At 59.0% G+C, this 461,373-nt stretch carries 396 protein-coding genes, 5 tRNA genes, 2 pseudogenes and 3 riboswitches (2 of these 406 cut by a window edge); of the genes and pseudogenes, 160 read left to right on the forward strand and 243 right to left on the reverse strand.

The genetic code is table 11. The features are described from left to right. From ABD903_RS05075 to ABD903_RS05090, 4 genes are all read left to right on the forward strand, one after another. Positions 1-606, forward strand: partial view of a dihydroorotase gene (locus ABD903_RS05075; protein WP_345221979.1) — the 3' end only. Its footprint begins 699 nt before the window's first position; only the last 606 of its 1,305 coding nucleotides appear in the window; the start codon falls outside the window, past its left edge; its stop codon occupies positions 604-606. Positions 607-681: 75 nt separating this feature from the next. Continuing rightward, positions 682-1,209: a 5-(carboxyamino)imidazole ribonucleotide mutase gene (purE, locus tag ABD903_RS05080; RefSeq protein ID WP_345221980.1), complete on the forward strand. Its 528-nt coding sequence runs from the start codon at positions 682-684 to the stop codon at positions 1,207-1,209. 23 nt (positions 1,210-1,232) lie between these two features. Then, on the forward strand, positions 1,233-2,456 hold the full coding sequence (locus tag ABD903_RS05085) for a 5-(carboxyamino)imidazole ribonucleotide synthase (protein ID WP_345221982.1): 1,224 nt from the start codon (positions 1,233-1,235) through the stop codon (positions 2,454-2,456). A gap of 673 nt (positions 2,457-3,129) precedes the next feature. Next, entirely contained in the window at positions 3,130-3,387 is a 258-nt protein-coding gene (locus ABD903_RS05090; protein ID WP_345221983.1) for an OmpA family protein, read from the forward strand. Between the two features lie 74 nt (positions 3,388-3,461). Here the strand turns inward: ABD903_RS05090 and ABD903_RS05095 are convergent, their stop codons facing one another. Next, positions 3,462-3,995: a DUF6584 family protein gene (locus tag ABD903_RS05095; protein WP_345221985.1), complete on the reverse strand. Its 534-nt coding sequence runs from the start codon at positions 3,993-3,995 to the stop codon at positions 3,462-3,464. 79 nt (positions 3,996-4,074) lie between these two features. Between ABD903_RS05095 and ABD903_RS05100 the strand changes: the two genes are divergently transcribed. The 6 genes from ABD903_RS05100 to ABD903_RS05125 all read left to right on the forward strand — a co-directional run bounded on the left by ABD903_RS05100 (position 4,075) and on the right by ABD903_RS05125 (position 9,607). Further along, complete coding sequence (locus tag ABD903_RS05100; RefSeq protein ID WP_345221987.1) at positions 4,075-4,728, forward strand: LutC/YkgG family protein; 654 nt, start codon at positions 4,075-4,077, stop codon at positions 4,726-4,728. After that, positions 4,712-5,506 (forward strand): UDP-2,3-diacylglucosamine diphosphatase, encoded by a 795-nt coding sequence (locus ABD903_RS05105; protein ID WP_345221989.1) that lies wholly within the window; start codon positions 4,712-4,714, stop codon positions 5,504-5,506. Before ABD903_RS05100 ends, ABD903_RS05105 begins: the two co-directional genes overlap by 17 nt. 19 nt (positions 5,507-5,525) lie before the next feature. Then, the gene (locus ABD903_RS05110) at positions 5,526-6,428 is read left to right on the forward strand and encodes a hypothetical protein (protein WP_345221991.1); all 903 of its coding nucleotides are present in this window, start codon (positions 5,526-5,528) and stop codon (positions 6,426-6,428) included. A 162-nt stretch (positions 6,429-6,590) separates the two neighbouring features. Beyond that, the gene (locus ABD903_RS05115; protein ID WP_345221993.1) at positions 6,591-7,577 is read left to right on the forward strand and encodes a ComEA family DNA-binding protein; all 987 of its coding nucleotides are present in this window, start codon (positions 6,591-6,593) and stop codon (positions 7,575-7,577) included. Positions 7,578-7,748: 171 nt separating this feature from the next. Beyond that, positions 7,749-8,618: a hypothetical protein gene (locus ABD903_RS05120; RefSeq protein ID WP_345221995.1), complete on the forward strand. Its 870-nt coding sequence runs from the start codon at positions 7,749-7,751 to the stop codon at positions 8,616-8,618. Between the two features lie 107 nt (positions 8,619-8,725). Then, entirely contained in the window at positions 8,726-9,607 is an 882-nt protein-coding gene (locus tag ABD903_RS05125; protein WP_345221996.1) for an SDR family oxidoreductase, read from the forward strand. A gap of 110 nt (positions 9,608-9,717) precedes the next feature. On the opposite strand, the gene ABD903_RS05130 is transcribed toward ABD903_RS05125, so the two are convergent. From ABD903_RS05130 to ABD903_RS05140, 3 genes are all read right to left on the reverse strand, one after another. Beyond that, positions 9,718-11,430, reverse strand: a complete 1,713-nt coding sequence (locus ABD903_RS05130; protein ID WP_345221998.1) for a hypothetical protein — start codon at positions 11,428-11,430, stop codon at positions 9,718-9,720. A gap of 224 nt (positions 11,431-11,654) precedes the next feature. After that, positions 11,655-12,158, reverse strand: a complete 504-nt coding sequence (locus tag ABD903_RS05135) for a gliding motility lipoprotein GldH (RefSeq protein ID WP_345222000.1) — start codon at positions 12,156-12,158, stop codon at positions 11,655-11,657. A gap of 1 nt (position 12,159) precedes the next feature. Next, a complete protein-coding gene (locus tag ABD903_RS05140; protein ID WP_345222002.1) occupies positions 12,160-13,692 on the reverse strand; it encodes a PSP1 domain-containing protein in 1,533 nt (510 codons plus the stop codon). Between the two features lie 449 nt (positions 13,693-14,141). Here ABD903_RS05140 and ABD903_RS05145 point away from each other — a divergent pair, with 449 nt between their 5' ends. Then, positions 14,142-14,954, forward strand: coding sequence for a M57 family metalloprotease (locus tag ABD903_RS05145; protein ID WP_345222004.1), 813 nt, complete (start codon positions 14,142-14,144; stop codon positions 14,952-14,954). 250 nt (positions 14,955-15,204) lie between these two features. Further along, on the forward strand, positions 15,205-16,008 hold the full coding sequence (locus ABD903_RS05150; RefSeq protein WP_345222006.1) for a M57 family metalloprotease: 804 nt from the start codon (positions 15,205-15,207) through the stop codon (positions 16,006-16,008). Between the two features lie 117 nt (positions 16,009-16,125). Here ABD903_RS05150 and ABD903_RS05155 read toward each other — a convergent pair whose 3' ends face one another. From ABD903_RS05155 to ABD903_RS05165, 3 genes are all read right to left on the reverse strand, one after another. Beyond that, complete coding sequence (locus tag ABD903_RS05155; RefSeq protein WP_345222008.1) at positions 16,126-18,732, reverse strand: S8 family serine peptidase; 2,607 nt, start codon at positions 18,730-18,732, stop codon at positions 16,126-16,128. Between the two features lie 480 nt (positions 18,733-19,212). After that, positions 19,213-20,112: an SDR family oxidoreductase gene (locus ABD903_RS05160; protein ID WP_345222010.1), complete on the reverse strand. Its 900-nt coding sequence runs from the start codon at positions 20,110-20,112 to the stop codon at positions 19,213-19,215. Between the two features lie 98 nt (positions 20,113-20,210). Then, positions 20,211-20,903 carry a peptidylprolyl isomerase gene (locus ABD903_RS05165; RefSeq protein ID WP_345222012.1) on the reverse strand — a complete coding sequence of 231 codons (693 nt, stop codon included), beginning with the start codon at positions 20,901-20,903 and terminating at the stop codon, positions 20,211-20,213. Between the two features lie 398 nt (positions 20,904-21,301). Between ABD903_RS05165 and ABD903_RS05170 the strand changes: the two genes are divergently transcribed. Continuing rightward, complete coding sequence (locus ABD903_RS05170; RefSeq protein WP_345222014.1) at positions 21,302-21,943, forward strand: DUF2238 domain-containing protein; 642 nt, start codon at positions 21,302-21,304, stop codon at positions 21,941-21,943. A 44-nt stretch (positions 21,944-21,987) separates the two neighbouring features. Here the strand turns inward: ABD903_RS05170 and hemC are convergent, their stop codons facing one another. From hemC to ABD903_RS05195, 5 genes are all read right to left on the reverse strand, one after another. Further along, on the reverse strand, positions 21,988-22,944 hold the full coding sequence (hemC, locus tag ABD903_RS05175) for a hydroxymethylbilane synthase (RefSeq protein ID WP_345222016.1): 957 nt from the start codon (positions 22,942-22,944) through the stop codon (positions 21,988-21,990). 68 nt (positions 22,945-23,012) lie between these two features. Then, positions 23,013-24,155: a DNA polymerase III subunit gene (locus tag ABD903_RS05180; protein ID WP_345222018.1), complete on the reverse strand. Its 1,143-nt coding sequence runs from the start codon at positions 24,153-24,155 to the stop codon at positions 23,013-23,015. Positions 24,156-24,178: 23 nt separating this feature from the next. After that, a complete protein-coding gene (locus tag ABD903_RS05185; protein ID WP_345222020.1) occupies positions 24,179-24,457 on the reverse strand; it encodes a hypothetical protein in 279 nt (92 codons plus the stop codon). Positions 24,458-24,480: 23 nt separating this feature from the next. Further along, positions 24,481-25,716, reverse strand: coding sequence for a GlmU family protein (locus tag ABD903_RS05190; protein WP_345222022.1), 1,236 nt, complete (start codon positions 25,714-25,716; stop codon positions 24,481-24,483). Between the two features lie 178 nt (positions 25,717-25,894). Continuing rightward, entirely contained in the window at positions 25,895-26,143 is a 249-nt protein-coding gene (locus ABD903_RS05195) for a type B 50S ribosomal protein L31 (RefSeq protein ID WP_345222024.1), read from the reverse strand. A 207-nt stretch (positions 26,144-26,350) separates the two neighbouring features. On the opposite strand from ABD903_RS05195, the gene ABD903_RS05200 reads away from it, so the two are divergent. The 5 genes from ABD903_RS05200 to secDF all read left to right on the forward strand — a co-directional run bounded on the left by ABD903_RS05200 (position 26,351) and on the right by secDF (position 32,005). Further along, positions 26,351-26,764 carry a hypothetical protein gene (locus tag ABD903_RS05200; protein WP_345222026.1) on the forward strand — a complete coding sequence of 138 codons (414 nt, stop codon included), beginning with the start codon at positions 26,351-26,353 and terminating at the stop codon, positions 26,762-26,764. 176 nt (positions 26,765-26,940) lie between these two features. After that, positions 26,941-27,522 (forward strand): RdgB/HAM1 family non-canonical purine NTP pyrophosphatase, encoded by a 582-nt coding sequence (rdgB, locus tag ABD903_RS05205; protein WP_345222028.1) that lies wholly within the window; start codon positions 26,941-26,943, stop codon positions 27,520-27,522. A 157-nt stretch (positions 27,523-27,679) separates the two neighbouring features. Then, positions 27,680-28,312, forward strand: coding sequence for a uridine kinase (udk, locus tag ABD903_RS05210; RefSeq protein ID WP_345222030.1), 633 nt, complete (start codon positions 27,680-27,682; stop codon positions 28,310-28,312). Positions 28,313-28,360: 48 nt separating this feature from the next. Beyond that, positions 28,361-28,792: a hypothetical protein gene (locus tag ABD903_RS05215; protein WP_345222032.1), complete on the forward strand. Its 432-nt coding sequence runs from the start codon at positions 28,361-28,363 to the stop codon at positions 28,790-28,792. Between the two features lie 228 nt (positions 28,793-29,020). Beyond that, positions 29,021-32,005 carry a protein translocase subunit SecDF gene (gene secDF, locus ABD903_RS05220; protein ID WP_345222033.1) on the forward strand — a complete coding sequence of 995 codons (2,985 nt, stop codon included), beginning with the start codon at positions 29,021-29,023 and terminating at the stop codon, positions 32,003-32,005. Positions 32,006-32,332: 327 nt separating this feature from the next. On the opposite strand, the gene ABD903_RS05225 is transcribed toward secDF, so the two are convergent. Beyond that, positions 32,333-32,956 carry a NifU family protein gene (locus tag ABD903_RS05225; RefSeq protein ID WP_345222035.1) on the reverse strand — a complete coding sequence of 208 codons (624 nt, stop codon included), beginning with the start codon at positions 32,954-32,956 and terminating at the stop codon, positions 32,333-32,335. A 213-nt stretch (positions 32,957-33,169) separates the two neighbouring features. On the opposite strand from ABD903_RS05225, the gene ABD903_RS05230 reads away from it, so the two are divergent. Then, positions 33,170-34,540 carry an HTTM domain-containing protein gene (locus tag ABD903_RS05230; RefSeq protein WP_345222037.1) on the forward strand — a complete coding sequence of 457 codons (1,371 nt, stop codon included), beginning with the start codon at positions 33,170-33,172 and terminating at the stop codon, positions 34,538-34,540. Between the two features lie 339 nt (positions 34,541-34,879). Beyond that, a complete protein-coding gene (locus ABD903_RS05235; RefSeq protein ID WP_345222038.1) occupies positions 34,880-35,815 on the forward strand; it encodes a phosphatase PAP2 family protein in 936 nt (311 codons plus the stop codon). Between the two features lie 21 nt (positions 35,816-35,836). Here the strand turns inward: ABD903_RS05235 and aroC are convergent, their stop codons facing one another. Both aroC and ABD903_RS05245 read right to left on the reverse strand, forming a co-directional pair. Beyond that, on the reverse strand, positions 35,837-36,916 hold the full coding sequence (gene aroC / locus ABD903_RS05240) for a chorismate synthase (RefSeq protein WP_345222040.1): 1,080 nt from the start codon (positions 36,914-36,916) through the stop codon (positions 35,837-35,839). Between the two features lie 83 nt (positions 36,917-36,999). Beyond that, positions 37,000-38,529, reverse strand: a complete 1,530-nt coding sequence (locus tag ABD903_RS05245; protein ID WP_345222042.1) for a BatD family protein — start codon at positions 38,527-38,529, stop codon at positions 37,000-37,002. A 608-nt stretch (positions 38,530-39,137) separates the two neighbouring features. On the opposite strand from ABD903_RS05245, the gene ABD903_RS05250 reads away from it, so the two are divergent. The 5 genes from ABD903_RS05250 to ABD903_RS05270 all read left to right on the forward strand — a co-directional run bounded on the left by ABD903_RS05250 (position 39,138) and on the right by ABD903_RS05270 (position 43,208). Further along, positions 39,138-39,866, forward strand: a complete 729-nt coding sequence (locus ABD903_RS05250) for a ferritin-like domain-containing protein (protein WP_345222044.1) — start codon at positions 39,138-39,140, stop codon at positions 39,864-39,866. A 26-nt stretch (positions 39,867-39,892) separates the two neighbouring features. Next, the gene (locus ABD903_RS05255) at positions 39,893-40,816 is read left to right on the forward strand and encodes a ferritin-like domain-containing protein (RefSeq protein WP_345222046.1); all 924 of its coding nucleotides are present in this window, start codon (positions 39,893-39,895) and stop codon (positions 40,814-40,816) included. 397 nt (positions 40,817-41,213) lie between these two features. After that, positions 41,214-41,918, forward strand: a complete 705-nt coding sequence (locus ABD903_RS05260) for a ferritin-like domain-containing protein (protein ID WP_345222047.1) — start codon at positions 41,214-41,216, stop codon at positions 41,916-41,918. A 16-nt stretch (positions 41,919-41,934) separates the two neighbouring features. After that, the gene (locus tag ABD903_RS05265) at positions 41,935-42,759 is read left to right on the forward strand and encodes a ferritin-like domain-containing protein (protein ID WP_345222049.1); all 825 of its coding nucleotides are present in this window, start codon (positions 41,935-41,937) and stop codon (positions 42,757-42,759) included. 254 nt (positions 42,760-43,013) lie between these two features. Next, positions 43,014-43,208, forward strand: coding sequence for a hypothetical protein (locus ABD903_RS05270; protein ID WP_345222051.1), 195 nt, complete (start codon positions 43,014-43,016; stop codon positions 43,206-43,208). Here the strand turns inward: ABD903_RS05270 and queG are convergent. From queG to ruvB, 5 genes are all read right to left on the reverse strand, one after another. Beyond that, positions 43,205-44,182 (reverse strand): tRNA epoxyqueuosine(34) reductase QueG, encoded by a 978-nt coding sequence (gene queG, locus ABD903_RS05275; protein WP_345222053.1) that lies wholly within the window; start codon positions 44,180-44,182, stop codon positions 43,205-43,207. The two genes, ABD903_RS05270 and queG, sit on opposite strands and share 4 nt — an antisense overlap. Positions 44,183-44,335: 153 nt before the next feature. Beyond that, positions 44,336-44,950 (reverse strand): hypothetical protein, encoded by a 615-nt coding sequence (locus ABD903_RS05280; protein ID WP_345222055.1) that lies wholly within the window; start codon positions 44,948-44,950, stop codon positions 44,336-44,338. 180 nt (positions 44,951-45,130) lie between these two features. Then, positions 45,131-45,331, reverse strand: a complete 201-nt coding sequence (locus ABD903_RS05285) for a helix-turn-helix domain-containing protein (protein ID WP_345222057.1) — start codon at positions 45,329-45,331, stop codon at positions 45,131-45,133. Between the two features lie 3 nt (positions 45,332-45,334). Next, entirely contained in the window at positions 45,335-45,862 is a 528-nt protein-coding gene (locus ABD903_RS05290; RefSeq protein WP_345222058.1) for a DUF2975 domain-containing protein, read from the reverse strand. A gap of 230 nt (positions 45,863-46,092) precedes the next feature. After that, positions 46,093-47,142 carry a Holliday junction branch migration DNA helicase RuvB gene (ruvB, locus tag ABD903_RS05295; RefSeq protein ID WP_345223092.1) on the reverse strand — a complete coding sequence of 350 codons (1,050 nt, stop codon included), beginning with the start codon at positions 47,140-47,142 and terminating at the stop codon, positions 46,093-46,095. 207 nt (positions 47,143-47,349) lie between these two features. Between ruvB and ABD903_RS05300 the strand changes: the two genes are divergently transcribed. Beyond that, positions 47,350-48,372: a hypothetical protein gene (locus ABD903_RS05300; RefSeq protein ID WP_345222060.1), complete on the forward strand. Its 1,023-nt coding sequence runs from the start codon at positions 47,350-47,352 to the stop codon at positions 48,370-48,372. A 12-nt stretch (positions 48,373-48,384) separates the two neighbouring features. Here the strand turns inward: ABD903_RS05300 and ABD903_RS05305 are convergent, their stop codons facing one another. The 4 genes from ABD903_RS05305 to ABD903_RS05320 form a co-directional block, all read right to left on the reverse strand. Then, the gene (locus ABD903_RS05305; protein ID WP_345222062.1) at positions 48,385-49,185 is read right to left on the reverse strand and encodes a hypothetical protein; all 801 of its coding nucleotides are present in this window, start codon (positions 49,183-49,185) and stop codon (positions 48,385-48,387) included. 71 nt (positions 49,186-49,256) lie between these two features. Beyond that, positions 49,257-50,189 (reverse strand): helix-turn-helix domain-containing protein, encoded by a 933-nt coding sequence (locus ABD903_RS05310; RefSeq protein ID WP_345222064.1) that lies wholly within the window; start codon positions 50,187-50,189, stop codon positions 49,257-49,259. Between the two features lie 105 nt (positions 50,190-50,294). Next, positions 50,295-50,636 (reverse strand): HIRAN domain-containing protein, encoded by a 342-nt coding sequence (locus ABD903_RS05315; protein WP_345222066.1) that lies wholly within the window; start codon positions 50,634-50,636, stop codon positions 50,295-50,297. Between the two features lie 48 nt (positions 50,637-50,684). Continuing rightward, positions 50,685-51,290, reverse strand: coding sequence for an acyl carrier protein (locus ABD903_RS05320; protein WP_345222067.1), 606 nt, complete (start codon positions 51,288-51,290; stop codon positions 50,685-50,687). A gap of 83 nt (positions 51,291-51,373) precedes the next feature. Between ABD903_RS05320 and ABD903_RS05325 the strand changes: the two genes are divergently transcribed. Further along, positions 51,374-51,835, forward strand: a complete 462-nt coding sequence (locus ABD903_RS05325; protein ID WP_345222068.1) for a DUF4268 domain-containing protein — start codon at positions 51,374-51,376, stop codon at positions 51,833-51,835. 111 nt (positions 51,836-51,946) lie between these two features. Next, positions 51,947-52,357, forward strand: coding sequence for a hypothetical protein (locus ABD903_RS05330; RefSeq protein WP_345222070.1), 411 nt, complete (start codon positions 51,947-51,949; stop codon positions 52,355-52,357). A gap of 63 nt (positions 52,358-52,420) precedes the next feature. On the opposite strand, the gene ABD903_RS05335 is transcribed toward ABD903_RS05330, so the two are convergent. Together ABD903_RS05335 and ABD903_RS05340 are read right to left on the reverse strand one after the other, a co-directional pair. Continuing rightward, on the reverse strand, positions 52,421-53,134 hold the full coding sequence (locus tag ABD903_RS05335; protein ID WP_345222072.1) for a hypothetical protein: 714 nt from the start codon (positions 53,132-53,134) through the stop codon (positions 52,421-52,423). A 69-nt stretch (positions 53,135-53,203) separates the two neighbouring features. Next, a complete protein-coding gene (locus ABD903_RS05340; RefSeq protein ID WP_345222073.1) occupies positions 53,204-54,436 on the reverse strand; it encodes an acyl-CoA dehydrogenase family protein in 1,233 nt (410 codons plus the stop codon). Positions 54,437-54,699: 263 nt separating this feature from the next. On the opposite strand from ABD903_RS05340, the gene ABD903_RS05345 reads away from it, so the two are divergent. The 3 genes from ABD903_RS05345 to ABD903_RS05355 all read left to right on the forward strand — a co-directional run bounded on the left by ABD903_RS05345 (position 54,700) and on the right by ABD903_RS05355 (position 58,148). Beyond that, positions 54,700-56,523 carry a TrkH family potassium uptake protein gene (locus ABD903_RS05345; RefSeq protein WP_345222075.1) on the forward strand — a complete coding sequence of 608 codons (1,824 nt, stop codon included), beginning with the start codon at positions 54,700-54,702 and terminating at the stop codon, positions 56,521-56,523. Positions 56,524-56,539: 16 nt separating this feature from the next. Then, the gene (locus ABD903_RS05350; RefSeq protein ID WP_345222077.1) at positions 56,540-57,220 is read left to right on the forward strand and encodes a potassium channel family protein; all 681 of its coding nucleotides are present in this window, start codon (positions 56,540-56,542) and stop codon (positions 57,218-57,220) included. A gap of 73 nt (positions 57,221-57,293) precedes the next feature. Next, positions 57,294-58,148, forward strand: coding sequence for an FRG domain-containing protein (locus ABD903_RS05355; RefSeq protein WP_345222078.1), 855 nt, complete (start codon positions 57,294-57,296; stop codon positions 58,146-58,148). 168 nt (positions 58,149-58,316) lie between these two features. Here ABD903_RS05355 and hrpB read toward each other — a convergent pair whose 3' ends face one another. Then, the gene (gene hrpB / locus ABD903_RS05360; RefSeq protein WP_345222080.1) at positions 58,317-60,848 is read right to left on the reverse strand and encodes an ATP-dependent helicase HrpB; all 2,532 of its coding nucleotides are present in this window, start codon (positions 60,846-60,848) and stop codon (positions 58,317-58,319) included. A gap of 37 nt (positions 60,849-60,885) precedes the next feature. After that, the gene (locus ABD903_RS05365; RefSeq protein WP_345222082.1) at positions 60,886-61,212 is read right to left on the reverse strand and encodes a rhodanese-like domain-containing protein; all 327 of its coding nucleotides are present in this window, start codon (positions 61,210-61,212) and stop codon (positions 60,886-60,888) included. Positions 61,213-61,334: 122 nt separating this feature from the next. Here ABD903_RS05365 and pnuC point away from each other — a divergent pair, with 122 nt between their 5' ends. Genes pnuC through ABD903_RS05385 form a run of 4 tightly spaced genes read left to right on the forward strand, consistent with a single transcriptional unit; the run spans position 61,335 to position 63,880 of the window. Beyond that, on the forward strand, positions 61,335-61,967 hold the full coding sequence (gene pnuC, locus ABD903_RS05370) for a nicotinamide riboside transporter PnuC (protein ID WP_345222084.1): 633 nt from the start codon (positions 61,335-61,337) through the stop codon (positions 61,965-61,967). Then, positions 61,967-62,518 carry an AAA family ATPase gene (locus tag ABD903_RS05375; RefSeq protein WP_345222085.1) on the forward strand — a complete coding sequence of 184 codons (552 nt, stop codon included), beginning with the start codon at positions 61,967-61,969 and terminating at the stop codon, positions 62,516-62,518. The genes pnuC and ABD903_RS05375 overlap by 1 nt, the downstream gene beginning before the upstream one ends. Before the next feature lie 44 nt (positions 62,519-62,562). Further along, entirely contained in the window at positions 62,563-63,444 is an 882-nt protein-coding gene (locus tag ABD903_RS05380; protein ID WP_345222087.1) for an aldose 1-epimerase family protein, read from the forward strand. 4 nt (positions 63,445-63,448) lie between these two features. After that, on the forward strand, positions 63,449-63,880 hold the full coding sequence (locus ABD903_RS05385; protein ID WP_345222089.1) for a GNAT family N-acetyltransferase: 432 nt from the start codon (positions 63,449-63,451) through the stop codon (positions 63,878-63,880). Between the two features lie 22 nt (positions 63,881-63,902). On the opposite strand, the gene ABD903_RS05390 is transcribed toward ABD903_RS05385, so the two are convergent. Continuing rightward, entirely contained in the window at positions 63,903-64,091 is a 189-nt protein-coding gene (locus ABD903_RS05390; RefSeq protein WP_345222091.1) for a hypothetical protein, read from the reverse strand. A gap of 256 nt (positions 64,092-64,347) precedes the next feature. Next, positions 64,348-64,458: riboswitch (TPP riboswitch) on the forward strand. A 58-nt stretch (positions 64,459-64,516) separates the two neighbouring features. On the opposite strand from ABD903_RS05390, the gene ABD903_RS05395 reads away from it, so the two are divergent. The 10 genes from ABD903_RS05395 to ABD903_RS05440 all read left to right on the forward strand — a co-directional run bounded on the left by ABD903_RS05395 (position 64,517) and on the right by ABD903_RS05440 (position 78,358). Then, complete coding sequence (locus ABD903_RS05395) at positions 64,517-67,030, forward strand: TonB-dependent receptor (RefSeq protein WP_345222093.1); 2,514 nt, start codon at positions 64,517-64,519, stop codon at positions 67,028-67,030. A gap of 176 nt (positions 67,031-67,206) precedes the next feature. Next, a complete protein-coding gene (locus ABD903_RS05400; protein WP_345222094.1) occupies positions 67,207-68,004 on the forward strand; it encodes a DUF2490 domain-containing protein in 798 nt (265 codons plus the stop codon). A 101-nt stretch (positions 68,005-68,105) separates the two neighbouring features. Next, complete coding sequence (gene guaB, locus ABD903_RS05405; protein ID WP_345222096.1) at positions 68,106-69,584, forward strand: IMP dehydrogenase; 1,479 nt, start codon at positions 68,106-68,108, stop codon at positions 69,582-69,584. Between the two features lie 178 nt (positions 69,585-69,762). Further along, positions 69,763-71,844 (forward strand): GAF domain-containing SpoIIE family protein phosphatase, encoded by a 2,082-nt coding sequence (locus tag ABD903_RS05410; RefSeq protein ID WP_345222097.1) that lies wholly within the window; start codon positions 69,763-69,765, stop codon positions 71,842-71,844. A 20-nt stretch (positions 71,845-71,864) separates the two neighbouring features. Then, positions 71,865-72,194 (forward strand): STAS domain-containing protein, encoded by a 330-nt coding sequence (locus ABD903_RS05415; protein WP_345222099.1) that lies wholly within the window; start codon positions 71,865-71,867, stop codon positions 72,192-72,194. 24 nt (positions 72,195-72,218) lie between these two features. Beyond that, positions 72,219-72,629, forward strand: coding sequence for an ATP-binding protein (locus ABD903_RS05420; RefSeq protein WP_345222101.1), 411 nt, complete (start codon positions 72,219-72,221; stop codon positions 72,627-72,629). Between the two features lie 109 nt (positions 72,630-72,738). Beyond that, positions 72,739-75,063 (forward strand): peptidylprolyl isomerase, encoded by a 2,325-nt coding sequence (locus ABD903_RS05425; protein WP_345222102.1) that lies wholly within the window; start codon positions 72,739-72,741, stop codon positions 75,061-75,063. A 286-nt stretch (positions 75,064-75,349) separates the two neighbouring features. Beyond that, positions 75,350-76,729, forward strand: coding sequence for a peptidylprolyl isomerase (locus tag ABD903_RS05430; RefSeq protein ID WP_345222104.1), 1,380 nt, complete (start codon positions 75,350-75,352; stop codon positions 76,727-76,729). A gap of 106 nt (positions 76,730-76,835) precedes the next feature. Then, positions 76,836-77,801, forward strand: coding sequence for an AAA family ATPase (locus ABD903_RS05435; protein WP_345222105.1), 966 nt, complete (start codon positions 76,836-76,838; stop codon positions 77,799-77,801). 101 nt (positions 77,802-77,902) lie between these two features. After that, a complete protein-coding gene (locus ABD903_RS05440; protein ID WP_345222107.1) occupies positions 77,903-78,358 on the forward strand; it encodes a hypothetical protein in 456 nt (151 codons plus the stop codon). Positions 78,359-78,451: 93 nt separating this feature from the next. On the opposite strand, the gene ABD903_RS05445 is transcribed toward ABD903_RS05440, so the two are convergent. Further along, positions 78,452-79,336 carry an SDR family NAD(P)-dependent oxidoreductase gene (locus ABD903_RS05445; protein ID WP_345222109.1) on the reverse strand — a complete coding sequence of 295 codons (885 nt, stop codon included), beginning with the start codon at positions 79,334-79,336 and terminating at the stop codon, positions 78,452-78,454. A 173-nt stretch (positions 79,337-79,509) separates the two neighbouring features. Here ABD903_RS05445 and ABD903_RS05450 point away from each other — a divergent pair, with 173 nt between their 5' ends. Then, on the forward strand, positions 79,510-80,052 hold the full coding sequence (locus ABD903_RS05450) for a GNAT family N-acetyltransferase (protein WP_345222111.1): 543 nt from the start codon (positions 79,510-79,512) through the stop codon (positions 80,050-80,052). 5 nt (positions 80,053-80,057) lie between these two features. Here the strand turns inward: ABD903_RS05450 and ABD903_RS05455 are convergent, their stop codons facing one another. Further along, positions 80,058-81,062: a hypothetical protein gene (locus tag ABD903_RS05455; RefSeq protein WP_345222113.1), complete on the reverse strand. Its 1,005-nt coding sequence runs from the start codon at positions 81,060-81,062 to the stop codon at positions 80,058-80,060. Positions 81,063-81,365: 303 nt separating this feature from the next. Here ABD903_RS05455 and recA point away from each other — a divergent pair, with 303 nt between their 5' ends. From recA to ABD903_RS05475, 4 genes are all read left to right on the forward strand, one after another. Then, entirely contained in the window at positions 81,366-82,454 is a 1,089-nt protein-coding gene (recA, locus tag ABD903_RS05460; protein ID WP_345222114.1) for a recombinase RecA, read from the forward strand. A gap of 278 nt (positions 82,455-82,732) precedes the next feature. Then, positions 82,733-83,575 (forward strand): DUF3108 domain-containing protein, encoded by an 843-nt coding sequence (locus ABD903_RS05465; RefSeq protein ID WP_345222116.1) that lies wholly within the window; start codon positions 82,733-82,735, stop codon positions 83,573-83,575. Between the two features lie 125 nt (positions 83,576-83,700). Then, the gene (locus ABD903_RS05470) at positions 83,701-84,411 is read left to right on the forward strand and encodes a response regulator transcription factor (RefSeq protein ID WP_345222117.1); all 711 of its coding nucleotides are present in this window, start codon (positions 83,701-83,703) and stop codon (positions 84,409-84,411) included. Between the two features lie 113 nt (positions 84,412-84,524). Then, a complete protein-coding gene (locus ABD903_RS05475; RefSeq protein ID WP_345222119.1) occupies positions 84,525-85,697 on the forward strand; it encodes a sensor histidine kinase in 1,173 nt (390 codons plus the stop codon). 75 nt (positions 85,698-85,772) lie between these two features. Here ABD903_RS05475 and ABD903_RS05480 read toward each other — a convergent pair whose 3' ends face one another. After that, positions 85,773-85,958 (reverse strand): hypothetical protein, encoded by a 186-nt coding sequence (locus ABD903_RS05480; protein ID WP_345222121.1) that lies wholly within the window; start codon positions 85,956-85,958, stop codon positions 85,773-85,775. Positions 85,959-86,092: 134 nt separating this feature from the next. Here ABD903_RS05480 and ABD903_RS05485 point away from each other — a divergent pair, with 134 nt between their 5' ends. From ABD903_RS05485 to ABD903_RS05500, 4 genes are read left to right on the forward strand one after another with little or no spacing between them, the layout of a single operon-like run. After that, a complete protein-coding gene (locus tag ABD903_RS05485; protein WP_345222122.1) occupies positions 86,093-86,344 on the forward strand; it encodes a hypothetical protein in 252 nt (83 codons plus the stop codon). 36 nt (positions 86,345-86,380) lie between these two features. After that, a complete protein-coding gene (locus ABD903_RS05490; protein WP_345222123.1) occupies positions 86,381-87,121 on the forward strand; it encodes a coiled-coil domain-containing protein in 741 nt (246 codons plus the stop codon). A gap of 37 nt (positions 87,122-87,158) precedes the next feature. Further along, positions 87,159-88,346: a hypothetical protein gene (locus ABD903_RS05495; protein WP_345222124.1), complete on the forward strand. Its 1,188-nt coding sequence runs from the start codon at positions 87,159-87,161 to the stop codon at positions 88,344-88,346. Positions 88,347-88,355: 9 nt separating this feature from the next. Further along, positions 88,356-89,405, forward strand: a complete 1,050-nt coding sequence (locus ABD903_RS05500; RefSeq protein WP_345222125.1) for a DUF3089 domain-containing protein — start codon at positions 88,356-88,358, stop codon at positions 89,403-89,405. Between the two features lie 2 nt (positions 89,406-89,407). Here the strand turns inward: ABD903_RS05500 and ABD903_RS05505 are convergent, their stop codons facing one another. The 8 genes from ABD903_RS05505 to ABD903_RS05540 form a co-directional block, all read right to left on the reverse strand. Further along, positions 89,408-89,743 (reverse strand): hypothetical protein, encoded by a 336-nt coding sequence (locus ABD903_RS05505; protein ID WP_345222127.1) that lies wholly within the window; start codon positions 89,741-89,743, stop codon positions 89,408-89,410. Positions 89,744-89,823: 80 nt separating this feature from the next. Beyond that, on the reverse strand, positions 89,824-90,663 hold the full coding sequence (tsf, locus tag ABD903_RS05510; protein WP_345222128.1) for a translation elongation factor Ts: 840 nt from the start codon (positions 90,661-90,663) through the stop codon (positions 89,824-89,826). A gap of 160 nt (positions 90,664-90,823) precedes the next feature. After that, the gene (rpsB, locus tag ABD903_RS05515) at positions 90,824-91,591 is read right to left on the reverse strand and encodes a 30S ribosomal protein S2 (RefSeq protein ID WP_345222129.1); all 768 of its coding nucleotides are present in this window, start codon (positions 91,589-91,591) and stop codon (positions 90,824-90,826) included. A gap of 18 nt (positions 91,592-91,609) precedes the next feature. Continuing rightward, complete coding sequence (gene rpsI / locus ABD903_RS05520) at positions 91,610-91,996, reverse strand: 30S ribosomal protein S9 (protein WP_345222131.1); 387 nt, start codon at positions 91,994-91,996, stop codon at positions 91,610-91,612. Between the two features lie 48 nt (positions 91,997-92,044). Then, the gene (rplM, locus tag ABD903_RS05525; protein ID WP_345222132.1) at positions 92,045-92,497 is read right to left on the reverse strand and encodes a 50S ribosomal protein L13; all 453 of its coding nucleotides are present in this window, start codon (positions 92,495-92,497) and stop codon (positions 92,045-92,047) included. 259 nt (positions 92,498-92,756) lie between these two features. Further along, positions 92,757-93,470 (reverse strand): RluA family pseudouridine synthase, encoded by a 714-nt coding sequence (locus tag ABD903_RS05530; protein ID WP_345222134.1) that lies wholly within the window; start codon positions 93,468-93,470, stop codon positions 92,757-92,759. 127 nt (positions 93,471-93,597) lie between these two features. After that, the gene (locus tag ABD903_RS05535) at positions 93,598-94,626 is read right to left on the reverse strand and encodes a YeiH family protein (protein WP_345222136.1); all 1,029 of its coding nucleotides are present in this window, start codon (positions 94,624-94,626) and stop codon (positions 93,598-93,600) included. Between the two features lie 78 nt (positions 94,627-94,704). Further along, positions 94,705-95,619, reverse strand: coding sequence for a LysR substrate-binding domain-containing protein (locus ABD903_RS05540; protein WP_345222137.1), 915 nt, complete (start codon positions 95,617-95,619; stop codon positions 94,705-94,707). A gap of 318 nt (positions 95,620-95,937) precedes the next feature. Between ABD903_RS05540 and ABD903_RS05545 the strand changes: the two genes are divergently transcribed. Continuing rightward, a complete protein-coding gene (locus ABD903_RS05545; RefSeq protein WP_345222138.1) occupies positions 95,938-98,430 on the forward strand; it encodes a TonB-dependent receptor domain-containing protein in 2,493 nt (830 codons plus the stop codon). 151 nt (positions 98,431-98,581) lie between these two features. After that, positions 98,582-100,723, forward strand: a complete 2,142-nt coding sequence (locus ABD903_RS05550; protein ID WP_345222140.1) for a S9 family peptidase — start codon at positions 98,582-98,584, stop codon at positions 100,721-100,723. Positions 100,724-100,806: 83 nt separating this feature from the next. Here ABD903_RS05550 and ABD903_RS05555 read toward each other — a convergent pair whose 3' ends face one another. The 6 genes from ABD903_RS05555 to ABD903_RS05580 form a co-directional block, all read right to left on the reverse strand. Beyond that, positions 100,807-101,172, reverse strand: coding sequence for an STAS domain-containing protein (locus ABD903_RS05555; RefSeq protein ID WP_345222142.1), 366 nt, complete (start codon positions 101,170-101,172; stop codon positions 100,807-100,809). A 351-nt stretch (positions 101,173-101,523) separates the two neighbouring features. After that, entirely contained in the window at positions 101,524-102,498 is a 975-nt protein-coding gene (locus ABD903_RS05560) for a bestrophin family protein (protein ID WP_345222144.1), read from the reverse strand. 96 nt (positions 102,499-102,594) lie between these two features. Beyond that, positions 102,595-104,424, reverse strand: a complete 1,830-nt coding sequence (locus tag ABD903_RS05565; protein ID WP_345222145.1) for a MutS-related protein — start codon at positions 104,422-104,424, stop codon at positions 102,595-102,597. A 202-nt stretch (positions 104,425-104,626) separates the two neighbouring features. Further along, complete coding sequence (locus tag ABD903_RS05570; protein WP_345222146.1) at positions 104,627-106,183, reverse strand: FAD-dependent oxidoreductase; 1,557 nt, start codon at positions 106,181-106,183, stop codon at positions 104,627-104,629. 135 nt (positions 106,184-106,318) lie between these two features. Next, positions 106,319-109,804, reverse strand: a complete 3,486-nt coding sequence (locus tag ABD903_RS05575; RefSeq protein ID WP_345222147.1) for a PAS domain S-box protein — start codon at positions 109,802-109,804, stop codon at positions 106,319-106,321. A 135-nt stretch (positions 109,805-109,939) separates the two neighbouring features. Then, entirely contained in the window at positions 109,940-112,957 is a 3,018-nt protein-coding gene (locus ABD903_RS05580; protein WP_345222148.1) for a CheR family methyltransferase, read from the reverse strand. Between the two features lie 351 nt (positions 112,958-113,308). Here ABD903_RS05580 and ABD903_RS05585 point away from each other — a divergent pair, with 351 nt between their 5' ends. Further along, positions 113,309-114,334 carry a chemotaxis protein CheB gene (locus ABD903_RS05585; RefSeq protein ID WP_345222149.1) on the forward strand — a complete coding sequence of 342 codons (1,026 nt, stop codon included), beginning with the start codon at positions 113,309-113,311 and terminating at the stop codon, positions 114,332-114,334. Between the two features lie 85 nt (positions 114,335-114,419). On the opposite strand, the gene ABD903_RS05590 is transcribed toward ABD903_RS05585, so the two are convergent. After that, entirely contained in the window at positions 114,420-115,064 is a 645-nt protein-coding gene (locus ABD903_RS05590; protein ID WP_345222151.1) for a response regulator, read from the reverse strand. Positions 115,065-115,352: 288 nt separating this feature from the next. On the opposite strand from ABD903_RS05590, the gene ABD903_RS05595 reads away from it, so the two are divergent. Continuing rightward, positions 115,353-115,703 carry an STAS domain-containing protein gene (locus tag ABD903_RS05595; protein ID WP_345222152.1) on the forward strand — a complete coding sequence of 117 codons (351 nt, stop codon included), beginning with the start codon at positions 115,353-115,355 and terminating at the stop codon, positions 115,701-115,703. A 198-nt stretch (positions 115,704-115,901) separates the two neighbouring features. After that, positions 115,902-116,228: a KGG domain-containing protein gene (locus ABD903_RS05600; RefSeq protein ID WP_345222153.1), complete on the forward strand. Its 327-nt coding sequence runs from the start codon at positions 115,902-115,904 to the stop codon at positions 116,226-116,228. Positions 116,229-116,336: 108 nt separating this feature from the next. Here ABD903_RS05600 and ABD903_RS05605 read toward each other — a convergent pair whose 3' ends face one another. Both ABD903_RS05605 and ABD903_RS05610 read right to left on the reverse strand, forming a co-directional pair. Next, positions 116,337-117,212: a cyanophycinase gene (locus ABD903_RS05605; RefSeq protein WP_345222155.1), complete on the reverse strand. Its 876-nt coding sequence runs from the start codon at positions 117,210-117,212 to the stop codon at positions 116,337-116,339. A 486-nt stretch (positions 117,213-117,698) separates the two neighbouring features. Further along, on the reverse strand, positions 117,699-118,142 hold the full coding sequence (locus ABD903_RS05610) for a RidA family protein (RefSeq protein ID WP_345222157.1): 444 nt from the start codon (positions 118,140-118,142) through the stop codon (positions 117,699-117,701). Positions 118,143-118,251: 109 nt separating this feature from the next. Here ABD903_RS05610 and ABD903_RS05615 point away from each other — a divergent pair, with 109 nt between their 5' ends. Together ABD903_RS05615 and ABD903_RS05620 are read left to right on the forward strand one after the other, a co-directional pair. Beyond that, positions 118,252-119,058, forward strand: a complete 807-nt coding sequence (locus tag ABD903_RS05615; protein ID WP_345222159.1) for an energy transducer TonB — start codon at positions 118,252-118,254, stop codon at positions 119,056-119,058. Positions 119,059-119,210: 152 nt separating this feature from the next. Further along, positions 119,211-120,734, forward strand: a complete 1,524-nt coding sequence (locus ABD903_RS05620) for a diadenylate cyclase (protein ID WP_345222161.1) — start codon at positions 119,211-119,213, stop codon at positions 120,732-120,734. 83 nt (positions 120,735-120,817) lie between these two features. Here the strand turns inward: ABD903_RS05620 and ABD903_RS05625 are convergent, their stop codons facing one another. The 6 genes from ABD903_RS05625 to ABD903_RS05650 form a co-directional block, all read right to left on the reverse strand. After that, positions 120,818-121,336: a PaaI family thioesterase gene (locus ABD903_RS05625; protein ID WP_345222162.1), complete on the reverse strand. Its 519-nt coding sequence runs from the start codon at positions 121,334-121,336 to the stop codon at positions 120,818-120,820. 52 nt (positions 121,337-121,388) lie between these two features. Beyond that, a complete protein-coding gene (locus ABD903_RS05630; RefSeq protein WP_345222163.1) occupies positions 121,389-121,550 on the reverse strand; it encodes a hypothetical protein in 162 nt (53 codons plus the stop codon). A gap of 118 nt (positions 121,551-121,668) precedes the next feature. Next, a complete protein-coding gene (locus ABD903_RS05635; RefSeq protein ID WP_345222165.1) occupies positions 121,669-122,154 on the reverse strand; it encodes a PPC domain-containing DNA-binding protein in 486 nt (161 codons plus the stop codon). Between the two features lie 194 nt (positions 122,155-122,348). Continuing rightward, positions 122,349-123,608 carry a hypothetical protein gene (locus tag ABD903_RS05640; RefSeq protein WP_345222166.1) on the reverse strand — a complete coding sequence of 420 codons (1,260 nt, stop codon included), beginning with the start codon at positions 123,606-123,608 and terminating at the stop codon, positions 122,349-122,351. Positions 123,609-123,621: 13 nt separating this feature from the next. Further along, complete coding sequence (locus tag ABD903_RS05645; protein WP_345222167.1) at positions 123,622-124,362, reverse strand: hypothetical protein; 741 nt, start codon at positions 124,360-124,362, stop codon at positions 123,622-123,624. A 96-nt stretch (positions 124,363-124,458) separates the two neighbouring features. Next, positions 124,459-125,022: an RNA polymerase sigma factor gene (locus ABD903_RS05650; RefSeq protein WP_425555431.1), complete on the reverse strand. Its 564-nt coding sequence runs from the start codon at positions 125,020-125,022 to the stop codon at positions 124,459-124,461. 202 nt (positions 125,023-125,224) lie between these two features. Between ABD903_RS05650 and ABD903_RS05655 the strand changes: the two genes are divergently transcribed. From ABD903_RS05655 to ABD903_RS05665, 3 genes are read left to right on the forward strand one after another with little or no spacing between them, the layout of a single operon-like run. Continuing rightward, positions 125,225-126,124, forward strand: coding sequence for an FkbM family methyltransferase (locus ABD903_RS05655; protein ID WP_345222170.1), 900 nt, complete (start codon positions 125,225-125,227; stop codon positions 126,122-126,124). Between the two features lie 49 nt (positions 126,125-126,173). Next, a complete protein-coding gene (locus tag ABD903_RS05660; RefSeq protein WP_345222171.1) occupies positions 126,174-126,437 on the forward strand; it encodes a hypothetical protein in 264 nt (87 codons plus the stop codon). Further along, entirely contained in the window at positions 126,434-127,378 is a 945-nt protein-coding gene (locus ABD903_RS05665) for a glycoside hydrolase family 16 protein (protein ID WP_345222173.1), read from the forward strand. The genes ABD903_RS05660 and ABD903_RS05665 overlap by 4 nt, the downstream gene beginning before the upstream one ends. A 68-nt stretch (positions 127,379-127,446) precedes the next feature. Here ABD903_RS05665 and amaB read toward each other — a convergent pair whose 3' ends face one another. Further along, positions 127,447-129,045 carry an L-piperidine-6-carboxylate dehydrogenase gene (gene amaB / locus ABD903_RS05670; RefSeq protein ID WP_345222174.1) on the reverse strand — a complete coding sequence of 533 codons (1,599 nt, stop codon included), beginning with the start codon at positions 129,043-129,045 and terminating at the stop codon, positions 127,447-127,449. A 381-nt stretch (positions 129,046-129,426) separates the two neighbouring features. Between amaB and ABD903_RS05675 the strand changes: the two genes are divergently transcribed. Then, entirely contained in the window at positions 129,427-129,666 is a 240-nt protein-coding gene (locus ABD903_RS05675) for a hypothetical protein (RefSeq protein WP_345222176.1), read from the forward strand. 141 nt (positions 129,667-129,807) lie between these two features. On the opposite strand, the gene ABD903_RS05680 is transcribed toward ABD903_RS05675, so the two are convergent. The 16 genes from ABD903_RS05680 to ABD903_RS05755 form a co-directional block, all read right to left on the reverse strand. Then, positions 129,808-131,307, reverse strand: a complete 1,500-nt coding sequence (locus ABD903_RS05680) for a Do family serine endopeptidase (protein WP_345222178.1) — start codon at positions 131,305-131,307, stop codon at positions 129,808-129,810. 213 nt (positions 131,308-131,520) lie between these two features. Further along, on the reverse strand, positions 131,521-131,967 hold the full coding sequence (locus ABD903_RS05685) for an Hsp20/alpha crystallin family protein (protein ID WP_345222180.1): 447 nt from the start codon (positions 131,965-131,967) through the stop codon (positions 131,521-131,523). 227 nt (positions 131,968-132,194) lie between these two features. Then, positions 132,195-132,983, reverse strand: a complete 789-nt coding sequence (locus ABD903_RS05690) for a hypothetical protein (protein ID WP_345222181.1) — start codon at positions 132,981-132,983, stop codon at positions 132,195-132,197. Between the two features lie 24 nt (positions 132,984-133,007). Then, on the reverse strand, positions 133,008-134,210 hold the full coding sequence (locus ABD903_RS05695; protein ID WP_425555394.1) for a M20 metallopeptidase family protein: 1,203 nt from the start codon (positions 134,208-134,210) through the stop codon (positions 133,008-133,010). An 86-nt stretch (positions 134,211-134,296) separates the two neighbouring features. After that, the gene (locus ABD903_RS05700; protein ID WP_345222183.1) at positions 134,297-134,692 is read right to left on the reverse strand and encodes a hypothetical protein; all 396 of its coding nucleotides are present in this window, start codon (positions 134,690-134,692) and stop codon (positions 134,297-134,299) included. Between the two features lie 2 nt (positions 134,693-134,694). Beyond that, positions 134,695-135,243, reverse strand: coding sequence for an SPOR domain-containing protein (locus ABD903_RS05705; RefSeq protein ID WP_345222185.1), 549 nt, complete (start codon positions 135,241-135,243; stop codon positions 134,695-134,697). After that, positions 135,224-135,916: a deoxyribose-phosphate aldolase gene (deoC, locus tag ABD903_RS05710; RefSeq protein ID WP_345222186.1), complete on the reverse strand. Its 693-nt coding sequence runs from the start codon at positions 135,914-135,916 to the stop codon at positions 135,224-135,226. The genes ABD903_RS05705 and deoC overlap by 20 nt, the downstream gene beginning before the upstream one ends. Before the next feature lie 28 nt (positions 135,917-135,944). Continuing rightward, positions 135,945-136,247, reverse strand: a complete 303-nt coding sequence (locus ABD903_RS05715; protein ID WP_345222188.1) for a hypothetical protein — start codon at positions 136,245-136,247, stop codon at positions 135,945-135,947. Positions 136,248-136,340: 93 nt separating this feature from the next. Then, positions 136,341-139,751 (reverse strand): preprotein translocase subunit SecA, encoded by a 3,411-nt coding sequence (gene secA, locus ABD903_RS05720; protein WP_345222189.1) that lies wholly within the window; start codon positions 139,749-139,751, stop codon positions 136,341-136,343. 225 nt (positions 139,752-139,976) lie between these two features. Next, a complete protein-coding gene (locus tag ABD903_RS05725) occupies positions 139,977-140,909 on the reverse strand; it encodes an SDR family oxidoreductase (RefSeq protein WP_345222191.1) in 933 nt (310 codons plus the stop codon). 2 nt (positions 140,910-140,911) lie between these two features. After that, positions 140,912-142,219, reverse strand: coding sequence for a family 1 glycosylhydrolase (locus tag ABD903_RS05730; protein WP_345222192.1), 1,308 nt, complete (start codon positions 142,217-142,219; stop codon positions 140,912-140,914). Positions 142,220-142,408: 189 nt separating this feature from the next. Further along, positions 142,409-143,590, reverse strand: a complete 1,182-nt coding sequence (glf, locus tag ABD903_RS05735) for a UDP-galactopyranose mutase (protein ID WP_345222193.1) — start codon at positions 143,588-143,590, stop codon at positions 142,409-142,411. Between the two features lie 81 nt (positions 143,591-143,671). Continuing rightward, on the reverse strand, positions 143,672-144,916 hold the full coding sequence (locus tag ABD903_RS05740) for a glycosyltransferase family 1 protein (protein ID WP_345222195.1): 1,245 nt from the start codon (positions 144,914-144,916) through the stop codon (positions 143,672-143,674). A gap of 177 nt (positions 144,917-145,093) precedes the next feature. After that, positions 145,094-145,633 (reverse strand): GNAT family N-acetyltransferase, encoded by a 540-nt coding sequence (locus tag ABD903_RS05745; protein WP_345222197.1) that lies wholly within the window; start codon positions 145,631-145,633, stop codon positions 145,094-145,096. A 4-nt stretch (positions 145,634-145,637) separates the two neighbouring features. Beyond that, positions 145,638-146,432, reverse strand: a complete 795-nt coding sequence (gene dapF / locus ABD903_RS05750) for a diaminopimelate epimerase (RefSeq protein ID WP_345222198.1) — start codon at positions 146,430-146,432, stop codon at positions 145,638-145,640. A gap of 59 nt (positions 146,433-146,491) precedes the next feature. Further along, positions 146,492-146,980: a DinB family protein gene (locus ABD903_RS05755; protein WP_345222200.1), complete on the reverse strand. Its 489-nt coding sequence runs from the start codon at positions 146,978-146,980 to the stop codon at positions 146,492-146,494. Between the two features lie 111 nt (positions 146,981-147,091). On the opposite strand from ABD903_RS05755, the gene ABD903_RS05760 reads away from it, so the two are divergent. The 3 genes from ABD903_RS05760 to ABD903_RS05770 all read left to right on the forward strand — a co-directional run bounded on the left by ABD903_RS05760 (position 147,092) and on the right by ABD903_RS05770 (position 150,224). Beyond that, positions 147,092-147,976 carry a class I SAM-dependent methyltransferase gene (locus ABD903_RS05760; RefSeq protein WP_345222201.1) on the forward strand — a complete coding sequence of 295 codons (885 nt, stop codon included), beginning with the start codon at positions 147,092-147,094 and terminating at the stop codon, positions 147,974-147,976. Positions 147,977-148,093: 117 nt separating this feature from the next. Beyond that, positions 148,094-149,032 (forward strand): Ppx/GppA phosphatase family protein, encoded by a 939-nt coding sequence (locus tag ABD903_RS05765; RefSeq protein ID WP_345222202.1) that lies wholly within the window; start codon positions 148,094-148,096, stop codon positions 149,030-149,032. 124 nt (positions 149,033-149,156) lie between these two features. Further along, complete coding sequence (locus ABD903_RS05770; protein ID WP_345222204.1) at positions 149,157-150,224, forward strand: Ldh family oxidoreductase; 1,068 nt, start codon at positions 149,157-149,159, stop codon at positions 150,222-150,224. A gap of 124 nt (positions 150,225-150,348) precedes the next feature. Here ABD903_RS05770 and ABD903_RS05775 read toward each other — a convergent pair whose 3' ends face one another. Further along, positions 150,349-151,188, reverse strand: coding sequence for a murein L,D-transpeptidase catalytic domain family protein (locus ABD903_RS05775; protein WP_345222206.1), 840 nt, complete (start codon positions 151,186-151,188; stop codon positions 150,349-150,351). 264 nt (positions 151,189-151,452) lie between these two features. Here ABD903_RS05775 and ABD903_RS05780 point away from each other — a divergent pair, with 264 nt between their 5' ends. Continuing rightward, the gene (locus ABD903_RS05780; RefSeq protein WP_345222208.1) at positions 151,453-153,816 is read left to right on the forward strand and encodes an alpha-amylase family glycosyl hydrolase; all 2,364 of its coding nucleotides are present in this window, start codon (positions 151,453-151,455) and stop codon (positions 153,814-153,816) included. A 242-nt stretch (positions 153,817-154,058) separates the two neighbouring features. Here ABD903_RS05780 and ABD903_RS05785 read toward each other — a convergent pair whose 3' ends face one another. The 5 genes from ABD903_RS05785 to ABD903_RS05805 form a co-directional block, all read right to left on the reverse strand. After that, positions 154,059-156,365, reverse strand: coding sequence for a TonB-dependent receptor (locus ABD903_RS05785; RefSeq protein WP_345222209.1), 2,307 nt, complete (start codon positions 156,363-156,365; stop codon positions 154,059-154,061). Between the two features lie 140 nt (positions 156,366-156,505). Next, on the reverse strand, positions 156,506-156,892 hold the full coding sequence (locus ABD903_RS05790; protein ID WP_345222211.1) for a hypothetical protein: 387 nt from the start codon (positions 156,890-156,892) through the stop codon (positions 156,506-156,508). Positions 156,893-156,960: 68 nt separating this feature from the next. Next, positions 156,961-157,644: a HupE/UreJ family protein gene (locus ABD903_RS05795; protein WP_345222212.1), complete on the reverse strand. Its 684-nt coding sequence runs from the start codon at positions 157,642-157,644 to the stop codon at positions 156,961-156,963. Between the two features lie 15 nt (positions 157,645-157,659). After that, positions 157,660-158,991 carry a tetratricopeptide repeat protein gene (locus tag ABD903_RS05800; RefSeq protein ID WP_345222214.1) on the reverse strand — a complete coding sequence of 444 codons (1,332 nt, stop codon included), beginning with the start codon at positions 158,989-158,991 and terminating at the stop codon, positions 157,660-157,662. 114 nt (positions 158,992-159,105) lie between these two features. Further along, a complete protein-coding gene (locus tag ABD903_RS05805) occupies positions 159,106-161,229 on the reverse strand; it encodes a DUF4331 domain-containing protein (protein WP_345222216.1) in 2,124 nt (707 codons plus the stop codon). 548 nt (positions 161,230-161,777) lie between these two features. On the opposite strand from ABD903_RS05805, the gene hscA reads away from it, so the two are divergent. Next, complete coding sequence (gene hscA / locus ABD903_RS05810; protein WP_345222218.1) at positions 161,778-163,640, forward strand: Fe-S protein assembly chaperone HscA; 1,863 nt, start codon at positions 161,778-161,780, stop codon at positions 163,638-163,640. Positions 163,641-163,737: 97 nt separating this feature from the next. Next, positions 163,738-164,943 (forward strand): anhydro-N-acetylmuramic acid kinase, encoded by a 1,206-nt coding sequence (locus ABD903_RS05815; protein WP_345222220.1) that lies wholly within the window; start codon positions 163,738-163,740, stop codon positions 164,941-164,943. Here the strand turns inward: ABD903_RS05815 and ABD903_RS05820 are convergent. From ABD903_RS05820 to ABD903_RS06095, 56 genes and pseudogenes are all read right to left on the reverse strand, one after another. Then, positions 164,940-165,431, reverse strand: coding sequence for a hypothetical protein (locus ABD903_RS05820; RefSeq protein ID WP_345222222.1), 492 nt, complete (start codon positions 165,429-165,431; stop codon positions 164,940-164,942). The genes ABD903_RS05815 and ABD903_RS05820 overlap by 4 nt on opposite strands. A 138-nt stretch (positions 165,432-165,569) precedes the next feature. Continuing rightward, complete coding sequence (locus tag ABD903_RS05825) at positions 165,570-169,943, reverse strand: CARDB domain-containing protein (protein ID WP_345222223.1); 4,374 nt, start codon at positions 169,941-169,943, stop codon at positions 165,570-165,572. A 121-nt stretch (positions 169,944-170,064) separates the two neighbouring features. After that, positions 170,065-170,382 (reverse strand): FtsB family cell division protein, encoded by a 318-nt coding sequence (locus tag ABD903_RS05830; RefSeq protein ID WP_345222225.1) that lies wholly within the window; start codon positions 170,380-170,382, stop codon positions 170,065-170,067. 73 nt (positions 170,383-170,455) lie between these two features. Then, on the reverse strand, positions 170,456-171,727 hold the full coding sequence (eno, locus tag ABD903_RS05835; RefSeq protein ID WP_345222227.1) for a phosphopyruvate hydratase: 1,272 nt from the start codon (positions 171,725-171,727) through the stop codon (positions 170,456-170,458). A gap of 194 nt (positions 171,728-171,921) precedes the next feature. After that, entirely contained in the window at positions 171,922-172,503 is a 582-nt protein-coding gene (gene rplQ, locus ABD903_RS05840) for a 50S ribosomal protein L17 (RefSeq protein WP_345222228.1), read from the reverse strand. Positions 172,504-172,654: 151 nt separating this feature from the next. Then, the gene (locus ABD903_RS05845; RefSeq protein WP_345222230.1) at positions 172,655-173,647 is read right to left on the reverse strand and encodes a DNA-directed RNA polymerase subunit alpha; all 993 of its coding nucleotides are present in this window, start codon (positions 173,645-173,647) and stop codon (positions 172,655-172,657) included. Positions 173,648-173,746: 99 nt separating this feature from the next. Continuing rightward, positions 173,747-174,352, reverse strand: a complete 606-nt coding sequence (gene rpsD, locus ABD903_RS05850; RefSeq protein ID WP_345222231.1) for a 30S ribosomal protein S4 — start codon at positions 174,350-174,352, stop codon at positions 173,747-173,749. Between the two features lie 95 nt (positions 174,353-174,447). Beyond that, the gene (rpsK, locus tag ABD903_RS05855) at positions 174,448-174,840 is read right to left on the reverse strand and encodes a 30S ribosomal protein S11 (RefSeq protein ID WP_151078193.1); all 393 of its coding nucleotides are present in this window, start codon (positions 174,838-174,840) and stop codon (positions 174,448-174,450) included. A gap of 76 nt (positions 174,841-174,916) precedes the next feature. Next, a complete protein-coding gene (rpsM, locus tag ABD903_RS05860) occupies positions 174,917-175,294 on the reverse strand; it encodes a 30S ribosomal protein S13 (RefSeq protein WP_345222233.1) in 378 nt (125 codons plus the stop codon). A gap of 22 nt (positions 175,295-175,316) precedes the next feature. Next, positions 175,317-175,433, reverse strand: a complete 117-nt coding sequence (ykgO, locus tag ABD903_RS05865) for a type B 50S ribosomal protein L36 (protein WP_034256541.1) — start codon at positions 175,431-175,433, stop codon at positions 175,317-175,319. Positions 175,434-175,442: 9 nt separating this feature from the next. Further along, the gene (gene infA / locus ABD903_RS05870) at positions 175,443-175,661 is read right to left on the reverse strand and encodes a translation initiation factor IF-1 (RefSeq protein WP_078013177.1); all 219 of its coding nucleotides are present in this window, start codon (positions 175,659-175,661) and stop codon (positions 175,443-175,445) included. Beyond that, the gene (gene map, locus ABD903_RS05875; RefSeq protein WP_345222238.1) at positions 175,639-176,436 is read right to left on the reverse strand and encodes a type I methionyl aminopeptidase; all 798 of its coding nucleotides are present in this window, start codon (positions 176,434-176,436) and stop codon (positions 175,639-175,641) included. Before map ends, infA begins: the two co-directional genes overlap by 23 nt. 2 nt (positions 176,437-176,438) lie before the next feature. Beyond that, positions 176,439-177,755 (reverse strand): preprotein translocase subunit SecY, encoded by a 1,317-nt coding sequence (secY, locus tag ABD903_RS05880; RefSeq protein ID WP_345222239.1) that lies wholly within the window; start codon positions 177,753-177,755, stop codon positions 176,439-176,441. Positions 177,756-177,766: 11 nt separating this feature from the next. Beyond that, complete coding sequence (gene rplO / locus ABD903_RS05885) at positions 177,767-178,213, reverse strand: 50S ribosomal protein L15 (protein ID WP_345222241.1); 447 nt, start codon at positions 178,211-178,213, stop codon at positions 177,767-177,769. A 13-nt stretch (positions 178,214-178,226) separates the two neighbouring features. Then, positions 178,227-178,406: a 50S ribosomal protein L30 gene (gene rpmD / locus ABD903_RS05890; protein ID WP_345222242.1), complete on the reverse strand. Its 180-nt coding sequence runs from the start codon at positions 178,404-178,406 to the stop codon at positions 178,227-178,229. Positions 178,407-178,412: 6 nt separating this feature from the next. Next, positions 178,413-178,931, reverse strand: coding sequence for a 30S ribosomal protein S5 (gene rpsE, locus ABD903_RS05895; protein WP_151078199.1), 519 nt, complete (start codon positions 178,929-178,931; stop codon positions 178,413-178,415). A 3-nt stretch (positions 178,932-178,934) separates the two neighbouring features. After that, the gene (gene rplR, locus ABD903_RS05900; protein WP_345222244.1) at positions 178,935-179,282 is read right to left on the reverse strand and encodes a 50S ribosomal protein L18; all 348 of its coding nucleotides are present in this window, start codon (positions 179,280-179,282) and stop codon (positions 178,935-178,937) included. Between the two features lie 9 nt (positions 179,283-179,291). Beyond that, the gene (rplF, locus tag ABD903_RS05905) at positions 179,292-179,846 is read right to left on the reverse strand and encodes a 50S ribosomal protein L6 (protein ID WP_345222245.1); all 555 of its coding nucleotides are present in this window, start codon (positions 179,844-179,846) and stop codon (positions 179,292-179,294) included. Positions 179,847-179,865: 19 nt separating this feature from the next. Then, positions 179,866-180,264 carry a 30S ribosomal protein S8 gene (rpsH, locus tag ABD903_RS05910; RefSeq protein WP_345222247.1) on the reverse strand — a complete coding sequence of 133 codons (399 nt, stop codon included), beginning with the start codon at positions 180,262-180,264 and terminating at the stop codon, positions 179,866-179,868. Positions 180,265-180,481: 217 nt separating this feature from the next. Next, a complete protein-coding gene (gene rpsN / locus ABD903_RS05915) occupies positions 180,482-180,751 on the reverse strand; it encodes a 30S ribosomal protein S14 (protein WP_151078203.1) in 270 nt (89 codons plus the stop codon). Positions 180,752-180,759: 8 nt separating this feature from the next. Further along, entirely contained in the window at positions 180,760-181,308 is a 549-nt protein-coding gene (gene rplE, locus ABD903_RS05920) for a 50S ribosomal protein L5 (protein ID WP_345222249.1), read from the reverse strand. Positions 181,309-181,338: 30 nt separating this feature from the next. Next, positions 181,339-181,587: pseudogene (rplX, locus tag ABD903_RS05925) on the reverse strand (50S ribosomal protein L24); the annotation flags it as partial. A 3-nt stretch (positions 181,588-181,590) separates the two neighbouring features. Next, entirely contained in the window at positions 181,591-181,959 is a 369-nt protein-coding gene (gene rplN, locus ABD903_RS05930; RefSeq protein ID WP_110976717.1) for a 50S ribosomal protein L14, read from the reverse strand. Position 181,960: 1 nt separating this feature from the next. Continuing rightward, positions 181,961-182,251, reverse strand: coding sequence for a 30S ribosomal protein S17 (gene rpsQ, locus ABD903_RS05935; protein WP_151078206.1), 291 nt, complete (start codon positions 182,249-182,251; stop codon positions 181,961-181,963). 20 nt (positions 182,252-182,271) lie between these two features. Further along, on the reverse strand, positions 182,272-182,472 hold the full coding sequence (rpmC, locus tag ABD903_RS05940; protein ID WP_345222257.1) for a 50S ribosomal protein L29: 201 nt from the start codon (positions 182,470-182,472) through the stop codon (positions 182,272-182,274). A gap of 2 nt (positions 182,473-182,474) precedes the next feature. Then, positions 182,475-182,900: a 50S ribosomal protein L16 gene (gene rplP / locus ABD903_RS05945; RefSeq protein ID WP_151078208.1), complete on the reverse strand. Its 426-nt coding sequence runs from the start codon at positions 182,898-182,900 to the stop codon at positions 182,475-182,477. A gap of 34 nt (positions 182,901-182,934) precedes the next feature. Next, positions 182,935-183,864, reverse strand: a complete 930-nt coding sequence (rpsC, locus tag ABD903_RS05950; RefSeq protein ID WP_345222259.1) for a 30S ribosomal protein S3 — start codon at positions 183,862-183,864, stop codon at positions 182,935-182,937. Between the two features lie 5 nt (positions 183,865-183,869). Beyond that, on the reverse strand, positions 183,870-184,370 hold the full coding sequence (rplV, locus tag ABD903_RS05955; RefSeq protein ID WP_425555395.1) for a 50S ribosomal protein L22: 501 nt from the start codon (positions 184,368-184,370) through the stop codon (positions 183,870-183,872). Positions 184,371-184,373: 3 nt separating this feature from the next. Then, on the reverse strand, positions 184,374-184,652 hold the full coding sequence (gene rpsS, locus ABD903_RS05960; protein WP_078013193.1) for a 30S ribosomal protein S19: 279 nt from the start codon (positions 184,650-184,652) through the stop codon (positions 184,374-184,376). Beyond that, positions 184,652-185,479, reverse strand: a complete 828-nt coding sequence (rplB, locus tag ABD903_RS05965; RefSeq protein ID WP_345222262.1) for a 50S ribosomal protein L2 — start codon at positions 185,477-185,479, stop codon at positions 184,652-184,654. Before rplB ends, rpsS begins: the two co-directional genes overlap by 1 nt. Positions 185,480-185,534: 55 nt before the next feature. Continuing rightward, positions 185,535-185,822, reverse strand: coding sequence for a 50S ribosomal protein L23 (rplW, locus tag ABD903_RS05970; protein ID WP_345222263.1), 288 nt, complete (start codon positions 185,820-185,822; stop codon positions 185,535-185,537). Continuing rightward, entirely contained in the window at positions 185,822-186,460 is a 639-nt protein-coding gene (gene rplD / locus ABD903_RS05975; RefSeq protein WP_345222265.1) for a 50S ribosomal protein L4, read from the reverse strand. Before rplD ends, rplW begins: the two co-directional genes overlap by 1 nt. Positions 186,461-186,465: 5 nt before the next feature. Then, on the reverse strand, positions 186,466-187,086 hold the full coding sequence (gene rplC, locus ABD903_RS05980; protein WP_345222266.1) for a 50S ribosomal protein L3: 621 nt from the start codon (positions 187,084-187,086) through the stop codon (positions 186,466-186,468). 245 nt (positions 187,087-187,331) lie between these two features. Next, on the reverse strand, positions 187,332-188,648 hold the full coding sequence (locus ABD903_RS05985; protein WP_345222267.1) for an O-antigen ligase family protein: 1,317 nt from the start codon (positions 188,646-188,648) through the stop codon (positions 187,332-187,334). Between the two features lie 169 nt (positions 188,649-188,817). Continuing rightward, positions 188,818-189,123 carry a 30S ribosomal protein S10 gene (gene rpsJ, locus ABD903_RS05990; RefSeq protein ID WP_106930172.1) on the reverse strand — a complete coding sequence of 102 codons (306 nt, stop codon included), beginning with the start codon at positions 189,121-189,123 and terminating at the stop codon, positions 188,818-188,820. Between the two features lie 24 nt (positions 189,124-189,147). After that, on the reverse strand, positions 189,148-191,286 hold the full coding sequence (fusA, locus tag ABD903_RS05995; RefSeq protein ID WP_345222268.1) for an elongation factor G: 2,139 nt from the start codon (positions 191,284-191,286) through the stop codon (positions 189,148-189,150). Between the two features lie 97 nt (positions 191,287-191,383). Next, positions 191,384-191,851 (reverse strand): 30S ribosomal protein S7, encoded by a 468-nt coding sequence (rpsG, locus tag ABD903_RS06000; protein WP_151078217.1) that lies wholly within the window; start codon positions 191,849-191,851, stop codon positions 191,384-191,386. A gap of 111 nt (positions 191,852-191,962) precedes the next feature. Then, positions 191,963-192,391 carry a 30S ribosomal protein S12 gene (gene rpsL, locus ABD903_RS06005; protein WP_151078218.1) on the reverse strand — a complete coding sequence of 143 codons (429 nt, stop codon included), beginning with the start codon at positions 192,389-192,391 and terminating at the stop codon, positions 191,963-191,965. Positions 192,392-192,621: 230 nt separating this feature from the next. Next, positions 192,622-192,915 (reverse strand): hypothetical protein, encoded by a 294-nt coding sequence (locus tag ABD903_RS06010; RefSeq protein ID WP_345222271.1) that lies wholly within the window; start codon positions 192,913-192,915, stop codon positions 192,622-192,624. A 56-nt stretch (positions 192,916-192,971) separates the two neighbouring features. Next, the gene (locus ABD903_RS06015; protein WP_345222273.1) at positions 192,972-193,709 is read right to left on the reverse strand and encodes a class I SAM-dependent methyltransferase; all 738 of its coding nucleotides are present in this window, start codon (positions 193,707-193,709) and stop codon (positions 192,972-192,974) included. 4 nt (positions 193,710-193,713) lie between these two features. Further along, positions 193,714-194,520, reverse strand: coding sequence for a hypothetical protein (locus tag ABD903_RS06020; protein ID WP_345222274.1), 807 nt, complete (start codon positions 194,518-194,520; stop codon positions 193,714-193,716). A gap of 27 nt (positions 194,521-194,547) precedes the next feature. Next, positions 194,548-194,877, reverse strand: coding sequence for a DUF3467 domain-containing protein (locus tag ABD903_RS06025; RefSeq protein ID WP_345222276.1), 330 nt, complete (start codon positions 194,875-194,877; stop codon positions 194,548-194,550). Between the two features lie 177 nt (positions 194,878-195,054). Then, positions 195,055-199,398, reverse strand: coding sequence for a DNA-directed RNA polymerase subunit beta' (gene rpoC / locus ABD903_RS06030; RefSeq protein WP_345222277.1), 4,344 nt, complete (start codon positions 199,396-199,398; stop codon positions 195,055-195,057). Positions 199,399-199,732: 334 nt separating this feature from the next. Then, on the reverse strand, positions 199,733-203,617 hold the full coding sequence (rpoB, locus tag ABD903_RS06035; protein WP_345222279.1) for a DNA-directed RNA polymerase subunit beta: 3,885 nt from the start codon (positions 203,615-203,617) through the stop codon (positions 199,733-199,735). 257 nt (positions 203,618-203,874) lie between these two features. Beyond that, complete coding sequence (rplL, locus tag ABD903_RS06040) at positions 203,875-204,255, reverse strand: 50S ribosomal protein L7/L12 (protein ID WP_227765564.1); 381 nt, start codon at positions 204,253-204,255, stop codon at positions 203,875-203,877. Positions 204,256-204,315: 60 nt separating this feature from the next. After that, the gene (gene rplJ, locus ABD903_RS06045; protein ID WP_345222285.1) at positions 204,316-204,870 is read right to left on the reverse strand and encodes a 50S ribosomal protein L10; all 555 of its coding nucleotides are present in this window, start codon (positions 204,868-204,870) and stop codon (positions 204,316-204,318) included. A gap of 14 nt (positions 204,871-204,884) precedes the next feature. Next, positions 204,885-205,583 (reverse strand): 50S ribosomal protein L1, encoded by a 699-nt coding sequence (gene rplA, locus ABD903_RS06050; RefSeq protein ID WP_151078226.1) that lies wholly within the window; start codon positions 205,581-205,583, stop codon positions 204,885-204,887. A gap of 12 nt (positions 205,584-205,595) precedes the next feature. Further along, the gene (rplK, locus tag ABD903_RS06055; RefSeq protein ID WP_151078227.1) at positions 205,596-206,039 is read right to left on the reverse strand and encodes a 50S ribosomal protein L11; all 444 of its coding nucleotides are present in this window, start codon (positions 206,037-206,039) and stop codon (positions 205,596-205,598) included. Positions 206,040-206,156: 117 nt separating this feature from the next. Then, positions 206,157-206,717, reverse strand: coding sequence for a transcription termination/antitermination protein NusG (gene nusG, locus ABD903_RS06060; protein WP_151078228.1), 561 nt, complete (start codon positions 206,715-206,717; stop codon positions 206,157-206,159). A gap of 23 nt (positions 206,718-206,740) precedes the next feature. Then, positions 206,741-206,935: a preprotein translocase subunit SecE gene (gene secE, locus ABD903_RS06065; RefSeq protein WP_345222292.1), complete on the reverse strand. Its 195-nt coding sequence runs from the start codon at positions 206,933-206,935 to the stop codon at positions 206,741-206,743. A 69-nt stretch (positions 206,936-207,004) separates the two neighbouring features. Beyond that, a tRNA-Trp gene (locus ABD903_RS06070) sits at positions 207,005-207,075 on the reverse strand. A gap of 116 nt (positions 207,076-207,191) precedes the next feature. Then, positions 207,192-208,379 (reverse strand): elongation factor Tu, encoded by a 1,188-nt coding sequence (tuf, locus tag ABD903_RS06075; RefSeq protein WP_345222293.1) that lies wholly within the window; start codon positions 208,377-208,379, stop codon positions 207,192-207,194. 151 nt (positions 208,380-208,530) lie between these two features. Further along, positions 208,531-208,602: transfer RNA gene (locus ABD903_RS06080), tRNA-Thr, on the reverse strand. A 46-nt stretch (positions 208,603-208,648) separates the two neighbouring features. Beyond that, positions 208,649-208,721 (reverse strand) — tRNA-Gly (locus ABD903_RS06085). Between the two features lie 28 nt (positions 208,722-208,749). After that, a tRNA-Tyr gene (locus tag ABD903_RS06090) sits at positions 208,750-208,832 on the reverse strand. Positions 208,833-209,020: 188 nt separating this feature from the next. Further along, positions 209,021-211,597 (reverse strand): M1 family aminopeptidase, encoded by a 2,577-nt coding sequence (locus ABD903_RS06095; RefSeq protein WP_345222295.1) that lies wholly within the window; start codon positions 211,595-211,597, stop codon positions 209,021-209,023. A gap of 106 nt (positions 211,598-211,703) precedes the next feature. Between ABD903_RS06095 and ABD903_RS06100 the strand changes: the two genes are divergently transcribed. The 3 genes from ABD903_RS06100 to frr all read left to right on the forward strand — a co-directional run bounded on the left by ABD903_RS06100 (position 211,704) and on the right by frr (position 213,685). Next, the gene (locus ABD903_RS06100) at positions 211,704-212,204 is read left to right on the forward strand and encodes an acyl-CoA carboxylase biotin carboxyl carrier protein subunit (protein WP_345222297.1); all 501 of its coding nucleotides are present in this window, start codon (positions 211,704-211,706) and stop codon (positions 212,202-212,204) included. 69 nt (positions 212,205-212,273) lie between these two features. Next, on the forward strand, positions 212,274-213,071 hold the full coding sequence (pyrH, locus tag ABD903_RS06105) for a UMP kinase (protein WP_345222299.1): 798 nt from the start codon (positions 212,274-212,276) through the stop codon (positions 213,069-213,071). Positions 213,072-213,121: 50 nt separating this feature from the next. Then, a complete protein-coding gene (frr, locus tag ABD903_RS06110; protein ID WP_345222301.1) occupies positions 213,122-213,685 on the forward strand; it encodes a ribosome recycling factor in 564 nt (187 codons plus the stop codon). A 67-nt stretch (positions 213,686-213,752) separates the two neighbouring features. Here frr and nadD read toward each other — a convergent pair whose 3' ends face one another. The 9 genes from nadD to ABD903_RS06155 form a co-directional block, all read right to left on the reverse strand. After that, a complete protein-coding gene (gene nadD / locus ABD903_RS06115; RefSeq protein WP_345222303.1) occupies positions 213,753-214,349 on the reverse strand; it encodes a nicotinate (nicotinamide) nucleotide adenylyltransferase in 597 nt (198 codons plus the stop codon). 5 nt (positions 214,350-214,354) lie between these two features. Continuing rightward, the gene (gene gmk / locus ABD903_RS06120) at positions 214,355-214,939 is read right to left on the reverse strand and encodes a guanylate kinase (RefSeq protein WP_345222305.1); all 585 of its coding nucleotides are present in this window, start codon (positions 214,937-214,939) and stop codon (positions 214,355-214,357) included. Between the two features lie 9 nt (positions 214,940-214,948). Further along, complete coding sequence (locus ABD903_RS06125; protein ID WP_345222306.1) at positions 214,949-215,242, reverse strand: hypothetical protein; 294 nt, start codon at positions 215,240-215,242, stop codon at positions 214,949-214,951. Between the two features lie 40 nt (positions 215,243-215,282). Beyond that, positions 215,283-215,933: a sigma-70 family RNA polymerase sigma factor gene (locus ABD903_RS06130; protein ID WP_345222308.1), complete on the reverse strand. Its 651-nt coding sequence runs from the start codon at positions 215,931-215,933 to the stop codon at positions 215,283-215,285. Positions 215,934-215,998: 65 nt separating this feature from the next. Beyond that, positions 215,999-217,273, reverse strand: a complete 1,275-nt coding sequence (locus tag ABD903_RS06135) for an O-antigen ligase family protein (RefSeq protein WP_345222310.1) — start codon at positions 217,271-217,273, stop codon at positions 215,999-216,001. A gap of 23 nt (positions 217,274-217,296) precedes the next feature. Beyond that, positions 217,297-218,334 carry a glycosyltransferase family 9 protein gene (locus ABD903_RS06140; protein WP_345222311.1) on the reverse strand — a complete coding sequence of 346 codons (1,038 nt, stop codon included), beginning with the start codon at positions 218,332-218,334 and terminating at the stop codon, positions 217,297-217,299. Further along, positions 218,331-219,098, reverse strand: a complete 768-nt coding sequence (locus ABD903_RS06145) for a glycosyltransferase family 2 protein (protein WP_345222313.1) — start codon at positions 219,096-219,098, stop codon at positions 218,331-218,333. Before ABD903_RS06145 ends, ABD903_RS06140 begins: the two co-directional genes overlap by 4 nt. Before the next feature lie 137 nt (positions 219,099-219,235). After that, on the reverse strand, positions 219,236-220,549 hold the full coding sequence (gene ahcY, locus ABD903_RS06150) for an adenosylhomocysteinase (protein WP_345222315.1): 1,314 nt from the start codon (positions 220,547-220,549) through the stop codon (positions 219,236-219,238). A gap of 117 nt (positions 220,550-220,666) precedes the next feature. Further along, positions 220,667-221,449, reverse strand: a complete 783-nt coding sequence (locus ABD903_RS06155; protein WP_345222317.1) for a DUF4397 domain-containing protein — start codon at positions 221,447-221,449, stop codon at positions 220,667-220,669. A gap of 256 nt (positions 221,450-221,705) precedes the next feature. Between ABD903_RS06155 and ABD903_RS06160 the strand changes: the two genes are divergently transcribed. Then, entirely contained in the window at positions 221,706-222,194 is a 489-nt protein-coding gene (locus tag ABD903_RS06160; protein WP_345222319.1) for a hypothetical protein, read from the forward strand. 42 nt (positions 222,195-222,236) lie between these two features. Beyond that, positions 222,237-223,439, forward strand: a complete 1,203-nt coding sequence (locus tag ABD903_RS06165) for a THUMP-like domain-containing protein (RefSeq protein ID WP_345222321.1) — start codon at positions 222,237-222,239, stop codon at positions 223,437-223,439. 43 nt (positions 223,440-223,482) lie between these two features. Here ABD903_RS06165 and ABD903_RS06170 read toward each other — a convergent pair whose 3' ends face one another. Then, on the reverse strand, positions 223,483-224,082 hold the full coding sequence (locus ABD903_RS06170) for a DNA-3-methyladenine glycosylase (RefSeq protein ID WP_345222322.1): 600 nt from the start codon (positions 224,080-224,082) through the stop codon (positions 223,483-223,485). A 108-nt stretch (positions 224,083-224,190) separates the two neighbouring features. After that, a riboswitch (cobalamin riboswitch) is annotated at positions 224,191-224,421 on the forward strand. 158 nt (positions 224,422-224,579) lie between these two features. On the opposite strand from ABD903_RS06170, the gene ABD903_RS06175 reads away from it, so the two are divergent. Next, positions 224,580-226,547 carry a TonB-dependent receptor gene (locus ABD903_RS06175; protein WP_345222324.1) on the forward strand — a complete coding sequence of 656 codons (1,968 nt, stop codon included), beginning with the start codon at positions 224,580-224,582 and terminating at the stop codon, positions 226,545-226,547. Positions 226,548-226,589: 42 nt separating this feature from the next. Continuing rightward, the gene (locus tag ABD903_RS06180) at positions 226,590-227,669 is read left to right on the forward strand and encodes a YncE family protein (protein WP_345222325.1); all 1,080 of its coding nucleotides are present in this window, start codon (positions 226,590-226,592) and stop codon (positions 227,667-227,669) included. An 80-nt stretch (positions 227,670-227,749) separates the two neighbouring features. On the opposite strand, the gene ABD903_RS06185 is transcribed toward ABD903_RS06180, so the two are convergent. Then, entirely contained in the window at positions 227,750-228,028 is a 279-nt protein-coding gene (locus ABD903_RS06185; protein WP_345222327.1) for a hypothetical protein, read from the reverse strand. A gap of 148 nt (positions 228,029-228,176) precedes the next feature. Between ABD903_RS06185 and ABD903_RS06190 the strand changes: the two genes are divergently transcribed. The 4 genes from ABD903_RS06190 to ABD903_RS06205 all read left to right on the forward strand — a co-directional run bounded on the left by ABD903_RS06190 (position 228,177) and on the right by ABD903_RS06205 (position 231,945). After that, positions 228,177-228,530: a hypothetical protein gene (locus ABD903_RS06190; protein ID WP_345222329.1), complete on the forward strand. Its 354-nt coding sequence runs from the start codon at positions 228,177-228,179 to the stop codon at positions 228,528-228,530. A 15-nt stretch (positions 228,531-228,545) separates the two neighbouring features. Next, positions 228,546-229,109: a helix-turn-helix domain-containing protein gene (locus ABD903_RS06195; protein WP_345222330.1), complete on the forward strand. Its 564-nt coding sequence runs from the start codon at positions 228,546-228,548 to the stop codon at positions 229,107-229,109. Between the two features lie 30 nt (positions 229,110-229,139). After that, positions 229,140-229,454 (forward strand): hypothetical protein, encoded by a 315-nt coding sequence (locus ABD903_RS06200; protein WP_345222332.1) that lies wholly within the window; start codon positions 229,140-229,142, stop codon positions 229,452-229,454. A gap of 151 nt (positions 229,455-229,605) precedes the next feature. Continuing rightward, positions 229,606-231,945, forward strand: coding sequence for a B12-binding domain-containing radical SAM protein (locus ABD903_RS06205; RefSeq protein ID WP_345222334.1), 2,340 nt, complete (start codon positions 229,606-229,608; stop codon positions 231,943-231,945). A gap of 73 nt (positions 231,946-232,018) precedes the next feature. On the opposite strand, the gene ABD903_RS06210 is transcribed toward ABD903_RS06205, so the two are convergent. The 3 genes from ABD903_RS06210 to ABD903_RS06220 form a co-directional block, all read right to left on the reverse strand. Continuing rightward, complete coding sequence (locus ABD903_RS06210) at positions 232,019-233,359, reverse strand: alpha/beta hydrolase family protein (RefSeq protein WP_345222335.1); 1,341 nt, start codon at positions 233,357-233,359, stop codon at positions 232,019-232,021. Continuing rightward, positions 233,356-233,892 (reverse strand): GNAT family N-acetyltransferase, encoded by a 537-nt coding sequence (locus tag ABD903_RS06215; protein WP_345222337.1) that lies wholly within the window; start codon positions 233,890-233,892, stop codon positions 233,356-233,358. Before ABD903_RS06215 ends, ABD903_RS06210 begins: the two co-directional genes overlap by 4 nt. Positions 233,893-234,070: 178 nt before the next feature. After that, positions 234,071-234,325 carry a hypothetical protein gene (locus ABD903_RS06220; RefSeq protein ID WP_345222339.1) on the reverse strand — a complete coding sequence of 85 codons (255 nt, stop codon included), beginning with the start codon at positions 234,323-234,325 and terminating at the stop codon, positions 234,071-234,073. A gap of 153 nt (positions 234,326-234,478) precedes the next feature. Between ABD903_RS06220 and ABD903_RS06225 the strand changes: the two genes are divergently transcribed. Beyond that, positions 234,479-234,551: transfer RNA gene (locus ABD903_RS06225), tRNA-Gly, on the forward strand. 514 nt (positions 234,552-235,065) lie between these two features. On the opposite strand, the gene ABD903_RS06230 is transcribed toward ABD903_RS06225, so the two are convergent. From ABD903_RS06230 to ABD903_RS06240, 3 genes are read right to left on the reverse strand one after another with little or no spacing between them, the layout of a single operon-like run. Further along, positions 235,066-236,970: a DUF294 nucleotidyltransferase-like domain-containing protein gene (locus ABD903_RS06230; protein ID WP_345222341.1), complete on the reverse strand. Its 1,905-nt coding sequence runs from the start codon at positions 236,968-236,970 to the stop codon at positions 235,066-235,068. Beyond that, on the reverse strand, positions 236,963-237,673 hold the full coding sequence (locus tag ABD903_RS06235; RefSeq protein ID WP_345222342.1) for a 3'-5' exonuclease: 711 nt from the start codon (positions 237,671-237,673) through the stop codon (positions 236,963-236,965). Before ABD903_RS06235 ends, ABD903_RS06230 begins: the two co-directional genes overlap by 8 nt. Positions 237,674-237,685: 12 nt before the next feature. Beyond that, the gene (locus ABD903_RS06240; RefSeq protein ID WP_345222344.1) at positions 237,686-238,786 is read right to left on the reverse strand and encodes a LacI family DNA-binding transcriptional regulator; all 1,101 of its coding nucleotides are present in this window, start codon (positions 238,784-238,786) and stop codon (positions 237,686-237,688) included. Between the two features lie 333 nt (positions 238,787-239,119). On the opposite strand from ABD903_RS06240, the gene ABD903_RS06245 reads away from it, so the two are divergent. After that, the gene (locus ABD903_RS06245; protein ID WP_345222346.1) at positions 239,120-241,216 is read left to right on the forward strand and encodes an alpha-L-arabinofuranosidase C-terminal domain-containing protein; all 2,097 of its coding nucleotides are present in this window, start codon (positions 239,120-239,122) and stop codon (positions 241,214-241,216) included. Between the two features lie 12 nt (positions 241,217-241,228). Further along, a complete protein-coding gene (locus tag ABD903_RS06250; protein WP_345222348.1) occupies positions 241,229-242,209 on the forward strand; it encodes a glycoside hydrolase family 43 protein in 981 nt (326 codons plus the stop codon). A 378-nt stretch (positions 242,210-242,587) separates the two neighbouring features. Here the strand turns inward: ABD903_RS06250 and ABD903_RS06255 are convergent, their stop codons facing one another. Then, positions 242,588-243,460, reverse strand: a complete 873-nt coding sequence (locus ABD903_RS06255) for an RICIN domain-containing protein (RefSeq protein WP_345222350.1) — start codon at positions 243,458-243,460, stop codon at positions 242,588-242,590. Positions 243,461-243,918: 458 nt separating this feature from the next. Here ABD903_RS06255 and ABD903_RS06260 point away from each other — a divergent pair, with 458 nt between their 5' ends. From ABD903_RS06260 to ABD903_RS06285, 6 genes are all read left to right on the forward strand, one after another. After that, a complete protein-coding gene (locus ABD903_RS06260; protein WP_345222351.1) occupies positions 243,919-244,911 on the forward strand; it encodes an arabinan endo-1,5-alpha-L-arabinosidase in 993 nt (330 codons plus the stop codon). Between the two features lie 95 nt (positions 244,912-245,006). Continuing rightward, entirely contained in the window at positions 245,007-247,055 is a 2,049-nt protein-coding gene (gene tkt, locus ABD903_RS06265; RefSeq protein ID WP_345222353.1) for a transketolase, read from the forward strand. Positions 247,056-247,088: 33 nt separating this feature from the next. Continuing rightward, complete coding sequence (gene tal / locus ABD903_RS06270) at positions 247,089-248,231, forward strand: transaldolase (RefSeq protein ID WP_345222355.1); 1,143 nt, start codon at positions 247,089-247,091, stop codon at positions 248,229-248,231. 162 nt (positions 248,232-248,393) lie between these two features. Continuing rightward, positions 248,394-251,297 carry a family 43 glycosylhydrolase gene (locus ABD903_RS06275; RefSeq protein WP_345222357.1) on the forward strand — a complete coding sequence of 968 codons (2,904 nt, stop codon included), beginning with the start codon at positions 248,394-248,396 and terminating at the stop codon, positions 251,295-251,297. Between the two features lie 190 nt (positions 251,298-251,487). After that, the gene (locus ABD903_RS06280; protein ID WP_345222359.1) at positions 251,488-252,660 is read left to right on the forward strand and encodes an MFS transporter; all 1,173 of its coding nucleotides are present in this window, start codon (positions 251,488-251,490) and stop codon (positions 252,658-252,660) included. 77 nt (positions 252,661-252,737) lie between these two features. Further along, complete coding sequence (locus tag ABD903_RS06285) at positions 252,738-253,388, forward strand: HAD family hydrolase (protein WP_345222361.1); 651 nt, start codon at positions 252,738-252,740, stop codon at positions 253,386-253,388. 190 nt (positions 253,389-253,578) lie between these two features. On the opposite strand, the gene ABD903_RS06290 is transcribed toward ABD903_RS06285, so the two are convergent. From ABD903_RS06290 to ABD903_RS06350, 13 genes are all read right to left on the reverse strand, one after another. Then, positions 253,579-255,630: a glycoside hydrolase family 127 protein gene (locus tag ABD903_RS06290; protein WP_345222363.1), complete on the reverse strand. Its 2,052-nt coding sequence runs from the start codon at positions 255,628-255,630 to the stop codon at positions 253,579-253,581. Positions 255,631-255,658: 28 nt separating this feature from the next. Next, on the reverse strand, positions 255,659-256,654 hold the full coding sequence (locus ABD903_RS06295; RefSeq protein ID WP_345222365.1) for a glycoside hydrolase family 43 protein: 996 nt from the start codon (positions 256,652-256,654) through the stop codon (positions 255,659-255,661). A 314-nt stretch (positions 256,655-256,968) separates the two neighbouring features. Beyond that, complete coding sequence (locus ABD903_RS06300; RefSeq protein ID WP_345222366.1) at positions 256,969-258,669, reverse strand: sodium:solute symporter family transporter; 1,701 nt, start codon at positions 258,667-258,669, stop codon at positions 256,969-256,971. 177 nt (positions 258,670-258,846) lie between these two features. Continuing rightward, positions 258,847-260,337 carry an L-arabinose isomerase gene (gene araA / locus ABD903_RS06305; protein WP_345222367.1) on the reverse strand — a complete coding sequence of 497 codons (1,491 nt, stop codon included), beginning with the start codon at positions 260,335-260,337 and terminating at the stop codon, positions 258,847-258,849. A 77-nt stretch (positions 260,338-260,414) separates the two neighbouring features. After that, a complete protein-coding gene (locus ABD903_RS06310) occupies positions 260,415-261,116 on the reverse strand; it encodes an L-ribulose-5-phosphate 4-epimerase (RefSeq protein WP_345222369.1) in 702 nt (233 codons plus the stop codon). Positions 261,117-261,157: 41 nt separating this feature from the next. Continuing rightward, complete coding sequence (locus tag ABD903_RS06315) at positions 261,158-262,885, reverse strand: ribulokinase (RefSeq protein ID WP_345222370.1); 1,728 nt, start codon at positions 262,883-262,885, stop codon at positions 261,158-261,160. 170 nt (positions 262,886-263,055) lie between these two features. Next, on the reverse strand, positions 263,056-264,252 hold the full coding sequence (locus ABD903_RS06320; RefSeq protein ID WP_345222371.1) for an aldose epimerase family protein: 1,197 nt from the start codon (positions 264,250-264,252) through the stop codon (positions 263,056-263,058). Between the two features lie 44 nt (positions 264,253-264,296). Then, positions 264,297-265,958 (reverse strand): family 43 glycosylhydrolase, encoded by a 1,662-nt coding sequence (locus tag ABD903_RS06325; protein WP_345222372.1) that lies wholly within the window; start codon positions 265,956-265,958, stop codon positions 264,297-264,299. Positions 265,959-266,067: 109 nt separating this feature from the next. After that, positions 266,068-267,159, reverse strand: a complete 1,092-nt coding sequence (locus ABD903_RS06330; protein ID WP_345222373.1) for a glycoside hydrolase family 43 protein — start codon at positions 267,157-267,159, stop codon at positions 266,068-266,070. Positions 267,160-267,311: 152 nt separating this feature from the next. Next, complete coding sequence (locus ABD903_RS06335) at positions 267,312-268,823, reverse strand: RagB/SusD family nutrient uptake outer membrane protein (RefSeq protein WP_345222374.1); 1,512 nt, start codon at positions 268,821-268,823, stop codon at positions 267,312-267,314. 37 nt (positions 268,824-268,860) lie between these two features. Continuing rightward, a complete protein-coding gene (locus ABD903_RS06340; RefSeq protein ID WP_345222375.1) occupies positions 268,861-271,887 on the reverse strand; it encodes a SusC/RagA family TonB-linked outer membrane protein in 3,027 nt (1,008 codons plus the stop codon). 1,135 nt (positions 271,888-273,022) lie between these two features. Further along, complete coding sequence (locus tag ABD903_RS06345; RefSeq protein WP_345222377.1) at positions 273,023-275,221, reverse strand: penicillin acylase family protein; 2,199 nt, start codon at positions 275,219-275,221, stop codon at positions 273,023-273,025. A 275-nt stretch (positions 275,222-275,496) separates the two neighbouring features. Further along, positions 275,497-275,988: a hypothetical protein gene (locus tag ABD903_RS06350; protein WP_345222378.1), complete on the reverse strand. Its 492-nt coding sequence runs from the start codon at positions 275,986-275,988 to the stop codon at positions 275,497-275,499. 294 nt (positions 275,989-276,282) lie between these two features. Between ABD903_RS06350 and ABD903_RS06355 the strand changes: the two genes are divergently transcribed. The 10 genes from ABD903_RS06355 to ABD903_RS06400 all read left to right on the forward strand — a co-directional run bounded on the left by ABD903_RS06355 (position 276,283) and on the right by ABD903_RS06400 (position 286,875). Then, a complete protein-coding gene (locus ABD903_RS06355; protein ID WP_345222380.1) occupies positions 276,283-276,834 on the forward strand; it encodes an RNA polymerase sigma factor in 552 nt (183 codons plus the stop codon). Positions 276,835-276,836: 2 nt separating this feature from the next. Beyond that, on the forward strand, positions 276,837-277,691 hold the full coding sequence (locus ABD903_RS06360; protein ID WP_345222382.1) for a zf-HC2 domain-containing protein: 855 nt from the start codon (positions 276,837-276,839) through the stop codon (positions 277,689-277,691). 92 nt (positions 277,692-277,783) lie between these two features. Continuing rightward, a complete protein-coding gene (locus ABD903_RS06365; protein ID WP_345222383.1) occupies positions 277,784-278,554 on the forward strand; it encodes a DUF4097 family beta strand repeat-containing protein in 771 nt (256 codons plus the stop codon). A 47-nt stretch (positions 278,555-278,601) separates the two neighbouring features. Beyond that, positions 278,602-279,327, forward strand: coding sequence for a DUF4097 family beta strand repeat-containing protein (locus tag ABD903_RS06370; protein ID WP_345222385.1), 726 nt, complete (start codon positions 278,602-278,604; stop codon positions 279,325-279,327). Positions 279,328-279,782: 455 nt separating this feature from the next. Continuing rightward, on the forward strand, positions 279,783-280,355 hold the full coding sequence (locus ABD903_RS06375; protein WP_345222387.1) for an RNA polymerase sigma factor: 573 nt from the start codon (positions 279,783-279,785) through the stop codon (positions 280,353-280,355). After that, on the forward strand, positions 280,330-281,265 hold the full coding sequence (locus tag ABD903_RS06380; RefSeq protein ID WP_345222388.1) for a zf-HC2 domain-containing protein: 936 nt from the start codon (positions 280,330-280,332) through the stop codon (positions 281,263-281,265). Before ABD903_RS06375 ends, ABD903_RS06380 begins: the two co-directional genes overlap by 26 nt. Continuing rightward, on the forward strand, positions 281,213-282,133 hold the full coding sequence (locus ABD903_RS06385; RefSeq protein WP_345222390.1) for a DUF4097 family beta strand repeat-containing protein: 921 nt from the start codon (positions 281,213-281,215) through the stop codon (positions 282,131-282,133). The genes ABD903_RS06380 and ABD903_RS06385 overlap by 53 nt, the downstream gene beginning before the upstream one ends. Further along, positions 282,130-282,972 (forward strand): DUF4097 family beta strand repeat-containing protein, encoded by an 843-nt coding sequence (locus tag ABD903_RS06390; RefSeq protein WP_345222391.1) that lies wholly within the window; start codon positions 282,130-282,132, stop codon positions 282,970-282,972. Before ABD903_RS06385 ends, ABD903_RS06390 begins: the two co-directional genes overlap by 4 nt. Before the next feature lie 524 nt (positions 282,973-283,496). Next, entirely contained in the window at positions 283,497-286,595 is a 3,099-nt protein-coding gene (locus ABD903_RS06395; protein ID WP_345222393.1) for a nidogen-like domain-containing protein, read from the forward strand. 67 nt (positions 286,596-286,662) lie between these two features. Then, complete coding sequence (locus ABD903_RS06400; RefSeq protein ID WP_345222394.1) at positions 286,663-286,875, forward strand: PID-CTERM protein-sorting domain-containing protein; 213 nt, start codon at positions 286,663-286,665, stop codon at positions 286,873-286,875. 85 nt (positions 286,876-286,960) lie between these two features. Here the strand turns inward: ABD903_RS06400 and ABD903_RS06405 are convergent, their stop codons facing one another. The 4 genes from ABD903_RS06405 to ABD903_RS06420 form a co-directional block, all read right to left on the reverse strand. Continuing rightward, positions 286,961-289,309: an IPT/TIG domain-containing protein gene (locus tag ABD903_RS06405; protein ID WP_345222396.1), complete on the reverse strand. Its 2,349-nt coding sequence runs from the start codon at positions 289,307-289,309 to the stop codon at positions 286,961-286,963. 472 nt (positions 289,310-289,781) lie between these two features. Next, a complete protein-coding gene (locus ABD903_RS06410) occupies positions 289,782-291,146 on the reverse strand; it encodes an alpha/beta hydrolase family protein (protein ID WP_345222397.1) in 1,365 nt (454 codons plus the stop codon). A gap of 254 nt (positions 291,147-291,400) precedes the next feature. Further along, positions 291,401-294,889, reverse strand: a complete 3,489-nt coding sequence (locus tag ABD903_RS06415) for a PAS domain-containing protein (RefSeq protein WP_345222399.1) — start codon at positions 294,887-294,889, stop codon at positions 291,401-291,403. A 249-nt stretch (positions 294,890-295,138) separates the two neighbouring features. After that, entirely contained in the window at positions 295,139-295,720 is a 582-nt protein-coding gene (locus ABD903_RS06420) for an HD domain-containing protein (RefSeq protein ID WP_345222401.1), read from the reverse strand. Positions 295,721-295,825: 105 nt separating this feature from the next. Here ABD903_RS06420 and ABD903_RS06425 point away from each other — a divergent pair, with 105 nt between their 5' ends. After that, the gene (locus ABD903_RS06425; RefSeq protein WP_345222403.1) at positions 295,826-298,555 is read left to right on the forward strand and encodes a cyclic nucleotide-binding domain-containing protein; all 2,730 of its coding nucleotides are present in this window, start codon (positions 295,826-295,828) and stop codon (positions 298,553-298,555) included. A 77-nt stretch (positions 298,556-298,632) separates the two neighbouring features. On the opposite strand, the gene ABD903_RS06430 is transcribed toward ABD903_RS06425, so the two are convergent. The 4 genes from ABD903_RS06430 to ABD903_RS06445 form a co-directional block, all read right to left on the reverse strand. Beyond that, positions 298,633-300,126, reverse strand: a complete 1,494-nt coding sequence (locus ABD903_RS06430; protein ID WP_345222404.1) for a M28 family peptidase — start codon at positions 300,124-300,126, stop codon at positions 298,633-298,635. 75 nt (positions 300,127-300,201) lie between these two features. Further along, entirely contained in the window at positions 300,202-301,248 is a 1,047-nt protein-coding gene (locus ABD903_RS06435; RefSeq protein WP_345222405.1) for an adenylate/guanylate cyclase domain-containing protein, read from the reverse strand. Beyond that, the gene (locus ABD903_RS06440; RefSeq protein WP_345222407.1) at positions 301,245-301,628 is read right to left on the reverse strand and encodes a response regulator; all 384 of its coding nucleotides are present in this window, start codon (positions 301,626-301,628) and stop codon (positions 301,245-301,247) included. The genes ABD903_RS06435 and ABD903_RS06440 overlap by 4 nt, the downstream gene beginning before the upstream one ends. Positions 301,629-301,666: 38 nt before the next feature. Next, a complete protein-coding gene (locus tag ABD903_RS06445) occupies positions 301,667-303,109 on the reverse strand; it encodes a sensor histidine kinase (RefSeq protein WP_345222408.1) in 1,443 nt (480 codons plus the stop codon). A 146-nt stretch (positions 303,110-303,255) separates the two neighbouring features. Between ABD903_RS06445 and ABD903_RS06450 the strand changes: the two genes are divergently transcribed. Continuing rightward, positions 303,256-304,881 (forward strand): glycerol-3-phosphate dehydrogenase/oxidase, encoded by a 1,626-nt coding sequence (locus ABD903_RS06450; protein ID WP_345222410.1) that lies wholly within the window; start codon positions 303,256-303,258, stop codon positions 304,879-304,881. A gap of 8 nt (positions 304,882-304,889) precedes the next feature. Here ABD903_RS06450 and ABD903_RS06455 read toward each other — a convergent pair whose 3' ends face one another. From ABD903_RS06455 to ABD903_RS06475, 5 genes are all read right to left on the reverse strand, one after another. Next, positions 304,890-305,297: a hypothetical protein gene (locus ABD903_RS06455; protein ID WP_345222411.1), complete on the reverse strand. Its 408-nt coding sequence runs from the start codon at positions 305,295-305,297 to the stop codon at positions 304,890-304,892. A 233-nt stretch (positions 305,298-305,530) separates the two neighbouring features. Continuing rightward, positions 305,531-305,878: a hypothetical protein gene (locus ABD903_RS06460; RefSeq protein WP_345222413.1), complete on the reverse strand. Its 348-nt coding sequence runs from the start codon at positions 305,876-305,878 to the stop codon at positions 305,531-305,533. A gap of 143 nt (positions 305,879-306,021) precedes the next feature. Continuing rightward, complete coding sequence (uvrB, locus tag ABD903_RS06465) at positions 306,022-308,055, reverse strand: excinuclease ABC subunit UvrB (RefSeq protein WP_345222415.1); 2,034 nt, start codon at positions 308,053-308,055, stop codon at positions 306,022-306,024. Positions 308,056-308,238: 183 nt separating this feature from the next. Next, a complete protein-coding gene (locus tag ABD903_RS06470) occupies positions 308,239-309,813 on the reverse strand; it encodes a hypothetical protein (RefSeq protein WP_345222416.1) in 1,575 nt (524 codons plus the stop codon). Next, positions 309,794-310,462: an RNA polymerase sigma factor gene (locus ABD903_RS06475; protein ID WP_345222418.1), complete on the reverse strand. Its 669-nt coding sequence runs from the start codon at positions 310,460-310,462 to the stop codon at positions 309,794-309,796. The genes ABD903_RS06470 and ABD903_RS06475 overlap by 20 nt, the downstream gene beginning before the upstream one ends. A 308-nt stretch (positions 310,463-310,770) precedes the next feature. Here ABD903_RS06475 and wrbA point away from each other — a divergent pair, with 308 nt between their 5' ends. After that, complete coding sequence (wrbA, locus tag ABD903_RS06480) at positions 310,771-311,385, forward strand: NAD(P)H:quinone oxidoreductase (RefSeq protein WP_345222420.1); 615 nt, start codon at positions 310,771-310,773, stop codon at positions 311,383-311,385. A 321-nt stretch (positions 311,386-311,706) separates the two neighbouring features. On the opposite strand, the gene ABD903_RS06485 is transcribed toward wrbA, so the two are convergent. Then, positions 311,707-312,456, reverse strand: a complete 750-nt coding sequence (locus ABD903_RS06485) for a LytR/AlgR family response regulator transcription factor (RefSeq protein ID WP_345222422.1) — start codon at positions 312,454-312,456, stop codon at positions 311,707-311,709. An 80-nt stretch (positions 312,457-312,536) separates the two neighbouring features. Then, the gene (locus ABD903_RS06490; protein ID WP_345222424.1) at positions 312,537-313,664 is read right to left on the reverse strand and encodes a sensor histidine kinase; all 1,128 of its coding nucleotides are present in this window, start codon (positions 313,662-313,664) and stop codon (positions 312,537-312,539) included. A 298-nt stretch (positions 313,665-313,962) separates the two neighbouring features. On the opposite strand from ABD903_RS06490, the gene ABD903_RS06495 reads away from it, so the two are divergent. The 3 genes from ABD903_RS06495 to ABD903_RS06505 all read left to right on the forward strand — a co-directional run bounded on the left by ABD903_RS06495 (position 313,963) and on the right by ABD903_RS06505 (position 318,767). Further along, complete coding sequence (locus ABD903_RS06495) at positions 313,963-314,880, forward strand: ABC transporter ATP-binding protein (protein ID WP_345222425.1); 918 nt, start codon at positions 313,963-313,965, stop codon at positions 314,878-314,880. Then, a complete protein-coding gene (locus ABD903_RS06500; RefSeq protein WP_345222427.1) occupies positions 314,880-315,698 on the forward strand; it encodes an ABC transporter permease in 819 nt (272 codons plus the stop codon). The genes ABD903_RS06495 and ABD903_RS06500 overlap by 1 nt, the downstream gene beginning before the upstream one ends. Positions 315,699-316,166: 468 nt before the next feature. After that, a complete protein-coding gene (locus tag ABD903_RS06505) occupies positions 316,167-318,767 on the forward strand; it encodes a TonB-dependent receptor (RefSeq protein WP_345222428.1) in 2,601 nt (866 codons plus the stop codon). 131 nt (positions 318,768-318,898) lie between these two features. On the opposite strand, the gene ABD903_RS06510 is transcribed toward ABD903_RS06505, so the two are convergent. The 11 genes from ABD903_RS06510 to ABD903_RS06560 all read right to left on the reverse strand — a co-directional run bounded on the left by ABD903_RS06510 (position 318,899) and on the right by ABD903_RS06560 (position 332,650). Then, a complete protein-coding gene (locus ABD903_RS06510; protein WP_345222430.1) occupies positions 318,899-319,633 on the reverse strand; it encodes a shikimate dehydrogenase family protein in 735 nt (244 codons plus the stop codon). An 84-nt stretch (positions 319,634-319,717) separates the two neighbouring features. Further along, a complete protein-coding gene (locus ABD903_RS06515; protein ID WP_345222432.1) occupies positions 319,718-320,371 on the reverse strand; it encodes a DedA family protein in 654 nt (217 codons plus the stop codon). A 205-nt stretch (positions 320,372-320,576) separates the two neighbouring features. Beyond that, complete coding sequence (locus ABD903_RS06520) at positions 320,577-322,223, reverse strand: S8 family serine peptidase (protein WP_345222434.1); 1,647 nt, start codon at positions 322,221-322,223, stop codon at positions 320,577-320,579. Positions 322,224-322,407: 184 nt separating this feature from the next. Beyond that, the gene (locus tag ABD903_RS06525; protein ID WP_345222435.1) at positions 322,408-323,742 is read right to left on the reverse strand and encodes a PQQ-dependent sugar dehydrogenase; all 1,335 of its coding nucleotides are present in this window, start codon (positions 323,740-323,742) and stop codon (positions 322,408-322,410) included. 84 nt (positions 323,743-323,826) lie between these two features. After that, the gene (locus ABD903_RS06530) at positions 323,827-324,765 is read right to left on the reverse strand and encodes a TraB/GumN family protein (protein ID WP_345222437.1); all 939 of its coding nucleotides are present in this window, start codon (positions 324,763-324,765) and stop codon (positions 323,827-323,829) included. A gap of 63 nt (positions 324,766-324,828) precedes the next feature. Further along, a complete protein-coding gene (locus ABD903_RS06535; protein WP_345222439.1) occupies positions 324,829-325,662 on the reverse strand; it encodes a phosphosulfolactate synthase in 834 nt (277 codons plus the stop codon). 131 nt (positions 325,663-325,793) lie between these two features. Beyond that, the gene (locus ABD903_RS06540; RefSeq protein WP_345222440.1) at positions 325,794-327,191 is read right to left on the reverse strand and encodes a tetratricopeptide repeat protein; all 1,398 of its coding nucleotides are present in this window, start codon (positions 327,189-327,191) and stop codon (positions 325,794-325,796) included. Positions 327,192-327,267: 76 nt separating this feature from the next. Further along, positions 327,268-328,284 (reverse strand): NAD-dependent epimerase/dehydratase family protein, encoded by a 1,017-nt coding sequence (locus tag ABD903_RS06545; RefSeq protein ID WP_345222442.1) that lies wholly within the window; start codon positions 328,282-328,284, stop codon positions 327,268-327,270. A gap of 95 nt (positions 328,285-328,379) precedes the next feature. After that, on the reverse strand, positions 328,380-329,132 hold the full coding sequence (locus tag ABD903_RS06550; RefSeq protein ID WP_345222444.1) for a tyrosine-protein phosphatase: 753 nt from the start codon (positions 329,130-329,132) through the stop codon (positions 328,380-328,382). Between the two features lie 12 nt (positions 329,133-329,144). Then, positions 329,145-331,631: a GumC family protein gene (locus tag ABD903_RS06555; RefSeq protein WP_345222446.1), complete on the reverse strand. Its 2,487-nt coding sequence runs from the start codon at positions 331,629-331,631 to the stop codon at positions 329,145-329,147. A 53-nt stretch (positions 331,632-331,684) separates the two neighbouring features. After that, entirely contained in the window at positions 331,685-332,650 is a 966-nt protein-coding gene (locus ABD903_RS06560) for a polysaccharide biosynthesis/export family protein (RefSeq protein ID WP_345222447.1), read from the reverse strand. Between the two features lie 248 nt (positions 332,651-332,898). On the opposite strand from ABD903_RS06560, the gene ABD903_RS06565 reads away from it, so the two are divergent. The 4 genes from ABD903_RS06565 (at position 332,899) to hpf (ending at position 335,700) form a co-directional block, all read left to right on the forward strand. Continuing rightward, on the forward strand, positions 332,899-334,038 hold the full coding sequence (locus ABD903_RS06565; protein ID WP_345222448.1) for an acyl-CoA dehydrogenase: 1,140 nt from the start codon (positions 332,899-332,901) through the stop codon (positions 334,036-334,038). 84 nt (positions 334,039-334,122) lie between these two features. After that, positions 334,123-334,314 (forward strand): 30S ribosomal protein S21, encoded by a 192-nt coding sequence (gene rpsU / locus ABD903_RS06570; protein ID WP_151079822.1) that lies wholly within the window; start codon positions 334,123-334,125, stop codon positions 334,312-334,314. A gap of 163 nt (positions 334,315-334,477) precedes the next feature. Next, positions 334,478-335,365 (forward strand): tyrosine-type recombinase/integrase, encoded by an 888-nt coding sequence (locus ABD903_RS06575; RefSeq protein WP_345222451.1) that lies wholly within the window; start codon positions 334,478-334,480, stop codon positions 335,363-335,365. A 35-nt stretch (positions 335,366-335,400) separates the two neighbouring features. After that, on the forward strand, positions 335,401-335,700 hold the full coding sequence (gene hpf / locus ABD903_RS06580; RefSeq protein ID WP_345222453.1) for a ribosome hibernation-promoting factor, HPF/YfiA family: 300 nt from the start codon (positions 335,401-335,403) through the stop codon (positions 335,698-335,700). Between the two features lie 237 nt (positions 335,701-335,937). Here the strand turns inward: hpf and metK are convergent, their stop codons facing one another. The 5 genes from metK to ABD903_RS06605 form a co-directional block, all read right to left on the reverse strand. Further along, positions 335,938-337,200: a methionine adenosyltransferase gene (metK, locus tag ABD903_RS06585; protein WP_345223096.1), complete on the reverse strand. Its 1,263-nt coding sequence runs from the start codon at positions 337,198-337,200 to the stop codon at positions 335,938-335,940. A 408-nt stretch (positions 337,201-337,608) separates the two neighbouring features. Then, complete coding sequence (locus tag ABD903_RS06590; protein WP_345222455.1) at positions 337,609-338,856, reverse strand: hypothetical protein; 1,248 nt, start codon at positions 338,854-338,856, stop codon at positions 337,609-337,611. Between the two features lie 20 nt (positions 338,857-338,876). Beyond that, the gene (locus tag ABD903_RS06595) at positions 338,877-341,348 is read right to left on the reverse strand and encodes a prolyl oligopeptidase family serine peptidase (protein ID WP_345222457.1); all 2,472 of its coding nucleotides are present in this window, start codon (positions 341,346-341,348) and stop codon (positions 338,877-338,879) included. Positions 341,349-341,452: 104 nt separating this feature from the next. Continuing rightward, complete coding sequence (locus tag ABD903_RS06600) at positions 341,453-342,115, reverse strand: HD domain-containing protein (RefSeq protein WP_345222459.1); 663 nt, start codon at positions 342,113-342,115, stop codon at positions 341,453-341,455. Then, positions 342,115-343,779 carry an amidase gene (locus ABD903_RS06605; RefSeq protein WP_345222461.1) on the reverse strand — a complete coding sequence of 555 codons (1,665 nt, stop codon included), beginning with the start codon at positions 343,777-343,779 and terminating at the stop codon, positions 342,115-342,117. The genes ABD903_RS06600 and ABD903_RS06605 overlap by 1 nt, the downstream gene beginning before the upstream one ends. 132 nt (positions 343,780-343,911) lie before the next feature. On the opposite strand from ABD903_RS06605, the gene ABD903_RS06610 reads away from it, so the two are divergent. Then, complete coding sequence (locus ABD903_RS06610; RefSeq protein WP_345222463.1) at positions 343,912-345,333, forward strand: PQQ-dependent sugar dehydrogenase; 1,422 nt, start codon at positions 343,912-343,914, stop codon at positions 345,331-345,333. A 70-nt stretch (positions 345,334-345,403) separates the two neighbouring features. Here the strand turns inward: ABD903_RS06610 and ABD903_RS06615 are convergent, their stop codons facing one another. Then, positions 345,404-349,849 carry a fibronectin type III domain-containing protein gene (locus ABD903_RS06615; protein ID WP_345222465.1) on the reverse strand — a complete coding sequence of 1,482 codons (4,446 nt, stop codon included), beginning with the start codon at positions 349,847-349,849 and terminating at the stop codon, positions 345,404-345,406. A 275-nt stretch (positions 349,850-350,124) separates the two neighbouring features. Here ABD903_RS06615 and ABD903_RS06620 point away from each other — a divergent pair, with 275 nt between their 5' ends. Then, positions 350,125-352,446, forward strand: coding sequence for a T9SS type B sorting domain-containing protein (locus tag ABD903_RS06620; protein ID WP_345222466.1), 2,322 nt, complete (start codon positions 350,125-350,127; stop codon positions 352,444-352,446). Between the two features lie 62 nt (positions 352,447-352,508). Here ABD903_RS06620 and ABD903_RS06625 read toward each other — a convergent pair whose 3' ends face one another. After that, positions 352,509-353,498: a cation diffusion facilitator family transporter gene (locus ABD903_RS06625; RefSeq protein ID WP_345222468.1), complete on the reverse strand. Its 990-nt coding sequence runs from the start codon at positions 353,496-353,498 to the stop codon at positions 352,509-352,511. 178 nt (positions 353,499-353,676) lie between these two features. On the opposite strand from ABD903_RS06625, the gene ABD903_RS06630 reads away from it, so the two are divergent. The 3 genes from ABD903_RS06630 to ABD903_RS06640 all read left to right on the forward strand — a co-directional run bounded on the left by ABD903_RS06630 (position 353,677) and on the right by ABD903_RS06640 (position 358,331). Further along, on the forward strand, positions 353,677-355,035 hold the full coding sequence (locus ABD903_RS06630; protein WP_425555405.1) for an Nramp family divalent metal transporter: 1,359 nt from the start codon (positions 353,677-353,679) through the stop codon (positions 355,033-355,035). 101 nt (positions 355,036-355,136) lie between these two features. Next, positions 355,137-357,398 (forward strand): TonB-dependent receptor, encoded by a 2,262-nt coding sequence (locus tag ABD903_RS06635; RefSeq protein WP_345222469.1) that lies wholly within the window; start codon positions 355,137-355,139, stop codon positions 357,396-357,398. A gap of 81 nt (positions 357,399-357,479) precedes the next feature. Further along, positions 357,480-358,331 carry a transporter gene (locus ABD903_RS06640; RefSeq protein ID WP_345222471.1) on the forward strand — a complete coding sequence of 284 codons (852 nt, stop codon included), beginning with the start codon at positions 357,480-357,482 and terminating at the stop codon, positions 358,329-358,331. Positions 358,332-358,432: 101 nt separating this feature from the next. Here ABD903_RS06640 and ABD903_RS06645 read toward each other — a convergent pair whose 3' ends face one another. The 4 genes from ABD903_RS06645 to ABD903_RS06660 form a co-directional block, all read right to left on the reverse strand. Beyond that, a complete protein-coding gene (locus tag ABD903_RS06645; RefSeq protein ID WP_345222472.1) occupies positions 358,433-358,822 on the reverse strand; it encodes an SPW repeat domain-containing protein in 390 nt (129 codons plus the stop codon). Between the two features lie 88 nt (positions 358,823-358,910). Beyond that, positions 358,911-360,119: a DUF1501 domain-containing protein gene (locus tag ABD903_RS06650; protein ID WP_345222474.1), complete on the reverse strand. Its 1,209-nt coding sequence runs from the start codon at positions 360,117-360,119 to the stop codon at positions 358,911-358,913. 141 nt (positions 360,120-360,260) lie between these two features. After that, positions 360,261-361,718, reverse strand: coding sequence for a DUF1800 domain-containing protein (locus ABD903_RS06655; RefSeq protein ID WP_345222475.1), 1,458 nt, complete (start codon positions 361,716-361,718; stop codon positions 360,261-360,263). A 230-nt stretch (positions 361,719-361,948) separates the two neighbouring features. Beyond that, positions 361,949-365,398 (reverse strand): lamin tail domain-containing protein, encoded by a 3,450-nt coding sequence (locus tag ABD903_RS06660; protein WP_345222476.1) that lies wholly within the window; start codon positions 365,396-365,398, stop codon positions 361,949-361,951. Between the two features lie 169 nt (positions 365,399-365,567). Here ABD903_RS06660 and ABD903_RS06665 point away from each other — a divergent pair, with 169 nt between their 5' ends. From ABD903_RS06665 to ABD903_RS06680, 4 genes are all read left to right on the forward strand, one after another. After that, on the forward strand, positions 365,568-366,563 hold the full coding sequence (locus ABD903_RS06665; protein WP_345222478.1) for an aspartate-semialdehyde dehydrogenase: 996 nt from the start codon (positions 365,568-365,570) through the stop codon (positions 366,561-366,563). Between the two features lie 60 nt (positions 366,564-366,623). Further along, the gene (locus ABD903_RS06670) at positions 366,624-367,748 is read left to right on the forward strand and encodes a TonB family protein (RefSeq protein WP_345222480.1); all 1,125 of its coding nucleotides are present in this window, start codon (positions 366,624-366,626) and stop codon (positions 367,746-367,748) included. Positions 367,749-368,147: 399 nt separating this feature from the next. Next, positions 368,148-369,143, forward strand: coding sequence for a TonB family protein (locus ABD903_RS06675; protein WP_345222482.1), 996 nt, complete (start codon positions 368,148-368,150; stop codon positions 369,141-369,143). A gap of 106 nt (positions 369,144-369,249) precedes the next feature. Beyond that, entirely contained in the window at positions 369,250-369,855 is a 606-nt protein-coding gene (locus ABD903_RS06680) for an OmpA family protein (protein ID WP_345222484.1), read from the forward strand. A gap of 132 nt (positions 369,856-369,987) precedes the next feature. On the opposite strand, the gene ABD903_RS06685 is transcribed toward ABD903_RS06680, so the two are convergent. Beyond that, complete coding sequence (locus tag ABD903_RS06685) at positions 369,988-370,758, reverse strand: alpha/beta fold hydrolase (protein WP_345222486.1); 771 nt, start codon at positions 370,756-370,758, stop codon at positions 369,988-369,990. 177 nt (positions 370,759-370,935) lie between these two features. On the opposite strand from ABD903_RS06685, the gene ABD903_RS06690 reads away from it, so the two are divergent. The 7 genes from ABD903_RS06690 to ABD903_RS06720 all read left to right on the forward strand — a co-directional run bounded on the left by ABD903_RS06690 (position 370,936) and on the right by ABD903_RS06720 (position 379,678). Further along, on the forward strand, positions 370,936-372,834 hold the full coding sequence (locus tag ABD903_RS06690) for a capsule assembly Wzi family protein (protein ID WP_345222488.1): 1,899 nt from the start codon (positions 370,936-370,938) through the stop codon (positions 372,832-372,834). A 134-nt stretch (positions 372,835-372,968) separates the two neighbouring features. Then, positions 372,969-373,331, forward strand: coding sequence for a hypothetical protein (locus ABD903_RS06695; RefSeq protein ID WP_345222490.1), 363 nt, complete (start codon positions 372,969-372,971; stop codon positions 373,329-373,331). Between the two features lie 81 nt (positions 373,332-373,412). Then, complete coding sequence (locus tag ABD903_RS06700) at positions 373,413-375,260, forward strand: ABC transporter ATP-binding protein (RefSeq protein WP_345222492.1); 1,848 nt, start codon at positions 373,413-373,415, stop codon at positions 375,258-375,260. A gap of 306 nt (positions 375,261-375,566) precedes the next feature. Continuing rightward, positions 375,567-376,070, forward strand: coding sequence for a hypothetical protein (locus tag ABD903_RS06705; RefSeq protein WP_345222493.1), 504 nt, complete (start codon positions 375,567-375,569; stop codon positions 376,068-376,070). 9 nt (positions 376,071-376,079) lie between these two features. Further along, positions 376,080-376,679, forward strand: a complete 600-nt coding sequence (gene lpcA, locus ABD903_RS06710; RefSeq protein ID WP_345222495.1) for a D-sedoheptulose 7-phosphate isomerase — start codon at positions 376,080-376,082, stop codon at positions 376,677-376,679. Between the two features lie 173 nt (positions 376,680-376,852). Then, entirely contained in the window at positions 376,853-378,391 is a 1,539-nt protein-coding gene (locus ABD903_RS06715; protein WP_345222496.1) for a YifB family Mg chelatase-like AAA ATPase, read from the forward strand. A gap of 237 nt (positions 378,392-378,628) precedes the next feature. Beyond that, entirely contained in the window at positions 378,629-379,678 is a 1,050-nt protein-coding gene (locus tag ABD903_RS06720; RefSeq protein ID WP_345222498.1) for a quinone-dependent dihydroorotate dehydrogenase, read from the forward strand. Between the two features lie 99 nt (positions 379,679-379,777). Here ABD903_RS06720 and ABD903_RS06725 read toward each other — a convergent pair whose 3' ends face one another. Continuing rightward, a complete protein-coding gene (locus ABD903_RS06725; protein ID WP_345222499.1) occupies positions 379,778-380,893 on the reverse strand; it encodes an acyloxyacyl hydrolase in 1,116 nt (371 codons plus the stop codon). Between the two features lie 235 nt (positions 380,894-381,128). On the opposite strand from ABD903_RS06725, the gene ABD903_RS06730 reads away from it, so the two are divergent. From ABD903_RS06730 to ABD903_RS06745, 4 genes are all read left to right on the forward strand, one after another. After that, on the forward strand, positions 381,129-381,881 hold the full coding sequence (locus tag ABD903_RS06730) for a porin family protein (RefSeq protein WP_345222501.1): 753 nt from the start codon (positions 381,129-381,131) through the stop codon (positions 381,879-381,881). 188 nt (positions 381,882-382,069) lie between these two features. Continuing rightward, positions 382,070-382,774, forward strand: a complete 705-nt coding sequence (locus tag ABD903_RS06735; RefSeq protein WP_345222503.1) for a porin family protein — start codon at positions 382,070-382,072, stop codon at positions 382,772-382,774. Positions 382,775-382,955: 181 nt separating this feature from the next. After that, positions 382,956-383,624, forward strand: a complete 669-nt coding sequence (locus ABD903_RS06740; protein WP_345222504.1) for a porin family protein — start codon at positions 382,956-382,958, stop codon at positions 383,622-383,624. 158 nt (positions 383,625-383,782) lie between these two features. After that, positions 383,783-384,367: a porin family protein gene (locus ABD903_RS06745; protein WP_345222506.1), complete on the forward strand. Its 585-nt coding sequence runs from the start codon at positions 383,783-383,785 to the stop codon at positions 384,365-384,367. Between the two features lie 77 nt (positions 384,368-384,444). On the opposite strand, the gene ABD903_RS06750 is transcribed toward ABD903_RS06745, so the two are convergent. The 13 genes from ABD903_RS06750 to uvrA form a co-directional block, all read right to left on the reverse strand. Then, on the reverse strand, positions 384,445-385,818 hold the full coding sequence (locus ABD903_RS06750) for a dipeptidase (protein WP_345222508.1): 1,374 nt from the start codon (positions 385,816-385,818) through the stop codon (positions 384,445-384,447). A 159-nt stretch (positions 385,819-385,977) separates the two neighbouring features. Next, positions 385,978-386,475, reverse strand: coding sequence for a hypothetical protein (locus ABD903_RS06755; protein ID WP_345222510.1), 498 nt, complete (start codon positions 386,473-386,475; stop codon positions 385,978-385,980). Between the two features lie 47 nt (positions 386,476-386,522). Continuing rightward, the gene (locus ABD903_RS06760; RefSeq protein ID WP_345222511.1) at positions 386,523-386,750 is read right to left on the reverse strand and encodes a hypothetical protein; all 228 of its coding nucleotides are present in this window, start codon (positions 386,748-386,750) and stop codon (positions 386,523-386,525) included. A 3-nt stretch (positions 386,751-386,753) separates the two neighbouring features. After that, the gene (locus tag ABD903_RS06765) at positions 386,754-387,599 is read right to left on the reverse strand and encodes a DUF2490 domain-containing protein (RefSeq protein ID WP_345222513.1); all 846 of its coding nucleotides are present in this window, start codon (positions 387,597-387,599) and stop codon (positions 386,754-386,756) included. Continuing rightward, on the reverse strand, positions 387,596-388,384 hold the full coding sequence (locus tag ABD903_RS06770; protein WP_345222514.1) for a carbonic anhydrase: 789 nt from the start codon (positions 388,382-388,384) through the stop codon (positions 387,596-387,598). Before ABD903_RS06770 ends, ABD903_RS06765 begins: the two co-directional genes overlap by 4 nt. Positions 388,385-388,831: 447 nt before the next feature. Next, positions 388,832-389,473, reverse strand: coding sequence for a glycerol-3-phosphate 1-O-acyltransferase PlsY (gene plsY / locus ABD903_RS06775; protein ID WP_345222515.1), 642 nt, complete (start codon positions 389,471-389,473; stop codon positions 388,832-388,834). A 142-nt stretch (positions 389,474-389,615) separates the two neighbouring features. Then, positions 389,616-395,051 (reverse strand): hypothetical protein, encoded by a 5,436-nt coding sequence (locus ABD903_RS06780; RefSeq protein ID WP_345222516.1) that lies wholly within the window; start codon positions 395,049-395,051, stop codon positions 389,616-389,618. Between the two features lie 295 nt (positions 395,052-395,346). Beyond that, positions 395,347-396,186 carry a 50S ribosomal protein L11 methyltransferase gene (gene prmA, locus ABD903_RS06785; RefSeq protein WP_345222518.1) on the reverse strand — a complete coding sequence of 280 codons (840 nt, stop codon included), beginning with the start codon at positions 396,184-396,186 and terminating at the stop codon, positions 395,347-395,349. A 154-nt stretch (positions 396,187-396,340) separates the two neighbouring features. Next, positions 396,341-396,721, reverse strand: a complete 381-nt coding sequence (locus ABD903_RS06790) for a 7(1) septoil knot domain-containing protein (protein WP_345222520.1) — start codon at positions 396,719-396,721, stop codon at positions 396,341-396,343. 206 nt (positions 396,722-396,927) lie between these two features. Further along, positions 396,928-397,692: a triose-phosphate isomerase gene (gene tpiA, locus ABD903_RS06795; protein WP_345222521.1), complete on the reverse strand. Its 765-nt coding sequence runs from the start codon at positions 397,690-397,692 to the stop codon at positions 396,928-396,930. Between the two features lie 66 nt (positions 397,693-397,758). After that, entirely contained in the window at positions 397,759-398,553 is a 795-nt protein-coding gene (locus ABD903_RS06800; protein ID WP_345222523.1) for a hypothetical protein, read from the reverse strand. Between the two features lie 156 nt (positions 398,554-398,709). Then, the gene (locus ABD903_RS06805) at positions 398,710-399,225 is read right to left on the reverse strand and encodes a hypothetical protein (RefSeq protein ID WP_345222525.1); all 516 of its coding nucleotides are present in this window, start codon (positions 399,223-399,225) and stop codon (positions 398,710-398,712) included. Between the two features lie 94 nt (positions 399,226-399,319). Beyond that, positions 399,320-402,229 carry an excinuclease ABC subunit UvrA gene (gene uvrA, locus ABD903_RS06810; protein ID WP_345222527.1) on the reverse strand — a complete coding sequence of 970 codons (2,910 nt, stop codon included), beginning with the start codon at positions 402,227-402,229 and terminating at the stop codon, positions 399,320-399,322. Positions 402,230-402,492: 263 nt separating this feature from the next. Here uvrA and ABD903_RS06815 point away from each other — a divergent pair, with 263 nt between their 5' ends. From ABD903_RS06815 to ABD903_RS06830, 4 genes are all read left to right on the forward strand, one after another. After that, entirely contained in the window at positions 402,493-402,795 is a 303-nt protein-coding gene (locus tag ABD903_RS06815) for an SMI1/KNR4 family protein (protein ID WP_345222529.1), read from the forward strand. Positions 402,796-403,218: 423 nt separating this feature from the next. After that, positions 403,219-403,731 (forward strand): hypothetical protein, encoded by a 513-nt coding sequence (locus ABD903_RS06820; RefSeq protein WP_345222531.1) that lies wholly within the window; start codon positions 403,219-403,221, stop codon positions 403,729-403,731. Between the two features lie 32 nt (positions 403,732-403,763). After that, positions 403,764-404,126 (forward strand): DUF4180 domain-containing protein, encoded by a 363-nt coding sequence (locus tag ABD903_RS06825; protein ID WP_345222532.1) that lies wholly within the window; start codon positions 403,764-403,766, stop codon positions 404,124-404,126. Between the two features lie 19 nt (positions 404,127-404,145). Next, positions 404,146-404,682, forward strand: coding sequence for a GNAT family N-acetyltransferase (locus tag ABD903_RS06830; RefSeq protein WP_345222534.1), 537 nt, complete (start codon positions 404,146-404,148; stop codon positions 404,680-404,682). A gap of 712 nt (positions 404,683-405,394) precedes the next feature. Here the strand turns inward: ABD903_RS06830 and ABD903_RS06835 are convergent. Further along, positions 405,395-406,078 carry an SGNH/GDSL hydrolase family protein gene (locus tag ABD903_RS06835; RefSeq protein WP_345222536.1) on the reverse strand — a complete coding sequence of 228 codons (684 nt, stop codon included), beginning with the start codon at positions 406,076-406,078 and terminating at the stop codon, positions 405,395-405,397. Between the two features lie 160 nt (positions 406,079-406,238). Here ABD903_RS06835 and ABD903_RS06840 point away from each other — a divergent pair, with 160 nt between their 5' ends. Beyond that, the gene (locus ABD903_RS06840) at positions 406,239-407,714 is read left to right on the forward strand and encodes an alpha/beta hydrolase family protein (protein ID WP_345222538.1); all 1,476 of its coding nucleotides are present in this window, start codon (positions 406,239-406,241) and stop codon (positions 407,712-407,714) included. Between the two features lie 95 nt (positions 407,715-407,809). Here the strand turns inward: ABD903_RS06840 and ABD903_RS06845 are convergent, their stop codons facing one another. The 7 genes from ABD903_RS06845 to ABD903_RS06875 all read right to left on the reverse strand — a co-directional run bounded on the left by ABD903_RS06845 (position 407,810) and on the right by ABD903_RS06875 (position 417,167). After that, on the reverse strand, positions 407,810-409,759 hold the full coding sequence (locus tag ABD903_RS06845) for a DUF4974 domain-containing protein (protein WP_345222540.1): 1,950 nt from the start codon (positions 409,757-409,759) through the stop codon (positions 407,810-407,812). 40 nt (positions 409,760-409,799) lie between these two features. Continuing rightward, complete coding sequence (locus ABD903_RS06850) at positions 409,800-410,864, reverse strand: FecR family protein (protein ID WP_345222541.1); 1,065 nt, start codon at positions 410,862-410,864, stop codon at positions 409,800-409,802. A 63-nt stretch (positions 410,865-410,927) separates the two neighbouring features. Continuing rightward, positions 410,928-411,758, reverse strand: coding sequence for a DUF4249 domain-containing protein (locus ABD903_RS06855; protein ID WP_345222543.1), 831 nt, complete (start codon positions 411,756-411,758; stop codon positions 410,928-410,930). A 21-nt stretch (positions 411,759-411,779) separates the two neighbouring features. Then, positions 411,780-414,173, reverse strand: coding sequence for a TonB-dependent receptor (locus tag ABD903_RS06860; RefSeq protein WP_345222544.1), 2,394 nt, complete (start codon positions 414,171-414,173; stop codon positions 411,780-411,782). 134 nt (positions 414,174-414,307) lie between these two features. Next, the gene (locus tag ABD903_RS06865) at positions 414,308-415,042 is read right to left on the reverse strand and encodes a head GIN domain-containing protein (RefSeq protein WP_345222546.1); all 735 of its coding nucleotides are present in this window, start codon (positions 415,040-415,042) and stop codon (positions 414,308-414,310) included. Between the two features lie 91 nt (positions 415,043-415,133). Then, positions 415,134-415,727 carry an RNA polymerase sigma-70 factor gene (locus ABD903_RS06870; protein ID WP_345222548.1) on the reverse strand — a complete coding sequence of 198 codons (594 nt, stop codon included), beginning with the start codon at positions 415,725-415,727 and terminating at the stop codon, positions 415,134-415,136. Between the two features lie 135 nt (positions 415,728-415,862). Then, positions 415,863-417,167: an MFS transporter gene (locus ABD903_RS06875; protein ID WP_345222549.1), complete on the reverse strand. Its 1,305-nt coding sequence runs from the start codon at positions 417,165-417,167 to the stop codon at positions 415,863-415,865. 200 nt (positions 417,168-417,367) lie between these two features. Here ABD903_RS06875 and ABD903_RS06880 point away from each other — a divergent pair, with 200 nt between their 5' ends. The 4 genes from ABD903_RS06880 to nth all read left to right on the forward strand — a co-directional run bounded on the left by ABD903_RS06880 (position 417,368) and on the right by nth (position 419,788). Further along, a complete protein-coding gene (locus ABD903_RS06880) occupies positions 417,368-417,925 on the forward strand; it encodes a DUF6799 domain-containing protein (RefSeq protein WP_345222551.1) in 558 nt (185 codons plus the stop codon). Positions 417,926-418,286: 361 nt separating this feature from the next. Further along, entirely contained in the window at positions 418,287-418,922 is a 636-nt protein-coding gene (locus ABD903_RS06885) for an RNA polymerase sigma factor (RefSeq protein WP_345222553.1), read from the forward strand. Continuing rightward, entirely contained in the window at positions 418,861-419,091 is a 231-nt protein-coding gene (locus ABD903_RS06890) for an anti-sigma factor (protein ID WP_345222555.1), read from the forward strand. Before ABD903_RS06885 ends, ABD903_RS06890 begins: the two co-directional genes overlap by 62 nt. Positions 419,092-419,113: 22 nt before the next feature. Further along, on the forward strand, positions 419,114-419,788 hold the full coding sequence (gene nth / locus ABD903_RS06895) for an endonuclease III (RefSeq protein WP_345223098.1): 675 nt from the start codon (positions 419,114-419,116) through the stop codon (positions 419,786-419,788). Here the strand turns inward: nth and ABD903_RS06900 are convergent. After that, entirely contained in the window at positions 419,785-420,984 is a 1,200-nt protein-coding gene (locus ABD903_RS06900) for a glycosyltransferase family 4 protein (RefSeq protein WP_345222556.1), read from the reverse strand. The two genes, nth and ABD903_RS06900, sit on opposite strands and share 4 nt — an antisense overlap. Before the next feature lie 13 nt (positions 420,985-420,997). After that, positions 420,998-422,011, reverse strand: coding sequence for a gliding motility lipoprotein GldB (gene gldB, locus ABD903_RS06905; RefSeq protein ID WP_345222558.1), 1,014 nt, complete (start codon positions 422,009-422,011; stop codon positions 420,998-421,000). A gap of 108 nt (positions 422,012-422,119) precedes the next feature. Between gldB and ABD903_RS06910 the strand changes: the two genes are divergently transcribed. Further along, entirely contained in the window at positions 422,120-422,809 is a 690-nt protein-coding gene (locus ABD903_RS06910; RefSeq protein WP_345222560.1) for a porin family protein, read from the forward strand. Between the two features lie 82 nt (positions 422,810-422,891). Here the strand turns inward: ABD903_RS06910 and ABD903_RS06915 are convergent, their stop codons facing one another. From ABD903_RS06915 to ABD903_RS06925, 3 genes and pseudogenes are all read right to left on the reverse strand, one after another. Then, positions 422,892-424,499: an Rne/Rng family ribonuclease gene (locus ABD903_RS06915; RefSeq protein ID WP_345222561.1), complete on the reverse strand. Its 1,608-nt coding sequence runs from the start codon at positions 424,497-424,499 to the stop codon at positions 422,892-422,894. A gap of 390 nt (positions 424,500-424,889) precedes the next feature. After that, positions 424,890-425,810, reverse strand: coding sequence for a tetratricopeptide repeat protein (locus tag ABD903_RS06920; RefSeq protein ID WP_345222562.1), 921 nt, complete (start codon positions 425,808-425,810; stop codon positions 424,890-424,892). Positions 425,811-425,918: 108 nt separating this feature from the next. Further along, a pseudogene (locus ABD903_RS06925) lies at positions 425,919-426,227 on the reverse strand (HU family DNA-binding protein); the annotation flags it as partial. Positions 426,228-426,453: 226 nt separating this feature from the next. Between ABD903_RS06925 and mutY the strand changes: the two are divergent. The 4 genes from mutY (at position 426,454) to recG (ending at position 431,003) form a co-directional block, all read left to right on the forward strand. After that, positions 426,454-427,494: an A/G-specific adenine glycosylase gene (gene mutY / locus ABD903_RS06930; RefSeq protein WP_425555409.1), complete on the forward strand. Its 1,041-nt coding sequence runs from the start codon at positions 426,454-426,456 to the stop codon at positions 427,492-427,494. 94 nt (positions 427,495-427,588) lie between these two features. Further along, complete coding sequence (locus tag ABD903_RS06935; RefSeq protein WP_345222566.1) at positions 427,589-428,047, forward strand: single-stranded DNA-binding protein; 459 nt, start codon at positions 427,589-427,591, stop codon at positions 428,045-428,047. Positions 428,048-428,222: 175 nt separating this feature from the next. Next, on the forward strand, positions 428,223-428,813 hold the full coding sequence (gene gldD / locus ABD903_RS06940) for a gliding motility lipoprotein GldD (RefSeq protein WP_345222567.1): 591 nt from the start codon (positions 428,223-428,225) through the stop codon (positions 428,811-428,813). 93 nt (positions 428,814-428,906) lie between these two features. After that, positions 428,907-431,003: an ATP-dependent DNA helicase RecG gene (gene recG / locus ABD903_RS06945; RefSeq protein WP_345222568.1), complete on the forward strand. Its 2,097-nt coding sequence runs from the start codon at positions 428,907-428,909 to the stop codon at positions 431,001-431,003. Positions 431,004-431,058: 55 nt separating this feature from the next. Here the strand turns inward: recG and ABD903_RS06950 are convergent, their stop codons facing one another. Then, on the reverse strand, positions 431,059-431,283 hold the full coding sequence (locus ABD903_RS06950) for a hypothetical protein (RefSeq protein WP_345222569.1): 225 nt from the start codon (positions 431,281-431,283) through the stop codon (positions 431,059-431,061). 391 nt (positions 431,284-431,674) lie between these two features. Here ABD903_RS06950 and ABD903_RS06955 point away from each other — a divergent pair, with 391 nt between their 5' ends. Next, complete coding sequence (locus tag ABD903_RS06955) at positions 431,675-433,129, forward strand: hypothetical protein (protein WP_345222570.1); 1,455 nt, start codon at positions 431,675-431,677, stop codon at positions 433,127-433,129. Continuing rightward, positions 433,130-433,450 (forward strand): hypothetical protein, encoded by a 321-nt coding sequence (locus tag ABD903_RS06960; RefSeq protein WP_345222571.1) that lies wholly within the window; start codon positions 433,130-433,132, stop codon positions 433,448-433,450. Positions 433,451-433,579: 129 nt separating this feature from the next. Here the strand turns inward: ABD903_RS06960 and ABD903_RS06965 are convergent, their stop codons facing one another. From ABD903_RS06965 to ABD903_RS06985, 5 genes are all read right to left on the reverse strand, one after another. Then, positions 433,580-435,367 carry an acyl-CoA dehydrogenase family protein gene (locus tag ABD903_RS06965; RefSeq protein WP_345223100.1) on the reverse strand — a complete coding sequence of 596 codons (1,788 nt, stop codon included), beginning with the start codon at positions 435,365-435,367 and terminating at the stop codon, positions 433,580-433,582. A 358-nt stretch (positions 435,368-435,725) separates the two neighbouring features. Next, positions 435,726-436,904: an acetyl-CoA C-acyltransferase gene (locus ABD903_RS06970; protein ID WP_345222572.1), complete on the reverse strand. Its 1,179-nt coding sequence runs from the start codon at positions 436,902-436,904 to the stop codon at positions 435,726-435,728. A gap of 123 nt (positions 436,905-437,027) precedes the next feature. Next, complete coding sequence (locus ABD903_RS06975) at positions 437,028-439,436, reverse strand: 3-hydroxyacyl-CoA dehydrogenase/enoyl-CoA hydratase family protein (RefSeq protein WP_345222573.1); 2,409 nt, start codon at positions 439,434-439,436, stop codon at positions 437,028-437,030. A gap of 94 nt (positions 439,437-439,530) precedes the next feature. Next, positions 439,531-440,007: a MarR family winged helix-turn-helix transcriptional regulator gene (locus ABD903_RS06980; RefSeq protein WP_345222574.1), complete on the reverse strand. Its 477-nt coding sequence runs from the start codon at positions 440,005-440,007 to the stop codon at positions 439,531-439,533. 159 nt (positions 440,008-440,166) lie between these two features. Then, positions 440,167-441,930 carry an AMP-dependent synthetase/ligase gene (locus ABD903_RS06985; RefSeq protein WP_345222575.1) on the reverse strand — a complete coding sequence of 588 codons (1,764 nt, stop codon included), beginning with the start codon at positions 441,928-441,930 and terminating at the stop codon, positions 440,167-440,169. Positions 441,931-442,085: 155 nt separating this feature from the next. Here ABD903_RS06985 and ABD903_RS06990 point away from each other — a divergent pair, with 155 nt between their 5' ends. From ABD903_RS06990 to ABD903_RS07005, 4 genes are all read left to right on the forward strand, one after another. Then, positions 442,086-443,228, forward strand: a complete 1,143-nt coding sequence (locus ABD903_RS06990; RefSeq protein ID WP_345222576.1) for a formimidoylglutamase — start codon at positions 442,086-442,088, stop codon at positions 443,226-443,228. 111 nt (positions 443,229-443,339) lie between these two features. Continuing rightward, positions 443,340-443,564 carry a cytochrome b5 domain-containing protein gene (locus ABD903_RS06995; RefSeq protein ID WP_425555433.1) on the forward strand — a complete coding sequence of 75 codons (225 nt, stop codon included), beginning with the start codon at positions 443,340-443,342 and terminating at the stop codon, positions 443,562-443,564. A 34-nt stretch (positions 443,565-443,598) separates the two neighbouring features. Next, positions 443,599-444,402 carry an N-acetylmuramic acid 6-phosphate etherase gene (gene murQ / locus ABD903_RS07000; RefSeq protein WP_345222579.1) on the forward strand — a complete coding sequence of 268 codons (804 nt, stop codon included), beginning with the start codon at positions 443,599-443,601 and terminating at the stop codon, positions 444,400-444,402. A gap of 396 nt (positions 444,403-444,798) precedes the next feature. Next, positions 444,799-445,365 (forward strand): hypothetical protein, encoded by a 567-nt coding sequence (locus ABD903_RS07005; protein ID WP_345222580.1) that lies wholly within the window; start codon positions 444,799-444,801, stop codon positions 445,363-445,365. Between the two features lie 74 nt (positions 445,366-445,439). Here ABD903_RS07005 and ABD903_RS07010 read toward each other — a convergent pair whose 3' ends face one another. The 3 genes from ABD903_RS07010 to era form a co-directional block, all read right to left on the reverse strand. Next, entirely contained in the window at positions 445,440-445,700 is a 261-nt protein-coding gene (locus ABD903_RS07010) for a hypothetical protein (protein ID WP_345222582.1), read from the reverse strand. A 203-nt stretch (positions 445,701-445,903) separates the two neighbouring features. Beyond that, positions 445,904-447,226, reverse strand: coding sequence for a ribosome biogenesis GTPase Der (gene der, locus ABD903_RS07015; protein ID WP_345222583.1), 1,323 nt, complete (start codon positions 447,224-447,226; stop codon positions 445,904-445,906). A 300-nt stretch (positions 447,227-447,526) separates the two neighbouring features. Beyond that, positions 447,527-448,426 carry a GTPase Era gene (gene era, locus ABD903_RS07020; RefSeq protein WP_345222584.1) on the reverse strand — a complete coding sequence of 300 codons (900 nt, stop codon included), beginning with the start codon at positions 448,424-448,426 and terminating at the stop codon, positions 447,527-447,529. Between the two features lie 390 nt (positions 448,427-448,816). On the opposite strand from era, the gene hemH reads away from it, so the two are divergent. From hemH to ABD903_RS07035, 3 genes are all read left to right on the forward strand, one after another. Then, positions 448,817-449,863, forward strand: coding sequence for a ferrochelatase (gene hemH / locus ABD903_RS07025; RefSeq protein WP_345222586.1), 1,047 nt, complete (start codon positions 448,817-448,819; stop codon positions 449,861-449,863). Positions 449,864-450,020: 157 nt separating this feature from the next. After that, positions 450,021-450,115: riboswitch (SAM riboswitch) on the forward strand. 428 nt (positions 450,116-450,543) lie between these two features. Continuing rightward, positions 450,544-450,879, forward strand: a complete 336-nt coding sequence (locus ABD903_RS07030) for a hypothetical protein (protein ID WP_345222588.1) — start codon at positions 450,544-450,546, stop codon at positions 450,877-450,879. Between the two features lie 135 nt (positions 450,880-451,014). After that, complete coding sequence (locus ABD903_RS07035) at positions 451,015-451,944, forward strand: sulfite exporter TauE/SafE family protein (RefSeq protein WP_345222590.1); 930 nt, start codon at positions 451,015-451,017, stop codon at positions 451,942-451,944. A gap of 90 nt (positions 451,945-452,034) precedes the next feature. Here the strand turns inward: ABD903_RS07035 and ABD903_RS07040 are convergent, their stop codons facing one another. From ABD903_RS07040 to glmM, 4 genes are all read right to left on the reverse strand, one after another. Further along, the gene (locus ABD903_RS07040) at positions 452,035-452,535 is read right to left on the reverse strand and encodes a PRC-barrel domain-containing protein (RefSeq protein ID WP_345222591.1); all 501 of its coding nucleotides are present in this window, start codon (positions 452,533-452,535) and stop codon (positions 452,035-452,037) included. A gap of 61 nt (positions 452,536-452,596) precedes the next feature. Further along, the gene (locus ABD903_RS07045; protein WP_345222593.1) at positions 452,597-453,250 is read right to left on the reverse strand and encodes a hypothetical protein; all 654 of its coding nucleotides are present in this window, start codon (positions 453,248-453,250) and stop codon (positions 452,597-452,599) included. A 359-nt stretch (positions 453,251-453,609) separates the two neighbouring features. Beyond that, positions 453,610-454,773 carry a cysteine desulfurase family protein gene (locus ABD903_RS07050; RefSeq protein ID WP_345222594.1) on the reverse strand — a complete coding sequence of 388 codons (1,164 nt, stop codon included), beginning with the start codon at positions 454,771-454,773 and terminating at the stop codon, positions 453,610-453,612. A 161-nt stretch (positions 454,774-454,934) separates the two neighbouring features. After that, positions 454,935-456,341, reverse strand: coding sequence for a phosphoglucosamine mutase (glmM, locus tag ABD903_RS07055; RefSeq protein WP_345222597.1), 1,407 nt, complete (start codon positions 456,339-456,341; stop codon positions 454,935-454,937). Between the two features lie 107 nt (positions 456,342-456,448). On the opposite strand from glmM, the gene mazG reads away from it, so the two are divergent. From mazG to ABD903_RS07085, 6 genes are all read left to right on the forward strand, one after another. Beyond that, positions 456,449-457,276, forward strand: a complete 828-nt coding sequence (gene mazG, locus ABD903_RS07060; RefSeq protein ID WP_345222598.1) for a nucleoside triphosphate pyrophosphohydrolase — start codon at positions 456,449-456,451, stop codon at positions 457,274-457,276. 290 nt (positions 457,277-457,566) lie between these two features. Continuing rightward, positions 457,567-458,433 carry a MotA/TolQ/ExbB proton channel family protein gene (locus tag ABD903_RS07065; RefSeq protein ID WP_425555435.1) on the forward strand — a complete coding sequence of 289 codons (867 nt, stop codon included), beginning with the start codon at positions 457,567-457,569 and terminating at the stop codon, positions 458,431-458,433. Positions 458,434-458,489: 56 nt separating this feature from the next. Then, complete coding sequence (locus ABD903_RS07070; protein WP_345222602.1) at positions 458,490-459,113, forward strand: ExbD/TolR family protein; 624 nt, start codon at positions 458,490-458,492, stop codon at positions 459,111-459,113. A gap of 5 nt (positions 459,114-459,118) precedes the next feature. Further along, the gene (locus ABD903_RS07075; protein WP_345222604.1) at positions 459,119-459,646 is read left to right on the forward strand and encodes an ExbD/TolR family protein; all 528 of its coding nucleotides are present in this window, start codon (positions 459,119-459,121) and stop codon (positions 459,644-459,646) included. Further along, a complete protein-coding gene (locus ABD903_RS07080; RefSeq protein ID WP_345222606.1) occupies positions 459,643-460,467 on the forward strand; it encodes an energy transducer TonB in 825 nt (274 codons plus the stop codon). Before ABD903_RS07075 ends, ABD903_RS07080 begins: the two co-directional genes overlap by 4 nt. 214 nt (positions 460,468-460,681) lie before the next feature. Next, positions 460,682-461,373: the 5' portion of an energy transducer TonB gene (locus tag ABD903_RS07085; RefSeq protein WP_345222608.1), read on the forward strand. Its footprint extends 136 nt past the window's final position; the window shows 692 of its 828 coding nt (coding positions 1-692); it begins with the start codon at positions 460,682-460,684; the stop codon falls past the right edge of the window.

The following is a 461,373-nucleotide window of genomic DNA, read 5'->3' on the forward strand; positions in this document are numbered from 1 at the left end:
TCCAGCAAGCTCGGCATGGAAACCATCCGCTGGTGGAAATCCCGCGGCGATGTGAAGGTGACGGCGGAAGTAGCCCCGCACCACCTGTTGTTCACCGACGAGCACATCGGCGACTACGATACGAACTACAAGATGAACCCGCCGCTGCGCACGCAGGCCGATTGTGATGCGCTGCTCGAAGGGCTCAAAGAAGGCGTCTTCGACCTCATTGCCACCGACCACGCGCCGCACACCCCATTCGAAAAAGCCCAGGATTTCATTAGCGCGCCCAATGGCATCACCGGCCTGGATACGGCCTTGGTGTCGCTCTATCACTTCTTCGTCAGAACCGGAAAATTCGGGTGGGACCTGGTGGTGAAGCGCTATTCGGCCGAGCCCCGCCGCCTGATGGGCCTGCCGGTACCCACTATCGAAGTCGGTCAAACAGCCGATTGCGTCTTATTTGATACCGAAGCGGAAACCACCTTCACGAAGGAGTTCATGAAATCCAAATCCCAGAACACGCCCTTCATCGATCAGACGCTGAAAGGCCGGGTAGACTTGGTGATTTTGGGCACGGAACTCCTGCTGGAGCGCGAACAGCTAGTTGAGCTGTCCGAAAAATAAGAAGATGATCATACAGCACGCCGCGAACCGAAGGCCGGCGTAGCCAAGCATGACGTTCTATAAAGCTTACTTGACATGAGTACCCTTTTGACCTCCGACAACGTAAGCGCTGCTCCGCTTAAGCCACTGGTCGGCGTAGTCATGGGTTCCAGCAGCGACTGGAACACCATGCAGCATGCCGTGCTGATCCTCATGCACTTTGGCGTGGCCCACGAAGCGCGCGTGGTATCGGCCCACCGCATGCCCGACGACTTGTTTGCGTACGCCGAACAAGCCGGCCCGCGCGGCATGCAGGCCATCATTGCCGGGGCGGGGGGCGCCGCTCACTTGCCGGGCATGATGGCCGCCAAAACCACGGTGCCCGTGTTGGGGGTGCCGGTGGCCAGTCGCCATTTGCAGGGGGTGGACTCGCTGCACAGCATCGTACAAATGCCCAAAGGGGTACCCGTGGCCACGTTTGCTATCGGCGATGCCGGAGCAGCCAATGCCGCGCTGTTCGCGGTCAGCATGCTGGCCCTGCACGACCCGGGTCTGGCGACCAAGCTGCAGGCGTTTCGCGCAGAACAAACCGAAGCCGCTCGCGCCATGACGCTGCCGGTATGAACAACAGAATTCACGCTGAAGCTATGAGCCCGATTTACCCAGGCAGTGTGGACGCCGCAGGCCAGCGGGCCACCCTGGGGGTGTTGGGAGGCGGCCAACTGGGCCGGATGTTTGTGCATGCCGCCCAGCGCCTGGGGTACTTTACTGCCGTGCTGGAGCCCGACGCGCAAAGCCCGGCCGGACTGGTAAGTCACCACCACATCCAGTCCGGCTACGACGACCCGGCCGGACTGGCCCAACTGGCTCAGCGGTGCCAGGCCATCACCACTGAGTTTGAAAATGTGCCGGCCCAGACCCTGCAAACGCTGGCCCTGGCCCGGCCCGTGGCGCCGAGCGCGGCCGTGGTGGGCATTGCGCAAAACCGCATCGAGGAAAAAGCCCACTTCACGGTTTGCGCCGACGTGTCGGGGGTGAGCTGCGCGCCCTATGCGGTGATTGAAACGCCGGATCAGCTGCGGGCCGTCCAGGTCGAGCGGGCTGATTTGCTGCCCGGCATCCTGAAAACCGCGCGCATGGGCTACGACGGCAAGGGGCAGGTGCGCGTCAGAACTACCGTTGAACTGGCCGCTGCCTGGGCGGAGTTGGGCGGCGTTGCCTGCGTGCTGGAAAAGATGCTGCCGCTCACCGCCGAGTGTTCGGTGCTGGTAGCGCGCGGCTGGGATGGGCAAGTCGTCAGCTTTGCTCCGCAGCGTAACGTGCACGTTGATGGCATTTTGGCCGTGACCCACGCGCACGAGGGAAATATGCCGCCCGCCCTAGCCACCAGGGCCCGCGACGCGGCCGTTTCCATCGCGCAGCATCTCGGCTACGTTGGGGTGCTGTGCGTCGAGTTTTTTGTGGTGGACGACGGCAGCGAGTCCGGTGGCCTAGTGGTCAACGAAATGGCCCCGCGCCCACACAACAGCGGCCACTACACCTTGGACGCCTGCGACGCGTCGCAGTTTGACCTGCAAGTCCACGCCATGGCGGGCTTGCCCTTGCCGAAGCCGCGCCAGCATTCCCCAGCCATCATGCTCAACCTGCTGGGCGAGGTGTGGTTTGATGCCAGCGGCGGTCGGCGTGAGCCGGACTGGCCCGCCGTGCTGAGTTTGCCAGGAACCCACCTGCACCTGTACGGCAAGTTGGACGCACGCGTAGGGCGCAAGATGGGCCATCTGACCATCACCGGCCCGGATGTCGCCGGTGTCAAAACCGTGGCGAGGAGCGCCGCTGTTCTGCTCGGCCTACCGGGGCTGGACGCCATCTAGGTACCGTTGTCTGCTCTTGACCATTTTGGTACCCGCTGCTTCACGGCTTGCTGCTGGCTACTCTAGCCATCACCTAAGGCCTTGGCTTTGGCCTAACGGGATATCGACACCTATCACTGTTGCAGTCCTTTCAAGAGAGTATGGACAGCGGTAGTTTCGGCGAATGCACCGCCCCACGAATTAAGTCAAAACGAATGTAAACCTGTCTAACCTCACGCGCTAGGGCGCCTGAGTCGAAGACGCGACAACCACTTGTTTGCCAACGCGGAGCTTTACCGCTTGCGAACCGGCATTCCGTGGTGCGCGACCTGCTCGATCGGTTCAGCCCTTGGAATACGGTGGCCCGGCGCTTTCGCCGCTGGGCAAAGACCTTGGTGCGGAAAGCAATGCTTCAGTTTGTGCAGGAGCCCGACTATACTTGGGTACTGGTAAATTCGACTGGAGTCAAGGCCCACAAAGCAGACGCCTGACAAAAAAGTACGGATGCGGCTGAAGGCTTGAGCCGCATCCGGGGCGGGTTTTTCACTAAGTTACACGCCGTTGTCGACGCACTGGGCAACTGCCTGCACTTACTGATGCCACCGGCCGGCCCGCTGGGCCAATTGTACCCATCTACCCGCGTTGCAGCATCCTCCCGGAGCCGTGGTCGCCGACAAAGCCCGACACTATCGCCGTGTTGCAGGCCATTGGGCAAGGCAACGCCGAGTCAGTCACTCCTCCCAAGACCCGCCGCAACAAGTGCCACGCCTACAACAAAGACCTTTCGCAGCGCCGCGCCAAGGCCGTGGTGGACTACCTCACTGGCAAAGGCGTAGCGGCCTCGCGGCTGACTTCGGCGGGATATGGCGACACGCAGCCGGTGTCGAGCAACAGCACCAAAGAAGGCCGGCAGCTGAACCGCCGGACGGAGTTTAAGGTGCTGGGCAAGTAATACCCCCCTTTAATACACAGAAGTCATTCTGCCCGCTGAAGCAGCGCTTTTTTTTGGCATTGGGTGCCCTTCGCTCATGTATCGCCGGGAGGCTTTAACCCAAATTTGTCGAGCTGGCTCTTAAAAGCCGTCAGGAAGTTCGGCACATGCCCAAATCGGGCTCCGATTCGGTCGATTAGGTTGGCGTACTGTTGTATGGCGTAGTAATCGAGCGTGTGGTAGCTAAAAAACTGCTGCGGCGTCAGTTTCCGACAAACACCTAGCGGGCAATTGCCTACCGATTGGGTGAAGGCCGCCACCGCTGCCTGCTCGGCTTCGGTTAAGTGCTCTAGTAAGTACCAGTATTTACCAGCCCTGACTAGCTGTCCTGTTTCCATATACAAAGTGGCCAACCGGCGCCGCGTCACGGTATTAAACCAACTCATGCTGCTTTCAAGTCGGCTAATTGCTCGTTCGGTATTTCCGCGGCTGATGTCGTATTCTACCCTCTTCAGCAAACGTTGCCGCAGCAGAGCTCTGTATTGGTCATAGCTGATCTGCCGGCGTGCATACTGGTCAGCTAAGGTTTGACGCCGGCCAAAAGGCCAGGAACGACGTGGGCGTGTCATAACCGATGCGTGATGAAAGGCACTTAAAGGTAAGGTGTTGCTATTATCACTTGCGCCTAACCTGCGTAGCTTTGCACTTATGTCCTCCGAAACGTCCCGCGACATTGTGCTGCGCCGCATCCGCGAGGCCCTGCAGCAGCCCAGCCCGCACCGGCCCGCCACGCCCAATTTCACGGCCCCGCTTTTCCACGCGCCCGCCGATGATTTGACGGTGGTGTTTGCCGAGAGCTTTGTGCGCGTGGGCGGTACGTTCATTTACTGCGCTTCGGAGAATGACTTTTTCGATCAGCTTTTCGCCCTCAAGAAGGAGCGCAACATCGAACACCTGTTTGTGTGGGAGCCGGAGCTAAAGAAGCTGCTGCACACGGCCGGCATCGTATTTACCGGCGACGAAACCGAGTTCATTGCCCACGCCGACGCGGGCCTGACCACCTGCGAGGCCTTGGTAGCGCGCACCGGCTCGGTGCTGATTAGCTCGGCCACGGCCAGCGGCCGGCGCCTGAGCATTTACCCCGATCAGCAACTGGTGCTGGCCCGCGCTTCCCAAATTGTAGCTGACATTGGCGACGCCTTGAAACAAATGGAGGACCAGTACGGCGCCGACAAACTACCGTCCATGTTGTCGTTGGCCACCGGCCCCAGCCGCACCGCCGACATCGAGAAAACACTGGTATTGGGCGCCCACGGCCCGCGCAGTATTACCCTATTCCTGCTCGATGACCTCGGCGCCTAAGCTGCTGCCCACCCTCCCCGATGTGCCACTCGGGCCGGGCCAACGGGTGTACTTCGCGTCCGATTTTCACTTGGGTGCGCCCTCGGCGGCAGCCTCCAAGGAGCGGGAACGGCGCATTGTGCGCTGGCTGGATATGGCCGCGCAGGATGCCGCAGCCATTTACCTCGTCGGCGACATTTTCGACTTTTGGTTTGAGTACCGCCATGCCATTCCGCGCGGCTTTATTCGCCTGCAAGGCAAGCTGGCCGAACTCACCGACCGTGGCATTCCCATTACCTTTTTCACCGGCAACCACGACATGTGGATGTTCGGCTACTTCACCGAGGAGCTGGGCATTCCGGTATTGCGCCACCCGGTTAGCCTGAACATCGGGCCGCACCGCTTCCACATGGGCCACGGCGACGGCCTCGGCCCGAAGGACTACACGTACAAAGTGTTGAAGCGGGTGTTTGCCTCGCCGGTGGCCCAGTGGCTGTTTGCGCGCCTGCACCCTAACTTCGGCATTGGCATTGCCAACGCCTGGAGCCAGCGCAGCCGCATCAGCAACACCGGCAAAGACGACCAATATTTCGGCGACGACGAGTGGCTGCTGGTGTATTGCCGCGAGCTGGAAAAGCGCATTCACCACGACTACTATGTTTTCGGGCACCGCCACTTGCCGCTGGACGTGGAAGTGGGCGCCGGCAGCCGTTACGTAAACTTGGGCGAATGGGTCAATTATTGTACCTACGCGGTGTATGACGGACAGCAGCTCAGCCTGGAACATTTTAAAGGGTAAACCGCGCCGCGCGGTTTGGATGCTGCCGTTGCTGCTCGTTACGGCGGGTGCTTGGGCCCAAACGGCCACCACGCCGCCTTCGGCGCCGGCTGCCGTACGTCCGCCGGCCCAGGCCACGGCCCGGCCCGCCGAAACCGTTACCGCCACGCCCGCTGCCCCCCATGCCTGGAAATTGGTGCGCACCATTGCGTTGGCCAAGCCTGGACCGGCGTCGCTCGACCGGCGCGGCAACCTCTACGTAACCGACGCCAAAAACAACCTGCGGCAGTTTACCGCCGACGGCCAGCCGCTGGCCGTGTACTCGCCGCCGCTGCCGGGACACACGGCGCAGGTAGAGGCCTGGAACACCACTAAAATCATGGTGTTTTATGACGACCGGCAGGAGCTGCTGTTCCTCGACCGTTTTCTGGCGCCCATTTCCAGTACCCGCCTCTCTACCCTCTCCGACGGCCAGATCCGCACTGCCACGCTGGCCCCCGACGAGAACCTATGGCTGCTCAACGAAAGCGACCTGCGCCTTTCCCAGTACAATCCGCCGCAGCAACGCTTCAGCATTAACACCCCGCTGGATTTGCTGCTGGGCCGCAACAAGCCCGATTTCCGCTTTCTGCGAGAGTACCAGAACAACCTTTACCTCGTCGACCACAACTCCGACGTTTGGGTGTTCGACAACCTAGGAAACTTCCGCAAGCGCCTGCCTTTTCAGGGCTTGAACGCTCTCGGCTTTCGCGGCGACGAGCTGTACTTCCTGAAGGATAACCAGCTGCACTTCTTCCACCTGTATCAGCTCAAGGAACGCACCCAGCCGTTGCCAACGCCCCCCGACGCCGTGGTGAGCCAGGTGCTGGTGGGCGAGCAGTTCGCTTACTGTTTTCTGCCCGAGGGGGTAGCCGTTTACCAGCTGCCCGTTATTCGGCCTTAGTCCGACGGGTGACGGTGCCGTTTTCAGCCCGCACTGGCGGTTAGCATAGCAAAGTATCTATTCGATTCGCTTATTTACAGCCCGCCCGGCTTGGGTGTGCAGGCGAATTCTGCCCGCCAGGTATTTACAGTTGATTTATCAGCACGCTTTGTTGTTACCCTAATGTCTTTACTTACGCCGCTCCGCCGCTTAGTGCGTAGGCATTTTGGCTTTTCCCGCGCCGAAACCAACGGTTTCGCGGTATTGCTCCTGTTGTTACTGGCACTGCTGGCCGCGCCTCTGTATTTGCGCCCGGCCCTGCCCCGCTACGCCCCCGCTGCCGACCGGCGCCAACTCGATGCCGTAGCGGCTGAGTTGGCCGCGCAGCGCCCAACTACTGCTTCCCGCTTCCCTAGCTCCCGTTTTCCGAAGCGGCCGCGCTACGCTGCGGTAGAACAAGTAGCACTTTCTCCCTTCGACCCGAACACGCTGGATGAAACCGGCTGGCAGGCCCGTGGCTTGCCCCATTACTTAGCCCAGCGTCTAGTGCGCTACGGGTCGGCCATCGGTGGTTTCAAGGCGAAAGAACAACTGCGCAAAGCCTACGGGTTCGAGGAGCATTACGCCCGCCTCGCCCCGTACATCCAACTACCCGATCAGCTTCCCCCACGCACCGCCAAAACCTACGCCAGCCGCTACCCCGCGCGCGGCTCCGACTCGGCGCGGTTTGCCTCTTCCAGGTTTCCGCGCAAGCCTAAAAATCTGGCCGCTTTTGATCTGAATACAGCCGACACCACCCAACTCATGCAGATCCGCGGTATTGGGCGGCGCATGGCAGCTCGGGTAATAGAGCACCGCGAACGTCTGGGCGGCTTTTTAGCGGTAAACCAAACCGGCGAAATTTACAGCCTGCGCGACGCGCCCGACCTCGTGGACAGCCTGCGCAAGTACACGTTTGTACGGGCCGGTTTTGAGCCCGCACCGCTGAACATTAACGGCGGTACGTTCGAGGATTTGTACCCGCACCCGTACGTGGGCAAGCGGTTAGCCCGCATTATCGTGGCGTACCGGGCCCAGCACGGCCCGTTCAAACAAGCTGCCGATTTACGCCAGATTCGCCTGCTCGACGACGAAACCTACCAAAAGCTGCTGCCCTACCTGCGCTTTTAAGGCCTCGCGCACAAAGTCAACGCCCAGCATTTGAGGTAAAACGTGGCCCTGGCAGCGTGTTTCTTTAAGGGAACAAGCGGCAATGGGCAGCCAAGCGGCGCGGCCCTGCGTAAGCGCATTCCAGACGGGCTATATAGTCTCGTCGATTTCGTTCACCTTATCCCTTGCCCTATGCTTTTCGTCCTTCGCGACAAGCTTGTTCCCATTTTCATCTTCCTGCAGTCGGTGCTGTGTGGCTGTGCCCCCAACGACGAGCGTGGCAATTTCGACCGCGTTTCGCAGGCGTATGAAATCAAGCAGGTAGGGCGCTTGCAACGCGACGAAGTAGTGGAAAGCTCCGGCCTTGCCCTGGCTAATCCCGAAGGCGACTTATGGACCCACGGCGACGGCGGCAACACCAGTAACCTGTACTTGGTGACCCCGCAGGGTGACCGGCTACGCACCCTGCCGGTACGCGGCGCCCACAACATCGACTGGGAGGACTTGGCCCAGGACCGTAAGCGCGGCCACTTGTACATCGGCGACTTTGGCAACAATGCCAACAAGCGCCGCGACCTGTGCATTTACCGCCTCAGCGGCCCGCAGTTTACCCAGGTAGATACCATTTCCTTCAGCTACCCCGATCAGCGCAGGTTTCCGCCCAAGAAACCCAACCGCAACTTCGACTGCGAGGCCTTCTTCTTCCGCGACGATAGCCTGTACCTGTTCACGAAAAACCGCGGCAAGGGCAACTGGGTAAAAGAGTACCACTTGCCCGCCCGTCCCGGTACGCACGTTGCCCGGCTGGTCGATAGCATCCGTGTGAATACCTGGATTACGGCCGCCGATATCAGCCCCGATGGACGCACGGTTGCTTTACTGGGTTACGGCCACGTGTACCTGATTCAGCCCCAGCCCGGCCAAAAACTTTTCAGCGGGGCGAAGAGCTGTTTGCCCGTTCCCACCAGCGGCCAGGCCGAGGCGCTCGTGTTTGTAAACGACCGCGACTTCGTGCTCAGCAACGAAAAAGGCCGGCTGTTTCGGGCTAACTTAAAGCAGTAACAGCGGCTACTTTCCAGCGGGCTAAGCAATTTTTTCGCAGGCTTTTCCTTTTCTCGGGCCGGTTTAAAGGCCGGCTGTTTTGGCAATTCTTTTCTAGCTAAACCGCCATGAACACTGAAATTATTCTGGTAACGGGCGCCACCGGCACGGTGGGCTCGGAAGTAGTACGGGCCCTAACTAACCGCGGCGCCACCGTGCGCGCGGGCGTCCACTCCATCATCAAAGGCGACCGGCTTAAGCACATCAACCCCGAGGTGCAGCTGGTAGAAATCGACTTCGAGCGGCCCGAAACACTTACGCCGGCCTTTACCGGCGTCGATCGAGTTTTCCTGCTTACTCCTTTCACGCTGAACCAAGTGGAGTTAGCGCGCCAATTAATTGACGCAGCCAAAGCAGCCGGCGTGAAGCAGGTGGTGCGCCTCTCGGCCTTGGGTGCCGATGCCGAGCCCGGCATTCAGCTGGGCCGCTGGCACCGCGAAATTGAGCGGTACCTGGAGCTAAGCGGGTTATCGTACGTGATTCTACGCCCCGGCAGCTTCATGCAGAACTTCGCTACTTATCAGGCTGAAGGCATTCAACAGCACGGAGCCATACATATGCCGCTAGGCGAAGGCCGCATCAGCTACATCGATGTGCAGGACATTGCCGCGGTAGCCGCCGCTATTCTCACCGACGACCCGGCCCGGCACCACGGGCAGGCGTACGCGCTTACCGGACCGCAGGCGCTATCGGGCCACGAAGTAGCCCAGGCCATTGGGCAAGCGGTCGGGCGCGAAGTGCGCTACATTGACTTGCCCGAAGAAGCCGCCCGCCAAGCTATGCAAGGTGCGCCGCAGTGGATGACAGATGCCATGATAGAATTGAACGCCGTAGGCAAAGCCGGTTATTCGGCTACTGTAACGTCTGATGTGGAGCAACTGGCCGGCCGGCCGGCGCGCACCATCGCGGAATTTGCCCGCGACAACCGCCAGGCTTTCGTGCCTGCCTAGCACCCAGGTCTGCTAACCTGACTACAGCTTCATAATCCAGCTTATTCGCTTTACAAAAAAAGGCTTCCCGCAGTGCGGAAAGCCTTTTTACTTATTGCCTAACAGAGGTGTTAGTAACGGTCGTCGTTGTCGCGGCCGCTGTTGCGACGCGGCATGGAGCCGTAGTCGGAATCGTCGTTCGATTCGTTGCGGAAGTTGCTGCGGTTACCTTGGCCGTAATTACGGTTGCGGTCCTGCGAGTCATAATCACCGCGCGAGGCCGAACCCATACGCGAGTTGCGGCTCGAGGAATCGTACTCGTCGTTGTACGAACCACCGCGCGAGCCGTAGCCTTCACTGGAGTTGCCGCCGTAACCGCCGCGGCCTTCGTTGTAACCGCTGCGCGAACCGTAATTCTCCTGCTGCGAGCCGTACGACGAGCCCGAACGGCCCGAGCCATAACGGTCGTCGTTGTAACCGCCGCCGTAGCCGCCGCCCATGTTGCCGCCGCTCATGCCGCGATTACCACGGCCGTACTCGTCGCCGCCTTGCTGCGAGTTGCCGCCGTAATTACGGCCGCTATAGTCGCCGCCTTGCGAGCCGTAAGTGCCCTGGTAACCGCCGCCCATTGACTGGCCGCGGCCCGAGCCCTGATTGTCGTAGCCACCACGCGAGGAACGATTGTCTTCACGCTGGTTGCGGCTGCCGTATTGGTTGTCATCGTCTTGGCCGTAACCGCCACGCATGCCTTGGCCACCGCGGTTGCTCATGCCACCACCCATAGATGAACGGCCGTAGTCTTCGCTGTATCCTTGGCTGCGGCCGTACTGGGAGCCGTTGTCGTTCATGTTGTTGCCGTAGTCGCTGCGGCCCATGCCCGATTGCTGGCGGCCCTGGTTGCCCTGGCCACCTTGGTTGCTCATGCCGCCTTGGTTGCCGTAACCGCGCTCCTGGTAGCCGTACGAATCGCGCTGGCCGTAACCGCTGCCCATAGAGCCTTGGTTGCTCATGCCTTGCGAGTTGCGACCGTAGTCGCCGCTATAGCCGCCTTGCGAGTTGTAGCTGGTGCCGCCGCCCGAGTTTTCGTCGCGGCCGTTGTACTGGCCGTACGAGTTGCCCTGGCTGCCGCGGTTGTATTCGTCTTGGCCGTAGCCACCACCGCGCGAGCGGGTGTCGAAGTCGCGGTTCTGGTTGCCGTAGCCGCCCTGGGTGTTGCCGTAGCCACCCTGGCTGCCGTATTCGCCGCGGCTGGCGCCGCTGTACATGTTCTCGTCGCGGTTGCGGTCGTTGTGGCTTCCTTCCATGCTATTGCCGAAGTTGCCGCCGTAGTTGCCCTGGCCGCCTTGCTGGCCGCCCGAAGTCGACTGGGACGACTGCATGTCCTGATCTTGGTTTTTGGAGCTACGGCTGCTGCTCGACGACGTGGAAGCGCCTTTCGCGCTGCCGCCCGACTTCTTGCCCGTAGCCGACGAGGTGGTGCTGCCGGTAGCACCCATGCTACCCGACGACTTGCTGCCTGCCGATTTGCTGCTAGAGCCACCGGACTTGCTGCCCGAAGCCGAACTGCCCGATTTGCTGGAAGTAGAGCTGGTTTTGCTGCCGCTTCCCGACACTGCGCCTTGGCCCATGCTGGTTGCAGAATCGGCCAGGGACTGGCTGGAAACACTCGAGCCTGACGAACGGCCACTATCGGTGCTGCCGCTGGTCAGGCCCGAGGTGGAACCAGACTGATTGGTGCCGGAATTCATTCCGCCCGACATGCTGCCGGAAGCCGAATTACCCGACTGCATCGAACCCGTATTCTGGTTCTTGGCGTCGTTCTGATTTTTTGTGTTGTCAGCCATGATTAGAGTGTTTTGGTTAGAAGATGGGGAAACAAAAAGTGCTTACTCTATACGCTGTGGCTGTTGCGGAGTTCAGGTTTTGCCTTGTTTTGTCCCATCTTTTGCCTTGCATTCCGCCTCGTTTCCACGGACTTAAACATCCCGATAAACGTCTCTTAGGAGGCAAACAAAACGGGCCACTTCCGCACTGGAAGTGGCCCGTTTTGTTTGTAAAAAATGCCGATTTATTGCGCGTCGGCGTTTTTTCCGTCGACGGTAGCCACGCGTACACCTACAGCCATAATGCCCGGCAGTACATCTTGGCGCATGTACTGTTCGAGCACGATTTTGTAAGTACCAGCCTGATCAAAACGTTGTTTGGGCAAGGCCAGAAACTGATGGTCAAAAATGTCGCCGGTGCCCTTGCCCCGCGGCTCGCCCGTTTTGGGGTCCATCAGAATCATGTGGTGCAGCAGCTGCGACACGGGCAAGCCATCGGGTCCGGAGAGCGTGTGCCGCATGTACAGGTTATAATACCCGTAGGCCGAGGCATTACGCACGTTGAAATACACGTCGTAGAGCTGCGTGGTATCCTGAATCTCAAACTCGAACACCGGCTTGTTCTGCACCGACCACGCGTAGTCGGGCAAGTCGATATTGGTTTCGTAAATCCGGTTAGGGTCGCAGGCAACGAGCGGCAACAACAGCAGCGCCCACAACAGGCGGCGAAAAGCAAATGTGTGCATCATGCTAGGAACCAGCCGGAGGTGGAGTGGGAGAGCCGCCTTCGGCCGCGCCGCCACGGCGTCCGCCGCGGCGCGAGCGGCCACCACGGGCCGTCCGCTCAGCGCTGCCATCGGCCGAACCGTTGCCAGGCGCCGGGCCACTACCGCCCTCGGCAGGTGGCGCGGCGTTACGGAAGCGTGGGTCGAAGCGCGGCGTAGGGCGTTCGGGGCGAGGCGCGTCGCTGCTGCCGGCACTGCGCCCGCTCCGGCGGCTGCCCGAACGACCGGGCTTGGGGGGCCGGGCTTCGCCGTTAGTGGGCGTGGCTACTCCCGTGGGCTCGGCGCGGGGCTTGGGCTCCGGCTTGGGCGAAGGCGCCGACTTCGGAACCGTAGCCGTGGGCTTGGGCTGTACGGTAGTAGGAGCAGCGCTGGTGGTCGGCTTCTTTTTGCGTTTGGCTCGCTTGGCACCTTTGATCTTATCGTCGAGGCGGTCCAATGAACCCTCCACGTGGTCTTGCACGCTGGGCGCGGGCGCTACCTCAACTATCGGCAGAATCAGCGTATCGGGCTTTTCGCCGGCTTTGTTCAGGGCCTGAATTTCACGTACGCGCTCGGCACTCAGCATGTGCCAGTTGTTGTCGCCGCGGTACGCAAACCACATGCGCTTTTTGAAGATGTCGGTCTTCTGCAGAAAAGCTTCGCCCTGGGCTGTTTGCAGCGGGCGCGCCACCTGCGGAATATCCTTCAGGGCGTCGAGGTAGGTATCCAGCTCGTAGTTCAGGCAGCATTTCAAGCGCCCGCACTGGCCCGAAAGTTTGGCCGGGTTCAGGCTCAGGTTCTGATAACGGGCCGCGGTAGTACTCACGCTCTTGAACTCGGTGAGCCACGTAGAGCAGCACAGCTCCCGCCCGCACGAACCGATACCGCCGAGGCGGCCAGCTTCGTGACGCAGCGAAATCTGACGCATTTCTACGCGCACCCGAAACTCGTCGGCGAGGCGCTTGATCAGGTCTCGGAAATCAACGCGGTCTTCGGCGGAATAAAAGAACGTGGCGCGGGTGCGGTCGGCCTGGTACTCCACGTCGGAGAGCTTCATTTTCAGGCGCAGCTCTTCCACCAAGGAACGGGCCTTGAACATGGTGCCCAGCTCTAGGTTCTGGGCCGCCTCAAACCGCTCGATGTCGTCGGCCGTGGCCACGCGCAAAATGTTGCGAATGTCCTTGTGGTCGACGGGCACCTTTTTCTTGCGCATTTGGAGGCGCACCAATTCACCTTTCAGCGACACATGGCCGATATGCCAGCCGTTGCCGCCCGTATCAACCACCACGGCGTCGCCGGTAACCAGCGCAATGCGGTGGGTATTGCGAAAGAACTCTTTGCGTCCACCTTTAAAGCGGAGCTCTACGAGGTCGAATTCCTTAAAATCGACGGGCAGGTCGAGGTCCTGCAGCCAGTCGAATACATTCAGGCGGTTACAGCCTCCTGATGAACAGCCCCCTTTGGAGCCACAGCCAGACGTTGAGCATCCGCCCCCGCTGGAACATGAAGTGCAAGCCACGGAATAAAGATCTATATGTAAGCGGCTCCCAATACGGGGCCGACGGAAAAAACGGTTCCAAACAAAGATAGCAAAACCCGCGTGGCAGGCTGGTAGTGCCCGGCTGTGGCAAAAGATGCCATTATTGTTACGGCTGAGCTTGCCATAGGCCTGGTTTACGGATAGACTTGGCATACCGTATTACTTCTACTATCCTGCTAAGCTCCAAGGTGCACAACGGTTACTTGCTTTTAATAGCGTCGGGCCTTGATGCTTTAGTGCAAAAAGATGAACAGGGCTCCAAAACCAAGTAAAATCATACCCTGACCTATAAGTCACATGCGCGCCGCACACGCATACTGTTGCAACATTTATAATGTTTCGTAAAAATAATGTTGACTTTGTTAATTTTTCTCCCGACTTTTTGAGCGTTTTCCAACCTAACCACCAAAACCCCAACCAAACACTTTATGAATTTCAAAAAACTCTTACCCGCTCTGTCGATTGCCGCTTGCTCGGTAATGGCCCTATCCTCGTGCTCTAAGAAGGAGGAGGTTCTTGCCAAAGACCAACTTTCACAGGAAACTATCAGCCAGATCCAGAAATTAGGTTTCAGCACTCATGACGCGAAGGCTGTAGAAGGCGGCGTGTTGGTTGAAGGTGACATCATCTTGTCCGACAGCGACCTGAAAGGCAACCTGGATTACCAATTAATGCGCGTAGGCGACGAGGAGCACTACCGTACCACCAACCTAGTTACGGCTAACACCACGCGTACAATTTACGTGGCCGTGTCGAGTTCTTTGCCTTCAGCCTACGTAACGGCCGTTGACGAAGTGGTTCGTCGTTTCAACGCTCAAAACCTGCGTCTGCGCTTCCAGCGTGTGTCGTCGGGTTACAACGTGTTGTTTACCGCTGCTCCTTCGGGCTCGGGCTACTTGGCCTCGGCTGGTTTCCCCTCGGGTGGCAACCCCTACAACCGCGTACAGGTTAACGTAGGCGCCATTGGCACGGCTAACGCCAGCACGTACATTGCTACTATCCTGGCTCACGAACTCGGTCACTGCATCGGTTTCCGCCACACCGACTACGCCAACCGCGCTTACAGCTGCGGCGGTGCTTTCACCAACGAAGGTGCAAGCACGGTGGGTGCCATTTACATTCCCGGCACGCCTTCGGCTTACAACGGCGACTCGTCTTCGTGGATGCTGGCTTGCATCGGCAGCGGTGCTAACCGTCCGTTCAACACGAACGACGTAACGGCATTGAACTACGTGTACTAACCGGCATACAAAACCTTTTGAACAGGGCCCGAACTCGCTGAGTTCGGGCCCTGTTTTTTTGCACTCTACTTCTATACCTATTTTATGATTTCGAACGATATTACTCACAATAAACATATAATCAGTTATATATAACACGTCGCTACGCACAATAAAATTTAAAGTTTTATTGTTTTTCCTTGTCGGCCTCTTATTATTTTCTGAGCTTGGGTAACAGTTCATCTACTTCATCACCCAAACCAAACCGCTCATGTTTGTAAATCGTCTCTTTACTGCTTGCGCAGTACTTGCCCTGTCGGGCTTAAGCTTGGCTTCTTGCCAGAAGAAGGAGGAAGTTCTGACCAATGAACAGGCGTCGGAAGAGGTTCTGACCCAAATTCGCGCGCTGGGCTTCAGCACCGCCGACGTGCAGAAGACCCAAGACGGCTATTTGGTGGAAGGCGACATTATGCTGAGCGCCGCCGACCTGACTGGTTCGTCCAACGCTAAACTGCTCCGCGTGGGCGAAGCCGAGCAATACCGCACCACTAACTTGGTAAATGCCGGCTCGGGCCGCGTTATCAAAATCAGCATTTCGAGCCGGCTACCCGCCTCGTACGTGGCAGGCCTCGATGAGGCCATTAACCGTTATAACGCCGAAAACTTGCTGCTGACATTCCAGCGCGTTTCGTCCGGGGCCGACATTGCGTTGGTAAGCGGCAACGGCCGGTACCTCGCCTCGGCCGGCTTTCCTACTTCGGCTGGCGCTCCGCACAACGAAGTAAAAATCAATGCCCAAGCCATCGGCTCTAACCCAAGTGCCAGCTACCTCGCCACCATTCTGGCCCACGAAATTGGCCACTGCATTGGTTTCCGTCACACCGACTACACCGACCGTTCCTACAGCTGCGGCGGTGCTACTTCCAACGAAGGAGCCAGCACGGTAGGCGCCATTTACATTCCCGGTACGGCCGTGGGCCCCGATCCAAACTCGTGGATGCTGGCCTGCATCGGCTCGGGCCAAAGCCGCCCGTTTAATGCCAACGACAAAACGGCTCTGAACTACTTGTACTAGCCTATTTGCTGTCAGCATAAAAAAGCCCGGTTCCGCACAGGAGCCGGGCTTTTCTGTGGTATTCAGCGCCATTCGACTTACAGGATAGGTCGAGCAGTGCCGTGATAAATCCGAGGATTACAGGATTACCACCCGTCGCGTGGTAACAGGGCCACCAGGTGTGCTAATCCGAAAAATGTAAGTTCCCTGCTTTAACCCCGCCGGATCCACGGCGGGTATGGCGCCTGTTTCAGTGGTTTCACGCATCAGTCGGCCCCGTAGGTCGTAAATCCTGATGGTTACGGCTTCGCTGCTGCCGGTGACGATATTGAGCAGCTTGCCGTTGGGCACGGGGTTGGGGTACACCAGCACACTGCTTTCGTTAACCAGAATAACCGTTTCCAGTTGCGTGAAATACACTTTGCCATCGGTGGTGACCAGGCGCGCCCGATAATCGTAGTGCCCGGGCGTGGTAAGGTCGTCGGTAAAAGCCAGGCGCAGCTGCGCAATGTTGGTGATGGTTTGTACCGCCTCGAACCCGCTTTCCGTTTGCCGCTCCAGCGTGGCCGATTGCAGCCGGTACGTGCTGCCGATTTCCAGGTCAAACGTCACGGTATCGGTAACAATCTGGCGCGCCTGAAAACTCTTCACGTAACAGGAAACACCTTGCTCGGTGTAATCGAGGGTGTAACTGCGCTGACCTTCCAGCCCTTGTAAAATGGGTGCTACGGCAAAAAACACGTTGGAATCCTGGCGCCGGTCGACGAACAGCACGGTATCGGTCGTGAGCCGAAAAGGCTCCAGATGCGTGGCTCCTAGGCGGTATAGCTGGTACTGCGTGGCGCCGGGCACCCGTGGCCAGTACAGCAAAGCTTCTTCGGGGCAGGCATAGCCCACCTCCAATAATGGCCGCCGCGTAATGGTGACGTTACCCGAAGGCCACACGGCATTGCCCGCTACCAGCCGCACTTCGGCCACTTGTTCGGTGGGCGGCACGGTCCAGGTGTATTGCTGGTCTGTCAGATTTACGGCGCTGATGACCTGCCAAGCGTTGGTGCCGGCGTAGCGGTATTCGAGGCGGGCGGGCGTGGCGGCGCCGCGCCATTGCCAGCGCAGCACGTTGGCTTCGCTGGGGCGGAGGTTTTCACCGGCCAGGGGACGCGTCCAGCTAAAGCCGGCTTCCCACTCGTAGGCCAGACTAAAGGACTGCGGGCCGCTGGGCACGCTGTGGCCGCGCACTTGCAACTCGTAGGTGCCAGCAGCAGGTACGGCTACGGTTATCTGCTCGATATTATTCAGCCGGTCGATGCCGCGCCGCGCGGGCAATGCCAACGAATCGGCGTGCGGGAAGCTGCTGAGCACCCACGGCTGCCAGCGCCGACCGGTAGCCACGTGTACCAGTTCCAGATCCAGGTCGTTCACGAGGGCCCGAGCGGCATTGGCGGCGGCTTCGGCGTCGTGCCACGCCAGCGTAACCTTGAGCTGCTGCATGCCAGCGGGTACCGTTATAGGAAACGTACGCACGACGCCCTGCGTGCTGGCTGCTTCCACAAACCGGTTTTGGGAAATGGTTTGCACGGCTCCCAGAGCATCCACGCGGCCGTACCCGTTTTCGTAGTCTACTTCGGGGCGGCCACCATCGTCGGCGCTGTTCAACAGCACGGCTTTCAATAAGGATGCATTGGGCAGCGCACCGGCGTGCTGGTCGCGGTAGGCTTGCTGCACCAGCAGGCTTATCCCCGAAACCATGGCGGCAGCTTCGGAAGTGCCGCCGTCGCCGTACGCCACCAGTTCGGGCTTCACGCGCCCGTCGTGCGCCGGCCCGCGGGAGCTGCGTACCGAAACCTGGCCCAGCAAATCGGTAGCACCCACGCTCAGGGTGTTTTTCGACATCTTGAACTGGCCGGTGAGGTTGGCAAACTTGGCCACGCCGCGGTACAGGCCCTCGGTACTGGTTTGGTTGCCACTATTGCCGCTGGAAAACACGTGCAGGAGCTTCGGAAACTCCCGGGTGTGGCGGTCGTATTCGCGGGCTTCGGTGCCGTAATAGTTTTCGACACCGGCGCTGGAGCCATAGGAGTGGTTTTGCACCGAAACGCCGGCCTGCGTGAGGGTTTGGCCGTTATCGGGCAGAAACGAGGCGAAGCTGGCCGGCGTGAGCCGAGCCTGCCACGCTACGCCCTTGGCGCTGGGCCCTGAGTTGCCCGCTCCCGCAATAAGCGTGGACATAATGGTGGCATGCGGCGAGGTTATGGTACCCGCCGGTGCGCCATTCACCACCCGCCCTTTAAAATCGATGTCGGCCGGATCGAAGGCATTTTCTTTCACCGACACCACCAAGCCAGCTCCGGTAAGCTGCGGCAGCTGCCGGTGCACCAAACTGACGCGGTTGGCACTTAAATCGGCGAAGCTGATGAGTCGTTCTTCGCGGGCCGGACGCTCGGCCACATCCACAAACAGTACGGCGGGGCTGGCCGCTAACGCCTGAATTTGCGCGTTGCTTAGCCCCGTTACAGTAAATAAATCGGGGGCGTTGGGGGTAATTCGAGCTTTAGGAGCCTGCTGCCGTACCCATTGCTGCAAGGCCGCTGGCTGGCGGCTGCTCACGCGCACGGTTTGTAAGCTGCTGTTGCGGGCGGCGAGCTGGCGCAGGGGCGGCGCCAGCTTTTCCATTACTCCCTTCTCCCCTACCTGCGCATTGGCCGCCGTTCCCATTCCCCAGACCAAGGCCCAACCCAGAAGCATACGTCGCCAGTTGATTCCGTTCCTGCCCTGTCCTTGGAAGCCTGTCATAGTCCAGTTATGTGTGTAAAATATGCCGTAATAACATTCTGAAGCAGAAAACGGCATCGTTAAAGATAAAGATTTAACCGCTGCGAAAAACAAGCGGCCCGCAGGAGCCATACGTTGCGCTAAGGATCGAGGACATTCCTGGCGCGGCAGACTGGGATATTGCGGAAGCTGCCGCAGCCGTGAGCCGCATGACTGAGCTGCGGCCGGTGCAAAACCCTGTCATTGAACCGTCCCCTTGAGTTGGCAGGAGGCTGATGTGCTTGTGCTCCGAGACTAGGTTAGGTTGTAAAGCAGGGAAGTAGGTTTTAGCTGAGCCGGCGGACTGCGGTTAAAGCTAGTCGTCGTCCTCACGGTTATTGCCCTTCTGAAAAGCCCAAAACCCGACGCGGCCCAGGAGCCGCGTCGGTTTTAAAAATGAGTTGCAATGCCTCGCTAAGCTTGTGCTGCCACTATATCAATGCCTTCGGTAAAGCTGTGGGGGCGGTAACCCAACTCCTGCTCGGCTTTGGTGATAATGAAGCCCGTGCGCGGCGGGCGCTTGGCAGGCTGCGTGAACGTGCTGCCATCGGCCTCAACGATAAGCGACTTATCGAGGCTAAAATGATCGGCTACGCGCAAGGCAATGTCGTAGGGAGTGAGCAGTTCGCGGCCCGAGATATTGTAAATACCGCGGGCGTTTTGCTTGGCCATCAGCCAGCAGCCCTGGGCAAGGTCCTCGGCCAGCGTAGGGGTGCGCCACTGGTCGTTTACCACGTTAATCTGCTTGCCGGCCTGCAGCGAATTTCGCACCCACAGTACAATATTGGTGCGCCCGCCGCCGTGCAGCACCCCGTACACCAGTACGGTGCGCGCAATGGCCCAACGAAGCCCGGGAGCTTCCATCACAGCTTGCTCGGCGGCTAGTTTGCTGCGGCCGTAGTGGCTGATGGGGTTGGGCTCGGCATCCTCGGTAAGCGGGCCGTGCGTGCCGTCGAAAATGAAATCGGTGCTTAGGTGCGTCAAGTGGATGTTGAGGGCAGCGCAGGTGCGGGCTAGGTTTTCGGTGGCCGTTACATTTTGCAGCCAGCAGGCATCCTGGTTTAGCTCGCATTCGTCCACGTTGGTCATGGCCGCGGTGTGAATGACGTGCGTGGGCTGCACCTGAGCCAGTACCTGCTCTACCTGAGCAGCCTCAGTCACATCGAGGGCCGCAAAGGTGAGGTTGGGGTAGAGCTCGGCCAGGCGGTTAGAACCACGCGAGGTAGCAATTACCTCCACGTCGGGTTCCTGGTGCAGCAAGCCAATCAGTTTTTGACCCAACAGGCCGTTGGCCCCGGTAATAAGAAGACGCATGGTGGGCGAATGATGAATGATGAAATATCAATGATGAATTACCTGACACCGGAAGTCAACGCATAGCAAACGCCCCGTTCCGAATTCACCATTCTGAATTAATACTTGTAGCCGTACAGCTCGGTTATTTTCTTCTTCTTCAGCTTATCCACCTTCACCGTCATTTTCACGGCTTCGGTGGGGCGGTCCATTTCGTTGCGCGGGGCCTGGGCAATTTTATTCACCACGTCCTGCCCCTGAATAACCTGCCCAAAAACCGTGTACTGGCCATTCAGGTGGGGCGTTCCGTTGGGGTTTTGCACAATGTAGAACTGCGAGCTACTGCTGGCCCGCTGCGGGTTTACGAAGTCGCCCTGGCGGGCGGCGGCCACGGCCCCGAACTGGTGCTTAAACTCGGGCCGTATTTCGGCCGGAATAGTGGGGTCGGTGGGCTGGCCCTGGCCGTCGTTGCTGGGGTCCGCATCCTTGGAGTTGGCGTCGCCGCCCTGCACCATGAAGTTGGGAATGACGCGGTGGAACGTAGTGCCGCTGTAAAACCCGTTTTTCGCCTTGGCCAGAAAGTTGGTTTTGTGCAGGGGCGTTTGGTCGAAAAGCACCAGCCGGATGTCGCCCAGCGCTGTGCCGTTCTGGCTGACGCTCAGCGTTACCACTTCGTCTTTCTTGCTGGGCTTGGGGAGCTTTACTTTCGTTTTGGCCTTGGCTTCGGCAGGTTGTTGCGCCTGAAGTGCCGGGGCCGAAAACAACATCAGCGCAGCCGCAAAGAAGGCCGCCATGCGCACGGGAACAGACATAAGCACGGAAGGAATGGGAGGTTTGGGGAGGCAAATTACGCGGTTTCCGCCAAGCATACGGTTCAGCTGGCCCGCTTCAGGCGGAAGCAATTGTCCCTTGAATCCCAAGTGCGGTTGCATGCCCTGCCCGATCTTTCACTCCGCGTTTCCGCTTCTGAAGTAGGTTTGCGTACTACTTCCTTCATTAAGCGCACCCACAAGTAGAGGACAGTCGCGCCGTAGCCACCGCATATTGTCGGCGCCGAAGTCGTATCGGTGGGCTGGTTCGGGCGTAACGCAAGACGGACCATGCTGAAGTGAGGCGAATCAGTTGGGGCGTATGAACTAGGCTGTGGCGACAAGACGAAAGTTTACGTATGCGGCCCCAAGCCGGCTTATCGGGGCTCACTTCCTATTCCATGTCAGTACCCACTCCTTCCCGGGCTTCCTGGTTTCCTAAACTGCTGCTCGGTGCTTACCTCGCGCTGTTCACCGCGCTGGCCATCACTCCTTACAGTCGCAGTACCTGGGTGGCCGAAAACCTGCCCATTGTGCTCATCGTGGCCGTTTTGGTGGTGCTGTACCTGCGCGGCACCCGCTTCTCAAACCTGGCTTACGCCCTAATGAGCGTGCTGATTTTCCTGCACACCATTGGCGGCCATTATACTTTCGAGCGGGTGCCGTTCGAGTGGTTTAATCAGCTGTTTGGTTTCCAGCGCAACATGTACGACCGGGTGGCGCACGTGAGCGTGGGCTTCTTCGCCTTTGCCATTCTGGAACAAATAGACCGCACGAACACCATTCGGGTGCGCTGGGTGGCGTATTCGTTTGCGCTGTGCGTTATCGGCACCGTGGCTATGAGCTACGAAGTTATCGAGTGGCTGTACGCCGATATGAGCGACCCTACGGCCGGCGCCGCGTTTCTCGGTAGCCAAGGCGACATTTGGGACGCGCAGAAGGACATGCTGGCCGACACCAGCGGCGCGGTGTTGGCGCTGGCCATTTATGCCATACGCAGCCCCTTCCGCACAGCAACGCCCGAGCGCAACGCAGTAGCTTAATCAGCAACGCGTAGTGCCCGGGCGTGGTGAACCTTCCTCTAACCTTAAAACGTACCCGACTCCGAGTGCCGATGCTCACGGATTTCGGCCAGAATCTGCACGCCGCCGCGGCTCAGCACGGCTTCGGCCGTAGCGTGGCCCAGCTCTTCGGCCGCAGCGGGGTCGGTGGTGCTGCGGATTTCCTCGATGTACTGCTGCCCATCGAGACTGATGAGGCCACCGTGGAGTTGTAAAGTGCCTTCGTCGGTGAACGTGGCCAGGGCAAACGACGGAATGCTGCAGCCGCCTTCCATGGTGCGTAAAAAAGAGCGTTCGGCCAGCAGGCAGGTGTGCGTATCGGGGTCGTCGAGCAGGTTGCGCAGGGCCAGCTTGCGGGGCAGATCCAGGCTTTTGGCGCACTCGATGGCTACCGAACCCTGGCCGGCAGCGGGCACAAACTGCGTTGCCGACAACACGTTTACAATCAACTCGTCGTACTCCATGCGGTGCACGCCGGCGAAGGCCAGCACCAAGGCATCGTATTGGCCTTCTTCCAGCTTGCGCAAACGCGTTTGCAGGTTGCCGCGCGCTTCGGCCGTAATAATGTGCGGGTAATGCTTCTTGAACAAAGCGCGGCGGCGGGTGCTGCTGGTGCCCAGCACAATATCGGGCTGATCGAGCGAGAAACTGGGGTCGAAACTCACGATAACATCGTTCACCTGCTCGCGCTTCATGAAGGCCAGCAGCTCCAAATCGTCGGGAATTTGGCTTTGCACGTCTTTGGCACTGTGCACGGCAATATCGATGTGCCCGGTGCGCAGGCTTTCTTCCAGCTCTTCGGTGAACACGCCCTTGGCCCCTATTTTATCGAGCGAACGGTCGAGCACCACGTCGCCTTTGGTAGTAATGATGACGATTTCGGTGCGGAGGCCAGCGGCATGGAGCGTATCGGCCACGTGGTGCGCTTGCCACAATGCCAGCTTGCTGCCGCGCGTGCCGATTCGGATAGGAAGGTGACTCATCGGATCAAGAATATTTAAGGCCGGAATGCGGAGGTAAATGAACGAGGATTAGCAACAAAACCGCTCGATTAAGCGCCTGGGACGGGTACCCGCAGCCACTCGGCCAGTTGTAACGACGTATCGACAAACACGATGCGCGGGTTGGCGTTGCGTTCGATGTGAAAATGAGCGTCGTTTAGCTCGCGGGTAAGGTCGTCGGCGTTCAGGCGGTGCACAAACTGGCAGAAGCGACTGATGAACGTATGCTCCTGCGCGGGCAGGTGCGGCACCAGCTGCGGATCGAGGCCGTAAAGCAGCACTTTGCGCGTGAGGCTGAGGGCGTACTGCAAAAACTCCTTCTGGTTTTCGCGGCCCAGCTTCTGAAAGTTGTCGGCCCCGGAAGCAATTTTCTCCACGTTCAGGCCGTAGCAGGCGCGCATCCAGTCGGCGTAACAGGTAAAGTAGTCGTTGCCGTCCTGGTTGCGGCCCGCCAAGGCAGCCCCCAAATTGCCTTCACTAATTTGAGCCAGCTGCCGCGCCTTGGCTTCGGGTACTCCGAAGTGCGTGGCCAGGTGCTGGGTTACTTCGTCGTCGCGGAATTGGCGCACCGGCACCAGCTGCACGCGGCTCAGGATGGTGGGCAACAGCTTGTCGGGCTGCTGGCACACCAGCAGAAACACAGTGGCGGGCGGCGGCTCTTCCAGCAGCTTGAGCACGGCATTGGCGGCGGCCGGATGCATCAGTTCGGGCAGCCAGATAACCACCAGCTTGAACTGCGCCTCAAAGGCCTTCAACGACACCAGCTTGAGCAGCTGCACGGCCTCGTCTTTAGAGATGTTGCCTTGTTTGTTTTCGGCCCCGATGTGCTGCATCCAATCGTTCAGGCCTTGGTAGGCACCGCCCTCAGCCAATGCAAACGTGCGCCACTCGGCCGCAAACTTGTGGCTAAGCGCGTCTTTGCTCACCTGCTTGGTAGTGGTTACGGGCAGAATGAAGTTCAGGTCGGGGTGTACCAGCCGGTCGATTTTGCGGCAGCTGGCGCACTGCCCGCAGGAATCTTGCGGCTGCCGGTCTTCGCAGTTCAGGTACGCGGCATACGCCAGCGCCAGGGCCAGCGCGCCCGAGCCATCGGCCCCGCGAAACAGCTGCGCGTGTGCCACGTGCTGCCGCTGCACGCTTTGCACCAGTACTTGTTTTACTTCCTCCAGACCGGGAATATCAGCGAAACGCATTTGGGCAAGTTAACAGAAGCCGCTTACACCAGGTATTTGCCCAGCACCTTGAACATAACCATGCGCAGCACCAGGGTTAGCACCATAATGCCCAGCGCATACAGGGCTTTTTGCGAGGTGGGAATAGGCTTGCGCAACGCCTTAAAGAGCAGCCATATGCCTATTATCGTTATAACCAGCGAAACCAAGCCGTAGCGCCACGACACCCGGGCGAAGTCCAGGAAATTTCCTCCCACCAGCGCGGCCACCAGAAAGGCAGCCATGCCGTAATCTGCCTTGCGCAATTCCTGCTCTTCGGCCATAATCGTTTCAGAATAGGTTGATTTTACAGTTCAAAGCTGACGTCGCTGGCGGGCGTAGCGGGTTTGTCCCACACGCGGTCTTTCGCCGTTAGTTCGAACACCTTGGCCATAATGCCTTGTTCCACCTCATCGTAAGGTAGGTGCCGCCGCGCCATTACGCGCTCGGCTACTTCGCCGGCTTTGGGCAACCGGAAAGTTTCGAAGCCGGCCGCGCCGCCCCAGCTGAAGGAGGGAATAAACTGCCGTGGAAAACCGGCCCCGAATACGTTGGCCGCCACGCCCACCACCGTACCGGTGTTGAACATGGTGTTAATGCCGCACTTGCTATGGTCGCCCATCATCAGGCCGCAAAACTGCTGCCCGGTGTTCACGAAACGGCCGCTGGCGTGGCTCCATACCTTTACCGGAGCGTAGTTGTTTTTCAGATTCGAGGTGTTGGTATCGGCCCCCAGGTTGCACCACTCGCCAATTACGGAGTTGCCGAGGTAGCCATCGTGCCCCTTGTTGGAGTAGCCGAGCAGAATGGAGTTGCCTACCTCGCCGCCCACCTTGCAGTGCGGGCCCACGGTGTTGTCGCCGCGCATTTTGGCGCCGGCGTTGATGTGCGAGCCTTCGCCCAGGGCCAATGGGCCTTTGATGATGGCGCCCTCGTGCACCTGCGAGTTTTTACCGAGGTAAATGGGACCGTCTTCGGCGTTAAGAATAGCGGCCCGAATCTTCACCCCTTCTTCGATGAAGATATTTTCGGGGGCGTACACAATGGTATGCGCGTCGTTCACCGGCTGCGAAGTGCGGCCAGCCGTGAGCAAATCAAAGTCGCGGCGGATTTCGGCGCCGTTGCGCAAAAACAGGTGCCAGGGTCGGCTGATAATGGTTACCGGTTCGGCCACTTGCCTGGTGGTGGCAAACCCGTCCTGAATCAGCTCGGCTACTTTGGAAGCGTCGGCAAGGTTGGCGGCCACCAGCACGTCGTCGCTGTACAGCACTTCGCCGGGCTGCAGCTGTTGCACCTGCAGGGTCAGCACGTCGTCGGGGCACACGGCGCCGTTAATTACCAGGGCCGGCCCCTCGGCGGGCGCCGCCGGAAACTTGGCTTGCAGGTAGGGCTCGGTGAGGTAATGCACCGGCTGGCCCAAGCGGTGCTCCCATTTCTCGGCCAGCGTGAGAATCCCGCAACGCAGGGCCGCTACGGGCCGCGTGAAGGTGAAGGGCAGCAAGTGGGGCCGAATGGCCGGGTCGTCGAAGAGTAGAACGGTCATCGGGGTAGTCGGTTTTCAGCAGCGCGTTGGTCGGGTAGCCACGCCGGGTACGAGGCGCAAAGGTCGGTTTCCTGGGGCCAGTTCAAAAACAAAAACTCCCGCCGGCAGGGCCAACGGGAGTTTTCGGTGCGTTGTTGCCGGTTGAGGAAACAACTGACAACCCGCAACAGGCAGTTTACTAAGCCTTTTTTGCGTAGCGGCTGCGGAATTTCTCCACGCGGCCCGCGGTGTCGATGAACATGTTCTTGCCCGTGTAGAACGGGTGCGACTGGCTGCTAACTTCCACCTTGATGACGGGGTAAGTTTTGCCGTCTTCCATCGTGATGGTCTCGTTCGAGCTCATGGTCGAACGGGTGATGAATTTGAAGTCGCTCGAGGTGTCCTGGAACACGACCTCGCGGTACTCGGGGTGGATGTCTTTTTTCATGACGCGAAAAGCGGTTAATTCCTTCTGGCCCTGCCGATTTTGCGGAAGGGAGGGCAAAGGTACATAGCTGAAACTGAAATCAAAAGCGCCAACCTTTTTTTCCACGTCCTCTGCTTGGTAGGGTGCTGATAATTCCCGGAAATGGTTATTTTTGGACCAGCCCGGCTCGTTTTCCCCGCCTCCATCCCGCTCCCGCAGCGTTGCCGCATGATCCGCAAACCGCTACTATCTCTACTGAGCGTATTTCTGTTGGCGCTTTCCACGGCTTGGGCAGTTACCGTAACCCTATTTCAGGCCACGCCCGACGGCACCTCTGTACGCGTGGAATGGGAGGTAGTCAGCGAAACGGGGGTTCATTCCTTCGATGTAGCGCGCCGCAACGGATCCGACCCGGCTTTTGAGCGCATTGCCAATGTTACGCCCACCGGGCAGCGCCGTTATCAGTACGTAGATGCCAACCTGTACCGCGGTACTACAGCAGCCGCCGCCAATGGCGGCCCTTACACGTACCGCCTCATCGTACATAGCTCTAACGGCGACCAGACTTACACCACCAACCTCTCCCAAACTCCTAGCGCCGTACAACGCTCCTGGGGCAGCATCAAGTCGATGTTTCGGTAAGGCCAGTGCTAGGAGCTAGGAGCTAGGAGCTAGGAGCTAGGAGGGTACTTTGTTTTAACAGAACCAAGCAACCGGCCCGACCGGTTTTTTTGTGTGTGCCCCAGTCTGGTACTTTTGTTCTGGTATCGTCTCCGGCAGCCTGCTTCCTGTCTCCTAGCTTCTAGCTCCTCCCCTTCATGCGCCTTTGCTTTGCTTCGAATAACGCCCACAAGCTTGAGGAAATCCGGCCGTTGCTGCCCGCTGGCACCGAGCTCCTGAGTTTAGCTGACATCGGCTGCCAGGAAGAACTGCCGGAAACCCAGGATACGCTGGAGGGAAACGCCTTGCAAAAAGCGCAGTACGTGTGGGAGCATTACGGCATACCCTGCTTCGCCGACGATACCGGCCTGGAAGTAACGGCGCTCAACGGCGAGCCGGGCGTATACTCGGCCCGCTATGCCGGCCCACAACGCTCGGCCGCCGATAACGTGCAAAAGCTGATTCGCGAGTTGGAGGGCCAAACCGACCGTACTGCCCGGTTCCGTACCGTGGTGGCACTGGTGCTGAGCCCCGACGAGAAGCACCTGTTTGATGGCACGGTACAAGGCACCATCATTCCGGAGCAGCGCGGCGCCGGGGGCTTCGGCTACGACCCCGTGTTTGTGCCCACCGAAGGCGACGGCCGCAGCTTCGCCGAAATGCCGCTGGCTGCTAAAAACCAGCTGAGCCACCGCAGCCGGGCCGTAAGCAAGCTGGTTGCTTTTCTGAATCACCGCTAGCCGGTACGGGTGTAAGCCAGTTGCGGCCGGAATTACCCGCTCGGCTGCCCCGAAACGAAACGTTGCGGCGGGTGGCCGTAATTTTAGGTCGGTGGTTCCGGCCGAAGTGCCTACTTTTGCAAGGTTGGTCCAGCCACAACGCCCGCTTTTCCCCTTCATGCAAAAACCTTTCATCGTCGGCATTACCGGGGGCAGCGCCTCGGGTAAAACCACCTTTCTGCGCCGCCTGCTGGCCGCGTTTCCCGAGGACGAAATCTGCCTGATTTCGCAGGATAACTACTACCACCCCCGCGAAACCCAGCAGGTAGACGACCAGGGCGTTACCAATTTCGACCTGCCGTCGTCCATCGACTCAGCCGCTTACGCCGCCGATGTAATGGAAATCAGCAAGGGCCGGGAAGTACGCCGGCCCGAGTACACCTTTAACAACCCCGGCGCCACGCCCAAGGAGTTGGTATTCAAGCCGGCCCCCATTGTGGTGGTAGAAGGCATTTTCGTGTTCTACTTCGAGGAAGTGGCCAAGCTGCTCGACCTGAAGGTGTACATCGATGCCCGGGAACACGTGAAAGTGTTGCGCCGAATTGTGCGCGACCGGGACGAGCGTGGCTACGACCTGGAGGACGTACTGTACCGTTACACGCACCACGTAGCGCCGACTTACGAGAAGTATATCAAGCCTTTTAAGCAGGATGCAGACCTCATTATTCCCAACAACCGTCACTTCGACAAAGGACTGGATGTGCTGGTTTCGTTCCTGAAAACGAAGGTAACGAAGGCTTCGCCCGCGTAACCGCGCCGCTGCTTTCCCGGCACGTTTTTGCGTTTTGCTAGCATCTTGATGGCCCGCTTCTTTCCCGAAGCGGGCCATTTGGCTATATTTGTAGCCTTGTTGCCTATCGTGCTGTTTCTCACCGCCATATTGCCCCGTTTGCGCTTCAGCCTCCTGGCCGTCACTCTGCTGATGGTGGTGGGCCTGAACAACCAGGCCGTGGCCACCTTTAAGGCGGCGCCGGCCAAGGCCGGTACTACCCGGGTGAGCAGCGTGCCTAAGGGCACGGTAGTAAAGCAAAAAGTAACGCTGGAAGCCACTGCGCCGCTGGGCCCCTGGCTGGTGCCCACGGGCGACGCATGGCTGCCAACGCTGCCCGCGTCCTCCGTTCTGCCGACTTTTCGGCCTTTGCCAGCGGCTCCGCAGCCGCGGCCCTGCGCCGTTCCCGATTGGTTCCGCACCCGGCTGCTCGAAGCCGCTCTTTCGCCGCACGCTCCCTAAGTACCGAGTCCGGTTGACCAAACGAGTTAAAAGCCGCTGAGGTCAACACCCCGGTACCCGGCAAGCCCTGTGCTTGCGCTGGCCTGCCTCTGCGGCGGCCGCGGCAGCTTCCGAACATAAACGGACTGCCTTTCCGAAAATCCGCTTTGGCTTCAGCCCTGGGTTATTCGCTTGTTGCCCGACTTATGTGGCGGGCAGCTTTTCCAGCAACATCCTACCTTCTTTTCAATGCGTAACAAAGGTTTAGTCATTACGCTGACGCTTATCGTGTCGGCGTTGTGCGTGTACTTCCTCTACTTTACGGCCATTTCGCGGCGTGTGCAGAACGACGCCGTGGAATACGCCACCCGCAACGGCCGGGTAGACCAGCAGCAGCGCCAGCACTACCTCGACTCGGTGTGGCGTGCTCCGGTCACCAACATTATGGGTGTTGATTACACCTACCGCGACGTGCGCGCTTCGGAACTGGGCCTCGGCCTTGACCTGAAAGGCGGCATGCACGTAACGCTGGAAGTGTCGCCGGTGGAGATTGTGCGGGCCATGGCCGGCAACTCCAAAGACCCTAAGTTCAACCAAGCCATTCAGCGCGCCCAGCAGTTGCAGAAGCAGAACCCGAGCACGTCGTTCACGGCCCTGTTTGCGCAGTCGTTCCGCGAAGTAGCGCCCGGCGACAAGCTGGCCCGCATTTTTGCCAACACCACCAACAAGAGCCGCGGCATCGACATCAACTCGACCGACCAGAAAGTGCTGCAGGAGGTAGACAAGGAAGTGGAAGAAGCCATTGACCGCGCTTTCCGCATTCTGCGTACCCGCGTGGATAAATTCGGTGTAAACCAGCCAAACATTCAGCGCGTGAAAGGCACCGGCCGCATTCAGATTGAATTGCCCGGTGTAGACAACCCCGACCGTGTGCGCAAGCTGCTGCAAGGCCAGGCCAAGCTGGAGTTCTGGGAAGTGTACAAGCAGGACGAGTTCTACCCTTACTTGGCTCAGCTCGACGCCATCATCAAAGCCAAAGACGACGCTACCAAGCCCGCCACTACGGCCGCAGCCACCACGGCTGCTACCGACACGGCCGCTACGGCTGCCGCTGGCGACTCTACCTCCCTGGCTGCTCAGCTGGCCAAGAAAAATGCCGCTACCGACACGGCCAAAACGGCTCAACAAGCTGGCTCGGGCTTGGCGAAATACTTCACCATGCCCGGCACGCTGGGCGCCAACCTGCGCGACACCGCCCGTGTAAACGACCTGCTGGCTTCGGCTGAAGTAAAGGCGGTATTGCCGCCCAACATGACGTTCCTGTGGGACGTGAAGCCGACCGTAATTGAAGGCCAGGAATACCTGCAGCTGAACGCCATTCGCAAGCAGCCCGGTGCTAATGCTCCGCTCGGCGGCGACGTGGTATCGGACGCCCGTCAGGATTACGACCAGGGCGGCCGTCCCGAGGTAAGCATGCAAATGAACCCCTCGGGTGCTAAGAAATGGCAGAAACTGACCGCGGCCAGTATTGGCAAGCAGGTAGCCATTGTGCTTGACGACTACGTGTACTCGGCGCCGGTGGTACAGTCGGAAATTGCCGGTGGCAACTCCAGCATTTCGGGCAACTTCACCATTGAAGAAGCGCAAGACTTGGCCAACGTACTGAAGGCTGGTAAACTGCCAGCTCCCACGCGCATCGTGGAAGAAGCCGTAGTGGGTCCGTCACTCGGTCAGGAAGCCATTAACCAGGGCCTGTACTCGTCGTTGGCTGGTTTGGCAGTTATCATGCTGTTCATGGCCTTCTACTACGGCCGTGCCGGTTTGGTAGCCGACGCCGCTCTGCTCTTCAACATGTTCCTGATCCTGGGTGTATTGGCCCAGTTCGGCACCGCACTCACGCTGCCCGGCATTGCCGGTATGGTACTCGTAATTGGTACTTCGGTTGATGCCAACGTACTGATCTTCGAACGTATTCGAGAAGAACTAAGCCACGGTTTGCTGGTGAAGGACGCCATTAACAAAGGCTACTCACGCGCTTTCTCTGCCATTTTTGACTCGAACGTTACCACGCTTATCGTAGCCATCATCCTGGGCTTCTTCGGTACGGGTCCGGTACAAAGCTTCGCCGTAACGCTGGGCATTGGTGTATTCACCTCGTTCCTGTCGGCCGTGTACGTGTCGCGCCTCATCATTGAGTGGCTCACCAAAGGCAAGGAAACGTCGGCCATTACCTTCTCCACGTTCCTGTCGCGCAAGCTGTTCCAAGGCGTGAACTTCGACATCGTGGGCAAGCGCAAGCTGGCTTACATCGGCTCGGCACTTTACATCACCATCGGCTTTGTGCTGATGGCCATTCAAGGCGGCCCGAACCTGGGCGTAGACTTCCGCGGCGGCCGCGCCTACGTAGTCGATTTCAACAAGGCTGAGGTTTCGTCGGACGTACGCGCAGCCTTGGTCGATGACTTCCAGGGTGCGGGTACCGAGGTAAAAACCTACGGATCGGCCAACCGCTTGCGTATCACTACCGGCTACCTGGCCGATGACGAAAGCATTGAAGCAGACAAGAAAGTAGAAGCTGCCTTGCTGCAAGGCCTGAAGCAGTTTGGCGCCGATAACCCGCAAATCCGCAGCACCTCGAAAGTAGGCGCTACCATTGCCGACGACATCAAACGCACTTCGGTACTGAGCCTGGGCCTCACCCTGCTGGCCATTTTCGTGTACGTGTTGTTCCGCTTCGAGAAGTGGCAGTACTCCATGGCCGCCGTTGTGGCCCTGTTCCACGATGCCCTGTTCATTATTGCCACCTACCCCATTGCGCGGGCCATGGGCCTGAATCTGGAAATGGATCAGGTGTTTGTGGCGGCCGTGCTGTCGGTACTGGGTTACTCCATGAACGACACCGTAGTTATCTATGACCGTATTCGAGAGTACCTGCGTGAAAACCCGAAGCTGACGTTTGCCCAGGTGGTGAACCCGGCCTTGGTTAGCACGTTCTCGCGCACCATGATTACCGCCACTACCGTTCTGATGGTAGTTGTTGTGCTCTTCATCTTCGGTGGCGAAACGCTGCGCTCGTTCTCGTTTGCCATGATTATTGGTATGCTGGCCGGCACGTACTCGTCGCTGTTCATTGCAGCTCCGCTAATCCTCGACACGTACGGCGACAAGCAAAAAGGCCACGTGGGCACGCCCACCGATGCCGACGCCCCCAAGCTGTCGACGGCTATCCAATAGCCGGCTCGCTCCTGTGTAAGCGCAGGAAAGCATTGCAAACAACAACGCCCGGCCTACTCGGCTGGGCGTTGTTGTTTGCAGCTGCGTCGGAGTTGTTTAGGATTAGTTGCCATTCTTCAGCTAATCAATGGGCATAACCTAAAGGGATAGAATGGTTATTTAGACCTTAAGCGCCAGGCAGGCGTAGCGGCATCTACACAAGCTTGTACTCCCAAGCTGCAAGTTCAACGAACCGCTCCGGCTGGCCCTTAAACGCAAAACGCCCGACCTCACAGGCCGGGCGTTTTGCGTTGCTCGCTTTCAAGAACTGAAAGCGTAAAATTTACTCTAGAAGCTGGCGGTAACGCCTTCGGCTACCACTTCGGTTACCTGCGGCACCATGCGCTTGAGCAGGTTTTCGATGCCCGACTTAAGCGTAACCGTAGCCGAGGGGCAGCCCGAGCACGAGCCTTGCAGGTTCACGGTAACCACGCCTTCGCGGTAGCTTTTGAAGGTGATGTTGCCACCATCCTGCTCCACGGCGGGGCGCACGTAGTTATCGAGCAGATCGATGATTTTCTGGGCGGTTTCCTGGTCTTCCAACGAGTGGTCGGCGCCGGCGGCTTGCTGAGCGGCACGCTGTTCGGCGGCAGGGTCGACGAGGAAAATCGGGCCGCCCGACTCCACGTACGATTTCAGGAAGGTGCGCAGCTCGGGAATGAGCTGGGTCCAGCCGTGCTCCGAGGTTTTGGTAACGGTTACGAAGTTCGCGGCAATGAACACGCGGCCCACGTAATCGAACTTGAACAGCTCCTGGGCCAGCGGTGAGTTGCTGGCTTCTTCGGCGCTGGGGTAGTCAACACTTACCCCCTCGCTCAGGAGTTGCGTGTTTACCACAAACTTCATCGATTCGGGGTTCGGAGAGGCTTCGGCGTATATGGACACCGAGCCGGCGGGGGCAGTAGTATTCATGATGAGACGGTGCTACGTATGTCGTTAGAGAAGGCCGCCGCAGGGCGGAACAATGGTATAACCGCAACGAGCGGCTGGTGGTTGCAAAGGTAGTGGAATGACCGCAGCTACCCTCCTGCCCCGTGACTTCACAGCAAGTCTTCGGCCGCAAGCCGTACGGTGCCGTAACATTGCCCGGCCAACGTTCAAGGCAGAACGCTGACTGCAGACCTTATGCCCGCATTACGGCTCACGCACACCTTGTTTCGCCCCGTTGATATTGCTTGGCTGGTGTATTTCCGGCTGGGAGCAGGTGTTTTGCTGGCGCTGGAACACGCCGGCGGCATGGTGCTGGGGCGGGTACGCAACTACATCGATCCACAGTTTCACTTGCGCTACATGGGCTGGGAATGGCTGCCGCACCCGCCCCCCATCGTTATCTACGGCATATATGCGCTGGTAGTAGCCGCCGGCATTGCCGTGGCCGCGGGCTTCCGCTACCGTTTGGCGGCCGCACTGCTCAGTTTGGGGTACGTGCTGCTGATGTTGCTGGAGGAAACCGAGTACATCAACCACTTTTACCTCTACGCCTTGGTGGCCGCCGTGCTGGCCGTGCTGCCGGCCCACCGCGCCGCCTCCGCCGATGTGCGCGCCGGCCGCGTAGTGCCCGCCGCTACCGTCCCGGCCTGGACACGCCTGGTGTTGCTGTTTCAGATCAGCCTGGTTTATGTGTTTGCCGCTTTGGCCAAAGTAAATCCGGACTGGCTGGAGGCACGGCCCTTGTCCGTATGGCTGGCGGCCAAGGCTAATTATCCGCTTATTGGCGGGCTGCTGGCCAGTCCTGTTACGCCTTGGCTGATGAGCTACGGCGGCTTGGTGTTCGATGCGCTGGTGGTTCCGTTGCTGCTTTGGAAACGTACGCGGCCGTGGGGATTTGCAGCCGCGGCGCTGTTTCACTTGCTGAACGTGGTCATTTTCGGCTTGGGCACCTTTCCGTGGTTTTCGCTGCTGATAACGAGCTTGTTCTTTGCCCCGGACTTTCCGCGCCACCTGCCCGGTTTTGTGGGCCGGTGGTTTCGCACGCGCCTTCCCGCTTCACTCAGTACCCTGAACCCAACTGGCGGTTCCGTTCCCGCACTGCCGCCCCGCCACACGCGCCGCCTGGTGCTGGCTGTACTGGCGGGGTTCGTGGCAGTGCAGGTATTCCTGCCTCTGCGGCACTTTTTATACCCGGCCGACGCCCACTGGACCGAAGAGGGCCACCGCTTCAGTTGGCACCTGATGTTGCGCGCCAAGTCCGGCACGGCCCGTTTCCGGGTGCAATTGCCCGGTGGCCGCGAAGACATGGTGTGGCCCGATACTTACCTGACGCGCAACCAGCTCAACAAACTCACCGACAGTCCCGACCTGCTTCTGCAGTTCGCGCACCTACTGGCCGCGGACTACCGCCGGCGTGGCCTGACGCCTTTGGCAGTGTTTTGCCACTCCGAATTGAGTCTGAACGGTCATCCGGCCCAACCACTGGTTGCGCCCACCACCAACCTGCTGGCTTGCCGGCGGAGCCTGGGCCATAACGGCTGGATACTGCCGAGTCCGGTGAAGTAGGACCAGGCCATGTTTATTTTCTTCAAGGTGGAGGAATGGTCGCGCAACGTGCAAATTGGAACCCGACCATGCACACTCAATGAAGCATCCATCAGCAACTACCAAGCAGGATAAGAAGTAAGCAGCAATGAAGCTGGCTTGCCGAAGCAGCCGACTAACCGCCTACCCTGAGAAAAACCCTGCGGTAATGCCAGCTCATTGCGTGAGCTACCGTTTTCTATATTCTTGCCAAAACCCCTACGTTTAACTGCCTGTTAAAACCGCTCAAATGCGGCAACTTGGCCGTTAAAACATTCACCCTAAGCTGCCACTCATCAGGTTCACCGCTCGCATTCCTCTATGACTATGACATGTACTGGCCGTAGTTTTTGGCGCGTGTTCCTGCTACTAGGGCTGATGACGGGCTCCTTGGTCGGACAAGCCCAGGAGGTAACGGCACCGGTTTCCCTCCCCGGCGTTGACCTCCTACCCAGCCTCCGCGATACGCTGCCCCCGGGCCAGCCGGTCAAGGATTTGGTAGCGGCCCGCCCGCTGTGGTGGCGGCAGCTGGTGCTGCCTGCGGGGCTGGTGGGTGCCGGTGCCCTGCTGCGCAAGGACCTGTACATAGAAGATATCGAGCTACTGGAAATCGGGGAGTTGGAATTGGAGATAGAGGACCTGAAACTGGGTCCCGACAAAGGTATACGTACCCGCGCCCGCCGCCACTTTGCCGGCCTCCGCACTACCCTCGACGACCACCTGCGCTACGTGCCCGGCTTTGCTACCCTGGGCCTGAGCGTACTGGGCGTAGAGGGCCGGCACAAAACCATAGATCAGGCGCTGCTGCTGGGCATGATTCACGTGCTCAACGGTGAAAGCACCCACCACCTGAAGCGTCTGACGGCGGTATCCCGTCCGCATGGGCGCTCCTTCGACTCGTTCCCGAGTGCCCATGCCAGCGCGGCTTTCGCCCGGGCCCATTTTATGCACAAGGAATACGGCCACCGCAGCGGCTGGTACACCGCCGCCGGCTACTCCATGGCGGTGGCTACCGGGGCGCTACGCATTGCCAAAGACAACCACTGGTTTTCCGATGTGCTGGCCGGCGCCGGAGTAGGCATTTTATCCACCGAGCTGGTGTACCTGGCTTACCCCGGCATTAAGCGCACAACGCAGCGTGCCTGGCAGCGCCTGCGCCCCGGCCGCCCAGACCTCTCCAGCCAAGCATTAGTATTGCCATTTTATGCCCAAGGAGCCGCGGGCGCCACGCTCATCGTGCACTTGCCTGGGCGGTAAGCAGCGGCCCTTGCCCGGCACCTACACCCGACTGGCCCGCGCGCGCAAGAGCATATCGGCCAGCACCAGGTTCGTCATGGCGTCCACGATGGGCACGGCGCGTGGAAGCACGCAGGGGTCGTGGCGGCCCTTACCGGCCAGCTCAATGGCCTCGCCCTGGTCGTTTATTGTTTGCTGAGCTTGTAGGATGGTAGCCACGGGCTTAAAGGCCACGCGGAAGTAAATATCCTGCCCGTTGCTGATACCGCCCTGAATACCGCCCGAATGATTGGTGCGGGTGCGTACCTGCCCTTGCTCGTCGGTGTAAAAAGCATCGTTGTGCTCCGAGCCAAAGAGCAACGTACCCGCGAAGCCCGATCCGTACTCGAAGCCCTTCACGGCGTTAATGCTGAGCATGGCTTTGCCCAGCTCGGCGTGGAGCTTATCGAACACCGGCTCGCCCAGGCCGGTGGGCACCCCCGTAACTACGCCCGTAACCAGCCCGCCCACGGTGTCGTGCCGGTCGCGGGTTTGGCGAATGAGCTCGGCCATACGCTCGGCGGTTTCGGGATGGGGGCAGCGCACCAGGTTTGAATCAATCAGACTCAAGTCGAGCTGCTCGTAGCCCATAGGCACCGCCACCGCGCCCACCTGCGACACGTAGCTGCGGGCCTGAATGCCGTGGTGGCGGAGGAGCTCAGCGGCTACGGCCCCGGCGGCTACGCGCGCCGCGGTTTCACGGGCCGAGCTGCGGCCGCCGCCTCGGTAGTCGCGGTGGCCGTATTTCTGGTCGTAGGTGTAGTCGGCGTGCGAGGGGCGGTAGGCGTGCTGAATGTGGGTGTAGTCGTGGCTGCGCTGGTCGGCGTTGCGAATGAACAGGCCGATGGGCGTACCGGTGGTTTGCCCTTCAAACAAGCCCGACAACACCTCCACGGTATCGGCCTCGTTGCGCGGCGTGGTCAGTTCCGATTGCCCCGGCCGGCGCCGGTCCAGTGCCGCCTGAATGGCGGCTGGGTCCACGGCCAGCCCGGCTGGGCAGCCATCGATAACCACGCCAATACCCGCTCCGTGCGATTCACCAAACGTGCTGATGCGGAAAAGCTGTCCGTAGGAATTACTCATGAAGTGTCGAAATGAAAAGGCCGCTCCTAAGGCAGCCGCGGCGCTTACCGCACCGGTGACCAGCGCAGCTTATGGGGCCGAAGTTACGCCCTGCCGGCACGCCACCAACCCACCACCGCCAGCACGCCCAGGATGCCCACCACCGCAAAAGCGTAGCGCCGGGTTTTCTGCGGGGTATCGAGGTCTTGCAGCTTGTTAGAGGCGGCGGCAATCTGTTGGGCGTAGAACGGATCGGCCCGAATGTAGGCGGCGGCCGGGGTAGCGTGGGCCGTGTCTCCTTTAACCGTAAGCACCAGTTCCGGCCGTAGCGTATCGTAGCGGCTCTGGTTCAGGTCGAACACGGGCAACGCAAACACTTCGCGCAGGCGGTATGTGCCGGGCTGCCGGGCCACTAAACGGTAGCGCAGCACTTTGCGGCCGGCTACCCGGCCGTTTTGGCGCGTTACTTCCTGGCGCACATTGGGCCCGTAAAGCTCTAGTCCCGGTGGCAAGGTTACCGTGGGCGCGGGCAGAGCAGCAAGGTTGCCTTCGCCGGTGAGTGTAATGGAATAGCCTATGGCCTGTCCGGTTTGAAACGCGGTGCGGTCGATACCCTCCTGCAGGCGGTAGCGCCCCACGGCTACGGGCCCGGCACCGGCAGCGGGCAAAGGTCGCACGGGAATAGTGCGCGGTTGGCTTCGGTAGGTTTTGTAGCCTACCAAACGGTTGTCGGTGCCTTCCACAGGGCGTTTGGCCACGCGGTATTTCTTCATTTCGAGACTGAGGGCCGGAAACTGCAGCGGCTGCGCGTTCAGGGGATAGTACACGGCCTCGTGCAGCCGATAGCGCAAAAAGGGTTTGCCGTTAATGCGCACCGAATCGGGCACGATGTCGGTTTCGTCGAAGGTTTCTTCCCAAGCCGTGGCCGGCCGCAGCTGGCTGATAAGCGCCGGCAATTGTTCGGAAAAGCGGTGGAAATCGAGCAGGCCCTGATCGGCGGGGGCGAGGTAGAAATACAGCCCGATGTGCACCGGCTCGCCCACCCAGGCGCTGGTTTTATCGGGCACCACGGCCAGAAACGCGTTGTCCTGCTGTTCCACGTACTCCTGCGGCTTGGGCTTGCCAAATAGCTCGTCCAAAGAGCCAATGCCTTGCAAGGGTGCGGGCTTTTGCGGCGCAGCGGGCGTAGCAGCCACGGCAGGCTGCGGCTCCACGTGCAGCGCAGCCCCCACCGAGCGTACCTGCTGCCCGTTTACCGTGAGCGTGAAAGGCGGCAGCTCAAAATCGCCTTCGTTGTAAGCCGCGTAACGCTGCGTGAGCAACAGCTCAACGGTGGCTTTACCGTTCACGATGCGCGTAGTGGTGGTCGATGATTTGCCGCTTTTCTTAAATCCCACGATGTCGGGGAAGGCGGAATAACGGTCGAGCTTCGCTCCGCGCAACCGAAGCGAAATCGTGAAATAGTCGTTTACCGGAAACGTGGTGCGCCCCAGTTCCAGCACGGCTTGCTGGCCGGCAGGCGGTGCTTGGGTCGGCGGCGCCACAGCCGCGGGAGGAGTAGCGGGCAGGGTTTGTGCCCAAGCCCCGGTCGCTAGCCAGCTCCACCCCAGAAAGAGAATCAGACGAAGCAGCATTCTATCAAAACTACGCAAAAGCGGATTTCATCGGCTCCCAACGTAAGAGGCAACGCCCAATGGCAGCCCTTTTAACGGCGTCGGACGCCCGACAATTCAACGATGGCGCTGCTTTTAGGCTGCTTACCAAACCGGTTCCCCGGCAGCCGTTGTCTTGGTCGTAAAGGTTAAGCAGAACCGCTTTGTTCCTGCGCTTACCAATCCAGAGCACCCGCTAGCCCCTGCTACAAGAGCACCGGTCTCGTGCGGCGCATCTGACTTGCCTTCGTGCCTCCACCATTCTTAGGCCCTGGAAGGCGACAGGCCAGGAAACCACAACGCAATACAGAAAACGAGCAAAAGGCCCATATAATTTTCATCTACTACCAAGTTATTTTACGAATAATAAAAAGCAGCTTATCAGCCTTCTAAAACCTTTACGGGGCGTTTTGGGGCTGATAGCACTTTCGGTATAGAAAAAATGGACGTCGCGCGCAAACCATTATTCACTAATATGCCGTAAGTGGGGTGAAATACACTCCCGCCCCTTTCATCTTTTCGTTTCACGGACCCCTCTCCAGGGGCTGAACGGGGCCTCTTTGTCTTTTTTCACCTAACTGTTTATCCCCATGTCCACACCTTTGCAAACGCCCGAAAACGGCCTGGACCTCGGAGGAGCGCTTCAAAAGCCCATTCAGCGTCGCTCCTTCCTGCGGTACTCCGGTGCCACGCTTGCCGTCGGCGGCTTACTGTTAGCCGGCTGCGACGACGATGACGAAGGCGACGTAACGGCCGAGGTACAACTAGGCACCGGCAACGTAGGCGTCCTGAACTACGCTTACGCCTTGGAACAGCTTGAAGCTGCGTTTTACGCTCAAGTAATAGCAACGCCGTACACCGGCATTACGGCCGACGAAACAGCCGCGCTCCGCGCCATTGCCCGCCACGAAGCCATTCACCGGGACTTTTTCAAAGCGGCCATCACCCGAGACGCGCCCGGGCAAATCATTGGCAACCTGACGCCAAACTTCTCCGCCGTCACTTTTAGCAGCCGCCAATCGGTGTTGGAAACGGCACGCACCTTTGAGGACCTGGGCGTAGCGGCGTACAACGGTGCCGGCCGGCTAATTGATACGTCGAATGCGGCCGGGGCTACTTACCTGCTACTGGCCGGCAAAATTGTATCGGTGGAAGCGCGCCATGCGGCCCAGATACGCGACATCATTCAGTTAGGGTCGTTTGCCAACGATGTGGTTAATGCCGTGGGCCTCGACCGTGCCCTGACGCCCACAGAAGTGCTGGCCGCTGCCCAACCCTTTATCAGGGAGCGAATCAACGGCAGCCAGATCGGTAGCTAATCCACCCACATCATCTCCGAACGACCATGAATCTATTCAAAATCCTCGCTGACCTAGAGAAGGTGGACCCCGAAGTAATGGACCGCCTCAACCACCGCCGTAGTGCGCTGGCGGCTCTGGGCAACATCACCAAGAAAATTACGCTGGCCACGGCTCCAGCCATACTGGGCGCTGCCTTCAACAAAACCCTGGCGCAAGGCGCTGGCAGCCCGCTGAACGATGTGCTGAACTACGCCCTGCTGCTGGAGCGTTTGGAAGCTGCTTTCTATATCCAGGCCTTGCAAGCCCCCACCCTCACCGCGGCCTTTACGGGCAACGCAGGCATACGGACCGGCATCGAAAAAATCCGCGACAACGAAAACGCCCACGTGAAATTGCTGGAAGCGGCCCTCGGCACTAACGCCGCTGCCGCCCCGCGAGGCTTTAACTTTACGGCTGCTTACGCCGACCTGCCTACTTTCCTGACGTTTGCCCAAGCCTTCGAAGACCTGGGCGTGCGGGCTTACAAAGGCCAAGCGGGTAACATCTCGCGCACTGCTACGGCTACAATTCCCTCCGTTAGCGTTACCAACGCCGGTCAAACGAGCACGGTAGCCATCGGTACGGTTAACGTGTTGCAGGTAGCGCTCCAGATTCACGCTACCGAAGCCCGTCACGCGGCCTACGTTCGGTATCTGCGGCGGCAACCTGCCCTGGGTTCCAGTGGCAGTGCCGGCAACCAGTTCGGTTGGATTACCCTCGCGCAGAACAACGGGGCTCCCGCCGCGGTGTACGGTGCAGGTAATGGTGCGGCTTTCCCGGCCGAATCGAACGTCAGTCAAGCCAACGTCGATCTTACCACGCTGATGGCAACGCCGGCTTACACGGCGGCCGAAGTCAGTGAGGCCTTTGATGAGGCTTTGGATAGCGCTAAAGTTCGCGAAATTGCCACACCCTTTATTCTTCCATAACGGAAGCTATGCCTTTGTAAAGCCAGTTCTGTCCCAGAACTGGCTTTTTCTTTTTAGGCAAGATTGGCGGCAATGCCCCTTTGCCTAACTGTGCACGCAAAACCATGCAGGGTCACTACTGCGAAAGAGAGGGTACTGCCGCGTTAATTGGCGGAAACGCGGGATAAAACGCCAGGCCGAACGTTGTATCAACTACGTCTCTTCCAACTTCACCAAGGCCAGCAGACGACATGCACCTGCGCAGAATGGATTAATCGTGGTCCTTTCGGTGTCAAATCCACGCGTGCAACCGTTGCCCGGTCCCGGGGCTCACTACCTTGGCGCATCCCGCGTTATCGGGTTACCTTTGTTACTGGGGCGCTGCATTTGTTGCCCGTTTTTCTTCTTTCGTTTTTTCATGGCTGAGCCCGTCACAAACAGCTCGTTTACGTTTTCCGCGCTGCCATCGCGCCGTCGTTTCCTGCGTGCCGCGGGCACGACCGTTGCTGCCTCGTTGGTGCTAGCCGCCTGTGGCGACGACGACCCTGAACCCGTTCCGACCAGTAACCTTCTGTCGCTGGGTGCCGGCGACGTGGGCATTATGAGTTACCTGTACCGCCTCAAGCAGTTGCAGGCCGAGTTCTACCAAAAAGTAATTACGGCGCCGCCCACGGGCATGACCACTGCCGAACTGGACGTGCTCAAGGAAATAGCCCTGCATGAACAGGTTCAGCGGGATTTTCTACGGGCTTTGCTCGAGCAAAACTCCCAGGTAGCGTTGCTGCTGGCCGTGCAGTATAGCTTTGCCTCTTTTGAAATGACCACCCGCCAGGGTGTACTCTCCGCTGCCCGGCAGCTGGAGGACCTAGGCGTAGCGGCCATGAACGGCGTAGGAAACCTGATAAGCACCTTCCTCAACCTAAATCTGGTGACCAAGATCACGTCGGTGGAGGCCCGCCACGCCGCTACCGTGCGCAACCTGCTAACGCCCGGTTCCTTTGCCGGCACCGACGTGGTTAACACCGAAGGCCTCGACAAAGTGCTGACGCCAACCGAAGGTGTGGTGGAGCTGAACAAGTTCAGTTCTATTCCCTTCACCGCCGCATTCCTGCCCACAAGCTGATCATCGCCTACCGCTCATGAACTTTCTATCCTTTCTCGATGCGTTGAGCCAGGCCGATTCGGTCAGTTCCATTTCGCGACGTCCCACGCTGCAACAGCTTCGCCGCGCCGCTGCTGCGCTGTCGCCCATTGCATTAAGTGTGGCCGCTACGCGGCCTGCTGCCGCTCAACGCACCGGTAACGCCCTAGATGCACTGTTGCTGGCCCTGCGCCTGGAACGGCTTCAGCAGGAATTTTACACCCGCGCCGCAGCTTCGACCAACCTTGCCAGCCTGAACGCCGATTTACAGGTGCTTAAAGCACACCAAACGGCGCATGTTACCAAGCTGGAGAACATTCTTCGCGACTCGGGCGGCACGCTGCCAGCCCAACCGAACTACGACTTCCGGGGCGGGGCCAATAACCCCGGCAATGCCATTTTTGCTGCCGATGTGTTTACCAACCCGGCTACGTTTCTGGCGGTAGCCCAAACCCTGGAGGACTTTGGGGTGCGGGCATACAAAGCCGCTCTACCCGTACTGGCTAACGACGAGGCGCTGCTGCAACTCGTGTTACGCATGCACTCCGTGGAAGCCCGCCATGCGGCTCACGTCCGTCGGCTTCGCGGCCAGAAAGCTTGGGTTTCCGGCCTGGATACAGGTGGCCCGGTTCCCGGCAAAACCGACCGGTTTTACGAAGGCGAAGACCGCGTAAAACAGTTTGTAACGGCCACCACCGAGCAGGACATTACCAAGCTCACCGGCTACGATACCGCCGATAAACTCCCTCCCATTACCGAATCATTCGACGAACCGCTGACCATTCCAGCCGTTGAAACCCTGCTGGCCCGGTTTACCTATTAACAACTGGTAGGACAGCTTGGGCCAGGTACCAAAAGCCGAAGCCCCGCGTTACTTGCTGTAGCGCGGGGCTTCTTTGTGGATTAGCGTTAGGTTAAAATTCAAGTTTTACTTGCATTTAAGTCCCTTGTTGTTGTAACTTTCTATTGAATCGCCGCTGCTCAAACCTGCCGGGTTAGCCTTTTTTGTTTCTATTCGTATAGGGACGCGCTAGCCTACTACACAACCAATTTCCCCACCTACTTACCCTGAGCATCATGTTGGAATACGTGAAGACCATTCTGATCAAAGTTAGCTTCGACCGGACGCTGTTTGAGAAAGAACTTCGCAAAGCACTTCGGACCTTGGTCCCCGAAGAAGTAAAGCAACTTAAGGCTTGGTGTTATACACAGTTTTCCAAACTCTACCGCCGCGTGCTTAAGCGCGTGTTTGCACAGGTTCGCCTGGCCTAGCTTGGTTCGGTGGCCGGCCCAGCTCCCGGGCCGGGCCCGGCTACAAACCGAATGTTGCGCGTGAGGCCCGCATAGCCGGTACGCTTCACGGCCGAGTGCCGGAACAATTCATTAAACACTTCGTGGGTTATTTCCTGCCAGTCGGTGGGGCGCATGTCCTTTAAACCGGGGTGCGGCTGAAACTGCGTTTCCTGCGTGGGCCGCGAAAAGCGGTTCCAGGGGCACACGTCCTGGCAGATGTCGCAGCCGAATACCCAGTTCCCAAACTGGCCGGCTACGCTTTGCGGCAGTTGGTCTTTCAGCTCGATGGTGAAGTAGCTGATGCACTTGGTGCCGTCTACCACGTAGGGCTCGGTAATGGCCTGCGTAGGGCACGCATCCAGGCAGCGGGTGCAGGAGCCGCAGTAGTCCCGAATGGGGCCATCATAGGTTAGCTCTACGTCTACAATCAACTCGGCAATGAAGTAAAAACTGCCGGCGCCGGGCGTTATCAGGTTGCTGTTTTTGCCTACCCAGCCCAGGCCGCTTTTCTTGGCCCAGGCCTTGTCGAGGACCGGCGCCGAGTCGACAAACGCGCGGCCGCCCACTTCGCCGATGTGCGCCTGCATGTCCTGCAGCAGCGTTTTTAGCTTGTCTTTGATAACGTGGTGATAATCGCGCCCGTAGGCGTACTTGCTGATTTTAAAGGTATCGTCGGGCTGCTGGTTTTCCTCGGTGGGGTAATAATTCAGCAGCAGGGATATGACTGATTTGGCCCCATCTACCAAGCGGCGCGGGTCTAGGCGCTTATCGAAATGGTTTTCCATCCAGCGCATCTGACCCTGCATGCCCTTTGCTAACCACTGCTCCAGGCGCGGGGCATCTTCCTCCAAAAACTCTGCCCGCGAAATACCGCACGCCATAAAGCCCAGCTCCGCCGCCCGGCGTTTGATGAAGGCGGTGTATTCGAGGCGGGTGAGGTCGGAGGCGAGCATGCGGGCAAAGGTCGGGAGAATGTAGCGCCAAGCGGCGCTTGGCGCTACACGTGCCGCCAACAAGCAACTACGCCCAAACGGTTCGTTTGGGCGTAGTTGCTTGCGGGTTGCTGAGCAGCTAACAGCACTAGCGCTGTTGTTTGTACGCCCGCCCTAAGTGTTTTGCATGGTGTAGCACATGGTTCTGGTTGTCGGTTCCATGAAAATGTAGAGGTTTCCATCGCACCAGAAATTCAACTTCTCGAAATACTCCGCTGTATTTGGAGTGGGTTCAATGTTGCTGTAGGTAGCCCTGATTTCGCTGAAGCTGCCTAACTGACACACGAACCGCATTGGTTTGCCACTTTTGGGACAAATGGGGATAACCGCTTCTTGCAGCCATTCGGGCTCACCGCAGATGCCGATGTATTCAAACTCGTCGATTTCATCATTCTGCTCCGCTCTCACTTTCACTGCTTCGAATACGATTTGCGAATTACTGTCAATCTCGTCGAAGGCGCTGGTTGAAGCAGCCGTGTCTTGCGGTTCAATTATCGTTGGGCTTTCCGGGTTAGTATAATCCAAATAGACCGCATACTCATCGGTATAAATTGGATGTATCAGGTTCACCTTAAAAGGCAGCCAAGCTAATACAGGATCAGTATTGTCGATGTAGCCTAAGTATTGAAATCCTGCAATAAACTCATTTGCTGGTATAGAGAAGTCTTGCGGAACAGGTCCTCCTATTTGGTGTTCACCATTTTCGTTTCGTACTAATTCGAATTGCATATTAGGCTGATAAGTGAGTTGGCGCAAAAAAGCGGCTGAAAGCTTCCCCGAATGGTACTTTCGGCCGCTTTACAAAAGAACAAAGGATTTACTCCTGCGTGAACAAATTCCCGGCTGCGTTAGCGCGCACATGCTGGGCAGCGGGCGGCCGCGAAGTCTGCAGGCCGTGCCAGGCATCTCCTATCGGTATTCCAAAATGTCGCCCGGCTGGCAATCGAGAGCTTTGCAAATGGATTCCAGGGTACTGAAGCGCACGGCCTTGGCTTTGCCGGTTTTTAGAATAGAGAGGTTAGCAAGTGTTAAATCTACCCTCTCAGAAAGCTCGTTCAACGTCATTTTGCGCTTAGCCATCATAACGTCCAGGTTTACAACTATCGGCATGGGTCACACCGTCAACTCGTGTTCGGACTGAATGTCGGTACCTCTTTTGAACACCTGCGCGATGATGAAGATGATGCCGGCCAGGAACAAAAACTCGCCGCCCGACCAACCTACAGGTACCGCCACACCGCTTTTCGTCAGCCATTTGCAATAGGACCCGGCTATTAGCGCAACTACTCCCGCCTGCAAAGCGGCCTGGCTGATTTTAGTTATCAGCAGGGCTACTGCCGGGCTAAACGGCGTGGCGAAGTCGATTTTGCGGAAAATCTGAATGACCAGATATGCCATGTAGGCTTTCATGGCCAGAAGGTAAACCGTGAATGAAACCACGCCGGCGTAGTGCTCGACACTAAAGCTGCTCAGCTCCGATAAATCCAGCCCCATGTACAGGTCCTGTGCCCCGCTGGGGTTAATGAACAGGCTCACGAAAAAGGAAATCAGGATTGCTCCGGTCTGGATACACAGCCCAATGAAAACAACCCAGAACACGCCGTGCATTAGGTTCAGAACGAACGTCGATTGTGGCTTCATAAACGAAGTTGTTGGATAAGCCCCGAAAGCAGCACCCGCTCCGGCCCCGTGCCGGAACGCTCTGCCCGTTGCAATTATCAATAAATATTTATCGGTAAACAATAAAACATGTTTTTTTTGCTTTCCCGGCCAGGATTCATCGTTAGCCTGCCGCAACCCGCCCGGCCCGGTAAAAGCAAAAGGCCCCCGAACGAACCGTCCGGGGGCCTTTGCCTTGTAATGCGTTGCGCCTACTCCTGCGTGAACAGGTCGCCGGCTACGTTACCGCGCATGTGCTGGGGCAGCGGGCGACCGAGGTGCTTGTAGGCGGCTTCGGTGGCTTCGCGGCCGCGGGAGGTGCGCTTGATATAGCCTTCCTGAATCAGGAAGGGCTCGTAGACTTCCTCAATGGTTTCGCCTTCTTCGCCGCAGGCCGTGGCAATGGTGCTGATGCCCACGGGGCCGCCCTTGAATTTGTCGATGATGGTGGACAGGATGCGCTTGTCCATGTCGTCGAGCCCGTGGTGGTCGACGTCGAGGGCGTTGAGGGCAAACTGGGCAATATCGACGGTGATGGTGCCGGTGCCTTTGATTTGGGCGAAGTCGCGGGTGCGGCGCAGCAGGTTGTTGGCAATACGGGGCGTACCGCGTGAGCGGCGGGCAATTTCGAAGGCGGCATCCTCGTGAATGGGCGTGCCCAGGATTTCGGCCGAGCGCTGAACGATGCTGGTGAGCAGCTTGGCGTCGTAATACTCCAGGCGGGAGCTGATGCCGAAACGGGCGCGCAGCGGCGAGGTGAGCATGCCCGAGCGCGTGGTGGCGCCAATGAGCGTGAACGGCGACAACGAAATTTGCACCGAACGGGCATTCGGACCCGAATCGAGCATGATGTCGATGCGGTAGTCCTCCATGGCCGAGTACAGGTACTCTTCCACCACGGGGTTCAGGCGGTGAATTTCGTCGATGAAAAGTACGTCGTGCTGCTCCAGATTGGTGAGCAGGCCCGCCAGGTCGGAGGGCTTGTCGAGCACCGGGCCGGAGGTCATCTTGATGCCGGCGCCCAGCTCGTTGGCAATGATGTGCGAGAGGGTGGTTTTGCCGAGGCCGGGAGGGCCGTGCAGCAATACGTGGTCGAGGGCGTCGCCGCGCTGCTTGGCGGCGGCCACGAACACCTTCAGGTTTTCCACCACTTTGTCCTGGCCGGCAAAGTCGTCGAACGACAACGGGCGCAGGGCCTTGTCAATTTCTTTTTCGGTGGGGTCCATGTGGGAGGAGCCGCCGGTGAGGTAGGTTTCGCGCATGGCGTGCGGAGTGTGTTCGTCCATCGGATGTTTCAGAGGTAAAATAACACTACTCTCACCCAAATCATTTCGATGACGCCCGCTTTTTTGCTAATTTTTTAAGCCAAAGTCAGCCAAATTATTTAGCCGGCCCCGGTGGCTGTTTTCTCTGATGCCGAAGTGTGCGCCAAGTTTCTTACCTTTTTATGCCGCGCTCTTCCCCTGTCTATGGCCAAACCGTCTACTTCTGTCTTTAACCAGTTTCCACCCGATTTTTTCGAGCGGCTGGCCCCGTGTATGAATCTGTGCGGCATGGCGTGCATGCAGCTGTTCACCCGCCCCACCGACCCGCTGCCGATGGAAGTAACGGCGCTTACCGGCCTCGATTTGATGCAGACCCGTTTGATTTCGGCCATCAACAGCACTGAGGCCCTGGAACGTCAGTTTCTGGAAGCCCCGCACCTGCTCTACGCGTATTTGCTGGTGGGCCGACTGGCGTTGGAAAGCCCGCTGGCACAGCCCATTATGCGGTATCTGCGGCAAGACGTGGATTTTGACGAGCAGCAAGTAGAGGCCCTGCACACCCATACGCTTTCTTTTGGGGCGGTGCTGATGGAGGCGGTGAGCAAATTCATGGACCAGGAAGAGGGCGACGACCCCGACCTGATGCGCCTGCAGGTGGAAGGCCTGTTTGCCCGGCTCGCCGATACCCTAACGGTGGTTGACGTAATGCAGGAGCTGGCCCTGCAAGCGGCTGAACCGGAAGAGGAGCCGGTGCTGGATATGGGCTTTCTGGAAGCCCAACTGCACATGATTCGGTTGTCGGTAAGCATTACCAAGCTGTTGCCGCTGCTTACCCGGCACCCGTTTGCGCAAGCGCTGCCGGGCTTATCGGCTTGCCCGGCAGCAGCTTTGGACGACATGAGCGCACGCCTGCAGGCCGCCGCACCCGAAGAGCCCATCAGCTTCACCCTCCCCGACCTGCTGCTACTCTACCAGGCCACCCAGGTACTGGCCATGGCGCTGGTGTCGAACGTGCTTGATATTCTGCACTGGCAAAAAGCCATGGCAGAGCCCGATGCCGCCGAGGACGCGCCAGCCCCGTTTACAGCCGACGATTTCAGCCGAAGCCAGGAAATCATTTGCTCTATGATTGCGGGCTTCGTGGAATTCGTGCAGGAGAATTTCGAAGACGAGCCCGGCATGAACGAAGCGCGCGAGGAAGTGGTAGCCCTGGCCGATCTGCTATAAACCGGGCTGCGCTCAGGCACCTTTTGCTGAGGCGCTTAAAGTTGAGGATGCGCTGGTTACCGGCGCTGAAGTTTGGCGGGAAGCTGCCTGAGCGCGGCGCCACAATTGCCGAATGGACAGCACGTGCAAAGTGTAAGCCACCGGCACGATGAACACCGGCAGCCAGACCATGGGGAAATGGGCTATGACCGTGTTAGCCGGCTCGTTCATGAATTGCCGAAACGGCATGGGCGTCGAGAGCATGGCAACGGCAACGATGTTCACGAGCAAAGCCAGCCCTACAATATTCCAGCCCAGCGCCACCTGCCAGGGCCAGCGTGGCCGCGTGAAGCAGAAATACGCCACCACCGGCGCCGTTAGGCCCGTTAGTACGTCCCAATTCAGGCCTTCGAACGTCATTTGCCTGGGCACCACGCCGGCCAGGAACAGCAGCCACAGCACCAGCTCGACTACTATGCGCATGCTTTGCAAGTAAATAAGCCCCGCCGGGGACAGCGCATCGAGCAAACGGCCCACGGCGGCCGAGCGGGCCAGCAGCACCGCCGCTACCAGCGGCACCGGCAACAGCAGCATGAGCAGCGGCGGACGCGCCTCAAAATCCTGCAGCTGGCCCGCGGCGGCTAGTGCGGCCGTTAACCCCAGCCACATCAGCAGGCTCGCTCCCGCCCAAATAAGGAGGCGGCTGCCCGATGCAGCACCGGTAGGGGCAGTACGCCCAAGCCCGTGGCGCAGGCCCAGAAGCACCAGCCCCAATACGGCCCCCACTAGCGCCGCAAACAGGCTGGTAGCCAGCAAATACACGTTGTTTTCCATAGCGGTAATGAGCAGTTGGGTTACGAGGCTAAGGTAGCGAGACGTACCAGGGCCTGGGTTTACCAAAATTGCTATTTCGCACCGGCTGCCCCGCCGTGCGGAAGTAAGGCACTTGGCCAGAGGCCGGTGCTTTGGTGCAGGGCCCGGCCAAAGGCGCTGGTGCTTTCGAAACCCACCAGCTCGGCAACGGCGCCAACGGGCAACTGCCCAATCTGCAGCAGTTCCTGCCCCTTCCGCAGCCGCAGCTGCCGTAGGTAAGCATAGGGCGTTTGGCCGTGCAGGGCCCGGAACAGCCGCAGGTAGTGGAACTTCGACAGGCACGCCACCTCGGCCAGTTCGTCGAGGCTCAGGTCGCGGGGGTAGTAGCTGTGCAGGTAATCCACGGACCAGCTCAGCCGCCGAAATATTTCCTGCTGCGTGGCGCGCTTCACGGCAGGGAGCTGGGCGGCCACTTGCTGGGCCTGGTGGTGCACCCCCAGCAGATGGGCCACCAGTTGCAGCAGCAGCTGTTCGCGCAACAGCGCATTGGCGTTAAACGCCTCGGCGTGCTGGCGAATTTGGCCAACGAGGGCACGTATGGATTCGTCCTTGGGGTAAAGCCGGGAATAAAACTCCACCGCCGGCGCAGGGCCACGGGGGTCGTCTAATAAGCGGTCGGCTGGGGTAGTTAGGTCGCGCAGGGCCGTTTCGGCCAGTTGGTCGCCGAAATGGATGTTGAAGGTTTCCGTTTCGCCCGGCTCCTCCACAGCAAGGGTGTAATGCTCGGCGCGGTTCGAGAGAAAATAGGTATCAGTCTCGATGCGCACGCGGCGCTGGCCCACGGCGCAGGTACTGGCCCCCGCCAGATTCATGAACAACGACAGAGGCCCGCAAACGTCAGGCCGATGCACGGGGCCGCTGGGCCGCGCCTGAATGATAACGCTGGGCCAGCCCCGACCATCGGCGAAGCGGTGCGCTACTTCACGCTTCAGCCACAATAGGTCGGGGAAGGCGGTGCGCAACATGGCAAAACCGGTTGGTTACGTTAACAATCAAGGCTTCCGACCAACCAGGGCGCCTACTCGTTGGCCTGCTTCACCTTCTACCCATCCCGCTTTTACGGCGTGATGCTAGGCGTGGAGCAGCACTTCAATGTTAAGGTACAACCAGTCGTCTTCCCACGATTTATGCGTGAGGCGCGCCGTAATGCGGTAACCGGCATCGAGGAGGCGCGCCACGGTTTCGTTACGGCCTTCGGGTAGGTAGCCGAGCCACACACCGCCTGCTTCGGACAGGGTGTGTACCTGCACGGCCCAGTCGTCGAAGGAGCTATCGGCTTCGCGGCGCAGTTCGAGTTCCTGATCGAGCTGAAGGTTGGGCTCGTGCTCGGCGAGGTTGTCGCGGTGCGAGGTGCCCGCCACCAGGCATTCCAGAAGTACGAGCGGCGCGGCAGAAGTAGAGTTAGCGGACATAGGCGGAAGGGGTTGCGTGGACGCAAATTAACAGGTCTGGGGCTTGCGTCAATCCATGCCCAAGTCGCTGGTTAAGCTGTCTTGCGGATGAATCTCCCAAACCTCCGCTCCCGACTTCTCGCTGACTATGCCAATTACAGCCCGCAGGACATCGTACGGGTTATTGAAAAACCGGCCAGCGTAGAACTCGGCGTAGTTGAGCGAGATGATCCAGCCAATCAGCTCGGCCAAGGTGTTTCCCGTCCAATCGGGCCAGCGTACGGGCTTGCGGCCCAAAAACCGAAACAGCCAGCTTGACTCTGGCGGAGCCGGCGCATGTAACTGCGGAACAAGCCAGCCGTTCTGCTGAGCCAGATGCTCCAAAAAAGGCTTTCCCGGTTGTTGATCAGCAGCAAGTAAGAGCGGGGCGAGTGGCTCGTTAGCCGCCGGCGGCTCCGGAGGCCCATACACGGCTTGCAGTTCCCGGTGCACGGCTTCCTCTACCGCGCCGTGCACACGTGACTCGTTTTCAGCAGCTTCCTGGCAGCCTAGTAGCCGGCATACAATGTCGGCTATGTCCTGTACGGTGCTTATCTGCTCGGCTTCGGTATCGGCAATGGCAATTTGGAAGTAGTCCTCGGTTGCCTGAATCAGCTCAACGGTATCTAAACCCATGCGCCTTTAACGGTTATCTGGCGCCTAACTTACAGCGTAAGGCGACTATTGTACCTTCACGTCTACTTCGCACTTCGCCTCCCATGTACAGCAAAATAGAGGCGGCCCACCTGCGCCAGGCGTTTTGGACCACGTTTGGCCAGTACATGCAGCCTGTGCCATCGGCCGAGGGCGTACCCACCAACTGGATCAACTACAAAACCGGCCTCAAGCACGTGTACTTCCGCCTGCACGCCGACGGTAAGCAGGCCCGCATAGCCATAGAAATAACCCACCCCGACGCTGGGCTGCGCGAACTGTTTTTCGAGCAGTTCCGGGAACTGAAAGCCATGCTGGAAGAAACCACCGGCGAAGCCTGGACCTGGGCCCCCGAAGCGGAGGATGCCAACGGCCAACCCATTGCGCGCATTTACCAGGAACTGGTGCCGGCCAACCTGTTCAACCGCGACGATTGGCCGCGGCTGATTTCGTTCTTCAAACCCCGCCTGATGGCGCTGGACGAGTTTTGGAGCACGGCGCAGTACGCGTTTGAGGAGCTGCGGTAAGTGTGGCTGTTGTTGCTGCTGGTGTTTGGGGAATGGCCCAATTTGTGCGCTGATTCCTGCGCCTTACCAATGCAAGGCAACATCCCATCTTCCACTTCACTTCAACGCCTTATGCAAAAAGTTATTTACTTGATCGGCTTACTGCTTGCAAGTGCAGCGGCATACGCCCAACAGCCGCAGCCGGCCCGTTACTTAATGCTGGTGCGTGAAGTGCAAGCTGGAATGCTGGAAACGCGCTCTTCGCTCACGGTTATCGAGCCCGACGGCACCATGAAAACCGAAGAATTCGTTACGTATTTTAACAGCATTCCGAAGAAGGCCCTCAACGCGTCCTTACAACAAGGCACCGCCGATTCTACCACGTTGCAGCAGCGCCGCATCCGTTTTGCCAACCTGAAAGTGTACCAGGCAGAGCTTCAGAAGCTAAACGAATTTAGTACGAACGGCTGGACGCTGGTAAGCACGGTGGAGGAAGGGCCTAGAACCCGGTATTTGCTCCGCAAGGATGCCTTGCTGAAATAAGCAAACAGCGCCGCCCCGGTTATCGGGGCGGCGCTGGGTCTTTTGTTTGTGACTCTTAAACAATCAAGCAATAAACCCACTAATGGTCTTTACCACCTGCCATTTACCCTTATGCCGACGTACCACAAAAATTTCTCCCCGTCCGCATAGCCCAAAGCATACCTGATTGATTTCCACAATCACCGTCTGAAAATCACGCGAAAAAAGAGGCATGGCAATCTGTCCAAACATGCTGGTACCGTAGCGCTGCTCCAATTCATCTACTAGCTTACTCTTCTTGCCTTTCGTGGTCAACCGCTCGGCAATGCTCTCCAAAGTATCTTTAGGTATCAACTTATAGCCAGGCAACATTTCGGCCTGAAGCCTATATGCGGAGGATGTAGCTATCTGTTGGTGTATAAACACCGTATCGTCCGCAGTCAGAATTTGATCCTGAATCACAAGATCGGCTAGTGCTCCTGCAGCTAGTGAAGGAGTATTACCGTAGGTCCAATTTCCCTTCCACCCGGGTGGTTTGGGCGCTGTAGAGCGGTCAAAGAACGTTTTGCCCAAAGTTGTTCCCTTCAGATAAAGTTGGCCTGATTCACCTTGGTTTAGCAAGCTTCGAATGAACCGGTGAATAACGGTATCGTCCAGCAGCTTACGTTCGGCCCACTGTCGCTTGGTTGCGCCCTTTACTACAGGAGGCTCCCACCATCCCTGAATTGGCGGCTCCTGCTTAGAACACCCTACCAAAGTCAAGCAAAGAATTATAGACGTTACACGCTGATAGCACATAAGTAGCAAGAACTAAAAAACGGCCGTTCTTACACAAGAACGGCCGTTTTCGTCTTTATTAATTCCGTCCTACTTAAACGCCTGAATGCCGGTAATATCAGCACCGGTGATGAGCAGGTGAATGTCGTGGGTGCCTTCGTAGGTAATTACCGACTCCAGGTTCATCATGTGGCGCATGATGGGGTACTCGCCCGTAATGCCCATGCCGCCGTGAATCTGGCGGGCTTCGCGGGCAATATGCAGGGCCATGTCCACGGAGTTGCGCTTGGCCATCGAAATCTGGGCCGAGGTGGCTTTGCCCTCATTCTTGAGGGTACCCAGGCGCCACACCATGAGCTGGGCCTTGGTAATTTCGGTAATCATTTCGGCCAGTTTCTTCTGCTGCAGCTGGAAGCCGGCAATGGGCTTACCGAACTGTTCCCGCTCCAGCGAGTATTTCAGCGCCGACTCGTAGCAGTCGATGGCCACGCCGATGGCGCCCCAGGCAATGCCGTAGCGGGCCGAATCGAGGCAGCCGAGCGGGCCTTTAAGGCCTTCCACGTTGGGCAGCAGGTTCTCTTTGGGCACCTTCACGTTGTCGAACACCAGCTCGCCGGTGATGCTGGCGCGCAGGCTCCACTTGTTGTGGATTTCGGGGGCGGTGAAGCCTTCCATACCGCGTTCCACGATAACGCCGCGGATGCGGCCTTCGTCGTTTTTGGCCCACACCACGGCTACCTGGCTCTGGGGCGAGTTGCTGATCCACAGCTTGGCGCCGTTCAGCAGGTAATAGTCGCCCATGTCCTTGATGGTGGTGGTCATGCCGCCGGGGTTCGAGCCGTGGTCGGGCTCCGTGAGGCCGAAGCAGCCGAGCCACTCACCCGAAGCGAGCTTGGGCAGGTACTTGCGGCGCTGCTCTTCGGAGCCGTAGGCGTAAATGGGGTACATCACCAGGGAGCCTTGCACCGAGGCGGTGGAGCGCATGCCGGAGTCGCCGCGCTCAATTTCCTGCATAATCAGGCCGTAGCTGATGTAGTCCAACCCGCCGCCGCCGTACTCGGTGGGGATGGTGGGACCGAACGCGCCGACGTCGCCAAACTTCTTGACGATTTCGGAGGGGAAATGATTGTCCTGGGCCCACTTCTCGATGTTGGGCGAAATCTCGCGCTTCACGAAGTCGCGGATGCTCTGGCGAATGAGTTTGTGCTCTTCGGTGAGCAAACCGTCGATGTCGTAGTAATCGGTGAAACCGGCGGCGTTCAGGGAGCCTTTGTTTTGCTGTACCTGCGCTTTGGGCGAGAGTACGTCGGCTTGGGAGGACATAAGCGGGAAACGGTTGGATGGGAAGCCCAAAGATAAAAATTTCGGGACGGCGCGGGCGGTTTCTTGCCACCGCCACCGGCTGTTTATAGAACAGCCGGGGCCGGGCAGGGTTCCGGCGCTGCCGAATCAATTCCCATCTTTCGGCCGCCAATCCGCATAGCGCGTATCCATTGCTGCTTTGCCGGGGTACCGCTTTGCATACTGCCTCGGGTAAGGCAGCACCAGCCGCACCCTCGCCTGCTTTACGTTCCAGCTACCTTCCTATGCGCCGCCCCCAGTTAAGCAAATACATCCACGACCACCTGCTGCAAGAGCACCGCCCGCGGCTGCTAACCCGGGCCGATACCGCACTGTTTTACCTCAGCTTGGCCGGTTTACTGGTTTTTCTTTACGACCTGGGTTTTGCCCATACCGAAGCCGCCGAGCACCTGCTCAACGGGTTTTACGGGGTATACACGCTGTGCCTGATGGTGATTTTGGTTGCGCGGCTGTTTCTGCTTAACCGAGCGGGCGTGCCCAAAGGTTGGGTGATGGTGGAGTGCCTGTTAATTGGGCTGGCGGGCTACGGCGTGTTCCTGAGCTTTTTCCCGGAAAGCTTTGTGCTCGACGACACCTTACTGGGCCGTTACGTGGAGCAGGATTTGCTGATTCTGGGCGTGCTGCTGTACATTTTTCTGATTGAGCTTTCCCGCCGTTCGCTCAATTTCTACCGCCTTCAGTACAACCCCGCCCTGCTATTCATGAGCAGCTTCGTGGTGCTTATTTTTCTAGGCATGGGCTTGCTGCTGCTGCCGCGTGCCACTACTGCCGGCATCAGCCCGCTCGATGCCTTGTTCACGTCGGCCAGTGCCGTGTGCGTTACCGGGCTCGTTAGCGTGGATACCGCCACGGTGTTTACCACCTTCGGCAAGGTGGTAATTCTGATGCTTATTCAGCTCGGCGGCTTGGGCATCATGACCTTCACAAGCTTTCTGACGCTGTTCTTCCAACGCTCGTCGTCGTTTCAAAACCAGCTGTTCATGCAGGGCCTCATCAACGAGGAAAGCATTGGCAACACCATGCGCACCATCGGCAATATCGTCTGGATTACGTTTCTGGTGGAGTTTCTGGGCGCCTGCCTGATTTACGCCTCCATTGGCCCGGCCGATATTCCCCGCCTGCACGACCGGCTGGGCTTTGCCATTTTCCACTCCGTCTCGGCCTTTTGCAACGCGGGCTTCTCCACGCTTTCGGCGGGCCTTTACGACACCGGCTACCGCTTTAACTACGGCCTTCAGCTTGTTGTCATTGCCCTCATCATCGTTGGCGGCATTGGATTTCCCATCATTTTCAACCTGTACCGCTACCTGCGCGAAACCGGCCGCAGCCGCTGGCGGCAGTTTTACCACCGCGAGCGGTACGTACACACCACGCGCATCATCAACGTAAACACCAAAATCGTGCTGCTGACCTCGGCCGCCTTACTGGTAGCCGGAACGTTGCTGTACTTCGTGCTGGAGTACAACAGTACGCTGCGTGAGCATTCCGGCCTGGGCAAATTTGTGGCGGCCTTGTTTGGGGGGGTTACGCCCCGCACCGCCGGCTTTAACACCGTTGACATGACCCAAATGGGTCTGCCCATTGTGCTGGTGTATTTGCTGCTGATGTGGATTGGGGCCTCGCCTGGCTCTACGGGCGGTGGCATTAAAACCACCACGTTTGCGCTGGCTTTCCTGAACATTTACAGCATTGCGCGCGGCAAGGAGCGGCTGGAAGCTTTCGGCCGGCAGGTACCTAGCAAGTCGGTGCAGCAGGCGTTTGCCGTTATCATGCTCTCGTTTCTGGTTATCGGCCTGTGCACGCTGCTGGTAGCCATGTTCAATCCTGAAATTCCGCTTATTAAAGTCGCTTTCGAGGCGTTTTCGGCTTACAGCACCGTGGGACTGAGCCTCAACATCACCAGCAGTCTAAGTGCGGGCAGCAAGGTGGTCATCATGATTACCATGTTCCTGGGCCGCGTGGGCACCTTTACCCTCATTGCCGGTGTGGTAAGCAAGGCAAACGACCTGCACTACCGCTACCCCACCGAAAACATCATCATCACCTAACCTTCCGCACCGCCGCATGAAATATATCATTGTTGGGTTGGGCTACTTTGGCTCGTCGTTGTCGATGAAACTCACCGAAATGGGCCACGAGGTCATTTCAGTTGATAGCGACATGGCCAAGGTTACGCAGTTCAAGGACCGCGTTACGCACACCGTTTGCCTGGATGCCAAAGACCAGCAGGCCCTGGCCTCGTTGCCGCTCTCCGACACCGACGTGGTGCTGGTGGGCATTGGCGAAGACTTTGGCGCCTCGGTTATGGCCGTGGCTAATTTCAAGCAGCTGGGCGTGAAAAAGCTCATTGGCCGGGCCATTTCGCCGCTGCACCAAACGGTGCTGGAAGCCATTGGAGTCGATAAAATCATTCGGCCCGAAACCGAGTTTGCCGAGCGCCTGGCCAAAAGCCTGGACTTAACCGGCATTCTGGATTCGCTTGACCTGACCGAGGATTACAACATCATTCAGGCCACGGTGCCGCCGCGCTACGTGGGCAAAACCATTCAGGAAGCCAACTTCCGGCAGAAGTACAACATCAACGTACTCACCATTATCCGGCCGAAAGAATCCACCAATTTGTTCGGCCGCTCGCACCGCAAACCCGCCGCCATTGGCGTGGTAGCCGCCGACACGGTTTTTCTGGCCGACGACATCATGGTGCTGTTCGGCAAAATGGAAGACATCCGGAAGGTGCTGCAGTAGCCGGCGTATGCTTACTTCGGGTGCGGAATTCCGTATCTATTCTGCCGCTCACTTCTTCCACCCGATTTTGTCCGTGGCTACCTCCCCCGCCAATCCCCCTATCGATATTGAAGTGCAGTCCTGGGAAGAGTTGCAGCATGTGCTGTTTCGCGACACCTGGGACGGCCGCATCGGGCGTTTCCGTTCGCCGTTCGTGTACCGCGGCGTTCGTTCCCGCGACTACACCCTCACCACCAGCCTGCAGCGCCTCGGCGGGCAGTACCACGAGTTGGAGCACCACCTGCTGCGCAACTTCCGCAAGTACGCCCACGACACGCCCATGATGGACACGGCCTCGCTCTGGAACTGGCTGGCCGTGGCCCAGCACCACGGCTTGCCCACGCGCCTACTGGACTGGACGTACTCGCCGTACGTGGCCCTGCACTTCGCCACCGACGACATTGAGGCCTACGACCGCGACGGCGTGATTTGGGCCCTGAACTACGTGAAAGCCGCCGAATACATGCCCGAGCGCCTGCAAGATGCTCTGCGGATGGAGGGCTCCAACGTGTTCACGCCTGAAATTCTGCAGCCAGTTTGCACCACCCTGCGCGAGTTGGCCGATATGCAGCCCCAACAGCCCTACGTTCTGTTTCTCGAGCCCCCGTCTCTCGATGCGCGCATTGTTCACCAGTACGCGCTTTTTTCGCTGATGTCGACCTCGCAGGCAGTGTTGCCCGAGTGGCTGGAGCAGCACCCGGAGCTTTTCTTCCGCATTATCCTGCCGGCTCGCCTGAAGTGGGAAGTGCGCGACAAGCTCGACCAGGCCAACATTACGGAACGCGTGCTTTTCCCCGGCCTCGGCGGCCTAAGCCGCTGGCTGCACCGCCACTACAGCCCCGCCCCCAGCCACGATGCCCACTCCGGCCTCGATCAGGTTTCGGGCTGAAGCACTTCAGCGTCTGAATTGAAATGCTGTCTTCCTGAACGCGGTGAAGGACCTTCTCACGCTGAAACGAGTCGTTGTTACGATAGTCGTTCATCGGTGAAAAGGTCCTTCACCGCGTTTAGGAGAACAGGTAGATTACTCGCAATCGGCAATTGACAACCTTCGCAACTATCCGCCCAGCCGCTTTTTGGTGAGCTTGGTGGGTACGTGGCTCAAGGGGTCTTCGGGCCAGGGGTGCTTGGGGTAGCGGCCACGTAAGTCCTTGCGCACTTCGAAGTAACCGGTTTGCCAGAAGCTGCGCAGGTCGCGGGTAACCTGGGCCGGCCGCCCACCGGGAGAGAGTAAATGCAACGTGAGCGGTACCCGCCCGCCGCCAATGTGCGGCGTATCGAGCAAGCCGAATACTTCCTGCAGCTTCACAGCTAAAACCGGCGCGGCCGGGTCGGTATAGTCCAGGCGAATGTGGGAGCCGCTGGGCACCTCCAGGTGGGCTGGCGCGAGGCGCTCCAGCTCTTGCCGCTGCGCCCAGCCGCCGGGCAGCCGTTGCAACAGAAGTTCGTTCCAGTCGAGGCGCGCTAAATCGGCTAGGCTGCGCATACCGTCCATGTGGGGCGCCAGCCAATCATCCAGCTCCTGTTGCAGCGTTTCATCCGATACGTTGGGCCAATCGGCAGTAAAATGCTGATGCAGGAACGCCAGCCTTTCGCGCAGCTGCCGGGCACTTTCCGACCACGGCAGGCTTCCTACTCCCCCAGCTCGTACCGCGTCCATTAAAGCCTGGGTTACCAGTTCGGGGCTTGGCTGCGCGAGGGCTGCGTCGCTGAGCACCAATGCCCCTAGCCGCCGCAGTCGGCGCGCTACTACCCGGCCCGTGGCGGCATCGAAACGTACTTCGTCGCGGCTCTCGATCTGCTCGGGAAACAATTGCTCTATTTCCTTTAACGAGAGCGGCGCGGCCATGCCAGCCCGCGGTGCGGTAGCAGTTCCATCGAGGTAGGCCACGGCAAAAAACTGGTCTTGCGACCCAAAAAACTCGGCGGGTAGCGCAGCCCGTTGGCCGGTTACCAGCCGCACGCGCTCGGGTGTTTCGCGCTGGGCCAGGCGGTCGGGGTAGGCCAATGCGGCCAGTAGGCCGGCGGCATCGGGTTCCACGTACTGCCCGCTAACGCCGGCGCGTCCGCGAAGCGCGGCCGCGGCCTCGCGCACCCGGCGTAGGGCTCCGGCATCGGCTATTAAACCCGGCAGCGGGGAACGGCCGGTATGCAAAGCTTCCAAGCGTAATCGTAAATCGGGGGCTGCTTGCTGCCCGGGGTTAGCGGACCGCAGAATGTCGCGTTCGGCCAGCAATGCCGCCAGCAGGCAGGCGGTGGCACCGTGGTTTAGCTCGCGGCCGCGCACCACCAAATGGCCGAGGCGGGGCGGCAAGCCCAGGCGGGCCAGCTCGCGGCCGTGGGCGGTGGCCTGGCCGCTCGGCAGTAGTGCGCCCAGCCGAACCAATAATTCACGCGCCTGCGCCAACGCCGGCGCGGGCGGCGCGTCGAGCCAGCGTAGCGCGGTAGCATCGGAACCCCACAGGGCCAGCTCCAAGGCCAGGCTGCTGAGGTCGGCCGTTAGGATTTCGGCTGGTAGGTGCTGGGGAAGCTGTTGTTGCTCGGCTTCGGTCCAGAGGCGCACGCACACGCCGGGCCCGAGGCGGCCGGCACGGCCCCGGCGCTGGTCGGCGGCGGCCTGGCTTACGGGCACGGTTTCGAGCGTGGTAAGGCCGGTGCGCGGCACGAAGCGCGGTACGCGGGCATACCCGCCATCCACCACCACCCGCACGCCCTCAATGGTGAGGCTGGTTTCGGCAATACTGGTGGCCAATACCACTTTGCGGCGGCCTACGGTGGCCGGACGCAGGGCGGCATCCTGCTGCTCCAGGGGCAGTTCACCGTGCAGTACGTGCAGGTCGGTGTTGTCGGTTAAAGCGCTGCTGAGGCGGTCGGCCACGCGGCGCTGGTCGGCGAGGCCAGGCAGAAACACGAGTACGTCGCCGGTGTGCTCGGCCAGGGCCTCTCGAATGGCCACGGGCGCAAGTTCGGTTAAACGGTCAGCGGGACGCGAACCTACGCCGGCCGCGCGGCGCGGACTCAGGTATTGCGTTTCGACGGGGTGCATGAAACCGGCGCTGGTAACCACGGGGGCATCCAGCCAGGGGCCCAACCGAGCGGCATCGAGCGTGGCCGACATGACGAGTAGCCGCAAATCGGGCCGCAATACGGTTTGGGCGTCGAGGGCCAAGGCCAGGCCGAGGTCGGCTTGCAGGCTACGCTCGTGAAATTCATCGAAGAGCACGGCCGCAATGCCTTCCAGCGCGGGGTCGTCCTGCACGAGGCGCGTCAGAATGCCTTCCGTTACCACCTCTATGCGCGTGTGGCTCGACACCTTGTTTTCGAGCCGGACGCGGTAGCCCACGGTGTGGCCCACCGGCTCGTTCAGCAGCTTGGCCATGCGCGTAGCGGCGGCGCGGGCTGCGAGGCGGCGGGGTTCCAGCACCAGGATTTTGCCATCGGCACGCCACGGAGCATCCAGCAAGGCCAGCGGTACCACGGTGGTTTTGCCAGCGCCGGGCGGGGCTTGCAGCACAGCGCGGTTGCCGGTTTCCAGGGCCGCCAATAATTCAGGCAGCGCGGCGCAAATGGGTAAATCGGGGAGCAGCATGAGGGAGGTGAAGATACGGCCGGGCCGCGCCTCGTTTTTAGTACACGGGCACGTTGGGGTCTACCCGCACCGACCACGCATGGATGCCGCCGCGCAGGTTCAGCAGGTTGGTCAGCTCGTGGCGGTGCTGCAGGTAGGCCAACGCCTGGGCCGAGCGTACGCCGTGGTGGCAGATAAGCACCACGGGCCGGTCGTCGGCTATTTCCTCTGCCCGCCGGGCAAGGTCGTCGAGGGGCACGAGCACGCTGCCTTCGATGCGGCAGTACTCGAATTCCTCGGGCTGGCGCACGTCGATCAGCTGCAGGTTTTCGCCGGCGGCCAGCCGGTCGCGGAGCTGCTCGGGTGTGAGTTCGGGAAAGGTCATCGGAAGCGGAAGAAGCAAAGAAAAACGGCCAGGGAATACAAAAGTAGCCCAAGCCTCGCTAGCTTTGACTTTGGTTGTCACCCACAACCGTTGCGTTTTTCCACCCGCTTCCCTTCTGCCTGTTGGCTTCGTTCTGGCTTGAGTTCTGGACTGCTCTTCGTGCGAGCAGTGTTTACGACGTTTGGGGGTTTATCACCGGACTGCTCTGCGTGTGGCTGGCAGCGCGGGAATCGGTGTGGAATTTCCCGGTAGCCATTGTGGCCTGTGTTATTGCGGGCATTGTGTATTTCCAGGCCAAGCTCTACTCCGATATGGGCCTGCAGGTCGTGTTTGTGGCCCTGGCTTTTTACGGGTGGTGGATGTGGCTGCGCAAAGGCCCTGCGCAGGGACAATTGCACGTGTCTACCACGTCGTGGCGCTGGTGGGTGGTGCTGGCTGCTTTGGCCGTTGGCTTTACGCTAATAGCCGGCTACCTCTTCGAAACCTATACCGATGCGGCAGCTCCGTACTGGGACAACGGCGCAACGGCCGTAAGCTTGGTTGCCCAATTCCTGCTCACGCGTAAAAAACTGGAAAACTGGCTTCTCTGGATTGCCGTTGATATTTTATACGTGGTGCTGTATTGGCATCGTGGCTTAGCACTTTTCAGCGTAGAGTACGTCATATTTATTGGGCTGGCCGTCTACGGCTACTGGGAATGGCGCCGTTTGCGGCGTGCAGCTCCGGCGCTATCCACTCCTCTTTCGGCTGCCTGATGCTTCGCGTTGCCCTCACCGGACCCGAATCGACGGGCAAAACCACTCTCAGCCAGCAACTGGCCGATTATTACCACACCGTATGGGCCGCCGAGTACGCCCGCGAGTACCTCGACTCGCGCCAGCTGGGCTTGCGCTATTCCCTTGCCGACCTCGAAGCCATTGCCCGGGGCCAGCTGGCGGCCGAGGACGCGGCCGTGGCGCAAGCCCAGCAAGCCGGCCTGCCCGTTGTGTTTTGCGACACCGAGCTGCTCATTATCAAGGTATGGTCTGAGCACGCGTTCGGCAACTGCCCCGACTGGATTCAGGAGGAAATTGAGCGGCGGCACTACGACCTGATTTTGCTTATGGGTATCGATATTCCGTGGGAGCCCGACCCCCTGCGGGAACATCCGCACCAGCGCCAGCATTTCTACGACCTTTACCGCAGCGAGCTAAGCAGCCGCATGTCGAACTTCGCCGAAATCAGCGGCACGGCCTGCGGCCGCCTGGAGCAGGCCTGCTTCCTGGTCGATGAGCTGCTCATCAGCCGCGGGTTGCTGCCGCATTAATTGTGGTTGTACAAGACTGAACGATACTTACTGGTGCTTATCCCATGAAATACACTCTGGAAAACGAGCATTGCCGCGTGGTAATTAACCGGCACGGTGCCGAGCTGGCCAGCTTCGTTCGCCTCGACCTCGACAATCTGGAATACATCTGGCAGGCCGATGCCGTCGTGTGGGGCCGCCATGCGCCGGTGCTCTTTCCCATTGTGGGCCGCCTGCCTAACGATACATATTACCACCAAGGCCAGCCCTACCGGTTGCCGCAGCACGGTTTTGCCCGCGACCGGCCTTTTACTCTGGTTGAGCAAACGCCTACCTCGCTCACGCTCCGCCTCACCGACGACGAAGCCAGCCGCGCAGTCTACCCTTTCGCTTTCCAACTCGATATCAGCCACCGCCTTTCCGGGACCACGCTGTATGTGGACTGGCGCGTACACAACCCCGATACCGCGCAGGACCTGCTGTTCAGCATTGGCGCGCACCCCGGCTTCCGCTGCCCGCTGCTGACCGACGAGCAGTTCGAGGATTACGCCTTTCGCTTCGACCACCCGGTGCAGTTGGAGCGGCACTTGCTGGATGGTGGTTTACTGAACGGTGCCACCGAGCCCGTACTGGCCGCTCCAGCCCAAGAGCTGCCGCTCAGTTACGACTTGTTTCGGCGCGACGCGCTGGTGTTGAAGCACTACGATTTTACCCGCATTACCCTAGCCAGCGCCCGTTCGCCGCGCGCGGTAACTATGCAGTTCAACGGTTTTCCATACCTGGGCCTTTGGACCAAAAGCGAAGGCACGCCCTTCGTGTGCATCGAGCCCTGGCACGGCGTAGCCAGTTCGGTAGGGCCGCCTGCCGAGCTGAGCGACAAAGAGGGCATTCTGACGCTAGCGCCCGGTAATACGTTTACTGCCGGTTACAGCATCAGCGCCAAGTAAGGACATGGCTACGCAGCCGCGCACCGTTATAATTCGTGCTGTTTCGGCGGAAGAAACCTACGCGTTACGCCAAGCCGTGCTTTGGCCCGCCAAGCCATTGGCGCACGTACGCATTGCCGAAGACGCTATGGGCCACCATTTCGGCGCTTTCGTGGGTACTGAGCTGGTGGCGGTTGTTTCCCTGTTCGTAACCAACGGCGAAGCCCGTTTTCGCAAGTTTGCCACACACCCGGCTTACCAGCGGCAAGGCATTGGCTCGGCGTTGCTGAAATACACGTTTGGCGCCGCGCGTCGCTTGGGCGCCCGCAGCATTTGGTGCGACGCCCGCCAGGAAGCAGCTCCCTTCTACCACCGTTTTGGCCTGCACGAAGTCGGAGCTCCTTTCGTCAAAAGCGAGCTGGCTTACGTGCGTATGCAGGCGGTGCTAACGAGCTGAACCAGCCCGCCGCTTAGCCAAGCTAAAAGGCTGCCGGCTGTGTCGGGCGCACCGGCCGCCGCCGATTGTACTCCGGTTCCCAGTCGTTAATGGGGCGCGAAATGCCGGGGGGCAGGTCCAGGTCCGGGAGTCCATCGTCGAGTGGTTCGCCGCCGTCGTCGTCGTTATCGGCGGAAGGCGGCCGCGAATGTAGGCGGCGCGGTATCACCATGAAGTAGGCAAGAATGGTGAGGACCACGAGCGTATAGACAAGGCTGATCATGACGAATCCGAGCTATGGTAGCGGGGCAATTTCCCTCCCCTTACAAGCGCTAACGAAGCAGGCCGGGGAGTTGTTTAGCTACACAGCGGCTTTTTTCGCCCCTGGCCGCCCGCAGTCCATGTACCTCACTGTCAAGCCGCAACCCCGCTTCCGAATAAGCAAGTGGCGAACGGTTATGGCTTTTTGGTTCGGGGCTGTACCTTTGCCCCGCGTTTAGGGGTGCTCCGCCGCTAATACGGCTGCGCGGAGCTGAGATTATACCCATTGAACCTGATGCGGCTAATACCGACGAAGGGAACAAACGGTACGCGAACGAGCACACCGCCGCTCCGACCCCTGGGGCGCGGCTCCGTTCCACCTTTTTATTTTTCACCTTGTTCAAGTTAAGAACCCTGTCTGGGGCCGCGTGCTGCACGCTGCTGCTCGGGCATGCGGCATGGGCCCAAGGTCCCGTGTCCGGCACCCTCACCGACGGGCGTAGCGGCCAACCGCTGCCCGGCGCCACCCTCCTGCTCGACGGCACGCCGGCGGGCGTAACCGACGCCAACGGCTCCTTTTCGCTACCAGCCGTGGCAGCCGGCGCGCACGAGCTCCGACTGAGCTTTGTGGGCTACCAGCCCATTACGCGGCGCCTGCTGGGCCAGCCCACGGCGCAGCAGCTCACTTTTGCCCTACAACCCGCCGATGTGCTAACCGGCGAAGCCGTGGTAACGGCTACCCGTGCCAACGAACGCACCGCCACGGCCTACACCAACCTCAGCAAGGAAGAGCTGGCCAAGCGCAACTTCGGCCAAGACATTCCTTACCTGCTCGACCAAACGCCTTCGGTGGTGGTGAATTCCGACGCCGGCGCGGGCGTGGGCTACACCGGCATCCGCATCCGGGGCGTAGACGTGACGGGCATTAACGTGACCATCAACGGCGTGCCGCTGAACGATGCCGAGTCACACGGCGCGTTTTTCGTGAACACGCCCGACCTGGCCGCCTCGGTGCAGGACATACAAGTGCAACGCGGCGTGGGCACCAGCGCAAACGGCGGCGCGGCCTTTGGCGCCAGCCTGAACATTCGGACGCTGGCCGTAAACCGTGACCCGTACGCTGAAACCCAGAACACTTACGGCTCATTCAATACCTGGCGCAACTCGGTATCGTTCGGCACGGGTCTGGTAGGCGGCAAATTCACCTTCGACGGCCGCCTCTCGCGCATCAGCTCCGACGGTTATATTGAGCGCGCCTCTTCCGATCTGAAGTCGTACTACTTCGCGGGGGGCTTTCAGCATAAGAACACCATGTTGAAGTTCGTGACTTTTGCGGGCAAAGAAATAACCTACCAGGCCTGGAATGGTGTGCCCGGTCCGGCCCTTACCGGCGACCGAAAGGCCCTGCAGCCCTACCTCGACAAGTATGCCGTGGACGTGGCCGACACCACCCGCCTGTTTACCGCCGGCCGTCGCTACAACCAGTATACTTACGACAACCAGGTTGATAATTACCAGCAGAACCACTACCAGCTGCACTTCTCGCAGGGGCTGGGCCGAAGCTGGAATCTGGGCGGCGCCTTGCACTTAACCCGCGGCTTCGGCTATTACGAGCAGTTTCGGGCCAACGACCGGCTCAGCAACTACGAGCTGCCGCCGGTGGTGCTAACGGGCCCGGGTGGCACGGTTACCGTGTCGCGCACCGACCTGGTGCGGCGCAAGTGGCTCGACAACTACTTCTACGGCCTGACTTACGCCCTGAACTACCAAGCGCCCGAAAACGACCGGCTGACGGCCACGCTTGGCGGCGGCTGGAACCGCTACGACGGCGACCATTTCGGCGAGGTTATTTGGGCCCGCTTTGCTTCTACGTCCAACATTCGGCAGCGCTATTACTTTAACGACGCGCAGAAAACCGACTTCAACGTTTTCGCCAAAGCCACCTACCAGCTGCTGCCGCGCCTGGGCCTGTACGGTGACCTGCAGCTGCGCACCATCGACTACTTAATCGACGGTGTAGACGATGACCGCCGCGACGTGACCACCCGTGCCAGCTACACGTTCTTCAACCCCAAAGCCGGCGCCACCTTCACCCTCGCCCCCGGCCAAACGCTGTACGCCAGCTACGCCGTGGGTCAGCGCGAACCCGTGCGCTCCGACTTCACCGACCGCCCCGTGGGCGACCGGCCCAAATCGGAACGGCTTAACGACCTGGAAGCAGGCTACCGCGTCAACCAGCCCATTGGCTCGCTCTTCGGGCAGTCCCTGGGCTTGCGCGCCGAAGTGAACTACTTTCTGATGAACTACCGCAATCAGCTGGTGCTAACCGGCCAGCTGAACGACGTGGGCTCGGCCCTGCGCACCAACGTACCCGAGAGCTACCGCACCGGCGTGGAGCTGAGCGCCGCCGCCAGCCTCGCCGAGTGGGTCACGCTGAGCACCAACGTAACACTGAGCCGCAACAAGCTGCGCAGTTACCGCGAAAAGCTCTACCAATACGACGAGTACTACGAGGAGCTGGGCACGTCGGAAGTGGCTTACTCCAACGCCGACATTTCGTACTCGCCGGAGGTGGTAACGGGCAGCCAGCTGGAAGTGCAGCCGCTGAAGGGCCTGCGGGCCGCGCTGCTCTACAAAACCGTGAGCCGTCAGTACCTCGACAATACCGCCAGCGCCGACCGCCAATTGCCCGCCTACCAAGTGGCCGACCTGCGCCTGCGCTACAGCATTCGGCCCAAGTGGCTGCGCGAAATCGAGCTGGGCCTGCTCGTGAACAACCTGTTCAACGAGGAGTATTCGGCCAACGGCTACACCTACGGTGGCCAGTTCCCCGACGGCCGCCTGAGTTTTAACTTTTATTTCCCGCAGGCCACGCGCAATTACCTGGCATCGGTGGGGCTGAAATTCTAGCGGCAGGCTTCACCCCGCGCCGCAGGCCCGAGGCAACGAACGCGTTGCCTCGGGCTTTTTAGTGGCTATTCGCCGGAAAGCCCGGCGCCGCCAATGTTATGTTTTTGGCCTGCGCGTAACATTCAGGTAACAATAGCCGATATTCGATAACAATTAAGTAACACAGCCAGGCCGCTATGGAAAAACATATACAATTCGCTTCGCTGGCGTTTATTTTCTCGCTGATTCTGGCCGCCCCGTGTTACGCTCAAACCCAGCTGCCCGAAGGCCGCGTGGCCGATTACAACCGACACGCGTGGCTGGTTTACAACGGCGACTTTCGGCTGACCAGCCGCTGGGGCGTGCACACCGAGGCGCAATGGCGCCGCGCCAACGGCCTGCGCGACGCGCAGCAGAATTTAGTGCGCGCCGGCCTCAACTACCACCTGAGCAACAACCTGCTGCTGACAGGGGGCTATGCCTTCGCCGATACCCATCCGTACGGCGAATACCCGGCAGCCAAGGCGTTTCCGGAACACCGGCTGTACCAGCAGGTATTACTGCGCAGCAATGAAGGCTTTTTACAGGTGCAGCACCGTTACCGGCTGGAGCAGCGCTGGGTTCGGTTTGCAAACAACCCCGAGTACACCTACCTGAACCGAGCCCGCTACCAGTTGCGCCTGGCCGCGCCCTTGCTCGGTCCCAAGCTCACGGCCGGTATGCCGTATCTGGTAGCTTCCAACGAGCTGTTTATCAATTTCGGCAACAACGTGAGCCGCAACATATTCGACCAAAACCGCGCTTACGCGGCTCTGGGCTATATGATTCGAAAAAATGTGAACATAGAAGCCGGCTACCTGCACCAGTTGGTACAACAGCGCCACGGCACCGTGTTCGAGCATAATAACACGTTGCAGCTAAGCTTAAACCTGAACCTGGACCTGCGAAAGGAAGGCCTTGGCGTGCCCGAAATTGCGCCTGCTGCCACGGAGTAAGGTTAAGCTTGGGCAATGCGGGTGCAGAGCGGCTTGCCAACCGGCAAATCGTCGTAGCTTTGCGCGGCAAGAGGAGTATACCACGCTAAAGCCTTTTGCCTATGGCCGCCGAACCCGCCGCCAAAATTGCCTTCGAGGCCCTAACCTACGACGACGTACTGCTGCTGCCAGCATACTCCGAGGTGTTGCCCCGCGATGCTGACACCAGCACGCAACTCACCCGCCGCATTCGGCTGAACATTCCCTTCATTTCGGCTGCCATGGACACGGTAACCGAATACGAGCTGGCCATTGCGCTGGCCCAGGAAGGCGGAATTGGTATCATTCATAAAAACATGAGCATCCGGGCGCAGGCCGAGCAGGTGCGGCGCGTGAAGCGTTCGGAAAGCGGCATGGTGCTCGACCCCATTACCCTGGGCCAGGAGGCTACCCTGGCCGATGCGCAGCAGCTCATGCGCAAAAACAAGATTGGCGGCATTCCCATTGTCGACGGTGAGCGGCGCCTGCAAGGCATCCTGACCTCGCGCGACCTGCGGTTCGAGAAAGACCTCACCCGTTCCGTTACCACCGTTATGACGCCCGGCGACCGGCTCATCACGGCTCAGGCCGGCACCGACTTAGCCCGCGCCGAAGAAATTCTGCACGCCAGCAAAGTGGAGAAGCTGCCCGTAGTGGACGCCGACGGCCGCCTGGCCGGCCTTATCACCTACCGCGACATTCGCAAGCGCCGCTCCCGCCCCCGCGCCTGCAAAGACGAGCTCGGCCGCCTGCGCGTGGGAGCCGCCGTGGGCGTAACCCCCGACACCCTGGAACGTGTGGCTGCTTTGGTGGAAGCCGGCGTGGATGTGGTAAGCATTGATACCGCCCATGGTCACTCCAAAGGGGTGCTCGACATGGTACGCACCGTAAAGCAGCGCTTCCCCAAACTGGAGCTCATTGCCGGTAACGTAGCCACCGCCGATGGCGCCCGTGCCCTGGCCGATGCCGGTGCCGACGCCGTGAAAGTGGGCGTGGGCCCGGGCTCCATCTGCACGACTCGCATTATTGCCGGCATTGGCGTTCCGCAGCTTTCGGCCGTACTGGAAGCCGTACGCGGGCTGGCCGGCACCGACGTACCGGTTATTGCCGACGGCGGCGTAAAGTTTTCCGGCGACGCCGTGAAGGCCCTGGCCGCTGGCGCGGGCTCGGTCATGATTGGCTCCCTGCTGGCCGGCACCGAAGAAGCCCCCGGCGACATTATCATTTACGAAGGCCGTAAGTACAAAACGTACCGCGGCATGGGCTCAGTAGAAGCCATGGAAGAAGGCTCTAAGGACCGTTACTTTCAGGATGCCGAGGACGACGTGAAAAAGCTGGTGCCCGAAGGCATTGTGGGCCGCGTGCCGTTCAAAGGCGGTGTGGCCGAAGTGCTGTACCAGTTGGTGGGCGGCCTGCGCGCCGGCATGGGCTACGTAGGCGCCGCCGACATGCCAGCCCTGCACCAGGCGCGCATGGTGCGCATCACCGGCGCCGGCCTGCGGGAATCGCACCCGCACGATGTTCAGATTACCCGCGAAGCTCCTAACTACAGCACCCGCTAAACCCTGGCCGCTACTTGGGCGTTACTTTGGCATCCCGCTGCTCCAGCGTAAGCAGCGGGATGCTTTTTTATGCTCTGAGCAGAGGCAGCGGTTTTAGCCAGCGCCTTGTATCTTCGGCATTCGGTTCGGCGCCATTATTGTGGGCTGCTCTGCGCTTACTTGCTCCCTTCTCCGCTGCATGACCCCATTACTCCGGAAACTAAACACCGCTTTGTTGCTAGGTGCCGGCCTGAGTTGGCTGCTGATGCTGGCAGGGGCGGCGTTACGGGCCAGTGCTCCGCTTTCCGCCCAATGGGGTACCGTGCCCGATACGGCTTTGCTGCTGGCCCAGGGCGGGCTGGCACTGTGTGCTTTTCTGTACGAGCGTAACCACCAGTCGCGCCTGCGCGGCACCGAGTTCGTGAGCCTGCTGCGCCGCCTGATGCTGGGCATTGGGCTGGCCGCTGGGTTAGGAGCCGGCTTGCACTTGGCGGCCCGTTATTTGGGCTTGGTGGCTGTTACCGGCAGCTCGGTCCCTCTTAACCTGCTGTATGTTGTCAACATTGGCCTGACTACCTACTTCCTGGCGCAGGCGTACAATACGTGGCGGTCCTTGGTGTTCTTTCGCGCCACCCAACTCACGCGCACCCGCTGGTACTGGTTCGAGTTGTTGCTGGGCATCACGCTAATTGTCCGACTCATCATTCCGGGTAACGCCCTGCCGTACTTATCGGTGCCGCTGGTGCTGCTGGCGCTGCTGGGCGTGTACCTTGGCTCGCACCAGCAGTGGGTGGCGTACCTAAACCGCAAGCAGCGTTGGGGAGCCATTACCCTGCAGGGCTTTGCTTCGCTGATTTGCTTGCTGCTCACTTTTTACTTCCTAAACACCCAGCAAGACCCTACGCTGGTAGCACCGTCGGCCCAGCGGGCCTACCTGCTGCTAATGACCACGTTTGCGGCCTTTTACTCGTTCACCGGCCTGCTCGTAACGTTTGTTACGCTGCCCACCGCTACCATATTTGAGCAGAAGCGCGAGGAAATTTTGAGCATGCAACGCCTGGCCCAGCTTATTCAGAAAGGCCAAAGCGAGCAGGAAGTGTACACGTTGCTCTTCGATTCGGCGGTGCAAACCGTGGAGGCCGACGCCGCGTGGCTGGACTTGTACGAGGAAACCGGCAGCGCCAACCTCGCGCGCCGCATCGACCCCGAAGCCCGGCTGGGCATTTGCACCTTGCTTTCCGACTACAACATCGGGCACATCGAGTACCTGAACAACGATTTGCCCAACAGCGCCGGTTTCCGGGCGCTTAACCTGCCGTATGGTTCGCTGATTGTGATGCCGCTGCGCTCCACCAAGCGCCACTACGGCACGCTGTACCTGCTTAAAGAGCACACCCAGGGTTTCGACCGCGAGAACCTGGGCCTGCTGCAAACCTTTACCAGCCAAACGGTACTTACCATTGAAAACCTGCGCCTGCTGGAAGAGTCGCTGCAAAACGAGCGAGTGAAGGAAGAACTCAAAATTGCCAGCTTAGTGCAGGAAAGCCTCATTCCAAAAGTGCTGCCTGCCGACAGCTGGTTCGAGATTCGCTGGCATAGCAAAGCGGCCCGGGAAGTGGGTGGCGACTTTTACGACTTCCTGCAGCTGAGCGCCTCGCGCATTGCCATCATCATAGGCGACGTATCGGGCAAAGGCACCACGGCGGCTTTCCACGTGGCCCAAATGAAGGGAATCTTTCACACCCTCATGCTGCTCGATCAGCCCGAGAAAAACCAGCCTCTGCAGCCCAGCAAGTTCATGACCATGGCCAACCAGGCCCTAAGCCACTGCCTGGAGCGCAGCTCGTTTATCACGGCTTCGTTTTACATCATCGACTACAAGGAGCGGGGCTTCGCTTTTGCCCGGGCCGGCCACTGCCACACGCTCTATTACAATGCCATTACGGAAGAAACGTTTTACTTTCAGACCGCGGGCCTGGGCTTGGGCATCATGCGCGACACCTCGTACGAGAAGCGCATCAAGAACATGTACTACGACTACAACCCCGGCGACGTGATGATCATGTACACCGACGGGATTGTGGAAGCGCGCGACGGCACGGGCGAAGAATACGGCGAGGACCGCCTGCGCGAGCTGCTGGGGCGTACTTTTTACCTCGAAGCCGAGGAAATCAAGCAGGCCATTGTGGACGATGTGGAGGACTTCACCCACGGTCAGCCCCCCCACGACGATCAAACCCTGCTCGTCATCAAATTCAAGAGCGCCCAACCTGGAGTATAGGCCTGACGTAAAGACTCGCTATGAAAATTGCACAGAACGCAGACACCACCACCCTTACGCTGATCCTCGACGGTGAACTCGACGCCAGCTCATCCGTGTTGCTCGATACGGAGCTAACGCAACCCGAAATCCTACGCTACCAGAAGGTTATGATTGACTGCCAACGGCTCAATTATATTTCTTCGGCTGGCCTGGGCGTGTTTATTTCCCATTTGCAGCGCTTTCAGGACGCCGGCGTGAAGCTGGTTTTCTTCAACATGCAGGAGAAAGTGCACAACGTATTCGAAATTCTGGGGCTCGATTCGCTCATGACCATCGTGCCCACCGAGCAAGAAGCTGCCGCCCTGTAGCCCGTTTGCCGTCTTTCCGCTATTATGAACCACACCTTGCGAGTCAGCTGTAACCGCCAAAACCTGAAAGTGGTGCGCGACTTCGTGGGGGAGTTTCTCGCGGAATACGGGCTGTCGGTCATTTTGCAGAACCAGATCATTTTGGCCATCGACGAAATTGTGGCCAACCTCATTATTCATTCCAACCAAGAGGACGACAGCAAATTCCTCGACATTCGGCTGGCAGTGGAAAACAACGAGTTCCGGTTTGAGGCCGAAGACGGCGGCGCCTCCTTTTCCCCGTCGGGTTACCAAGACCCCGACTTGCTGGAACACATTAGGCTGGCGAAAAAGGGCGGCGTAGGCATTGCCTTGGTTAGCCGCATTATGGACAGTGTGGAATACACCACCATTGGCACACGCAACTTTTGCCGGCTAACCAAGCGTTTGGCTTGAGCTAGCCCGTCGGGATGCCGCCGATTTTTGCGTAACATTGCGACTAGCAGCCGTCCGCGGCCGGCCCGGCCGGATGACGGACGGCTATTTTTTGTCACTCATCTTTAGTATGCGCAGCAACCGCATTCTGTTCTCGAGCGCCGCGTTTGCGGCCACGATTTTGGCCGCTTGCCAGGCTTCCAAACCCACCGCTTCCACCCCTCAGCCCGTACTCATGTCGCTGGGCACCGCCCAGGTGCCGGCGTCGGAGTTTGCGTACGTGTACCGCAAGAACAACAGCGCGGCGCCCGATGCCAACACCCGTCAAAACGTGCAGGAGTATCTGGACCTGTACACCAACTTCAAGCTGAAGGTGCTCGAAGCCGAAGCCAAAGGCCTCGATACCACGCGGGCCTTCAAGGCCGAGCTCGAGGGCTACAAGCAACAGCTGGCCCAGCCCTACCTCACGGAGAAAAGCGTAACCGACCAGCTCGTACGCGAAGCCTACGACCACCTGCAAAAGGAAGTCAACGCCTCGCACATTCTGGTACGCATTGCCCCCGAAGCTGACCCCAAGGACACCTTGGCCGCGTACCAGAAAATTGTGGCCCTGCGCCAGCGGGCTACCAGCGGCGAAGATTTCGAGAAGGTGGCCCGCGAAGCTTCGGAAGACCCCTCGGCCCGCGAAAACGGGGGTCGGTTGGGCTACTTCACGGCCCTGCAAATGGTGTATCCGTTTGAGGCCGCGGCCTACAAAACGCCCGTTGGGCAAGTGTCGCAGCCCATTCGTACGCGCTTTGGCTACCACGTGCTGAAAGTGAACGACATGCGGCAGGCTCAGGGCGAAATCAAGGTGGCTCACCTAATGATTCGCGCTACGCCCGGCATGCCCAAAGCCGACTCGGTTACGGCAAAGAAGAAAGTAGACGAGTTATACGCCCGCTTGAAAAAGGGCGAGAACTGGGAGAAAACCGTAGCTCAGTTTTCGGAAGACGCGGGCTCGGCCCCGAACGGCGGCGAGTTGCCGCCCTTTGGCACCGGCCGCATGATTCCATCGTTTGAAGAAGTAGCCTTTAAGCTGCAAAAGCCCGGTGACTTGTCGGCCCCGGTACAAACCCCGTATGGCTGGCACATCATCAAGCTAATTGAGAAGCAGCCGCTGGCTTCGTTTGAGCAAATGGAGCCCAGCCTGAAAGGCAAAGTGGCCAAGGATTCGCGTTCCGAACTCAACCGGGCCGCTTTCCTGAAGCGCATTAAGGTAGAAAACAAATTCACCGAGGTGCCTTTGGTACGCGACGCCGTACTGGCCCAGGCCGACTCGGCAATGGTGAACGGCCGCTTCAAGGCCGATGCTTACCTGGCTAAGTTCAGCGCCGCTCCGGCCAAAGGCAGCAAGAAGAACACGGCCGTAGCAGCCACAACGCCGCTTTTTACCATCGGCACCAAGGCCTACACCGTGCAGGACTTTGCCACCTACGTAGAGCAGCACCAGCAGCCCCGCCCGAACACCACGCCGGCCTATGCCGCCCAGCTTCAGTACGACCAGTTTGCCGACCAAAGCCTGCTGGAGTACGAACGCACCAACCTCGAGAACAAGCACGAAGACTACCGCATGCTGGTGCGCGAGTACCGCGACGGTATTCTGTTGTTCCAGTTGATGGACGAAAAGGTGTGGTCGAAAGCCATTGAGGACACCGTGGGCCTGCAGAAGTTCTTCGCAGCCAACCAGGCCAAGTACCAGTGGGAACCGCGCGTACAGGGCACCCTCATCAGCGCGGCCTCGCCGGAGCTGCTGAAGCAGGCCCAGCAGCAGTTCGCCAAAGGCCGTTACGTGATTAAGCAAGGCCTGCCCACTTCCCTTACCTTCCAGGGCGGCCGGGCAGTGCTCAGCAAGCCTGCAGTGGTGCAGTTGGAGAGCGTAGTGCAGCGCATGGCGCTGGACTCGTCGGTATCCGTGCGCGTGATTGGGCAGGTGAAAACCGGCGAAAAAAGCGCCTTGGCCCAGCAGCGTGCCCAGCGCGTAGCCGAGGTGTTGAAAAGTAAGCGTATTCCGGCAAACCGCATCAGCGTAACCACCGCCGCCAAGCCGGTTTCGGCCCCCACGGCACAGCTGGAGTTTACCACCACCACCCTCAGCGGCCTGGAGGAAATGATGAACGCCCAGAACCCACTGGCCGTGCAGGTGCAGCAGCGCGCTTTCCCCAAAGGTGAAAACAAAGTGGTGGACGGCGTACCGCAGCAACCCGGCACTCACACCGTTCAGCAAGACGGCCGCTACCACGCCGTTATCGTGGAGAAAGTATTGCCAGCCGGCCCCAAAACGCTGGCCGAAGCCCGCGGCCAGGCTACTTCCGACTACCAGAATTACCTGGAGCAGGAATGGATTAAAGAGCTGCGGCAGAAGTACCCGGTGAAGGTAAACGAAGCCGAAGTAAACAAGCTGGTAACGAAATAACGCTTCGGCCGGCGCAACCGAACTGGTGCCATGACCTCTGCGTTGTGGCACCAGTTCGGTTTTTAAGCGCTTGCCTCAGCTTTTTTTGCTTTCCTACCCCTCGTTCAGGCATGCAACTTTAGCGCCTGCATGGGGCTCCTTTGCGGGAGCAGTCGGCAGGATTTTGTGTGCCCAGCGAATTATGTTGAAATTTACCGGCCGCTTTGGCTGTTTGCCCAAGCGGAGTTGGTCTGTGACTCGTTGCGCGCTGCATGGGCAGCCCGGACCCCGTTTTTGTAACCTGAACATGACGTATTCTTTTCGCATTGCCGCCACGGCTTGCTGCTTGTTGCTAACGGCCGCCGCGGCCCAGGCCCAGGTAGTAGCCGGTTTGGGGCGTTCCACCAGCAAGCCGGTTGCCGACGGCATCATCGTGAAGGTGGATAATCAGATTGTGCTGCGCTCGGAGTTGGAGGGCATTTACGCCCAGCAGCAAATGCAGGCCGAGGGCAAGCCGCTTCCCCCCGATCTGCGCTGCCAGATTCTGCAGTCCCTCACGCTTAACCGCTTGCTGCTGGCCAAGGCCGAAACCGATTCGGTGGTGGTTAACGAAGGCCAAGTGACCAACGAGCTAAACCGCCGCATGAACTACTTCATCCAACAGATTGGCTCGGAGAAGAAGCTGGAAGAGTACTACAACAAGCCCCTCCGGCAACTGAAAGAGGAGCTGCGCGGGCAGGTACACGACCAGCTGGTGCAGCAGAAAATGGAGGAGGAAATTTCGGGTAAGGTCACCGTGACCCCGCGCGAAGTGCGTCAGTTCTTCAGCCGCATTCCCAAAGACAGCATCCCCTACTACTCCACCGAAGTGGAAGTGGGCCAGATTGTGAAGCTGGCCAAGCCCGACGACAAAGCCGAGCAAGCCACGGTAGCCAAGCTTAACGAGCTGCGCGCCCGCATTCAGGCTGGTGAAAGCTTTGAAAAGCTGGCCAAGGAGTTTTCCGAAGACCCCGGTTCGGCCAAGGAAGGCGGTTACTTGGGCTTTTTTAAGCGCCGCGAGCTGGTGCCCGAGTACGAGGCCGCAGCCCTGCGTATGGAGCCGGGCGGGTTGTCGCCGGTGGTGAAGTCGCAGTTCGGCTACCACCTCATTCAGTTGATCGAGAAGAAAGGCGACAGTTTCAGCTCGCGCCACATTCTGCTGAAGCCAGCCACCGGAAACACCAATATTTCGGCCGCAGCCACGGAGTTAACCAAGCTTCGCACCCGCATTCTGGCCGACAGCATTTCGTTTGCGAAGGCCGCCAAGGATTTGTCGGACGATAAAAACACCGGCGCGAACGGCGGCCTGTTGGCCAACCGCCGCGACGGCGGCAGCCGCTTGCCCCTCGATCAGCTCGATCCGGCCATTTTCTTCACCATCGACACCATGAAGGTGGGCAGCATTACGCCCCCCATGCCCTACCGCACCGATGATGGCAAAGACGCGGTGCGCATCCTCTGGCTGAAGTCCAACACGCCGCCCCACCAGGCCAACCTGAAGGACGATTACCAGAAAATTGCCACCGCCGCCCTCAACGAAAAGAAAAACAAGGCGCTTGACGCGTGGTTTCTAAAGAACCGCGGCACGGTATACCTCGAAGTCGATCCTGAGTTTTCGGGTTGCTCCGTGCTTTCCGTCGGGAAATAAGTAGTTGCTGGTTGCGTAATGTAGGGCTGGCTGCCGCAACCTGCGGCCTTGTACGCCCGACCATAGCAGACTCATACCTGGCAACAGGCCACCGATAACTCATCGAATGCGACAATACTCATCGGATAAGGAAGCCGCCGACGCGCTGGCTCAGGCCTATAAAACGCTGCGGCAGGAGATTGGGAAGGTCATTGTAGGGCAAGACGAAGTGGTGCGGCTGTTGCTGACGGCCGTTTTCTCGCAGGGCCACGCCCTGTTGGTGGGCGTGCCGGGCTTGGCCAAAACGCTGCTCGTGCAAACCGTAGCCGATGCCCTGGACCTCTCGTTCAACCGCATTCAGTTTACGCCCGACCTGATGCCCTCCGACATCGTGGGCTCGGAGACGCTCAACAACCAGCGCGAGTTTCACTTTGTGAAGGGCCCGGTTTTCGCCAACATTATTCTGGCCGACGAAATCAACCGCACGCCGCCTAAAACGCAGGCCGCGCTGTTGGAATCGATGCAGGAGTATGCTGTAACGGTAGCCGGGCAGCGCTACCCCCTGCAGCGGCCGTTTTTCGTGCTGGCCACGCAAAACCCCATCGAGCAAGAAGGCACCTATCCGCTGCCCGAAGCCCAGCTCGACCGTTTCATGTTCAACATCACGCTGGACTACCCGAGCTACGAGGCGGAACTGCAGATTGTAAAGAACACCACGGCCGACATTAAGCCCACGGTGCAAAAAATCCTCCACGCCGACGACATCGAAGCCTTTCAGCATTTGGTGCGCCGGGTACCCGTGACGGACAATGTAATCGAGTACGCTGTGGGCTTGGTACACAAAACGCGCCCCGGTACGGCCCGCGCTGCCGCCCGCGCCACGCAGTTGCTGGAGTGGGGTGCTGGTCCGCGTGCTTCGCAGCACCTCATTGTGGGTGCCAAGTGCAACGCGCTGCTTAACGGCAAGTACTCACCCGATATTGAGGATGTACGCGCTGTGGCGCCGGCCATTTTGCGGCACCGCATCGTGCGTAACTTCAAGGCCGAAGCCGAAGGCACTACGGTCGACCAGATTGTACAAGAACTGCTTTAGTCATTAATCATTTATCATGCGGCCTTTTAACCGCCCCGCCACTTGGCAGGCCTAAAATGTTGGCTGATAACTGATCAATGTTAACTGATAAATGACCTAACATGGAAGTTCAAGGCTACTACGACAACTTTCCGCGCAACCTCCACATGGTGGACGATGCCCTGCGCGCCGGCCTCGATTTGCGCACCACGGCACTGGAAGTTTCGCTGCCCCTAGAAATTTACGTACTGAGCGAAGTGCTCAACCAAGCCGGTGGCCAGTTTCGCCTGACCTCCGACGGGCTCAACCGCGTGGCCGAGTTCAAGCAGCAGTACGAAGCCAGCTTCGACGCGACCAATGCCGCCATGCAGCATATTCTAAGCGACGCCAAGGCTTACATGCGTACTCCTGAAGGCCGCGTACTAACCAAGGAAATGCTCATTCGCCGGCTGGAATTTTTTAATGAAGCCGCCCGCCAGGTAAACGTGATGCGCACCCAACAGTCGCTCGGCAGCCCGGCCCAATACAAGCACCCGCATTTGCCAGAAGCCGCGCTGATTTCGACGCTGCCGCGGTAAGGCCTACGCCTTCAGTTGATAACAACAAGGAGCCCCGGCTGCATAGCTGCAGCCGGGGCTCCTTGTTGTTATCAACTGAAGCAATTGGGATACCTACCCCAAGTGCTTCCACTGGTCCTGCTTGCGAATTTCGGCGTGGCCATCTTGGGAATGTTCGAGGTTTAACTCCCCTTCGGGCTCCTTTTTGAGGCTGCTGGGCACCTCGGCGCCGTGCGGACCTTTGGAGTTAGTTACGCCGCCATCCACAAAATACAGGGCCCCGGTTACGTAGCTGGCTTCATCAGAGGCTAGGAACAAGTAAACATTGGCCACTTCCTCGGGCGTGCCGCGGCGGCCCATGGGTGTGCCTTCCACAGTTTGCTTCTCCATTTTGGCCGACATTGGGCCGGTTTCCTTGTGTGTCCAGGCGGTATCAATGGGGCCGGGACATACGCAGTTGGCGCGTACGCCCTCCTTGGCCTGCTCGGTGGCTACGCCCTTCATGAAGGCGTGAATAAAAGCCTTCGTGCCACCGTAGGGCGTATTTTCGGCAATACCCATCCAGCCGGCCTCTGAGCCCGCCGACACCACGTTGCCCCGGGTTTTCTGCAGCTCTGGCATGGCGGCCCGCGTCATCATGAAGCAGGAGTAAATGTTGTTCTTCACCATGTACTGAAACGCATCGACGGGGTACTTGTCGATGGTGGAGGTGGCCGGAAAAACACCCGCGTTATTCACCAGGATATCGAGTTTGCCGTACTGCTCACGCGCCAGCAGCACGCAAGCTTCGGCCGTTTCCTGCACCGATAAGTCGCCGGTAAAGGCCACGGCGCGCCCGCCCTGCTGGTTGATTTCTTCCACCACCTCGTGCACGGGGTCTTCCACAAATCCAGCCACCACCACGGCGGCCCCTTCCTTGGCAAACCGTTTGGCCACGGCCTCGCCAATACCTGAGCCTGCGCCCGTTACGATGGCTACTTTGCCTTCTAATCGATTCATTGTTTAGGTGTTTGGGGTAGAAAGGATGCAAAAGGCACCCTATGGCCGGGCACCAGCAAAAGCTAACGCAGCCCAGCAGCCGGGGTTTGTCGTAAAGCCGTATTTTTCCTGTCTCTGCCCCCTGCGGCAACCACCCCTCTGCATTGTGCGTGGCAGAGTAAATTCCTTTGACTATGGCCTTGCTGCCTAGCCCGTCGGCGGCGCCCATTACCACGGAGCGCCTCTTGCTTCGTCCTTATACCACCGCCGATGCCTTGGCTTTTTTTACGGTGCTCGATGCTGACCGTGAACGGCTCCAAAGCGCCTTCCCACGCCGCATAGCCGCCGTACAAACCCTCTCCGACGCCCAGCAAACCTTGCGTACATACGCCGCCAACTGGCGTCAGCGGCGTTTGTTAGTGTGGGGAATCTGGCGGCACACCGACGGCCTGTACCTCGGCGACATCAGCCTGCAGCCTGATACTGCCCGCGCCCGGATGGGCGAAATCGGCTATTATCTCGCCAATTCCGCTGAGGGCCAAGGCTACGCCCGGGAAGCCTTGCAGGCTATAGTAGCATATGCTTTCGGTTCGGCCCTTAACAGCCAGCAGCTCATTCTGCGCTGCCGGCCCGATAATATCCGCAGCATTGCCACTGCCGAAGCCGTCGGCTTTCAGCGTAGTCGGGCACAGTTCGAGCCCGGAATCTGGCAGTACGAACTGCGAAACGAGTCATGACTACGTTAATCACGCTTGAGCGTGGTCAGGAAAAACTCGCGGTTGAAGTTGATGTAAGTCCCAAACGAGAATTCAATCTGGCGGCTGCGGAAATCATAAAACGGCTCGAAGCGGGTAGATAGCGTGAGGCCGTCGGTGAGCTTGTAGTCGCTGAAAAACCGCAGAATCAGCAGCTGGCGGTTGCGTTCGGTATAATCGGGGCTGTTCACGGTGTACGAAATCGACTGGTAGAGCGGGCCGCCTTGGGGTGCAATGAAGCCCTTGCCGTGCCAGTAAGCCACTTGTAGTTTGGTTAGGCGCGTATCTACGCCGGCGTTCAGGTACAGGCCCGTTCCGCTTTTGTAGGGCAGTACTTTGGTAAAGGAGTAATCCTGGTAGTACACGCCGTAGCCATCGAAATGCACCGCGTGGAAAAACGACGAGGCCAGTTCCTTGCGCACGCGCAGGCCACTGGCCACGTTAAAAAGCGTAGTCAGCGGCGTAGAAATGGTGTCGATTTGGCCGCCTCGGTGAATGGCCAGAAACTGAAACGGCACCCGTACCCGCAAGCCCGCAGTAGTATCGTGGACCACGGTGGCATTGGCTACCAACCCACCGGCTACCTCCTCTTGAAAATTGCTAAACCGGTACTGCTGCCGCTGCCAATCCACCCAGGCATCCACGTCGAAGCGGCGGGTGGTCAGCTGGTACTGCATGCCTTCTTCCAGGCGGTTCAGCATCACCCGCTCAAAATCGAAAAGCGGCTCGATGTAGCCGTGGTTCAGGTGAGCGTCGATGTTGCCGAACAAGATGCGGTGCGGGCCGCGTTGGTAAATAGCCGTGAACATGGGGCGCACCTGGCGCAGGCGCGGCGTACCGTAATCTTTGTAGAGAAACACGCCTGCTTCTAGCCTTAGCTCAGGACTGGGATAGTACACCAAGCGCGGAGCGAACTGGGTGCCGTAGTAGGTACGCCCTTCGAAGATTTTATTGAAATACTCGTTGTCCTTTGTAAATAGAAACGCCTCCACGGCTAGGCGTAGCTGGTTGTTGTGCTCGGCGCGTACAGGCCGCCGGTACTCAAACGCGCGGTTATCGAGTTGCGCCCATGCTAACTGGCTTGTAAAACACAGAGCCCCAATAGCTAATAGTTTTAGCAAATATTTTCTCATATATTTATTGCTCAACTGGCACAAAACCGGGCTTGCCTGTGTTAGAAAAAGCTGTCTGCAATGGACGCTAACGGGGTTTTCTCCGTAGTATTCCGACGCTTGGCAGTTACGCCTTAACAGCGACTTTCAAACCTACATCATATCTTCCCAACGCACGCACACATGGCTGCAACCACTGACAAAACGGTGAACCAAAACGCCGAAAAAATGAAGGCTCTCCAGCTCACCATGGACAAGCTGGACAAGGCTTATGGCAAGGGCACCGTCATGAAGCTGAGCGACAATAAGGTGGTGGACATTCCCGCCATCAGCACCGGTTCGCTGGGCTTGGACATTGCCTTGGGCATCGGCGGCGTGCCGCGTGGCCGCGTCATCGAAATCTACGGGCCGGAATCGTCGGGTAAAACCACGCTGACCCTGCACATGATTGCCGAGGCGCAGAAGAAAGGCGGCGTGGCCGCGTTCATCGACGCCGAACACGCCTTCGACAAGAGCTACGCCGAGAAGCTGGGCATTGACACAAGCAACCTGCTCATCGCTCAGCCCGACAACGGTGAGCAAGCCTTGGAAATTGCGGATCAACTGATTTCCTCGGGTGCCATCGACATTATTGTAATTGACTCCGTGGCTGCCCTGGTGCCGAAAGGCGAATTGGAAGGTGACATGGGCGATTCGAAGGTGGGCTTGCACGCCCGCCTCATGAGCCAGGCCCTGCGTAAGCTCACCGGTACCATCAACAAAACTGGCTGCTGCTGCGTGTTCATCAACCAGCTGCGCGAAAAAATCGGCGTGATGTTCGGCTCGCCCGAAACCACTACCGGTGGTAACGCCCTGAAGTTCTACGCTTCGGTTCGCCTTGACATCCGCCGTATTGGCCAGATCAAGGAGGACAAAGACAACGTAACCGGTAACCGCACCAAGGTGAAGGTGGTGAAGAACAAAGTAGCACCGCCCTTCAAGGTGGTCGAGTTCGATATCATCTACGGTGAGGGCATCAGCAAAGTCGGCGAAATCCTTGACTTGGCTACCGACATGGAAATCATCCAGAAGTCGGGTTCGTGGTTCTCGTACAACGGCAACCGCCTGGGCCAGGGCCGCGAGGGTGTGAAAACCATTCTGCAGGACAACCCCGAGCTGGCCGACGAAATCGAAGCCAAAGTGCGCCAGAAGGCTAAAGGTGAGCCCGAAGCCGTAGCCGCCGCCATTCCGGTGGACCTGAGCGGCCCCGAGGACGGCGAAGACACGCTCTAAGCCTGTTGCTCTAAACGAAAAAAGCCCGCTGCCCTCCGCAGCGGGCTTTTTTATTGCCCGCTGCAAAGCTCATGTGAGCGTTGTCGTTGTTATGACATCATCCGGCGTTTCACACTTGAAAACCAGCGGTAAAAAGCCCGAATCGGCAACCAAACGACTGGCCATTGCAGTACATACCCCCTGACCGTAGCCGGGAGTTTCGCTGGGCGGGGCATCTGGCTATATTTGCTGGCATCCACTTTGCGTAGGAGCCAGCCACCACTGATTTGATTGTTCGCGTGTTTACCTTTTCCAACCGCCGCTGGCTTTTGCTTACCCCCGCGCTGCTGCTCTCAACGGCGCTGGGACTCACCGCTTTTACACCTACCGGTGCCGAGCAGCGCGCCATACGCAACGAAAGTTTTGGCCGGGGCGAGGAAATTCGGTACAAAGTGCACTACGGCCTGTTGACAGCCGGCGAGGCGGTAATTGAGGTTTCCAACGAGATTCAGCGCATCAACGACCGACCCTGCTTCAAGGCCACGGTAACGGGCCGCACGAATGGGTCCGTGGACCTCTTCATGAAAGTGCGCGACACCTGGCGTTCCTACATCGACACCACCAGTATTTTGCCGCAGAAGTTCTTCCGTAACATCGAGGAGAACAACTACCGCAAAAAGGAAACGATTGATTTCGACCACCTGCGCGACGTGGCCGAGGTGGAATCGAAAAAGAAGGGCAAAGACGTGAAGAAGAGCACCCACAAGGTGCCCGACAACGTGCAGGACCTCGTTAGCGGCTTTTATTTTTTGCGCACGCTCGATTACAGCAACCGCAAGGTGGGCGAGCAAATCAAGGTGCAGGGCTTCTTCGACGATGAAGTATTCGATATGACCGTGACCTACAAGGGCCGGCAGAACGTAGATACCAAAGCCGGCGTGATTCGGGCCATTCGTCTCACGCCCAGAATGCCCTCCAACAAGCTGTTCCGCGGCGAAGACGCCATTAGCGTGTACCTCTCCGACGACCGTAACAAGATTCCGGTGCTCTTCGAGGCCGAAATGTTCGTGGGCTCGGTGAAGATTGATATGTACAAGTACAGCGGCCTGAAAAGCCGTTTAGCCTTGGTGACGAAGAATTAGAGCCCTGCTATATCCGGCCAAGGGTGTCGCGCTAGCTGTTTACAAAAACGTAACACGCCTGCTGTCAGGGTTAGCGGTATTTTTGCGGCGGAACGCGTGTTCGTTCTCCTTAGCTGCTTACTGCCGTGCAACAGCCCTCTGCCTCCGCATCTACTCTTTACAAGGTATTGGTGGTCGATGACGACCCCGATATCCTGGAGCTGCTTGAGTACAACCTGCGCAAGGAAGGCTACGAAGTGGCCACGGCCACCGACGGCCGCAAAGCCGTGGACCTCGCGCCGCAGTTCAACCCCGACATCGTGCTGCTGGACGTAATGATGCCGAACCTCGACGGCATTGCGGCCTGCCGCGAGTTGCGTGCTCAGCCCCGCTTTAAGGACACCTACATCCTGTTCCTGACGGCCCGCTCCGAGGAATTCTCGGAAGTAGCGGCCTTCGAAGCCGGCGCCGACGACTACCTGAGCAAACCCATTAAGCCGCGCGCCCTCATGAGCCGGCTAGCCGCCGTGGTGCGCCGCGACCTGGAGCCCACCACCCCGCAGTCCGACGTTATCGATATCAACGGCTTGCGCATTGACCGCACGGGCTTTGCCGTGTACCAGGAAGGCCGCAAAATCTCGCTTCCCAAAAAGGAATTCGAGCTGCTGGCGTTTCTGGCAGCCTCGCCCCACAAGGTATTTGGCCGCGACGAGCTGCTGCAGAACATCTGGGGCAACGACGTTTTTGTACTGGCCCGCACCGTGGATGTGCACGTGCGCAAAGTGCGCGAAAAAGTAGGCGACCATCATATCCAGACGATCAAGGGCGTTGGGTATAAGTTTAACGCCGATAACTGAGAAGTTGCCCGCTACGAGCTGCCCGTTGTCCGTCCGCTTTCCTGGCATGATAACCCACAACGAGCAACTCGAAACGATCAACCAATACCAACCGCGGAATTGCGACTTTTGGGGTGAAAAACAATCGCCACGCTGCGGCGGCTCACGGAGCCGGCCGGGTTTCGGTGCGCCGAGACGATGACGGGGCGGTGTTTTCCGCTCACGATTCGTCGCTTCCTTTTGTGTTCAACCTCAACCTCTCGTCGCGGGTCATTGCCATCCTCATAGCCCTGTTGGTGGGTGGGGTATTGACCTTCTTCGCTTACATGGCCCCTACGCTGCCGTTTGAACAGGCCATGCTGGCTGGCGGTATCACGGTAGCGGCCTGCTTTCTGCTGGTGTACCTCTCGTTCGAGGCCCTGATGTTCCGGGAAATTAACAACATCTACGCCGGCCTGGAGCACGTGAAGCGCAAGGAGTTTCGGCGCTTGTCGAACAAGTTTCTGTTCCGGCCCGAGCCGCTCAAACGCATGCGCGAGGAAATCTTGGACATGGCCGTGCGTCGCCAACACGAAATCGACGAGCTGCGCCGCCTTCAGCAGCTCCGTTCCGATTTTCTGGCCGATGTATCGCACGAGCTGAAAACGCCCATTTTTGCCGCCCAGGGTTTCGTACACACCGTGCTCGACGCGGGCGAAGACGAAGAGTTCATCCGCGAAAAATTCCTACTAAAGGCCGCTTCCAGCCTCGATGCCCTCGACGCCCTGGTCCAGGACTTGGTAACCATTTCGCAGCTGGAAAAAGGTGTGGTGCGCATGCGCCGGCAGGTGTTCGATCTGGCCCTGCTGGTGCGGGAGATTTTCGAGCAATTAGAATTGAAAGCCGCCAAGCGCGGGGTTACGCTGGAACTACTGCCTGCTACCTTACCCACCGAAGGCGTACGTGTACTGGCCGACCGCAACCGCATTCGGCAGGTGCTTATAAACCTCATCGACAACGCCCTAAAGTACGGCCGCGAGCAAGGGCAAGTGACCGTAACGCTGCACGAAGCCAGTAAAAGCGTACGCATTGCCGTTTCTGACGACGGCGAAGGCATTCCCGAAGAGCACCAGCGCCGCATATTCGAGCGTTTCTACCGCATCGATAAAAGCCGCTCGCGCGACTCAGGCGGCTCGGGGTTGGGCCTGGCCATTAGCAAGCACATTGTGGAAGCGCATAAATCCACCATTCGGGTGCGTAGCGCGGTGGGCCAGGGCACCACCCTGGAATTCAAGCTGGCCAAACCCCGCACCCCGGCTTACGACTGATAGCAGGCGTTGCTGCACTACAAAAAAAAGCCGGCCCTGCGCTGCAGGGCCGGCTTTTATTCTCGCCAAACGGCGCTACTTGCTGGATTTGCGGCCCGATCCGCCCGGTTTTTTGCCGCCGCCGTCCTGCTTGTTTACTGTGGCCCAGGCTCGGCGTTCGGCTTCTTCTTCGGAAAGGCCTTGCTTTTCGTAGCCTTCCTCAATGTGTTCTGCTTTGCGAATTTGCTTGTCCGTGTACTTGGACTTATCTCCTTGTGGCATGATTCCGGTAGGTTATGGTTGAGGAAACGCGCAGCAACAGAAAGGTATACGCTCCCGTGCACGCCGGGTTAGTGGGCAAATCGAACAGGGAGTTAAAGCAGGGTGGTATCTTCGTTGGCTTAATTCGCTTTGCCATGCGCCACGTTGCCGATATTCCGCATCCCGATATTAAAATCACCCTGCTGGCCTGGAACGGCAAGTACCTGCTCAAGCTGGAGCAAGGTATGCTGGAACAAACCTATAAAGTGAGCGAGCTGGACCTGATTGGGGGCGACGCCGAAATGCGCCAGCTGCTTGACGAGACGTTCCTGGCATCGGCCACACAGCGCTTCCAGGACATGCGCGCGGATCTGCACGCGGCCTTGGAGCGGCACGACCTGCTGTAAGCGCATTTTTCCCGAACGATTTAACGAGCTACTTCCATGAACCGCTTTTCAACCCATTTTTTCGGCTTTCTTTTTCTGCTGGCGGTGCTACCCACGGCCCGGGTAGCCGCGCAGGTATACGACGTACGCACCAGCACCGTGAACGTGGACAAGCGTGAACGGCCCGCGCTGAAAGTTCAGGTAGAAGGCAGCACCGCTCTGGTGCGGGGCTTTTTCCAGGACTTCATGAAGGAGACCTACAACATCAAATTCAAAACCGGCGGCGTGTTGGGTCTGGGCGGCAGCAAAGAGGTGCTAACCGCGAAGCAGACTCCGGTTTCGAGCGTTTCGGGCAAGTTGATCGACTTTTACGCCAACGTAGTGGCCCCCACCGATACCACTACTGAAGTCCAGGTGTTTGCTTCCTTCGACAACGGCACCACCTGGATTGACCCGGAGCGGACGCCCTCTGAGTTTGCGGCCCTGCGCACCATCGTCAACAACTTCGCCCAGGAAGCCCGTCCTTACTTCTACAAGGTGCAGGTGCAGGAAGCCGAGAAAATGTTGGTAACCGCCCAAAACGAGAAGCAGCGGCTGGAAAAAGACACCAAAACGACCCAGGAGAATACCACCAGTAACCTGGCCAAGATTCAGCAATTGCAGGAGCAGAACGAGAAAAACGCGGCCCGCGTGAAGGATAACGAAGAGAAGCTGGTGCAAAACGCAGCCAGTGTGGAACGCCAGAAAGTACTCCTCCAACGCCGACGTGACCGTTTGTCGGCCCTGGGCCGTAAATAACCCGCGGCAATTCCGCTTCCGAACCGCTGCTCCCTCCATGGACAACTCCAATTCCAACCCCTCTCCTCTCGATACCCTGCGTCAGCTGAAAGAATGGCTCGACGCGGGCACCATCACGCCGCAGGAGTTCGAAACGCTGAAGCGCAAGCTGCTCTTCGATGAAAAGGCCCAGGCGGCCGGCACCAGCCCTACGCCCACGCCGGTTACGCCGCCTCCCGCTCCTACGGCATTCGACAGCTCCTACCCACAACCCGTGCAGGCGCGCCCCCTCACCCCCGCGCCCCACACGGTGCCCCCGCCCACAACCGACCCGCTACTTCCGCCCAGCCTGAACGATTCGCCCAGCCAGCCGCCACTGAAACCGGTTGCGCTCGACCCCATTACCCACCGGCCCACGGAAGCGCCCATGCCGCGCATGCCCGAGCCCGAAGCTGAGGTCGAAGAAGATCCGGCCATTTTCGAGCGGGAGCCGGCTCGTCAGCAGCCGTTGGCGGCGGTGCTCATCATTGGTGGCATTGTATTGCTGCTCGCCGTGGTGGCTTACCTGCTGCTGGGCAACCGTTCCTCCGAGCGTCTTACCAGCAGCAGCATGACGGCTGCCGACTCCGCCACCGTGGCCGTGGAAGAAGGCCCACAAGCCGAGCAGTTGGAGTTGCCGGCCGTGGCCGCTCCCGAAACCGTGCGGGTGCAGCCGGTTGTGCCTGTAACGCCCGCCGAAACAACTGCCACGGCCCCTGTTGCGCCCCCCACTGAGCAGCCTGCCGCCGCTACGTCGCCTCCCGCTGCCGAAAACGAATCGGCGCTAAAAAGCCGCGTGCAACGTACGCTTACGGCGCTTTACAACGACATGGAGGCGGCTCCCTTCAACGCCGGTCAGCATTTTGCTCCGCAAGTAGAGCGGTTTTACACCTTGCAAAACACTACTCCTGCCGCCATCGAGGAAGAGTTAAACCGCTCCCACTTTCCCGAGTTTCTGGAAAGTGAAATCAGTTTCGACCCCGGCACCCTGCAAATCAGCCCGGTGGCCGAAGACGGCACTGTAATGGTGCAGTACCAGGAACGCGGCCGGAGCCTACGCAAGTCGCGCAACCAGTACCAGCAAACCGTGGCCCAGGTACGCGCCCGCATCGACCGGAGCGGCAAAGTCACGTATTTCCGGCAGGAACGTCTGCTCCAAAACACGTTCACAGACGCGGCTGCCCCCACCCCGCCTGCAACCGAATAAGCTTTCTGCATGCATGCATTCCAGCCTGTTTTTCGCCGCTGGCTACTTCTGGGCATCCCGTTGCTCTTGCTTTCGGGCTGCCTGAACATCATCAAGCCCCGCAGGGAATTCACGGCGTACACTCCTTCTGCTGCCCCTAACTACAGCCAGCCCGAAAGCTGGGCCGCACTCCCCACCCGCGCCGATGCCGCCGACCAGCTTCCTGCGGGCACCGACCTGCAAGACCGTCAGGCCCAAGCCCCGGCCGATGTATTTTTCGTGCATCCCACCACGCTGTTTAAGCCTTCCGCCTGGAATGCCGACCTGGCCGATGCGCAGCTCAACAGCTTCACCGATAACTCGGTCATTCGGAAGCAGGCCAGCGTGTTTAACGCTGCGGGCCGCATTTACGCCCCGCGCTACCGCCAGGCCACGCTTATCTCGTTTTTCGACAGCACGGCCAACGGCAAGCTGGCCCTGGAACTGGCCTACGGCGATGTACGCGCCGCTTTCGAGTTTTATTTGAAGCACCACAACCAGGGCCGGCCCATTATTGTAGCCGGTCACAGCCAGGGCACCCACCATGCCCGGCGTTTGGTGCGCGAGTTCTTCGACCAGGACCCCAAGCTGCGCCGGCAGCTGGTAGCGGCCTACCTCATCGGGTTCGATGTGCCGCGCAGCACCTACCAAATGCTTCAGCCCTGCACCGACTCCTTGCAAACAGGCTGCTACGTGAGTTGGAACACAGCCGAGTGGGGCTACGAATTTACCCCGTTCCGCAATGCGGTGGTAACCAACCCGCTTACCTGGGCCCTCGATACCGCCGCCGCGCCCGCTGCCCTCAACCGCGGCAGCGTCCCCATCGGCTTCGACAAGATAGAGCCCAACGTAGCCGACGCGAAGATTCACAACGGCGTGCTTTGGATGCACCCTCCCGAATCCAACGGCTACCCGCGGTTTTTACTTCCCGGCCAGCCGCTACTACGCCATTCCTTCCACATCGCCGATTACGGCCTGTACTACATGAACCTACGCCGCAACGCCGTGGCGCGGGTGCAGGCGTGGCAGCGGCGGCAGTGAGGTTAATCAGCGTCGGTTTCTCCTGTTAGCCAAAGCAAGTGCTGCTTATAAAACTGCTCGAACAGAACAAACGCCGAGTTATTTGGAAGCCTTCGACTGAAAAGGCGATACTCTTGCCAGAACGTCTTCTCATCAAACCCATCGAAGTCAATGGCTGAATAGAAAGCGGCTTTTTGCAGCCACCGCGCAATGAGTGCCGAAGCTTTTATCAGACGATAGTGTCGGCGCCATGATGCTGGGTTATAAAGTTTGAATTCATACGATTCGCAGCAAATAGCAATTAGTCTAAAGCCATTTTCCAGGAGCCCACGTATTGCGAATTTTCGATCTTCTGTCATCGTGCTCAAAGTAACCCCTATCGACACAAAAAAGCCCGCTGACACGAGGCCAGCGGGCTTTTTATTGCAACTAGTGATGCTTAAGCACCGATAGCCACACGCTTGAAATCCGATACCGTCATGCCTTTCGACGTTTTGTCGAGCAGCTGAGCAATGGTTACCGAATTGTCCTTTACGAACTCTTGGTTCAGGAGGGTATTCTCTTTGTAGAACTTGTTGAGCTTGCCTTGGGCAATCTTCTCCAGCATAGCCTCGGGCTTGCCTTCGGCACGCGCCTGCTCTTTACCGATTTCGATTTCACGCTCCACCGTGCCCGAATCCACACCGTCTTTGTCAACGGCTACGGGGCGCATGGCTACGATTTGCATCGCAACGTCGCGGCCTACGGCTGTTACGTCGGCACCGCCTACGTTCTTCAGGCCCACCAGTACGCCTTTCTTGTTGTCGGAGTGGATGTACGAGGCCACCTTCTCAGCGGTCATGTTCTCGTAAGCCACCACGTCCAGCTTCTCGCCGATTTTACCCATCAGGTCGGTGATGTGGTCTTGCAGCGAACGGCCGTCGGCTTGGGCCGAAGCCAGCAGGTCTTCCTTGGTGCCGGCGTTGCTCTGCACAGCGGCATCCAAGATTTGCTGCGCCAGGGCTTTGAAGTCGGCTACTTTCGATACCGGCTCGGTTTCGCAAGCCAAGGCAATCAGTTTGCCGTTGGTGCCGTCGGCGCTTACGTTGGCCAGCACCAAGCCTTCCGACGTGGCGTTGTCCGAACGCTTGTCGGCAATTTTCTGGCCCTGCTTGCGCAGAATGTCCCGAGCGGCTTCGAAGTCGCCATCGGCTTCTACCAGCGCTTTTTTGCAATCCATCATGCCCGCACCGGTCATGGTGCGCAGCTTGTTCACGTCTGCGGCGGTAATTGCTGCCATTGTGTTTAAGAAGTTAGTAGCTAGAAGCTAGGATTTTGAACGAGGGAGAGGAAAGAAGGAAACGGAAAGAAGCTAGGAGTCAAAAACCAGAATCGAATGGGCTACGGGCCAACATCACGAATTCCAGCTCCTGACTCCTAGCTTCTAGCTCCTCCAATGATTATTCGTCGGCGGTCTGCTTTTCCTGGATGGCTTCTTCGTCAGCCTGCTTGCGGTCGGCGTCTTCTTTGTCCACCTTGCGCTCCGACAGACCTTCTTCGATAGCCTTGCTGATAGCACCTACGATCAGGGCTACCGACTTCGAAGCGTCGTCGTTGGCGGGAATGGCGAAGTCAACGAGTTCGGGGTTTGAGTTCGTGTCGCAGATTGCAAACACCGGGATACCCAATTTGTGGGCTTCCTTCACGGCAATGTGCTCACGCTTCACGTCCACGATGAACAGAGCAGCGGGCAGGCGGCTCAGGTCGGCAATGCCGCCAAGTACGCGCTCCAGCTTCTCCCGCTCACGCGACAGCATCAGACGCTCACGCTTAGCAATGGCAGCGTAGGCGGTGTTTTCCTTCACCATCTTGTCGATGGTGCTCATTTTCTTCAGCGACTTGCGCACGGTGGCGAAGTTGGTGAGCATACCGCCCAGCCAACGGTCGGTCACGTACGGCATTTTGAGACGCTTGGCCTCTTCCGTAACGATTTCCTGCGCCTGCTTCTTGGTGGCCACGAACATGATCTTCCGACCCGACTTGGCAATGTTGCGGATGGCCGACGAGGCCTGGTCCAGCGACACCAAGGTTTTGTTCAGGTCGATGATGTGGATGCCGTTCTTCTCCATGAAGATGTACGGCGCCATTTTCGGGTCCCACTTGCGGGTAAGGTGACCAAAGTGGGCACCGGCATCCAGCAAGTCTTTATAGGTGATGGACTGAGCCATAATGTAAATTCCTCTGGATTAGCGTTTCGAGAACTGGAACGAGCGACGAGCCTTGCGGCGGCCCGGCTTCTTACGCTCCACCATGCGGGGGTCGCGGGTCAGGAAGCCTTCCTTCTTCAGGGCCGGACGGGTTTCGGCATTTTCTTCAACCAAGGCCTTCGAAATGGCCAGGCGAATTGCTTCGGCCTGGGCGCTGATGCCTCCGCCGCGCACGTTAACGCGCACGTCGTACTTACCCACGGCATCGAGCGTGGTGAAGGGCTGGTTGACGATGGTTTCCAGGAGCTCGTTGCTGAAGTACGACTTCATGTCCCGGTCGTTGATAGTGATAATCCCTTGCCCGGCTTGCATGTAGATGCGAGCCACCGAGGTTTTTCTTCTACCAGAGGTGTTGGTGATTTCCATGAGTTAAACAAAAAGGAAACGCGGCCGTGGGGCGCACGTCGAAAATGCTTACAGATTGGTCAGCGAAACCGTGGTGGGCTGCTGGGCCTGGTGCGGGTGCTCGGCACCGGCGTACACGAACAAGTTGCGGAACTGCTCGCGGCCGAGGCGGTTGCCTTGCAGCATGCCTTTCACCGCGTGCTCGATTACCGAGGGCGAATTCTTCGCCTTCTTGTCGCGCAGGTTGATGCTACGCTGACCGCCGGGGTAGCCCGTGTGGCGCAGGTAGATCTTGTCCGTCATTTTCTTGCCGGTCACGCGCAGTTTGTCGGCGTTGATGACAATGACGTTGTCGCCGCAGTCGGCGTTCGGGGTGAACGAGGGCTTGTGCTTGCCACGCAGCATGTTGGCAATCTGGCTGGCCACTCGTCCGAGCGTGTTGTCGCTGGCGTCCACAACAACCCAGGCCTTATCGGCCGAGGCTTTGTTTACCGAGCGCGTTTTGAAGCTCAGATGATCCATGGATCAGGAAGTTGATGGTTGGGTAAGTATTTACGATTCAGCCACAAACCCTGAGAAGAAGGCACAGGGTCCGGGAAAAACGGACACAAAATTAGCGCTTTTCCCTTGATATGCAAAGCAGTAAGTGGATAAAGCCGTGTAGCACGCACTTTTAGTTCGCCTTACACAGCGCGAACTACCCGCATAAACAGCATCGAAAGGACATTTACCTAAAGGGAATTCGAACCAGAATCAGCTTCGCCACCCTATGAGCGTGCTATTAGCTGTACTGCCGCAGCGTTTCCACCAGCACCCGGAAATCCTTGGGGTACTCGGCTTCCACACTGATTGGCTCGCCGTCGAGGCCGGCGAAAGTGAGCTGGCGGGCGTGCAGGGCAAAGCGCTTGATGAAGGGCTGCTCTTCGTCGCCTTGCTTCACGTTGAACTTGCGCTTGATGGACGAAAGGTAGAAATCTTCGCCGCCGTACATGGTGTCGCCCACAATGGGGGCCTGCAGGTACATCAGGTGCAAACGAATTTGGTGCATGCGGCCGGTTACGGGCATGCATTCAAATAGCGTATGGCGGCTGAATGTTTCCAGCGTACGCACCAGGGTTTCGGCGGGCTTGCCGCTGAAAGCCAGGCGGGCTTTGCCTTTGGTGGTGGTTTCGATGTTGCGCTCAACCCGCAAGCCCTCGATGTGGTGCACACCCCAGCTTACGGCGTGGTACACCTTTTTTACCTTGCGGTCCTCAAACTGCATGGCCAAATGGCGGTAGGCCGCCGGGTTCTTGGCCAGGGCCAGGGCGCCGCTCGTTTCCTTGTCGATGCGGTGCGCAGCCTGAATGTCGTCGTAGTGCTGGCGAGCGAGACGCAGGATGTTGGGGGCGCCCCCTACCCGCTCATCGAGCGTGGCCAGAAACGGCGGCTTATTGATGACGAGGTAGTCCTCGTTTTCAAAAATGATGAGGTCGTGGAATGCGGGTAGCTTCATATCAGGCTGGCAAAGGTACGGCCTCGGGCAGCAAAAGTATGGGGTGGTGGCAGGTTAGGTGGCACGCAAAATAAAACGCCCGCGGGAAGGCCGCGGGCGTTGCGTTAGAACGGGTTGGCGTCGGCGCTTACAATACGGTATGCAGAATTACCCATAGCGACACGGCTGATATGGCAATCCACAGCGTCAGACCCTGAATGAAGGGCTTTGCTCCCACGGCTTTCAAAACTTTTGTCGATAGCCCGGCGCCAATCAGAAAGAGCGTTACCGTGAGCCCCACTTTGGCCAAGCGCACCAAAAACGGGGCGAAAGATTGTAATGCCGGCACGTAGGTAACCAATAGCATGGCGCCGATGAAGCCCAGGATGAAATAAGGCAGCTTTACTTTGGTGCCCGGGGTTTTAAAAAGCACGGCCGTGCCCAGCGCCACCGGAATAATCCAGAGGGCACGGGCCAGCTTTACGGTGGTGGCAATTTGCAGAGCTTCGTCGCCGTAGTGGCTGGCGGCACCCACTACCGAACTGGTATCGTGAATGGCAATGGCGGCCCACAACCCAAACTGGTTCTGGCTCATGCTCAGCGCCTCGCCAATGATGGGAAACAGAAACAAAGCCACGGCATTCAGCACGAACACGGTACCCAGCGCCACCGACATTTCTTCTTCCGACGCTTTCATAACTGGCCCTACGGCGGCAATAGCCGAGCCGCCGCAAATGGCAGTGCCGCTGGCAATAAGGTGAGACGTACGGCGCGAAATGCCCAACCACCGACCCACCAAATAGCCCAGCACGAGCGTGCCCGCAATAGAGGCCACGGCAAACACGATGCCTTCGCGGCCGGCCTGCAGGGCGGTGTGGGCATTCATGCCAAAACCCAGCCCGATGACCGACCATTGCAGCAGCTTGCCAGTGTACTGCTTGCTCTGCGCCGGAAACGGATTTCCCATCGTTAATGCCAACGCTAGGCCTAAAGCCAAAGCTAGCGGCGGGGAGCCCCACGGAGAGAGGCAAACCAGCAGCAAGAATCCGAACAACAGCATGGCGGGCGTAACGCGCCAGCGCCCCACGTGGAACGAGCGAGCTTGAAAAGCAGCAAAAGAGCTGCGGGCGTGGTCGGTTGGGGAGGACCGATAAGGTATGCGGTGGGCGGTTTTCACGAAAAGGGCGCTGGCAATAAGGACGCCAAAAGTACGGCCTCCCCCCTTTTTCGGATAATCATAATTGGTTATAATCAATTACTTTTGGTTATAAGCTTGACTGGCGAAATGCTGTTGGGCGTAGGTCAGGAAACGTTGGGCGGGGCTGGGCAAAGGTTGACCTTGTACCCACACGGCATCGAAGCGGCGCGAGAGGTGCAGGTCCTGAACCGGCACAATTTCCAACCGGCCGGCAGCCACGTCTTTCTCGATTGCGCGTTTCGAAACAAAGCCCAAAGCATCCGACGCTTCTATGTAGGACTTAATGGCCTCGGTGTTGTCGAGGTACAACGCTACGGGCAGTTGGGCGAGCTTGACTTTATGTTCGCGCAGAGCAAACTCTAGTACTTCCAGCGTGCCGGAGCCTCGCTCGCGCAGTACCCAAGGTTGCTTTAAGACTTCGGCTAGAGGCAGCGGCCGAGTTGGTGGGCCACTGGAGGAAGCCCGACGTACGGCCAACAGCTCGTCGTGCAGCAATAATTCATAGTGCAAGTCGCGGTTCTTGACTTGGCCTTCCACAAAGCCCAGTTCGATCTGGCCCCGCAGCAGCGCATCGGCAATGTGCTCGGTGTTTCCGTTAAGCAGGGTAAGCTCTACGCGGGGATAAGCGGCCTGAAATCCGGGTAGAATGGGCGGAATAACATACTGGGCTAACGTGGTGCTGGCGCCCAGGCGCAGGCGGCCGGCGGCGGCATCATGCAAACCGTGGAGCTGCTCGGCCAAGTGGTGGTGCAGCTCGGTTACCTGATTGGCATAGGTCAGAAGCAGTTGCCCGGCCTGCGTGAGACCCACGCGGCCCGCGCGCCGCTCGAACATGCGCTGGCCGTAGCTGCGCTCCAGCTCGCTCACGTGCTTGGTAACGGCTGGCTGGGTAATAAAAAGCTCCTGCGCAGCCTTGGTAAAGCTTAGGTGCCGGGCTACGGCCTGGAAGACGCGGAGACGGAAATCGGACATGGACGCAAGGTAAGTGTGCGGCTGCTTCGGCCGAACGCCCCGCGCGGGTGGCGGGCTGTTAGGCACCTGAAGACGTTTCCGGGCCCGAGTGAATGAGCAGCATAGCACCAACGTAGCTGACCTGAGCCAGGCTAGCTGAACCGGAAACGACCCCAGTTGCTATGCGGTGACTACCCCGATACCGGCAGCGTTGCCCCAATCTGAAAACAAGCAAAATGTTTATTTAGATTTTATCTAATCAACTATTTGGAATGATTCAAAACAGATCTACTTTTGCCGCCGAAATGCCAGCACCACCCGGTGCGGCTCCCGCTCTTTATGCCTGCATCTTCGTTTCTGCTCGCTTTTTTGCTGACCGCCGCGGCGCCGGCTTTGTCGGCCCCGACCGCCATTGATGCCCCTGTCCTACCGTCCAGCGACGGGCCCGAGCGCAGCGCCTCGCTTACCGGTACCGTGCTCGACCGCAGCGGTCAGCCGGTGGAAGGCGTGCTGGTAACGGCCGGCCCGCGTGCCACGGTAACCGATTCTCGCGGCGCGTTCCGCCTCTACGGCTTGCCCGCGGGCGAAATCGGGGTAACCGTAACGGGACTCAGCATAAAGCCCGTTACGCAAACCCTGACGCTGGAAAACGGCAAGGCGCACACGCTGCAGCTCACCATTGAGGAAAGCGTGCGGGAGTTGGCCGGCGTAACGGTGGCGGCCAAGGCAGCCACGTTTGCCCCGGAGGTAGACGGCACCACCCTCACGGCCGGTAAAAAAAACGAGATTATTCAGCTCGATAAGCTTAACGCCAACCTGGTGATGAACAGCTCGCGCCAGGTTTTTGCGAAAGTGCCGGGCGTAACGGTGTGGGAAAGCGACGGATCGGGCCAGCAGATAAACGTGGCCACGCGCGGCCTCTCGCCCAACCGAAGCTGGGAGTTTAACACCCGCCAGAACGGCATGGACATCAGCTCCGACCCGTTTGGCTACCCCGAGGCCTACTACAATCCGCCGCTGGAGGCCGTGGAGCGCATTCAGATTATCCGGGGCGGTGGCTCCCTGCAGTACGGCCCGCAGTTTGGCGGCCTGCTGAACTACGAAATCAAGCGCGGCCCACGCGACAAGAAGCTGGAATTCGAAACCAGCAACACGGTGGGCAACAACGGCCTAGTCAGCTCCTTCAACTCGTTGGGCGGCACTACGGGCAAGGTGAATTACTACGGCTACTTCCAGCAGCGCCTCGGCGGCGCGTGGCGCGACAACTCGGAGTTTAACGTGCGCAACGCCCACGCCAACGCCACGTTCCAGGCCACCGAGAAACTGCGCATCGGGGCCGAAATCAGCCACATGAGCTACGTGATTCAGCAGCCCGGCGGCCTCACCGACGAGCAGTTTCACCGCGGCGAACTGCGCAGCAGCGCCCGCGGCCGCAACTGGTTCAGCACGCCCTGGACCATTCCAGCTTTCACGGCCGACTACCAGTTTTCGGAGCGCACCCGTCTGAGCCTGAAAACGTTTGGCCTGCTCGGCGAGCGTAACTCCATCGGCTTCACCGGGGCCGTAAACGTGCCCGACGCCGTAAACCCGGCCACCGGCCTGCAAGCCAACCGCCAGATTGACCGCGACCGGTACCGCAACCTGGGCTCCGAGCTGCGCCTGCTCACCGACTACGGCCTGCTGGGCCAGCAGCACACGCTGGCCGCCGGCGTGCGCGTGGCCGGCGCCCACCTGCGCCGCCAGCAGCAGGGCCGCGGCGACACGGGCTCGGGTTTCAACCTCGATTTGCAGGCCCCGCGCTTTGGCCGCGAGCTGCACTTTAGCACCCGCAACTACGCCGCTTTCGCCGAGAACATCTTCCGGCTGGGTTCGCGCCTGACCGTTACGCCCGGCCTGCGCCTGGAAGTTATCGACAACGAAGGCCGCGGCTACCTGAGCCTGAACGCCGACGGCTCCGAAAACCGCATTGAGCAGAACTCGCGCCGCCAGGTGCTGCTTTACGGCGCGGGCACCGAGTACCGCGTGACCGAGCAAACCAGCCTGTACGCCAACTACTCGCGGGCTTTCCGCCCCGTAACCTACGCCGACCTGACTCCGCCCGCTACCACCGACGTCATCGACCCGAACCTGCGCGACTCCAACGGCTTCAATGCCGAAGTGGGCTACCGCGGCACCTGGGGCAACGTGCTGAGCTTCGACGTGGACGCCTTCTGGCTGAACTACAATGACCGCATTGGTACGTTGCGCCAGCCGGTGCCCGGCGGCACGGCCGGTCAAACCCAGCAGCTCCGCACCAACATCGGTACGAGCGTGCACAAGGGCGTGGAAGCCTACGTGGAGCTGGACCTGATTCACGCCTTCACCGGCGACTTTTCGCTGCCGCACTTTGATGTGTACGCCTCCACGGCGCTGGTAGACGCCCGCTACACCGAGCTGCGCACGGCCACGCTGGCGGGCAGCAACATTCAGGAAGGCGACCTGAAAAACAACCGCGTGGAGTACGCGCCTAAGTACACGCACCGCTTCGGGGGCACGTTTGCCCACCGCGGCTTCTCGGCCACGGCCCAGCTCACGCGGGTGGCCGGCGTGTTTGCCGACGCCAACAACACCCTGGCGCCCAATGCCGCTGCTACCACAGGCCGCGTGCCGGGCTACTCGGTTACCGATATATCGGCCACGTACCGCTTCGCCAAGCGCTTTACCCTGCGCGGCGGCATTAACAACGTGTTCGACAAAAACTACTTCACCCGCCGCGCCGGCGGCTACCCCGGCCCCGGCCTGCTGCCTGCCGACGGCCGCACGTGGTTTGCCACGGTGGGCGTAAAGCTGTAGACCGACGATGGTGCCTGAGGGCGCCCCCGCTTCGAGCTTCTGCGGAAGCGGCGAAGCGGGGGCGTTTTACGTTTGGTGAACGGCAAACGATCCGGCCGGTGGCGCGACGGTGTTACCTTGCTAGTCTAATTTCTGTTCTCATTACGCTGCCATGAAAAAACCGCTGCTGCTGGCCTTGCTAGCCACCGCGCACCTGCCCGTTTTTGCTCAACAGCAAACGTTTACCCCGGAGCTGCTCTGGCAGCTGGGCCGCCTGGGCGAAATGCAGGTGTCGCCCGACCGCAAAACGGTGGCCTTCACCGTAACGCGCTACGACCTGAACGCCAACAAAGGCAACGCCGACATTTACACCGTGCCCGTAAGCGGTGGCGCGGTGAAACAGCTCACCGCTACGCCCACCGGCGAAAACACCCTGAACTGGCGCCCCGACGGCAAGCTCACTTTTCTCTCCGACGAAGGCGGCAATACCCAGCTGTATGCCATGAACGCCGACGGCTCGGGCAAAACCAAAATCAGCGACTTTCAGGACGAAAGCGTGGGCAACCTGAAGTATGCGCCCACCGGCAAGTTCATCCTGTACACCCAGGACGTGAAAGTGCGCAAAAGCCTGCAGGACCTCTACCCCGACCTGCCCAAAGCCGATGCCAAGCTCTACGACGACCTGTTTTACCGCCACTGGACGCAGTGGGAAGACGACAAAGCTTCTCACGTTTTCTTTCACCCGGTGGCCAACGACGGCCGCCTGACCGGCTACGGCAAGGACGTGCAGGAAGGCGAGGCGTTCGACTCGCCGGTGCGGCCCCTCTCCGGCTCCGAGCAGCTGGCCTTCGCGCCCGACGGTTACAAGCTGGCCTATACCTCGCGCAAGCTTTCGGGCCGGGCCGAAGCCGTGAGTACCAACTCCGACATTTACCTCTACGACCTGCGCAACAACGCTACCGTGAACCTCTCGCAGGGCATGGAAGGCTACGACGTGGAGCCGACTTTTTCGCCCGATGGCACGCAGGTGGCGTGGCTGAGCATGGCCACGCCCGGTTTCGAGGCCGACCGCAACGCCATTGTGGTACACAACTTCGGTACCGGCAAGCACGAAGACGTTACCAAAGGCTCGGAGCTGAGCGCGGCCAACGTGCGCTGGTCACCCGACGGTAAAACGATTTACTTTCTGGCCGTGGTAGAAGGCACCGAGCAGCTGTTTTCGGTGCCCAGCAAGGGTGGCAAAATAAAGCAGCTCACCACCGGCTTGCAGAACTACAACGCGTTCGAGTTGGTGGGCAACGAGGCCGCAATCTGCAACCGTACCACCCTCACCACGCCCGCCGAAGTGGTGCGCGTGAGCCTGAAAAACGGCAAGGAAACCCCGCTAACCAAGCTCAACCAGGACCTGATGGCTTCGGTGAAGCCGGTGAAAGTGGAGAACCGCCGCGTTACCACCACCGACGGCAAGCAGATGCAGGTGTACGTCATCTTTCCACCCGATTTCGACCCCAAGAAGAAGTACCCGACGCTGCTATACTGCCAGGGCGGCCCGCAAAGCCCCATCACGCAGGCGTTTTCCTACCGCTGGAACTTCCCGCTAATGGCCTCGCAAGGCTACATTGTGGTGGCACCCAACCGCCGCGGCCTGCCCGGTTTCGGCCGGCAGTGGAACGACCAGATCAGCGGCGACTGGGGCGGGCAGCCCATCCAGGATTACTTATCGGCCATTGACAAAGTGAGCGAGGAGCCGTACGTGGACAAAGACCGGCGCGGGTGCGTGGGCGCCAGCTACGGCGGCTACTCGGTGTACTACCTGGCGGGCCACCACAAGGGCCGTTTCAAGACGTTCATTGCCCACGCCGGCCTTTTCGACCTCACCAGCTGGTACCCCAGCACCGAGGAAACGTTCTTCGCCCACCACGATTTGGGCGGTGCCCCCTGGGAGCAGATTACCTCGCCCAACGAGCTGCAGCAAGCCGCCGACGTGGAGAAAATGATGAACGGCGACCGGAAAGCCACTACCAACACCAGCATTTACCGCACCTACACCCAGTTTAACCCGCAGCGCTTCGTGGGCAACTGGGACACGCCCATTCTGGTCATTCACGGCGGCAAGGACTTCCGCGTACCCGAAGGCCAGGGCATGGAGGCGTTCGGCTCGGCGCAGCTGCGGGGCATTCCCAGCCGCTTTCTGTATTTCCCCAACGAAGGCCACTGGATTCAGAAACCCCAGAACGCCGTGCTCTGGAACCGTGTGTTCTACGACTGGCTGGGCCGCACACTGAAGCCTCAGGAAGGCCAAGCCGTGAAGTAGCACCTGACTGCTACCCCGCAAAAAAACCGCGCAAAACGTTTTGCGCGGTTTTTTTGCGGGGTATGGCGAACGGTGGCGTGGGATTACGCCGATGCGCGACTCTGCAGAACCTGCTGCGTGTACCGCTCGGCGTCGAGCAGCGTGGCTACAATCGGCGGGTGAATAATCGACAACGACTCCAGCTCCTGCCGGACTTCTTCGCTGAGGTGGCAAAGGATTAAGCTCATGCCGTGCTTATTCAGTTTGTTGTAATAATACGTCAGCAGCTTGCAGGCATCGGGCGGCAGATGATGCAAGTGGGTACAATCGACCCAAACGCTGGACTTGCCGCTGCGCACCGCCCGGCGCAGGGCCCAATCGAGGGCCTCGTCCTGGGCCGGGTGCTCGGGTGCGTCATCCGCCAGGATCAGCAAATAGCTTTGGGGCAAAATTTCGCGGTAAACCTCCATTGGAGTAGGGGCAATTCGAGTGGGCTTGGGTACAGGTGGAGGGTCAGGTGAAAAAGTGGAGCCGCGGGCGGGCAGCCAGCGTGGAAGGGTCGCAGAGTAAGCGTATCCGGGGTACTCAGGCCTATGGACTGCCTGGGTTAGGGCAGTATTACTCGCTCGACCTAACCCAGCCTTGGCATGGCTGTGGCGAGGCATTGTCGTTCTAACCGGACATTTACCTGATACTCTAAAATACCAGACATGGTTCTGCCTTCCGTTCAGCACTAGCTTGTTTACAAAGTAATTACGTGTTTTTCGCACCCCTCTGCTTCAACTACGCACCGGCCCGGGAGGCAGTCCTATACCAGCCGTTTAATACAGCACGTCTTTGATGGGCCGGATGGGCGGCGGCAGCTCGGTTTCGCCCAGCATTTCGCGCAGGTCAATTTCCACGGTCCGGCACAGCGCCGTCATGGGCACGTCGTTCATTTGGTTCTCGAAGGGGTTTTCGCTGGTGTGGCCCACCGATTCGATGGTGTTAAACACCCAGGCCACCAACGTGGCAAACGGCACGGTAAGCCACACCATGTAGTGGCCCAGCTGGTCGAACTCGCGCAACAGGCCCAGCGGCAGCAGCAAGGCAAACAAGCACACAAACACGAAGCTGTAAAAGGCAAACTGCCGCGGGAAAGGCGTGTTCTTGATTCGCTCGCAGCCGCCTTGCAGCACAAACAGCTGGTCGAGGGTTTGCATGAGGGCTAGGTGCTGAAAGTCGTTGAGCAGGCCCCGCTCTTCGCGCAACACGCGCAGCTCGGCGGCCTGGCGGCGCAGCAAATGCGTGGGCGGATTAGCCCGCAACCGCATAAACGCGCTTTCTTCTTCCGATAAAAACGGCGCCACATCGGTGTCCCAACACTCGGCGCGCTGCCGGCGCAGCTCCAGCCGCAGGGCGTTGCACCAGGCAATGTGGCGGTACAGCAGCCGGCGGTGGCGCACGGTTAGCTCGGCGGCGGTAGCGGCGGGCATTTCGTGGAGCAGGTCGGGCGCATCTACCCGCGACGTAATGTACTCCAGCGCCTGAATGGCCCACGTGCGGCTGGCGTTTACGATGCCGCCCCAAATCTGGCGGCCTTCCCAGAACCGGTCGTACGAGCCGTTGTTCTTGAAACCGATGTAGAAAGCCACGGCCGTGCCCAGCGTAGCCACGGGTTGCCAAGGAATAGTTATTTGAGTGAAGCCGCTGGCAAAAACGGCACACACCACCGTGTTATAGAGCGTCAGGAAAAGAACCGATTGCCATGATTTGCGCCAAATGATGCTCCAGCGCAGGTTTTGCCGAATGTACATGAGCCGTTAACAGAAGTAAGCCACCTGCTCATACGGCTAAGCTCGAATCAAGCACATCAGTAATCGGTCTTTCGCTCCTATCTGGCAATCTTCCTGCTACTTGTTTACTCCAATTCCCATCAGCTCCATCAGCTTACTGGCGTTGAACTCGCGGCACAGGCCCGGCGTGAGGCGGTAGTCGAACCGAATGTCGTCGCCCTCCACGGTGCTGTTAAAGCTGAAGTTGGTCACGAAGCCGGGCAGCTCCTGTTCTAGGTCGCCCAGCTCTAAATCGTGGGTGCTTACCAGGCCGCTGGCAGGGCGGCGGTGCAATTGCCGAATGAGGCCGCGGGCGCCGTCGTGCCGGTCGCGGGAGTTGGTGCCTTTCAGGATTTCATCGAGCAGGAAAAACACAGGCTGCCCAGCTTCCGTGAGGTCCAGCAGCTGGCGCAGGCGCTTCAGCTCGGCGTAAAACGACGACGTGCTTTCGGCCAGGTTATCCTGGGTGCGCATAGCCGTAAACAGCTGCATGGGGCCCACGCGCAGGCGCCGCGCACACGCCGGGCCACCGGCCAAAGCCAGCACCGCATTAACGCCAATGGTGCGCAGAAACGTGGTTTTGCCCGACATGTTAGAGCCCGTGACCAAGGCCGTGCGTCCGGCGCCCACGCTGGTAAAGTCGTTGGCCACGCGGCTGGCGCTGAAAATGAGCGGGTGCGCCAGCGCTTCGGCTTCGAAGGTGAGCGGTGACTCCACCAGCTCGGGCACGGTCCAGGTAGGGTTGGCGTACTGCGTGGCGGCGAGGCTGACCAAGGCTTCCACCTCGGCCACTACATCCAGCCATGCCTCCAAGGAGCCGCCCAGTCGCTGCTTCCACCGCTCCAGGCGCCACATCCAAAAGAAGTCCCACATCAGCACGGTATTGGCGAAAAAACCGGCCAAGGTGCTCCAGCGCAGCGAAAAGTTCTGCGCAATGCGCGCCAAGCGGGAAACGTACGCCGAAGCTGACTCGCCCCGCTCCAAAAGCTGCGCCCGCAACTCCGCTAAATGCGGTGCGGTACACTCACGCTCCTCCATGCTTACCAACTGGTCGCGGTAAGCTCGTAGTACGTCGTACATATCCATGCTCCGTTCGAACACGGCGTCACGCTCTGCCCGAAAGCGGTAGTTTACGGCGTACATGGCAAGTAACGGCACCCCGGCCAGCCAACCCGAATACCCCTGAAACCAAAGTGCAATGCCCGCCAGCGCCAACAGCGGCAGCACTAGCAACAAGGCCAGTATCCAGCGGCGGGTGGCGTAGAAATCGGGGGCCTTCATCCACTGCAAAAAGGGCCGCGGGTCGTCGGATTGCTTGGGAAAATGGCGGGCCCGGGCCTGCCAATCCTGGCTCCAGGTTACATCGGGGGCCAGTTCGGCTACGGCAGCTTGCCGCTGGCGCAGAGTAACCGCGTCGGCGGGGGCTTGAAGCCAGCTGGCTAGCCGGTCGTGACCGAGGCGGGAAGTGGTGCGGCTCACCAGCTGAAACAGGGAGTGCGGCCCAAATACGTCGAGGTCGGCGGTATAGGGATGAGCAGCGTCGGCGTAGCGCTGGCCGGCATCGAAGCCGCGCAGGCTACCAGCTTGGCGCTGCAGTTCCTCCTGGTTGATAAGGGCCAGAAGCTGCTGATGCCGCAGCCGGTAGCTAATGCGGCTGTGCCAGCGCATTACCAGCAGAAAAACGATGTAGCTCACCACCAAGCAGGCAAAAGCCGCGGCGGGCTGATCGGCGCGAAAAAGCCACCACGTACCGGCAGCACCGGCCAGAAACACGGCCACGCGTAGCCAGCCCACCGCGGCGTGCCGGCCCGAAATGCGGTTGGCCTCGGCGGTATGCGTGGCTTGGTTATCGGTGAAAACGGCGTGGGGCGAAACGACGAGCGGACGGATGGCAGAGGAAATAGGCACGGCAATACAAGTATGCCCGCGAAGGTAAGGCAAGCACGAAGGAGCTAGACGGCTAGAACCCCTCCTCAACTGAGGAGGGGTTGGGGGTGGTTGACTTTTAAGTTACTGGCCGATAGCTGACAGCTAATAGCTTTTCAACCACCCCGCCCTGCGGGCACCCCTCCTCATCTGAGGTGGGGTACTTGACGTTCTGCCGTATTTTCTACTCTACTTTACCCAGGCCGCGGTCAGCGGGGCCGTTTACCAGCTCGCCTAAGGCGCTGAAGCGGCTGCCGTGGCAGGGACAATCCCAGCTTTTTTCCAAGTTGTTCCAGTGCACCACGCAGCCCAGGTGCGGGCAAATGGCCGAGCACGCGTGCTGCTTGCCTTGCGGGTCGCGGTACACGGCCACTTTGGTGAGGCCGCGGCGGAGTACGGCGCCGGTGCCGGGCGCAATGTCCTCGGCGCTGGATACGTCGCCGCCGGTCAGCAGGTCGGTGTATTCGGCGGCCACGTTCAGGTTTTCTTTCAGGAACTCCTTGGCCGTATCCAGCTTGCCGGTAATGCGGCCGGGGTCGTAGAGCTTTTCCCAGGGGTTGTCGCGGTCCTGAATGAGGTCGGTAACGAGGGTGGCGCCCAGGGTGCTGTGCGTCATGCCGTGGCCTGAGTCGCCGGTGATGATGTACACATTATCGGCATCGAGCGGATTGCGGCCGGCGTAGCCCAGGCTGTCAACGGGCTCCATTACCTGTCCCGACCACCGGAACTCGGTTTGCTGCGCCGAGGGAAAATGTTCGCGCATCCACTCTTCCAAGCAGCGCAGGCGTTCTTCGGGGTTTTCTTCCTGGCCGGTTTTGTGGTCTTCGCCGCCCACAATCAGCAGGTCGTAGTCGCCGCTGCCGGTGGTGTTGGTCATTTCCTGCAGGCGGATGTAGTGGTAAGGGTCGGCGGTGTCCCAGTACAGGGCTTTGGTTACCGAGCCTTTGGGCACGCGGGCGGCCACCACGTAGGTGCGGTAAGGCGCCTGCTTGGTGTGCATTACCACGCGGTCGTTAAACGGCGTGTTGGTAGCCACCACCACGTGGTTGGCGGTAACCTCGGCCCCGCTTTCGGTTACCACGCGCACGTCTTTGTCAATGACGTGAATTTCTTTGGCGCGGGTATGGGTGAAAATGCGGCCGCCGCGCTGGGTAATGGCTTTGGTGAGGCCGTTCAAGTACTTCAGAATATGAAACTGGCCCTGGTTGGGGAAGCGCAGACAGTCGCCGGTTTTAAAGCCCTGGGCTTTGGCATCGGGCAGGCGTTGCACGCCGGTAAGGCCGGCGCGGTGAGCGGCAGCCAGCTCATCGTCCAGTTCCTTTGGCGTCTCGCTGGCGGAGAGGAACAGGAAACCGTCGAGGCGCGAAAAGTCGCAGTCGATGTTTTCCTGGCGCACAATCCGCTCGATGGTGTCGATGGCCGCGCCGTGGCTTTCGGCGGCCAGCCGGGCGCCCTCCTGGCCAAAGAGGCTTTCCAGGTGATAGTACCGGTCGTCGAGGGCGTTCGAGAGGTGGGCGGTGGTGCGGCCCGATTCGCCGGAGGCAATTTCACCGTCTTCGAGCACCACCACCGAGCGGCCTTCCTGGGTTAACAGGTAGGCCGTGGTGAGGCCCGCTATGCCGCCCCCAATTACCACCACGTCGGCGGCAGTGGTTTTTTGGAGCGAATCGAACGTGGGCCGGTCGGCGGTGGCCAGCCAAGAGGTAGAGGTGGCGCCGGAGGTTTGATCGGGTGCGAGCATAGGAAGGCGAGTTGGTTGGTAAGGAACGTTGTTCGCTTACGCTTGGCTTCCCGGCGAGGTTGGCTACCGCGCCAGCCCGGCCCGCTGCGCGCAGTGCTAATTGCGCAGCGGGGCCGTTCGAAACCACAGGCCAGGCTATTTATGCGCTACCTCCGAGGTGATGGGCAATTCGATGTTTACCGTGGTGCCCTTGCCCGGCTGCGACTGAATGGTAAGCTGCCCGCCCAGCAACCCCACACGGTTTCGGATGCCAGCCAACCCAATTCCTTCGCGCTTTTTGGTGCTGTTTTTCACCTCGAAGCCCACGCCGTCGTCTTCCACGCTCACGTGCACCATGCCCGCGCTGACAATAACGTACACGAAAGCCTCCTGGGCCTGCGCGTGCTTCATGATGTTGTTGAGCAGCTCCTGCACAATGCGGTACACGGCCGTTTGCAGCAGGCGCGGCAGCGGCTTGCGCGTTTCCTTGATGTTCAGGTTTACCCGCAGGTGCTGGTTGGGAATGCGCTTGCAGATTTCCTCCAACGCCGTTTTCAGGCCGAAGTCCTCCAGAATGCTCGGCGTCAGCTCGAAGGAGATGGTGCGGGTGGTGCGAATGGCCTCGTTTAACAGCGCCACGGCCTGGTCGCGGTGGGTTTCGTCAATGGACTTGTGCTCCAGGTGCAGCTTGGTGGCGTACAGCAGCTGGCCCACGCCATTGTGCAGGGCCTCGGCAATGCGTTTCCGTTCGTCTTCCTGGGTGTGCAGAATGGCGCTAAGCACTTCTTTCTCGCGCTGCACCTGCTGCTGGGTAGCCTCAGAGGCCAGCCGGTTCCGCTCGGTTACGTCGCGAATAACGGCCAGCGCACCCGTAACAGAGCCGTCGGTATTGCGCAGGGGCGCGAAGTACGCGTCGAAATACCGCTCCCGGAACAGCAGGTTGTAGCGCTGCAGCGAGGCACCCTGCACTACCTGCTCGAGCACTTGCCGGTACAAGGGAAGGTCGAGCTCGGGCACCACCTCGAACAGCGGGTGCTGCACCACCTCGGCCTCTACCAGCTGAAAGGTTTCGGCTGCCACCCGGTTGAGCACGGTAATGCGCAGGTCGGTATCGAGCGCCACAATGCCGTCGACGCTGGTATCGAGCAGGTTGCGGCTGAAGTCTTTTTCCTGCCGCAGCTGGGCGTTGGCCTGCTGGGTTTCGGTCACGTCGATGGCGAACATGATGCCGCACTGCCGTTCCTCGTCGAAGAAGCCGTAGTTCTGAAAGTACAATTGCCGGTCGCGCTTCGGCGGCATGCCCAGGAAGTGAATTTCCTCGCCGGCCAGTAACCGATTTATCGGCTCGGTAAGCATGGGGTAGGCGTCGAACACGTTCCGGCCGGCCAGGGCATTATCGGGCACTGCAAAGGGGGCCAGCCCCGCCCCTACTACCTCCAGCAGCGTACCGTCCTGGGCAATGCGCGTGAGTACCACGGGCATGTTGTGCACCACGCGGTCCATGAGCCGGGTTTGGTAATTAAGCTCCTGCTGGGCTTCGTGGCCAGCAGTAATATCGCGCACCAGGCCCACAAAGCGCACGGGCTGCTGCTTGGCGTTCAGCACCGTTTGGCCGGTGGCCGACAGGTAACGCACGCTGCCATCGGGCCACACAATGCGGTACTCCAGCTCGAAGGGCGTGTTCAGCTGCATGGAGGCGCTTAGAGCCGCTTGCACGCCCTCCAGGTCGGCGGGAATAATGGCGTCGGTGAAGGCGGCGAACGGTACGGGCTTGTCGAGGAACGGCCGCCCGAAGATGGTCTGGGTGCGCTCGTCCCACTGCAGCTCGTTGGTGGTTAGGTCTACTTCCCACACGCCGGCACCGGCGGCCAGCAAGGCCAGCCGGAGGCGCTCCTCGCTGTCGAGCAGGCGCTGCCGGTCGCGGCGGCGCTCGGTTACGTCGCGTATTACGGCCGTAATACGAATGGGCTGGTCCTGCTCGTCGCGGGTGAGCTGGCCCATAACGCGCAGGTCCCGAACGGCGCCGTTGGGCCACGTAATGCGTTCGGCAAAGTCGAGCGGGGTGCCCTCGCGCCAGGCCCGCAGCAGCTTCTCGTCCACCATGGCGCGGTCGTCGGGGTGGGTGGCATCGGCCAGCTGGCTTAACGCAATGGGGCTTTCGGCCGGCAGGCAAAAAATGTCGCGGGCGCGCTCGTCGAGGAATACCTCCCGGGCTTGCATGTCCCAGGAAACCACGCCCAGCTTGGCCGAGCGCAAAGCGGAGCGCAGGCGGTCTTCGCTTTCGCGCAGGCGCTGCACGTCCCGGCGGCGTTCGGTTACATCGCGCCACACCACGTGCGTGAGCGTGGCCTGGCCGGGAATATCCACCGGGGTAAGTACGGCTTCCAGCCAAATCTGGTGGCCGGCGAAATGGTTCATCTGGGCCTCGAAGCGCAAGGAGCCCTCTTGTTGGGCGCGTTGCACGTTTTCGGCAAACCAGGCGGCGCTTTCCTGGCCGTCGGGCTGCACGGCGGGGGCGCATACCGTGGCCGGCTGGCCCACTATGTCCTCGGGGCGCTGGGCCCCCACCATGCGCAGGGCAGCGGCGTTGCAGGCAATGTAGCGGCCTTCCTGCAGCAGCAACGTGCCGTCGGAGCTTTGCTCGAACAGGGTGCGGAAGCGGGCTTCGCTGTCTTTTAAAGCTGCTTCGGCGCGCTTGCGGTCCGATATGTTGCGCCACGTGCTGTGCACCAGCAACTGGCCGTTTACCTCAATGGGCGTTAGCGTTATTTCCAGCCACAGTGCCTCGCCCGCAAACGTGTGGCGCACCCACTCGAACTGGCACGAGCCGCCTGCTATGGCCACCTCCATGTAGTGCTTGATGAGCAACCGGGAGGTGCGGCCGTCGGGTTGCGCAGCCGGGGTGTTCAGCAGCACCGACTGCCCGATGAGCTGGAATTTATCGTGGGCGCCCAGCAGGCGCACGGCGGCTTGGTTGCAGTCGATGTAGTGCCCGTCCAGCACCAGCACCGAGGCATCGGCCGAGTGCTCGAACAGGGTTCGGAACTTGGCTTCGCTGGCACGCAGGTCTTCGGCGGTTTTGCGCTGGGCGGTGTTGTCCATGATAACCAAGCGCACCCGGGGCTGCTCGTCGATAATGGGCATGCCTTCCAGCAGGGCGTAGAAAGTGGTACCGTTGGAGCGCTGCATTTCCAGTTCGCACACCTGGCGCTCCTCGCTGTGCAGTACGCGCTGCATGAACCCGTAAAACAGGTCGCGGTTGGTGAGGGCCACAAACAGCGAAAAGCGGCGGTCCTGCAGCTGCTGGCGCACGCTGCCCAGCAATTGGCTGGCGCGCAGGTTCAGCTGCATAATGCGGCCCTGGGCATCCAGGGTACAGTAGCCCACGGGGGCAAAGTCGTAGAGGTCTACGTACTGGGCGCGCACGCGCTGGGTTTCGGCCTGGGCCTGCAGCAGCTCCTCGCATTGCATTTCCAGCTCTATCTGGTGCACCTGCAGCTCTTCTACCAGGCGCTGCACCTCCTCCGGGCTTTTCTTGCCCAGGGTTTCGGTTACCACGCGGCGGCGCTCGGCCTTCAGGCGCAGCTCCTCCAGGTTGGCCTGGGGACTTTGGGCCGTTCTGCTGGGCTTGCGTTTGTTCATAACTCGGGAGTAAGTAGCAGCGCTGAACCCCGCCACGGAACAAACGAACGCGGCGGAGCCCGGCACTGGGCGGGGCAGAAGTAAATGTACGGCGCTACGATAACGGCCGGCCGCTAGCGGGTGGTTCCGGCGCGGTTACGCCGGCAGCGGCGGCTCGCAGATGCCCACCAGCAGGTGGCCGTTGGGCTGGCCGTCGAGGCGCAGGCGGCGGCCGTAGAAGCTCAAGCGGTGCGTACCCAAACGCGGAAAAGTGGCTTCTACCGGCAGCTGGTCAAACTCCTGCCCGTCGGCGGCCAGGGCCTGCACGTGCTCGGTGAGGGTGCCGTCGCGCCAGGCACCTTCGCCCAAGTCGGCAAAGAGCTGCCCGCAGCCGCCGGCCGTATCAATGCCAAACATATCGGCAAAGGCCTGGCTGAGGCTCACCACGCGCATCTGCTCGTTGAGCACCACCAGCGGCTCGCGCACGGCGGCCACCACGCTTTCGGCAAAGGCCGCGCTTTGCTGCGTGCGCTCTTCCAGCTGCTTGAGGGCGGTAATGTCGGTGAAGGTGATGACAGCCCCGCTGATGTAGTTATCGAGGGTACGGTAGGGCAGAATGCGCATGTCGTACCACTCGCCGGTGGTGGTTTGAATGTTGGTACTCACGGCCACCAGGCGGTCGAGCACGCGGCGCACGTCCTGCTCCAGGGTTTCGTAGCGCAGCTTGGAGGCGAAGTGGGTAATGGGGCGGCCCACGTCGGTGGGCATGAGCGAGATAATGCGCGACACCGAAGCCGTGAAGCGCTTTATCACCATGTCGTTGTCGAGGAAAATGGTGGCAATGGCGGTGGCGTCGAGCAGGTTCTTCATGTCGTTGGCCGCCTGGCTCAGTTCCTCGGTTTTGCTGAGGTACTGCATGTTCAACGTCATCAGCTCCTCGTTCAGGCTCTGCATTTCCTCCTTGTTGGTCATGGCCTCCTCGTTGGTGCTTTGCAGCTCCTCGTTGGCGCTCTGCAGCTCCTCGTTGGTGCTCTTGAGCTCCTCCAGGCTCGACTCCATTTCCTCGATGGTGCTTTGCAGGCGCTGCTTGGTGTATTGCAGCTCGCGCTGCAGGTTTTCCACCACGCTGGAGTGCACCACCTCGGTGCCCGAGGCGCGGCGGCGCGGTTTGGGCGTAGGCACGTCCTCGAACACTACCAGCAACAGGCCGGCCAGGGCCTCGGGCTGCTGCAGGTACTTCACGGTAATGCGCACCAGCTCGTAGCCGCGGGTGGTGTTAAGCTTGCCGGCTTCCACCACCACGTCTTGCCGCTGCTGATGGGCCCGGTGCACCGCCCCGCTAATTTCGAAGCGCAGCTCCTCGCGGGCCATTTCAAACACGTTCATGCCGCCCAGGCCGGGGGCGGGCTCCAGGTACTTGCCGGTACGGCCGTTCACGAACAGGATTTCACCCTTTGCGTTTATCACCACCGCGGGCGGGGCGTAAGCGCCAAGCAGGAGTTTTTGCACCAGTACGGCAAAGGTGCTGTCCTTGCGGGCGGGGGTATGCATGGTGCCAGAGGTAGTAGCCGCGGCCGATTGCCGGGAAAGCGAGAAGGGGAAATTAACAATGCGGGCCAGCGAGTACGGCACGTTCGTGCGCTGCGAAATCTTCCACTTGATGTCGAGCGGCTGAAACAGCTCCTGAAAACCGGTGAGGTTTTCGCTGGGCCCTAAAAACAACAGGCCGCTGGGGTTCAGGGCGTAGTGAAACACTGGCAGCAGGTTGCGTTGCAGCTCGCTGTTCAGGTAAATGAGCAGGTTGCGGCACACCAGCAAGTCCAGCTTGGTGAAGGGGGCGTCTTTGTTGAGGTTGTGCACGGCAAACACCACCGCGTCGCGCACTTCCTTTTTCACCTGGTAGCTGGCGTCGGTTTTGGTGAAGAAGCGCCGCAGCCGCTCGGGGCTTATGTCGGCGGCAATGTTCTCGTTGTACACGCCGGCGCGGGCGTGGTCCACGCCGTCCTGGTTGATGTCGGTGGCAAACACCTGCAGCTTGAGGTACTTGTTGGGGGCCACCTGGTCGAGGCACTCCTTCAGCACCATTACCAAGGAGTACGCCTCCTCGCCGGTAGAGCAGCCCGGCGCCCACACCCGAATGGTGCTGTCGACGGGCTTGCGCTGCAACAGGGGACCAAGGTGGTTTTTCAGGGCCTCAAAGGCCTCGTTGTCGCGGAAAAACTTGGTAACGCCAATGAGCAACTCCTTGAACAGCAGGTCCACCTCCTGGGGGTTTTCCTGCAGGTAGCGCACGTAGTCGGTGAATTCCTTGATTTGGTGGGAATTCATGCGCCGCTCAATGCGCCGGAACACGGTGTTGCGCTTGTAAAAGGAAAAGTCGTGGCCGGTTTTGTTGCGAATCAGGATGAAGATTTTCTGGAGCGCGTGGGCCGGTTTGCTGCCGGCCTCGGCGGGCTCCCGCTCCACGGAGCGGGTGTGCAGCTGCGGGCGGCGCATGTAGTCGAGCAGCACGGTGGGCATTTGCTCGGGCGCCAGCACCTGGTCCACAAACTCGGTGCTAATGGCCGAACGCGGCATGGAGTCGAAGGCGGCCGTGTCGGGGTCCTGCACCATCACCATCCCAAAGTTTTCCATCACCATCTTCAGCCCAATGGTGCCATCGGAGCCGGCGCCCGAGAACAGAATGCAGATGGCCCGCTCGTTCGCGTCTTTGGCCAGGCTTTGCAAAAAGTAGTCGATGGGCATGCGGCGGCCGCGGGGCTGGGTGGGCGGCAGCAGCAGCAGCGTGCCGTGCAGCATGCTCATGTCGCGGTCGGGCGGAATGCAGTACACGTGGTCGGGCTTCACGCGCATGCCGTCCTCGGCCCGCTGCACGGGCATGGCGGTAAAGCGGGCCAGCACGTCGGGCAGCATGTCTTTGCCGTCGGGGTCGAGGTGCATTACTACCACGAAAGCCATGCCGGTGGTGGCGGGCAGGTGCAGGAAAAACCGCTCCAGGGCTTCCAAGCCACCCGCCGAAGCGCCCAGTGCCACCACCGGAAACCGGTCGCCTTTCATTTCCGGCGGCTTTATTTCCACCACTTTGCCGTTCGGGAACTGTGCACTGGCATCCACCACTTCCGGCAAGGCGTGTGCACTATTTTCCGACGACGGCGGGTTAGGAAACTCACTCATGGGGGTGGCAACGGGCCGCGCGTGCACTGGCCGCGGAGCTGTGAGAAGGAAAGGAATGTACCCCCGGCCAACAGCAACCTGGGGCGGGCACTGTTTTCAAATTTAGCCAATAGCGGCGGGTTAGGCTGCGAAAAAGAGCGCGGCAGTTATAAGATACGTGTTTTCCCGAGGGAGGGGGTAAACACGTATTTTTTCCCGTACCGAACATTTTCGCGCCTGTCGGCGGTTCGATTAGGTGCTTAGGGGCGCATTCCAGGCGGCTGAGGGTGTATGTTTTGCGCCTGCTTGCGTACAGCTTTATACGGCCGTTGCGGCGGCCCACCGCCCTCCCTACTCCGAGCTCTGGTTCCTGTGAAACACCTACACCACGTTATCGTCATTGGCACCTCAGCCGGCGGCATGCCGGCGCTGTGTCAGCTGGTAGCGCAGCTTCCCGCCGAGCTGCCTGCGTCCGTGTTTATTGTGCAGCACCTGGCGCCCGATTCGTCGGGGCAGTACCTCATCGAGCGCCTGGCTAGCCACACCAGCTTGCGCTGCCACTTGGCCGAAGACGGGCAGCACATTGGCAAAGGCCACCTGTACCTGGCCCCGCCCGACCGCCACTTGCTGGTGAAAGACGGCCACGTAATGGTTACCAAGGGCCCCCGCGAAAACCACTACCGCCCCGCCGCCGATGCCCTGTTTCGCTCGGCTGCGGCTGCGTACGGCCCCCTGGCCATTGGGGTGGTACTTACCGGCATGCTGCACGACGGCACGGCCGGCCTGGAGCTTATCAAGCGCGCCGGCGGCATTGCCCTGGTGCAAGACCCCCACGAAGCCGAGTACTCGAGCATGCCCAGTAGCGCCCTGGCCAACGTGCCCATCGATTACTCGGTGCCCATTAGCGAAATGGGCGCCCTACTGCAGCAATTATGCGAAACCCGGCCCGAGGAAAAGCACTTGGTACCGGACGACATTCTTTTAGAAGCCGCTATTGCGGAACGTGTTGTGGGAAAAACGCCAGAAGTGCAGCAATTGGGCCGCCAAGTGCCCCTCACCTGCCCCGAATGCGGCGGCACCCTGTGGGAAATGGTCCACGGCAAGGTGTTGCGCTACCGCTGCCACACCGGCCACGCGTATACCGCCGACAGCCTGCTGCGGGACAGCCAGGAGTCGTTAGAAGAAACGCTGTGGGTGGCTTTGCGCATGATGGAGGAGCGCAAAAACCTGCTCACCAGCATGGCCATTCGCGGCGAAGGCCAATGGAGCGTGCAGCAGGAAGAGCGCGTGGATGAGCTCAAGCAGCACATCAACCGCCTGCGCGAGTTTTTGCTGAACGGCCGGACAACCAAAAACCCCATTGGCAAAGTAGACGCCGAAAGCAGCCAGGCGGGGTAGATACGTCTTGGCCGCAAAGCCACTAAAAAGCCCCAGGCAGCCGGTTTACCGGTTTGCCTGGGGCTTTTGTTTGCCGGGCGGGAAATTAGGCCAGCAGGCCGGTTTCCATGGCGTACTTGATGAGGGCCGCCGTGTTTTTAGCCTGGGTTTTCTCGATTATGTTCTGGCGGTGCGTTTCAATAGTACGCTTGCTGGTGAAGAGCTTGTCGGCAATTTCGGCGTTGGTGAGGCCCTCGGCAATCAGGCGCAGCACCTCCGTTTCGCGCACCGACAGGTCGTTGGGCTTTTTGGGGCCGCTTTGGGCGGCCGGCGCCTGCACCAGCTTGTTCAACACCGCCAGCCCGATTTCGGAGCACAGGAAAGTGCGGTTAGCCGCCACCGTACGAATGGCGTGCACAATTTCCTCTTTGCCCGCATTCTTGAGCACGTAGCCCATAGCGCCGGCAGTCAGGGCCTGGTGCACGTATTTCTCGTGGTCGAGCATGGATAGCACCAGCACGCGCAGGTCGGGAAACTGCTCGCGCAGCAGCGGCAAGGCTTCGAAACCGGTCATTACGGGCATATTCAGGTCCATTAGGGCTACGTCGGCGGGTGTTTCGGCCAGGGTATCCAGCAGTTCCTGCCCGTTGCCGACCGTGGTAACCACTTCCAGATCGGCTACGTCGGCCAGCAAAGCCTTAATGCCGTCGCGAATGATGGTATGGTCGTCGGCAAGAATGAGGCGGATCATGGCAAAGGGGAAGAGAGGTATAAAGGAGGACGCGGGTAGAGGTGGAGGTTTAACCGACTTCAAGATTAACGCCAACGCGGCAGAAAACGCCGGCTTCCAACCCAGATTACGCAGTATTACTGACGGGGTGCGGGTTGTACGCACGAGGTAAATTGGTTGTTAACACGGGGTTGCGCAGCCGCTTGTACTCGTATTTTTGATTAGCCTCAAGTCAGGTAGCCGCAGCGCGGCCCGCTTGCTTGAGCGCCTTGCCTGTCCCTGTTCGCGCTTTCTTTCCACAACGAAAACATGCTATCCTATTTCACTCCCCCGCCGTCATCGGCTCGGCTGATTCCGGTCAACTTTAACGCCATCGAGCCGGTGGAACTGGCCCGCTCCCTGGCGCAGGACCCTGACATCCAGCGCAAGCCGTTGTACGTGCTCATCGACTGCCAGCACCTGACTTGCCTGCGCACCCGCGGCGTGTGCCATTTCTTCTCGCAGCTGCTGCTCATGCGCCGGGCCGGCGTAGAAGTAGTGCTGGATAATGTAAACGGGCTGCTGGCGCGCATGTTGCGCCTTTGCCGCCTCGATACCCTTTTCACCTACGTTCACCCGGCGCAGCTCCTGCCGCGTAAGCCTACCCGCTCGGCCGCCTGAAACTGCGGGGCTGGCATAACTACGTAGCTCGGCGGTTAATGCGGAGAAGCGCTCCGTAAAAGGCCGTAAAGATGCCGTTTAAGCGCTTTTTCTCGCGCCGACCTTCGCTGTTCTGCTCGTTCTGCCGTTAACGGAATCCGAAACTACGCCTCGAACTACGCTCCATCTTCCTTCCTCACCCAAACACACAACCAAGCTATGGCAACGACCAACCAATCCTCCCGCGGCAGCATGTCGCAATCCGAGAACGTGAAACGTACCCAAAGCGGCACCAGCAACCGCGGTTTTGCTTCCATGGACCCCGAGCAGCAGCGGCGCATCGCGGCCGAAGGCGGCCGGGCCTCCCACCTGAGCGGCCGCGGCCACGAGTGGACCTCGCAGGAGGCCCGCGAAGCCGGTCGTAAAGGCGGCCAGGCCAGCGGCAGCCGCAACAAAACCCAGGCCGCTACCAGTGGCGGCGCTACTGCCCAGAAACGCGAAACCGGCCGCAAGAGCGGTGAAGCTTCGGGGGGCGGCAACCGCTAAACTCCATCTACCTCCTCCCCTCCTCTTCCACCTTTCTGAGCCATGAACCGCAAAAAGCCCCGGACAGTGTCCGGGGCTTTTTGCGTGTTAGTATCCAGGGCTGCCTTTTTAAATGTGCATTTGCTCCTGAATGGGCAAGGTGTAACGCTGCCCACGGGCCAGCAGGTGAATGCGCAGGTTGCGGATGGAAAACACCTCCCCGGGCTTGATTTCGTGGATGGTGTTGCCTTCGCACTCCCGTCCGTCTACAATTACCACCATGCCGTTACCAATTACTTCCAGCTCGTTGCCGTTGGTTACCAGCACGGCGGTGTCCTCTTCCAGGCCCAGGCCTATGCAGCCGGGGTTGGTGGCAATGATTTGGGCCATGCGCACTATGCGGCCGCGGGCCACAAAGTGGGTATCTACTGCCACGTCGTGCATAAACTGCAGGCCGGTGGTTACGTGAATTTCATCCTTCACAAAACCGGCATCGTTGCGGCCCTGGTAAATCATGGGCGTGCTCATGGCCGCCGCCCCGGCGCTGGTGCCGGCAATTACAATGCGGTCGTGGGTGTAGCGGGCCTTCAGCAGGCGCAGCATTTCGGTGCCGCCAAGCAGGGCGGTTAGCCGAAGCTGGTCGCCGCCGGTAAACATGATGCCCGCGGCCGTTTCAAGCACGGTCAGGCACTCGGGGTTGTCGGCTTCATCGCGGCGGCGGATGTCCAGCACTTCCACGCGCTTTACGCCGAGGTCGGTGAAAATTTTTATGTAGTCCCGGGCCGCTTCTATAGGCTCCTCCGAAGCGGTGGGTATCACCACCACCGGCCCATCGCCGCTTAGCTCTTCAACGAAGCGCTTCAGGATGCTGTCATCGGCAAATTCAGCGTCGTTGGCTTCGGTATCTTTTCTTTCGTGGCCACCTATAGATATCAGAACACCTTTCGGGTGCGGACAAGGGGAAGCGGTACGCGGGCGCGCTGCGCTTTTCTTGCTAGTTGTCATGCGTGGATTGGGTTAACGTGAAGCGGCGCTGCTAGTACGCTGGCAACGCACGGTTAGATGTACCCACTCCACGCCGGGGTTAGCCGGAGGCTTGCTTCGGCTCTGCTATTTCGTTTTTGCATTCAGTAGGTTGCAGGCAGCTTTCAACGCCACCGGACCAAGCCAAAATCGAAATAGAATGTAAAAATTACGTGTTTTCAACCAATACCATTCCGTAGTAATTCTGGGCCCTTGCGTATTGCCCGCGCCGGTTTTCAGCCGCACCTTACCATCCTAAATGGGCTTAGGCCTATGAGAAAGCGCCGCAGCAAAACCCGTATTTCTAGCTTGGCAAAAACCGTATCTGCCCCCTCCCGGGTACAAATCGGAAGGTCGTCCTTTGTAACAGGCAGGCTGCTCGTCAAATGCGGCAACATTAGCGTAGCCATTGGTGTGGTACTACGCTGGTGACGAGCGGCCTGCTTTTTTTATGCCTTTTGGATTGGTTTACCGCTCCCCCACCCACGCAATGCACTTCAGCTCGATGGCAATGGGCGTAGGCAGGCAGTTGATTTCGACGGTGGTGCGGCACGGCTGCGAATCGGCGAAATACTCCGCGTAGAGGCGGTTGTAAGTCGCGAAATCGTCCTTCATGTTGGTCAGGAACACGGTCACGTCCACCAGGTCCTGCCACTGCGCGCCGGCCTCTTCCACTATGTAGCGCACGTTCTGAAACACGGCGTGGCACTGCCGCTCGAAATCGTAGCGCAGCACTTGGCCGTTGGCATCTAGCTCCACGCCCGGAATGGCTTTTTCGCCGCGTTGGCGCGGCCCCACGCCTGAGAGAAACAGCAGGTTGCCCACGCGGCGGGCATGCGGGTACAGGCCCACCGGCTCGGGGGCGCGCGACGAATTCAGGGCCGACGAATCGGGGGCGGGAGTTTGGCTCATGGGCCGAAAATAAGGCGCTTTTTGGTAGTTTAGGAAGCCCCCGCGGGCGGCTGGTGCGGTTGTTGCCTCCGGTCCTGTCTGTTTCCCGCCTTCTTTCGTACTCCGCCCTATGACTCGTCTGTTCTCCGTAACTGCTTTGGCCGCCCTGCTGCTGGCCAGTGCGCCGGGTGCCCAAGCCCAGCAAAAGCTGAAGTACCCCAAAGCCACGCCCGTGGATATTTACGACGCCGTGGAAAAGCCCGCCGAGCCAATCGGGGGCGTTCAGGCCTACGCCGACTACCTCGGCGACAAGCTCACCTACCCCACTGCCGCCTTGCAGGCCGGTATAGAAGGAACCGTAGAAACCACGTTCGTGGTCGAGAAAACCGGGTACACCTCTAACTGGACCGTTACCAAGTCCGTTTCGCCCGAATGCGACGCCGAAGCCTTGCGCCTGGTAAAGGCCGGCCCCCGCTGGAAACCGGCTCAGCACAAAGGCGGCGTGGTGCGCCAGCGCGTAACGGTGCCCATTACGTTTAAAATGCCGCTCGGTGCCGGCGGCCCCGCCCCAGCCACCGGCACCGATGCCCCGCCCGTTACTAACGGTACTACCAATGCGGCCGGCCTGCAGGTAGTAACGCCCGAAACCCCGGCCCAACCCGTGGGCGGCACCGAGGCGTTTTTTGAATGGGTGCAGAAAAACCAGAAGTACCCGGCCCTGGCCCGTCAGCGCAAAATTCAGGGCAAGGTGATGATGGAGTTTACCATTGAAAAAGACGGCTCGCTCGCCAACATCAAACCCGTGAAGCGCCTCGGCTCGGGCCTCGACGAAGAAGCCATTCGCCTCATTAAAGCCAGCCCCAAGTGGGAGCCGGCCCGCTACCAGGGCCAGCCGGTGCGTCAGAAAATGGTGCTTCCCATTCTGTTCCAGCTCTAAAGTAGCCACAGAGCATTCCGTGCTTCGGCCCGGTCGCGTTAGTCGTGGCCGGGCCGTTGTGCTTTGTGCGGGTTATCTTGAGGTGAATTAAGGTATTCGGGCAAACAAAAACGTCTGCTTCAGGGTACTGCTAGCTACCCTCCCTCCGCGCTATGTTTTCCCCTCTCCCGGTTGTTTCGGCCCAGCTTGCTCCCGCCGACGAATACGTTATCTGGCCGTTTCAGGCGCAATTTCAGCGGGCGGCCCAAGCTAGTGCCGTGAGCGTGCTGGCCGACCTGGACGAGGACCTGCAGCCGGTGTTATCGTTGCTGGGAATTCCCGTTGACGGTGGCCTGCCGGTGTGCCTGGAGCCCGACGACTGTGGCCTGCCTGCTGACCGCTTCACCAACGTGCTAACCCGCGCCGAGGAGCTGTTTCAGCCCCACACCCCGCAGGAACATACCATGTACGGCCGCGACAACGCCCTGCGCCGCCGCGAAATGCTGAGCCTGCGGCACGCCGTACAGGAGGTACTGGATGCTTTCGACGGCACTGGCGGGCAGCAGTCGTTTGCCAGCGTGCCAGTGCGCATTAACGAGTACTACGTGGTGCCGGTGCTACGCATTCGACGCAAGGCCCTGCGCATGCAGCCCGCGCTGCAACCCAGCCGCTACTACACCGACGGCAAGCCCCTGGCCTCCTCGTTGGTGCAGGCCGCCATGTTGCGTTTCGGCGAAGAGTGCATGAAAGCGCTGATGGAGCCCATGCCCGGCATGAGCATGCTCACCCGCCCCCGCGACGCCGACGAGATTATTCGGGCCGCCGGCAAGCTGTTGATGGACACGCCCGCGCAGTCTCTGGGCACCGACCCCTCGAACGCCAAGCTGTTTGCCACGCTCAACACCATTTCCTCGTTGCGCTACGAGGGCACGGCCGGCATAGGCCAACTGCTGCTGGCGCGGCGCGGCCACCCGAACATTCAGGAGATTTTTGCCCTCACCTGCCCCACGCCGCTTACCGATTACCGCGCCATTCGGAAGCTGCTGCAGATGACCTCCAACGACGTGTGTTTGCTGGCCGACGGCGAAAATGCCTACGCCATGGGCCGCCTGGTGGGCGAGTACGGCGGCGCGCGGGAAGATTTATTCACCATCGCCTTCGTAAACCACTACGTGTGGGAGTTTCGGCATGCCGGCCGGGTGCTGATGCGGGCGGCTTACGGCCTGCCCAGCCTGCCACATACCCGCCTAAGCCGCAGCCAGTTCCGGCGCAGCCTGCGCCACACTTTCGGCATTACCGACGCCGGTAAAGTGGAGCGCCTGTGGGATGTGCTGCTGGAGGCCAGCCGCCAGTCGCACGGCACGCTGCTGGTTATTACCACCGAAGCCCTGGCCGAAGCCGACCGCCTGAAGCTGCAATGCACCCTCATCGACCCGGTGCAGCTTACGCCGCTCATCACTCGCCTCGTTACTGCCATCGACGGCGCGGTGCTCCTCGACCCCGAAGCATACTGCTACTCCATTGGCGTAATTCTCGATGGCAAGGCCAGCGGGCGGGGTTCCAGCACCCGCGGCGCCCGCTACAACTCGGCCCTTCGCTACGTGGAAAGCAGCCCCTACCCGTGCGTAGCTATTGTGGTCAGCGAAGACGGTCTGGTGGACATTCTAACTAAAGACAACCTACCGGAATTGGAGTAGCCACACTTCTGTCGCCTACTCCAACTCCATCATCCTCGTCATTCTTCATCTGGCGTCCGCAACGCGAAGGATGACGCGGCGGTCTATACGCCTTTCTTCTTCGCCCGAAACGACCACGTAATACGGAACACCGCTACCACTTCGCCGCTGGTGTCGCGGCCGGTACTGGTGCATACCACGGTGCGGCCTTCGCCGGTGGCGCAGCTTTCGGCCACGGCCTGGGCAATGGCGGCGCCGTCGGGGCAGGTGAAGGCGATGCGGGTTACGGCTTTCTTAGTGAATTCGGCTTGCATGCCCACCACCAGCATGGAAACTGCTTGCTCACTGGTGCTGGTGTACATGAGGGCCAGCGTGCCCGACGCCATTTCGGCCGCCATGCTCAGGCAGGCGAAATAAATGCTGCGGAACGGGTTCTTGGTCAGGTAAGTGAAGGGCACCGTTACTGTGGCGGCTTCGTTGGTTAGCTCGGTCACGCGCAGGCCCGCCAAGGCAGCCATGGGCAGGCGTTGCAGCGCAAACAGGCGCAGCTTTACCGGATTGAGCAGGTTGCGCTGAAAAGCGGCCAACCGGGACGCATTAGAAACGGAAGTGGATGTAGACATGAGCAAAGGGCGGCAGGAACCCCAAGGTAAGGGTTTCCCGCGGCCGTAAGGTTTAGGCAGCGGCCGGGCGCCACGGCTTTTTCTCCAGTACCAGCACCACCTTTTTGAAGCAGGAGGCCGCGTTAATGACTTTCCGGAAGGCTTCGGACTCCTGCTTGGGCCAGTGAAACTGCTTATAAGGCTCGGTTATCCCCGTGGCATAATTCGCGGCCACACCAAAGCTAATGGAGCTTGTAGCACCGGTTACACTCTACCAGCAACTAGCCGGCAGCAGTTATTAATCCCCCGAGCGTACTGATTTAGCACGTTTTAACGCCGTACCGCGCCCGAAACTATGGCTTGCTGCGGGAGGCTGGTTTGGCCGGGCGCTTCGGCGTTGCCCGTGGGTACACAACCAGCTCGTTATACCCGAAAGTGGGGTCTGGTTCGCGCCGGAATTCCACGTCTTCCAGCACGCCTATCACCAACTCCGCGGTGGTGTACACGAGGTTGCCATCGAGCAGATGCCCGCCAAAGGTGCGGCCCGTGGAATCGGCTACCGACAAATGCACGTGGCTGCCGCTTTCGGCCAGCGTACCCACTAACGACACGATTTCGAAGTGGCCCCGGTAAATGGTGGGCCCTTCTTGGTTGGCCAGTCGCAGCGTTACCTGCGTGAGGCTACCCACACAGGTAAGCAGGGCACCGGCTTTGATTCGCTCGTCTTGGGCAAAACGCAATAAACATTGGCGCAGGTCGTCGCCGGGCCGTAGGCGCAGGGCATAGGTGCGCATGGCTGAAGGAATAGCGCGGGGCGCCGGGGTAGCAGCGGCTGGCATGGCAACAGAAGTTTGGGCCGTGGCAGTGCCCATCATTGAGCTCAGCACGAGCATCAAGCAACACCACCACAGGCAACGATACAGCATGCCGGCAAAGGTAACGGCCGGGTGGTTGCCAGCCTGAAAAAGCAAAAAGCCGGCGGCCGCCGGCTTTTTGCTTTTTCAGGCCCGTACCGGGCTTTGTAACCATCCGCTTAGCGGTTAAAACTCACGCTGCTGTAGCGCGTCTTAATATTTACGTTGCCTACCGACTTGGCTTGCGGCATTCCGTAGCGCCCCTGCATTTCGCTCGAAGAAGGGCTGCTTTCCTCGGCCTTTACTTTCACCAAGCGCTTGTCGATGAGCAGCTTGCCATTCTCGGCGTTTACATCAAAAAGGAAGCCTGCGTTATCGGGGAAATTCAGCAGAATGGTGCTGTACCCACCGTCGAGATTGATGCTGCGGAAGTTAGGACCGGTGGTGCGCACCTCAAAAGCCGGGCAGTACTGCACTTTCATGTTCAGCTGATCGGACACCTTGTCCACGCTAAACCGGGAGTAACCGGTGCTGCCCCGCAGGTTACGCACCGTGCCCAGGCTTACGTCGCCGTATTTGCTGTGCACGGCCAGGTCCTGCACCGTACCCATGTCAATATCGGAGCCGTTGTTGCGCAGGTCCACGGTGTGGCCCGCATCGAGGCGAAGCCGCGAATGGGTGGCGTCGATGGAAGCCTGCCGAACGTACTGTACCGTGGCGGCGCTGTTGCTCACCCGAATGCTGTTACGCGGTCCGTCGAGGCGGGCGGTACGCAGGCTGCCGTAACCGATGGCCAGGTCTACAGCGCCGCTTCGGTCGCCGGTAATGCTTATGTCGCCAAAGTTGTTGTGAACCCGCAGCGGCGAGCCTTTGGGCACCCACACAGTGTAATTCACTTCGTAGAGGCGCTGCCGGCTCCAACACTCGCGCGGCATCTCACCGAACTGGGTGCGCAGGGCAATACCTCCTTCCTCGGTGCTTTGTTCCTCCATCAGCACCTGAATCATATCCAGCAGCTGCTGCGCTTTCTCGTCGGAGTCGGCCCGGGAAATAATATCCACCTCGGCTTTAATCTCCGAGCGCGACCAGGTGTTGATCTGAACCCGACCGTAACGCGTGTCGATGCTCAAAGGGCGGCCAGCCGGCGCTTTAAAGGTACGGCTGAGCTTGCGGCTGCGCTCTGCGGTAGCGGCAATCGGCTCGGGCTGTGCCGAAGTGCTTTGCTGCGTCCCGTTCTGGCCATTCTGCAGCACGCCGTCCTGCACCTGCTCCCAGTACCGGTCGTTTGGGGGGCAAGGCTGCACCACCCCGGCCGGGAGTGTTCCGCCGGCGCGTACCGGCTGGCCCACCTGTCCTGTAGCCGGACCAGCTACCAGCGCCAGCACCACAAGGAAAGGCAGCCAACGGGTAGTTGCGTAGCGAAGGATCAGGTTAGACATACCGAAAGAACTGCTATTTGGTGACGACATACGCATCGTCGTGGTACTGCTGAATTTGCTCACGGGTGCGCAACTGCTGGTTCAGGATATCCAACCGAATTTGCAGGTTGCGGCCCATGGCTTCGAGCACCACATCGGGGTCGGGGTTGCGGTAAAGCTCGGTGCGCAGCTGCCGGTAAGTCGAGTCCAGTGCTGTCAGCTCGTGCTGCCAGTCGGCGGCTTTGGGCGTCATGCCGGGCTTGGCACTAGCGTCGAGTTGGCGCAGCTCGTGCTGCTTTTCCAGGATTTGCGTGGCGTAATATGCCTCCATGCTGCGCACGGCCGTAGCCAAGCGGCGGGCCGGGCTGCTTTCCGATACCGTCAGTGGCTCGGGCGAGCCTAAAGCATCGGTTACGGCCGTGGGCTGGTCTTGCATAACGGGCTGCACCGCCACCTCCATAGTCGATGGCGTAGAAGCTTGGTCGGCACGGTTCAGGCCGTAGCCGCCGGCCAGCACCAACAGGGCAACAGCGGCGGCAGCGGCGTAGCGGTACCAGCCGGTAGCGGTGGAAGCCGCGGACTGGACAGTGGCAGCCGGGGTAGTAAAGACGGGTGAAGACGCGAGCGGAAGAACGTAGGTGGGCGTTTCGTCAGCGTCGGCCGGCTCGTCGAGTCGCGCTTCGATGGCGTCCCAAAGGTCGGGGCGCGGCTCGAAGGCATCGAGGTCGGCGCTGTGCCGCTCGACGAAGGCCTCAAGTCCGGAGTTGGGTTTCATGGCAGTCATTTTCTTTCGCACAAAGGCTCCCCAGGACCGGGGCACAACGTGGGTGGCTAGCGCCGTCGGTCCTTGCAGTGAAACGTAATAGTTGAATTAGAGTCCGTGTTGCTTGGCCAATTCCAGCAGTTTTTTGCGGGCCCGGCTGTATTGCGACTTCGAGGTGGACTCGGTAATGTTCATGATGCCGGCAATTTCGCCGTGGTCGTAGCCCTCAAGCAGGTAGAGCGTGAGCACCACGCGGTACCCATCGGGCAGGTCCTGAATGCAGCGACGCAGCACATCGGCCCGCCACTGTACGTCGTCGCCGTCGCCGGGGGTTACCGGGTCGTCGGCGCCGGCCCCGTCGTGCTGTTCGGCTAGGGGTACCAGCTGCAGGCGCCGGTTGCGCAGGCAGTTGATGCTTTTGTTGATAACAATGCGCTTCAGCCACGAGCCAAAGGACGAGTCGCCTTTGTAGGTATGCAGCTCCCGAAACGCACTCAAAAACGACTCCTGCAGCACATCCTCGGCCTCGGCATAGTCGCCGGTAATGCGCAGCGAGGCGTTGAACATGGCTTTGGCGTAGCGCTTGTAAATCTCGGCTTGCGCGCGCCGGTCGCCTAGGCGGCAGCGCTCCACCAAGGGGGCATTTATATCAACATAAGCAACGGCTTCCATGGGCTCAGCGGTTTGGGTCTGGCTTTCGTCAAGAGCAGCAGGTGGATAAAGTTCGGACATCGGCTTCACATTTGCCACTTTCCTGATCATCAACGCTCCATAGACCCCCAGACCCTACCGGGGGTTGCACCTGGTTTAAACCGATCTGGCTATATTAACCACGCTAGATTCTTCCTAATCACGTTCCTTTTCGTTTGCGGTTATGAATTTAAAGCTAACTGGTTACCGAACCCTACCCGCCGCGATGCGCCACGCGGTAGAACGAGCTTACTTTGGCAAACGCATTCAGGCGGAAAAACATCCGCAGTCTTCCTGGCTGTCGAGCTACCTGCACTGCCTGCTGGCTATCGGCGGCCATTGTGTTTACATCAACGATACCGAAGCGCTGAGCGAATGGCCCGGCCTGCACACCGACGGCAGAACGCTGCGGGCCTTTACCCGCTTGGGTGTATCGAGCGACCTGCAGGTGCTGCAGCAGGTTTGGGAACACCGCGAGTATGCGGCCGTGACCAACTACATGCGGAAACATGCCGATTGCAATGGTGCATTGCGAATCATCGACGCCGGCGCCAACGTGGGCTATACCGCCTTGTATTTGGGCAACACATTCCCCAATGCTCAGATCATCAGCATCGAACCGGAGTCGTCTAATTTCCGCCAACTGAGCCGCAACGTTACGGCTTCAGGGTTAGCAAATGTAGAGCCCCTGCAAGCCGGGCTGTGGCAGCGCCGGGCCCACTTGGAAGTTGGGCGCGACTTTCGGGACCATCGGGAGTGGTCGTTTTACGTGCGTGAATCCCATCATGCCACCGACCTTATGGGCTACGGCGTACGGCAACTAGCCGCCGAGCGGGACTGGACTTGCATCGACTTGCTCAAAATTGATATAGAAGGCGCGGAGCGTTACTTGGTGGAAACCGATGAGCTGGCAGCCGAGCTCCTGGAAAACACCCGCTTTATTGCCATCGAGATACACGACGAGTTCAACATTCGCCCCCGCATCTATGAGTGCTTGCGCCGACATGGGTTTGAGTTCTTCGAAAACGGTGAGCTTACCATTGGGCGCAACACCAACCTAACCGGGGGCTCCGGGACTCTCTAATCTGCTTGAAATTTGAGGATAAGCAGCTGGCCAGACGTCAGCTGCTTTTTTGCGCCCTTCAGCCGATGGTATTTATTCCCCTGACCAGGAAAACTTTAATCCAAAGAGCCGGCGCAACCGTTTGCCCGGCAGCGTTTATGTGCGAATTTCCCTGCGCATTAAAGCGGCGTTTTTACGTTCAAGGGCTACGCTTGCCTTTTCTGCCTCTTTTCCGAAGTTATGTTTCACAACAGGTTATATAGGCTTCTTTGCTATTGCGGTGCGCTGGCAGCTGTTTTCAGTAGCTGCGTTTCCAGCCGACCGTTCGATATGAGCAGCTACCAGGTGGTGTTCGAAGACGACTTTGCTTACGCCTCGGGCCAGGAGTTGCTGGCGACGGGGCGCTGGGCCCCGGGCACGGCCCATTGGGACAGCAACCTGCGCTGCAACGACTACGGTCCCAGCAGCTACGCCTACCGGGCCGCCGACGTCCGCACCATAACCGACAGCGCCGGCCGCCAGCTGGTAGCCCTCGACTACACCTACCACAACCCACCCCTCGACAGTGTGGTGTCGAGCAACGGAGAAGTCACCAAAGGGCGCTTTTACAAAACCAGTGGGCTGCTCCGTGCCGTGTACCGAGGCGACAGCAGCTGCGCCGACACCGGTTTCCGGTACGGCATTTTTGAGGTGCGCTGCAAAGTACCCGATACGGACGGTTTGCAAGCGGCCTTTTGGCTGTGGAACGCCCACGGATGCGGCGCCACCGATGTAGACCGCCGCCCCGGTGACATCTGGGAAATAGACGCGTTTGAGACTTTTCGCAACGGAAACGAGCGGGTATTTTTCTCTACGATACAGCCCAATGCGTTTACCGACCACAAGTCTGTTTCTACGCTTCTCGACTTTCCGCGCGGCCAAAGCCCGGCTACCGCGTTTCATACTTACACGCTGGAGTGGACGCCCACCCGCCTGGTGTACTACGTTGACGGCCGGATAACCATGATTCGGCGCGCTACCCGCCGCAACCCCAACGGAACCGGCGCCCCCGATACCGAGCTCAACTTGCTACTGAGTGCTCATTACCAGTGGGACTGCAAAAAAAACTACCACTGCGACACCCTTGCCGACCGCACCACGCCCAACGACCAGCGGTGCCCGCAGCCCAACGACCCGTACCTGATCGACTACGTCCGCGTGTACCGGCCCAAGTCTACAGCTCCGAATGGCTCGTGGCCCAAGCTGCGGCGTCAGCCGGCCCACCGACGCGAATAGCACGTCCGCTGTCATAAAAAAACCCACCCGATGGTTATCGGGCGGGTTTTTCTTGTCTGGCAAGGGCCTTAGATATCGAACTTGATGCCCTGGGCCAGTGGCAGCTGTGTGCTGTAATTGATGGTATTGGTCTGGCGACGCATGTAAATCTTCCAGGCGTCGGAACCCGATTCGCGGCCGCCGCCAGTTTCCTTTTCGCCACCGAATGCGCCGCCGATTTCGGCGCCCGAGGTACCGATGTTCACGTTGGCAATGCCACAGTCGGAGCCCGTGGCAGCCAGGAATGCTTCCGCCTCACGCATATTCAGGGTAAAAATGCTCGACGAGAGGCCCTGACGCACGCCATTCTGCAAGTCAATGGCTTCCTCTACCGAGCCGGAGTATTTGATCAGGTACAGAATGGGCGCGAAGGTTTCTTCCTGAACCGTGTGGTACTCGTTCTTGGCTTCTACCAACGCGGGCTGCACGTAGGTGCCGGTTTCGTAGCCCGAGCCGCTTAGCACCTCGCCGCCCGTCAGCAGCTTGCCGCCTTCGGCCTGTACTTCCTGCAAGGCCTTGGTAAACGACTGCACCGCATCGGTGTCAATCAGCGGACCTACCAGGTTGCCTTCCTGCAGCGGGTGGCCAATAGGCAGCTTGGGGTAGGCATTGAGCAGGCGCTGCTTCACGTCCTCGTAAATCGAGTCGTGAATGATGAGGCGGCGCGTGGTAGTGCAGCGCTGGCCGGCAGTACCCACGGCTCCAAATAACACGGCGCGAATGGCAATGTCGAGGTCGGCGTGCTCGGTGAGAATGATGGCGTTGTTGCCGCCCAGCTCCAGCAAAGCCTTGCCCAAGCGGGCACCTACCACTTCGCCCACTTTCTTGCCCATGCGGGTAGAGCCGGTAGCCGATACCAGCGGCACACGTGTATCGGCAGCCATTTTGGCCCCGATTTCGGCGTCGCCGATGATGACGTTGAAGATGCCTTCGGGCAGTTCGTTTTCGGTGAGTACGTCTTTGATGATGTGCTGCACCGCCACGGCTACCAGCGGCGTTTTTTCCGAGGGCTTCCAGATGCTCACATCGCCGCATACGGCGGCCAGCATGGCGTTCCAGCTCCACACAGCCACGGGGAAGTTGAAGGCCGAGATAATGCCTACGAGGCCCAGCGGGTGGTACTGCTCGTACATGCGGTGCGCGGGGCGCTCCGAGTGCATGGTGAGGCCGTGCAACTGGCGCGAAAGGCCCACCGCGAAGTCGCAGATGTCAATCATTTCCTGCACTTCGCCGAGACCTTCCTGAAGGATTTTGCCCATCTCATAGCTAACCAGCTTGCCCAGGTCTTCCTTGTACTCGCGCAGCTTGTTGCCAATCTGGCGCACAATTTCGCCGCGTTTGGGGGCCGGTACCTGCCGCCAGGTTTTGAAGGCTTCCTGGGCTTTCAGAATTACCTGCTCGTAATCTTCGGCCGTGACCAGGGCTACCGAGGCAATGCGCTGCCCATCGGTGGGCGAGTGAATGGCCCGGGTATTGGCGTTAGTGGCGCCGCCCCACTGCAAGCCGGTGCTGAATGCCGGATTTTGCTCCTGCACGCCCAGGCGGCCCAATACCTGACGTATGCCGTGGTGGTCGTGCTCCTGTACATCGGTGCCGGTAGCGGCAGCTTCTTCAATGGCGAGTTTCATACGGGGAAGAGAAGGGGTGACAGGGCCCGCAAGGCCCAAAGAATAGACCAGCAAAGCTAAGAAATACCGTTCGGCCACGTCGAAAAGGCCGTTGGGGTCGGATAAATGTTTTCACTAGCGTGAAGAAGCGTAACAGCGTGGCTTGGTTAGGGTGTAACTTGCTAACGGCCGATACACCTGCGGCCTCCCGTATTCATGCTTTTTTATTCATCTGCACACCTTAACCTTATCCACGGGCCCGAGGCAGATATGCTATGCGCTGTTTGGCACCGGCCCGTTACCCTATCCGAATTGCAAAGCGGGTATGAACTGCTTCGCGACGCGAGCGTGCGTTTAAGAGCCCCGCGCTGGTTAATGGATTTGCGGCACCGCCAAGTTCCCTTGCCCGTCGATTACGGACAGTGGCTGCACCATGAGTTTTTACCCGGCCTTTACTCGCTCTACGCCGAGCCCGTACGCTTGGCCTGCCTGATGTCGGCAACACAGTTTGCCGACCTGCAACGAGACCCGGTGAGCCTCGCCAACGCCCAAATGCTTACCGATCCGGACCTGCCGTTTCAGCTGGCCCTGTTTACCGACCAAACGGAAGCCATTGAATGGCTGGCAAAAGAAACGATCTGACTTGAATTTTCCCCTCTGTTAAACCAGATGGTCTACAAGCCAGCCAACTCTGTTAACTGGGCGCTCAGCCCTCAACGGTTTTCATAAACAAAAAAGCCCCCGCCAATGAGGCGGGGGCTTTTTTATTGGCATGTGCAAGGGTTACTCTACCTGACCGATGGGGTAATACGCCTTGCGGCCGTCGGGGTAAACGCCTTCCACCAGAGCACCCTGGCCTTCCTTAGCGGCTTCGAGGTAGCGCTTCACGTCCTGGGGCTTCTCTACCTTGTTCTTGTCGATGCGGGTAATAATGAACCCGTCGCCGATACCGGTTTCGCGGAAGTTGGAGCCGCGTACGCCGCTGATCTTGGCGCCACCTTCGAGGTCGAGCTTGTTCAGTTCCTGACGGCTCAAGGGCGAGAACTTGGCACCTTCGTACTCTACTACCGCCCCGGTTTCCTCGCGCACAATGTCGGTGGTACCGGTGGAGTTACGCAGGGTGGCGGTGGTGTTGCGCGAGTTGCCGTCGCGCAGGTAGCTCACCTTTATTTTGTCGCCGGGGCGGAAGCGCGCTACTTGCTCCTGCAGCTGCGAAGAGGTGTTCACCTTCACGCCGTTGATTTCGGTAATCACGTCGCCCGCTTTTAGGCCAGCTTCAGCGGCGGCACTGGTGCTGCCCATGCCCACCACGTACACGCCGTCGAGGTTCTTCAGCTTTTTCTCCGAAGCCAGGGTGGCGTCTACTTCGCGGATGTTTACGCCCAGCAAGGCGCGCTGCACCACTTTGTACTTCAGCAGGTCGTCTACCACCTTGCTCACGATGGAGCTGGGCACGGCAAACGAGTAGCCTTCGAACGAGCCCGAGCGCGACGCAATGGCGGAGTTGATACCGATCAGGTCACCGTTCAGGTTCACCAGCGCACCGCCCGAGTTGCCGGGGTTTACCACGGCATCGGTTTGCAGGAACGACTCGATGCCCATGCCTTCGCGGCCGCGCAGAATATTAATATTGCGGCCCTTGGCCGAGATAATACCCGCCGTTACGGTCGAGTTCAGGTTAAAAGGGTTGCCCACGGCCAGTACCCACTCCCCTACTTTCACCTGGTCGGAGTTACCGTAACGCACGTACGGCAGGTTATCGGCCTCCACTTTCAGCAGCGCCAAGTCCGTATTGGGGTCGGCGCCTACGAGGGTTGCCTTGTACTTGCGCTTGTCGTCAAGCACCACCTCAATCTTGTCGGCTTTGTCGATAACGTGGTTGTTGGTAACAATGTAGCCGTTCGCGGCAATAACCACGCCCGAGCCCGAACCCTGCTGCGGGCCCTGCTGCGAGTGGTAACGGCCGGCATCGTCGCCGAAAAACTGGCGCAGGAACGGGTCCATGCGAATGGCATCGTTCTGCGACATTTTCGGCGCGTACTCGGTCATAACGTGCACCACCGCCGGCGTTACGGCCGAGGCCGCAGCCACGAAGTTCAACCCTTCGGGTACGGCGTAGTTCGAGCTGCGAAGGGCGCTGGTGTAACGTACGTTGGGGTCGGCAGCCACAGCCTGGGGCTCGGCGTTGCGCTCGGGCTCCAGTAGCTTGTACCCACCAACGGCGACGCCGCCACCCAGAACTGCGGAGGCCATCAGGCCGAGCATCATTTGTTTGGCTTGCATGGGTAGGAAAGTGGTAATGTGGGTTGAGTAGTTCGGAAACTAAAATACGCAAAACCGAAAACAGAGTGCAACAGGAAACACTGCGTTTTGCGCGGCGCACTCCTAACGCCAGATACCCTGGCTTCGGTATAGGGTTGCACAGGTATAACCGCGGCGGTCAGAAAAAAGGCACCAAACACGGTGCCTTTTTTCTAACAAGCCAAGCGGAACCGCTTAGCGCACTTCAATTTGGTAACGGGCTGTCTTCTCGGCGTCGAAGGGTAACACCAAGCGCAGCACGCCGTCGGTCAACTCGGCTTCTACGGCCTTGCCGTTGATGTTCTCGGGCAAGCGGAACTGGCGCGAGAACGTGCCGTACGACGATTCCATGCGGCGCACTTTCGGGCCGTTTTCGCCTTCGATTACCGGTGCCTTCCGCTCGCCGCTCACCGTGAGCGTGCCTTGCTGCACGTCGATGGTCAGGGAGTCTTTGGGTACACCGGGCAGCGTGAGCAGCAACTCAAAACCGTTGGCGGTTTCCAGCACATCGGCGGCTGGTACAAAGCCCCCCGACGGCCGGTTGGTGCCCGGCAGGCTGTCGTTGAGCAGGTGGTTGAACATGGCGTTAAAAGCCCGCGAAGGACGCAGGGCGGGAGTCTGGTTATACATCTGCGTTGCCATTGTTGTAAGAAGTTGTCGGGTTCAGAGTCTGGAGGTAAGTGTCGGTTGGCTCTCGACACACTACCCTATCAGTAAATTCTGTACCAACCAACTTTTAACGACATTATGGCACGAAGAAGCAATTTTCAACTGACGAAATTATCAGCATCCTCAATCAATTCTTTCATACCAGCATGTATGACGGTCTTCTCACCAAAAACACCATCAGCCATTATGTCACGACAAGCCTAGTACTGTGTGGGTAGCTGCCGCCGCTCGGTTGATTTTTCACCTTTGAAAAGCGTAACCCGGGCCTCTACACCCAACACGGGCTGTACCGAAGAAAAAAGCCCGGCCGGAATCCGGATGTTCCCGTTGGCATCGAACTGCGCCAGCACAAAACTGTACGCCGATTGGTAGGCGAAGAAGGGAGTAAAGTCGAAGTGGTCGGATACGCGGCAGCCGATTTCGGCGCGTAGGTTCGCGAAATCGAGGAAGGGTTCTTTCACGTCTTCATCATCGCGCTGCAGGCGCACAAACAACACCGGCTCCACGGCCAGGCGTGGCCGCAATCCAATTCGCCCAAGAGCAAACACCCGGTCTACATCGAGGCGCAGGGCCGCAAGGGCCCGGCTGCGGACGCCTTCTTCATCGAAGGGCACGGCGTAGCGCAAACCCAGGCGCTGCCGGAAATTTACGCTGCCGAAGGTGTTCCAATGGCGTAACAGCAGTTCGGGCACTACCGTGGTGGTAACGACCGGGCCCCTGGCGCCTGTGAGCGTGCCGCCCCAGCTCCACTGCTCGTTCCAGAAATGCTCGTACCCCAGCCGGAACTGCCCTTGCGCGAAGGTGCCGCCTAGGTTGCCGTTGTTTGTTACCAGGTTAATGGAGCCGAACACGTAGTCGTCGCCTTGCAGGGCTACTTCTACCTGCGCTTCGGGCAGATAAACTGGATCGGCAACGGAACGGCGCTGCGCAGCGGCCGTGAACGGAAAAGCCAGTGCTGCCAGAACAGCCGCGAGGAGAATGTGGCGCATAGAAACGACGAGGTTAGATCAGGCTTACGCAACAGGAGCGTTGGCGGCTAGTTCCTGCAGGGCCAACCATGCCATGAGTCCGGGACCAGTTTCCAGTGACTTTTCGTCCACGTCGAAGGTGGGCGTGTGCACCGAGGCGGCAAAGCGGCCGTCGGCAGCGCGGGTACCCAAGCGGTAAAAGCACGAGGGCGCGGCCTGCGAGAAGTAAGCAAAGTCTTCGGCGGCCATCCACTGGTCCAGTTCCACCACGTTGTCGGCGCCGAGGTAGGCTTCGGCGGCGGCGCGCACGCGGGCCGTGGTGGCTTCGTCGTTTTCCAGGCACGGGTAGCCGCGCCGGATTTCCAGCTCGCACACCGCGCCCATGGAAGCGGCCAGTCCTTCGCAAAGCTGCCGCAGGTGCTGGTGGGCTTCCTGGCGCCACTGCTCGTTCATGGTCCGGAACGTGCCTTCGATGTACACTTCGTTGGGAATAACGTTGGTGGCACCGTTGGCAATAACCTTCCCGAACGACAGCACCGACGGCAGCTTGGGATTAGCCCGGCGGCTCACAATTTGCTGCGCAGCCACAATGATGTGGGCCGCTACCAGCACGGGGTCGAGGTTTTGCTCGGGCATGGCGCCGTGCCCGCCTTTGCCGCGCACGGTCAGGTACAGCTCGTCGGTGCTGGCCATGTAACGACCGGCCCGCACGCCAATTTTACCAGCTGGCAGGTGCGGAAACACGTGCTGCCCCAGTACGCTTTGCGGCGCCGGATTTTCCAGTACGCCTTCCTCAATCATAACCGAAGCGCCGCCGGGCAGCCGCTCTTCGCCGGGCTGAAACATGAGCTTAACGGTGCCTTCGAACTCGTTGCGCAGCTGGGTAAGGATGCGCGCCGCGCCCAGCAACGACGACGTGTGTACGTCGTGGCCGCAGGCGTGCATCACGCCGGGGTTTTGTGAGCGGTACGGCACCTCGTTCTGCTCCTGAATGGGCAGCGCGTCCATGTCGGCGCGCAGGGCTACCGTGCGGCTGCCGGGGTTACGACCTTCGATGAGGGCAACCAACCCGGTGGTGGCAATGGGCTGGGGCGCGAGGCCCATGCTTTCCAGCTGTTGCTTCACGAAGGCCATCGTCTGGAATTCTTCAAACGAAAGCTCCGGGTGGGCGTGCAGGTGCTGGCGCAGCGCCACTACCTCGGCAGCTTGGGCAGCGGCTAGTTGTTGAATGCGGTCGGGCTGAATCACGGATTGGGGCGGATTAGTCGGATTGGTCGGATTTTGTAGCTGGCATGGGAAGCCTTAAAAGCACCTGGCCCGCTGGTATGTTTGCCCTACTCGAAAAGCACGCTCATGTGCGGCTTGGTGGCAATGGTCATGGGGCGGCCGTACACGTTGGGGCTGAAGGCGGCATCGGTTTGTTCCTCGCTCAGAGCCAAGCGGCTTACCAACACGCAGTCGTGGAAAGCCAGGTATTCGCCGGCTTTGTCGTTGTTATAGCGAATGCGCCCCCGTACGGCTACTGTCAGGTCGAGCAAAATGGCTTCGGAGGCGCTTTGCACCAGCGTTACGTCTACCAAGCCGTGGTTTGGCCATAGCGACAGGAGCAGCACCAGCCCATCGTGGTGGAGGCGGTAGTGGAGGCTTCCGTCTTCGCCTTCGGTCGGGATGGTGTCCATGCCCTGCAGCAAATCCAGCTCGTCCCACTGCAACTGCCGAAGGAGCGGCATGGCTAAAAGCGCGTTTTGTTAACGAGGACCTGAGTCGCCTGCAGCTCGGCTTTGGGCGCCAGCGGCCTAATGCGCAGCATGGCCTGCTCGGCTTCCAACCGACTGGTGTAGTCGCCGATGTAGAGGCGGTACAGCGGCTGTTTGAAGGTAATGTAATCGGTTTCCTGGGGGTAGCGGCTGATAACGGCGCGGCGAATGTTCATGGCGTCCTGCCGCTCTAGCCCGATGTACACCAGAATGCGGTAGCCGCTGGTGTACTTCACGCTCTGATTTGTGAAGGCCAGGTCGCGCAGGCGCTGGTCGATTTGTGAGTTCACGTGGGCCGTGGGCGTCACATTTGGCTTGGCGGCACTACTGCTTGTTTTAGGCGGCGCGGGCGCCGTGAATACCGGCCGGTACTTGCCCAGGTCTTCGGCCGGGGCCGCTTTTGCAGCGGGCCGGGTGGTATCGGGCGCCGGGGAGGTGGCAGTGCGAGCCGGACTGGAAGCCGCACACGCTACCAGCGTCAGCAGAGCGGGGACTACGAGCACGTTAGTAAGCAGTCGGTTCATGAGCGGCGTCGTTGTCAAGAGTCAGCAAAGCCAGGCCGGCAGAAGCCCCGAGGCGGTCGGCGCCGGCCTGCACCAGCGCCACGGCTTGCGCGTGGGTGCGGATGCCGCCGGCTGCCTTAATACGGATGTGCGCGGGCAGCTGGCTACGCATCAGCCGTACGTCTTCTACGGAAGCGCCGCGGCTGGCAAATCCGGTCGAGGTTTTTACAAAGTCAGCACCGGCCGCGGCGCACAGTTCGCACGCTTTGGCAATGTCCTCGGGCGTGAGCAGTGCGGTTTCAATAATGACTTTCAGCAGCGCGCCTTGGTGGTGGCATATGTCGGCCAGCTGCTGAATATCGCGCTGTACGGCGGCAAAGTCGCCGGAGCGAAAAGCGGCATTGTTCAGCACCATGTCCAGTTCGGTGGCGCCATGGCGCAGGGCTTCTTCGGCTTCGGCTTGCTTGGCGGCAGGGGTGTTATAGCCCAGCGGAAACCCGATAACGGTACACACCGCCACGCCCGAACTGTGCAGCGCCGCAGCCGCCACCGGCACGTAATGCGGCGGCACGCACACGCTGGCAAAGCCCGCAGCAACGGCTTCGGAGCAAAGCTGTTCGATTTGGGCGCGGGTGGCATCGGGCTTGAGCAGCGTGTGGTCGATGCGGGCCGCGAGGTTATCGGTAGAAAACATGTGGCAAAGGTAACTAATAGGCGGGGCGCTAATCGAAGCGGTTGTACTCCTCTTGCCAGGCCCGGTAACGGCGGTAAAGCCAATCGCCCAGTCGTAAAGCCAGTAAGCCGGTAAACATAAATGCCAGCAGCCAGCCCAGTAGCCACGCACCCACAAAGAGCAGGATCTGTCCAAACGTCTGTAGGTGCCCGCCGATATCCTCTTTGGCGTGGGGCACAAACTCCGAGTTATGGGGCAACAGGTAAGACAGCGTAAACAGCCCGGCCGCGCCCACTCCGGTAATGAGCAACTGTTTATCCCGCCGGCGGTTTTCGTCGCTCTTATGTTCCACAGCTCCAAATAATAAAGAAACGCTGCCCGACACCAGGCCGAGCAGCGTTCCATTAAGTTACAGGTGGTCTACAGCACCTGTCCTGACCGTCGATTAGTCAATGATGACGGCGCGGTTGTTCAGCACGTCGTCTTCTACGCTCTTGAACTTCACGTCGCGTACGATGCGGCCGTCCATGTACTGCACGCTCACTTTATCGTTGCGGTTGGCTACTTTCTGTGAGCGAACGGGTACTTGCTTTTCGGCTACTTCCACGCCCAGCTCGTGCGCTTGCTCCAAGTCTTCCATGCCGGCGCCCAACGAGGTCGTCGATACTTCCTTCTCGGCTTTCAGCTTGGGCTGCGGGGCACGCTCTACCTGAACGGCTTCCTCGAAGTGAATTTCGGGCTCCTCCGTCGGGCCGGCCTGCGACGACGGAATGTCGGCGCGGAACAGGAACGACACGGTATCCTCGTTCACCTTGCTGATCATGCGCTTGAACAGCTCAAACGACTCGAACTTGTAAATCAAGAGCGGGTCTTTCTGCTCGTACACCGCGTTCTGAACCACCTGCTTCAGGTCGTCCATGGCGCGTAAGTGTTGCGTCCAGGCCTCGTCGATGAGGGCCAGCACAATCACCTTTTCAGCGGCACGAATCAACTCGTGGCCGCCGTTCTGGCGGGCTTTGGCCAGGTTAGCCACGGCTTGCACTTGCTTGCGGCCGTCGGTGAACGGTACGGCAATGTTCTCGAAGGGCACTTGCTGGTTGAGCAAGTCCACCACCAACGGCAAGGCCGATTCGGCAATGACGTCGTTCTTGCTCTGGTAGTACCCCAGCGCCTCTTCGTACAGCTTCTGAATGAGCTGCGGCGCGGGCTGGGCCGTAAATTCGGCTTGCGAAATGTGGGTATCGTAGCCGAATACGCGGATGATGGCCAGCTTGAAGTCTTCGTAGTCGCCGCTGATCTTGTGGCCGCTCACGATGTCGTCGCTCACGTCGTAGATCATGTTCAGCACGTCCAGCTCCAAACGCTCCCCAAACAGGGCGTTGCGGCGGCGCGAGTACACCACTTCGCGCTGGGCGTTCATCACGTCGTCGTACTCCAGCAGGCGCTTCCGAATACCGAAGTTGTTTTCCTCGACTTTCTTCTGAGCGCGCTCAATGCTGCTGGTAATCATCGAGTGCTGAATCACCTCGCCTTCTTCCAGACCCATGCGGTCCATGAGGCGCGCAATACGGTCGGAGCCGAACAGGCGCATCAGGTTGTCGTCGAGGGCCACGAAGAACTGCGACGTACCCGGGTCACCCTGGCGGCCCGAACGACCGCGCAGCTGGCGGTCAACGCGGCGGGACTCGTGACGCTCCGTACCGATGATGGCCAGACCGCCCGCCTCCTTGGACGTTTCGCGCAGCTTAATGTCGGTACCCCGACCGGCCATGTTCGTGGCAATGGTCACGGTGCCGGGGTAACCGGCGCCGGCTACAATTTCGGCTTCGCGCTGGTTCTGCTTGGCGTTCAGTACTTGGTGCTGAATACCGCGCAGCTTCAGCATGCGGCTGATGATTTCCGAGTTTTCTACCGAGGTAGTACCCACCAGTACCGGGCGGCCGGCTTTTACCAGCTCCTGGATTTCCTCGGCCACGGCGTTGTACTTCTCGCGCGTGGTTTTATACACTTTGTCGTGCTCGTCTTTGCGGGAAATGGCGCGGTTCGTGGGAATTACCACCACGTCGAGCTTGTAGATTTCCCAGAATTCGCCCGCTTCCGTTTCGGCCGTGCCGGTCATGCCGCCCAGCTTGTGGTACATGCGGAAGTAGTTTTGCAGCGTAACCGTGGCGTAGGTCTGGGTGGCGTCTTCGATGCGCACGTTTTCCTTGGCCTCAATGGCCTGGTGCAAACCGTCGGAGTAGCGGCGGCCTTCCATTACACGGCCCGTTTGCTCGTCCACAATTTTCACCTTGTGGTCTTCGGTCACGATGTACTGGTCGTCGCGCTCGAACAGCGTGTAGGCCTTCAGCAGCTGGTTGATGGTGTGGATACGCTCGGATTTCTCCTGGTAATCCTGCATCAAGTGCTCCTTAGTGTGCAGCTTCTCGTCGGCCGACAGGGCTTTGTTGTTCTCGATGGCGGCCAGCTCCATGCCGATGTCGGGCATGATGAAGAAGTGCGGGTCTTCGCCTTGGCCGGTAATCAGGTCGACACCGCGCTCGGTCAGCTCGATCTGGTTGTTTTTCTCGTCGATGGTGAAGAACAGCGGCTTGTCGGCCTGCGGCATCTGGCGCGAGTTGTCCTGCAGGTAGTAGTTCTCCACTTTCTGCAGAATGGCGCGGTTGCCGGTTTCCGAGAGGAACTTGATGAGCGGCTTGCTCTTGGGCAGACCGCGGAAGGCGCGGAACAAAGCCAAGCCACCTTCGCCGTCTTTCGGGCCGTCGTTGCCTTCTTTAATCAGGCGTTTGGCGTCGAGCAGGTACTGCTGAATGAGCTTCTTCTGCTCTTCTACAAGGCGCTGAATGCGTGGCTTCAGAATCAGGAATTCGTGCACGTCGCCTTTGGGCACCGGACCGCTGATGATAAGCGGCGTCCGGGCGTCGTCGATGAGCACGGAGTCCACTTCGTCGACCATGGCGTAGTGGTGCTTGCGCTGCACCAGCTCGTCGGTTTCCCGCGCCATGTTGTCGCGCAGGTAGTCGAAGCCGAACTCGTTGTTGGTGCCGTAGGTAATATCGGCGCGGTAAGCAGCACGGCGGCCGGGCGTGTTGGGCTGGTGCTTGTCGATGCAGTCCACCGTGATGCCGTGAAACTCGAACAGCGGCGCATTCCACTCCGAGTCACGCTTGGCCAGGTAGTCGTTCACCGTTACCAAGTGCACGCCACGCTTCGACAGCGCGTTCAGGAACGAGGGCAAAGTGGAAACCAGGGTTTTGCCTTCGCCGGTGGCCATTTCGGCAATTTTGCCCTGGTGCAGCACCACGCCGCCAATCAGCTGCACGTCGTAGTGCACCATGTCCCACACAATCTCGGCACCGCCGGCCATCCAGCGGTTGGCCCAAATGGCCTTGTCGCCTTCCAGGGTTACGTTGGACTTGCGGCTGGCGTACTCACGGTCGTAGTCGGTAGCCGTAACCACCAGCTGGCCGTTTTCCTTGTAGCGGCGGGCCGTGTCTTTCACAATGGCAAAAGCCTGCGGCAGCACTTCCATCAGCACTACTTCCAGCTCCTTGTTGCGCTGCTTTTCCAGCGCGTCAATTTGCTCGAACAAAGCCTCTTTCTGCTGAACATCGAGGTTGGGCTGATCGGTGATGCTCTGGTGCAAAGCGGCAATCTGCCCATCGATATCTTTCAGATGGTCGCTGATGCGGGCACGAACCTGATCGGTCTGGGCGCGCAGCTCGTCATCGGAGAGGCCTGCCAGTTTGGCGTATTCGGCGTTAATGGTCGCCACGTAAGGGATGATGCCTTTCAAGTCCCGCTCCGACTTGGTGCCGAAGACTTTGGTGACGGCCTTCCCGATAAAATCGAACATGCTGCTAGTAGTTTGCTGAAAAACGCCGGGGCGCACCTCAAATTTACGGTGTTTGCGGCAAAAGCCCCAGACGCGTTCTAAGATGTCCCAGAAAAGACAAACCCCGCCTCTTCAAAAAGAGTGCGGGGTTGGCCCAGGAAGCAACGTTGTCAGGTTTTACAGCGCTATTTAGGCGGCTCACGACAAAAGTGGCGGCCGCGCTGCACCAGCCGGCAAGCATTGCAGCTACGATGCTACCGCAATGGCTTCTTCGGGGGCACTTTTCAAATTTGCCATAACCTCGGCCACGCAGCGCTCCATGCGGCTTTCTACGGAGGGCAGCAGGTTGCCCTGTTTGCTGCCCAGCACGCTGTAAACGGGGCGGGCAGCAGGCCAGCCGAACGTATTTACCGAGCGTGGCACCACGAAAGAGGTATCCAGTCCGCCCATATCGGCAGCCAAGCGTGCCAGCTCGGCCCAGGTAAACGACCCTTGGTTAGCCAAGTGCCACACGCCGCGCTCCTCGTCGATGAGTAAGTCCAGGGACACGTTCACCAAATCGGGCACGTAGGTGGGCGAAATAAGTACGTCGTCGGCGGCATCGAAGGCTTCTTTGCGGTGGCCGGCCCGCAAGGCGTAGTACACGAAGTTGTACTCGTCCCAGGGGCTGAAAAAGGCGCTAGTACGCACTACCAAGGCATTGGGCATGCGAGCCAGCACGTCGCGCTCGGCAAGGCGTTTACTATTGCCATACACGTTCAACGGGCGCGGGGTGTCGCTTTCTACGTAAGCCGCCGACTTATTGCCGTCGAACACGAGGTCGGACGAGAACGTGAGGAAATGGATGTCGCGGTAGGCGCAGGCGGCGGCCAGTATGGTGGGGCCGGTGGTATTCTCGCGGTAGCACCGCTCGAAGTCCTTTTCGGCATCGTCGACGCGCACGTACCCGGCGGTATTAACCACGGCCCAGGGGTTGTATTGCGTTAGGGCTCTTTCCACAGAAATAGGATCGGTAATGTCCAGCTGGCTGCGGTTCAGGGCTACCGCTTCGATACCCCGAATGGCGCAGATTCGTTGGAAAGCACGACCTAGGGTGCCGTTGGCTCCGGTAATAAGCAGGGGCTGAACGGGGGACGGAATAGAGCTTGCGGCCAGGTCGTTTACGTTAAGAATGTGCATAGCTAGGAGGTCTTGGAAGTGGGACAATGGTGGTGATACAGGAAACGGTCTTCCCGTTCCCACCACCCTTTGTTGCGGAGCAATGGATGGTCGTATTGACCGGTGGTAGCAAGGCTTTTTACCATTTTGAAGAGGGCCGTGGGCCGGGGCTTGCCGCCGCGCATGTCAAATACGCCACTTTCGTAAAATGCCCCTTCGCAGGTAAGCAGGGTGTTCCAGTCGTAGGCCCCGAGCAGGGACCATACGGTTATGGCGCGCATATCCACCCCTTCCTGCTTCAGTTGGTTGGCGGCGTCCCAGGCATACTGCACCCAGCGCATTTGCTCTTCACGGGTGCAGTCGAGGTGCACCTCGGTAACAGCTATGGGTATGTGGTACCGCTCCCAGGCTTCCAGCAGCAAATCGTGCAGGCCGGTTAGCTCTACCAAACGCACGCGTACGGCTTCTACGTCGGCGTAATCGGTACGCTCGTGGCTGCGCCGCAAGTGGTGAACGGGAAAGTACTGGTGATTTTCATCCAGAAACCGCTCACTGGTAACGTAGTAATTAACGCCCAGCACGTCGGGCGGCGTGGGGTTGTGGGCCAGGTCCAGCAGTTCGTCCTCGGCGGCGCCACTGTCGCGCAGGTAGTGCCACAGCGGGTGGTGACGGTCTACGTATCCGCAGAGCATGTCGAAGGTGAGCCAGCGACGGTTGTTTTCGAACTCGGCCTGTTGCTCCAGGCTGGGGGTGCAATGGGTTTTGCCCAGGTCTTCGGTTTGCACCAGCTGCGCATCGGGCGTTATTTCCCGAATGGCTTTCATGGCCTCGCGCACGCCCTTGATGTGGTTGAGCTGAATGCGCACGAAGGTGGCATCGTCGAAGGCGTGCGGGTACCAGATGCCGTACAGGCCGCTGAAGCGGGCGGTTGTGAGCGGCTCGTTTACGGGCGTGTAATGCTTTACCCAAGGGTAGCGCTCGGCTACCATGCGGGCAAAGCGCGCCAGGCCGGACACAAAATTATCCTGGTGCAAGGCGGTGTAGTGCGGGCCACTGCCGTGGTGCAGCAAGGTTACGATGGGGTCGACTCCCAATTCGCGCAGACGAGCCATTCGTGCGTCGGTCCACGTCCAGTCGGGCTGGTCGAGGCTTTCCGGAGCTACCTGCTCCCACAAAATAGGGTAGCGCAATTTGCGGATGCCCAGTTCGGCAAACAGGTCCAGGTCTTCGATTCGGCTGAGGTGGCCACTACTGGCGAGTTGGTTGGAGTACCCGTTTCCAATTCGCCGAATGGTGCATTCCACGCCGCCCCACATTTCTACTTTTTCCATGCTTCTATCGGTTTATGGCGGCCGGCAAGACCGGCGCTATAAAGGATGAGGTGTTACCACCTGAAAACGGCTCTGTCACTCCGGGCCGCCCGGGAAGCTTTGGTGTCGGCAGCGCAGTGGCTTTTCGACCTCAAAGCTTCTCGTGCGGCTCAGAATGACAGTCATCTGGCAACCGATTTAGGGTAAGCGCTATTCTTTGGCCGGAGCGCGCGGAACAAGCTTATCGATGATGGAAGCCGAGCCGGTAATCGTCGGCTTTTTGGCTTTTTGCGCTTCTTCGCCCTTTTCCGTGAGCTTCTTATACAACGTCAGCGCCTGGGCTACCACCTGGTCCATGTTGTAGTACTTGTAAGTAGCCAAGCGGCCCACGAAGTGTACGTTGGGCGTTTCGTCGGCCAGCTTCTTGTACTTGTTGTACAACTCGGCGTTTTCGAGGCGCGGAATTGGGTAGTACGGGTCGCCTTCGGCTTTCGGGTACTCGTACACGATGCTTGTTTTCGGGTGTGTTTGGCCGGTGAGGGCCTTGAACTCCGTGATGCGCGTGTACAGGTGCTCGTTCGGGTAGTTCACCACCGGAGCCTCCAGGTGCTGCTCTTTGTTCAGTGTTTCGTGCTTGAACTCCAAAGAGCGGTAAGGCAGCTTGCCGAATTTGTAATCGAAGTACTCGTCTACCGGGCCCGTGAAAATCATTTCCTTGAACGGAATCATGTTCACGATTTCGTGGTAGTCGGTGTTGAGCATCACCTTGATGTTCGGGTGGTCGAGCATCTTCTCGAACATCTTGGTGTAGCCGTGCAGGGGCATGGCTTGGTAGGTGTCGGTGAAGTAGCGACGGTCGCGGTTGGTGCGGGTGGGCACGCGCGAGGTAACCGACTTATCCAGCTCCGACGGGTCTAATCCCCACTGCTTGCGGGTGTAGTTGCGGAAGAACTTCTCGTACAGCTCGCGGCCTACTTTGCTCACCACCACGTCTTCCGACGTTTTGATAACTGGAATTTCCTCGGCCAGCGACTCCAGGAACGCATCCACCTCGAAAGAGGTCATGTTCGTACCGTACAGTTTGTTGATGGTATCGAGGTTGATCGGAATCGGCACGTGCTGGCCGTCTACCGACGCCAGTACCCAGTGTTCGTAAGGGCGCCAGTCGGTGAAGTTCGAGAGGTATTCGAATACGTCTTTGGCATTGGTATGGAAGATGTGCGGGCCGTACTTGTGGACCAGAATGCCATCTTCGTTGTAGTGGTCGTAGGCGTTGCCCGCAATGTGGTTGCGCTTGTCTACGATGAGCACTTTCTTGTTAGAACGCGTTGCAAGGCGCTCGGCCAACACGCTGCCAGCAAAGCCGGCGCCGACGATCAGATAGTCAAACATAGCTCGGGAGATGGTGATGGGGTGGTTGTGGAAAAGAGGGTCAGTAACTCGTGGTAATCGGTGAGGGTTGTACGGGAAATGCTAGCTTTTGGCCACCTTCTGCAATTCGGCCTGCATCAGATCCACCATTCCCTGCCACGTTTGGTCCCACGAAATGGTGGCCAAATAGGCATCTACGCGCTGTAGCCAGGCAGCATCGTCTACTTCGTCGAGGGCCATGGAAATAGCCTTCCCAAACTTGTCGGCATCGGCGGCAATGTGCACGAGGCCCAGCTCGCCGTAAGGCCGCACCACGTCGCGTATGGGCGTGCTCACCACCGGCTTGCCGGCGGCCAGGTACTCCGGCGTTTTGGTGGGCGAAATGAACTTGGTGCTTTCGTTATCGGCAAAGAGCAGCGTAGCCACGTCCCAGCCGTGCAGGTAGGTGGGCAGCTCCTTGTAATCTTTGCCGCCGAGGTAGTGGATGTTTTTCGAGCTCGGCAGCGTAGCCGGGTCAATTTTCACCACCGGCCCGATGACGATGAACTGCCACTCCGGGTGCGCCGTGGCCAGCTGGCCCAGCAGCTCAATGTCGAGGCGCTCGTCCACCACCCCGAAGAAGCCAACGCGCGGGTGCGGAATATTCTTCTGGTCCTTGGGCTCGGTGAGGTTGGTGCGCGCTTGTCCGAAGTGGGCTTTATCGATGCTGCTCGGGAAGGCGTGTGCGCTGTGGTGCTGCTTGGTTTTGGCTTCGTACAAGCTTTGGCCGCCGGTAAACACCAGCTGGGCCTGCTTGAACAGCTCTTGCTCGCGGCTGCGCAGCTCGGGGTGCGCGCCTTTGAAGTTGGCCAGCTCGTCCATGCAGTCGTAGATGGTGAGGGCCGGCTTCAGGTGCCGCGACTTGGCCAGGAACATGGGCGAGTAGTACCACGCAATAAAGTCCTGGATTTTTTCCTTCTCGAAATATGCCGTCAGCATCTCTGCCTGAATAGCATCGGCCTTTTCCTCGGTTAAACCGCCGGGCAAGTGCGCCACTACTACTTTCAGCTTGCCTTCCTCGCGGTCCTTCACTTCCATCCACGGCTTCATCTTCGTGTCGTCGAAGTGGGTGCAGGGCTCCTCGATGTAAAACACCCGCGTTTGCTGCGCGAAACGCGACAACAAGTGCTGCGGGCGCTGCCACACAAAGTCCCAGTGCAGGTGCGCAAAGCACACGAGGTCGGGAAGTTTGGAAGAAGCACCGTTCAGGCCGGTAGTAGCAATGGATTCAGGGGTAGTGGAAACAGCAGTAGTAAGTTCAGTAGCGGCATTATGCGGCGCGAGGGAAGAGGCGTCGAGTAAGGACATGCGTAGTAGCGTCAAAAAAGTTTTGGCGAAAAATTGGTGCGGGAAGGAGGAGGAACCCGGTGGCGCGAAACAGGCTACCAGGCGCGGCAGAATTGCATACGCAGCTTTCCGGCAAAAGGATGCCGGGCCTGCCGGGCGGCAGAAATACGAGGCCCCGGAATAAGAACAGAAGTAAGCCTAGGCGCCGGTTGAGGGGGCGTGCAGCAGGCACTGCATTTCCACGGCGTCCTGCCATCCGGAACCGCTGCGCAGCCACTGGCGGCGCACACCCACGCGCTGAAATCCTACGCTCCGAAACAGCTTCAGACTGGCTGTATTACCGGCCGCCACAGTGCAATAAATCTGGTGTAGCTGCAGCGTGTAACGAGCGTAGTCGATGAGCAGGTGCAGCGCCGCGGCGGCGTAACCGTGGCGGCGTTCGTTGTGCGCTACCATGATGCCCACGGCGGCGCGGCGGTGGTGCGGCTGAAAATCAAACACATCAATGGTGCCCACGGCGCGGTTTCCGGCGTGGGCGCAAATCACGAGGCGCAGCTGGCGCACTTCGTAAAAATCGGCGGCGGCGTTATCGAGGTAGCGCCGCAGGTTGTAGCGCGATACGGGCGTGAGCGTGTCGCTGCCCACACCCCACACGGCGGCGTCGTTTTCCAGCTCGTAGAGAAACGAGAGGTCTGTGTCCTCCAGCGCCCGCAACGATACTTCCGCCGAACGCAGCATGGCTTTAAATCTCGATGGAACCGGTGAAGACAAACTCAGCTGGTCCGCTCAAAAACACGTTGGTGAACGAGCCATCGGGATGCATGCTGAACGACACCGCCAAGTCGCCGCCCAAGGTGCGCAGCGGTACGGGGCTGCTTGCGCCGCGCCTTGCCGCTGCCAGGGCCACGGCCGTTACACCCGTACCGCAAGAGAAAGTTTCGTCTTCCACGCCCCGCTCGTAGGTACGCACCTGCCACGGCTGCTCGGGCGTTTGCGGTGCCTCCACAAAGTTCACGTTCGTACCGCCTCGTTCGCGGAACGTGTCGCCGTAGCGCACAGCGCGGCCTTCGCCATACACATCGTACTCGGCTAGGGTGCTGGCGGGCAGGAAGCGGACGATGTGCGGCGAGCCGGTGTTAAGGAAGATGCCGTCGGGAATTTCCTGTTGGCCGGGCACATCAATCATGCGCAGGTTCACGCGGCCGTCGGTTTCCACCGTGGCCTCGTGGGGGCCATCGGCGGCTAAAAAATGAGTTTTATCGGTAATAACGCCCAGCTGGCGCGCAAACGCTACGGCACACCGGCCGCCGTTGCCGCACATGGAACCCAGATAGCCGTCGGCGTTGAAATACAGCATTTCGAAATCGAAGCCCGGCTGGGTGCGCAGCAAAATCAGGCCGTCGGCGCCTATGCCGCGGCGCCGGTCGCAGAGGCGGCGCACCAGCACGTGGTCGTCGGCCGGAAACGTGCGGGCGCGGTCGTCCACCATCACGAAGTCGTTGGAGGTGCCTTGGTATTTGTGAAAGTGCAGCGTCATGAAAGGCAAAAAGGCGGTAGTCGCAGCCTAAAAGGCGCGGTTACGGGTGAATTGGCGGGTTAAACAAACGCTTTTTTCAGCAAAGCCCCCTGCCCGGCGTGGTACAAGTTGTGTTGCGCAACGCCGTGCAACAGTACATAGTTCGTGACTCCTGCGCCTTGGGGCTGGTCGGGCGTGGCGCCCAATTCCTGGGTTAAGTCGGCCTCATGAAAGCGGGCGGCGGTAGTCAGCAAAGCCACATGCGCGGCGTATAAATCCTGCTGCGCCCGCTGCCAGGCAGCTTCGTCGGTGGACTCGGGCAACGCGGGCCAGTTGTCAGCGTCGAGCATTTCTACCAAGCGGTTTTCGGCAAGGCGCTGTTGCACCATACGCACCCAAGCGGTTACGTGCAGCACAATTTCCCAAATGCTGTGCGCAGCTGGCAACGGCCGCTGGCGGGCCTGCGCGGCCGTTACACCTTGTAGGGTGGCCACGAGCGAAGGGCCCGACCACGCGTCGCCGTCGAAGGCGCGCCGGAGTTGGTCGAGGATGCGGGCGGTTTCAGGCATGACTGAAGGTCGGAAGCAGAAGGCAGATAATTCGGCGCGGTCGGCAAAAATTGCGTAGCGTACCTTTGCCGGCCCGCCCAGCGGGTAGTTTCGCGTAGCCCAAAGGTACTTATGTATTCATTCCTGACGACCAGCCCCTGGCCCGACTACGAGCTGATTGACGCCGGTAACTTCCAGAAGCTGGAGCGGTTTGGCCGCTATGTGCTCAGCCGCCCCGAGCCCCAGGCCGTGTGGGACCCGCACCTACCCGCGAGCGAGTGGCAGCGCGCCCACGCTACGTTTAACCGCGAGGCCGGCAGCCAAGAGCGCGGTCAGTGGAAGCTAAAGCCCGGCATGGCCGAGCAGTGGCACATCGGCTACGACCGGCCCGACGGCTTAAAGCTGAAATTCCGCTTGGGCTTGTCGTCGTTCAAGCACGTGGGCCTGTTCCCTGAGCAGGACCCCAATTGGCAGTTCATTTACGAGCAAACCAAGCGCCGCCGCGCCGAAAAGCCCAAGGTGCTGAACCTGTTTGCCTACACCGGCGCCGCCACGCTGGCCGCCCGCGCCGCCGGCGCCGACGTCACCCACCTCGACTCGGTGAAGCAGGTGAACTTCTGGGCCCGCGACAACATGGAAGCCTCGGGCATTGACGGGGTGCGCTGGCTGGTGGAAGACGCCTGGAAATACGTGCAGCGCGAAGTAAAGCGCGGCAACAAGTACCAGGGCCTGATTCTGGACCCGCCCGCCTACGGCCGCGGCCCAAACGGCGAAAAGTGGCAGTTGGAAGACCAGCTTAATGAAATGCTGAAGCTGTGCCGCGAGCTGCTCGACCCGCAGGACCACTTCTTCGTCATCAACCTTTACTCCATCGGTTTCTCGGCGCTGATTCTGGATAACCTGATCGGCGACATTTACCCGCCGTACGGGCAGCAGCGCGAAATCGGGGAAATTTACCTGCACGACCAAGGCCAGCGCAAGCTGCCGCTGGGCACGTTCTGTCGGTTTGCCAATTAGTTTTTGGTTATTGGTTGGTGGTTTTTGGCCCCGAGTGACTCTCCATCAGCCGGCGTGAAACACGTTTCTATTTTGTTTTACGCGCCAAAAACCACCACCCAATAACTATCAACCAAGATGCACCAACGCCTGGCCCTCATCGACATGGGCACAAATACGTTTCACCTGCTCATCGTGGAGCTGCCTGCCACTGGCCAGACGGAACCCACGGTGCTGCTGCGCACTAAAGTGGGCGTAAAGCTGGGCGAAGGCGGCATCAGCAACGGCGAAATTGCGCCCGAAGCCTATGCCCGGGCGCTACACACGCTGCAGGCGTTTCAGGAAGAAATAGAGCTGCACCAAGTACAGGACGTGCGCGCCACGGCCACCAGCGCTGTGCGCGTGGCCCACAACGGGCAGGAGCTGGTGAAGGATATTTTCGAGCAAACCGGTATTCGGGTGGAAGTTATTCCCGGCGCCCGCGAAGCCGAACTGATTTGCAAAGGCATTCGGCAAGCCGTGGCGCTGGGCACCGAACCCAACCTACTGATGGACATTGGTGGCGGCTCGGTGGAATTTATCATTGCCAACGCCAGCACCATTTTCTGGAAGCAAAGCTTCGAAATTGGGGCCCAACGGATGCTCGACATGTTCTTCCGTCACGACCCATTGCTGCCAGCCGACGTGCAGGACGAGCAAGCCTACCTGCGCACGACGCTTGCGCCGCTGCTGGCCGCCATCGAGCATTTTCGACCCGAAAACCTGGTGGGCGCGTCCGGCACCTTCGATACGCTGGGCGACATGCAGGCCGCCCGCGCTGGCGAAGACTACATGCACCAACCGCCTGCCCGCACTATTTCCCTCGAGAGCTTCCGTCAGAGCTACGAACAACTCCTGCGACTGAGCCACGCCGAGCGCCTGCAACTGCCCGGCATGACGCCCCTGCGCGCCGACATGATTGTGGTAGCCTGCGTGCTGATTGATCTGGTGCTGCAGTACGGCCCGTTCACGCGCATCACGGCTTCGGCTTACGCCCTAAAGGAAGGCTTGCTGGCCGAAATGCTGGAGCAGCAGTAGCCCGTTGCGACGGGAAAGACCAGCCGCCGCCTTGCAAAGCGCGCGTCAATACCTTTGCGGTTCGCGCCGCTGGTTCACGGATTTGCCCCAAACGAACCGGCGCGGTTGACTTTGTTCGCGCTCCATGCCTACTACTTACTCCTACACCCGCCTGTTTGCGTTTGCCGAAGCCGTTTTCCGCAGCATGGGCTGCTCTGAAACCGACGCCCGCCAAGCCACTGAAACCTTGCTTTCAGCCGATTTACGCGGCGTCGATTCGCATGGCGTGGCCCGCCTGAGCGGCTACTTGCGGCTGTGGGAAGCGCAGCGCGTAAATGCCACGCCCTCCATAGGCGTGGTGCACGAAACGCCGAGCACTGCCGTGGTCGATGGCGACGCCGGCCTGGGTTTAGTAGTGGGGCCGCATGCCATGCGCCTCGCCATTGAAAAAGCCCAGAGCGTGGGCACCGGCTGGGTGGCCGTGCGCAACTCAAACCACTACGGCATTGCCGGCTACCACGCCATGCTGGCCCTGCCCCACGACATGATTGGCATTTCGCTCACCAACGCCTCACCGCTGGTGGCACCCACGCACTCGTTGGAACGGCTACTGGGCACCAACCCCATTTCGGTGGCCATTCCGGCCGGCGACCAGCCACCTTTCGTGCTGGATATGGCTACCACCACGGCGGCGCAGGGCAAAATGGAAATTTTGGAGCGCAAGGGCCTCCCCGCCCCTGCCGGCTGGATTCAGGACCAATACGGCAACTCTTCGCAGAATCCCACCGAAACCCGCAGCGGCGGTGCCCTCATTCCATTAGGCGGCGAAACCGGCAGCCACAAAGGCTACGGGCTGGGCGCCACGGTCGATATTCTGTCGGCGGTACTTTCGGGGGCAAACTACGGGCCGTGGGTGCCGCCGTTTGTGGCGTTTCTGCAGCCGCCGGCTAACCCCGTAGGTCAGGGCATCGGGCATTTCTTCGGGGCAATGCGCGTGGACGCGTTCCGGCCCGCCGCCGAGTTCAAGGCCCATATGGACAACTGGATCGAGACCTTCCGCAATGCCAAGGCAGTGCCCGAGAAGCACGTGCTCATTCCCGGCGACCCGGAGCGGCTAACCACCGAACAACGGCTGCTGAACGGCATTCCGCTGCTGCAAAAAGTGGTAGACGACCTGCAAAGCGTGGGCGAGAAATTTGGGCTGACGCTGTAGCCGCAGCGCTAAGTCGTAAAACAAACAGCGCGCCTCCGGTCAAAGCCGGGGGCGCGCTGTTGTCACTCACTTCTAGCCGGTGTTTTGCTCCTTATCAAAACGCTGGCAACACAGGCTATACGTGCTACACGTTCGAGCCGTTGGCTTCGGCGCTGAATTGGTGCGCGGCCATGTCGGTATTCAGGAACTCAGAGTCGTAGTTTTGGTCCGGGCCGTTCAGGAACAGGCAAGTGCCGTCCTGCACGGTGTCAATCACTTGCGCGTACTGGTCCATGGGCAGCGAGGGGCAGCCGAGGCTGCGGCCCAGGCGGCCGTATTGCTTGATAAATTCTTCGCTCACGTACTCGGCGCCGTGCATAACCACGGAACGTTCGAGGGCTCGGTCGTTGTAGCCTTCGTCTACGCCTTCCAGCTTAAGCGAGCGGCCGTGTTTGCCGTAGTAGTCGCCTTTGGTTACGTAGAACCCCAGGCTGCTCATGTTCGACTCGTTCTCGTTCGAGAAGTTGGTCGCCACGTTTTCGCCGGAGTTGTGACCGTGGGCCACCAACGTGTGAAACAGCACTTGCTTGCCCGATAGATCGAGCACCCAAAGGCGTTTCTCGGTAGAAGGCTTTTCGAAGTCGATTACCGTGAGCATGCTACGCGAGGCGTCGAGCTGGCCCTTCGCTTTCAGGTTCAGAAAACCCGTGTAAGCTTTCTGGAACACCTCGTAGCGCAGGCCGCTGTCGGCTACGTTCAGCTCGTTGTAAAGCTGGCGTACCCCGTCCTGAAAAGCCACGGCTTCGAACTGCTTAACCGAAGGCATGCGGGCCGTTACGGAGTGCGGACGCGCTTGGGAAGAACTTACCGGAGAGGCCAAGGGCGTAGCGAGGAACAACGACGCCACGAACGGCAACGCTCGTCGCATGGCCCGTCGGGCGCGCACTTTCAGGCGCAGGCGGTGTACAACAGTGTGCTTTTCCATGATACTCAGGCGGTTTAAACGGCTACCCAGCTGTTTACGGCTGCGGGCAGAACACGGACACTTATACAGGAAATTCCGCATGTGGCATCCGCTATATTCTAAACAGGCACCAAGCCTCAAAGATTCCCCGGTTTCCAATGCCGCTGTTGGGGGCTTGTTTATTTGCGTCTTTTATTTACCTTTTACCTCCGCTTCGTTCTCATAATGAGGCCATTTGATTCCGAACACCCAAATATTTCCTCAACCCAAACACCTCTACTCATAATGCAAAAAGTATGGCGTGCGGCCGCCCTATGGGCGCTGCTTACCCTTGGCCTGGCCGTTGGTACGGCTCAGCCCGCCCGAGCCCAAAAAGTGGTGCTCCAAGGCTTCTGGTGGGACTACTGGAACACCAATTACCCCAACGGCTGGGCGAATTACATTGCCGACTTGGCCCCTCGTTTAAAAGCCATGGGCATTGATGCGGTGTGGTTGCCGCCGTCCATCAAAAATGGGAACCAAGGCAACGGCTATTCGCCTTTCGACCACTACGACCTCGGCGACAAGTACCAAAAGGGATTTTTGCCCACGCGCCTCGGCACCAAAGATGAGTTGCTGCGCGGCGTGGCCATTTTGCACGCTAACGGCATTGAAGTGGTGCAGGACATTGTGCTCAACCACGTAGACAACGCCGGCTCCGGCAACGGCTCGGGCGGGCAAGATCCGGCGGCCTGGGAAGATTTCACCACCAGCAAGTACAAGAACTTCCGGTACGTGAGCTTTACCCGGCCCGCCACCGACGAAACCGCCGCCAACTACCTGGCCCGCAACGGCCGCTTCTCCAAAAACTGGCAGAATTTCAACCCCAATCCCGGCAACAACTCCACGTCCGGCGACTGGAACGCCATTCTGTTTGGGCCTGATGTGAGCTTCTACAACGGCTCGTACGGCCAAAGCTCGAACGCCACGTTCAACCCCGCTCAGAGCGCCGATTACATGCGCAACAACATGCGTGCCTGGCTGATCTGGTACAAAAAGCAAGTCGGGTTCGACGGTGTACGGCTGGATGCGGTGAAGCACTTCCCGGATTTCGCCACCGAAGATTTCCTTTACAACCTGCAGAACAACGCAGGCTGGGCCAACGGCGGCGCCTCTATGTACGCCGTAGGTGAGTTTGTGGGCGGCGCCGGGCAGCTCGACCAGTGGACGGCCAACGTGCAGAACCGCGCCGGCACTTTCGACTTCGCGCTGCGCAACGGGCTATACAACATTGTGAGCGGCGGCGGCAACTTCGACATTGGCAGCTTGCCGGGCTACCAGCAAAGCACCCGCGTGGTGCTCATTAACGGGCAGTACGTACACCGCACGGTGCCCTTTGTGAACAACCACGACACGTTCCGGCCACAGCTCAGCTCCACCGGCAACTACATTGGCTGGAACACCGGCAGCGAGCTGGCGCCCCACATCGATCCGTTCGATCCGCGCCTGTCGGCCACGTATGCGGCGGCACTGGCTCTGGACGGCTCGCCCCAGATTTTCTTCGAAGATCTGTTCAACATCGGCAACACCGGCAAGCGTTTTTCGCACAGCCCCAAGAGCACCGTGGATTTGCCCACCCGCTCCGACATCGAGAACCTGATTTGGTGCCACCAGAACCTGCGCTTTAAAGAAGGAGCGTACAAAGTGCGCTGGCAGAGCCAGGACCACCTCGTGATTGAGCGCAGCACCAAGGCCATCATCGGTATCAACGACAATTTCAGCGCTTGGCAGAACAGCACCGTATCGTGCGATTTTGCGCCGGGCACCGTGCTCAAAGACTATTCGGGGGCCAACGGCACGGCTACCGTAACGGTGAGCGGCAGTAAAACCGTGACCATTAACACGCCGCCCTGCAACGGCACCGCCGCCGGTGGGCGCCGGGGCTACTCGGTGTGGGCTCCTACCGGTATCGGCACCAACTATAACTTGGCCGAGCGCAGCACCACGCAGGAGTGGGAACTGGCCGACGATTTAGGCGACAACGACTCCCGTTCCCTCAGGCAAGGTGGGCAATTGCCGGCCGGCTCTACCGCGTTGCGTACGGCGGGTCGCATTTACGTGGCGGCCAATAAAACCATTACCTACAACCTCTTCCCCAGCAACAGCACGCAATCGTTGGTGGTTGGCCTCTACAATGCGGCCGGCACCTTGGTCAGCAGCCGTACCGGTACTGGTACGCTTACGGGCACCTACACGCCTACCGCCAACGGCTGGATTACGTTGCGCGCGCGCCAGAACGCCACCACCAACCCGGCCCAGAAGGTATTCGTGAAAGCCACCTACACCGCTCCGGCCGATATCAATACCGCCACGGCCGGGCGCACGGCCCTGGCCTCGCAAACGCCTAAGCTCAACATACAGGCCGATCTGCAGCTGTTCCCCAACCCCACTGCCTCCGACCGCGTGGACGTGCTGGTGGTCAGCGACTCACAGGTTGCCGCCACGGTGCAGGTGTTCGACCTCACGGGCCGCCTGGTTCACCAGGAGCCGCTCACGCTGTACCCCGGCACTAACGAGCAGCGCCTGAAGCCCCGCGCTCCGCTGGCAGCAGGCGTGTACCAGCTCACGGTTCCCGAGCTGCAACTTACCCGCAAGCTGGTGCTGAAGTAAAGCCAAATATAGACGCAATAAAAAAGCCCTTCCTGAATCAGGAGGGGCTTTTTTTATGTGACAGCAACCCTTATTGCCCCAATCTAAATTATTACCAGCTTTTGCTTTTCCGCAGCGCGGTTCACCCAACAGGTGTCCCTCGGGACGTCACGCGTTTCAAGCGACACACGCCGCTTGCATGCGGATAACTCCTGCCCTCCCAACGGTTCAACTGCCATGTATTATGCCCGTGCGGGGTGGGCTTAGAAAAAAATGCTGCCGTTGACCTTCAGGAAAAACGGCGTACCGGGCGTGTAGTGCAGCTCCGATACGGCATCCCGCTCCTGCCGCAGGCGGCTTTCGGTGTCGAATTGGGCTTCGTTCCAGTCCACGTTCAGCAGGTTTTCGATGCTGAAGCCTACCTGATAGCGGGGCTGGGTGTAGCTGGCTACGGCATCGAGCAGAAAGTAGCCGCGGGCCTGCACGGAGTTATCCTCGTTGGCAGGGCGCGTGTCGATGTGGCGGTAGCGCAGGCTGGCGCTCAGGCCGCTGGGGCGCTTCACCGTGAGCCCCCCGATGCTGGTGAACCGCGGCGCCAGCGGAATGTAGTCTTCGCCGTCGGGCTCGCCCACGGCGCGGCCGTAATTGTAGTTCAGATCTACGTCGGCAAACAGTGCGGGTGTGAGCTGGTAACGAATGCCCAGGTCGGCGCCGAAGCGGCGGGTGGGGCCGGCACTTTCCACAATGCCCGCGTCGCCCACGTACACCAATTCGTCTTGCAGGTGCAAGGCCCAGAGCGCGGCATTTACCACCAAGGCCGCCGTTGGCTTGAAATTGCTGCCAAGCTCGTAGCCGATAGCCCGCGGCAGGGACTTGGCCGCGCCGGCCACTACGGAACGCGCATCGTTCGAGTGAAAACCGAAGCCCGAGCGGGCAAATAGCTGCACGGCGGGCGTGAGCTGGTAGTACAGATTCAACTTGGGGCTGACGCGCGGTTTGCTGGCTCGGCCCGACAACGAATCGTTGCGGTCTTCGCGAAACCGGAACCGGAAGTAGTCCACGCGCAGGGCGGCATTCACGGTAAAGCGCTCGGTAATGGGTAACGTTTCGTCGAGCCAGGCAAACAGGCTTTGCTGCTGCACGCGGCCGCTCACCAAGGTATCGGTTACCTGGCGGCGCAGGGAACGGCGTAGGGCCAGGTTCACGTCGTCGGCGCGGGTGCCTACGCCCAGCGTGGAGCGCAGCGTGCGGCTTCCCAGGGCAATGTCGCGTTCGTAGGTGCCGCGGTAGCCGGCCAGGTGGCGGGCTTCGTTCTGCCGAATCTGGTCGCCCTGCACGCTGTCTTCGAGGAAGAAGGTGAAGTTGGAGTACAGGTTAAAGTGGTAGCGGCTGTAGTACACCTGCTGGGTAAGCACCGCGTTGTTGGGCAAGTCCACCGTCAGAATGGCGTTGGCGTTGGTGCGGTCGGTGTTGCCGCCCTCGGTGTTATCGAGACTACCAAAACGGGTAATGAGCCCTTCCTGCACGGCACGCTCCGGAATTTGGCCCGAAGCATCCCAGCTGGAAGTAAAGTGCGAGCCGGAGAGGGCGAGTGTGGCGCGCTCGGACAGCTGCCCGGTGTACTTAGCCAAGCCGTTAAACCGCCGAAAATCCTGCGCACTTTCAAAGTAAGAGTTCGAGAAGTTGTACTCGGTGGCCACGTAGGCACTTTCCCGCCGGTTGCGGCTGAACACGCGGCCGTCCTTACCTGTCAGGTCCACCATTAGCAGCGCCCGGCGGGTATCGAACCGCCCTAATTCCAGTTTCGCCTGGCTTTGCCCGAGGCTGGTTTTGGTGGTAAACTCCCCGGCGCCCGCCGTGGCAAAATCGCCGAAGCGGGCGGTGTACGGTCCTTTGTACACGCGCAGCTGCTCCACGGTTTCGGGTATCACGAAGTGAAAGTCGGCGTAGCCCTGGCCGTGCGCGTGGCTCACCATGTTCACCGGTATGCCGTCGAGCGTTACGGCGAAATCGGTACCGTGGTCCACATCGAAACCGCGCAGGAAAATCTGCTCGGCTTTACCGCCGCCCGCGTGCTGGGCAATGAACAAACCCGGCACCAGCCGCAACAGATCCTGCGCCGAATTCACGGGCCGCAACTGCCGGTCGATGTCGCTGATGGCGGCTACGCTTTGGTTTAGGTCGCGGGGCTGGGCCACATTCACCTCGGCTAGCTGCAAGGCAGTGGCTGCTACCGCAAAATTCAGGGTTTGGGTTTCGCCCGCCGCCAGGTTGACCACGGCCGTACGGCTGCGGTAGCCCAGCGCCGAAGCCCGTACAGTGTAGGTACCGGCGGCCAGGCGAGAAATTCGGAATGTTCCTAACGCGTCGGTGCTTGCGCCTTCGGGCCGCCCCAGCAGCTGAACGCTCACGTTGTCGAGCGGCCGGCCGGTAAGGGAATCGGTAAGGGTGCCGCGCAAGGCGCCCAATTGCCCATTTTGGGCCTGCGCATTAAGCGTGCAGAAGAAACAGCCGAGCAGAGCCAGCTGAACCAGCTTGCCGGTGAAAAAGCGTATAAAAGTGGCGTACATACCGTTACGTAGGGGTTACCGAACTGCGCAGAAGCGCTGCCGGCAACCAAACCGAAAGAAAAAACCGGGGCCAATGCGCGGCGCATTGGCGGGGCTCTGCTGTGCCGAAGGGAAGGGGCACACGTGAGCCGGCAGCGGAATTAGCTTAGGCGGGGCGGTAAGTCCAGTCGGGCACACGCGCCCGCAGCAAGGGCCGGCGTGGTGCTGGTGTAAAACACCCGGGCAAACTGCGGCAACGGCGCGGGCACCGTGGGCGCGGCGTCGAAGGAGCAGTGTACGTCGAGGCTCTTGAGTGTGGTGAGCAGGTGCTGCCACGTGTCGCCGGGGGCGTGTTTTTGCACCGTTTGTGCGTCGTTGTTGCAGCGGTCGAAGCAGTCGAGGCGCAGGTAATTCTCGTGCTGGCAAGTGGTGCTGTGCACGTACGGCGTACCCGCCGGGCGCACCGGCTCGGGCCGTCCCACGAGGCCAGCACCTACCACCAGCAGGTAGTAGCCAAGCAGCAGCAACACCAAGCAGGTCCGGGCCACGTTGTGGTTTTTAAAGGTTCTTTGTTGGCTTCGCGAAGACGAGGCTTCGCTTGTGAACTAGTTACTTCTCAAACGAAGAACACGCGCTCGACGGTCCACCACAGGGCCACGGCGCCAATGAGCACCGACACCGGCACCACCACGCGCTGCTTGTACCAGGGCTTGCGGCCGTACCATTTGCCCACCAGAAACCAGGCGAGCAGAATGATGGTAACCTGGCCCAGCTCCACGCCCACGTTAAAGCTGATGAGTGCCTCCACGAATGCGTGTTTGGGCAACCCGATTTCGGCCAGCACGCCGGCAAAGCCTAACCCGTGCAACAGCCCGAAGGCAAAGACCAGGGCAATGCGCCAGGGCTGTAACCGGTCGGTAAGCAGGTTCTCGACGGCCACAAAGAGGATGGAAAGCGCAATAAGCGGCTCTACTACCGACGGCAGCGGTTGTACCACGCCAGCCGCCGCGAGGCCCAGAGTTATGGAGTGCGCCACCGTAAAAGCCGTGGCCTGCCACAGCACCGGTTTCAGCCGCGGCTCCAGCACAAACAACCCCAGGATGAACAGAATGTGGTCGAGCCCCAGCGGCAGTATGTGCGTAAAGCCCACCTCGAGGTAACCCAGTACCACATCGGTGCGCGAGAGTTTACTTAAGTCGGTGTTCAGCTTGTGCGCCTCGGCCAGCACGGGCAGCAGCACAACCCCCAGCAGCAACAGCGCGGAGCGCAGGCGAAGCAACGGCAGCCGATTACGGAACATGTAGAGCAGGATTGGCTAGCGCGCGGCAGTTAACATGGGCTCCTCACCGGCGTCGGTGAGCAAGTGCGGATTCAGCGTACGAGCCTGCTGAATGAGAGCCTGGCCTTCGGCTGGTTTGCCGCTGCGTAGGGCAATGCAGCCTGCACGGTACAGCAGCTGCGGGTTTTTGCTGCCGGTACGGCGGGCCAGGGCCATGTGCTTTGCCGCTTCGGCGTACTCGCCGCGGCGGTAGTGCACCCAAGCCATGGTTTCGCACACGTCAATATTATCGGGGCGGCGCTCGTACTCAATGCGGGCGTGCTCCAGGGCTTTGTCGAGCTGGTTGGTTTTCAAGTAGGCGTAGGCCAGCTCGCGGTCGGAATAGTGGCCAAGCTCTTCGTTTTCGTCGGCGGAGTTAGCCTCGGCCGCCAATTCTTTTATCACTGCTTTTGCGGCTTGCGCGGCACGTTGGGGCTGCTTGCTGATGCGGTAAACATCGGTCAGCTCGTCCATGAACGCGTAGTCGCGAACCAGCTGGTGAGCTTGCTTTAAGTGCTTGATGGCGGTGGCATAGTCGCCGCGGGCGCGGGCCGTGCTGGCCAAACCAGCCAGCGCATACGCGTAGTTCGGGCGAGCAGCCAGGGCTTTTTGGTACTCGGCATCGGCGCGTTCCAGGTCGCCGCTGTTTTCGTGGAGGCGGCCCAGGGTTACGCGGCTCCATTCGGTTTGCTCCAAGCCGGCTACACCGGCTTTAACGGCCATGTCCATGGCTTCTTTGGCGCCGGCCACGTCGCCGTGAATTTCGCGCAGGTAGGAAACCCGGGCGTAAGCGCGCAAATCGGGACGCAGCTGGTTCATGCGGTCGGCAGCCTTTACGGCTTCGTCGTAATGACCCAGTTCCACGTGCGCATCGCAGAGTAGCCCCTGCACGAAGGCGTTCGAATGATTCAAGGCTTCGGCTTTTTCGGCCAGGGCCAAACCTTGCGAAAAGTGGTGCTGCGAGAGGCAGATAACGGCCTTGGTGCACAAAGCCTCAAAATTTTCCGGTTCGCGGTTCAGTACTTCGTCCACCAGCTCCATGGCGGCGGCATCGTAGTACGTATGGTTGCCGGTTATGCGGCCCTCCTGAATGTAGGCTTGCGAAAGCAGCAGGCGGGCTTCGTGGTCTTTGGGATTTTTGCGCAGGCGGGCTTGCAAGCCGTTCACGGCATTGCGCGTATTCAGCCATTCGCCCCCCAAGGCCAAGGAGCCTTGGCGGGCTTGCAGCTTGGGCACAGGGGCCGTGGGGCGGCGCAAGAGCAGCGCGCCGGCCGCCGCCATAAAACCCACAATCAGCAAAGTATACAGAATGCGTCGGCCTGTGGTCATAGCGTCAGGTCGTTGAGGAGAAGTAGTAGCAAAGGAAAAACGTTACGTGAGTTGCGCACGCGTCCGGCCGCCTCACGGCGGCCGGACGGTTAAGCACAAATGGCAATGGGTTTACTAGTTGGTGGTGTGCACCAGCTTCACGGTTTGCAGCATGGTTTTGCCCGTAGAGAGCGTAGCCACGTACATGCCCGCCGCGAGGCGCTTGGGCATCCAGTTAAACTCGTACGTACCGGCCCGTACCATCTTGTCGCGCACCGGCGTATCGATTACGCGGCCGTTCAAGTCGGTGATGGTGATGGTCACGTTCATACGCTGCTTTACCTCGTACGTGAACGTGGTTTGGTCCACAAACGGGTTTGGGTAGTTCTGCGCGAGCGAAGCCAGCTCCGGCTTCAGGTTTAAGCCACCGTTAGCCGTGCGCTGGGCCAGGGCAATGCGCTGGGCGTTGGTACCGCTCCAGGGGCCTTGGGAGAAGGGGAATGCCGCCTTGAACGTGGTGTCGTTGGCCGTGATGCCGGCGTTAAATCCTACTACGCTCAGCAGCTGCGGCGTCACCGGGCTGGCCGTGGTAGCGGTGTAGTCGTCGTAGAACAGGCCGATGGCAGCCAGTACGGCACCACCCACGGCTTGCAGCTCGATGCGGGTCACGTCGTCTTCCAAACGACGGCCGTTCGGGAAGCCGTCCATGTTCGGAATCATTTGAATGTTGGCGTTGGCGTTGTAGCGCGGGTCCGTCAGGCCCAGTACAGCCGCTTGCAGCAAACCTTCCGAGCTGAAGTCGGGCGAGTTGCGGGGCGTGGGCGGTACAGCCATGTTCAGGCGCAGCATGTCGCCGCCGGGGTTAGCCGCCGTGGCATTGGCCAGCAGGAAGTTGTTGATGAACGGCTTGCCCGGGGAAAGCGGGTTACGCGGCGTTTTGCCGGTGGCCAGCTGGTACGGGGGCAGGTTGGGCACACCGGTGTGGAAAATCGGCAGGATGTCTACCGAACGCGGTTTGCCGGCGCGCAGCAAGTACGGCCCGAATGCGTTCGGCGCCAAGGCCGTGTTGGCCAGGGCCGCGTTGCCTACCAGGCCCGACAAGCCGGCGGCACCGTTGCGGAAGTCGAAACCGTTGGCGGGCAAACCGGGGCTGCCGGCCAGGGAGCGAGTCTGTATGCGCAGCGGGCTCAAACCAGGAACAGCGGCACCAAAGTAGGTTTGGCCGTTGGCCATGCCTTCGGCCATGTACAGGCCCAGCTCGGGGTTCGAGAGGTTATCGTCGGTGGAAGCGGCCTCGTTGTAAGGCGTGCGGGCGTTCCAGGCGTCTTTCTGGCCAATGGGGTTGATTACCTCGTTGGTCAGCGGCATGCCCAGGCGCGACACCTGAATGTAGTTGCCGGTGTGGGTTTGCGTGCCGTCGGCGTTCAGCGTCCGCAGTGCCGGGCGGCTGGCCGAAGCCCACACGCCAATTACGTAGTTCGGGTCCAGAATATTGGTAGCGGCCGAAACCGGCTGGCCGGTGCGCTGCAAGACCGTGATGGGAATTTGCAGGGCAATGGCGTGGGTGTTCTTGCGGGCCAAACCGTCGCGGGCCTGGCCGGGAGGCCGAATGCCGCCGAGGTCAAAAATACCGCCCAGATCAGCAAAAAACGGGTCGTCGGTAGGGCCGCAGAACACTTTCGTGCCGTTGCCCAGCGTCTGAATAGCGCTGGTCATGAGCGCCGTGTACGAACCGGCGTTCAGACCGGCGGCAGTGGTAATGGAGCGCGGGCCCACATTGGGCGGCGGCACAATTCCGTTGGTAATAACCGAGGTAAAGGCGCCCCCGGCCAAGCTCTGCTCCATCGTGTAGGTCGTCTTCAGGTTTTGCTGGCCCAGACGGATGTTGAAGAACGTGGTGGGGTCCTGGTTGGTGCGCGTAAACGTGAACCGATAGGTAATGTCGTCGCCGGCGGTAGCCGGGTTGTTCTTAATGTGAATCTCATACCGCACGTTTTCGCCGAACGTGTTATAGTTCGGGCCGCCCTGCGGCAGCTCCAGCGGAATGTAGTTGGCAATGATGGTGACGCTTTCGGTGCCGTCGGGGCTGCGGAAAGCGTAGAGGTCGGTGTTGTCGGCCAACGGGTCGTCGGCAATCAGCGGGGCCTCTCGGTGACTCGATGCTTCAAGGCTATTGTTTTGGCCACTCCAAGCCAGCACACCGAGTAAGGTGCTGCAGGAGATGCCCAGAAGCCAAAGTGGACGGAAACGGTTTTCCATAGGTAAGCGGTTTAGGGTTGGTAAGAGAAATGGTAATCGAAAACGCTGAGGAAAAAGCCCGCTTCCAACTGTATTCGCGCACCGTACCGTAATGGCAAGGAGGTACAATTACCGCTTTGGGCGGGGCAGCTGAAGGAGTTTTCTGCCTTGCCCAACCGGGGCAAGACGAGGGGGAGTTGGGTACGCTGATGAGTCGATTTTAGGAAACCGACCCCAATGCGCTGCGGCCAAGTGCGGGGCTACAACGTATGCGGCAAGGAGCGTGGCATTGCGGCTGAACCGCAAAAAGTGCGAATAAGCAGCTTAGCCTCTGATACAATTAGCAGATCTACGGTGTAGTTATAGGTTTGGATGTAAGAGTTCCACGGTTTTCATGTTTATTTTTAATAGTTGTTAAAACCCACTATTCCGCTTAAACAACTAAGCATTTTGTCGGTTTAGCTTCGCTTGCTACGCGCTTGGCCCGGCCGCATGCGTTCAGGCACCCGCAGTCTTTTCGTCGTAGTTTTGCGACCCGCCGGCCTCCTTCCTTTTCCCAGCCGCGTCTTATGGCCAAAGTATCCATCAACCTGTCTACCGGCTCACTGCAGCAGGCCGAAATCATCGTCGGTATCGACTTGGGCACCACCAACTCGCTGGTCGCATACATTCATCCGGAGAATCGGCAGCCCATAGCCATTAACGACCAAGGTCGCGGCACCATCGTGCCCTCCGTAGTACACTTCCCGGCCGATGGCTCCTCCCCCATCGTGGGCAACGAAGCGCGGCAGTATTTGGAGCTAGCGCCGCAAAACACCATTTATTCGGTGAAGCGGCTGCTGGGCAAATCGTACAAGGATTTGGGCAACCATGCCGGCGAGCTGGGCTACAAAGTCATCGACGACGACTCGGAAGGCCTGGTGAAAATTCGGGTGCAGGACCGCTTCTACTCCCCCATCGAGCTGTCGAGCGAAATCCTGAAGGAGCTGCGCGCCCGCGCCGAGCACGCGCTGAAAACGCCCGTGAACAAGGCCGTAATTACCGTGCCGGCCTATTTCAACGATTCCCAGCGCCAGGCCACCCGCGACGCCGGCCGCCTCGCCGGCTTGGAAGTGCTGCGCATTGTTAACGAGCCCACCGCCGCAGCATTAGCTTACGGCATTGGCCTGAGCCCCGACGACGAGAAAACCGTGGCCGTGTATGACCTCGGCGGCGGCACCTTCGATATCAGCATTCTGCACCTGCACCAAGGCATTTTTGAGGTACTGAGCACCCACGGCGACACCTACCTAGGCGGCGACGATTTCGACCGCGCCGTGGTCGACCATTGGGTGGCCCAGCACGACCTGCAAAGTGCCGAAGCTGCCGATCCGCAGTTCAAGCAGCGCCTGCGCCTGCTGGCCGAGCAGGCCAAGCGTCACCTTAGCCAAGCCGACACTTTTGGAGCAGCCCTCACCGGCGAGGTAAACGTGCAGCTTACCCGCGCCGAGTTCGACCGTCTTATTCAGCCCTTGGTGGAGCGCACCATGGTTTCGTGCCGCCAAGCCCTGGCCGATGCCAAGCTGGAGCCCACTGCCTTGGATGCCGTACTGCTGGTGGGCGGTTCTACCCGCGTGCCACTGGTGTACGATACGGTTTCGGCCTTTTTCGGGCAGCCGGCCAACAACTCCCTCAACCCCGACGAAGTGGTGGCCCTGGGCGCCGCCATTCAGGCCGATATTCTGGCCGGCAACCGCCGCGACATTCTGTTGCTCGACGTGACGCCGCTCACGCTGGGCATCGAAACCCTGGGTGGGCTGATGGACCCCATCATTCCGCGCAATTCCAAGATTCCCACCAAAGCCGGCCGCCAGTACACCACTTCCGTGGACGGACAGGTAAACATGAAGATTTCGGTGTACCAGGGCGAGCGTGACCTAGTGCAGGAAAACCGTAAGCTGGCCGAATTCGACCTGCGCGGCATTCCCGCTATGCCTGCCGGCCTGCCTAAAATCGACGTCAACTTCATTCTGAACGCCGACGGCATTCTGAAAGTGGAGGCGCTGGAATTGCGCTCCGGCGTAAAGCAGAGCATCGAAATCAAGCCCCAGTACGGCCTCACCGACGAGCAGGTGGAGCAAATGCTCATGGACTCGCTCACCCACGCCAAGCAGGACGTGGCCGCCCGTATGGTCATCGAAGCCCGTACCGCCGCCGAGCAGATGTTGTACCAGGTTGAGCGGTTTCTGCAAACCAACGGCCAGCACCTTACGGAAGACGAAATCAGCCAGACCCGTGCGCAAGCCGAAGTACTGCGCGGTACCCTCGGCAGCGGCGACAAAGACGCCATTTACCGCGCCGTCGACGATTTGGAAGCCCTGACCAGCCCCTTTGCTGAGCGCGTCATGCAAATTTCTATTAAACAGGCCATGACGGGTAAGAAGATTATCTAGCCCTGATTTACCCTATGTTTAGCGCCCGGACGGCACAGTTTTCATAGCTGCGCCGCCCGGGCGTTAAACGTTATTGCGCTACCAATACCTTAGCCCCATGAACCCGCACCTCGCCCGCCTCGCCCACATTGCTCAGCAGCCCAGTCGCCGCATTATTGGTCTGATGTCGGGCACTTCCCTTGATGGACTGGATGTGGCTCTGTGTCGCTTAGAAGGCAGCGGCACCGCTTCGCAGCTTACGCTAGAGCAGTTCAGCACCGTGCCGTACGAAGATGAGGTGCGCACGCGCATACGGCGGGTATTTGCGCAGGCGGAAGTTTCGTTAGAAGAGTTGACCTTACTTAACGCGTGGCTGGGCAAGCTGCACGGCCAACTGGTGCTCGACTGCCTCCAGAGCTGGGGAATCAGCCCCGCAACCATTGACGCTATAGCCAGCCACGGCCAAACGGTGTACCACGCGCCCCAGCACCAACACCAGCGCCCGGACTACCCGCTGAACGCCACCCTGCAGATTGGCGACGCCGACCATTTAGCCGTGCGCACTGGTGTAATTACCATCAGCGACTTTCGGCAAAAGCACATTGCGGCCGGGGGCGAAGGCGCGCCGCTGGCCGCGTACGGTGACTACCTGCTTTACTCGCAAGCGGGCGAAGAACGGCTGCTGCTCAACCTCGGTGGCATTGCCAACTTTACCTACCTGCCCGCCTCACTCAACCCCGAACTGGTGTTCAGTACCGACGTTGGCCCTGGCAATACCCTTCTCGATGCGTTTGTGCGCGAATTGTTTCCGGGGCACCACTTCGACCCAAACGGCGAGTTTGCGGCGGCTGGCACCATTCACCAAGGGCTGCTGAACGCGTTGCTGGCCCACGACTTTTTTGGTGCTGGCCTGCCCAAAACCACCGGCCCCGAGTTGTTCAGCCCCGCCTACGTGCGCGCCGCACAGCAACGCAGCCGTACCGAAAACATTTCTTCGCACGACTTACTAGCCACGCTCACCGAGTTTAGCGCCCAAGGCGTGAAGCAAGCGGCGGAACTGGCGTTCGGTCCCGAGCCGCAGGCGGCGGTGTACGTGAGCGGCGGTGGCATGCACAACCCCACGCTGCTGCGCGCTATTCAACGCCTGCTGCCCGCTTGCCGCTTCGCCGATACAAACGTGCTAGGTGTAGCGCCCGATGCCAAAGAAGCGGTGTTGTTCGCGGTGCTGGCCAACGAAACGCTTTGCGGATCGGGGGTAGCCATTGGCGCGGGGCGCCAGCGCATTCCGGCCGTGTCGTTAGGCAAGATTTCCCTACCGGGCTAGTTGCTGCGCGGAGCCACTGCCGGGCTGGTACGCTGGGGAGCCGGAATCAGCGTAAAACTCAGCACCTGCGTGGCGGCCGAGTCCCGAAACGTTACGTCCATCTGCACCTTAGGCACTTTGGCGGTGGTGTCGCTGCGGAACATGAAGGCGTAGAAGAAACGTGAGTCGTCTGTGTCGCCGATGCGCACGCCTAGTTTGTACAGGTCAATGGTCGGCCCGAAACGTTTGCCCTGCTCGTGCAGTGGCTGGGCTACTTCCTGAAAACGGGCGGGTGTGAGTCCCGTGCGCACTTCCGGCGCTAGTAAGGCGTAAGCCTGCGCGTACTCGCCGCGTAAAATGGCCAGGCAGAAGTTGCGGGCCACGCGCACTTGCGTTGCGGGTGTAGCGGCATCGGCTGGTGCGGTCGGGGTTGCGGTTATGAGCAAGCATACCAACAGCAGCAACGCTAATCGGCCGAAACGCGAGCAGGATTCAGGAGCTTGGTTCATTGAGTTCAGCAACGTGTGCCGCCGGGCTTTGGTGCAAGCCCGGCAAAGAAATCGGCGGTACCGGCCGTGGAATTGCTTCCTTGGCCAGTACCGCCGATTTGTTCAACCGGATTTGCGTACCCGGCGCAGCTATGGCTCTTAGTGGAAAACCACCCGCCGCACGGCGTTCAGGTTTTTGCCCGAGATGCGCAAAGTGTACACGCCATGTGCCAAGCCGTCGGTGTCAAACACCACCGGCGCGGCACCGGGACGCAGCGTGACCTGTCGGCGGCTTACTACCTGGCCCACGCTGTTGAGCAGCGTCAGCTCAGCTTCCGTGTTAGCCCCCTGACCGGCAAAGTGCACCGCGAAGTCCTGGCCGTTCACCACGGGGTTTGGGTATAGGCCAATGGCGAAACCTGCGGTTTGTTCCCGTACGGCCGTGCCCACGGTTACTACCAGCGGACGGCTCACGAGGTTGTTCTGCTCGTTGCTTTCCGTAATCTGGCTTTGGGCATCCACTACGTACAGCAAGAAGTAGTTGCCTGGAACTGTACCAGCCGGTACCGTTACAGTATTCGAGCGGGTGTTACCGGCTCCGGCAGCCATGGCCGTGTACGACACGCTGCGCAGCAACACGTCGTTGGCGCTCAGCTGATTGTCGGTGGAGAGGTAGTAGGCCAGCGTGTGTACACCGGCATCCACCTGACCCAGGTTTTCATGAAAGCACGTGGTAACTACCACGTTACCGGCGGCTACCGTGCCCGGAGCTACCGTCGGCGAGCTAAGGGCCAGATCGGGAGCAGCGCCCTGAACCGTTATGGCAATGGGCGTGGCTACGTTGTTGTTCTCGTTGGTTTCGGGCACCACACCGCCGCCATCGGCTACGCAGAGCAGGTAGTAAGCGCCCGTAGCCACGTTTGAGGGCACGGTAACGGGGCTGCTGCGCGAAACCGTTTGGCCGTTGCTCAACGAACCGCCCCCAATGGTACCAATGAGTCGGTCACTGGCATCGAGGGTTGTGTTTGTGGAGAGGAAGTAGCTCACCGGCGAGCTGCCGGCAATTCCCGGACCGATGTTCGAAATGGTGAAGCTGGCCGTCATTTGGCCACCGGACGCCACCGTAGTGGGCGTGGCGGAAGCTTGGGTAATGGTCAGGTCGGGCAGCGCCGTGGTGAAGCAGGAAATGGTTGCCTCAAAACCGGCGCTGGTTACGCTGCCGTCGGTGGTAAACACAATGGTAAGGGCGCCGCTAGTGTTCTGGGCCGAGGCCGTAATAACACCGGGGTTGGCAGTGCCCGTAAACGAGCCCAACTGGGGCGCCTGTGCAGTGGGGCCGTCGTAAACGCGCACGTAGTCGAAGCCGTTTTCCAGCGAGAAGAGCGTGAACGTGAGGCGCACCTTAGCCCCGGCAGTAGCTGGGTTAATGACCAATGTACCACTGGCCCCGTTATCGTAATCGTCGGTGCCGCCGTGGTCGTACACCGTGTTGCTGCACGTAGTAACACTGGCCTGCGACAGGTAGGGTACCACCAGCCCGTTAAACGGAGCCGTAATGGTGAGCGGAATGTTGGCTACGTTGTTCTGCTCGTTGGTTTCGCTGATGATGTTCGTGGCATCGGCCGCAAACAGCACGAAATAGGAGCCGGGCGTGGTGGCGGCGGGAATGGTAACCGAGCCGTACACCACTTGGCCATTGCCGGCCGTTACAGGAAATACCGGCGTCGTGCCAATGGCCACGTCGTTGGCGCTCAGGGTTACGTCGGTTGACAGGTAATAACCCAACGTACTGTTGTTGGCCGTGGTGGTTCCCTGGTTCACAACCGTTGCATTGGTTTGCAGCGTGGCCCCGGCTGCTGCCGAAACGCGCGACAGGAATGGCTGTTGCACCGTCAGGTCGACGCCGGGTGCTACCACTGTCAGCTGCGCGCTGACGACGTTGTTGTTCTCGTTGGTCTCGGTTACCTGGTTCAGCGGGTCGGCTACGAACAGCACGAAGTAGGAGCCCACGGCCGTGTTGGCCGGAATCAGCACGTTTACCGAACGCGAAGAGCTGCTGTTGGCGTTCAGCGGACCACCGTTGGTGGATTGGCTGAGCAGCACGTCGCTTGCATCCAGCGTGGCATTCGTTGAGAGGTAGTAGCCAACGTTCGAACTCAGCGCCTGGGTGTTGCCTTGGTTGAAAATGGTCACGAAAGTCCCCACCGTGTTGCCCGAAGCTGTAGTTTGCGGGTTCACCGATGGCTGGTACATGGCCAAATCAACGTTGGGCGTAATAATGGTCAGGAATCGGCTGCGCACGTTGTTGTTCTCATCTACTTCGCTCACCTGGTTGAGGTGGTCGGCCACGAACAGCACGTAATAGTTGCCCGGGGCGGTACCCGCGGGCACCGTGATGTTAGTGCTGCGGTAGCTGCTGCCGCCCCCAAAAAGCTGTCCACCCGTTGAGGAGCCCATCAGTTGGTCGCCGGAATCGAAAGTGGTATTGGTAGAAAGGTAATACCCCAGATTGCTGGTGGCCGCCGTCAGGTTGCCCAGGTTCACTACGTAAGCCGCAACGCCCACGGTAGTGCCCGCTGTGGCTGTCGAGTTAAACAGCTGCTCCTGCTGAACCGCCAGGTCCACCCCCGAAGGCGCTACCGTCAGCGGCGCGCTGGCTACGTTGTTGTTCTCGTTGGTCTCGGTTACCTGGTTAAGCGGGTCGGCCACAAACAGCACGAAATAGTTGCCGGGTGCGGTACTCGCAGGTACGTTAAACGAACCGTAGCGCGAAGACGAGCTGAACCCGAAGAGAGTGAAGCCGGTGGTTTGGCTCAGCAGCACATCGGCCGCGTCCAGGGTGGCGTTCGTCGATAGGTAGTACCCCACCGTGGAACTGCTGGCGGTGGAATTGCCCTGGTTATAGATGATGCTGTACGCGTTAACCAGCGCACCGGCCTGCGTAGTCGTAGGCGCGATGGATGGTTGCTGCATTACCAAGTCCACCGAAGCCGGCAGTACCGTGAGTGGGCGGCTGCGCACGTTGTTGGTTTCGTCTGCTTCGCTCACCTGGTTGAGGTGGTCGGCCACGAACAGCACAAAGTAGTTGCCGGCCGCTGTGGCCGATGGAATAGTAAGCGTTGCGCTCCGGTAGCTGGTCTGGCTGGCTCCTAACGTGGTACCCGAGGCGGCCGACAGCAGTTGGTCGTTGGCGTCTAAGTTCGTGTCGGTGGAGAGGTAAAAGCCCACACTGCTCGACGCTGCGGCCGTTGTTCCTTGATTGAAAACGAAGGCGCCAGCTGAAACAGCGTTGCCCGCCGTTACGCTGCTTGGACTAAGCTGCTCCTGCTGCACCAGCAGATCCACGTTGGGCGTGGTTACCACCAGCTGCACGCTGGCTACGTTGTTGCTTTCGTTGGTTTCGCTGACCTGGTTTTGGTAATCGGCCACATACAGCACGAAATAGCTGCCCGGCGTGGTACTCGCCGGAATGTTAATGCCGGCAAACCGCGAGCTGGGAAAACCCGGTGTGAGGGTACCTCCGAAAGATGCCGTCAACAGCTGGTCGTTGGCATCCAGCGTAGTGTTAGTCGATAGGTAATAGCCCACGCTGCTGCTCGCGGCTGTGGCATTGCCCTGGTTGAAAATACTGCACGCGAAGTTCACAAAGGCTCCCGGCGTAGTAACGGCCGGGTTCAAGCCCGGCTGCTGAATCACCAGGTCTACCGCAGGCTGGGTTACCACCAGCGCCGCCGCCGCTACGTTGTTGGTTTCGTTGCTTTCGTTTACCTGGTTTTGGTGGTCGGCTACAAACAGTACAAAGTAGCTACCCGGCGTGGTGGAGGCCGGTACAAAGACCTGCGTTAAACGAGACGACGATTGCCCGGCGGCTAACGCTCCGCCAAAGCTGGAACCCAGCAGTACGTCGCCGGCATCTAGGGTATTGTTGGTTGATAAGTAGTAGCCCAGGTTGCTGCTGCTGGCAGTTACCCCGGCCAGGTTTACCACGTTGCTACTAACGTTCACGCTGCCGCCGGCTACCGTTGAGCCGGGCGTTACCACTGCGCCTTGCACGGCCAAATCGGCCTGCGGCACCGATGTCACGCAGCCGACAGCCGCCGTAAAACCGTTCAGGTTCACCACGCCGTCACTGGTTAAACGCAGCGTGAGGGCGCCGGTCGCATTGCTCGCGTACAAGGTGCCAGGAGGAAAGTTGCTATCGAAGCTTCCCAGCAGGGGCGCGGAGGTAGAAGCACCATCATACACAAATAGCCGATCGTAACCGCTTTCCACCTCGAATTGGCTAAAGATCAGTCTGATCTTGTTGCCCGATATGGCAGGTGAAATCGTTAAGGTGCTGTTCTCCCCGTTGGTATAGGGGCCGTTGGCGCCGCCGCTGTCGTAAAGCGTACCACTGCAGGTGGTAATGGAGGCCGAACCCGAAGTTGGCATCTGGTAGGTCTGAGCACTGGCCTGCAATCCTAAACATGCCAGAAGCAGGCACATAGCAATGCGCAGCGTGTTGCTAAAACACCCTGGGTAACCGTTTGTCATAAGGTAGAAAAGAAGGTAAGCTGAAGCATAAGGGCACCAGACAAATGGCACCGGTTACAAAAATAATACAGTAAATGAGCGGGGCTAGTAAACTCTGAATAAAAATTATCCAGTTCAGAATTTACTCTTCTACTTCCTGCGGCACCAGAATAAAGACATCTTCGCCGGGCTTTTTCATCACGTACTTCTCGCGGGCAAATTTCTCCAGCATCTCCGGGCTGCTGAGCAGTTCGGTTCGGTCTTGCTTCACTTCCGCAATCTTCTGCGTGTAATAATCACGCTCGGTACGTAAGTCCTGCCACTTGTCGTACATGTCGTATTGCTTCATTAGGTCGTTGGCGTCGAAGAGCACCATCCATACCAAAAAGGCTACTCCCGTCAGAAAGTAGAAGCTACGCAGAAAGCGCGGAACGCGGTCGAAGAAGTCAGGCAAACGCATAACATAAAAGTACACACAAAAACGGCCGGACTGCAGCAGCAGCCCGGCCGTTTATTGCCTTCTCGTGGTCGAACTACATCTTACGACCGGGGTAGTACGCAATTTCGCCCAGTTCCTGCTCTATGCGCAACAGCTGGTTGTACTTGGCCATCCGGTCGGAACGGGACATGGAACCGGTTTTGATCTGACCGCAGTTCAGCGCCACTGCCAGGTCAGCAATGGTGTTGTCTTCCGTCTCGCCCGAGCGGTGACTCATAATGCTCTTGTATTGGTGCCGGCGGCCCAGGTTAATGGCATCAATGGTTTCGGTGAGGGAGCCGATCTGGTTTACCTTAATCAGAATGGCGTTGGCCACACCTTTCTCAATGCCTTCCTGAATGCGCTTCACGTTGGTCACGAACAGGTCGTCGCCTACCAGCTGTACTTTGTCGCCCACGGCATCGGTCAGCTGCTTCCAGCCGCTCCAGTCGTCTTCGTCCAAGCCGTCCTCGATGCTGATGATGGGGTACTTCCGGGTCCACTCGGCCCAGTAGTTCGCCATTTCGCTCGACGTCAACTTGTCGCCCGAACTCTTCTTGAAGTGGTAATGACCATCGGAGTAGAACTCCGAAGCCGCCGCGTCCAGCGCAATCATCACGTCGTCGCCGGGCTTGTAGCCAGCAGTTTCAATGGCCTGCAGTACTACTTCAATAGCGGCTTCGTTCGATTCAATGTTCGGCGCAAAGCCGCCTTCGTCACCCACGTTCGTGCTCAGGCCTTTCTTCTTCAGTACAGCCTTCAGGTGGTGGAAAATTTCCGAACCCCAACGCATAGCCTCTGTGAACGACTCTGCTCCTACCGGCATAATCATAAACTCCTGGAAGTCGATGGAGTTGTCGGCGTGCGAGCCACCATTCAGAATGTTCATCATGGGCACCGGTAGCGTGGAGGCGTTTACCCCACCCACGTAGCGGTACAGCGGCATGCCGGCTTCCTGCGCCGCGGCACGGGCCACAGCCAGCGAAACACCCAGAATAGCATTAGCGCCCAGGTTGGCCTTGTTCGGCGTACCGTCCGACTCAATCATGATACGGTCGATCAGGCTTTGCTCGAATACCGAGAAACCTACCAGCTCTTCGGCAATCTTGCTGTTCACGTTGTCTACCGCCGTCAGCACGCCCTTGCCCATGTACTTGCTTTTGTCGTCGTCGCGCAACTCCACGGCTTCGTGTTTACCCGTAGAAGCGCCCGATGGCACCGCAGCACGGCCCACTACGCCATTTTCGGTGGTCACGTCTACTTCCACGGTCGGGTTTCCGCGCGAGTCAAAAATCTGGCGGGCGTTAATGGCAGCAATAATGCTCATGTCAGCAAGGGTAAAGGTGAGAAGATGAAGGCGGTTTGGGGATTCCGCCGGGTTTACGCATTAATTTGGGCCGAAGCGTATTCAACCCGCTGCGACAAAGAAACGCAAGCGCGTGCGAACGGCCTAAAAAAGACAAGGGGACGAACCCCGTAGGATTCGTCCCCTTGTGCTTAGTGTCTCGAAAGACCGTTCATTTACGAAGCAGCTTCTTCGCCTTTCTCTTCGCGGGTCTCGCCTTCTTTCAGCGTGTCCGTGGCGGTGTCAGCAGGAGCTTCTACGTTCGTAGTAGCAGCCGGAGCGTCGGTCGAGGCAGCAGCTACCGGAGCGGCAGCACCTTCGGCCTTCTTGCCACCGCGGCGCGAACGACGGGTAGTGGCTTTGGCCGTACCAGCGTTTTTGGCTTCGAGGAGGGTTTCGTTGTAGTCCACCAACTCCATTACGCACATATCAGCGTTGTCACCGGCGCGGCCGTCGCTCAGCTTGATAATGCGGGTGTAGCCACCGGGGCGGTTAGCTACTTTGGCTGCCACGTCGCCGTACAGCTCCTTCAACGACTCCTTGTTCTGCAGCAGGGCAAACACCGTGCGGCGGGAGTGAGTCGTGTCGTCTTTCGAACGGGTCAGGATGGGCTCTACGTACTTGCGCAGTTCCTTGGCTTTAGCCACCGTGGTAGTAATGCGCTTATGCAGGATCAGCGACGAAGCCATGTTCGACAACATGGCGGCGCGGTGGGAGGCCGTGCGGCCGAGGTGGTTGTTTTTTTTACCGTGTCTCATCGGACAAAAGAAAAATGAAGTGGGTGTACTTGCGAGCGGTAGCCACGGCGGACCGAAGCCTCATTTGAACCGCCGCCCCTTGGGCACACTGGTTAAAAAGCAAGTGGTGAACCCAGCCGCATTGCGCCAGGTTCACCACTAAGGGTATTTGTTAGTCTTCTTCGAGGCGGAACTTCGCCACGTCCATGCCGAAGTGCAAGCCTTTTTCCTCTACGAGGTTTTCCAGCTCAGTCAGCGACTTCTTGCCGAAGTTGCGGAACTTCATCATGTCGGCCAGGTCCAGCTGTACCAAGTCGCCCAGCGTCTTGATGTCAGCAGCCTTGAGGCAGTTGTAAGCACGAACCGAAAGGTCCATATCCTGCAACGGCGTCTTCAGCACCTTGCGCATGTGCAGCGTTTCCTCGTCCACGCTCTCCTCTTCTTCCGGCTTGGAAGTTTCGAAGGTCATCGTGTTGTCCGAGAACAGCATGAAATGCTGAATCAGGATGTTGGCAGCACCTTTCAGCGCGTCCTCTGGGTGAATCGAACCGTCGGTCTGAATTTCGATCAGCAGACGCTCGTAGTCGGTGCGCTGCTCCACACGGGTGTTTTCTACCGAGTATTTCACGTTCTTGATAGGCGTGAAAATAGCATCGATGGAAATCTGACCGAAGATCTGGTCGTTGGGCTTGTTCTCCTCAGCAGGAACGTAGCCACGGCCCTTCTGAACGGTGAATTCAAACTCCAGCGACGTTACGCTCGGATCAACGTGGCAAATGATCAGCTCGGGGTTCAACACCTCAAAACCATTCGTGAACTTGTTGATGTCGCCGGCCGCGAAGGTGTCCTGACCGCTGATGCGAACCGTGATTTTGTCTTCGATAACATCGTTGATCTTCTTGAACCGAACTTGCTTCAGGTTCAAGATGATTTCCGACATATCTTCAATCACGCCCTCGATGGTCTGGAACTCGTGCAACACGCTGTTCGTGCGCACCGTGGTGATGGCGTAACCCTCGAGCGACGACAGCAGGATGCGACGCAGCGCGTTACCAATCGTTACGCCGTAACCCTTCTCCAGCGGTTTGAACTCAAACGTACCGTAGAAGTCGTCGGATTTCTCCATCACGACCTTCTCCGGCATTTGAAAAGCGAGAATTGACATAGATGCGGATGTAAGGGATGTTAAGTGGAAGAAGCAGGCAATGCAGGAGCCGGCCCTGCCCAAGATAGCTCTCGGGCAGTAACCGGCTCACTGTCAGGCTTACTTCGAGTACAGTTCGACGATCAGCTGCTCCTCGATTTTCTCGGGAATCTGGTCGCGCTGCGGGGCCGAGATAACCTTACCGGCCAGCTCTTTGCCGTCCCACTCCAACCAGCCGAAAGCACGCGAGTTGCGCACCGACAGGCTCGTGGTAATGGCTTCCAGCGACTTCGACTTTTCGCGAACCGCAACGATAGCACCCGGCTTCACGTGGAACGACGGGATGTTTACCACCTCACCATCAACCGTGATGTGCTTGTGCGACACCAGCTGACGGGCAGCGCGGCGCGTTGGAGCAATGCCCAAACGGTACACCACGTTGTCGAGACGCTGCTCCAAGAAGGCCAGCAGGTTTTCACCGGTGATGCCCGGCTTACCAGCAGCCTTGTCGAAGAGGTTAGCGAACTGCTTCTCCAGCACCCCGTAGAGGTACTTCACTTTTTGTTTCTCCATCAGCTGCACGGCGTATTCCGACTGCTTCTTGCGGCGGCCGCGGCCGTGCTGGCCGGGAGGGTATGCTTTCTTAGTAAGAGCCTTGCTCGGGCCGAAGATGGCTTCCCCGAAGCGACGGGCAATCTTAGTTTTTGGGCCGGTATAACGTGCCATTTCAGAGAGGTGATTTTTCTGGAAAGAAAAGTAAACTGCCTGGCCAGCGCGCTGGCTCCCTCACGGGGCGAGCATAGCCACGCGTCTGCCGTTACTCAGACGCGGCGACGTTTGGGCGGACGGCAGCCGTTGTGCGGCAGCGGCGTCACATCGCGAATAGTTGTTACCTCCATGCCCATGTTCTGGAACGTGCGGATGGCCGACTCACGACCAGCGCCCGGGCCTTTCACAAACACCTCTACCTTGCGCATACCCAGGTCGTAAGCAACCTTGCCGCAATCGTTAGCTGCCGTTTGAGCAGCGTACGGGGTGTTCTTCTTCGAGCCACGGAAGCCCATTTTGCCGGCCGAAGCCCACGAAATCACCTGGCCGTTGTTGTTCGTAACCGAGATGATGATATTGTTAAACGAGGCCTTGATGTGCACCTGTCCGGTGGCTTCCACCTGGACGACGCGCTTCTTGGCTTTGTCTTTTCTCTTTTGTGCCATTTGGTTATCGCAGAAAAGGCGAGAGGTGTTGGCGCCAGTGGATTATGGAAGGCCCGGCGCCGATTCCCGCTATTGGTTATTTGGTAGCCTTCTTCTTGTTGGCAACGGTTTTCCGTTTGCCTTTGCGGGTGCGCGTGTTGTTCTTCGTACGCTGACCCCGAACCGGAAGGCCCTTGCGGTGACGGAGGCCACGGTAGCAACCGATGTCCATCAAACGCTTAATGTTGAGCTGTACTTCCGAGCGCAGAACGCCTTCCGTCTTGTACTCCGCCGCAATGATGCTACGGATTTCACCAGCTTCGGCTTCCGTCCATTCCGTCACCTTCTTGTTCAGGTCTACACCTGCTTTGGTGAGGATGGCTTGAGCGGCCGAGCGACCGATGCCGAAGATGTACGTGAGGGCGATTTCGCCGCGCTTTTTGTCCGGGATGTCTACCCCTGCAATACGTGCCATGTTCTTGTGCTGCTAGTGTGGCTTAACCCTGACGCTGCTTGTAACGCGGGTTCTTTTTGTTGATCACGTAAAGTTTGCCTTTACGACGAATCACTTTGCAGTCGGCGCTGCGCTTCTTTACCGATGCTTTGACTTTCATGTCGCGGGGTTATTTGTAACGGTACACGATTCGGCCCTTCGACAAATCGTAGGGCGACATTTCGAGCTTTACTTTGTCGCCAGGCAGAATCTTGATGTAGTGCATGCGCATCTTTCCGGAGATGTGCGCAATTAACTGGTGCCCGTTCTCTAACTCCACGCGGAACATGGCGTTCGAAAGGGCTTCCAAGATGGTTCCGTCCTGCTCAATCGACGACTGTTTGGCCATAAGGCTGCTGTAAAGCTTTTTCTATGTAAGCGAAGGAGGTTAAAATCTCCGCTTTGTTTTGACGAATGACTACGGTGTGCTCGAAGTGTGCCGAAGGCAGGCGGTCCTTGGTACGGATGGTCCAACCGTCTTTCTCCTGCACGACTGCTTTGGTGCCGAGATTAACCATCGGTTCAATGGCCAATACCAATCCACTTTGCAATTTAAGGCCTGCACCACGCTTACCGTAGTTTGGGACTTCGGGCCGTTCGTGCAGGCTCTTTCCGATACCATGCCCCACTAGTTCCCGTACGACCGAGTAACCCCGCTTCTCCACATGATCCTGGATTGCAAAGGCTAAGTCGCCCATACGGTTGCCAGCTATAGCTTGCTCAATGCCGGCATACAAAGAATCCTTTGTAGCATCGAGCAAGGCTTTCACTTCGGGCTTCACTTCCCCGACCGGGTAAGTATAGGCGCTGTCACTGTGGTAGCCGTTGAGCTTTACGCCGCAGTCTACCGAAATAACATCACCGCTTTTGAGGACGAAGTCACCCGGAAAGCCGTGTACCACTACCTCATTCGGGGAGATACACAGACTGAACGGAAAACCGTTGTACCCTTTAAAAGAAGGTTGCGCGCCATGGTCCCGGATGAATTCCTCCGCGCGCTTGTCCAGCTCACGCGTAGTCACTCCTTCCCGAATCATGCCCGCAACTTCTCCGTGCGCCTGAGCCAGCACTTGCGCGCTGGCTCGGATGAGTTCGATTTCTTCTTCGGTTTTGTACAGTATCATTTCTAAGAGGCCAGCGCGATATTTTGCGCGCGACCTTTCAGCTTGCCCGTTTTCATCATGCCATCGTAATGACGCATGAGCAAGTAGCTTTCAATTTGGTTCATGGTATCGAGTACCACACCCACCATAATGATTAGCGACGTGCCACCATAAAAGGCAGAGAACGGGCGAGTGATGCCAAACAACAATGCAATGGCAGGAAAGATTGCAATCAACGCCAAGGCAATTGCACCCGGTAGTGTTATGTGGGTCAGCACCTCGTCGATATACTCGGAGGTAGCATCGCCCGGTTTAACACCCGGTACAAAACCACCACTACGCTTCAAATCATCCGCGATTTGCTTGGGATTGACGCTAATGGCAGTGTAGAAGTACGTGAACAGAATAATCAACGTAGCAAAAACCACATTGTACTGCCACGATGTGTAATCAGAAAATTTCTGCCCGATAGCCGTTGCTATTTCGCTGTCCTGGTTCCACGCTGAAGCAGCAATGGCCGGAACGAACATGAGCGACTGCGCGAAAATGATCGGCATTACGCCGGCCGCATTCACTTTGAGCGGAATAAACTGACGCTGAGCGTTCAACTGGCTTACGCCACCTACTTGCTTGGCATATTGTACCGGGATGCGACGTACTGCTTGGGTAAGGATAATAACACCCATTACCACAAAGAACAACACGGCCAGTTCAATCAGGAATATCAGCGAACCACGCATGCCTTTAGCAGCTGCTTCACCAATAATGGCCCCGGGAAAGCGCGACACGATACCGATCATAATGATCATCGAAATACCGTTGCCGATGCCTTTATCGGTAATCTTCTCGCCCAGCCACATGCAGAACAGCGTGCCAGCGGTCAGAATAATCATCGTGGATACCGTGAAAAACACACTGGTATCAACAATGGCGTCCTGATTGATGGTAGCAATGAAACCAATCGACTGCGCCATCACAATAGGAATGGTGAGCAGACGAGTGTACTGGTTAATCTTCTTCCGACCCGATTCGCCTTCCTTCTGGAGCTTCTGGAAGTACGGAACGGCTATCGTGAGCAATTGCAACACAATAGAAGCCGAAATGTACGGCATGATGCCAAGGGCGAAAATGGAAGCGTTGCTGAACGCGCCGCCAAGCAGCGTATCCAGCAAGCCAAAAACTCCCCCCGATTCCGAATCCAGACGGCTCGGATCGACACCCGGCAGCACAACGAAAGAACCCAGCCGGTAAATGGCAATGAAAAACAGGGTATTGAAAATCCGGGCCCGAAGGTCCGGAATTTCAAAGATGTTCTTAACCGTTGTGATAAACTTGTTCATGCCGAACAGACTTACAGCGTCACTGCTTTGCCACCGGCCTTCTCAATGGCTTCAACAGCCGATTTCGAGAAAGCGTGAGCGTGTACTTCCAGAGCGGTGGAAACTTCACCACGGCCCAGAACTTTGATCTTGGCGTTTTTCGAAGCCAGACCGTTAGATACGAAATACTCCGAGTCCATCAAGGTCGTCTGACCTTTCTCGTTCAAGGCCTGCAGCACATCAAGGTTGATGGCTTTGTACTCGACACGGTTGATGTTCTTGAAGCCAAACTTCGGGATACGACGCTGCAAGGGCATCTGGCCACCTTCGAAGCCGGACTTCTTAGAGTAACCCGAACGCGACTTGGCGCCTTTATGACCACGCGTCGAGGTACCGCCGCGCGTCGAGCCTTCACCACGGCCCAAGCGCTTGTTGTTGCGCACGGAGCCTTCAGCGGGCTTTAGATTGCTGAGATTCATGATCGTGGTAGGTCTACAGTTCGGTTACTTCAATCAGGTGACCAACTTTGGCCACCATGCCGGCTACGGCCGCGGTGTTTTCCACTTCGCGGGTCGCACCGATTTTCGTCAGGCCTAAAGCCTGCATCGTGCGCTTCTGCCGCTCGGGGCGGTCAATTACGCTGCGCACTTGTTTGATTTGAATCCGTGCCATCGTCGCTTAGCCGTTAAACACTTTGTCGAGGCTGATGCCGCGTTGCTGGGCAACTTGCATCGGGTCGCGCATTTTATTGAGGGCGTCGAAGGTAGCCTTAACCACGTTGTGGGGGTTCGAGGAGCCTTTCGACTTCGCCAGTACATCCTTGATGCCGGCGCTTTCGAACACGGCACGCATAGCACCACCAGCAATTACGCCGGTACCAGCAGCGGCGGGCTGTACCAAAACGAAACCGCCCGAGTACTTGCCTTCCATTTTGTGAGGCACCGTGTGCTTGTACATCGGCACCTTCACCAGGTTCTTCTTGGCGTCGTCAATTGCTTTGGCAATTGCGTCGGTTACTTCGTTGGCTTTGCCGAGGCCGTGGCCTACGGTGCCGTTGCCGTCACCTACTACTACGATGGCCGAGAAGCTGAAGCGACGACCACCTTTTACCACCTTCGCTACGCGGTTGATGGCAACTACTTTTTCCTTCAGGTCAGACTCCGAAGCCTTAACCGTGGGTTTATTTTGCTCGCGCATAGCTTAGAATTTGAGGCCGCCTTCGCGGGCACCTTCTGCCAATGACTTCACGCGGCCGTGGTAGAGGTAACCGGAACGGTCAAATACTACCTGCGTGATACCCTTCTCTTGGGCGCGGGAGGCCAGCTCCTTGCCCACGGCAGCTGCCGTAGCTACCGGCGTTTCGCCGGCGGATACGTGCTTCGACGAAGCAGCCACGATGGTGCGGCCTGCGGTGTCGTCGATGATCTGCGCGTAGATGCCCGTGTTGCTGCGGAATACCGACAGGCGGGGGCGCTCGGACGTGCCGGCCACCTTATTACGGATGTGGCGCCGGATCCGAAGTCTTCTCTCTGCTTTAGTTACAGCCATTGTGCTCGGTTATTTCGAGGCGGTCTTACCAGCCTTGCGACGAATCTGCTCACCCACGAAACGCACACCTTTGCCTTTGTAAGGCTCAACTTTGCGCAGCGAGCGAATTTTAGCGGCTACCTGACCGATCAACTGTTTGTCGATGCTGGTCAAAGTGATGATCGGGTTTTTGCCCTTCTCAGTCACAGCCGTTGCGGTTACTTCCTTTGGCAGAGCCAGGAAGATGTTGTGCGAGTAGCCCAAAGCCAGTTCCAGCAGGCTGCCGGTAGCGGTGGCTTTGAAACCTACACCTACCAGCTCAAGCTGCTCGGTGTAGCCGGTGCTTACACCGGTAATCATGTTGTTAATAAGGGAGCGGTACAGGCCGTGCATGGCCTTGTGACGCTTCTGTTCCGTAGGACGCTCCACTAAGATGGAACCGTCTTCGGTGCGAACAGTAATGTCGCGGTCAACGGGAGTTTTCAATTCCCCTTTAGGACCCTTTACCGTTACTTCGTTGTCGTTGCCGACGGTCAGCTGCACGCCCGAGGGCAGGCTGATCGGGAGTTTACCAATGCGGGACATATCTTCTCTTCTCTCTCGCTTAGTACACGTAGCACAGCACTTCGCCGCCCACGTTCTCGTTTTTGGCCTCCTTCTCCGTCATTACCCCTTTCGAGGTCGACAGAATCGCAACACCCAAACCGCTCAATACGCGTGGCAGGTTCTCCACGTGAGCGTAGGTACGCAGACCCGGCTTGCTGATGCGCTCCAATTTCTGGATAGCCGGTTTCTTGGTTACGGGGTGGTACTTCAGGGCGATTTTAATCGTGCCTTGTACCGATGAATCATCAAACCGGTAACTCTGAATGTACCCTTTTTCGTAGAGCACTTTCGTAATTTCCTTCTTGATGTTGCTGGCCGGAATCTCTACAACCCGGTGATTCGCCTTAATGGCGTTGCGGACCCGGGTCAGGTAGTCGGCAATCGGATCTGTGTTCATTTGGATGTTTAAGAGGGCTCCCCGCGTTTAGGGAACCGCAAAGGTAGGAAAATTTCACCACCACTTAGACCAGTGATGGTGAAATTTTCGGTTAAGACTACTTGGCATTCACGGCGAAAGCCGCAGCCAATGGTTTCTTTCGGCAACCTGCCAAATGGGTGATACTTCCAAGGAAGCATCAGATAACTCTGGTTTACTGGAGAAGCCTTGCGGCTGCTTACCAGCTGGCCTTCGTTACACCGGGAATTTTACCAGCCGAAGCCATTTCGCGGAACGTTACGCGGCTGATGCCAAACTTGCGCATGTAACCACGGGGACGGCCGGTCAGCTTACAACGGTTGTGCAGGCGCACGGGCGAAGCGTTACGGGGCAACTTGTCGAGGCCTTCGTAGTCGCCGGCGGCTTTCAGGGCCTTACGCTTTTCAGCGAACCGAACAACCAGCGCTTCACGTTTCCGCTCTCTTGCTTTTACAGATTCCTTAGCCATTTGTCAGCTTATTTCTTGGCGTTGGCAAACGGCATCCCGAAGGCGCGCAGCAGCTCGTAGCTCTGCTCGTCGTTTTCAGCCGTCGTCACGAAGGTGATGTCCATACCGGCAATTTCCTTGATCTTATCGATCGAAATTTCCGGGAAAATGATTTGCTCCTTAACGCCGAGGGTGTAGTTACCACGGCCATCGAAGCCTTTGTCGCTGATGCCTTTGAAGTCGCGTACGCGGGGCAGAGCAACGGTCAGCAGACGGTCGAGGAATTCGTACATCTGCTCACCACGCAGCGTTACGCGGGCGCCAATCGGCATACCCTCGCGCAGCTTGAAGTTCGAAACCGAACGCTTCGCGATGGTCGGCACAGCTTTCTGACCGGTGATGATGGTCAGCTCGTCCACGCCATTGTCAACCAGCTTCTTGTCGGCTACTGCCTTACCAATACCCCGGTTGATGCAGATTTTGCTGATGCGCGGCACCTGCATGCTGCTTTTGAACTGGAATTTCTCCTGCAGCTGCTGGCGAATCTCCTTGTTGTATATGTCTTTGAGTCGAGCCATTGTCGTTGGGCCTAATTAGGCTTTATTAGAATCAACCAGCTTGACGTTGCTCACGTGAATGGGAGCCTCGATCTTGGTGATGCCACCCTGGGGCGACTTTGCACTGGGTTTATTGTGCTTGGTCACCAGGTTCAGGCCCTCCACGATTACGCGCTGGGTGGTACGGTTTACCGACTTGATAACGCCGGTCTTGCCACGCTCGTCACCAGCAATAACCAGGACGTTGTCACCGGTTTTCACGTGCAACTTTACGGGCGCTGCTTTTGCTTTCGTTGCCATTGGTTAGAGAACTTCAGGAGCCAGCGACACGATTTTCATGAACTGCTTCTCGCGCAGTTCGCGGGCTACCGGCCCGAAGATACGCGTGCCACGCGGCTCGTCGTTGTTGTTGAGCAGCACGGCGGCGTTGTCGTCGAAGCGGATGTACGAACCGTCTTTGCGGCGTACTTCCTTCTTCGTGCGAACTACCACAGCTTTCGATACGGCACCCTTCTTGGCATTGCCCGAGGGGATGGCCGACTTGATAGCTACGACAATTTTGTCGCCTACCGAAGCATACTTCTTGCCCGTGCCACCTAGGACACGGATGCAGAGTACTTCTTTGGCGCCGCTGTTGTCGGCTACCGTCAGACGGGATTCTTGCTGGATCATCTTACTTGGCTCGCTCTACGATTTCAACCAAACGCCACCGCTTCCGCTTGCTCAGCGGACGGGTTTCCATGATGCGCACCGTATCGCCTTCACCACACTCGTTGTTTTCGTCGTGGGCGGTGAACTTGGTCGACTTCGACACGAATTTGCCGTAAATCGGGTGCTTCATTTTGCTTTCAACCACAACCACGATGGTCTTATCCATCTTGCTGCTGGTTACGCGGCCGACGCGCTCTTTGCGCAGGTTACGCTCTTCCGTAGCGACGCCCTGCTGTTCTGCGTTGTTTTCCATTGCTTACTTATCAGCGGGTACTACGAGTTTTGCTCCTGCTCGCGACGCTTCAGCTCGGTGAGCAAGCGGGCGATGTTGCGCCGACCGTACTTGATGCGGGTCGGGTTTTCCAAGGGCGAGATGGCGTGGGCAAACCGCAAGGTCTGACCGTTGGTCTGCTCTTTTTTGATTTTCTCTTTCAGCTCCTCGAGCGAAAGGGCACGAACTTCAGCGTTTTTCATCTTTACTTGGCCTCAACGTAGTCGCGACGTACCACAAATTGGGTGCGAACCGGCAGCTTTTGGGCTGCCAAACGCAGCGACTCCTGAGCCAGTTCCAACGAAACCCCGTCCGATTCGAACAGGATGGTGCCGGGCTTTACTACGGCTACCCAGTACTCGGGCGAGCCTTTGCCCTTACCCATACGTACCTCTGCAGGCTTCTTCGTGATGGGCTTGTCTGGGAAGATACGGATCCACACTTGGCCTTCGCGCTTCATAGCGCGGGTCATGGCGATACGAGCTGCTTCAATCTGGCGGGCCGTAATCCAGGCCTGCTCCAAAGATTTGATAGCGAACGAACCGAAGTCGATGGAGCTACCGCGGTAGGCCAGGCCGTGTACGCGGCCCTTCTGCATCTTCCGATATTTGGTTCTTTTCGGTTGTAACATGTCTTAGTCTCGAAAAAGAAGTGGAAGAGAAGGACTAACGACGGGGGCCACGGCCTGCGCCGCCACCACCTGGGTTGCCACCACGGTTGCCACTGGCACCTGCGCCACCGCCACGGTTGCCACCGCCGGCACCGCCGCCGAAGCCACCACGACCAGCACCGCCACCCTGGCCACCACGGTTGTCACCGCCGCCACGTGGGCCACGGTCACCACCACGACCGCCACGGTCGCCACGCTCACCCCGGTCACCCCGCTCGCCACGACCACCACGGTCGCCACGGTCGTTGCCACCCTGGCCCTGCTGCTGAGTCAGCAACTGGTTGGGCGAGAGGTCGGGCTTGCCGAATACTTCACCACGCATAATCCACACCTTGATGCCAATTTTGCCATACACCGTCTGGGCTTCAGACAGGGCGTAGTCGATATCAGCACGGAGGGTGTGCAGCGGAGTGCGGCCTTCCTTGTATTGTTCTGAACGGGCAATTTCAGCACCGCCGAGGCGGCCGCCGCACTGCACCTTGATGCCTTCAGCACCCACGCGAATGGCGCCCTGAATGGCTTGCTTCATCGCACGACGGAAGGAGATACGCGCCTGCAGCTGCTGAGCGATGCTTTCGCCTACCAGCTTGGCGTCGAGTTCCGGGCGCTTGATTTCGAAGATATTGATCTGAACGTCTTTGCTCGTGAGCTTTTTCAGCTCGTCTTTGATCTTATCAACTTCCTGGCCGCCCTTACCAATTACCACACCCGGACGAGCCGTGTTGATGGTGATGGTGATGCGCTTCAGGGTGCGCTCGATGATGATCTTCGAGATGCCACCCTTCGGGATGCGTGCCAGGATGTATTTGCGGATTTTCTCGTCTTCGACCAGTTTGTCAGCAAAGTCTTTGCCGCCATACCAGTTCGAATCCCAACCCTTAATGATGCCGAGGCGGAAACCTACCGGATTAACTTTCTGTCCCATAATACTTATTCGGTGGCGTCAGCCGCGGTTTGGGTATCAGCTTTCTTGGTCGAGCGACGCGTCGTCTTCTTCGGTGCTTCTTCAGCGGCCGGAGCTACGGCAGCCGGAGCAGTTTCCTGCTTGGCAGCGGCATCTTTCAGACCCTGGCGGCTGCCAATGGCTTCCACCTTCGAATCAATGATCAGCGTGATGTGGTTGCTGCGCTTACGAATGCGGTGACCACGGCCCTGAGGGGCGGGGCGCAGACGCTTCAGCTGGCGGCCTTCATCAACGAAAATCTCTTTGATGTAAAGATTAGCGTCTTCGATACGCTCGTCTTCGTTCTTCTGCTGCCAGTTGGCCAAAGCCGACAGGAGCAGTTTCTCGATACGCTCAGCGCCCGAATTAGCCTCAAACTTCAACAAGCCCAAGGCACGGGTAACGCTTTTGCCGCGTACTAGGCCGGCCACGAGGCGCATCTTGCGCGGCGAGGTCGGTACGTTACGGAGTTTAGCTACTGCTTCCATGTCTTAGCGCTTGCCTTTGTCTTTTTTGGCGACGTGGCCGCGGAAGTTGCGCGTGGGCGCAAATTCCCCAAGCTTGTGACCGACCATGTTTTCGGTCACATACACCGGGATAAATTTATTGCCGTTGTGAACGGCGAAGGTATGCCCTACAAAGTCCGGCGAAATCATCGAGCGACGCGACCAGGTCTTCACCACCGATTTTTTGTTGGACTCCTCCATCACTTGCACCTTCCGCTCCAGGCGGAAGTCGATGTACGGGCCTTTTTTAAGCGAACGTGCCATTACTTCTTGCCTTTACGCGAAACGATGAGTTGCTCAGAGTACTTGTTCTTGTTGCGGGTCTTCTTGCCTTTCGACAGCAGACCTTTGCGGCTGCGTGGGTGACCACCCGACGACTTGCCTTCGCCACCGCCCATGGGGTGGTCAACGGGGTTCATCGCAACACCACGTACGCGAGGACGACGACCGGCCCAACGGTTACGACCGGCTTTGCCCATGCGAACGTTCATATGGTCGCCGTTCGAAACCGTACCAACCGTGGCAATGCAGGTTACCAGAACCATGCGCATTTCACCGGAAGGCAGTTTCAACGTAGCGTACTTGTCTTCGCGAGCTACCAGCTGGGCGTAAGTGCCAGCCGAGCGAGCGAGAACTGCACCAGCACCGGGCATCAGCTCGATGTTGTGTACAATCGTACCGAGCGGCATGTTGCGCAGGGTAAGGGCGTTGCCTACTTCCGGGGTGGCAGAGGGGCCAGCTACTACCGTAGCGCCTACCGTCAAGCCAGCCGGAGCGATAATGTACGCCTTCTCGCCATCTGCATAATGCAGCAGGGCGATGCGAGCGGTACGGTTGGGGTCGTACTCAATCTCCTTCACGGTAGCTGGCACATCGTGCTTGCTGCGCTTGAAGTCGATTACGCGGTACTTCTGCTTGTGACCACCACCGATGTAACGGTTGGTCATTTTTCCGGAATCATTCCGGCCACCGGATTTTTTGAGGGGTGCCAACAGCGACTTCTCCGGCGTCGACGTGGTAATCTCGTCGAAAGCCGGGGCGATGCGGAAGCGCTGACCCGGTGATGTTGGTCTTAGTTTTTTGAGTGCCATTGCTTAGCTGAATTGCTCTGGCGAGGGGGTGCCCCGCCCGAAACGATGGTGCTGCTTAGATGCCGCTGTAGAAGTCGATGATGTCGCCTTCCTTCACGGTCACGATGGCTTTTTTGCCATGCGGACGGCGGCCAATTACAGCACCCGTCTTCGTGAACTTCGACTTGAGTTTGCCGTTGGTGCGGATAGTGTTTACACTCAACACCGTTACGCCGTACAGCTGCTCAATTTCTTTTTTGATCTGAACCTTGTTGGCGTTACGCTCCACGGAGAAGGCGTACTGGCCTTTCTCGTTCAGCGCCGTAGCCTTCTCGGTCACGATGGGCTTCTTGATCGTGCTCATTACTCAGCGGCCGTGTAAAGTTGGTTGAGCGCCTGCAGGCCATCTTCCGATAGCAACAGGGTGTCCGTGTTCAGCAGGTCGTGGGTATTCAGAGCAACGGGCGTAGCCACTTTTACTTTCTGAATGTTACGAGCCGACAGCACCACGTTCTTGTTAGCCTCACCAGTCACCAGCAAAGTCTTTTTGCCGTTGTTCAGCTTCAGGCCGCTCAGAATGTTGAGAAAGTCTTTGGTCCGGGGAGTTTCAATGCTGAAGTTCTCAACCAGGGCCAAACGGTTTTCGCGAGCAAGAACCGACAGCGCCGACAAACGGGCCAGCTGCTTGGTTTTCTTGTTCACTTTGAAACCGTAGTCACGGGGCTTAGGACCGAATACGCGACCACCACCGATGAAAACCGGCGACTTCATCGAACCAGCACGGGCACCGCCGGTACCTTTCTGCTTCTTCAGTTTCTTGGTCGTGCGGGCAATTTCAGCGCGCTCCTTCGACTTATGCGTGCCTTGGCGCTGGTTAGCCAAGTACAGCTTTACGTCGAGGTACATGGCGTGCTCATTCGGCTCCAGCCCGAAGATGGCGTCAGACAGCGTAACCTTGCGGCCGGTGTCTTCACCTTTGATCGTCAATACAGAGAGTTCCATCGCGCCTATTTCTCCAGGATAACGTAACCGTTTTTAGCACCGGGCACCGAGCCGCTCACCAAGATGAGGTTGTGCTCGAGCATCACGCGCAGAACCTTCAGGTTTTGCACTTTCACACGGTCACCGCCCATACGACCCGCCATGCGCATTCCTTTGAACACGCGCGAAGGCCACGAGCAAGCACCGATAGAACCGGGGTGACGGCCGCGGTTGTGCTGGCCGTGGGTTTGACCACCTACACCAGCAAAGTTGTGACGCTTTACAACGCCTTGGAAACCCTTGCCTTTGGAAGTACCAACTACATCGACGAAGTCACCTTCTACGAAGTATTCGGCATTCACTTCGGCGCCGAGCGTGTACGAAGCCACGTCGTCGGTGCGGAATTCCACGAGTTTCTTGCGGGGGGTAACTCCCGCCTTAGCGAAATGGCCAGCCAACGGTTTGTTGGTGTTCTTGGCCTTCTTGTCGCCGTACCCGAGTTGAACAGCTGTGTAGCCGTCGTTCTCGAGCGTTTTCACCTGCGTCACTACGCACGGGCCAGCTTGGATGAGCGTGCAGGGCACGTTCTTGCCGTCCGGAGTGAAGAGGCTTGTCATACCGATTTTTTTACCGATAATGCCAGGCATTCGAATGGGATTAGAGAAAAGACACAGGAAAACGCCCGAATGACGTTTTCGGAAAGGGAGTGCAAAGCTAGGCAATTGTTAAGATAAAATTGCAACCCCCTTCTGAAATAATTTATGAACCCTTACGGCTATAAGTCAGCACGTTCGGCTGCGTAGCCATACTCCAACTGGAACGAGCAAAACAGCAGCACCACGGAATTGGTCAATAATTTGTGGTGCGCCGCTCTTATTCAGGTTCGCGGGCTTCAGCTTGAATAAGTCACTGTATTTGTTGTAACAGGCTTATTTAAATCCCCACGTGAGGGGATTACCCAAAGCAGGAACGCGAGGAAGAAGGCTGGAATAACTGTACCAATTTGGCTTTCCAACATAGGGTTCACCATGAAGGAAACGGTAATAACCGAATAATACGCCAGTAGCAACCAGTGCCAGCGGCGCCGTGCCCACCAAAGGGGGTAGTAAAATCCGAGCAGAAACACCATTAGCCCAACCGCTCCATAGGACACCAGTTGTTCGAGGTACTGGTTGTGGGGGCGGTTGTAATTATTGGAGGTAATCTGAGGAAACAGCGCTTGATACTGGGCACTCATTTCCCGGTGAACATCTGCTTTGCCAACTCCCCAGACTGGATTCTCCTTCGCTATGGCCCAGGCAGCCTGATACGAATAGACCCGGCCCACCAAAGAATACCGATTTGCTTCCTGCGACTGGCCTAGCTGCCCAGCGTCTTCGCGGGTATTGTGGTACTTGTTATAGAAAGTGGGCAAGCACACATAGCTCACGATGGGCATCAGTAGCAGAAAGCATCCTAGCAACGCCGCCTTTAGTATTTGGCGGCGCCACAGTAAACGGGCACCATACATCATGCTAAATACATAGAAAGCAAGCAGCCCGCTACGAACAGCCAGCAGGTATTGGAAGAAAACAAGGAATACAACGCACCCTATAAGCCACTTCCTAGTATTGGCGGCTAACTGTTCACATTCCAATAACTGAACTCCTGTAGCGGTTGCCAACGCCACCAAAATGCTGAAGTTAACATGGTCGGGCACCGTGGGCATTAGTTTGGAGTGCTTGTATAATTCATGCACTTCCTCGGCGTGAAACAAGTAGTACACCGTGCTTCCGACAGCTGAGGCTGCTGTAATCAAAACGAAGAAGGTGTACAATATACCACGCAGGCGAGCCGACGGAGCAGGCAAAATCACAAAGGCAATGGGCAGTAATAGGAAAGGCAGTTGCAATACAACTCCCCGCCAAAACTCCTTCATGTTATCCGCATCGGTGTTTATTCCCGACACCAATTGCAATGCAAAGAGCAGCGTTACCGCGGCGTAAGGAGGTAGCTTATCCAGCTGCTCTGCCCTACGGTTTAGAACTAAATAAATCAGTCCTATAAGGGTTATAAGAGCAATGCCAATGCTGGAAAGCGTGCGCAGCAGCGGAACGGTATACATTCCCAGCAAAACCAATCCGCAGCCACTAACGGCTGCGGTTGAAGTCCACGGCTCGGTCATGGACTTTTGTGGCATATCAGCTTTAGTTGTTTGAATGGTCATCATGATTACATCAGGTAGCAAAGCGGCTGATGCGGTCTGCTTGATTACGCAAATACGGTATTATCCTCTTGTATTGCCGGATTTCGTCCATGACGTCTTACCCTAGCTTAAAAAACAAGCCCCACCGACTCAAGGAATCGGTGGGGCTTGTTCGTTCAAACGAGGGCTATCCTCAGACTTTGATTTCTACGTCAACGCCGCTGGGCAATTCCAGCTTCATCAGCGCATCTACCGTCTTCGACGAAGTCGAGTAAATGTCAACGAGGCGCTTGTAAGTGCAAAGCTGGAACTGCTCACGAGCCTTCTTGTTCACGTGGGGCGAACGGAGAACGGTGAACTTATCTTTCTCGGTAGGCAAAGGAATCGGGCCGCTTACGATGGCACCGGTTGCTTTCACCGCCTTTACGATCTTCTCCGACGACTTATCGACGAGGTTATGATCGTAGGACTTCAGTTTGATGCGAATTTTCTGGTTCATGATGTCAGCTTGTGAAAGCAACGATTATTTACCGCCTTTTACCTTGGCGATGATGCCCTCGGCGAGGTTCATCGGTACCTGCTCGTAGTGCGAGAAGGTAAGCGACGCGGAAGCACGACCCGATGAGATGGTGCGCAGGTCGGTTACGTAGCCGAACAGTTCCGACAGCGGAACGTCAGCCTTGATAACCTGGGCACCAGCCTTCGTGTCCATACCTTTCATAATGCCACGACGACGGTTCAGGTCACCCGTTACCGGGCCAGTGTACTCGTCCGGCGACACTACTTCAACGGCCATGATGGGCTCGAGCAATTTCGGGGCGCAACGCGGTGCAGCCTCTTTGTAGCCCAGACGTGCTGCCATTTCGAACGACAGCGCATCGGAGTCAACATCGTGGTACGAACCGTGGTAAATGCGTACACGCATCGAGTCCAGCGGGAAGCCGGCCAGAACACCGCTCTTCATAGCTTCTTCGAAGCCTTTCTGGATCGGAGCAATGAATTCGCGCGGGATAACACCACCGGTGATGCCGTTTACGAACTCCAGACCGGGTTTCTCCGGCTCGATTTCTTTCGGACCGAGTTCAAACTCGATGTGAGCGAATTTACCACGACCACCTGTCTGCTTCTTGTAGACTTCGCGGTGCTCGATTTTCTTGGTAATCATCTCCTTGTACGCTACCTGCGGAGCACCCTGGTTGATTTCAACCTTGAACTCGCGACGCATACGGTCGATGATGATTTCCAAGTGAAGTTCGCCCATGCCGCGCAGTACCGTCTGGCCCGTTTCGGGGTCGGTGAATACCGTCAGGGTGGGGTCTTCTTCTACGAGTTTGGCAATGGCCATACCCATCTTATCCACGTCGGCTTGCGTCTTCGGCTCGATAGCGTAACCGATTACGGGCTCGGGGAAAGACATAGACTCGAGAACGAGACGGTCTTTCTCTTCCGTCAGCGTGTCACCGGTCTTGATGTCTTTGAAACCCACGCCGGCAGCAATATCACCAGCCTGAATTTTGTCGATGGGGTTCTGCTTGTTGGAGTGCATCTGCATCAGACGCGAGATGCGCTCCTTCTTGCCCGTACGGTTGTTGAATACGTACGAACCCGATTCCAGCTGACCGCTGTAGCAGCGGAAGAAGCACAGACGGCCCACGAAGGGGTCGGTAGCAATTTTAAACGCCAGGGCGGTGAACGGCTCGGTATTGTCCGGGTGACGCTCTACTTCCTCGCCCGTGTCGGGGTTGGTACCGATGATAGCCGGCATGTCGAGCGGCGAAGGCAGGTAAGCCATTACGCCGTCCAGCATCGACTGAACACCTTTGTTTTTGAAGGCCGAGCCGCACATTACGGGCGAGAACTTCATGTCGATTACCGCCTGGCGGATAACGACCATCATTTCCTCGCGGGTGATGCTGTCCGGATCTTCGAAGAATTTCTCGAGCAGTGCATCGTCGTATTCGGCAACGCTTTCTACCAGCTTCTGACGCCACTCGGCAACCGTTTCCACCAGATCCTCGGGAACGGGGATTTCGTGGTAGGCTTTGCCCTGGGTTGCGTCGTCCCACACGATGGCTTTGCCAGTGAGCAGGTCAACTACGCCCTTGAAGGTGTCTTCGGCTCCGATCGGGATTTGCAGCGGCACGGGGTTAGCGCCCAGCTTGTCCTTAATCTCGGTTACAGCCTTGAAGAAGTCAGCACCGGCGCGGTCCATCTTGTTTACGAAACAGATGCGCGGCACTTTGTACTTGTCAGCCTGACGCCATACGGTTTCCGACTGCGGCTCTACGCCCGAAACGGCGCAAAACAGAGCAACGGCACCGTCGAGCACACGCAGCGAGCGTTCAACTTCAACGGTGAAGTCAACGTGGCCGGGGGTGTCAATCAGGTTGATTTTGTACTGCTTGGTTTCCGGAGTTGGGTCACCGTTAGAGTCGGTGGGGTAGTTCCAGAACGTGGTGGTAGCAGCCGAAGTGATGGTGATACCACGCTCCTGCTCTTGCTCCATCCAGTCCATCGTGGCGGCACCTTCGTGCACTTCCCCGATTTTGTGGGTTTTACCGGTGTAGTATAGGATACGCTCCGACGTGGTGGTCTTACCGGCGTCGATGTGCGCCATAATCCCAATGTTGCGGAGGTACTGAAGGTCTTTGTTTACGGCCATTGTCTTATGCGGACTTAGGAATGTGGGGACTCAAGGCTTGGATTCGTGTGAGAACAAAAAACCAAGACCTAAAGTCCCCAATGCCCAAAAACCATTTCTAGAAACGGAAGTGCGAGAAAGCCTTGTTGGCTTCCGCCATCCGGTGGGTGTCGTCCTTTTTCTTAACGGCAGCACCTTCACCTTTTGCAGCGGCGATAATTTCACCGGCCAGCTTGTCCTTCATGGTCTTCTCACCGCGACGACGCGAGTATTGAATCAACCACTTCGAACCAACGGCGATACGACGATCGGGGCGAACTTCGGTGGGAACCTGGAAGGTAGCACCACCTACGCGGCGGCTCTTTACTTCCACGGTCGGCATCACGTTGTTCAGGGCTTTGCGCCACTGCTCCAGGCCGTTCTCTTTGGTGCGGGCTTCTACCTGCTCTAGGGCATCGTAGAAGATGCCGTACGACAGGCTCTTCTTGCCGTCGTACATCAGGTAGTTAACGAAACGGGTAACCAGCGTCTCACCGAACTTGGGGTCCGGCAGGAGGATGCGCTTCTTTGGTTTTGCTTTTCTCATGATTTCGAAAGGGCTTGGCGACTGTGCTTAGAGTGGAATCAGGCTTCACACGCTGACCGCGTATTACTCAGACCCCTGATTCAGGCACCGACAGCCGTCAGAGTGACCTTATTACTTTTTCTTACCTGCGGGTTTGCCGCCTTTGCCAGCTGCTGCTGCAGGTTGGCCCGGCTTCGGACGCTTAGCACCGTACTTCGAACGGCGCTGGAGACGGCCGCTTACGCCGGCGGTGTCCAGAGCACCACGGATGATGTGGTAACGAACACCCGGCAAGTCTTTCACACGACCACCGCGGATCAGCACGATGCTGTGTTCCTGCAGGTTGTGGCCTTCGCCCGGGATGTAGGCGTTAACTTCTTTGCCGTTGGTGAGGCGCACACGGGCCACTTTACGCATGGCCGAGTTCGGCTTCTTAGGCGTAGTAGTGTACACGCGGGTGCAAACGCCACGGCGCTGGGGGCACGAATCAAGAGCCGGCGACTTCGACTTCGTCGTCAGCTTCTCGCGGCCCTTGCGTACTAATTGGTTGATGGTTGGCATCTACAAATGGGTTTGTGCCGGGAGGGTCTTCTCCCAAAAAATTAGGCTTGCAAAGGTAGACAGTCTGATTTACAATAGCAAACGGGTATTATAACTTAACCCGAACGGCTTGTACGGCTCAGAATCAGGGGATTTACCGCCCCCGTATTTGAATTCTGAAAAGGCGCTATAAAAGCCCACACTGCACTGCAGAGGCCGTTTCGGCTTCTAGGAGCTCAAGCGTAGTCGTTTTATTCGACGCTCTGCAATGTCACCGGGCCTAAGTCGGCGCAACGGCTGAGTACATACCCGAGCACGGTTAAGCTTGTGTAGCTGCGGCTGTAGTCGCAGAAGTACAGACCGTATTCAGCCCGCTGAAGTGCAGCATCGGGAAGTCCCGATACATTGGCGGAGCTGCGGTATTCATGCAGCCCCAATTCGTCGATATTGTCTAGGCTTGGTGCCTTGCTCAGAATAGAATTAGCCTGTTCAATAGTCAACAAGCAAACAATACGGTATTCAAATCCCGTTTCAATCAAGCACATATCATCAATTAGTAAGCCATATTACTAACACTAGTTATCGGTAACGGCACTTACTATCATCTAATTGTTGCCGCACGTAAGAATATGTGGAAACGCACTTCACGGCGTTCTTCGCCCCACTTCTGCCGCAGTTCCTGCTCGATGAGCTTCAGCGGCTCCTCCCCTATTTCTTGCTGGTAGCGCTGCACGCTGCTCCACGTCTGCAAATAACGTAGAAACCGGTCAGCATCCCACTCCTGCCGCTCTTCAAATTCGCGCCGCTGGATATTGGCGAACGGAAACGAAATACGAGCAAATTGGTCGTCGATGTGGCGCCGGTTATCGTCCCAGTACGGTCCCACCACATCGGTGTAGAAATGCTGTATCAGTGGGGCAATATCCGGATTCACTTGCACCAACCCGTAGCCCCATTCTGCAATGGTAGCGCCGGGCTTGGCCACACGAGTTGCCTCGTGGTGAAATGCACCTGCGTCGAACCAATGCAGCGCCTGGGCTACCGTTATCAGATCGAAGGTGTCATCGGCAAACGAAGTTTGTTCAGCTGCGCTTATCGAATAACTGATATTCGGTCGTTGTACCGCCTGGGCCAATTGTTTCGCACTGATATCGGTAGCTTCTACCTGTCCAAAGTGCGTCGCCAAATCGGCCGCTACCTGGCCATTGCCGGTACCGCAGTCCCAAGCGGCTTCGCGGCCGGGCGTGAGGGAAAGCAGAAAGTCATACAGCGCAGCCGGGTAGGTAATGCGGAACTGGGCGTATTGCGCGGCGTGGTTGGAGAAACGGTCGAGAGGCATTTTCCTACTTACCTAAAACGACTTTAGCAGTTTTTTTATCTTTTATCAAAACATAAAGCGCAAATGCTTTTTCGAAATGCTCTTTAGGCAACTCTTCTTTCATAATCTTCAGCAAATCATGAAGTTGTTCGCGAGCAGTTTCGTGAATTCCAGCTTGCTTATTAGTTAGATCATCAAAAGCAAAAGGAACACCTGTTTTCACTACAAACGAAAAATTAGCAGGGTCATAACCGAATACGTAGGTGGTATTGCGATACAATGATTTCTTTATGTAGCAAAACCTATAACGGTCCGTATTATTTGGCATATAATAATCAATAGTCTTAAGAATTTTAACCATTGTAGAACATCTATATATAGTAGATTGCCAATCGGCCAAGTTCAACGGCCTAACAAACTTCACTTCATATAATTGACCATTTACACAATCCCATTCCTCAAATACTGCTTCGATATTATTATAAACTTTAAAATCAACAAATTTCGCTAAATCCTCTCTTATTAACTCTTTTTTCCTATCCAGTGGAGACAGTACAGAGTTATTAATTTGCTGCGTCTTATTCTCAAGCAATAATTTCAAATCCTTTTGCTCCAGATTGTCTATTCTTTCTCCAAACAACGATGAGCGCTTAGAACTTGTAAAAATGTCAAATGATTTAAGAGCTTCATTTATCTCTTCATTGGTACTACTTTCATTTTCTAATACATCAATTATGCTACTTAAAAAGTATCCACGAGACGAATTGGGATTCAAAGCGTCTTTTTCCTCCTTGATTCGTATTCTATCGAAGGTACTTAAATAGGGGTTCATCTTATTTCGTATTTGTGGCCAAGTTATTTACGCCTCTCCCATCGTGCCACCGAAGTTCATCGGGAAGCTAGGCATGTCGCCTTGCACTTTTATCGGGCCGAAGCTGCGTTCGTACCGTTCGATGTTATCGGCCAGTGCATTCAATAGCCTTTTGGCGTGTTCTGGGGTAATTACCACACGGGCTTTCACCTTGGCTTTGGGCAAACCGGGCATCAGGCGAATGAAGTCGATGACAAACTCGCTGCTGCTGTGGGCAATCATGGCCAGGTTGGCGTACTCGCCTTCGGCAATGTCTTCGGAGAGTTCGATGTTGATTTGCTGCTGCTCCTCGGGGGTAGGTTCGGGTTGGTTCGTCATGGTCTGTTTCGCGAAAGAGGTGTCGCGTGGCAATAAGATATTGAAATGCGGCTGGTGCTACTGAAGCCGGATGTTTTATCCGCGCTAAGCACCGCTAAAGCTAAAAAGAAAAGCCCGCCGGAATTGCTTCCGGCGGGCTTCCCTATTCAATTAACCAGTCAGCCTAAGCTGAAACGCTTATTCCGAAACGGTTTCGCGCTTGCTGCGGCTGGCACGGGGCCGAGCTTCGGCAGCGGCCGGAGCGGCTACAGCGGGCTCGGGGTCCTCGGTAGAACCAACGATGATTCGCTGGTACTCGCGCAGACCGGTACCGGCCGGGATGAGGTGACCAACAATCACGTTCTCCTTCAGGCCCAGCAGTTCGTCGGCCTTGCCACGGATGGCAGCTTCCGACAGCACCTTGGTCGTTTCCTGGAAGGAAGCAGCCGAGATGAACGACTGCGTACCCAACGAAGCCTGGGTGATACCCTGCAGCGTGGGGCGCGATACAGCTGGAGAAGCATCACGCACTTCTACCAGTTTCAGGTCGCGACGACGCAGCGAGGAGTTCTCGTCGCGCAGCTTACGAGCCGTTACGATCTGACCACGCTTCAGCTCCGTCGATTCGCCCTCGTCCGTCACCACCTTCATATCGATGATGGAGTCGTTTTCTTCCATGAAGGTCACCTTGTCAATAACTTGGTGCTCCAGGAACGAGGTGTCGCCTGGGTCGATAATCACGACTTTCTGCATCATCTGGCGAACTACCACCTCGATGTGCTTGTCGTTGATTTTCACACCCTGCAAGCGGTACACTTCCTGAATCTCGTTCACGAGGTACTCCTGCACGGCGCCCGGTCCCTGAATGTTCAGGATGTCAATCGGGGTAATGGCACCATCCGACAACGGCGAACCGGCGCGGATGAAGTCGTTGTCCTGCACCAGAATGTGCTTCGACAGCGGCACCATGTACTTCTTCTTAACGCCGTCTTTCGACTCGACAAAGATTTCGCGGTTACCACGCTTCACCGTGCCGTAGGTTACCACACCGTCGATTTCCGACACAACAGCCGGGTTAGACGGGTTGCGGGCCTCAAACAATTCGGTTACGCGGGGCAGACCACCGGTGATGTCGCGGGTCTTACCTACCGCACGAGGAATCTTAGCCAAGATGTGACCGGCCTTGATTTTCTCGCCGTTTTCCACACTGATATGCGAGCCAACGGGGATGTTGTAGGTACGCTCCGACTCGTCGCCGCCTTTCTTGCCGGCTTTCACGATCAGGGCAGGTGCCATCGTCTTGTCTTTCGATTCGATGATGACCTTCTCGCGGTGACCGGTCTGTTCGTCCGACTCCTCGCGGTAGGTTACGCCTTCCTTGATGCCGTCGTAGGCAATAGAACCGTCGAACTCGGCCAGAATAACGGCGTTGTACGGGTCCCAGTTGCAAAGCTCGGCGCCCTTCTCTACTTCCTGACCTTCGTCAACAACCAGGAAAGAGCCGTACGGTACGTGGTTCGAGATAAACACCTTGCCGGTGCCTTTCTCCACGATGCGAACTTCGCCCGAGCGGCCCATCACCACTTTGCCCTTCGCGCCGTCGTCGGTCAGAGTATCCACGGTGCGGATATCCTCGAACTCAACAACACCGGCGAACTTGGCGCGGATGCTGGCTTCAACGGCAATGTTCGAAGCCGTACCACCTACGTGGAAGGTACGCAGCGTGAGCTGGGTACCCGGCTCACCGATGGACTGAGCAGCAATTACACCTACCGCTTCACCTTTCTGGACCATGCGGCCCGACGACAGGTTACGGCCGTAGCACTTGCCGCAAATACCACGCTTGGCTTCGCAGGTCAGCACCGAGCGGATTTCCACCGATTCGATAGCCGTAGCGTCGATGCGACGGGTAACTTCTTCGGTGATTTCCTCACCAGCCGGCAGGATAATCTCGTCCGTGAGCGGGTCGATGATGTCGTGTACCGCTACGCGGCCCAGGATACGCTCGGCCAGCGGCTCTACCACGTCCTCGTTGTCCTTCAAAGCGAAGGTCTCGATGCCGCGCAGCGTACCGCAGTCCACGTCGTTTACAATCACGTCCTGCGACACGTCAACCAGACGACGCGTCAGGTAGCCGGCGTCAGCCGTCTTCAGAGCGGTGTCGGCCAGACCCTTACGGGCACCGTGGGTCGAAATGAAGTACTCGATTACGTCCAGGCCTTCTTTGAAGTTGGACAGAATCGGGTTTTCGATGATTTCGCCTACCGAACCCTGCAGCGACTTCTGCGGCTTGGCCATCAGACCCCGCATACCGCCGAGCTGACGAATCTGCTCGCGCGAACCACGGGCACCGGAGTGCATCATCATGTAGATCGAGTTGAAGCCCTGATCGTCCGTTTCCAAACGACGCATGAGCGTCTCCGTAATCTGGTTGTTGATGCGCGTCCAGATGTCGATAACCTGGTTGTAACGCTCGTTGTCGGTAATCAGACCCATCTGGTAGTTCTGGGTTACCGCATCCACGTCGGCCTTGGCCTGCGCGATGAGGGCGTCCTTCTCCTTCGGAATCTGAATATCGCCCAGACCCATGCTCAGGCCGCCTTTGAAGGCCGACTGGAAACCGAGGGTCTTGATGTCGTCGAGGAACTGAGCCGTACGGGCCATACCCGTGCGCTTGAATACCAGCGAAATGATCTGCTGGAGTTTCTTCTTCGTGAGTAGTTCGTCGACGAAGCCCACTTCCTGCGGCACGAGCAGGTTGAACAGCACGCGGCCAGCAACGGTCTCGATGATTTTCGGCACCAAGTTGTCCTGCTCGTCGCGTACCATCGTGCGAACCTTGATGTACGCCTGCTTCGAGAGCTGCTTCTCGTTGATGGCAATAACAACTTCCTCCGCGGAGTAGAACGTCATGCCTTCGCCTTGAATCTTCTCGGTTTCGGTGCTGCGCTTGCCTTTGGTCACGTAGTACAAGCCCAGAACCATGTCCTGCGACGGTACCGCGATGGGCGCGCCGTTGGCCGGGTTCAGGATGTTGTGCGAGGCCAACATGAGCATGGAGGCTTCCAGAACGGCAGCCGGGCCCAGGGGCACGTGCACAGCCATCTGGTCACCGTCAAAGTCAGCGTTGAAGGCGGTACACACCAGCGGGTGCAGCTGAATAGCTTTGCCCTCGATGAGACGCGGCTGGAACGCCTGGATGCCCAAACGGTGCAACGTAGGAGCACGGTTGAGCAGTACGGGGTGACCCTTGAGTACGTTCTCAAGGATATCCCATACCACGGCGTCCTTGCGGTCCACGATTTTCTTGGCCGACTTCACCGTTTTCACGATGCCGCGCTCGATGAGCTTACGGATGATGAAGGGTTTGAACAGCTCGGCCGCCATGTTCTTGGGCAGACCGCACTCGTGCAGCTTCAGCTCCGGACCTACCACGATAACCGAACGGCCCGAGTAGTCGACACGCTTACCGAGCAGGTTCTGACGGAAGCGGCCCTGCTTGCCTTTCAGCATATCGGACAGCGACTTCAGGGCGCGGTTGCCTTCGGCACGCACGGCATTCACCTTACGCGAGTTATCGAAGAGCGAATCCACAGCTTCCTGCAACATGCGCTTCTCGTTTCGCAGAATCACCTCCGGCGCCTTGATTTCAATCAGGCGCTTGAGGCGGTTGTTGCGGATGATTACGCGGCGGTACAGGTCGTTCAAGTCGGAGGTAGCGAAACGGCCACCGTCCAGGGGCACGAGCGGACGCAATTCCGGCGGAATAACCGGCACCATGCGGATTACCATCCACTCGGGGCGGTTTTCCACGCGGGTGTTGGCTTCGCGGAACGCTTCTACCACGCGCAGACGCTTCAACGCCTCAGCCTTACGCTGCTGCGAGGTTTCGTGGGCGGCAGAGTCACGCAGCGAGTAGCTCAACTCGTCCAGGTTCAGGCGCTCGAGCAGCATGTACAATGCGTCGGCACCCATGCGGGCGATGAACTTCTGCGGGTCTTCGTTGGGCAACATCTGGTTCTCGCGGGGGAGCTTGTCGATGATGTCCAGGTATTCGTCTTCGGTCAAGAAGTCGTACTGCTGTACGCCTTCCGTTTCCAATACGCCCGGCTGCACTACCACGTAACGTTCGTAGTAGATGATCTGGTCGAGCTTCTTGGTGGGCATACCCAGCAGGTAGCCAATTTTATTCGGCAGCGACTTGAAGTACCAAATGTGCGCAACGGGTACCACCAGTTCGATGTGACCCATCCGCTCGCGGCGCACTTTCTTCTCGGTCACCTCCACGCCGCAACGGTCGCAGATGATGCCCTTGTAACGAATGCGCTTGTATTTGCCGCAGTGGCACTCCCAGTCCTTCACCGGCCCGAAGATCCGCTCACAGAACAGACCGCCCATTTCGGGCTTGTACGTCCGGTAGTTGATCGTCTCGGGCTTCACCACTTCGCCGTTCGACCGCTCCAGAATAGCTTCCGGCGAGGCGAGCGAGATAGTGACTTTCGAGAAGTCCTGCACTAACTTCTTGGTTTTTGCAAACGCCATGTTGCTTGTTTGTTAAGCTGTTAGCTTGTTGCTATTCACTGCCTGTCTTTCCGCTTAGTGCCGATGGCATGACCGCAGAAAGAGAGAACAGCTCGACTCACGTAAAAGTGCTCTGCGGGTCGGATAGGTACGCCGCGCAGTAGGTTTTATCGGGTCTGAGGATGGAGTCCGGTTGACTGCCTTCGAGTGGCTTGTTGATGACTTTCCAGACGGTTTGTGTTGTCCTGACCTTATCTCGGAACAACATCCGAAAAGCATGTCGCGAAGCCGTTCGCACTATGCGCGAAATGGTTGCCGGCACCAAAGCACCAGCAACCATTCCTTTGCAGCTTACTTAATCCAGCGTGATTTCCAGGGCCAGACCACGCAGCTCGTGAATGAGCACGTTGAACGACTCAGGGATATTCGGCTTGGGCAACACGTCGCCTTTTACAATGGCTTCGTACGCTTTGGCACGGCCTACCACGTCGTCCGATTTCACCGTCAGGATTTCCTGCAGGATGTTCGAAGCACCGAAGGCTTCCAAAGCCCACACTTCCATTTCGCCGAAGCGCTGACCACCGAACTGCGCTTTACCACCCAGCGGCTGCTGCGTAATGAGCGAGTACGGACCGATGGAACGGGCGTGCATTTTGTCGTCGACCAAGTGACCGAGTTTGAGCATGTAAATCACACCCACGGTTACCGGCTGGTCGAAACGGTCACCCGAAAGGCCGTCGTGCAGGTACGCACGACCCCAATCCGGCAAGCCTGCTTCGGTCAGTTCCTTGGCTACTTCTTCTTCGGTACCACCGTCGAAAATCGGCGTCGAGTACTTACGGCCCAGTTTGAGACCAGCCCAGCCGAGTACCGTTTCGTAGATCTGACCGATGTTCATGCGGCTCGGTACACCCAGCGGGTTCAGCACGATGTCCATCGGCGTGCCGTCGGGCAGGAAGGGCATGTCCTCATCGCGTACGATGCGGGCTACCACCCCTTTGTTACCGTGACGGCCGGCCATCTTGTCACCCACCTTCAGCTTGCGCTTCTTGGCGATGTACACTTTAGCCAGCTGTACGATGCCCGCGGGTAGTTCGTCGCCTACTTCCAGCGTGAAACGGTCGCGCTTGAAACGAGCCGTTACAATGTTGCGGCGCTTGGTGTAATTCTTCACCAATTCCACAACCATGCTGTTCACCTTCTCGTCGGCGGTCCAACCTTCAAGGATCAAGTCCTTGAACATGTTAACCTCCTCTGGTACGGCGTAGTTGCTCTCGTCCTTGTAAGGGTTTTTGTCGGGGAACAACGCTTCCGTGATGTTCTTCTTCCCGAATTTCACACCCTTGCTCAGGATTTCGTCGCCGAAACGGTGCTTCAACCCTTGCGAAGTTTTGCCTTCGAGCAGTTGCACCAGCTTCTCTACCATCACGGTTTTCACGCCGCGCAGCTCGGCCGCGTAACGGTCCTTCAGCTCCTCTACTTCGCGCTTCGACTTCGCCCGGAGGTTTTTGTCCTTCTTAGGACGTGCAAACAGCTTCGTCTCAATTACGACACCCTGCAAGGAGGGCGGCGCCTTAAGCGAGGCATCTTTCACGTCGCCGGCTTTGTCGCCGAAGATGGCACGCAGCAGCTTCTCTTCCGGAGTCGGGTCGGTCTCGCCCTTCGGCGTGATTTTACCGATCAGAATGTCGCCTTCGCGTACTTCAGCACCGATGCGGATGATACCGTTCTCGTCGAGGTTGCGCACGGCTTCCTCGCTTACGTTCGGAATTTCCGAGGTCAGTTCCTCTTCGCCGCGCTTGGTTTCGCGTACTTCCAGCTCGAACTCTTCGATGTGAATCGAAGTGAAGATGTCGTCGCGCACAACCTTCTCCGAAATCACGATGGCATCCTCGAAGTTGTAACCCTGCCATGGCATAAATGCCACCTGCATGTTACGACCCAAGGCTAGCTCACCGCCTTCGGTGGCGTAGCCTTCGCACAACGGCTGGCCCTTCTCAACCCGGTCACCGCGCTTCACGATGGGGCTCAGGTTAATGCAGGTATCCTGGTTGGTACGACGGAATTTGATCAGATCGTAGGTTACGCGCTCGGCGTCGAAGCTCACGAGGATGTCTTCGGCCGAGAGGTCGTACTTCACGATGATCTTGTTGGCATCCACGTAATCGATGGTGCCGGGGCCCTCTGCTACTACCAAGGCGCGCGAGTCAATAGCTACACGACCTTCGAGGCCGGTACCTACAATCGGAGCCTGCGGACGCAGCAATGGAACCGCCTGACGCTGCATGTTCGAGCCCATCAGGGCGCGGTTGGCGTCGTCGTGCTCCAGGAACGGAATCATCGAGGCAGCCACCGACACAATCTGGTTCGGTGCAATGTCCATATAGGTGTACTCGGCTGGCTCTACTACCGGGAAGTCACCTTCGAAACGACCTTTTACGCGGTCCGACAGGAAGTTACCATTGTCATCGAGACGGGCGTTAGCCTGCGCAATGTGGTGGGTATCTTCCTCTTCGGCTGTCAGGTACTTCACGTTCTCGCTCATGTCAACCGTTCCGTTCTGCACGGTGCGGTAGGGCGTTTCAATGAAGCCCATCGAGTTAACGCGGGCGTGCACGCACAGCGACGAAATCAGACCAATGTTCGGTCCTTCCGGCGTTTCAATGGTGCAAAGGCGGCCGTAGTGCGTGTAGTGAACGTCACGTACTTCGAAACCAGCACGCTCGCGCGATAGACCTCCTGGCCCCAGTGCCGATACGCGACGCTTGTGCGTCACCTCGGCCAGCGGGTTGGTTTGGTCCATGAACTGCGACAACTGGTTGGTGCCGAAGAACGAGTTGATTACCGACGACAGCGTACGGGCATTGATCAGGTCAACGGGCTTGAAGTCCTCGTTGTCGCGCACATTCATGCGTTCCTTGATGGTACGCGCCATACGAGCCAGACCTACGCCAAACTGGGCGTACAGCTGCTCGCCCACCGTGCGTACACGGCGATTCGACAAGTGGTCAATGTCATCGACTACTGCCTTCGAGTTGATCAGGCCGATCAGGTACTTCACAATGAGAACAATGTCCTCGTTGGTCAGTACGCGAGCTTCCCAGTTCTTGTCAAGGCCGAGCTTCTTGTTGATCCGGTAACGGCCAACGTCGCCCAAGTCGTAACGCTTATCCGAGAAGAACAACTTCTGAATGATGTCACGCGCGGTTTCTTCGTCCGGCGCTTCCGTGTTACGGAGCTGGCGGTAAATCTGCTCCACGGCTTCCTTCTCCGAGTTGGAGTTGTCTTTCTGAAGCGTGTTGTAGATGATAGCGAAGTCGGCGATGTTAACGTTTTCGCGGTGCAGGATAATCGACTTAACCCCCGAATCCACGATGGTGTCGATGTCGCTGTCCTCCACGGCGGAGTCACGCTCCAGCAGCACTTCGTTACGGTCGATGGATACCACTTCACCGGTGTCCTCGTCCACGAAGTCTTCCGTCCAAGTGCGTAGTACACGGGCAGCCAGCTTGCGGCCAACTACTTTCTTGAGTGTTTTCTTGTCGGCTTTCACCTCCTCCGACAGTCCGAACAGGTCGAGAATGTCTTTGTCGGTACCGTAGCCGATGGCGCGAAGCAGCGTCGTAACCGGGAATTTCTTCTTACGGTCAATGTACGCGTACATCACGTTGTTCACGTCCGTGGCAAACTCAATCCACGAACCCTTGAACGGGATAATACGGGCCGAATACAGCTTCGTGCCGTTGGTGTGCTTGCTCTGGGCAAAGAACACGCCCGGCGAACGGTGCAGCTGCGATACGATAACGCGCTCAGCGCCGTTGATGACGAACGAACCCTTCTCCGTCATGTAGGGAATGTTCCCGAGGAACACTTCCTGCTCGATGGTTTCAAAGTCCTCGTTGTCGGCGTCGTTGCACAGCAGGCGCAGTTTCGCCTTCAGGGGTACCGAGTACGTCAAGCCGCGGTCAATGCACTCGTCAACCGAGTACTTGGGCGGATCCACGTGGTAATCCATGAACTGCAGCACGAAGTTTTCGCGGGAGTCCGAAATCGGAAAGTTCTCGGCAAACACCTTAAACAAACCTTCATCCGTACGATTCTCGGCGGCCGTCTCGAGCTGGAAGAAATCCTGGAACGACTGCAACTGTACGTCCAAGAAATCCGGATACTCAATAACCTTCTTAATCTTGGCGAAGTTGATCCGCTCCTCGGCCGAAGCCGTTTTCTTGCGTGTAGCCAACGTGTAAGGGGGTTAAAATGACAAAGGGTGGTACTCTGCAAACTTTGCGTAGCTTCTACGCGTAGACGCGCGAAAACGCCCCTAAGGGCGTGGAAACCGCGTTCAGCAAAGTTTGTAGGCTACAAACAGGAAAAGACCTGACTTAGTTGCCAGGCCTTCTCCATGCTTGTTGGGCGGGGTTGAAACGGAACCGGCTGACTGTTGAGTCACCGGTAACCGTTGCGTCCGTCCGATGAAGCAGGTGGGTGGGAGGGTAATTACTTAACCTCTACTTCAGCACCAGCTTCTTCCAGCTGCTTCTTCAGGCCTTCAGCCTCGTCTTTAGCAACACCTTCTTTCAGGGGCTTCGGAGCGCCGTCAACCAGTTCTTTGGCTTCCTTCAGGCCGAGGCCGGTCAGGTCTTTCACCAGCTTAACTACAGCCAGTTTCTGAGCACCAGCCGACTTCAGGATTACGTCGAACGAAGTCTTCTCCTCAGGAGCTTCAGCAGCAGCGCCAGCGCCGCCACCAGCCATCATTACCGGAGCAGCAGCTGCCGGCTCGATGCCGTACTCGTCCTTCAGGATAGTAGCCAGTTCGTTAACTTCTTTAACGGTCAGGCTAACGAGCTGCTCTGCAAATGCTTTCAAATCTGCCATTTTGCAAAAAAATTTGGGGGTGTTGTTGAAAACGATTGAATGAATAAAAGAGAGCAGCGGTTAGCCTGCGGCCTCTTCTTTTTCCGAAAGGGTTTTGAGGATGCCAGCCAGCTTGTTGCCGCCGCTCTGCAGAGCACCGATAACGTTTTTGGCGGGCGACTGGAGCAGACCGATGATTTCACCGATGAGTTCCTGCTTGCCTTTGATGGTGGCCAGTGTTTCCAGCTGGTTGGCACCAACGAACAGGTCGCTATCGAGGTAAGCGCCTTTCAGCACCGGCTTCGGCACTACGTTCTTACCGTAGTTCTGCGACTTGTAAAAATCCTTCAACAGCTTGGCAGGAGCCGAGCCCGACTCTTTCGAGAACAGGATGCCCGACTGGCCTTTTAGTGCTGCATCCAGCTCAGCGGTGTCGCCCGAGAGGCGGTCCAGCGCTTTGCGGATTAGGGTGTTTTTGTAAACCTTGTATTCCATGCCGCGCGTGTAGCACAGGCGACGGAATTCGTTGATCTTCGCCACGGTCATGCCCGAGGCATCCGTGAGGTAGAAGAAGCTGTATTCGCCGAACTTCTCGGCCAGCTCATCTACGAGGGCATATTTTTCTTCCTTCGTCATGATCAGGCGCGTTATTATTTGGCGGAATTAACCGAAGTATCAACCGGTACGCCCGGGCTCATCGTGCTCGAGAGCGTGATGCTCTTGATGTATGTGCCCTTGGCCGACGAAGGCTTCAGGCGCTGCAGGGTCTGGATCAGTTCCAGTGCGTTTTCAGCGAGTTTGTCCTCGCCGAAAGACACCTTGCCAACCGAGGTGTGAATGATACCGGTTTTGTCAACTTTGAAGTCGATTTTACCAGCCTTCACTTCCTGCACAGCCTTGGCTACGTCCGTGGTTACAGTGCCCGACTTCGGATTCGGCATCAGACCACGGGGGCCCAACACGCGGCCCAAGCGGCCTACTTTAGCCATTACGGCCGGCATCGTGATGATTACGTCGATGTCGGTCCAGCCTTTCTCGATCTTGGCGATGTAGTCGTCCAGACCTACGAAATCGGCACCAGCAGCCGTTGCTTCGGCTTCTTTGTCCGGAGTAACGAGGGCCAGAACGCGAACCGTTTTACCGGTACCGTGGGGCAGCGTAGCTACGCCACGAACCATCTGGTCGGCTTTACGGGGGTCAACACCTAGGCGTACATCGATGTCAACAGAAGCGTCAAACTTGGTGAAGGTGATTTCCTTTACCACTTTGGCGGCATCCTGCAACGAACGTACTTCCGTTAGGTCAAACTTGGCAAGGGCTTCCTTGCGCTTTTTGCTCACTTTTGCCATGGTCGTAGCCGATTACTTGGTGAGGGGGCTTTCGCCCGTAATGGTGATGCCCATGCTGCGAGCGGTGCCAGCTACGAGGCTCATGGCCGACTCGATCTTGAAAGCGTTCAAGTCGGGCATTTTCGTTTCGGCAATTTGGCGGACTTGGTCCCAGGTCACCGAGCCAACTTTGTTACGGTTGGGCTCTTTCGAGCCGCTTTGCAGTTTCGCTGCTTCCATGAGCAGGATCGGCGCGGGCGGCGTCTTGATGACAAAGTCAAACGACTTGTCAGTGTACATGGTGATGAGAACAGGTAACACTTGGCCGGCTTTATCCTGGGTGCGAGCGTTGAACTGCTTGCAGAATTCCATGATGTTCAAGCCTTTTGATCCAAGCGCAGGTCCAATCGGCGGGGCAGGGTTAGCCGCGCCTCCCTTTACCTGAAGTTTCAGGTAACCTCTGATTTCCTTGGCCATTTGGGTTGGTTAAAGGTCGGCACTAGGTGGCGCCTAATGCCGGTTTGAAAATGCTCCTATGGAAGCAACCGCAGATCTGGAGCAGATGACCAGCGGCCGTACTTGTAACAGTGTGTTCTAGACTTCCTTCTCGACCTGCGTGTAGCTCAGTTCTACTGGCTGGGCACGGCCGAAAATCTTAACAATCACGTTCAGCTTCTTACGCTCCTCGAATACTTCGTTTACAGTACCTGAGAAACCGTTGAACGGACCGTCAATAACCTTCACCGTTTCGTTCACCACGAAAGGCACCTCCAGCGTGGCAGTCTGCTCTTCCGTTTCATCCACGATACCGAGGATGCGGTTCACTTCGCTCATGCGCAGCGGCACGGGCTTGGTGTTGGCGGTTTTGCCTTCCTTGTCGCTGAGGAAACCCAATACACCAGGCGTGCTGGTGATAATGTGGTCTACTTCACCATGCGTCAGGTCGGCGTGAATCAGAATGTATCCAGGAAAGAAGCTACGCTCGCGCACCCGTTTCTTACCATTGCGCATCTCGTATACCTTCTCGGCCGGAATCAATACCTGCGGCACCAACTCATCGAGGCCATGGCGGTGAATCTCGGTTTCGAGGTACTGCTTGGCTTTCTTCTCTTGTCCGCTCACCGAGCGTACCACGTACCACTTCAATTCTCCCATCGTATTAAACTTACTGGCTGGGACTAGCGGAACGAGTTGTAGAACGCCTTCAGCAGCGACTCAAACGTAATGTCCATGACACCAACGACGGCGGCAAAGACCAGCGAACCGATAAGCACCAGACCGGCACTCTTCTGCAATTCGTCGAAAGTGGGCCACGTAGTCTTGTAGCGCATCTCCTCGACGGTGTCGCGGAAGTATTTCGTCAGCTTGTCCATGATTGATGTGCCGGTTGACGGATTAGGCAAAAGCAGCAGTTGCGAGTGCAACCACCTAAAAGAAATTAGCACGGGCGGAGAGATTCGAACTCCCATCAAAGGTTTTGGAGACCTCTATTCTACCCTTGAACTACGCCCGTGTAAGCGCTCCAATTCAAACCGGGTTTGAACGGGACTGCAAATGTAGGGAACTGTTTATACAAAACAAATCCGCCCCCGAAAAAATCGGGGGCGGATTGTATTGATCCAGCGGTAATTAGTCGAGGATTTCGGTTACCTGACCGGCACCTACCGTACGGCCACCTTCGCGGATAGCGAAACGCAGGCCTTTTTCCATAGCTACCGAGCTGATCAGCTCCACCGTGATGGTCACGTTGTCGCCAGGCATTACCATTTCCACACCTTCGGCCAGCGAGATGATGCCGGTTACGTCGGTGGTGCGGAAGTAGAACTGCGGACGGTAGTTATTGAAGAACGGCGTGTGACGGCCACCTTCCTCTTTAGAGAGAACGTAAACCTCAGCCTTGAACTTTTTGTGGGGAGTTACCGAGCCGGGCTTGCAGATAACCATACCACGACGGATGGCTTCTTTTTCGATGCCACGGAGCAACAGACCTACGTTGTCACCAGCTTCGCCACGGTCAAGGATTTTGCGGAACATCTCAACACCGGTTACAACCGACTTGAGGTTTTCAGCACCCATGCCCAGGATTTCAACCTGCTCACCCGAGTTAATGATACCACGCTCGATACGGCCAGTAGCAACCGTTCCACGACCCGTGATAGAGAACACGTCCTCTACGGGCATCAGGAAGGGCAGATCGGTCAAGCGGGGAGGAATCGGAATAAACGAGTCCACTGCAGCCATCAGCTCTTCGATCTTGGGAACCCAAGTAGCGTCGCCATTCAGACCACCCAGAGCCGAGCCTTGGATAACTGGAATGTTGTCGCCGTCGAAGTTGTAGAACGAGAGCAACTCGCGGATTTCCATCTCAACGAGTTCGAGCAGCTCGGGGTCGTCAACCATGTCCACCTTGTTCATGAACACTACCAGCTGCGGAACGCCTACCTGGCGGGCCAACAGGATGTGCTCACGCGTCTGGGGCATTGGGCCGTCGGTAGCAGCTACCACGAGGATAGCGCCGTCCATCTGAGCAGCACCAGTAACCATGTTCTTTACGTAGTCAGCGTGACCAGGGCAGTCAACGTGAGCGTAGTGACGGTTTTCGGTAGCGTACTCAACGTGAGCCGTGTTGATCGTAATGCCGCGCTCTTTTTCCTCGGGCGCGTTGTCGATCGAAGAGAAGTCACGCTTAGCGGCCAGACCTTTGTTAGCCAACACCGTGGTGATGGCAGCGGTCAGGGTCGTTTTGCCGTGGTCCACGTGACCGATCGTGCCGATGTTTACGTGCGGCTTGGAACGGTCAAAATTTTCTTTAGCCATTGTAAAGAGATTGGGAAGAAATTTTGAGGAAAAAGAGAAACGCGCTGATACTGCAAGAAAGCGAAACGCAGACTCCCGCTAGGGAAACGCTGCACGTCGCTTGCAGAAGGCCACACGGCGACAGGCGCGCTGCCCCGTTGGGTTCACTCTGAGCCGTTGCGGGGATTTGAACCCCGGACCTCTTCCTTACCAAGGAAGTGCTCTACCCCTGAGCTACAACGGCTGGTTATTTCAAGTCAATGCCTTCGTGCGAAAGTGGAAGCCACTAGAGCGGGAGACGAGGTTCGAACCCGCGACCTGCAGCTTGGAAGGCTGCCGCTCTACCAACTGAGCTACTCCCGCGTAAAAGGGCATTGACAAGAAAAGGGTGTGGGGGGAGGAGGATTCGAACCTCCGAAGTCCGAAGACAGCAGATTTACAGTCTGATCCATTTGGCCACTCTGGAATCCCCCCGTTTGATTAACCAAGGCCGGATGCCAAGGTTGTTTTTCCATTCATTCCGCTGCTTTCGGCGACTCGGCTGGTGAATGGAGACGCAAAATTAGGGGGTTTCCGATGCAAGTCAAGCTATGACGCAAAAACATGCATTTATTTTTTCCGCCTGCCCCGCTTCGCTTCAGCCATTCTCTACTCAGTGGGCTTTATTGCAGCAGGTTATATATGCCGATGAGGCGCTCATCTTTTTCCTTACCGCGAATGTCAACCAAGGTAGTTTTGAGGTTAGGCATGTTTTCAGATAAGGTTCGCAGGCCGTGATAAGACCCGAGGCGCACATAATACTCAGGATGGGTACGGGCCATGGCCTCCAGTTTTTTCACTCCTTTGTCGCGCTCTACGGCTGGCATTCGGAGCATGAACGTGCCAAAATCCTGGGCCAGCTGGTAAAGCTCCGTGCCGTTGCTGTCGTCAAGGCGTTGCAGGTACCACTGGTACTGATCGGCGGTACCGTTTAAGGCGTAGTAGCCAGAAAGCGCGGTAACAATAGCTGGATTGGTTTCTCCCTGAAGGGTATTGATCTTCTCTCGTGTGGCCAGAGTCGGGACTTTGGCCAACGACTTGATGGCAGCACCCATTACCAAGTACGAGCTATCGGCAAGTGCTTTGGCGTATACCTCGCTAAAATCTTCGTTTGGAAACGTTGCTAATGCCAGCAACGCCGAACTCCGTACCCGACTGTCCTTGTCCGAAATTGCCACACGCTGCAGTTCTTTGCGGATGGCACCACCTTCGGGGCCTTTGTAGCGGCGTAATGCTTCGCTCGCAGCGCGCCGTACTCCCCAGAAATTATCATTAAGGGCACTGCGCAACATACCGCTTACGGCTAAGTCGCCAACCTTGGGCTTTAGCTCCTCAATGACCTGCAGCTTCGACAATACGTTTTTAGCGTGATAGTACTGGTAAAGCTGTTCATCCTGTGTTTTGGACTCTTCCAGATTAGCCAGCAACATCTTTTCCGAATCAAACTGCACGAGGCTGGGCTTTTGATTAACGGGCAGCTGAAACGTTTGATTGGCTTTGGTTACTACAATGCGGTGGTCGGTGGGCTGGTTGTTGTTCCAGGTGGTAACCACCACCGGCAGGCGGTATACGGGCTGGTAGAGCGTGTCCTGCTTTTGTACCACGCGCAACGTCACCTTGCTATCGGCGTAGGAATGGGAAACGGCCAGTTCCGGGTGCCCACGCTGGAGAAACCACTGGTCGAAAAACCACTTCAGATCTTCCCCGGTTACGTCCTCGAATGCCATGCGTAGCTCATCTATTTCTACGGCCGAGTATTTGTGCAGGGTGAGGTAACGGTTAAGCGCTGTAAAGAAGGCATCATCGCCGATGAGCGTGCGCAGCATGTGTAGTACCCGACCACCCTTCTCGTAAGAGTGACGGTCGAACATGTCTTCCTGGCTGGCATAGCGGTACCGAATCAGGGGCTCACGTTTGCCTTGGGCTTCCTCGAAATAATAGCCGGCTTTTTTCAGACCCAGCAAGTCGGCGGCTTCGCGGCCGTATTTGAATTCGGTCCAGAGATATTCGGAGTAATCGGCGAAGGACTCGTTGAGGGGCAGATTCGACCATGATTCGGTGGTTACATAGTCGCCGAACCATTGGTGAAACAGCTCGTGGGCAATGACCTCGTCGCGGTTTTCATCGATCAACTCGCGGCGGGTCATTTGCACATTTTCGCCGTGCACAGTAGCGGTAGTATTCTCCATGGCCCCCGATACGTAGTCGCGGACGGCTACCTGCGCATACTTCTCCCATGGGTAATCGACGCCCAGCTTCTTGGAGAAGTACTCCATCATTTCGGGTGTGCGACCAAACACCGCTTTGGCCGAAGCCGCGTATTTGGGCTCTACGTAATAATCGACCGCCTTACCGCGCCACGTGTCGTTTATCACGGCGTAGTCGCCTACGGCCATCATGGCCAGATAGGGCGCATGCGGCTGGCTAAGCTTCCAGGTGTCGGTACGGGTACCGTCGTTGTTCTTTTTGGAATTGACCAGCAAACCGTTCGAGAGCGTTTTGTACTGCTGCTCCACGGTCATGCTAATTTCCTGCGTCATGCGCTGGTTGGGCCGGTCGATGGTGGGGAACCAGCAGGAACTGGCTTCCGTCTCGCCCTGCGTCCAGATCTGCTTGGGTTTATTTTTATCGGTGCCCAGCGGATTGATAAAGTACAGGCCTTTATCGGAAGTAATGGCGGCGCTACCACCAGCGGCCAGCTCGTTAGGCTTAGCCACGTACTGAATGCGCACTTGATAAGGCTCGGTGCGGGTGTAAGCCCGATCCAACGCAATGTTGAGGCGGCGCTTGTCGTATTGGTAGTTGAGGTTTTTCTCCTTCGTGCCAGTGAGCAGCTTTACCGACTTCACGTCGAAGCCTTTGGCATCGAGTACGAGTTGAGTCTGCGGGTAAAAGTGTGGGCGCACAGTGAGCGTGGCCGTGCCTAGCAGCCACTGCTTGGCCCAGTCGAATTTCACGTCGAGCTTGGTATCCACGAGGTCGTGGAGAATAGTAGCCGCGGGCTGTACCGGATGGGTTTGAGGGAGCCAGTTGGGCACGATTAGCACCGATTGCGGCGAAATCTGCGCGGCCGGCGCGGGTTCGGTGGTAGGTGCTTTACGGGCACCGCTTTTTTTCGGCGCCGACTTGGTGGGCTGGCCTAGCAGGTTAAAGGGCAAGGCAATAGCCCAAAAGAGGGCACCGAGGGCCGCATATCTCATGGGTAGGGTATTGGGGTAATCTGGGCTTGAAGTTCGGGAATAATTTCAGATTCCGCCTATCTTTAAGCCCTTTTCCGCCTCCGCTTCACCCCTATTTCCTGCCCGCATGCTACAGGTCCGCACTGGCCCCGATTCCGTTTGGGACGTCGATTACCGTCCCGATCAGATTACTGTGAACGGGCAGCCGTTTAGCTGGGATTTGGTAGAACTAGGTAACGGCCGTTACCACTTGCTCTGGCAAAACCGCTCCTACCCCGTTGAGGTAGTAGATATTAACGCCACCACAAAAACGGTTCAGCTTAAGCTCGATGGCCGTCGTTTTGAGGTTCAGGCCAAGGACCGCTTCGACTTGTTGCTCGACAAATTGGGTATGAGCCAAGCCGCCAGCAACAAGATCAACGAAGTAAAAGCCCCCATGCCCGGTCTCATCGTAGACATTCGGGTGGCACCGGGCCAAGCGGTGCAAAAAGGCGACCCGTTGTTGGTGCTGGAAGCCATGAAAATGGAGAACATCATCAAAGCTCCCGGCGACGGAGTGGTTAGCGCCGTAAAGGTGTCGATGCGCGACAACGTGACCAAAGGCCAGATTCTGGTACTGTTCGCGTAAGTGCGCGGTGTTTGAGCAGTTACGCTGCTTGAAATACCCGTAGGTAAGTCATAACTCAATCCCAGACCGTTGAAATACAACCGAATTCTGCTGAAGCTGAGCGGCGAGGCCCTGATGGGTAAGCAGCAGTATGGCATCGATGCCGAGCGCCTGATGCAATACGCCGAAGAAATTCGCACCGTAGCCCAAACCGGCGTGCAGGTAGCCATTGTAATTGGCGGTGGCAACATCTTCCGCGGCGTACAGGCCGAGGCCTTTGGTCTAGACCGCGTGCAGGGCGACTACATGGGCATGCTGGCTACGGTCATCAACTCCATGGCTCTGCAAAGCGCCTTGGAAAAGCTGGGCGTACCCACGCGGTTGCTGTCGGGCGTTACCATTCAGCGCGTTTGCGAGCCGTACATCCGCCGCCGGGCCCTACGCCACTTGGAGAAAAACCGCGTGGTCATTTTCGGCGCGGGCATTGGCTCGCCCTACTTCACCACCGACTCAGCCGCTTCCCTGCGCGCTATTGAGGTGGAAGCAGATGTAGTGCTAAAAGGCACCCGCGTGGACGGCATTTACACCGCCGACCCCGAGAAAGACCCCACGGCCACGCGCTACCCCCAGATTACCTTCGACGAGGTAATGGAGAAGAACCTGAACGTAATGGACATGACGGCATTTACGCTCTGCAAGGAGAATAATCTGCCCATTATTGTGTTCGACATGAACAAAGGCGGCAATTTGCAGCGCCTTGTGGAGGGTGAGGCCATTGGTACCCTGGTAACCATGAACGGCGACGCAACCCACCGCCTCGACCCCAAGCAAAGTGCCCTGCAGCCCGATTTAAAGCGCGCTTCGGCGTCGCCGGCTGAACAAGCCTAACCCCTTTTAGTTACTTACACCGACATTCCCCAACTCATTTCCGCCCCAACATGGACGAAGAAATTCAGTTGTTCCTAAGCGACGCCGAAGAATCAATGGAAAAGGCGCTGCAGCACTTCAGCACCGAACTCAGCCGCATTCGGGCAGGCAAAGCTTCACCGGCTATGCTGGACTCGCTGCGCGTTGATTATTACGGCACCCCTACTCCTATCAGCCAAGTGGCTAACGTGGGTGCTCCCGATGCCCGCTCACTCGTGATTAAGCCCTGGGAGAAAAACGTCCTTGGCGAAATTTCGAAAGCCATTAAGAACAGCGACCTGGGTCTGAACCCAATTATGGATGCTGATTCCATTCGTCTGAACCTGCCGCCGATGACGGAGGAACGTCGCCGGGACCTGGTAAAGCAGGTGAAAAACGAATCGGAAGGCGGCAAGGTCCGTATTCGCGGCATTCGCAAGGACGTAAACGAATCGTTGCGCAAGCTGCTGAAAGAAGGAGCTCCGGAAGACGCTATTAAAGATGCAGAAGCCAAGGTGCAGAAGTTCACCGACAGCTACATCGTGAAAATTGACGGCCTGATGAGCAAGAAAGAGTCGGAAATCATGACTATCTGATTTCAATTTCGAATACAAAAAAGCCCCGACTGCTAACAGTCGGGGCTTTTTTGTGTACCTATTTGATCTACTGCTGCCAGTAGCTTCGTGCTTGTATTTCTCGCTCTACGGCCTCGGGCACGAGGTAGCGAATAGACATGCCAGCTCCAATACTTTGCCGGATAAAGGTGGCTGAAATATCGAGCAGGGGCGCTTCTAATACCCGCACGCGCGACCAATTAAGCGGTATGTCAACTGCGTAACCAGGCCGAGGGTACACGTAGATATCGAATTCCTTCTGCAAAAGGTCGGCAGCTTTCCAGCGCGGTAGGCCCGCGAGGTTGTCGCCACCAGTTATCAGCACAAACTCAGTGGCAGGATACTGACGGCGCAACTCATCGAGGGTATCGATGGTGTAGCTGGGTCGTGGCATATGAAACTCCACATCCAGTGCACGCAATCGGTCGTTGCCGGCTATGGCCAACTCTACCAATTCCAAGCGGGCCGTTTCGGGCAATAACTCCTCCCCTACTTTGAATGGACTCTGGGGCGACACCACCAGCCACACGGCCGATAAATCGGTACGCGTGGCCATGTGGTTTGCCAGAATCAGGTGCCCGGTATGGACGGGGTTGAATGAGCCGAACAGCAAGCCGACGCGTTGCGGAGCATCAGGCGCGGCCATACGGCTTACACAATGGCCGGCTCAGCCGAAATGAAGTCCCGTACGAGCTTCTCGGCCTGCGCCGTGGCCACATCCAAGTCGTCGTTCACGATGACGGCGTCGAAGCGGTCCTCGAAGGTTAACTCGAAGTTGGCTTTATAAAGACGGGCCGAAATGCTGGACGCGGAATCGGTGGCGCGCGACTTAAGCCGTTGCTCCAGTACTTCCATAGATGGTGGCTTCACGAACAGGCACAATGCCCGGTCCTTGTAAAACTCCTTGACCGACAAGCCCCCTTTCACGTCGATATCGAGGATGGCGTGCTTGCCGCTGTCCCAGATTCGCTCGATTTCCGATTTCAGGGTTCCGTAGTAAGAGCCTTCGTAGACTTCCTCCCACTCCACGAATTCGTCGTGGCGGATTTTCTCCTGAAACTCCTGAACCGTAATGAAATAGTAGTCCTTGCCATTCACTTCAGCCCGACCGCGACGGTCGCGGGTACAGGCTGAAATAGAAAAGCTTAGCTCTGGAATGCGCTCCATGAGCCGGTGGACAATGGTGGTTTTGCCAGCGCCGGAAGGCGCCGAAAAGGCGATGATTTTCCCCTGCATGGGGCAAAATTAGACCTTTTCGGCCTGCACCCGCGCCATTATTTTGGACGAGAGTTCCGAAGGCACGCCTTTACGGCCTACGTACTGGTTCACAAAGTCGACGAAGACGCGCTGTTTATCAATGCTATCGAAGCATGGCGAGCAATCTTCGGCGTGGTTAACGAAGTAATGTTCGTCTTCAACGCTAGGCTCCTGCCCCACGATGATTTGGTCTAGAATCGTATTCACACGCTCACAGTCGGCGCCTTGGGCGGTTGTGGTGGCCGAGGCGCCAGGTTGGTTAGGAGTAGACTTTGCGGCCATAACGGTACGGGGGAGAAAAGGGAGAGAAGGGGTTTAAAGCTTAGATGTCGTCTTCGTCGTCTGGGAGGTCAACACCGGCTTCGTCGGATTCGTTGCCGTAGCCCATTTTTTTCGCGTATCGCTCGAGCTTCTCTTTCAAAAAGTTGCGTGCCCGGTGCAGGCGCGAGCGAACCGTACCAATGGGAATATCGAGCACTTTGGCCATTTCCTCGTAGGTAAACCCTTCTAGGTCGCAGAGGATGATAACGGTGCGGAAATCCACGGGCAGCGAATTCAGCGCGGAGGCCACTTCGTCGCCGATCAGGTCGCGAGTTGCTTGCTGGCGTAAATCGGCGGAGGTAGAACCCGCGTCGCCTTCGGCGTCCACGTCTTCGGTGTTGTAGTAGCCCTCAATCTCGCTGTAGTCGACCTTGGCGGGTTGCTTGCTTTTCTTCCGAAAGTCGTTGATAAACGAATTTTTCAGGATGCGAAACAGCCACGCTTTGGCGTTGGTTCCCGGCTCGAAGTACTCGAAAAAGCGGTATGCCTTCAAATACGTCTCCTGGACGAGGTCATTGGCGTCGTCCTCGTCGAGGGTGAGGCGGAAGGCAAAGTTGTAGAGCGAGTCCAGCACGGGCATCAGCTCGGCCTGGAAACGGCGGTCTTTTTCCTCCTTGCTCAGTTTGGGTACCCGTTCGGGAGTGTCACTCATAAGAGGGTGGGTTCGGTCAAGGCCGGTTTACGTGCCTTGCAAGCAAATGTAACGAAACGAACTACTCATTGGGTTACGCTGCGAGCTTGCGCACGGCGTTCGGTAGCCACTACCAGAAATCCGTACAAGAACACAAAAAGGTTGAAACCGATTTGCAGCTCCAGGAGGGAATCGGCTAGGGCGGCGGCACCGAATATGAGCAGGAAATGCCTTACGTACGGATTTCGGCGGGTGGCGGGTTGCCAAAGCGGACCAATGAGTACCCACAACCAAGCAGCAAAGCCCACTACGCCACCTCCCACGAAGTAGTGGAGGTACTGATTATGAATCATCACGCGGTTTTCGGGGCGCAGACCGTAGTTGCGCCACGAGTACTGATCCATCATGGCCTGGCGCACATCGGCGGGAGCTATGCCCAGCACCGGGTTCTGCTGAATTAGCACACCGGCAGTTTGCCAAGCAGCTAGGCGCCGGGCCAAAGAAAAATCGTTGATGTCGCGCTGCTGATAAAATTGCTCCACATCATACTTGGTGCTCCGGTAGCGCTGCCGCACCGATTCGAACGAGTAATAGGCCACAAGCGGCAATAACAAGCCAGCAACCAATAACCCCAAGGCCCAGGCCGGCCGTCGAAACAGCAAGACCATGGTTGTGGCGGCCAACCCCAGGTAAAAGGCCAGCAACCCGGTTCGGTAAGCCAGCAAGTGTAGGCTAACAGCAGTGGCTCCAGCAGCAGCCAGTAGCGCCCATTTACCAAACCGCCCGGCTACCGGTTCCTGACTTAGGCTAAAGCCGAAAAAACTGGACAAAGCCAGCATCAGACCGAAGTGAATGTGAAAAACGCCCGTGACAGAGCCCACGTTCTGGCCGATGTTGATGAGTCGGTGGGCCTCGTCGGGATTCAGCAGGTACTTCCCCACGGTGGCCAGACCAAGCAGCGCATTTCCTACCACGAACAATGCCCCCACACCAAAGCGTTGTTGCCTGCTTAGCGGCACCGCTAAGGCAAAAGCCAGCGGCACACCAATAAGCGGCAGCTGCCGAAAAACTTCATGACGCCACACCGGCCAATCCTGGGTGTGCCACCAAGTGAGTGGCAGCAGCAGGTACAAACCCAACAGGCGTTGAGCTCCACGGTTTCGCAGCCACAGGGGCAGGGCCTTTCGCAAACCGGGGTTTAGCAAGGCCGCAATTACTGCCGTTACGGGTGCCAATGCCACCAGCGCCCGCGCCGTGAGCATGAGGCTTAGTGCACCGGCTACGCAGGCCACCAGCAACCCGTACTGCGACCAGTTGCCATTGCGGTACCAACGACGAAGTAAATCAGTCCCTGAATTCACTCAGTTCAATAGAAACGTTTGCCTTAAAGGTAAGCGGCAGGTAACGGCTCCCAAGCGGCTATGCGCGCTAATACAGCTGCAGGCTGCAAGGCTTTAATGCAGGCGCAGGATGCAGCGTTGGAGCGGCAATCGTCGCATGCAGGCTTATCGAACACTAAAAACTCAGCGTGCAGCCCCAGCGGTGCCCAGCGGCCCGGATGAATGGGCCGCATGGGCGGGAACAGGCCCAACGCATGTCGCCTTAGGGCGGCGGCGAGGTGCAACGGACCGGTCCCGGAAGCCACTAGCCCATCGGCTGAGCCGATAAATGCCAGAAACTGCGGGAGAGTAAGCTGGCCCGTCAGATCAACGAGCACATGGGCGTGTTCGTGGAGCCAGTCGCGCATGGAGTCGCCTTCGGCCTGGGTACCTGTTACGAGCACGCGGTGGCCTTGGGCGTGCAGGGCTTGGGCTAGTGCGCCAAAGTGTATGAGGCCCCACTCACGGCCGTGTCCTCGGGAACGAGGGTGCAGAATAATATTCAGCTGCCCAGGCGAGGTTCGTTCCAATAAGGCAGCAACTGAATCAGGCAGTGAATTGTCGGCTAATAAAAGTCCCAAGGGCACTAAATCCACTAATTCGGGCACATCAACGAGCCCCAAAGGACGCAGCAATAGCATGTTCAGCTGGGCTTCGTGCAGCGGCGAATGACGTCGACTGAGCGCAACTAGCTTGTTGCAGGTGAACCAATGAAACCATCGGCTGCGGGTACCAATCCGTACCGGTATGCCAGCCCTTTGGGCCAAGGATGCCAGCCGCTTGCTGGGAAATACATGCAGCACCACATCGGCTTGAACTCGACGAAGAGCGGCTATCTGTTCTAATTTGGGAAGCTTTTGCAGGTCATCGTCACTGATGAAAACGTCGATGGCCGGACAGGCTGCAGCCACGGCGCGGGTATAGTCGCGGCCGAGCAACACCACGCGACAACCGGGGAACTGCTGCTTCAGCCAGCCGCATAAGGGCAGGGTCAGCACCAGGTCACCAATGGCGTCGGTGCGGCTTACAAGGAAGTTTTTCATTGGCCGGCTTTCCGGGTTAGTACGCGCAGCTTGGCGTATTTCAAGAATACGCCCCACGCCGACAGCGCCGCGATGCTCAAGCCCGCAAAACCGTCGAGCAGGCCGCCGCGCAGCAAGTATAGGTGCAGGAATTTCCAGGCTGGCTTCAGCCATAAATGCCCCCAACTGGCGTGTTTGCCGCGCGTTACCAACTCTTCGGCCCCAATGGAGGTAAACTTATTCAGCTGCTGCACGTGGCTTTCGATGGTGGGGTAAGAATAATGGAGCAAGTCGGCGGTAAGCTGCCCTACTGACTGGCCGGCTTGCACTTCGTACCGCTCGTGCAGCAACTGGCCTTGCCAGGCCCCAAGGCGCCGGTCGTAGAGGCGCAGCTTGCGGTCGGGGTACCAGCCGCCGTGGCGCACCCACTGGCCGCAATAATTGGTGAGGCGCGGCAAGGTGTAGCCGGCGTGCTGCCAGTTGGCTTTTAACTGCTCTATTTCGGCGCGCAGGTCGTCGGTCAGCACTTCATCGGCATCGAGCTGCAGCACGTGATGGTGCCGAGCCTGGGCCGTGGCGAAGTTCTTTTGGGCCACGTAACCCGCGAAAGGATGATGCACCACGCGGGCGCCGTGCTCCTGGCAAATGGCAACGGTGCGGTCGGTGGAGCCGGAATCTACTACCACTACGTCGTCGGTAACGTGGCCAATTGCAGCCAAGCAGCGGCCGATGTTGGCTTCTTCGTTGAAGGTTATAATGACGACGGAAAGCGGAACTACGGGCATAGAGAAGACAAATATCCAGGATTTGCTTAAGCAGGTATGTAATTAGCACCAGACGCTGCATTTGACGCCGTTGTCTACTACATAAAAAGCCCCGCCTGACGAATCAGGCGGGGCTTTCTAGTTGACGCTGTAACAGCTTAGTAACGGTACAAGTCCGACTTAAAGGGGCCTTCCGGCGTTACGCCAATGTAGGAAGCCTGCTTCTCGTTCAGCTCGTCCAGCTCCACGCCGATTTTCTCGAGGTGCAGACGGGCTACCATTTCGTCGAGGTGCTTGGGCAGCGTGTACACTTTGTTCTCGTACTGCGCCGCATTCTGCCACAGCTCCAGCTGGGCCAGCACTTGGTTGGTGAACGAGTTCGACATTACGAACGAGGGGTGGCCGGTGGCGCAGCCCAGGTTTACCAAACGACCTTCGGCCAGAATGATAACCTCCTTGCCGTCGATGTTGTACAGGTCAACCTGCGGCTTGATGGTGTCCTTGGTGTGGCCGTAGTTACCGTTCAGCCAAGCCATGTCGATTTCATCATCGAAGTGACCGATGTTGCAAACGATGGCCTTGTCCTTCAGGCTGCGGAAGTGTTGCTCGGTGATGATGTCGCAGTTGCCGGTAGCGGTAACCACGATGTCGGCGCGCTTCACGGCGTCGGCCATCTTCTTCACCTCGAAACCGTCCATGGCGGCTTGCAGAGCGCAAATCGGGTCGATTTCGGTTACGATTACGCGGGCGCCAGCGCCTTGCAGCGAAGCTGCAGTACCTTTTCCTACGTCGCCGTAGCCGGCTACCACTGCTACTTTACCGGCCATCATCACGTCGGTGGCGCGGCGGATAGCGTCTACGCACGACTCTTTGCAGCCGTACTTGTTATCGAACTTCGACTTAGTAACCGAGTCGTTGATGTTGAACGCGGGCATGGGCAATGTGCCGGCTTTCACGCGGTCCAGCAGACGCAGAACGCCCGTGGTGGTTTCTTCCGAAATGCCTTTGATGCCGGCGGCCAGCTCAGGGAACTGGTTCAGCACCATGTTGGTCAGGTCACCGCCGTCGTCGAGAATCATGTTCAGCGGCTGACGCTCCTCACCGAAGAACAACGTCTGCTCGATGCACCAGTTGAATTCCTCTTCGTTCATGCCTTTCCAGGCGTAAACCGGAATACCAGCAGCCGCAATGGCCGCAGCAGCGTGGTCCTGAGTCGAGAAGATGTTGCACGACGACCACGTAACATCGGCACCCAGTTCAATGAGGGTTTCGATGAGCACCGCCGTTTGGATCGTCATGTGCAGACAGCCGGCAACGCGGGCACCCTTCAGGGGCTTGCTGGCACCGTACTGCTTGCGCAGAGCCATCAGACCCGGCATTTCAGCCTCGGCCAGCTGAATTTCCTTACGGCCCCATTCGGCCAGTGCAATGTCTTTTACCTTGTAGGGTACGTAGGTCTTGGTCTCTACCATGAGCTTAGAATTTTCGCAATACAACTACAAAGGTAGCCAATTTGTTAGTGGGCCGCCAGCAAAAACGCCTGCCCCGGTTGGGAGCAGGCGTTGGTCTACATGCCAGACGTAGTGGACTTAGTTGTTTTGAATAACGGTTGCCCGCGGTTGCAGAGCGGGGTCAAGGCTGCCGGAAATGCCCCGCACTACTACGGTGTAAATTTTACCAGCCTCGTAATTTTTGGTGGCCGTAGCCGTGGCTGTACCGTTTGCGCCTGTGCCGCTACCGTCGCCAACGGCAACTACAGTAACCGAGGGCGAGCCACTGGTAACTAGCAAGTTGTAAGTACCAGCCGGCACTGATGCAAAGTTAGAAGCAGCTGTGGTGGCGGTTGCCGAAGCAGGAAACGTAGCCGACACGTTCGGAATGTCTACGGCACCGGCTACAGTTTGCTGCGAAAGTTTAACGGTAGCGGGCGCGTTCAGGGCCAAATGCACCACACGCACCTTGGCTTGACCGGCGGCCGGTGCCGTCAGGTCGTCGACGACGGGCAAAAGACCAGCGGTAGTGGCTGTAGGTGCGTAGGCAAATACCGAGTAGTTTTGATTTTTGGCTACCGTTAGGACTTGTGAAACAGCCGTTTGCCCGGCACTGTTATTAATTTTTAACGTGGGTGTACCGGCGTTAACGTTCAGGTAACTGGTGCTTTGTCCGTACGTCAGCTGGCCTACCGACTGGTCGTTTACCAAGGCTGTTATCTGAAAATTGGCGGAAGCAGCGGCGTGTGAAAGCAGCACTTTACCTTGGTCGGGCGTAGGGGCTACCGGATCATCGTCGTCGTTACCGCAACCCGTGAACACGGCGGCGGGCAGAGCTGCCATCAAAAACAGGCGGCTAAAACGTTTCAGGGGGTGATTCATGGAGGAGAGAAATTAGGTGAACACCTCTTGGGGTGGCCAGAGAACGTAAAGTATCGATGTTTTGTTGGCCGGCTCACAAGGAGGCGCATGTTTTCCTTGATCTGTCGACTGTTATATTTGTAGCATGACCCTCTCCACCCCGGTTGTTGTCCAGCGCGCTAGCCTTCGTTCTGGTTTGTTGTTTTCGCTGTCTTTAGCCTTTTCTGCCCCGTTATTGGCACAAACGGCTGCCCCCCAGCAACCTACTCTTATTCGTTTGGCGCCTGAGGATGCCGAGCGTGGACTAAACGGTGTACAAAAGAATTTTTGGTTCTCCACCGGCAGCAGCCAGGAATTCCAAAGCGCCGGCTTCTTTGGTCAGCGCTTGCGCCCGTATGTTTCTGACGATGCACAGGCGCTGGAGAGCTTAAACAACTACCGCCGCCAAAAGTGGTTGTTTCTGGGGGAGCGGTTTGTTTTTCTGGGTGCTGCGGGCTTGTACAGCCAACAAGTGCTGGCTGGCGATGAGCGGCAATATTTCAACACGACTCAAAAAATAGCCATTGGTTTGGCCGTAGGCAGCTTGTTGTCGAATGCGCTGATAACGCGCAATACCAACCGCCACCTGCAGCGCGCCGTGGATGCCCATAACGCCACCTTACCGGCGGCACGCCGTATGGGCTTAGATCGAGCCATGCCCAACATGCTTGGCGTAACGGCCCCCACGGGTCGGCCGCAGCTGTTGGTGGGCTGGTCGCTGCGCTAATCCTGCCATTTCCTTCGCGAAATTTCGCGTTTCTTGCTTGTGATGGATGTTCCGCTGTCGGCGGAGGCCCGGCAATACGTAGCCGAGCACCTGCACGACGACCCCGCTACGCTGGCCCTGCAGGCCCGACGTTATCCGCATTTGCCCGTACCCGAACTGGTGCGCCAGATTCAGGCCCGCCAAAAGGCCAAGGCCAAGGTGCCTACCTGGGCCGATAATGCCGAGCTGGTGTTTCCGCCGACGTTGTCTGTCGAGCAGGCTTCGTCGGCGCGCACAGCGGCATTTAAAGCCGGCTTGGTGAGCGGGCAGCGGCTGGCCGATTTAACCGGCGGTTTTGGGGTAGACGCCGCGCATTTCGCGGCCAGCTTCGCGGAAGTCCACTACGTGGAACGCAATCCGCAGCTGGCGGCCGTGGTGGAGCATAACCTGGCCGTGCTCGGCATTACCAATGTGCAGTGCCACACTGCCGATGCCGCCGCGTGGCTGCGCGCTCAGCCCGACGGGCATTTCGACTACATCTACCTCGACCCCGCCCGTCGCGACAAGGCCGACAAAAAGATATTCCGCCTGACCGACTGCGAGCCGGATGTGCTGCGCCTGCTGCCGCTGCTGTTGCGCAAAGCCCGGCGCGTACTGCTGAAAACTTCGCCCATGCTCGATATCGAGCAAGCCATTCAGGAACTGGGGCACGTGCGCCGGCTGTGGGTAGTGGCCGTGGATAACGAGTGCAAAGAGGTGCTCTACAAGCTGGGCCCGGAGGCCGCCGTCGACCCCGAACGGCTTACGGTGAATTTGCTGCGCGACGGACGGGAGCAATCCTTTCGGCTCAACAAAACCCGCGAAGCCCGCGCTATTCCGCGCTACGCCGAGCCGCAGCAGTACATCTACGAGCCTAACGTGGCCGTACTGAAAGCCGGTGGGTTCAAGAGCATCGGTATGAGCTACAACCTGCTGAAGCTGCATCAGCACAGCCACCTTTACACCTCCGACACGCTGCGTACGGATTTTCCCGGCCGCGTTTTTCGCTGCCTGGCCAATTGCCGCTACGATAAGAAGGAGCTTCTCTCCCACCTCGGTCCCGAGCAGCGGGCCCACGTAACCACGCGCAATTTCCCCGACTCGGTAGCCGATTTCCGCTACAAAACCGGCATCCGCGAAGGCGGCACGCTGTACCTGCTGGGCACTACCGATTTGCGCAACCGTCTGATTGTGCTCGTTTGTGAGCGGCTTTTTTTCAACGAATAGGTAACAGCACGACTGGTAGCTGCTTGAGTCTACCGGTCATTCGCTATTTCGCAGGACTGGTCCACTTGCTGCCTTCCAGCCGAAAGCGCCACGGCAGGGCAGCATCGGCGCCGGCGTAGTCAATACCCACCCGCGGACTGGCCCGAATCTGCTCTGGTGGCACCGCGTCGCCGCGGTCTTCCAGCCAAATGAGGTTACCCGTGACATCGTTTCCGTAATGCGAGGTATTAATCCCGAGGGCTTGCGTGAGCAGCCCGGGGCCGGCCGTAAGCTTGGTCGATACGGTGCTGAGGCCGCGCCGCAACTGCATTTCGGCTATTCCTTCCACGGGTTCAAGCCCCCGGATGAGCACGGCATCGGCCTTGCCGGCTTCGTTGGTAATGATGTTAAAAAGGGCGTAGCGGCCGTAAATCAGGTACACATAAGCCACACCGCCCGGCTCGTACATGATCCGGGTGCGCTTGGTAAAACGCCCGAGGTGGGAGTGGCAAGCTTGGTCGTTGATGTGGGCATAAGCCTCGGTTTCTACCACGCGGCCACCGGTTAACACGCCGTCGATGTTGGTAAACAAATACTTACCGATTAGCTCGCGGGCAATGCTTACCACGTCGGAGCCACGGTAAAAGGTAGCTGGTAATTTCATGCGAAGGTTTACGCAGAAGCGTGCCTGGTGTGTTCGGAGGTGGCTTCTTCTGCGTTGATTATATGGTTTGCACGCAGCCGCCGCAGCTAATCCGGTAAATCCGTGCATATCTTTGCGCTTAACATAGGTGGCCAACCCCCAATTGCGGGGCGCGGCTGAAAAGGGAAGGCCGTGCAATTCGGCCGCTGTCCCCGCAACTGTGAGCTTCATTACCCAGCGTCGGGCCCTACCCGCCACTGTCCTGCCGACGGCCGCTCCCGCAATGAGCGCAGCCCGAGGGATGGGAAGGCCGCCCAACGTGAAGCGAGTCAGGAGACCTGCCTATGCCAGTTTAGTGTTCGGCGCCTGCGGAGGACGGGCGGAGAATGGATCATTTTGGGCTTTTGGCAGCTGCCAACGCCCGGCTTACCTGATTCTGACTCGGCTCTGAGGTGCGCTGCTGAGGCCACTGCGGGGTTCTGAACCGAATTTTTCGGCCACCGAAAAATCTGGTTCGGATGCGTTACGCATTGTTATTGCCGCTGCTGCAGCGGTTTCGTGTACTTATGGCGGCCAGCGCCTTGGGGCTGGCTCCGGTTTCGGCGTGGGCTCAAACCCCAAGCCAAGCTTTAGCCGATACCGCGCGGCGCGTGCTGCCCACGGTGCAGGTACAAGCAGCCCGGCCCGCCAAATATGCTGCCGGCAGCCGCTTCACGTCCCTCGACTCTACTGCTCTTGCGGCCTATCAGGGCGGCACCGTAGCCGATGTGCTGTCGGCCCGCACGCCACTGCACCTGAAAACCTACGGCCCGGGTCAGTTGGCTTCCATTTCCATTCGGGGCACCTCGGCGCGGCATACGGCAGTACTTTGGCACGGCTTCTCCCTCAACTTTCCCACCTTGGGCGAAGCCGATATGGCTTTGCTGCCGGTGGCGGGCGTGAGCAGGATTGACGTGCAGCACGGTCCGGCCGCGGCTCTATACGGCAGCGGGGCTTTGGGCGGCGCGGTGGTGTTAGGCGAGCAAACGGCCCCGACGGGTACACAGGTCAGCGGCCTGGTGGAGGCCGGCAGCTTTGGCACCCGCGCCCTGAGCGTAAGCGGCAGCCAGCGCGACGGCCGCGTGAGCACCCGCACGAGCTTCATGACCCGCGAAGCCCGCAACGATTTCCACTACACCAGCCGGGAGTTTGCCGGGGTGGTGCGCCGCCGCCAGGAAAACGCGGCCCTGCAGCAAAGCAGCTTTCAGCAGGATGTAACGGTGCAGGCCGGCCAGCGCGGCGAGGTAACAGCGGCGGCGTGGTTCACCGATGCCAACCGCCAGATTCAGCCCTCGATTGGGGCGGCCAACAACCACGCCCGCGAGCGTGACCAAAGCGGCCGCGTGATACTGGGCTACCGCTACCGGGCACAGCGCAGCGAAACGGCGGTACGCGCCGCGTGGTTTGGTGACCTAATCGACTACCAGAATGACCAGCTGCGCACCAGTCACTCGCGCGCCTCGGTGCGGCAGGCCCACCTGGAACACACCGTGCAGTGGCGCCCGAACCTGAGTTTGCGCCTGGGCGCCGAGGCGCAGCACTTCGTGGCTCACGTAGACGGTTACCGGGGCCGCGTGGAAGAGCAACGCTACGCCGGTTTCGCGCTGCTGCGCTACGACCCCACGGCGCGTTTACGCCTTACCCTGAACGCCCGGCAGGCCGCTTTGCCCGACCGTCAGCCGCCATTAACGCCCACCTTTGGCGCCGAGTGGGAAGTATGGCGCAACACCCACCAGCAGCTGTGGCTGAAAGCCAGCACCGCCCGCGGCTACCGCGCCCCCACGCTTAACGAGCGGTACTGGCGCCCCGGCGGCAACCCCAACCTGATTCCCGAAACCAGCATGGGCGGCGAATCCGGCCTGCACTACGAAGGCTTGTTAACGGCCACGGGCAAACTCAGCTTGCAGGCCGACATCAGTGCTTACGGGCTGCTGGTGGATGACTGGGTGCAGTGGATACCCAATGCCGACGGGGTTTGGTCGCCGCGGAATTTGCGCCGGGTGCGTACCCAAGGACTGGAGGCCAGTACCCTGGCTCAGTGGCAGCCGGTGGTCGGCTATACACTACGGGCCGGCGCGGGCTATGCGTTTACCCAGGCCCAAAAGGTGAGTGGCTATTTGGCCGACGAAGACCCCGTGGGTGTGCAACTGCCCTACGTGCCCCTGCATGCCGCCTCGCTGCATACCGACCACGACTGGCACGGCTGGCTGCTTATGGCTTCGGGCGCTTTCACCGGATTTCGCTACACCAGCGCCTCGGCCACGGAGTATTTGCCTTCCTACCTGCTTTTTAACGGCAGCGTGGGCCGCCGTTTCAGCGTGGGCCGCTGGCAGCTAACTGCACTGCTGCAAGGCTACAACCTTGGCAACGCCGATTACCAGAACTACGACGCCCGCGCCATGCCGCCGCGCAGCGGCGCCCTTAGCCTGCGGGCTGCCTGGCACTAACCGACATTTCCATTCTTCTTCACTTCACTTTTAATGTACAGCATGTACAAGCGCACTCTATTTAGCCGGGCTGCTGTGGCCGGTTTGCTGCCCCTGTCAGCTTTCTTCCTCGCTTCCTGCGACCCGGACAAAGACAAAATCACGCCTGTGGTAGGCAGCGACAGTGTATTTGTGGTAAATGAAGGCCGCTTTCTGAGTGCCAACGCTTCCATTAGCGTATTTCAGCCGGCATCGAAAACCGTTACCAGCAAGGACATTTTTCAGGCAGCCAACAACCGCGCCCTCGGCGACGTGGCCCAATCGATGGCCGTAGCCAACAACCGCGGCTACATTGTGGTGAACAACAGCAAGAAAGTGGAAGTAGTGACCCTGCCCGATTTCAGGTCGGCGGGGGTAATTACCAAGCTGCGCTTTCCGCGCTACTTCGCCGCCGAGGGCAACCGCGGCTACATTACCCAAACCCGCGCCTACGACGGCGGCCCCGGGCAGGTAATTGTGGTGGACCTGGCCACAAACCGGGCTGTGGATAGCATTAACGTGGGCGTTCAGCCCGAGCGCATCCTCATCAGCAGCGGTAAAGCGTATGTGGCCAACAACGGCGAAAACACCATTTCCATTATCGATTTGGCTACCAAGGCCGAGTCGAAAGTAGTAGTGGGCGACTCGCCGAACAGCTTAGCTATTGACCGCAACGGCCGCCTATGGGTGCTGTGCGGCGGCAAAGTAGCCTACCTACCCGACTACTCGGTGGACTACGGCAACACCACCCCCGGCAGCTTGGTTGATTTCATGCCGAATGCTCCTACGGCGCAAAACCGCCGCACTTTCGCTTCGAACCGCAGCGTACCCAACCGTTTGCAGCGCAACGGCAACGGCGAGCAGCTGTATTTCACCTTCCTGAACGGCGTGTACCGCATGAACATCGGTGATGCGGCGCTGCCCACCGCGCCCATCATTCGCCGCCGGCTCACGGGCCTGGGCGTCGATCCGAAAGACAACAGCATTTACGGCGGCACGGGCCTGTTTACGGCCGATGGCAAGATAATTCGCTACAACGCCGACGGCGCGGCTCAGGACTCGGCCATCGTGGGCATCGGGCCAAATGGCTTTGCTTTTCTGTAGCAAACGCCTGCTTCCCACCAACAGCAACGCCCGCCGACTGCATAGTCGGCGGGCGTTGCTGTTAGTAGCGGCGACAGAGGTTAGTCCTCGATGCCGTCGTTGTTGAGGTCTTTGGCCTGGCTGGCGCGTTCGTACTGTTGCTCCTGCTTGCTCTCGGTTTGGTTGCGCTGAATACGGGTACTGTCCACGCCGCCGTCGGCCGTGCGGGCGCCGGGGTCGATGTTGATTTTATCGTCGCCGCGTTCCACGTTGGTGGCGCCGGAATGGTCGCCGGTGTCGCAGGCGGTTACGGCTGCGCTTAGCAGCAGGGCCGCGCCCAGAAGCCGAAGCGGGCGGAGCAGGTTGGAAGTGGTGTTCATGGTGAGAAGAAGGTTGTGGAACGTAGAGCGGGAGCGTACGCCGCCGCCGCAAAGGGCGCACCCTTCGTGCTTGAACTAACGCCGCCGCCGGTTTTTGGTTATGCCGCCCGGCCTGGCGGGGGCCGCCGCGGTTGGTATCTTTGCAACCATGTCCACTGCTCGTCGCCGTCGTCCCGCCGTTTCGCATTTTGCTTACCGCCCGCTGTTGCGCCGCGCCGGTATCCTGCTGGCCGTCAGCTTCGGGCTGTCGTTTGCGTTAATGGCTTATCTGTTTGGTTTCGACGGCTCGTTCTTCGGGCGGCTGGTGGGCTCGGTGCTGGTGCTGTTTACGTTGCTGAGCGTCACTTTTTTGCTGGTAGTGCCGTTTGTGAACTGGGCGGCCGACCACTGGTTTGGGCGCACCTGGGCCGAGGCACCTACGCCGCAACCCGCACGCCGCCCACGCGCCACTAACACGCCCAAGCCCGCGCGCTACGCACCCCGCACGCCCGCGAACGACTAAACATCAGACCCTGCCATGACCACCGAGCTGCACATTAAAAACATGGTTTGCCCTAGGTGCATCAGCACGGTGCAGCGGGTGCTAACGGAAGCGGGTTACACACCCACCGCAGTTACGCTGGGCCACGCGCAGCTCGACGAACACACTCCTGCCGAACCCGAGCGCATTCGTCCGCTATTGGAGGCAGAAGGCTTCGAGCTGCTCCAAACTCGCGACGAGCAACTGGTCGATCAGCTGAAAACGGCCCTGGCCGAGTACCTCGACCACCTGCGCACGGCCCGCATACCCCTCACGGCCTCGGCCTTTCTGAGCGAGAAATTCGACTCTTCGTACGCCCACTTGAGCAAGCTATTTTCGCGGGTGGTAGGACTTACCATCGAGAAGTACCTCATTCGGCTGAAAATAGAGCGGGTAAAGGAGCTATTGAGCTACGGAGAGCTGACCCTGGCCGACATTGCCGATGAGTTGCGGTACAGCAGCTCGCAGCACCTATCGAATCAGTTTCGGCAGGTTACGGGCCAAACGGTTACCGAGTATAAGGCGCAGCCGCAGCGCACGTCGCTAGACAATTTGGCGTAGCAGCGGCCAACTTCCCGTGACACCACAGCCATGCAACTGCTAGATTTTATTTCCTTAGTCGCTAAAGCTCGTCAACCCGGGTTGCCATCTGTGGCCGAACAGCTTAACGTTGACCCCGACTACACCGAAGTGTATATGAAGGGTGCTTTGGCGTTAGATGCTGAGCTGGTTTTCTTGGATAGCGAAGAAACGGATCTGCTGATTTACGAGAAAGAGGGCCAACGCTACTTCTCATTTTTTTCTTTGTGGCAGCTTCTGGAAGCCGTCGATGAAATGCTTTCGGAGAAAATTAGTCCCGAAGCCATTGCGGCCCGATTGCTGGAGTACCGCATCAACGATGCCTGACATCGACAGCCGAGTCTGGGCTGGATTGGCATAATCCGACGTTGATGAAAGCCGGCCTTACCATTTGCACAAGCGCAATCAACGAAGCATCAGTACCATTCACGGTCTACCTTTGCGGGCACCTAAGCGTCTTATTCGCTGTTGCTGCCCCGTGTCGACTGCTCCGCTCCGCATCCTGCTTGTTACTCCGCCGCTTACGCAGCTGAATACCCCCTACCCGGCCACGGCCTACCTCACGGGATTTTTGCGCGGCCGCGGCTACCACACGGCGCAGGCCGATGTGGGCATTGAGCTGGTGTGCAAGCTGTTTTCGGTGGAAGGGCTGCGGCGCGTTTTTGCGGCCATCGAAGCCGGCACGTTTGTCCTTAGCGACAACGCCAAACGCATGATGCGGCTGCAGAAAAGCTACCTGACGACCATTACGCCCGTCATGCGGTTTCTGCAGAACAAGGACCTGACGCTTGCCTCCCGCATTTGCCACAGCCGCTTCCTGCCCGAGGCTTCCCGCTTCGATAACGTAGCCGATCTGGAAGCTGCTTTCGGCACCATGGGCCTCACCGACCACGCCCGGCACCTGGCTACGCTTTACCTCGAAGACCTAGCCGACCTCATCAAGGAAACTGTAGGGCCGCAGTTCGGCTTTTCGCGCTACGCCGAGCACCTGGGCCTTTCGGCCACGCATTTCGATGAATTGCATGCGGCCCTGCAACAGGCGCCCAACCTCGTCGATGAGATGCTGCTGGAGTGCTTTGCCGCCGTTTTAGAGCGCGAGCAGCCCGATGTGTTAGGCTTTACCGTGCCTTTTCCCGGCAACCTGTACGGGGCCCTGCGGCTGGCACAGTTCGCCAAGCAGCAGCGGCCGGCCATTAAAACGCTTATGGGCGGCGGCTACCCTAACACCGAGCTACGCCAAATCAAGGAGCCTCGCTTCTTCGATTACATCGATTACCTCACCCTCGACGACGGCGAAGGCCCTTGGTTACAGCTGCTGAAGTATTTTGAGAGCTGTCGGTTGTCAGTTGATGATCGGCAGGCAGTGGGGGAAACCCAACGGTCAATTGCCGATTTCCAGTTTGGAGAAGTAGCTAGTGCAGCCCCGGTGCTTGCTGGTTCCGCTCTGCTAACTGACACCTCGAATCTGACAACTCCCTTCCAGCGCACCTTTTTGCGCAACGCGGCCGGTCAGGTAGAATACGTTAACCACCCGGCTCCGCCCGTTCACCATGCCGAAGTGGGCACGCCCGATTATGATGGCCTGCCGCTGACTGAGTACCTCTCGGTTATTGAGGTGTTGAATCCTATGCACCGGCTCTGGAGCGACGGCCGCTGGAACAAGCTCACGGTGGCCCACGGCTGCTACTGGAAACGCTGCTCGTTCTGCGACGTGACCCTGGACTACATCAGCCGCTACGAAACCGCCCCCGCGGCCTTGCTCGTCGACCGAATCGAGCAGATTGTGCGGCAAACCGGGCAAACCGGCTTCCATTTCGTGGACGAAGCTGCGCCGCCGCTGGCCCTGCGCGATTTAGCCGTGGAGCTGCTCAAGCGCGGAGTTAGCATAACGTGGTGGGGTAACATTCGCTTCGAGAAAACTTTCTCGCCCGACCTTTGCCGTCTATTGGCTGCCTCGGGCTGCATTGCCGTATCGGGCGGACTGGAAGTGGCCTCCGACCGCCTCCTAACGCTCATGGAAAAGGGCGTAACCATTGCGCAGGTAGCCCGGGTAACCGAAGGTTTTACCCAGGCCGGAATTATGGTGCACGCCTACCTCATGTATGGCTTCCCCACCGAAACCGCGCAGGAAACCATTGATTCGTTAGAGGTAGTGCGGCAGCTGTTCGCGGCCGGCATCGTGCAATCGGGCTTTTGGCACCGCTTTGCCATGACGGCCCACTCGCCCGTTGGCAAAAACCCGAGCAAGTACCACGTGCGCCAAATTGGTCCCGAGCCCGGCAACTTTGCCTGGAACGACCTGTGGCACGACGACCCCACCGGCGCCGACCACGAACTTTTTGGCAAGGGCCTAGCCAAAGCCCTGTACAATTACATGCACGCCGTAGCCCTCAACGAGCCGCTGCATTTTTGGTTCGATTTCCGCGTACCGCGCACCACCGTACCGCGGCAGCTCATCGAGAAGGCCCTGCAGGAACCCGGCAAGCCTGACGCGGCCAAGCAGAACCTGCGGCTGTTCTGGCTGGGTAACGCGCCCGAGCTGACTATAGAAACCAAGCCTAAGAAAGGGCGCCCCTTGGAGCAGGCAGTCCTAACTTTCTACGAGCAAGCCGAAGACTTTGAGCTTCGGACTACGCTAGCCGTGGCTGCGTGGCTCTACCCCCTGCTCACCAGGCTTGCCACCGATTATGACGCCAAGCTCCTGCTGAAAGAAGCAGCCCAGACATTTCCGGCCGAGGCCGCCGGCCTTTCGTTCGAAGCTTTTCTGATTTCGCCGATTTGGCTTCAGTTGCGGGAAAAAGGTCTTCTGTTGATTTAAGCAAGCAGTAGAAACACTCGGCAAAGCATCTTAAACGATGGATGCCCCCTTACAGGCATAGCCTTCGCATGGGCTATTTTTCCGTTTGCTGCTTTAACCAGCTCGGCATGTCCTCTAGGTAGCCGGGGGCAGGCTGGGGCCATTGCCACTGCGTGGTGCTATCGGCTGGCGCGGTGTTAACCAGCAGATGCTGGTCGGCTCCTGGATAGAGTTTCACGGCCGACCCGCGCTGCCGCACCACACGGCGTAGGCGCTGGGCTGCTTCAGAGGCATTAAAACGGTCGTCGGCGCCGCCGTAGAGCAGCAGCACCGGCACGCGCACTTGCTGCCAGGTTTGGCGCGGGTCCAGAGCAAAGTTGCGCCACTGCGCCTGCGCCTCTCTTTCAGCGGCGGTAGGCAGTTCCCGTGGCAATGCCGTGTGCACGGCCCAGGGTTGTTGCCACGCGGCGGTAAGCGCCGTCGCAGCCTTCAGGGAATCGGTAGTGCGGCCACGACGGAGGAATTGCTCTAGTGCATCGAAAGCGCGCATGGCTTGGCGTGCCTCGGCCGTAGAGGCTCCGGCTTTGCGCAAGCCTACTTGGCTTTGGTAGCGCAGTGCGGCGCCCTCTGTTACGCCCGCACTCGAAACGCCCACCACAAAAGCAACAGGTTTACCTGGCTGGCTGGCCGCTAACGCGGCAGCCGTGGCCCCGTCGGCTACTCCCCACAACCCCACCCGGGTTGAATCGACGCGCCGGTTGAATTTGAGTGCACGCACGGCAGCCAAGGCCGCATCGACCAACTCTGCTTGTACCTCTTTCTTTATGTTCGACTGAGAAGCATCGGGCCGCCCGAAGAGCAGGGCCACGAAGCCGTTACGTGCCAGCAGATCGGCATGGGCCTGCAGGGTTTGTTGCTGCATGGTGCTGTTGCCGGGCAGCAAGACCACCGCCGGATGCGGCAGCGTATCGGCAGGCACGAACAGGGTAACGGAGCGCAGACCGGCCGCCGTGGCCAGGCGCACTTGCCGTTTGCGGTATACAGGTGCCGCCGCAGCTCCTCGGCGCAACACCAGTAATTGGGCCTGCAGGGTGTCGTGCAAGCGTACGGTGCCGCGAAAAAAATTTGATTCGTGGCGGATGTTCAAGGCCGGCGTGGCTCCGCTGCCGGCTTCCAACTGCGAACCGGCGAACCGCACCCGGGCGTAATGCCAGCCCAGGTTTTGCGCCGCGGGCATCCGCAGGTCGGCCAGCAATGAGTCGCCGGGCAACTCGTGCAGATCAAAGGTGATGCGTAGTTCGGCACCACGCGCGGTAAGCGTGCCCTCGTAGTGCCCGGTGGGCACCGGTATTTTTTCCGGTTGAGCAGAGCAGGCCGTGAGCCACAGCGCCAGCAACAGCGCCGCGGATACCCAAGTGAGGAGTCGGATGCTCACAGCCCTTTGCGCAGAATAAAGTCGTTCTGCATGTCGTTGCCCACCCGAAAAGTTGTTTCGCCAATCTGCTTAAACCCTTTCCGTTGGTAGAATTCCTGCGCCCGCGCGTTCTTCTCCCACACGGTAAGCACCAACGAGCGGCAGCCGTGGCTACGTACTTCGTCGAAACATCGCCGTAGCAATGCCGCGCCCAAGCCGGTACCAATCCAATCGGTTTTTACGTAAAGCCGCTGCAACTCGGCGCGGGTGCGGACATCTTCATTTGGTTTCGCGCCCAGCTCAGAGCCCACATGCAACTTGGCGTAGCCCACAATTTCCTGTTGCATATAGGCCAGCAGGAAGTAGGTATCGGGGTCTTGCAGTTCGGCTAGCTGCTGCTCGGGCCCGAAGTTTTCAGCCAGATAGAGGGCCATGTCTTCGGGCGTATTCTGGGCTGCATACGTATCGTGAAAGGTTTGCTGGCCAAGTTCGGCTAACTGGGCAGCCATGGTGGCGTTGCGCTTGGCCAGCGCAATTCGGAGAGGAGACGACATAAACAGAACTACCAATCAATGACTACGACCGTGGCCAGCCCCAGCTGAGGCTCGTCGGCCGGATCTGTGCTACCAAAGCAGAGCATAAGCAGACAGTATGTGGCCCAGCGGCCTTTTACTCCCCTGGTTATACCGCCAGCCGGCCGTTTTTCGGAATGCAAGGTATGCAACCCTGTCCTCAGGTAATGGAATGGTCGCCGGGCTCGTCGGAAATGTGGCCGTCGCGGCGCATGCGCCACCCGAAGCGCATCAGTAATACTGCAACCACCAGCATGAGTACCGTTAGTACAAGGTAGGTGTACCCGGTATTGGTCCAGAGGCCGCGCTGCCATTCCACGGCTGCAATACCAAAACGCAGGAGCTGTGCCAGCAGCAACAACGCGCCGGCAACCATGAGTAACGAGCCGGTAAAACGGCGAGTAAATGGCGTCATGCGGGAAGTAGGCATGCGTTTCGATTCAATGTTAGCAGGTAGCTTGTATACGCTAATTCGTACCGGCGCGCTGCCTTAACATTCCCGAAACGTGCACTGCAACTCTAAATTGAATATTGCTCTGCATCCCGTATTTTTACTGCACCAAGCCCCGCGAGAGTAGCTCAGTTGGTAGAGCATCAGCTTCCCAAGCTGAGGGTCGCGAGTTCGAACCTCGTTTCTCGCTCACTTATAATCAGCCACTTAGCATTGCTGCTAAGTGGCTGATTTGTTTCCGGTTTAAACGTTGGTTTAAACATGCGAACGGTTCCTTACAAGTTAATCAGGAAGTTGGTGTTCATAGTAACCCATACTGTCGGTTCTTTTTCCTACTCCTGCAAAGCTTATGGCCAAAGCATACATTATAACTCCCTCGGCATAAACCGCATTTGCTGCTGTGCGGCATACCAAGCAAGACCGCCCCATGCTATGAGCGGCCACATAGCGGAGTGCTTATTAGGCGGAGGCGCCCCTTTTTCAACCCGCCCCCCGGTCTGCGCGACGGCTGCAACTTCCGCTTCGTTACCCGCCGTTTTGTAACCGCTGCCTGCTTTAGCTAGCTCCTCAAAGGCTCTTACCTTGAAGGCATGTGCAGTCTTGGCCCAATCAAACTACGCTGGCCCTATTGTGACGCTCGGGCCCCGCCATCAAAATTCCTTGGCCGGCCACAGAAGAGTGACTCCCATCCCTCTACTCCACCTCTATAAGCTCTTGGTAAAATTGACCTTGATTTTCAATTGAAAATCGGCAATGACCTTAAATATTTCCTTGAGGGTCACTTGTTCGACCTGAGTTAGCGCCACGGGGTCAACGTAGTTGGTCGGGGCTGAGTGGTCGTTGATAATTTGCCGGGCTTGTTGCTGCAAACGCATGCCCATCAGGTAGTAGTAGGCCTGCAGCAGCTCCCGGTACTGCTGTTCCTTGAACACGCCTTGTTTCTGGAGCTGCGCCAGTCGTTGGCCCGTATTGGTGCGAAAAATCTGGTGTTGCAGCGCATACACTCGCACCAGGTCCACGATGGGCGTCATGGCTTTTTTCAGGTCGAATACCTGCTGGCCGGCCTGCTCGAAGGTGCGGAAGTTGCGCAGGAACGACGTGAGCGGCGGCTCGTATTGCAGGGCGTTTTTGGCCATGAAAAACAGGAAGCGGTCGAGGGGCTGGGTTAGCTCCTGGTGCAGGTAGGCCTGCAGCTCGTCGAACAGCGGCTTCTCGCCGTACAGGTAGCGGCAGTCGAAAAACGTGGCGAACTGCATCACTGTTTCGGGGTTCGACTCACTCATCCACTGGTGGTAGTTGCGCTTCCAATGCGAGAGCGAGTGCGTCCACTTGGGGTTTTTGGCCATGTAGCCGCCGGTGCAATGGTGCAGGCCAATGTGGTCGAGCTGGTCGGAAACTTCCGTGGCAAAGCGCAGAAACCAAGCCCGCACCAGCTCGCGCTGCTCGTTGGCCTTGTCTTCGTAGATAATGGCGTTGTCCTGGTCGGTGAGCAGGGTTTGCTCTTGCCGGCCTTCGCTGCCCAGCACCATGAACACGAAGCGGGCCGGGGCCGGCCCCCGCTCGGCCATCACGTTCTCAATGACCTTCACGGCAATGGTGTCGGCCACGGTGGAAATCACCTGGTTCACGATATCGGCCTTCACGCCCCGGCTCAGCAGCTGGTTCACGATGTCGGGCACCATTTCCCACCGCCGCTTCAGCTCCGGGCTGCCCTGTGCCAGCTTCACGGCCTGAATAAACATAAACGGCGACTGGGCCAAATCACTTAGGAGCTTGTTGCGGCTCAAAAAGCCCACGTACTCCGTGCCGCGCTCTACCAGCAGGTAGCGGGTTTTGGTTTGGAACATGAGCAGGATGGCCTCGTACACGAAGGCCTGGTCGGAGATGGAAACCAGCGGGGTGGCGGCAATGGCCAGCACCGGCTCGGAAGCATCGCGGCGTTGGGCCACCACGGTGTCGCGCATGGTGATGTCGGTGCAATAGCCAACAACGCCCCCCGCGGCATCCGTTACAAAGAGGCAGCTGACTTTGGCGGCGCCCATGCGCCGGGCCGCTTCGTAAATGGGCTCGGTGCTGGGGCACGTCACCAGCCGGCGCACTTCCAGGGTTTGGATGCGGCGCGAAAAGAGCTGATCGGCCACCAGGAAATTCTGCTCGGGGGGGCTGGCCGGCTTCACGAAGTGGGCGTACTCCTCGTCGAGCATCCGTTCGCCGTAGCGGGCCGTGAAGTAGTGGAAGAAGGGCTCGTAGGCTTGGCACAGGGCCCGGAAGTCGCGGCGGGGCAGCTGCAGCACCCGAGTGCCCTTGTGCACCACCACCGTGCGCAGCGAGCGTTTCTTGTTCAGCAGAATCGACATGCCGCCGTAGCAGGTACCCGGGCCGTAAGCTTCGGGCAGGCGCTTGTGCTGTTCGCTATCGTAGAAAAATGTTTCGTACTCGCCCTCCACCACGATGTCGAGGTGACGCAGCTTGGAAATATCCTGCTGGTAGAGCAGCGCTTCGCGGGGGTGCTGCTCTTCTACCAGCAAGCCCACCACGCCGAGCAGCACCTCTTCGGGCAGCAGGTTGAACGGCGCGACGGTGCGCAGAAATGTGAGACGATTATCCATGGGCCAGCCAGTATAGAAAAGAGCTGAGCAGCCCCCCCACGGCCAGCACGGTCCCGAACCAGCGCCGCGACCCGGCCGGGCCGGCCGGCTCGCTCAGCCGGGGGTGTTCGGCCAGCATGGCCGGCGTGAGCACCCGGCGGCGCTGCAGCTCAAAGAAGCAGCGGGCCGTGGCCGTGGCATCGCCGAAGGCGTCGTGGAAGCCGGCCACCGGCTCGGCAAAGAGCAGCTCATGCAGCTCATCGAGGCGCAGGTAGCGGGCGGGGCCTTCCTGCAGCAGGGCCGGCCAGGGCGGGCGCATGGTGCAGAACTGGGGCAGTTCCGGCAGCGGGTTGGGCATGGCGGCGCGAGCGAAGGCCGCGCCCAGCACGTGAAAGTCGAGCTGCAGAAAATGGCCCACCACCCGCGGGCGGAAGGTGGCCAGATCCGCAAGCAGCCGGCCAAGAACAACCGCAGGTTCCTGCCCGTTTTCGCGCAGAAACGCCGGCGTTAGGCCGTGAATGACAATGGCCGACGCCGGCATGCTGCCTTCGGGAATCTGCAGGTAGTCCTGGTCGGTTTTCACCAGCTGCCCCTCGGCGGTGTACACCAGCCATGCCAGTTGGGCAACGCAGGGCCAAGCGTGTTCATCGGAATAGGGCCGGTTCCAGCGGGCGGGCAGCCCGGTGGTTTCGGTGTCGATGAACAGCAGGTACTCTCGGGCCATGCGCGCTGGCGGCTAGTACATGCGGCCGTTGAGCACCGGCACAGCCTCGGCGACTTCCACCCGGCGCTGCGACGAGGGGCGCACGAGCAATTCGGGGCGCAACACTACCTGCCGGGGCGTGAACAGCGTGCCCTGGGCTTCTATTATCTCCAGCAGGAGGCGCACAGCGGCCTGGCCCATCTCCTCGCAGCGCTGGTCGATGGTCGTGATGGCCGGCTCGGTCACCAGCGTGAACGACTCGTTGCTGAAGCCGGCAATGGCCAGGTCATCGGGGACGCGCAGGCCCTGGCGCTTGGCCTCCTGCATGGCTCCAAAGGCGCAGTAGTCGCCCGAGCCAAACACCGCATCGGGTGGACTAGGCTGGGCCAGGAGCTGGCGCATGGCTTCGGCGCCCTGCTGCTGCTGCATGTCGGTGTACACAATCAGCTCCTCATCCGGCGGCAGGCCGGCTTCACGCAGGGCATCGAAATAGCCTTGGCGACGGTTTTTGTAGATGTTCAGGTGCTGGGGGCCGGCCAGGTGGGCAATGCGCCGGCACCCTTGGTCGAGAAGGTGGCGCGTGGAGAGGTAGCCACCTTCACGGTCGTCGAGCACCACGGCGTTGACGCTTTCGCCTTCCACCACGCGGTCGAAGTAGACAAGCGGCACGCCCCGGGCCCGCAGCTTATCGAAGTGGCGGTAGTCGAGCGTAGTACGCGAAAGCGACACGAGCACCCCGGCCACCTGGGCGCTGAGTAGCGAGTCGAGGCTGCGCCGCTCCTGGGCCACGTCTTCGTTCGATTGGCAGATGATGACGTTGTAGCCGGCCTTGCTGGCGGCCTTTTCGATTCCGTGGACCACAGAGGGGAAAAACCGGCCTTCGATGTAAGGTACCACAATGCCCAGCAGCTTGCTTTTGCCTTTGCGCAGGGCCGAGGCCATGCGGTTGGGCTGGTAATTGTACTTCTTGGCCAGCTTAAGCACTTTCTGTTTCATGGCCGGGCCAATACTAAAATGGTCGCTCAGCGCCCGCGATACTGTCGTCATCGACACGTTTAGCTCACGGGCCAGGTCGGCCATAGATACCGGCGGAGCAGCGTCGGAACCATCACCTTGTTTTTTTCGAGGAGCCATAGGGGGAGGAATTACACAATGCTTTGTGTAAAGTTAACGGTTATGGGAAATTTAGCGGCGCAGAATCCCGGCTGACGTTAGAGGGCGTTGCACGCCTTTGTTTACCAGAGTCCGACAAAGGTCACTTTTCTGCTTTGGGTTGCGCTTGATGCCCTAATTTTTGCGAAAGGTAATCAACATATAAAGCTTTTCCTTTTACTTTACACAATCGATTGTGCGAAGCAATTTATTGGATCCGATCTGTTGCGCACCGGTTTGGGCTGAATCCCGCTTCACCTCAATGCTTTTCGCAATTGTTTGCTTCGCTCCGTGCCCACCTAACTTTCCTCCCTCATGCCTACCATCGCTCCCACCTGTTTGGCCCGGCTTGCTTTTGGCCTTGCATTATGTTCCCAAGCCGGTTCGGCTTCGGCCCAGTCCAAGCCCTCGGCCGCCAACACCATCACGGTGCAGGTAAACAAGCCCGGCGCGCCCATTGCCAAAACCATGTACGGCTTGTTTTTTGAAGACATCAACTTCGCGGCCGACGGTGGCCTGTACCCGGAGCTGGTCAAGAACAAATCGTTTGAAACCGACGACCGGCTGCTGGGCTGGAAGGCCATTCGCGGCGCGGCGGCGCTGGCCGTCTACAACGTCATCAGCCAGCAGCCCATCAGCGCCACCAACCGCAACTTCCTGCGCCTGACGGCCGCCACGGCCAGCCCCGACGCCGGCCTTATCAACGAGGGCTTCCGCGGCATGGGCGTGAAGCAGGGCGCCGAATACACCTTCTCGGTGTACCTGCGGCGCGGCCCCGGCAGCGTGAGCGGCCTGAACGTGACGCTGGAAGAGCCCGGCCGCGCCGGCGGCCCCGGCCCGGAAACGCCGCTATCCGGCGCCGTGCTGGCCCAGACCCGCATTGAGGGCCTGACGGGCGAGTGGAAAAAGTACAGCGTGGTGCTCAAGCCTACGGCCACCGCCGCCAAGGCCCGCCTGAAGCTGACGCTGGAAGGCGCCGGCACGCTCGACCTCGACGTGGTGTCGCTGTTTCCGAAAGACACCTGGAAAAACCGCGAGAACGGCATGCGCCCCGACCTGGTGCAGCTGCTCAAGGACATGCAGCCGGGTTTCCTGCGCTTCCCCGGCGGCTGCATCGTGGAAGGCCGCACCCTGGCCGAACGCTACCAGTGGAAAGAAACCATCGGCGAGCTGGCCAGCCGCCAGCCGCTGATAAACCGCTGGAATACCGAGTTTGTGCACAAGTTCACGCCCGATTACTACCAGTCGTTTGGGCTGGGCTTCTACGAGTACTTCCAGCTTTCCGAGGACATCGGCGCCGAGCCCGTCCCGATTCTGAACGTGGGCATGGCCTGCCAGTTCAACTCGGCCGAGCTGGCCCCGGTAAGCGCCACCCGCGGCCCCAGCGCCGCGGAAGCCCACAGCCACGCCGACGACCCTTCGCTCGACGTTTTCATTCAGGATGCGCTGGACTTGATTGAGTTTGCCAACGGCCCGGCCACCAGCCCCTGGGGCGCCAAGCGCGTGGCCATGGGTCACCCGGCCCCGTTCAACCTCAAGTACATCGGCATCGGCAACGAGCAGTGGGGCCCGCAGTACCTGGAGCGCTACGAGCCGTTTGCCAAAGCCGTGAAAGCCAGGTACCCGGCCATGAACATCGTGTCGAGCGCCGGCCCCGCCCCCGACGGCGAACTGTTTGAAAAAGCCAGCCAGCGCCTGCGCGAGTTGAAGGCCGAGGTGATTGACGAGCATTACTACGCCAAGCCCGAGTGGTTCCGCCAGAACGCGGGCCGCTACGACAACTACCCCACCACCGGCTCGAAAATCTTCGCCGGCGAGTACGCGGCCCAAAGCGTGGCCATCGGCAGCCCCGACAACAAGAACAGCTGGGACTGCGCCATCTCGGAAGCCGCCTTCATGACCGGCCTGGAGCGCAACGCCGACAAGGTGATTATGGCCTCCTACGCACCGCTGTTCGCGCACGTCGACGCCTGGCAGTGGACGCCCGACATGATTTGGTTTGACAACCTGAAAGCCTACGGCACGCCCAATTACTACGTGCAGAAGCTCTACGGCGTGAACCGCGGCACCACCATGCTGCCCGTGCAGCGCGGCAACAACGCCAAAAACGGCGACGACAACCTGTTCAGCAGCGCCGTGGCCGACGACGCCACCGGCGAAATCGTGGTGAAGCTGGTGAACTACTCGGCCGAGGCACGCCCCGTCACTATCAGCCTGGCCGGCGTGAAGAAGCTGGGCAAAACCGGCAAGGCCACCGTGCTGGCCAGCCCCGACCTGAACGCCGAAAACAGCCTGAAGGAGCCCCAGAAAGTGGCGCCCAAAGACGAGACGTTCAAGGTCTCCTCGTCGAACGTGGCGTACACGCTGGCTCCGCACTCGTTCACGGTGCTGCGCATCCCCGGCAAGCGTTAAAACATGGCTTTTATGAAGACGCTACAACTGCTTTTCCTGGCCGGCCTTATTACTGCCCCGGCCCTGCGGCCCACGACGGCGCTGGGCCAGGCCGCCCCGGTGCCCAAGGCCGGCAACCCCATCGTCCGCGACAAGTACACGGCCGACCCGGCGGCACTTGTGCATAACGGCACCGTGTACATCTACGCCGGGCACGACGAAGCACCCGCCCCGGAGCAGCGTTACGTGATGCATGAGTGGCTGTGCTACTCGTCGCAGGACATGGTGACCTGGAAAGAGCACCCGTCGCCGCTCAACGTAAAGGCCTTTGCCTGGGCCCGCGACGACGCCTGGGCCTCGCAAGTGATTGAGCGCAATGGCAAGTTCTACTGGTACGCCACCGTGGAGCACGGCTCCGTGCCGGGCAAGTCCATCGGCGTGGCCGTGGCCGACAGCCCCACCGGGCCTTTCAAGGATGCCCGGGGCTCGGCTTTGATTACTAATAACATGACCGAAAGCAAAATCATGTGGGACGACATCGACCCCACGGTTTTTGTGGACGACAAGGGCCAAGCTTACCTGTACTGGGGCAACACCAACTGCTACTGGGCCAAACTTAAGCCCAACATGACCGAGCTCGACGGCCCCATTAATAAGGTGGCTAACCTGCCCGGCTACACCGAGGCGCCCTGGGTGCACAAGCGCGGCGGCTGGTACTACCTGAGCTACGCCTACCAGTTTCCGGAGAAAATAGCCTATGCCATGAGCCGCAGCATTGAGGGGCCGTGGGAGTTCAAGGGCCTGCTTAACGAGGTGGCGGGCAACTCCAACACCAACCACCAAGCCATTATCAGCTTCAAGGGCAAAGACTACTTCATTTACCACAACGGCGCCATTCCAACCGACGGCGGTAGCTTTCGGCGCTCGGTGTGCATCGATTACCTGTACTACAACAAGGACGGCACGATGCAGCGGGTGGCCATGACGACCGAAGGCGTGAAAGCGGCGAAATAACCGGCCCTTGTGGCCTGCTGTTTGCTTACCGGCTCCTCAGCCATAACCTACCTTTCATAATTCCCAAAGGCCTGTTGCTTGCGCAACAGGCCTTTTTATTTGGCAGGCGCCATAACAACAGACCCAATTGCGCGCTCCAATTGCCGCCGGTAGAGAGGCCGCCTTTCCTTCGTGCCGATAGTCAACCTAATGGGTCGGATTCAAATAAGGGCATGCTCTTGGCTAACTGCTCCGTACCAAGGCCAGCCTAGTAGTCGAGCGTACGAAAGTTGTTGGCAAAGGGTCCGGAAATACCTCAGCAGCAATGCCCAGGACAAAAAAAGCGCCCATCTTTTCAGATGGGCGCTTTTGATTTACTGTAGGGAACAAACCCGCAGCCTACTGCTGCACGAACTGCGTCTGCTGCACAAAATCACCTTGGTGCAGGCGCACCAAATACAGGCCGGGAGCAAGGGGCGTATGGTGCAGCTTGAAGGGGTTGCCGCCCACCTGCAGCTCTACCTGCTGGGAGTGAACCGAACGGCCGATCATGTCGACCACTTCCAGTTTGGCTTCTCCCCGGCGCTTGGCTTCGATCTTCAGGTTCAGGGACTGGCCCGGGGCCAGGGGGCTGGGGTAAGCTTGCAGCCAAACCAGGGCATCGGCGGCGTTTTTGGTGGCTAGCACGGTCCGCGTCAGCTCCCAGCGCTGGGCGGGCTCGAAGCCGTTGTCGTCCCAGAGGATGATCCGCGCCCCGGGCGCAGGGCTGGCGAAGCCCACTTCCAGCACCTGGGAAACGCCGCCCGCGTTGGCCGAGTTTTTCAGCGTGAACTTGTAGCGGCCGTTGTTGCCCGGGTCGGTGATTAAGAAGCGCTGGGCGTCGTCGTTGGCATTCAGCAGCACGTTTTGCTCCAACTGGGTGCCGGCCACCTTGGCTAGGCCAACGGTTTGTACATACATGGTGGTGCCCAGGTGCCGCAGCTTATAGGAGCCGTCGGTCTGCCGTTCGAACACAAAGCGCTGCGCATTGATGCCGTTGTCGCCCCACTGGCCGATAGAGGCGCCGGCGGTTGACGCGTCCAGGTCGACATCCATACACAGTGGCGTACCGGCCGGCACGCCAAAGGCGGCCGCGGAGCCATCGGCTACCGTGCCGTAGCGGGTTATTTTGTAGGTACCGCCATTGACGATGGCACCCTGCGCATTCGCGAGATGGGAGAAGCCCAGCGAGGCGAATGCAGCCAGCGCACCGAGAAGTACATTTTTTTTCATGGGAGTTCCGGGGTTAAGAAGGTGAGAGTAATTGGGCGCAAGGCTTGCGGGGCAGCACCGGCCCAATGTGGCTCAGTACACCTGAGGCCTAAGCAAATATAGGTAGGGGGTTAGCCATTTTCACAAACGATTGTGTTGATTTTTTTTATATTTGCTCACCTTGTTGTTCGCAAGGCAATGCCAATGTGAGCTTGGCCCTAGCAGAGCCTCGGAATAGAATGGACCTTTAAAGTCAGCATACAGAACACGTTTCCAATGCCTTCCTTTATCTATTACACTTAAAAACAAATAGTTACTCAAATACAAAATTTGTTTCGGCTCTGACTTTCTTCTTAGTGCTCTATCCACGCAAGACCATAAGTTCCCAGACTTTCAGCTGACCTCCGCGTATTCACGGGGCTACTCTGACCTCCGAATTTGAATCATTTGCACAATCGTTTATTTACTTGACCAGCCCGATGAAAGCATTGCTTTGCCTTCTGGCTTTGCTCGTGGCCGGCTTGGCCGCGCATTGCCAGTCCCCGCCCCTGATACCGGCGCACGACCCGGTGCTTATCCGGCAAAACGGGACGTACTACATGTTCGGCACCGGCAAGGGTATTACCGTGTGGTCGTCGCGCGACCGGCAAACCTGGAAGCCCGAAAAGCCGGTTTTTGCCAGCGCCCCGGCCTGGGCCGTTCAGGCCGTGCCGGGCTTTCGCGACAACCACATCTGGGCCCCCGACATTTCTTACCACGACGGGCTGTACTACCTTTTCTACTCCATTTCGGCCTTCGGCAAAAACACCTCCTGCATCGGGCTGGCCGTGAATAAAACCTTGGATGCCAGCGCGCCGAACTACAAGTGGGAAGACAAAGGCCCCGTCATTCAGTCAGTGCCCGGGCGCGACATGTGGAACGCCATCGACCCCAACCTCGTCCGCGACGAGGCCGGAAAGCCCTGGCTCTCGTTCGGCTCGTTCTGGGACGGCATCAAGCTGGTGCAGCTGCGGGCAGACCTTACCGGCCCAGCCCAGCCCGAGCAGTGGCGCACCCTGGCCCGGCGGCCGCGCAACCCCGCCCTGACCGACTCGCTGCCCGGGGATGGCGCCATCGAAGCCCCCTTCATCTTCCGGAAAGGCGGGTACTACTACCTCTTCACCTCGTTCGACTACTGCTGCCGCGGCCCCGAAAGCACCTACAAGATGGTGGTGGGCCGCGCCAAAAGCCTGACCGGCCCCTACCTCGACCAGGCCGGCAAAAGCCTGGAGCAGGGCGGCGGCACGCTGGTGCTGGAAGGCAACAAAAGCTGGTTTGGCGTCGGCCACAACTCGGTGTACACCTTCGACAACGCCGACTACCTGGTGTTTCACGGCTACGACGCCACTGACAAAGGCCGCTCCAAGCTGCGCATTGAGTCCCTGAGCTGGGACGCGCAGGGCTGGCCGGTGGTAAAGCATGCCGTCAAGTAATAAGCTCTCTTTACATAACTCGAAACACAATCGATTGTGCAAACCTTAACACCCAGCCACTCCTTCAAAACCGACTAATACCGAACTGATATTTCATGAGTACTCTCCCTAAATCCATTACCGAGCAGAGCGTAAGCACCATCCGGCTGCTGTCGGTCGACATGGTGCAGGCCGCCAACTCCGGCCACCCCGGCCTGCCGTTGGGCGCGGCGCCCATGGCCTATGTGCTGTTCTCACGTTTCCTGCGCTTCAACCCCCAGGACCCCAACTGGCCCGACCGGGACCGGTTTGTACTCTCGGCCGGGCATGGCTCGGCTTTGCTTTACAGCCTGCTGCACCTCTATGGCTACGACCTGTCGCTCGACGATCTGAAAGCCTTCCGGCAGCTGCACTCCCGCACGCCGGGCCACCCCGAGGTCAACATCACGCCCGGCGTGGAGGTAACCACCGGCCCGCTGGGGCAGGGCTTCGCCAACGGCGTGGGCATGGCCATGGCCGAGGCGCACCTGGCCGCCGTGTACAACCAGCCCGGCCTGGAGCTGGTGAACCACTACACCTACGCCATCGTGAGCGACGGCGACCTGATGGAAGGCATTGCCGCCGAAGCCGCCTCGCTGGCCGGCCACCTCAAGCTGGGCAAGCTCATCTACCTCTACGACGACAACGACATCTGCCTGGACGGGCCCACCAGCCTTTCCTACACCGAGGACGCGCTGGCCCGGTTCGACGCCTACGGCTGGCACACCCAGCGCGTGGCCGACGGCAACGACCTCGACGCCATCGAGGCGGCCATCCGAGCCGCGCAGCAGGACGAGCGACCCTCGCTGATTTCCATCAAAACCATTATCGGCTACGGCAGCCCGCAGGAAGGCACCAGCAAGGTGCACGGCTCGCCGCTGGGCCCCGACAACCTGAGAAAAGCCAAGGAGTTTTTCGGCTTCGACCCCGAAGCCACCTTTGTGGTGCCCGCCGAGGTGCGCGCGCACCTGACCGAAGCCGGGCAGCGCGGGGCGGCCATCCAGGCCGAGTGGCAGCGGCAAACCGAGGCGTACCAGCAGAAGCATCCGGCAGCGTGGGAACTGTTCGATGCTTCGTTCGCGGGGGACCTGCCCGCCGGCTGGGACGCCTCATTGCCGGTCTTTACGCCCGCCGACGGCGCCCTGGCCACCCGCCAAGCCTCGGGCAAGGCGCTGAACGCGCTCAAGCAGAGCGTGCCCTTCCTGTTCGGTGGCTCGGCCGACCTGGCCAGCTCGAACGAGATGCCGACCAGCGGCGCGGTGAGCTTCCAGCCCGGCAGCTACCAGCACAGCAACATCTGGTTTGGGGTGCGCGAGCACGCCATGGGCGCCGCCATGAATGGCATGGCCCGGCACGGCGGCGTGCGCACCTACGGCGGCACCTTCCTTACTTTCTCCGACTACATGCGCGGCGCCATCCGACTCACGGCGCTTTCGGAGTCGGCCGCGACGTTCGTGTTCACCCACGACAGCATCGGGCTGGGCGAGGACGGCCCCACCCACCAGCCGGTGGAGCACGTGGCGGCCTTGCGCACCATTCCCAACATCGTGGTGATACGGCCGGCCGACGCCAACGAAACCGTGGAAGCCTGGCGCGTGGCAATGAGCACGCCCAAGTCGCCGGTGGTGCTGATTCTCTCGCGCCAGAGGCTGCCGGTGCTCGACCAGGCCAGGTACGGCCCGGCCCGCGAGGGCGTGGCCCGGGGCGCCTACATTCTGAGCGAGGCCGAGGGCGGCCAGCCGGAGCTGCTGCTGCTGGCTACGGGCTCGGAAGTGGCGCTGGCCATGGAGGCCCAACAGAAGCTGCAGGCCGAAGGCGTGGCTACCCGGGTGGTTAGCATGCCGTCGTGGGAGCTGTTTGAAAAGCAGCCCAAAATCTACCAGCAGCTGGTGCTGCCGCCGGCCGTGCGCAAGCGCGTGGCCATTGAGGCCGGCTCGCCGATGGGCTGGCACAAATACGCCACCGACGAGGGCGCGGTCATCGCCATCAGCCGCTTCGGCGAGTCGGGCCCCGGCGAGGAAGTAATGGCCCTGTTTGGCTTCTCGGTGGAGAATGTGGTGCGGCAGGCCCGGCTGGTGCTCGAAGGCGAGCCCGCCGAGACTGAGGCCAAAGAGGTACTGCCTTAACCTGCTTTTCTTCTCCCTATTTCAGCTAACAGCATGACTTCGAACACCAATCCCCTGGTTGCCATCCATAGCTTCGGCCAGAGTATCTGGCTCGACTACATCCGCCGCAACATCCTGCACAACGGCGAGCTGCAGCGCCTTATCGACGAAGACGGGCTGCGGGGCGTGACGTCCAACCCGGCCATCTTTGAAAAGGCCATTGCCGGCAGCAGCGACTACGCGGCCGACATCGAGCAGCTAGCAGCCCGGGGCCTGAGCGCCGGACAGATTTACGCCGAGCTGGCCGTGGCCGACGTGCAGCGGGCCTGCGACCTGCTGCGGCCCCTCCACGACCGGCCCGACAGCGGCGGCGACGGCTACGTGAGCCTGGAAGTGTCGCCTGAGCTGATTGACGACACCGCCGGCACCGTGGCCGAGGGCCTGCACTACTGGCAGGCCGTGAACCGGCCCAACGTGATGATTAAGGTGCCCGCCACGCTGGCCGGCCTGCCCGCCATCCGCCAGCTGATTGCCGCGGGGGTGAACGTGAACGTGACGCTGATTTTCAGCGTGGCGCGCTACCGGGCCGTGGCCGAAGCCTTCCTGGCCGGCCTCGAAGACCGGGTGCGGGCCGGGCAGCCGGTGCAGCGCCTCGACTCGGTGGCCAGCTTTTTCCTGAGCCGCATCGACGTGCTGCTGGACCCGCAGCTGGAGAAGCTGGCCGAGGCGGGCGGCCGCCTGGGCGCGCTGGCGCAGTCGGTGGTGGGCGAGGTAGCCATTGCCAGCGCCCGCCAGGCCTACACCGAGTACCAGCAGATTTTCCAGGGGCCGCGCTGGGCGGCGCTGCAGGCGCAGGGCGCCCGGCCGCAGCGGCTGCTCTGGGCCAGCACCGGCAACAAGAACCCCAAGTACGACGACCTGAAGTACGTGGAGGCCCTCATCGGCCCCGACACGGTGAACACCATCCCGGTAGAAACCCTGGATTTGTACCGCGCCAAAGGCCAGCCCGCCGCCCGCCTCAGCGACGCCGATGGGGCCAGCACGCTGGCCCGCCTGCCCGAGCTGGGCCTCGACCTGGAAGCCCTGACCCGGCAGCTGGAGCGCGAGGGCGCCCGGAAGTTCACCGAGCCCTTCGGCAAGCTGCTGGATGTGCTGGAGCAGCAGCGCCAAAAGGCCCTGGCTGCTGCCGCCCACTAAGAGCCTATCCAAATAGGATGAAGAAAGAACGGTCATGCTGAACGCAGTGAAGCATCTCTACCGCTTCGGTGAACGGCCCTAACGGCCCAGGCCGGCTTTCCGGCCGGCCTGGGCCTCAGCCGGCACTTACTACTCATTTCCCTATTTCAAAATCCCACCATTATGACGCACGCTTTACTTTCTTCCAGCTTCTCATTCTCCCGGGCGGCCCGCGCCTGGGTTAGCGCCCTGTGCTTGCTGCTGGGCCTGCTGGCCGCCCGGCCGGCCTGCGCGCTGCAGGGTGCCAGCGGCAGCCACGACCCCAGCAGCCTTATCAAGGACGGCAACAAGTACTGGATGTTTACCACCGGCGACGGCATTTACGCGGCTTACTCCACCGACCTGATTAACTGGACGCCCGGGCCGCAGACCATTTTCCCCATCGGCACCTGGCCGTCGTGGATTAACACCTACGTGCCGGATTTCGCGGGTACGTTCTGGGCGCCGGAATGCTTTTTCATGAACGGGCAGTACTACCTGTACTACTCCTGCTCCACGTTCGGCTCGCCGCGCTCGGTTATTGGCCTGGCCACCTCCCCTACCCTCGACCCCACGGCGCCCAACTACAAGTGGACCGACCGCGGCATGGTGGTGTCGTCGACGACCAGCAGCAACGTTAACGCCATCGACCCGGCCCTGCTCAAGGATAGCGACGGCAAGGTGTACCTGTACTACGGCTCGTTTAACGGCGGCCTGGGTGTGGTGGAGCTCAACCCGCTCACGGGCCTGCGCAAGGTGGCCAACGCCGCCCCGACCCGCGTGGCCGGCAACACCACCAGCGGCACCCGCGACTGGGAAGCACCCTTCGTGGTCAAGGAAAACGGCTTTTACTACTTCTTCGTCAACCGCGGCGCCTGCTGCCAGGGCAGCAACAGCACCTACAAGATTGTGGTAGGCCGGGGCACCAGCCCGCTGGGCCCCTTCCTGGACCGGAATGGCATGGCGCTGACGGCTACCAACACCCAGGCCACGGCGGCCGGCTTCAGTGGGGTGGGCACGCTGGTGCTGGGCAGCGCGGGCCGCTACGTCGGGCCCGGGCACTTCGGCCTGCTGCGCGACAACGGCGTGCCCCTGGTGTCGATGCACTACTACGACAACACGGCCAACGGCGCCGCCAAGCTCGACATCGCCACGCTGCGCTACGACGCCGCCAGCTGGCCCATTATCAGCCGCGACTGGCTGGCGGCGGGCCGCTACAAAATCACCAACCAGAACAGCGGCCTTTCCTGGGACTCGTGGGGCTGCACGGCCAATGCCGGCGAAACCATTGCCCAGGGCAGCTGGGCCAACCTGACCTGCCAGAAGTGGGACCTCACGCCCCTGGGCAACGGCTTCTACAAAGTAGCCAACGCGCTGAACGCAAACCGCGTGGCCGACCTGGCTTTCTGCACCAACGCCAACGGCACCACCCTCGGCATCTGGGACTGGCTTAACAACGACTGCCAGAAAATAAAGGTGGAGCGGGCTGCCGACGGCACGTTTTCGCTGAGCCCGGCCGCCGCGCTGAACCGCGTGATTGAGGTGCCCGCCGCCTCCACCACGGCCGGGGTGCAGCTGGCCATCTGGGACTACACGGGCAGCTCCTGCCAGAAATGGGGCATCGAAACCGCCCCCAACACCTGGACCGGGGCCGCCTCCACCAGCTGGCACGACGCGGCCAACTGGAGCGCCGGCGCCGTGCCCGGCCCGGCCGACAACGCCTACATCCCGGCCGTAGCCAACCGGCCGGCGCTGACTTCGGGCCAGGCGCTGGCCAACAACCTCACCATTGCCCCGGGCTCGGCCTTCACCCTCAATGCCCCGGCTACCCTGCAGCTAGGCGGCAACTGGACCAACAACGGTGCTGCCACGCTCAACGGGCCGGCCAGCTTTACCGGCGCGGCCACCCAGCTTATCGGCGGGAGCGCGCCGGCCAGCTTCGCCGCCTTCACCGTGAATAAGCCCAGCGGCACCGTGCTGCTGAACCGCGACCTGGCCATCAGCTCGGCGCTGACCCTGAGTGGCGGCACCCTCACCACGGGCGCTTACACCGTGGGGATGGGCAGCCAAGCTTCCATTAGCGAAACCGACCAGAGCTACGTGCTGGGCAACGTGGAAGCCACCCGCCTGCTCGGTACGGCTGGAGTCGGAAGCACCTTTGGGGGCCTGGGCCTCACCCTAACACCCCAGGGCAGCAGCCTGCCTGGCAGCACCACCGTGCGCCGCGTAACCGGCACGCTGCCCACCGGCGTGCGCGGCAGCCAGGGCATTGCCCGCTACTTCAGCGTGCAAGCCGCCAACAACACCAACCTCAATGTGGACCTAGTTTTCAGCTATTTCGACCACGAGCTGCAGGGAATTGAGTCGACCAGCCTAGCTTTGTTTAAGGCCGCCAGCAGCCCGACCGGGCCCTGGATAAACCAACAGCCAGTGGTGTTGGGCGCCGGCTCGGTAAGCCGCAACGGCCTCGCCGGACTGGGCTTGTTCACCCTCGGCAGCACGCAGGCCCCGCTGCCCGTGGAGCTGACCGCCTTCACCGCGGCCCTCGCCCACCCGGGCAGCGTGCAGCTAACCTGGGCCACGGCCTACGAAAAAAACAACGCCGGCTTTACAGTGGAGCGCAGCCCGGACGGCAACGCTTTTCAACCCATTGCAACCGTGGCCGGGGCCGGCGAAAGCCAGCGCCTCCGCCACTACAGCCTGCTCGATAGCCAGCTGCCGGCCCACGCCACCGTGCTGTATTACCGTCTGCGGCAGGCCGACCTAGACGGTTCGGTGTCCTACTCCCCCGTGCGTGCCGTACCCTTGGAAGCTGCGCCGGCCGCTTTATTGGCTTACCCCAACCCGGCCCGTGCCGCGGTGACCGTGCGCCTTACCCGGTCTGAATGGGGCGCGGCACTGCAGCTTCTCGACAACCTAGGCCGGGTGGTGCATATCCAGCCGGCCCCTGCCCCCGGTGAGGAGGCACAATTGCCGCTGAAAAACCTTCCGGCGGGCTTCTACGTGCTGCGTTGCGGAGCCCTTACGCAGCGGCTGGCGGTGGAATAATCCCTTGATTCATCAACCAAAAAAGCGTCAGGACGGGCTAATCGAAGTCCAGAAGCAACTGAACCGAATAAAAGAGTGTGGGAATTTGCTGAAGCGCCCCTCCTGCAGCTGCGGCTCAACGGCCGGGCAAGTTCTTGCTGACGCTTTATGTAACGGGCCCGGTCGTATCCCACGGCCGGGCCCGCCGCTTATGTCCCACTCGATTCAACACAGCAGAGCGGCCATCAGCGCCGTGTTTTTTCTGGCCGGTATGTGCTTCGCCAGCTGGGCCTCGCGCATTCCCGACATCAGCCTGAAGCTTGGGTTGAGCGAGGGCGAGCTGGGACAGCTGCTACTAGCCGTGCCGGTAGGCTCGCTGCTGGCCTTGCCGCCGGCCGGCTGGCTGGTGCACCGCTGGGGCAGCCGGCAGGTGCTGCTGCTGGCTGCCGGGCTGTATTCGGTTGCGCTGCCTTTGCTGGGGCTGGCCGACCGGTTCTGGAGGTTGGCGCCGGCATTGGCGCTGTTTGGCCTGGCCAGCAACCTAGTCAACATCGCCGTCAACACCCAGGCCATCGGCGTACAGGCCCACCACGACCGGCCCATCATGGGGTCGTTTCACGGTTTGTGGAGCCTAGCCGGCTTTCTGAGTGGCGCCTTTGCCACGCTGCTCATTTCCTGGCATCTAAGCCCACTGCCGCACTTTCTGATAATCATGACGGTGGGGCTGGCCATCATCGGCGTGGCCCACCGCTACACGCTGCGGCACGATGAAGGCCGCGAAGCCGGAGGCCTGGCCTGGCGGCGGCCCGACCCCTACCTGCTCCGCATCGGGCTCATTGCCTTCTGCGGCATGCTCTGCGAGGGCACCATGTTCGACTGGGCGGGCGTGTACTTTCAGCGGGTGGTGCGGCCGGGCCCCGCGCTGGTGACCAGCGGCTACGTGGCCTGCATGGGCACCATGGCCCTGGGCCGGTTTGCCGCCGATGCCCTCACCCACCGCTTTGGGGCCACGCGGGTGCTGCAGCTCAGCAGCGCCCTTATCAGTGTGGGGCTGCTGCTGGCGGTGGCATTGCCCTACCTGCTGCCCGCGCTGCTGGGCTTTGGGCTGGTGGGCTTCGGCATCGCCGCGGTGGTGCCGCTGTCGTACAGCGCGGCAGGGCAGGCCGGTAGTATGGCCCCCGGGCCCGCGCTGGCACTGGTGTCGTCCATCAGCTTCACCGGCTTTCTGCTGGGGCCGCCACTGATTGGCTTTCTCGCCGAGGCTTCCAGCCTGCGGGTTTCGCTGGCTTTTGTGGCGTTGGTGGGGGCCGGCATTGGCCTGCTGGCCGCCCGCAGCAGGCCACGGAAAGCATACCTGACCGTGCCGCAAAAGCTGGCCGGTTGAGCTGTTGCGTCTTTGATTCGGACCTTTGTATTCCGGCAGCGCCTCCCCTGCCGTTTCTTTTAACTCTTCCTCCCTTGATGAAAGCGTTTATTTTCGACCTGAACGGCACCATGATCCACGACATGGACTACCACACCGATGCCTGGCGGCAGCTGTTGAACCAGGACCTGGGCGGCAGCTTCAGTCGGGACGAGGTGAAGCAGCAGATGTACGGCAAAAACCAGGAAGTGCTGGTGCGCATGTTCGGCCCCGACCGGTTTACGGAAGATGAGATGGTGCGCCTGTCGGTGGAGAAGGAGAAGCGCTACCAGGAAGCTTTTTTCCCGCACCTGCGCCTGCTGCCTGGCCTGCCCGAGTTCCTGGAAAAAGCCCATCAGCAGGGCATTCCCATGGCCATTGCCTCGGCCGCCATTCCCTTCAACATCAACTTCGTGCTCGACAACCTCAACCTGCGCCACTACTTCGGGGCCGTGGTAAGCGCCGACGATGTGAGCATCAGCAAGCCCCACCCCGAAACCTTCCTCAAGGCCGCCGAGCTGCTGGGCGTGCCGCCCGCCGACTGCCTCGTGTTCGAGGACGTGCCCAAGGGCGCGGAGGCCGCCCACAATGCCGGCATGGATGCCGTGGTGCTTACCACTACCCACGTCCCGGCCGAGTTTACGGCCCTGCCCAACGTGCTGAAGTTTGCCCCGGACTTTACTGATGAGTTTATCCAGGGGCTGGTATAGAGTTGGGAGTTAAAAAGCAGAACGACTTTTAACTCTCCACAATCATCTGACGGATGTAGAGAGGCAACATTTTGCGTCTCGTCGTTGAACGACGACGCCAGAACAGCAGGCTAACGGCGCGGCTCCGGAGACGCAAAATATTGCGTCTTTACGTTGTTTTTAAGTCACTCCGTAACGAGCTTAACTCCTTCTACTTCCCCACCGTCACCTCCTGGGGCTGGCGCGTCACCAAATCCACGTCGGTAAGCTGCTGGGGAAACCAGACGGTCATCTCGCCTTTGCCGCGGTTAGCCCAGGCGTAGTAGGGAATGGCCGTCAGCGTCCGCCGCGTGGTGCTGATGCTGGTGTTGGCGGCATCCACCTGCACCACGGGCACAGTGGCCTGCAGCTGCATGATGCCGTTGAGCAGCCCGGGCTGGTAGCTGGTGGTGAAGGACGTGGCGGCCGGCACGATGATGTTGCCGGCCTTGCCGCCGTTGTCTTTCCACTCGGCGCAGTACACGAGGGGGCCGCGCTGCAGGGCCACCTTGCCGAGGTTGTCCTGCACCTTGGGGCTGGCTTTTACCTGGCGCACCTCCAGGGGCAGGGTCAGCTCCACCACGTCGTTTTTGCGCCATTTGCGGCTGATGACGGCGTAGCCGTTGCGGGTGGCATACTGCACCGGCTGCCCGTTCACGCGCAGGCTGATGGGCTGGCTGGAGGGCGTGGCAAACTGGTAGAGCCCGGCGGGCAGGGCCTCGTTGCGGGCCCAGCCGGGCAGGCGCAGCAGCAGGTTGAACTCGGTGGCCGCGGCCGGGCTCACTACGAGCTTCAGGCTGCCTTCCCAGGGGTAGTTGTGCTGCTGGGTGATGCGCAGGGCCTTTTTGTTGACGGTTAAGTCCGTAGTGCCGCTGATGTAGAGGTTGGCGTACACGTCGCGGCCTTTCTGGGCGTACACGTAGCCCGGCAGCGAAGGAATGAGGCGGGCCAGGTTGGTGGGGCAGCAGGAGCAGTCGAACCAGCCCGCTCGAGCCGGCTCGGTCTGGGGGAAGCTGGCGCTGCTTTTTATCTGCATGGCGTTGGAGTAAAAGAAGCTTTTGCCGTCCAGCCCCACGCCCGAAATCAGGCCGTTGTACAGCACCTTCTCCAGCACGTCGATGTACTTCGAGTCGCCGTGCAGCAGGAACATGCGCTGGTTCCAGTACACGTTGGCCACGGCGGCGCAGGTTTCGTTGTAAGCCGTGGCGTTGGGCAGCTCGTAGTTGGCCCCGAACCGCTCGCCGGCCGGGATGGCGCCGGTGCCGCCGGTCACGTACAGCTTCTTGCTCACCATGTTCAGCCAGATGCTGTCGACGGCCGCCAGCAGGGCCCGGTCACCAGTGAGGGCGGCCACGTCGGCCATGGCCGAGTACAGGTATTCGGCCCGCACGGCGTGGCCGTCGGCTTCCTTCTGCTCCTTCACCGGCTGGTGGTCCTGCCAGTACGAGCCGTTGCGCCAGGAGTCGGGGCTTTTGGGGTCGTAGCCGGCAAATTTGCCGCGGGCCTCCAGGAAGAACCGGGCGGTGCTCAGGTACTCGGGCTTGCCGGTTACGCGGAACAGCCTTACCAGGCCCATCTCCACGATTTCGTGGCCCGGCGCCACGCTCAGCTTGCCGGGCCCGAAGGTGGCGCACACCAGGTCGGCGTTTTTGAGGGCGATGTTGAGCAGGCTTTTCTTGCCGGTGGCCTCGTAGTGGGCCACGGCCGACTCGTACAGGTGGCCGGAGTTGTAGAGCTCGTGGCTTAGCTCCCGCTCCTTTTCCCAGCGCTGCAGGCCGGCCCAGGGGTGCGGGTGGGCCGGGTCGATGGTGCGGGCGGTGTAGAGGTAGCCGTCGGGCTCCTGGGCCGCCGCCACCTTGGCTATCAGCCCGTCGATGTAGCCCTGCAGCTTCTCATCGGGGTAAAGCTTGAGCGAGTACGAAGCGCCCTCGATGGTCTTGTAGATATCGGTGTCGTCGAAGGGGAAGATGGTGGCAAACTTGCCGGCGCGGGCGGCGGCCATCTCGAAGTTCTTCACCCGGCTGGTGGCCTCGCAGCGCTGAAACGAGGCCGGGATGGTCACGTCGTTGTTGATTTTCAGGCGCGGCAGCCAGAAGTTGTCGGCCAGCTTCACCTGCGTGAAGCTCACGGCCTGAATGGGGTAGTCGGCGCGCTGCACCGGCTGCGCCCGGGCCGTTAGAGAGAGCAGCGTGGCGGCCAGTAGCGGGAGGAAGGGAGGTTTCATAGGCGGTCCGGCGGGGATTAAGGCAGACTTACTGCACCGGGTCGACGCCCTGGTTGGTCATCACCACCTGCTGCAGGGTGCTGTCGGCGTTGTAGCGCAGGTAATCGATGGCCACGGAGCGGCGGTAGCTGCCGCCGTCGGGGGCAATGGCGCCGTTGTGGTAGATGAAGTAGTCCTTGTTCTTGAAGCTGATGATGGCCTGGTGGTTGGTGTTGCAGTTGTAGGCCAGCTCGTTCAGCACGCCTTTGGGCGTCCAGGGGCCTTCGGGGCTGCGGCTCATGGCGTAGGAGATGCGCTCGGGAAAGCCCGAGGCGTAGCTCAGGTAGTACCAGCCGCCGCGCTTGTGCAGCCAGGGCGCTTCGGTGTAGCCGGGCAGGCTGGTTACCTGGTGGATGGGCCCGTCGAGCTCGGTCATGTTGGCGTTGAGCTTGGCCCAGTAGCAGCCCGTGTTGCCCCAGTAGAGGTAAGCCTGGCCGTTGCCGTCGATGAACACCGTGGGGTCGATGTCATCGAAAAAGCTGTTGACGCTGGTAGTCATATTATTGGTGATGAGCGCCGTGCCGCGGGCATCCACGAAGGGGCCGGTGGGGCTGTTGGACACTGCCACCCCGATGGCCTTGCCAGGCACCGTGCGGTGGTCCACGGTGGCGTACCAGTAGAAGCGGCCGTTGCGCTCAATCACCTGCGAGGCCCAGGCGTCGGCCCGTGCCCAGGCGAAGCTGCTCACGCGCAGCGGCACGGGGTGTTCGGTCCAGGTCACCATGTCGGATGAGGAGTAGCAGAGCCACTCGTTCATCACGTACTGCTGCAGAGGGGCGGGCGCCTCGTCGCGCCCGGCGTAGATGTACACGCGGTTGTTGTGAACCAGCGTCGCCGGGTCGGCCGTATATTTGTCGCGGATGATGGGGTTACGGAACACCACGTTCGGTTGCGTGGGCGGCACAAACGGCGCCGGCTTTTCCTTCTTACAAGCGGTGAACAAGCCGAGACTTACCAGGACGAGCAGTGGCAGGGCATTTTTCATGATCTATTTGATATTCAAGGCAATAAATCTGCGCTCAAAATGCCACGCAGCACGGGCTGTAGCAAAAACAAAACACGGGGACATGACCCACCCATGTCCCCGTTGTACTGATGCCTCATGCTTCTCTCCTCCCCTTCGGCACCAGGGCAATTCAGCCAGTTGCAGCTGGCCAAAGCGCCCGAAAACCACTGGAGTTCGGGCAGGAAAGCCAGGAGTTACCCGGGAATATGTTGCAGCGCGGCCCGGTGTTTCTGCCGCGCCGACGCTGTCGGGTTCGTTTAAGCAAGCCGCAAGTCAGCCTGTCCCGCCTGGCTCTACCAGAACTTAACGTACAGGGCTGTGAGCAGCAGCAGCGTGATGACGATGAGCGTGAGCGTCTGCCCGCTGACGCGAAACATGCGCGCGTCGATGGCAATGGCCCGCGGGTTGACAGCCGGCCCGAGCAGGCTTACAATGACCATCAGCACCATGGTGATGACGAACGAGAGGCCCATGCAAATCAGGAACGGTATTTCGTAGATGCCGGCGCTGTTGCGGAAGGCCGTGTACAGAACGGTGTCGTTGCCGAGCACCGCGGGCGCGTAGTTGTTGAAGAACACCGACAGCACGAAGCCCGCCAGGATGCCCACGATACCGGCCTGGGCCGTGGTACGCTTCCAGAACATGCCCAGCAGGAACACCGCCAAGATGCCGGGCGAGATAAAGCCGGTGTACTTCTGAATAAACTGGAAGCCGCCCTCGCCGCCGATGCCCAGCAAATCCTTCCAGGTGAAGGCCACGCTCAGCACGATGGCGGCCAGGATGGTGAGGCGGCCCACCCACACCTGCTTCTGCTCGCTGGCCTCTTTGTTGAGGTAGCGCTTGTAGATGTCGAGGGTGAAGATGGTCGAAATCGAGTTGACCTTGCCGGCCAGCGAGGCCACGATGGCGGCCGTCAGCGCGGCCATGCTCAGGCCCTTGAGGCCGTTGGGCAGGAAGGTGAGGATGGCCGAGTAGGCGTTGTCGGAGTTGAACGAGCCGGTGCTCGACATCTCGGCCTGCAGGCTGCCGTTCTGATACAGCACGTAGGCGGCAATGCCGGGCAGCATCACAATCACAGGCATCATCAGCTTCAGGATGCCGGCGAACAAAATACCGGTGCGGGCCGTGTGCAGGTCGGCGCCGAGGGCGCGCTGCGTGATGTACTGGTTGCAGCCCCAGTAGTTGAGGTTTACAATCCACTGCCCGGCCAGGTACATGGCAATGCCGGGCAGGGCCAGGTACTTATCCACGTCGGCCTGCGGCGAAGCGCCGGAGGGCTTGTCGAATATCATGTGGAAGTGGTCGGGTGCCTTTTCCATCAGGGCGTTGAAGCCCGAGATGGCGCCGCCGCCGAGGCCGAACTTGGTGCTCACCAGCGTCAGGGCAATGTAGGTCGTTACCAGGCCGCCCACCACCAGCACCACCACCTGCACCACGTCGGTGTAGCCCACCACCTTCATGCCGCCCACCGAGATGAGCAGGGCGAAAATGGCCAGCAGCACGATGATGACGTGGAAGGAGTCGCCGCCCACCAGGTTGCTCAGCGCCAGCGCCCCGAGGTACAGAATGGAAGTCAGGTTTACCAGCACATAGAGGAAAAGCCAGAAGATGCTCATAATGAGGCTCAGCGCTGAGTTGTAGCGCTGCTCCAGAAACTGCGGCATCGTGAAAATCTTCTCCTTCAGATACACCGGCATAAAGAACACGGCCACGATGATGAGCACAACGGCCGCCACCCATTCGTAGGCGGCCACGGCCACGCCCACCTTGAAGCCCGAGCCCGACATGCCGATGAACTGCTCGGCCGAGATGTTGGAGGCAATCATCGAGGCGCCAATGGCCCACCAGGTCAGCGAGCCTTCGGCCAGGAAATAGTCCTTAGTGCTCTGCTCGGCCTTTTTCTTGCTCTGGTAGATGTAGACCCCGTAGGCCGACACCCCGATAAGGTAGGTGAAGAAGACCAGCAGGTCCAGCGTGGTAATGTTGTTACGCATCAGTGGGAACTGAGAATTTTAAAAGTTAAGTCAAGCCCGACAAAAAAGCCCGCAAGAACGTCATGCTGAGCACGGTCGAAGCATCTCTACCACGAGAGTAAACCAATCGATTGAATTACTGCTGCACGCGAGATGATTCGCTGCGCTTAGCATGACGTTCCTGGTCACAGGCCTTCTTTAGCGCCCGCTGAACGCCACGTCGTTGTAGCGCAGCTCGTTTTTGAAGGTGCGCAGGCGGGTTTCGTCGTCGATGAGCAAGTACTCGATGCCGGCCATCTCAGCGAAGTCTTCGAGGTACTCGGCGGTGAGGTTCTGGCTGTAGCCGGTGTGGTGGGCGCCGCCGGCCAGAATCCAGGCCGCGGCGCCGGTGCTCAGGTCGGGCTTTACTTTCCAGAGCACGCGGGCCACGGGCAGGTGGGGCAGCTCGTGCTCGGGCGCTACGGCCTCCACTTCGTTCACCACGAGGCGGAAGCGGTGGCCCAAATCCACGATGGTGGCGTTCAGGGCCGGGCCGGCGGGGCAGTTGAACACCAGGCGGGCCGGGTCGGCCTTGCCGCCGATGCCCAGCGGGTGCACCTCGATGCGGGGCTTGCCCTCGGCTATGCTGGGGCAGATTTCGAGCATGTGCGAGCCCAGCACCAGCTCGTTGCCGGGCTGGAAGTGGTAGGTGTAGTCTTCCATGAACGAGTTGCCGCCGGGCAGGCCGGCGCCCATCACCTTCATGGCGCGCACCAGGGCCGAGGTTTTCCAGTCGCCCTCGCCACCGAAGCCGTAGCCCTCGGCCATCAGGCGCTGGGTGGCAATGCCGGGCAACTGCACCATGCCGTGCAGGTCCTCGAAGGTGTCGGTGAAGCCGATGGCCTGGGTTTCCTGCAGGAACTGGCGCATGCCCACCTCAATCTTGGCGGCGTCGCGCAGGCTCTGGCGCTGGCTGCCGCCTTCGCGCAGGCTCTCGCCCAGCTCGTATTCCTGCTCGTAGGTGGCCAGCAGCTCGTCCACGCGCGCCTCGCTCACGGCGTCGATTACGGCCACCAGGTCGCCCACGCCGTAGGTATTCACCGAGTAGCCAAACTTGAACTCGGCTTCCACTTTGTCGCCTTCCGTTACGGCCACGTAGCGCATGTTGTCGCCGAAGCGCACGATGCGGGCCCCCTGCCAGTCGGCCCAGGCGCAGGCCGCGCGGGCCCAGATGCTGAGGCGCTCCTGCACGTCGGCGCTTTGCCAGTGACCCACCACCACCTTGCGCTTCAGCTTGAGCCGGGCGCCGATAAAGCCGAACTCCCGGTCGCCGTGCGCCGACTGGTTGGTGTTCATGAAGTCCATGTCGATGGCCTCCCAGGGAATGTCGCGGTTGAACTGGGTGTGCAGGTGAGCCAGGGGCTTCTGCAGAATCTTCAGGCCATTAATCCACATCTTGGCCGGCGAGAAGGTGTGCATCCAAGCAATCAAACCCACGCAGTTCGGGGTGGTGTTGGCTTCCTGCATCAGCTTGGTGATGCCGTCCGGGCCGGTTAGCACCGGCTTGTAAACAATTTTGATGGGCAAAGCCGCGCCCAGGGATTGGGCAATCTGCTGGGAGTGCTGAGCAACTTGCTCCAGGGTCTCGGGGCCGTAGAGGTGCTGGCTGCCGGTGATAAACCAGGCTTCGTACTGGGAGAGGTCAATCATTCGAATGGGTGGGTTTTAGAGAAGCCGGAGCTTACACAATCGTTAAACTAAATCGAGCAAAAAAAAGAGAGGCAGCTTCAGGACTGGCCGTAGTAGGAATTGGCGCCGTGCTTGCGCTCGTAGTGCTTCCTAATCAGGGCATCCTTGAGGCGGGACACCCCGGGGCGCAGCGTGCAGCTCAGGTACGCCAGGCGGGCTAGCTCCTCGAGCACGGCGCTGTGGTACACGGCCTTCTCCACGGTTTTGCCCCAGGTGAAGGGCGCGTGGTTGCCCACGAGTATCATCTCTACTTCGGACGGGGAAAGGCTGCGCTTTTCAAACTCGTTGATGATTTGCCAGCCGGTCTGGTGCTCGTAGTCGCCCTCAATCAGCTCGTCGCTCATGGGCGGGGCGCAGGGCACGTCGGCGGTGAGGTGGTCGGCGTGGGTGGTGCCCAGGATGGGGATGTCGAGCTGGGTCTGGGCCCAGGCCGTGGCGTAGGTGGAGTGCGTGTGCACAATGCCGCCGATGCCGGTCCACTGCTTGAAAAGCAGGGCGTGGGTTTTGGTGTCGGACGAAGGCCGCTTGCTGCCTTCCACGGGGTTGCCCTCGAAGTCGACGATGACGATGTCCTCAGGCTGCAGCGTGTCGTAGGGCACCCCGCTGGGCTTGATGGCAAACACGCTCCGCTCCCGGTCGACCACGCTGGCGTTGCCGAAGGTGAAGAGCACCAGCCCCAGCTTGGGCAGCTGCATGTTGGCCTCGTAGCACTGCTGCTTTAGGGCTTGAAACTCGCTCATGTGTAGTTGTCAGTTGTTCGTTGTCAGTTGTCAGGCCGTGCTTAGGCGGGCTCGGCCACGGGCGCGGCAGCCGACAAAGCCAGTTCGGCGTCGCCCAGCGTAGCGTTTTCCACGAACCGGCCGAAGGCTTGGTACTGGGCGTAGCGGGCCTGGTAGTCGGCCACGCGGGCGGGGTTGGGCGTGTAGGTTTCGGCAAATCCGCTGCCCATCTTTTGCTGGGCCGTCAGCACATCGGGGTGAATGCCGGCGGCCACGGCCGCGTACATGGCCGAGCCCAGCGCGGGCGCCTGCTCCGACACGGCAATTTTGATGGGCCGGTCGAGCACGTCGGCCAGGGTCTGCATCACAAACTGCGACTTCTTGGCCACGCCGCCGATGCCAATTACCTGCTTAATGGGAATGCCTTCGGCCTCGAACCGCTCCACAATCTGCTTCGAGCCGTAGCAGATGGCCTCGACCAGCGCCCGGAAAATCTGGGGGGCATTAGTACCCATCGTGAGGTTCATCAGGGCACCTTTCAGGGCCTGGTTGGCATCGGGGGTACGGCGGCCGTTTACCCAGTCGAGGGCCAGCACGTGCGACTCCTCGGGGTTTACGTCGGCGGCGGCCTTGCTCAGCTCCACCAGCAGGGCGTCGCTCATTTCGGCGCGCAGGGCCTGCTGCAGTTCCGGCGTCAGCACCTTGGAGTGGTTCAGCACGTTATGCAGCGGCCACTCCACGATGTTGCGGAACCAGGCCAGCAGGTCGCCAAAGGCCGACTGCCCGGCCTCCAGGCCCAGCATGCCGGGGATGACGGAGCCATCTACCTGCCCGCAGATGCCGGCCACGAGGTGGCTGCCGACTTCGGCGGTGGGCGCCACCACAATGTCGCAGGTGCTGGTGCCCATCACCTTCACCATGGAGTAGGCTTCGATTTCACCGGCTACGGCGCCGGCGTGGGCGTCGAACGAGCCGACGGCCACCACGGTGTTGGTGGTCAGGCCCAGGCGCGCGGCCCACTCTTCGGACAAGTGGCCGGCCACCTCGTCGGCGGTGTAGGTTTCGGTGAACAGGCGGACGGCCAGGCCAGCCAACCTGGGCTCCAGGTGCGTCAGGAATTCTTCGGCGGGCAGGCCGCCCCAGCTTTCGTGCCACATGGCTTTGTGGCCGGCGGCGCAGCGGCTGCGCTTGAAGGAGGCCAGGTCGCCGCCGGTGAGCAGCAAGGTCAGCCAGTCGCAGTGCTCCATCCAGGAGTGCGCGGCCCGGGCCACGGCTTCGTCTTCGCGCAGGATGTGCATGATTTTGGCCCAGAACCACTCCGAGGAGTAGATGCCGCCCTCGAACTTGGTGAAATCCTCGCCGCCCCAGGTGCGGGCCTTGTGGTTGATTTCGGCGGCTTCGGCCAGGGCCGTGTGGTCTTTCCAGAGCACAAACAGCGCGTTGGGGTTGTCGGCAAACTCGGGCAGCAAGCCCAGGGCCACGCCCTCGGCGTTTACCGGGCCGGGCGTCGAGCCGGTGGTGTCAACGGCCAAGCCTACAATCTGGGCGGCGGGCACGTGCCGGGCTACCTGGCGCACGGTGGCTTCGAGGCCCTCGATGTGGTCGAGCGGGTGCTGGCGGAACTGGTTTTTGGTGGGGTTGCAGTACTGCAGCGTTTTCCAGCGTGCGTAGTAGTGCACGGCCTGGGCTACTTCGGCCCCGGTGTGGGCATCTACCAGCAGCGCCCGCACGGAGTCGGTGCCGTAGTCGATGCCAATAACATAAGCCGCTTTGGAAGAAGGTTCTTGCACGGGAATTCTTGAGTTAAAAGTTAAAACTGGGGGTCATGCGGAGCATTCCGCGCATTAAGCGGCGTCGCAGCGCAGTCGAAGCATCTCTACCAAGAGAGTAAATCAGTCGAATGAATTACTGCCGCACGCGAGATGCTTCAGCTTCGCTCAGCATGACGTTCTTCTGGGCTCTACTTGCGCACGCCGAAGCGGTAGCTGGTGGTGGTGCTGAGCGTTTCGCCGGGCTTGAGAAGGGTGCTGGCGAACTTGGCCTGGTTGGGGGCGTCGGGGAAGTGCTGGGTTTCGAGGCAGAAGCCGGCGTGCTTCACGTACTGCGTGCCGCCTTTGCCCTTAAGGCTGCCGTCGAGGAAGTTGCCGGTGTAGAACTGGATGCCGGGCTGGTCGGTGACGACTTCCATGGTGCGCCCCGAGGCGGGGTCGTACACGGTGGCGGCGGTGCACATAACGGGCTTACAGCCATTCAGGGCCCAGTTGTGGTCGTAGCCGCCGGGCACCTGCGCAATCCGCTCGCCGATGGCGTGGGGCGTGGTGAAGTCGAAGGGCGTGCCCTTCACCGGCTTCAGCTCACCGGTCGGAATCAGCTCGGCGTCGACCACGGTGTAGCGGTCGGCGGGCAGCATCACCTCGTGGGCCAGGATGTCCTTGCTCGTGCCGTGGCTGAGGTTGAAGTAGGCGTGGTTGGTGAGGTTGACGGGCGTGGCCTTGTCGGTGGTAGCGGTGTACTCAATCTGCAGCGCGTCGTCGTTGGTGAGGGTGTACACCACCGTCACCCGCAGGTTGCCGGGGTAGCCTTCCTCGCCGTCCTTGCTCAGGTAGCTCAGCTTGAGGGTTTGGCCGTTGGCCGAAGTACCGGGCTCGGCCTGCCACACTTTCTGGTCGAAGCCCACTTTGCCGCCGTGCAGCGAGTTGGGGCCGTTGTTCACGCCCAGCTGGTAGGCTTTGCCATCGATGGTGAATTTGCCGGCCTTGATGCGGTTGCCGTAGCGCCCGATGATGGCGCCGAAGTAGGGGTTGGCCTTGCGGTAGGCGGCGCTTTGGTAGCCGCTCACGTCGTCGAAGCCCAGCACCACCTCGCCAAGCTTGCCGTTTTTGTCGGGTACCAGCAGGCTGGTTACGATGCCGCCGTAGTTGCTGATGGCGGCTTTCAGGCCGTGGGCGTTGGTGAGGGTAAAGAGCTGCACCTCGGTGCCGTCGGTGGTTTTGCCGAAGGGCGCGGATGTGGGCACGGCAGTAGCGGTGGTATCAGCGGCCGCGCCGGCATTGCCGGCCGCATCGGTCTGGGTGGCGGGCTTCGAGTCGCAGGCGGCTAGCAGCAGCGCCCCGGCAAGGCCCGCGGCGAGCAAGCTGAAAGAGGGAATTGTCGTCATCGGGTGAGGTTGGGTAAGCGGGATGAGAGGAAAGCCAGAGGCGACTACAGCACCGGCAGCTTCTGGCTGAGCAGGCCCCGGCCCTGCCGCACCTGCACGAGGTAGATGCCCACGGGCAGGTTGGTTTCCACGCTCAGGCGGCTCTGGCGGCCGGCAAAAAGCTGCTGGTAGATGCGCTGCCCTTGCAGGTTGAATACTTCCACGGTCACGGCCTCGGCGGCCCGCTGGCTGCCCAGCTCCACGGTAAAGCCGCGGCGCGTGGCGGGCACCGGAAACAGGCTAGCGCCCGGCAGCGGCACGCTGGAGGCCGTGCCCAGGGCGGTATTGGTAAGGGTCCAGCGCTGGCAGGGGCAGTTGTTGTAGTCGAACAAGCCCAGCTGCTGCCCGGGCGTGGCCGAGTTGGCCGGTACTTCCACCACGCGGTTGCCGTTCAGGGAGGCAAAAACCAGTTTGCCGTCGGCGGCGCGGTCAATGTGAAACTGCTTGCAGCTGGTGAAGCTGTAGCTGCCCAGCTGCAGCAGCGCCCCGTTGGCCGGCGAGCAGCCGGCCACGGTGGCGGCCAGACCGCCCTGCATGCTGGTGATTTTGTAGTCGCCGTCGCCCAGCGGGGTGAAGTCCCACTTCTGGCAATCCTGGCCGTTGCGGGTGCCTTGGGTAATGGCCTGGCCGGTCGCGCCGGTGCAGCCGCGGGTTTCCCACACCTGGCCGTTGGCGCCGGCAATTTCGTAGCGGCCCGGCGCCACCCAGTCGCGAGTCACCTCGGGCCAGCCGGCGGCGCTCCAGGTCAGCTTGGCTAAGCCCAGCTTGGGGATGCCGTTGTCTTCAAAATCGTAGTAATGGTGCGAGAAGTAGTTGACGCCGCCTTCCTGCAGAATGCCGGCGTGGCCGGGCCCCACGTAGCGGCCCGACACGTTTAGCACTAGGGTGCCGCCGCCGCTGTTGAGACTCACGCCGTTGCGGTCGAGGAAGGGGCCGGTGGGGGAAGCGGAGCGGCCTACAACGATGTAATAGGTGCTGTTGCTGCCCTGACAGCAGGAGCCCCGGTTGACGAAGAGGTAGTAAAAGCTGCCGTTTTTGGTGAGATAAGCCGCCTCAGGGTCGCGGTCGGCCACGGCAAACTGGTTGCCTTGGTTGATGATTTTGCCGGTGCTGGGGTTGAGCTGAGTGATGCGGATGCCGCCCCAGTACGAGCCGTAGCTAAACCACACGTCGCCGTTGCTGTCGCGGAACACGGCCGGGTCGATGGCGTTTACCGGGCTGCCGTTGTTGGTTGAAATCACCTCTCCCTCGTCTACCCAGCGGTAGTTCGGGCTGTTGGGGTCCAGGGTAACGTTGGTAGCCAGCCCGATGGCCGACACCCGCGACCCGAAGGTGGAGCAAGAGTAGTAGAGGTAGTAGCGGCCGTTCATGAAAATGATTTCCGGCGCCCAGAAGTGGCCCGTAAAGCCCGGCACGCGGGTGTTAATCCAGCTCGGGTAGCCGTTCGGAAACACCGGGCGAGGCCCGGGCGTCCACTTCACCAGGTCGGTGGAGTACAGGCTGGTGATGCCCTGTCCGGTGGTGAAAGTCCAGTAGGTGTTGCCTTCCTTCACAATGGCCGAAGGGTCGTGGGCACCTGGGTTGCCCTGTAGGGCCAGCGCCGGGCTCCAGCTGAGGCTGGCGGCCAGCAGCACAAGCAGCGCCAGGAGCCGGCGCAGGGACTTCATCAGAGGGGAAAGGGCAAGTTGCATATCGGGTGTCAGTTGTTTGCTGTTCATTGTTGGTTGTCGGTGTTCTGACGTCAGCTTTGCCAGAACCAACTGACAACTAAAAAAGCTATTGCTCGCCGCCGGGGTTGGGAATGTCGACGCCGATGGGTACCGGGGTGCCGAAGTTGGGTGTGCCGTCGGCGTTCCAGTTGAACTTCTGCATGCGCGGGCTGCGGCGGTCGAAGCAGCCTTCGTTGGGGTTCGCGTTGGCGTGGTAGATAAGCCAGTCTTCGCGGCCATCGGGCGAGGTAAAAAACGAGTTGTGGCCGGTGGCGTAGGCCCGGCTGGCGGGGCTCTGGGCGAAAACCGGCTGGGGCGTCTTGGTCCACACCGCCGGGTTCATCGGGTCCGCAGTGTCGCTGGTGGTGAGCATGCCCAGCACGTACTGGTCGGTACCACAGAAGCTGGCCGAGTACACCAGGAAAGTCTTGCCGTTGCGCTTGAGGATTTCTGGTCCTTCGTTGACGTAGGGCGGGCCCACGTTTTCCCAGGCGAACTGGGGGCTCGAGAGCTCCACGCGCGGCCCGGTGAGCGTCCAGGGGTTGCTCATGCGCGAGATGTAGAGCCGCTGCACGCCGTCGGTGCCGTTGTGGCCCGACCAGATAAAGTAGCGGCTGCCGTTCTGCTCGAGCACCGTGCCGTCGATGGCCCAATGATCGGCCGTGGGGTTGTAGATACGGCCCTTGTCCACCCAAGTGCCGGTGGTGGGGTCGGCACTGGCGTTTTCCAGCACCCAGGTGCGCTGCAAACCCAGGTTGGTGCCGGGCGGGCCGGCCGAGTAGTAGAGGTACCACTTGCCGTCGAGAAAGAACAGCTCCGGCGCCCACACGTTGCCCGAGGCGGCGCCCTGAGCCGGGGGTGTCCACACCACCTGCCCGCTCATGCCGCGCAGGCCCGACATCTTCCGGGTTTTCCAGATGCGCAGGTCGGTGTAGGTGGTGTGCATGTAGTAGTAATAACCGTCCTTCTGGGCCACGAAAGGGTCGGCGCCGGAGGCTTGCAGCGGATTCTGGAAGGTGGTGGTGCTGCTGGTGTTGGGCGGCGGCACAAACGGCGCCGGACTGGATTTTTGGCAGGCACTCCCTCCTGCCGCCAGTAGCCCGGCAGTAAGCAGAACTACTGCGTGGCGGAAGAAAAGAAAGCACTGGAAAAGCCGCATGAGCAAAGCCAAAAAGACGTTGGGTGGCACCTCCAAACCCCGCAGCGACCCGGGCCAATGCCAAGGCTGCTGCGGGGTCGGTGGGCAGTTAAATGCGGAGAGCAGGACGTTTTTACCCTTTTGCCCTTCCCTTTAAACTACCTGTACAAGGCTTAGTAGCCCGGATTCTGCCGCAGGTTGCGGTCGATGTCGATGTCGGTCTGGGGGATGGGCAGCAGCTTGTTGCGGGGCGCCACGAAGTTGTTGAAGTCGGCGTCGCGGGCGCGCAGCTCGTTCAGGCCGTCGGCGGTGTCGAACAGGCCGTAGCGCACTAGGTCGCTCCAGCGCACGCCTTCGCCGGCCAGCTCGGTCACCCGCTCGTGGCGAATCTGCTCGCGCATGCTGGCCTGGGTGAAGGTGCCGGTAAGGGGCACCAGCCCCACCGAGGGGCGCTGGCGCACTTGGTTGAGCAACGGCAGGGCGGCGCTGGTCTGCCCCTGCTCGTTAAGGGCTTCGGCCTGCATGAGCAGCACGTCGGCGTAGCGAATCAGACGGATGTTGATGCCCGAGAAGAAGTCCTCGAAGGTGCGGGTGCGGTCGTTGGCGTACTTGCGCCAGAACATGCGGCTGGGGTTAAGGTTCAGGCCCCCGAGGCCGAAGTTCTGCCCGTAGATGCGCGGCGTACCCGTGGCGCTGAAGATGGTGACGTCGCGGCGGGGGTCTACGCCGCCCGAGGGCGTCAGGTCGCTGAACTCCTGAAACAGCCAGCGGCGCACTTCCACGTCACCAAACCCGATGGGAAAGGGCGAGAAGAACTGGGCCCGCTCGTTGCCCTCGGCGGCCCCGGCGAAGTCCTGGCCGAAGTTTTTGTTCACGCCCGAAAACTGCACCTCATACACCGACTCGCTGTTGTTTTCGTTACTTTCGGTAAAGTTGTCGGCGTAGTTAGGCACCAGCGCGTACTGGCCGGAGCTGATTACCTCGGCAAACTGCGTGGAGGCCTCGGCCCAGCGGCGCTGCTGCATGAACACCTTGCCCATGAGGGCTGCGGCGGCCCCGCGGGTGGCGCGGCCCTTGTTGTTGGCGTCGTAGGTGAGTGGCAGGTCCGCCTTGGCCTCGGTCAGGTCGCGGATAACTTGGGCATACACCTCGTCTTGCGTTACCTGGGGCACGCGGGTGTTGGCGTCGGCCAGCGTGGTCACCAACGGCACGTTGCCAAACAGCAGGCCCAGCTCGTAATAGCACAGCCCGCGCAGAAACAGGGCCTCGGCCAGAATCCGCTTTTTCACGGCTTCGTCCATCTGGATGGCCGGCACCTTGGTCAGCACTTGGTTGGCCCGGAAAATCATGCGGTAGGTGTCGTTCCATAGGAAAGCCGAGCGGCCGTCGGTGCTGCTCACCTGGCGGAACACGAGGTACTGGTTTAGGAACGGGTCGGGCGTGCTGGTGAAGGACTCGTCGGTGCGGCCGGTGGTGGCAAAATGCCAGTACAGGCTGTAAGTCGAGAAAATCTGCTGGCCCGAGTACACCGCCAGCACGGCGCGGTCGGCATCGTTGGCGGTATTCCAGAACTGCCCGGTGCTGGGCTCGTTGGGGTTTACCTGCTCGAGCAGGTCCTTGTCGCAGCTGGTGCTTAGCAGCAGCAGGCCCGACAGCGCCAGAAGGGAAATTTTAGAGGATTTCATGGAGGTAAGTCGATGAGATGGGAAGGGGCGCTGCCGCTTAGAAAGTCACCTGCAGGCCGCCGGTAAAGGCGCGCACGTTGGGGTAGGTGCCACTGTCGATGCCCCGGCCGAAGATGCCCAGGCCGGGCGTTTCGGGGTCGTAGCCCGTGTATTTGGTCAGGGTGAAGACGTTGCGGCCCGTCACGTAGAAGCGCACGGTGCTGCTCCCCTGAATTTTGCTGAGCACGGCTTTGGGCAGGGTGTAACCTAGCTGCACGTTTTTCAGGCGCAGGTAGCTGCCATCTTCCACCCAGCGGGTGCTGGCCAGCTCGAAGTTCTTTACGGCCTCTGCCCCGCCGCCATATACCAGGCGCGGCGTGGTATTGGAGCCGTTCTCTGGCGTCCAGGGCTCCAGGTCGCGGCGAAAGTTGGTGTCGCCGTTGAGGCCGTCGACGGCGGCGCGGGTCTGGTTCAGGATGTCGTTGCCGCTCACACCCTGCCAGAACACGCTCAGGTCAAAGCCTTTGTAGCCGGCCGTCAGATTCAGGCCGTACTGCAACTTGGGGAAGGGGTTGCCGAAGTAGGCCCGGTCGCCAGTGTAGGTGATGGTGCCGTCGCCGTTCACGTCCTTGTACTTCACGTCGCCGGGCTGGGCCAGGGGCTGAATCACGCGGCCGTCGGCGCTCTTGTAGTTCTGGATTTCGTCGAGGGTTTGGAAGATGCCCAGGGTCTCGAGCAGGTAGAGGCGGCTGATGGGCTGGCCGACTTCTGTGCGGGTGGCCCCGAAGGCGCCGGGAATCACCGGCTGAATGTCGGACAGCTTTAGCACCTCGTTGCGCACGGTGGCCAGGGTAAGATCGGCGCCGTACGTGAAGGCCTTGCGGCTTTCGTGGTAGCCCAAGGCAATTTCCAGACCTTTGTTCTGGATTTCGCCCAGGTTGGTAAAGGGCTGCCCGAAGCCGGCGGTGCCCACGTAGGCCGGCAGCGGCGGGTTCACCAGCGCGTCCTTGGTGGTGGAGATGTAGTAGTCAACCGACATCGTGACGCGGTTTTCCAGCAGGCCCAGGTCCAGGCCGAAGTTGGTGGTGTAGCGCGACTCCCAGCGAATATCCTTGCTTTCCAAGCCGGTCTGAATGGCGGCCGACTGCAGGGCTTGGCCGTTGCCCAGCGGGTAGTATACGTTCTGGTTTACCGTGGGCTGGTAGAGGTAGGAGCCCGGCAGCAAATCGTTGCCGTTCACGCCGTAACTGGCCCGCAGCTTCAGGTTGTTTACCTGGGGCAGGGCGTTCTTGAAGAAATCCTCCTCACTCAGGCGCCAGCCGACGGAGCCGGCGCCGAAGTTGGCGTAGCGCTTCGAGGCGTCGAAGCGCGACGATCCGTCGCGGCGGAAGCTGCCCGTTATCAGGTAGCGATTCTTGAAGTCATAATTTACTTGGCTGAAGTAGGAGCGTTTGGTGTACTTATCGATGCCCCCGCCCACCGAGGGCGGCGTGGCGGTGTTGGTGCCGGCGCCGAGCACGAAGAAGTACTGAGGCTGGGAGGCATAGCCTGAAGCGCGGGCCGTGGCGTTGTTCACGTTGGTGGCCTGCTCCGAGTACCCAATCAGCGCGTTCACGCTGTGGTCGGCAAAGCCCTTGTTGAAGTTCAGGGTGTTCTCGATGATGGTTGCGGCCGAGGTGCCGCGGTTTTCAAAGAGAAAGGTGGTATTCGGCGTAGACTCGCCAGCGCGCAGGTAGCCTTCCCTGCGGGCGTCCTTGTCGTTGTAGTCGTGCACTTCCAGGCCCAGGTTCAGGCGGTACGACAGGAAGTCGAAAAAGGCAAACTCGCCGTTGATGCTGCCCTGCAGACGGTTGTTTTTCTGGGTACGGTTGAGGATTTCCTGCGCCCCGATGGGGTTAACCGAAAAGTTGGGCAGGTTAGCGCTGCCAAAGCCGTAGCCGCCGAAGTTGCTGGGGTTGTATACCGGAATGCCCGGTAGCGTGGTCAGCACGTCGATAAACGGCACGTCGTTGAGCAGCGTGGTATTGATGCGGGTCAGCAGGGCGCTTTGGTTGATTTTCACCCGGCCCCGGCTCAGTCCCGAGTTCAGGCGCACGCTGTAGCGCTCGAATTTCGGCCCCTTGATAATGCCCTCCTGCTTGAAGTAGCCGCCCGAAATGAGGAAGTTGCTGGAACTTTTACCCGTGTTGCTGCCCCCGGCAAAGCTCAGGTTGTAGTCTTCCACCTTGCCGCTCCGGAACAGCTCCTCCTGCCAGTTGGTGTCGATGGCGTCGCTGTAGCCGGGGGTACCTTTGACGGAGCCGGGCATGCGCACGACCGGGTCGAGACCGGCGTTGCGGTACGCTACGGCGGCGCGGTCGGCCCATTCGCTGTGGTTGGTCAGGTCGTACTTGCGGGCAATAGTTTCCACGCCCGTGTAGCCGTTGAAGCTGATTTGCGGCTCGCCGGAGCGGCCGCGCCGGGTGGTGATGAGGATGACGCCGTTGGCGCCCCGCGAGCCGTACACGGCCGTCGAAGAGGCGTCCTTCAGCACGGTGGTCGACTCGATGTCGGCCGGGCTCAGGTCGCGGATGTTGTCAGTCCACAGCCCGTCAATTACGTACAGCGGGTTGCTGCCCGAGCCAATCGTGCCCACGCCCCGGATGAGAATATTAGGCACGGCGCCGGGGTTGCCGGCACTTTCCACCTGTACGCCGGCCACGCGGCCCTGAATGGCTTGGGCCAAGTTAGGCACCGGCGTCTTGGCCGACTCGCGCACGTCGAGGCTGCTCACGGCGCTGGTCACGTTTTGACGGTCCTGGGTTAGGTAGCCTACCACCATTACTTCGCTCAGGCGTTGCACGTCCTCCACCAGCGTCACGTTGATGACACTTGAAGAGCCCACCGCTATTTCCTGCTGGAGGTAGCCCAGGAAGTTGAAGGACAGGATGCTGCCTTCGGGAACGTTGAGGGTGTACTGACCTTCGGCGTTAGTGCTGGTACCAATGGTAGTGCCCTTCACCAAGATGCCTACACCGGGTAGTCCTTGCCCCTTCTCGTCCACTACCCGCCCCGAAACTGCGACGTCGGCTTGAATGGCTCCCACCCCGAACCTAGTGGAAGTTGCTGTCGCCCTGGCCAACGCAGGTTGACAAGGCAGGCTGCTGATAAGGACCGGCAAAGCCAGCCAGCTAATTTTGGGTACAGGCTTCTTCATAGGGAAAATGCATGGGAAGTGAGACAAATTTGCACAATCGTTTGTGAAAAACAACTTAACACAATCGATTGTGTGCAAGACCAAAAAAAAAGAGTTGACGGAAAACCCAATCAGCTGCCCAAAAACAGTGTTTTTAACTAAAAAGGCCGCAAAGAAGTTGAACTTATTTTGAGTTATTCGGACAAGACTAACGAATTTTCATCAATCTCGCAACAAAGATTTGTAGCGTTTTTACACAATCCATAATTAAAACGATTTGGTCTGTTGAAGAGGTAGGAAGAAGTACGCAATGTTCTTCTGGCCTCTTCGATAGACCTTCCTGTAAACTGAGCATAGGTCATTAGCGAAGATCTTTTTTCCCACCTCAGTACCCTTACCCGTATGCAACAGGGCAGCGGCTTGGCCAGAGAAACAAGAAGTAGTCGCTATGTTAAGCAAGTAAGGTTTAGTAACTGCGTTGCCTGGGCACACCGTTCATGTAGCTCAGGCTTAACTCCCTTGGCTCGTTGTGCCCACACCACCACCTTGACAAAATACATGGGGGGGGGGCGGATCAGAAAAGGCGCAGCTTGTTTGCGCCCATTCGCTGATCGAAAACTACAATACCGGCATTACCCACAGGAGCGAACGGTGGGTTTGCCCAGTGAACGGATGCGACCCGTCGCCAAGGTCTTGGGCGTGTAGTGCACCACATTTATGGTGACCTTCCCTCTTTGTGTGCGGTGGTTTTCGCCATAGTGTTTAAACCGCGCCGATTTAAACGCTGGTTTAAAAAATGTGATAAAAACCGCGGTTAAGCAACGACAGCATAAAGTGATAAACTACTTTAAAAACAACTTATTAATATGCAATAACATAGTAAAACAGGACTGTTATCACAGCTTCTCTAGCTAAGGGTCGCGAGTTCGAACCTCGTTTCTCGCTCGTTAAAACGCCTCCCCCACGCTGTACAGCGTGGGGGAGGCGTTGTTTTTGTGCCTAGGCGCTTGGTAGAACCTGTGCGGCCGATTACTTGCTCAGGCCCTTACTCACCCGGGCGGTAAGTCTTTTCGGCATGTTTTTGAACGTCTTCGGGGTAAAACAGCACATCCTTGAAGCGCGTTTCGGTGTAGAGGGCTGCTTGGTCGGTGAAGTGCGGAGAATTGGGGTGGCTGCTCTGGCCGCCCGATAACACCGAGCGGGCCTTGATGCGCGGACCAAACTCCACGACTGCCACAAAGCTGTTGCCCACGTTGCCGTAGCGCTTTTTGGTGCCGGGGTACGTGCGGGCTCCGTAGGCGGCCAAAGAGCCCCAGGACGACGACGTGAAGGCCACCGGCAGACTTGGCTTTTGGTCATCGTATACCTCCTTAATATTGCCCGTGAGGCGCTGAAACCGATTGACGTCGCCCCAAGGCGTTTTCCAGGTACCGAAGTCCCGGGTTAGTTCGTCTAGGGTTTCGGCCAGTGCGGTTACTTTTTCCTGGGGAGTGGTTTGCTGAATGGCAAAGACCGTAAAACTGATGTTATCCATCTGCGCGTCGGCGGGCACGCGGGGGCGAGCCAGGCGTAGCATGCGTTCGGCCCAGTAAATGGCTACGGTTTGGGCCACCGATGTTTTACTATAGGACTTGTTCCAGCCGCGCAATTCGTTGATGGCCTCCGTAACGGCAGGCGAGACGGGGTTGCCCGCACCGGCAGTGGTTTGGTAAGCCGTTAGCAGGGACGGAATAAGGTCTTCGAAGGCTGCCAGATGAGGGTCATTAGCTGCCGCAATCAGAGTATCGAGGGTAAACGTTTTTCGGCGGCCGAGCACGCGCACGGCGTTAATGCCGCGGTAGTTTTCGGCGTCGGGGGCCATGTAGGTGGGGTACTTGTCGCGCGCCGGGCTGCTCGGGCCCGACACCGTGAAGGGCGTCGAGTTGCAGTTCTGGATCCAGCCGCTGGCGGGGTTCAGCACCTGCACCAGCTCATCTACTTGGTGCAGGCCGCGCCACTCGGTTTTCGGATTGCTGCCGTCTACGGGGCGGCTCCAGTTAAACCCGGTGTTACGCTTGGGCATGAAGTTGCCGTGCCAGTACGCAATGTTGCCTTTGCTATCGGCAAAAACCGTGTTGTTGGATGCGTTGCCGTTCAGCTTCATTACCTTCTTGAAACTGGCGTAGTCGGTGGCCTTGGTGCGCAGGTACGACTGCTCCAAGGCTTCCAGGGGGGTATCCATCATACGAATGGTAACCCACTGGTTATCGGCTTGCTGGCCTACCACCGGACCGTGGTGGGTACGGTACGTGGTAAAGGTTTTGGTCAGGCGTTGATTGCCCTGCGTGTACGCCAGCGTAATGGGCTGCACCTGCACCGGGCGCAGCTTCTTGCCGTAGCGGTAGTAAAACTTCCCGTCCTTCTGCTCGATGCGTTCCAGGTACTCGTCCATGGAGTCGGCGTTGCTGGAGGTGTGCATCCAGCCGCAGTGCTGGTTAAAGCCTTGGTACACGAAGAACTGGCCCCAGGTAACGGCGCCGTAGGCGTTCAGGCCTTGCTCGCTCACCACCTGTACTTCGGGCCGGAAGTAGAACGAGGTGTGCGGGTTGATCAGCAGCAGGGCATGGCCCGATGCGCTTTTGGCCGGGGCAATGGCAAACCCGTTCGAGCCGACCGGTTCGCGGTCCTGCTTTTCGAAGTCGGGACGCTGCCAGGAGGTGGATTTCCGCTGCCCGTAAAACGCTTTCAGCCGCTCCAGCGGTACCACGCTGATGTTACCGCCAATGCTGCCTTCGCTGAACACAAGCGGCATCCAGGGCTGATAACGCGTGAGCAACCGCGGCTTCACCGTGGGGTGCGTGTGCAGGTAATAGTTGGTGCCGGCGGCAAAGGCATCGAGCAGCTGCTTCATCCAGACCGGACTTTTCTGGTAGATACTGATGGCCTGGGTGCTGTCGAGGAACAAGCGGGCCCGCAAGTCGCTGTAAAGCGCCGCCTCGCCCTCTACTTCGGCCAAGCGCCCGATGTTGGTGATGTAATTCTCCTCAACGCGGGCGAAATCGTCTTCGCACTGGGCATAGAGCAGGCCGAAGACCGCGTCGGCATCGGTCTTGCCGTAAATATGCGGTACGCCCCATTGGTCGCGCACGATGGTTACCTGCTTGGCTTGCTGCTGCCACTGGGCTATTTCGGCGGGCGTAAAGGCTTGGGCCCAGGCCGGCAGGCCCGCAAGCAGCAATAACAACGTGGAGAGGAGTCGGATCATACCAGAAAGGTAGTGCGAGGCGCCGTTTTGTGCCAACTCGACCGCAAAAGCCGCGCGCTGCTGAAAATTTCCCAAAAACAGAAGCGGCGCTTGCATTGCTCGGCAAAGCCTTGGACACAACCTTCAGCTACTTGGAAACGCGTTTAGATTTTTAAAAATAGCCTGCCTGATGCCGGATTCGATTGGCGAAGCATGTCGCTCTGTTTAGGCACCCAAAACAGAAACGGCCCGCCCAAACTGGGCGGGCCGTTTCTGTAATCAGAAAACCCGATTAGTTAGAGCTTCTCGTAGCCGTACGAATCAACGTTATCGTTGTCGTAGGCGGTGTTGCTGGCTCGCTTGCTGGCGTAGCTGCTGCTCGAACCGGGTCCGGTCCAACGCTGATTGGCAGCACGCTTTTTCTGCAACGATTTGCCGCCGCGACCTTGGGTGAAGGCCAGGTAACCGGCGCCCAACAGTACGGCACCACCTACGATTTTCTCGGCGGTGCTCAGGCGACCCAAACCGGTCCAGGCTTTGGCGCCGGCGTCTTTCAGGGTTTGCGGCAATTGCGAAGTAGACTCGGCAAGGCCCGATTTGTTCAGCCAGTCTTTGGCTTGGTCCAGCAGTGCGCCGGCATTGCCGGGAATAGCGGCCGGGGCTACGGCAGAAGCCGAAGAAGCATCCGACGAAGCGTCGGGGGTGGCGGGAGCAGCGCTGCTGGGGTCGGCGCCAAGCATGCTGGCTTTCGAGTTAACGGCGGAACGGGGAGATTGAGGATGGCTCATGGCGAAGTAGCAAATAAGGTGAGGGAACAGGAGCTGTTCCGGATGAGGTTATTCGCACGTTCTTGCTTTTGGGTTGCAAAAAACAGCTGCTTAAGGGCCCTGCGCTGGCCGAAGCTGAACAGCCACATTTACCTGATATGTTGTTGTTTGAGCATGTAAGGGGCCAAAACCCCGAATTTTCGGTTGGTACATTACGGCACCAAAACTTCTTTCCGAAATAATTTTTCGGACCGGCTGTAACGATGCCGGATTTTGCGGGTACTCCTCTCAACCAACCCGCAAAACCCAACCCCGGTGGCCGACCACTACCCGAGCGACGACTACTTAATGGCCCAGGTGCAGGCAAACGACCTGGACCAGCTCGCGGTGCTGTTCGACCGCTACCACCTGCCCATTTTCAACTACCTGTTGCAGCGCACTAACCGCGACCGGGAAACCGCCGAAGACCTCACCCAAACCGTGTTCGAACGCTTGCTGAAATACCGCACCAGCTACCAGTCGGGCCAGCCGTTTCGGGCCTGGATTTACCAACTGGCCCGCAACGTGCACGCCGACCACTGGCAGCGGCAGCAGCGCATGCACACCTCCGATTTGCAGGAAGTGGAGCAACAAGGCGGTTTTGGCCCCTCGGCCTTTGCCGCCATGACTACCACCGAACGCGACCAAAACCTGCACGAAGCCCTTGCGCTGCTGCCCGATGCGCAGCGTGATATTCTGGTACTGCACCGCTTTCAGGGGTTCAGCTACGAGGAAATTGGGCAGCAGCTGGCCTGTACCGCCGGCGCTGCCAAGGTTAAAGCGCACCGGGCTTTGCAAGCCCTGCGAGCCATCTATTTTGCTTCCTAGCCATGCTTAATCGCCCTTCTCCATACGATTGTTTTACCGTAGCCGACCTGCTGGTAGACTACGCCGACCAGGTGCTGCCGCCCGATCAGACCGAGCGCGTGGCCGCTCACCTAAGCCAGTGCCCCGCTTGCCAGGAGCAAGTGGCGCAGCTTCGGGAGTTATCCATTCAGATGGAGGTTTCCGAGCCCGTAAAGCCCACTCCCGCCTTGCGTAATCAGTTTATGTTGATGCTGGAACAGGAGAAGGCCGCACTGGCAGCCGCCCCGGTTGCAGCGCCGGAAGTACAGGCGGAAGCACGCGTACGGCCCATGTGGGCTGGTGAGGCCACCCGCTGGACAATGCGCATTGCGGCGGGCGTGGCCCTCCTGATTATGGGCATGGCCCTGGGCCAGTGGTGGCGCCCCATTGCAGCGCCAGATGTAGCCACTACCCCGCCGGCCGGTGCTACCAAGCATGCCATCCAGTTGGCTAGTGCGCTGTCGGGTGATGCGTCGCGGAGCTTGTCGGCCAGCGACCGGATTCAGCTGGTGAGTAACGCGGTAGAGCAGGTGGAAGGAACCGGCGACCCGGCCGTGCAGGTGCTCATTAACACCCTGAATTTCGACCCCAACGCCAACGTGCGCCTGGCCGCAGCCAGTGCCCTGTACCGTCTCCGCTCTGACCCTCGCGTGGGCGAAGCCTTCATCCAGTCGCTCACCATTCAAACCGACCCCAACGTGCAGATTCTGCTCATTGAGCTGCTGGTGAACATGCGCGAGCGACGGGCAACCCCTCAGCTCGAGCAGCTGGCCAAGAAGCCCGACGCCTTGCCCATAGTGCGTCAGCAAGCCGAATACGGCCTCGGCACCCTGATTTAGTTTTTCCTTTTTGCTTTTCCACCCCGATTCCTCTTTCTGGCGCTGCGAACGTGGCGGCTCCGGCCAGGCTCGATGTGTACTTCACTTCTGACATGAAAAAGTCTCTGCTTCTTACTTTCAGCTGCCTGTTGTTGGCAGCGCCGGCCCTCTGGGCGCAGGAATACAAGCTTAAGCTTGGCGGCAAGGACCGCAAAATTGAACTCGAACTTCAGGGCGGCAACGTGACCCTGGAAGGCTACAACGGCGAAGAACTTGTTATTCGGGGGAACGGCTACGAGCCCCTGCCCAAGCGGGCCGAAGGTCTGCGGTCGGTGTACAACACCGCCGAAGACAACACCCGGATGGGCCTTTCGGTAACACAGAAAGACAACGTAGTGCGCATTGTGCAGGCCACGCGCAAAGACGCCAACTACGTGATTCGGGTGCCGCGCTCAACCGCCGTCGTGTTCAACCAGACTAACTTCAACGGCGGCGACGTGGACGCGCGTGACCTTGAGGGCAATATTGAGCTGAGGCTGAAGAATGGCAACGCCAAGCTCACCAACATGGGCGGCGGCGTGGTGGCCAACACCATTAGCGGCAACATTACCGTGCGCTACGCCGACCTGAGCAAAGCCCCCAGCTCCATTTCCTCAGTAAGCGGCGACGTGGACGTAACCATGCGCCCCAGCAGCAAGGCCACCCTGCAGTTGCGTTCGGTATCGGGCGACGTGTACACCGACTTTGAAATTGCCATGGGCAAAACCAACGGCGACATGAAGCGCGTGGGTGGCCAGGTGGTGCACGGCACCGTGAACGGCGGCGGCACTAACGTGTCGCTGCAAACGGTAAGCGGCAACGTGTACGTGCGCAAAGCCAAGTAGCGAGTTGCTCGACAGCCCTCCTCTCCCCTTATAAACCTGCTATTACCATGAAATTCTTTCGCCTTCTGCTGAGCGTGTGCGGCTTCTTGCTGCTAATGGCACCCGCGGCCAACGCCCAAAAAATCATCGAAAAAAGCGCCCCAGTGGGCTCTAAACAACAAGTGGTGCTGGATTTGAAACAGGCCACGACCATCAAGATTCGCGGCGGCAGTGGCAGTCAGCTGCGCGTGCGAGCCGCCGTAACCATCAATCAGAACAAGCTGAACGACGCGCTGCAACTCACTCTCAGCACCGAAGACGACCGGATTACCGTGAAATCAGCGTTCGATGAAGCCATGCTGCGCACCGGCCAGCCCGCTGACTGCCCCGAAAGCAATGGCCAAACGTCCTGGGTTTCGGGCGGTGGCAACAATGGCCGTAACAGCTACCGCGTGTGCAGCAACGTGGACGTGGAAATTGAAGTACCCGAAGGCGTTTCGCTGCGCGTCAATACCATCAGCGGCAACATCGAAGCCTCGGGCCTGACCGGGCAACTGGAAGCCAAATCCATCAGCGGTTTTGTGGACGTTACGTGGTCGGCGGGGCAAGGCGCTGAAGTGGCCTTCAAAACCATTACCGGCGAGGTGTACACCGACCAGGACATTGCCTTTACCAACCGCAAGCCGGGCGTGCCAATGGTGGGCTACGAAGTGCGCGGCTCTTTGGGAAAAACCGGCCCCTTGGTGCGTCTGGAATCCATCAGCAACGACGTGTACTTCCGCAAGCGGAAGTAAGCCGAGCCGAACTCGGTCCTGTGCTTTAGGCGCATCCTAAATGCAGCTAACCACAAGGAAGGCGTAAGCCAAGTGTTTCTGTACCGTAGTAGTCAGGTTCATTTAGTTGAGTGAATAGGCCCTGCCGAACCGATAGAGGTGCCTGGCTTACGCCTTCCTGCTGTTTTCAGCTTCTACTGGGAAGAATCATTTTACTTGGTTTAGCCACGAGCGGCACAACTTACATGGGTAGCCCTTCGCTCGGAATACCTGAAAGCCCCGGCGCCTTTGTGGCGCCGGGGCTTTCTTCTTTTAGCGGATCGGTGGCGTCCTTTTGGCCGCAGATATGAGCAGCCCGAAACCCGTTTGCCCTCCTGCCCAGAAAAAAGTTTGCAACTCGCTGTAACCATCGGGGATTCGTTGAGTTTCCACGGCCAAATAACCCCATCTACCACTGCTTCAGCCCCGCACTTCGCTTGAACTCGCTCTCCGACAATGCGCTCATGCTTCAGGTAAAAGGCGGCCAGCTGGACAAGATGGGGCTGCTCTTTGAACGCTACCACCGGGCGCTGCACGCGTTCTTTTACCACCAAACCGGGCAGCCCGCCTTCAGCGAAGATTTGGTGCAGAACGTGTTCGAGCGTATGCTCAAGTACCGGCACACCTTCACGGGCGAAGGCGAGTACCGGACCTGGATGTACCACCTCGCGCGCAACGTGCTAGCCGATGCCGCGAAGAAAAACAAACCCTCCCAGTACCACCAGGATGTAACGGCGCTGGCAGAGCACATCGGGGGTGGCCCCACGGCCGACGCCGACTTGCAGCGGAGCCAAGAGGTAGCGCAGCTGCACCAAGCCCTGGCCCGCCTCAGCCCCGACAGCCGCGAGGTGCTCGTGCTGAGCCGGTTTCAAGAGCTGAAATACGAGCAGATTGCCCAGTTGCTCGATACCAGTGTGGGGGCCGTGAAGGTGCGCGCGCACCGGGCCCTCAACCAGTTGAAGGACATTTATCTACGAATGGAAAATGGAAGCAAAGTTCATGAAGTGTGAGAGCGTGCAGCAGGGGCTAATGGACTGGCTGGCCAACGAATTACCAGCCCCCGAGCACGAAGCTGTAGCGGCGCACCTGGCCCAGTGCCCTGCCTGCCAGCAGGAGCTGCTAACGGCGCGTCAACTCTGGCAAACCATGGGCGCACTGCCCGTGCCTGAGCCCAGTGAGCAAATGCGTCCGCGCTTTTACTCCATGCTGGCCGAGGCCCAGGCTGCCGAGCAGCGCAAGCAACAGTACTCCGTGGCGGCCCTGGTAGAACGGCTGCGCGCGTGGTGGCAGCCCGAGTACGCCATGCGCTTGGCTTACGGCGTGGCGTTGCTGGTAATCGGTTTAGCCGGTGGCTACCTGCTCAAAGGCAACACTACCACTCCCTTAGAAACCACCCAGCAGCCAATGGCCGCCGCCTCGATAGGGGAACCGGAAAACATACGTCAAACCCAGCTGCTCACGCTGCTGGAAAACCCCTCGGCGGTGCAGCGGCTCCGGGCCGTGAGCTACGCCGAGGAGCTGGCGCCCAGCAACGAACGCGTGGTAGTGGCCCTGCTAAGCACGCTTAATTATGACCCCAACGTGAACGTGCGCCTGGCCACGCTGGAAGTGCTGGCGACTTTAACCGAAGACCCCACCGTGCGCCAAGGGCTGGTAAGGTCCATGGCCCGGCAAGAGTCGCCGCTGGTGCAGTCGGCCATGGCCGATGTAATGGTGCAGCTGCAGGAACGCCGCTCCGTGCGGCCCATGCAAAAGCTCCTGCAGCAAGAAAACCTGAACGAACAGGTGAAAACTAAAATCGAAGAAAGCATCCAAACGCTGTCGAACGGCCGGCAACAAGCCGAGCCTCAAACCCCTCCGCAATCCAATGAAAACCGCAGCCATATTCAGTCTGGTTCTGACACTTCTGTGGCTACCTAGCCGCCTGCCGGCTCAAGACCGCAAAGACCACACTGCCTCCGACAAGTTTAATAAGGAGTTTGCCCTGACCGGCAACGTCAGCCGTGCTACCCTCGCCCTGTATAACATCATGGGCTCGGTAACGGTGCAGGGCTATTCGGGCAAGAATGTGGTGGTGGAAGTTACTCGCACCCTTAAAGCCGCCACCCCAGAGCTGCTGGAGCGCGGCAAAAAGGAAGCCCAGCCCGGTTTCGATCAGCACGGCGACAGTGTACTGGTGTACGTGGCGGGTCCGCAGGACTCGCGCCCTCAGCGCCGAAACAACAACGGCAACAGCTACCAAGGCCGCTTCAGCGACAATTGGACGCACAACAACTCCGACCGCCCCGGCTATACGTACAGCTTCGATTTTGTGGTGAAAGTGCCGGCCGCCATGGAAGTACGCGCCTCCACGGTAAACGGCGGCAAAATGCTGGTGGAAGACGTGACCGGCCCGCTGCAAGCCCGCAACGTGAACGGCTCGGTTACCATTCGGAACGCGAAAAGCGCCACGGTGGCACACACCGTTAATGGTAACGTGGATGTCTCCTACACCGACGCCCCAACCTCGCCGGCTACCTACCACACCGTGAACGGCAGCATTACGGTAACCTACCCGCCCAACGTATCGGGCGACTTGCACTTCAAGAGCCTGAACGGCCACCTGTACACCGATTTCCCCCAGGCCGAGATATTGCCGGCTCGCGTCACCGCTAATCAGCAGCAAGACGGGCAAGGCACCAAGTACAAACTCAAAAAAGACACGGCCGTGCGCCTGGGCAAAGGCGGAGTGGATTTCCGCTTCGAAACCGTCAACGGCAACGTCACCGTTAAAAAGCAAACCCGATGAAATTGATAGTACCCCGTACCCTACTGGCCCTGCTGGCGCTGGTGTGGGCGCTGCCCTTAGCAGCTCAAAAAAACGATTCCGAACAACTGGTGGTGGCGCTTAGCTCGCCCAACAAGCCCGGCACGCTGCACCTTAAACTGGTCAACGGTTCCATTCGCGTGGAAAGCCACGCCGGCAAAGACGTTATCATTAACCCCGCTCCGCGTGGAGCCCACACCTCCCGAAGCAGCCAGGAAAGCAGCGCCGGCGACAACCCCAACCAGCTCCGGCGCATTAGCAAGGTGCAGGCGTTCGACGTAACAGCCCAGGAAAAAGACAACCAGGTGTACGTGCGCAACCAGTCGGCTCAGAACACGGTGGACTTCACGGTGAAAGTACCCCGGCAGTTCTCGCTGCGCCTGAGCACTGTGAACAACGGCAACATTACGGTGGAAAACGTGGCCGGCGAGCTGGAAATTTCCAACGTAAACGGCAGCATCTCGCTCAAGGATGTAAGCGGCTCGGCCGTGCTGAACACCGTTAACGGCAACGTGGTGGCCGTTTTTAAAGACGTAACCACTGGTGCGCCTATGGCCTTTTCCAGCGTAAACGGTAAAATTGACGTGACGCTACCAGCTAAAACCAAGGCGGCGCTCAAGCTCAAGTCGGACCGCGGCGATATTTACAGCGACTTTGAAATGGCCGTGGACGATGCCGCGCCCAAAGTGAGCCGCACCAACACCGACGGCACTTACCGCCTGAGCGTAGAAAGCTGGACCTACGGCAAAATAAACGGCGGCGGCGCCGAGCTGATGATGAAAACGCTTAACGGCAACATCGTTATCCGCAAGGCCAAATAACCGCAGGCAGTGCCCAGGCCCTGAAGTGTTTTACCACGTGTTCGGTGGCCAGCTGCAAAGCAGCCCTTCCGCCACCGCGCTGCGTTCCGATGAGTGAGTGTGCGTTGGAACGCCGTGCAAGAAACCGATTTGGCCAAGTTAGTTTCCGGTGAAACCCTTCAGGGCCTATCTACTATCAACCTCTCCTGCCCTAATTAATGGCCAGTTGCCGATTGCCGCATAGAGCGTGAGTAGCAGCTTGTAGCTCATCACCCCAAAATGTTGATGAGAAGTATCAGCAGCAGAACCAACATAATACGAATCGACCAACACCGCCGGGCAAGCGCACTGCGCCTGCCCGGCGGTGTTGTGTGCGAGCCGGCGGTATTTTCACCCTAAAGTCTGCTGATCTTCTGGCTATAAGCCATGCTTTTTTATGAGTAGCGTGGTACTTAACCACATAATAATGTGATTACGGGAACCATATATCAGGTAAGCCAATATCTTCGGGCCAGCTTCTTCCTTTAACTTAATTTTTTCAAGCTATGACATCACTTTTCCCCCGATTCACCCTGTCAACGGTGCTAGTGGTGCTGGTGGCATGGGCGACGCAGCATTCGGCTCTGGCCCAGCAACAGCTTCCGGCCAGAACCCGCAGTTGGTCGCCTGCCCTCAACGACCCAACGTACGCGGCGCGCAAGCAGCAGGCCGCCCGGGCAGCTGCAACGGCTCAGCCTGGGCAGCGCCCTGGTCGTGCACGCGCCTCCGCGGGCAATGGACCAGTTGCGGCAAGGGCTTTGCCCGCCTGCTTTGTACCGCTCGACACCACGGCGGCCGGTGGCTGGCGGCATTTATCGCGTGAGGGCGGCTTTGCTGATGACAGCTTCTTAGGCCCCATTCCGCTGGGTTTTGACTTTTCGCTGTACGGCACCGTGTACAATCAGGTGTACATAAACACCAACGGAAACATAACCTTCGGGCAGGGCTTTACCACCTTCACGGCCACCGGCTTGCCCATTTCTGTGCCCATGATTGCCCCGTTCTGGGCCGACGTAGACACCGAGTTAGCCGATACCCTGGCCACCCCCTACCCCAGCGGCAACATCTGGTACAAGGTATTCCCCGACCGCCTGGTAGTGACCTGGAACCGCGTGGCCTACTTCGCGCGCCACGCCGATAGAAAAAACACCTTTCAGCTGACCATTAAGGCCAACACCGCCCCCGGCTTTACCGGCGACGACGTGTTTTTTGCCTACGGCGACATGCAGTGGACTACCGGCGACGCTGATGGTGGCTCGGGCGGCTTCGGCGGCACGGCTGCTACGGTGGGAATTAACAAAGGCAACGGCACCAACTTCGTTCAGGTGGGCCGTTTTAACCTGAACAACAACACCTACACCAATAACGTTGACCCCAGCGGCGTAGACTGGCTTGATAATCAGTGCTTATCGTTCCAAGTTGGTGGCGGCAGCAACAACGTACCTCCCACAGCCACGGGCTTACCCGCGGGCAATACCATTACCCTGGGGCTTGGCGAAACCCGTAACCTGGCGCTGCAATTCCTGGGCCCGGAAGTGGGCCAAACGGTAACGGTAGTACCCAATACCAACGGCCTGTGCAATACCACGGTTAACAACAACGGCGCCTCCAACCCCACGGTAAACCTGAGCATCACGGGCGCCGCCTGTAACCTGGGCACCAACACCATTACCTTGCTGGCCACCGACAACGGCACACCCGTTGCGTCGCAGCAGTTTACGCTAACGGTAATAGTTACCCCGATAAACCGATGGACTGGTGCCGTGAGCACCGTGTACACCAACCCCGGCAACTGGAGCGCCAACGCGGTACCCACGGCCACCGACGACGTAATTATTCCGGCCGGCGTGCCCAATATGCCCGTGCTGAGCTCCACGGCAGGCGTGCGCGGCCTCACCATTGCCAGCGGCGCTAACCTTACCGTAGCCGCCAGCGGTGTGTACAACGTTAACGGAAGCATCAGCAACGATGGCCAGCTGCAAGGAGCCGGCATCCTGCAAACCACTGGCGCTGCTCAGCAAGCCTTCAGCGGCACGGGCCAAACGACGGTTCATTACGTAACCATTGGCGCATCGGGCGCGGTGCTAAACCAGCCTATGCGCCTGGCGCGCATGCTTACGCTGAACGGCAACCTGAACTCGAACGGCAACTTAACGCTGCTCTCGCCAATCGATGGGTCGGGAACGGCCATGGTGGTGAACAACGGCACCGCTGCGGTAACCGGTTCGGCGCGCGTAGAGCGTTTCGTGGGCGGTGGTGCCCAGTTGGGCTACCGTCATCTTGCTTCCCCCGTTACCAATACCTCCCTGGCCGATTTGGCCGTGGGTGGAGCCTTCAGCCCGGTGCTGAACCCGGCTTATAACACCGCCACAAACCCCGGCTTGGTTTCGCCGTTCCCGAACGTGTTCAGCTACGACCAAAGCCGCGTAACGGCTGGCAACGACGTTGCTGATTTCGACAAAGGTTGGGTGTCGCCCAGCAGCGCCGCCGAAACCATGACGCCCGGCATCGGCTACACCGTAAACATGCCTGGTCAGCAGGTGGTGGATTTTGTAGGCACGCTTGGCAACGGCGCGGTTAGCCACAGCGGCCTTGCCCGCGGCACTGGTCCGCAGGCCGGCTGGCACCTGATGGGCAACCCCTACCCGGCTCCCATCAGCTTCAGCCAGATTTCCCGCAGTGGACTCGATAACGCGGTTTACGTCTTTAAATCGACGGGACAGTACACGGGTTCGTATGCCAGCTACGTGAACGGTGTGCCGGCTAACGGTGGCAGCGACATCCTGCCCCTGGGCCAGGCTTTCTTCGTGCGCACTACGGCTCCGGGAGTGGCCGGCAGCATTAGTTTCTCTAACGCTGCTCGTGTAACCACTTACCAAAACCCCGACATGCAGCGTGCAACCGGCTCGGAAACCCGTCCGTTGCTGCAGTTGGCTTTGCGCAACGCCACCGGTTCGGCCTCCGAGCAAATTGCCGTATACTTTGAGCGCGGCGCCACCGCTGGCTTCGACCCTGCTTTCGATGCCTTCCGCCTTGGTAACGGCAACGTGGTTCAGCTGGGCGCTATGGCCGGTTCACAGGAACTATCCATCAGCGGTTTACCTGCCCTGAACACCACCGCTGTTACGGTACCCCTGGCAGTACGCGTAGCGCAAGCCGGCAGCTACACCCTGCAGGCTTCGGAGTTGATTAACCTGCCTTTGGGCTGGGTGGCCACTCTGCACGATGCCCAAACAGGTGCCGCCATCAACTTGCAAGCACAGCCTAACTACACCTGCACCATTACGCCAGGCCAAGCTTTGGGCCGCTTCCGCCTGGAGTTCCAGCAGGCTCGCGTATTGGCAGCTACTCAGGCGCAGCTGAACGCTGCCGTATCGGTGTATCCCAATCCGGCTCGGGGCTCGGTATCGTTGGGCCTGCCCGCAACCAAGCAAGCCGTGGACGTACAGATCGTGAATACCCTGGGCCAAACGGTGCTCAAACACCGGGCGGGCGCAACTGCCGGTGTTACGGTGTTGCCGCTTGGCAACCTGGCCCGCGGCGTTTACCACGTGCGGGTAGCCCTGCCCGAAGGCATTGTTACCAAGCGTTTGGTAGTAGAGTAACCTGGCTTTTAAACACATGAGCGCCGCTTGCTGCGGCAAGCGGCGCTCATTTACCCATCTCACACTGATGACCTTTTTACCCAAACATCTTCGCGTCGCCCTCGGCCTGGCCGGACTCTTGGCCGTCAGCCTGGTTTTGCCATTGCACGCCCAAGGCCCTGGCTCGGGTGGCCCCCAGCCGGGCGGCTCGCCCACGGTAATTCCCATCGACGGCGGCGCTTCGCTGCTGCTGGCCGGCGGCGCGGCATACGCCCTCAAGCGGCTGCGCAAACGCCAATAAGCACTTCTCTCAGACCCAAAATCAAGGCAAAAGAAAAGGGCACCCGTACTACGGGTGCCCTTTTCTTTTGCTTGAATCAGAAGAGTTATTCCTTCAACAGTTTGCGGGTAATGGCTTGTGCGCCCTCGCCCACGGTTATGGTGTAAAGGCCCGGCTTCAGATTCCGCAGATTCACTTGGTTGGTACGGTCGAGCTGAGTAGTGAGCAGCAAGCGGCCGGTTAGGTCGCGTACCCGTACGGCGGCATTGGTCGCAGGAGCCTGGGTAATGGTTAGCACATCCTGCACCGGGTTGGGGAAGAACGCGAAGCCTGCCGGCTCCTGACCGGTCCGCACGGGAGTTACAATCGTAACCGTGAAAGGCTGTGCACTAGTCACGTCGCTGCCCGAAGTAAACACCCTGATTTGGCCGGTAGTAGCCCCTGCGGGCACCACTGCCGTAACCCGACTAGCGCTGTTTACTACAAAGCTGGCCGTGGTACCGTTGAAAAACACAGCTACAGTGCCTGCCAGGTTACTGCCGTTAATGGTTACCGTGGAACCTACCGGACCGCTGCTCGGTGAAAAGCTGGTGATGCTGGCCGTGGCCCCGGCAGGGGTAACGATGAAGTTAACAGGGGCCGAAAGCCCGCCGCCCGGTGCCGGGTTAAGTACCTGAACTGGGTAGGAACCCACAATGGCCCCTGGCGGCAACTCCACCGACAACTGCGTGGGCGACAGGTAGGTGGTGGCGCTTACCGGCGCCATCGATACTACTTCAGAGGTAGGCACGAAGCCCGTACCCGTCACAATCAATCGGAAAGCACCGGTGCCCTCTGGTACCGAAGGCGGCGACAAAGCCGTGATGGTGGGCATGGGATTCACCGGATTGCCCGTTACAATTAGGTTAGTGGCGCTAATGGCCGTGCCCCCGGGCGTGGTTACCGCAATGCGACCGGTAGCAGAGCTGCTCGATACCACGAACGTCAGCTGGGTGGGGCTTTGCACCGAAAAACTGTTAACCCGTGAGCCGTTCAACGTCACGTCCTGAACGTTAATAAAGTTGGTTCCGGTAACGGTAACAATAGTGCCAGCCACGGCCGTGCCGGGTGCAAAACTCGTGATAGTGGGCACCGGAGCGGCCGGCACAATGAAGTCGAAAGGAGCCGAACTGCCTCCGCCCGGAGCGGGGTTGGTTACCACAACCGGGTACACACCTGGCGTGGCTCCGGGAGGTAGATCAACGCTGATTTGCGTAGGCGAAATAAACGTTATCGGGAGCGGGAAACCGCTAAACGTCACGGTTGAAGTCGGCATAAATCCGGTGCCTGTAATGACCAGCGTGAAGGCGCCCGAACCTGCCGGTACCGAAGGCGGCGACAAAGCCGTAATTACCGGGACGGGGTTAACGGGGTTTCCGGTTACAACCAGGTTAGTGGCGCTAACGGCTGTACCGTTGGCCGTGCTCACCGCAATGCGGCCAGTAGAAGAAGTGCTGGAAACGGTAAAGGTGAGCTGCGTGGGGCTAACCACGTTGTAGCTGCCCACCGATACGCCGTTCAGCGTAACACTGGTTACACCGGTAAAATTAGTACCCGTTACCATTACCACGGTGCCGGCCACGGCACTGCTCGGGGTAAAGCTCGTGATGCTTGGCACCGGTCCTGAGGCCACGAAAAAGTTAAACGGCGCCGAAGTACCGCCGCCGGGCGACGGATTGGTTACCGTTACGGGGTAAGTGCCCAAGACTGCTCCGGGCGGCAGGTCCACCGACAGTTGGGTGGGCGACAGGTAGGTGGTGGCGCTTACCGGCGCTGTAGACATTACCACTGAGGTCGGCACGAAACCCGTACCCGTAACCACGAGCGTAAAGGCGCCCGAGCCCGGCGGTACCGAGGGTGGCGACAAGGCTGTAATTACCGGAACGGGGTTGCCAACGCTGTAAATGCCGGTGCTAACCGATGTGCCATCGGGCGCAACCACGCCAATTGGACCACTGGTGGCTCCTACGGGCACCACAAACACAATTTGCCCGTCATTTACTACCGTGAAACTGGGCAGGGCAGTGCCGTTAAGTGTAACCGCCGTAGCGCCGCTAAATCCGCTGCCCAGTACCGTTACCACTGTACCGGCTGGGCCGTTTGTGGGAGAAAAACTACTCACAACGGGGGCCGCTCGCCGCATGCCGGCATTCTGGCTGACATCGGTTGCCAGGTTGCTGTGCGGCCTGGCAGTCCAGGTGCGCTGCACAGGGGCTTTATTTGCCAGCCACTCCCAAGTGGCGCCGCTTGGGAGTTTGGCTTTTGCGGCTCTCAACCATGCCTGATTCGGCACGGTTTGGGCTTGCGCCGCTTTGGGCTGCAGGCCGATGAACAGCAGGCAGCATAGCAGCAGGGGCCTGACCCAGCCCGTTGCCGCACGGGCGTTAGCCCGGACTACGTGTGTAATAAGATCCATTCTGAATGTATAAAGTGGAAGAAGGAGTTGAGCGGGTGTTCGAAGAGAAAGATGACTTAACCTCAAATCATTACAAACCAGTAATTAGCTGCAGATCTAGGTTCCAACCTAAAACCCGGGACTGTGGAGTAGCCACGGCGTTAATGTCAGTCAATAAATACCAATAATCAAAAGCTTAATTCTACTTGCTCGATTGAAAGCGTGTGCCCGAATGCATGGAATGGTTTTTCGGCTTTGCTAGAGAAAGAAGCCTTCTTCCCGTAAACAGGGGCAGCTAGATGAGCCGTATTGCTGCCCTCGGGTTGCATTTCCTTTCGCACTTTGTTGCGTACATACCGTGCCGGAAATACAAACACCGACGGCAGCAAGCCCAATGCCTGCCACCGTCGGTGCCAAAGTACTTATTGAACAGGTTCCCCTCTATTCTATTTTCACTGACCAGGCTACGCTAAAGCATCTGCCCCAAAGAAGTTTACTCTTTGCCTTGCTGCAAGATCCAGGCGCGTACGATTTCTTGGGTCTGGGGAGAGAAAGTCTCACGGGGTTGGCCGTTAACAAGCGGCCACTGCTGCGGATCGGCTTGAAAGAGGTGGTTTACGCCGGGCAGTTTCTTGGTGGTTACCCGCTTGTTACCCCGAAGCCCTTTGGCCAAAGCCGATAGGTTGGGTTCTGGTGCCACGTGCAAGTCTGCGTCGCCGTTGAGTAGCAGCACCGGGCACGTTACTTGGCTAAGCTTCTCCACCGGATCAAAAGCCAGAAAGTGCCGGTAGTGCGCCGAGGTAAGCTGGGTAGCACTGGCCAGGGCCGTAGCCGTGTCCATGGCCGGGTTACGCTGGCGCAGCATGTTGACCACCATGGCTTGTGCCTGGGCAGCATCGGGCACAGTTTCAATCACGTCAAACAAGTTGCGCTGATGCAGCAACGACGCTTCAATGAGGGCCGGCGCTGTTCCCATAGCGCGCAGCACAGCGGTTTGTTGGGCCAGCGCCAGGGCTTTGCCACTCAGGCCGGGTGCGGCCATGGTCACCACAAAGGCAGGTGCTAAGGGTTGAGCAGCAACTAGCAGGGCTGCGTTGCCTCCTTCGCCGTGGCCCACTACGCCCAAGCGCGAAAAGTCCACGTCGGGGCGGGTGCGCAGAAAATTCAGAGCCGCTTGTATATCGGCTACCCGTTGCGGCAATGCCGGTGCAGGGTCCACCGGTAGTCCATCGAGGCGAAGCACGGCAATACCGCGGCGGGTTAGATAGTCGGCCAGGGCGCCCAGCGGCCGGTACTCGCCCACCGTAGCGTCGCGGTCGGTAGCGCCAGCATCGGCTGCCAGCACCACGGCCGGAAACGGGCCAGGGCCGGCAGGCACCGTCAGCAGGCCGCCCAGCCGCTCGGTTCTGCCGGCGCTAAACGCAACTTCCTCCTCGCGGTACGGCGGCGACAACCGCACTTTACCACCCGGCGCGTTAACCGCCGGAGCGTGCTGCAACTGCATGGCAACCTGGTAGCCGGGCTGCTTCCAAACTCCCGCCAGCATCTTTCCGTCGATGTTGATTTGACCGGTAAAGCGACTGGCGGCCTCCTCGGCAAATAGCGAGATGGTGTCGCCGTGCAGATCCACACTCACGGCCATGTGCGCTACGCGCTGCAGGGGAACATCAAGGGTACCGTAATAGCCGCCATTTGACTGCTTTACAAGCCTGAAAATAACTTCCAACTGACCACCAGGCACCTTCAACGCTCCTTTCCAAAGACCGTCGAGCCCAGCGCCGGCTCCGGGCGTAGCAGCAGCTACGACGGCGTTCAGAATCAGACTCAAAAACAGCAAACAAGCGGCGCAGCGTTTCATGGCAGTTAAGCTCCCGGTAAGGTGGAGGCGTTTTCGGAACATAGTTCCCCCAAAAGCCCGCGCCAAGCTGGACTTTTGGCCCGATGGACTTTGCACCTATGTCAGGAGCCGGTTTGCGCGTCTGAACGTGTACCTGAGCTAGATAAAGTAAGCCTATGGAAAGGCAGCGAGTGACTATCGGCGCTTCAAACCAGCTGAATGCAAGTTTAAAAAGCTGATTTTCACTGCTGAACCGGAACCAAGCGCGGGCCCTGCTACACCGCAGGCTCGGCAGCGGGGGGAAGTTCGGCCGGAAGCTGCACAAGAGCCGCGCGAACGGCCGTGAGCAGCCGCGCTACGGCCGTATGGAGTACGGGTGCATCGGCGGGGGTAACGGGCCCCTGCCGCAGACGCTCCAGCTGCGCCAGCGGTGGCTCTACGCCCTGCACGTGCACTGCCAGCAGGTTGGGCTTGATGTGGTGTACCAGCTGCGCCACTTCGGTCCAATCGGGTAGGGCGGCGGCGGCTTCTATTTCGGCCAGGCTGCCGGGAATATTTGCCAGGAACGAACGCACAATTTTATGCACGAACACCTCTCGCCCGCGCGACAACTCCCGTAGCGGCGCCAAATCATAAGCCAAGCCGGGCTTGCGCAACAGGCCCACCATTACTTGGTAGAGTTCGTTTTCCACGAAGGGCTTGGCGAGGCAGGCGTCCATGCCTGCGGCCAGGTACCGCTCACTATCGGCCCGAAAGGCATTGGCCGTGAGGGCCAGAATGGGCGTGGCGGCGCGGGCTGCATCGGGGTAGCGGCGCAGGTGCAGGGTAGCTTCCAAGCCGCTCATGCCGGGCATTTGAATATCCATGAGCACGAGGTCGTAGGGGCGTTCGGCAAATCGGGCTACGCCGCTTTCCCCGTCCACGGCCTCATCTACCGCCACACCCCACTCCTCAAGCAATTGGCGGGCTACGTCGCGGTTGATTTCGTTGTCTTCCACCAGCAACACGCGTACGCCCTGTAGCTCGTTGGTGTTATAGTCGGGGGCGTTTTCGAATGCGGCGGGCTCGGTACGGGCGGCTTTGGGCAAGGTTAGCTGGAAGCGGAACGTACTCCCCTGCCCCAGCACGCTTTCGAGCGTGAGCGAGCCGCCCATTTGTTCCACCAACGCCCGGCAGATGCTCAGGCCCAGCCCAGTTCCGCCAAACTGACGGGTGGTATCGGCGTAAGCCTGCACGAAGTCGTTGAACACGTGCTCCTGCTTATCGGCCGGAATGCCCATGCCGGTGTCGGTTACGCGAAACTCCACGGTTAGGTCGTCGGCGGTTTGCGCCAGCTGCCGGCTGGCAATGGTTACGGTGCCGCTGGCGGTAAACTTAATGGCATTGCTAACCAAGTTGAGCAGCACCTGATTGATGCGGTGCGGGTCGCCGAGTACCTGGCAATTCTCGCAGGTGGCGTTGAGCGGCTCGAACACCATCTGCAAGCCTTTTTGCCGAGCCTGCTCCATTTGCGACTGCACCACGCGCTCCGTGGATTCGCTCAGGTTAAAGGACACCTGCTCCAGCTCCATTTTACCGGAATTAATTTTGGCCAGATCCAGCACATCGTTCAGCACGGCCAGCAGGTGCTGTCCCGAATGCTGAATTACCTCCAGCCGGTGCCGCTGCTCGCTGTTGAGCGACGTTTTGGCCAGCAGGTTGGCCATGCCCAATACCCCGTTCATGGGCGTGCGAATTTCGTGGCTCATGTTAGCCAAGAAATTCTCCCGCGTCTTTAAAGCAGCTTCGGCCGCTTCGCGGGCCCGTCGGGTTTCAGTTATGTCGGTACTTACGCCCAATACGTGCAGAGTACCGTCGTGGCGGCGCAGCGGGCGCTTGATGGTGTGAAACCAGCGCACCTCGCCCGTAAACAACGACATAGAATTTTCGAGCGACACTTCTGGCTCACCGGCCAGTATCTGGGCGTCGGTTTGGGCGTAGTTGCTGGCCTCCTGGGCTTCGGGACTGTTAGCGGGTAGCTCGTTGGCTTGGCCATGCCGGCTTTGCGCTTGCAGCTCGCGCATGGCGCGGTTCTCAAACACGTAGTTGGCCTGCGCGTCGCGCACGTAAATCAGGCTGGGCGTGGTGTCGAGGATGAGGTCGGTAAACTGCTGCTGCTCGCGCAGGCGTGCTTCGCTTACCCGCAGCTTTTCTTCGTCAAGGCGGCGCTGGGTAATGTCGGCGCCGTACCCTATAACCATGAGCAGCGTGCCGTTCCCATCGAACACCGGCTGCAGGTGACGCAGCACGTAGCCCACGCGGCCCGCAGCATCGCGCGTGGTTTCCTCCCAGGTCACGCCGCGAGCTTCGGCCACGGCCTGCCGAAACCGGTTCCGCCGTCCCCGGGCTTCGTCGTCGGGGCGGCCGCGAAAGGCGCAGTAATCGAAGTCGGTTTTGCCAATCAGCCACTCCCGCATAACGGGGTTACGCACGGCTGCTGGGTTAACAAACTGGTACCGATGCTCAGGGTCGAACACGGCCACGTCACCGGGCAGCTGGTTCAGGATGGTTTCATAGAATTCCCGCTGCTCGTCCAAGCGGCGTTCGGCCAGGCGGCGCTCCGTAATGTCGAGCCCGTAGCCCAGCATGAAGCGGAAGCCGGTGGGGTTGGCTAACGGGGTGAAGCAGCGCAAGTGGTGCTTGGTATCGGTGCCGGTTGAGGTGGCATCTTCCCAGGCATTGATTCGTTCGCCGGCATTGGCCCGAACGAACATCTTGTGCCGGTGCTCCGCCAGGGCCATATCGTACCCAAAAGTTTCGCAATACTCGGGCAGCGTGCGCCCCGTTAGCCATTGCCGGGCGTCGGCGTCGGGCACGGCTTGGGGGTTAGCGTACACGTACCGCTGCTGCTCGTCGAGCACTACTACTTCTACCGGAAGCGCGTCGAGCACGTGCTCGTAGAAGGAGCGTTGGGCGTCGCGTTCCTGCTCGGCGTGGCGCACGGCCGTGATATCCGTTAAATACAGGTTGGCGTATCCGTCGGCGGCGTAGGGAGCCACGGTCAGCAGGAAAAGCTGCCGCTGCCAAGCCAGTTCCTGGCGCAATACCGCGCCGTTTTCGATGGCCTGCTGCACACTGCGCAAAAGCGACGTACGCAATTCATCCGCCGGGGCCGTGTCGTAAGCTTCCCGCAGTGCGGCGGCCGATGGATTGGCAAACAAGACTTCGCCCGTGAGGCTGATGCGCAGAATGGGATTGGGATTTTGAGCCGGAATGGTGGCTATCCACCGCAGCTGCTTTTCCAATGCCACACGCTCCGTTACATCGCGCACGCAGAGCAGTAAGGTGCCGGATTGGCCGTCTTCGGGCCGCATGGCAATAACGTTGCGGGCCAGCATGCGGCCGTCGCGCAGCGGAATCAGCTCCTCGTAAACCGGGTCGGCACCGGGCTGGATATGCTCGGCCGCTCGCGCCAGAAACAGGGCCGGATCAGCCGCCTGCTCGCTGAACAAACGCATCAGATCCGAACCCGCACGCCCCAGCCACATCTGCGCGTTTTCGGAATGCAGGCCGTATAAATTGAAGTAGAGCTGGTTTACGGCGTTAACCGTACCGTCGGGGTTTATTACCAACATTCCTTCGGGCAAGCGGTCCGTAAACTGGCTCAGCCGGCGGGTAGCGGCTTCCGCTGCCGCTGTAGCATGCCCCAAGGCGGTAGCCAACTCCTCGTTTCGCTGCCACGACTGCGCCAATGCACGTTGCAGCTCTTCTATTGTAACGGGCATTCTTGTAAAAACAATTGGGGGCAAACTCATTAAGCGTAACAAGCGTCTACGCTTTCAAGTACGGGATTCGCTGTTGCAAACCCTGCCCGGCTCGTGCCAAAACCGGGGTTTTCCATGCCAACGGCGCCACCCGCTATGCGAATGAAATGCATCAGTTCGAAGCCGGCGTGGGAATCGGGCACCTGAAGCCGGCTTGCCGCATTCGGCTTTTGCGCTCATCACGATGCTTCACGGCTACGTTCTGCCTTGCTACACCAAAGCTTCTAGCATTAGTAGCCGGGCTTGCTTGGCCGGAGCACGCAGACGTTGCGCGGTGGGCGTCCAATAGCGGTGGGCGCGCAGAAAGTCCACCTGAATGCGGTTCCAGGCGTCTTCATCGGTAACTAAATGGCGTGCCCGCAGCTCGTCGTAAAGCGTGCGGCTGATGGGTTCGAAATCGGGGCGGCCGAGGTAGTCGAGGTCGGCGTCGCAGAGGATTTGGGCAAGGTGGGAGCTTCCGGGCCGTTGCGGAAACTGCGTGGCCATGATCAGGGCGCAAATCTGATCTACCTGGGCTTTGGTGTAGCCCATGCCGGGCAGGGTACGGCGCACCAGCTCGCAGCCGGCAGCTTCGTGGCCCTGGTACGTAGTCAGAAAGCCCGAGTCGTGGTAGTGCGCGGCGGTGCGGAGCAGGGCAAGGTCGGTGGGGTTGGTAACGCCTTCGGCGGCAGCTATGGCCCCGGCTTGCTGCACCACGTCGAGGGTGTGGTGCAGGCCGTGGTAGTAGAGCGTAGCCGGCAAGTGGGCGCGTAGTTGCTCCAGCACGTAGGTTTCGGCGCGAAGGCAGTCCATGAAATCGGCAGAAAAAGAAGGGCTTCAATAATCCGAAAAAATCCGGAACGACACGGGGCTGCTATCTTGCATACCGGTTATTGAGGCGCTTTCCCCCGAGCTGGCATGACACTACTTGAACGCGGGCAGCAGCTACTGGGCGTGCGACCCGGCGAGGGCCGCACGGTCTGGCTGTTTTTCCTGCACAACTTTTTGCTGGGCATCGGCACCATTCTGGTGTACGTGTCGGCCACGGTGGTGCTGCTCGAAAACAACCCCGAGCGCAACCTCCCGCTGGCTTACGGCGTGGCCGCGCTGGCCATGATGGCCGCCGGCAAAGTGTACGCGCATTACGAACACCACTGGGCCCTGCAGCGGCTGGCCAGCCGCGTGCTACTGGCCGCGCTGGTGCTTACGGGGGTGCTGGGGGTGCTGGTGGTTACCGGTAACTCGGTGGCCGCGGCCGTGGCCATTATGGCCGGTTACCGCGTCATTTATCTGCTTACGAATCTGGAATTCTGGGGCGTATCGGCGGTGGTGTTCGATGTGCGCCAAGGCAAGCGCCTGTTTAGCGTCATCAGCTCGGGCGACATGCCGGCTAAGGCCCTCGGTGCGGTGCTGGCCATCCTTATTCACAACCACACCGAGCTGCTGTGGCTGCTGCTGGTGGCTTTTGCGGCCTACTTGGGGGCGCTGCTGGTGTTGCGCGCCACCGTTAGCTCGCACGATGTTGTGGCCGCCCCAGCGCCGCGCCGCATTCGGGAAGGCGGGCTGAGTCCGCAGTTGCAGCCGTGGTTCGGCAACAGCCGCTTGGTACTGTTTATGTGCCTGAGCATGACAGGCGTGGCGGCGGTGTCGTCGGGTGTGGAGTATTCGTTTGTGGTGAACGTGAAGCACAAGTTTCACGACCAGGCCGCCGTAATGCAATACCTGGGCAGCGTGCTGGGCATTACTTACTTGGCGGCCATGGTATTCAAGCTGTTGCTCTCCCGGCTGGCCCTCGACCAAATGGGCGTGCGCCGCATGCTCATTACCCTGCCCGCGCTAGTGCTGTTAGGCCTGCTGCTTTTCGGCGGGCTGCGGGCGGCGGGCGCCTCCGAAAACACCTTGCTGCTTTACTTCTGCGGCCTGTACCTGGGCCTGGAAGTGCTGCGTCGGGCCGTGTTCGACCCCGTGTTCCTAGTGCTGTTTCAGCCCCTCTCCCCGCCCGAGCGCCTACAAGCCCACACGCTGGCCAAGGGTTTCTACGAGCCGTTGGGCATGGCCGTGGCTGGGGTATTGCTATTCGCCTTGCACGCGTATCCCAACCTGAGCGAATGGGTACCGTTTGTATGGATGAGCCTGTTTATGGCCGGGGCACTGTTTTTTTTACACCGTACATATGGCCACTACATTGGGGAGCTGCAACACGCCATTAGCCGCCGCTTCGCCCCTGCCGACGAGACCTTAGAGCTGAACACAACGGGCAACGAACAGCCGTTAATAAGCGCCGCAGTTGTCGACCCCGAAACCGTACGTCAACTCGTTACTCAACTTACCGATAAAACCCAACGCGCCGCTGCTACCGCGCAACTGTTGCAGCTCGGTGATGCTGCCGTGCCCGAGCTTAGCGCCGAGCTGCTCGCCGAAGGCCAAGATGACTACGTACGACGTGTAAGCCAGATTCTGGGGCAAATGCGTAGTCCAGCCAGCCGCCATGCCTTGGTACAGTTGGCCCGACAGCCGCACTTGTGGCGCCGCGAGCAAGCCTTACGTGCCCTGCGCAACTTTGCCCCCGAAGCCGCCGATGCCCCAACGTTCCAAGCACTGTTGCACAAGGAAATGCAGCTTGCCCAACAGCTGCTCCACGGTTTGGCCGCTACCGCCGAAGACGAGTTGCGCCGTAGCATCGACTACGAACTCATGCGTCTGCAGCAACGCCTTTTCGGCTTGTTGCTGCAGCTTTACCCGCCGCACATGATTGCCGATGCGCAACGCGGCGTGGCCCACGCAGCCCGCGAGCGGCAAGCCAATGCCCTCGAAATTCTCGACAATATTATCCCAAGGGTGCTTTACCAGCAGCTGCACGTGCTGCTCGAGGCCATGCCCGCCGCCGAAAAAGCCCGTGCGTTTGATCGTTTGTTGGGTCGTGCCGCGCAATTGCCGGCCCTGGTGCCCCTGCTGGTGCAGCGCGGCGAGGCCGATTTCTCCGATTGGACCGTGAGCGTAGCGCTGCGTCATTGGCACCCTACCGAACGGAACCTGACCGAACTGCTGCCGCATCTGCAAAGCCCCAGCCTATTGGTACGCGAAAGCGCCTTCGCCGCGTTCGATCAGTTGGCCGAGCACCACGCGGGGCTCTATCAGCAGCTACTAGCGTTCAACCCTTCTTTACCTTCTCTGAGCATGAGCCACCACGCCACTACTTCGCACATTTCGGCCCAGGAGCGGGTGCATGTGCTGCAGCAAACGGCCTTGTTTGCCCAAACACCGGCCAATGTGCTCAGCAGCATCGTGCCCATTATGAAGGAAGTTAGCTTCGCCAATGGGGAACAGATTTTTGCCAAAGGCGACCTGGGCACCTCGCTGTTCATCGTGTACGAGGGCGAGGTCAACATCATGAACGGCCCACAGCGGTTGGCCACGTTCCGTAAAGGCGAGTTCTTCGGCGAACTAGCCTTGCTGGATGCCGAGCCCCGGTCTGCAGCCGCCGTGGCCCACGGTTCCGTGGTAGCCTTTCGTCTCGATCAAGAGGACTTTTACGACGTGATGGAAGAGCGCGGCGAAGTGCTGCGCAACATCATGCGGGTGCTCTGCCAGCGCCTGCGCCGCCAGAACGAGCTGATGCAGGCGCCCGTGCCTGGTGCGGCGGAGTAACGCCTTCAGTCCAGCACGCGTTTCCGGCACGTCCTGCTGAGCCGCCCCTAAGCAAGGCGGCCTTATCTGTTACAACCCTACCGTTCCAGCTTAAAGTCTTTATCCGGCGTTGGCCGTTCCTGCCGGTTTGCCACGGCCCAGCCGGTTAAGTACAGCCAACGGGTAACGCCGGCCAATTTCTTGATGTCAATACGCTCGGGCTCGTCTTTGGGCGTGTGGTAGTCCTTGTGAAGCAGCGTGGTGTAGCAGATGGCCGGAATGCCCAGACGCGCGTACGGCAAGTGGTCGGAGCGGAAATACCATCCTTCGGGGTGCGTGGGCTTGTCCCAGAGGGTGTCAAGCTTGAACTGGGCGCTGGCTTGGTTGGCGGCAAAGGCGGTGTTTACCAAATCCAGGGAATTGCGGTGCGGACGCTGCGAACCGAGCAACGCGGCACTGTCGGGGGCGTTGCGGCCAATCATTTCGGCGTTTAGCACGGCTACGATGGACTCGCGCGGCACGGTGGGTAGGCTGGAGAAGTAGCGCGAACCGAGCAGGCCGCGTTCCTCGGCGCCGTGGTAGACAAACAGGGCCGTGCGGCGGCCGGGCTTTTGCTTGAAGGCTCGCATAACGGCCAGCAGCGCGGCGCTGCCGGTACCGTTGTCGTCGGCACCGTTCCAGATGGAGTCGCCGGCCACGGGTTTGCGCACGCCGTCGTGGTCTTGGTGGGTACTGAAGAGCACATGCTCGGCGCGCAGCTGCTTGTCGGAGCCCGAAATTTTGCCCACGATGTTCACCGATGGGTACTGAAAGCTTTCCACCCGAATGGTGGCCACCAGGCGCTGCCCGGCTTGTTGTACCAAAGGCAGATCGGAGGCAGCCAGCCAGATGGTGGGCGCCTGCTCTACTACGCGCACGTTGGGGCCGCCGGGCAAATCGTAGCGGCCGCGCTCGTAGCCGGTACCCCAGTTGTCGAAAATGTTCTGGGCGCGCTGGTCCGACACGTACACCACAGCCACGGCGCCGGCCTTCACCAGCTCGGCCGATTTTTCGCGCATGGTGGTCGTCAGAAAACGGCGGTAGCTAATTTCCTTCGGCTCGGTGCCCGAAAACACCAGCGCCACGGCCTTGCCTTTCACGTCTACTTTGGCTACTTCGGCTGGCGTACCGGTGCCCACAAACACCAGCGGCGCATCCACGGTGGCTATGCCGGGGGCCAATACCAGTGCGTTTTGTCCGTGCGTAAACGTACGGCCGCCTATGCTGATGCGGCTGTCTTTGGTAATGCGGGTGCGCTGAATGTGGAAAAACTGGTAGTAGGTGCCGTCGTCGCCGGCCGGCTCTACGCCAATGGCACGCATCTGCTCCCCAATCCACACGGAGGCTTTCAGCTCGTCGAGCGTGCCGCCTTCCCGACCCCGGAAATGGTCGCCGCTGATGGCAAACAGGTCGCGCTTCAGGTCGTCTTCACGAATGGCGGAGCGCTTGTCGCCGGTAAAGGCCGAGCGTTGCGCCACGGCTTCGGTAACCAGCAGGCTGGAAACGAACAAGCAGGCGGTTAACAACCGATTGGAGAAGGGCATGGGAAGCATAGAGTCAGGGGAGCGGAACGGGCCGGTTGCCCGCAAATGGTTGTTCAGGAGCGTGTAAGTACTGCAGCAGTGGATTTACTCCACCACCTCGTAAGTCATGACCGGCTGGGCTTTGTTCTTCAGGGTAATTTCGCCGACGGGTTGGCACTGGAACGACTCTTTTACCTTCTCGTAGGCGTCGTGGCTGATGATGATTTGGCCGGGCTGGGCGGCGGCTTGCAGGCGCTGACTCACGTTCACGGCGTCGCCGATTACGGTGTAGTCGAGGCGCTTGAGCGAGGCCGAGCCGATGTTCCCCGACACCATTTCGCCGGTGTTGATGCCGATGGACACCTTGGGCTGGTAGCCGGTGCCATCGAGCTCCACGGGCGTGGTGGCTTGCAGGCTGCTGCGCACAGCCAAAGCAGCATCCACGGCGCGGTCGAGGTGGTAGTCGCCGCGGAAAACAGCCATTACGGCGTCGCCCATGAACTTATCTACGTGGCCGCCCTGGGCAATAATTTCCTTCACCATCTGGTCGAAGTACTGGTTCAGGAGCTGCACCACGGTGGCCGGCGGCAGCTGCTCGGAAAGCGACGTAAACCCGCAGATGTCGATAAAGACCACCGTGGCTTCCACCGTTTCGCTCACCAGCAAGGTGTTTTCGAAGCCGGGGCGGGCCATGAAGTTGATGACCGTTTCGTCGACGTACATCTTCAGGATGTTGTTTTCCTGAATGGCCCGCAGCGTGTCGCGCAGCTGCTTTACCTGAGTAATGGTTTTCTCGATGGTCACTTCCAGGTCGGCGAAATCCACCGGCTTGGTCACGAAATCGAAAGCGCCGCGGTTCATGGCCGTGCGAATATTGGCCAGGTCACCGTAGGCCGACACCATTACGGTTTTGATGATGTTGTTGGCCTCGTGCAGCTTGGTAAGCAGCGTGAGCCCGTCCATCACCGGCATGTTGATGTCTGACAGCACGATATCGGTGTCGGGGTGCTCGGCTACGCGCTGCAGGGCCTCCTCGCCGTTGCTGGCAAAGACGAACTCGTACTGGTTCTCCCGGATTTTGCGCCGGAATTTCTGTTTGATGAGCAGCTCCAAATCGGCCTCATCGTCTACCACTAGAATCTTGGTTTTCATGCCTGGTTCAGGGACAGAAGTCGTTCTTTGAGCGCCGCAAAATCCACGGGCTTGGTCAGTAGGTCGCTGGCGCCCAGCTCCAAGGCCTGGCGGCGGCTTTCGTCGTCGCCGTAGGCCGTTATCATCATCACCATGGGGCGTGGCGGCGCGGGGTGCTCCTCGGTAATGTGCTGAAGCAGCTCCAACCCGCTCATGCCGGGCATGTTGATATCGGAGAGAATGAGCACCACTTCGGAGAAATGGTCGTGCAGGTATTCTAACGCAGCCTCGCCGGAATAGGCGAAGGAAAACGAGAGGGCGCCGGAGCGAATTTCCCGCCGAAAGCGCTGCTCGAACAGCGTGCGTACGTCCGTTTCATCGTCGACGACCAATATTTTCATGACTTACTAAGCTAGTACGGAAGGAAAAGAATGCGGATTTAAGCGGTGGGCAGCATCACCACAAACTCGGTGCCCTGGCCTTCCTGGGTGTTAACGGTGAGCGTGCCGCCGTGGCCTTGGGTTACAATGTCGTAGCTCAGGGACAGGCCGAGGCCGGTGCCTTCGCCGGTGGGTTTGGTGGTAAAAAACGGCTGGAAGATTTTTTCGACTACGGCCGCCGGAATACCGGTACCGTTGTCGCGCACGCGCAGCTCCACGCCGCCCGCGCAGCGCTGGGTACTTACGCGCACCTCCGGCTGGTAGCCCGGCTCGCCCTTCAGGCGGCGCTGCTGCACGGCGTAAAAGGCGTTGGTAAACAGGTTCAGCAGCACCCGCCCCACGTCCTGCGACACGGCCGTGACCTTGGGCAGCTCGGGGTCGAATTCGGTGGCGAGGGCAGCGTTGAAGGTTTTGTCTTTAGCACGTAGGCCATGATAGGCGAGGCGGAAATACTCGTCGGCCAGGGCGTTCAGGTCGGTGGGTACCCGCTCGCCGGTGCTGGTGCGGGAGTGGTCGAGCATGCCGCGTACGATACCCGAGGCGCGCTGGCCGTGGAAGGTAATTTTCTGCAGGTTTTGCTGCAGGTCTTCAATGAGGCTGGTTTCCAACTCGGCGTCGCCTTCTTCGCCTTTGGCCCACTCCTCGCGCAGCTCCTCAATGATTTCGGCGCTGACCTCGGCAAAGTTGTTCACGAAGTTGAGCGGGTTTTGAATTTCATGCGCAATGCCGGCCGTTAGCTCGCCCAAAGAGGCCATTTTCTCGGCCTGAATGAGCTGCGCTTGGGTGGTTTTAAGCTCGTTCAAGGTGTCGCGCAGCTCGTCGGCCTGCTGGGTAAGCGCGGCGGTGCGTTCGGCCACCAGGCGTTCCAGCTCAGCGTTCTGGGCCTCAATTAAGCGCTTGGCCTTTTCCTCTTCCTCGCGTTCCAGCCGCTCCTTCTCGAGCTGGCGCTTCTGGCCGCGGGCAATAAAGAAAAACGTCAGCAGCCAGATAAGCGCAAAGGCCCGCGCCGCTTCTATGGTGTCGTCGTACTCTTTTTCCAGGTCGCTGCTGATCAGCCCTAAAACAAAGTTCAGGAAGAGCAGAACGGAAAACGGCGCCACGGCCAGCAGCATGGTGCGGGCCGGCCGGTATTCCTTAATGGCGGCCAGCACCGCCATGATAACGCTCATGACCAGCAGCCAATAGCCCTTGCCCACCATGTCCCCGTCGAGCTTCCACACCCAATCGATGAGCAGCAGCACCACGCCGGGAATCCAGATTTTCATCAAGTGCTCGTCCCAGGCGGGCAAGCGCGTAGCTAAATCCAAACGGCGGCGCATCATCCGCATGACCACTAGGGCCAGCGGAATCAGGAATAACAACTCGGTGTTGAGCTTCATGAACGACTCCCGTTTAGTGCGGGTAAAGGTGGCGAAACCGCGGCGTGAGCGGGCTTTGCCCAAAGCTAGCGGGCCAGCCGTGAGTATTGCTATGCCGCCCCCGAATAAGTAGCTACGGAAGCCGCCCGGGTACCACCTTGAACCCTCTCGTCTGCACTTGCCCGGTTTCCGTACAGTTTGCTTGCCGCCCTACCTATAAAGCTTCGCTTATGCCTCCCCACTCCCCTTGGCACCCATTCCAGCGCGAAACCCTGTTGCAACAACTCACCAACACACTCACGTGGGACCTAGTGGTGGTGGGCGGCGGGGCTACCGGGCTGGGCGTGGCCCTCGATGGCTTGAGCCGGGGTTACTCGGTGCTTTTGCTGGAGCGCGACGATTTTGCCAAGGGTACGTCCAGCCGCAGCACCAAGCTGGTACACGGCGGCGTGCGTTACCTCGCCCAAGGCGATGTGGCCCTGGTGCGAGAAGCCCTGTTCGAGCGGAGCCTGTTGCTTGAAAACGCACCGCACCTCGTTAGCAACCAAACTTTTGTGGTACCGGCCTACGACTGGTGGAACCGCGGCCTATACACGCTGGGCCTGAAAGCTTACGATGTGCTGGCCGGCCACCGCAGCCTTGGAGCCTCGGTTGCGCTAAACGCAGTTGAAACGCTTGAGCATTTGCCGGGCATCCGGTCGGCGGGCCTGCGCGGCGGCGTGCTCTACCACGACGGGCAGTTCGACGATGCCCGCCTGGCCATAAACCTGGCGCAAACGGCCGTGGAGCAGGGCGGCACGGTGCTCAACCATTTCGCCGTCGATGGCCTTTTGAAAGACACCCTCGGCCGCACGGCGGGCGTGCAAGCCACCGACCGCGAAACAGGCACCCGCTATGAGCTGCATGCCCGGTGCGTGGTAAACGCCACCGGCGTGTTCGTGGATGATGTGCTACAGCTGGATGCGCCGGGTAAGCCTGCGCTGGTGCGTCCTAGTCAAGGCATCCACCTCGTGCTCGATGCCCGTTTTTTGCCCGGCCCGCACGCGCTCATGATTCCCAAAACTGACGACGGTCGGGTGCTTTTTGGCGTGCCCTGGCACGGGCAACTGGTGCTGGGCACCACCGATACGCCCATTACCGAGCGCCGCGAGGAGCCCCAAGCGCTGGAAACCGAAATCGACTTTGTGCTGCGCACGGCCGGGAAATACCTCACCCAGGCGCCCACCCGACACGATGTGCAAAGCGTATTTGCGGGCTTGCGGCCCTTGGCCGCTGCTGGCAGTAGTGGAAAAACAAAGGAACTCTCGCGCAGTCACAAAATTCTAGTGTCGGGCACGGGGTTGATTACCATTACCGGTGGCAAGTGGACTACCTACCGCCGCATGGCGCAGGACGCGCTGGACCGTGCCATAAAGGAAGGCTTGTTGCCGCCCAGCCACAGCCGTACGGCTAGCCTCCACATCCATGGAGCCCAACCTACCACCGCAACCGACCGCAAAAATCACCTTTACGTGTACGGCACCGACCAGCCCGCATTGAAGCAGCTGATGGACACCGAACCTGAGTTAGGTGCAAAGCTCGACGCCACGCAGGAATTCACCCGGGCCGAAGTAGTGTGGGCCGCGCGCTACGAAATGGCGCGCACCGTGGAAGACGTGCTGGCACGCCGCGTGCGGTTGCTGTTCCTGAATGCCGCCGCGGCTATGCGGGCCGCGCCCGTAGTAGCGGAAATACTGGCGCAGGAATTGGGCCGCGACCAGGCTTGGCAGCATAGTCAGGTGGCTGATTTTACTCAGTTGGCCCGAGGGTATTTATTGATGGATGCACCAGTGCCAACTGGTACACCCGCTTCGTAACCCAACGGCTATTTGGTCTTGCGGAAGGTGTAACGGGTCATGAAAATACCTTGGTTGGTGCTGCCGCCACTTTGCAAGGTTTGCGTGAGCGGCGTCACCTGGAACAGCTCCCAACCTTCGGCGGTAACTTCGGAGAGGTACCGCATGATGATTTCCTCGTTAACCTGAACGTTCTTCATGTTGATGCCCGTGAGGCTGAACAGGTTTTCCATCTGGGTTTCCTTGGTGCCCTTGAACTCCGGCGTGAACAGCACCCGGGAACGGCCCAAACCACCCGCCACCACCGATTCAATGGTGGTCATTTGCATGTACTGATAGCCGGGGCCCTTGGCCTGGGCGTGAGCCTGCTGCGGCAGGAGCGGCAATACCAGCAGAAGCAATAACGGCAGCAAGCGGAGGAAACGAAGGTTACGCATAACGTTGAGGTGGTGAGACATTTTCGGCGTCAAATGTAGCTGCCGGGCTTACCAGTTTCAACACATAACCATGTGACACGCTCGGCCATAATTACAATTGCGCTGCTAGGTAATTTCAGCCTCCCATGGGAACCTAAGGAGCACCAGCAGCCCACACACCACCACCCCGAAAAGAGGCATAGGTGTTCCGGCTACAGCCCACGGCGCAAATCAGCGCGGTGCTTTTTGCTTGATTACGGTACCTGTTTCGGATGCCGCAGCAAGTAAATAGCGCCGACGTTGCCGTCCTTGTCGTTTTCGGGCAGTACGCTCACCAGTTCCCAGCCCGCGGCCGACAGGTTATTTAACATCCGGCTCATGGCTTCCCAACCCAGCTGTTTGGTGTCGAATAACTTGAATTTTTCGCCCTGAAAATCCGTCACTTTCACTTCTTCCTTGCCTTGGTAAGCGGGCGAGAAGTAAATGTGGCTGCCCCGGTAGTTGACGTGCATGAATTCGTAGGCCGGGCCGGCCTGCTGGGCCTGGGCGCTGGGCAGGAAAATACCACCCCAGAATAGTAAGTAGATAAAGAACAACCGCATAAGCGAGAGCTGAAAACAGTGGCTGGCAAATCCGCTTCCGGCACACAAACCAAGCGGTGCCGAGCCCGAGCAAAAGCAGTACCAAGACAAACGCCCGATCGACTCTGTGTTGATCGGGCGTTTTCTTTAGGAAAGGTCGCGGTTTAGTCGCGCTTGGTTTTGAGCAGCTGCTTGAGCGAGGCCAGCTCGTCGCGGAACTTGGCGGCTTGCAGGAAGTCCAGCTCTTTGGCAGCGGCTTCCATTTGCTTTTCGGTTTGCTTGATGAGCTTCTCCAGGTCGGTTTTGTTCATCATGGCTACCACCGGCTCGGCCGCAATGGCCAGGCTGTTCTCGTCGGGGCCGGCGTAGGCCTGCGGCTCCGGTATGCGGTAGTCCGACAGTGAGGTTTGGTCCATGATTTCGGCGTGGCTCTTGCGCACCGTGCGGGGCGTAATGCCGTGCTCATCGTTGTAGGCTTTCTGGGTGGCGCGGCGGCGGTTCGTCTCGTCGATGGCGCGTTGCATGGAGCCGGTAATACGGTCGGCGTACATGATAACCTTGCCGCGGTCGTTACGGGCGGCGCGGCCCATGGTCTGAATCAGGCTGCGCTGGTCGCGCAGGAAGCCTTCTTTGTCGGCATCGAGAATAGCCACCAAGCTCACTTCGGGCAAGTCCAAGCCTTCGCGCAGCAGGTTTACGCCAATCAGCACGTCTATTTCGCCGAGGCGCAGCTGCCGCAGAATCTCCACGCGGTCCAGCGTTTTTACGTCGGAGTGCACGTAGCTCACCTTGATGTTCAGGCGCTCCATGTACTTGGTGAGTTCCTCGGCCATGCGCTTGGTGAGAGTGGTTACCAGCACCCGGTCGCCCATTTTCACGCGGTTGTCCACCTCGTCCAGCAAGTCGTCGATTTGGTTGATGCTGGGGCGGATTTCGATTTCGGGGTCGAGCAGGCCGGTGGGCCGGATGATCTGCTCCACCACCACGCCGCCGGAACGTTCCAGCTCGTAGTCGGCCGGCGTGGCCGACACGAAAATGGCCTGCTGGTACATGCTCTCGAACTCGTTGAACGTGAGCGGGCGGTTGTCCATGGCACTCGGCAAACGGAAACCGTACTCCACCAGCGCCGTTTTGCGGCTTCGGTCGCCGCCCCACATGGCCCGGATTTGGGGCATGGTGGCGTGGCTTTCGTCCACTATCAGCAGGTAATCCTTGGGGAAGTAATCGAGCAAGCAGAACGGGCGCGAGCCGGGCGTACGGCCATCGAAATAGCGCGAGTAGTTCTCGATGCCCGAGCAGTAGCCTAGCTCCCGAATCATTTCCAGGTCGAATTCGGTGCGTTCCACTATGCGCTTGGCCTCGGAGTCACGGCCTTCTTTCTCGAAGTAGGCGTGCTGCTGCACCATGTCGTGCTGAATTTCCTTGATGGCCTGATTGAGCGTGTCCTTGCCGGTCACGAACAGGTTAGCCGGAAACAACGACACTTCCTTCTCCTCCATAATCTTCTTCCCCGAGTCGGGCTCGATGCGGTGAATGGCCTCGATTTCGTCGCCGAAGAAGAAAATGCGGTAGGCGTAATCCAAGTACGCGGGGTAAATGTCCACCGTGTCGCCCTTCACGCGGAAGGTGCCGCGGGTGAATTCCTGCTCGGTGCGGGCGTACAAAATCTGCACGAACTGGTAGAGCAGGTTGTTGCGCGAGAACTTCAGGCCCGGCCGCAGGAAAATCAGGTTTTTGCCGAACTCCTCGGGGTTACCAATGCCGTAAATGCACGACACCGAGGCCACCACAATTACGTCGCGGCGCCCACTCAGCAAGGATGAGGTGGCGTGCAAGCGTAGCTTCTCAATTTCCTGGTTGATGGCCAGGTCCTTCTCAATGAACACATCCGTAGAGGCGATGTACGCCTCCGGCTGGTAGTAGTCGTAGTAGCTGATGTAGTACTCGACGGCGTTGTTCGGGAAGAAGGCCTTGAACTCGCCGTAAAGCTGGGCTGCCAGCGTTTTGTTGTGCGCCAGAATCAGTGCCGGGCGGCCCGTTTGGGCAATTACGTTGGCCACGGTAAAGGTTTTACCGGTACCCGTGGCCCCCAGCAGCACCTGCGACGGTTCACCCGATTCGACGCCCGCTGCCAACTGGGCAATGGCTTTGGGCTGGTCGCCGGTGGGCTTGAATTCAGAAGTCAGTTGAAACTCCATGCACAGAAGGGTTGAGCGGGAAAGGTAACCGTTCTTAACTCCGCCGCGGGGCGGGAGGTTTCCGCGAAAAAAAGAAAAACCCGCGACCAAGACTGGGTCGCGGGTTTAGCTGCTCTCGGTTCGTCCACACCCCGTGGAAACGCCGGTAGCAATGGGGAGCTGTCGGCGGGTAACGCGGCTGAATTAGGGCTGCACTACATCAGCTTTGCGGCTACCGAACTCCATGCTGGCAGCCAGGCCAATGGAATACGGCTTGGTGCGCTCCAGCCAGGTGCCGGTGGCGTTGCTGTTCATGGAGTTCAGGCCTACTTCGGCTTCCGGACCAATCATAAACTTCCAGGGTGCTTTAGCCGAGGCAAACTGAAGGCCTACGTCGCCGCGGACCGAAGCCAGGGTGCGGCGGTACGGTACGTCGTCGGTTACCGGCTCGCCGTCTACTTCCAGCCGGTTGCGCAGGAGCACGTTTACAGCTGCACCCACGGCCCCGTACAACGACCAGCCCGATTTGCGGCCGCTGTAGCGCAGCTGCACGGGTACGCTGGCGGTGGTAAAGTGGTAACGCGCTTCCTGTTGCGAGGGTACGCGGTTGGCTACCATCGGAACACCGTAAGGGTAAAGCCGGGCCGGTGCTTCTTCCACCACGGTGTTGCCCGCTGCTACCGTTAGCTCGGCAGCAGTTACCAAGCTCCACCGCTCGGCAAACTGCCAGCTGCCGCCTACCTGTCCGCGCTGGGCAAGGCCTGGGTTTAGCACTGGCTTGGTTTTGGTGGTGAAGGATTGGGTACGGGAATCGGCCGAAAAGCCGCCGGCGCTACCCATTGCCGCAACCGTATTAATGTTAGGGGCAAACCGCGAAGCCGTGTAACCCGTGCGCCAGCGCCAGGCTTTGGCGGCCGCTTCGGCTGGCTTCTCGTCTTCTTCCTGGGCGGCGGGTACTTCGGCAGCAGCCAGCGTGGGCACCTGCAGCAGCGCAGCTTTCAGAGAGTCGGGGCGGGCGTCATTTGAGCCGCCATGCAGAACCGAGGCAATGGGCTGAAGCATGCTGGCCTCTTCGCTTAGCTGGCCCGCAAAGGCGGCGGCATCGGTGGCCGAAGCCCCGGCCCGGTTACCGGCAGCGGCTGTGGTAGCGGTAGTTGCCGTAGTAGTTGCGCCCGACGAACCGGCTGCTTCACCGAAAAACGAGCGGATTCCTTCCCGAACACCGGCCGTTAAGCCCAATCCCGACTTGTCAGCCGACTGCTGGCTGGCAGCGGCTACGCTGCTGGCCGAAGCAGCCGTGCCATAGCGCGGCGCCGTAACGGTGCGGTTGCTCGTTACGTTGCGGCGTGGTTGTGCTGCAGCGTTAGAGGTGGCGGTTAAGCCTTGACTAACGGCAGCATCTTCTTCGGTGGCATTGGTAGCCGCTACAGCCTGATTAGCCGCGCCGCTTTTAGCCGGCTCTACCAGTGCATCACGCAACGTAGAAGCGGCAGCCAGCGGCGCATCCGCTGCAGATTTAGTAGCGGTGCGGTCTTGCTGCATAAGCCAGGCACCGCCGCTGAGCGAGGCCACGGCGCAGGCGGCCGCAGCGGCCCAGCGCCACACGCCTAACCGACGGCGGTAGCCTTCGTTCTGGCGCACCAGCAGATCGTTATCCAGCCGTTCCCACAAGTCGGCGCGGGGCGCTACTTCCGCCTCGGCAAACTTCTGGCGGAACAGGTCCTCCAAAGAACCGGTGGACCGCTGCTCAGGGAAATTATTATCGGTAAAGGGAGTCATTATGGCGGTAATCGAGGCGTTCCAGCTTGGTTTTGAGAATGGCGCGGGCGCGGGAGTATTGCGACTTGCTGGTTCCTTCGGAAATGCCCAGCATGTCGCCAATTTCTTTGTGTCCGTAGCCTTCGATGGCGAACAGGTTAAAGACCATGCGGTAGCGCGGGGCCAGTTCCTGAATCATCTTCAGCAATTCTTCAAACGAGTAGTTCGATAAAATGAACTCCTCATCGGCAATGGTTTCGGGGTACTCGTTTTCGGTAACGGCCAGCATGGCGGCACTGCGGCGGTGCTGGCGCAGGGCAGCGTTAATCATGATGCGCCGGATCCAGAACTCGAGCGGGCATTCACGGCGGAATAAACGCAGGTTATTGAATACCGTTACAAAACCGTCCTGCATCACGTCTTCGGCCTCAAACGTAGTTTGGGCGTAGCGCAGGCACACGGCCAGCATACGGCTGGCGTAGCGGGTGTAGAGCTCTTTTTGCGCCACGCGGCTGCCGGCCAAACAGGCATCAATCAGCTCGGCTTCAGTCCATTTAGCGGACGGTTGCAGTGGCTTCACATGCGAAACGGTTTGGGTAGCGGACGACTCGGTGCTGGGGGCCAGGGGACCAAACAAGGTGCCCACGCCGCCGGATAACGGCGCGGCCATGGCACTCATTGCTGGTTCCGACTCGCCGAGCCGGTGGTAAGGCCCGTTGCCGCGATGCGGGCGGGCTTCTGCATAAAGTAGCTGCGTTTCATACGCCTAAGGGTAACTACTGAAAACCAACCGGCCAACCCGGTCAGTGCATGTATGAGTCGGGCAGGGCGGCGGCGGTTGCACCACCCATAATTTTTTTTCTGACGGCAGTTTAGCCACTTCCTTCCGATTTACCGTACCCCCTTTTACCTGTTCTATGTATGTAGGTACATGAAACAGGTCAATGAATTTTCCCTTTTCCACTTTAGCCCCGCTGCATGAAAACGCTCGTTCTGTTTTACTCCACTTATGGTCACGTTTGGAAAATGGCCGAGGCCGTAGCGGAGGGTGCCCGGCAGGTAGCCGGTAACGAAGTGGCGATAAAACGAGTACCCGAGACGCTGCCCAAAGAACTACTCGACCAAATTGGGGCTACCGAGGCCCAGAAAGCTTTCAGCCACTTGCCCGTGGCCACCGTGGAAGAGCTGGCCGATTACGATGCCATCATCCTGGGTGTGCCTACTCGCTACGGCAACATGTGTGGCCAGCTCCAAGCGTTTCTCGATGCCACGGGTCCGCTGTGGGCCAAAGGCGCTTTGGTTGGAAAAGCGGGCGGCGCTTTTGTGAGCACCGCTACCCAGCACGGCGGCCAGGAAACCACCGTGCGCAGCGCCCACACGGCGCTGCTGCACCACGGAATGGTTATCGTGGGCCTTCCGTACACTTGGCAGGGCCAAAGCAATATCGATGAAATGACCGGTGGCTCGCCGTACGGGGCGGGTACCATTGCCGGCGGCAAAGGCGAACGGCAGCCCAGCCAAAACGAGCTGGACGGCGCCCGGTTCCAAGGCAAGTACACGGCGGAAATTGCCAGCAAGCTGGCCGCTCGTTAGCCCACTGCACTTCACGCCAAAAGCCGCGCCCACCCGCTTTTTAAGCAAATGGGCGCGGCTTTCGGCGTAGGGCGGGCGTTAAACACCCGGACAACGTGAAACGGTGGCTGTTACGCAGAGCTTGCGTTCAAGGGCTGGCGCGCAGCAGCGCGAACTTTCAGTTCGCGTCCTCGCGCGCCGTTGGAACGGTCCTAACTGTGCGGGGATACGCGAACTAAAAGTTCGCGCTACTACCCGCCGGCGCAACATAAATTATGGGCAATTCTGTGCTCATCAGCGCAAAAGCTAACGGCTAACAGCCTGAAGCCAATGGCTCGGTACTTAAAGTAAGTTCTGAGCCCGAATCAAGGAAGTGAAGGCGTCGCGGTAGGTGTCGCCGATGGGTAGCAGGCGGCCGGCCACCTGCACCTTGCCGCGCTCCACGTGCTCGATGCGGGGCAGGGCCACGACGAAGGACTTGTGGATGCGGGCGAAGCGCTGCGGGGGCAGCACCTCCTCCACCCGCCGGAACGACTGCAGGGTGAGGATCTTGCCCCCGTCGGCGGTGTAAATCATCAGGTACTCCTTCATGCCCTCGATGTAGAGAATATCGTCGAAGGCCACCCGCTGCAGCCGGTGCTCGTTTTTCACGAACATCGCGTCGGGTAAGGTGCGGGCGGGCTGCGGAGCGGGTTCGGGAGCGAGAGTTGCGGCAGAGGCAGCGGGCACGGTTACCTGACTGCGCACTTTGTTTACGGCCTGCAGAAACCGGTCGAACCCTATGGGTTTCAGCAGGTAATCCACGGCGTTAAGCTCGTAGCTCTGCACGGCGTATTGGTCGTAGGCCGTGGTGAATACTACGCGTGGGCCGGGTTTGGGCAACAGCTGCACCAGTTGCAGGCCGGTGATGCGCGGCATGTGAATATCCACGAAAACGAGGTCCACGGGGTTGTCCTGCACGAAGGCCAGCGCCACCAGCGCGTCGTGAAACTGCCCTTTCAGCTCCAGGCCGGGCACTTGCTGGCAGTAGCCGGCCAACAGGTCAAGGGCCAGGGGCTCATCGTCGATGATAACGCAGGTTAGCGGGTGCATGCAGCAAATAAGGTAGTTAAACCGATGCCGGAAGGTATACAGATTCAGCCAACGAAACGCTGAATAGCCTGTTCATTGCTCTACGCCTCGCGCAAGGTTAGATCTACCTGGTGCTGGCCCTCGGGGCTGGTAACGGCCAAGACGTAACGCTTTGGATACAGCAGCTCCAGGCGGCGGCGCAGGTTGGTAAGCCCCACCCCACCGGGCTGGCCGAGCAGGCGGCTGTCTTCGGGGGCCACGTGGTTGCGTACGCTGAAATGCAGCTGGTTATCGGGCATAACCTGCAGGCGGATAACCACGGCGGGCCGCGCCGACAGGTCGCCGTGCTTGAAGGCGTTTTCTACCAGCGGCATCAGCAGCATGGGCGCAATGGCATAGCTGGTATCGGGCGGCACGCCGGTGGTATCGAACACAATGGCCTCGGGGGCGTTACCGGGCAGGCGCAGGCGCTGCAGGTCAAGGAAGCTGCGCAGATGGGCTACTTCCTTGGTGAGCGGCACGGTGTCGGCGTTGCTCTCGTAGAGCATGTAGCGCATGATTTCGGCTAAGCGCAACACGGCTTCGGGGGCACGGTCGGATTTCTGGCTGGCCAGCGAATAGATGTTGTTGAGCGTGTTAAACAGGAAGTGCGGATTCACCTGCATTTTCAGCAGCGAGAGTTCGGTAAGCAACTGCTGACGCTCCAGCTCGCGGCGGTTACGCTGCTCGCGCATATAGTCGCCGGTAACCTTAAAGCCCGAGCTGAGGAAAATCGTCATCAGCCCGAAAATGGTGTACGGCACGCTGAACATGGCCCAGTTGCGTTCGGCTTTGCTTTGCTCCGACTGAGGCTCGGTGGTGCTTCGCGTAACATATGAAGAGCCCATGCGCAGGGGCACAAACACCAGCAGCAGACCGCATACGCCCAGCACGTATGCCAGTACCCTACTGCGAGCCAGGGTGCGGGGAATGAGCACCGCCCAGTTGATATAAAACACCAACGATGCCAGGGCATCGTTCATCAACATGCGGGGCACAAGCTGCGTCCAGGGCGCGAGGCCATTTTGGCCGTTGTGCCAACTGAAAAGCTGAACGGCATCGGTGCCGATGAGCACTACCACCCACAGCACGTGCACCCACCACGGCACGGTGGCCGTGCCTCCTGCGGCACGCGGCCAGCGTTGGGGCCACTTCACTCGAAAAGAACTGCGCACGGAAGAAGCAAGCATAAGCAAAGAAGTAGCGCATTGCCGCAGGAACCCACGACGAGCGGCAAGCAAGGTAGCGCGGAGCTGCCCACCCCCCCGCCGTTTTCAACGAACTGGCACTGCGGCTCTACCAACGCGCCCGGCAAGGGACGGAACTGCCCGTCACTGCCGACGCCCGGGTTCCGCGCTTACCAAAAGCGGGTTGGTTGGGATTTCCGCGGTGTTTTGGGCAGCGGCGGCAGTTTTGGTTGAATACCTGAAAAACGCTCAAAATGACCCAGTACGTTTGGACCAGTTCTACCCGCTACCGCCTAGCCCCATGACACCAGCCCCACTTATAGAAACCCGCAACCTGTCGTTCCGCTACGGGTCCCGCACCATTCTGCACGAGCTGAACCTGAGCGTACCGGCCGCCAGCATCTACGGCTTTTTGGGGCCGAACGGCGCCGGCAAAAGCACCACCCTGCGCATTCTGCTGGGTTTGCTGGCCACTCCGGCCGGTACGGTGCGCTTGTTTGGCCACGACCTGAACCAGCACCGCCTTCCCATTCTGAGCCAGGTAGGCGCACTCATCGAAATGCCCTCGCTCTACGACCACCTCAGTGGCCACGACAATGTAGAAGCCACGCGCCGGCTGCGCGGTTTGGCCGCCGCCCGTACCGCCGCCGTGCTCGAGGTGGTGGGCCTGAGCGCCGATGCCCACCGCCCGGTGCGCGAATATTCCCTGGGCATGCGCCAGCGGCTGGGCTTGGCCCTGGCTTTGCTGCCCGATCCGCAGCTGCTTATTCTCGACGAACCCACCAACGGGCTGGACCCGCAAGGCATCCGGGAAATGCGCGAACTACTGCTTCGGCTGCAACAAGAGCACGACAAAACCATTCTGCTGTCCAGTCACCTCATCAGCGAAATAGAGCGGGTGGCTACGCACGTGGGGGTCATTCAGCAAGGCCGGCTGGTATTTCAAGGCAGCGTAAGCGCTTTGCAGCAGCGCCAGGGCACGCAGGTCCTCATCGACACCGACGACGCCGAAACCTGCCGCAACCTGCTTCCGCTGGACCTCGGCACGGCCTCGGTGCTCAGCGCTGGTACGCTGGCCCTCCCCTACCAGTCGCGGGAGCAAATGGCTTACCTGGCCCAGCAGCTGATTGGCGCCGGCCAGCCCGTGTACGCCCTGCGCTGCCAGCAAGCCAGCCTCGAACAAACCTTTCTACACCTCACCGAAAACGCCTTGGCCTAATGGAAACCTCTTTCCTCCTCGCGCCCGTTGCTTCGCCCCTTGTACAGTTGCGCCGCGCCGTGGCTTCCGATGCCCTGAAGCTTAAGCGTACCGCCGCCCTGCGCCTCACGCTGGCCAGCGGCGCCCTGCCGGTACTGCTCTCGTTTCTGATTTACTATTTCAAGGGCCACCTGCTGCTGAAGCCGGGGCAGGACCCGTGGTCGGCGTACATCCTGGGTAGTTGGCAATCGGCGGCCGGGCTGCTGCTGCCGCTGTTCGTGGTGCTGCTTACCAGTTTACTGCTGAACGTGGAGAACAAGGCCAGCGGCTGGAAGCACCTGCACGCCCAGCCGGTGGGCCGCGGGGCGGTGTTTGGCAGCAAGCTGCTGCTGTTGCTGGGCCTGAATTTGCTGGCGCAGCTGGTGTACGTGGCCTTGCTGCTGACCTCGGGCTGGGCGTTGGGTTTGCTGCGGCCGGAGCTGCACTTCCATGACCACAGCATTCCGTTCCAAGGCATCGGCACGTTGTTCTACCACACCTTTATAGCTACGCTGGGGCTGCTGGCTATTCAGTACGTGGCCAGCCTGTTATGGAAGTCGTTTGTGGCGCCGGTGGCGCTGGGCATGGGCGCTACCATCACGGCCCTGGTGCTCATGCGCTGGGAGCACATCGACTGGATTCCCTACGCCGCGCCGCTGTTGTCGTTGGGCAGTGCTAAAAAGGCGCAGGTAACGCTGCAAGTAGCCGGCACATTGTCGAACGCCGAATGGATTTCGCTCGGCTGGTTTGCGGTGGTGCTGCTGGTTGGGTACACGCTGCTGCGCTGGCGGCAGGAGTGAGTTGGCCGATGTTTAGTTGTCGGTTGTTAGTTGGCAGGATAAGAACGCCCTGACAACTAACAACGCACAACTGACAACTACTAAGCACCAAATCAATTTATCCTTATCGAAATGCAACCCTGCTATATAGCCGGTCGACCTTTGCCGCAGATGCAAATACGCCGCCCGACCACCCACACGGCGCGCCATGTTTGCCAATGCTTATCACATGATCGGGTGATTGTTTACCAGCCATTACCACCGGTCCTTTGCAGCTTCGTACCGACTGGAACAGCCCTTCGCCTAGCCAGCTATAAATCAGCAGCTTGCCCTTACACCACCCGCTTTAGCATACTCCTTTTCTCGTTCCCTTTAGCGCCGGTTACCGCCTCCTAACGCGGCCGAATGCTGCTCGCCGGTTTTTGCTTCGCCAAAAAGCACAGCGCCGGTAGGTTCACCCACATTTCTGATTCGACACCCTTCTGCGGTATGAAAAACCCTATACTATTCCTGTTGGCTTCGGCCAGTTTACTTTCCGGCTCGGCGCTTGCGCAGGCCCCCACTGCCCAACCGGGTACCCGCCCGGCTGGGCCGCCCGCCGGTGCCCCCACGGGCGCACCCGGTGGGGCCAGCCCCCGCGCCGCCGTATTACCGGCTGCCCCGCAGGGCAGCGGCCGCATCAGCGGTACCGTTATCGATGCGGCCACCAAGCAGCCGGTGGAATACGCCACGGTAGCTGTGCTGCCCGCCACCGGCGAGCAACCCCTCGATGGAGCCGTGGCCGATGACAAAGGCCGATTTGCCATTAAGGGTTTGGCGCCGGGCTCATACCGGTTATCCATCAGTTTTATTGGCTACGGCGCCTTGGTAACGCCCATTACGCTGAGCGAAGGCAAGATGAGCCTCGACATGGGCACCGTGGCGCTAACGTCGCAGGCCAAGCAGCTGGAAGGCGTAACGGTAACCGGCGAGCGGCCCGTGGTGGAAAGCAAGCCCGACCGCCTGGTGTACAACGCTGCCCAGGACGCCACCAACAAGGGTGGTACCGCCGCCGACGTGCTGCGCAAAGCCCCCATGGTGAGCGTGGACCCCGACGGTAACCTGCAGCTGCGCGGCTCGGGCAACGTAACGGTGCTCATCAACGGCAAGCCTTCGGCCGTGGTGGCCGGCGACATCGCCCAGGCCCTGAAGCAGCTGCCGGCCGACCAGATCAAGAACGTAGAGGTAATTACCTCGCCCTCGGCCAAGTACGACGCCGAAGGCTCGGCGGGCATCATTAACATTGTGCTGAAGGAGAACAACCTGCAAGGCATCAACGGCAACGTGGGCCTGGCTGTGGGCACACGTAACTCCAACGGCAACTTCGCCCTGAACGCCCGGCGCGGCAAAGTGGGCGTGTCGGCGGCGCTGAACGGCTGGGCCTTTTATGCCCCCGGCGACCAGGAAGTAGACCGCACGGACACCGGCATCGGGGTGCTGCGGCAGCGCAACGAAGGCCGCGGCCAGGGCGGCGGCGGCAACACCCGCGTAGGCCTGGAGTACGAGCCGGCGCCAAACCACGCGCTGAGCCTGTCGTTAAACGGCAACCTGTTCCGCAACCGCAACGAGGTTGACATCGTCAACACCTATTCGTATTTCGCGCCGCCCGCACCGGGCAGCCCGGCGCGCAACCCGTTATTGAACGACTACACCCGCGACTTTCAGCAGAACTTCCAGACCCAGAGCTACGACCTGACGGGCACCTACACCCGCACCTACGGGCAGGGCAACCGCCGCGAGTGGACGGTGCTGGCCCAGCACAACCGCAACCGCAACAACCGCGAGTACACGTTCGACCAGTTTCCGCTGTTTGCCAATAGCGCGTATGATTTTTTTCAGGAGAAAAGCCCCAACCTCTCGCGCAACCTGGAAAGCACTATCCAAACCGACTACGTGCTGCCCCTGGGCGAGAAGCAAACGGTGGAAGTGGGCGGCAAGATGATTCAGCGCCGGGTGGCAAGCGACTTTGAAGTGTTTCGCACCAATCTGACCAACGGCGCGCTGGAGCTGCAGCCCGGCCTGAGCGACAAATACGACTACGACCAAGACGTGCTGGCCGGCTACGCCACCTACGCCACCAGCCTGGGCAAGAAGTACAACGTGCGGTTAGGCGGCCGCCTGGAGCGCACCGACCTGAACGGCAACTTCCAGGGCCAGGATCGGCCCTTTGAGCTTACGTTCACCAACCTGTTACCCAACGTGGCCCTCACGCGCAACCTCAAGCAACCCGGTTCTACCATCCGCCTGAGCTACTCGCGCCGCATTCAGCGCCCAAGCGTATTCTTCCTCAACCCCTACCGCAACGAGGCCGACCCGCGCAACATTCAGGTGGGCAACCCCGAGCTGGACGCCGAGTTTACCGACAACTACGAGGTGAACTGGAACACCTTCGTGAAGGGCTCCACCATCAACGTATCGGTGTTCTCGCGCCAGACCAACAACGCTATTGAGCGGGTGTTCCAGACCAACCCCTTGGGCGTGGTGGTGTCCACGTTCGGCAACGTGGCCCGCAACCAGACCTACGGCCTGAACCTGTTCGGCTCGGCCAAGCCCCTGCCCAAGTGGGACATCAGCGGCAACATCAGCGCGTTCTACGTGTACCTGTACAGCCAGACGCTGCGCGACCAGGGCCAGCGCGGCAGCAACTCAGGCGTGGTGTACTCGGCCAACATCAACTCCGGTTACAAGTTCGACAAGGGCCTGAGCGTGCAGTTCTTCGGTATGCTCAACTCGCCGCGCATTCAGCTGCAAGGCCGCGTCTCGCCCTGGCAGATGTATTCCATTGGCCTGCGCAAAGAACTACTGAAGGGTAAAGCCGACTTCACCCTGAACGCCGACAACCCGTTCTCGCGCTACATCCGCCTGGAAAACGACTTCGACAACGGCCGCTCCCGCTCCACCAACACCACCTTTGTATACAACCGCGGCGTGCGCGGGGCCTTCAGCTACCGCTTCGGTAAGCTGGAGAACAAGCCCCGCCGCCCCAGCCGCAGCATCCGCAACGACGACCAGAAAGGCGGCGAAGGTGGCGGGCAGGGCCAGGGCAACTAAGCCGCTATTCGATTCATTAGGCCTTATACACACCGCGGCCACGCTCCTGACAGGGCGTGGCCGCGGTGTTTTCAGCGGGGTTTACGCCGAGCAATGGGCCGGCAAACCCCAGGCGTGGTGGCGGAGGGCGGCTACCGATTCCATATTTTCCAGGCGTCTTCGGCTTGGCGGCAGAGCATATCGAACCCGTTTTGGGTGCTGGCCCCGGCTTCGCGGCCGAGCCGCAGAAACTCGGTTTCGCTGGGGTTGTAAATGAGGTCGAAGAGGTGGTGTTGCGGGGTGAGGGCCTCGTAGGGCAGGGCCGGGTACTCGTCGGTGCGCGGGTACATGCCCAGCGGGGTAGTGTTGATGATGAGCGGGTGCTCCTGCAGCACTTGAGGGGTAAGGTCGGCGTAGGTCAGGCCGCGGCCCATGGCGTCGCGCGAGACCAGCCAGTAGCGGATGCCCAGCTCGTGCAGGGCCGCTTCCACGGCTTTGGCTCCACCGCCGGTGCCCAATATCAGGGCCGGGCCGGCACCGCGGTACTGGCGCCGCAGGGAGTCGCGGAAGCCGCTGTAATCGGTGTTGTGCCCGATCAGCATGCCGTTATCCTTCACCTCGATAACGTTTACCGCCCCCACGCGTGCGGCAGAGGGAGCCACCTCATCGAGATACGGCAGCACCAATTCTTTGTAAGGAATGGTCACGTTCAGGCCAACCAAATGCGGCCGACGAGCTAAAAGAGACGGCAGCTCCTGTATGTGAGCCAGCTCAAACGCCTCATACGAGCAGTCTTGCAACTCTAACTGATCGAATTTCTGCTGGAAATAAGTGGGCGAGAAAGAATGACGGAGGGAGCGGCCGATCAAGCCAAATTCGCGGGGCATACACTATTGATTATAGAGGGTAACAAAAAACCGCTAGAGCGATGAGGCCAAAGCGGTTTTAAGTGCTGAATATAAAACAAAATGCTAAGCAGCCGGACGGCTGGCAAAGCGGTGCTTCAAAAACTCAATGACCACCGGCAGCACCGATATGGCAATGATGAGGAGCGTAAACAGTCCAAAGTTTTTCTGGATGAACGGAATGCTGCCCAGAAAGTAGCCGGCCACCGTCAGCGACGTGACCCATATAACGCCGCCTATTACGTTGTACGACAGAAACTTGCCATACGTCATCGTACCTACGCCGGCTATAAAGGGCGCAAACGTGCGTACGATGGGCACGAAGCGAGCAATGATGATGGTTTTGGCGCCGTGCTTCTCGTAGAACTCCTGGGTGCGCATCAGGTGCTCCCGCTTCAGGAAGCGGTAGTCACGCCGGAACACCCGCGGCCCAATGTAGTCGCCGATGTGGTAATTGAGTGTGTCGCCGAGCACCGCCGCCACAATGAGCAGCGCAATCAGCAGCACTACGTTGAGCGGGCTGCCGGGCAAAGCCGCCAGCGAGCCGGCCGCGAACAGCAGCGAGTCGCCGGGCAGGAAGGGCAGCACCACCACGCCGGTTTCGACGAAGATGATGAGGAACAGAATGGCATAGGTCCAGACGTCGTACTGCTGAATCAGCTCAGCGAGGTGCTTATCGAGGTGCAGAACGAAATCTAAAAAATGCTGTAGAATCTCCATGGGGGGCAGTTGACGTGGCTCTTGTTTTACAAAGAAAGCGGGTAGTCGCCAAACTCCCCTGTTGAACCCACATTCTACCGGTCACGGAACACGCGGCAGCACGCATCAGGCGCGTTTCCTGTGGCCACTTAACCACTTGCGCGCCCCAGCCCCCAAGCGACGCTTGGGAACCGGGGCGCCATACATTCAACGTCCGCAAACTGCTTTACTGCACTACCAGCTTCTGCCCTACCCCCGTACCGGCCAGCGTTACCCAGTACGCGCCGGGTGCCAGCGCGAGCGGCACCTCTAGGGTGGCACTGCTGAGGATTTGACGGTATACCAACTGGCCCACGCCATTGAAAATTCGCACCTCGCGGTGTAGCAGGCGCGCATCACTGGTTTGCAGTGTGAGCTTGTTATGAGCCGGATTGGGAAAAAGCCGCAGAGCCGCAGGCGCCGCAGCCGCTAGCCTGGTATTGGTAACCACGGCTTGCAGGGCCCGGGCCGCATGTACCCGACCGTGACCGTAGTATGGGTCCCAGCCCGGGGCATCTTCCGCCGGGTTGCCCACGCGGTCATCGGCGGTGGTTTGCAGCAGGGTTTTCACCTGAGCGGGCGTCAGCTGCGGCTTCACCGTGAGCAGCAACGATACAAGGCCGGCCACGTGTGGCGTGGCCTGCGAAGTGCCGCCCCAGTAGGTGTTGTAGTTGGTATTCGACTGGTGACTTAGGCCGTAGATATAGTTGCCCGGCGCCACCACCGAAATGTGCGAACCGTAATTGCTGCCGCTGGTGGTGCTCCAGAAAAAGGGGCTCGTACGTGCGTCGTTGGGGTTGGTGGCGCCCACGGCTACCACGCCGTTCAGTCCCGCGGGATAAAAGGTGGTGTTGTTGTTTTCGTTCATCATGCACACCACCACTACCACGCCGCGCTGGGTGGCGTAGTTCACGGCATCCTGCATGGCCTGGGAGGTGCTCAAGCCACCCAACGACATGTTAAGTACTCGGGCACCGTTGTTCACGGCATAATACATGGCGCTGATCCACCAGGAGTAAAAGCCGGAGTTCTGGGCGTTGAGGCCTTTGCAGACCATCAGCTTACAGGCCCAGTTCACGCCGGCATAACCTATGCCGTTATTACCGGTGGCGCCCACAATGCCGGCCACGTTGGTGCCGTGGCCCTGGTCGTCGGTAGGGTTGTTGGTGTTGGTCACGAAATTCCAGCCGTTCACGTCGTCCACGTAACCGTTCTGGTCGTCGTCGATGTTGTTGCCGGCAGTTTCCTGGCGGTTGCGCCAAATGCGGCCGCTGAATTCGGGGTGGTCGAGCTTGCAGCCGCTGTCGATGATGGCCACCGTTACGGAGGAGTCGCCGCGGGTAATGGCCCAGGCGTCTTCCATCTTAATATCGGCGCCGGCGCGGGCCGCCGAGAGGCTGAACGAGCCGGTGTTGTTCAGGCCCCATTGGCGGTTATACACGGCGTCGTTCGGGGCGAAGCCCTGCACGCCACCGGCCTGGCCTACGGCATCTACCTCCACGTACCGAAACAAGCCACTCTGCTCATATTCGCGCACGGCTTGGGCGGCGTTGGTGCCGGCAGGCAGTTCAATCAGGTACATGGCCGGGGCTGCATCTGCACCGCGGGCAGCCGGCCGTCCCGGATTGAGAGCTTGCACCCGAACCGCGTGGTGGCTGCGGTTCAGCTGCTCAAATGCCCGGCTGGGCACCGGTATGCGGTTGTTTTGCGCGGATTCGGGCAGGGCTCCGTCGGCCAAGCGCACAATCAGGCGCGGCGCGGCCGAGGGCTGTTGCGCGGAAACCACGGCCGGGCTACCGAGTAGCAGCAATAATAAGCGTAGGGTATTCTTCATAAAGGCCAGGGTAATTCGTGTCGTGCTACACCGGGGTAAGACTAGGGCGCTTTTCGCCGCGGAAGGTACAACCAAAAGTCAATTTTCTAATGCTTCAATCCTAAGCGAATAGTATGGTACACAGCAAACGCAACAAGCCGGACCTTGCGGACCGGCTTGTGCTTAATAACTTAATTCCGTGCTGCTACTTTGTGGCGGCCACGCGCCACACGGTCTTGCCTGCGTCGTCGGTTACCAGCAGGGCTCCGTCGGGCAGGGGGGTTACGCCCACGGGGCGGCCGTACACCTCCTTGCTGTTCTCGGTGCTGATGAAGCCGGTGAGAAAGTCTTCGGGCTTGCCGCTGGGCTTACCGTTTTCGAAGGGCACAAATACCACCTTGTAACCTGAAAAGGCCGACCGGTTCCAGGAGCCGTGTTGGCCAATAAACGCGCCGTTGCGGTACTTCTCGGGAAAGGCATCCTGCTTGTAAAAAGCCAGGCCCAAGGAAGCGGTGTGGGCGCCCAGCGGCACTTCGGGCACTAGGGTTTTCTGCACCAGATCGGGTCGTTCGCCTTTGCGGCGCGGGTCCTCGTTGGCCCCGAAATAGGCGTAGGGCCAGCCATAAAACCCGCCCGGCTTCACGCTGGTCAGGTAATCGGGCACCAACTCGTCGCCTAACTCGTCGCGCTCATTCACAGCCGTCCAGAGCTGCTGCGTGCCGGGCGCCCAGTCCATGCCTACGGGGTTGCGCAGGCCGGCGGCATACACCCGCTCGCCCGAGCCGTCGGGGTTTATTTCGAGGATGTTAGCGCGGCGTACCTCTTCTTCGGCTCCGTGCTCCATTACGTTCGAGCCCGAGCCCACGCTCACGTAGATCTTCGAGCCGTTGGGATGGGCCACCAAATTGCGCGTCCAGTGGTTGTTGTAGCCACCTTTCGGCAGATCCAGGATTTTCTGGCCCGGTCCGCTGATTTTGGTTTGGCCGACCTTGTAGGGAAAACGCAGCAATCCGTCGGTGTTGGCCACGTAGAAATAGTCGCCGAGCACGAGCATGCCGAAGGGTTGGTTCAGGCCCGTCAGGAACGTGGTACGCACATCGGGCTTGCCGTCCTGGTTGGTATCGCGCAGCAGCGTAATACGGTTGGCGCTGGTTTTGTCCATCGACTTCGATGGGTCCAGGTTCAAGGCCTCGGCCACTTTTTTCTTGACGGTAGTGGGAATTGTGTTCGACTCCACCACCAGCACGTCGCCGTTGGGCGTTACGTAGGCCCAGCGCGGGCTGTCGAAGTCGCGGGCGTAGGCCGTTACCGTAAAGCCGGCCGGTGCAACTGGCGCTTTGCCTGCGGGCCAGCCTACCACTTTGCTGAAGTTTCGCACCGATTTGGTGGCGTAAGGAGCCGGTAACAGTACCTCGGAGCCCGCGGCGGTTTCCACGGTAGCAGGCAATTCGTCCTGGGCTGCGCGCTTGTTCTTTTTTTCTTCACTGCAGGCTGTCAGCAGCGCCAGAGCCGCTACAAAGCCGAAACGATAACTGGTCATTGGTAAGAGCTTAAGTAGAGTCTTCTCTTACTGCTAAGCTACCAGATGGTTACCTGGACAAGTATTAAGTACTTGACGCACGGCTCAAGGCCGCAACGGGACAACTACTGGCTCAATTTTATAACCTTGCTGGCGCAGCAACTGCAACACACCAGTAGCACCACCCAAATGGGCTGCTCCCACTGCGAAAAAACTGGGGCGCGCGGCCATCCAAGTCTTCATTTTGGGTATCCAATCCTGGTTGCGAACCGCTAAGTCAGCGGTTTCTGCTTGATTGGTTCCGAGCCGTGGATCGGTGGCCATGCGGTACAACGCGTCCACATTTTGCTGCCGATACGTAGTGACTAATTGCTGCATCAGCGGAGGAATAGAGTCGTAGGCAAGTACAGCTCGGACCAAGCTCTTGGCTTGCTGCTTTGGCGTTGCGCGTTGCAACGAGGCCATTTGCCACTCAACGGTTTCTAAGCCCTCTACTTCTTTGCTTTGGGCCTTGGCCAGTTCCATCAGCTTCAACTCATAGCTTACCGGCGTGCAAGACAAGGCGGTACTGTACACCACAGACTCCGTAAGCACCGGATACACACTTACATACGCCCAAATAGACTGGTTCAGCCGCTCGCGGAAGAACTGCTTCAGCACATTAAACTCGCGCTGTTTTAGCAACCGCCGTAACGAAACTCCCATCGGTAGCTGGCTAGCGCGCCGGGTTCTTTTCGCGAAATCGGGCGCATCCATATCCAATTCCAGTACAAGTTGCTCGCTGCTACGGAGGGCCTGTATCATTTCGTCGGTTACCGGCGCATCGTCTGGACACAGCAAGTGCATGGTACCAAAAACGTACGAGGACTGTGGTAAACCGGAACCTGAAATGCGCCACAGAAGCGTATTGGCTTGGTTATACGAGGCCGTATCGGTCGTAGAGGGCCTACTTTGAGCAAGCAAAGCCCGAGGCATTACGCTACTACAAATCAGGACGCACAACAGGATAAACCACCGCGCGAAACAGGGCAAGTAAATCATCATCTTAAAAAATAGAAAAAGGCTGCAGAAGTGTTGTGCAGCCTTTTTTGTTACTGAGACAGGATTTTACCCGCGTGGCATCGATGTGCCCGGCTTGCCGGGTGTCTTTACTTCGGGCTTGAACATCTCGTCCACGTTGTCCATGTCGAGGAAGTGCGTGAACGTGTCGCCGCGCAGGCCCAAGCGAATGGTTTCGAGGCTCACGATTTCGTTCGGAGCAATGTTGCCCAGGTTCACGTTTGCACCCAGCATCTTGATAAACCACACTTGCTGTGCCTTCTGCGGAGCTTCCCACAGAATTTTCTCGAAGGGAATCTGCGTCAGGATTTCTTCCACCAAGCCCGAGCGAACCTCGCCGGTGCTGCGAAACAAGCCTACGTTACCGGCTTCGCGGGCCTCGCCGATTACTTTCACGGCGCCGGCTTCCAGCTCTGTACGCATCTGCTGAATCCATTTGTAGGGCGGGATGATTTTTTCCGCATCCTTCGAACCCACTTCCGACAGCACTTTCACCTGCCCCGACAGCTGACGGATGAACTCCAGCTTTTGCTCGTGCACGAGGTCAATGGAGCCGTCCGATACCTCAGCGTACTCCATTCCGAACTGGTCGAGTAAGCGACGGTAGTCCTCGAACTGTCCGCGAATGATAAACGCCTCGAATAGCGTGCCGCCGAAGTACACCGGAATGCCCGCCTCTTTGTAGGCATCCAGCTTGCGCTGCAGGTTACCGGTTACGTACGACGTCGCCCAGCCCAGCTTCACGATGTCAGTGTAAGCAGCGCCTACCTCCAGGAAGTCTTCGACTTCGCGCACGCTCAGGCCTTTATCCATAACCATGGTAAAGCCTTGTTCGCGGGGTTTGGCGGTGCGCTCGGGTAGCTGCGAGAGGGAGTAGTTCATTGGAAAACGGGTGGCAAAGGGTGGGCCAGCCAAACGGTACGAACACAAACTAGCCGGACCAGTGGGCCTCTCAGAAGAAGCACGCCAGTCCGGCTAGGTTGGTGCGTTAACAGTGCGGCAAAGCAGTCAGGTTATTTTCGGTATTGGTCGATCAGGCGAGTGAGGGCGCGTTGCTGTTCCAGTTCCGGGAAGTACTCGAAGAGCAAGCGGTGCTTGTCGAAGTCCAAAAGTAGGGCATTTTCCAATACGTCGTAGGCCTGGCGGTAACGGCCGGCCGCTAACAGGTAGGCGCAGAGGCGGTACTGCAGGTCGGCGTCGGCGGGCTGCAGGTCGGTGGCGGTGCGCATCAGGTCAATGGCCGCATCGAAATTGCCTTGCTCGTAGAGAATGGCGCTCCAGTTAATCCACGCTTCCGGCGTATCCGGCGACACTTCCGTGGCCCGTTCGTAAGCTTCGATGGCGCTTACCACGTTGCCTACCTGGTACTCGGCGGCCGCCAGGGCCTGCCAGTACTCGGCGCTTTCGTCGTACAGGGTTACGGCCTTGCGGTAGAAATGCAGGGCCTCGAACCACTTTTCCTGGGCGTCGAGAATCACGCCAATACCAAACCAAGCCTCGTCCATTTCGGGGTCGAGGTCGATGGCTTTCTGGTAAAACAGGCGGGCCTTCTGCCAATCGGCCAGCTTTTCGTGGCACTCTCCAATGTTGCACAAGGCCTCGGCCGTGGGCTCCCCGGCGGGGTAACTCAGGTCGAACTCCTCGATGGCGCGACGGTACTCTTCGCGGCTTACATAGGTGCTGGCCAGGTAAGAATGCGCCTCGTAAAATTTAGGGTCGATGACGATGGCGTACTCGAAAGCATCGGCTGCGTCGTCGTAGCGGCCGGCTTTGTAGTAGGCCTGTCCCAGGTTATACCAGGCAATGGCCGAGTACGGGTCCTCGTCGGTGAAACGGCGGAAAAATTCCAAGTTCTTCTCCAAACGCCCCGATACTTCGAGGCAGTAAAGTAGTTCCTGAATGGCCGCGTCGTTGTCGGGGTTAATGCGCAGGCTCTGCTTGTAGTTGCGGGCCGCGCTCTTGAACTTCTGCCATTGCTGGTAGGCCAAGCCAAGGTTGAAATAGATATCGTCGCGGTCAGGTGAGCGGGCAATACCCTGCTCGAAGTAGCCCACGGCGGCGGCAATATCGCCGCGCTGGGTGGCAATGATGCCGCGCGTAACGGCTACGTCGGCATTGTCAGGCTCGCGCGTGGCTACCTCGTCAATTTGCGCCAGGGCTGCGTCGTACTCGCCGCGCATGGCCAAAACCTGGGCGCGGTCAACCAGTAACTCGTTGGAAAAAGGGTATTGGGCTACGGCCGCCTCGCAAGCTTGCAGGGCGCGGTCATAAAGAGTATTAGCCGTGTAATGGTCGATCAGGGTTTCAAAATCACCCAAATCAAAAAAGACCGGTTCGCCCTCGTCCATCATGCGCTCAAAACGGCGCACGGTGGCCAGGATTTCGTCCCGCTCTTCGGATGGTTCGTTCATTCTCATGCTTTCAGCGTCACTCCGGCGGGCCTACGAAAGACCAACCGGCATTTCCCATTACGGCGTATCGTATGGGCTAGGATACAACAACCGCGCCCGGGGCAGCGGAGTTCGGTAGGGCTGCCAAACCGGCACAACACCACCGAATTGTTTCCGCTACGGGCCGGAATGCCAGGCCGGCGGCGGCTTCGGCTTTGCTGGCTTGGTATTCCACCGGCCGGCGGCTGGCCCGGGCGGTGTCTTTGGTAATGAGTGGCCTGGAGCCGGTTATCATGCCCCGCACATGTTCCAAGCGCCAGATTACTTCGGCGGCCCAGTCGGGTACGGCCACGGTGGGCGGCTTTTTGCCAAAGCAGGCGGCGGCCTGGGCAAAAAACTCTTTCAGCGGTAAGCTACCGGCACTCAGCACGTACCGCTCGCCGGTTAAAGCGGGTCGGTCCAGCGTCAGGCGCAGCATGAAATCCACCACGTCGCGTACGTCCACAAAATTAACGCTTCCGGGCGTGTAAAACGAATGCTCTTGGTGGGCGTAGCGAAACAAGCGGGTGCTGCTGCGCGTCCAGTCGGTAGCGCCCAGCACCACCGATGGGTTCACGATGATGGCATTCAGCCCCTCGGAAATACCGCGCCATACCTCCAACTCGCCCAGGTACTTGGAAGTGGCGTAGGCCGAATGGCTGGCGTTCAGGTCCCATTTAGCCGTTTCGTCCAGCACGTTGCTGGTGGCCGTTTCGGGCAGCCCGCCCAATGCCGCGACGGACGACACGTGGCACAGCCGTAAGCCTTGGCGCTCCACGCAGGCATCCACCACGGCAGCCGTGCCTTCGATGTTGACTTGTTTGAGCAGTTCTTCATCCTGCGGCGCGTAGGATACCACGCCGGCACAATGAAATACGGTCGTCACACCGTCCAAGGCTTCGCGCAGCAAGCTGGAGTCGCGTACGTCGCCTTCCCGCCAGTCTACTTGCTCTGCCCCGGAAACATGGGCAGGAATTTTCTCCCGGTACAGCGCGCGTACGGGCAAGCCCCGTTCCAGCAGAGCCGGAATCAGGTAAGTGCCAATCAAGCCGCTGCCACCGGTAACAAAAATCATAGAAAGGAAAAGCTCAATGGTTGGGCCGATGAAGACTGCTTCTGTAACCGACTTGCCGGCCGATTAGCTTGTCAGCCCTTCTCCGGATAACCATTTTACAACGTGGAGTTCAGCAGCGGCAAGGCCAGTAGCTTGGGCAGGTATTCCGACTGCAGCACGCGGCGCAGGGCATCGGTGTGCTTGAGGTGGTGCATGTCGGTACCGGCCAGGTCTACCAAGCCCGCATCAATGAGCTTTTCCGCTACGCGCTTGGCGGCCGGCGAGTAGTACCCAACGAGGGAGTTCAGGTTCACCTGTAACAGCACGCCTTTTTCCCGAATCCGCTGCAGCTCGTCGAACTTGCTGTACAGATAGGTGTAACGCTCTGGATGGGCCAATACGGGCTGATAGCCGGCCGATTTCAACGCAAACACGATGTCGGTGAGGTTGAAAGGCTCGTTGATGTAGGACGTTTCGAACAGCAGGTAGCGGTTCTCGCCGCCGAAACTCAGCAGTTGCTGGCCTTCTTCCAATTTGCGCACCAGGCTGTCGTCGAGGTAATACTCAGCGGCGCACTCTAACTCCAGGTCGATACCGTGCTCCGTGGCGGCGTTGCGCAACAAAACCAGCTTTTCGCGAATCCCCTCGGGCGTGTTGCGGTAGAAGTCGCCCATGATGTGGGGCGTCATAATCAGCTTGCGGTAGCCCAGCTCGCGCATATGCTGCAAAAGCTCCACCGACTGCTCCACGGTTGCGGCTCCATCGTCGAGGCCGGGCAGCAGATGGGAGTGCATATCGACTCCCAACGCCGCCAACGACGTTAGCGCCGCCTCCGACCGGCCAAAGAGCTTTTGAAAGAATGAAGCCATACGGGCGGCAACTTACGAAAAGCGACGCCGCAAGCGAGCTAGCAGGCCCGTGGGCGCTTTGGTTTCCTCGTAATAGCCGTAACCGGTGCCGTAGCCATAGCCATAGCCATAGCCATAGCCGTAGCCGTAGCCGTACATGCCGCCGGCGCGGGCATCGTTCAGAATGGTGGTCAGCTTGCTAAAGCCGCCGGTTCGCACCAGCTTGTTAATGTTCTTGAGGAAGGACTTTTTCGAGTAGTCGGCCCGCACGATGTAGATGGGAATATCCACCTTTCGCATGATCAGAATGCCGTCGGTAACGAGGCCCACGGGCGGGGTATCAATGATAACCACGTCGTAGGTCTGCTGCAGATACGCCAGCATCTGATCGAACTCCGGGTGCAGGATAAGCTCCGATGGGTTGGGCGGCGTAGGGCCCGCTGAAATAAAGTCGAGGGTTGGAATGCTCGTCTTCTGAATGCACTCGTCGATGGAGTGGCGGTTGATGAGGATGGTGCTGACGCCTTTGGTATTTTCGGCCTCGAAGGCCAAGTTTACCTTGGGTTTGCGCATGTCCAGATCCAGGATAATCACCCGCTGATCCGACAAGGCAATAATACCGCCCAGGTTTACCGCCACGAAGGTTTTGCCTTCGCCCGAAATCGTGGAGGTAATGGAAATCATGCGCTTGGTCTTGCGCGAGGAGCTCATGAACTCCAGGTTGGTACGAATCGAGCGAATGGCCTCAGAAATAGCCGATTTGGGGTTCTTATCCACAATCAGCTTCGATACAGCCAGCTTCTCCTTGTCGTATGAAGGCACCACACCCAGCACCGGAGCCGGTGTGCTGCGCTCCAGCTCTCGGATGTTGGTAACCGTATTGTGCAACATGTAGCGTGTACCCACCAAGCCCAAGCCCAGCACAATACCCGTTGCCAGCCCAATGGCGTACACCATCAGTCGAACCGGGGAAATGGGTCCCAACGGCATTGAGGCCGGCGCCAAAATCTGGAAGTCGGGTGTTGTGCCGGCTTTGGCAATGCTGAACTCTACCTTCTTGTCCATCAGCATTAGGTACGACTTCTCGTACAGCTCGAAGGGACGACGCAGGCGGGCCAGTTCGGTCTCTTTTTCGGGCAACTGATTCAAGCGAGCGTCCAGTTCTCGTTGCACTTTGTCGAGGTCCGCCATTTCGCTTTGCAGCAGCTGCTGAGCACCCCTAAGCAAGTTCCGGATACTACGGCGGGTGTAGTTTAGAGCCTCCTGGCGCAACTGCACAGCCGTGGTCGTCGGGCGGTACGATTCAAGCAAGCGGTTCAAGTCGGCTTGCTGGTCGTTTAAAACAGCTACCTGCTGAGAAATCTGGTCGTTCTCCAGACGCGCAAGGGCTGGTACGCTTTCCTCAAGGGTAGCACCTTCGCGTACTAATACCCGATTCTCATCTACCACACCAGCAACTTCGGCCAGCGCCCCAAGCTTGCGGCGCAACTCCTCGCGCTCCTTTTGCAACTCGGCCATCTTTTCCGTGATGCCCGACACATCGGAGCGCACGTCATACGTCTTGTTCCGCCGGACAAAATCCTGCAGGGCCTGTTCTGCCTGCTGAAGTTTACTGCTGTTTTCGCCCAGCTGACTTTCCAAGAAGGCCAGCGTTTGCTGCGAGGCTAACGAGTTCTTCGCCAGCTTTTCCTGCAAATACAGCGTGTCAATCTTGTTAACGATGTCGTGCGCCTTCAGGGGGTTGTGGTCCTTAAAGGAAATACCGATGGTATTAGCCTCAGGATTGATGATTTCGACGACTAGGTTCTCATCAAAATACCGCGACATGGCGGCGTCATCGTTAACGATGAAATAGTAATTGGGCTTGGTCTGCTCGGCATCGAACCGGCCGTTGCGGTATACCGTTAGCTCCAGCTGCGGCGTGTTAATGGGTTGCCCAAACCGATATTCATTGGTAACCTCTTGGGTTCCCTCCTGGTAACTTAACCGAAAGCGGGTGCTATCCAGAAAGTTAAGATTGATCTTGCGGTTGTAGAGTCGGTTGTCCTTTAACCGATACGCCACCCGAAAGGGGGACGTTTTGTATAACTCGCTGGCCAGCACTGTGCCCTCGGTGTAATAGTTCACATCGAGGTTCAGGGAGTCGCGCAGCCGTTGGTAAATCAAGTTGGATTTTATCAGCTCTACTTCGCCAGCCAAGTTTTTAGCCGTCTGCCGCGTATCGGCTGCTTTGCCCACTCCCTCTAGCCCTAAAACTCCTGCTTGGGTTTTCTGGTCAATTTTAAGGGTAGAAGAGGATTGGTAAACAGGTGGCGTGTAGCGCAAGTAGAGCCACGCAGCACCCAGCCCGAGCCCAATCAGCAACACCATCCACGGCAAGCTACGCCGGGTTACCATCAGCAAGGTGGCTATGTCTAGCCCACCGCCGGTATCTTCCTCTACTTCTTCGCCGCCAGCGGAACGAATCAACTCGTCCAGTTCCGCTTCTTTATCTACTGCCATAGGTTCAGAAAAACGCATAACCGTTGGAAACGAACGGAAGTACCCGTTGCTTTCCTTTGCGGATATTCCCGCTACAGCTTTCTTATTAAGAAAAGGGTGGTAACAAATCCGGTAATGCTGCTCACCAGGCCCAGCACAGGCCCTACGTCCTGCAACGCTTCGAAGAAAGGCCGTCGTACGGGCTCAATGTAGACTACATCATTGGGCTGCATACGCAGATTTGCCCGGCGCATACCCGCAACGGTAGTGAGGTCTACAATTTGTACTTGCGCCGTTTTCAGGTCGCCATTGGGTGCCGGTCGAATCAAACGGATGTTATGGGCCCGACCGCCACGCGACATAATGCCGTTATTACCGCCACCAGCTGCCGCGCCACCGTCTACCCCGCCCACTATGGCCAAGACCTCGAGCAGATTCATGTTCTCGTTGGTCATGGGAACCACCGCGCCGCCGGGTGTACCCAGCACGATGATGCGGTTATTGGTAACTCGTGATTGAACAAATACACCCTTGTAGAACTGCTCGTAACGCACTTGCAGCACGCTATCGAGTTGTGGTACCGTAAGTCCGGTTACAGGTACCCGGTATACGACGGGTAACGTTACGGTTCCGTCGGGGTGCACCAAGTAATCCAGGCTCGTCGCACCACCCGTGCCCGCTCCACCCGCTGCGGCACCTATACCGGGCCGGTTAGGCAAGCCAGTGGTAACCCGAGCCGACGCACGCGTATTGGCCCCGGTTGTGTTGGTGGCTCCTCCCGGTGAACCAAAACCCAATTCGCCGTTAGGATCGATTAGCCGCTCACCTTGGTTGGTATACACCCGCACTTCCAAATAATCGTTGGGCCGGATGCGGTACGTTGCCGCTGCCTGCATGATGGCGCCTTGCAAGCGGGTGGTATCGGGGCTCGTGCTGGCCTCGGAACGGAAAAGGATGTTTTGCCGGTAAGCGCGTGAAGAGGCACAGGAGCCAAGCAGGGCAAGCAGTACGGCCAGAAGCGGCAGGCGCAGGGCGCGGGGCAAGAAGGTCGAGTGCATGAAAACCGGCAGACCGGCGTGGGGGTTACTGAAAAAATAGGGAGCGGCCACAACAACGTTGCAACGTGGCGGTTTGTCCCAAAAACCTTCAAAGAAACCGAATTAAAGGCCTCTATCAAAATACGGGCTTGTCTGACGTAAGTCCTATCGTGGTATTCGGACCACAATTTTTGTACCTTCGCCAACCCAAAATCGGCTTTTACGAGCCGTACCGCCCCGTTTGTTTTCCCATCTCTTTCCCCAACTCCATGGAACTGGTAGCTACTGAAAACCAGACAATGATTGCCCAGATGGTGCGCGATTTTGGCGCAACCCACATCAAGCCCAAGATGCGCGAGTGGGACGACACCCAGGAATTCCCGGTGGACGTGTTCCATAAACTGGGCGAGCTGGGCCTAATGGGCGTACTGGTTCCTACTGAATACGGCGGCGCCGGTTTCGGTTACACCGAGTACGTTACGGCCATTGCCGAGCTGTCGAAAATTGACCCCAGCATTGGCCTCTCGATGGCGGCACACAACTCGCTATGCACCGGTCACATTCTCCAGCACGCTTCCGAAGAGCAAAAGCAGAAGTACCTGCCCAAGCTGGCTACCGGCGAATGGATTGGGGCTTGGGGCTTGACGGAGCCCAATACCGGTTCCGACGCCGGTAACATGCGTACCACCGCGGTGCTCGACGGCGACCATTACGTGCTGAACGGCGCTAAGAACTTTATTACCCACGGCAAAAGCGGCAATGTGGCCGTGGTTATTGCCCGCACCGGCGAAGTAGGTGACTCGCACGGCATGACGGCCTTTATTATCGAGCGCGGCACGCCGGGCTTCTCGGCCGGCCGCAAGGAAGACAAGTTGGGCATGCGTGCCTCCGAAACGACTGAGCTGATTTTCACCGACTGCCGCGTGCCGGTAGAAAACGTAATTGGCAAAGTAGGCGACGGATTCGTGCAGTCGTTAAAGGTGCTCGACGGCGGCCGCATCAGCATTGCCGCGCTGAGCTTGGGCATTGCCCAGGGCGCTTTTGAGGCCGCACTGCAGTACTCCAAGGAGCGCCACCAGTTCAACCAGCCTATCAGCAGCTTCCAAGGCATCAGCTTCAAGCTGGCCGATATGGCCACGGAAATTGAGGCAGCCTCGCTCCTCACCTACCGGGCGGCTGATATGAAGGATCAGGGCCTGAGCGTGAACCGCGAATCGGCTATGGCCAAGCTGTATGCATCGGAAGTGTGCGTGCGCACTGCTAACGAAGCTGTGCAAATCTTTGGCGGCTACGGCTACACTAAGGACTACCCCGCCGAGAAGTTCTACCGCGACTCCAAGCTTTGCACCATTGGTGAGGGTACCTCGGAGATTCAGAAGCTGGTAATTGCCCGTACCATTCTGAAATAGCGGAACTTGCACGGGGCTTGCATTGTAAGAGCTTGGCTATTACCTTTGCAGCCCTTAACTCTGAAACTCACGCTTTCTTTTTTTATGCTCATCGTCCAAATCAAGGAGAACGAGTCGGTTGACCGCGCCCTCAAGCGTTTCAAGAAAAAATTCGAACGCACGGGCGTCCTGAAAGAACTGCGTCGTCGCACGTTCTTCCAGAAGCCGTCCATCACCAAGCGCAAGCAGCGCCAGAAGGCCGCCTACAAACAGGCGACCTACGGTGAGCAGAACTAAGTAGCGTTTGGGCTACCGGCAACGGCAGCACTTCTCTACCCCGACTTTCCCGGCTAGCCGGCCTTGCACAAGCAGGGCCGGCTAGCCGTTTTTTTATGTTCGTTTTGTGGCGGCGGTTTCCTACATTGGCTATCCGCCCGCTGCTGTTGCCGCGGTATTTTCTATGGAGGCTTTTTTCGATTTCCTGCGCTTCGAGCGCCGCTACTCGCCGCATACCGTCACGTCCTACCGCACCGACCTGCGGCAGTTTGAGCAGTACCTCAAAACCACCTACGACCTACCCGACGCCTCCACCGCCGACCACCTGCTCATCCGCTCCTGGATTGTGAGCCTGATGGAACAGCAACGCGATGCGCGTACCGTAAACCGCAAAATTGCCTGCCTCCGCTCCTACTACAAGTTTCTGCTGCGCACGGGCGTGGTGGCGCGCAACCCCATGCTGCGCATCACGCCGCCCAAAATGAGCAAGAAGCTACCCGATTTTGTGTCCGAGGACCCGCTAAACGGGCTGCTGAACAGTTTCGAGTTTACCGACGACTTTGTGGGCCGCCGCGACCAACTGGTGCTGGAAATGCTGTATGGCACCGGCATCCGTTTGGCGGAGCTTATTGGCATTCGGCACGAAGACGTGAGCGTTTCGGCGCGCACTGTGCGGGTGACAGGGAAGGGCAACAAGCAGCGCATCGTGCCACTCAACCCGTCGCTCATTCAAGTTATCGAGCAGTATACCCAACAGAAAGCCAAGGAGTTCGGAACGACGGACAACGCCGCCGGACCCCTCCTCGTTACGGATAAAGGGCAGCCTGTTTATCCGCTTTTGGTATACCGCACCGTGAAACACTACTTAGGGCTTATCACTTCCGCACCCGGCCAGCAACACCCGCACGTGCTTCGTCACTCGTTTGCCACGCACCTGCTGGGCAAAGGCGCCGACTTGAACGCCATCAAGGAATTGTTGGGGCATGCCAATCTTGCCGCTACCCAGGTGTACACGCACCTAAGCATTGATAAACTGAAAGCCGTTTTCGAAAAGGCTCATCCCAAAGCCTGATTTTTTCTTTCTTCTACCCAAAACATCCACACCCGATGAAAGTACAGATGCAATCGGTGCACTTCACCGCCGACCAGAAACTGCTCGACTTCATCCAGAAGCGCCTCGATAAACTTGAAACCTTTTACGACCGCGTTACGGAGGGCGAAGTCATTATGCGCCTCAATAACAAGGACGGGGTAGACAATAAGACTGTCGAAGTAAAGCTGTTTGTGCCCGGTACCACGCTCTTCAGCCAAGAGGATGCCGGTACCTTTGAAGCCGCTGCCGACGCCGCTGCCGAGCAATTGAAAAAACAACTCATTCGCCACAAAGAGAAGCAGACCGCGCACTGAACAACCGCCGTTTAGCCAGAAAAGCAAGAGCCCGGCCTGTACAAACAGGCCGGGCTCTTGCTTTTCTGGCTAAACATCAGCTTTGTGCTTGTTATTACAGCTCAGTGGCTTAGGTAATAAGCAAACTCGCCTACACTCACACCGCTCCGGTAGATGGCCCATGCGGCCAGCCCCAGCAAAACGGCCTTAGCTGGCTTACCAACACCTTGCAGCAAAAGCGCGAGCTGATTTAACATACTACAAGCTAAAGGCTTCCTTAATCTGGTCGACGTAGTCCAATTTTTCCCAGGTGAAGGTTTCTACCTCGCGGGTTTCGCCGCTGGCCAGCTTTACCTGCTTGGTTTGCGGTTCGCGGCCCATGTGCCCGTAAGCAGCCGTTTCCCCAAAAATGGGGTTCTGCAAGCCGAAGCGCTGCACGATGGCGTACGGACGCATGTCGAACAGTTGATCCACCTTCGCCGAGATTTCGCCGTCGGTCATTGCTTCGCCGTTAGAGCCTTTCACTTTAGTAGTGCCGTACGTGGTTACGTACAGACCCACGGGCTTGGCTACACCAATGGCGTAGGCCACCTGCACCAGTACTTGGTCGGCAACACCGGCGGCCACAAGGTTCTTGGCAATGTGGCGAGCAGCGTACGCAGCCGAACGGTCTACTTTCGAGGAGTCTTTGCCCGAGAAAGCGCCGCCGCCGTGGGCGCCTTTACCGCCGTAAGTGTCCACAATTATTTTGCGGCCGGTAAGGCCCGAGTCGCCGTGGGGGCCGCCGATAACGAACTTGCCCGTGGGGTTAATGTGGTAGGTAATTTGGTCGGTGAAGAGCTGCTGTACCTCGGCGCTCAGACCGGCCTTTACGCGCGGAATCAGGATGCCCTTTACGTCTTCGGAAATGCGGCGCAGCATGGTTTCCTCCGATTCGTCGAAGTCGTCGTGCTGGGTAGAAACCACGATGGTGTCGATGGCTTCGGGCGTACCGGCGTCGCTGTAGCGGATGGTTACCTGCGACTTCGCATCGGGACGCAGGTACGTCATCTGGCGGCCTTCTTTGCGAATAGCGGCCAGTTCGCGCAGCAAACGGTGCGACAGATCCAGCGCCAGGGGCATGTAGTTATCGGTTTCGCGCGAGGCGTAGCCGAACATCATGCCTTGGTCGCCGGCACCCTGGTCTTCGGGGTTCTGACGCTCCACGCCTTGGTTGATATCGGGCGACTGTTCGTGCAGCGCCGAGAGGATGCCGCAGCTTTCGGCTTCGAACTTGTATTCGGCCTTGGTGTAGCCGATGCGGCGGATTACATCGCGGGCAACGCTTTGCACGTCGACGTAGGCCTTGGACTTCACTTCGCCGGCAACTACTACCAAACCCGTTGTAACGAGGGTTTCGCAGGCTACTTTAGAAGCGGGGTCTTGACGCAGAAACTCGTCGAGGATGGCGTCGGAAATTTGGTCGGCGACTTTGTCGGGATGACCTTCCGAAACGGATTCGGAGGTGAACAGGTAGGGCATTGTATGTACGTGCCGGCGTCGGTGAAACCAGGCCCACAACGGCGCCCCGGCAGAGCGGGTCATGGGAGGTGGCAAAGCTACCTAAATTCAGCAAAGCCACCTACCGGCCAGCATTGGGCATCTTGCCGGGCGGGGTGTGTAAGCTTACGCACATCAATCAGCTTGTAAACTAAAAGACAAGCGCTTACCCTAACAGCCAGCACTACTTCATGGCATTTATAGGCTGCGAAAAGCGCTGAGTTCAGCCGAATATTTCCTCCGTACGGAGGTCCGACCTTGGCTTACGTCTACTTGCAAAGCCCTATAACCTTTGCTCGAACCCACCATTTCCATGTTACGGGAAGCTAGAAGCAGGTGTTCTTGCCAGCCAGGAGGCGGCTCAATTACACCGAAGCCCCTGTTGGGCAGCTAGGAGAAAGGCCCATACGACCACACGTTGTACAGGTGCCAGCTAATAGCAACCAGCGCAATCATGGCAGGCTGAAAACGAGCGGGCAAACGGCTCAGCAGAAGCGCTGCACCACACAGCAGCAAAGGCACCAGTGTAAACGTCAGCCGTTGGTTGTAATACCCCAGCGCCACCAGGAAACTGCCAAACAGCACTAGTAGAAACACTACTTCGGGCCACGGCTGGGATACAAGGGTTTTGACGCGCTGCAGGCGAGTTAGCAGCCCAAGCAATGGTAAAACGAGCAAGAAGAAGGCAATGCCGATGAGCGTTTGGCTGAACTCACGCAGCTTGCTCCACAACGTGGGCAACCACTCGGCGGCAGGCTGTTGTGCCAGGTCGAGCAACCATACCAACTGGCGGAAACGCACCATTTCGTGATTGTAATAGGTGACACCTCGTAGCTTCAATACCAGAACCCAAGCCAAAGTTGGGAGCAGGAAAGCGGCAGCCACCATAACTCCCCGGCCCAACAAAGTCGGGCTGAAACGGCCGCTTGCATGCCGCCACATGGCGTACCACAAACACGGCAGCACCAGCACAAAATTGCCGTAGAGTAATGGCAACACGCCCAATGCTAAAGCCAGCACTGCCAGTCGTCCGGTCTGCAACGGCTTATGGCGAAATTGCAGCAGCAAGAACAGGCAAAACAGAGGCGTGAAGAAGCAGAACATCTGCTGGTGCGCCGTCCAGAAAAAAGCCTTGGTGATTTGGCTCGACGCCATAAAAACCATGAGCCCGTACATAACCACAGCCTGCCCCCGGCCGGCGGTTAGGCGGGGGTAAAGCCAGGAAAACAGCCACAAGCTGGCCGTGAGCACCCCAAAGTTGAGCAGCACGAAGGCGGGGTAAAACCCAATCAGATCGGGCAGCGGCACGGGTACCGGACTGGCATTCCAGAAATGGCTTTGCACGGTTTCCGCGCTGACACGCGGCGTAAGCAGCGCCCGCAGCGGATAGCCCAGAACCGTACCAAGCAGCACATACAGCGGCCGCGACTGTCGGACTTCCCCAGCTTGCAATAAGGCCTCAGGCCGCGCAGCCGCGCCGATATAGCCGTACGAGTCGTAATTCAAGATGAACCCGGCTCGGGGGCTCAGCTGAATGTACGTGCCCCAATAGTCCTCGGCGCCGGCCGGGCGCGGGGCGAACAGAAACGAACCGGCTGCCACCAGCACCAACGCCACAATAAGGAGCAGATTTCGCATACCGGCCGCCTTACCGCTACTCAGTTGCCACTGCTGGTTCCCGAACTCGAGCGGGCTGGCGACTGGTTTCGCAGGTTGGTTTCGAACAGCTTCAGAATGCGCTTGTACTCGTCGGTCCATGAGCTCGGCTCTACGAAACCGTGGTCCTCTACGGGGTACACGGCCAGCTCCCAGTTGTCTTTACCCAGCTCAATAAGCCGTTGCGAAAGGCGCACAATGTCCTGGAAGTGCACGTTGGTATCCACCATGCCGTGGCACATCAGCAGGGCGCCTTTCAGTCCTTCGGCGTGGTAAATGGGCGACGAGCGGGCGTAGGCCACGGAATCGTTGTAGGGCTCGTTCAGGATGTTGTCGGTGTAGCCGTGGTTGTAATGGGCCCAGTCGGTAACGGAGCGCAGAGCGGCGCCGGCCCGAAAAACATCGGGCTGAGTGAACATGGCCATGAGCGTGATGAAGCCGCCGTATGAGCCGCCGTAAATGCCAATGCGCTGCGGATCGACGTTGTACTTGTCAGCCAGCATTTTGGCGCCGTCTATGTGGTCGGAAAGATCTTTGCCGCCCATGTAGCGGTAGATGCCGGTGCGCACGTCGCGGCCGTAGCCGCTGGAACCGCGGTAGTCAATATCGAGCACGGTGTAGCCGCGCTCCACCAGCAGGTTATGGAACATGTACTCGCGGAAGTACTGGCTCCACCACTTGTGGGCATTTTGCAGGTAGCCCGCGCCGTGCACAAACACCACGGCCGGGCGCGTGGGGTCTTGTTTGGCGGGGCGGTACAGGCGGGCGTACACCTGAGCGCCGTCGCGGGCCGGAATGGTTACAATTTCTGGTTCGCGCCACGGGTAGCTCTCGAACTCAGAAGTGGTAGAATGCGTGAGCGGCCGCAGCTTGGCGCCGGGCTTGTTGTCCATCAGGTACAGCTCCCAGGGCTTGGTAGCGGCGCTGTAGCGCACCAGCAGCGTTTTCTCGTCGGGCGACAGCACCACTTCGTGGCCCCCGGTTTGAGAAGTAATTTGCGTAAGCGGGCCGCCGTTTACGGGCATGCGGTAGAAATGCTGCTCGCCGGGGTGGGTTTTGTTGGCCGTGAGGTACCAGGTCTTTTTGTCCTTCGAAAGCTGAGCCTGCTGCACTTCGAAATTGCCGCTGGTCAGGGCTTTTTTCTGGCCGTTGGTTACGTCCACGGTGTAGAGGTGCGAGTAGCCGGTTTCTTCGCTCTGAAACCAGATGCGCTGGTTGTCGGGCAGCCAGCCCACGTTGCCAGCTTCGTAGCCGATGCCGGGGCCGTTGATCCAGGCCTCGTCGCGCTGCCGGTCGAGCAGCCCGATTTTCTGGGTGCTGGGGTCGAGGCTCACCAGCCACCGGTCCTTATTATCGGCGGAGCGCACGACCAGGAAGGCGCGCTGGCCGTTATCCGACCAAAACGGGCCGTGCGGCACCACCCGGCGCTGCTCGGCTTTTTCTTTGGCCACGGCAGCGGGCGTTTTGCCATCGGCCGATACCGGCAGCGGTGCCTGCGCTTTTAGCGGGTACTCTTTGCGGTAAGCAGGCTGCTCGTCGAGACCTTTCAGCTCTTTATAGCCCAGCACAAAGGTGGTGTCGCGGCCAATGTCATAAATACCCATTTCGTAGGCGGTTTGGGCCGTGCCTACTTTGTTGCGGGTGGAAATGTCCTCGGTGTAACCCGAGGCGGTAACGAAGTTCGGAACCAATGCCAGCTTGTTGGCGGCCGGCTCCTGGGCCAGCGTGTAGGTCACAAACCGACCATCGGGGCTCAGACGCAGGTTTTCCACAGTCTGAGTGCCCAGGTAGATGGCCTTGGGCCGTAGCTTGGCCAAGCTTTTTTGTTGCTGCTCGCGGCTGAGGCGGTCCTGCTCGCGCTGGCGTACCACGTTAAACAAGGCCAGCTGCTGCGCCCGCAGAAACTGCTCGGCTTTGTCGGCTTTGGTGGGGGCTGGGCGCGGACCGCGGCGGAAATCGGTGCGCTGCGTGGTTTCGCCGGTGACCGGGTTCCAGGTAAACAGGTTGCCGCCGCGGGTGTAGCTCACGGCCTGGCCCTGCAAGGCAAACGCAGGCTCCGATTCCCGCTCGGCGGTGTTGGTCACGCGCCGGATTTTGCCCGACTTCACCTCTAGCAGGAAAATGTCGCCTTCCTTCTCGTAGAGCTTGCGGCTGCGCGTGAGGTCGTACGTGCCGCGCTGGGCGGGCAGTTCGCGCTGCTGGCGCAGGCTTACTTTGCGCGGATTCTTGCCGTCGAGGCCCACGGTGTAAAGCGAGTCGCGGCGGGCTTTATCCGGGTTCCAGCTAAAGTAAATGCGCTTGCCGTCTTCGCTCCAGTACGGGTTAGAGGGCAAGCCGCCGAGCCACTGCGCCGGTTCGCGCATGATTTTCTCGACGGTAAGCGGGCCCAAGGAAGTAGCCGCGGGTTGGTTTTGGGCAGAAGCAGAAGCCAGGGGGAACAGCCACAGCAACTGCAGCACGGAAGAAAAGCGCATACAAGAAAGAAATTCGGGAAAGGCGCACCGGACGCAGCGCGAAAGACAGGCTACCGCATCCAGCGTTGCAGTCGAACGGCTTCGCCCTGAAAGGTACGGCTGGGCTACAGCTCCGCCAACTCAGCCGCCAGGTTCTCCCGGGCCGCCGCTTCACGCTGCTCCCGCGCGAAGCCGGTGCGGTAAAGCTGCGGGGCATCGAGCAGCTGTTGCAGCACTTTGCGGCGACCCGGGCGGTACAGAAAACCGGGTACAATAAGGTACTCCTGCCGAATCTGACGGGCGTACTGCTGGTAAGCCTCGGGCGAAGCGCCCAAAACCCACAAATCGGCGTCGAGCAGCAAGGCGGTGTCCAGGGCGTCGTCGGGTTCGGTGGTGGCGTGGTGCTGGGTGCGCCGAATGAGCCGGTTGAGGCGCGTGTGCTGGCTTGCCGTGAGCGTAGTGGTTTGCAGCAGCTGCCGGGCGCAGTCAGCGCTGCGCGACTCGTTGTCGGAACGCAGGGGCTGGTACACGATGTCGTGAAACCACACGGCTAATTCCAGCACCACGGGGTCGGGCGCGGCGGCGGTTTCGGGGTGCGTATCGAGCACGGCAAACATGGCCTGCAGGTGCGACAAGGCGTGGTAATGCCGGCCGACGCCGCTGTAGTCGCGCTGAATCCGTTGCCAAGCTGCTTCCGCCGCTTCCGGCTCGGGAAACAACGAAGCGGCGCGCTGTTGCCAACGCGCCGCCAGGTTTTCCACGCTAAAGCTCGTTTCTGAAGCGGGCATTAGAAGTTCAGCTTCGGATGCTGCTCGTCGAAGGTAGTGGCGTCCTGGTAGGCCTTTACCAAAGCCAGCAGCTTGCCTTCCTCAAACAGCTGGCCCATAAACGTAATGGTTTGGGGCAGGCCTTCCTTGGTGAAACCGTTGGGCACGGCCACGGCCGGGTGACCGGTAAGGTTGGTCAGCACCAGGTTGCGACTGAACGAGGGTGCCATGTAACCATCTAGCCCCTGCAGACGCTTGTACATGTCTTCGATGAGCAGGGTGCGGTAACGCTGCGCCTGAATGTATTCCACGGCCGGGATAAAGCGGGAGCTGCGGAAAATATTTGGCCAGGCGCTTTTGCCCTGGTTCACCATTTCCTTGTCGCGGCCCGAGCGGGTGAGGTCGTCGAAGGCGGCGGCGCCTTCGGCCGTAAGCAGGTAGGTAATGTCGTTGGCGGGCAGCTGGGGCAGCTCCAGGGGCACCAGCTCCACCCCCAATTTGCGCAGCTCGGCCAGCGTGGCTTCGTCGTTGGCTTTGTTGGGGTACGCCCGCTCGAAATCAGCCTTCAGGTAGCCGATACGTAGTTTTTTCACGTCGGCATCGAAGGCGTAGCGGAAGTCGGCGGGTACGAGCAGCGTCACCGGGTCGCGGCGGTCCTGGCCCACCAGCGCGTCGAATACCAGGGCGCAGTCTTCGGCCGAGCGAGCAATGGGACCGGCCTTGTCCATGGTCCAGCTCAGGGCCATGGCGCCAGCGCGGCTAATGCGCCCGAACGAGGGCCGCAGACCCGTAACGCCGCAGGCCGTGCTGGGACTTACAATCGAGCCCAAGGTTTCGGCACCAATGGCAAACGGCAGCAAGCCCGCCGCCACGGCCGACGCCGAACCCGCCGACGAGCCGCTGGAGCCTTTTTCCAGGTTCCAGGGCGTGCGGGTTTTGCCCCCGTACCACACGTCGCCCATGGCCAGCTCGCCCAGGGTAAGCTTGGCGCAAAGCACGGCGCCGGCTTCGCGCAAGCGCGTTACCACGGCGGCATCTTCATCCAGGGTTTGCTCCTTATAAGGCACCGAGCCCCAGGTGGTTTTGTACCCTTTGGTGCTGAACAGGTCTTTGGCGCCGTACGGAATGCCGTGCAGCGGGCCGCGGTACTTGCCCTTCTTTATTTCCTCGTCGGCGGCGCGGGCCTGTTGCAGGGCCAGCTCTTCGGTAAGGGAGGTAACGCAGCGCAGCTTGGGGTCGAAGCGCTTGAGGCGGTCGAGGTAAAACTTGGTCAGCTCCTCGGAGGAAATTTGCTTGCTGCGCAGCAACTCGCCCAGCTGGCGCACCGAGTAAAAAGCGAGGTCTTCGCGGTTAGCGGGCAGCTTGACCTTGTCGGCCTTGGGCAGCTTGTCGTTGCCGAACGCGGGGCTTGGCTGCCAGGTGCTGGGCACGGGGTTAAAAATGGTGGCTGGCGCCACGCTGTTAGCCAGCGTCACCTTGCGGTTAGCGGCGTAATTGTCACGATACTCGGCTAAATCCTGGCGGGCCGAGTCGAGTTGAGCATCGGTGAACTTCAGCCCGAACAGTTCCTGGGCCGCCCGGGCCATGGGCACGGTAATGGGAGTGGGCGTATCGGCGGCGGTGCTTAATGCACCCAGCGCGAAGCACGCTGCACCGCCCAGCAAATAGGGAAACAGGTGTTTCATAGAGGAAAACGGAGAGGTCGGAAGAAACTGGCGGCGGAACGGGCAAACAAAGTACGCTAATCCGAAAGCCCGAAAAAATCGTTACGCTTACAAGCTCATCGCGAGAATGTTTCACACCTAAGTCCTCCTTGCATGAAACGAATTCTTACTTCCTGTTACCTCGGGGCACTGCTGGCCGGTGGCCTGGCCGCGCCGGCCGCCGCGCAGGTGGTGGCTACCTACCCGGTAGGCGCTACCACGGTCACCCTCTCGAACCTCACCACCGGCCTCGATACCCCGTGGGAATTGCTTTGGGGGCCCGATAATTTTCTGTGGATGACGGAGCGCGGCGGCCGCATCAGCCGCATAAACCCCACCACGGGCCAGCTCCTGCCGCTGCTCACCCTCTCCGATGTCACCCAGGGAGGCGAAAGCGGACTGCTGGGCATGACCGTGGTTCCCATAGCCAGTACCCAAGGCGGATCGGCTTACGTGTTTGTGGTGTACAACTACACCGATGGCGGCTTGAAGGAAAAGGTGGTTCGGTACACCTATACCAACGGCACCCTAACCGCTCCACTGGTGATACTGGGGAATATTCCGGCCGCCAACATTCACAGCGGTTCGCGCCTGTTGGCCCTGCCCGATAACACCCTGCTGGTAACCACCGGCGACGCGGCCAATACCAGTCTCTCGCAGAACAGCCAGTCGCTCAACGGCAAAATCCTGCGCATGAATTTCGACGGCACCGTGCCGGCCAACAACCCCACACCGGGCAGCCTGGTGTACACCATAGGCCACCGCAACCCGCAGGGACTGGTGCGGGTTGCCGCCACGGGCCGGGTGTACAGCTCGGAGCACGGCCCCAGCAACGACGACGAGGTAAACCTGATTGAGCCCGGCCGCAACTACGGCTGGCCAAACGTGGAAGGCCTGTGCAACCTGCCCGCCGAGCAAACCTTCTGCCAACAAAACAACGTGCGCGAGCCACTGGCGGTCTGGACGCCCACGCTGGCCGTAGCCGGCATTACGTACTACGACCACCCCGCCATTCCGGGCTGGCGCAATTCGCTGCTAATGGCCAGCCTAAAAGCGGGTACCCTCACCCAGCTTATCCTAACTACCGGCGGCGAAGCCATTGCACAGCAAGCCAATGTGTGGGCTGGCACCTACGGACGACTGCGGGCTATTTGCACGTCGCCACAAGGCCGGGTGTACGTGGCTACCAGCAACCGCGACGGCCGTGGCAACCCCGCCGCACAAGACGACCGCGTGATGGTGCTCGAAAACCGGGCGTTTGTTACCTCTGCTAAATCTACCCGCACCGCTACTTTTGCCCTCTACCCTAATCCGTCCACAACGTCGACCACGCTGCAACTGCCCGCTAAGTTGGGGGCCGCTACAGGCGTTGAAGTAGTGGACGCGCTGGGCCGGCAAGTGTACAACGCAAGCTTTCCCGCGGGTCAACAACGCGCTGTGTTGCCCAGCCAAGCCTGGAGCCCAGGCGTGTATACCGTGCGTGTGGCCAGCCCAGGCTTGTCATTTACCCCGCAGCGCTTGGTATTGGCCCGTTAAGCTTACTTATCAGGCACAAAAAAAGCGGCGCCTCCAGTGCAGGCGCCGCTTTTTTATTGAGGACGGAATGCTATTCCACCGTCACTTTGCGAGTAGTAGTGGTTTGGCCAACCTGCAAGCGAAGCGTATACAAGCCGCGGGCCAATGGGGTCATCGACACTTTGCCGTCAGCTGAGCCGTTGCTAATGCTGATGGTTTCCTGATGAACAACTTGGCCAATGGCATTGATAAGTTGCAACTGCGCCTTCGCGGCTTTGCCCACCCCGCGCAACTGCACCGTCATTTCGCCGCCCGATACCGGGTTCGGGAATACGTTCAACTCACCCACGAATGGATTGCGAGTGGAAAGCACACGGTCGTAAACAATAGTGAACGGTCCGGTGGTGGCGCCGGAGGTCAAACCAGCAACGCTGATGTAGTACTCCTGACCAGGCGTCAGACCAGTCACGCTGAATTGGCCAAGCGAGGAGTTAACGTTGGGAGCCACGCGGCAGGAAACGTCCGTCAGGGCCCCCGAGCATGAGGCACCACTAAACACGCGCAACGTACCAGCCGACGTACCGGTAACTTCCATTCGCATTTCGCTGGTCACAGGCCTGGCCCGGAACCACACGTCACGGGGATTGGCTGCGTTGCTGCAACCCGATTGCGCGGGGTTGCTGTAGCCATTCGGAATGGTAGTAGTGGCGCCGAAATTGGTGGCTTGTACCGTTACATTGGGCAACAACTGTATGGCAGCGCAAGGCTCGTCGTTGGTAGCTGAGAGTATACTGGTGCGGAAGCACACCGGCCCTACCGTAGGGCTGGGGTTGGCGCCGCTAGTGCAAGTCTGCGTTACGTAGAAGCAGTACTCCGTATCCGCTGCCAGACCCGTAATAGCTACCGACTGGCCAGCCTGCGTACGCACGGTTCCGGTTCCGGGCGCGAAACCCACCGGGCCGTACTCAACTGTGTAGGAGATACCCGAACCGGCATACGTGAGCGTGGCCGAACTACTGGTGATGTTGGTTGCTGCCAAGCCACCAGGCTCCGCACAAGTAGTTGGCGAAGAAGCGCATACGGTGAAGCCCCCTTCGGCATTGTTGCCACTTTCCCACACCCGTACGTAGAGCACTTCGCCCGGCGTGCGGCCGCTAATGTTGAGCAACCCATGACTACCCGTACCGCTGGCGGCGTCGCACACAATTTGAGTGAGGTTGCCGCACGTGCCCGAGTACACCGATAAGTCGGTATCGGTAAGCGGCGTAGAGCCGCCACCAGCCGTTTCCAGTCGCAGCCCTCCCGAAGGTGGCACCGTCACTTTGTACCATACATCGCCCCCGGCATAGGTACCACAGGTTGGGGATGCCACGCCGCTAGAGCCGCTAGCTCCCAGATTGGTTCCCACCACGGGGCTTGTGCAGTTCGTGCCGAAGCTCACCGGCAGCGTAATGGCATTAGCGCAATCGTCGTTAACTGGTGGGGTTGGCGACGGAGTAATGCAGATGGTAAAGTTGCTGTTGAATGCGGCAGGCGCGGTTGACCCAAACGAGAATATCCGGATGTAGTAGCGCTGCCCGATTGTAAGGCCGTTAACCCGGAGTCTTTCTTCTCCTCCGCTTGCGGAAGCATCAATGCACTGCAGGACGGAGAGGGAGCTACAGGCACCCGAAAACACCTGCACAACGCCATCAAAGCTGGTGGCTTCGTCAACGACGATGTCGTGCGAGGTACCGGCGGCCAGGAACGAGTACCACACGTCGTCGTCGGCGGTGCCGCTGCAGGCGGCTGGAGCGCCTTGCGACGTCGTAGCCCGGAACACGCTACCGTTGACGGGTGTGCACGTAGCACTAGGTGTTAGGGCCGTGGCATTGGCGCAATCGTCGTTGGCCGGCACCGGTGTGGGAGCCGTAACGCAAATGGAAAAGCTACTGTTGACGTCGGTGGGAACCGTAGCGGTAAAAGAGAAAACTCGTACCAAGTATTCCTGACCGACGGTTAGGTTAGTGGCCGATAGAACTTCGACGCTGCCGCCGGCGCTTTGGTCTTCACATGCAATGCTACCAATAATGCTGGTGCAGGTACCGTTGAATAACTGTACTACACCGTCGAAACCGGCGCCTTCAGTCAAGCGAATGTCATGAGCCGTTGCCGTCGCCGTGAATTTGTACCACACGTCATCGTCGGCGGCGGCAGTACCGCTACACTGCAAAGTACCAACCAGCGAATCCGTGGCTTTAAACACCGTTCCCGTAGTAGGTGTGCAAGTCTGGCCGGGGGTTAGAACGGTAGCATTGGCGCAATTGTCGTTTACCGGAGGCTGCGGCGCTGGGGTCACGCAGATGCTAAAGCTGCTATTGGCCGGCGTGGGAGCCGTTGCGCTGAAAGAGAATACCCGGACCTTGTAGGACGTACCCACAGTCAGGCTAGTCAGGGACAATATTTCCACACCCGCGGTGGTAACGTCGCGGCAGCCTAAGCTGGCCGTGAGGAAACCGCAATTTGAACCGCTGAACGCCTGCAGCACGCCATCAAAACCAGTGCCTTCAGTCAAACGAATATCCATAGCCGTTGCCGTCGCCGTGAATTCGTACCAGACGTCATCGTCGGCGGTGCCGGAACAACCTGACGTACCGACGTTGGAATTGGTGGCGCTTAACACGGTTCCATTAACCGAGTTACAAGCCTGCGGCGTTGCGCCAACGGTAAGCGTAGCAGCCGTGGCGCACTCGTCGTTGGCCGGGCGGGTGGCAAGGCTTGTTGGTCCAGTTCTCAAGGATGAACCATCCGTGCAGATACGGGCCACGTAGACGTCGTACTGCGTACCGGCCTGCAAACCGGTAATGGTGGTGCTGGTGCCTGCAATACCCGTGATGGTCTGGCTACCCGTTCCGCCTGGCGTAAAGCCAACCGGCCCGTAAAACACCGTGTAAGAGCTACCCGCCCCTATGCCGCCCCAGCTAATGGCGGCGGTAGTAGAGGTGACTGCACCTACCGTTAGGCCATTGGGAGCAAAACAAGCGTTAGCCGACCGAATGTCTACAGCATCTAAGCCAATATCGGATGCGCCAAAATCAGCCCGGGCCCGGAACCGCACCACAGCCGTTGCCGAAGTCGAGCTGATGGTTACATACTGCTTACTCCAAGCATTAGCCAGATTAATGCGCGTCAAGGCCGGACCAAAGGTTAATCCGCCATCGTTGGAGACATGTATCGCTAACGAATCGGATCCGGTGTTGTTGCGGTAGTCGAACGAGAGGATCTTGTCGCCGGCTTGGCTCAGGTTAACGTACAGGTCTAGAAACCCTATGCTGCCCGACGAGGCTTGGAATGAGTGGAATCGAGCAGAGCTATTGCCTTCACTCCCCGTGGGCGTGTAAGCCCCCGAAGTTGGGTTTACCCAGCCAGCGGAAATACCGTCGTCGTTGCGGCGCCACGAATTGTTACCCGTTGTGGGCGTGGTACGCCAGCTGTTGCTGGGAGCGTCTTTGATTCCGCAAACGTCAATCCAGTCGTTTTCAAATCCTTGGAAAAAGGGTAGCGTAGCGTAGGTAGGCGCCGCAAACGTAATTTGAGCCGGTGTTGAGTTTGCCGAAGCTCCGCTGCACGTTAATACAGCCCGGAAAAAAGTGGCCGTTGTTAGTACAGGTGTTGTGTACGTGGGGCCCGTAGCCCCAGCAATGTTGGTGTAGCTGGTTCCGTTCGTGGATTGCTGCCACTGATATGTTAAGCCAGTGCCAAAGGAAGCTCCTTGCAACGATAAAGAAACACTTCCGGGGGCGCACAGGCTGGAAGCAGAGGCAACCGTAGTACCGCCGTTAGGCGGTGTCGTGCACGGCGACGACGGAGTGTAAGTAACGCGCAAGGTAGGGCGGTTGTTGCCGTACGAAGCAGCTGTTAGCGTAGTTACCGGTGCTGAATCGGCATCTCCTACCGCAAACCCAGTGGCAGGATTTACCACAAAATTAATTACTCCGGTAGCGGTGCCCTGCTTTTCGTGGTCGGTAAGTACCAGCAAGTTGCCGCCGGTGTACACGAAGGGTTGCGCAAGGGTGACACTGAAGTAGGTGCCAGCGGCTCCGGTTACCTGTTGGGTGGTAGAGGTGTACACCTGCGTTGCACCAGCCGTTAATGTGCTCCAAGCCTGTGAAGTACCTAACGTGGTGAGGCTGCTGTTGCCCAGCAACACGTTAAACGTGTTGTTACCGGTCAACTCACCGGCATCTGATTTCAGCCATGCCAACTGCGTAATAACGGCACCAGCAGGAATACTCAGTTCAGCCGGCGTGTACAGGTGAGCGTAACGCGAATGATCGAACGTGCTGGTAGCTGTTGACCGGTAAATAGGCCCGTATGAATAGCTACTCCTGGCCGGTGCTACAACGGGCAAGGTCGTTGAGCCAATGGTAGAGGTTTGGGCACCGGCCAGTAACGGCAACAACAGCACACAAGCCGTTGTGAGCCACGTAACCAGACGCTTCAACCCTTGAGGCGGTTGATGAACAGCGGGTGACTGTTCGGGTAAAGGTATTTGCATAAGAAATGGGTGTGGGGTGGTTGGAATGAGAAAGCGACAGAAGCCAAGGTTCTTAAACTTATAAGTGGCAGGCATTTGTCGCCGGCTAAATCTAGTATTATCTCTTGTAATTACCCTACATCACAGTGTCAATTTTGCATATTCCTCATTTCGAGTCTGAAGAGCAAGCCCAACTTTATTCATAAAAAAATGCTTATGGTTGAGTAGAAATGTTTTCTAAATTACGCCGCCGTTACTTGCGGCTCACCCATTTACCACCCATTTACCACCCTCCAATGCAAACAGCTTTACGCATTGCTTACCGGCTCTTCTTCTCGTGCTTGTTCATGGCAATTCTTGCCTTACAAGCCCGTGCCTCCCACGTTCAAGGAGGTCAGCTCACCTACCGTTGGGTAAGCGGTACCACCTATGAAGTGACCCTCGTAACGTACCGTGACTGTTCCGGTATCGGCGCAGAAACGTCGTTCACATTAGCCGCCAGATCGGGTGGTTGTGCGTCTACCGCAACAACGGCTACCCTGATCCAAACGGGTGTACCTCTTCTGGGCACGCCTTACTGCCCGGGCATTCAGGCACAGGTGATATGTCCGGACAACTCCGGAACTGTTCCCTTCACGAATTTCAAAGAGTATACCTACATAGGCCGGATCAACCTTCCTCCGGCCGACGAATGGGTGCTGAGCGTTGAAAGCTGCTGCCGCCCGGAAACCCGCACCCTAGCTGGTGGGGTTAGCGCGGGCTTTCGCTTCGAAGCGACATTGAACAACCGCATTACGCCCGCAGGAGGTACCGTTCAAACGATAGAAAACACGTCGCCAAGATTTGCGGCCAACCAAGCAGGTATTCGCTTTGAATGTGCACAGAAAAATGCCACGGTGACTTTTTCGGCCAACGACCCGGTTGATAACGACTCGCTGGTTTATGAGCTGGCCCCTCCACTTGACGGCTGTAATACACCAAATTCCTTCCTGTCGTACCCCACAAACCTGCGGTGCACCACGCGCACCGTTGCGGGCTGCACTTACACCTGCTCGGGAACGACGCCGGCTTCGTTTAGCCCCACTTTCCCGATTGCCGTATCGTTTGATACAACCGGTACGTGCCCCAACCGCACACTCACCCCGCGGTTCCGGTTTTCGCCGGCCGACGGCCTTTTCTCCTTCACCGCAGCCTCTTTTGTTCCGGGAAACACCACTGCTGCCCAGGCACAAAACAAATACGTAGTCGTGGGCAAGGTTACCGAATACCGCCGCTTCCCCGGCAGCAACCGACGCTACAAGGTCGGTTCGATCCGCCGCGATATGCTGGTGGTGATTATTGATTGCGGTACCAACAGCCCGCCAGACCCGCCCCAAGTTGTGGTTAGCACCCAGCAGACCAACGCCGTGGTGCGCACCACCCGTGACTCAACATACATTACGGTACAGGCCTGCAATTACGCCCGCGTACGACTCCGGTTCACCGACCCGAACACGAGTAACCTGCTAACCGTTGAGCCTTTCAACAACCCCAGCAATGTACTTGAAGGTGGTGATATTGGCGAATACTTGGGTGTATCGGCCAATGGCTCTGCACAACCACAGGCCACCCTCTTGTTTCAACCGCAGCCAAATTTTGTGGGCACCACACGCACGCTGCTCTTCCGCATTACCGACGATGGGTGTCCATTCAAAGGAACGCAAGTACGGCCGGTTGTTATTCGGGTAGTAGAAGGCGAATTCGCCAGAGCATTGGCTTCGACTAACCAGCAAAACCAAGCCGTAGTGTGCGAAGGCCAGCCTGTAACCATCAACGCCTTGGTGCAACGCCCCGATTCGGTCATTCGGAACCGCCAAGTGTATGCTTTCACTTGGAGCGGCTCGCGTACTGGCATCACCCCGGCTGAAGGACTGAACCCGGGCGATGCCAATTTGCAAAACATTACGGTTCGCCCCACCCGTACCACGCGCTATTACCTCACCATCACTCCCACTCGAGCTTTCCAGCCGGCTCTGTGTCGCGACACAGCCTCGATTTTGGTGCGTATTTTGCCGCGCTTGACGGCTTCCTTTACTGTGGCCGAGCGTGCGTTTTACGCCAACCGGGACAATATTCCCCCGCGCATTTTCACCTTTACCAATACAACCCCCAGTTTAGCGCCCAACGACAGCGTACGCTGGACCTACAAGCGTATTACCAACGACGCCGGGGAACAGGTTATGGAGGATGAAATTGTGTTTTCGCGTCAGCGTATTGGCAACCCCGAGCTTACCCTCGATCAGGGAGGACAATACGAAATTCGTCTGTTCGTGTTCAACAACGTTGCTGGTACGTCTTGTCCTTCTGCCGTGGCCCTCAAAACGGTGCAGGTTCCGCCATTGGTTATTCCAAACGTTATTACGCCTAATGGGGACGGCAAAAACGAAACATTGGTTCTGCAATCCTTACCAGACAACAACCAGGTGCAAATTTTCAACCGCTGGGGCCGTTTGGTTCGAGAATACAAAAACTACCAGAACGATTGGGATGCAAAAGATCAGCCCGACGGGATATATTACTTTATGGTAACGGCCCAAAATGGGCAAAGGCTAAAAGGTTGGGTTGAAATCATTCGCTGATTAAAGTCGATGCCTAAGCAACAAAAAGGGCGCCTACCGAAGTAGGCGCCCTTTTTGTTGCGCTACACTTCTAACTGGTGCCGCTCGTTTTTCACCACGTTTTCCAGCGTCCAGGGAATAAGCCGGGTGAAGGCGTGGTGGCGCACGGGGCACTCGGGCATGGTACACGAGGGGCAGGCCGCAAACGTGCAGGGGTCGGCGTGCACGAACATTTCCACTTCTACCTCAAAGCGGCTGCGCACCAGTTCCTCAATGCGCGTAACCTCCGTGTGCGATTCGTCGAGGCTGAAATAGTAAGGCATGGTAATGTGACAATCGATGTGCAGGTCGGCCCCGTAGCGCACGATGCGTAGGTTGTGTACATCTATCCACGGCGGCTGGCGGTGCTGCTGCAACTCGCCAATTACCTGCTTTACGGTATCCACGTCGGACTCATCCATGAGGCCCGACACGGAGCGGCGCACCATGCGAAAGCCGTTCACCACAATGAAAAGACCTAGTATGAGCGCGGCCCCGGTATCGAAGAGCACGTTGCCGGTAAGGGCTACCAGCACCAGGGCCGCGCACGAAACCAGGGTGCTTACCGCGTCCAGGTACAAGTGCTGTCCGTCGCCCACCAGGGCTGGGGAATGGAGTTGGCGACCTTCGCGCACCAGCACAAACCCCACCAGCAAGTTGATAACGGCCGTGGAAGCCAGCAGCCAAATGCCCCAATCGGGGCGTTGTACTGCGTGCGGGGCCAGCAGGGCCTGCACCGCGCTGTAAAAAATGTACACGCCCGCGCCCAAAATCAGCGCACCTTCAAACCCCACCGACAGGTATTCGATTTTACCGTGGCCGTAGGGGTGGTTCCGGTCTTTGGGTAGCCCCGATAAGTAAAGGCTGTAAAGAGCGAAGCCGCTGGTAAACACGTTGATGATGGATTCCAGCGCATCCGTCAGCACGGCCTGCGAGTGAGTTAAACTCCAGGCATAAAACTTGACGAAAACCAAGCCGATACTTACCACCAAAGAGAGCAGACCGTAGCGGTTGCGCTTGAGCGTACGCAGCATAAACAGAAGAGACGAGTGAGGCGCAAACGGGCTACGCGGCAAACAAATTTCGCACGCGCAAACCTTTTCGGGACGTAATCGGTATTTAAGGAGGTTTAAAAAAAAATTTAGACTCGTCTAAAAGTTGTTTCTTTGTGACAGTTAGCGCTAGTACATGATTCCACTGCCTACCCAACCTTTGCAACGTCCTACCCCAGAGCCCATCGTTTCGCCAGACGAGCCGGGCTGGCGGCAACCGCGCCGCGCTCCTTCCTTGGCCGATGTGTACGCCAGCATACGCGTGCCCGCGCAAAACGCTTCGTTTTGGCGTAAGCTCATGGCTTTCTGGGGCCCCGGCCTTATGGTGGCCGTGGGCTATATGGACCCCGGCAACTGGGCCACCGATATTGCCGGCGGGTCCCGTTACGGCTACACGCTGCTGTCGGTTATTCTGATTTCGAACCTGTTTGCCATGCTGCTGCAGCACTTGGCTGCCAAGCTGGGCATTGTAACCGGCCGCGACCTGGCCCAGGCCTGCCGCGACCATTACAGCAAGCCGGTAGCCATGGCCCTGTGGGTGCTGTGCGAAATAGCTATTGCCGCCTGCGACCTGGCCGAAGTCATCGGCTCGGCCATTGCCCTGAACCTGCTGTTCGGCATTCCGCTTACGGTGGGTGTGGTGCTTACCATTCTCGATGTGCTGGTGGTGCTCTACTTTCAGAGCAAGGGCTTCCGCATCATCGAAAGCATTGTGGCCGGCCTTATCGTGGTCATTTTCGGCTGCTTCCTGTACGAAATCATCCTTTCACAGCCCGACTGGGCAGCTATGGCCGGGGGCCTGCTCCCGAAAACGGAAATCGTGACCAACCCGGCCATGCTGTACGTGGCCATTGGCATTCTGGGCGCCACCGTAATGCCCCACAACCTGTACCTGCACTCCAGCATTGTGCAAACGCGGGCCTTTGAACAGAATCCGGCCGGCAAACGCATGGCCATCAAGTTCTCCACCATCGATTCCACGGTGGCGCTGTTCCTGGCTTTCTTCGTGAATGCCGCCATTCTGGTGCTGGCTGCGGCGGCCTTTAACCGCAATGGCATGTACACAGTAGCCGACATTCACGACGCGCACAAGCTGCTCGCGCCGGTGCTCGGCGCTGGCGCGGCCGGGGTGGTATTCGCGGTGGCCTTGCTGGCTTCGGGCCAGAACTCCACGCTCACGGGCACGCTGGCCGGGCAGATTGTGATGGAAGGCTTTCTGCACCTGAAGATGAAGCCCTGGCTGCGGCGCCTCATCACCCGCCTGATTGCGGTGGTGCCGGCCTTCATTGTAACGCTTATCTACGGCGAAAAGGGCACCGGCGAGCTGCTGGTTCTCAGCCAGGTAATTCTGTCGCTGCAGCTCAGTTTCGCGGTGGTGCCGCTGGTACTTTTTACCAGCGACAAACGCAAAATGGGCCAGTTTGTGAATGCCCCCTGGGTTAAGTACACCGCTTGGGTGGTGTCGGGTATCATCATTGCCCTGAACCTGTACTTGCTGTTCGAAACGTTTTTTGGGTAAGCCGAACGGCGGGAGGCTTTGCGGCTTCCCGCCTTTTTTTGCCCGCCCCAGGTTTTAGACTCGTCTAAAAAAATATTTCAACTCACCTTCACTTTACGTTGATGCGACTTTTATTACTCTGCTGCTTGCTGTGGTGCTGCTCGTTCACGGTACAGGCGCAAACGGGCACGGTGCGGGGTGTGGTGCGGTCCGACGGCAAGCCGGTACCGTTTGCCAGCATCGGAATAAAAGGCACCACGCTGGGCACCACGGCCGACGAGGCTGGCAGTTTTGCGCTGGAGAAAGTACCGGCCGGCGCGCAACGAGTGGTAGCCAGCGCGGTAGGCTGTAAGCCAGCCGAACGCGACCTGACGGTGCGGGCCGGCGAAACCACCTCGGTGAATCTGCTGCTGGCATCGGCGGCTAATGCCCTGGGCGACGTGGTTATCAGCGGCACGCTGAGTGAGGTAGTCAAGAGCGAGTCGCCGGTGCCGGTGGAGATTTACACGCCCAAGTTCTTTCAGAAAAACCCCGCGTCCAGCTTGTTCGAGAACCTGATGATGGTGAACGGCGTGCGGCCGCAGCTGAACTGCAACGTGTGCAGCAGCGGCGACATCCACATTAATGGGCTGGAAGGGCCCTACACGATGGTTCTCATCGACGGCATGCCCATTGTGTCGTCGCTGAGCACGGTGTACGGGCTGAGCGGTATTCCCAACAGCATGGTGGAGCGCATTGAGGTGGTGAAAGGTCCCGCTTCCACGCTGTACGGCTCGGAGGCGGTAGGCGGACTCATCAACGTCATAACCAAAGACCCCTCAAAAGCACCGCAACTTTCGGTTGACGGGTTTGGCACCTCGCACGGCGAAGCCAACCTTGACCTGGGCACCACGCTGAAGGCCGGCAAAGCCACGTCGCTGCTCACTGCCAACTTATTCGGCTACGGCCAGCGGCGCGACGTGAACCAGGACGGATTCACCGATTTGCCCACGCAGCACCGCGTGTCGGTGTTCAACAAGTGGCAGCTGGCGCGGCCCGATAACCGCGTGGCCAGCTTTGCGGGGCGCTACTATTACGAGGACCGTTTTGGCGGGCAGCTGGGCTGGCGGCCCGAGTTTCGGGGCGGCGACAGTATTTACGGGGAGAGCATTTACACCAGCCGCTACGAGGCCCTGGGCCAGTACCAGCTACCACTCGCAAGTGAGAAAATGCTGCTCAGCGGCTCGTTTAACGAGCACAACCAGAATGCCGCCTATGGCAACACGCCGTACCGGGCCACCCAGCGCGTGGGCTTCGGGCAGCTTACGTGGACGCGCGACCTGAGCATCCGGCACAATTTGCTGATGGGCGCGGCCTACCGTTACACCTGGTACGACGACAACACGCCTGCCACGGCCACCGCCGATACCCTGAACCCCACCAACTTACCCGACCGCGTGCATTTGCCGGGCGTGTTTGTGCAAAGCGAGTTCCGGCTCACGCCCGATGCCACGCTGCTATCCGGCCTGCGCTACGATTACAACTCCCGGCACGGCAGCATTTTGTCGCCGCGCCTGAACTACAAGTGGGGCCGTCCCGATGGCTCCCAGGTACTGCGTGTGGGCGTGGGCAACGGCTTTCGGGTGGTGAATTTGTTTACCGAAGACCACGCCGCCCTCACCGGGGCCCGGCGTGTGGTGGTGGAAGGCGACCTGCAGCCCGAGCGGTCGTGGAACGCGAACGTGAACTACCAGCGGCATTTTACCACCGGCGCCGGTTCGCTCATTCTCGATGGCAGCGTGTTCTACACCTACTTCACCAACAAGATTACGCCCGACTACGACACCAACCCCGACCAGATCATTTACCGCAACCTCGACGGATATGCCGTATCCCGCGGCATTACGCTGAACGCCGACTGGACCCTGGCAGCGCCGCTGAAGCTGATTGCGGGCGTAACCGTGCTGGACGTGTACCGCCAGGAACGCGGCCCCGAGGGCGGACCTTTACGCTACCAGGAGCAGCTGCACACGCCGGCGGTATCGGGCACGTACGCGGCTACTTACACGCTGGAGCGCCTTGGACTGACGGTGGACTACACCGGGTTGGTGAACGGCCCCATGCGGCTACCTGTGCAGCCCAACGACTTCCGTCCGGCCCGTTCGCCGTGGTACACGCTGCAAAACGTGCAGGTTACCAAGCGCATGAGTGGCAAGCTGGAACTCTATGGCGGCCTGAAAAACCTACTGAACTTCATGCCGCGCCACGTGCTGCTCCGCCCCTTCGACCCCTTCGACCGGCAGGTGGCGCAGGACAACCCCAACGGCTACAGCTTCGATACCAGCTACAACTATGCGCCGGTGCAGGGCCGCCGGGCGTTTCTGGGGCTACGCTACTCGCTGTAGGTTTCAGCGGAACGGCTACTCTAGCGCTGTAACATCGAATGGAAAGCGTTCTGCGTATGCAAGGCACCTTCCCTCTTTCCCATGCTTCGCGCTTCCACTTTTTTGGTCGCTTTCCTGACGGGAACGGCCGCAATGGCCCAATCGAACTCGTCTGTGCCGGTCGATTCGGCCCGTTACACCTTATTTAAACCCACGCCGCGCGACCAACTGCGCAAGCTCCACCCCGACCGGCCCGGCATTACCCAAAGCGCTTACACCATTAATCCCGGCCATTTCCAGCTGGAAACGAACCTGATGCGGCTGCGCAAGGGGCGCGAAGACGGTGGCCCGCGTCACCGGGAGCTGCTCCTGAACCACGCCGTGCTGAAGATGGGCGTGACCGAACGCATGGATGTGCAGGTGAAAGTGGAGTCGTATTCGGTGGAGAAAGAGTGGCCCGACGATGCGGCTGGCCCGGAGCGGCATACCGGCTTTGGCGACGTAAGCGTACGCGTGAAACGCAACCTCTTCGGCGACGACAGCGGGAATTGGGCCTTGGCTGTCAGCGGCTACGTAACTCTGCCCACCGGAGCGGCTGTAGGCCGCGGCGGTTTAGAGGGCGGTTTGAGCATTCCCGTAGAGTATAAAATAGGCGAAGGCACCGGCCTTTCGATGCAGGTGCAAGGCGACATTGAAAACGACCGGGAGACGAACAGCCACTATTTCGCGCTACAGCCCGCCGCCACCATTAACCACGATTTTACCAAGTTTTTGGGCTCGTATGCCGAGGTGATGAGCCACTGGAACGCCCATACCGGCCGGTGGCGGCACCTGTTAAACCTTGGACCGGAGTTTACCCTAAGCGAAAACGTGCAGTTTGATATGGGTGCCGGCATTCCGCTGAACGCCCAAACCGACCGTGAGTTCTTCATTGGTTTTACCTACCGTCGGTAGCGGCCTCTAGTCGAATTCGGTCTACAGCAAAAAGCGCAGGCCCGGTCGGTAGTAACCGGCCGGGCCTGCGCTTTCGGAACAACTATTAACGCTGCGCCGGATTAATGCCGACGTTCATGGGCATCGGTGAGCATGGTGTGGGTTTGGGCTTTCCAGTCGGTAATAAGCCACACGAACAGGAACACGATGCCCGATCCAATAAACAGGTTGCGGGCCACGGGTTGTTCGTCGGAGAAGCCAAACAGGAACGGCAGCACAATGAACACCAGGCCGCTAACCAGCTCCGTAGCACCGTGAATGGGGAACGGAATAACGCGCATCCAGCCCAGCGGGTAATCCGTCATGAGCGCAATGAGCAGGTAACCAACACCCAGCACGTAAAACGCCGTGGAGTATGGGTGTTGCAAGTCGAAGAGGAAAGGAGCCATACCGAAGAAGATGGCCGTTATGTAGTCGAGCACACCGTGGGCCGGCGGGGACAGGATTCGCATGGGGCGGTTAAGTTTAAGATGAATAAACTATTCATGCTTTAATACGACCCTGAATGTCAATAAGATATAGCCGAGGTAATAACCCGAGTTATACCAGTCCACTAATGGGCGCGGGCCCAGTGCCCAGAATCGTGCCCGCATCGGCCTGTAGCCAGTCGCCTAGCACGGCGGCGTAAACGCTCCGGAAATCAACTTGATAGCGTAGGTCGCCCTCGTCGAGGTTAGCCAGATCGGGGGCATTGTTTACCACGCCTGGACGGCGCAATTTGCCGCCAATGAGCAGCACGTTGTTGGCCGTGCCGTGGTCGGTGCCGTTGCTGGCGTTCTGGGATACACGCCGTCCGAACTCGGAGAAAACTAGCACCAGCGTGCTATCGAATTGCCCGCCGCGCTGCAAATCCTGCACAAACGCCCCTAGCCCGTCCGACAAGTCGCCCAGCAATTTGCCTTGCTGCTCCTGCTGCCGCACGTGGGTATCGAACCCGGTGAGTGAAGTGTAGTACACCCGCGTATCGAGGCCGGAGTTAATGAGTTCGGCGGTGGTTTTCAGGCTGCGGGCAAACTCGGTATCGGGGTAAGTAACGGCCGAGCGGTAGACTTTGGCCTTCTCGTACAGGAACTCGGCCGACGAAGCCGTTTCCGCCAGGGTTTTGTAGAGGTAGTCCAGCTCGCCAATGCCGGTATTGGCCGACTCGCGGCTTACCTGGGCCAGTAATCGGTTTTGGGTGGCCTGGCGGAGCTTCTGCGGATTTTTCAGCGCCAGGCCTTTGCGGCTGTTGCCCTTCATGGCCAAGCTCAGGGTATCGTCGACCTCAATGCCGGTGTGGCCGGTGGTGCAGCCCGTGCAGCTGGCATCGAGGTAGCGGCCGAGCCAACCGGAGCTCAGGTACTCATCGGATGCTGAAGCCGTGTGCCAGATGTCCATCGAGCGGAAGTGTGAACGGTCGGGATTGGGGTAACCTACACTGTTCAGCACGGCCACGTGGCCCTCATCGTAGAGGGCTTTAAGGCGCGTCATAGCCGGGTGTAGGCCAAGGTCCTTTTCGAGCTTGTGCAAACCCACTTGCTCGCGCAGGGCCAGCGTGGGCCGGGCTTGGTAGTACAAGTCGTTGCGGTAGGGCACAATGGTGTTCAGGCCATCGTTACCGCCGCCCAGCTGCACCACCACAAGGCGCCGGCCGCTGCCATCGCGCAGGCCGGGCACGCCGCCGCGGTCGAGCGCGTGCAGGAAGCGGGGCACGAACAACAACGAGCTGGCTAGTACGGAGGATTTCAGGAAGTCGCGGCGGGTAGACATGGTTTTTGGCTATTGGCTGATGGCTGATGGCTATTGGCTGTTAGCTGATGGCTGTTGGCTATTAGTTGATGACAGTGGATACCACTGAAAAAAAACGTTGCGTTGGCGAAATACTGTCAGCCAAGAGCTAACAGCCAACAATCAGCACAGCTGGTACTCGGGCAACGACAACAGCGCACCCAGCCCGATACGCAGCCGCTGCTCCACGGGTGCGGCAGCCGTTAGCTGCTGCACCCGTTTCAGGTTTTCGGGGCGCAGCGGCGCTTGCAGTAAAAACGCTCCCAACCGGGACGGATGCTGTTCTGCTGGGACTTTATCGAGCAGGCGGGCCACGGTGGCAATGCTCACGGGGGCGGCGTTTTGGGTACGCAACACGCGCTCGGCTTTGGGCAAGGAAGGCGCAATGTCGTTTTCGTCTTCCTTGAGGGCCACGTTTACCTCGGCTTGTTTCAGGAGCACTTGCGGCAGTTGCAGGCGCAGCAGCAGCGACGAAGAGTCAATCCAGTTGCGGCCACCGGGCCAACCCGCAACGTTGGGCGGCTGAAACAAGGTTTGGCCGAGGGCCTTTTGCCAGAATACGAGCAGCCGACCGTCGGCAGGCTGCAAACCGGCTTGCCGGCGCAGCCCCACCAGCAGCTCCACCGGCGACTTTATGCGCGTACCCACGTTGGCAGCGTCGTAAAACCAATCGGCCGACAGCATGCGCTCCATCAAGTCCTCAATGTCGTAGCCGCTGCGGTAAAAGGCGTCGGCCAGGGGCTGAATGTGCTGCGCATTGGGCACGTCGTTCACAAAAAACCGGTAAAGCTTGGTAGTGATGAACGCGGCAGTTTCGCGGCGCTCCAGCAGGATGCGCAAAATGTCCTCGCCGCCGAAGTTGCCGGTGCGGCCCATGAAGGTTTTGGGGCCGTCGTCGTGCTGCCGCGCCCGAAACACGAACTGGCTTTGTGCATCGTAGCCCCAACCGGTGAAGGCGCGGGCGGCTTCTTTCACGTCCTGCTCGGTGTACTGCCCCCGGCCGATGGTGAACAGCTCCATCACCTCGCGGGCGAAGTTTTCGTTGGGCCGTTGCTTGCGGTTTTGCTGGTTGTTGAGGAACTGCAGCATGGCCGGCTCCTTCGATACGGCCAGCAATAAATCGGAGAACTTGCCCAGGGCCAGCCGGCGCACGGTGTTGTTGAGCTGCAGCGCGGCATCGGGCCGACGCACCCGGGCGGCAAAATGGCCGTGCCAGAAAAACGTGAGCTTTTCGCGGAACTGCGCCGGCGACGTAGCCATGCGTTCCAGCCAACCGGTGTTCATGGCGTAAAACGCCTCGCGAATCTGGCGGTTTTGCTGCTTGCGTTGCTCGGCCGTAAGTGCGCCGCGCTTCATGGCAGGAGCCTGCGGGTCTTGCCGCATATCTGCAGCAGGAGCCGGTGCCATGGCTAGTTGCTCGGCGTATTGCATGTGCGGCCCGCCCAACGGCTCAACCGTTTTTGAGTCCTGCAGCAGTTGCTTCAGGGCTTTTCGCACCGGCAAGCCCGAGGCAGCATCTTGGGGGCGAGGCCCAAACCCGGCCCGCCAATACAAATGCTGTAGCTGTTGTTGCGTTGCCATAGGGCTAGTACCGTGAAGTAGAAACTGCTGACTTGGATACGGTAAGCGGCCATAAGTTTAACGTGCATCACGTAAAGCACCCTTTAGTACGACAGCGCGACCAAGCCGACCAGCCTTCAGCAACGATTCCGTTCAACGACGCGGGGCCGGCAAGCTAAGCTTGCCGGCCCCGCCCGGTTCCGCGCCTTTCGCGCCGTTTGGTGTCGAGCTGAACGCTCTTGCGCCTCTCTTTAAAGTCGCGCCCCGAGCACCACGGTTTTCTTGTATTCCCGCTTCTGCCCGCCGTTTGGCCGGAACAGCTCAATGTGCAACAGGTAATGCCCAAGCCCGGCCTTGCGGCCCTGATCGGTAAGGCCGTCCCACTGAAAGAAACCGGTGGTAGCCAGCGTTTCGTTGCGCACCAAGCGGCGCACCATGCGGCCCTGCGTATCATACACGCTTACGCTGGCCGCATAGCCCGACTGATCGAGGCGGTAGGTAAGCGTGGTGAAGTCCCGGTCGCCGTCTTCGTCGGGCGTGAAAATCTCGGGGTCTACCTGAAACTGCTGGTTGCCCACAGCTTCGGCCAGAAACTGCGAGTTGCGGCGGCCCGGCGTGGCATAACCCACGCTGCCGGCAGCGGAGTGAAAGTTGCTGGCTACGCTGGGTCCTTCGGGCCGAATACGCTCCAGCGAAACCCCGTCGCGGGTATCCAGCAAAGCGAGGTGCATGTCCTGGTCGTACGTAAACCGGTCCAGCACTACTTGCTGCCCGTTGCGCAAAAGCACGGTACCCGCGTCGTCGGGGTAGCTGGGCAGCGAAGACATGGTTAGGAACGCCGTTGGGTCGTTACTCGTGGGGTACTGGCTTTGCACAATGGCCGGGTTGGTGGTGAGTACCAGCAGTCCGCCCGGCGCCAGCACCAGCGGCTCGGTGCTAATGGCGCTGAAATCGGTTCCGGTGCCCGTCTCCCGGCCTAAATCGGCCCCTTGCAGATCCACGTACTTGGTAGAGCGGTTGAGCAGCTCCACAAAATCGACACCGCCGGAGCGAGGATTAAACAGTACTTCGTTGATGACGACGTCGCCAGCCGCTGCGGGTACGGGCAGAGCAAATGTGGCCGAGGTGAAAGCACCGCTGGCATTGCCCACACAGTCGGTAGCGCGCTGCATGCTCACGGTAATGGGCTGATTGGCCGGTAAGGGCGTGGCCAACGTCAGGTTAACCGAACGGAAGTCGGGAGAAACCGCCGCCGCGCGCAGGATGCCCGTAACCGGCTGCAGCGTGTACAGTGCCAAGCTCGACACAGCGGCGCTGTCTAATTTCTCATTGAAATACAGACGTACGGTGGTGGCGTTAACTGCCACGGCGCGCAGCAACGTGGGGGCCGTGCGGTCGGTGTTTACAGCGCGGGCAGCGTTAGCTTGGCCGGGGGTGCCGCCGTTGGCGTTGGTGCTGGCGGTCCAGTTTTCCATGCCGCCGCAGGGGTTGGAGGTATCCACCATTTCCAGTGACCAACCGCCGTTTCGCTTGGCATTGTCGCGGTACCAGGTATCGGAGTACGTAACCTCAAAAAGCGTACGGCCGGATCGGCCACGCAGCACCAGTTGGTCGCCGCCGTTGCTCAGGCTAGGGAAACTACTCAGGCCGTAAACTGCTACGGAAAGGTTATTCTGTGCAAAATACTGCGTGAAAGCAGCCGCGGCCGAGGTGCCGCACACCACTGCGTATTCGCCGGGCCGCAGTACGGTTCCGTTCGGGAAAACAGCCGCCGAAGTCAGGCTGGGCTTCAGCAAACGCATGCCGCCCAAGTCCAGCAGCGTGGCAGTGGGGTTATAAATTTCGATGAACTCGAAGTTGGGCAAACGCACCGCCGGGTCCTCATCGGCCATTATTTCGGTGATGAGCACCTGCTGCGGATTGGGCAGCACGGCCGCCCCGAAGTACACAAACGAGGCGGAGGCAATGGGGCCGCTGGCGTTGCCCAGGCAGTCGGTGGCGCGCTGCACGTTTACCGTGAGCGGCTGGTTAACAGGTAAGGGCGCCGCCAGCGTAAGGTCCACGCTGCGGAAATCAGTACCCTGTACGGTTACGCTTTGCACGGCCGTGGCGGGTTGCAGCGTGTACAGCGCCACGTTGGCGGCTTGCGCGCTATCGAGCTTTTCGCCGAACGTCAGGCGCACCACCGTGGCACTTAGCGCCGTGGCACTGGTTAGCGTGGGGGCGGTTTGGTCGGGGCTGTTGGCACGCACGGAGTTCTGACGGGCGGGCGTCCCGCCGGTAGCGTCGGTGCTGGCGGCCCAGTTATCGGCGCCCACCACGCAGGGCCGGCCGGTGTCCACCATTTCCAGGGACCATCCGCCTTCTTTCTTCACATTGTCGCGGTACCAGGCATCGGAGTATGCCACGGCAAACAGCTGGCGCCCGTCGCGGCCACGCAGCAGTAGCTCATCACCACCGTTGCTTAAGCTGGGGAAGTTCGTGAGGCCAAATACTTTACCGAACCCGGTGAACTGCGCAATCCGCGTGCTGCCGCATACCACGGCGTACTCACCCGGCAGCAGCGTGGCCCCCGCCGGGAAAACGGCCGCGGTGGCAGTACCAGTTTTCAGCAGCCGCACGCCCGCTAAATCGAGCGGCGCCGCCGTAGGGTTAAATATTTCGATGTACTCGGAGGCGTAAGTGGCTGCCGCCCCCCCTGCGCCCGGGGTTTCGTCGGCGTAGATTTCGGTGATGAGCAGCTGGCTGGGGCCGGGTTGGGACTGCGGCGCCGTTGCGCTGAATGTGGCCGTGAGCGGACCGGCGGCCACGTTACCGTAGAGGTCGGCTACGTTGCGGACTTCCAGCGTGCTGGTGCCGCCGGGAAAAGCGCTGCCAAATGTGAGGCGCACCAGGGCCGGGTCGGCAGCGTCGCGGGTAGCGGCGGCGGGTACGGCGCCGCTGGCCAAGCGGAAGTTACCGGCAGCTACCGTGGCGGCCACCGGCTCGTTGAATAGAACCTCAAGCTGGGTGGTGGAGGTGGTGCTGGCCTGCACAAGCTGCGGCGGGGTGGTGTCGCTGATCAGGATATCGTCGAAGAGAAACGCGCGGTTGTTGGCCGACGAATACACCAGGGCCACGCCAAAATGCTGGCTGCGGGTAAGCGTAGCGTCGGTTGCGGTGCCTTCGGTGGTAAACGTGCGGCCGCCGGTTAGGTCGCGCTCCAGCGTCCAGACGTTAGCCGGGCTGCGGGTTACACGTACGCGCACCAGGTTGTTGGTTGAAGAACCCAGCGTACCGTCGGCGCCGTTAATGATAACGGTGCTGCTGCTGGCGTCTTTGCGGAACAAGCTGACTTCGTCGGCAGTGCCGCCCAGGCGCACAAAATAGCCGCGGTTGGTACTGGCTTTCAGGTCGGCTTGTTCCGACATCAGCCACACGTCGGCGAGGTTGGCAGACGACGTGGCCAGGCGCAGGTTAGCCCAAAACTCCCAGGTGGTGCCGGTTACGGCCTGGCTGGGCGTTACCAGCTGAATTTGGGAACCGGTTACGGCCGGGCCGTTGCTCTGCAGCTGCTGGGCAACTACCTGAAAAGAGGCCGCGTCGCCGGTCCAGGCCGGGTTTTGGGTGAAGTCGCCGTCGGTGAAAGATTCGTTGAGCTGAGCAGCAGCCGGCAAGGCCGGAAGCAGCAGGCACAACCCAAGAAGTAGCCGTTGCAGCATACAGGAAGGGTAAGCGGAATGAAGCGGTAACAGACGCCTACCGAACTGTTTCCAAACCACTTGGAAGCCAGCGCACAGCAGCGCAGGCTAAAGTTAGGAACAATACGCACGCTTTTACCGATTTTTGCATTGCGCTTGGTGTTACCGGCGACTTTAATTGACTTCTCTCATGAAAATAGCGGTTGTAGGAGCTACCGGTTTGGTGGGCACCGAAATGCTGAAAGTGCTCGAAGAGCGCAACTTCCCCGTCAGGGAATTACTGCCCGTGGCTTCCGAAAAATCAGTAGGCCAAACCATTACCTTCAAGGGCAAGCCTTACCAAGTGGTGAGCATGGCCGATGCCATTGCGGCTCGTCCGGCCGTGGCCATCTTCTCGGCCGGCGGCTCGGTGAGCAAGGAATTGGCGCCGCGCTTCGCCGAAGTAGGCACCGTGGTAATCGATAACTCCTCGGCCTGGCGTATGGACCCCACCAAAAAGCTGGTGGTGCCCGAGGTAAACGCTTACGTGCTCACGCCCGAGGATAAAATCATTGCCAACCCCAACTGCTCCACCATTCAAATGGTGGTGGCCCTAAGCAAGCTGCACGAGGCCTACCAGGTACAGCGCATTGTGGTTAGCACCTATCAAAGCGTAACTGGCACCGGCAAAAAAGCCGTGGACCAGCTGATGCAGGAACGCGCCGGCACCGCCGTAACCTCGCCTGCCTACCCTCACCCCATCGACCTGAACGTGCTGCCGCACATCGACGTGTTCGAGGAGAACGGCTACACCAAGGAGGAAATGAAGCTGGTGAAGGAAACCAAGAAAATCATGGGCGACGACGGCATTCGGGTAACGGCCACGGCCGTGCGCGTGCCCACCATGGGCGGCCACTCCGAGGCCGTGAACGTGGAATTTGCCCGCGACTTCGACCTGACCGATGTGCGCCGTCTGTTAAGCGAAACCGAAGGCGTGGAAGTAGTAGATGACCCCGCTAACAACCGCTACCCCATGCCCCGCGACGCCCACGGCCGCGACGCCGTGCTGGTAGGCCGCCTACGCCGCGACGAAACCCAACCCAACACCCTGAACATGTGGGTGGTAGCCGACAACCTGCGCAAGGGCGCCGCCACTAATGCCGTGCAAATTGCCGAGTACATGCTAAAAGCCGGCCTGATTAAGTAATACCGCAGCGTACAAAGTGCAATAGGTCGTTACCTTCGGGTTTCGACCTATTTTTTATTTATGCCTCGCCGTTTTTTATTGCTAGGTGCCGCGGTTTGTTCCGCTGCTTCCGCCGCCGCCCAAGCCCCCTCGGGCCCCGACTCTACCAAAACTTACCACTACGTAGAGCAGATGCCCACCTTTCACCGCGGCGGCACCGACTCGATTTTTGCCTACCTGGGCCGCCACCTGCGCTACCCGCCCGAAGCTTTGGCGGCACGCACGGAGGGCAAAGTATTCGTGGGCTTTGTGGTAAGTAAAAGCGGGGCGCTGGAAGACGTGAAGGTTACCAAAGGCACCAACCCCGTGCTGGATGCCGAAGCGCTGCGCGTTATTCAAAACATGCCGGCTTGGGAACCGGGCCGGCAGGTGGGCCAGCCGGTACGGGTAGCTTACGCCTTGCCCATTACGTTTCGCTTGCCGGCTTCCGCAGCGTCCTTGGCCCCCAGCCCCGCGCTTAAAACTCCTCGGCCCGATAACGAAAGCCGGCCTCCATATCCCAAAGGCGGACAAGAGGCGCTGTCGGCACACTTGAAATCGGCTTTTCAATACCCGACGGAGCTTCAGCAGGCCGGGGTATCGGGGGTAGTGTTTGTGCATCTAGAGGTAGATGCCACCGGCAACCTTACCAAGCTGGAGCCTTGGGCCGGAGCCGGTATTGCCGACGGGCAACGCACCAAGCTGCACCCGGCGCTGCAAGCGGCCGCCCAACAGCTTATTAAGCAGGGACCTGCTTGGCTTCCCGCCGAGCTCAAGGGCAAGCCCATGGCGGGCAGCAACCTCATTCCCTTGGTTTTCGACGCCAGTACGGGCACGGTTAGCCTCTTTCCAGGGTTGCGGCTGTTTCCCAACGAACCGCCCATCATTCCTGGCGGGCCGCAGAAATTTATGTCGTTTTTGGGCCGCAACATTCGCTACCCGTCGCAGGCACTCCGCTTGCAACAGCAAGGCAAAGTGGTGCTGTTCTTCGAAGTGAGCGAGGAGGGCCGCATCGAAAATCCGCTGGTTATTCAGTCGGTTACAGCAGCGCTGGACGCCGAAGCGCTACGTGTGATAGGGCTGATGCCGCCCATGCACCCGGCACGCGAAGCCGGAATGCCAGTTCGCACAGGCTTTACGGTACCCGTCACGTTTGCTATTCAGTAGTTTTCACCATTCGCCCGCCTCTTATTGCAAAACATCTACTTCTACCGCTGTTCGGGCCAACTTCACGCATTCCAGCCCCCGGTACCGGGTAAATTCCAGTGCCACTACGCCGCCCGGAACTGGCCGCTGAGCTGTACGTTCGCGCACCGTGAATACTGCGCCCCAAAGCACTCCTCGGGTTAGGCTAACCGCAACGTCGTCTCCCTTCATTCATCTTCACGGCAGCTCAATGGGTTAACACATAGCCGGTTGCTGTTCATTGTGTATGTTCATATGATACCATTAATACGCGTGCTACTGGCTGCGGCGCTAACTACTCCCCTAGCCGCCGTGGCTCAAACACCGGCTTCGCCTATAGTTTCCACTTCCGGTGAGGTGGTTTACCCGGTGGTTGAAGCTATGCCGCGCTTTCGAGCCGGAAACGCGCAGGATTCGCTCATGAGCTACCTTGCCCAGCACATGATTTATCCCGTTGAAGCCCAACGCGAACAGATCAAGGGCAAGGTTTACGTATCGTTTGTGGTAGGGCAGACGGGCAAAGTATCTGCAGCGCGGATTTTGAAGGGCGTGCACCCGTCGTTGGATGCGGAGGCCGTGCGGGTGGTAAGCAGTATGCCCGCCTGGGAATTGCCGGGCCGCCACAACGGCAATGTGGTAGCTGTAGCGTACACCGTGCCCGTGTCCTTTCAACTGGAGGACCCCGATAAGTATAGCCTCAACCAATTGCTTTTGCACCCGCATCAGGAAACGGTGTGTCGGTTTCCCGATGGCCCGGTGGGCTTGCGGCAGTACCTGAATCAGCCGGCAGGTCCCGGCCAGCCTCAGGGAATGGTGTTCGTACGGTTTTACATTACGCCCGAAGGCCGGGTGGCCAAGCCGCACGCCATACCGCCCCTTAACGGCGAAGGAAAGCCCAATGCCGCGCTTCGGGCTGCCACCAAGGCGCTGTGCGCGGCCGCCGAGAAATGCATTGCGGCCATGCCCGCCTGGACGCCGGCCACGGTAGATGGCAGCCCGCGGGCCAGCACCTACATTTTGCCGGTACAGTTTTCGAGCCAGCTCCCGACCGCTGACACCCCTTTGCCTTACGCCGACCAAGGGCCGGTTATCGACAACCTGACCACTGACGTGGAATTGGTGCGTTACCTGGAAAAGTCGGTGCAGTACCCGGCGCTGGCTGTCGGCGCCCGTGCGCAAGAAACCGTGCTGGCGTATTTCGTGGTGAACAGCCGGGGCCAGGTAGAGCAACCCGTAGTGCTGCAATCGGCCGGGCCGCTGTTCGATACCGAGGCGCTGCGCGCCATTCGGGCGCTGCCCGTGCAAAGGCCCGCCCAACTGGCCGGCCAGCCCGTGAGCGTGTTTTTTGTGGTGCCGGTAACGTTTGAACTTCGATAAAGCCCGGTTTTGTCCTTCTTTACACCTGCTATGCCATAATACTTAACTATTCATATAATACCCCGTACAGGTTTCCAACCTCCTTCCCCACGCAACCATACCACTTATGAAAAAGCCCCTATACTGCTTGCTCGCTCTTTCCCTGGCCTTAGCCAGCTGTGACGGCCTGAATAAGCCGCAAGCTAAAGACGAGCCCCAGGAAGCAACCCAGGACACCGCCGTGGTATACCGCGACGGCAAAACCGCCGCTGATGCGGCCGCCAGCGCAGCCGACAACTGGGACCTCGACGCCGACCTGCCCGACGCCCGCTACGAGGAAATTACGACCAAAGACGTGACCGTGCGCGGCAACGACCGGTACAGCGTGTACTCCGTTGACGAGGCCGTGTTTTTCGATACCGACAAGAGTGAGCTGAAGCCCACGGCTAAATCCACGCTGGAGCAAATCACCGCTTCCATCGGCAAACGCTTCGCCAACAAGGACGTTCGCGTTATGGGCTTTGCCGATGCGCGCGGCGATAAAAGCTACAACAAAGAGCTGAGCGCCCAGCGGGCCGAGGCCGTGAAAAACTGGCTGGTACAGAACGGCAAAATTGAGGCAACCCGTGTGAGCCTGGAGCCCATGGGCGAATCGGCCCCGGTAGCGTCGAACGCCACGGCGGCCGGCCGGCAGCAAAACCGCCGCGTCGAAATTGTGGTGCGGAATCAGTAACTGATTCCCTACGGAAATAAGTTGTTCGTTGTCAGTTGTTCGTTTTTAGTCAAGCAGTTGCATCAATCCTGACAACTGACAACTTAAAAAAGGCCCCGATGCACACTGCATCAGGGCCTTTTTTGTTTCGCCTTACTCCTCCCTGAAAACCCGGCCCGCGAAATCGAGTACGGCGCGGCGGGTATCGTCGGGCCGCTCGAAGTAGCCGAGGTGGCCTACGTCGGCTAGTACCAGCACGTGACTTTCGCGGGGCATTACCAGCTGGGGCTGCATGCTTTCCAGGGTTACGGCCACGTCTTCTTTGCCCACAATAAACTGTACCGGGTAGTGCGCTTCGATTAACACTTTGGTGCGGTCGGGCCGGTCGCGCATGGCGCGCAGGGCACCCACCACGGTATCGGTGGGCGTGGCTTTGCCGATGTCTTCCAGAAAGCAGCGCTGGTCAATCATCCGCTCGCGGTTCACGGGTGCAAACAGCGGCCGAATGAACGACTCCATGAACTTGTCCACGCCGTTGCGCATCACAAAGTCCATGTTTTTGTCGCGGTTGGCTTTCTTTTCGTCGCTATCGGCTAGGGCGGTGGAATGGAAAAGACTTAGGCCGGCCACCATGTTGGGGTAACGCTCGGCAAAGGCCAGGGCGGCGTACCCGCCCATGCTGTGGCCCACCAGCAGGGCCTGCTCTACGTTGCGGTGGCGCAGGTATTCGGCCAGGTAACGGGCCTGCGCTTCCATGGAATAGTCGCGAATGTCGCGGGTATTGGTCCCAAAACCCAACAGGTTGGGTGTGAGCAGGCGGTATTCGTCGGGAAAGTCGCGGGTAAAATCGGTCCAGACTTCGCGGCTTTCGCCGAAGCCGTGAATAAGGACGATAACCGGAAGCTGAGGCGCGGGAGCAGACATAACAGGGCACGGATGCGTGGGGCGGTAAAACTACACGATTGGCCGCTTGCATAGCTTGGGCAGCGCCAGCGGAGGGCTACACGGAGGCATTACCCGACCCGCCGAACCGAGTTTCGGTGGCGCGACGTAGCTTCACGGCCGCCGCTTGCGTATGCAGCCCGCTACTCCTGCTTCCCTATGACACATCGTTTCCTCTGCCTGCTACTTACCGCAGCGGGTTTTGCCGCCCCGGCAGCCCCGCTTCTGGCCCAGCAAACCGATACCACTCGCGTACTCACTCCCGTTCCCGCTCCGGTGCAAGTGCCGGCCCAGATTCCGGTGCAACAACCGGTTACTCCTGCGCCCGCACCGGTTTCCGCCGCGCCTCGCATCGACGTAACCGAACCCAGACGTACCATTCAGGCTCCGGTTTACGTGCCGCTCGATCAGGACATTTACCGCCTGATTGACCGCTACGCCATCAAGTTCGGCCCCGATTCCATCGGCGACATTCACACCTCCAACCGCCCGTACAACCGCGCCGCCGTAGCCCGGTTGGCCGAACGCATGATGCGGGAAAGCAGCTCAAGGGACTTTAGCAACTTATCGAAAGCCGACCAATTCAACATCAGCAACCTTCAAATAGACAATTGGCCCTATATAAGTAGTCAGCAAAACCCTCGGGAAACTAATGTTTTTCGGGCCTTTGGCAGATACTTTAATCCTAAAAAGAACCCAGGCTACGTTTCCGCTGACCTCTACAGCGTGCAAACACCCGATTTCACGCTGCGCGTGAACCCGGTGGTGCATTTCCAGCTTGGCTCCGATACCGAAACATCCGACGGCTTGCGCTTTGTGAACACCCGCGGGGTGCAGGTAGAGGGCACCATCGACCAGCGCCTGGGTTTTTACACCTACCTAGCCGACAACCAGATGGCCGTACCGCTCTACGTGCAACGGCGCGTGCAGCGCGACACCATTGTGCCGCATGAGGCCTACTGGAAATACTACAAGCAGGACCTCACCGACCCCAATCCGCCCAGCAAGTACGACTTCCTGTCGGCCCGCGGCTACCTCACCTATGCCGCTACCAAGCACATCAACGTGCAGCTCGGCCACGACCGTAACTTCATCGGCAACGGCTACCGCTCCCTCATCCTTTCCGACTACGCGGCCCCGTACTTCTTTCTGAAGCTGAACACGCGCATCTGGAAGTTTAATTACCAGAACCTGTTCGCCGAAATGAACGCCGACCGTGGCGTTCAGGACCGGGTGGACCCCAAGAAGTACATGGTTTTGCACCACCTCAGCCTCGACATTACGCCGTCGTTGAACGTGGGCGTGTTCGAGTCGACTATTCTGGCGCGCCGCAAGGGCCGGTTTGAACTGCAGTACCTGAACCCCATCATCTTCTACCGCGCCGTGGAGCAGGCCATCGGCTCCGATGACAACGCCCTGCTCGGCCTGGATTTCAAGTGGAACGTGCTCAAGCGCGGGCAGCTCTACGGCCAGGTGGTGCTCGACGAGTTTGTGCTGAGCCAGATTCGCTCCGGCAACGGTTGGTGGGCCAACAAACAGGCGTTCCAGCTGGGCGGCAGGTACATCGACGTGTTTGGCCTACGCAACCTCGATGCGCAGCTGGAGTTTAACTACATCCGCCCCTACACCTACCAGCACATTGATTATTACACCGGCTACACCCATTACCAGCAGCCGCTGGCTCACCCCATGGGCGCTAACCTGCGGGAGGTGCTGGGCGTGCTAAGCTACCAGCCTCTGCCGCGCCTGTCGCTGGTGGGAAAAGCATTTTACGTGCAACAAGGCCTCGACAACGTGAACGAATTAGGCGTGGAAACCAACTACGGCGGCAATGTGCTCAAGCCCTACACTAACCGCGTACAGGATTTCGGCAACTCCGTGGGCCAGGGCGTGCGCTACAACCTGCTGCACGGCGACTTCACCGCCACCTTTCAGGCCCGCCACAACCTCTTTCTCGATGCGAAGCTGATCGTGCGCAACTCGAACCTGTTCGGCAACGAGGCCATTCCCTCCATTTCGCTCCGCTGGAACGCCGTGCAGCGCCTGCACGAGTTTTAGACGACGAATTCAGTGGACTTGGCTACGCCTTCCGTCGATTCATGGATTTTGTAGCCGATTCAACAAGTGGCGCCCCGACGTTTTAGTTAGGGCGCCACTTTTGGGTTTATTTGGACACCAAGTTCCCGCTCATTATGCCCGCTGATTCTGAAACGCTGATTTTGTACCGCCCCGTGAACCAGGCCGAGCTGGATTTGATTGCCGCCGCCGACTGGCGGGCGTTTCCCCCGCGCCTGCCCGAGCAGCCCATCTTCTACCCCGTTACCAATGAAGCCTACGCAGCCCAAATAGCGCGCGACTGGAACGTGCCCTACTACGGCGTGGGGTATGTGCTGCGCTTTGCCGTAGATGCCGCTTACGCCAGCCGCTTTCCGGTGCAGAACGTGGGCGGCCCGGAACACGACGAACTGTGGGTACCCGCCGAAGACCTGGCAGAGTTTAACCAGCACATTGTTGGGCGCATTGAAGTAACCCAGGAATTTCGGCGCGAAGCTTAGCAGACCGGTTAAGGTAAACCAACCGATGCACCGACTGCCGGAACGCAAGCTCCGCCCGAGGGAGTTACCTTTGCCGCTTCGATGAAGACCTACCTCCGCATCCTCAACTTCGCCCGGCCCTTCGCCGATTTCGTGCCCCTGTACCTGCTGTACACGGTGCTGGGCATCATCTTCGGCATAGCCAACTTCAGCTTGGTTATTCCCCTGCTGAACGTGCTCTTCGATATCGTGAAGCTGGAGCCGATAAGCGCGCCACCTGCCTTTTCGCTCACGCTGGATTTCGTTTCGGGCACGTTCAATTACTATTTCCAGCAGGTGCTGGCAGCGCAGGGAAAAATGGGTGTGCTGGGCTTCGTTTGCGGGGTTATAGTGGTATCGGTGTTTTTCAGCAACCTGTTTCGCTACCTCAGCCTGCGGCTGGTGGCGCGGGTACGGGCTCGGGTAATTCGCAACATGCGCGCTACGCTCTACCAGAACGTGACGCGGTTGCCCCTCGGTTTCTTTTCCTCTACCCGTAAAGGCGACATCATGTCGCGCTTCACGAACGACGTGCAGGAAGTGGAAGTATCGGTTATCAACACCTTGCAGTCGGTGGTGCGCGAGCCGCTGACTATTATCGGCTACTTCATCGTGCTCTTCAGCATGTCGGTGAAGCTCACGCTGTTCACGCTGATTTTATTACCTATTTCGGGCGGTCTGATTGCGGGCGTCTCGAAACGCCTGCGCCAGCACGCCAAAATGAGCCAGTCCACGTTGGGCCACATGCTTTCGGTAATTGAGGAAACCCTGGGCGGCATGCGCGTTATCAAAGCCTTTAACGCCGAGCCCTACGTAACCGAAAAATTCCACGAGCAGAACGAGCAGTACACCAAAACCCAGCGCCGCATTGACAACACCCGCGACCTGGCCTCGCCTTTCTCGGAGTTTGCGGGCGTAATGGTGGTGGCAGGTTTGCTGTACTACGGCGGCTCACTGGTGCTCGGCGGCGAAGCCGGACTGGGCGCGGCGGCCTTCATTACCTACATCATTCTGTTTTCCCAGATTCTGGTACCGGCCAAGGCGCTGTCGTCCTCGTTCAGCAACATCCAGCGCGGCCTCGTGGCCGGCGAGCGGGTGCTGAGCATCATCGACACCGAACCCACTATCAAGGACAAGCCCGGTGCCGAGACGCTGCCGGCTTTTCGGGGCGAAATCGAGTTCCGCAACGTGGGCTTTAGCTACGGCGGCGAAAACGCCCGCAACGTGCTCGAAGAAATCAACCTCACGGTGGCCAAAGGCAAAACCGTGGCGCTGGTGGGTCCCTCGGGCGGCGGTAAAAGCACCCTCGCCGACCTGGTGCCGCGCTTCTACGACCCCACCGCCGGCCAGATTCTCATCGATGGCCACGACCTGCGCGACTGCACCGTACATTCCGTGCGCGAGCAAATGGGCATTGTAACCCAGGAAAGCATCCTGTTTAACGACACTATTTTCAACAACATCCGCTTCAACAAGCACGACGCCACCGAGGCCGAGGTGATGGAAGCCGCCAAAATTGCCAACGCCCACGAGTTCATTGTGGCCTCGCCCGAGGGCTACAACACCTTCATCGGCGACCGGGGCGCCCGCCTCTCGGGCGGGCAGCGGCAGCGCCTGAGCATTGCCCGCGCTATTCTGCGCAACCCGCCCATTCTTATCCTCGACGAAGCCACTTCCGCCCTCGATACCGAAAGCGAAAAGCTGGTGCAGGAAGCCCTTACTCGCCTTATGGCCAACCGCACGTCCATCGTTATTGCCCACCGCCTGAGCACCGTGCAGCACGCCGACGAAATTGTGGTGATTCAGCACGGCCGCATTGTGGAGCGCGGCACCCACGACGCGCTGTCGGCCCGCCCCGATGGCCTGTACGCCCGCCTCAGCCGCATGCAGGGCAATCCGGCCTTGGCCTAACCGCTCATAGCGCCAACCCAAAGTCGGGAACGTCATGTCGAGCTTGTCGAGACATCTCGCGTGCTGACGTCCAATACTACTTTTCTCATTCAACGAGAGGTTAGAACCCGCGCAAGATGTCTCGGCTGCGCTCGACATGACAAGCCCTTGACGCGCAGGCCCAACTGTGTTGGTTTGAGTCGTTCGCGGGGCCTGTAAATGCGTTCGGCTGACCTAAATCCGTCGTGCTCCCGTAAAGAGGCTATATTTCGCCGGCCCGATATCATTCGGGCCCGCCGCCATCTTTCACCGACACCGACTCCTCCCATGTCAGCCTTCCGCCGTTTTCTCACCGTCGTTGTGATGGTGTACCTGCTTCTCGCCCTGCTTTTCATTGCCCTGCCCGGAACCCGCGACTCGGTGCAAAGCATGTTTGGTGGCGAACGAGCCGACTTCTGGTTCACCATGACCGTTATCGGCACCGTGCTGCTGCTGCTCGAACTACTCGTGGAAAATGTGAACAGCGTGGCCATGCGCCGCGATATTACGCGCCACGAAAGCAAGGTAAACGAGCTCAAAGCCAAGCTCTACGACCACCAGATTGATCAGCGCGACCGGGACGTTCGGCCCGGCAACACCACCGCGGTACCTTCCACCTACGCCCACTCGGCGCCAACATTTACGCCCCCCGCCCCCGCGCCCGGCTCCATTCCGCGCACCGGCACGTCGGTACCCCCGCCCTCGGCCGTGGATCTGCCGCCCAGCGCCGTGCCGCCTACCACCACGCCTTACCCCAACGAGCCGTACCCGAACGACCCGCCGCGCGTGTAACTTTGCGCCGTGGCCGATACCCTTCCCAATCTCTCGTCAATCATCCGGGCCGAGCTTAGCGAAGCCCGCACCGTGCTCGACCGTTTTCTGGCCGAGCCCCAGAACCTTGCGAACATCGAGCAAGCCGCCCGCCTCATGGCCCAAAGCCTGCAAGCGGGCGGTAAGCTGTTAAGCTGCGGCAACGGCGGTTCCCTCTGCGACGCCCAGCACTTTGCCGAGGAGCTCAGCGGCCGCTACCGCCAGGACCGCCCCGCGCTGGCCGCCATTGCCCTCACCGAGGCCTCACACATGAGCTGCGTGGCCAACGACTACGGTTACGAGTACGTGTTCAGCCGCTACGTGCAGGCCCTCGGCCGCCCCGGCGACGTGCTCCTGGCCATTAGCACCAGCGGCCACTCCCCCAACATTTTGCGCGCCGCCGAAGCCGCCAAAGCCGCCGGCATGCAAGTAGTGGCCCTAACCGGCAAAGACGGCGGCCCGCTCGCTGCCCTGGCCGACGTAGAAATCCGGGCCCCGCATTCCGGCTTCGCCGACCGCATTCAGGAAATACACATCAAAGTCATTCATATTCTGATTCTGCTCATTGAGCAGCAGGTGCAGATGCAATAATCGTCTGTCATCCTGAGCGTAGCGCAGGACCTTCTCACCGCTGAACGACGGTCGTAACAACGACTTGTTCCAATATGAGAAGGTCCTTCGCGTTGCTCAGGATGACAGTAACTATTTTTGTGAGACGTACTTCGCCCTCTATCGTATCGATCTGACTTTCTACCACTCAACCTATGCTTACTAAAACCTTCGGCTCGGCCGTGCAGGGCGTTAATGCTTATACCATTACCATCGAAGTCGTTGTATCTCAGGGCATGAACTTTTACGTTGTCGGCCTGCCCGACAACGCCATTAAAGAAAGCCAGCAGCGCATTGAGGCCGCCATGCGGTTCCGGGGTTACAACATGCCGCGCACCAAGGTGGTCGTGAACATGGCTCCGGCCGACATCCGTAAGGAAGGTTCAGCCTACGATTTGCCCATTGCGCTGGGCATCTTGCACGCCTCGCAGCAGATTACCACCGAGAAGCTGAGCGAGTACATCATCATGGGTGAGTTGTCGCTCGATGGGGAGCTGCGGCCTGTTCGCGGGGTGCTGCCCATTGCCATTCAGGCCCGAAAAGAAGGCTTCAAGGGATTTATTCTGCCCAAGGAAAACGCCAAGGAAGCGGCCATCGTCAACAACTTGGACGTGATTCCCGTGACGACCATGCAGGAAGCCGTGGACTTTCTGGAAGGCCGCCAAAGCATCGAGCCGGTACGCATCGACACGCGAGACGTGTTCGAAACCGAAGCCAATCAGTACGCAGCCGACTTTGCCGATGTGCAGGGCCAGGAAAACATCAAACGGGCGCTGGAAATAGCGGCAGCGGGCGGTCATAATGTTATCATGGTCGGGCCACCCGGCGCGGGTAAAACCATGCTGGCCAAGCGCCTACCAGGTATTTTGCCGCCTCTTAACCTGCACGAGGCGCTGGAAACCACCAAAATTCACTCGGTAGCCGGCAAACTGGGCGCGGGCGGCTCCCTGCTGGGCACGCGCCCATTCCGTTCGCCGCACCACACCATTTCCGATGTGGCCTTGGTAGGCGGCGGCGGCAATCCGCAGCCCGGCGAAATCTCGCTGGCCCACAACGGCGTGCTGTTTCTCGACGAGCTGCCCGAGTTCAAGCGTACCGTGCTGGAAGTGATGCGCCAGCCGCTGGAAGAGCGCCGCGTGACCATTTCGCGTGCCAAAGTCAGCATCGACTTTCCGGCCAACTTCATGCTCATTGCCAGCATGAATCCCTGCCCCTGCGGCTACTACAACCACCCCGACAAAAACTGCGTGTGCGGCCCCGGCGTGGTGCAGCGCTACCTCAACAAAGTATCGGGCCCGCTGCTCGACCGCATTGATCTGCACGTGGAAGTCACGCCCGTTTCCTTCGATGAAATGACGCAAGTGCGTCCCGCCGAACGCAGCGGCACCATTCAGGAGCGGGTGAGCGAAGCCCGGCGGCGGCAAACCGAACGTTTCCAGAACATGCCCGACGTGCACTCCAACGCCATGATGCCTGCGCAAATGGTGAAGGACGTGTGCCGCATCAGCGACGCTGGCCGCACCCTGCTCAAAACAGCCATGGAACGCCTCGGCCTCTCGGCCCGCGCTTACGACCGCATCCTGAAAGTGTCGCGCACCATTGCGGACCTGGCCGGCACCGACGACATCCGCATCGAGCACTTGGCTGAAGCCATTCAATACCGTTCCCTCGACCGCGAAGGCTGGGCCGGATAACCGCGTGAACGAGTAGAAACGCATCTTCGCGTCTCACTCGTTGAACCGTTGGCATCGGATTCACCCGCATCAGCCACAACACAGGCGCAAGTATGCGACTTTACGGTGCGAGGATAAAGCAGCGCATCGGTTAGCTACCACCGGACCATACAGCTCAACATTATCATTAAGACCATGAAGTGCTGAAGCCCGCGGCGCGGCTGTAACTTGCGGCCCTAACCTTCGCCCTTGCCGCCTATGTACCGTTCGTTACTCAAGCCGCTGCTTTTTCGCCTCGATGCGGAGCAGGCACACCATTTGGTTTTTGGGGCGTTGGGTTTGGCTGGTGGTATTCCTGGTGTGCAGGCCGCTTTGCGCAGCCAGTTCAGCTACCAGCACCCGAGCCTGGAGCGTGAAGTGTTCGGCCTGAAGTTTAAGAACCCTATCGGCTTGGCTGCGGGCTTCGACAAAGATGCCCGGCTGGTCGACGAGCTGGCGGCCATGGGTTTCGGGCACGTAGAGATAGGCACGGTTACGCCGCGGCCGCAGCCCGGCAACCCCACACCGCGCATGTTCCGCCTGCCCCCCGACCGCGCCCTGATCAACCGCATGGGTTTCAACAACTCCGGTGCAGCCGCCGCAGCCGAACAGTTGCGCAAGCGGCGCAGCAACATTGTCATCGGCGGTAACATCGGTAAGAACAAAGACACGCCCAACGAGCAGGCCGCCGCCGATTACGTGGCCTGCGTGCAGGCCCTGCACGACGTGGTGGACTATTTCGTGGTTAACGTATCGTCGCCGAATACGCCGGGGCTGCGGCAGCTGCAGGAGCGGGAGCCGCTGCTGGCCCTGCTACGCACCGTGCAGCGTACCAATCAGGCGCAACGCACAGCGCGGCCTCTGCTACTCAAAATAGCCCCCGACCTCAGCAACGAGCAGCTCGACGACATCATTGAGATTGTGCGCGAAGCCGGCTTGAGCGGCGTGGTAGCCACCAACACCACCGTAAACCGCGCCGGGCTGCGCACGCCCAGTGCTGTGGTAGAGGACATAGGTGCTGGCGGCCTAAGCGGGGCCCCGTTACGGGCCCGCGCTACGGAGGTAATCCGGTATTTGCACACGCAATCGGGTGGCAGTTTCCCCATTGTTGGCGTGGGTGGCATTTTCTCGCTGGCCGATGTGCAGGAAAAGCTGGACGCGGGCGCGGCGCTGGTGCAGCTTTACACCGGCTTCATTTACGAAGGTCCCGGCGTAGTGCAGCGTATGTGCCGGGAACTGGTGCGCTCCGGCGGCGTAAAAAAGGGCTGAGCAGCATCTGGCACGGCAAGCCCAGTTGTAGCTCTATTCATACCCAAACGCCTGGCAAAGGAAACGCAATGCCCCTGCAATAAGCGTTGCAGAGCGCGTTTAGAGCTTTACGCCCACTTTCCACTCCAGCGCATCGGCCGAGCCGCGGTGCACTTTCAGGTCCATGGACCCGAAGAGGCGCTCGGTAAAATGGTACTTCATGCCGATGCGCTCGTAGTAGAAGTTATTGGACTTGTACGGGTTGTAGAGGTAAACCCCCAGGTGGGTGATAAACGCGAAGCGGCCGAAGAGCAGCTCGTGGCCCACCATTACCCCGGCCTTCTTCACGTCCTGAAAGGCGCGGCCGCCCGACACGGTGTCGCGTTGCTCGGCCAGCAGGGAACGGTCGTAGAAGCCATCCAGACCCACCAGCAGGTTGCTTTTGCGGTTCATGCGCCGGCCTGCCAGCACCGTTACGGAGTTAACGGTGTACAGGCGGGTGTCGCTTTCGTTGCGCTGCTTGAAGGCAAGGGCCGTGGTGATGTTCCAGAAATTCTTGCCCAAGTCGGCGGGTACGTCGGTGGCGGCATCCACGGGCAGCGGGGTAAACACGCGCCGCTGGTGGTAGTTCAGCCCCAGCATAAGCGTGGGCATGTTAATGCCCAGGTTGGGCTTGGCCGTAGCGCCGTTCGAGTAGTGGTTAAAGGCCAGGGCCATCAGCAGCCCTACTTTCGGCGAAAGCGCCACGTCGTACTCGGCGCGGCCCTGAATGGTGGCGTTCAGCCGCGAGCTGACGAAGGTGTTCTTGTGGTTGGTTTCGAGGTCGAAGCGGTTTGGGAAAATGGCAAAGCCCGAGCCCAGGCGAAAGTTAAGCTGTTGCCGCTCGGTGCGCCAGATGGTTTTGTTGATGTACGCACTGGCTGCGCAGGACTGGCCTAATGCACGATTATGGTAATCGTAGTACACCAGGGCCAGGCCCACTTTGGGGTAACGGTGCCAGGCGTGCCAGGGCTGGCTGCCGTTTAGCTGGCGCTGCAAGTTGAGTTCGAACCCAGTGGGGTGCGCCGTAACCAGGTGCTTCACGCGGGGCGAGTGCGCAATGATGAAGCCGCCCTGGGCATAGGCCCCGAATATGAGCGGGCCAGGTTGCGCTTTCGGGGCCTGGGCGTGGGCCGTTGGGCCGCGCCCAAGCAGGCTGCCGAGGCAAAGCACAAGAAAAAGAAAGCGGGGCATCATTGGCGGCAACGGGCAGAGCCGCAAAAATAGCGAAACAACAGGCTTATCAGCCTATTAGGGGAGTTTGCAACACTACTGTTTGATCGGCTTATGCACGTTACCCACAAGTGATTTTTGGGCTATTCCGCAACTTCGGGGCGTGGTTTGCAGTAAGTAGGGCAGATTTTACCGACCGGTACGTGCTGTTTACGTGGGGAACGTCCCCAAAATTCCCACCCCTTTTGTCTTTCCTACCATGAAAAAATTAGCTGCACTCGCGCTTGCCCTTACCGCTACCTCGGCCGCTTACGCTCAGGACCCCGGCGGCTTCCGCATCGGCCTGAAGGCTGGTGCTACCTACTCTAACATTTCCGGCGACAACGTCGAGCAGATTACCGGCCCCGGCTATAGCACCAAGCTTGGAAGCTACAAGCTTGGCTACAACGCTGGCCTGGCCGCCACCATTCCGGTGAGCAGCGACGGTTTCTTCTCGATTCAGCCCGAGTTGCTCTACAACCGCAAGGGCTACCAAACCGAGTCGGACTCGAAGGCCATTCCGGCCGGCGCTTCGCCCGGTACGACCAAGGTTGAGTACGAAACCGAACGCGTACTGCACTACATCGACGTGCCGGTGCTGGCCAAAATCAACGCCGGCGGCCTGTTCTTCGAGCTAGGCCCGCAGTTCTCGTACTTGTTTGGCTCGAAAACCGAGTCGCAGTACACCGAAAAGCGCGCCGACGGCACCAAGATCAAAGAAGAAACCCGTAGCGGCTTCCTCGATTACACGGGTGTTTCGCGCGACGATGCTTACAAATCTGATTTGGCACAGTTTGACCTGGGCGCCGTGGCCGGCCTCGGCTACCAGGCCGAAAGCGGCCTGAGCATTGGCCTGCGCTACGCCCGCGGCTTTAACTCGCTCATCGATTCCAAAGACACCGACAACGAGCCGAAAGCGTTTAACAACGCCTACACCCTGCAGGTAGGTTACTTGCTGCCAGTGGGTCGTTAATTCACACGGTTGAGCTTAAAACGGGCCGTTCCCTTTCGGGAGCGGCCCGTTTTTTTATGGCAGTTTCCCTGCGAGTTAGGCCCGCCCGGGAGGCGTAGTAGGGGTCAGCAGCGCGGTTTGGCATGTTTCTGGTGTAACGGCAGGCACTGCAGTTGTTTTTTCACCTAAACACCAAACTGCTTTTTCCCATGAAAAAAGTCGTTTTTGCTTTCGCCACTTTGCTAGCTGCCTCAGCAGCTGTTTCCTCGGCTCAGGCCCAGGGCGTGCGTTTGGGCTTCCGCGCCGGCGCTAACTACTCTAACCTGGCCGGCAACATTCAGAACGAGGCCACTTACAACAACAAAATTGGTTTCTTGGGCGGCGCTGTGCTAAACGCCGACTTGTCGGGCGACGGGTTCCTGTCGTTGCAGCCCGAGGTGCTCTTCTCGCAGAAGGGCTTCGAGAACAAGCCCACCGAATACAAGCGTACGCTGCCCCTGCTGGGCACTACCACCGAACGCCGCGAGGGCAAGGTAAACTACAATTACCTCGATGTACCGGTGCTGCTGAAGCTGAACGCCGACGGCTTCGTGTTTGAAGCCGGTCCGCAGTTCTCGTACCTGCTCAGCGCCAACAACGAAACCAAGTACTCGCGCACCACGCCCGACGGCCGCACTACCACCGAGGAGGCCACCAACAAAAATGACGTGAGCGGCCTGAATCGCGCCGAACTGGGCTACGCGGCCGGCATCGGCTACCAGGCCGAGAACGGCCTGGGCCTGAACCTGCGCTACACCGGCGCCTTCTCCGATTTCGTGAAGTCGGACAACGGCACGTACTTCAACGGCGACCTGCAGAACGCCCGCCAATCGGCGTTCCAACTGTCGCTGGGTTACCTCATTCCCAGCAAATAATCGTTTGGTGCCTTAACAACCGCCCGGTTAACCCTGCGTTGGCCGGGCGGTTGTACTTGCCCCTTTCGGCGCTGGAATATTCAAATAAACCAATCTTAATAGCGTCCCAAGTCGTATGCGAACTGCCTTAGGCGCTGCAGCGGCTGTGGCGCTTCTCTCACACAACCCTTTTTTTCGCCGTATGAAAAAGACCTTACTAGCAGTGGCCGTGCTGTGCGCCGCCTTCACTGCTTCCTCTTCCGCGCAGGCCCAGGGCATTCAGCTGGGCGTGAAAGTGGGTGCAAACTACTCCAACCTGGCCGGCGACCTGGCCGACGAGGACCGCTACCAAAGCAAGATTGGTCCGCACGCGGGGCTAATGCTGAACGTGAGTTTGCTCGACGACGGGTTCCTGTCGTTGCAGCCTGAGCTGCTCTTCTCGCAGAAGGGCTTTAAGTACGCCGACAACGAATTCACCCTGGGTGCCGACAAGTACAAATACACCGGCAAGGTGAACTACAACTACATTGATGTACCGGTGCTGTTTAAAATCAATGCCGACGGCCTGTACTTCGAGCTGGGCCCACAGGTGGGCTACCTGCTCAGCGTAAGCAACGATGTGAAATTGACCAAGAATGGCCAGGTAGTAACCAACTCCTCGAACTACGATAACCTGGACAACGCGCAGCGCACCGAGCTGGGCTACGCGGCTGGCTTCGGCTACCAGTCTGAAAGCGGCCCCATGATTGGCATCCGCTACAACGGCGGCCTGAGCAAGTACGGCAAAGACGGCGCCCCGAACGACGACTTTAACAACGCCCGCAATTCCACCTTCATGCTGTCGGTGGGCTACATGTTCGGCGGCAAGTAAACCCTGTTTTTTCAGTACACGGGCCCGAAGCTATACCCAGCTTCGGGCCCGTGGCGTTTAGGAGCGGCGGTTGTGCATCGGGCTTTCTGAAACCAGTAGCCGGTTGGTTTAAGTATACAGAAGCGCGCCACACCCACTTTCACCTCACCCGCCTTCCTATGAGAAAGACGACCATTCCGCTGCTGTTGGCCTTCGTTGGCCTGGGTGGCACGGCCCACGCGCAGGCAAGCCTCGGTTTTAAGGCCGGCGCAAACCTGGCAACGGCCGCCGGAACCAACGTATCCGAAGTCGAGGACATTATAACGCCCCACGGCGGTTTTACGCTGAACCTGCCCATTACCCAGGACGCCACCTTCTCGGTGCAGTCCGAGCTGCTGTATTCGCAGAAAGGCTACAGGCTCAAGTACATCAACAACTCTTACCTCACCACGCGCCTGCACTACATTGATGTACCCATGCTGGCGCGCATCAACGCCGACGGTTTCATCTTCGAGGCCGGCCCGCAGGTAGGTTACCTCGTGGCGGCCAACCGGGAACAGCCCACGGGCCTGGGCGAAAAGCAAAAGCTTACAGGCACCGACGGCTTGGACCGTCTCGACCTGGGGTACCTGGCCGGCATCGGCTTTCAAACGGCGCCTGGTCCCAACTTCGGCTTGCGCTACAACGGCGGCTTCACCAGCCCCACCATCGGCCGCAACTCGGTGTTTCAGCTGTACGTGGGGTACGCGCTGCCCAGCAGGTAGCTGTTTTACGGCATAGAAAACGGCCCGGCCTTCTGCTAAGACAGAGGCCCGGGCCGTTTGGTACTCGAAGCGAAGCCTTACGCTTGCTCTTTCATCAGGCGGGCGTAGTGCTGATAGAACAGCGGAATGGTTTCGATGCCTTTCATGAAGTTGAACACGCCGAACTTCTCGTTGGGCGAGTGAATGGCGTCACTGTCCAGGCCGAAGCCGAGCAGCACGGAATCGATGCCCAGCTGGCTCTTGAACATGGCCACGATGGGAATGGAGCCGCCGCCGCGGGTGGGAATGGGCTTCTTGCCGAAGGTATCTTCCATGGCCTGCGAAGCTGCTTTGTAAGCCACCGAGTCGGTGGGCGTAACCACCGGTTCGCCGCCGTGGTGGGGCTTTACTACCACGGTTACGCCTTCGGGTGCAATGCTCTGGAAGTGCTTCTGGAACAGCTGGCTGATTTCTTCGGAGGTTTGGTGAGGCACCAAGCGCATCGAGATTTTGGCGTAGGCCTTGGAGGCAATAACGGTTTTAGCGCCTTCGCCGGTGTAACCGCCCCAAATGCCGTTCACGTCCAAGGTGGGTCGGATGCTGGTGTGCTCCAGGGTGGTGAAGCCTTTCTCGCCGTAAGTGGCGGGCAGGCCGATGCTTTGCTTGTACTCTTCCTCGTCGTAGGGGGCTTTGTTGAGTTCGGCGCGCTCCTCGGGCGTTAGCTCCAGCACCTTGTCGTAGAAACCGGGGATGGTGATGTGCCGGTTCTCGTCGTGCAAAGAGGCAATCATCTTGCAGAGGGCATTGATGGGGTTGTGCACGGCGCCGCCGTACAGGCCAGAGTGCAGGTCGCGGTTCGGGCCGGTTACCTCCACTTCGTGGTAGCTCAGGCCGCGCAGGCCCACTTCAATGCTGGGCGTTTCGTTGTTGATAATGCCCGTGTCGGAGAGCAGTACCACGTCGGCGCGCAGCTTCTCTTTGTTGGCGTTAACGAAGATGCCCAGGTTTTCGGAGCCTACTTCCTCTTCGCCCTCAATCATCACCTTCACGTTGCAGGGCACGCCGCCGTTCTGGTTGAGCACCTCGAAGGCTTTTACGTGCATGTACACCTGGCCTTTGTCGTCGCAGGCGCCGCGGGCGTAAATGTTGCCGTCCTTAATCACGGGCTCGAAGGGGCCGGACGTCCACAGCTCGTAGGGGTCGGCGGGCTGCACGTCGTAGTGGCCGTACACAAGCACCGTGGGCAAGCTGGGGTCGATGATTTTATCGGCGTACACGATGGGGTTGCCGGCCGTTTGGCACAGCTCCACGTTTTCGAGGCCCACCTCTTCGAGGCGCATCTTCAGGTAATCGGCGGCCTTCAGCACATCGCCGTGAAACTTAGGGTCGGCCGAAACCGATGGGATGCGCAGCCACTCCAGCAGCTCGCTCAGGAAACGGTCTTGGTTCTCGGTGAGGTACGTCGAGGTCATTCAGGCAGGGAAATGGTGGACGATGATGGGGGTGTAAAGGTAAGTGGCCCGGAATAGTTGACCAATCCTTCCGGCCGGACACCTTCGGGGGCTTATTGCGCGGGCCATAAGTGAAATTGGCCCAAATTACTTCTCCCTGGCACCAGGTAAAGCGGCTTCTCACCGACTAGGCAATGGCTGACAGGCGCTGATGTCCAACTGAGCCAACACGCGCTGCTCCAACGTCTTCTTGAAGCTCTCGGTGCTCTGGTCCTCGTTGATTTGTCGCCAATCCCATTGAACAAAACCCGCAGAATCAGCAGCCTGGGCGGAACTCAGAACCCCCGAGAAGAGCAACTCGCTGGTCGTCTTGCCGCCGCGCAGCACACAATGGTAGAGATACCCGTCTATCTGCAGGTATAGGGTGTAAAAGTGAGAATTTTCCGGGTTCGAGCCCTCGTTGCGAAAGAAGTGAGACGGTGGTTGCAGGCCTTCGCGGCTTCTAAGGGCAGTCAGCTGCTCAATCAGGCAGGGGCGGCCAAATGCAAAGCTGTATCCCTCGGCCCGGGAATAGCTACCCGGTGAAATCCCCCAGCCTACCCATAGGAAGAAGAATACAATAGCAACTAATATAGCCCAAGCTAGCACTTGGCGGCGAGTAGTTTTTTGCTTGATCATCGTCAACTAGCTATAGAGAATCCGGGCGTCATAAAGCAATTCAGTTATTACTTCGCCCAGGGCAGCGGCACCCGACTCTCCGTGCCAACCCGCAGCCGCCCAATATTCGCGCGGTGGGTGTAAATCAGCAGCGCGGCCAGAATAAAGCCCACGTACACCAGAAACGGCTGCGGAGACCGAAACAGCGGCCGCCGCTGCAACAGCGCGAAGATAATGCCCTCGTCAAAAGCAGCGGCCCGCCGGGGTTTAGTAGTTACCGAACCCTGGCGGACCACTGCTTAGTTAACGGTCGGCGGCGCGGGCGCGGGGCGGCGCAGGTCCAGGTTCAGCACGGTGTTCAGGATAAAGCCGTTGTTGTACTGGAACACGTTACGCGTTTCTATTTCGCGGCCCAACTGCACGATTTGCTGGAAAAAGCCGCCCTCCAGGCGAAATTTCGGGTTGAAGCGGTAGCCCAGCAGCAGCCCCAGTCGGTTCTGATCGAACACGTTCTCGTTCACGTTGCGCCCAAAGCCGAGGAAAATCTCGTCGTAAGCGGCGGCGTAGGGGCCGCGGCCACCTTCGCCGGGGGTGCCCAAGGGCCGCTGCACTCGAACCATGTAGCGGGCGCGGTTCGTGTACACCCACTCGTCGAAGTCGCGCCCGCCGTCGGCGTCGCGCAGGATGCGCCCTACCCAGCGCTGCTCCAGCATGAAGCGGTGGCTGATTTCGGTTTTGCCAACGGGGTTACTGAGCGTGGCCATCTGGTAGGTGCGGTGCTCTGGGAAGCGAAAGCCCGCCGCCTGCAAAGGGTAGTCGCCGTAGGAGTAAGTCTCGATCCAGGCGTACCCGGCGCGCACCGTCAGCCGGTCGTTTACCTGGTAGTTGATACCGGTGCGCAACAGGCTCTGCTGCCAGTCGGTGATAAAGTTTTCGCGGCGGAACTGGTACTCCAGGTGCCCGCTCCACTTTTCAGCAAAGCGCAGCGTGGTGGTGTTGGTGTACCAGCCGATGCGGTTGTAGTCGCTGAGGCGCGTGTTTTGCGCGGCGGCCGGGGCTGTGGCCAGCAGCAGGGCCAGCCCGACCGCCGGCAGGCCGCGCCGGGCCCCGTGGGCCCGGCGCGGCGTGGGGGTCAAGGGCCTCATTTCTTGGTGGGCGCGGTGGAGGCCCGGAATTCAGGCAGGTCTTTCAGAGTTTCGGGCAGGAACTCCACCTTGCCGGTGCCCAGGTTGTACACGGCGCCCACAATCAAAATTTCGCCGTTGCGGTACTGTTTGGCCAGCACCGGCTCCAGGTCGCGCATCTCTTTTACCTGGTCGATGACGTTCTGGCGGACGGCGTTGTCGAGCGGGTCGCCGGCCATGGTCTTGGCCTTCTCGGCGGCAGGCTTGATGCTGTTGACCAGCGTTACGATGTGGCCCGGCACGTCGGGGCGCTTGATGGCGGCATCCACGGCGCCGCATTTCTGGTGGCCCAGCACCACAATCAGCTTAGAACCCAGCACGGCTGAGGCAAACTCGATGCTGCCGTACGAGGCCGCTGCCGATACCTGCCCGGCCGTGCGGATGATGAACAGGTCGCCCACGCCCTGGTCGAAAATGATTTCGTTGGGCACCCGGCTATCCGAGCAGCCCACGATGACGGCAAACGGCTTCTGCCCTTTTTCGGAGCTGAGAATGGCCGAGCGGTTCTGGCGGGGCTTGATGCTCTTGTCCTCCACGAAGCGGCGGTTGCCGCCCATGAGCTTGCGCAGGGCCACGCGCGGGTCGGCATAGGCCGAGTCGCGGTCCACTACGTAGTGGCTGGCGCGCCATTCCGGTGAGCCCACCGCAGGCTCGGCTTTAGCGGCGCGGCGTTTGGTTTGGGCTTCGGCGGCCCCGGCAACTGTCCACAACATTAACAGCACCAACAGAGGCTTAAAATTTGTCATGCGTGTGTTTGGGTTTAAGGTTCAAAAGCCGAACTACTATCATTAAAAATAGTTTTACTATTAATTGTAATAGCAATTAAATATCTCTCTTAGAGGCCATTAAAATCTAAATACCTATACTCAGGACACGGGGCTCCGGCGGTGCGGTAGACTGGGAGCCGCGCGGCTCCCTTAGTAGCACGACTTATAGCGGACGGACGGCCGTGCCAGAATCCGCCCGCCGAGGGCGCCGCAGAGTCCGTACAGATAATTGAATAAGTTGCTTCCAACGGCTTCAGACCAACCTGCCGCAAGTGCCTTCAGGCCGTGGCTTCTTCCGAAGCCACGGCCTGAAGGCACTTGCGGCAGTGAGCCCGGCAGATGAACGAAGACAAAGCACAAGTTGACACCGAAACCCGCAGGTTTCGCCAACATCATCCGGATTCCCAACCCGTCGTATAATGGCCCTTACTTCCGCCCGAACAGCGGCACCCGACTCTCCGTTCCGGCCCGCAGCCGCCCAATATTGGCTCGGTGGGTGTAAATCAGTAGCGCGGCGAGGATGAAGCCGACGTACACCAGAAACGGCTGCGGCGGCCGAAACTGCGGCAGCAGCTGCAACAAAGCGAAGGTGACGCCGGCCGTCATGCTGCTCAAGGACACGTAGCGACTGATGAAGAGCACCGCCAGGAACACCAGCAGGCACACGGCCACAGTGGCCGGGGCCACGCCCAGCATCATGCCCAGAATGGTGGCCACGCCCTTGCCCCCACGGAACTGCGCAAACACCGGGTAAATGTGGCCCACCACGGCCAGCACGCCGCAGGCCAGGCGGTAGTACACCTCGTGCTCGGGCTGAATGGCACCTTGCGCTACCAGAAACGCGGGGAGCAGATAGGCGGCCGCAAAGCCTTTGAAGGCGTCGAAGAACAGCACGAACGAGCCGGGGCGCTTGCCCAGCACCCGGAAGGTGTTGGTGGCGCCCGCGTTGCCGGAGCCGTGGTCCCGCACATCGAGGCCGTAGAAGCGGCGCCCCACCCAAAGGGCCGTGGGAATAGAACCGAGTAGGTAAGCCACCACGAGGGCGCCGAGGATCAGCGGCAAGTTCATGCAGGAGTTTGGTTACGGGAGCGGGTAAAGATAGGCGGTGTACGTGCTGGCTGGTGTATACGCAAGCCGCTGGGTGAGCCGCTAACGCAACAACGCCACGACCAAGGGCCGTGGCGTTGCGTGCTGGGAATCCGGAGCCGCGTTATTGGTCGCCGAAGGGGTCGTCCTCCTTTTTCTTGGCTTTCTTCTCCTTTTCCTTCTTCGGCTCCTTGGCCGGTTCGGCGGGCTTGGCTGGCTCCTCGGCCGGCACCGCTTCCTCCTTTTTCTTCTTGTCCTTCTTCGACTCTTTGGCCGGTTCAGCGGCGGGTTCGGTCGGGGCGCTGTCGGCGGGCGCGGCGGCGGCCTCCTCTTTCTTCTTCTTGTCCTTTTTCGACTCCTTGGCCGGCTCTTCTACCGGCGCATCCTGGGAGTAGGGGTCGATGTCCTTCTTCTTTTTCTTCTTGGTGGGCTCGGCGGCGGGGTCGTTGCCGAAATCATCGGCCGGCGCCTCGTCCTTCTTCTTCTTGTTCTTCTTGGCTACATCCGGGTCGAGGCTGTCGAAGTTCGAGTTTGAGGGGCGCGCGGCGGCGGGCTGCTGCTTCAGCGGCTTGGTTTGGCCGAGGTAATCCTTGCGGAAGTGGTTCACGAACATCACCTTCTCCGATTCGTCGCCGAGGAAGAAGCCGTAGTCGGTGGCCACGTTGTAGTCGCCTTTGGCAGCGCGACCCAGAATTTCGTCGAACTCGCCGTGCTGGGCTTTGGCCAGCATCTTGTTCTCGGCGTACTTAAAGTAGTACCAGGTTTCGGGGTCGGCTTCCAGGTACAGCTCCACGGCGTCGCCGGTGCTTTCCTTCTTGATTTCGATGTAGCCGTCGATGAGGGCGTTGATGTCCTTCTTGCCGATGCTCACCAAGCCAATTTTCCCGACGCTGTGCCAGGCCTTGTGCTTCTCGTTCCACACCAGCTGCACCTGGTTGAGCAGGATATCGTGCAGAAACTTGGTGGAAACCTTCTGCAGGGCCACGTAGCCGCCCTTGCGGTTGGCGTATTCGTTCACGGCTTTCGAGCCCGCAAACTCACCCATTTTGTACAGCTCGTTGGGCTGGCCCGACAGGGCTTCGGGCAGGCCTTTCGAGTACTTGGCCATGTCCAGGGCCATGGCCTCCATTGCCTTTTCGGGGAAGTTGAAATCGAAGGCCAACATGGCATCCACCTGGTAGCGGTTCGAGTCGGGTTTGGCTTTGCCCACACCCGAGGCTTCCAGCGTGTAGTCTTTGTTAGAACCAATGAAGTTCAGTTTGCCGCGGAAGTCCAGCTGGGCCGTCGAGTCGTTTACCGCCAGTACGTTGCCCTCGTAAATTTCCTGGTTCAGCGCATCGTGCTTGCTGATGCTGTAAATGCGCTTTTTGGGGTCATATGTCAGCGTGCCGTCTACCTGGAACAGGTTGCCGTCGGTCACGTTGGGCTTGGTGGCCACAAACAGCGGGTAGGGCTTGCCTGTGCCTTCGTTCTGGTACAGGCCGGTTATGAGCGGCGTACCGTCCTCGGCTTTGGGCTCCTTGAGTTTAATCTTTACCAGCTGCGAGTCGATGCTGTCCTGCACCGGGAACCAGTCGGCGGCTGTGGTGGCCTTGCTGAACTCCAGGCGGGCCTGCCCGTCGAAAGCAAAGCCGCGGCGCTGCGAATTCATGACTACCCCGCCGCGGTACTGAATGCGGGGCGCAATGCGGAATTTGTCGGCCGCCTTGATATCGGCCTTGGCCAGCGTGGGTGGTGAGAAGGTCGTTTCGTCGCCGCCCTTGCTTAACAAGCCCTTTTTCTTGCCGGCTTTGCCCCCGCCCGCCACGGCAGCGGAGTCAACGGTAAAGTTGGCAAACTTGATGGCGAAGGAGTCGGTGGGCGTTTTGTAGTTGTACACCGCGTTGCCCATGAACGCGGCCCGGCTCAGCACCTTGATTTCGCCCTTGTAGAGCTTGTGGTACTTGGTGAGGGTGTCCATCACAATGCCGGCGTTCTGGAAGGCCTTCATTTCGGCATTCGGCAGCACGTACACGCGGTTGGAATCAGGCTCAATCCAGGCATCGGCCGAGGCAATGTACGGCACCCCGTTGGCCACGAGGCGGTACTTGTTCAGGTCGTACATGCCCGTAGCTGCGCGGAAGCGCAGGCCCTTCTGGTCGGCTTTGGTGGAGTAGAAGTAGGCGCGGGTCGAGTCCTGACCCGGCGCTACACGCAGCTGCACGGTTTTCTTCTTGAAGTCCCAGCGGCCGCCGCTCAGCGAAGTGCGGTACTGCGAGTACGGCAACTCGATAGCCGATTTGGTCATGCCTTCCTCGCGGGTGAAGTCGGCGTAGCTGCGCTTGATGTTGTAGTTAAAGGCTACGTCGTTGGCCGTAACGGCGGGCTTGTTCGGCTCCGAGGACTTGATGCTTACCGTGGCCTTGCCGCCCTTGTACTCGGTAGGCAGGAAAGTGAACGAGGGGGAACGGATAACCGACTGCGTGCTTTCCATACGGCCCGTGCCAAACAGGCCTTTGGGCGTGAGTGCCGCCATGCCTTTGTACTGATACGTGCCGTCGTAGAAGCGCATGGCTTCGCCGCCGGGCGGGGTGCTCAGGTACATGGAGTCGGCTTTCACCACCCACTTCATCTGGTAGCCCTGCACGAGGGCCACTTTCGGGTATTCGGCGCCGTTCAACGGGCCCTCCTTAATGGTGGCGGTTTTGCCCACCGTCACCACGGAGTCTTTGTAGAAAATGAACTGGTCGCTTTTGAGGTTGCCCGAGAGGTAGTCAATCTGTCCGTCGCCCTGAATACCGCGGTTGCTCATTTTCACCTGGTTGTACAGGCGGCCTTTGCCACCGTACAGCGGAAAGCCTTCCTTGGGCACGTTGTACACGAAGCCCAGGGAGCCGTCGTCCTGCAGCGTGAGCTTGGTTTTGAAGTCGGGCATAATGCCGCTCGTCACAAACGTACCCTTGAAGCCCACCGCGGCGCGGTTGGCGTTGTTGAGCGAGTCGAGCTTAAAGGGCGGAATGTCGAAATACACCGTGGTGTCGTAGGCGCCGCCCAATACTTCGGGCTTGTTAAAGAACACGTAGGCGCCGGTGGTAGCGTCGAACGAAGGGTACGCGCCCAGTTTCTTACGGCCCGATTTGTTGTTCGGGGCGTTAATGTAGAGGCGGCCCGTGGAGTGGCGGCTTTTGTTGGTCAGGGCAAAGTCGGCCTCCTTGCGGGTGCGCATAACCGAGCCCTTCGAGCCCTTGCCCTTCACGATGATGGAGTCAATTTTGAACATGTCAATGAAGAATCCATTGTAGTCAAACTTGAACTCCTTGCCCTTGAAAATAAAGGCGGAGGCTACCACCGTACCACCAAAGTCGATGTTGCGGTTTTTCTGAATGCGTACCAGCGCCGAGTCGGGCTTTACGTACACCGTCACCGAGTCGTCGGAGAAGGCGAATTTGTCCACGCCGCGCACCAGCAGCACGTTGTTCTGCAGGTTCAGGGTGGCGTTATGGCCCGCCGGCGACAGGGACTTGATGGCAATGTGGTCGTAGTCCTTTTTTCCGCGCGACGAGTTTACGTAGTGCAGCGCCTTGGGCAGCAGCGACACTTCGTTGCTTACCGGGTTAATGGACACGTACCCATCCCGGGCCAGGCCCGAAATGGCCGAGCGCACGTTGGCTTCCTTGAGCTGCAAGGCCTCCACGATGTCCTGCACCGCGAAGGTTTTGGGGTTGTCATGGGTTTGGTAATAGCCCACCACCATTTGCAAAGGGTGCATCTTATTGATGGCCTTGATCTGCTGGTAGCGGGTGTTGGTATAGAATTCCTTCGACTCGAAATTGGCCGACACCTGGTTTTTAGCCGTGAGGGTGCGGAAGTCGATGTTGGGCGTTTTCAGGTTCCACGTCAGCAGCTCCGCCGACAATTCCATCTGGTGGTAAGAGTCGTAGTAGGGCGTGGTTTTATACAGGCCTTCCTCGCGAGCCAACATAAGCACTTGGCGCAGCTTGGAGAACTTCAGCTTTACACCGGGGTGCGTTACGGAGTCGGTGGCGCCCTGAAAAATGGTAATGGCAGCGCGGTTCGACGCAATAAGCGTATCGCCGAGCTGGTAATTGCGCGATGAGGCCTTAAAGCGCGGCTTGCCGTCGAGCTCCACCGTAATGCGCGACAACGACCCGTCGAGGGCCGAGCTGAACATGCGGGCGCCCGTGAGCGAGAAACCGCCGTTGTAGCGGATGTTGTCGCCGATGTTCTTCACGCGGGCATCGTTGGTGAGCGACACAAAACGGGGGTAACCGGTGTCGCCGCCGCCTTTTTTCTGCACGCTCTTGTAAGCCAGCGCACCGCGAATGGGCGCTTCCAGCACGGCCGCGTAGGTAAGCGTTACGGGCTCGGCCTTAAACTCGGGCTTGGTAACGTCGAAATCGTAATTCGTCAGCTGCGCCGACAGCGGGTTGTTGTTCAGCGTCCAGTCGAAGGTGCCGCCGGAACCCACAAAGCGGTTGGTGCCGGGCACCATGGAGCCGCTGGTTTTGCGAATCACCACCGAGTCGTAACTGGTACCAATGACCAGATCCACGTCCTTCAGCACCAACACCGGCCCTTTGGTGGGCGGCGGTGAGTAGGTGTCCATGTAGGCGGGGGCTGCGGGCTCGGTAATTACCGGTTTCGTTTCAAACAGCTTTTCAGCCTCCTTTACAGCCTGGGTTTTCTCGGCTGGCTTGGCTGGCGTTTTGGCGGTAGTGGTGGTTTTCTTGGCGGGAGCTTTCTTTTTAGCTGGCGCCCCCCAGCCGTCGTCCGACGAAGCGCCCCAGCCTCCGGTGTCCCAGCTACCGGAGTCCCAGTCGTCCCAGCCGCTGCTTTTCTTTTTGGCCGGCGCGGCTTTGGCTACGGGTTTCTTGGCAGGGGCCTTGGCAGCCGCGGCCGGTTTCGGTGCGGCCTTTACGGGCTCGGCGGGCTTGGGCTCGGGCTTGGCTGGCTCGCCCCAACCGCCTCCGCTAGGCGTTCCTCCGGCCGGCACGGGGTAATCGGTATCGTTATAGGCAAACGACACGGTACCGCCCACCATGCGCAGGCGACTGTAGCGCGAGTTGTGGACCGTACGCCCCTTCAGGAATTCGGTGGTAGTGGTAATGAAGGTTTGCAGGTCCTTCAGGTTATCGGGTACCAACGCTTTGCCCGTTACGGCCAGCATTTCATCGGTCTGCTGATCGTTAAGCGCGTTCGGGCCTTGCTTAGCGGCTACCACCATGCCAAAAAACGCCTCCATTACGGGACGCGGCTTCAGCTTGCGGGTCTGCATCTGCTGCACCAGCGCAATAAATTTGGCCTGCTGGGTGGTGGTCAGCTTGTTGGTGGCCCACACTTGCCGCAGCTGCTCGGTGGTGGCAATGGCCGGCGCGTTTTTGGTGGAAGCCATAACGGCCACCATCTCCCCAATGAATTTCTCGGGGTCGGAGCTGTATTTGGCCCCAATGGCGGGTCGGGGCGCGGCGGTGGGAGCGGCGGGCTGCGTTTGGGCCTGGCTGCTCGCGGCAGAACCAAGCACCAGCAACAGGCCGAGCCCCCAAGAGAAGAATTGCTTCATAGAAAAGTCCTCAGGGCGGAATGAGGCGCCTACAATTTCGTTAAAATTCGCCGCATTTGTGCGGCATTGCGGCTTAACCGCTTGTAAATGGAGGTTTTGAGCAAAATTCAAACCTAAATTATTCCGAAGCGTTGCTGCCCTGCGCGCGGGCCGCTTGCAGCGGCTTCAAAAAGCACCACCGGCTCTTTCCAAAGACACACGCCAACGCGCCCTAGGATGCACAAGCAGCAGCCCGACGTGCCCTGCAAACAGGAAACGTCGGGCTGCTGGTTCAACCGGGAAAAACTCGACCGTATTAGCTCTTCGTGAAGATGGCCGATACCCAGTGGTTGCGGGTGCGGTGCGAATCGTAGCGGAAACCGGCGCGCTCGGCTGCTTCGCTAATGAGGTGCAGGTCTTCCTCGTAGAAACCGGAGAAAATGATGGGGCCGCCGGGCTTCAGGTACTGGTAGTAGGCGCCCATGTCGTCGAGCAGCACGTTGCGGTTGATGTTGGCCAGAATCAGATCGAACGGCTCCTCCCCTTCCAGGGCCGTAATGTCGCCTAGGCGGGCTTCCACCTTGTCCTGCACGTTGTTTTCAAGGGCGTTGTCGGCGGCGTTTTCGGCTGTCCAGGGCTCCACGTCCACGGCCAGCACGTAATCGGCGCCCAGCTGCACGGCCATAATGGCCAGAATGCCGGTGCCGCAGCCCATGTCCAGCACGCGTTTGCCCTGGTGGTCTACCGTCAGCTGGTTCTCAATCATGAGCGCCGTGGTGTTATGGTGGCCGGTCCCGAAGGACATGCGCGGCATAATCACGATGTCGTACTGCAAATCGGGCCGCTCGGGGTGGAACGGCGCCCGCACCGATACCTTCTCGCCAATCACCAGCGGCTCGAAGTTCTTTTCCCACTCGGTATTCCAGTTCTGGCGGGTAATTACCCGGCTTTCGGCCACGGGCATGCCGCCGGGCCAGTGGGCGTACTTATCGATGATGGCCTGCGTAGCGTCTTTGTCGAAGCCATCTTCGTTGGCGTAGGCGCAGAAACCCTGCTCGTTTTCCTCGAAGGTGTCGAAGCTGAGTTGACCGAGTTCGGCAATGAGAATATCGGACAGGTCGGCTGGCGCGGTTACGCGCAATTCAATGAAATCCATGCGGGAGGAAAGGTTAAGCAGCTACTCTAAGCGGCTGCAATTTCGCAGGAAAATACGGGCTGCTGCGGCTCAGCGAGAAACGAAAAGATCAACGCCCCTGGACCAACCTCATCAGGTAAAGTTCAGGGGCGTTGCGTCTCGGGTTGTAGAGTGCTCAGTTCTGGCGGCACCCGGCAAACGAGCGGGACTTGGTGTAGTAAATCCCGAAGTCGGCTATGGCGCGGTTGTCGGTAATGAACACGGTGAAATCGGCAAAGTCGCGGGCGTCGGTGCGGTACCACAAGCCCGCCTTATCGGCGAAAAGCTTGTTGGCTTCGTCGTACACCACGAGGCTGGCAAAGGCTTCCTGCTGCTCCACATACACCGTGGCGTTGCAGTAGCCGCGGCGGCGCGGGTCACGCTCGATGTAGATGCTGCCGTAGATTTTACACGGATCGGCATAGCCCCTGGCTACCGCAGCCGGCAGCACGGTAGCGCTGGCCGGCGCAGGCTGGTGCCACCAAAGCAAAGCCGAAACGAGAGTGGTCAGAAACATGAAGAAGATAAAGCAGCGTGTGGTAAGCAGACGCCGGACCCAGAAGTTTGGTTCGCTTATGATGCTTTGCAAGCCGCAAAAGCCGTTTATTGCTTATAGTAAATAGATTTACTAAAATCGATTTTCAACGATTTAGTAACGCATCTTACTACATCAAAACCAGTTTATAAGGGCGTCGGCGAATATAGCACCGCGGTTCAGCTTTTCTAGAACGACTTGATGATGTCGGTAAAGTCGCGGGATTTAAGCGAAGCGCCACCGATAAGGCCGCCGTCTACATCGGGCTGGCTGAACAGCTCGCGGGCGTTCTGAGCATTGGCCGAGCCGCCGTACAGAATCGTGGTGTTCATGGCCGCCTCGGCGTCGTAGGCGCGGGCAATTTGCTCGCGAATGAAGGCGTGCACTTCCTGTGCCTGCTGGCTGGTGGCCGTTTTACCGGTACCGATGGCCCAAATGGGTTCGTAAGCCACCACCACCTGCTCGAACTCCTCGTTTGAGAGGTGAAACAAGCCGTTTTTCAGTTGGCTTTCGATGTACTTAAACGTGTCGCCCGACTCGCGCGTGTCCAGCGACTCGCCCACGCAGAAGATGGGTTTCAGGCCGGCGGCCAGCGCCGCTTTCAGCTTCTGGCTCAGCAGCTCGTCGTCTTCGCCAAAGTACTGACGGCGCTCGGAGTGACCCAGAATAACGTACTCGGTGCCCACCGAAGCCAGCAGCTTGGCCGATACTTCGCCGGTAAAGGCGCCGTTCTCCTTCTGGTGGCAGTTTTGCGCGCCCAGGTGCAGGCGGCCGCCCTCGGGCAGCATACGCCAGATAATGGGCAGCAGCGGGAACGGCGGGGCAATAACTACTTCCACGGCCGAGCCGGTGGTTTCGTCCTGCACCATGTTCACGATTTCCGATACCAGGGCCTGGCCGTCCTGGAGGGTCATGTTCATCTTCCAGTTGCCGGCGACGATGTTCTTGCGCATAGTTGCGAATTGGGGAGTGGGTTAGGGAAACGGCCCGCAAGGTACCACTCCGCCCGTTTCGGGACGCTACCGGGCGCGGGCTTGCTGCGCGGCACTTATGAGCAGCAACACCGCCCCGCCCAAAGCGGCCCAGCCCAGTTCGGGTACATCGAGGTGGCGCGCTACCCAAATGCCGCCGAAGGCCCACACGAGCACCAGCGGGTACACCCAGTCTTGAAAAACCCGGCTCACTACCACTCCCACCACCACCACTACCGCCATCAGCGCCGCGGTTAAGAGCACCGTAATGTTGGGCGGACTGGTTATATCCAGCTCACGCAGTACCAGCGTTGCGTTAATGACCGTGGCCACCGAAATCCAACCCAGGAACAGCGCAAAAGGCCAGCTGGCCGCCGCAGGAGCCTTGCCGCTGAGCACCAGCTTCCGCGCCAGGCCGTAGGCCAGAATCAGCGCGCCCAGGGCCAGCAGCATCAGGCCCATGCAAACCCCAATTTCTTCGTAGCTGAACGCCACCACCCACGCGCCGGTGCTGGCCGCGGCCACGGCCAAGGGCTGCGCCACGGCATCGGCCAAGGGCTGGCGGCGCTGGGGCGGCAGCAGCTGCCATACCGAATAAGCCGCCAACGAAAGAAAGATCAGCCCCCAGATGCTAAACGCGTAGCCGGCCGGCGTAAGCAGCGTGGGGTATTTGGCCGACACCCGACCCATGGTTTGGCCGTTGGGAGGGAAGGCGTTCCACCAGTAATTCACGCCGATATCGGCTAGTACGGCCAGGGCAGCCACCCAACGCCATAAATACGTGTACGAAGATGAGCGGGACGAACGGCGACGACGCGCCACAGGGGAAACGATGGAGGACATGGAGCGGGGAGAGTAGGTCAAGCTTACGAAACTGCTGTGGGCGTTAGATTTAACGCTGCAGGCCGCTCCTTCAGCTTAATGGGCTCCGCTAGTTTACCGTATTATTACGTAACACTCCCGATGACGCACTTTTCCGGTGTTCCGCTCGGGTCGTTTCTAGCGCCGGCGGCTTTCCACCAACTGGTCGTATTCTTTCGGCGCCCGGAAATTCAGATTGCCTACCAGTGACACCCGGTGCCCGCCTACTTCGGTTAATTGCCGGCCCGTGAGGGGAATATTGTACCCGTACAACAGATTCGCGAAGCCTATGAGCCCCACTCCCACGGCCGGCGTGAGCATGAGCTGCCGGCGCTTGAAGTCAGTGTAATACACCAGGGAAATATCGGCGCTGGCAGCGTTAGCCCCGAAGCTGCCGCCTACTTTGGGCCCCACGACGAGCCGGCGGCCGGGCACAATATCGGCGGCAGCGTACAGGCCGCGGCTGCTGTTGCCCAGCGTCTGGTACCGCACCCGGTGGCGAATAAGGCCCACTTCCACTGCCATCTGCTTTTGCAGCGCCACGCCCACGCGCGGCACCAAGTGCGGCTCACCCAGAATGTTAAACCGCCTGGGCAAGCTGTCGGTTGGGGTTTGAGCGTGAGCTGCAAACGAAGTACCGAGGCTGGCTGTCAAGCAAAGTAAGGAGCGGTTACCCATCATACAAACACAAAAAAGCGGAGCGGAAAGTACTTCCGCTCCGCTTGGCAACGCCTGAATAGCGCTTTTCTTACAGCTTCTCGGCCAAGAACCGGGCCGTGTCGTTGGTGTCCTTCTGCTTGGCAAAATCCTCAGGCGTGCCTTCGAAGAGCAGGTGGCCACCGTTGAGGCCGCCTTCGGGCCCGAGGTCGATGACCCAGTCGGCGGCCTTCACGATGTCCATGTTGTGCTCGATGATGAGCACCGAGTTGCCTTGCTCCACCAGCGCGTTTAGGGCCGTGAGCAGCTTATTGATGTCGTGGAAGTGCAGGCCGGTGCTGGGTTCGTCGAACACGAACAGGATTTTATCCGACTGCAGCGTGGCGCCTTTGGTCAGGAACGAGGCCAGCTTCACGCGCTGCGCTTCGCCACCCGAAAGCGTGTTGGCCGACTGCCCCAGGCGAATGTAGCCCAGGCCCACGTCGTTGAGCGGCTTCAGGCGCTCAGCTACTTTGGGGTGCTCGGCGAAGAAGCCCAGCGAGTCTTCCACCGTCAGCTCCAGCACCTCATCAATGCCTTTGTCCTTGTACTTCACCTCCAGAATATCCTGCTTGAACTTGCGCCCGTTGCAGGCCTCGCAGGTCAGGTAGATATCGGCCATAAACTGCATTTCAATCTTCACCTGGCCTTCGCCCTGACACACTTCGCAACGGCCGCCCTCAATGTTGAAGGAGAAGTGCGAGGGTTTCAGGCCGCGCGCCTTAGCCAGCGGCTGGTCGGCAAACAGCGTGCGAATGGCGTCGTAGGCCTTCACGTAGGTCACGGGGTTCGAGCGGCTGCTCTTGCCGATGGGGTTCTGGTCGACGAACTCCACGTGGGTTACCAGAGAGAAGTCGCCGCCCAGCTTGTCGAACTTGCCCATGCTCTCCGACGACGTGCCGCCGAGCTGCCGGGCCAGCGCCGGGTACAGAATGCGCTTAATGAGCGTAGACTTGCCCGAGCCCGACACGCCCGTTACCACCGTCATAACACCCAGCGGAAACTTCACCGTGAGGTTCTTCAGGTTGTTTTCGCGGGCGCCTATTACCTCGATGGAGTTGCGCCAGGGCCGGCGCACCTTGGGCACCGGTACGGCCATTTTGCCGCTCAGGTACTGCCCGGTATAAGTATTGGTGTCCTGCAGCAACTCCTGGTAAGTGCCCTGGAACATCAGGTTACCGCCGCCGGAACCGGCTTCCGGCCCGATGTCGATGATCTGATCGGCTACTTCCATCATTTTCTCCTCGTGCTCCACCACCACCACGGTGTTGCCGAGCTGCTGCAAGGAGCGCAATACCCCAATCAGCTGCTCGCCGTCCTTGGGGTGCAGGCCAATGCTGGGCTCGTCGAGCACGTACATGGAGCCCACCAGCGCCGAGCCGAGCGAGGTAGCCAGCTGGATGCGCTGCGACTCCCCGCCCGAAAGCGTATTCGACAAGCGGTTCAGCGTGAGGTAGCCCAAACCCACGCGCACGAGGTAGCTCAGGCGGTTGTGCACCTCCGTTACCAAGCGTTCGGATACCGACATATCGTGCGCCGACAAGCTCAGGTTTTCGAAAAACTCCTTGGCTTCGCGGATGGGCAGCAGCACCAGGTCGGCAATGTTCTTGTCGGCCACTTTTACGTACTGCGCGTCTTTGCGCAGGCGGGTGCCGCGGCACTCGGGGCACACGGTGCGGCCGCGGTAACGGCTTTGCAGCACCCGGTACTGAATCTTGTGGGTCTGCGTCTGTACCCACTCGAAGTAGGCATTCAGGCCGTCGAAGTGCTTGTTGCCTTCCCACAACAGGCGCTGCTCGGCCTCAGTTAGCTCGTTGTAGGGCCGGTGAATGGGAAAGTCAAAGCGGATGCCGTTTTTCAGCAGCGGCTTCAGCCACTCGCTCTGCTTTTCGGTACGCCAAGGGGCCACGGCGCCCTCGTACACCGTCAGGGTTTTGTCGGGAATAACGAGGTCGGGGTCGATGCCAAGCACCGAGCCGTAGCCTTCGCAGCGCTGGCAGGCGCCGTAGGGGTTATTGAACGAGAAGAAGTTGACGGTGGGTTCCTCGAAGCTCATGCCGTCCAGCTCGAAGCGGTCGGAGAAGGTGCGGGTTTCGAGTTGGTTGTCAGTTGCCCGTCGTGAGTTGTCAGTATTGTTCTGATTTCCCCCTTCTGACAACTGAGAACTAACAACTGACAACTTTACAACGCACGTGCCGTGGCCCTCGAAAAAGGCGGTTTGCACCGAATCGGAGAGGCGAAACTGCAGGTCCTCGTCGTCGGGCTGAATCACGGCCCGGTCAATCATGATCTGCACCTCGCCCTGGGGCTCGGGTTTGCCCTCGGCCAGCAGGTCTTCGATGAAGGCCATTTCGCCGTTGATGAGCACGCGGGAGTAGCCTTTCTGCAAGAGCAAATCCAGCTCCTTGCGCAGCGGGCGGCCCGCTTCGGCCGGAATGAGCGGCGCAATAACCATTACCCGCGTGTCGGCGGGCAGGGTGAAGAGGAAGTCGACCACGTCGCTCACGGTGTCTTTGCGCACCTCGCGGCCCGAAACGGGCGAGTAGGTGCGGCCCACGCGGGCGAAGAACAGCTTGAGGTAATCGTATATCTCGGTGCTGGTGCCCACCGTCGAGCGGTTGTTGCGCACCGTAACCTTCTGCTCGATGGCAATGGCGGGCGAAATGCCGCGGATGTAGTCCACATCGGGCTTGTCCATGCGCCCCAGAAACTGGCGAGCGTAGCTGCTCAGGCTTTCCACGTACATGCGCTGGCCTTCGGCATATAGCGTATCGAAGGCTAGAGACGATTTGCCCGAGCCCGAGAGGCCCGTGACAACGATGAACTTGTTGCGCGGAAAGGCCACGCTCAGGTTCTTGAGGTTATGCACGCGCGCGTTCTTGATGATGATGAATTCGCGCGGGTCGAGCTGGTCAATTGGGTCGGCAGCCGGAGCGGCTACCTGCAGGTTATCCTGGGCCATAGAATCTGCTAACACCCAATCCGGCCGGGAAGGTTTCGGCTAATGGCTTTAGCCGGTTGGGACTGCCGAAGGTACGACGGGAACGGGGTTGGGTGGGTAGGTTATGGCGGATTAGCTTATACTGGAGTTTCTTCTGGCCTTCGAGAGCCGTGCCAACATCAGTGGCCTTGCCAAAGGTTGATCATGAATAGGACGGTGGCTCCCGAAACTCGGTAGCTTTGATTGTTTCACAAACTCAGATGTTAGGTATAATTGACAAAATCATGAAAAGAAACGATTGGAAAACATTTAAAAAGAAATCCGAAGAAAAATTTGAAAAAATAGAGGTTAATTACGTAAACGTTTGGGGCTTCCAAGAGCAAAAAAATACAAAGTGGAATACAGGTTTGAGCACAGAAGAAATAAAAGAACTTGAAAAACATTTTGGATTTTCTTTACCAAAAGATTACTATGAGATGTTGAAAACTATCAACGGGTTCGACAAAGATCATATTTCCATTAACCCTGACAAAAAAAAGACGAAAGAGAATTCCAAAGAAGATGCTATAAATATCCAGATGATTTAGAGCAAACAAAATGGCTTATTAAAGAAGCACATGATTACATCGAGGATGCTAAGGAAGCTTTGAATATTAATGAATTTAACTGCGAAATAGAAGGCTTTGTCCCCTTATATGGTCATAGAGCACTTGTGGTTCTAAAAGACAAAACCAAATCACCGGTGTTATCTATTTGGGGCAGCGACATTATTGTTTACGGAAACACATTATTCGAATACTGGTGCAATAAATTTGGGTTAAAGTATGAACAATAAACACACCCAAATAAGTATTTTGCGTCAGTCGAGCTGAGATGTCAAATCCATGCAGCCTTTCGGCTGCGCATAATGTCAAGCAGTGAAGAGGAAGCTCTTTCAAACGCCTGCCTTTGCAAGCATAGACAAAGTAGCATGTCTACGCCCGAAGGCTCGTCAACTACAGCTAAATACAATGACCAGAACTGACCTAAAAATCATTACCTTCTTCCTGCTCTATTTCTTTGTTGGTAGCTGGGGAGTATATTTTTATGAATATGCGGAAAGCCAGAAAGCACTTCACCTCTCTTTCAAGTGGTTTATAATACCATCTGCTGTATTAGGCGTTGCTTTGTCATATTATGTTGTATTTCTCAAAGGGACAGAGCAGGCCATATGGAGAAAGATATTAGGCTCAGTAGCCATACTACTCGTATTTATTATGGTTTTTACAGTATCTACCCAAGGTTTTATCATCCTTTGGAACGCCCAAATTGGTAATCAAGAGAAAGTCGTATTAAGAGGCACGATAAGCGAATTAGATTACCCAGAAAAGAAAAAGCCCTTGAACTCATACGCTGTTTTTATAAACCTCGACAGCACAAAAGAAAACATTAACCTAACTGTCCCTACAAACGACTATAGAGTAGGGCAACGTTTTGAAAGGTCTATGACCAGAGGCTCCTTAGGAATTGTCTATAGTCACTAAAAAAAGGCACCAGCGTATCCAGGAGTACCCTTATGGAAATCAACACCCATACCATCAGCGGCATCCAAATTACCGAAGTACTTTCTTCTGATTTGGTAATCAAAACCGCAGCCGACGGTGTTGATTTACTCGGCAACCTGTATTACCAGAATTACGACAGCATCATCCTGCACCAGGCGAACATCACCCCGGCTTTCTTCGATCTGAAAACCGGCATAGCCGGCGAAATCCTGCAGAAGTTCTCCACCTACCGGGTTCGGCTGGCCGTGGTGGGTGATTTTACCCAGTACGCCAGCAAAAGCCTGCAGGACTTTATTGGCGAGAGCAACAAGGCCCGGCACATCAACTTCGTTGGCTCTACGGCCGAGGCATTAGCCGTACTTTCCCAGCACTAGCCCGCCCGCCGCCCAAGCTATGACCGACCTGCACTTTGCCCACTACCGCATCCGCCCGCTAACCCCAGCCGACCTCCACCCCTACTTTGAGATGGTGGAGCGCAACCGCCCGCGCTTGGAGCAGTTCTTCACCGGCACCGTGTCGCGCACCCGCACCCTTGCCGATACCCAGGATTTCCTGGCCGACATTGCCGAACGCCGCCAAGCCAAAACTTACCTGCCCTTCGTCATCCTCGACGAGGCTACCAACCGATTCATCGGCTTCCTCGACCTGAAGAACATCGACTGGAACATTCCGAAATCGGAAGTGGGCTGCTACATGGACGCCGATGCGGCCGGCCAGGGTGTGGCTACCCAAGCGTTCCGCCTCTTCTGCGACTATTGCTTCGCCGAGTTCAAGTTTCAGAAGCTGTTTCTGCGCACACACGAGAGCAACACAGCTGTCAGGCGCGTGGCGGAAAAATCCGGCTTTGAGGTGGAAGGCGTAATTCGCCGCGACTACAAAACGACGGCGGGTGAAGTGGTAGACCTGATTTACTACGGCCGGCTGAATTAACAACGTCAATGCGCTGAATCAGACCGGAAAAACACTAGTGCAATAGGCGCTTGCACTCAACGACTTTTTTTGTCGCTACTTTAGGTCCGGATGAAAAAGCACCTTTTCTGGCTTATTGTAGGCAATCTGTGTTGCTGCTGTAGCACTCCCGCCACTCGCCAAAATCAGGAGTTTGAGGCCGCGTTCCGTCGTTCATTAAGTCATGTAGCCACACAAACCCACGACTATGAGGTTATTCGATTTGATAGCCTAACGTCCTTTCCATGGGATAGTGTGTACTACTTCACGGAACACGAACAAAGCCGTTCTATAAGTATTATGATTGGGTTTGCATGGGAAGGCCCAAGTGTACCTGATGGGCGCAAGCGCCTTATGTTCGTTTGGAAGCAGCAAGTTGTCTCGTTTTTCGATTTTAGAACCAACGGCTCTTCAGATCCAGCCTCTGATGAGGCTGCACTACCCATACACTTGTGGTCTTGCAAGCCCGCTGCACGAGCTTCCTGGTCTAGAACAGAAGCTCTATTCGCTGTAAACCGTTATTGTCAAGAGGGCACGGTAGAATTTGAGTTCGTGCCTTTACAATGCCTTGGTACCCCGTTGAGGGAATTGTTAGAACTTCACTGTCCCGCTGCTACCGTTGCTGCTGAACCCGGTGAATCGGCAACGAAGTATTAATTCACTGGCATTTCTACTAGTTTTTAGCTAGTGCTGGCTACTTCACCAAATACGGCTCCACAATCTTGGTCCACATTTCGTAGCCGGGGCGCGTCATGTGCAGGCTGTCGGCGCGGTACAGTTCGGGGCGAGGCTTGCCGTTGGGGCCCAGCATGGGCGTGGCCACGTCGGCGTACTGCTGGTGGCGGTGCCAGCGGCAGTAGCGCCGAATGCGACGGTTGGTTTCCTTCATTTGCGGCCAGGCGCTCCAGCGCGAAGGGCTGGGCTTGATGGCCAAAAACAGCAGCTTGGCCTGGGGCAACTCGCGGCGCATGCGGCGGGCAAAGTCGCGGAAGGCGTCGTACACCTGGTCGGGGGTTTGGCCGTACACGAGGTCGTTGTCGCCTTCGTAAAGCACCACCTGCCGGGGCTGGTACTTCACAATGAGCTGCTCGAAGAAGTAGCTGACGTCGGGCGTTTGCGAGCCGCCAAAGCCGCGGTTGAGCACCGCACGATTGGGGAAATCGGCGGCCAGGGTGCGCCACGCCAGAATGGTAGAGCTGCCCGTGAACACAATACCACCCAGCGGCGGGGGCGTGAGGCTGTCCTGGCGGGCAAAAGCGGCCACGGCCTTGGCCCATTGCTGGGAGTTAACCGCCGGCTGGGCCTGCGCCATCGAAGCCAGCAAAAACAGCCAGCAACCCACCGCCAAGCGGAGGAAAAGACGTAATTGGTGAGGCATCGGGTAAAATTAGCAGAGCACAAAGGTATAACACGCAGGATTCGAGGCTAACTATAATTAAAGCCTACCGTATGTGGCCTCGGTTGGTTTGCGTAAATTTGGTATTCTTCGAGCCGAATATTCACCCAATCGACATACCGCCCACCTTTTTTGTAACTTTATGAAGATTTTTTTACGCATTCAATTAGTATTCTGCCTGCTCCTGGCCGTGGCTGAGGCGGTAGCGGCGCCCCCTGTTAAAGCCAATTCGTCGCTGGACGGCTACTGGAAAGGCCTTTTCCGCGTGCCTAGTGGCACCTGGGACTTGGCCCTGACTATTGTTCCGCTCTCGAACGGCACGCTGCACGCCACGCTCGATGTGCCGTCGCAGCAAATCAGCCGCATGCTTACCAAAGTAGAGGTGCGTGGCAGCGAAGTGACGCTGCGCATTCCCGAAGCCGGCAGCCGTTTTGTGGGCCAGCTCAGCGCCGATAAGAAGAAGATGACCGGCGTGTGGTATCAGCCCGGTATAAAGGCAAACGTGGTGCTCGAAAACCACATTACCAAGCTAACGGCCGCCAACTTCCGCGCCAAGCCCCCTTACCGGGAGGAAGAGGTGGTGGTGCCTAATAAAGTAGATAAAATCCGCCTTACCGGTACGCTTACCATGCCGCAAGGCAAAGGGCCGTTTCCGGCCGTGGTGCTGGTTTCGGATTCGGGCCCGCAGGAGCGCGACGCTACCGTGGATAACTTCAAGATGTTTGGCATTCTGGCCGACTACCTCACCCGCCGCGGCATTGCGGTGCTGCGCTACGACGACCGGGGCGTGGGCAAATCCACTGGCAACTACGCCTCTGCCACCACTGCCGACCTCGTGAGCGACGCCCAAGCGGCTATGGGCTTTTTGCGGGCCCACTACAAGATCAATAAAACGCAGGTGGGCATGATTGGGCACGGCGAGGGCGCTAACGTGGCCCTGCTGGCCGCCAGCGAGAAAAACGCCCCCAATTACATCGTTTCCCTGGCCGGATACGGCTTGCCGGGCCAGGAAATTCTGAAGCGGCAGCAGGTGGAAATCCTGCGCATGATTGGGGCCAACCCCAACCAGGTGCTGAACGCGCTGAAGTTTCACCAGCAAATGCTGGATGTTATTCGCCAAACGCCCGACAACAACCTGGCCCGCGCCAAGGTATCGGCCATGATGCGCATTGGTAACGCCGACATGGATTTCTCCATGCTGCATGCCCGCGCCAACCAGCTGACCTCGCCGTGGTACCGCTACTTCATTGATTTCGACCCGCGCAGCTCCCTGAAGAAAGTGAAATGCCCGGTGATGGTGCTCAACGGCACGAACGACTTGCTGGTGGCGGCCAATAAAAACCTGCCGGCGCTGCAAAAAGGATTGAAAACGAACGGCAACCGTTCGGTCTTCGTGTCGAAACTCATCGGTGCCAACCACTGGTTTCAGTCCGACCCCGACCAGTGGCCCATCATCGACGGGCGCCAGCAGGCCACTTTCGCTCCTAAGGCCCTGGAGCTGATTCACGACTGGGTGGAGCAGTACAGCTACACGCCCCCGCCCGCCAAAACCACCAACCCGCGCAAGCTTGCGGCCACGAAAGGTGGCAAAGGCGTAGCGGCCAGCGTAGCGCACTAGCTTGTTTTAACGCCCAAAGCGGCCCGGTCTTTTGCCACTAACGCTGGCACAGGCCGGGCCGCTGGCGTTGGCGCCTGTTCCGTACAGTGTGCTACCTAAAAACGAATGCCGGTGGTGTAACCTACCCAGCCCAACACGCGGCTAGAGGCGTTGCCTTCGTCGAGCAACAGCGTGCGGCCTTCGGTCAGGCCCGAGCCGATACCGCCCAGCTCGGCATCGTAGCGCTGAGTTACCAGGATGCTGAGCACGGGCCCAGCCACCACGCGCACCCGTCCGCCGGCCCGAAACGGGGAATATCCCATCAGCAAGCGAAACTGGTTTTGCAGGTTCAGGTAATCGGTCCAGCCATTGGGCTCCTCGCTCACCTGCACGGCCACCGCATCGAGCGTGAAGCTAAACCGATGCGAAGCCAGCACTTCAGAACCCACGCCGTAACCCAGGCCCCAGCGCCGCTTGCTGGCGCTGCCGGGCTGAATGGCGCCGGTAAAAAAAGTATAGAAATGGGGCGAACCGCCCAGTTTCAGGTTGGCCTGGGCCAGCCAGGTTTCCGAGTTGGTAAGCTCCAGCCGGTGGTAGCCGTGGCGCACCAGGTTCAGCGGAGCCAGGCTCACGCCGTTCACTGAGTCGGCAATATTGAGCAAGCCCGCTAGCTGCACCCCGCGCACATTCCGGGCTACGTTAAACAGACCGGCTGCCTGCACGCCGCGCACCTCCCCTAACGACACGTTAAACAAACCGCCTGCCTGCACCAGAAACTCACCGTCGGCAGTGCCGGTTTTGGCTGGCCCGGAGTAGTTAAATAAGCCCGCCGTTTGCGCGCCAGCCATGGGCCGCGTGGCCACGTTAAACAAGCCCGCCGACTGCCAGCCTTCCCCACTGCCACCCAGCACGTTAGCCAAACCGGCACCTTGGTAACCTTGTAACCGTTTACCCACCACGTTGGCGAGGCCTGCCACCTGCAGCCCCGTCACCGAGTCGCGCGAAACGTTGAATAAGCCGGCTGCTTCTACCCCGTCTACGCCCGCCGAGTAACCGCCCAGCACGTTTAGCGAAAAGGTGTTTACCGTTTGGCCGCTGCGCAGGCCGTTAGAACCCAGTGGGCCGAGAAAGGAAATTTGAGCCGTCTTGGTGTAAGTCGGCCGGGTTGGCGCTTCGGGCTCTTGATCCTCTTCTGGCTTTGCCGCTGGCTCTGTGGTCGGAGTGGGCTGAACGGGGTTGCGGGCTACCGAGTCGGTGGGCACTATGGCCGGGGGCGTGGAGGTGCTGGTAGAGGCGGTTGCGCCGGCTTCGTCGGCGGGCGCGGCAACGGGCCCAAGCTGCGCCTGACTGGGCGTTTCAGCCGTTGCAGTGCTGCCCTTTGCACCCGAAGCGACACTTGCTTCGGTCGGTTTTGCATCTTTCCGGTCCGATGTCGGCGCGCTGTTGGGTTTGGAGCTGACTACAGCTACGCCCTTGCTCTTCGTGGCAGCGGTAGTAGGCTTGACAGGATTGGACTTCGGCGTAACCTTATTCTTAGGAGCTTCCCGCACCGGTACACGGGCCTCCTGTACGTGTGGCTTGCTGCTTTCGGCCGGCGCCACGGTTGGTTTCGGCCCGGTACCCGTTCCCGGCAAAGGTGCCGCATTGGGTGCGCGGTCCACGGTAGCTTTGCTAACGGTTGTCGTCGTTGCGGCCACGGTGGCGGCTGCGGCCTTATCGACAGCTCGTACTTTGGGCTGGGCGCGGTGCAGCACCACTTGGTCGCCCACCAGCTCATAGCCTATGTTCTTGTCGCGCAGCAGCTCGTTCAGCACCGCACGTAGCGGCTGGTTCTGCACGCTCAGCGTTACCGGCTGTTGCAAGTCCAGGGCAGTGTTGCTGTAGGAAATACGCACGCCGTACTGGCGGCGCAGCGTACGCAGCACCGACTCCAGCGGGGCCTGGTTGAAAGTCACGGTTACTTTGCGCTCCATAACGGAGCCGGGCCGAACCTGGGCGTTCGTGGCGGAAGGAGAGCCGGCCAGCGCGCAAAGCACGGCAGTGGCCAGGCAGATGCGGTGTCGCATTGCAAAAACTAATCAGAAAGCGAGAGGAAGGCAAGCCGGGCTATTGGCAGCCCGGTCCGTCAAGGGTGTAGCCGTCGGCCGATTGGCTCACGGACAAGTTGGCCGACAGGCTCACGACGCGCAACACCTGCGGCAGGTTAGCGCTGCGGAAAGTGCCGGTGAAGCGGCAGTTGGCCAGTTTAGGCTGGCTAAGCTCCACGGGTGTGCCGTAGTAGCGCGAGAGGGTTTGGGCTACCTGCCCCAGCGGTTGGTTGTCGAACACCAACTCGTCGTGCTGCCAGGCCCGGAAGTTGGGGTCGGTAATAGGTTTTTGCACGGCTACGGCGGGTGCATTGCGGCGAATAACGCCGCGCAGGCCAGGCGTCAGCAGCACCGAATCGGCCGCGGCTACTATGCGGCGGGCGGGACTGAACGCCACGCGGCCCGTTACTACCGATACCTCCACCGAGTCTTCGGTGCCGTAGGCACGCACGTTAAACGAGGTTCCCAGCACCCGGGTGCGGGTGTCGCCGGCCAGCACCGTAAAGGGTCGGCCGTGGTCTTTTCGTACCTCAAAAAACGCCTCACCCTGCAGCTGCACCACGCGTTCAGCTTGGTTGAAATCGGCGGCGTAGGTGAGTGTGGAGTTGCGGTTCACCCACACGCGGCTGCCGTCGGGCAAAGTAGCCAGTTGACGCTGGGCACCGGCGGCCACGGTTACGGGCTGCGCAGTCGGGCGCAGTTGCAGGAAGTTGCGCGCCACGGCCCACACACCAACCAGCAGCAACACGGCCGCCGCTACCCGCAGCCAGGGCTGGGCCGGGCTCCACATCGATACCACTTTGGCTTCGGACGCTACGGCAGCCGCGGGCTCAGCGGCGGTTTTCAGGCCGGCCGTTACGCTAAAGCGCTGCCAGGCCCGGTCCACGTCGGCTTCGGTAAATACCTCGGCCACGTTGCCGCCCCGTTCCCAGGTGCGCGTGGCATCGGTGAGCACGCGCAGGCGGCGCGGATCGGTCGTTAGCCAGCGGTGCAGCTCGTCCTGCTCCAATGCGGTAGCCTCGCCGGCCAGGTGCTTGGCCAGTAAGTCCCAGGGGGCTTCCGTATCGGAGTAGAAATCGAGCATGGCGGAGAGTTGGGTCTGAAATTCGGGAATTTCTGGGAAGTAGCGCCGATTTTTACGTTCGTGCTACTCCGGCTGAATAACGATAGAGGCCGAGCGTAGCGCCGTGCCGGCAAAGTACCCGACGGCTTTCGGGCCGTTCGGATTCGTGTTCAGCACGTTGGTACGCACGTTCGCGGGTGGGGTAGCAAATAGGCCCACGTTGTTGATCTGGGTGAACATCTCGTTCAGGAAGAAGAAGTAGTCGCGCGGCAACGAGAGCAGCTCCACGCGCACCCGGTCGCCCACGCGAAACGGACGGTCCGTCAGCTCCACGTCGCCGATGTACTTCCCATCGACCAGTTCGTCGGAGGTTACCACCAGTTCGTCGGGGTCGTTACGCAGCGTGTCGTTTTGGTAGAGCTTGAAGCGGTAGTAGTCGCCCACGCCGGGCAGCTCGGGGCCGTTGTACAGAACGTAGTAGCCATCGGACCAGCCGGTTTCGTTGCGTTTGTACTGCTGCTCGAACCGGTCGATTTCCGGCACGCGCTTGATTTCGGTGTTGGCGCGGTACTCTTGGCCTTCGGTGCGAATGGTTAGCACGTAGCGGTTCCCAATTTTGCCGCGCAGCTGGCTGGTTTGGTACTGGCCGGGCTCGATTTCGCGCAGGGTTTCGGTGGCGCCTTCGTTGTCGGTAAGTACGAGCTCGGCGCCGCGCACGGCGGGCGGAGTTTGGTCGGCGAAATACGGGCCGGTTTTGGTCAGGCGAATGGTGTACGGGCCGGGCTGGTCAGTGATGTTGCCTTCCACGGCCAGTTGGGGCTCGGGGTCGGGCAGGTCCACGTCCACCACATCGGTGCAGCCGGAGAGCAGACCAATGGCTAGCAGTGAAGCGAAAGAGAAGAAACGGGCAAGCATAGCAGGCGGGGGCCGCGGCCCTTAAAAGTTGAAGTTATAGGACACCGAAGGCAGCACCGTGCCGAAGACCGAGAGGCGCACGGCCTCGGTTTGGCGGGGGTTATCCTGGTTCTGGCGGAAGTAAATGCCGTAAGCGTTGCGGCGGGCGTAAGCGTTGTACACCGAGAATACCCATTCGCTCTGCCAGCGCTGATTGGGCTTCTGGCGGTTCTTGAGGGTGGCGCCAAAATCGAGGCGGTGGTAGGCAGGCACGCGGTAGTTGTTGCGGGCGTCGCCGCCCACCACGGGTACCACCAGGCCTTCGTACACGAAACGGGCGTTCGGGAAGGTAGTGGCCACGCCGGTGCCGTAGGCAAAATTGGCCGACACGAACAGCCGCTTGCTCACCTCGTACAGACCCACCACTGAGAGGCTGTGCGTTTTGTCGTACTTGTTGGGGTACCACTTGCCGGCGTTCAGCCCGTCAATCTGACGCTCCGAGCGGCTCAGCGTGTAGCTCACCCAGCCCGTGAGCGGCCCTTGGTTTTTCTTCACGTAGAACTCGGCGCCGTAAGCGCGGCCGTCGCCGTAAAGCAGCTCGCCTTCCAAATCCTTGTTGAGCAGGGTGTTGGCCCCGTTCACGTAGTCGATTTGGTTGCTCATGGTCTTACCGAACACCTCCACCGACGCCTCATATTGGTTGTCGCGCAGGTTGCGGAAGTAGCCTATAGCCACCTGGTTGCCGCGCTCGGGCTGTACGTTGTTAGTGCTCGGCGTCCAGATATCCAGCGGCGACGAAGCCGTGGTGTTCGATACCAAGTGAATGTACTGCACCGTGCGGTTGTAGCTGGCCTTCAACGAACTGGTTTCGTCGAGCGTGAAGCGCAGCGAAGCCCGCGGCTCCAGGTTGGCGTAGCGCTTAATAACCTCGCCGTTCTTGGTATCGCGCCCGTTCACGGGGTCTTTGCGTTGGCCCACGGCGCCCACGTAATCAAAAACACGGGTACCGCTGCCCAGAAAATCGAATACCGAGAGGCGCAGGCCGTACTGCGCCTGCAGGCGGGTCGAAATGGTTTGCTCGTTGTCGAGGTAGGCAGCGTACTCGCCAGCCTGCTGGGCGTCTACTTTCAGGCCGATGAAAATGGATTCGGTGCTCAGCGGCTTCACCGTGGCCGGGTTAAAATGGTAGCGCGTGCCGCTTACGCCCCCCGACAGCGTGTTGCTGGCATTGAGCACGTAGCTCAAATCGGCTTTGCCGGTGTAGTTACGGATATCGGAGGTCCACTCAAAAGCCTGCGTGCCGTTCGGTACCCCCAGGGCGTAGTCGTACTCGGCGGCCACGGCCGAGAAATTGCCGATCAGGCGGGGCGAGAACTGGTGCGTCCAGCGGACGGTGCCGCCGGTGTTGCCCCAGTCGTTCTTGAACACGTTCGCGAAGTTGAACACGTCGCGGCCCCGGTAGCCGGTGAGCTGCAGCTGGTCGCGGGCGCTGAAGCGGTGGTTCACCTTCACGCTCAGGTCGTAGAAGTAGGCCTGGTTGTTTTTTTGCTCGGGCACCAGCTTCAGGAACAGGTCGCCGTAAGAGCGGCGTCCGGCCAGCACCACCGAGGTGCGGTCTTTGATCAGCGGCGCTTCCACCGCCAGCCGGCTCGAAATCAGGCCGATGCCGCCGTTTACGTGGAGGCGGTCGGCGGCCTGCCCATCGCGCAGGCGCACGTCGAGCAGCGAGGAAAGCCTGCCGCCGTACTGGGCCGGAATGCCGCCTTTGTAAAGCTTCATGCTCTCCACGGCGTCGGGGTTAAAGGCCGAGAACAAGCCGAACAGGTGCGAGACGTTATACACCGGTATTTCGTCCATCAGAATCAGGTTCTGATCGATGCCGCCGCCGCGCACGTTGAAGCCGGAAGCACCCTCGCCCACCGTGGTTACGCCGGGCAGCAGCTGAATGCTGCGCACCACGTCCACCTCGCCCAGCAAAGCCGGCATGAGCTTCACGGTTTTCATGTCGAGGCGGTTCACGCTCATTTCGGGCTTCTTGATGTTGTCTTCGGCCCGGGCACCCTGCACCAGCACTTCCTGCGTTTGCACGCGCTGGGCCGCTAATTTCACCGAGCGCGTTAGGTCACCGGTTAGCTCCACGCGTTCCTCGCGCGGCTCGAAGCCGATAACCTGGAACGTGATGACGTGGGCGCCTTTGGGCAGTTGGAGCGCATAAAAGCCGTTTTCATCGGTGTTCACCCCAATGCCCAGGGCCTTTACAAACACCGAGGCGCCAATGAGGGCTTCGCCGGTGGCCCCGTCGCGTAAGTAGCCGCTCAGGGTTACTTTGGCCGTGGCCGCCGGTGCCGGCCGCGGCGCGTCGGCCGACTGACTTCGGGCGGGTTGGGCTGCCAGCCACAGGCCCGCCGTCAGGCCCAGATAAAGGGTTGTTTTCATAGTAGGTTTTTCAGCGCGGTGGTTTTCCGAGTGACGAGCAGAAACCGCCGGAAAAGCGCAATGATGGAAGCAAGTGAGAATGAAGGCTGAAACCGGGAGGGGCAGTTCCAGCGCCCTTCGTTTCAGCGTTGAGTTTAGTTGCCGGTCAGGACTTTGCCCGAACCGCTGATGCGAGTGGTAACCAAGGGCGTGCCGCGGTAGTACACAGTGCCGCTGCCGCTGATTTCGGCGTTCAGGTTACGGCTGGTGTACACGTAGCTGCGGCCCGAGCCGCTGATGTTCACATTGGTATCCTGGGTAATGAGGTCGTAGGAATTTACCCGGCCCGAGCCGCTGATGCTGATGGTGTGCGTGGGCGCCGTGCCGCGCAGGTTCACCTCGCCCGAGCCCGAAATGGTGGTGCGCAGGCTGTTCACGTTGGCCAGATCCAGATCGGCCTTGCCCGAGCCCGACACGCCTACCCGGAAGCTGTTGGCCGACCAGGCGGAGTTGCTGCGCAGGCTGCCCGAGCCGGCTACCTCTACTTCCGACAGCGACGGCACCGTGATGTAAATGCGGATGGGGTCGTGGCTGCGCACGTTCACGCGGCCGAACTCAATTTCGAGCTGGTCGCCGTTGAGCTCGGTTTCCAGCACGTCCAGAATATTGCGCTGCGCTTCGATGCGCACTTCCTGCTGCGGGCCTTGGGTAATAACCACGTCAGCGTCTACTTTCAGCTCCACGCGGCTAAAGGCGTTAAGCGTTCGGGTTTCCGACTGGGTGGGACCGGTACCTCGCACGCGGGGGCCGAACGAGTCGCCGTCGTGGTTGCAGCTGGCCGTGAGCAGCAGAGTCGAGAAGAGCAGGGACGGGAGCCAGTTTGTTTTCATAGCGGGTAAGCTGGTTGGTTTAGTGGGTTTCTGGAGTTAAGACCCGCAACCCCACTCCTACCCCCACGCCGACTTGAAAAATATTTATGCTTTACCACCCCAACCACACTAACACCCACATCGTCAGGCCCGAAAAAAAGCCACTGAGCTGCTGCCGCAACAACCGCAGCGCCTTGCCCATCTGGTTTTCCACGGTTTTGGGGGCCACGTCTAGCGCCTCGGCTATCTGCTGGTAGCTGAGGCCTTCCTGCCGGCTCATCAGAAACACGGCGCGGCACTGCGGCGGCAGCGTTTCCAGCGCCTCGGCCACGGCCTGCTCGGCTTCATGGCCGTTAAGCCCCTCGTCGGTGGTATTGGCCGAGGGCTCGGCTACGTTGGCATCGTCCCAGGCTACCTGCCGTTTGCTGCGCTCGGTGTGGCGCAGGGCCGCGTTCATGGCGGCGCGGTAAAGGTAAGCTTTGTAGGTGCTGCTGATAACGAGCGTGTCGCGGTTGTTCCACACGCGCAGAAACACGTCCTGCAACAGGTCTTCGGCCACGTCGCGGTCTTGCACCACCCGAAAAATCACGTTGCCCAGCGGCCGGTAGTAGCCTTTGAAGAGCGCCTGCATGAACGCTTCGCCGTCGGTGCGCTGCAGCTCCGCTAGCCGGATTTCTAGCGCATCGAGGGTTGCTACTTCGGGCATGACGGCGGGGTGGGCAGGCAGGCGGCGGAATCCTTCAGCCCGTGGACTGAAGCGCAGCAAATGTACGCCCTCACCAGAATATAGCTGCACCAACGTGTTGTTCCACAGCTAACATGATTGGGTGATAGAGCGGGTTTACGCCACCGCTCCTTCTTTCGGCGTCAAGTCCAGTACACGTAATTTCTTGGCCCGCCACGCTGTAACCGCCACCACCACCAGCGTCATGGCGCCACCAAAAACCACCGAGGGTACTACGCCCATGAGCTTGGCCACGGAGCCCGATTCAAACGACCCGATTTCGTTGCTGGACCCAATGAAGATGTTGTTTACCGCCGAAACTCGCCCTTTCATGTACTCGGGCGTGTAAGTGTGTATGAGCGTGGAGCGCACAATAACCGACACCGAATCGAAGACGCCGGTCATGAACAGCAGCAGCAACGACGCAAAGAAATTCCTGGACAGCGCAAACAGAATGGTGGCAGCCCCAAAACCGGCCACAGCCCACAGCAGCTTACGCCCGGCATGGCGCCGCAGTGGGAAATACGTCAGCAGCACCGCCATTAGCACCGAACCCACGGCCGGCGCGGTGCGCAACATGCCAAAACCGTTTGGCCCGACCTTCAGAATCTCATCGGCGAAAATGGGCAACAGCGCCACCGCGCCGCCAAAGAGCACCGCAAACAAATCGAGCGACAAAGCCGCCAGCACGATTTGGTTGCTGAAAATAAACCGAATACCCGACAGCACGCTCTCCTTCAGACTCAGCACCTCTCCTTCCCGAGCGGGCAAAGGCCGGCTGCCGATGGTGGTGAAGAGCAGCAGCGACACCACCGTTAGGGCCAGGTCCACGCCGTAGGCCGTGCTAAGCCCCGTCATGGCCGTCCCGCCGAGGTGAAATAAGCTCTGAGCCACAATCCAGCCCCCAATAACAGGCCCCAGTACCGACGATGCCTGCCAGGTGGCGCTGTTCCAGGTTATGGCGTTGGCGAGCAACTTACGGTTGGGCAGCAGTTGCGGCATAAACGAAAACAGCGCCGGCCCCAGAAAGCCCCGCGCAATTCCGCTCACAAAAATGACCGCGTAAATCGGCAGCGTGTGGTACTGGGTAAGCGCCCACGCGCCGCTGGGCCGCGTGAACAGAAACAACGCCAACGAGCACAGCATAAACACCGTCAGCGCCGTTATAATAATGCGCTTGCGCGGCACCGAGTCGGCCACGTGCCCGGCATATAACGACACCACAATGCTGGGAATGGCTTCGGCCAGACCAATTAAGCCCAGCGCCAGCGGGTCTTTGGTGAGCTGGTACATCTGCCAGCCCACCACCACGGCCTGCATTTGAGTGGCTATTACCAAGCACACCCTCGCCGATATCAAACGGCGGAAATCGGGAATGCGCAGGGCAGCGTACGGGTCGTGGGGTTGGGCGGAAGTCGTCATGAAAACGGAAGGCGCAAAAGTAGCCACCCGCGGCGGCTCCGCCGCTATACCGCCGGTTCGGCGTTTTGTTGCCTTGGTGTTGTCTTTTCCATTCGCTGCTACTTCCTGCCTCCCCATTTAAGCCGGCAGAACGGCTGGCCAGCCGCCTACGTACACCTGCTTCGGTGCCCGCGTTTCCATCCCGAGGGTTCCGCTACGGTATGCGTTTTCGCTTCCTGATTGCAGCCTTACTGATGCTGACTTCCGCAGTGGCTTCGGCCCAAACCGCTTCCACTCCCACGTACAGCCTGAAAGACGGCGCTTTCCGGCAAAACGGTGTGACCATGCGCCTGCGTGCCGGGCAGGCTTCCCGCCTCGAAGGTCCTATGACCCTCAACGACGGATCGGTTATTAACCCCAGCGGCATTTTGGTAAAGAAAGACGGCACCCGCCAACTCTTGCCCGAAGGCCGGGCGGTAAATATGCAGGGCGAAGTGGTGGGCCTTCGCGACGACATGCAATCGGCCCAGGCCATTGAGCAGCGTAACCAGCAGGCCGGTGGCGGCGGCGAAACGCGCATTGTAACGCCTGGTTCCAGCGGCCCGGCCGTTTCGCCCAAACAAGCGCAGCAGCTGCGCCAACTGGAGCAACGCTTTGCCCTGCTCCAGCAAATGTCCGGTAAGCTGAACGACCGCGCCACCCAGGCACTGAGTACGGCGCCCAACGCCACCCAGTTCGATGCGCAGCTGCGGGCCATCGACACGCAATTGCGGCCTTAACCCATACTAGAGCCCGCGAAGTTTTTTTACAGTTTTGCTCTGCCCTGATGAAAACGGGAGCCTCGGTTATTTTCGGGGCTCCCGTTCTGCTTTAAGCAACCATAGTAAAAACTATATGAATACTGACAAACAAAATGTTAGTACTCAAAACACATGGTTATTGCGGCTCTATTGATACGCTCAACTGTATCCGTCGAAAAAAAATCATCACTAAACCACTATGCTGTATTGCGCAGGTGGTGGCATAACTCTACATTTGGTAGCATCACTTCTTCATGTGACGTTCGTCGTCCTTATAAATTTCACCGGTAGCTGCACAATATGGCATAAAGCTCTACGTTCCCTTAACCGTACAGCCTTTATGGAACCCATGCAGCCGAGCGACTCCGCGTTGATTTCGCTCTACATTGCCGGCAAAGAAGAAGCCTTCGCCCTGTTGCTCGAACGGCATAAGCGCCGCGTATTCACCACAATCATGCTGATTGTGAAGGATACCGTGGTGGCTGAAGACTTGCTGCAAGATGCTTTCATCAAAGCGGTACACACCATGAAAAGCGGTCGGTACAACGAGGAAGGAAAGTTTTCGTCGTGGATCTGCCGCATTGCCCACAACCTGGCCATCGATAATTTCCGCCGCCAAAAGCGCAATCCGCAGCTCAACCTCGACGCCACGGGCCATGCCTTCAATTCCCTCACTTATTCGGAGGAAGGAATTGATGCAACTTTGACCCGCGACGAAACCCACGCCCGGCTTCGGGAGTTAATACAAGAGCTGCCGGCCGCGCAAAAGGAGGTGTTGATCATGCGTCATTACGGCGACATGAGCTTCCAGGAAATTGCCGACGCAACGGGGGTGAGCATCAATACGGCCCTGGGCCGTATGCGCTATGCGCTCATCAACCTGCGGAAGAAAATGGCCGCGCAACCTGTATTCTATGATCAAAACCTTTACCCACGAGACGCTGCTCCGGTATGTGTACAACGAGTTGCCAGCTGAGCAGCAGCACGAAGTAGAGCAAGCATTGGTGCACGACGCCGACTTGGCCGCTCGATGCGCCGACCTGCTCCTCGCCCAACGCTGTCTCGACGCGCTGCAAAGCACGCCCAGCGACCGGGCCGCCCAGAACATTCTCCAATACTCGCGCACGTTCCTGCGCGCCAGCTAAACCGTTTGTGCCCGTAGCATCCATGCCCCGGGCCGAGCGGTTTCGCCGTTTTCTGGCCTACTTCACCACCCATTTCCCCGAGCCCGAAACGGAGTTGCACTACCGCAACCCGTACGAGCTGCTGGTGGCTGTGGTGCTCAGCGCGCAATGCACCGACAAGCGCGTGAACCTGATTACGCCCCCGCTCTTTGAGCAATTTCCTACCCCGGAACGGCTGGCAGAGGCGTCGGTGGAAGATATATTCGCCCTGATCCGCAGCGTATCGTACCCGAACAACAAAGCCAAGCACCTTGCTGGGCTGGGCCGCATGCTGGTGCAGGATTTTGGCGGTGAAGTACCCAGCACGCTGGAGGAGTTACAGCGCCTGCCCGGCGTAGGGCGCAAAACGGCTAACGTTATTGTGTCGGTGGTGTATAACCAGCCGGCCATGGCCGTGGATACCCACGTGTTTCGGGTGTCGCACCGCATTAGCTTGGTTCCGCGCACGGCTACTACGCCCTTAGCAGTGGAGAAGGGCCTGCTGAAATACACCCCGCAGAATTTGGTGCCCAAAGCCCACCATTGGCTAATTCTGCACGGCCGCTACATCTGTGTGGCGCGCAACCCCAAGTGTATGCAATGCCCCCTCACCGACTTCTGCAAGTACTTCGCCGATAACGTAGCCCCCAAGCTGGAGCCCATTGTAGCACCAGTTTAACCGGCTGCCCGCTCCAGAATTTGCTGCACCGTGGCGGCCATTTGTTGGCGGTCGAACTGCGCGTGGGCTACCTGCTGCCCGCGCAGGCCAGCGGCAGAAAGTTTGGGAGCATCGTTTAGAGCCGTAGCGAGGGTGTGGGCTAAGGCGGTGGCATCTTCGGGCGGGGAAAACCAGCCGCAACCATGCGTTTCCACGAAGGCTTTGGTCCAGCCGCCATTGGTAACCACCACCGGCGTACCCACGGCCAGGCTATCGTAAAACTTGGCTGGGGAGTTGGCATCGAGCACGGGTAAGCCCAGGAAGGGCGCTACTGATACGTCAGCTAGCCGGAACCAACTAAAAACCGCGTGACGCGGCTGCGGTGGCACCAATCGAATGAAAGGGTGCTGCGCAGCGGCCTGGGTGAGTAAGTCGGTGTAAAAACCGTGACCCATGAACAGCCAAACCACGTCGGGGCAGGATGCCGCCAGCTTGATTGCCGCTTCAATAAGCATCGGAATGCTGTTGGCCCGGCCAAAAGTACCGGCGTACAGTACCACCCGCCGGCCCTGCAGTCCTGCTTCCTTCCGTAACGCCTCCACGTTTTCCTCGGAAGCATGAGTGACCAGGTCAAGGTCGGTGCCGTTGAGCACGGTGGTTAGCTTGCTTTCCGGAATGCCCAGCTTGCGCACATACGCCGTCATGTCGGGCGAGAGCGGAATAATGTGGCTGGCCGATTGATACAGGCTCTGCTCCATGGCGTAAAGCCGACGCTGCGCCATGGCATTCGGCACCGCTCCCATGGCAATGGGAAACGCTGGCCACAAATCCTGCACCTCGAATACCCACGGCACCCGGCGCAGGCGCGCCACCCGGGCAGCGGCCCAGGCGGCCGTGAGCGGCGTACTAATGCCCCAGATGACATCCGGCTTGTCTATCCGCAGCCCTTCCCACAGCGCGTAAGCCGCATATTGCCCGAACGATATGGCCCGCCGGACCACGCCCATACGGTTGTTGTAGGCTACCTGCGCGGCCCGTATTTCCACGCCTTCGGGCACCCACGGAAACCGATGCGTCAGGCGCTGCTGCTCCCACGTGTTGGTGGTAATAAGCGTAACGCGGTGCTGGCGGGCAATGTGCGCCAGCAAGGAGTAATGCCGGCTGGTAGTCGGGCAGTCGGGATTAGTATGATACTGGCTAAAAACAGCTATGTGCATCCGGGCGGCGCGTTTAACTGCGCGGCCGCGGCCGGTAGCGCGACTCGGTTAGAATGCGTTGCGCATCTTTCATCTCCATGAGCTGCGCCAGCGTTACGTTCGGGTGCTCGGCCATGTACTTGCGCACAATCTGCCAGCCCAGCCACTGCCCAATCCGCCCGGGGCAGGTTTTGTCGATTTCGGGCACGTTAGGCCGCTCACCCACGTACTTCTGAATCTGGAATGGAGAAGTGTTATACAATAGGTTCTTCTGCAGGAAATGCCCCCATATTTTAGCTTCGTTGTAGTTTACGTTCGTGAGGTCTTTGCCCGAGAAGCCAACCAGCAGCGAATCATTCGTGCAAGGCAACACTTTTTCGGCGAAGTACAGCGCTTTCCCGAACTGCACCATTTCGCTTAGCATGGTGGTATTGGTCAACTCTTTCTTGTTGTACTTGCTGGAAATGGCTAAGGCAGCCGTGGGCATCACGTACTCGCGGCGGTAGCGCCGCAAGATGTAGTTGGGCACGTTGGGACGGTACACGGCATCGGGCCCCACAAAAAAGTCGGTGCTAACCACCATCAGGCTGTCGTTGGCAAACAGGTCTTGGCTGAGGCCGCTCACGAACGTTTTCACCTGAGGCACCGGAAAATCAGGGAAGTTGTAGCGCACATACTGAAACATGCGCTGAAAATCACCCTGCCATTTCTCGGTGTCGCGAAAGGTAGTGTCGGCTTGGGCAGCCAGCTTCTGCAAGCCTTCGTTCGTGGCCAGACGCGCCAGGGTTTGCTCCAGGATAGGCTCTGGCACCCGCCCACGCTGCAGGAAATTACGGGCGAAAAGCGGGTGTTTATCCAGAAACTGCCGCGCGGCCTCGGGGGTCCGGATCTGAAAAAACGGCTTTTCCAGTCGTTCCAGCTGCACCGGCGCTTCTACCCGCGCTACTTCATCGGGCATTTCGCAGCGGGAACTGTCGGTGTTGCAGCTACCTAGTAACAGAACGGCGGGCAGCAGGGCAGCCAGCCAATGGCGCAAAGGCAAGGGCATGTGTCGGAGAGGCTTCTATATTTGAGGCGAAATTAGCCAAAACCCAGACCCCAACGGGTCCGGTGTCCGTAACAACGCCTACCGATACCGTTCGGTGTCCTGCCTCCCATGAAAAAAGCACTATTTGCCCTGGCCCTGCTCATGGCCGGCGCCGCCACTACGGCTACTGCGCAAGTTGAAATCGGCCTGAAAGTGTCGCCCAGCATTACCAGCCTGCGGGTAGACTCGCCCTCGGGCCGGGCTTTTGCCTCCGACGGCAGCAAGTTTGGCATCGGTGGTGGCCTGGTAGTCGATTACTTCTTCGGACAGAACTACGCCTTCAGCACCGGCCTGATGCTCACCAGCAAGGGCGGTACCATTACGTACCGCGACCAAACCAGTCCCACAAACCCGGATGAGATAACGCGTACGCAGAAAATCGGCCTGCAATACCTTGAAATACCGGTTTCGGTTAAGCTCTTCACCAACGATATAGCCACCGATGTAAAGCTGTACTTTCAGGTAGGCGCCACCGCCAACGCCTCGGTGGGCGCACGCGTGAACGAGGGAAAATTCTTCACCGACCCATCTACCGGTGTTGAGTTGAAGGCCTCCAAGCACTTCATCATTCCCGATGCCGCGCTGCTTGGCGGCTTCGGCGCCGAATACCAATTGGGCCAGAGCACCAAGGTATTTGCCGGCGTTTCGTACCACCGCGGTCTGTTTAACATCGACCGTTACTTCGAGAAGGAGCGTAACGTATCCGGCGTAAGCATCAAGAACACCGAAGTTGCGCTTGATTTCGGCATCAAGTTCTAGTAGTTACCCTAAAAAACAAACGGCGCCCGTGGCTCTGGCTGAGTCACGGGCGCCGTTTGTTTTTACGGCTACGAAACGTACGCTAATCGTCCGATTCGTCGTCGCGGTCTTGCAGACTGTTCAGTTCAGCAGCGCGGCTGTGGAGTTCAATGTCCTCACCCCGCTCGTCCTGAATACGGTAATCGGTCAGGCCTAAGCTGGTGTCTTTCACCACCTTTACCCACTTATAATACTTCAGGTACCACTTCATCTGCTTGCTTACCAAGCCCTTGGTATAGTAAGCGTGCAGGAAGGGATGCACATGCAGGGTTAGGCCGGAGTGGTTCTGGTTCACCAGCAAATCGGCAATGCTGGTATCGATTTCGTCGGTAACCAGAATAGAAGCCGTGATTTTGCCGGTGCCGCCGCAGGTCGGGCACAGTTCCGTGGTAATAATGTTCTGCTCGGGGCGCACGCGCTGCCGCGTGATTTGCAGCAAGCCAAACTTGGTGATGGGCAGAATGGTGAACTTGGCGCGGTCCTGCGCCATAATGTTATACACCGTGTCTTCCACCTTCTTGCGGCTGTCGCCGGAGCGCATGTCGATGAAGTCGACCACCACAATACCGCCCATGTCGCGCAGCCGCAGCTGCCGCGCCACTTCTTTAGCGGCGGCCAGGTTCACCATAAGTGCGGTGGCTTCTTGGTCGCTTTGCTGGTTGCTCTTGTTACCCGAGTTTACATCGATAACGTGCAGGGCCTCGGTGTGCTCGATAACGAGGTAGCCGCCGCCAGGCACGGTCACGGTTTTGCCGAAGAGGGTTTTGAGCTGCTTTTCGATATCGAACTGCTCAAACATCTTCGTCTTGCCGGTGTAAAACTTCAGCAAGTCGGGTTTGTCGGGCGCAATCTGCTGCAGGTACGTCTTCAGCTCGTCGTGCATGGCCTGCGAGTCGACGTGGATGGCGTCGAACGACTCGTTGAGCATGTCGCGAATCATCGACGACGTGCGGCCCAGTTCGCCCAGAACCTTGTCGTTCGGCTTGGCCGTGCGCAGGTTTTGGTACAGCCGCTCCCACATGCTCACCATGTTTTGCATGTCGCGGTCGAGTTCGGCCACGTCGCGGCCCTCGGCTACGGTGCGAATAATCACGCCGAAGCCGTCGGGCTTAATGGAAGCAATAAGGCGCTTGAGCCGGTCGCGCTCGGTGCGGCTCACAATCTTTTTCGATACCGAAATGGTATCCGAAAAAGGCATGAGTACGAGGTAGCGGCCGGCCATGGAGAGGTCGGAGGAGAGGCGCGGGCCCTTGGTTGAAATCGGCTCTTTCACGATTTGCACCAATAGCTGTTGGCCTTTCTTGAGTACGTCGGCCATTTTACCAACTTTCTCAAGGGCAGCGTCGCGCGGGAAGCCTTTCAGGTGCGCTACCGGTGCTTTGCCGGTGTGCACGAGGCGCGTCCACTTAGCCAGCGTCTGGAATTGTTCGCCCAGGTCGCCGTAATGCAGAAAGGCGTCTTTCTGATAACCGATATCAATAAACGCGGCGTTCAGGCCAGGCATCACCTTTTTGACGGTGCCCAGAAAAATGTCGCCAACCGCATAGTTGGTGTCGTTGCGGTCGAAGTGATATTCGATCAGCCGCTTGTCCTGCAACAGGGCAATCCGCTCGCCTTCCTGAGTAGAATTAATGATTAATTCGTTACTCAATGGAGTTCGGGGTTAGCCGGCTGTCCGGACGTCGTAAAAGGGCCGTATTTCTCAGAAAAGCCAAGAAGGGAAGCCAGCACTGGAGGTGCCAGCTTCCCCTACAAATGGTCCACGGGGAAAACGCAACCGATAGCCACGCCCGGGAGCCGACGGGGTGAAACATAGGGTACGCGGCAGCCTTACGGCTAAAGCAGCACCCAGTAAACCCCCGCGGGCTTACTTCTTCTTATGACGGTTCTTGCGCAGACGCTTCTTCCGCTTGTGGGTGGCAATCTTATGACGCTTTCTCTTTTTACCGCAGGGCATGAGCTGTGAGGTTTGGGTTGATGGATTTGATTTCAAAAACCGTTTGTCACCCCCTGGCTTCGTGCCTTGGCGTGACAAGCGGGGTTACTGCAACTTCTGTAGTTCTTCGTTTACCGACGTAAGTAAGCCGGGGTCGGCACTCATGCTTTTCGTTTTCAGAAAAGCTGCCTTTGCCTCCTCCTTCTCACCCGCCTGCGCCAGCGACACTCCCAAATAAAACTGGCCGGTCACGTTTTTCGGGTTAACCTTCATCAGCTCCTGAAACCGTCCCACGGCCTTGTCAGGCTGGTTGCTTTGCAGCGCCAGAATGCCAAGGTTGTAGAGTGCCTTCTCGTTTTTAGGGTCAGTGGCCAGCACCTCGCGCAGCATAGTAATACCGGCAACGGGGTTTTCGCTGGCCATCATGGCCATGCCGAGGTTGGTTTTGGCGTCGAGGTTCTGGGGGTTTTCCTTCAGCACTTTCTCGTAAAGCGCCTGGGTTTTAGTGCCCAGCATTTTGGCCCGCTGCTCCGTAGTTGCAAAGCTGTACGCTTCAAAATATTGGTCAGCAGCGCGCTTCCATGCTTGTTCTCCCGGCCGGGCCAAGGCCACCTGCTCGTAGTAGTAACCGGCGCTGTCGAAGCGCTGCACCTTTTGGTACTGCTTCGCTAGGTCGGTAGCTAGGCTGAGGCGGGTGGCGGCGTCGGCGGTAGTACGGTAACGCGCTAGCAGCGTGTTCAGCTGGGTGCGTTGCTCGCCCGAGGCTTGCGTGTGCGGCTGATCGGACATGGCGGTAGCACCACCACTCGCGGGAACCGGACCTGAGGAAGCTTCCGTTTTAGACCCCGATGTGGCTGGACCGCCACCATCGCGGTTGGCGGTTCGAGCGGCATCTTGGGCTAACTCACCTTTGCCTTCCTTGGGCTTCACTACGCCTTTCGGCAGCAAAAACAGGTATGCTACCAAGCCAGCGGCCAGTACCAGTACAAGGAGTTGCGGCGTGAAAGAAGAGCGGCTTTTAGCCATGCGGGAGAGAAAAAGGCGGCCGCCGGGCTGCTGTTTTGAACAGACCAGCTCCGGCGGCGGCCGGCAATGTTACGAAGAACGAAGCGTTTTCAGCTTGTAGCGGGCCGACTACGCCTGCACCAGCTCCTTTACCTTCTTGCTGTTCTTGATTTTGCTGATGAAGGTTTTCGACGGCTTGAAGCTCGGGATGAAGTGCTCGTCGATGATGATGGAGGTATTTTTCGAGATGTTACGGGCTACTTTCCGTGCGCGCTTCTTGTTAACGAAGCTACCGAAACCACGAACGTAGATGTTGTTGCCGCCGGCCATCGAATCCTTCACCACTTTGAAGAAAGCCTCTACGGTTGCTGACACGTCGGTTTTCTCAATGCCGGTCTTTTCGGCAATTTCGGCAATTACTTCTGCTTTGGTCACTGTGCTAGGAACCTGAAAGTGTGAAAAAAGAAGGCAAAAATGCTTTTAAAATCCCGTAAGCCCTTGCCCGGTAGGCATTTCGGGCCACAAAGGTAGTCCCGATTTTTGGTTTTGCAAACGTAATTCCCAAATACACCTGCCAAGAAATAGCATCAGCAATATATTCATAATCAACACTTTGAACAAACCTAACTCCGCTCCGTCCCATCCATTCTTTGCCCAAGCCCTTTTGGAGTGGTACCCACGCCACCGCCGCGACCTGCCGTGGCGCCATACCCACGACCCGTATGCTATCTGGTTATCAGAAATTATTCTGCAACAAACCCGTGTACAACAGGGCCTGCCCTACTACGAAAAGTTCTTAGCCGCCTACCCTACCGTACACGATTTGGCCGCTGCGCCCGAGCAGGAAGTGCTGCGGTTGTGGCAGGGCTTGGGCTATTACTCCCGGGCCCGTAACCTGCGCCACACGGCCCAGCAGGTGGTCAATGAATACGGCGGGCAGTTCCCCGGCACGTATGCCGAGTTGCTGAAGCTGCGCGGCATTGGGCCGTACACCGCCGCCGCCATAGCCTCCTTTGCCTACAACGAGCGTGTGGGCGTACTTGACGGCAACGTGTACCGGGTGCTGTCGCGCGTGTTTGGCATTACCACCGATATAGCGGCACCCTCTACCCGCAAGGAGTTCCAGCAACTGGCCGACCAATTGATTTCAGTGGAAGAGCCCGGTGAATACAACCAAGCCATTATGGAGTTTGGGGCCATTCAGTGCACGCCCGTAAATCCAGACTGTTTGTTTTGCCCCGTACGTGAGCAATGCTTTGCCTTTCAGCACGGCATGGTTCGGCAACTGCCCGTTAAAACGAAAGCCAAGGCGGCCCGCACGCGGTACTTCCAGTACTTTGTACTGCGCCACGGCAATACAGTATACCTGCGCAAGCGCACCGGCAAGGATATTTGGCACAGCCTTTACGACTTCTGGCTGACCGAGACGCCAACCGTCGAGCTATCGGCGCTTGAGTTGCTCGCAGAAACCGAACGGCTGGGTGGCCGCGTGGCTACAAACCGAGTTTCGGAACCGGCTGCAGCTATGAAGCACGCACTGAGCCACCAGAAGGTGGAAGCGCGTTTTCACGAGTTGTGGCTGGAAGAGCCACTACCCCTTACAGCACTTAATAGCTTTGGCTTAGAGGCTTTTACTTCAGACCAGATAGAACAATTGCCCAAACCCGTTATCATCACTAATTATCTGTCGAGCAAAGGAATTTAGACAGCTAAAATATTTGGTTAATTGCGAAAATATTTAGTTATTGTATAGTAATTCAGCTGACAGCTAGAGTACTCACACTTAAACCAGCATAGATATGTCAAGCGTTAACAAAGTTATTTTGGTGGGTAACCTTGGTGGTGACCCAGAGGTACGCCATTTGGAAAGCGGTAGCGCCGTGGCCCAGTTCCGTTTAGCCACTAACGAAACCTACAAAGACAAAAGCGGCAACCGCGTGGAGCGTACCGAGTGGCACAACATTGTGGCATGGCGCGGCTTGGCGGAAGTAGCCGAGAAATACATGCGCAAAGGCCAGTCGGTGTACGTGGAGGGGAAAATCAGAACCCGTCAGTACCAAGACAAGGACAACCAGACCCGTTACGTAACTGAAATCGTGGCCGATGAAATTACCATGCTTGGTGGTGGACGCGGTCAGGACGGTGCTCCGGCTGGTAACCAACAGCCAGCAGCGCAGGCCACGCCTCAGCCCGCCGGGGCTACGCCGGAACAGAAAACCTTCCGGCAACAGCCCGAAATGGACGAACTTCCTTTTTAAGCAACGCGTTTGCTTGCGTAAGCCACCGCCCCGGTCACGAGTTGGCCGGGGCGGTTTGCTTTTGAAGGGTTGTCTTACTGCCTTGTTTCGCAGTAGGCCAACCCCAAGCGGCCGAAAACACTTTACTGCACATGCCACGGCGCTTGGCTATTTTTGGCGCCTTAATCCCCCGTTGATGCGTCTCTCCCTTTGTTGCTTTTCGGCGTTGCTGGCCGGTGTGGTTTTGGCCGGCTGTTCAGGCGGCCCCGATGATTACACGCCCAAACCCAAGGGCTTCAACCGCATCGATTTGCCCCCGCACGCCTATCAGCAATTAGCGCCGGGGCACCCGTACACATTCGAGTACTCCAAGCACGCCCGTATTCTGCGCGACTCTTCGTACTTGGCCCAGCCGCACTGGATTAACGTGTACTACCCCAAGCTGCAGGCCAACGTCCAGATTACGTACTCCAACCTTAAGAACGACCCCAAGCTCTTTAACAAGATGCTGGAGGACGCACGTAAGCTCACGGGCAAACACCAGATCAAGGCCTCTGCCATCGAAGAGTCGATGATGCAGACGCCCAGCGGAAAGAAAGTGGCGGTATTTGAACTGAGTGGTGACGTGCCCAGCCAGTTTCAATTTTACACGACGGACTCAACCAAACATTTTTTCCGCGGGGCTTTGTACTTCCGCACCGCCGTGGCCAACGACTCCCTCGCGCCGGTTATCGACTATGTGAAAGAGGACATCGTAAAGCTCGTTAACACCCTGAAATACCAATAGCCACTTATCAAGCAGGAATCATTCGTTAGGTTGCGTTGCGAGTCCTTCGCTGCACATGTGCTTTAGGATGAATGCTAATGGTTAAAGGACTGCATGAGTAGTTTTTTCAACACCAAAGTTGCACTGCTTCGCGGGATGGACACGCGCCGGGCCGATGTGTTGGCCAAGGAGCTGAACATCTTCACCTACGGCGACCTAATTCAGCACTATCCCTTCCGCTACCTCGACCGCACGCAGGTGTACAACGTAGTGGACCTGCACGACGACTTGCCAATGGTGCAGGTAAAGGGCACTGTGCGCACCAAAGAGCTATTAGGCGAAGGCCGTAAGCAGCGCCTCGTAGCCCAGCTGCATGACCAAAGCGGCGTGATGGAGCTGACGTGGTTTAAGGGCGTGAAGTTCTTCGAGAAGTTCGTAAAGAACCACCAGGAGTACGTGGCCTTTGGCAAGCCGGCCATGTTTAACGGCAAGGCGCAAATGGTGCACCCGGAGCTGGAAGAGGTATCGGAACAAAAACCGGGCGCCTCGTTTCTGCAGCCGGTGTACTCCAGCACCGATAAGCTGCGCAACTTCAACCTCGACACCAAAGGCATAGGGCGGCTGATGGCGCAGCTGCTGAAGCTGGCCGCGCCGCACATCACCGAAACCCTCTCGCCGGAGTTGGTGCTGCGCTATGCGCTCATGCCCAAGGCCGAGGCCATGCAGCAGATTCACTTCCCGCAAAGCACCGAGCTGCTGCAGGCTGCTCGCTTTCGGCTAAAGTTCGAGGAGCTGTTTTACATACAGCTGAAGCTGTTGCGGCAGCGCACCCAGCGCAAAGTGGAGCTGGCCGGGCAGATTTTCGACAAGGTGCCCTCGTTGGTACACTTTTATAAAAACGTACTGCCCTTTGATTTAACCGGCGCCCAGAAGCGGGTTATCCACGACATCTACAAGGACTTCTGCGCCGGCAAGCAAATGAACCGCTTGCTACAGGGCGACGTAGGCTCGGGCAAAACCATTGTGGCCTTTATTGCCATGCTCATGGCCGCCGATAACGGTGCGCAGAGCTGTATGATGGCGCCCACCGAAATCCTGGCCGATCAGCACTACATCGGGCTCAAGCAGTTTGCCGATTTGCTGGGCATGAAAATCGGAAAGCTAACCGGCTCAACTCGCACGGCGGAGCGGCGGGTGCTGCACGAGCAGCTCCGATCGGGCGAGATGCACATGCTGGTGGGCACCCACGCCCTACTCGAAGACGTGGTGCAGTTTAAGAACCTGGGTCTGACCATCATGGACGAGCAGCACCGCTTTGGCGTGGCGCAACGCTCCAAGCTCTGGCAAAAGAACCCCGACATTATTCCGCACGTGCTGGTCATGACGGCCACGCCCATTCCGCGCACCCTAGCCATGACGCTCTACGGCGACCTGGACGTGTCGGTAATCGACGAGTTGCCGGCCGGGCGTAAACCCATCGTAACGGTACACCGCTTCGACTCTAACCGCCTGAAGGTGTTCGAGTTTATGCGCCAACAAATCCGGGAAGGCCGGCAGGTATACGTGGTGTATCCGCTCATTGAAGAGAGCGAAGCCATGGCCGACTACAAGGACCTAATGGACGGCTACGAAAGCGTAACGCGTGCTTTCCCCGAATACCAAGTAAGCATTGTGCACGGACGCATGAGCGCAGCCGAAAAAGATGCCGAAATGCAGCGCTTTGTGCAGCGCCAAACCCAGATCATGGTGGCCACCACCGTTATTGAGGTGGGCGTAAACGTGCCCAATGCCTCGGTAATGGTGATTGAGTCGTCGGAGCGGTTTGGGCTTTCGCAGCTTCACCAATTGCGCGGGCGCGTAGGGCGCGGCGCCGATCAGAGCTACTGCATCCTGATGTCGGGCTACAAGCTGAGCAAAGACACCCGCACCCGCCTCGAAACAATGGTGCGTACCAACAACGGCTTCGAAATTGCCGATATCGACCTGAAACTGCGCGGCCCCGGCGACTTGATGGGTACGCAGCAAAGCGGTGTACTCGATCTGCTTATTGCCGACTTAGCCAAGGATGGTCGCATCCTTAGCGAATCCAGAGCGGCAGCACAGGACTTGCTCAACGAAGACCCCGACCTGAGTCAGCCCACCAACGAAAACATCCGCCGGCACATTCTGTCGTTGCCAGCTACGGCGGTGAACTGGAGCAGGATTAGTTAATAAGGACGAGCTTAGCGGACGTAAAAAAAGCGACACTTAGCGGGCCGCTATTGAATTAGTTAACGCTTACCGAAGCGTTACCCTGGGTATTGCCTTGTAATCGTCCTTGGTTAGAAACCGGTTCGATGAAACTTACCTGACGTGCAAAGAAAGATTGCACCGATTCTACTGAACGAACAGAAGGTTGATTTAAGGCCGCCGGCAAAGCGCCGGGCTGCTTGGCAAGCTTCCCCAACACCACAAGGCTGAGGAGAAGGATGAGACGTAACAACGATTTCATAGCAAAAGGCTTGGTGGAGGAGAGCGGGACGGCGCCTGCTACAAGAACTACGCCAACAGTGAAGGCAGATGTGGCGAATCTGCCGGATGCGTGGCGTATTTCAGTTACGGAGAAAGAAAACTTCAATCATGAAAACTGAACGATTTATCTAGTCCACAAATTTATGGAATTTATCCTAACCCACCGGTTTACCCGGTTGGCTCGATATTTTCCATAGCAAAGGAAACGGGAGGTACACGGAAAGGTGTCACCAAGAGCGTTACTAATCCGTGAACAAATCGTAGGCGGCCGACTGCCAGCGGGGCGTTTACGAAGACGTTACAGAGAATGATACCTTTGGGAACGACTTTTTTTGCGATAATCCTCCGTTGCCACTTAACTGCTTTACTCTGTGCAAATTTCGTTTCAGCATTTCCTGGCCACCGGAATCTTGGCACTTGGCTTGTTCGCTCATGCCGAGCCTGTTATAGCGCAAAAGGTTCGATCGGCGCCCTTCGCTTATGTGCCCGAGCACACGGAAGACCCCTACAACCAGCGGGTACACGTAAAGACTCTTGCTCTGCCCGGAGGAAAGGAATTTATAATCATCAGCCACCGCTCGGCCAGTGAATATGCGGTAGAGCGCTACGACGCCGACCTGAAGAAACTGTGGTCGGCAACGGTGCCCGTAGCAGCTGGCGAGAGCCTCGAGGCCTTTGCCCGCAACGATCAGCAGGCTCTGGTAGCGGTGCATCACAAGGATGAAACCGGACAGCACCTGCTCGTACATTCCATCGACCTGAAGAGCGGGCAGAAACAAGCGGCCAAAAAACTGGCTGAAGCCGGTCCACGCGAGCGGCGCCCCGGCATCAGCATCTCACCCGACGGCTCCCAACTCGTGACTTGGCGTTACGTAACCCGCGATGAGCAAATCAAGTCGCTCACGGCGGCTCATTACGACCGGCAGCTTAACAAGCTTAAAGACCGTGTGTACGATTTCCGGGAATTGGGCGACTTCTTCTCCCCCACCGTGCACGTTGCCAACGATGGCACCCAGTACGTTGCCCTCATCGGCGACGGTAACCAGAAGCTGACGGTGCGCCGTTACCGCGACGCCGAGCCAGACGTGAAAGTAATGTCGGTAGCAGTAGGCGGCACGTTTGGCGGTAGAAAGGTGACTGCGCGCGACACGCAGTGGCGCCTACTCGACGGCCAAACCCTGTATGCCGCTACCATTTGCGCCGATTACACTTCCGGCGACTACCACAGCTTGAAACTGGTGAAGTTTGACTTCGCCAAGGCCGACATGAAGTTCGCGCCCGAATTCAAGTTCACGCCCGAGTATTTGGCCGAGGTGAACAAAGCCACCGGCGGCAGCGCCAAGCGCCTTGACGACGTTTACCTCTCTGATATTCTGCGCACCGAGGACCAAAACGTAGTGGTTATTGCCGAAAAGAAGGCTGAGGAAGGCCCCGATGCTCCCGTACGTGCCAAGGAGCTGCACCTCTTTGGCTACAACGAGTTCCAGTCGCCCACCTGGCACACCATTGTGGCCAAAAACCAAGCCGCACCCATCACCGAAAGCTTCACCGGCATCGGCTACCGTGCCGCCGCGCTTGGCAACGACGTGCACATTGTAACCATGGAAAGCCTGAACAAGAAAACCGACCTGTACGGCCGCCGTGTTGGCGCCCTTATGGGCGTGGTATCGGCACCAAAGGCACTGGGGTTAAACGTAGCCAACGACCAGCAAACCGCCTACGTGAAAGACTTCACGGCATGGCTGGATGACAAAACCATGATTGTGGTAACGCGGCCTAACAAGAAATCAGCAGCATTACAGCTCAATAAGCTTGTGCTGAAGTAAATGCTTGACTTCTATTTGCTTGATGACGGAGCAGCCATACCTAACCCGGTACGGCTGGCAGAGCTACCGAAAGCGGGCGAGCTGTCCGAAGAAGAGTTTACGCACCTGCAAAAACTGCGAATTATTGAGACCCGTCTTGACTTCTACCACAACTTCAGATGGAGCAGTGACATGGTTACGATGAAGCTGCAGCTTCTGCTGCGTCGGTACCCTGACCTTACCCCGGCTTCCGCTACCCCAGATGCAGAGGCTCAGCGGTTCTTCTTGATTTTGCTCAATGCATCCTCGGCGAGTACAGGCCTGCTTGCCATAGCAGACTAACACCTAGATACGGTCTTATCTCAACACAAAAACCGCCGCCCCAATACAGGAGCGGCGGTTTCGTTTTCCCCCATCGGGAAGTATAACCGGCCGTTTCCCCGCGGCCGGTTATAAGGTTGTGTACTGCAGTTAGTACACGAAGTCGTTGGCGTCGATCAGCGTTTTGGCGATGCGGCGACGGGCGTCTTTCACGTTGAACAGTTCGGCTTTGGTGAAGCGCTTCAAGCCCATGGCCAGCAGGCGTTGCTCATCACCTTCCGCCATCGAGGCAATGGCATCTTTGCCAGCCTTGTTCACCTGGTCGATGGTGTCGGCTAAGTACACGCGGGCAATGTCGATCTGCGTAGCCAGGGCTTCCTCGCCCTGCACACCGGCTTCTTTTTCCACGCGCAGCAGCGTGCTTTCGGCGGTGTACACCTTAATGGCCATGTCGGCAATGTTCATCAGTACTTCCTGCTCTTTGGCGAGCGAGTTCATGTACTTCTGAACGGCCGTGCCGGCTACCATCAGAATGGCCTTCTTCAGCTTGGCAACGGTTTTCTTCTCGGCCGCGAACAGACCAGTTTCTTCCTCGCCACCGAAATCCGGAATGGCCATCAACTCGTTCTGCACTGCCTGGGCCGGGCCCATCAAATCCAGCTCGCCGTTCAAGCCCTTCTTCAGGATCATGTCAACGGCCAGCATGCGGTTGATTTCGTTCGTGCCCTCAAAGATGCGGTTGATGCGCGAATCGCGGTAAGCGCGGTCCATGGGGTAGTCGGCCGAGAAGCCGTAACCGCCGTACACCTGCACACCTTCGTCCACCACGTAGTCAAGCACTTCCGAGCCTTCTACTTTCAAAATAGCGCACTCCACGGCAAACTCGCGGGCGGCACCCAGCAGCGCTTCGTTGTGGCTCTTGCCTTCCGAAATCAGCTCCTGCTCCTTGCGGAAGATGTCCATGCCGGCGCGATAAATAGCCGATTCGGCGGCATAAATGCGCACGGCCTGCTGGGCCAGCTTGTACTGAATAGCGCCGAATTTGCTGATGGGCAGCTTAAACTGCACCCGCTCGTTAGCGTACTTCACGCTTAGGGCAGCGGCCATTTTAGCGGCGCCCAAGCAAGCAGCCGCCAGCTTAATGCGGCCGATGTTCAGAATGTTAAAGGCGATGAGGTGGCCTTTACCAATCTCTCCCAGAATGTTCTCTTTAGGCACCTTGCAGTCGGACAGGAATACCTGGCGCGTCGACGAGCCTTTAATGCCCATTTTGTGCTCCTCATTGCCGAGGCTCAGGCCGGGGGTATTTTTCTCTACAATGAAGCCAGTGAACTTCTCACCGTCAATCTTGGCGAAAACGATGAATACATCGGCGAAACCGCCGTTCGTAATCCACATTTTCTGGCCGTTCAGCACATAATGCTCGCCGTCTTCGGTAAGTACGGCTTTGGTTTTGGCACCCAGCGCGTCGGAGCCCGAGCCGGGCTCGGTGAGGCAGTAGGCACCCATCAGCTCGCCGTTGGTGAGGCCGGGCAGGTATTTGTTCTTCTGCTCATCGTTGCCGAAGTACAGAATGGGCAGCATGGCAATGCCGGTGTGCGCGGCAAAAGCTACCGGGAACGAGTGGCCGCCGCCCACGCCTTCGGTCACGCGCAGGGCGGTGTTGAAGTCCATGTCGAGGCCGCCGTACTGCTCGGGAATGCTCACGCCGAACAAGCCCAGCTGACCCGCTTTTTCCATCAAGCCACGCATTAGGCCTTCCTCGTGATTATCGAGGCGCTCAAGCAGCGGATGCACTTCCTTGGCCACGAAGTCCAGCGCGGTTTCGTGCATCATGCGCTGCTCCTCCGAAAATTCGGCGGGCGTAAATACGTCTTGAGCGTCGGTTTCTTTGATGATGAACTCGCCGCCCTTGGGGATTTTGTTGGTTACTTCCATGGCCGTGGTGGGAAATTGAGGGGTCAAAAAGTGTTAGGCTTGCCGACTATTTCGAGCCGGCAAGGGCCGGCTACTCTGTGTACCGAAAGGTAATAAAAAATGTTAGGCGTGCCGACTATTTTTCGAAAAAGAAACCCCGAAAAGCCGGGGTTTCTGTCTGTTACCGAATCAAGAACAGCAAAACAGGTGCTTGCGTTCTGAAAGTTAGCGGGTTTTTACATGCTAAAATCCGAACGTCATGTCGAGCGCAGTCGAGACATCTCGCTCAATAGTAATCGTCTCGTTGAACGAAAATCACTCTCGGGCGTCAGCACACGAGATGTCTCGACTCCGCTCGACATGACGTTCAGGAAGCAGGCTACTTCAGCAGCTCGTAGATACCGGCTACGCCTTGGCCGCCGCCTACGCAGGCGGTTACCATGCCGTACTTCTTGTTGGTGCGGCGCAGCTCGTCGAAAAGCTGAATGCTAAGCTTGGCGCCGGAGCAGCCGAGTGGGTGACCGAGGGCAATGGCGCCACCGTTCACGTTCAGCTTCTCGGGGTCGATGCCTAGTTCCCGCACTACGGCTATCGACTGCGACGCAAAGGCCTCGTTTAGTTCGAACAGGTCGATATCGTCGAGCTTCATGCCGGCTTGCTTGAGCGCCTTCGGCACGGCCTTAATCGGGCCCATGCCCATGATGCGCGGGTCAATGCCTTCGGTGGCGTAATTCACCATACGGGCTACGGGCTCCAGGTTCAACTCTTTCACCATGCGCTCCGACATGACGATGACGAAAGCAGCGCCATCAGAGGTTTGCGAGGAGTTGCCGGCCGTTACCGAACCCGTAGCGGAGAATACCGGACGCAGCTTGCCCAGGGCTTCCACCGAGGTGTCGGCGCGGGGGCCTTCGTCGGTATCCACCACGTATGTGCGAGTCTTCTTTTTGCCAGTAGCCTGATCGAGATAGGTCTCTTCTACCGTAACGGGCACAATCTGGCTCTTGAAGCGCCCTTCAGCAATGGCGCGAATGGCTTTCTGGTGCGAGTTGTAGCTGAACTCGTCCTGATCCTGGCGCGAAATTTTGTAGTCATTGGCCACGGCTTCGGCTGTGAGGCCCATGCCGAGGTAGTAGTCGGGGTACTTCTGAGCGAGGTGGTAGTTCGGCACGGTCTTCCAGCCCACGGTGGGCACCAAGCTCATGCTTTCGGTGCCGCCCGCAATAATGCAGTCGGCCATGCCGGCCTTGATTTTACCCACGGCCATGGCAATGGTTTCCACGCCCGAACCGCAGTAGCGGTTCACAATGAGGCCCGATACGTTAATGGGCAGGGCCAGCAACGAAATCAGGCGGCCCATTTGCAGGCCTTGCTCGGCTTCCGGCACGGCGTTGCCAACGATAACATCGTCAACGCGGGTGGGGTCTAAAGAGGGCACCTCTTTCATGAGGTGCTTGATTACCTCGGCGGCCAGGTCGTCGGGGCGGGTGAAGCGGAAACCACCGCGGGGGGCTTTGCCCACGGCCGTGCGGTAACCAGCTACGATATATGCTTCCATGAGGAGTGTCTTCTTAGGGAGTTGAATCGAATGTCATTTTGAGTCGAAGCGAGAAGTCTGATTCAGACAGTAAAACAACTTTTCTGCCTCAGATGTCTCGCTATGCTCGACAAGACAACGTGGTTAGTTACGCAGGGGCTTGCCGGTGGTCAGGATGCTCTGAATGCGCTCCAGCGTTTTCCGCTCGCCGGTCAGGCTGAGGAAGGCTTCGCGCTCCAAATCCAGCAGGTACTGCTCGCTCACTTCCGTAGGCGCCGACAGGTCGCCGCCGCACATCACGTAGGCCAGCTTGTTAGCAATCTTCAGGTCGTGGTCGGAAATGTAGTTGCCCGAGCGCATGGCGTGCACGCCGGTCATGAACATGCCCAGGGCGCCGCGGCCGTGCACCTTGATGTTGGTTTTCTGGGTGGGCTGGGTGTAGCCGGCTTCCGACAACTCGATGGCGGCGGCTTTGGCAGCCGCAATGGCGCGGTTGCCGTTTACCACCACTTCGTCGCCGCGGCGCAGGAAGCCCAGGTCGAATGCCTCCTGGGCAGAGGTCGACACCTTGGCCATGGAAATGGTCATAAAGGTGTTGCGCAGCAGGTTGTACTCCGGCTCGCCCTCTTCGTACTTGGCGGCCGTGCGCAACACCATTTCCTTGGTGCCGCCGCCGGCCGGAATCAGGCCTACGCCAAATTCTACCAGGCCCATATATGTTTCCGCCGCGGCCACCACCTTGTCGGCGTGCAGGTTCAGCTCGCAGCCACCGCCCAGCGCCAGGCCGTGCGGCACGCCCACCACCGGGATACTGGAGTAGCGCATGCGCATCATGGCGTTCTGAAACTGCCGGATCATCATGTTAATCTCGTCGTACTCCTGATCCAGGGCGTACATGTACACCAGGCCCAGGTTGGCGCCGGCCGAGAAGTTGGCCGCGTCGTTGCCTACTACGAGGCCACGGTATCCTTGCTCGGCAATGTCCACGCCCTTCATCAGGCCCTGAATCACGTCGGAACCCAGCGTGTTCATCTTGCTGTGGAACTCCACGTTCAGGATACCGTCGCCAAGGTCAATAACCGAAGCGCCGGCATTTTTCCACAGCACCTTGCCCGTAGCGCGCAGGTTGTCGAGGATGATGAAGTTCTCGACGCCCGGAATGCGCTGGTAGCTCTTCGACTCCACGTCGTAGAACTGCTTCACACCCTCTTCGTTCACTTTGTAGAACGAGGTGTTACCGGCGGCTAGCATTTCCGTCACCCACGGGGCAATCTGCTTGCCTTCGGCCTGAGCCAGCTCTACGCCTTTCTGTACGCCCAAGGCGTCCCAGGTTTCAAACGGACCCATTTCCCAACCGAAGCCGGCGCGCAGGGCATCGTCGATTTTGTAGAGGGCATCGGTGATTTCCGGAATGCGGTTGGTTACGTAGGCGAACAGGCTGCCGAAGCTCTTGCGGTAGAACTCGGCGGCTTTGTCTTTGCCGGCTACCAGTACCTTGAAGCGGTCGGCCAGCTTTTCAATCGGCTTGGTGGCTTCCAGGGTGGCAAACTTCACCTTCTGGCTAGGCTTGTACTCCAGCGTGTTCAGGTCGAGGGCCTGGATTTCGGACTTGCCGCCTTCGCCCTTCACTTTCTTATAGAAGCCCTGGCCGGTTTTGTCGCCCAGCCATTTGTTCTCGCCCATTTGCTTCAGGAAGCCGGGCAGTTGGAAGGCGTCCTTGGCTTCGTCGTTGGGCAGGTTCTGCGCCAGGCCGTTGGCCACGTTCATGAGTGTATCGAGACCCACCACGTCGGAGGTGCGGAAAGTGGCCGACTTGGCATGGCCGATAACCGGACCGGTCAGCTTGTCTACTTCTTCCACCGTCAGGCCCAGCTGCTGCATGATCTGCAGCACGTCCATGATGGCAAAAACGCCCACGCGGTTGGCAATAAACGCCGGCGTGTCTTTGGCCAGCACCGTGGTTTTGCCCAGGTACAGGTCGCCGTAGTGCATCAGGAAATCCACCACCGACTGGTCCGTGTCGGGCGTCGGAATGATTTCGAGTAGCTTCAGGTAACGCGGCGGGTTGAAGAAGTGCGTACCGCAGAAGTGCCTTTTGAAGTCCTCCGAGCGGCCTTCTGTCATCAAATGAATCGGAATGCCCGAGGTGTTCGACGTGATGAGCGTGCCGGGCTTGCGGAATTGCTCCACGCGCTCGAACAGGCTTTTCTTGATGTCGAGGCGCTCCACTACTACCTCAATCGTCCAGTCGCAGCTGGCAATGTCCTTGAGGTTGTCGTCGAAGTTGCCGGTCTTGATGCGTGCGGCGTCGGCCTTGCGGTAGAGCGGCGAGGGGTTGGACTTCACGGCCGCGTCGAGCGAGGCATTCACGATGCGGTTTTTCACCGCCGGGTGGTCCAGCTTGAGGCCCTTCTTTTCTTCGTCGGGCGTCAGTTCTTTCGGGGCAATGTCGAGCAGCAGTACCTGCACGCCGATGTTGGCGAAGTGAGCCGCAATGCGCGAGCCCATCACACCGGAGCCCAGAACGGCTACTTTCTTGATGGTACGATTCATAAGGGGTTCGGTCAGAGAGGGGTTGGGTGCCGAAGCGTATGAAAAGAGTGAAACAATGCGAACAGAAAGCCGCTACCGGCCGACGGAAGGCGTTTTAGCCCTTCTTCTCGGTTTTGAGCGGCTTCACTTTAAAGCCGTCGTAAATGGTCTTGCTTTCGATGGAGGAGGTAATCTGGCTGATAACCCGGAAGAACACCTCCAGTTGGTCGGCCGGAATACGCTCGCGCACATTCAGGTTGAAATGCCGCACCGTTTGGCGTGACACCTCTTTTTTGCGCTGGCCTTCCTCGGTTAGAAAAATGCGCACCGAGCGTTTGTCCTGGGTATCGGCCTGCTTGTAGATGAGGCCTTTCTCTTCCATGGAACGCAGAATGCGGGTGAGGCTGCGGGTTTCGAGGCCCAGCAGCGGCGCAATCTTGGTGGCGGGCGTGCCGTTTTCCTGATCGATGTTCAGCAGCACGAAACCAATGCTCGTGGTGATGTCGTGCTTGGCGGCCTGCACATTGTACATGCGCGAAATGGCGTGCCAGGCAACTTTGATGTTATAGTCTACGGTTTCTTCGGGTCTCATCTCGGGGGCGATGTCCGGTAAACGTACGCAAATTTGTTATGCTTGCATACTAGTTTACGAAAAAATATTCCTCGAGTTCATCAAATGTTCCCGACCGGCTCTAAGCAGACCGGCCCCGCTACAAGTGCTTGTAACGGGGCCGGTGCCAGCTTATATGTGCTAGCTGTACATGCTCTCGATCAGGTCTTTGTAATTGTTGCTGATGATTTTACGCTTCACTTTCATGGTCGGCGTCATTTCACCAGTTTCTACGGTCCATTGATTGGGCAGCAGCACCTGCTTTTTCACTTGCTCCCACTGAGCGAAGCTTTGGTTGTACTTGCCCACCAGGTCCTGGTACATCTTCTGCACCTTGTCGTTCTTGATGATTTGCTCGGGGGTGGTGTACTCCACGTCGTTGCGCTTGCACCAGCCCTTCAGCTCGTCGAAGGACGGCACGAGCAGCACGGAAGGAAACTTCTGCCCGTCGCCGACGACCATGGCCTGCTCCACCAAAGGCGACTCCTTCAGCTTGCCCTCGATAACCTGCGGGGCAATGTATTTGCCGCCCGAGGTTTTAAACATCTCCTTCTTGCGGTCGGTGATTTTCAGGAAGCGCCCCTTCACGAACTCGCCGATGTCGCCGGTGTGGAACCAGCCCTCCTCGTCGAATACCTCGGCGGTGAGGTCGGGCTTGTTGTAGTAGCCCTTCATTACCGAAGCCGATTTGGTTAGAATTTCACCATCGGCGGCAATTTTTACTTCGGTTTTATCGATGATGGGACCAACGGTACCGATCAGGTTGTTTTCGGGCTCGAAACCGCCCACGGCAATTACCGGCGAGGTTTCGGTGAGGCCATAGCCTTCCATTACCCGAATACCGGCTGCCCAGAACACGCGGGCCAGGCGTGGCTGCAAAGCCCCGCCGCCTGACACGATAACGCGGATGTTACCGCCCAGGGCCTCCTGCCACTTCGAGAAGATGAGCTTGCGGGCCAGCTTAAGCTGGGTGTTGTACAGGAAACCTTTGTCTTCCTGGGTATCGAACTCCAGGCCCAGGTTCAGGGCCCAGAAGAACAGGTTTTTCTTGACGCCGGTCAGGTCATGCCCCTTGGCTACGATCTTATCGTAGACTTTTTCGAGCAGACGCGGCACAGTGGTGAAGATGTTGGGCTTCACCTCACGCAGGTTATCGGCAATGACTTCCATGCTCTCGGCGTAGTAAATGCTCACGCCGTTTTGCATGTAGAGGTAGGTTACCATGCGCTCGAAAATGTGGCAGAGCGGCAGGAAACTCAGAGCCGAGTCGTTTTTGGTGACGGGCACGAAGGGCTGCGAGTTGCGGCAATTGCTCAGGATGTTGTCGTGGCTGAGCATTACGCCTTTGGGGTTGCCGGTGGTGCCCGAGGTGTAAATGATGGTGAGCAGGTCGTCGGGCTGTACAGCGGCTTTCATGCGCTCCAGTTCGGCTTTGTCGCCGCCTTTGCCCATTTCCAGCAGCTCGTTGAAGTGACGGGCACCGGGCAGCTTATCAAAGCTGAAGATGTTGTCGGCGGGAATGCTCTGACCGGCCGTGGCGGCTTTCACCTTGTCGTACAGGTCCTGGTTCGAGATGAATACCGCTTTCACGCCGGCATCGGCGAAAATGTAGCGGTAATCTTCCACCGTTATGCTGGGGTACATGGGCACACTCACGGCGCCGAGCTGCGAGATGCCGAAGTCGGCCATCATCCATTCGGGGCGGTTCATCGAAATGATGGCCACCTTGTCGTCTTTACCAATGCCCAGTTTGCGCAGGCCTAAGCTTACCAGTTCGGCCTGGTCCTTAAGCTGCTGGGTGCTGATTTTCTCCCAATTGCCATTGATTTTGGCGGCCAGACAGTCGGCTTGGGGAAACTTCTCGAGTTGGTAGGGCAGAATATCAAAAGCGCGGCGAACGTCCATACAGGAAGGGAGAGGAAACGAGGGTAAGACTTCTGAAAGAAATAGAATTTTTAGCGGAAAGTCTATTCCTGCCTAAACGAGCGGCTATTGGACGGGGTTTTTAGTAGCTTTGACACCGGCAGTCTGGCGCATTTTTACCGCTGCCGCTGCTCGCCGTGAATCTGGCCTTGTTTTTCGACCCGCTTGCCGACGACGCCCCCGCTTGGGGCGGTACCACGCTGGGGGCGCACGCCGCCCGGTTTGTCGACACATTTCCCGACTGGCGCGGCGCCGATTTAGCCATCATCGGCCTAAACGAGTGGCGCGGCAGCGCAGCGGGCGCCCCTACCCTTCCGGCTGCTGAAGCCGTACGGCAACGATTTTATGCGCTGCAACGCGGTACCGGCCCCTGCCGGCTGGTGGACCTGGGTAACCTGCGCAACGGCCTGAACCTGGAAGACACCTACCTGCGCCTGCGCGAAATTGTGGCGGCGCTGCTGGAGCATAACACGGTTCCTATTTTGCTGGGTGGCTCCCACGACCTCGACTACGGGCAGTTTCTGGCCTACGAAACCCTCGACCGCGCCGTTAGTCTGACGTGTATTGACGCCCGAGTGGATATGGTGGAAGACGATGACGCCCCCGCCGAGGCCAACCACCTGCGCCGTGTGCTCATGCACGAGCCCAATTTCCTGTTCAACTTTGGGCAGCTTGGCCATCAGCAGTACTTGGTGCCTACAAGCGTGCTGGCGGCGTTGGAAAAGCTGCATTTCGAGACCCTGCGCCTCGGCCAGATTCGTGACGATGTACGGCAAGCCGAGCCCCTGTTGCGCCAAGCCGACCTGGTAAGCTTTGATTTAGCGGCGTTGCGCTGGCCCGAGTTTCCGGGTTACATGCCCGCCAGCCCGTTTGGGCTTACCTCCGAAGAAGCGGCCCAATTGTGCTGGTACGCCGGCCACAACGACCAACTAACCAGCATTGGCCTCTACGGATACCGCCCCGATTACGACCCCCACGGCTTGGCTGCCGCAACGGTAGCCACCATGATGTGGTACTTCATTGAGGGCTATTACCACCGTCGCCACGAAACCGATTTCCAGAGCCGGCGCTTTATTCGCTACGCCGTGGGCCTGCCCGGCAACCCAGCCAAGCTGGTGTTCTACAAGGCCAAGCGTACCGAGAAATGGTGGATGGAAGTGGAAAGCCTCGCCGACCACGAAGTACGCCGCATTGTGCCGTGCAGCTACCAAGACTACCTGCGCGCTGCCCAGGGCGACTTGCCCAATCGTTGGATTCTGACGCAGGCGCTGCTGGGGTAACTTTTGCTGCTGGTTGTTTCTTACTTCCCCATGTCTGCCGCCGATACCCCGCCTTCCCACGTTCCTACTGCCGCTAACAACCAAGCCCTTGCCGAGTTACCGGAGTACACGGTGCACCAGCTGGCGTTGCGCAACGGGCAAGACCGCGAAGACATTTGGTTTGCTTACCGCGGCCTGATTTACGACGTAACCAAGTCTCGCCTGTGGAGCCGCGGCCACCACTACGAGCATTGGGCTGGCCAAGACCTCACCGCCGAAATGGACAAAGACGCCCCGCACACCGTGAACGTGCTCGACAAGTTTTACGTGGTGGGTCGGCTCAAATCCGCCTCATAGCCATTCTTACCGCCCTCCTACCCGCATTTCCCCTATGAACACGACTGAAAGCGCTTCGCATTACGACAACCTTGAGCAGTGGTCTACGCATGATTTACTAACGTCGATTAATCACGAGGACAAAAGCGTGCCGCTGGCCGTGGAAAAAGCCTTGCCGCAAATTGAGCAGCTAGTAGAGGCCACTGTGGAGCGGCTAAAAGCGGGCGGCAGGCTGTTTTACATTGGAGCCGGTACCAGCGGACGATTGGGTATTCTGGATGCCTCAGAGTGCCCGCCCACCTTTGGCGTGCCGCACGGCTTGGTAGTAGGCCTGATTGCGGGCGGCGATACGGCCATTCGCAAGGCTGTGGAAAACGCCGAAGACGATTTTCATCAAGCCTGGCGCGACCTGAGCGAGTACGACGTTAACGCGCAAGACATTGTGGTGGGCATTGCAGCCTCAGGCCGAACGCCGTATGTCATTGGCGGTTTGCAGCAGGCCCGGCAGCAAGGCTTGGCCACGGGCTGCATCGTGTGCAACGCAGGCTCGGCAGTAGCAGCCGAAGCGGAGTTTCCGGTGGAAGTGGTTACCGGACCGGAGTTTTTAACGGGTAGCACCCGCTTGAAAGCTGGTACGGCTCAAAAGCTCGTGCTCAATATGCTCACCACCGCCACCATGATTCGACTGGGCCGCGTGAAGGGAAATAAAATGGTGGACATGCAGCTCTCCAATGCCAAACTGGTAGACCGTGGCGAACGAATGCTGATGGACGAGCTACTCATTGGGCAGGAAGACGCCGCTTTGCTACTGCGAAAGCACGGCTCCGTACGGGCGGCTCTTGAGGCGCACAAAGGTTAGTAGGCAGCCCTACCAACCATGCTTGGTTTTAACCTGCCCCATTTTGGGAGTCGTGCCCTTGTGCTTTGCTTTGTTCAGAGCTGTTTGTTGCTTGGACTTTACGCCCTGCGTCTGATTACCAGCTTGTGGCTGGCAGCCGGTTACATGTTATTGCTAGGCTCGTTGAGCTTGTGGTTAGCCGTGGCAGCTGGCGTAGCATTCAGGCGGGCGCGGGTTTGGCTTGGCTTTGTCGTTGCGTTGTTCAGCATTCCGGGCTTGCTGTATACGCTAGGCTCGCTTCTCTCAATACTGAATTGAGCTGTCAGGAGAACAGAGTAGCAACGTTAGGCGTTAGGGAAGCCAAGGCCATTTGCCACAGCCGCTAAACTTAGCTTGACTTTCGCCCGCTCTTTTGCCATGCATACCATCGAGCCCCACTACCATTGGATGGAGCTGTACTCAGCATCTGAGGACCCCCGCTCGCCGCTGTTCGAAGCTGAAAACAGCATCGATTCGTTTACCAATACCATCTACGGCTACTACATCCATCCGCAGTGGGATGCCATGGAGTCGGACACGCTGTTCCTGAAAATTCTGTTCGTGGATTACGAGCAGCAGGTCGGTGTTATCGAGTTTATCGGCGAGTGGAACGACGCCATCGAAAACGACATCATGCATCTCAAGCGGGGAATTATCGACCCGATGGTGCACGAGGGCATCCGCAAGTTCATCCTCGTTGGGGAAAACGTATTCAACTTCCACGGTTCCGACGACGCCTATTACGAAGAATGGTTTGAAGACGTGGAAGACGGCTGGATTGCGGCTGTGAACTTCCAAGACCACGTAGCGCGCGAAATGCGCCAGTACAATCTCGACTCCTACATCAACTTTGGCGGCCAGCTCGACGAGCTGCCGTGGCGTACTTATCCGCCCAAACAGTTGGTAAGCGTGGTAGATGGCTTGCTGCAGCGGCGTTTGAGCTAGCAGCTCTTACAATAAAAAAGGGCTCCTCTTTGCAGAGGAGCCCTTTTTCGGTCTATACCAGACCGGAGCAGTAATTACTGAGCCGGGGTCGTGGTGGTAGCAGGAGCCGGAGTCGTGGTGGTAGCACCAGCTTCAGCGCCTTCTTCGATTTTCTCAGCGGTAGCATCAGCCGAGTCGCGAACGGCATCAGCCTGCTCTTCCATAGCGTCAGCCTGGGCTTCGCCGGTAGCTTCTACTTGGTCAGCAGCGTTTTCGCCAGCAGCTTCATTTTTGCTTTCGCACGAAGCGAACGAGAACGATACAGCGGCCAGAGCGAGGAACAGAACCTTTTTCATGGTGTGGGGTGTGGTGAAAATGAATGAAAATGAGTTTTCTTGAGTCAGGTCCGCGACCTTGCGGCTGCGAATTCTGAAGCTTTATACCCAGCCGCAGTTGAGGTAACCCGCTTCCCGAAAAAAACTTCTGCTTTTTATATCGGCCAGCAACAAAAAGGCCCTGGCAATGTGCCAGGGCCTTTTTGTTGATACGTATTTCGGCTTTATTTTTTGCGGTACACGATGCCAATGGGCACGCCCGTAAAGTCAAAATGCTCGCGCAGGCGGTTCTCGAGGTAACGGGTGTACGATTCCTTCACGTACTGCGGCAGGTTGCAGAAAAAGGCAAACACCGGATTGTGCGTGGGAAGCTGCGTCACGTACTTAATGCGCACCATTTTGCCCTTCGAAGACGGCGGCTGGTGGGCTTCTATTTCCTTCAGCATAACCTCGTTCAGTTGCGAGGTCGGAATTTTCTTGGTTTTGTTTTTATACACTTCCATCACCGTTTCGATGGCCTTGTGTACACGCTGCTTGGTAACGGTGCTGGTGAAAACGATGGGCGGGTAGCTGATGGGCGCAATTCGCTTGTAAATCTCGTCTTCGAACTCCTTGGCGGTGTTGGTTTCCTTGTTTTCGATCAGGTCCCACTTGTTCACCAGAATCACGATGCCCTTGCGGTTGCGGTCGGCCAAGCCGATGATGCTCACGTCCTGGGCTTCAATGCCACGGGTGGCGTCGAGCATTACAATGCACACGTCCGACTCTTCCAGCGCGCGGAGGGCGCGGAGGTTGGAATAGAACTCCACGTCCTCGTCAACGCGGGCCTTGCGGCGCAAACCGGCGGTATCGATGAGGATAAACTCGTTACCGAAGGCGTTGTAGCGGGTGTGAATGGCGTCGCGGGTGGTACCTGCAATGTCGGTCACGATGCTGCGCTCTTCGCCCAGCAACACGTTCACGAAAGACGACTTGCCCACGTTCGGACGGCCCACCACGGTAATGCGCGGAATGCCTGCGTCGGGGTCTTCCACGCCTTCTTCTTCGAAGTGGCTGACCACGGCATCGAGTAAATCACCGGTGCCGGAACCCGTTTGCGAGCTGATGGTGAAAATGTCGCCGGTGCCGAGGCCCAGAGCGTAAAACTCGCCCACGGCTTGCACACGCCTGATGCTGTCGGCTTTATTAGCTACCAGGTAAATCGGCTTCTTGTTGTCGTAGCGACGCAGTACGTTGGCAAACTCTTCATCGAGCGGGTGCAGGCCGGCGTCGAGGTCGACCATGAACAGCACCACAGTGGCTTCGTCGATGGCCAGCTTTACTTGGCGGCGAATGCCTTCCTCAAACACGTCATCGGAGCCCACTACGTAGCCGCCGGTATCGATAACGGTGAAGTACTTGCCTACCCAGTCGCCGTAGCCGTAGTGTCGGTCGCGGGTTACGCCCGACTGGTTGTCCATGATGGCCTTCCGTTCGCCAACCAAGCGGTTGAACAGGGTGGACTTGCCCACGTTGGGGCGGCCCACAATTGCAATGGTATTCTTCATTGTGCTGACCCCAGCCGTCGGTCCGACCATGTTCGACGGTGCCCGGGGTAGTTAAGTGAGTATGAGTGGTCGGGAGTATTCGTTACAGCAGGACTTTAAACATCAGATAAATGCCAAAACCAATTGCGGCAAGCGCAGCAGTTAATTCATTCATCCAGTGCTTGAAAGAATATGTGGTTTTATTACGGGACGGGTAGTTTGTCTGCACCCGGTTCCACAGAACGAGGCCGATCAGAAAGAGGATTACGCCGATTATACCTGCATACCAATCGGGGATTTCCGAAAACAGTTCCCCCACCCTTAATCCTGCTTGTAGCCGAAGCGGCCGAGCATTTTAGCGTCGTGGCGCCAGTTTTCGTTGACCTTCACGTGCATTTCGAGGAAAACCTTCTTCTGGAAGAACTTCTCCATTTCCTCGCGGGCCCAGGTGCCTACCTTCTTGATGGCGTCGCCTTTGTTGCCGATGATGATGCCCTTCTGTGACGCCCGCTCGCAGTAAATGATGGCGCGCATCCGGATGATGTTCTCGTCTTCCTTGAACTCTTCAATCACGACTTCGGTGCTGTAGGGCACTTCTTTCTTATAAAGCTTGAAGATTTTCTCCCGGATCATTTCCGAGGCGAAGAAGCGCTCCGGCTTGTCGGTCAGCTCGTCTTTGGGGTAATACGCTTCGTGCTCGGGCAGGCGGTCGATGATGTGATTAAAGACCTGCTCGGTGTTGAAGGCATTTAAGGCGGAAATCGGAATGATTTCGGCGGCATTGGGCATGTGCTCATGCCAGTAAGCCATTTTGGCTTCTACCTCTTCCTGCGTGGCTTGGTCGATTTTGTTAACCAGCAACAGCACCGGCACCTCGGAACGGCGCAGGCGTTCTACCACCGGCTCTTCGTCGTACTTCTCGAAGATATCGGTGACGAACAGGATAACGTCGGCGTCTTCCAGCGAGGAGTACACAAAAGACATCATGGCCGATTGCAACTCGTATTTGGGCTGAATGATACCGGGCGTGTCGGAGTATACCAACTGAAAATCGGGGCCGTTCAGAATGCCCAGAATGCGGTGGCGCGTGGTTTGGGCTTTGCTGGTGATGATGCTCAGCCGCTCGCCCACGAGCACGTTCATCAGGGTCGACTTGCCCACGTTGGGTTTGCCGATGATGCTCACGAAGCCGGCGCGGTGCGGTTTGGGGTCGGTAGTCACAGGAGGTAATGCGTTAAGGGGCACAAAGGTACGGCTTTATGCCCGGCCGGGCTGCATAGGCTGAATAATAGGCGCTTACGGCAGCCCACAGCCTTCAGCAACGCGCGGGCTGCTAGCAGCTAACGGCTGGCTCTGAGCCGGTGTTTAGGGAACAGAGTCATCATTCCTGCCGCCTCTTTAGGTAATAATGTGGTGGGTTTCCTTCATCATCACGCCACTGGACAGAACAGGAGCCGTAACTATAGCTCCCAGTCCCCTGTGAAACCCTGATGGAAATCAGCTCCGGGGGCAGGACTTTTGCCATGAACGCAAACCTTGTGGGCGCTACCTTTGTCTGGCAATTGCACACTGCGCGGGAATTGATTTCCGCGGTGTTCCTTGCCTCTTACTATGCCTTCCACTCCCGCTTCTACCAAAGGCCGCATCGGCGTGCTGCTCGTGAACCTCGGCACGCCCGATTCACCCAAAACCGCCGACGTACGCCGTTACCTCAACGAGTTTCTGACCGATGGCCGCGTGGTGGACATGCCCGCTGCCATTCGTTACCCGCTGTTTCGGGGCGTAGTGGTACCGCTGCGGGCGCCCAAATCGGCTAAGGTGTACCAGCAGCTCTGGACGGAGCGTGGCTCGCCCCTGCTCTTTCACGGCCTCGACCTGAAAAAGATGGTGCAGGAGCAGCTTGGTAACGACTACCTCGTGGCCTTTGGCATGCGTTACCAGAACCCCAGCATCGAAAGTGCCCTGCAGGAGCTGCGCGACGCGGCCGTGGACCGCATCATTGTGTTGCCGCTGTTTCCGCAGTACGCGGCGGCCAGCACGGGCTCGGTGCAGGAGAAAGTGATGGAAATTGTGAGCAAGTGGTGGGTGGTACCCAGCATCAGCTTCATCAGCAGCTTTGCCGACGACCCCGGCTACATCAACACGTTTGCCACGCTGGGCAAGGCCGAAATGGCCAAGCGCAACTACGACCACGTGGTATTCAGCTACCACGGCATACCCGAGCGCCACGTGCTGAAGGGCAGCCAGAACGGTTACTGCAAGCTGGCGAACTGCTGCAACCACTACAACAAGAACAACCGCTACTGCTACCGCGCTCAGTGCTACGAAACCTCGCGGTTGCTAGCCAAGGCCATGGACCTCGCGCCCGAGCAGTACACCGTAACGTTCCAGAGCCGCTTGCAAAGCCGCCTGCGCGACCCATGGCTGCAGCCCTACACCGACGAGGTGCTGAAGGAATTCCCTGGCAAAGGCATCCAGAACGTGCTGGCCTTCAGCCCCGCTTTCGTGGCCGATTGCCTGGAAACCACCATTGAGGTGGGCGAAGAGTTCAAGGAAATGTTTGAGGAAGCAGGCGGCGGCCACTGGCAGCTGGTAGCCAGCTGTAACACGCACCCGCTGTGGGTGGAAGCCGTGGTCGACATGATTCACCGCAACTAAGTACCAGCACCCTTTTTGAGTTGATTTTACCACCGGCCAGTTGCCTGCTACTCAGCGGCGACTGGCCGGTTTTTCGTGGCCCGATGGAAAAGTATTTGGGGTTTTGAAATCGTCGCCCTTACATTTGGGCACCAATTCTTTCTTTCCCAAAGGATTGTTTTTATACAGAGGCGTGGAGAGACTGGCTCCGTGAAGCGCCGGCAACCATCGGGTGTATTACCCGAACGGTGCCAAGTCCAGACCATATAAAAACAAGAGCCGTGGCTTCCACCCTCACCCTTCGCGCAACGTTATCTGGTCCGGCTACTTGGCCGCTGAAGCCCATGGGCTCGACCTGCCGGAGTACCTATGCGGTACTCCCCGTGTGCTCGTGTTGTTGTTGAGGGCCGCCTTTCCCCATATTTCCTGCTGACTCGTGACCGGCTGGCTGCTGTTTGCAGCTCCGGCACGCCTGAAATGCCGCGTTCCTGCTAAGGCCGCGCCGTTTCCCTCAGCCCCCTGTTTTCTGGTTTCACCCTTGGCGTTTCCTCGTGCGGGCGGCGCCTACCCCTGCTGCATAGGCGTTTCGCTCTTAACGCGAAGGTGGCGCAGTTGCGCGAGCAACTGGTTCAGGCCGAAGCGCTAGGCCGTTGCGCCATTTTGCTTCGGTATCCGCCGGCTAGGCCATTTTCTACTTACTCATGCCTGTTTTCCCTTTCTCGGCCGCGGCTGGCAACACGCCTCAGCGGTCATTCCTGATTTACCCTGCTAGCCGCCGAAAGGTCCCCCGGCGCTTTACTCATCGGCGGTATAGCAGTTCCCTCAATCCAGCCCTGCGGCAGCGTCTGCTGGCTTACATACCTGATGTATTCGGCTGGCTGCAGGCCGGGGCGCACACCTACCTCTGCCCCAATACGAGCTACTTAACCGCAGCCGTGCACCAAGCCCTGGTGCGCGTGGTGCAGCAGGAAACCGACCTGTCCCACGAAAGGGCCTCGGCCTACGTGCTGGCACTTCGCCAGCAGAGCGGCTACTAGCCGGCTGATCTTTTCCACTCCGGCTGAGCAGTCTGACCCACCTCACTGCGCTACCTCATTCTCCTACCACAACCGCAAATGCCCGAAGCTCGACTAAACCCAGAGTCTGCTGAAGACCAGCCTGCCCTTGCGGTTGTGACCGATTCGTCCGCAGCACCGAATCCCGTGTCGCGGTCGGTCATCCGGCACATTGCGACTGCCGAAACCAGGTGGCGCCGCATTGTAACGGCTTCGCTGTTAGCGTTTGGGGCCCTGCTTGCGTTTGATATTGTGTCGCTGTATTATACCTGGCCGCAGATATGGAACGCCGTCAGCAACGCCAACATGTTCTACATTTTTGTGGCCGTCGGCTTTGGGGCGCAGCTGGTCGATGGACTGCTGGGCATGGGCTACGGGGTGGTTACAGCCATTAGCCTCATGTCACTGGGCATGAGCCCGGTGGCTGTTAGCGCCAGCATTCATACCGCCGAAATGTTTGCCAGCGGTGCCTCGGGCTACTCGCACTACAAGCTGGGGAACGTGAACCGCCGACTGGTAAAAGCGCTGGTGCTGCCGGGAGTATTGGGGGCAGTGAGCGGCGCTCTGCTCCTTTCGTACACCGGCGAGCGGTATGCAACTTGGGTTAAGCCTGTTTTGGCCACTTACCTGCTTTACCTGGGCTTCCGCTTGCTGGCCCGGGCGCTTAGTCGCATAGAACGAAAGCGAAAAGCCACCCGTCTGGGTTGGCTGGCCGCATTCGGTGGCTTCCTCGACTCGTTTGGCGGTGGCGGCTGGGGGCCCTTGGTCACCAGTACGCTCATTGCCCGGGGGCGCACGCCGCAATACGTTATCGGCTCGGTTAGCCTTACTGAGTTTTTCGTGACGTTTGCCAGTGCCCTCACATTTTTCGCTACCCTTGGTATTTCACACTGGCAAATCGTGCTCGGGCTAATTGTGGGCGGCCTATTGGCAGCCCCGCTGGCGGCTCGTTTGGCCGGCCGAATTTCCACGCGCATCATGTTCTTGGGCGTGGGCCTCATGGTAATAGTATGGAGCGTATGGGCACTGCGCAAGCTGTTCTTCTAGCTTAATTCATCGGCTGGGCCTAGACACACCAAAGGCCGATGAGCTACTATAAAAGTCGTTCATCGGCCTCTGGCCTGAGAAAATAGTGCGCTACCCCAGTGGCGGGGCGCTGCCATCCGGCAAGCGGCGCATGGATGCCTGTTCGGCAGTACGACGTGCGCGGTAAAAATGGCTTTCGTCGTACGGCGGGCCTTCGTAAAAGGGCGTGTTGTCGTTGGCAACGGGCACCGGCAGGCGCAGGGCCCTGAGCATGGATTCCTCCAGGTCGCGGCTGATGTGAATATCCTGGTACGGCGGATAGTTCATCACCGAGTTAATGTCGAGGGCAGGCACGAATACGTTATCGTCGTCGTGGTCGATAGCGGCGGCACCGATGGGAATCAGCACGTGTCGTTCCCGGTCGTTAATGTTCAGTGCCGAATCCAGCTCCACGTCGAGGTAGCGCACTTTCAGCGCGTCGGGCTCTACGATAAGCTCGTACACATCGCCAAATCTTTTACCATCGGCGCCGCGCACGGCCCACCCGCGCACGTCGGGGCTGCCGTCGGCCACTTCAAAGTCTTTCAAATCGCGCAGGCGCACCAGATGCATGCCGGCTGCGGAGGGGACATTCGTTGGCTCCATTCGGGTTTCCAAAAATCAGGTTAAGACATTATGCGGCCGGCTTTTCCAGCACACGCACGATGTTAGCGGCTTGCTGGAAAAAAACCTGGGTGGCTTGTTGCTCGGCGGGCGTATCGGTACGGCCGGTAAGTTGGGTGGCCTTTTCACGCAGGGCTTTGGCCTCGCGTTCTACAGTGGTATAACCTCGCTGCTGCAATGCTTCGATGAGGTCGGCAGCGGCCACAAAACCCGGACGCAAGCTGCCGTTTTGCTCGTTGATGCGGCTGGTGGCACTGGTCAGGTCGTTGCGCCGCTCGTCTACGTTGGCATCGCGCAGGTCGCTGCGGTCGGCCATGGTTACCAGCACGTTGCTGAGCAGCAGCAATCCGCGGCGGGCGTAGGTTCCGGAGGTGGGGTCGTCGGCCACGAACGCGTAGAAATCGGCCGGGGTGGCAGTGCCTTCGGCAGCCAGCGCATCGGTGTCGGCGGGGCGGGAGTCGGGTTGCACCTCGGGGTCGGCTACCGCGGCAGTATCGGCCGGGGTTGAGGCAGCCGGAGCGGGGGCGGTGGGCACCGGCTGGTCGGGGCCGGGGTCACGGCTGAGCAGGTACCAGGCGCCCAGGCCCAGCAATGCCAGCACCAGCAAAATCAGCAGCCACGGGCTAACCGATTTCTTTTTGCGTTGAATGTTGATGTCGGCCATATATAGAAAGGTCGGTTTGCACGGGAGTACGCACAGCCGTCAAAAATGGGTACTTCAAAATAAAAACTTCCCGCCGTGCATATTCTCACCTTCCTGTTTAGCCCAGTCGATGCTCATGCAAGGCATGTGACTAACGTAAGCGATGAATGAGCCATAATAATGACCGGCTTTCGATGCGCCAATTATAAGCCACTGAGTTACTATTGAAGCAGATGTCCCAGTGCTTTCTACGAAAAATTACTTGGGCATTGCGTCTAAAAAGCAAGCTGCGGCCTAAGCCTGTTTTTGCCAGAAACCAGCCGATAAAAAAGGCCCGATTCTGCTTCAGAATCGGGCCTTTTTAGTTGCATGGGCAAGCGTTAAGCCGGCACGCGGCGGTACATTTTAGCTAGCTGCTCCACTGCGAAATCGACTTCCTGTGGAGTGTTGTACTTGCTCATCGAAAACCGGATTGCCCCGCGGTTGGGGTCGCAGCCCAAGGCGGAGAGTACGTGTGAGCCTATGTTTGAACCGCTGCTACACGCCGAGCCGCCCGAAGCCGACACGTGGTTGATATCGAGGTTGAACAGCAGCATCTCGTTCATATCGGAGGGAGGCAGGCTCACGCTCAGTACGGTATACAGGCTCCGCTCAGCATCGGCCGACAAGCCGTTGAACTGCACATCGTCGATTTCAGCCCGCAGCCGCTCAATAAACCGGTCCTTCAGGCCCTGAATGTGCTGCTGGTGCGCGGCCATGTCGCGGTAAGCAATTTCAAGCGCCTTGGTCAGGCCTACAATGCCGTACACGTTTTCGGTGCCAGCGCGCACATTGCGCTCCTGCGCGCCACCGTGAATCAGCGGCTGCACCTGTACTTCGCTGTTGCAAAACAGGAAGCCCACGCCTTTCGGACCGTGAAATTTGTGGGCCGAGCCTACCAGGAAATGACTACCGAGCTGGCGTACGTCGTGGCGGTAGTGGCCCATCGTCTGCACGGTGTCGGTGTGAAAAATGGCGCCGTGCGCACGGCAGATGTCGCTGATGGACTGAATATCGTTCAGGTTGCCAATCTCGTTGTTGCCGTGCATCAGGCTCACAAACGAGCGGGTGTTTGAACCCAGCAGCTCCTCCAAATGCGCCAAATCCAGCTGGCCCTGCGCATCGTGGCGCACAAAGCTCAGCTCAATTTCTCCTTTTTTGGCCAGCGCCTCCAGCGTGTGCAGCACCGCGTGGTGCTCCAGCTTAGACGTAACGGCGTGCTTCAGCCCCAGCGTGCGAATGGAGCCAAATGCGGCGTAATTGTCGGCTTCGGTGCCACCCGAGGTAAAGGAAATTTCCGCCGGTGCCGCGTTAATAAGGTGCGCCACGGTTTTGCGTGCGTTTTCGATGGCAGCCCGCACCTTGCGCCCATGACCGTGTATGCTGCTGGGGTTGCCGAAATGCTCGCGCATGAATGGCAGCATGGCATCCAGCACTTCGGGGTCGAGGGGCGTGGTAGCGGCGTTATCGAAGTAAACCGAGGCGGGGGTGGAAGTCGGCGTCATGCGCTGCGCAATCAAGTTTGTCGGGGGAAGTAGACACGCAACGGCACCGGGTGGCAGTGCCGTAATCATACAAAAATAGCGTTTTACCGCTGAGGACTGCCGCAACAAAAAAGCCAGCCTGCTTTTAGCAGACTGGCTTTCCTGACTTTAAGGCCGCAGGCCTAAGCTTTGGCCGAAATAATCTCCTTTATGTCGCCAATGATTTTCTGCGCCAAATGGTCGGCCGTGGCGTTCGAATCGGACTCGGCGTAAATACGGATGATAGGCTCGGTATTCGACTTGCGCAGGTGCACCCACTCCTTGTCAAACTCAATTTTTACCCCGTCAATCGTGTTAACCGGCTGCTTGGCGTAGCGCTTCTGCATTTTGGCCAGCACTTGGTCGGTGTTGATATCGGGCGTCAGCTCGATCTTGTTTTTCGAGATGAAGTAGTTCGGGTACGAAGCCCGCAGGCGCGTCATCGTTAGGCCTGATTTAGCCAGGTGCGTTAAAAACAACGCAATGCCTACCAACGCGTCGCGGCCGTAGTGCAGCTCGGGGTAAATGATGCCGCCGTTGCCTTCGCCGCCTATCACGGCGTTGGTCTGCTTCATCATGGTTACCACGTTCACCTCGCCCACCGCGGCTGCCGAGTAGCTGCCGCCGTGTTTTTCAGTTACGTCGCGCAGGGCACGGGTGCTGCTTAGGTTGCTCACGGTGTTGCCGCCGCCCTGGGCTTTCAATACGTAATCGGCTACGGCCACCAAGGTGTATTCCTCGCCGAACATAGAGCCGTTTTCGCACACCAGCGCAAGGCGGTCCACGTCGGGGTCAACCACGATGCCCAAGTCGAAAGAGCCTTTCTCGAGCACCTTGGCAATGTCGCGCAGGTTTTCGGGCAGCGGTTCGGGGTTGTGCGCAAAGTCGCCGGTTGGCTCGCAAAACAGCTTTTCCACCGTTGTCACGCCCAGAGCTTCCAGCAGCATGGGCACGGCAATACCGCCGGAGGAGTTAACGGCATCCACCACCACCCGAAAATTCTTAGCCCGGATGGCTTCCACGTCCACCAGCGGCAGAGCCAGAATGGTCTTGACGTGTTTCTTCAGGAAGGTATTATCGGTGGTATGCTGCCCTAGCTTGCCCACCTGCGCAAAATCGAACGCCTCGGCTTCGGCCAGCTGCAATACTTCCTGCCCGTCGGCTTCGGAAATAAACTCGCCGTGCTGATTAAGCAGCTTTAGCGCGTTCCACTGCTTGGGGTTGTGCGAGGCAGTAAGAATAATTCCTCCGATGGCTTTTTTAGCCGGAACGGCCATTTCCACGGTGGGTGTAGTGCTCAGCCCCAGGTCCACTACATCGATGCCCAAGCCTTGCAGTGTGCCCACTACCAGTTTGTTCACCATGTCGCCGGAAAGACGGGCGTCACGACCCACCACAATGGTGTGGCCCTGCGTAGCGCCGGCTGTCTGTTTTAGTGCCCACGTGCCGAAAGCGGCCGTGAACTTCACTACGTCGATGGGCGTAAGAGCCTCGCCGGACGCGCCGCCGATAGTGCCTCGGATGCCCGAAATGGATTTGATTAGTGCCACAAGTACTGTTGTTTTCAGTGGGCAAAAGTAGCGATTCGCTGCGGCCCGCCTACTAAGACGAGTTGTGTCGCCTTCATGTTTTGCAGTCCGTCGTATATTTGAAGCTAATGGAGCACCCTTCTTCTAGCCAACGGCCCGAGCAGTTGGCCGCCTTCAGCCGCTTACTCGATGTGCTGGAACGCCTGCGCGCTGAGTGCCCGTGGGACCGTAAACAAACCATGGCCAGCCTGCGCCACCTCACCATTGAGGAGACGTATGAACTTAGTGACGCCATCCTGCGCGAAGACCTCTCTGACGTGCAGAAGGAACTTGGCGACGTGATGTTGCATTTGGTGTTCTACGCCAAAATAGCCAGCGAAACCGGCCGCTTCGATATTGCGGACGTGCTTAATGACCAGTGCGAAAAGCTCATTCACCGACATCCGCATATTTATGGCGACGTGCAGGTGAGCAGTGAGGAAGATGTAAAGCGTAATTGGGAACAGTTAAAGCTAAAGGAGAAAGGCAACAACTCCGTGCTTGGTGGCGTACCTGTTTCGCTGCCCGCTTTGGTAAAGGCCATGCGCATTCAGGAGAAAGCCCGAGGTGCGGGCTTTGATTGGGAACGGAAGGAGCAGGTGTGGGGCAAAGTGCAGGAAGAGCTTCGGGAATTTGCCGCCGAATTTCGCGACGGCGACATCAGCGACCCCGCCCGCGCTACTGCCGAGTTCGGCGACCTACTATTTTCACTGGTCAACTTTGCACGCTTTGCAGGCATTAACCCCGAGGAGGCTTTGGAACAAACCAACCGCAAGTTCATGCACCGCTTCAACTACCTGGAAACCGAAGTGGCGCGCACCGGTCGCCCACTTGCCGATCTGACATTGGCCGAGATGGACCGTTACTGGGAGGAAGCCAAACAGTTACCTGCCACCGGCTCAAGTACCAAACTTTGAAATAGCCTTTTTTCGAGTCGAATACCTTTTTAACGCGTTTAAAGGCATTTCAAATTTGGCGGCGCCAAGCCTTTTGTTTAGGTTTGCCAAGGATAGTCCGACCTAGGACTGCAGCCCCGCGCACGAGCAGACCCACGTTTTTAGCCTCCTTTAAGCTGAAACCGTGCGGGTGAGCGGGGCTCTGCTGTCTTTAAGCCTGTTCCCTGACTACCGTTTTCACCCCGTTTTAACCTTTTTTCACCAACCCACTTCTCGCTTAACTTTCCGGAACAATGGAACAAAAGAATGCCATGAACAAGCCCGCAGCTGCTCGGCCCGCTGCCCCTGCCGCGCCGAAGAGCGAAGCAAAAGGCGGTTCGGCTCTGGCCGCTATCGTTATTCCGCTGGCTCTCGTCATCAGCTACTTAGTATGGAAATTTGTTATGGGTAACCCCGCTAACTTCCAAGGCGGCGACAACCATAACAACCCCCTCCCCGGTAATTACCTCGGCATCGTGTACAAAGGCGGCTTTATCGTGCCGATCCTGCTGTCCATGTTCCTCATCACCATCACCTTCTCGATTGAGCGTTTCCTGACCATTGGCCGCGCCAAAGGCACCAAGAGCATCGAATCGTTTGTACGCACCGTGCGTCAAAAGCTGAACGTGAACGACATCACCGGTGCTATTGCCGCCTGCGACCAGCAGCGTGGTTCGGTAGCTAACGTAGTGAAGTCGGGCCTGTTGAAGTACCAGGAAATGGCCCGCGAGCGGGGCATGGATAAAGACCAGAAGATCCTGGCCATCCAGAAGGAAATCGAAGAGTCTACGGCTCTGGAACTGCCCATGCTGGAGAAAAACCTCGTTATCATCTCTACGCTGGCTTCGGTAGCTACGCTGGTAGGTCTGTTGGGTACCGTATTCGGTATGATCAACGCCTTCGCCGCTCTGGCAAATGCCGGTGCACCTGACGCAGTAGGTCTGGCTAACGGTATTTCGGAAGCACTGATTAACACGGCTTTGGGTATCTTGACCTCGGCCATTGCCATCATTGCCTACAACTTCTTCACGAGCAAAATTGACGAGCTGACCTACAGCATCGACGAGGCTGGCTTCAGCATCATTCAGACCTTTGCTTCGCAGCATGGCGAGAGCGGCGTACAAAACGGCACGGTGTAAACTAAACACCACCCGTTGTACGTTACTGATTCAAAGAACTCTTTGACTAGCCAGAAATGCCTAAAGTAAAACCTCACAGATTGTCGCCGTCGCTGGACATGACCCCGATGGTAGACTTGGCCTTCTTGCTGGTAACTTTCTTCATGCTCACCGCTACGCCCACCGAAGACGTGGCCGTAGTGGTCGACACGCCCTCGTCCGTTTCGGACAGAAAGCTGCCGGATAAAAGTGTGCTGACGCTTACCATCGATAAGGACAAGCGTGTTTTCTTGAGCACGGAGTCGCAGGTTGTGAAGATCAAGGCCCTCGAGCAAGTAGGCGCCAAGTACGGCGTGAACTTCACCGAGGCCCAGAAAAAGAAATTTTCGCTGCTCCCCGACTTTGGAGTACCTGTGCAGCAGCTCGGTTCTTTCATAGACATGAGCAGTTCCGACCGCAAGGCCGTTAAGCAGCCGGGCATTCCGATCGACTCGCTTAACAACCAAATGATGGCTTGGATTCTGGCCGCTCGGTCAGCCAATATCAACACGTTTGGACAGGCCCCTTACATCGCCATTAAGGGCGACGGTATGGCGGACATTCCGACCGTGAAGACCGTCATCAAGAATCTGCAGGAAGAGAATCTTAACCGTTTCTACCTCATCACCGACTTGGAAAACAAGCCGGTGGCTAGCAACTAAGCGCCATGGCAGAAATTCAACAGAATAACTCCGGCGGAGGCAAAGGCGGTAAGAAACGGGCCAAGAAAATGTCGACTAAAATCGACATGACCCCAATGGTAGACTTGGCCTTCCTGCTCCTTACGTTCTTCATGCTCACCACAACGTTTGCAAAGCCTAGCGTGATGCAGATTTCGATGCCGGTGAAGCCGAAGCCGAACGACCCCGAGCCGCTGGCGCTGAAAGCGTCTGAGGCCTTCACGGTACTGCTGGGCGAGAATAACAAAGTGTACTACTACGAAGGCCTGCTGGATGCTACCACCAAGCCTGAGTTGAAAGTCACTAACTACTCCGACAGCGGTATTCGTCAGGTATTGCTGGAGCGCATTAACCGCGCCCCCAAGCCAACCGTTCTTATTAAAGCGGCCGACAAGGCGAACTACAAGAACATGGTGGATATTCTGGATGAAATGACCATTACCGGGCAGAAAAAATATGCCCTAGTGGACATTTCGAAAGAGGATGACGCCCTGATAACCTCCTCTGGCTTATGATGGATAACGCCCAATTAGCTCGGGCATCCTTCGAAGACATCGTTTTTGAAGGCCGCAACAAGGCTTATGGCGCTTATGTACTGCGCAGGCTGTACAACAAGCACATAGCACGGGCTTTCTTCGTAGCTGCTATCCTTTTCTTGCTGATGATCTTCGGGCCGGTAATTGCCCGAATGCTCACGCCCAAGGAAGAAGTAGCGGAGAAGCCCAAGGTGAGCGAAGTGGTTCTGGAGGCACCGCCTTTGGACAAAACCACTCCTCCCCCGCCCCCCCCGCCCCCCACGGCGCCGCCGCCCCCTCCGCCCAAGCTCTCCACGATTAAGTTTACTCCCCCCGTTGTTAAGAAAGACGAGGAAGTAACCAAGCCGGAGGAAATTCCGGATCAGGAAGAACTAGAGGACAAGGTAGTAGCCACCGAAACGGTTAAAGGCAACACCGACAACCCCATTGACTTGAGCGGCCTCGGCGACGAAGGCAACAAAGCAGTGGAAGAGGTAGTGGAGCAGAAAGTCTACCAATACGTAGAACAGATGCCAACTCCTCCCGGCGGTATGGAAGGACTGATGCAATACCTCGGTAAAAACATCAAGTACCCCTCGCTGGCACTGCGTAACCAGGTTGAAGGCAAAGTATTCGTGAACTTCGTAGTAGGTCCTACCGGCCAGATTACGGATGTTAAAGTAACCAAAGGCATTGGTGCCGGTTGCGACGAAGAAGCTGTTCGTGTTATCAGCAAAATGCCCGCTTGGGCTCCTGGTAAGCAGAATGGTCGGGCCGTAAGCGTTTCGTACACGGTTCCGGTAACCTTTACCATTAAGTAACTCTGCTCCGATTCCTTCGGAATGGAAAGAAGCCCCGGATAGAGCATTTGCTCAGTCCGGGGCTTTTTGTTGTCTATTTTTTTACCTGCTGATATACGCTGCGGGGGTTAGACCTCGTTTTGAGACTGATAGCCAAGCCCAGTAGCCAGATGCCGCGTTGGGGAGGTTCGGCTGGAGAGTGTACTTCCGTTGTTTCACTTAACCGCTCCAACCCATGCAAACCACCACCAACCTGAATACGGCCACCCTCGACGACATCGTTTTCGAGGGTCGTAACAAAGAATACGGTGCCTACGCCCTGCGCAGAGCTTACGACCGACACCTGAAGCGGGCCTTGACCATTGCCGTTTCGCTCTTTTTGCTTTTAGTAATGGGTATTTTGGCCCAACGATACTTTGCCACTTCGGTTACCATTGCGCCTCCGTTTGTTCATGACGGCAAAGGAGTAGTAATAACAGCTATTGAGCTACCCAAAGCACAACCGGAAGCCCAAACCCGTGCCGTTCCGCGCACCATACCAGACATAGCAACCCGCGTAGCACCCGATAAAGCAGTTGCAGATCGGCCCAAAAAGCCCGACGAAACCATGGCTCCGGTTGAAGGCCCCACTTCTAACCTTGAAACGATTGGTAGAGCAAGCGTAGGCACGGGAACTGGTATGGGCGATTCTGGTACGGTTGGGGCCGGACTTCCGCCAGCAGTTATAACTGTTCCCAAGAAGCCCGAGATTTTCATTTCGGTAGAAGTTATGCCTGAATTCGCAGGCGGCCAGCAGGCGTTGATTGAATACCTGCAGAAGAACCTGCATTACCCCGGAGCGGCCATTCGGGCCCAAGCCGAAGGCAAGGTATTCGTGTCCTTTACCGTGGCCAATGACGGCTCGATTACCGACGTACAGGTACTGAA

Origin of the sequence: Hymenobacter koreensis, assembly GCF_039541855.1 — a bacterium.
GTDB classification, from domain to species: Bacteria; Bacteroidota; Bacteroidia; order Cytophagales; family Hymenobacteraceae; genus Solirubrum; species Solirubrum koreensis.

Bases quoted from the DNA above. Each gene is read 5' to 3' on its own strand.
- ABD903_RS07065 (WP_425555435.1), top strand. From the start codon at position 457,567: ATGAACAAGCCCGCAGCTGCTCGGCCCGCTGCCCCTGCCGCGCCGAAG.
- ABD903_RS05160 (WP_345222010.1), bottom strand. From the start codon at position 20,112: ATGCGTCTTCTTATTACCGGGGCCAACGGCCTGTTGGGTCAAAAACTG.
- ABD903_RS05365 (WP_345222082.1), bottom strand. From the start codon at position 61,212: ATGACCTTTCCCGAACTCACACCCGAGCAGCTCCGCGACCGGCTGGCC.
- ABD903_RS05375 (WP_345222085.1), top strand. From the start codon at position 61,967: ATGCTTCGCGTTGCCCTCACCGGACCCGAATCGACGGGCAAAACCACT.
- ABD903_RS05595 (WP_345222152.1), top strand. From the start codon at position 115,353: ATGCTATCCTATTTCACTCCCCCGCCGTCATCGGCTCGGCTGATTCCG.
- amaB (WP_345222174.1), bottom strand. From the start codon at position 129,045: ATGAAACTCGCCATTGAAGAAGCTGCCGCTACCGGCACCGATGTACAG.
- ABD903_RS06390 (WP_345222391.1), top strand. From the start codon at position 282,130: ATGAAATTGATAGTACCCCGTACCCTACTGGCCCTGCTGGCGCTGGTG.
- ABD903_RS05745 (WP_345222197.1), bottom strand. From the start codon at position 145,633: ATGCTGCGTTCGGCGGAAGTATCGTTGCGGGCGCTGGAGGACACAGAC.
- ABD903_RS06830 (WP_345222534.1), top strand. From the start codon at position 404,146: ATGACCGACCTGCACTTTGCCCACTACCGCATCCGCCCGCTAACCCCA.
- ABD903_RS06980 (WP_345222574.1), bottom strand. From the start codon at position 440,007: ATGAGACCCGAAGAAACCGTAGACTATAACATCAAAGTTGCCTGGCAC.
- ABD903_RS06670 (WP_345222480.1), top strand. From the start codon at position 366,624: ATGCCTCGCCGTTTTTTATTGCTAGGTGCCGCGGTTTGTTCCGCTGCT.
- ABD903_RS06345 (WP_345222377.1), bottom strand. From the start codon at position 275,221: ATGATCCGACTCCTCTCCACGTTGTTATTGCTGCTTGCGGGCCTGCCG.
- ABD903_RS06490 (WP_345222424.1), bottom strand. From the start codon at position 313,664: ATGCTTGCTTCTTCCGTGCGCAGTTCTTTTCGAGTGAAGTGGCCCCAA.
- ABD903_RS06510 (WP_345222430.1), bottom strand. From the start codon at position 319,633: ATGCCCCGCGAATTTGGCTTGATCGGCCGCTCCCTCCGTCATTCTTTC.
- ABD903_RS06325 (WP_345222372.1), bottom strand. From the start codon at position 265,958: ATGAAGTCCCTGCGCCGGCTCCTGGCGCTGCTTGTGCTGCTGGCCGCC.
- ABD903_RS07045 (WP_345222593.1), bottom strand. From the start codon at position 453,250: ATGGCCGACATCAACATTCAACGCAAAAAGAAATCGGTTAGCCCGTGG.
- ABD903_RS06575 (WP_345222451.1), top strand. From the start codon at position 334,478: ATGGAGGCTTTTTTCGATTTCCTGCGCTTCGAGCGCCGCTACTCGCCG.
- ABD903_RS06385 (WP_345222390.1), top strand. From the start codon at position 281,213: ATGAAAACCGCAGCCATATTCAGTCTGGTTCTGACACTTCTGTGGCTA.
- ABD903_RS06790 (WP_345222520.1), bottom strand. From the start codon at position 396,721: ATGTTTCTGACCACTCTCGTTTCGGCTTTGCTTTGGTGGCACCAGCCT.
- ABD903_RS05115 (WP_345221993.1), top strand. From the start codon at position 6,591: ATGTCTTTACTTACGCCGCTCCGCCGCTTAGTGCGTAGGCATTTTGGC.
- ABD903_RS06425 (WP_345222403.1), top strand. From the start codon at position 295,826: ATGACACTACTTGAACGCGGGCAGCAGCTACTGGGCGTGCGACCCGGC.
- ABD903_RS05765 (WP_345222202.1), top strand. From the start codon at position 148,094: ATGCACCAACGCCTGGCCCTCATCGACATGGGCACAAATACGTTTCAC.
- ABD903_RS05310 (WP_345222064.1), bottom strand. From the start codon at position 50,189: ATGTTGCGCACCGCCTTCCCCGACCTATTGTGGCTGAAGCGTGAAGTA.
- rpsI (WP_345222131.1), bottom strand. From the start codon at position 91,996: ATGGAAATCACCAACACCTCTGGTAGAAGAAAAACCTCGGTGGCTCGC.
- rplK (WP_151078227.1), bottom strand. From the start codon at position 206,039: ATGGCCAAGGAAATCAGAGGTTACCTGAAACTTCAGGTAAAGGGAGGC.
- ABD903_RS05480 (WP_345222121.1), bottom strand. From the start codon at position 85,958: ATGCCACAAGGAGATAAGTCCAAGTACACGGACAAGCAAATTCGCAAA.
- metK (WP_345223096.1), bottom strand. From the start codon at position 337,200: ATGCCCTACCTGTTCACCTCCGAATCCGTTTCGGAAGGTCATCCCGAC.
- recG (WP_345222568.1), top strand. From the start codon at position 428,907: ATGAGTAGTTTTTTCAACACCAAAGTTGCACTGCTTCGCGGGATGGAC.
- ABD903_RS06520 (WP_345222434.1), bottom strand. From the start codon at position 322,223: ATGAAGAATACCCTACGCTTATTATTGCTGCTACTCGGTAGCCCGGCC.
- ABD903_RS05265 (WP_345222049.1), top strand. From the start codon at position 41,935: ATGAACTTTCTATCCTTTCTCGATGCGTTGAGCCAGGCCGATTCGGTC.
- ABD903_RS06640 (WP_345222471.1), top strand. From the start codon at position 357,480: ATGCTTCGCGCTTCCACTTTTTTGGTCGCTTTCCTGACGGGAACGGCC.
- ABD903_RS05485 (WP_345222122.1), top strand. From the start codon at position 86,093: ATGCGCCACGTTGCCGATATTCCGCATCCCGATATTAAAATCACCCTG.
- ABD903_RS06240 (WP_345222344.1), bottom strand. From the start codon at position 238,786: ATGGCTCCTCGAAAAAAACAAGGTGATGGTTCCGACGCTGCTCCGCCG.
- ABD903_RS05425 (WP_345222102.1), top strand. From the start codon at position 72,739: ATGCGCAGCAACCGCATTCTGTTCTCGAGCGCCGCGTTTGCGGCCACG.
- ABD903_RS06140 (WP_345222311.1), bottom strand. From the start codon at position 218,334: ATGAAAAACTTCCTTGTAAGCCGCACCGACGCCATTGGTGACCTGGTG.
- ABD903_RS05155 (WP_345222008.1), bottom strand. From the start codon at position 18,732: ATGCTTCTGGGTTGGGCCTTGGTCTGGGGAATGGGAACGGCGGCCAAT.
- ABD903_RS05680 (WP_345222178.1), bottom strand. From the start codon at position 131,307: ATGCAAGCCAAACAAATGATGCTCGGCCTGATGGCCTCCGCAGTTCTG.
- ABD903_RS06545 (WP_345222442.1), bottom strand. From the start codon at position 328,284: ATGATTTTTGTTACCGGTGGCAGCGGCTTGATTGGCACTTACCTGATT.
- ABD903_RS05805 (WP_345222216.1), bottom strand. From the start codon at position 161,229: ATGGAAAACCGTTTCCGTCCACTTTGGCTTCTGGGCATCTCCTGCAGC.
- ABD903_RS06540 (WP_345222440.1), bottom strand. From the start codon at position 327,191: ATGAACGAACCATCCGAAGAGCGGGACGAAATCCTGGCCACCGTGCGC.
- ABD903_RS06845 (WP_345222540.1), bottom strand. From the start codon at position 409,759: ATGCGACACCGCATCTGCCTGGCCACTGCCGTGCTTTGCGCGCTGGCC.
- ABD903_RS05100 (WP_345221987.1), top strand. From the start codon at position 4,075: ATGTCCTCCGAAACGTCCCGCGACATTGTGCTGCGCCGCATCCGCGAG.
- ABD903_RS06690 (WP_345222488.1), top strand. From the start codon at position 370,936: ATGACACATCGTTTCCTCTGCCTGCTACTTACCGCAGCGGGTTTTGCC.
- ABD903_RS05430 (WP_345222104.1), top strand. From the start codon at position 75,350: ATGACGTATTCTTTTCGCATTGCCGCCACGGCTTGCTGCTTGTTGCTA.
- ABD903_RS06970 (WP_345222572.1), bottom strand. From the start codon at position 436,904: ATGGAAGCATATATCGTAGCTGGTTACCGCACGGCCGTGGGCAAAGCC.
- rplL (WP_227765564.1), bottom strand. From the start codon at position 204,255: ATGGCAGATTTGAAAGCATTTGCAGAGCAGCTCGTTAGCCTGACCGTT.
- ABD903_RS06870 (WP_345222548.1), bottom strand. From the start codon at position 415,727: ATGCCCGAAGTAGCAACCCTCGATGCGCTAGAAATCCGGCTAGCGGAG.
- ABD903_RS06440 (WP_345222407.1), bottom strand. From the start codon at position 301,628: ATGAAAATATTGGTCGTCGACGATGAAACGGACGTACGCACGCTGTTC.
- recA (WP_345222114.1), top strand. From the start codon at position 81,366: ATGGCTGCAACCACTGACAAAACGGTGAACCAAAACGCCGAAAAAATG.
- ABD903_RS06260 (WP_345222351.1), top strand. From the start codon at position 243,919: ATGAAAGCATTGCTTTGCCTTCTGGCTTTGCTCGTGGCCGGCTTGGCC.
- udk (WP_345222030.1), top strand. From the start codon at position 27,680: ATGCAAAAACCTTTCATCGTCGGCATTACCGGGGGCAGCGCCTCGGGT.
- ABD903_RS07030 (WP_345222588.1), top strand. From the start codon at position 450,544: ATGCCTGTTTTCCCTTTCTCGGCCGCGGCTGGCAACACGCCTCAGCGG.
- ABD903_RS06435 (WP_345222405.1), bottom strand. From the start codon at position 301,248: ATGAAAACCAAGATTCTAGTGGTAGACGATGAGGCCGATTTGGAGCTG.
- ABD903_RS05195 (WP_345222024.1), bottom strand. From the start codon at position 26,143: ATGAAAAAAGACATCCACCCCGAGTACCGCGAGGTCGTGTTCCAGGAC.
- ABD903_RS06655 (WP_345222475.1), bottom strand. From the start codon at position 361,718: ATGGCAACGCAACAACAGCTACAGCATTTGTATTGGCGGGCCGGGTTT.
- ABD903_RS06350 (WP_345222378.1), bottom strand. From the start codon at position 275,988: ATGAGCCATCCTCAATCTCCCCGTTCCGCCGTTAACTCGAAAGCCAGC.
- ABD903_RS05110 (WP_345221991.1), top strand. From the start codon at position 5,526: ATGCTGCCGTTGCTGCTCGTTACGGCGGGTGCTTGGGCCCAAACGGCC.
- rplD (WP_345222265.1), bottom strand. From the start codon at position 186,460: ATGGAACTCTCTGTATTGACGATCAAAGGTGAAGACACCGGCCGCAAG.
- ABD903_RS06250 (WP_345222348.1), top strand. From the start codon at position 241,229: ATGAAGACGCTACAACTGCTTTTCCTGGCCGGCCTTATTACTGCCCCG.
- ABD903_RS06165 (WP_345222321.1), top strand. From the start codon at position 222,237: ATGGATGTTCCGCTGTCGGCGGAGGCCCGGCAATACGTAGCCGAGCAC.
- ABD903_RS05690 (WP_345222181.1), bottom strand. From the start codon at position 132,983: ATGCGCCACATTCTCCTCGCGGCTGTTCTGGCAGCACTGGCTTTTCCG.
- ABD903_RS05320 (WP_345222067.1), bottom strand. From the start codon at position 51,290: ATGGGTTTAGATACCGTTGAGCTGATTCAGGCAACCGAGGACTACTTC.
- mazG (WP_345222598.1), top strand. From the start codon at position 456,449: ATGGAGCACCCTTCTTCTAGCCAACGGCCCGAGCAGTTGGCCGCCTTC.
- ABD903_RS05335 (WP_345222072.1), bottom strand. From the start codon at position 53,134: ATGTGCTATCAGCGTGTAACGTCTATAATTCTTTGCTTGACTTTGGTA.
- ABD903_RS05225 (WP_345222035.1), bottom strand. From the start codon at position 32,956: ATGAATACTACTGCCCCCGCCGGCTCGGTGTCCATATACGCCGAAGCC.
- ABD903_RS06475 (WP_345222418.1), bottom strand. From the start codon at position 310,462: ATGGCCGCGCCGTTATCCGGCGGCGTGGGCACCTTGTTTGGTCCCCTG.
- ABD903_RS05650 (WP_425555431.1), bottom strand. From the start codon at position 125,022: ATGGAAGCCGTTGCTTATGTTGATATAAATGCCCCCTTGGTGGAGCGC.
- ABD903_RS05740 (WP_345222195.1), bottom strand. From the start codon at position 144,916: ATGTCCTTACTCGACGCCTCTTCCCTCGCGCCGCATAATGCCGCTACT.
- ABD903_RS05255 (WP_345222046.1), top strand. From the start codon at position 39,893: ATGAATCTATTCAAAATCCTCGCTGACCTAGAGAAGGTGGACCCCGAA.
- rpsU (WP_151079822.1), top strand. From the start codon at position 334,123: ATGCTCATCGTCCAAATCAAGGAGAACGAGTCGGTTGACCGCGCCCTC.
- ABD903_RS05655 (WP_345222170.1), top strand. From the start codon at position 125,225: ATGAATTTAAAGCTAACTGGTTACCGAACCCTACCCGCCGCGATGCGC.
- ABD903_RS05555 (WP_345222142.1), bottom strand. From the start codon at position 101,172: ATGGAGGTTTACCGCGAAATTTTGCCCCAAAGCTATTTGCTGATCCTG.
- rplN (WP_110976717.1), bottom strand. From the start codon at position 181,959: ATGATCCAGCAAGAATCCCGTCTGACGGTAGCCGACAACAGCGGCGCC.
- ABD903_RS05785 (WP_345222209.1), bottom strand. From the start codon at position 156,365: ATGTACGCCACTTTTATACGCTTTTTCACCGGCAAGCTGGTTCAGCTG.
- ABD903_RS05605 (WP_345222155.1), bottom strand. From the start codon at position 117,212: ATGACAACTAGCAAGAAAAGCGCAGCGCGCCCGCGTACCGCTTCCCCT.
- rplW (WP_345222263.1), bottom strand. From the start codon at position 185,822: ATGAGCACGATCAAGAAGCCCATCGTGACCGAGAAGGCTACGGCGCTG.
- ABD903_RS06755 (WP_345222510.1), bottom strand. From the start codon at position 386,475: ATGATCAAGCAAAAAACTACTCGCCGCCAAGTGCTAGCTTGGGCTATA.
- ABD903_RS07010 (WP_345222582.1), bottom strand. From the start codon at position 445,700: ATGAAAAAGGTTCTGTTCCTCGCTCTGGCCGCTGTATCGTTCTCGTTC.
- ABD903_RS06400 (WP_345222394.1), top strand. From the start codon at position 286,663: ATGACCTTTTTACCCAAACATCTTCGCGTCGCCCTCGGCCTGGCCGGA.
- ABD903_RS05290 (WP_345222058.1), bottom strand. From the start codon at position 45,862: ATGAAGCCACAATCGACGTTCGTTCTGAACCTAATGCACGGCGTGTTC.
- ABD903_RS05815 (WP_345222220.1), top strand. From the start codon at position 163,738: ATGAACCCGCACCTCGCCCGCCTCGCCCACATTGCTCAGCAGCCCAGT.
- ABD903_RS05505 (WP_345222127.1), bottom strand. From the start codon at position 89,743: ATGACAGAAGATCGAAAATTCGCAATACGTGGGCTCCTGGAAAATGGC.
- ABD903_RS06365 (WP_345222383.1), top strand. From the start codon at position 277,784: ATGAAAAAGTCTCTGCTTCTTACTTTCAGCTGCCTGTTGTTGGCAGCG.
- gldB (WP_345222558.1), bottom strand. From the start codon at position 422,011: ATGCCCTTGCCTTTGCGCCATTGGCTGGCTGCCCTGCTGCCCGCCGTT.
- ABD903_RS05635 (WP_345222165.1), bottom strand. From the start codon at position 122,154: ATGCCAGCCGCTGCTACCCCGGCGCCCCGCGCTATTCCTTCAGCCATG.
- ABD903_RS05285 (WP_345222057.1), bottom strand. From the start codon at position 45,331: ATGCCGATAGTTGTAAACCTGGACGTTATGATGGCTAAGCGCAAAATG.
- ABD903_RS06875 (WP_345222549.1), bottom strand. From the start codon at position 417,167: ATGACGACTTCCGCCCAACCCCACGACCCGTACGCTGCCCTGCGCATT.
- ABD903_RS06360 (WP_345222382.1), top strand. From the start codon at position 276,837: ATGCTTAATCGCCCTTCTCCATACGATTGTTTTACCGTAGCCGACCTG.
- ABD903_RS06290 (WP_345222363.1), bottom strand. From the start codon at position 255,630: ATGAAACCTCCCTTCCTCCCGCTACTGGCCGCCACGCTGCTCTCTCTA.
- ABD903_RS06765 (WP_345222513.1), bottom strand. From the start codon at position 387,599: ATGAGGCCCTTGACCCCCACGCCGCGCCGGGCCCACGGGGCCCGGCGC.
- tpiA (WP_345222521.1), bottom strand. From the start codon at position 397,692: ATGCGCAAGAACATCGTCGCCGGCAACTGGAAGATGAACATGACCCTC.
- ABD903_RS05615 (WP_345222159.1), top strand. From the start codon at position 118,252: ATGACTCGTCTGTTCTCCGTAACTGCTTTGGCCGCCCTGCTGCTGGCC.
- murQ (WP_345222579.1), top strand. From the start codon at position 443,599: ATGAACACGACTGAAAGCGCTTCGCATTACGACAACCTTGAGCAGTGG.
- ABD903_RS05330 (WP_345222070.1), top strand. From the start codon at position 51,947: ATGCAAAAAGTTATTTACTTGATCGGCTTACTGCTTGCAAGTGCAGCG.
- ABD903_RS05435 (WP_345222105.1), top strand. From the start codon at position 76,836: ATGCGACAATACTCATCGGATAAGGAAGCCGCCGACGCGCTGGCTCAG.
- ABD903_RS07050 (WP_345222594.1), bottom strand. From the start codon at position 454,773: ATGACGCCGACTTCCACCCCCGCCTCGGTTTACTTCGATAACGCCGCT.
- ABD903_RS06235 (WP_345222342.1), bottom strand. From the start codon at position 237,673: ATGGCCCGAGAGTACCTGCTGTTCATCGACACCGAAACCACCGGGCTG.
- rplB (WP_345222262.1), bottom strand. From the start codon at position 185,479: ATGGCACTCAAAAAACTAAGACCAACATCACCGGGTCAGCGCTTCCGC.
- nth (WP_345223098.1), top strand. From the start codon at position 419,114: ATGCCCCGGGCCGAGCGGTTTCGCCGTTTTCTGGCCTACTTCACCACC.
- ABD903_RS05350 (WP_345222077.1), top strand. From the start codon at position 56,540: ATGAAATATATCATTGTTGGGTTGGGCTACTTTGGCTCGTCGTTGTCG.
- ABD903_RS05640 (WP_345222166.1), bottom strand. From the start codon at position 123,608: ATGTCTAACCTGATCCTTCGCTACGCAACTACCCGTTGGCTGCCTTTC.
- hrpB (WP_345222080.1), bottom strand. From the start codon at position 60,848: ATGCTGCTCCCCGATTTACCCATTTGCGCCGCGCTGCCTGAATTATTG.
- ABD903_RS05260 (WP_345222047.1), top strand. From the start codon at position 41,214: ATGGCTGAGCCCGTCACAAACAGCTCGTTTACGTTTTCCGCGCTGCCA.
- uvrB (WP_345222415.1), bottom strand. From the start codon at position 308,055: ATGGAGTTTCAACTGACTTCTGAATTCAAGCCCACCGGCGACCAGCCC.
- tuf (WP_345222293.1), bottom strand. From the start codon at position 208,379: ATGGCTAAAGAAAATTTTGACCGTTCCAAGCCGCACGTAAACATCGGC.
- ABD903_RS07040 (WP_345222591.1), bottom strand. From the start codon at position 452,535: ATGCATCTGGTGCGCCTGCGCGATTTGAAAGACTTTGAAGTGGCCGAC.
- ABD903_RS06485 (WP_345222422.1), bottom strand. From the start codon at position 312,456: ATGCACCCGCTAACCTGCGTTATCATCGACGATGAGCCCCTGGCCCTT.
- der (WP_345222583.1), bottom strand. From the start codon at position 447,226: ATGAAGAATACCATTGCAATTGTGGGCCGCCCCAACGTGGGCAAGTCC.
- rpsN (WP_151078203.1), bottom strand. From the start codon at position 180,751: ATGGCTAAGGAATCTGTAAAAGCAAGAGAGCGGAAACGTGAAGCGCTG.
- ABD903_RS05170 (WP_345222014.1), top strand. From the start codon at position 21,302: ATGTCAGTACCCACTCCTTCCCGGGCTTCCTGGTTTCCTAAACTGCTG.
- ABD903_RS06685 (WP_345222486.1), bottom strand. From the start codon at position 370,758: ATGTCTGCTCCCGCGCCTCAGCTTCCGGTTATCGTCCTTATTCACGGC.
- ABD903_RS05150 (WP_345222006.1), top strand. From the start codon at position 15,205: ATGTTTGTAAATCGTCTCTTTACTGCTTGCGCAGTACTTGCCCTGTCG.
- ABD903_RS05985 (WP_345222267.1), bottom strand. From the start codon at position 188,648: ATGATGACCATTCAAACAACTAAAGCTGATATGCCACAAAAGTCCATG.
- ABD903_RS05620 (WP_345222161.1), top strand. From the start codon at position 119,211: ATGTTTTCCCCTCTCCCGGTTGTTTCGGCCCAGCTTGCTCCCGCCGAC.
- ABD903_RS06280 (WP_345222359.1), top strand. From the start codon at position 251,488: ATGTCCCACTCGATTCAACACAGCAGAGCGGCCATCAGCGCCGTGTTT.
- rplA (WP_151078226.1), bottom strand. From the start codon at position 205,583: ATGGCAAAAGTGAGCAAAAAGCGCAAGGAAGCCCTTGCCAAGTTTGAC.
- ABD903_RS06645 (WP_345222472.1), bottom strand. From the start codon at position 358,822: ATGCGAATCCTGTCCCCGCCGGCCCACGGTGTGCTCGACTACATAACG.
- ABD903_RS06125 (WP_345222306.1), bottom strand. From the start codon at position 215,242: ATGGCCGCAAAGTCTACTCCTAACCAACCTGGCGCCTCGGCCACCACA.
- ABD903_RS05325 (WP_345222068.1), top strand. From the start codon at position 51,374: ATGTACAGCAAAATAGAGGCGGCCCACCTGCGCCAGGCGTTTTGGACC.
- ABD903_RS06230 (WP_345222341.1), bottom strand. From the start codon at position 236,970: ATGGATAATCGTCTCACATTTCTGCGCACCGTCGCGCCGTTCAACCTG.
- rpsS (WP_078013193.1), bottom strand. From the start codon at position 184,652: ATGGCACGTTCGCTTAAAAAAGGCCCGTACATCGACTTCCGCCTGGAG.
- ABD903_RS06330 (WP_345222373.1), bottom strand. From the start codon at position 267,159: ATGCGGCTTTTCCAGTGCTTTCTTTTCTTCCGCCACGCAGTAGTTCTG.
- ABD903_RS07080 (WP_345222606.1), top strand. From the start codon at position 459,643: ATGATGGATAACGCCCAATTAGCTCGGGCATCCTTCGAAGACATCGTT.
- hpf (WP_345222453.1), top strand. From the start codon at position 335,401: ATGAAAGTACAGATGCAATCGGTGCACTTCACCGCCGACCAGAAACTG.
- ABD903_RS05700 (WP_345222183.1), bottom strand. From the start codon at position 134,692: ATGCCGCTCCTTCGGCAGTTGCAGTGGGACGAGCTGGATTTGCTGCAG.
- ABD903_RS06605 (WP_345222461.1), bottom strand. From the start codon at position 343,779: ATGAAACACCTGTTTCCCTATTTGCTGGGCGGTGCAGCGTGCTTCGCG.
- ABD903_RS05440 (WP_345222107.1), top strand. From the start codon at position 77,903: ATGGAAGTTCAAGGCTACTACGACAACTTTCCGCGCAACCTCCACATG.
- ABD903_RS05420 (WP_345222101.1), top strand. From the start codon at position 72,219: ATGAACCACACCTTGCGAGTCAGCTGTAACCGCCAAAACCTGAAAGTG.
- deoC (WP_345222186.1), bottom strand. From the start codon at position 135,916: ATGTTTTCTACCGATAACCTCGCGGCCCGCATCGACCACACGCTGCTC.
- rpsM (WP_345222233.1), bottom strand. From the start codon at position 175,294: ATGGCACGTATTGCAGGGGTAGACATCCCGGACAAAAAGCGCGGCGAA.
- ahcY (WP_345222315.1), bottom strand. From the start codon at position 220,549: ATGGTAGAGACCAAGACCTACGTACCCTACAAGGTAAAAGACATTGCA.
- rdgB (WP_345222028.1), top strand. From the start codon at position 26,941: ATGCGCCTTTGCTTTGCTTCGAATAACGCCCACAAGCTTGAGGAAATC.
- rplF (WP_345222245.1), bottom strand. From the start codon at position 179,846: ATGTCCCGCATTGGTAAACTCCCGATCAGCCTGCCCTCGGGCGTGCAG.
- ABD903_RS06300 (WP_345222366.1), bottom strand. From the start codon at position 258,669: ATGCGTAACAACATTACCACGCTGGACCTGCTGGTCTTCTTCACCTAC.
- ABD903_RS05415 (WP_345222099.1), top strand. From the start codon at position 71,865: ATGAAAATTGCACAGAACGCAGACACCACCACCCTTACGCTGATCCTC.
- hemH (WP_345222586.1), top strand. From the start codon at position 448,817: ATGCCTTCCACTCCCGCTTCTACCAAAGGCCGCATCGGCGTGCTGCTC.
- ABD903_RS06285 (WP_345222361.1), top strand. From the start codon at position 252,738: ATGAAAGCGTTTATTTTCGACCTGAACGGCACCATGATCCACGACATG.
- ABD903_RS07075 (WP_345222604.1), top strand. From the start codon at position 459,119: ATGGCAGAAATTCAACAGAATAACTCCGGCGGAGGCAAAGGCGGTAAG.
- ABD903_RS06600 (WP_345222459.1), bottom strand. From the start codon at position 342,115: ATGCCCGCTTCAGAAACGAGCTTTAGCGTGGAAAACCTGGCGGCGCGT.
- ABD903_RS05625 (WP_345222162.1), bottom strand. From the start codon at position 121,336: ATGTCTACATCCACTTCCGTTTCTAATGCGTCCCGGTTGGCCGCTTTT.
- ABD903_RS06740 (WP_345222504.1), top strand. From the start codon at position 382,956: ATGAAAAAGACCTTACTAGCAGTGGCCGTGCTGTGCGCCGCCTTCACT.
- ABD903_RS06310 (WP_345222369.1), bottom strand. From the start codon at position 261,116: ATGAGCGAGTTTCAAGCCCTAAAGCAGCAGTGCTACGAGGCCAACATG.
- ABD903_RS05410 (WP_345222097.1), top strand. From the start codon at position 69,763: ATGACCCCATTACTCCGGAAACTAAACACCGCTTTGTTGCTAGGTGCC.
- ABD903_RS05845 (WP_345222230.1), bottom strand. From the start codon at position 173,647: ATGTCAATTCTCGCTTTTCAAATGCCGGAGAAGGTCGTGATGGAGAAA.
- rplV (WP_425555395.1), bottom strand. From the start codon at position 184,370: ATGGAAGCAGTAGCTAAACTCCGTAACGTACCGACCTCGCCGCGCAAG.
- ABD903_RS05340 (WP_345222073.1), bottom strand. From the start codon at position 54,436: ATGTCCTCCCAAGCCGACGTACTCTCGCCCAAAGCGCAGGTACAGCAA.
- ABD903_RS05760 (WP_345222201.1), top strand. From the start codon at position 147,092: ATGTATTCATTCCTGACGACCAGCCCCTGGCCCGACTACGAGCTGATT.
- rpmC (WP_345222257.1), bottom strand. From the start codon at position 182,472: ATGAAAAACGCTGAAGTTCGTGCCCTTTCGCTCGAGGAGCTGAAAGAG.
- ABD903_RS05600 (WP_345222153.1), top strand. From the start codon at position 115,902: ATGGCAACGACCAACCAATCCTCCCGCGGCAGCATGTCGCAATCCGAG.
- ABD903_RS06735 (WP_345222503.1), top strand. From the start codon at position 382,070: ATGAAAAAAGTCGTTTTTGCTTTCGCCACTTTGCTAGCTGCCTCAGCA.
- ABD903_RS06170 (WP_345222322.1), bottom strand. From the start codon at position 224,082: ATGAAATTACCAGCTACCTTTTACCGTGGCTCCGACGTGGTAAGCATT.
- ABD903_RS06800 (WP_345222523.1), bottom strand. From the start codon at position 398,553: ATGTCCTCCATCGTTTCCCCTGTGGCGCGTCGTCGCCGTTCGTCCCGC.
- ABD903_RS06555 (WP_345222446.1), bottom strand. From the start codon at position 331,631: ATGCGTTTTTCTGAACCTATGGCAGTAGATAAAGAAGCGGAACTGGAC.
- ABD903_RS06470 (WP_345222416.1), bottom strand. From the start codon at position 309,813: ATGACTCCCTTTACCGATAATAATTTCCCTGAGCAGCGGTCCACCGGT.
- ABD903_RS05665 (WP_345222173.1), top strand. From the start codon at position 126,434: ATGAGCAGCTACCAGGTGGTGTTCGAAGACGACTTTGCTTACGCCTCG.
- ABD903_RS05610 (WP_345222157.1), bottom strand. From the start codon at position 118,142: ATGAGCCAAACTCCCGCCCCCGATTCGTCGGCCCTGAATTCGTCGCGC.
- rplE (WP_345222249.1), bottom strand. From the start codon at position 181,308: ATGGCTCGACTCAAAGACATATACAACAAGGAGATTCGCCAGCAGCTG.
- rpsB (WP_345222129.1), bottom strand. From the start codon at position 91,591: ATGGCTCAGTCCATCACCTATAAAGACTTGCTGGATGCCGGTGCCCAC.
- ABD903_RS06975 (WP_345222573.1), bottom strand. From the start codon at position 439,436: ATGAATCGTACCATCAAGAAAGTAGCCGTTCTGGGCTCCGGTGTGATG.
- ABD903_RS06720 (WP_345222498.1), top strand. From the start codon at position 378,629: ATGTACCGTTCGTTACTCAAGCCGCTGCTTTTTCGCCTCGATGCGGAG.
- ABD903_RS05245 (WP_345222042.1), bottom strand. From the start codon at position 38,529: ATGCTGCTTCGTCTGATTCTCTTTCTGGGGTGGAGCTGGCTAGCGACC.
- ABD903_RS06185 (WP_345222327.1), bottom strand. From the start codon at position 228,028: ATGAACACCACTTCCAACCTGCTCCGCCCGCTTCGGCTTCTGGGCGCG.
- ABD903_RS06015 (WP_345222273.1), bottom strand. From the start codon at position 193,709: ATGCCTCTCGACCGTTTCTCCAACCACGCCGCGCAATACGCCCAGTTC.
- prmA (WP_345222518.1), bottom strand. From the start codon at position 396,186: ATGGATTTCATTGAATTGCGCGTAACCGCGCCAGCCGACCTGTCCGAT.
- ABD903_RS06745 (WP_345222506.1), top strand. From the start codon at position 383,783: ATGAGAAAGACGACCATTCCGCTGCTGTTGGCCTTCGTTGGCCTGGGT.
- ABD903_RS05235 (WP_345222038.1), top strand. From the start codon at position 34,880: ATGACTATGACATGTACTGGCCGTAGTTTTTGGCGCGTGTTCCTGCTA.
- ABD903_RS06320 (WP_345222371.1), bottom strand. From the start codon at position 264,252: ATGACGACAATTCCCTCTTTCAGCTTGCTCGCCGCGGGCCTTGCCGGG.
- guaB (WP_345222096.1), top strand. From the start codon at position 68,106: ATGGCCGCCGAACCCGCCGCCAAAATTGCCTTCGAGGCCCTAACCTAC.
- ABD903_RS05085 (WP_345221982.1), top strand. From the start codon at position 1,233: ATGAGCCCGATTTACCCAGGCAGTGTGGACGCCGCAGGCCAGCGGGCC.
- ABD903_RS06620 (WP_345222466.1), top strand. From the start codon at position 350,125: ATGCAAACAGCTTTACGCATTGCTTACCGGCTCTTCTTCTCGTGCTTG.
- ABD903_RS05550 (WP_345222140.1), top strand. From the start codon at position 98,582: ATGAAAAAACCGCTGCTGCTGGCCTTGCTAGCCACCGCGCACCTGCCC.
- ABD903_RS06175 (WP_345222324.1), top strand. From the start codon at position 224,580: ATGCGTTACGCATTGTTATTGCCGCTGCTGCAGCGGTTTCGTGTACTT.
- ABD903_RS06815 (WP_345222529.1), top strand. From the start codon at position 402,493: ATGAAAAGAAACGATTGGAAAACATTTAAAAAGAAATCCGAAGAAAAA.
- ABD903_RS06770 (WP_345222514.1), bottom strand. From the start codon at position 388,384: ATGACAAATTTTAAGCCTCTGTTGGTGCTGTTAATGTTGTGGACAGTT.
- ABD903_RS05570 (WP_345222146.1), bottom strand. From the start codon at position 106,183: ATGCTCGCACCCGATCAAACCTCCGGCGCCACCTCTACCTCTTGGCTG.
- ABD903_RS05135 (WP_345222000.1), bottom strand. From the start codon at position 12,158: ATGATGCACACATTTGCTTTTCGCCGCCTGTTGTGGGCGCTGCTGTTG.
- tal (WP_345222355.1), top strand. From the start codon at position 247,089: ATGACTTCGAACACCAATCCCCTGGTTGCCATCCATAGCTTCGGCCAG.
- ABD903_RS06530 (WP_345222437.1), bottom strand. From the start codon at position 324,765: ATGATGATTTACTTGCCCTGTTTCGCGCGGTGGTTTATCCTGTTGTGC.
- rplJ (WP_345222285.1), bottom strand. From the start codon at position 204,870: ATGACGAAGGAAGAAAAATATGCCCTCGTAGATGAGCTGGCCGAGAAG.
- nusG (WP_151078228.1), bottom strand. From the start codon at position 206,717: ATGGGAGAATTGAAGTGGTACGTGGTACGCTCGGTGAGCGGACAAGAG.
- rpsG (WP_151078217.1), bottom strand. From the start codon at position 191,851: ATGAGAAAAGCAAAACCAAAGAAGCGCATCCTCCTGCCGGACCCCAAG.
- frr (WP_345222301.1), top strand. From the start codon at position 213,122: ATGGACGAAGAAATTCAGTTGTTCCTAAGCGACGCCGAAGAATCAATG.
- ABD903_RS05250 (WP_345222044.1), top strand. From the start codon at position 39,138: ATGTCCACACCTTTGCAAACGCCCGAAAACGGCCTGGACCTCGGAGGA.
- ABD903_RS05185 (WP_345222020.1), bottom strand. From the start codon at position 24,457: ATGGCCGAAGAGCAGGAATTGCGCAAGGCAGATTACGGCATGGCTGCC.
- ABD903_RS05770 (WP_345222204.1), top strand. From the start codon at position 149,157: ATGCCTACTACTTACTCCTACACCCGCCTGTTTGCGTTTGCCGAAGCC.
- ABD903_RS06405 (WP_345222396.1), bottom strand. From the start codon at position 289,309: ATGGATCTTATTACACACGTAGTCCGGGCTAACGCCCGTGCGGCAACG.
- ABD903_RS05725 (WP_345222191.1), bottom strand. From the start codon at position 140,909: ATGCACATTCTTAACGTAAACGACCTGGCCGCAAGCTCTATTCCGTCC.
- ruvB (WP_345223092.1), bottom strand. From the start codon at position 47,142: ATGCGCGAAACCTACCTCACCGGCGGCTCCTCCCACATGGACCCCACC.
- ABD903_RS05390 (WP_345222091.1), bottom strand. From the start codon at position 64,091: ATGGTGATACCGCGCCGCCTACATTCGCGGCCGCCTTCCGCCGATAAC.
- ABD903_RS07070 (WP_345222602.1), top strand. From the start codon at position 458,490: ATGCCTAAAGTAAAACCTCACAGATTGTCGCCGTCGCTGGACATGACC.
- ABD903_RS06515 (WP_345222432.1), bottom strand. From the start codon at position 320,371: ATGGAGATTCTACAGCATTTTTTAGATTTCGTTCTGCACCTCGATAAG.
- ABD903_RS05445 (WP_345222109.1), bottom strand. From the start codon at position 79,336: ATGAATCGATTAGAAGGCAAAGTAGCCATCGTAACGGGCGCAGGCTCA.
- rpsC (WP_345222259.1), bottom strand. From the start codon at position 183,864: ATGGGACAGAAAGTTAATCCGGTAGGTTTCCGCCTCGGCATCATTAAG.
- rpsH (WP_345222247.1), bottom strand. From the start codon at position 180,264: ATGAACACAGATCCGATTGCCGACTACCTGACCCGGGTCCGCAACGCC.
- ABD903_RS05825 (WP_345222223.1), bottom strand. From the start codon at position 169,943: ATGACAAACGGTTACCCAGGGTGTTTTAGCAACACGCTGCGCATTGCT.
- ABD903_RS06145 (WP_345222313.1), bottom strand. From the start codon at position 219,098: ATGCCCGTAGTTCCGCTTTCCGTCGTCATTATAACCTTCAACGAAGAA.
- rpoC (WP_345222277.1), bottom strand. From the start codon at position 199,398: ATGGCGTTTGCAAAAACCAAGAAGTTAGTGCAGGACTTCTCGAAAGTC.
- map (WP_345222238.1), bottom strand. From the start codon at position 176,436: ATGATACTGTACAAAACCGAAGAAGAAATCGAACTCATCCGAGCCAGC.
- secA (WP_345222189.1), bottom strand. From the start codon at position 139,751: ATGTTCGATTTTATCGGGAAGGCCGTCACCAAAGTCTTCGGCACCAAG.
- ABD903_RS06840 (WP_345222538.1), top strand. From the start codon at position 406,239: ATGAAGATTTTTTTACGCATTCAATTAGTATTCTGCCTGCTCCTGGCC.
- ABD903_RS06455 (WP_345222411.1), bottom strand. From the start codon at position 305,297: ATGCGTAACCTTCGTTTCCTCCGCTTGCTGCCGTTATTGCTTCTGCTG.
- ABD903_RS05215 (WP_345222032.1), top strand. From the start codon at position 28,361: ATGGCCCGCTTCTTTCCCGAAGCGGGCCATTTGGCTATATTTGTAGCC.
- ABD903_RS05705 (WP_345222185.1), bottom strand. From the start codon at position 135,243: ATGAACCGACTGCTTACTAACGTGCTCGTAGTCCCCGCTCTGCTGACG.
- ABD903_RS05270 (WP_345222051.1), top strand. From the start codon at position 43,014: ATGTTGGAATACGTGAAGACCATTCTGATCAAAGTTAGCTTCGACCGG.
- ABD903_RS06885 (WP_345222553.1), top strand. From the start codon at position 418,287: ATGGAACCCATGCAGCCGAGCGACTCCGCGTTGATTTCGCTCTACATT.
- plsY (WP_345222515.1), bottom strand. From the start codon at position 389,473: ATGAACTTGCCGCTGATCCTCGGCGCCCTCGTGGTGGCTTACCTACTC.
- ABD903_RS05180 (WP_345222018.1), bottom strand. From the start codon at position 24,155: ATGCGTTTCGCTGATATTCCCGGTCTGGAGGAAGTAAAACAAGTACTG.
- ABD903_RS06985 (WP_345222575.1), bottom strand. From the start codon at position 441,930: ATGGACGTTCGCCGCGCTTTTGATATTCTGCCCTACCAACTCGAGAAG.
- tkt (WP_345222353.1), top strand. From the start codon at position 245,007: ATGAGTACTCTCCCTAAATCCATTACCGAGCAGAGCGTAAGCACCATC.
- ABD903_RS06705 (WP_345222493.1), top strand. From the start codon at position 375,567: ATGTCAGCCTTCCGCCGTTTTCTCACCGTCGTTGTGATGGTGTACCTG.
- ABD903_RS05795 (WP_345222212.1), bottom strand. From the start codon at position 157,644: ATGTTCCGTAATCGGCTGCCGTTGCTTCGCCTGCGCTCCGCGCTGTTG.
- ABD903_RS06635 (WP_345222469.1), top strand. From the start codon at position 355,137: ATGCGACTTTTATTACTCTGCTGCTTGCTGTGGTGCTGCTCGTTCACG.
- fusA (WP_345222268.1), bottom strand. From the start codon at position 191,286: ATGGCCGTAAACAAAGACCTTCAGTACCTCCGCAACATTGGGATTATG.
- ABD903_RS06415 (WP_345222399.1), bottom strand. From the start codon at position 294,889: ATGCCCGTTACAATAGAAGAGCTGCAACGTGCATTGGCGCAGTCGTGG.
- rpsD (WP_345222231.1), bottom strand. From the start codon at position 174,352: ATGGCACGTTATACCGGCCCAAAAACTAAGATTGCCCGTCGCTTCGGG.
- ABD903_RS06750 (WP_345222508.1), bottom strand. From the start codon at position 385,818: ATGACCTCGACGTACCTCACCGAGAACCAAGACCGTTTCCTGAGCGAG.
- ABD903_RS06215 (WP_345222337.1), bottom strand. From the start codon at position 233,892: ATGTCGTCTCCTCTCCGAATTGCGCTGGCCAAGCGCAACGCCACCATG.
- ABD903_RS06450 (WP_345222410.1), top strand. From the start codon at position 303,256: ATGCCTCCCCACTCCCCTTGGCACCCATTCCAGCGCGAAACCCTGTTG.
- ABD903_RS06560 (WP_345222447.1), bottom strand. From the start codon at position 332,650: ATGCACTCGACCTTCTTGCCCCGCGCCCTGCGCCTGCCGCTTCTGGCC.
- ABD903_RS05120 (WP_345221995.1), top strand. From the start codon at position 7,749: ATGCTTTTCGTCCTTCGCGACAAGCTTGTTCCCATTTTCATCTTCCTG.
- ABD903_RS05645 (WP_345222167.1), bottom strand. From the start codon at position 124,362: ATGAAACCCAACTCCGGACTTGAGGCCTTCGTCGAGCGGCACAGCGCC.
- ABD903_RS06130 (WP_345222308.1), bottom strand. From the start codon at position 215,933: ATGAGTGACACTCCCGAACGGGTACCCAAACTGAGCAAGGAGGAAAAA.
- ABD903_RS06665 (WP_345222478.1), top strand. From the start codon at position 365,568: ATGAAAATAGCGGTTGTAGGAGCTACCGGTTTGGTGGGCACCGAAATG.
- ABD903_RS06565 (WP_345222448.1), top strand. From the start codon at position 332,899: ATGGAACTGGTAGCTACTGAAAACCAGACAATGATTGCCCAGATGGTG.
- ABD903_RS06675 (WP_345222482.1), top strand. From the start codon at position 368,148: ATGCCGCGCTTTCGAGCCGGAAACGCGCAGGATTCGCTCATGAGCTAC.
- ABD903_RS06700 (WP_345222492.1), top strand. From the start codon at position 373,413: ATGAAGACCTACCTCCGCATCCTCAACTTCGCCCGGCCCTTCGCCGAT.
- ABD903_RS06380 (WP_345222388.1), top strand. From the start codon at position 280,330: ATGGAAGCAAAGTTCATGAAGTGTGAGAGCGTGCAGCAGGGGCTAATG.
- ABD903_RS06820 (WP_345222531.1), top strand. From the start codon at position 403,219: ATGACCAGAACTGACCTAAAAATCATTACCTTCTTCCTGCTCTATTTC.
- ABD903_RS06935 (WP_345222566.1), top strand. From the start codon at position 427,589: ATGTCAAGCGTTAACAAAGTTATTTTGGTGGGTAACCTTGGTGGTGAC.
- aroC (WP_345222040.1), bottom strand. From the start codon at position 36,916: ATGAGTAATTCCTACGGACAGCTTTTCCGCATCAGCACGTTTGGTGAA.
- ABD903_RS06275 (WP_345222357.1), top strand. From the start codon at position 248,394: ATGACGCACGCTTTACTTTCTTCCAGCTTCTCATTCTCCCGGGCGGCC.
- ABD903_RS05145 (WP_345222004.1), top strand. From the start codon at position 14,142: ATGAATTTCAAAAAACTCTTACCCGCTCTGTCGATTGCCGCTTGCTCG.
- gldD (WP_345222567.1), top strand. From the start codon at position 428,223: ATGCGTCTCTCCCTTTGTTGCTTTTCGGCGTTGCTGGCCGGTGTGGTT.
- hscA (WP_345222218.1), top strand. From the start codon at position 161,778: ATGGCCAAAGTATCCATCAACCTGTCTACCGGCTCACTGCAGCAGGCC.
- rplP (WP_151078208.1), bottom strand. From the start codon at position 182,900: ATGTTACAACCGAAAAGAACCAAATATCGGAAGATGCAGAAGGGCCGC.
- purE (WP_345221980.1), top strand. From the start codon at position 682: ATGAGTACCCTTTTGACCTCCGACAACGTAAGCGCTGCTCCGCTTAAG.
- ABD903_RS06650 (WP_345222474.1), bottom strand. From the start codon at position 360,119: ATGTCTACCCGCCGCGACTTCCTGAAATCCTCCGTACTAGCCAGCTCG.
- ABD903_RS06880 (WP_345222551.1), top strand. From the start codon at position 417,368: ATGCGTTTTCGCTTCCTGATTGCAGCCTTACTGATGCTGACTTCCGCA.
- ABD903_RS05190 (WP_345222022.1), bottom strand. From the start codon at position 25,716: ATGACCGTTCTACTCTTCGACGACCCGGCCATTCGGCCCCACTTGCTG.
- rpsE (WP_151078199.1), bottom strand. From the start codon at position 178,931: ATGCGCGAGCAAAATAAACCCACGGTTAAGGCTTCGGAGTCTGACCTG.
- ABD903_RS06195 (WP_345222330.1), top strand. From the start codon at position 228,546: ATGACCACCGAGCTGCACATTAAAAACATGGTTTGCCCTAGGTGCATC.
- ABD903_RS05380 (WP_345222087.1), top strand. From the start codon at position 62,563: ATGAAATACACTCTGGAAAACGAGCATTGCCGCGTGGTAATTAACCGG.
- ABD903_RS05315 (WP_345222066.1), bottom strand. From the start codon at position 50,636: ATGTCCGCTAACTCTACTTCTGCCGCGCCGCTCGTACTTCTGGAATGC.
- glf (WP_345222193.1), bottom strand. From the start codon at position 143,590: ATGTTTGACTATCTGATCGTCGGCGCCGGCTTTGCTGGCAGCGTGTTG.
- rplM (WP_345222132.1), bottom strand. From the start codon at position 92,497: ATGGATCATCTGAGCTTCAAAACGCGCTCGGTAAACAAAGCCTCGGCC.
- ABD903_RS05300 (WP_345222060.1), top strand. From the start codon at position 47,350: ATGGCCAAACCGTCTACTTCTGTCTTTAACCAGTTTCCACCCGATTTT.
- ABD903_RS05125 (WP_345221996.1), top strand. From the start codon at position 8,726: ATGAACACTGAAATTATTCTGGTAACGGGCGCCACCGGCACGGTGGGC.
- ABD903_RS06410 (WP_345222397.1), bottom strand. From the start codon at position 291,146: ATGAAACGCTGCGCCGCTTGTTTGCTGTTTTTGAGTCTGATTCTGAAC.
- ABD903_RS05685 (WP_345222180.1), bottom strand. From the start codon at position 131,967: ATGGCAACGCAGATGTATAACCAGACTCCCGCCCTGCGTCCTTCGCGG.
- rpsQ (WP_151078206.1), bottom strand. From the start codon at position 182,251: ATGGAAAACAACGCAGAACAGCAGGGCGTCGCTACGGAAGAGCGTAAC.
- dapF (WP_345222198.1), bottom strand. From the start codon at position 146,432: ATGACGCTGCACTTTCACAAATACCAAGGCACCTCCAACGACTTCGTG.
- ABD903_RS05800 (WP_345222214.1), bottom strand. From the start codon at position 158,991: ATGACCACAGGCCGACGCATTCTGTATACTTTGCTGATTGTGGGTTTT.
- ABD903_RS05495 (WP_345222124.1), top strand. From the start codon at position 87,159: ATGGACAACTCCAATTCCAACCCCTCTCCTCTCGATACCCTGCGTCAG.
- ABD903_RS05590 (WP_345222151.1), bottom strand. From the start codon at position 115,064: ATGATCCGCCTCATTCTTGCCGACGACCATACCATCATTCGCGACGGC.
- ABD903_RS06910 (WP_345222560.1), top strand. From the start codon at position 422,120: ATGAAAAAAGCACTATTTGCCCTGGCCCTGCTCATGGCCGGCGCCGCC.
- ABD903_RS06625 (WP_345222468.1), bottom strand. From the start codon at position 353,498: ATGCTGCGTACGCTCAAGCGCAACCGCTACGGTCTGCTCTCTTTGGTG.
- ABD903_RS06535 (WP_345222439.1), bottom strand. From the start codon at position 325,662: ATGAACTACTCCCTCTCGCAGCTACCCGAGCGCACCGCCAAACCCCGC.
- infA (WP_078013177.1), bottom strand. From the start codon at position 175,661: ATGGCCAAACAGTCGTCGATTGAGCAGGACGGAACCATCTTGGAAGCC.
- ABD903_RS06865 (WP_345222546.1), bottom strand. From the start codon at position 415,042: ATGAAAACAAACTGGCTCCCGTCCCTGCTCTTCTCGACTCTGCTGCTC.
- ABD903_RS06255 (WP_345222350.1), bottom strand. From the start codon at position 243,460: ATGAAAAAAAATGTACTTCTCGGTGCGCTGGCTGCATTCGCCTCGCTG.
- secY (WP_345222239.1), bottom strand. From the start codon at position 177,755: ATGAACAAGTTTATCACAACGGTTAAGAACATCTTTGAAATTCCGGAC.
- ABD903_RS06505 (WP_345222428.1), top strand. From the start codon at position 316,167: ATGAAAAACCCTATACTATTCCTGTTGGCTTCGGCCAGTTTACTTTCC.
- ABD903_RS05755 (WP_345222200.1), bottom strand. From the start codon at position 146,980: ATGCCTGAAACCGCCCGCATCCTCGACCAACTCCGGCGCGCCTTCGAC.
- ABD903_RS06025 (WP_345222276.1), bottom strand. From the start codon at position 194,877: ATGACGAACCAACCCGAACCTACCCCCGAGGAGCAGCAGCAAATCAAC.
- ABD903_RS05780 (WP_345222208.1), top strand. From the start codon at position 151,453: ATGCAAAAAGTATGGCGTGCGGCCGCCCTATGGGCGCTGCTTACCCTT.
- ABD903_RS06295 (WP_345222365.1), bottom strand. From the start codon at position 256,654: ATGAAAAATGCCCTGCCACTGCTCGTCCTGGTAAGTCTCGGCTTGTTC.
- ABD903_RS06965 (WP_345223100.1), bottom strand. From the start codon at position 435,367: ATGGAAGTAACCAACAAAATCCCCAAGGGCGGCGAGTTCATCATCAAA.
- ABD903_RS06420 (WP_345222401.1), bottom strand. From the start codon at position 295,720: ATGGACTGCCTTCGCGCCGAAACCTACGTGCTGGAGCAACTACGCGCC.
- ABD903_RS06890 (WP_345222555.1), top strand. From the start codon at position 418,861: ATGATCAAAACCTTTACCCACGAGACGCTGCTCCGGTATGTGTACAAC.
- ABD903_RS06960 (WP_345222571.1), top strand. From the start codon at position 433,130: ATGCTTGACTTCTATTTGCTTGATGACGGAGCAGCCATACCTAACCCG.
- ABD903_RS06200 (WP_345222332.1), top strand. From the start codon at position 229,140: ATGCAACTGCTAGATTTTATTTCCTTAGTCGCTAAAGCTCGTCAACCC.
- eno (WP_345222227.1), bottom strand. From the start codon at position 171,727: ATGAGCATTATTGCTGCCATTAACGCCCGCCAGATTTTTGACTCGCGC.
- ABD903_RS06370 (WP_345222385.1), top strand. From the start codon at position 278,602: ATGAAATTCTTTCGCCTTCTGCTGAGCGTGTGCGGCTTCTTGCTGCTA.
- ABD903_RS05130 (WP_345221998.1), bottom strand. From the start codon at position 11,430: ATGGCTGACAACACAAAAAATCAGAACGACGCCAAGAACCAGAATACG.
- ABD903_RS05095 (WP_345221985.1), bottom strand. From the start codon at position 3,995: ATGACACGCCCACGTCGTTCCTGGCCTTTTGGCCGGCGTCAAACCTTA.
- ABD903_RS06500 (WP_345222427.1), top strand. From the start codon at position 314,880: ATGGAAACCTCTTTCCTCCTCGCGCCCGTTGCTTCGCCCCTTGTACAG.
- ABD903_RS06900 (WP_345222556.1), bottom strand. From the start codon at position 420,984: ATGCACATAGCTGTTTTTAGCCAGTATCATACTAATCCCGACTGCCCG.
- ABD903_RS05575 (WP_345222147.1), bottom strand. From the start codon at position 109,804: ATGAACAAACGCAAGCCCAGCAGAACGGCCCAAAGTCCCCAGGCCAAC.
- gmk (WP_345222305.1), bottom strand. From the start codon at position 214,939: ATGCAGGGGAAAATCATCGCCTTTTCGGCGCCTTCCGGCGCTGGCAAA.
- ABD903_RS06095 (WP_345222295.1), bottom strand. From the start codon at position 211,597: ATGAGATATGCGGCCCTCGGTGCCCTCTTTTGGGCTATTGCCTTGCCC.
- rpsL (WP_151078218.1), bottom strand. From the start codon at position 192,391: ATGCCAACCATCAACCAATTAGTACGCAAGGGCCGCGAGAAGCTGACG.
- ABD903_RS06850 (WP_345222541.1), bottom strand. From the start codon at position 410,864: ATGCTCGATTTCTACTCCGATACGGAAGCCCCCTGGGACTTACTGGCC.
- ABD903_RS06180 (WP_345222325.1), top strand. From the start codon at position 226,590: ATGTACAAGCGCACTCTATTTAGCCGGGCTGCTGTGGCCGGTTTGCTG.
- ABD903_RS06190 (WP_345222329.1), top strand. From the start codon at position 228,177: ATGTCCACTGCTCGTCGCCGTCGTCCCGCCGTTTCGCATTTTGCTTAC.
- ABD903_RS06100 (WP_345222297.1), top strand. From the start codon at position 211,704: ATGCTACAGGTCCGCACTGGCCCCGATTCCGTTTGGGACGTCGATTAC.
- ABD903_RS06835 (WP_345222536.1), bottom strand. From the start codon at position 406,078: ATGCCTCACCAATTACGTCTTTTCCTCCGCTTGGCGGTGGGTTGCTGG.
- araA (WP_345222367.1), bottom strand. From the start codon at position 260,337: ATGATTGACCTCTCCCAGTACGAAGCCTGGTTTATCACCGGCAGCCAG.
- ABD903_RS05450 (WP_345222111.1), top strand. From the start codon at position 79,510: ATGGCCTTGCTGCCTAGCCCGTCGGCGGCGCCCATTACCACGGAGCGC.
- ABD903_RS06525 (WP_345222435.1), bottom strand. From the start codon at position 323,742: ATGACCAGTTATCGTTTCGGCTTTGTAGCGGCTCTGGCGCTGCTGACA.
- ABD903_RS06155 (WP_345222317.1), bottom strand. From the start codon at position 221,449: ATGAATCACCCCCTGAAACGTTTTAGCCGCCTGTTTTTGATGGCAGCT.
- ABD903_RS06615 (WP_345222465.1), bottom strand. From the start codon at position 349,849: ATGCAAATACCTTTACCCGAACAGTCACCCGCTGTTCATCAACCGCCT.
- ABD903_RS06395 (WP_345222393.1), top strand. From the start codon at position 283,497: ATGACATCACTTTTCCCCCGATTCACCCTGTCAACGGTGCTAGTGGTG.
- ABD903_RS05400 (WP_345222094.1), top strand. From the start codon at position 67,207: ATGGAAAAACATATACAATTCGCTTCGCTGGCGTTTATTTTCTCGCTG.
- ABD903_RS05580 (WP_345222148.1), bottom strand. From the start codon at position 112,957: ATGAGTGAGTTTCCTAACCCGCCGTCGTCGGAAAATAGTGCACACGCC.
- ABD903_RS06660 (WP_345222476.1), bottom strand. From the start codon at position 365,398: ATGCTGCAACGGCTACTTCTTGGGTTGTGCCTGCTGCTTCCGGCCTTG.
- rpsK (WP_151078193.1), bottom strand. From the start codon at position 174,840: ATGGCACAAAAGAGAAAAGACAAAGCCAAGAAGCGCGTCGTCCAGGTG.
- ABD903_RS06680 (WP_345222484.1), top strand. From the start codon at position 369,250: ATGAAAAAGCCCCTATACTGCTTGCTCGCTCTTTCCCTGGCCTTAGCC.
- ABD903_RS07005 (WP_345222580.1), top strand. From the start codon at position 444,799: ATGCATACCATCGAGCCCCACTACCATTGGATGGAGCTGTACTCAGCA.
- ABD903_RS05540 (WP_345222137.1), bottom strand. From the start codon at position 95,619: ATGTCCGATTTCCGTCTCCGCGTCTTCCAGGCCGTAGCCCGGCACCTA.
- rplQ (WP_345222228.1), bottom strand. From the start codon at position 172,503: ATGAGACACGGTAAAAAAAACAACCACCTCGGCCGCACGGCCTCCCAC.
- ABD903_RS06725 (WP_345222499.1), bottom strand. From the start codon at position 380,893: ATGATGCCCCGCTTTCTTTTTCTTGTGCTTTGCCTCGGCAGCCTGCTT.
- ABD903_RS05165 (WP_345222012.1), bottom strand. From the start codon at position 20,903: ATGTCTGTTCCCGTGCGCATGGCGGCCTTCTTTGCGGCTGCGCTGATG.
- ABD903_RS06715 (WP_345222496.1), top strand. From the start codon at position 376,853: ATGCTTACTAAAACCTTCGGCTCGGCCGTGCAGGGCGTTAATGCTTAT.
- ABD903_RS06860 (WP_345222544.1), bottom strand. From the start codon at position 414,173: ATGAAAACAACCCTTTATCTGGGCCTGACGGCGGGCCTGTGGCTGGCA.
- ABD903_RS06220 (WP_345222339.1), bottom strand. From the start codon at position 234,325: ATGACGCCATTTACTCGCCGTTTTACCGGCTCGTTACTCATGGTTGCC.
- ABD903_RS06610 (WP_345222463.1), top strand. From the start codon at position 343,912: ATGAAACGAATTCTTACTTCCTGTTACCTCGGGGCACTGCTGGCCGGT.
- wrbA (WP_345222420.1), top strand. From the start codon at position 310,771: ATGAAAACGCTCGTTCTGTTTTACTCCACTTATGGTCACGTTTGGAAA.
- ABD903_RS06245 (WP_345222346.1), top strand. From the start codon at position 239,120: ATGCCTACCATCGCTCCCACCTGTTTGGCCCGGCTTGCTTTTGGCCTT.
- ABD903_RS05500 (WP_345222125.1), top strand. From the start codon at position 88,356: ATGCATGCATTCCAGCCTGTTTTTCGCCGCTGGCTACTTCTGGGCATC.
- ABD903_RS06010 (WP_345222271.1), bottom strand. From the start codon at position 192,915: ATGTGCTTGATTGAAACGGGATTTGAATACCGTATTGTTTGCTTGTTG.
- ABD903_RS06780 (WP_345222516.1), bottom strand. From the start codon at position 395,051: ATGAAGCAATTCTTCTCTTGGGGGCTCGGCCTGTTGCTGGTGCTTGGT.
- ABD903_RS05105 (WP_345221989.1), top strand. From the start codon at position 4,712: ATGACCTCGGCGCCTAAGCTGCTGCCCACCCTCCCCGATGTGCCACTC.
- ABD903_RS05385 (WP_345222089.1), top strand. From the start codon at position 63,449: ATGGCTACGCAGCCGCGCACCGTTATAATTCGTGCTGTTTCGGCGGAA.
- ABD903_RS05490 (WP_345222123.1), top strand. From the start codon at position 86,381: ATGAACCGCTTTTCAACCCATTTTTTCGGCTTTCTTTTTCTGCTGGCG.
- ABD903_RS05305 (WP_345222062.1), bottom strand. From the start codon at position 49,185: ATGGAAAACAACGTGTATTTGCTGGCTACCAGCCTGTTTGCGGCGCTA.
- ABD903_RS06825 (WP_345222532.1), top strand. From the start codon at position 403,764: ATGGAAATCAACACCCATACCATCAGCGGCATCCAAATTACCGAAGTA.
- ABD903_RS06855 (WP_345222543.1), bottom strand. From the start codon at position 411,758: ATGCTTGCCCGTTTCTTCTCTTTCGCTTCACTGCTAGCCATTGGTCTG.
- hemC (WP_345222016.1), bottom strand. From the start codon at position 22,944: ATGAGTCACCTTCCTATCCGAATCGGCACGCGCGGCAGCAAGCTGGCA.
- ABD903_RS06695 (WP_345222490.1), top strand. From the start codon at position 372,969: ATGCCCGCTGATTCTGAAACGCTGATTTTGTACCGCCCCGTGAACCAG.
- ABD903_RS05230 (WP_345222037.1), top strand. From the start codon at position 33,170: ATGCCCGCATTACGGCTCACGCACACCTTGTTTCGCCCCGTTGATATT.
- ABD903_RS06550 (WP_345222444.1), bottom strand. From the start codon at position 329,132: ATGGCTTCATTCTTTCAAAAGCTCTTTGGCCGGTCGGAGGCGGCGCTA.
- ABD903_RS05820 (WP_345222222.1), bottom strand. From the start codon at position 165,431: ATGAACCAAGCTCCTGAATCCTGCTCGCGTTTCGGCCGATTAGCGTTG.
- secDF (WP_345222033.1), top strand. From the start codon at position 29,021: ATGCGTAACAAAGGTTTAGTCATTACGCTGACGCTTATCGTGTCGGCG.
- ABD903_RS06920 (WP_345222562.1), bottom strand. From the start codon at position 425,810: ATGGCTAAAAGCCGCTCTTCTTTCACGCCGCAACTCCTTGTACTGGTA.
- tsf (WP_345222128.1), bottom strand. From the start codon at position 90,663: ATGGCAGCAATTACCGCCGCAGACGTGAACAAGCTGCGCACCATGACC.
- ABD903_RS06595 (WP_345222457.1), bottom strand. From the start codon at position 341,348: ATGCGCTTTTCTTCCGTGCTGCAGTTGCTGTGGCTGTTCCCCCTGGCT.
- ABD903_RS05775 (WP_345222206.1), bottom strand. From the start codon at position 151,188: ATGGAAAAGCACACTGTTGTACACCGCCTGCGCCTGAAAGTGCGCGCC.
- ABD903_RS06335 (WP_345222374.1), bottom strand. From the start codon at position 268,823: ATGAAATCCTCTAAAATTTCCCTTCTGGCGCTGTCGGGCCTGCTGCTG.
- ABD903_RS05530 (WP_345222134.1), bottom strand. From the start codon at position 93,470: ATGAAGCTACCCGCATTCCACGACCTCATCATTTTTGAAAACGAGGAC.
- nadD (WP_345222303.1), bottom strand. From the start codon at position 214,349: ATGGCCGCGCCTGATGCTCCGCAACGCGTCGGCTTGCTGTTCGGCTCA.
- rplC (WP_345222266.1), bottom strand. From the start codon at position 187,086: ATGCCTGGCATTATCGGTAAAAAAATCGGTATGACAAGCCTCTTCACT.
- ABD903_RS06950 (WP_345222569.1), bottom strand. From the start codon at position 431,283: ATGAAATCGTTGTTACGTCTCATCCTTCTCCTCAGCCTTGTGGTGTTG.
- ABD903_RS06730 (WP_345222501.1), top strand. From the start codon at position 381,129: ATGAAAAAATTAGCTGCACTCGCGCTTGCCCTTACCGCTACCTCGGCC.
- ABD903_RS05200 (WP_345222026.1), top strand. From the start codon at position 26,351: ATGATCCGCAAACCGCTACTATCTCTACTGAGCGTATTTCTGTTGGCG.
- ABD903_RS05345 (WP_345222075.1), top strand. From the start codon at position 54,700: ATGCGCCGCCCCCAGTTAAGCAAATACATCCACGACCACCTGCTGCAA.
- queG (WP_345222053.1), bottom strand. From the start codon at position 44,182: ATGCTCGCCTCCGACCTCACCCGCCTCGAATACACCGCCTTCATCAAA.
- ABD903_RS05280 (WP_345222055.1), bottom strand. From the start codon at position 44,950: ATGCAATTCGAATTAGTACGAAACGAAAATGGTGAACACCAAATAGGA.
- rpsJ (WP_106930172.1), bottom strand. From the start codon at position 189,123: ATGAACCAGAAAATTCGCATCAAACTGAAGTCCTACGATCATAACCTC.
- ABD903_RS06460 (WP_345222413.1), bottom strand. From the start codon at position 305,878: ATGCGGTTGTTCTTTATCTACTTACTATTCTGGGGTGGTATTTTCCTG.
- rplO (WP_345222241.1), bottom strand. From the start codon at position 178,213: ATGAATCTCAGCAATCTAAAGCCCGCTGAAGGCTCCGTGCGCAACAAC.
- rpmD (WP_345222242.1), bottom strand. From the start codon at position 178,406: ATGGCACGGATTCAAATCAAACAAGTGCGCAGCGTAATTGACCGCCCC.
- ABD903_RS05560 (WP_345222144.1), bottom strand. From the start codon at position 102,498: ATGTACATTCGGCAAAACCTGCGCTGGAGCATCATTTGGCGCAAATCA.
- rplR (WP_345222244.1), bottom strand. From the start codon at position 179,282: ATGGCTGTAACTAAAGCAGAGAGAAGACTTCGGATCCGGCGCCACATC.
- ABD903_RS06020 (WP_345222274.1), bottom strand. From the start codon at position 194,520: ATGAACCCCTATTTAAGTACCTTCGATAGAATACGAATCAAGGAGGAA.
- ABD903_RS05830 (WP_345222225.1), bottom strand. From the start codon at position 170,382: ATGCGTTTGCCTGACTTCTTCGACCGCGTTCCGCGCTTTCTGCGTAGC.
- ABD903_RS05545 (WP_345222138.1), top strand. From the start codon at position 95,938: ATGCCTGCATCTTCGTTTCTGCTCGCTTTTTTGCTGACCGCCGCGGCG.
- ABD903_RS05730 (WP_345222192.1), bottom strand. From the start codon at position 142,219: ATGGAAAAAGTAGAAATGTGGGGCGGCGTGGAATGCACCATTCGGCGA.
- ABD903_RS06590 (WP_345222455.1), bottom strand. From the start codon at position 338,856: ATGCGAAATCTGCTCCTTATTGTGGCGTTGGTGCTGGTGGCAGCCGGT.
- ykgO (WP_034256541.1), bottom strand. From the start codon at position 175,433: ATGAAAGTCAAAGCATCGGTAAAGAAGCGCAGCGCCGACTGCAAAGTG.
- ABD903_RS06495 (WP_345222425.1), top strand. From the start codon at position 313,963: ATGACACCAGCCCCACTTATAGAAACCCGCAACCTGTCGTTCCGCTAC.
- ABD903_RS06430 (WP_345222404.1), bottom strand. From the start codon at position 300,126: ATGCTTCCCATGCCCTTCTCCAATCGGTTGTTAACCGCCTGCTTGTTC.
- uvrA (WP_345222527.1), bottom strand. From the start codon at position 402,229: ATGGCCCAGGATAACCTGCAGGTAGCCGCTCCGGCTGCCGACCCAATT.
- secE (WP_345222292.1), bottom strand. From the start codon at position 206,935: ATGGACAAGCTGACGAAATACTTCCGCGACACCGTCGAGGAGATGCGC.